The 461,373-nt window shown below is 41.8% G+C and carries 424 protein-coding genes, 10 tRNA genes, 3 rRNA genes, 2 other RNA genes, 7 pseudogenes, 2 riboswitches and 1 other annotated feature (2 of these 449 running past the window's edge); of the genes and pseudogenes, 334 read left to right on the plus strand and 112 right to left on the minus strand.

Annotation, left to right across the window (positions count from 1 at the left end):
- From BK582_RS13930 to hfq, 39 genes are all read left to right on the plus strand, one after another.
- Positions 1-458, plus strand: partial view of a M16 family metallopeptidase gene (locus tag BK582_RS13930; protein WP_078595641.1) — the 3' end only. It extends 784 nt beyond the left edge of the window; 458 of the gene's 1,242 nt are visible here — the last part of the coding sequence; its start codon lies off the left edge, out of view; the stop codon is at positions 456-458.
- A 125-nt stretch (positions 459-583) separates the two neighbouring features.
- Positions 584-814 (plus strand): YlmC/YmxH family sporulation protein, encoded by a 231-nt coding sequence (locus BK582_RS13935; RefSeq protein ID WP_078595642.1) that lies wholly within the window; start codon positions 584-586, stop codon positions 812-814.
- Positions 815-1,010: 196 nt separating this feature from the next.
- Positions 1,011-1,913: a dipicolinic acid synthetase subunit A gene (gene dpaA, locus BK582_RS13940; protein WP_078595643.1), complete on the plus strand. Its 903-nt coding sequence runs from the start codon at positions 1,011-1,013 to the stop codon at positions 1,911-1,913.
- Positions 1,914-2,507, plus strand: coding sequence for a dipicolinate synthase subunit B (locus BK582_RS13945; RefSeq protein ID WP_078595644.1), 594 nt, complete (start codon positions 1,914-1,916; stop codon positions 2,505-2,507). It begins immediately after the preceding gene.
- Between the two features lie 159 nt (positions 2,508-2,666).
- Positions 2,667-3,716, plus strand: coding sequence for an aspartate-semialdehyde dehydrogenase (asd, locus tag BK582_RS13950; protein WP_078595645.1), 1,050 nt, complete (start codon positions 2,667-2,669; stop codon positions 3,714-3,716).
- Positions 3,717-3,764: 48 nt separating this feature from the next.
- Positions 3,765-4,988 (plus strand): aspartate kinase, encoded by a 1,224-nt coding sequence (gene dapG, locus BK582_RS13955; protein ID WP_078595646.1) that lies wholly within the window; start codon positions 3,765-3,767, stop codon positions 4,986-4,988.
- 14 nt (positions 4,989-5,002) lie between these two features.
- The gene (gene dapA / locus BK582_RS13960) at positions 5,003-5,875 is read left to right on the plus strand and encodes a 4-hydroxy-tetrahydrodipicolinate synthase (protein ID WP_078595647.1); all 873 of its coding nucleotides are present in this window, start codon (positions 5,003-5,005) and stop codon (positions 5,873-5,875) included.
- A gap of 191 nt (positions 5,876-6,066) precedes the next feature.
- The gene (locus BK582_RS13965; RefSeq protein WP_078595648.1) at positions 6,067-6,810 is read left to right on the plus strand and encodes a ClpP family protease; all 744 of its coding nucleotides are present in this window, start codon (positions 6,067-6,069) and stop codon (positions 6,808-6,810) included.
- On the plus strand, positions 6,807-7,055 hold the full coding sequence (locus BK582_RS13970) for a YlzJ-like family protein (RefSeq protein WP_078595649.1): 249 nt from the start codon (positions 6,807-6,809) through the stop codon (positions 7,053-7,055). The genes BK582_RS13965 and BK582_RS13970 overlap by 4 nt, the downstream gene beginning before the upstream one ends.
- 300 nt (positions 7,056-7,355) lie before the next feature.
- Positions 7,356-9,758, plus strand: a complete 2,403-nt coding sequence (locus tag BK582_RS13975; protein ID WP_078595650.1) for an FtsK/SpoIIIE family DNA translocase — start codon at positions 7,356-7,358, stop codon at positions 9,756-9,758.
- A gap of 124 nt (positions 9,759-9,882) precedes the next feature.
- Entirely contained in the window at positions 9,883-10,602 is a 720-nt protein-coding gene (locus BK582_RS13980; protein WP_078595651.1) for a GntR family transcriptional regulator, read from the plus strand.
- A gap of 108 nt (positions 10,603-10,710) precedes the next feature.
- On the plus strand, positions 10,711-10,839 hold the full coding sequence (locus BK582_RS28090) for a hypothetical protein (RefSeq protein WP_269148955.1): 129 nt from the start codon (positions 10,711-10,713) through the stop codon (positions 10,837-10,839).
- Entirely contained in the window at positions 10,832-11,299 is a 468-nt protein-coding gene (locus tag BK582_RS13985; RefSeq protein WP_078595652.1) for a hypothetical protein, read from the plus strand. Before BK582_RS28090 ends, BK582_RS13985 begins: the two co-directional genes overlap by 8 nt.
- A 160-nt stretch (positions 11,300-11,459) precedes the next feature.
- A complete protein-coding gene (gene yfmF, locus BK582_RS13990; protein WP_244895390.1) occupies positions 11,460-12,755 on the plus strand; it encodes an EF-P 5-aminopentanol modification-associated protein YfmF in 1,296 nt (431 codons plus the stop codon).
- Positions 12,748-14,043 carry an EF-P 5-aminopentanol modification-associated protein YfmH gene (gene yfmH / locus BK582_RS13995; RefSeq protein WP_078595653.1) on the plus strand — a complete coding sequence of 432 codons (1,296 nt, stop codon included), beginning with the start codon at positions 12,748-12,750 and terminating at the stop codon, positions 14,041-14,043. The genes yfmF and yfmH overlap by 8 nt, the downstream gene beginning before the upstream one ends.
- Before the next feature lies 1 nt (position 14,044).
- The gene (gene ymfI, locus BK582_RS14000) at positions 14,045-14,779 is read left to right on the plus strand and encodes an elongation factor P 5-aminopentanone reductase (protein ID WP_078595654.1); all 735 of its coding nucleotides are present in this window, start codon (positions 14,045-14,047) and stop codon (positions 14,777-14,779) included.
- 120 nt (positions 14,780-14,899) lie between these two features.
- Positions 14,900-15,148 (plus strand): DUF3243 domain-containing protein, encoded by a 249-nt coding sequence (locus BK582_RS14005; RefSeq protein WP_078595655.1) that lies wholly within the window; start codon positions 14,900-14,902, stop codon positions 15,146-15,148.
- 384 nt (positions 15,149-15,532) lie between these two features.
- Complete coding sequence (locus tag BK582_RS14010; protein WP_078595656.1) at positions 15,533-16,306, plus strand: DUF3388 domain-containing protein; 774 nt, start codon at positions 15,533-15,535, stop codon at positions 16,304-16,306.
- 11 nt (positions 16,307-16,317) lie between these two features.
- Positions 16,318-17,223 carry a helix-turn-helix domain-containing protein gene (locus BK582_RS14015; protein WP_414457986.1) on the plus strand — a complete coding sequence of 302 codons (906 nt, stop codon included), beginning with the start codon at positions 16,318-16,320 and terminating at the stop codon, positions 17,221-17,223.
- A 318-nt stretch (positions 17,224-17,541) separates the two neighbouring features.
- Entirely contained in the window at positions 17,542-18,120 is a 579-nt protein-coding gene (pgsA, locus tag BK582_RS14020; RefSeq protein ID WP_078595658.1) for a CDP-diacylglycerol--glycerol-3-phosphate 3-phosphatidyltransferase, read from the plus strand.
- 21 nt (positions 18,121-18,141) lie between these two features.
- Positions 18,142-19,398, plus strand: a complete 1,257-nt coding sequence (locus BK582_RS14025) for a competence/damage-inducible protein A (RefSeq protein WP_078595659.1) — start codon at positions 18,142-18,144, stop codon at positions 19,396-19,398.
- A 2-nt stretch (positions 19,399-19,400) separates the two neighbouring features.
- The gene (locus BK582_RS14030; RefSeq protein WP_078595660.1) at positions 19,401-20,981 is read left to right on the plus strand and encodes a DEAD/DEAH box helicase; all 1,581 of its coding nucleotides are present in this window, start codon (positions 19,401-19,403) and stop codon (positions 20,979-20,981) included.
- A gap of 207 nt (positions 20,982-21,188) precedes the next feature.
- Positions 21,189-22,232, plus strand: a complete 1,044-nt coding sequence (gene recA / locus BK582_RS14035; RefSeq protein WP_078595661.1) for a recombinase RecA — start codon at positions 21,189-21,191, stop codon at positions 22,230-22,232.
- A gap of 427 nt (positions 22,233-22,659) precedes the next feature.
- On the plus strand, positions 22,660-24,222 hold the full coding sequence (gene rny, locus BK582_RS14040; RefSeq protein ID WP_078595662.1) for a ribonuclease Y: 1,563 nt from the start codon (positions 22,660-22,662) through the stop codon (positions 24,220-24,222).
- Between the two features lie 501 nt (positions 24,223-24,723).
- Positions 24,724-25,518 carry a TIGR00282 family metallophosphoesterase gene (locus tag BK582_RS14045; RefSeq protein WP_078595663.1) on the plus strand — a complete coding sequence of 265 codons (795 nt, stop codon included), beginning with the start codon at positions 24,724-24,726 and terminating at the stop codon, positions 25,516-25,518.
- A gap of 170 nt (positions 25,519-25,688) precedes the next feature.
- A complete protein-coding gene (locus BK582_RS14050; RefSeq protein WP_078595664.1) occupies positions 25,689-25,949 on the plus strand; it encodes a stage V sporulation protein S in 261 nt (86 codons plus the stop codon).
- A 337-nt stretch (positions 25,950-26,286) separates the two neighbouring features.
- Positions 26,287-28,029, plus strand: coding sequence for a 2-oxoacid:acceptor oxidoreductase subunit alpha (locus BK582_RS14055; RefSeq protein ID WP_078595665.1), 1,743 nt, complete (start codon positions 26,287-26,289; stop codon positions 28,027-28,029).
- Position 28,030: 1 nt separating this feature from the next.
- A complete protein-coding gene (locus tag BK582_RS14060; RefSeq protein ID WP_078595666.1) occupies positions 28,031-28,897 on the plus strand; it encodes a 2-oxoacid:ferredoxin oxidoreductase subunit beta in 867 nt (288 codons plus the stop codon).
- A gap of 363 nt (positions 28,898-29,260) precedes the next feature.
- Positions 29,261-30,304 (plus strand): L-threonine 3-dehydrogenase, encoded by a 1,044-nt coding sequence (gene tdh / locus BK582_RS14065; protein WP_078595667.1) that lies wholly within the window; start codon positions 29,261-29,263, stop codon positions 30,302-30,304.
- 24 nt (positions 30,305-30,328) lie between these two features.
- Positions 30,329-31,504 carry a glycine C-acetyltransferase gene (locus BK582_RS14070; RefSeq protein ID WP_078595668.1) on the plus strand — a complete coding sequence of 392 codons (1,176 nt, stop codon included), beginning with the start codon at positions 30,329-30,331 and terminating at the stop codon, positions 31,502-31,504.
- 197 nt (positions 31,505-31,701) lie between these two features.
- Positions 31,702-33,249 carry a tRNA (N6-isopentenyl adenosine(37)-C2)-methylthiotransferase MiaB gene (gene miaB / locus BK582_RS14075; RefSeq protein WP_078595669.1) on the plus strand — a complete coding sequence of 516 codons (1,548 nt, stop codon included), beginning with the start codon at positions 31,702-31,704 and terminating at the stop codon, positions 33,247-33,249.
- Positions 33,249-33,671 carry a YlbF/YmcA family competence regulator gene (locus tag BK582_RS14080; protein WP_078595670.1) on the plus strand — a complete coding sequence of 141 codons (423 nt, stop codon included), beginning with the start codon at positions 33,249-33,251 and terminating at the stop codon, positions 33,669-33,671. The genes miaB and BK582_RS14080 overlap by 1 nt, the downstream gene beginning before the upstream one ends.
- A gap of 575 nt (positions 33,672-34,246) precedes the next feature.
- A complete protein-coding gene (locus tag BK582_RS14085; RefSeq protein WP_078595671.1) occupies positions 34,247-34,819 on the plus strand; it encodes an outer spore coat protein CotE in 573 nt (190 codons plus the stop codon).
- A 182-nt stretch (positions 34,820-35,001) separates the two neighbouring features.
- Entirely contained in the window at positions 35,002-36,063 is a 1,062-nt protein-coding gene (locus BK582_RS14090) for a putative amidoligase domain-containing protein (protein WP_078595672.1), read from the plus strand.
- Positions 36,064-36,147: 84 nt separating this feature from the next.
- Complete coding sequence (mutS, locus tag BK582_RS14095) at positions 36,148-38,802, plus strand: DNA mismatch repair protein MutS (RefSeq protein ID WP_078598018.1); 2,655 nt, start codon at positions 36,148-36,150, stop codon at positions 38,800-38,802.
- 53 nt (positions 38,803-38,855) lie between these two features.
- Entirely contained in the window at positions 38,856-40,889 is a 2,034-nt protein-coding gene (gene mutL, locus BK582_RS14100; RefSeq protein ID WP_078595673.1) for a DNA mismatch repair endonuclease MutL, read from the plus strand.
- 114 nt (positions 40,890-41,003) lie between these two features.
- A complete protein-coding gene (locus BK582_RS14105) occupies positions 41,004-41,795 on the plus strand; it encodes a class I SAM-dependent methyltransferase (RefSeq protein ID WP_078595674.1) in 792 nt (263 codons plus the stop codon).
- Between the two features lie 11 nt (positions 41,796-41,806).
- A complete protein-coding gene (miaA, locus tag BK582_RS14110) occupies positions 41,807-42,727 on the plus strand; it encodes a tRNA (adenosine(37)-N6)-dimethylallyltransferase MiaA (protein ID WP_139368253.1) in 921 nt (306 codons plus the stop codon).
- A gap of 46 nt (positions 42,728-42,773) precedes the next feature.
- Positions 42,774-43,016: an RNA chaperone Hfq gene (gene hfq / locus BK582_RS14115; RefSeq protein ID WP_078595675.1), complete on the plus strand. Its 243-nt coding sequence runs from the start codon at positions 42,774-42,776 to the stop codon at positions 43,014-43,016.
- A 74-nt stretch (positions 43,017-43,090) separates the two neighbouring features.
- Here the strand turns inward: hfq and BK582_RS14120 are convergent, their stop codons facing one another.
- Complete coding sequence (locus BK582_RS14120; RefSeq protein WP_078595676.1) at positions 43,091-44,050, minus strand: tyrosine-type recombinase/integrase; 960 nt, start codon at positions 44,048-44,050, stop codon at positions 43,091-43,093.
- Between the two features lie 206 nt (positions 44,051-44,256).
- Between BK582_RS14120 and spoVK the strand changes: the two genes are divergently transcribed.
- The 4 genes from spoVK (at position 44,257) to glnA (ending at position 49,424) form a co-directional block, all read left to right on the plus strand.
- Positions 44,257-45,213 (plus strand): stage V sporulation protein K, encoded by a 957-nt coding sequence (spoVK, locus tag BK582_RS14125; RefSeq protein WP_078595677.1) that lies wholly within the window; start codon positions 44,257-44,259, stop codon positions 45,211-45,213.
- 20 nt (positions 45,214-45,233) lie between these two features.
- On the plus strand, positions 45,234-46,508 hold the full coding sequence (gene hflX / locus BK582_RS14130) for a GTPase HflX (protein ID WP_236939168.1): 1,275 nt from the start codon (positions 45,234-45,236) through the stop codon (positions 46,506-46,508).
- A 1-nt stretch (position 46,509) separates the two neighbouring features.
- Positions 46,510-47,787: a methionine gamma-lyase family protein gene (locus BK582_RS14135; protein ID WP_078595679.1), complete on the plus strand. Its 1,278-nt coding sequence runs from the start codon at positions 46,510-46,512 to the stop codon at positions 47,785-47,787.
- A gap of 299 nt (positions 47,788-48,086) precedes the next feature.
- On the plus strand, positions 48,087-49,424 hold the full coding sequence (gene glnA, locus BK582_RS14140) for a type I glutamate--ammonia ligase (protein WP_078595680.1): 1,338 nt from the start codon (positions 48,087-48,089) through the stop codon (positions 49,422-49,424).
- A 129-nt stretch (positions 49,425-49,553) separates the two neighbouring features.
- On the opposite strand, the gene BK582_RS27835 is transcribed toward glnA, so the two are convergent.
- Positions 49,554-49,784 carry a tyrosine-type recombinase/integrase gene (locus tag BK582_RS27835; protein WP_420841246.1) on the minus strand — a complete coding sequence of 77 codons (231 nt, stop codon included), beginning with the start codon at positions 49,782-49,784 and terminating at the stop codon, positions 49,554-49,556.
- Positions 49,785-50,777: 993 nt separating this feature from the next.
- Here BK582_RS27835 and BK582_RS14150 point away from each other — a divergent pair.
- The 5 genes from BK582_RS14150 to ltrA all read left to right on the plus strand — a co-directional run bounded on the left by BK582_RS14150 (position 50,778) and on the right by ltrA (position 56,211).
- Positions 50,778-51,746: a Bug family tripartite tricarboxylate transporter substrate binding protein gene (locus BK582_RS14150; RefSeq protein WP_078595681.1), complete on the plus strand. Its 969-nt coding sequence runs from the start codon at positions 50,778-50,780 to the stop codon at positions 51,744-51,746.
- 94 nt (positions 51,747-51,840) lie between these two features.
- Entirely contained in the window at positions 51,841-52,323 is a 483-nt protein-coding gene (locus BK582_RS14155) for a tripartite tricarboxylate transporter TctB family protein (RefSeq protein WP_078595682.1), read from the plus strand.
- Positions 52,324-52,346: 23 nt separating this feature from the next.
- Positions 52,347-53,855, plus strand: coding sequence for a tripartite tricarboxylate transporter permease (locus BK582_RS14160; RefSeq protein ID WP_078595683.1), 1,509 nt, complete (start codon positions 52,347-52,349; stop codon positions 53,853-53,855).
- Between the two features lie 244 nt (positions 53,856-54,099).
- Complete coding sequence (locus BK582_RS14165; RefSeq protein ID WP_078595684.1) at positions 54,100-54,375, plus strand: hypothetical protein; 276 nt, start codon at positions 54,100-54,102, stop codon at positions 54,373-54,375.
- Between the two features lie 597 nt (positions 54,376-54,972).
- Positions 54,973-56,211 carry a group II intron reverse transcriptase/maturase gene (gene ltrA / locus BK582_RS14170; RefSeq protein WP_078598020.1) on the plus strand — a complete coding sequence of 413 codons (1,239 nt, stop codon included), beginning with the start codon at positions 54,973-54,975 and terminating at the stop codon, positions 56,209-56,211.
- A gap of 90 nt (positions 56,212-56,301) precedes the next feature.
- Here the strand turns inward: ltrA and lexA are convergent, their stop codons facing one another.
- Positions 56,302-56,925 (minus strand): transcriptional repressor LexA, encoded by a 624-nt coding sequence (gene lexA / locus BK582_RS14175; protein ID WP_078595685.1) that lies wholly within the window; start codon positions 56,923-56,925, stop codon positions 56,302-56,304.
- Between the two features lie 214 nt (positions 56,926-57,139).
- Here lexA and yneA point away from each other — a divergent pair, with 214 nt between their 5' ends.
- The 14 genes from yneA to BK582_RS14245 all read left to right on the plus strand — a co-directional run bounded on the left by yneA (position 57,140) and on the right by BK582_RS14245 (position 70,157).
- Positions 57,140-57,457 carry a cell division suppressor protein YneA gene (gene yneA, locus BK582_RS14180; protein WP_167553124.1) on the plus strand — a complete coding sequence of 106 codons (318 nt, stop codon included), beginning with the start codon at positions 57,140-57,142 and terminating at the stop codon, positions 57,455-57,457.
- Positions 57,454-58,098, plus strand: a complete 645-nt coding sequence (locus tag BK582_RS14185; protein ID WP_078595687.1) for a YneB family resolvase-like protein — start codon at positions 57,454-57,456, stop codon at positions 58,096-58,098. Before yneA ends, BK582_RS14185 begins: the two co-directional genes overlap by 4 nt.
- Before the next feature lie 130 nt (positions 58,099-58,228).
- A complete protein-coding gene (locus BK582_RS14190) occupies positions 58,229-58,477 on the plus strand; it encodes a DUF896 domain-containing protein (protein WP_078595688.1) in 249 nt (82 codons plus the stop codon).
- Between the two features lie 272 nt (positions 58,478-58,749).
- The gene (gene tkt / locus BK582_RS14195) at positions 58,750-60,750 is read left to right on the plus strand and encodes a transketolase (protein WP_078595689.1); all 2,001 of its coding nucleotides are present in this window, start codon (positions 58,750-58,752) and stop codon (positions 60,748-60,750) included.
- 358 nt (positions 60,751-61,108) lie between these two features.
- Positions 61,109-61,579, plus strand: a complete 471-nt coding sequence (gene sirA / locus BK582_RS14200) for a sporulation inhibitor of replication protein SirA (protein WP_078595690.1) — start codon at positions 61,109-61,111, stop codon at positions 61,577-61,579.
- A gap of 112 nt (positions 61,580-61,691) precedes the next feature.
- Positions 61,692-61,904: a YneF family protein gene (locus BK582_RS14205; protein ID WP_078595691.1), complete on the plus strand. Its 213-nt coding sequence runs from the start codon at positions 61,692-61,694 to the stop codon at positions 61,902-61,904.
- Between the two features lie 271 nt (positions 61,905-62,175).
- A complete protein-coding gene (mnmH, locus tag BK582_RS14210) occupies positions 62,176-63,252 on the plus strand; it encodes a tRNA 2-selenouridine(34) synthase MnmH (RefSeq protein ID WP_078595692.1) in 1,077 nt (358 codons plus the stop codon).
- Positions 63,253-63,588: 336 nt separating this feature from the next.
- A complete protein-coding gene (locus BK582_RS14215; RefSeq protein WP_078598022.1) occupies positions 63,589-65,346 on the plus strand; it encodes an ABC transporter transmembrane domain-containing protein in 1,758 nt (585 codons plus the stop codon).
- Positions 65,343-67,160 carry an ABC transporter ATP-binding protein gene (locus BK582_RS14220; protein WP_078595693.1) on the plus strand — a complete coding sequence of 606 codons (1,818 nt, stop codon included), beginning with the start codon at positions 65,343-65,345 and terminating at the stop codon, positions 67,158-67,160. Before BK582_RS14215 ends, BK582_RS14220 begins: the two co-directional genes overlap by 4 nt.
- Before the next feature lie 45 nt (positions 67,161-67,205).
- Positions 67,206-67,643 (plus strand): SRPBCC family protein, encoded by a 438-nt coding sequence (locus BK582_RS14225; protein WP_078595694.1) that lies wholly within the window; start codon positions 67,206-67,208, stop codon positions 67,641-67,643.
- Between the two features lie 297 nt (positions 67,644-67,940).
- A complete protein-coding gene (gene copZ, locus BK582_RS14230) occupies positions 67,941-68,147 on the plus strand; it encodes a copper chaperone CopZ (protein ID WP_078598024.1) in 207 nt (68 codons plus the stop codon).
- Between the two features lie 78 nt (positions 68,148-68,225).
- Positions 68,226-68,783, plus strand: a complete 558-nt coding sequence (locus BK582_RS14235) for a TlpA family protein disulfide reductase (protein ID WP_169911009.1) — start codon at positions 68,226-68,228, stop codon at positions 68,781-68,783.
- A gap of 2 nt (positions 68,784-68,785) precedes the next feature.
- On the plus strand, positions 68,786-69,400 hold the full coding sequence (locus tag BK582_RS14240; RefSeq protein ID WP_078595696.1) for a hypothetical protein: 615 nt from the start codon (positions 68,786-68,788) through the stop codon (positions 69,398-69,400).
- A 238-nt stretch (positions 69,401-69,638) separates the two neighbouring features.
- Entirely contained in the window at positions 69,639-70,157 is a 519-nt protein-coding gene (locus BK582_RS14245) for a CcdC family protein (RefSeq protein WP_088033841.1), read from the plus strand.
- A 207-nt stretch (positions 70,158-70,364) separates the two neighbouring features.
- Here the strand turns inward: BK582_RS14245 and BK582_RS14250 are convergent, their stop codons facing one another.
- Positions 70,365-70,802, minus strand: a complete 438-nt coding sequence (locus BK582_RS14250; protein WP_078595697.1) for a DUF2621 domain-containing protein — start codon at positions 70,800-70,802, stop codon at positions 70,365-70,367.
- Positions 70,803-71,077: 275 nt separating this feature from the next.
- Here BK582_RS14250 and BK582_RS14255 point away from each other — a divergent pair, with 275 nt between their 5' ends.
- From BK582_RS14255 to BK582_RS14295, 10 genes are all read left to right on the plus strand, one after another.
- Positions 71,078-71,278 carry a cold-shock protein gene (locus BK582_RS14255; RefSeq protein WP_078598028.1) on the plus strand — a complete coding sequence of 67 codons (201 nt, stop codon included), beginning with the start codon at positions 71,078-71,080 and terminating at the stop codon, positions 71,276-71,278.
- A gap of 179 nt (positions 71,279-71,457) precedes the next feature.
- The gene (locus tag BK582_RS14260) at positions 71,458-72,216 is read left to right on the plus strand and encodes an exodeoxyribonuclease III (RefSeq protein WP_078595698.1); all 759 of its coding nucleotides are present in this window, start codon (positions 71,458-71,460) and stop codon (positions 72,214-72,216) included.
- A gap of 80 nt (positions 72,217-72,296) precedes the next feature.
- A complete protein-coding gene (locus BK582_RS27030; protein ID WP_169911011.1) occupies positions 72,297-72,461 on the plus strand; it encodes a hypothetical protein in 165 nt (54 codons plus the stop codon).
- Between the two features lie 416 nt (positions 72,462-72,877).
- On the plus strand, positions 72,878-73,369 hold the full coding sequence (locus tag BK582_RS14265) for a hypothetical protein (RefSeq protein WP_078595699.1): 492 nt from the start codon (positions 72,878-72,880) through the stop codon (positions 73,367-73,369).
- A gap of 131 nt (positions 73,370-73,500) precedes the next feature.
- Entirely contained in the window at positions 73,501-74,073 is a 573-nt protein-coding gene (locus BK582_RS14270; RefSeq protein WP_078595700.1) for a DUF2087 domain-containing protein, read from the plus strand.
- Between the two features lie 69 nt (positions 74,074-74,142).
- The gene (locus BK582_RS14275) at positions 74,143-75,357 is read left to right on the plus strand and encodes an MFS transporter (protein ID WP_078595701.1); all 1,215 of its coding nucleotides are present in this window, start codon (positions 74,143-74,145) and stop codon (positions 75,355-75,357) included.
- 139 nt (positions 75,358-75,496) lie between these two features.
- Positions 75,497-75,847 (plus strand): VOC family protein, encoded by a 351-nt coding sequence (locus tag BK582_RS14280; protein ID WP_078595702.1) that lies wholly within the window; start codon positions 75,497-75,499, stop codon positions 75,845-75,847.
- Positions 75,848-75,964: 117 nt separating this feature from the next.
- Positions 75,965-76,741, plus strand: coding sequence for a class I SAM-dependent methyltransferase (locus BK582_RS14285; protein WP_078595703.1), 777 nt, complete (start codon positions 75,965-75,967; stop codon positions 76,739-76,741).
- 28 nt (positions 76,742-76,769) lie between these two features.
- Positions 76,770-77,243, plus strand: coding sequence for a GNAT family N-acetyltransferase (locus BK582_RS14290; protein ID WP_078595704.1), 474 nt, complete (start codon positions 76,770-76,772; stop codon positions 77,241-77,243).
- 56 nt (positions 77,244-77,299) lie between these two features.
- Entirely contained in the window at positions 77,300-78,382 is a 1,083-nt protein-coding gene (locus BK582_RS14295) for a serine hydrolase domain-containing protein (RefSeq protein ID WP_078598029.1), read from the plus strand.
- Between the two features lie 245 nt (positions 78,383-78,627).
- Here the strand turns inward: BK582_RS14295 and BK582_RS14300 are convergent, their stop codons facing one another.
- A complete protein-coding gene (locus BK582_RS14300; RefSeq protein ID WP_078595705.1) occupies positions 78,628-79,491 on the minus strand; it encodes an MBL fold metallo-hydrolase in 864 nt (287 codons plus the stop codon).
- A 260-nt stretch (positions 79,492-79,751) separates the two neighbouring features.
- On the opposite strand from BK582_RS14300, the gene BK582_RS14305 reads away from it, so the two are divergent.
- The 5 genes and pseudogenes from BK582_RS14305 (at position 79,752) to BK582_RS14325 (ending at position 84,574) form a co-directional block, all read left to right on the plus strand.
- On the plus strand, positions 79,752-81,071 hold the full coding sequence (locus BK582_RS14305) for a phytoene desaturase family protein (protein ID WP_139368254.1): 1,320 nt from the start codon (positions 79,752-79,754) through the stop codon (positions 81,069-81,071).
- Positions 81,072-81,075: 4 nt separating this feature from the next.
- Positions 81,076-81,939: an RNA polymerase sigma-70 factor gene (locus tag BK582_RS14310; RefSeq protein ID WP_078595707.1), complete on the plus strand. Its 864-nt coding sequence runs from the start codon at positions 81,076-81,078 to the stop codon at positions 81,937-81,939.
- 154 nt (positions 81,940-82,093) lie between these two features.
- Positions 82,094-82,543 (plus strand): annotated as a pseudogene (locus tag BK582_RS14315) (AhpC/TSA family protein); the annotation flags it as partial.
- A gap of 171 nt (positions 82,544-82,714) precedes the next feature.
- The gene (locus BK582_RS14320) at positions 82,715-83,503 is read left to right on the plus strand and encodes a 2-keto-4-pentenoate hydratase (RefSeq protein WP_078595709.1); all 789 of its coding nucleotides are present in this window, start codon (positions 82,715-82,717) and stop codon (positions 83,501-83,503) included.
- A gap of 57 nt (positions 83,504-83,560) precedes the next feature.
- Entirely contained in the window at positions 83,561-84,574 is a 1,014-nt protein-coding gene (locus BK582_RS14325) for a S66 family peptidase (RefSeq protein ID WP_078595710.1), read from the plus strand.
- 136 nt (positions 84,575-84,710) lie between these two features.
- On the opposite strand, the gene BK582_RS14330 is transcribed toward BK582_RS14325, so the two are convergent.
- Positions 84,711-86,261: a BCCT family transporter gene (locus BK582_RS14330; protein ID WP_078595711.1), complete on the minus strand. Its 1,551-nt coding sequence runs from the start codon at positions 86,259-86,261 to the stop codon at positions 84,711-84,713.
- 665 nt (positions 86,262-86,926) lie between these two features.
- Between BK582_RS14330 and BK582_RS14335 the strand changes: the two genes are divergently transcribed.
- Positions 86,927-88,369 (plus strand): MDR family MFS transporter, encoded by a 1,443-nt coding sequence (locus BK582_RS14335; RefSeq protein ID WP_078595712.1) that lies wholly within the window; start codon positions 86,927-86,929, stop codon positions 88,367-88,369.
- Between the two features lie 435 nt (positions 88,370-88,804).
- A complete protein-coding gene (gene katG / locus BK582_RS14340) occupies positions 88,805-90,988 on the plus strand; it encodes a catalase/peroxidase HPI (protein WP_078595713.1) in 2,184 nt (727 codons plus the stop codon).
- A 187-nt stretch (positions 90,989-91,175) separates the two neighbouring features.
- Here the strand turns inward: katG and dacB are convergent, their stop codons facing one another.
- The gene (gene dacB / locus BK582_RS14345; protein WP_078595714.1) at positions 91,176-92,681 is read right to left on the minus strand and encodes a D-alanyl-D-alanine carboxypeptidase/D-alanyl-D-alanine endopeptidase; all 1,506 of its coding nucleotides are present in this window, start codon (positions 92,679-92,681) and stop codon (positions 91,176-91,178) included.
- A gap of 446 nt (positions 92,682-93,127) precedes the next feature.
- On the opposite strand from dacB, the gene BK582_RS14350 reads away from it, so the two are divergent.
- Complete coding sequence (locus tag BK582_RS14350) at positions 93,128-93,448, plus strand: YqfO family protein (protein ID WP_078598031.1); 321 nt, start codon at positions 93,128-93,130, stop codon at positions 93,446-93,448.
- A gap of 431 nt (positions 93,449-93,879) precedes the next feature.
- Positions 93,880-94,319: pseudogene (locus tag BK582_RS14355) on the plus strand (NUDIX domain-containing protein).
- A gap of 100 nt (positions 94,320-94,419) precedes the next feature.
- On the opposite strand, the gene pdxR reads toward BK582_RS14355, so the two are convergent.
- Positions 94,420-95,814: a MocR-like pyridoxine biosynthesis transcription factor PdxR gene (pdxR, locus tag BK582_RS14360; RefSeq protein WP_078595715.1), complete on the minus strand. Its 1,395-nt coding sequence runs from the start codon at positions 95,812-95,814 to the stop codon at positions 94,420-94,422.
- Positions 95,815-95,924: 110 nt separating this feature from the next.
- Here pdxR and BK582_RS14365 point away from each other — a divergent pair, with 110 nt between their 5' ends.
- The 7 genes from BK582_RS14365 (at position 95,925) to BK582_RS14395 (ending at position 103,596) form a co-directional block, all read left to right on the plus strand.
- On the plus strand, positions 95,925-96,614 hold the full coding sequence (locus BK582_RS14365; RefSeq protein ID WP_078595716.1) for an aspartate/glutamate racemase family protein: 690 nt from the start codon (positions 95,925-95,927) through the stop codon (positions 96,612-96,614).
- Between the two features lie 610 nt (positions 96,615-97,224).
- A complete protein-coding gene (bioW, locus tag BK582_RS14370) occupies positions 97,225-98,007 on the plus strand; it encodes a 6-carboxyhexanoate--CoA ligase (protein WP_078595717.1) in 783 nt (260 codons plus the stop codon).
- Positions 97,988-99,328 carry an adenosylmethionine--8-amino-7-oxononanoate transaminase gene (bioA, locus tag BK582_RS14375; protein WP_078595718.1) on the plus strand — a complete coding sequence of 447 codons (1,341 nt, stop codon included), beginning with the start codon at positions 97,988-97,990 and terminating at the stop codon, positions 99,326-99,328. Before bioW ends, bioA begins: the two co-directional genes overlap by 20 nt.
- On the plus strand, positions 99,325-100,497 hold the full coding sequence (gene bioF, locus BK582_RS14380) for an 8-amino-7-oxononanoate synthase (RefSeq protein ID WP_078595719.1): 1,173 nt from the start codon (positions 99,325-99,327) through the stop codon (positions 100,495-100,497). Before bioA ends, bioF begins: the two co-directional genes overlap by 4 nt.
- Positions 100,494-101,201, plus strand: coding sequence for a dethiobiotin synthase (gene bioD, locus BK582_RS14385; protein WP_078595720.1), 708 nt, complete (start codon positions 100,494-100,496; stop codon positions 101,199-101,201). The genes bioF and bioD overlap by 4 nt, the downstream gene beginning before the upstream one ends.
- Positions 101,198-102,205: a biotin synthase BioB gene (gene bioB, locus BK582_RS14390; RefSeq protein WP_078595721.1), complete on the plus strand. Its 1,008-nt coding sequence runs from the start codon at positions 101,198-101,200 to the stop codon at positions 102,203-102,205. The genes bioD and bioB overlap by 4 nt, the downstream gene beginning before the upstream one ends.
- A gap of 197 nt (positions 102,206-102,402) precedes the next feature.
- Positions 102,403-103,596: a cytochrome P450 gene (locus BK582_RS14395; RefSeq protein WP_078595722.1), complete on the plus strand. Its 1,194-nt coding sequence runs from the start codon at positions 102,403-102,405 to the stop codon at positions 103,594-103,596.
- Between the two features lie 2,767 nt (positions 103,597-106,363).
- Here BK582_RS14395 and leuS read toward each other — a convergent pair.
- Positions 106,364-108,772: a leucine--tRNA ligase gene (gene leuS / locus BK582_RS14400; RefSeq protein WP_078595723.1), complete on the minus strand. Its 2,409-nt coding sequence runs from the start codon at positions 108,770-108,772 to the stop codon at positions 106,364-106,366.
- Between the two features lie 419 nt (positions 108,773-109,191).
- Here leuS and BK582_RS14405 point away from each other — a divergent pair, with 419 nt between their 5' ends.
- From BK582_RS14405 to BK582_RS14440, 8 genes and pseudogenes are all read left to right on the plus strand, one after another.
- Positions 109,192-110,619, plus strand: a complete 1,428-nt coding sequence (locus BK582_RS14405; protein WP_169911014.1) for a TldD/PmbA family protein — start codon at positions 109,192-109,194, stop codon at positions 110,617-110,619.
- Positions 110,620-110,637: 18 nt separating this feature from the next.
- On the plus strand, positions 110,638-111,984 hold the full coding sequence (locus tag BK582_RS14410; RefSeq protein WP_078595725.1) for a TldD/PmbA family protein: 1,347 nt from the start codon (positions 110,638-110,640) through the stop codon (positions 111,982-111,984).
- Positions 111,985-112,238: 254 nt separating this feature from the next.
- A complete protein-coding gene (locus BK582_RS14415; protein WP_078595726.1) occupies positions 112,239-113,363 on the plus strand; it encodes a ThiF family adenylyltransferase in 1,125 nt (374 codons plus the stop codon).
- A gap of 17 nt (positions 113,364-113,380) precedes the next feature.
- On the plus strand, positions 113,381-115,465 hold the full coding sequence (locus BK582_RS14420) for a YcaO-like family protein (RefSeq protein WP_169911016.1): 2,085 nt from the start codon (positions 113,381-113,383) through the stop codon (positions 115,463-115,465).
- Between the two features lie 77 nt (positions 115,466-115,542).
- Positions 115,543-116,502, plus strand: coding sequence for an ABC transporter ATP-binding protein (locus BK582_RS14425; protein WP_078595728.1), 960 nt, complete (start codon positions 115,543-115,545; stop codon positions 116,500-116,502).
- Complete coding sequence (locus tag BK582_RS14430; protein ID WP_078595729.1) at positions 116,499-117,275, plus strand: ABC transporter permease; 777 nt, start codon at positions 116,499-116,501, stop codon at positions 117,273-117,275. Before BK582_RS14425 ends, BK582_RS14430 begins: the two co-directional genes overlap by 4 nt.
- 678 nt (positions 117,276-117,953) lie before the next feature.
- Positions 117,954-119,063: pseudogene (locus BK582_RS14435) on the plus strand (transposase).
- Between the two features lie 8 nt (positions 119,064-119,071).
- Positions 119,072-119,554 (plus strand): annotated as a pseudogene (locus tag BK582_RS14440) (ATP-binding protein); the annotation flags it as partial.
- A 197-nt stretch (positions 119,555-119,751) separates the two neighbouring features.
- Here BK582_RS14440 and BK582_RS28310 read toward each other — a convergent pair.
- Positions 119,752-120,072 (minus strand): annotated as a pseudogene (locus BK582_RS28310) (hypothetical protein); the annotation flags it as partial.
- Positions 120,073-120,264: 192 nt separating this feature from the next.
- A tRNA-Sec gene (locus BK582_RS27040) sits at positions 120,265-120,361 on the minus strand.
- 209 nt (positions 120,362-120,570) lie between these two features.
- Here BK582_RS27040 and selB point away from each other — a divergent pair.
- Entirely contained in the window at positions 120,571-122,478 is a 1,908-nt protein-coding gene (gene selB / locus BK582_RS14450; protein WP_078595730.1) for a selenocysteine-specific translation elongation factor, read from the plus strand.
- A 455-nt stretch (positions 122,479-122,933) separates the two neighbouring features.
- On the opposite strand, the gene selD is transcribed toward selB, so the two are convergent.
- Positions 122,934-123,986 (minus strand): selenide, water dikinase SelD, encoded by a 1,053-nt coding sequence (selD, locus tag BK582_RS14455; RefSeq protein WP_078595731.1) that lies wholly within the window; start codon positions 123,984-123,986, stop codon positions 122,934-122,936.
- A 157-nt stretch (positions 123,987-124,143) separates the two neighbouring features.
- On the opposite strand from selD, the pseudogene BK582_RS14460 reads away from it, so the two are divergent.
- The 4 genes and pseudogenes from BK582_RS14460 to BK582_RS27050 form a co-directional block, all read left to right on the plus strand.
- Positions 124,144-124,335 (plus strand): annotated as a pseudogene (locus tag BK582_RS14460) (Rdx family protein); the annotation flags it as partial.
- Positions 124,336-124,618: 283 nt separating this feature from the next.
- A complete protein-coding gene (locus BK582_RS27045; protein ID WP_167553127.1) occupies positions 124,619-124,759 on the plus strand; it encodes a hypothetical protein in 141 nt (46 codons plus the stop codon).
- A gap of 302 nt (positions 124,760-125,061) precedes the next feature.
- Positions 125,062-126,495, plus strand: a complete 1,434-nt coding sequence (gene selA / locus BK582_RS14465; protein WP_338066823.1) for an L-seryl-tRNA(Sec) selenium transferase — start codon at positions 125,062-125,064, stop codon at positions 126,493-126,495.
- A 31-nt stretch (positions 126,496-126,526) separates the two neighbouring features.
- Complete coding sequence (locus BK582_RS27050; RefSeq protein ID WP_169911018.1) at positions 126,527-126,682, plus strand: hypothetical protein; 156 nt, start codon at positions 126,527-126,529, stop codon at positions 126,680-126,682.
- An 82-nt stretch (positions 126,683-126,764) separates the two neighbouring features.
- On the opposite strand, the gene BK582_RS14470 is transcribed toward BK582_RS27050, so the two are convergent.
- On the minus strand, positions 126,765-126,902 hold the full coding sequence (locus BK582_RS14470) for a small acid-soluble spore protein P (protein ID WP_078595733.1): 138 nt from the start codon (positions 126,900-126,902) through the stop codon (positions 126,765-126,767).
- A 131-nt stretch (positions 126,903-127,033) separates the two neighbouring features.
- Between BK582_RS14470 and BK582_RS14475 the strand changes: the two genes are divergently transcribed.
- The 7 genes from BK582_RS14475 to BK582_RS14500 all read left to right on the plus strand — a co-directional run bounded on the left by BK582_RS14475 (position 127,034) and on the right by BK582_RS14500 (position 132,647).
- Positions 127,034-127,288 carry a hypothetical protein gene (locus BK582_RS14475; RefSeq protein WP_078595734.1) on the plus strand — a complete coding sequence of 85 codons (255 nt, stop codon included), beginning with the start codon at positions 127,034-127,036 and terminating at the stop codon, positions 127,286-127,288.
- A 237-nt stretch (positions 127,289-127,525) separates the two neighbouring features.
- Positions 127,526-130,261: an aconitate hydratase AcnA gene (gene acnA / locus BK582_RS14480; RefSeq protein ID WP_078595735.1), complete on the plus strand. Its 2,736-nt coding sequence runs from the start codon at positions 127,526-127,528 to the stop codon at positions 130,259-130,261.
- 184 nt (positions 130,262-130,445) lie between these two features.
- Positions 130,446-130,595, plus strand: coding sequence for a hypothetical protein (locus BK582_RS27055; RefSeq protein WP_167553128.1), 150 nt, complete (start codon positions 130,446-130,448; stop codon positions 130,593-130,595).
- A gap of 28 nt (positions 130,596-130,623) precedes the next feature.
- Complete coding sequence (locus BK582_RS14485; RefSeq protein ID WP_078595736.1) at positions 130,624-131,343, plus strand: DUF421 domain-containing protein; 720 nt, start codon at positions 130,624-130,626, stop codon at positions 131,341-131,343.
- 71 nt (positions 131,344-131,414) lie between these two features.
- Positions 131,415-131,549: an FbpB family small basic protein gene (locus BK582_RS14490; protein ID WP_078595737.1), complete on the plus strand. Its 135-nt coding sequence runs from the start codon at positions 131,415-131,417 to the stop codon at positions 131,547-131,549.
- 152 nt (positions 131,550-131,701) lie between these two features.
- On the plus strand, positions 131,702-131,845 hold the full coding sequence (locus tag BK582_RS14495) for an acid-soluble spore protein N (RefSeq protein ID WP_078595738.1): 144 nt from the start codon (positions 131,702-131,704) through the stop codon (positions 131,843-131,845).
- A gap of 364 nt (positions 131,846-132,209) precedes the next feature.
- A complete protein-coding gene (locus BK582_RS14500) occupies positions 132,210-132,647 on the plus strand; it encodes a VanZ family protein (protein WP_244895393.1) in 438 nt (145 codons plus the stop codon).
- Between the two features lie 48 nt (positions 132,648-132,695).
- On the opposite strand, the gene BK582_RS14505 is transcribed toward BK582_RS14500, so the two are convergent.
- A complete protein-coding gene (locus BK582_RS14505) occupies positions 132,696-133,364 on the minus strand; it encodes a TVP38/TMEM64 family protein (RefSeq protein ID WP_078595739.1) in 669 nt (222 codons plus the stop codon).
- A 385-nt stretch (positions 133,365-133,749) separates the two neighbouring features.
- Between BK582_RS14505 and BK582_RS14510 the strand changes: the two genes are divergently transcribed.
- The 11 genes from BK582_RS14510 to BK582_RS14560 all read left to right on the plus strand — a co-directional run bounded on the left by BK582_RS14510 (position 133,750) and on the right by BK582_RS14560 (position 146,834).
- Positions 133,750-135,036, plus strand: a complete 1,287-nt coding sequence (locus tag BK582_RS14510) for a LysM peptidoglycan-binding domain-containing protein (protein ID WP_078595740.1) — start codon at positions 133,750-133,752, stop codon at positions 135,034-135,036.
- A gap of 139 nt (positions 135,037-135,175) precedes the next feature.
- Entirely contained in the window at positions 135,176-136,105 is a 930-nt protein-coding gene (locus BK582_RS14515) for a DMT family transporter (protein WP_078595741.1), read from the plus strand.
- A gap of 677 nt (positions 136,106-136,782) precedes the next feature.
- On the plus strand, positions 136,783-139,131 hold the full coding sequence (locus BK582_RS14520; protein WP_078595742.1) for an AAA family ATPase: 2,349 nt from the start codon (positions 136,783-136,785) through the stop codon (positions 139,129-139,131).
- Between the two features lie 2 nt (positions 139,132-139,133).
- Positions 139,134-139,583, plus strand: coding sequence for an acyl-CoA thioesterase (locus BK582_RS14525; RefSeq protein ID WP_078595743.1), 450 nt, complete (start codon positions 139,134-139,136; stop codon positions 139,581-139,583).
- A gap of 233 nt (positions 139,584-139,816) precedes the next feature.
- Positions 139,817-140,128, plus strand: a complete 312-nt coding sequence (locus tag BK582_RS14530; RefSeq protein WP_078595744.1) for a hypothetical protein — start codon at positions 139,817-139,819, stop codon at positions 140,126-140,128.
- A gap of 5 nt (positions 140,129-140,133) precedes the next feature.
- Positions 140,134-140,961 carry an ammonia-dependent NAD(+) synthetase gene (gene nadE, locus BK582_RS14535; RefSeq protein WP_078595745.1) on the plus strand — a complete coding sequence of 276 codons (828 nt, stop codon included), beginning with the start codon at positions 140,134-140,136 and terminating at the stop codon, positions 140,959-140,961.
- Between the two features lie 18 nt (positions 140,962-140,979).
- Complete coding sequence (locus tag BK582_RS14540) at positions 140,980-141,846, plus strand: PHP domain-containing protein (RefSeq protein ID WP_244895394.1); 867 nt, start codon at positions 140,980-140,982, stop codon at positions 141,844-141,846.
- A 182-nt stretch (positions 141,847-142,028) separates the two neighbouring features.
- A complete protein-coding gene (locus tag BK582_RS14545) occupies positions 142,029-143,120 on the plus strand; it encodes a hypothetical protein (RefSeq protein WP_078595746.1) in 1,092 nt (363 codons plus the stop codon).
- Between the two features lie 150 nt (positions 143,121-143,270).
- A complete protein-coding gene (locus BK582_RS14550) occupies positions 143,271-144,434 on the plus strand; it encodes an MFS transporter (protein ID WP_078595747.1) in 1,164 nt (387 codons plus the stop codon).
- A gap of 550 nt (positions 144,435-144,984) precedes the next feature.
- Positions 144,985-145,689 carry a TVP38/TMEM64 family protein gene (locus tag BK582_RS14555; RefSeq protein WP_078595748.1) on the plus strand — a complete coding sequence of 235 codons (705 nt, stop codon included), beginning with the start codon at positions 144,985-144,987 and terminating at the stop codon, positions 145,687-145,689.
- A gap of 122 nt (positions 145,690-145,811) precedes the next feature.
- Positions 145,812-146,834 (plus strand): DUF2207 family protein, encoded by a 1,023-nt coding sequence (locus BK582_RS14560; protein ID WP_078595749.1) that lies wholly within the window; start codon positions 145,812-145,814, stop codon positions 146,832-146,834.
- Here BK582_RS14560 and BK582_RS14565 read toward each other — a convergent pair.
- On the minus strand, positions 146,786-147,649 hold the full coding sequence (locus BK582_RS14565) for a hypothetical protein (RefSeq protein WP_078595750.1): 864 nt from the start codon (positions 147,647-147,649) through the stop codon (positions 146,786-146,788). The genes BK582_RS14560 and BK582_RS14565 overlap by 49 nt on opposite strands.
- A 206-nt stretch (positions 147,650-147,855) precedes the next feature.
- Between BK582_RS14565 and BK582_RS14570 the strand changes: the two genes are divergently transcribed.
- From BK582_RS14570 to BK582_RS14580, 3 genes are all read left to right on the plus strand, one after another.
- The gene (locus BK582_RS14570) at positions 147,856-148,362 is read left to right on the plus strand and encodes a YwpF-like family protein (RefSeq protein ID WP_078595751.1); all 507 of its coding nucleotides are present in this window, start codon (positions 147,856-147,858) and stop codon (positions 148,360-148,362) included.
- 225 nt (positions 148,363-148,587) lie between these two features.
- Positions 148,588-151,704 carry a GNAT family N-acetyltransferase gene (locus BK582_RS14575; RefSeq protein WP_078595752.1) on the plus strand — a complete coding sequence of 1,039 codons (3,117 nt, stop codon included), beginning with the start codon at positions 148,588-148,590 and terminating at the stop codon, positions 151,702-151,704.
- Between the two features lie 15 nt (positions 151,705-151,719).
- A complete protein-coding gene (locus BK582_RS14580; RefSeq protein ID WP_078595753.1) occupies positions 151,720-152,595 on the plus strand; it encodes an amidohydrolase family protein in 876 nt (291 codons plus the stop codon).
- Positions 152,596-152,778: 183 nt separating this feature from the next.
- Here BK582_RS14580 and BK582_RS14585 read toward each other — a convergent pair whose 3' ends face one another.
- Positions 152,779-153,162 carry a YhjD family protein gene (locus BK582_RS14585; RefSeq protein ID WP_078595754.1) on the minus strand — a complete coding sequence of 128 codons (384 nt, stop codon included), beginning with the start codon at positions 153,160-153,162 and terminating at the stop codon, positions 152,779-152,781.
- 365 nt (positions 153,163-153,527) lie between these two features.
- The gene (ric, locus tag BK582_RS14590; protein WP_078595755.1) at positions 153,528-154,238 is read right to left on the minus strand and encodes an iron-sulfur cluster repair di-iron protein; all 711 of its coding nucleotides are present in this window, start codon (positions 154,236-154,238) and stop codon (positions 153,528-153,530) included.
- Between the two features lie 181 nt (positions 154,239-154,419).
- Between ric and BK582_RS14595 the strand changes: the two genes are divergently transcribed.
- Positions 154,420-155,220 carry a peptidylprolyl isomerase gene (locus tag BK582_RS14595; RefSeq protein ID WP_078595756.1) on the plus strand — a complete coding sequence of 267 codons (801 nt, stop codon included), beginning with the start codon at positions 154,420-154,422 and terminating at the stop codon, positions 155,218-155,220.
- 95 nt (positions 155,221-155,315) lie between these two features.
- Here the strand turns inward: BK582_RS14595 and BK582_RS14600 are convergent, their stop codons facing one another.
- A complete protein-coding gene (locus BK582_RS14600; protein WP_078595757.1) occupies positions 155,316-155,495 on the minus strand; it encodes a hypothetical protein in 180 nt (59 codons plus the stop codon).
- 399 nt (positions 155,496-155,894) lie between these two features.
- Between BK582_RS14600 and yhfH the strand changes: the two genes are divergently transcribed.
- From yhfH to BK582_RS14625, 5 genes are all read left to right on the plus strand, one after another.
- Entirely contained in the window at positions 155,895-156,020 is a 126-nt protein-coding gene (yhfH, locus tag BK582_RS14605) for a protein YhfH (RefSeq protein WP_420841247.1), read from the plus strand.
- Positions 156,021-156,186: 166 nt separating this feature from the next.
- The gene (locus tag BK582_RS14610; RefSeq protein WP_078595759.1) at positions 156,187-156,969 is read left to right on the plus strand and encodes a DUF3891 family protein; all 783 of its coding nucleotides are present in this window, start codon (positions 156,187-156,189) and stop codon (positions 156,967-156,969) included.
- A 95-nt stretch (positions 156,970-157,064) separates the two neighbouring features.
- Positions 157,065-157,709: an HD domain-containing protein gene (locus BK582_RS14615; protein WP_078595760.1), complete on the plus strand. Its 645-nt coding sequence runs from the start codon at positions 157,065-157,067 to the stop codon at positions 157,707-157,709.
- A gap of 104 nt (positions 157,710-157,813) precedes the next feature.
- Positions 157,814-158,338 carry a type 1 glutamine amidotransferase domain-containing protein gene (locus BK582_RS14620; RefSeq protein WP_078595761.1) on the plus strand — a complete coding sequence of 175 codons (525 nt, stop codon included), beginning with the start codon at positions 157,814-157,816 and terminating at the stop codon, positions 158,336-158,338.
- A gap of 337 nt (positions 158,339-158,675) precedes the next feature.
- Positions 158,676-159,650 carry an alpha/beta hydrolase gene (locus BK582_RS14625; RefSeq protein WP_078595762.1) on the plus strand — a complete coding sequence of 325 codons (975 nt, stop codon included), beginning with the start codon at positions 158,676-158,678 and terminating at the stop codon, positions 159,648-159,650.
- On the opposite strand, the gene BK582_RS14630 is transcribed toward BK582_RS14625, so the two are convergent.
- The 3 genes from BK582_RS14630 to BK582_RS28095 all read right to left on the minus strand — a co-directional run bounded on the left by BK582_RS14630 (position 159,574) and on the right by BK582_RS28095 (position 161,244).
- Positions 159,574-160,746: an MFS transporter gene (locus BK582_RS14630; protein ID WP_078595763.1), complete on the minus strand. Its 1,173-nt coding sequence runs from the start codon at positions 160,744-160,746 to the stop codon at positions 159,574-159,576. The genes BK582_RS14625 and BK582_RS14630 overlap by 77 nt on opposite strands.
- A 129-nt stretch (positions 160,747-160,875) precedes the next feature.
- Positions 160,876-161,053, minus strand: a non-coding RNA gene (gene ssrS / locus BK582_RS14635) — 6S RNA.
- A 59-nt stretch (positions 161,054-161,112) separates the two neighbouring features.
- Positions 161,113-161,244 carry a hypothetical protein gene (locus tag BK582_RS28095; RefSeq protein ID WP_269148956.1) on the minus strand — a complete coding sequence of 44 codons (132 nt, stop codon included), beginning with the start codon at positions 161,242-161,244 and terminating at the stop codon, positions 161,113-161,115.
- A gap of 173 nt (positions 161,245-161,417) precedes the next feature.
- Between BK582_RS28095 and BK582_RS27060 the strand changes: the two genes are divergently transcribed.
- The 8 genes from BK582_RS27060 (at position 161,418) to BK582_RS14670 (ending at position 171,523) form a co-directional block, all read left to right on the plus strand.
- Positions 161,418-161,591 carry a hypothetical protein gene (locus BK582_RS27060; protein ID WP_169911022.1) on the plus strand — a complete coding sequence of 58 codons (174 nt, stop codon included), beginning with the start codon at positions 161,418-161,420 and terminating at the stop codon, positions 161,589-161,591.
- Between the two features lie 180 nt (positions 161,592-161,771).
- Complete coding sequence (locus BK582_RS14640; protein WP_078595764.1) at positions 161,772-162,281, plus strand: DUF421 domain-containing protein; 510 nt, start codon at positions 161,772-161,774, stop codon at positions 162,279-162,281.
- Positions 162,282-162,357: 76 nt separating this feature from the next.
- Positions 162,358-163,236, plus strand: a complete 879-nt coding sequence (locus BK582_RS14645) for a polysaccharide deacetylase family protein (RefSeq protein ID WP_236939173.1) — start codon at positions 162,358-162,360, stop codon at positions 163,234-163,236.
- A gap of 346 nt (positions 163,237-163,582) precedes the next feature.
- Positions 163,583-164,749 carry a CapA family protein gene (locus BK582_RS14650; protein ID WP_218190728.1) on the plus strand — a complete coding sequence of 389 codons (1,167 nt, stop codon included), beginning with the start codon at positions 163,583-163,585 and terminating at the stop codon, positions 164,747-164,749.
- A 458-nt stretch (positions 164,750-165,207) separates the two neighbouring features.
- The gene (locus BK582_RS14655) at positions 165,208-167,478 is read left to right on the plus strand and encodes a DEAD/DEAH box helicase (protein ID WP_078595766.1); all 2,271 of its coding nucleotides are present in this window, start codon (positions 165,208-165,210) and stop codon (positions 167,476-167,478) included.
- Positions 167,479-167,558: 80 nt separating this feature from the next.
- A complete protein-coding gene (locus tag BK582_RS14660) occupies positions 167,559-168,863 on the plus strand; it encodes a ribonuclease H-like domain-containing protein (protein ID WP_078595767.1) in 1,305 nt (434 codons plus the stop codon).
- A gap of 15 nt (positions 168,864-168,878) precedes the next feature.
- Complete coding sequence (locus tag BK582_RS14665; protein WP_078595768.1) at positions 168,879-170,789, plus strand: DUF294 nucleotidyltransferase-like domain-containing protein; 1,911 nt, start codon at positions 168,879-168,881, stop codon at positions 170,787-170,789.
- Positions 170,790-170,878: 89 nt separating this feature from the next.
- Entirely contained in the window at positions 170,879-171,523 is a 645-nt protein-coding gene (locus BK582_RS14670; RefSeq protein ID WP_169911024.1) for a 3'-5' exonuclease, read from the plus strand.
- Between the two features lie 15 nt (positions 171,524-171,538).
- Here BK582_RS14670 and BK582_RS14675 read toward each other — a convergent pair whose 3' ends face one another.
- A complete protein-coding gene (locus BK582_RS14675) occupies positions 171,539-171,862 on the minus strand; it encodes a 2Fe-2S iron-sulfur cluster-binding protein (protein WP_078595770.1) in 324 nt (107 codons plus the stop codon).
- Between the two features lie 479 nt (positions 171,863-172,341).
- Here BK582_RS14675 and BK582_RS14680 point away from each other — a divergent pair, with 479 nt between their 5' ends.
- The 7 genes from BK582_RS14680 (at position 172,342) to moaA (ending at position 178,114) form a co-directional block, all read left to right on the plus strand.
- Complete coding sequence (locus BK582_RS14680; RefSeq protein WP_078595771.1) at positions 172,342-172,599, plus strand: CotD family spore coat protein; 258 nt, start codon at positions 172,342-172,344, stop codon at positions 172,597-172,599.
- A 93-nt stretch (positions 172,600-172,692) separates the two neighbouring features.
- Positions 172,693-173,253, plus strand: a complete 561-nt coding sequence (locus tag BK582_RS14685; protein WP_078595772.1) for an SLOG family protein — start codon at positions 172,693-172,695, stop codon at positions 173,251-173,253.
- Positions 173,254-173,316: 63 nt separating this feature from the next.
- Entirely contained in the window at positions 173,317-173,631 is a 315-nt protein-coding gene (gene gpsB / locus BK582_RS14690) for a cell division regulator GpsB (RefSeq protein ID WP_078595773.1), read from the plus strand.
- 34 nt (positions 173,632-173,665) lie between these two features.
- Positions 173,666-174,067 carry a reverse transcriptase-like protein gene (locus BK582_RS14695; protein WP_078595774.1) on the plus strand — a complete coding sequence of 134 codons (402 nt, stop codon included), beginning with the start codon at positions 173,666-173,668 and terminating at the stop codon, positions 174,065-174,067.
- A 61-nt stretch (positions 174,068-174,128) separates the two neighbouring features.
- Positions 174,129-174,516: RNase P RNA component class B (gene rnpB, locus BK582_RS14700), an RNA gene on the plus strand.
- A 1,070-nt stretch (positions 174,517-175,586) separates the two neighbouring features.
- On the plus strand, positions 175,587-176,729 hold the full coding sequence (locus tag BK582_RS14705) for a THUMP domain-containing class I SAM-dependent RNA methyltransferase (RefSeq protein ID WP_139368255.1): 1,143 nt from the start codon (positions 175,587-175,589) through the stop codon (positions 176,727-176,729).
- A gap of 365 nt (positions 176,730-177,094) precedes the next feature.
- Positions 177,095-178,114, plus strand: coding sequence for a GTP 3',8-cyclase MoaA (gene moaA, locus BK582_RS14710; RefSeq protein WP_078595775.1), 1,020 nt, complete (start codon positions 177,095-177,097; stop codon positions 178,112-178,114).
- 327 nt (positions 178,115-178,441) lie between these two features.
- Here moaA and BK582_RS14715 read toward each other — a convergent pair whose 3' ends face one another.
- Complete coding sequence (locus BK582_RS14715) at positions 178,442-178,744, minus strand: HesB/YadR/YfhF family protein (protein ID WP_078595776.1); 303 nt, start codon at positions 178,742-178,744, stop codon at positions 178,442-178,444.
- Positions 178,745-178,883: 139 nt separating this feature from the next.
- Here BK582_RS14715 and BK582_RS14720 point away from each other — a divergent pair, with 139 nt between their 5' ends.
- The 10 genes from BK582_RS14720 (at position 178,884) to BK582_RS14765 (ending at position 191,521) form a co-directional block, all read left to right on the plus strand.
- Positions 178,884-180,401 carry a carboxypeptidase M32 gene (locus tag BK582_RS14720; RefSeq protein ID WP_139368256.1) on the plus strand — a complete coding sequence of 506 codons (1,518 nt, stop codon included), beginning with the start codon at positions 178,884-178,886 and terminating at the stop codon, positions 180,399-180,401.
- 266 nt (positions 180,402-180,667) lie between these two features.
- Positions 180,668-181,723, plus strand: coding sequence for an ABC transporter ATP-binding protein (locus BK582_RS14725; RefSeq protein ID WP_078595778.1), 1,056 nt, complete (start codon positions 180,668-180,670; stop codon positions 181,721-181,723).
- Positions 181,720-183,261: an ABC transporter permease/substrate-binding protein gene (locus BK582_RS14730; RefSeq protein ID WP_169911026.1), complete on the plus strand. Its 1,542-nt coding sequence runs from the start codon at positions 181,720-181,722 to the stop codon at positions 183,259-183,261. The genes BK582_RS14725 and BK582_RS14730 overlap by 4 nt, the downstream gene beginning before the upstream one ends.
- Positions 183,262-183,341: 80 nt before the next feature.
- Positions 183,342-183,764 (plus strand): universal stress protein, encoded by a 423-nt coding sequence (locus BK582_RS14735; RefSeq protein WP_078595779.1) that lies wholly within the window; start codon positions 183,342-183,344, stop codon positions 183,762-183,764.
- 81 nt (positions 183,765-183,845) lie between these two features.
- The gene (locus BK582_RS14740) at positions 183,846-184,259 is read left to right on the plus strand and encodes a CoA-binding protein (protein ID WP_078595780.1); all 414 of its coding nucleotides are present in this window, start codon (positions 183,846-183,848) and stop codon (positions 184,257-184,259) included.
- A gap of 298 nt (positions 184,260-184,557) precedes the next feature.
- Positions 184,558-186,534 carry a DNA topoisomerase IV subunit B gene (parE, locus tag BK582_RS14745; RefSeq protein ID WP_078595781.1) on the plus strand — a complete coding sequence of 659 codons (1,977 nt, stop codon included), beginning with the start codon at positions 184,558-184,560 and terminating at the stop codon, positions 186,532-186,534.
- 3 nt (positions 186,535-186,537) lie between these two features.
- Entirely contained in the window at positions 186,538-188,982 is a 2,445-nt protein-coding gene (gene parC / locus BK582_RS14750) for a DNA topoisomerase IV subunit A (RefSeq protein ID WP_078595782.1), read from the plus strand.
- Positions 188,983-189,169: 187 nt separating this feature from the next.
- Positions 189,170-189,895 (plus strand): Type 1 glutamine amidotransferase-like domain-containing protein, encoded by a 726-nt coding sequence (locus BK582_RS14755; RefSeq protein WP_078595783.1) that lies wholly within the window; start codon positions 189,170-189,172, stop codon positions 189,893-189,895.
- 10 nt (positions 189,896-189,905) lie between these two features.
- Positions 189,906-190,970: a GNAT family N-acetyltransferase gene (locus BK582_RS28235; protein ID WP_169911028.1), complete on the plus strand. Its 1,065-nt coding sequence runs from the start codon at positions 189,906-189,908 to the stop codon at positions 190,968-190,970.
- A gap of 47 nt (positions 190,971-191,017) precedes the next feature.
- Complete coding sequence (locus BK582_RS14765; RefSeq protein ID WP_078595784.1) at positions 191,018-191,521, plus strand: GNAT family N-acetyltransferase; 504 nt, start codon at positions 191,018-191,020, stop codon at positions 191,519-191,521.
- A 90-nt stretch (positions 191,522-191,611) separates the two neighbouring features.
- On the opposite strand, the gene BK582_RS14770 is transcribed toward BK582_RS14765, so the two are convergent.
- Positions 191,612-191,908 carry a hypothetical protein gene (locus BK582_RS14770; RefSeq protein ID WP_078595785.1) on the minus strand — a complete coding sequence of 99 codons (297 nt, stop codon included), beginning with the start codon at positions 191,906-191,908 and terminating at the stop codon, positions 191,612-191,614.
- Between the two features lie 140 nt (positions 191,909-192,048).
- On the opposite strand from BK582_RS14770, the gene BK582_RS14775 reads away from it, so the two are divergent.
- The 8 genes from BK582_RS14775 (at position 192,049) to BK582_RS14810 (ending at position 198,484) form a co-directional block, all read left to right on the plus strand.
- Entirely contained in the window at positions 192,049-193,470 is a 1,422-nt protein-coding gene (locus BK582_RS14775) for a S41 family peptidase (RefSeq protein ID WP_078595786.1), read from the plus strand.
- Between the two features lie 74 nt (positions 193,471-193,544).
- Positions 193,545-193,961, plus strand: coding sequence for a Cif family virulence factor (locus BK582_RS14780; RefSeq protein WP_078595787.1), 417 nt, complete (start codon positions 193,545-193,547; stop codon positions 193,959-193,961).
- Between the two features lie 76 nt (positions 193,962-194,037).
- A complete protein-coding gene (locus tag BK582_RS14785; protein WP_078595788.1) occupies positions 194,038-194,241 on the plus strand; it encodes a hypothetical protein in 204 nt (67 codons plus the stop codon).
- A gap of 74 nt (positions 194,242-194,315) precedes the next feature.
- Positions 194,316-194,897: a GNAT family N-acetyltransferase gene (locus tag BK582_RS14790; protein ID WP_078595789.1), complete on the plus strand. Its 582-nt coding sequence runs from the start codon at positions 194,316-194,318 to the stop codon at positions 194,895-194,897.
- A 203-nt stretch (positions 194,898-195,100) separates the two neighbouring features.
- Positions 195,101-196,000 carry an ABC transporter ATP-binding protein gene (locus BK582_RS14795; RefSeq protein WP_078595790.1) on the plus strand — a complete coding sequence of 300 codons (900 nt, stop codon included), beginning with the start codon at positions 195,101-195,103 and terminating at the stop codon, positions 195,998-196,000.
- Positions 196,001-196,741 carry an ABC transporter permease gene (locus tag BK582_RS14800; protein WP_078595791.1) on the plus strand — a complete coding sequence of 247 codons (741 nt, stop codon included), beginning with the start codon at positions 196,001-196,003 and terminating at the stop codon, positions 196,739-196,741.
- A gap of 2 nt (positions 196,742-196,743) precedes the next feature.
- The gene (locus BK582_RS14805) at positions 196,744-197,880 is read left to right on the plus strand and encodes a sensor histidine kinase (protein WP_078595792.1); all 1,137 of its coding nucleotides are present in this window, start codon (positions 196,744-196,746) and stop codon (positions 197,878-197,880) included.
- A 1-nt stretch (position 197,881) separates the two neighbouring features.
- Complete coding sequence (locus BK582_RS14810) at positions 197,882-198,484, plus strand: response regulator transcription factor (RefSeq protein ID WP_078595793.1); 603 nt, start codon at positions 197,882-197,884, stop codon at positions 198,482-198,484.
- A 43-nt stretch (positions 198,485-198,527) separates the two neighbouring features.
- Here BK582_RS14810 and BK582_RS14815 read toward each other — a convergent pair whose 3' ends face one another.
- A complete protein-coding gene (locus tag BK582_RS14815; protein WP_169911030.1) occupies positions 198,528-199,808 on the minus strand; it encodes an MFS transporter in 1,281 nt (426 codons plus the stop codon).
- A gap of 66 nt (positions 199,809-199,874) precedes the next feature.
- Complete coding sequence (locus tag BK582_RS14820) at positions 199,875-201,005, minus strand: winged helix-turn-helix domain-containing protein (RefSeq protein ID WP_078595795.1); 1,131 nt, start codon at positions 201,003-201,005, stop codon at positions 199,875-199,877.
- 625 nt (positions 201,006-201,630) lie between these two features.
- On the opposite strand from BK582_RS14820, the gene BK582_RS14825 reads away from it, so the two are divergent.
- The 12 genes from BK582_RS14825 to BK582_RS14880 all read left to right on the plus strand — a co-directional run bounded on the left by BK582_RS14825 (position 201,631) and on the right by BK582_RS14880 (position 207,904).
- Positions 201,631-203,198: ribosomal RNA gene (locus BK582_RS14825) — 16S ribosomal RNA — on the plus strand.
- A gap of 390 nt (positions 203,199-203,588) precedes the next feature.
- Positions 203,589-206,523 (plus strand): 23S ribosomal RNA (locus BK582_RS14830).
- A gap of 199 nt (positions 206,524-206,722) precedes the next feature.
- Positions 206,723-206,839, plus strand: a 5S ribosomal RNA gene (gene rrf / locus BK582_RS14835).
- Together the 16S, 23S and 5S rRNA genes with 9 tRNA genes alongside form the textbook arrangement of a ribosomal RNA operon.
- Positions 206,840-206,874: 35 nt before the next feature.
- A tRNA-Ala gene (locus tag BK582_RS14840) sits at positions 206,875-206,950 on the plus strand.
- A gap of 35 nt (positions 206,951-206,985) precedes the next feature.
- A tRNA-Ser gene (locus BK582_RS14845) sits at positions 206,986-207,078 on the plus strand.
- A 16-nt stretch (positions 207,079-207,094) separates the two neighbouring features.
- Positions 207,095-207,169: transfer RNA gene (locus BK582_RS14850), tRNA-Glu, on the plus strand.
- Positions 207,170-207,176: 7 nt separating this feature from the next.
- Positions 207,177-207,252 (plus strand) — tRNA-Val (locus BK582_RS14855).
- 4 nt (positions 207,253-207,256) lie between these two features.
- Positions 207,257-207,332 (plus strand) — tRNA-Thr (locus BK582_RS14860).
- 162 nt (positions 207,333-207,494) lie between these two features.
- Positions 207,495-207,571, plus strand: a tRNA-Met gene (locus BK582_RS14865).
- Between the two features lie 61 nt (positions 207,572-207,632).
- A tRNA-Lys gene (locus tag BK582_RS14870) sits at positions 207,633-207,708 on the plus strand.
- 10 nt (positions 207,709-207,718) lie between these two features.
- A tRNA-Leu gene (locus BK582_RS14875) sits at positions 207,719-207,803 on the plus strand.
- A gap of 24 nt (positions 207,804-207,827) precedes the next feature.
- Positions 207,828-207,904: transfer RNA gene (locus BK582_RS14880), tRNA-Arg, on the plus strand.
- A 410-nt stretch (positions 207,905-208,314) separates the two neighbouring features.
- Here BK582_RS14880 and BK582_RS27070 read toward each other — a convergent pair.
- Positions 208,315-208,452 (minus strand): hypothetical protein, encoded by a 138-nt coding sequence (locus BK582_RS27070; protein WP_169911032.1) that lies wholly within the window; start codon positions 208,450-208,452, stop codon positions 208,315-208,317.
- Between the two features lie 1,831 nt (positions 208,453-210,283).
- Between BK582_RS27070 and BK582_RS14890 the strand changes: the two genes are divergently transcribed.
- Complete coding sequence (locus tag BK582_RS14890; protein WP_078595797.1) at positions 210,284-211,261, plus strand: aldo/keto reductase; 978 nt, start codon at positions 210,284-210,286, stop codon at positions 211,259-211,261.
- A gap of 58 nt (positions 211,262-211,319) precedes the next feature.
- Here BK582_RS14890 and BK582_RS14895 read toward each other — a convergent pair whose 3' ends face one another.
- Entirely contained in the window at positions 211,320-211,691 is a 372-nt protein-coding gene (locus BK582_RS14895) for a cyclic-phosphate processing receiver domain-containing protein (protein WP_078595798.1), read from the minus strand.
- 244 nt (positions 211,692-211,935) lie between these two features.
- Between BK582_RS14895 and BK582_RS14900 the strand changes: the two genes are divergently transcribed.
- Positions 211,936-212,625: an N-acetylmuramoyl-L-alanine amidase family protein gene (locus BK582_RS14900; protein ID WP_078595799.1), complete on the plus strand. Its 690-nt coding sequence runs from the start codon at positions 211,936-211,938 to the stop codon at positions 212,623-212,625.
- 30 nt (positions 212,626-212,655) lie between these two features.
- Here BK582_RS14900 and paaK read toward each other — a convergent pair whose 3' ends face one another.
- A complete protein-coding gene (paaK, locus tag BK582_RS14905) occupies positions 212,656-213,987 on the minus strand; it encodes a phenylacetate--CoA ligase PaaK (protein WP_078595800.1) in 1,332 nt (443 codons plus the stop codon).
- 372 nt (positions 213,988-214,359) lie between these two features.
- Here paaK and paaI point away from each other — a divergent pair, with 372 nt between their 5' ends.
- From paaI to BK582_RS15035, 28 genes and pseudogenes are all read left to right on the plus strand, one after another.
- On the plus strand, positions 214,360-214,758 hold the full coding sequence (paaI, locus tag BK582_RS14910) for a hydroxyphenylacetyl-CoA thioesterase PaaI (protein ID WP_078595801.1): 399 nt from the start codon (positions 214,360-214,362) through the stop codon (positions 214,756-214,758).
- A 134-nt stretch (positions 214,759-214,892) separates the two neighbouring features.
- Positions 214,893-216,170 carry an MFS transporter gene (locus tag BK582_RS14915; protein ID WP_078595802.1) on the plus strand — a complete coding sequence of 426 codons (1,278 nt, stop codon included), beginning with the start codon at positions 214,893-214,895 and terminating at the stop codon, positions 216,168-216,170.
- Positions 216,171-216,204: 34 nt separating this feature from the next.
- Positions 216,205-216,648 carry a hypothetical protein gene (locus tag BK582_RS14920; protein ID WP_078595803.1) on the plus strand — a complete coding sequence of 148 codons (444 nt, stop codon included), beginning with the start codon at positions 216,205-216,207 and terminating at the stop codon, positions 216,646-216,648.
- A 117-nt stretch (positions 216,649-216,765) separates the two neighbouring features.
- A complete protein-coding gene (locus tag BK582_RS14925) occupies positions 216,766-216,945 on the plus strand; it encodes a YjzC family protein (RefSeq protein ID WP_078595804.1) in 180 nt (59 codons plus the stop codon).
- Between the two features lie 685 nt (positions 216,946-217,630).
- Positions 217,631-217,894, plus strand: coding sequence for a stage VI sporulation protein F (locus BK582_RS14930; RefSeq protein WP_078595805.1), 264 nt, complete (start codon positions 217,631-217,633; stop codon positions 217,892-217,894).
- A gap of 188 nt (positions 217,895-218,082) precedes the next feature.
- Positions 218,083-218,727: an SDR family oxidoreductase gene (locus BK582_RS14935; protein WP_078595806.1), complete on the plus strand. Its 645-nt coding sequence runs from the start codon at positions 218,083-218,085 to the stop codon at positions 218,725-218,727.
- Between the two features lie 25 nt (positions 218,728-218,752).
- Positions 218,753-219,688 carry an NADP-dependent oxidoreductase gene (locus BK582_RS14940; protein WP_078595807.1) on the plus strand — a complete coding sequence of 312 codons (936 nt, stop codon included), beginning with the start codon at positions 218,753-218,755 and terminating at the stop codon, positions 219,686-219,688.
- A 101-nt stretch (positions 219,689-219,789) separates the two neighbouring features.
- Positions 219,790-220,314 (plus strand): DsbA family oxidoreductase, encoded by a 525-nt coding sequence (locus BK582_RS14945; protein ID WP_276328230.1) that lies wholly within the window; start codon positions 219,790-219,792, stop codon positions 220,312-220,314.
- Positions 220,315-220,565: 251 nt separating this feature from the next.
- A complete protein-coding gene (locus tag BK582_RS14950) occupies positions 220,566-221,633 on the plus strand; it encodes an NAD(P)H-dependent flavin oxidoreductase (protein ID WP_078595809.1) in 1,068 nt (355 codons plus the stop codon).
- A gap of 89 nt (positions 221,634-221,722) precedes the next feature.
- The gene (locus tag BK582_RS14955; protein ID WP_078595810.1) at positions 221,723-223,198 is read left to right on the plus strand and encodes a PAS domain-containing sensor histidine kinase; all 1,476 of its coding nucleotides are present in this window, start codon (positions 221,723-221,725) and stop codon (positions 223,196-223,198) included.
- Between the two features lie 377 nt (positions 223,199-223,575).
- Entirely contained in the window at positions 223,576-224,763 is a 1,188-nt protein-coding gene (gene fmdA / locus BK582_RS14960) for a formamidase (protein WP_078598045.1), read from the plus strand.
- Positions 224,764-224,769: 6 nt separating this feature from the next.
- The gene (locus BK582_RS14965; protein WP_078595811.1) at positions 224,770-225,036 is read left to right on the plus strand and encodes an FmdB family zinc ribbon protein; all 267 of its coding nucleotides are present in this window, start codon (positions 224,770-224,772) and stop codon (positions 225,034-225,036) included.
- 259 nt (positions 225,037-225,295) lie between these two features.
- Positions 225,296-226,621: a S8 family serine peptidase gene (locus tag BK582_RS14970; protein WP_078595812.1), complete on the plus strand. Its 1,326-nt coding sequence runs from the start codon at positions 225,296-225,298 to the stop codon at positions 226,619-226,621.
- A gap of 338 nt (positions 226,622-226,959) precedes the next feature.
- On the plus strand, positions 226,960-230,073 hold the full coding sequence (locus tag BK582_RS14975; protein WP_139368257.1) for a M14 family metallopeptidase: 3,114 nt from the start codon (positions 226,960-226,962) through the stop codon (positions 230,071-230,073).
- Positions 230,074-230,175: 102 nt separating this feature from the next.
- The gene (locus tag BK582_RS14980) at positions 230,176-230,847 is read left to right on the plus strand and encodes a helix-turn-helix domain-containing protein (protein WP_088035827.1); all 672 of its coding nucleotides are present in this window, start codon (positions 230,176-230,178) and stop codon (positions 230,845-230,847) included.
- A pseudogene (locus BK582_RS14985) lies at positions 230,802-231,722 on the plus strand (IS3 family transposase); the annotation flags it as partial. The gene BK582_RS14980 and the pseudogene BK582_RS14985, both read left to right, overlap by 46 nt.
- A gap of 655 nt (positions 231,723-232,377) precedes the next feature.
- Positions 232,378-235,170 (plus strand): M14 family zinc carboxypeptidase, encoded by a 2,793-nt coding sequence (locus tag BK582_RS14990; protein ID WP_078595813.1) that lies wholly within the window; start codon positions 232,378-232,380, stop codon positions 235,168-235,170.
- A gap of 472 nt (positions 235,171-235,642) precedes the next feature.
- Entirely contained in the window at positions 235,643-235,873 is a 231-nt protein-coding gene (locus BK582_RS14995) for an excisionase family DNA-binding protein (RefSeq protein WP_078595814.1), read from the plus strand.
- Between the two features lie 187 nt (positions 235,874-236,060).
- The gene (locus BK582_RS15000) at positions 236,061-238,343 is read left to right on the plus strand and encodes a UvrD-helicase domain-containing protein (RefSeq protein ID WP_078595815.1); all 2,283 of its coding nucleotides are present in this window, start codon (positions 236,061-236,063) and stop codon (positions 238,341-238,343) included.
- A gap of 129 nt (positions 238,344-238,472) precedes the next feature.
- Positions 238,473-240,059, plus strand: coding sequence for an acyl-CoA synthetase MbcS (gene mbcS, locus BK582_RS15005; RefSeq protein ID WP_078595816.1), 1,587 nt, complete (start codon positions 238,473-238,475; stop codon positions 240,057-240,059).
- An 85-nt stretch (positions 240,060-240,144) separates the two neighbouring features.
- Positions 240,145-240,600, plus strand: coding sequence for a GNAT family N-acetyltransferase (locus tag BK582_RS15010; RefSeq protein WP_078595817.1), 456 nt, complete (start codon positions 240,145-240,147; stop codon positions 240,598-240,600).
- A gap of 297 nt (positions 240,601-240,897) precedes the next feature.
- Entirely contained in the window at positions 240,898-241,161 is a 264-nt protein-coding gene (locus BK582_RS15015) for a metal-sensitive transcriptional regulator (RefSeq protein ID WP_236939334.1), read from the plus strand.
- A 97-nt stretch (positions 241,162-241,258) separates the two neighbouring features.
- Positions 241,259-243,685 carry a heavy metal translocating P-type ATPase gene (locus tag BK582_RS15020; RefSeq protein WP_078595819.1) on the plus strand — a complete coding sequence of 809 codons (2,427 nt, stop codon included), beginning with the start codon at positions 241,259-241,261 and terminating at the stop codon, positions 243,683-243,685.
- Positions 243,686-243,687: 2 nt separating this feature from the next.
- Positions 243,688-243,855 carry a nucleotidyl transferase family protein gene (locus BK582_RS27075; protein ID WP_167553135.1) on the plus strand — a complete coding sequence of 56 codons (168 nt, stop codon included), beginning with the start codon at positions 243,688-243,690 and terminating at the stop codon, positions 243,853-243,855.
- Positions 243,856-244,099: 244 nt separating this feature from the next.
- The gene (locus BK582_RS15025; protein WP_078595820.1) at positions 244,100-244,588 is read left to right on the plus strand and encodes a metallophosphoesterase family protein; all 489 of its coding nucleotides are present in this window, start codon (positions 244,100-244,102) and stop codon (positions 244,586-244,588) included.
- A gap of 312 nt (positions 244,589-244,900) precedes the next feature.
- Complete coding sequence (locus BK582_RS27080; RefSeq protein ID WP_218190730.1) at positions 244,901-245,164, plus strand: hypothetical protein; 264 nt, start codon at positions 244,901-244,903, stop codon at positions 245,162-245,164.
- A 27-nt stretch (positions 245,165-245,191) separates the two neighbouring features.
- Complete coding sequence (locus tag BK582_RS15030) at positions 245,192-246,241, plus strand: LLM class flavin-dependent oxidoreductase (RefSeq protein WP_078595821.1); 1,050 nt, start codon at positions 245,192-245,194, stop codon at positions 246,239-246,241.
- A gap of 17 nt (positions 246,242-246,258) precedes the next feature.
- Positions 246,259-247,206, plus strand: coding sequence for an ATP-grasp domain-containing protein (locus BK582_RS15035; RefSeq protein ID WP_078595822.1), 948 nt, complete (start codon positions 246,259-246,261; stop codon positions 247,204-247,206).
- Between the two features lie 45 nt (positions 247,207-247,251).
- Here BK582_RS15035 and BK582_RS15040 read toward each other — a convergent pair whose 3' ends face one another.
- Positions 247,252-247,482 carry a hypothetical protein gene (locus BK582_RS15040; RefSeq protein ID WP_078595823.1) on the minus strand — a complete coding sequence of 77 codons (231 nt, stop codon included), beginning with the start codon at positions 247,480-247,482 and terminating at the stop codon, positions 247,252-247,254.
- Positions 247,483-247,708: 226 nt separating this feature from the next.
- Between BK582_RS15040 and BK582_RS15045 the strand changes: the two genes are divergently transcribed.
- The 9 genes from BK582_RS15045 to BK582_RS15085 all read left to right on the plus strand — a co-directional run bounded on the left by BK582_RS15045 (position 247,709) and on the right by BK582_RS15085 (position 258,841).
- Positions 247,709-248,110 (plus strand): hypothetical protein, encoded by a 402-nt coding sequence (locus BK582_RS15045; protein ID WP_078595824.1) that lies wholly within the window; start codon positions 247,709-247,711, stop codon positions 248,108-248,110.
- Between the two features lie 255 nt (positions 248,111-248,365).
- Positions 248,366-250,603 carry an alpha/beta hydrolase gene (locus BK582_RS15050; protein WP_169911036.1) on the plus strand — a complete coding sequence of 746 codons (2,238 nt, stop codon included), beginning with the start codon at positions 248,366-248,368 and terminating at the stop codon, positions 250,601-250,603.
- A 439-nt stretch (positions 250,604-251,042) separates the two neighbouring features.
- Positions 251,043-252,587 (plus strand): GAF domain-containing sensor histidine kinase, encoded by a 1,545-nt coding sequence (locus BK582_RS15055; RefSeq protein WP_169911038.1) that lies wholly within the window; start codon positions 251,043-251,045, stop codon positions 252,585-252,587.
- Positions 252,588-253,229, plus strand: a complete 642-nt coding sequence (locus BK582_RS15060) for a response regulator (RefSeq protein ID WP_078595827.1) — start codon at positions 252,588-252,590, stop codon at positions 253,227-253,229.
- A gap of 158 nt (positions 253,230-253,387) precedes the next feature.
- The gene (locus BK582_RS15065; protein WP_078595828.1) at positions 253,388-254,122 is read left to right on the plus strand and encodes an SDR family NAD(P)-dependent oxidoreductase; all 735 of its coding nucleotides are present in this window, start codon (positions 253,388-253,390) and stop codon (positions 254,120-254,122) included.
- Entirely contained in the window at positions 254,122-255,168 is a 1,047-nt protein-coding gene (locus BK582_RS15070; protein ID WP_078595829.1) for an S-adenosylmethionine:tRNA ribosyltransferase-isomerase, read from the plus strand. The genes BK582_RS15065 and BK582_RS15070 overlap by 1 nt, the downstream gene beginning before the upstream one ends.
- The gene (locus tag BK582_RS15075; protein ID WP_078595830.1) at positions 255,132-255,530 is read left to right on the plus strand and encodes a VOC family protein; all 399 of its coding nucleotides are present in this window, start codon (positions 255,132-255,134) and stop codon (positions 255,528-255,530) included. The genes BK582_RS15070 and BK582_RS15075 overlap by 37 nt, the downstream gene beginning before the upstream one ends.
- A gap of 125 nt (positions 255,531-255,655) precedes the next feature.
- Positions 255,656-256,981, plus strand: a complete 1,326-nt coding sequence (locus BK582_RS15080; protein ID WP_078595831.1) for a S8 family peptidase — start codon at positions 255,656-255,658, stop codon at positions 256,979-256,981.
- Positions 256,982-257,617: 636 nt separating this feature from the next.
- A complete protein-coding gene (locus tag BK582_RS15085) occupies positions 257,618-258,841 on the plus strand; it encodes an IS110 family RNA-guided transposase (protein WP_078593298.1) in 1,224 nt (407 codons plus the stop codon).
- Positions 258,842-259,479: 638 nt separating this feature from the next.
- On the opposite strand, the gene pulA is transcribed toward BK582_RS15085, so the two are convergent.
- Positions 259,480-261,600: a type I pullulanase gene (gene pulA / locus BK582_RS15095; RefSeq protein WP_078598047.1), complete on the minus strand. Its 2,121-nt coding sequence runs from the start codon at positions 261,598-261,600 to the stop codon at positions 259,480-259,482.
- A 549-nt stretch (positions 261,601-262,149) separates the two neighbouring features.
- Here pulA and glgB point away from each other — a divergent pair.
- The 9 genes from glgB to phnC all read left to right on the plus strand — a co-directional run bounded on the left by glgB (position 262,150) and on the right by phnC (position 275,255).
- Entirely contained in the window at positions 262,150-264,072 is a 1,923-nt protein-coding gene (glgB, locus tag BK582_RS15100) for a 1,4-alpha-glucan branching protein GlgB (protein ID WP_078595833.1), read from the plus strand.
- Positions 264,073-265,221, plus strand: a complete 1,149-nt coding sequence (locus BK582_RS15105) for a glucose-1-phosphate adenylyltransferase (RefSeq protein WP_078595834.1) — start codon at positions 264,073-264,075, stop codon at positions 265,219-265,221.
- Positions 265,222-265,564: 343 nt separating this feature from the next.
- A complete protein-coding gene (glgD, locus tag BK582_RS15110) occupies positions 265,565-266,671 on the plus strand; it encodes a glucose-1-phosphate adenylyltransferase subunit GlgD (RefSeq protein ID WP_078595835.1) in 1,107 nt (368 codons plus the stop codon).
- Between the two features lie 23 nt (positions 266,672-266,694).
- Complete coding sequence (glgA, locus tag BK582_RS15115) at positions 266,695-268,119, plus strand: glycogen synthase GlgA (RefSeq protein ID WP_078595836.1); 1,425 nt, start codon at positions 266,695-266,697, stop codon at positions 268,117-268,119.
- Positions 268,120-268,132: 13 nt separating this feature from the next.
- Positions 268,133-270,565 (plus strand): glycogen/starch/alpha-glucan phosphorylase, encoded by a 2,433-nt coding sequence (locus tag BK582_RS15120; RefSeq protein ID WP_078595837.1) that lies wholly within the window; start codon positions 268,133-268,135, stop codon positions 270,563-270,565.
- A gap of 142 nt (positions 270,566-270,707) precedes the next feature.
- Positions 270,708-272,294 carry a catalase gene (locus BK582_RS15125; protein WP_078595838.1) on the plus strand — a complete coding sequence of 529 codons (1,587 nt, stop codon included), beginning with the start codon at positions 270,708-270,710 and terminating at the stop codon, positions 272,292-272,294.
- A gap of 302 nt (positions 272,295-272,596) precedes the next feature.
- On the plus strand, positions 272,597-273,598 hold the full coding sequence (gene phnD / locus BK582_RS15130) for a phosphate/phosphite/phosphonate ABC transporter substrate-binding protein (RefSeq protein ID WP_078598049.1): 1,002 nt from the start codon (positions 272,597-272,599) through the stop codon (positions 273,596-273,598).
- A 148-nt stretch (positions 273,599-273,746) separates the two neighbouring features.
- Positions 273,747-274,508 (plus strand): phosphonate ABC transporter, permease protein PhnE, encoded by a 762-nt coding sequence (gene phnE / locus BK582_RS15135; RefSeq protein ID WP_078595839.1) that lies wholly within the window; start codon positions 273,747-273,749, stop codon positions 274,506-274,508.
- 12 nt (positions 274,509-274,520) lie between these two features.
- Positions 274,521-275,255 carry a phosphonate ABC transporter ATP-binding protein gene (gene phnC, locus BK582_RS15140; protein ID WP_078595840.1) on the plus strand — a complete coding sequence of 245 codons (735 nt, stop codon included), beginning with the start codon at positions 274,521-274,523 and terminating at the stop codon, positions 275,253-275,255.
- Between the two features lie 170 nt (positions 275,256-275,425).
- On the opposite strand, the gene BK582_RS15145 is transcribed toward phnC, so the two are convergent.
- Complete coding sequence (locus tag BK582_RS15145; RefSeq protein WP_244895395.1) at positions 275,426-276,733, minus strand: hypothetical protein; 1,308 nt, start codon at positions 276,731-276,733, stop codon at positions 275,426-275,428.
- Positions 276,734-277,068: 335 nt separating this feature from the next.
- Here BK582_RS15145 and BK582_RS15150 point away from each other — a divergent pair, with 335 nt between their 5' ends.
- The 9 genes from BK582_RS15150 (at position 277,069) to proS (ending at position 288,774) form a co-directional block, all read left to right on the plus strand.
- Positions 277,069-277,947, plus strand: coding sequence for a GNAT family N-acetyltransferase (locus BK582_RS15150; RefSeq protein ID WP_078595842.1), 879 nt, complete (start codon positions 277,069-277,071; stop codon positions 277,945-277,947).
- A 377-nt stretch (positions 277,948-278,324) separates the two neighbouring features.
- The gene (locus BK582_RS15155; RefSeq protein WP_078595843.1) at positions 278,325-278,534 is read left to right on the plus strand and encodes a hypothetical protein; all 210 of its coding nucleotides are present in this window, start codon (positions 278,325-278,327) and stop codon (positions 278,532-278,534) included.
- Between the two features lie 519 nt (positions 278,535-279,053).
- Positions 279,054-279,560, plus strand: a complete 507-nt coding sequence (locus BK582_RS15165) for a hypothetical protein (RefSeq protein WP_134163568.1) — start codon at positions 279,054-279,056, stop codon at positions 279,558-279,560.
- A gap of 169 nt (positions 279,561-279,729) precedes the next feature.
- Positions 279,730-280,272 (plus strand): flavodoxin domain-containing protein, encoded by a 543-nt coding sequence (locus tag BK582_RS15170; protein ID WP_167553138.1) that lies wholly within the window; start codon positions 279,730-279,732, stop codon positions 280,270-280,272.
- A gap of 510 nt (positions 280,273-280,782) precedes the next feature.
- Entirely contained in the window at positions 280,783-281,418 is a 636-nt protein-coding gene (locus BK582_RS15175; protein WP_078595847.1) for a CBS domain-containing protein, read from the plus strand.
- 17 nt (positions 281,419-281,435) lie between these two features.
- Entirely contained in the window at positions 281,436-282,254 is an 819-nt protein-coding gene (locus BK582_RS15180; protein ID WP_078595848.1) for a pyruvate, water dikinase regulatory protein, read from the plus strand.
- Positions 282,254-284,914, plus strand: a complete 2,661-nt coding sequence (gene ppdK / locus BK582_RS15185) for a pyruvate, phosphate dikinase (protein ID WP_078595849.1) — start codon at positions 282,254-282,256, stop codon at positions 284,912-284,914. The genes BK582_RS15180 and ppdK overlap by 1 nt, the downstream gene beginning before the upstream one ends.
- A gap of 374 nt (positions 284,915-285,288) precedes the next feature.
- Positions 285,289-286,269, plus strand: coding sequence for a CAP domain-containing protein (locus BK582_RS15190; protein ID WP_244895396.1), 981 nt, complete (start codon positions 285,289-285,291; stop codon positions 286,267-286,269).
- Between the two features lie 81 nt (positions 286,270-286,350).
- Positions 286,351-286,557: a binding site (T-box leader), on the plus strand.
- 786 nt (positions 286,558-287,343) lie between these two features.
- Positions 287,344-288,774 carry a proline--tRNA ligase gene (gene proS, locus BK582_RS15195; protein ID WP_078595850.1) on the plus strand — a complete coding sequence of 477 codons (1,431 nt, stop codon included), beginning with the start codon at positions 287,344-287,346 and terminating at the stop codon, positions 288,772-288,774.
- Positions 288,775-288,823: 49 nt separating this feature from the next.
- Here the strand turns inward: proS and BK582_RS28100 are convergent, their stop codons facing one another.
- Together BK582_RS28100 and BK582_RS15200 are read right to left on the minus strand one after the other, a co-directional pair.
- Complete coding sequence (locus tag BK582_RS28100) at positions 288,824-288,955, minus strand: hypothetical protein (protein WP_276328210.1); 132 nt, start codon at positions 288,953-288,955, stop codon at positions 288,824-288,826.
- 6 nt (positions 288,956-288,961) lie between these two features.
- Positions 288,962-289,414 (minus strand): hypothetical protein, encoded by a 453-nt coding sequence (locus BK582_RS15200; protein WP_078595851.1) that lies wholly within the window; start codon positions 289,412-289,414, stop codon positions 288,962-288,964.
- Positions 289,415-289,607: 193 nt separating this feature from the next.
- Here BK582_RS15200 and BK582_RS15205 point away from each other — a divergent pair, with 193 nt between their 5' ends.
- Positions 289,608-290,453 (plus strand): SDR family oxidoreductase, encoded by an 846-nt coding sequence (locus BK582_RS15205; protein ID WP_078595852.1) that lies wholly within the window; start codon positions 289,608-289,610, stop codon positions 290,451-290,453.
- 60 nt (positions 290,454-290,513) lie between these two features.
- Here the strand turns inward: BK582_RS15205 and BK582_RS27670 are convergent, their stop codons facing one another.
- Positions 290,514-290,663, minus strand: a complete 150-nt coding sequence (locus BK582_RS27670) for a hypothetical protein (RefSeq protein ID WP_218190732.1) — start codon at positions 290,661-290,663, stop codon at positions 290,514-290,516.
- 154 nt (positions 290,664-290,817) lie between these two features.
- Between BK582_RS27670 and BK582_RS15210 the strand changes: the two genes are divergently transcribed.
- The 3 genes from BK582_RS15210 to BK582_RS15220 all read left to right on the plus strand — a co-directional run bounded on the left by BK582_RS15210 (position 290,818) and on the right by BK582_RS15220 (position 295,356).
- Positions 290,818-291,726 carry a CBASS cGAMP-activated phospholipase gene (locus BK582_RS15210; protein ID WP_078595853.1) on the plus strand — a complete coding sequence of 303 codons (909 nt, stop codon included), beginning with the start codon at positions 290,818-290,820 and terminating at the stop codon, positions 291,724-291,726.
- Positions 291,727-291,945: 219 nt separating this feature from the next.
- A complete protein-coding gene (locus BK582_RS15215) occupies positions 291,946-293,913 on the plus strand; it encodes a DUF4910 domain-containing protein (protein ID WP_078595854.1) in 1,968 nt (655 codons plus the stop codon).
- A 60-nt stretch (positions 293,914-293,973) separates the two neighbouring features.
- A complete protein-coding gene (locus BK582_RS15220; RefSeq protein WP_078595855.1) occupies positions 293,974-295,356 on the plus strand; it encodes a cobyrinic acid a,c-diamide synthase CobB in 1,383 nt (460 codons plus the stop codon).
- Between the two features lie 66 nt (positions 295,357-295,422).
- Here the strand turns inward: BK582_RS15220 and BK582_RS15225 are convergent, their stop codons facing one another.
- Positions 295,423-297,039: a glutathione ABC transporter substrate-binding protein gene (locus BK582_RS15225; RefSeq protein ID WP_078595856.1), complete on the minus strand. Its 1,617-nt coding sequence runs from the start codon at positions 297,037-297,039 to the stop codon at positions 295,423-295,425.
- Positions 297,040-297,216: 177 nt separating this feature from the next.
- Positions 297,217-297,354 carry a hypothetical protein gene (locus BK582_RS27085; protein WP_169911040.1) on the minus strand — a complete coding sequence of 46 codons (138 nt, stop codon included), beginning with the start codon at positions 297,352-297,354 and terminating at the stop codon, positions 297,217-297,219.
- Positions 297,355-297,410: 56 nt separating this feature from the next.
- On the opposite strand from BK582_RS27085, the gene BK582_RS15230 reads away from it, so the two are divergent.
- The 6 genes from BK582_RS15230 to BK582_RS15250 all read left to right on the plus strand — a co-directional run bounded on the left by BK582_RS15230 (position 297,411) and on the right by BK582_RS15250 (position 302,535).
- Complete coding sequence (locus BK582_RS15230; RefSeq protein WP_078595857.1) at positions 297,411-297,662, plus strand: sporulation protein; 252 nt, start codon at positions 297,411-297,413, stop codon at positions 297,660-297,662.
- Positions 297,663-297,709: 47 nt separating this feature from the next.
- The gene (locus BK582_RS15235) at positions 297,710-297,982 is read left to right on the plus strand and encodes a hypothetical protein (RefSeq protein ID WP_078595858.1); all 273 of its coding nucleotides are present in this window, start codon (positions 297,710-297,712) and stop codon (positions 297,980-297,982) included.
- Between the two features lie 10 nt (positions 297,983-297,992).
- Positions 297,993-298,208, plus strand: coding sequence for a hypothetical protein (locus BK582_RS15240; protein WP_078595859.1), 216 nt, complete (start codon positions 297,993-297,995; stop codon positions 298,206-298,208).
- A gap of 43 nt (positions 298,209-298,251) precedes the next feature.
- Positions 298,252-298,392, plus strand: a complete 141-nt coding sequence (locus BK582_RS27090; protein ID WP_169911042.1) for a hypothetical protein — start codon at positions 298,252-298,254, stop codon at positions 298,390-298,392.
- Positions 298,393-298,895: 503 nt separating this feature from the next.
- Positions 298,896-299,091: riboswitch (cobalamin riboswitch) on the plus strand.
- Positions 299,092-299,296: 205 nt separating this feature from the next.
- A complete protein-coding gene (locus tag BK582_RS15245) occupies positions 299,297-301,468 on the plus strand; it encodes a ribonucleoside-diphosphate reductase subunit alpha (RefSeq protein WP_078595860.1) in 2,172 nt (723 codons plus the stop codon).
- A 32-nt stretch (positions 301,469-301,500) separates the two neighbouring features.
- A complete protein-coding gene (locus BK582_RS15250) occupies positions 301,501-302,535 on the plus strand; it encodes a ribonucleotide-diphosphate reductase subunit beta (RefSeq protein WP_078595861.1) in 1,035 nt (344 codons plus the stop codon).
- Between the two features lie 348 nt (positions 302,536-302,883).
- Here the strand turns inward: BK582_RS15250 and BK582_RS15255 are convergent, their stop codons facing one another.
- A complete protein-coding gene (locus BK582_RS15255) occupies positions 302,884-304,056 on the minus strand; it encodes a pyridoxal phosphate-dependent aminotransferase (RefSeq protein ID WP_078595862.1) in 1,173 nt (390 codons plus the stop codon).
- A gap of 174 nt (positions 304,057-304,230) precedes the next feature.
- Here BK582_RS15255 and BK582_RS15260 point away from each other — a divergent pair, with 174 nt between their 5' ends.
- Positions 304,231-305,019: a carbon-nitrogen family hydrolase gene (locus tag BK582_RS15260; protein WP_139368258.1), complete on the plus strand. Its 789-nt coding sequence runs from the start codon at positions 304,231-304,233 to the stop codon at positions 305,017-305,019.
- Positions 305,020-305,473: 454 nt separating this feature from the next.
- Here BK582_RS15260 and BK582_RS15265 read toward each other — a convergent pair whose 3' ends face one another.
- Positions 305,474-306,151, minus strand: coding sequence for a TerC family protein (locus BK582_RS15265; RefSeq protein ID WP_078595863.1), 678 nt, complete (start codon positions 306,149-306,151; stop codon positions 305,474-305,476).
- A gap of 346 nt (positions 306,152-306,497) precedes the next feature.
- On the opposite strand from BK582_RS15265, the gene BK582_RS27095 reads away from it, so the two are divergent.
- From BK582_RS27095 to BK582_RS15275, 3 genes are all read left to right on the plus strand, one after another.
- Positions 306,498-306,638 (plus strand): hypothetical protein, encoded by a 141-nt coding sequence (locus tag BK582_RS27095; protein WP_169911046.1) that lies wholly within the window; start codon positions 306,498-306,500, stop codon positions 306,636-306,638.
- A 240-nt stretch (positions 306,639-306,878) separates the two neighbouring features.
- Positions 306,879-307,025 carry a hypothetical protein gene (locus BK582_RS27100; protein WP_167553141.1) on the plus strand — a complete coding sequence of 49 codons (147 nt, stop codon included), beginning with the start codon at positions 306,879-306,881 and terminating at the stop codon, positions 307,023-307,025.
- Positions 307,026-307,088: 63 nt separating this feature from the next.
- Positions 307,089-307,544 carry a DUF2512 family protein gene (locus BK582_RS15275; protein ID WP_078595865.1) on the plus strand — a complete coding sequence of 152 codons (456 nt, stop codon included), beginning with the start codon at positions 307,089-307,091 and terminating at the stop codon, positions 307,542-307,544.
- 26 nt (positions 307,545-307,570) lie between these two features.
- On the opposite strand, the gene BK582_RS15280 is transcribed toward BK582_RS15275, so the two are convergent.
- Positions 307,571-307,891: a DUF5634 family protein gene (locus BK582_RS15280; protein ID WP_244895397.1), complete on the minus strand. Its 321-nt coding sequence runs from the start codon at positions 307,889-307,891 to the stop codon at positions 307,571-307,573.
- A 350-nt stretch (positions 307,892-308,241) separates the two neighbouring features.
- Between BK582_RS15280 and BK582_RS15285 the strand changes: the two genes are divergently transcribed.
- Positions 308,242-310,668 carry a S8 family serine peptidase gene (locus BK582_RS15285; protein ID WP_078595867.1) on the plus strand — a complete coding sequence of 809 codons (2,427 nt, stop codon included), beginning with the start codon at positions 308,242-308,244 and terminating at the stop codon, positions 310,666-310,668.
- Between the two features lie 230 nt (positions 310,669-310,898).
- Entirely contained in the window at positions 310,899-311,705 is an 807-nt protein-coding gene (gene speD / locus BK582_RS15290; RefSeq protein ID WP_078595868.1) for an adenosylmethionine decarboxylase, read from the plus strand.
- A 57-nt stretch (positions 311,706-311,762) separates the two neighbouring features.
- Here the strand turns inward: speD and BK582_RS15295 are convergent, their stop codons facing one another.
- Entirely contained in the window at positions 311,763-312,011 is a 249-nt protein-coding gene (locus BK582_RS15295) for a DNA alkylation repair protein (RefSeq protein WP_078595869.1), read from the minus strand.
- Positions 312,012-312,294: 283 nt separating this feature from the next.
- Between BK582_RS15295 and BK582_RS15300 the strand changes: the two genes are divergently transcribed.
- The 43 genes from BK582_RS15300 to BK582_RS15500 all read left to right on the plus strand — a co-directional run bounded on the left by BK582_RS15300 (position 312,295) and on the right by BK582_RS15500 (position 355,601).
- Positions 312,295-313,014 carry a YveK family protein gene (locus BK582_RS15300; protein ID WP_078595870.1) on the plus strand — a complete coding sequence of 240 codons (720 nt, stop codon included), beginning with the start codon at positions 312,295-312,297 and terminating at the stop codon, positions 313,012-313,014.
- The gene (locus tag BK582_RS15305; RefSeq protein ID WP_169911048.1) at positions 312,998-313,669 is read left to right on the plus strand and encodes a CpsD/CapB family tyrosine-protein kinase; all 672 of its coding nucleotides are present in this window, start codon (positions 312,998-313,000) and stop codon (positions 313,667-313,669) included. Before BK582_RS15300 ends, BK582_RS15305 begins: the two co-directional genes overlap by 17 nt.
- 282 nt (positions 313,670-313,951) lie before the next feature.
- Positions 313,952-315,778 carry a polysaccharide biosynthesis protein gene (locus BK582_RS15310; RefSeq protein ID WP_078595872.1) on the plus strand — a complete coding sequence of 609 codons (1,827 nt, stop codon included), beginning with the start codon at positions 313,952-313,954 and terminating at the stop codon, positions 315,776-315,778.
- Positions 315,779-315,813: 35 nt separating this feature from the next.
- Positions 315,814-316,695 (plus strand): UTP--glucose-1-phosphate uridylyltransferase GalU, encoded by an 882-nt coding sequence (gene galU, locus BK582_RS15315; RefSeq protein WP_078595873.1) that lies wholly within the window; start codon positions 315,814-315,816, stop codon positions 316,693-316,695.
- Positions 316,696-316,715: 20 nt separating this feature from the next.
- Positions 316,716-317,867, plus strand: coding sequence for a glycosyltransferase family 4 protein (locus tag BK582_RS15320; RefSeq protein ID WP_276328211.1), 1,152 nt, complete (start codon positions 316,716-316,718; stop codon positions 317,865-317,867).
- Positions 317,852-318,952, plus strand: a complete 1,101-nt coding sequence (locus BK582_RS15325) for a glycosyltransferase family 1 protein (RefSeq protein ID WP_078595874.1) — start codon at positions 317,852-317,854, stop codon at positions 318,950-318,952. The genes BK582_RS15320 and BK582_RS15325 overlap by 16 nt, the downstream gene beginning before the upstream one ends.
- Before the next feature lie 15 nt (positions 318,953-318,967).
- The gene (locus BK582_RS15330) at positions 318,968-319,846 is read left to right on the plus strand and encodes a glycosyltransferase family 2 protein (RefSeq protein ID WP_078595875.1); all 879 of its coding nucleotides are present in this window, start codon (positions 318,968-318,970) and stop codon (positions 319,844-319,846) included.
- A 40-nt stretch (positions 319,847-319,886) separates the two neighbouring features.
- The gene (locus tag BK582_RS15335; RefSeq protein ID WP_078595876.1) at positions 319,887-320,969 is read left to right on the plus strand and encodes an EpsG family protein; all 1,083 of its coding nucleotides are present in this window, start codon (positions 319,887-319,889) and stop codon (positions 320,967-320,969) included.
- 21 nt (positions 320,970-320,990) lie between these two features.
- Positions 320,991-321,140 (plus strand): YwzD family small protein, encoded by a 150-nt coding sequence (locus tag BK582_RS28390; RefSeq protein WP_476729632.1) that lies wholly within the window; start codon positions 320,991-320,993, stop codon positions 321,138-321,140.
- 33 nt (positions 321,141-321,173) lie between these two features.
- Positions 321,174-321,758 carry a sugar transferase gene (locus BK582_RS15340; protein ID WP_078595877.1) on the plus strand — a complete coding sequence of 195 codons (585 nt, stop codon included), beginning with the start codon at positions 321,174-321,176 and terminating at the stop codon, positions 321,756-321,758.
- A gap of 24 nt (positions 321,759-321,782) precedes the next feature.
- Positions 321,783-322,478 carry an acetyltransferase gene (locus tag BK582_RS15345; RefSeq protein ID WP_078595878.1) on the plus strand — a complete coding sequence of 232 codons (696 nt, stop codon included), beginning with the start codon at positions 321,783-321,785 and terminating at the stop codon, positions 322,476-322,478.
- Positions 322,420-323,580 (plus strand): DegT/DnrJ/EryC1/StrS family aminotransferase, encoded by a 1,161-nt coding sequence (locus tag BK582_RS15350; RefSeq protein ID WP_078595879.1) that lies wholly within the window; start codon positions 322,420-322,422, stop codon positions 323,578-323,580. The genes BK582_RS15345 and BK582_RS15350 overlap by 59 nt, the downstream gene beginning before the upstream one ends.
- Positions 323,581-323,592: 12 nt before the next feature.
- Entirely contained in the window at positions 323,593-324,684 is a 1,092-nt protein-coding gene (locus tag BK582_RS15355) for a glycosyltransferase family 1 protein (RefSeq protein WP_244895399.1), read from the plus strand.
- 18 nt (positions 324,685-324,702) lie between these two features.
- A complete protein-coding gene (locus BK582_RS15360; RefSeq protein ID WP_078595880.1) occupies positions 324,703-325,905 on the plus strand; it encodes a glycosyltransferase in 1,203 nt (400 codons plus the stop codon).
- Complete coding sequence (locus BK582_RS15365; RefSeq protein ID WP_078595881.1) at positions 325,895-326,959, plus strand: glycosyltransferase family 2 protein; 1,065 nt, start codon at positions 325,895-325,897, stop codon at positions 326,957-326,959. The genes BK582_RS15360 and BK582_RS15365 overlap by 11 nt, the downstream gene beginning before the upstream one ends.
- Positions 326,940-328,130 (plus strand): CDP-glycerol glycerophosphotransferase family protein, encoded by a 1,191-nt coding sequence (locus tag BK582_RS15370; protein WP_078595882.1) that lies wholly within the window; start codon positions 326,940-326,942, stop codon positions 328,128-328,130. The genes BK582_RS15365 and BK582_RS15370 overlap by 20 nt, the downstream gene beginning before the upstream one ends.
- A complete protein-coding gene (locus BK582_RS15375; RefSeq protein ID WP_139368259.1) occupies positions 328,117-328,533 on the plus strand; it encodes an FAD synthase family protein in 417 nt (138 codons plus the stop codon). Before BK582_RS15370 ends, BK582_RS15375 begins: the two co-directional genes overlap by 14 nt.
- Before the next feature lie 12 nt (positions 328,534-328,545).
- Positions 328,546-329,532: a glycosyltransferase gene (locus BK582_RS15380; protein WP_139368260.1), complete on the plus strand. Its 987-nt coding sequence runs from the start codon at positions 328,546-328,548 to the stop codon at positions 329,530-329,532.
- Positions 329,533-329,571: 39 nt separating this feature from the next.
- Positions 329,572-330,765, plus strand: a complete 1,194-nt coding sequence (locus BK582_RS15385) for a glycosyltransferase (RefSeq protein ID WP_078595884.1) — start codon at positions 329,572-329,574, stop codon at positions 330,763-330,765.
- A gap of 14 nt (positions 330,766-330,779) precedes the next feature.
- Entirely contained in the window at positions 330,780-331,979 is a 1,200-nt protein-coding gene (locus BK582_RS15390) for a glycosyltransferase (RefSeq protein WP_078595885.1), read from the plus strand.
- A gap of 35 nt (positions 331,980-332,014) precedes the next feature.
- On the plus strand, positions 332,015-333,175 hold the full coding sequence (locus BK582_RS15395; protein WP_244895400.1) for a glycosyltransferase: 1,161 nt from the start codon (positions 332,015-332,017) through the stop codon (positions 333,173-333,175).
- A 157-nt stretch (positions 333,176-333,332) separates the two neighbouring features.
- On the plus strand, positions 333,333-333,455 hold the full coding sequence (locus BK582_RS28315; protein WP_420841248.1) for a hypothetical protein: 123 nt from the start codon (positions 333,333-333,335) through the stop codon (positions 333,453-333,455).
- A 28-nt stretch (positions 333,456-333,483) separates the two neighbouring features.
- The gene (locus tag BK582_RS15405) at positions 333,484-335,256 is read left to right on the plus strand and encodes an ABC transporter ATP-binding protein (protein ID WP_078595887.1); all 1,773 of its coding nucleotides are present in this window, start codon (positions 333,484-333,486) and stop codon (positions 335,254-335,256) included.
- A 130-nt stretch (positions 335,257-335,386) separates the two neighbouring features.
- Positions 335,387-336,484 carry an acyltransferase family protein gene (locus BK582_RS15410; RefSeq protein ID WP_078595888.1) on the plus strand — a complete coding sequence of 366 codons (1,098 nt, stop codon included), beginning with the start codon at positions 335,387-335,389 and terminating at the stop codon, positions 336,482-336,484.
- Between the two features lie 46 nt (positions 336,485-336,530).
- Complete coding sequence (locus BK582_RS15415; RefSeq protein ID WP_078595889.1) at positions 336,531-337,520, plus strand: glycosyltransferase family 2 protein; 990 nt, start codon at positions 336,531-336,533, stop codon at positions 337,518-337,520.
- A gap of 43 nt (positions 337,521-337,563) precedes the next feature.
- A complete protein-coding gene (gene galE / locus BK582_RS15420) occupies positions 337,564-338,601 on the plus strand; it encodes a UDP-glucose 4-epimerase GalE (RefSeq protein WP_078595890.1) in 1,038 nt (345 codons plus the stop codon).
- A 66-nt stretch (positions 338,602-338,667) separates the two neighbouring features.
- Positions 338,668-339,567: a glucose-1-phosphate thymidylyltransferase RfbA gene (gene rfbA / locus BK582_RS15425; protein ID WP_078595891.1), complete on the plus strand. Its 900-nt coding sequence runs from the start codon at positions 338,668-338,670 to the stop codon at positions 339,565-339,567.
- Between the two features lie 20 nt (positions 339,568-339,587).
- The gene (gene rfbB, locus BK582_RS15430) at positions 339,588-340,565 is read left to right on the plus strand and encodes a dTDP-glucose 4,6-dehydratase (RefSeq protein WP_078595892.1); all 978 of its coding nucleotides are present in this window, start codon (positions 339,588-339,590) and stop codon (positions 340,563-340,565) included.
- 28 nt (positions 340,566-340,593) lie between these two features.
- Positions 340,594-341,142 (plus strand): dTDP-4-dehydrorhamnose 3,5-epimerase, encoded by a 549-nt coding sequence (gene rfbC / locus BK582_RS15435; protein ID WP_078595893.1) that lies wholly within the window; start codon positions 340,594-340,596, stop codon positions 341,140-341,142.
- A gap of 180 nt (positions 341,143-341,322) precedes the next feature.
- Positions 341,323-342,474 carry an NAD(P)-dependent oxidoreductase gene (locus BK582_RS15440; protein ID WP_078595894.1) on the plus strand — a complete coding sequence of 384 codons (1,152 nt, stop codon included), beginning with the start codon at positions 341,323-341,325 and terminating at the stop codon, positions 342,472-342,474.
- A gap of 94 nt (positions 342,475-342,568) precedes the next feature.
- Complete coding sequence (locus BK582_RS15445) at positions 342,569-343,753, plus strand: glycosyltransferase family 4 protein (protein WP_078595895.1); 1,185 nt, start codon at positions 342,569-342,571, stop codon at positions 343,751-343,753.
- A complete protein-coding gene (locus BK582_RS15450) occupies positions 343,746-344,558 on the plus strand; it encodes a glycosyltransferase (RefSeq protein WP_078595896.1) in 813 nt (270 codons plus the stop codon). The genes BK582_RS15445 and BK582_RS15450 overlap by 8 nt, the downstream gene beginning before the upstream one ends.
- A gap of 298 nt (positions 344,559-344,856) precedes the next feature.
- Entirely contained in the window at positions 344,857-346,083 is a 1,227-nt protein-coding gene (fliB, locus tag BK582_RS15455) for a flagellin lysine-N-methylase (RefSeq protein ID WP_078595897.1), read from the plus strand.
- A 306-nt stretch (positions 346,084-346,389) separates the two neighbouring features.
- A complete protein-coding gene (locus tag BK582_RS15460; RefSeq protein ID WP_078595898.1) occupies positions 346,390-348,339 on the plus strand; it encodes an asparagine synthase-related protein in 1,950 nt (649 codons plus the stop codon).
- A gap of 15 nt (positions 348,340-348,354) precedes the next feature.
- Positions 348,355-348,528 carry a paeninodin family lasso peptide gene (locus BK582_RS26540; protein ID WP_139368261.1) on the plus strand — a complete coding sequence of 58 codons (174 nt, stop codon included), beginning with the start codon at positions 348,355-348,357 and terminating at the stop codon, positions 348,526-348,528.
- A gap of 86 nt (positions 348,529-348,614) precedes the next feature.
- Positions 348,615-349,544: a phosphoenolpyruvate carboxykinase (ATP) gene (locus BK582_RS15465; RefSeq protein WP_420841231.1), complete on the plus strand. Its 930-nt coding sequence runs from the start codon at positions 348,615-348,617 to the stop codon at positions 349,542-349,544.
- On the plus strand, positions 349,541-349,834 hold the full coding sequence (locus tag BK582_RS15470; RefSeq protein ID WP_078595900.1) for a lasso peptide biosynthesis PqqD family chaperone: 294 nt from the start codon (positions 349,541-349,543) through the stop codon (positions 349,832-349,834). The genes BK582_RS15465 and BK582_RS15470 overlap by 4 nt, the downstream gene beginning before the upstream one ends.
- A 31-nt stretch (positions 349,835-349,865) precedes the next feature.
- Positions 349,866-350,339 (plus strand): lasso peptide biosynthesis B2 protein, encoded by a 474-nt coding sequence (locus BK582_RS15475; RefSeq protein WP_078595901.1) that lies wholly within the window; start codon positions 349,866-349,868, stop codon positions 350,337-350,339.
- Positions 350,332-351,495 (plus strand): nucleotidyltransferase domain-containing protein, encoded by a 1,164-nt coding sequence (locus BK582_RS15480; RefSeq protein WP_078595902.1) that lies wholly within the window; start codon positions 350,332-350,334, stop codon positions 351,493-351,495. The genes BK582_RS15475 and BK582_RS15480 overlap by 8 nt, the downstream gene beginning before the upstream one ends.
- 12 nt (positions 351,496-351,507) lie before the next feature.
- On the plus strand, positions 351,508-353,301 hold the full coding sequence (locus BK582_RS15485) for an ABC transporter ATP-binding protein (RefSeq protein ID WP_078595903.1): 1,794 nt from the start codon (positions 351,508-351,510) through the stop codon (positions 353,299-353,301).
- 108 nt (positions 353,302-353,409) lie between these two features.
- A complete protein-coding gene (locus BK582_RS15490; RefSeq protein WP_218190733.1) occupies positions 353,410-354,405 on the plus strand; it encodes a metallophosphoesterase in 996 nt (331 codons plus the stop codon).
- Between the two features lie 288 nt (positions 354,406-354,693).
- A complete protein-coding gene (locus BK582_RS15495) occupies positions 354,694-354,825 on the plus strand; it encodes an anti-repressor SinI family protein (RefSeq protein WP_078595905.1) in 132 nt (43 codons plus the stop codon).
- Between the two features lie 341 nt (positions 354,826-355,166).
- Positions 355,167-355,601 (plus strand): DUF1284 domain-containing protein, encoded by a 435-nt coding sequence (locus BK582_RS15500; RefSeq protein WP_078595906.1) that lies wholly within the window; start codon positions 355,167-355,169, stop codon positions 355,599-355,601.
- A gap of 63 nt (positions 355,602-355,664) precedes the next feature.
- On the opposite strand, the gene BK582_RS15505 is transcribed toward BK582_RS15500, so the two are convergent.
- Positions 355,665-357,146: a S8 family serine peptidase gene (locus BK582_RS15505; RefSeq protein ID WP_078595907.1), complete on the minus strand. Its 1,482-nt coding sequence runs from the start codon at positions 357,144-357,146 to the stop codon at positions 355,665-355,667.
- Positions 357,147-357,530: 384 nt separating this feature from the next.
- On the opposite strand from BK582_RS15505, the gene BK582_RS15510 reads away from it, so the two are divergent.
- Positions 357,531-358,541, plus strand: a complete 1,011-nt coding sequence (locus BK582_RS15510) for a chymotrypsin family serine protease (RefSeq protein ID WP_078595908.1) — start codon at positions 357,531-357,533, stop codon at positions 358,539-358,541.
- Between the two features lie 420 nt (positions 358,542-358,961).
- On the opposite strand, the gene BK582_RS15515 is transcribed toward BK582_RS15510, so the two are convergent.
- Both BK582_RS15515 and BK582_RS15520 read right to left on the minus strand, forming a co-directional pair.
- Entirely contained in the window at positions 358,962-359,258 is a 297-nt protein-coding gene (locus tag BK582_RS15515) for a spore coat protein (RefSeq protein WP_078595909.1), read from the minus strand.
- Positions 359,255-359,470, minus strand: a complete 216-nt coding sequence (locus BK582_RS15520; RefSeq protein WP_078595910.1) for a hypothetical protein — start codon at positions 359,468-359,470, stop codon at positions 359,255-359,257. Before BK582_RS15520 ends, BK582_RS15515 begins: the two co-directional genes overlap by 4 nt.
- A 308-nt stretch (positions 359,471-359,778) precedes the next feature.
- Here BK582_RS15520 and BK582_RS15525 point away from each other — a divergent pair, with 308 nt between their 5' ends.
- The 6 genes from BK582_RS15525 to BK582_RS15550 all read left to right on the plus strand — a co-directional run bounded on the left by BK582_RS15525 (position 359,779) and on the right by BK582_RS15550 (position 364,626).
- The gene (locus tag BK582_RS15525; RefSeq protein ID WP_078595911.1) at positions 359,779-360,003 is read left to right on the plus strand and encodes a spore coat protein; all 225 of its coding nucleotides are present in this window, start codon (positions 359,779-359,781) and stop codon (positions 360,001-360,003) included.
- A complete protein-coding gene (locus BK582_RS15530) occupies positions 360,000-360,359 on the plus strand; it encodes a spore coat protein (protein ID WP_236939180.1) in 360 nt (119 codons plus the stop codon). Before BK582_RS15525 ends, BK582_RS15530 begins: the two co-directional genes overlap by 4 nt.
- 18 nt (positions 360,360-360,377) lie before the next feature.
- Positions 360,378-361,514, plus strand: a complete 1,137-nt coding sequence (locus BK582_RS15535; protein ID WP_078595912.1) for a zinc-dependent alcohol dehydrogenase — start codon at positions 360,378-360,380, stop codon at positions 361,512-361,514.
- A 316-nt stretch (positions 361,515-361,830) separates the two neighbouring features.
- The gene (locus tag BK582_RS15540; protein ID WP_169911274.1) at positions 361,831-363,342 is read left to right on the plus strand and encodes a glycine betaine uptake BCCT transporter; all 1,512 of its coding nucleotides are present in this window, start codon (positions 361,831-361,833) and stop codon (positions 363,340-363,342) included.
- A gap of 240 nt (positions 363,343-363,582) precedes the next feature.
- Positions 363,583-364,326, plus strand: a complete 744-nt coding sequence (locus BK582_RS15545; RefSeq protein WP_078595913.1) for an SDR family NAD(P)-dependent oxidoreductase — start codon at positions 363,583-363,585, stop codon at positions 364,324-364,326.
- A 39-nt stretch (positions 364,327-364,365) separates the two neighbouring features.
- A complete protein-coding gene (locus BK582_RS15550; protein ID WP_078595914.1) occupies positions 364,366-364,626 on the plus strand; it encodes an HPr family phosphocarrier protein in 261 nt (86 codons plus the stop codon).
- A gap of 122 nt (positions 364,627-364,748) precedes the next feature.
- Here the strand turns inward: BK582_RS15550 and BK582_RS15555 are convergent, their stop codons facing one another.
- Complete coding sequence (locus BK582_RS15555) at positions 364,749-365,744, minus strand: LLM class flavin-dependent oxidoreductase (protein WP_078595915.1); 996 nt, start codon at positions 365,742-365,744, stop codon at positions 364,749-364,751.
- Positions 365,745-365,954: 210 nt separating this feature from the next.
- Between BK582_RS15555 and BK582_RS15560 the strand changes: the two genes are divergently transcribed.
- Positions 365,955-366,545, plus strand: coding sequence for a molybdopterin-dependent oxidoreductase (locus tag BK582_RS15560; protein WP_078598066.1), 591 nt, complete (start codon positions 365,955-365,957; stop codon positions 366,543-366,545).
- 105 nt (positions 366,546-366,650) lie between these two features.
- On the opposite strand, the gene uvsE is transcribed toward BK582_RS15560, so the two are convergent.
- Complete coding sequence (gene uvsE / locus BK582_RS15565; protein ID WP_078595916.1) at positions 366,651-367,541, minus strand: UV DNA damage repair endonuclease UvsE; 891 nt, start codon at positions 367,539-367,541, stop codon at positions 366,651-366,653.
- A 286-nt stretch (positions 367,542-367,827) separates the two neighbouring features.
- Between uvsE and BK582_RS15570 the strand changes: the two genes are divergently transcribed.
- From BK582_RS15570 to BK582_RS15595, 6 genes are all read left to right on the plus strand, one after another.
- On the plus strand, positions 367,828-368,379 hold the full coding sequence (locus tag BK582_RS15570; protein ID WP_078595917.1) for an NADPH-dependent FMN reductase: 552 nt from the start codon (positions 367,828-367,830) through the stop codon (positions 368,377-368,379).
- Positions 368,380-368,392: 13 nt separating this feature from the next.
- On the plus strand, positions 368,393-369,757 hold the full coding sequence (locus BK582_RS15575) for an amidohydrolase family protein (protein WP_078595918.1): 1,365 nt from the start codon (positions 368,393-368,395) through the stop codon (positions 369,755-369,757).
- Between the two features lie 126 nt (positions 369,758-369,883).
- Positions 369,884-370,318, plus strand: a complete 435-nt coding sequence (locus BK582_RS15580) for a VOC family protein (protein WP_078598068.1) — start codon at positions 369,884-369,886, stop codon at positions 370,316-370,318.
- 24 nt (positions 370,319-370,342) lie between these two features.
- Positions 370,343-370,948, plus strand: coding sequence for a LysE/ArgO family amino acid transporter (locus tag BK582_RS15585; protein ID WP_078595919.1), 606 nt, complete (start codon positions 370,343-370,345; stop codon positions 370,946-370,948).
- Positions 370,949-371,088: 140 nt separating this feature from the next.
- Positions 371,089-371,928: a sulfurtransferase gene (locus tag BK582_RS15590; protein ID WP_078595920.1), complete on the plus strand. Its 840-nt coding sequence runs from the start codon at positions 371,089-371,091 to the stop codon at positions 371,926-371,928.
- A gap of 42 nt (positions 371,929-371,970) precedes the next feature.
- A complete protein-coding gene (locus tag BK582_RS15595; RefSeq protein WP_276328231.1) occupies positions 371,971-373,413 on the plus strand; it encodes a DUF2339 domain-containing protein in 1,443 nt (480 codons plus the stop codon).
- Positions 373,414-373,625: 212 nt separating this feature from the next.
- Here the strand turns inward: BK582_RS15595 and BK582_RS15600 are convergent, their stop codons facing one another.
- On the minus strand, positions 373,626-375,032 hold the full coding sequence (locus tag BK582_RS15600; protein WP_078595922.1) for a Na+/H+ antiporter NhaC family protein: 1,407 nt from the start codon (positions 375,030-375,032) through the stop codon (positions 373,626-373,628).
- A gap of 581 nt (positions 375,033-375,613) precedes the next feature.
- A complete protein-coding gene (locus BK582_RS15605) occupies positions 375,614-375,901 on the minus strand; it encodes a hypothetical protein (RefSeq protein ID WP_078595923.1) in 288 nt (95 codons plus the stop codon).
- 330 nt (positions 375,902-376,231) lie between these two features.
- Between BK582_RS15605 and BK582_RS15610 the strand changes: the two genes are divergently transcribed.
- Positions 376,232-376,666 (plus strand): hypothetical protein, encoded by a 435-nt coding sequence (locus tag BK582_RS15610; RefSeq protein WP_078595924.1) that lies wholly within the window; start codon positions 376,232-376,234, stop codon positions 376,664-376,666.
- Positions 376,667-376,777: 111 nt separating this feature from the next.
- Here BK582_RS15610 and BK582_RS15615 read toward each other — a convergent pair whose 3' ends face one another.
- Both BK582_RS15615 and BK582_RS15620 read right to left on the minus strand, forming a co-directional pair.
- Positions 376,778-377,983, minus strand: a complete 1,206-nt coding sequence (locus BK582_RS15615) for a trans-sulfuration enzyme family protein (protein WP_078595925.1) — start codon at positions 377,981-377,983, stop codon at positions 376,778-376,780.
- Positions 377,984-378,054: 71 nt separating this feature from the next.
- A complete protein-coding gene (locus BK582_RS15620; protein ID WP_078595926.1) occupies positions 378,055-378,303 on the minus strand; it encodes a hypothetical protein in 249 nt (82 codons plus the stop codon).
- A 131-nt stretch (positions 378,304-378,434) separates the two neighbouring features.
- Between BK582_RS15620 and BK582_RS15625 the strand changes: the two genes are divergently transcribed.
- Positions 378,435-379,436, plus strand: coding sequence for an LLM class flavin-dependent oxidoreductase (locus BK582_RS15625; RefSeq protein ID WP_078595927.1), 1,002 nt, complete (start codon positions 378,435-378,437; stop codon positions 379,434-379,436).
- Positions 379,437-379,445: 9 nt separating this feature from the next.
- Here the strand turns inward: BK582_RS15625 and BK582_RS15630 are convergent, their stop codons facing one another.
- The gene (locus BK582_RS15630; RefSeq protein WP_078595928.1) at positions 379,446-380,264 is read right to left on the minus strand and encodes an alpha/beta hydrolase; all 819 of its coding nucleotides are present in this window, start codon (positions 380,262-380,264) and stop codon (positions 379,446-379,448) included.
- Between the two features lie 217 nt (positions 380,265-380,481).
- On the opposite strand from BK582_RS15630, the gene BK582_RS15635 reads away from it, so the two are divergent.
- On the plus strand, positions 380,482-381,534 hold the full coding sequence (locus BK582_RS15635) for an ATP-binding protein (protein ID WP_078595929.1): 1,053 nt from the start codon (positions 380,482-380,484) through the stop codon (positions 381,532-381,534).
- Between the two features lie 47 nt (positions 381,535-381,581).
- On the opposite strand, the gene BK582_RS15640 is transcribed toward BK582_RS15635, so the two are convergent.
- Complete coding sequence (locus BK582_RS15640; RefSeq protein ID WP_078595930.1) at positions 381,582-381,815, minus strand: hypothetical protein; 234 nt, start codon at positions 381,813-381,815, stop codon at positions 381,582-381,584.
- A gap of 52 nt (positions 381,816-381,867) precedes the next feature.
- The gene (gene kapB / locus BK582_RS15645; RefSeq protein ID WP_078595931.1) at positions 381,868-382,260 is read right to left on the minus strand and encodes a kinase-associated lipoprotein KapB; all 393 of its coding nucleotides are present in this window, start codon (positions 382,258-382,260) and stop codon (positions 381,868-381,870) included.
- Between the two features lie 229 nt (positions 382,261-382,489).
- Here kapB and BK582_RS15650 point away from each other — a divergent pair, with 229 nt between their 5' ends.
- The 3 genes from BK582_RS15650 to BK582_RS15660 all read left to right on the plus strand — a co-directional run bounded on the left by BK582_RS15650 (position 382,490) and on the right by BK582_RS15660 (position 385,375).
- Positions 382,490-382,750 (plus strand): hypothetical protein, encoded by a 261-nt coding sequence (locus BK582_RS15650; RefSeq protein WP_078595932.1) that lies wholly within the window; start codon positions 382,490-382,492, stop codon positions 382,748-382,750.
- Between the two features lie 176 nt (positions 382,751-382,926).
- Positions 382,927-384,297 (plus strand): hypothetical protein, encoded by a 1,371-nt coding sequence (locus tag BK582_RS15655; protein WP_078595933.1) that lies wholly within the window; start codon positions 382,927-382,929, stop codon positions 384,295-384,297.
- 67 nt (positions 384,298-384,364) lie between these two features.
- Positions 384,365-385,375: a zinc-binding dehydrogenase gene (locus BK582_RS15660; RefSeq protein ID WP_078595934.1), complete on the plus strand. Its 1,011-nt coding sequence runs from the start codon at positions 384,365-384,367 to the stop codon at positions 385,373-385,375.
- A gap of 74 nt (positions 385,376-385,449) precedes the next feature.
- On the opposite strand, the gene BK582_RS15665 is transcribed toward BK582_RS15660, so the two are convergent.
- Positions 385,450-386,523 (minus strand): AbrB family transcriptional regulator, encoded by a 1,074-nt coding sequence (locus tag BK582_RS15665; protein WP_244895401.1) that lies wholly within the window; start codon positions 386,521-386,523, stop codon positions 385,450-385,452.
- A gap of 546 nt (positions 386,524-387,069) precedes the next feature.
- Between BK582_RS15665 and BK582_RS15670 the strand changes: the two genes are divergently transcribed.
- The 4 genes from BK582_RS15670 (at position 387,070) to BK582_RS15685 (ending at position 389,946) form a co-directional block, all read left to right on the plus strand.
- The gene (locus tag BK582_RS15670; RefSeq protein ID WP_078595936.1) at positions 387,070-388,095 is read left to right on the plus strand and encodes a glycosyltransferase; all 1,026 of its coding nucleotides are present in this window, start codon (positions 387,070-387,072) and stop codon (positions 388,093-388,095) included.
- Between the two features lie 14 nt (positions 388,096-388,109).
- A complete protein-coding gene (locus BK582_RS15675) occupies positions 388,110-388,730 on the plus strand; it encodes a polysaccharide deacetylase family protein (protein WP_244895402.1) in 621 nt (206 codons plus the stop codon).
- A 143-nt stretch (positions 388,731-388,873) separates the two neighbouring features.
- Positions 388,874-389,509, plus strand: a complete 636-nt coding sequence (locus BK582_RS15680; protein ID WP_078595937.1) for a YgjV family protein — start codon at positions 388,874-388,876, stop codon at positions 389,507-389,509.
- Positions 389,510-389,604: 95 nt separating this feature from the next.
- On the plus strand, positions 389,605-389,946 hold the full coding sequence (locus BK582_RS15685; protein WP_078595938.1) for a hypothetical protein: 342 nt from the start codon (positions 389,605-389,607) through the stop codon (positions 389,944-389,946).
- A gap of 41 nt (positions 389,947-389,987) precedes the next feature.
- On the opposite strand, the gene BK582_RS15690 is transcribed toward BK582_RS15685, so the two are convergent.
- From BK582_RS15690 to ectA, 3 genes are read right to left on the minus strand one after another with little or no spacing between them, the layout of a single operon-like run.
- On the minus strand, positions 389,988-390,374 hold the full coding sequence (locus tag BK582_RS15690) for an ectoine synthase (protein WP_078595939.1): 387 nt from the start codon (positions 390,372-390,374) through the stop codon (positions 389,988-389,990).
- A gap of 50 nt (positions 390,375-390,424) precedes the next feature.
- Positions 390,425-391,714, minus strand: a complete 1,290-nt coding sequence (gene ectB, locus BK582_RS15695) for a diaminobutyrate--2-oxoglutarate transaminase (RefSeq protein ID WP_078595940.1) — start codon at positions 391,712-391,714, stop codon at positions 390,425-390,427.
- A gap of 58 nt (positions 391,715-391,772) precedes the next feature.
- Positions 391,773-392,285, minus strand: a complete 513-nt coding sequence (gene ectA / locus BK582_RS15700) for a diaminobutyrate acetyltransferase (protein WP_078598072.1) — start codon at positions 392,283-392,285, stop codon at positions 391,773-391,775.
- Positions 392,286-393,404: 1,119 nt separating this feature from the next.
- On the opposite strand from ectA, the gene xerS reads away from it, so the two are divergent.
- Positions 393,405-394,481, plus strand: coding sequence for a tyrosine recombinase XerS (gene xerS, locus BK582_RS15705; protein ID WP_078595941.1), 1,077 nt, complete (start codon positions 393,405-393,407; stop codon positions 394,479-394,481).
- Positions 394,482-394,549: 68 nt separating this feature from the next.
- Here xerS and BK582_RS28105 read toward each other — a convergent pair whose 3' ends face one another.
- From BK582_RS28105 to BK582_RS15720, 3 genes are all read right to left on the minus strand, one after another.
- Entirely contained in the window at positions 394,550-395,725 is a 1,176-nt protein-coding gene (locus BK582_RS28105) for a peptidoglycan-binding protein (protein ID WP_078595942.1), read from the minus strand.
- 193 nt (positions 395,726-395,918) lie between these two features.
- Complete coding sequence (locus BK582_RS15715) at positions 395,919-396,470, minus strand: GNAT family N-acetyltransferase (protein WP_078595943.1); 552 nt, start codon at positions 396,468-396,470, stop codon at positions 395,919-395,921.
- Positions 396,471-396,491: 21 nt separating this feature from the next.
- Positions 396,492-396,758: a hypothetical protein gene (locus BK582_RS15720; RefSeq protein WP_078595944.1), complete on the minus strand. Its 267-nt coding sequence runs from the start codon at positions 396,756-396,758 to the stop codon at positions 396,492-396,494.
- Between the two features lie 54 nt (positions 396,759-396,812).
- Between BK582_RS15720 and BK582_RS27110 the strand changes: the two genes are divergently transcribed.
- Positions 396,813-396,971 (plus strand): hypothetical protein, encoded by a 159-nt coding sequence (locus tag BK582_RS27110; RefSeq protein WP_169911053.1) that lies wholly within the window; start codon positions 396,813-396,815, stop codon positions 396,969-396,971.
- A 379-nt stretch (positions 396,972-397,350) separates the two neighbouring features.
- Here the strand turns inward: BK582_RS27110 and BK582_RS27675 are convergent, their stop codons facing one another.
- The 5 genes from BK582_RS27675 to BK582_RS15740 form a co-directional block, all read right to left on the minus strand.
- Positions 397,351-397,518 (minus strand): hypothetical protein, encoded by a 168-nt coding sequence (locus tag BK582_RS27675; RefSeq protein ID WP_218190734.1) that lies wholly within the window; start codon positions 397,516-397,518, stop codon positions 397,351-397,353.
- 26 nt (positions 397,519-397,544) lie between these two features.
- On the minus strand, positions 397,545-398,702 hold the full coding sequence (locus tag BK582_RS15725; protein WP_169911055.1) for a Ger(x)C family spore germination protein: 1,158 nt from the start codon (positions 398,700-398,702) through the stop codon (positions 397,545-397,547).
- A complete protein-coding gene (locus BK582_RS15730) occupies positions 398,689-399,804 on the minus strand; it encodes a GerAB/ArcD/ProY family transporter (protein WP_078595946.1) in 1,116 nt (371 codons plus the stop codon). The genes BK582_RS15725 and BK582_RS15730 overlap by 14 nt, the downstream gene beginning before the upstream one ends.
- Before the next feature lie 38 nt (positions 399,805-399,842).
- The gene (locus tag BK582_RS15735) at positions 399,843-401,312 is read right to left on the minus strand and encodes a spore germination protein (RefSeq protein WP_078595947.1); all 1,470 of its coding nucleotides are present in this window, start codon (positions 401,310-401,312) and stop codon (positions 399,843-399,845) included.
- A 168-nt stretch (positions 401,313-401,480) separates the two neighbouring features.
- Positions 401,481-402,218: a DUF3889 domain-containing protein gene (locus BK582_RS15740; RefSeq protein WP_244895403.1), complete on the minus strand. Its 738-nt coding sequence runs from the start codon at positions 402,216-402,218 to the stop codon at positions 401,481-401,483.
- A 312-nt stretch (positions 402,219-402,530) separates the two neighbouring features.
- Here BK582_RS15740 and BK582_RS15745 point away from each other — a divergent pair, with 312 nt between their 5' ends.
- From BK582_RS15745 to BK582_RS15755, 3 genes are all read left to right on the plus strand, one after another.
- Positions 402,531-403,895 (plus strand): sodium-dependent transporter, encoded by a 1,365-nt coding sequence (locus tag BK582_RS15745; RefSeq protein ID WP_078595948.1) that lies wholly within the window; start codon positions 402,531-402,533, stop codon positions 403,893-403,895.
- A 201-nt stretch (positions 403,896-404,096) separates the two neighbouring features.
- Positions 404,097-404,864, plus strand: a complete 768-nt coding sequence (locus BK582_RS15750) for a hypothetical protein (RefSeq protein WP_078595949.1) — start codon at positions 404,097-404,099, stop codon at positions 404,862-404,864.
- Positions 404,865-405,027: 163 nt separating this feature from the next.
- Positions 405,028-405,495, plus strand: coding sequence for a hypothetical protein (locus BK582_RS15755; RefSeq protein WP_078595950.1), 468 nt, complete (start codon positions 405,028-405,030; stop codon positions 405,493-405,495).
- A 104-nt stretch (positions 405,496-405,599) separates the two neighbouring features.
- On the opposite strand, the gene trhA is transcribed toward BK582_RS15755, so the two are convergent.
- Positions 405,600-406,247, minus strand: coding sequence for a PAQR family membrane homeostasis protein TrhA (trhA, locus tag BK582_RS15760; protein WP_078595951.1), 648 nt, complete (start codon positions 406,245-406,247; stop codon positions 405,600-405,602).
- Between the two features lie 142 nt (positions 406,248-406,389).
- On the opposite strand from trhA, the gene BK582_RS15765 reads away from it, so the two are divergent.
- On the plus strand, positions 406,390-406,977 hold the full coding sequence (locus BK582_RS15765) for a DUF1836 domain-containing protein (protein WP_078595952.1): 588 nt from the start codon (positions 406,390-406,392) through the stop codon (positions 406,975-406,977).
- A gap of 87 nt (positions 406,978-407,064) precedes the next feature.
- Here BK582_RS15765 and BK582_RS15770 read toward each other — a convergent pair whose 3' ends face one another.
- Positions 407,065-407,280 carry a cysteine-rich CWC family protein gene (locus BK582_RS15770; protein ID WP_244895404.1) on the minus strand — a complete coding sequence of 72 codons (216 nt, stop codon included), beginning with the start codon at positions 407,278-407,280 and terminating at the stop codon, positions 407,065-407,067.
- A gap of 491 nt (positions 407,281-407,771) precedes the next feature.
- Here BK582_RS15770 and BK582_RS15775 point away from each other — a divergent pair, with 491 nt between their 5' ends.
- Positions 407,772-408,026, plus strand: a complete 255-nt coding sequence (locus BK582_RS15775; protein WP_078595954.1) for a hypothetical protein — start codon at positions 407,772-407,774, stop codon at positions 408,024-408,026.
- 95 nt (positions 408,027-408,121) lie between these two features.
- Here the strand turns inward: BK582_RS15775 and BK582_RS15780 are convergent, their stop codons facing one another.
- Complete coding sequence (locus BK582_RS15780) at positions 408,122-408,889, minus strand: gamma-glutamyl-gamma-aminobutyrate hydrolase family protein (RefSeq protein ID WP_078595955.1); 768 nt, start codon at positions 408,887-408,889, stop codon at positions 408,122-408,124.
- A gap of 324 nt (positions 408,890-409,213) precedes the next feature.
- Between BK582_RS15780 and BK582_RS15785 the strand changes: the two genes are divergently transcribed.
- Entirely contained in the window at positions 409,214-410,761 is a 1,548-nt protein-coding gene (locus BK582_RS15785) for an FAD-dependent oxidoreductase (RefSeq protein WP_078595956.1), read from the plus strand.
- A gap of 391 nt (positions 410,762-411,152) precedes the next feature.
- On the opposite strand, the gene BK582_RS27115 is transcribed toward BK582_RS15785, so the two are convergent.
- Entirely contained in the window at positions 411,153-411,311 is a 159-nt protein-coding gene (locus BK582_RS27115; protein WP_167553147.1) for a hypothetical protein, read from the minus strand.
- Between the two features lie 418 nt (positions 411,312-411,729).
- Positions 411,730-412,578, minus strand: coding sequence for a pyrroline-5-carboxylate reductase (proC, locus tag BK582_RS15790; RefSeq protein WP_078595957.1), 849 nt, complete (start codon positions 412,576-412,578; stop codon positions 411,730-411,732).
- 365 nt (positions 412,579-412,943) lie between these two features.
- Between proC (BK582_RS15790) and BK582_RS15795 the strand changes: the two genes are divergently transcribed.
- Positions 412,944-413,273 carry a YrhK family protein gene (locus BK582_RS15795; protein WP_078598076.1) on the plus strand — a complete coding sequence of 110 codons (330 nt, stop codon included), beginning with the start codon at positions 412,944-412,946 and terminating at the stop codon, positions 413,271-413,273.
- A 146-nt stretch (positions 413,274-413,419) separates the two neighbouring features.
- A complete protein-coding gene (locus BK582_RS15800) occupies positions 413,420-414,100 on the plus strand; it encodes an HAD family hydrolase (RefSeq protein ID WP_078595958.1) in 681 nt (226 codons plus the stop codon).
- Positions 414,101-414,224: 124 nt separating this feature from the next.
- Here BK582_RS15800 and proC (BK582_RS15805) read toward each other — a convergent pair whose 3' ends face one another.
- The 7 genes from proC (BK582_RS15805) to BK582_RS15835 all read right to left on the minus strand — a co-directional run bounded on the left by proC (BK582_RS15805) (position 414,225) and on the right by BK582_RS15835 (position 422,309).
- Positions 414,225-415,109 (minus strand): pyrroline-5-carboxylate reductase, encoded by an 885-nt coding sequence (gene proC / locus BK582_RS15805; protein ID WP_338066824.1) that lies wholly within the window; start codon positions 415,107-415,109, stop codon positions 414,225-414,227.
- A gap of 93 nt (positions 415,110-415,202) precedes the next feature.
- Positions 415,203-415,733, minus strand: coding sequence for a GNAT family N-acetyltransferase (locus BK582_RS15810; protein ID WP_078595960.1), 531 nt, complete (start codon positions 415,731-415,733; stop codon positions 415,203-415,205).
- Positions 415,734-415,873: 140 nt separating this feature from the next.
- Positions 415,874-416,752: a collagenase gene (locus BK582_RS15815; protein ID WP_169911059.1), complete on the minus strand. Its 879-nt coding sequence runs from the start codon at positions 416,750-416,752 to the stop codon at positions 415,874-415,876.
- A 172-nt stretch (positions 416,753-416,924) separates the two neighbouring features.
- Positions 416,925-418,664, minus strand: coding sequence for a nitrilase-related carbon-nitrogen hydrolase (locus BK582_RS15820; protein ID WP_078595962.1), 1,740 nt, complete (start codon positions 418,662-418,664; stop codon positions 416,925-416,927).
- A gap of 521 nt (positions 418,665-419,185) precedes the next feature.
- Entirely contained in the window at positions 419,186-421,003 is a 1,818-nt protein-coding gene (gene pepF, locus BK582_RS15825) for an oligoendopeptidase F (protein WP_078595963.1), read from the minus strand.
- 237 nt (positions 421,004-421,240) lie between these two features.
- Positions 421,241-421,924, minus strand: coding sequence for a type 1 glutamine amidotransferase domain-containing protein (locus BK582_RS15830; RefSeq protein WP_078595964.1), 684 nt, complete (start codon positions 421,922-421,924; stop codon positions 421,241-421,243).
- Between the two features lie 202 nt (positions 421,925-422,126).
- On the minus strand, positions 422,127-422,309 hold the full coding sequence (locus BK582_RS15835; protein WP_078595965.1) for a hypothetical protein: 183 nt from the start codon (positions 422,307-422,309) through the stop codon (positions 422,127-422,129).
- 388 nt (positions 422,310-422,697) lie between these two features.
- Here BK582_RS15835 and BK582_RS15840 point away from each other — a divergent pair, with 388 nt between their 5' ends.
- On the plus strand, positions 422,698-422,994 hold the full coding sequence (locus BK582_RS15840) for a hypothetical protein (RefSeq protein WP_078595966.1): 297 nt from the start codon (positions 422,698-422,700) through the stop codon (positions 422,992-422,994).
- A gap of 135 nt (positions 422,995-423,129) precedes the next feature.
- Here BK582_RS15840 and BK582_RS15845 read toward each other — a convergent pair whose 3' ends face one another.
- Complete coding sequence (locus tag BK582_RS15845) at positions 423,130-423,621, minus strand: GNAT family N-acetyltransferase (RefSeq protein WP_078595967.1); 492 nt, start codon at positions 423,619-423,621, stop codon at positions 423,130-423,132.
- Positions 423,622-423,855: 234 nt separating this feature from the next.
- Between BK582_RS15845 and BK582_RS15850 the strand changes: the two genes are divergently transcribed.
- Positions 423,856-424,191 carry a YolD-like family protein gene (locus BK582_RS15850; protein ID WP_244895405.1) on the plus strand — a complete coding sequence of 112 codons (336 nt, stop codon included), beginning with the start codon at positions 423,856-423,858 and terminating at the stop codon, positions 424,189-424,191.
- Between the two features lie 227 nt (positions 424,192-424,418).
- On the opposite strand, the gene BK582_RS15855 is transcribed toward BK582_RS15850, so the two are convergent.
- The 4 genes from BK582_RS15855 to BK582_RS15870 form a co-directional block, all read right to left on the minus strand.
- Entirely contained in the window at positions 424,419-424,982 is a 564-nt protein-coding gene (locus BK582_RS15855) for a class I SAM-dependent methyltransferase (RefSeq protein WP_078595969.1), read from the minus strand.
- Positions 424,983-425,021: 39 nt separating this feature from the next.
- Positions 425,022-425,957: an immunoglobulin-like domain-containing protein gene (locus BK582_RS15860; RefSeq protein ID WP_078595970.1), complete on the minus strand. Its 936-nt coding sequence runs from the start codon at positions 425,955-425,957 to the stop codon at positions 425,022-425,024.
- 676 nt (positions 425,958-426,633) lie between these two features.
- Positions 426,634-427,005 carry a PilZ domain-containing protein gene (locus tag BK582_RS15865; protein ID WP_169911061.1) on the minus strand — a complete coding sequence of 124 codons (372 nt, stop codon included), beginning with the start codon at positions 427,003-427,005 and terminating at the stop codon, positions 426,634-426,636.
- 103 nt (positions 427,006-427,108) lie between these two features.
- Positions 427,109-427,888, minus strand: a complete 780-nt coding sequence (locus BK582_RS15870; RefSeq protein ID WP_078595972.1) for a class I SAM-dependent methyltransferase — start codon at positions 427,886-427,888, stop codon at positions 427,109-427,111.
- Between the two features lie 328 nt (positions 427,889-428,216).
- Between BK582_RS15870 and BK582_RS15875 the strand changes: the two genes are divergently transcribed.
- The gene (locus BK582_RS15875) at positions 428,217-429,446 is read left to right on the plus strand and encodes an iron-containing alcohol dehydrogenase (RefSeq protein WP_078595973.1); all 1,230 of its coding nucleotides are present in this window, start codon (positions 428,217-428,219) and stop codon (positions 429,444-429,446) included.
- 328 nt (positions 429,447-429,774) lie between these two features.
- On the opposite strand, the gene BK582_RS15880 is transcribed toward BK582_RS15875, so the two are convergent.
- From BK582_RS15880 to BK582_RS15895, 5 genes are all read right to left on the minus strand, one after another.
- Positions 429,775-430,560 carry a class I SAM-dependent DNA methyltransferase gene (locus BK582_RS15880; protein ID WP_078595974.1) on the minus strand — a complete coding sequence of 262 codons (786 nt, stop codon included), beginning with the start codon at positions 430,558-430,560 and terminating at the stop codon, positions 429,775-429,777.
- 23 nt (positions 430,561-430,583) lie between these two features.
- Positions 430,584-430,715 carry a hypothetical protein gene (locus BK582_RS28110; protein WP_255242929.1) on the minus strand — a complete coding sequence of 44 codons (132 nt, stop codon included), beginning with the start codon at positions 430,713-430,715 and terminating at the stop codon, positions 430,584-430,586.
- A gap of 192 nt (positions 430,716-430,907) precedes the next feature.
- Positions 430,908-431,117 (minus strand): hypothetical protein, encoded by a 210-nt coding sequence (locus BK582_RS15885; protein WP_177344646.1) that lies wholly within the window; start codon positions 431,115-431,117, stop codon positions 430,908-430,910.
- Between the two features lie 182 nt (positions 431,118-431,299).
- Positions 431,300-431,719 carry a hypothetical protein gene (locus BK582_RS15890; RefSeq protein WP_078595975.1) on the minus strand — a complete coding sequence of 140 codons (420 nt, stop codon included), beginning with the start codon at positions 431,717-431,719 and terminating at the stop codon, positions 431,300-431,302.
- 28 nt (positions 431,720-431,747) lie between these two features.
- Positions 431,748-432,209, minus strand: coding sequence for a hypothetical protein (locus BK582_RS15895; RefSeq protein WP_134163572.1), 462 nt, complete (start codon positions 432,207-432,209; stop codon positions 431,748-431,750).
- A 122-nt stretch (positions 432,210-432,331) separates the two neighbouring features.
- On the opposite strand from BK582_RS15895, the gene BK582_RS15900 reads away from it, so the two are divergent.
- Together BK582_RS15900 and BK582_RS15905 are read left to right on the plus strand one after the other, a co-directional pair.
- Entirely contained in the window at positions 432,332-432,766 is a 435-nt protein-coding gene (locus tag BK582_RS15900; protein WP_078595977.1) for a MarR family winged helix-turn-helix transcriptional regulator, read from the plus strand.
- Positions 432,767-432,865: 99 nt separating this feature from the next.
- On the plus strand, positions 432,866-433,492 hold the full coding sequence (locus BK582_RS15905) for an FMN-dependent NADH-azoreductase (protein ID WP_078595978.1): 627 nt from the start codon (positions 432,866-432,868) through the stop codon (positions 433,490-433,492).
- A gap of 51 nt (positions 433,493-433,543) precedes the next feature.
- Here BK582_RS15905 and BK582_RS27125 read toward each other — a convergent pair whose 3' ends face one another.
- The 5 genes from BK582_RS27125 to BK582_RS15925 form a co-directional block, all read right to left on the minus strand.
- Positions 433,544-433,699: a hypothetical protein gene (locus BK582_RS27125; protein ID WP_169911063.1), complete on the minus strand. Its 156-nt coding sequence runs from the start codon at positions 433,697-433,699 to the stop codon at positions 433,544-433,546.
- Between the two features lie 134 nt (positions 433,700-433,833).
- Positions 433,834-434,463 (minus strand): hypothetical protein, encoded by a 630-nt coding sequence (locus tag BK582_RS15910; protein WP_078595979.1) that lies wholly within the window; start codon positions 434,461-434,463, stop codon positions 433,834-433,836.
- Between the two features lie 164 nt (positions 434,464-434,627).
- Positions 434,628-434,933, minus strand: coding sequence for an MGMT family protein (locus tag BK582_RS15915; protein WP_078595980.1), 306 nt, complete (start codon positions 434,931-434,933; stop codon positions 434,628-434,630).
- 33 nt (positions 434,934-434,966) lie between these two features.
- Entirely contained in the window at positions 434,967-435,503 is a 537-nt protein-coding gene (locus tag BK582_RS15920; RefSeq protein WP_078595981.1) for a hypothetical protein, read from the minus strand.
- Positions 435,504-435,575: 72 nt separating this feature from the next.
- Positions 435,576-435,932, minus strand: coding sequence for a hypothetical protein (locus tag BK582_RS15925; protein ID WP_078595982.1), 357 nt, complete (start codon positions 435,930-435,932; stop codon positions 435,576-435,578).
- A 239-nt stretch (positions 435,933-436,171) separates the two neighbouring features.
- A riboswitch (purine riboswitch) is annotated at positions 436,172-436,273 on the plus strand.
- A gap of 233 nt (positions 436,274-436,506) precedes the next feature.
- Between BK582_RS15925 and BK582_RS15930 the strand changes: the two genes are divergently transcribed.
- The gene (locus tag BK582_RS15930; RefSeq protein WP_078595983.1) at positions 436,507-437,799 is read left to right on the plus strand and encodes an NCS2 family permease; all 1,293 of its coding nucleotides are present in this window, start codon (positions 436,507-436,509) and stop codon (positions 437,797-437,799) included.
- A gap of 42 nt (positions 437,800-437,841) precedes the next feature.
- On the opposite strand, the gene BK582_RS15935 is transcribed toward BK582_RS15930, so the two are convergent.
- The 4 genes from BK582_RS15935 to BK582_RS15950 form a co-directional block, all read right to left on the minus strand.
- A complete protein-coding gene (locus BK582_RS15935) occupies positions 437,842-438,039 on the minus strand; it encodes a hypothetical protein (protein ID WP_078595984.1) in 198 nt (65 codons plus the stop codon).
- A gap of 28 nt (positions 438,040-438,067) precedes the next feature.
- Positions 438,068-438,247, minus strand: coding sequence for a hypothetical protein (locus BK582_RS27130; protein ID WP_078595985.1), 180 nt, complete (start codon positions 438,245-438,247; stop codon positions 438,068-438,070).
- Positions 438,248-438,348: 101 nt separating this feature from the next.
- Positions 438,349-439,146 carry a GNAT family N-acetyltransferase gene (locus BK582_RS15945; RefSeq protein WP_244895406.1) on the minus strand — a complete coding sequence of 266 codons (798 nt, stop codon included), beginning with the start codon at positions 439,144-439,146 and terminating at the stop codon, positions 438,349-438,351.
- A gap of 51 nt (positions 439,147-439,197) precedes the next feature.
- Positions 439,198-439,389 carry a hypothetical protein gene (locus BK582_RS15950; RefSeq protein ID WP_078595987.1) on the minus strand — a complete coding sequence of 64 codons (192 nt, stop codon included), beginning with the start codon at positions 439,387-439,389 and terminating at the stop codon, positions 439,198-439,200.
- Positions 439,390-439,676: 287 nt separating this feature from the next.
- Here BK582_RS15950 and BK582_RS15955 point away from each other — a divergent pair, with 287 nt between their 5' ends.
- Positions 439,677-441,170, plus strand: coding sequence for a S8 family serine peptidase (locus BK582_RS15955; protein ID WP_078595988.1), 1,494 nt, complete (start codon positions 439,677-439,679; stop codon positions 441,168-441,170).
- Positions 441,171-441,270: 100 nt separating this feature from the next.
- Here the strand turns inward: BK582_RS15955 and BK582_RS15960 are convergent, their stop codons facing one another.
- Both BK582_RS15960 and BK582_RS15965 read right to left on the minus strand, forming a co-directional pair.
- Entirely contained in the window at positions 441,271-442,644 is a 1,374-nt protein-coding gene (locus tag BK582_RS15960; RefSeq protein WP_078595989.1) for an MATE family efflux transporter, read from the minus strand.
- A gap of 188 nt (positions 442,645-442,832) precedes the next feature.
- Positions 442,833-443,492, minus strand: coding sequence for a reverse transcriptase-like protein (locus BK582_RS15965; protein WP_078595990.1), 660 nt, complete (start codon positions 443,490-443,492; stop codon positions 442,833-442,835).
- A gap of 219 nt (positions 443,493-443,711) precedes the next feature.
- Between BK582_RS15965 and guaC the strand changes: the two genes are divergently transcribed.
- Positions 443,712-444,695: a GMP reductase gene (gene guaC, locus BK582_RS15970; protein WP_078595991.1), complete on the plus strand. Its 984-nt coding sequence runs from the start codon at positions 443,712-443,714 to the stop codon at positions 444,693-444,695.
- Between the two features lie 224 nt (positions 444,696-444,919).
- On the opposite strand, the gene BK582_RS15975 is transcribed toward guaC, so the two are convergent.
- The 3 genes from BK582_RS15975 to BK582_RS15985 form a co-directional block, all read right to left on the minus strand.
- Complete coding sequence (locus tag BK582_RS15975; protein ID WP_078595992.1) at positions 444,920-445,573, minus strand: protein kinase family protein; 654 nt, start codon at positions 445,571-445,573, stop codon at positions 444,920-444,922.
- A gap of 363 nt (positions 445,574-445,936) precedes the next feature.
- Positions 445,937-446,782 (minus strand): aldo/keto reductase, encoded by an 846-nt coding sequence (locus BK582_RS15980; protein ID WP_078595993.1) that lies wholly within the window; start codon positions 446,780-446,782, stop codon positions 445,937-445,939.
- A gap of 154 nt (positions 446,783-446,936) precedes the next feature.
- Positions 446,937-447,299, minus strand: a complete 363-nt coding sequence (locus BK582_RS15985) for a DUF4363 family protein (protein WP_078595994.1) — start codon at positions 447,297-447,299, stop codon at positions 446,937-446,939.
- Positions 447,300-447,376: 77 nt separating this feature from the next.
- Between BK582_RS15985 and BK582_RS15990 the strand changes: the two genes are divergently transcribed.
- A complete protein-coding gene (locus BK582_RS15990; RefSeq protein ID WP_167553152.1) occupies positions 447,377-448,069 on the plus strand; it encodes a YetF domain-containing protein in 693 nt (230 codons plus the stop codon).
- 9 nt (positions 448,070-448,078) lie between these two features.
- Entirely contained in the window at positions 448,079-448,585 is a 507-nt protein-coding gene (locus BK582_RS15995) for a DUF2243 domain-containing protein (RefSeq protein ID WP_078595996.1), read from the plus strand.
- Positions 448,586-448,649: 64 nt separating this feature from the next.
- Here BK582_RS15995 and BK582_RS16000 read toward each other — a convergent pair whose 3' ends face one another.
- The 9 genes from BK582_RS16000 to BK582_RS16040 form a co-directional block, all read right to left on the minus strand.
- The gene (locus tag BK582_RS16000; protein WP_078595997.1) at positions 448,650-449,144 is read right to left on the minus strand and encodes a CBO0543 family protein; all 495 of its coding nucleotides are present in this window, start codon (positions 449,142-449,144) and stop codon (positions 448,650-448,652) included.
- A gap of 154 nt (positions 449,145-449,298) precedes the next feature.
- Positions 449,299-450,525, minus strand: coding sequence for a M24 family metallopeptidase (locus tag BK582_RS16005; protein WP_078595998.1), 1,227 nt, complete (start codon positions 450,523-450,525; stop codon positions 449,299-449,301).
- Positions 450,526-450,626: 101 nt separating this feature from the next.
- Entirely contained in the window at positions 450,627-451,832 is a 1,206-nt protein-coding gene (locus tag BK582_RS16010) for a cystathionine gamma-synthase family protein (protein ID WP_078595999.1), read from the minus strand.
- 206 nt (positions 451,833-452,038) lie between these two features.
- Positions 452,039-453,196: a M24 family metallopeptidase gene (locus BK582_RS16015; protein ID WP_420841232.1), complete on the minus strand. Its 1,158-nt coding sequence runs from the start codon at positions 453,194-453,196 to the stop codon at positions 452,039-452,041.
- A gap of 523 nt (positions 453,197-453,719) precedes the next feature.
- Positions 453,720-455,423: a PucR family transcriptional regulator gene (locus BK582_RS16020; protein ID WP_078596000.1), complete on the minus strand. Its 1,704-nt coding sequence runs from the start codon at positions 455,421-455,423 to the stop codon at positions 453,720-453,722.
- Positions 455,424-455,590: 167 nt separating this feature from the next.
- Positions 455,591-456,376, minus strand: coding sequence for an enoyl-CoA hydratase/isomerase family protein (locus BK582_RS16025; RefSeq protein ID WP_078596001.1), 786 nt, complete (start codon positions 456,374-456,376; stop codon positions 455,591-455,593).
- 43 nt (positions 456,377-456,419) lie between these two features.
- Complete coding sequence (locus BK582_RS16030) at positions 456,420-457,082, minus strand: cyclase family protein (protein ID WP_078596002.1); 663 nt, start codon at positions 457,080-457,082, stop codon at positions 456,420-456,422.
- 269 nt (positions 457,083-457,351) lie between these two features.
- Positions 457,352-458,158 (minus strand): hypothetical protein, encoded by an 807-nt coding sequence (locus tag BK582_RS16035; protein WP_078596003.1) that lies wholly within the window; start codon positions 458,156-458,158, stop codon positions 457,352-457,354.
- Positions 458,159-458,459: 301 nt separating this feature from the next.
- On the minus strand, positions 458,460-459,383 hold the full coding sequence (locus BK582_RS16040; protein ID WP_078596004.1) for a GGDEF domain-containing protein: 924 nt from the start codon (positions 459,381-459,383) through the stop codon (positions 458,460-458,462).
- A gap of 522 nt (positions 459,384-459,905) precedes the next feature.
- On the opposite strand from BK582_RS16040, the gene BK582_RS16045 reads away from it, so the two are divergent.
- Positions 459,906-460,115, plus strand: coding sequence for a hypothetical protein (locus BK582_RS16045; RefSeq protein WP_078596005.1), 210 nt, complete (start codon positions 459,906-459,908; stop codon positions 460,113-460,115).
- A 348-nt stretch (positions 460,116-460,463) separates the two neighbouring features.
- On the opposite strand, the gene BK582_RS16050 is transcribed toward BK582_RS16045, so the two are convergent.
- Together BK582_RS16050 and BK582_RS16055 are read right to left on the minus strand one after the other, a co-directional pair.
- Positions 460,464-461,183, minus strand: coding sequence for a Na-translocating system protein MpsC family protein (locus BK582_RS16050; protein WP_078596006.1), 720 nt, complete (start codon positions 461,181-461,183; stop codon positions 460,464-460,466).
- An 89-nt stretch (positions 461,184-461,272) separates the two neighbouring features.
- Positions 461,273-461,373 carry the 3' end of an iron-containing alcohol dehydrogenase gene (locus BK582_RS16055; RefSeq protein ID WP_078596007.1) on the minus strand. 1,066 nt of this gene lie beyond the right edge of the window, so the window shows 101 of its 1,167 coding nt (coding positions 1,067-1,167); its start codon lies off the right edge, out of view — the gene reads right to left on this strand; the stop codon is at positions 461,273-461,275.

Raw genomic sequence — 461,373 nt, forward strand, 5'->3', positions numbered from 1 at the left:
TCGGAGGAAGCATGAGCAGCAGGCTTTTCCAGGAGATCAGAGAAAACCGGGGTCTTGCTTATTCTGTATTTTCCTATCATTCAGCCTTTCATGACACTGGTATGCTCACTATATACGCAGGTACAGCTCAGCGCCAGCTTGACGAACTGTACGAAGTACTGATGGATACGGTAGGAAAGATCAGAGAAGAAGGTATGACAGAAAAAGAACTTAAAAATGGCAAAGAACAGCTAAAAGGCAGCCTGATGCTCGGACTGGAAAGCACAAACAGCAGAATGAGCAGGAATGGTAAGAACGAGCTTCTTTTAGGCAGACACCGAAGTTTAGATGAAATAATCGAAGAGATTGATAAAGTAGACCTGAACAAAGTTAAAGAAACAGGGGAACGAATCTTCAGTAAAGAGTATTCTCTTACGCTAATCAGCCCTGAAGGAAAGCTTCCTAAGGGTGTACATTAATTAGCTCTGTTCACGGAGACTTATAATATTAAACATGCTGCGGTAATATCGCGGCATGTTTTTTTGGTCCCTTCATACGATGTATTATCAGCTGTAATTTCAGCAGAAGGGATGGGTGGGATAAGATGAGGCTCAGCGAAATCAGCAACAAAGAAATAATCGATTACCAGAAAGGCCAGCGTCTTGGTGTGCTCGGACAGACAGACTTAATAATTGACGAGAAAACAGGGCAGATTGAAGCGTTTGTTATTCCGACTCTGAAGTGGTTCGGAATGGGAAAACGGGAAAAGGAGGTTACCGTATACTGGAAGCAGGTTAAAAAGATCGGAACGGATATGATTATTATAGAAGTTTGATAACCAGAGAAGGAATGTCCTATTTACCCGCCCGTGTCTGCATGCCGAAGAATAATCGGCATGTTTTTCTTTTTTTATCCAGGAAAAAAGTTCTCTGTTTTCTCACATGCAGGGTGCAAGTTACATAATATGTGGTGAGTTTATATCGCAAGCAGTTCCCCTTTAAATAAAGGATAAAGAAAGGGGAGAAATAGTATTGTTGACAGATATGCATATAGCCATTGTTGGCGGTGATGCAAGACAGCTGGAAATTATCCGTAAACTTTCGGAACAGGACGGAAAGCTGTCGCTTATTGGGTTTGACCAGCTGGATGATGGCTTTGCAGGAGCGAATAAGCATTCATTTGACACATTAAATCCTGCTTCCGTCGATGCTGTAGTTCTGCCGGTAAGCGGCATGAACAATGAAGGAGAAGTTGAATCCATCTTTTCAAAAAACAAAATTATCCTTCGGGAAGAATGGCTGGATAAAACACCAGGGCATTGTGTGCTCTATACGGGAATTTCGAATAACCTGATGAAGAATATGGCGAAAAGGACAGGTAAAAAACTTGTAGAGCTGTTTGAACGGGATGATATAGCCATTTACAATTCTGTTCCTACAGCAGAAGGCACGCTGATGATGATTATCCAGAACACTAACATAACGATCCACGGATCAAAGATCATCGTGAGTGGTTTCGGAAGAACTGGTATGACTATAGCGAGAACTTTAAAGGCACTTGGAGCTGATGTAGAGGTTGCTGCTAACGAAGGGGACTTGAGAGCAAGGGCTTTTGAAATGCATATGGAGAGTTACCCTCTGAAAGAGCTCGCTCAGAGAGTCAGGGATAAAGACGTTATTGTGAATACCATTCCGGCGAAAATTTTCACAGCTGATATTTTATCAAAAATGCCTGCTCATACGCTTATAGTAGACGTAGCCTCTAAGCCGGGAGGGACTGATTTTCGTTATGCTGAAAAAAGAGGGATAAAAGCATTGCTGGCTCCAGGGCTGCCAGGTATAGTTGCTCCAAAAACGGCAGGGAAAATAATCGCCAATATACTTGCTGACTTGCTTAAGGAGCAGCTGGAAACAGAAAAAGGAGGAAATAGCTGAATGTCTTTGAAAGGGAAGCATATAGGATTTGGCTTGACTGGGTCTCACTGTACGTATGATGAAGTAATGCCAGTGATGCAGCAGCTGGTGGATGAGGGGGCAAAGGTAACCCCTTTTGTCAGCTATACTGTACAGTCCACTGATACAAAATTCGGCAGGAGTGAAGACTGGCTGGAAAAAATCCGCAGTATCACTCCTGAGCCAGTTGTGGACAGTATCGTGAAGGCAGAACCATTTGGCCCTCAGACGCCCCTTGATTGTATGGTAATAGCACCATTGACAGGTAATTCCACGAGTAAGCTGGCTAATGCCCTTACGGATTCCCCTGTACTGATGGGGGCAAAAGCGACCCTGAGGACAGGAAGGCCTGTAGTTCTGGCTGTATCTACAAATGATGCCTTAGGACTTAACGGAGTTAATATTATGAAACTCATGGCTGCAAAAAACATTTACTTTGTGCCTTTCGGTCAGGATCATCCGTTTAAAAAGCCAAATTCTCTCGTAGCTGATATGGAAAAAATCCCGGAAACGATAAAAGAAGCCATGTTACACAGGCAGATTCAGCCTGTTTTAATTGAAAGATATAAAGATTAGTGAAAAATTCCGTAAGTGTTGCTAAAATAGAGAGGGAGGTTTAGCACTGTTCTTCTCAATTTACTTTATTCGTAGTTAAGGGTCCCTTAACTACGTTGTGTTTTTTTTGAACATCCGGGATCAAGAAACGGACCGTTAATTATGAAAGGAGACTTGCAAATGACTAAATCAGGATATCGAGTTGCCGTAGTAGGAGCGACAGGAGCAGTAGGAGAACAAATGCTTAAAACACTTGAGAGAATGGATTTTCCGGTAGAAACTTTACTGCCGTTATCTTCAAAACGTTCTGCAGGAAAGAAGGTTAAATTCAGAGGTGAAGAGCTTACTGTTCAGGAAGCAGCTCCTGAATCTTTTGAAGGAATCCAGCTTGCATTATTCAGCGCCGGAGGGTCTGTTTCCAAAGCACTTGCCCCTGAGGCCGTTAAGCGCGGAGCTATAGTAGTGGACAACACAAGCGCATATCGAATGGATGAAGGTGTGCCGCTTGTTGTTCCGGAAGTTAATGAAGAGGACCTGAAAAACCATAATGGCATTATAGCCAACCCGAACTGTTCAACAATTCAGATGGTTGCAGCGCTTGAACCAGTCAGGAAGAGCTATGGACTTAAAAGAATCATAGTATCAACCTATCAGGCAGTTTCCGGGGCAGGAGCCGATGCAGTGGGCGAAATGTATGAGCAATCAGGCCAGATAATGAACGGGGAAGAAATCGATCCTCAGATTTTACCTGCAGGCGGAGATAAGAAGCATTACCAGATTGCGTTTAATGCTATTCCGCAAATTGATGTTTTCACGGATAACGGCTATACGTTTGAAGAAATGAAAATGATTAATGAAACAAAAAAAATAATGAATGACAGCTCTTTAAAAGTGGCTGCTACATGTGTCCGTCTTCCGGTGGAAACAGGCCATTCAGAATCTGTTTTTATCGAAGTGGAAAACGACGGGGTAACAGTGGAAGATATACAAAGCGTACTTAAAGAGGCGCCTGGCGTAACACTTCAGGATGACCCGTCTTCACAGCTTTACCCTATGGCAGTTGACGCTGCAGGGAAAGATGATGTGTTTGTCGGCAGGATTCGAAGAGATTTAGATACAGAGAATGGCTTCCATATGTGGATTGTTGCTGATAATCTGTTAAAAGGTGCAGCATTAAATTCTGTACAAATTGCATTCTCACTTGATAAATTAGGTTTGCTGAAAAAATAAATGATATTATTCAGGTTGTGCAATTGGATGTAAAGGTGGAACGATGAAATGGAAATCGTTATTCAGAAATTTGGCGGTACTTCTTTAAAGAATGATGAACTCCGCATGAAAGCTGTTGAACATGTGTTAAAAGCTATCCATAAAGGGTACAAGGTAGTTGTGGTAGTTTCTGCTATGGGAAGAGAGGGCGACCCGTATGCAACAGATACCTTGCTCAATCTTGTGGGAGGTTCATCCTCCTCAAAGGTTTCAAAAAGAGAGCTGGATTTAATCGCTTCATGCGGTGAAACAATATCCTCTGTTGTGTTTTCCAGCCTCCTGAACAGTAACGGGGTAAACGCCCTTGCTATGACTGGAGCGCAGGCAGGGTTTCGCACGAACGAAGATTATACAAATGCGAAGATTACAGAAATGAAAACGGAGAGCCTGAAACTCGCTCTTGAACATTATGATGCAATAGTGGTTACTGGCTTTCAGGGAGAAACTCCGGCCGGCACTACTGCTACACTTGGAAGAGGAGGAAGCGACACCTCAGCAACAGCACTGGGAGCAGCCCTTGATGCAAAGGTGGTGGATATCTTCACTGATGTGGCAGGAGTGATGACTGCAGATCCGCGCATCGTTGAAAACGCGAAGCCTTTAAATATTGTGACATATAATGAGATTTGCAACATGGCCTACCAGGGAGCAAAGGTGATTCACCCTCGTGCTGTGGAAGTAGCCATGCAGGCGAAAATACCAATTCGTATACGTTCTACTTTCTCTGATGATGAGGGTACACTCATTACCTCCAGTACAACAAAAGCTGCAGGAAGAGATGTAGAAGAACGGCCGATCACAGGTATCGCCCATGTACAGAACGTCACTCAGATTAAAGTGATTGCAAATGAGGGAGAATATAATTTACAGACTAAGGTTTTTAAAGCAATGGCTCAGGCGGGCATTTCTGTAGATTTTATTAACATTCACCCTCTCGGTGTTGCTTACACAGTAAATGATGAAGTGGCAGAAAAAGCTGCGTCTATACTAAAAGAGCTGGAGCTGAACGTACAGCTTCTTCCAAACTGTGCTAAGGTTTCCGCTGTTGGCGCCGGGATGACAGGGGTGCCAGGTGTGACTTCCCGGATTGTTGAGGCTTTGGCTTCAAAAAATATACAAATACTACAATCAGCAGACTCTCATACAACAATCTGGGTCCTTGTAAAAGGCGATGATATGGTGGAAGCAGTTAATGCACTCCATGAAATGTTCCTGCTGTCAGAAGAGAAATAAAAGGAGTTGGTCACATGAATTTCGGTCGTGTTGCAACAGCGATGGTGACACCATTTGATTCAAAAGGCAATATTGATTTCCAGAAAACAACAAAGCTGCTGGAATACTTGATTGCAAATGGTACAGACGCAGTTGTTGTTGCAGGTACAACAGGAGAATCACCTACATTATCCAATGAAGAAAAGCTCGCGTTATTTGAACATACAGTAAAAGTGGTTGACGGCCGTATCCCTGTGGTTGCCGGTACTGGGTCAAATAACACATATGCTTCAGTGGAACTGACAAGAAAGGCCGAAAATGCTGGTGTGGATGCTGTAATGCTCGTGGCACCTTACTACAACAAGCCCTCACAAAAAGGCATGTATGAGCATTTTAAAACAATAGCTGAAAAAACTTCTCTCCCGGTTATGCTCTATAACGTACCAGGGAGGACTGTAGTAAGCATGGATGCTGATACGACAATAAAGTTATCTCAAATTAAGAATATCGTCGCAGTAAAAGAAGCAAGCGGAGACCTGGACCAGATGACAAAAATTATCGCTAATACTCCTGACGACTTCCTCCTCTATTCAGGCGACGACAGCCTTACCTTACCGGTAATGGCTATTGGCGGAGCTGGAATTGTTTCCGTAGCATCTCATGTAATTGGCAATGAAATGCAGGAGATGGTTCGGGCATATGACTCAGGTGATGTGAAAGAAGCAGCTCGGGTTCATCAGAGCATTTTGCCTGTAATGAAAGGAATGTTTATGGCTCCAAACCCTGCACCTGTCAAAACCGCTCTGCAGCTTAAAGGACTTGATGTTGGGGGAGTGCGTCTGCCGCTTCTTCCTCTTTCATCAGAAGAACGAAGCGACCTGTCCCGCATCATGGACAGCGTACGCTGATTTTCAGGGAAATTCGAGCCCTCTCCGGCATAGGGAGGGCTTTTTTTTACCAGCAGGACCACTGAAAAACAGTCGTTTCCTGTTTCCATTTCATGTTGGGCTGAACAGAAGTCTGGCAGAGAACAGCCTTGAATGAAAAGAAAGAGAACACTCCATACTATCCTTAAGAAGGAAAGGAGTGTGCTTTTTTCATGCCTGAAAACAACAGCGGCCAGCCGGCCCAGCCTAGTACAGATCAGGATCAGGGAAAGAAAGAAGGCCTGCTGGATAAAATACAGCAGCTTGGACAGACGAATGTTCCGCAAATGGAACAGTCAAACATTCACGTTGTTTCGATTATCGGACAGATAGAAGGTCATATGCAGCTGCCTCCGCAAAATAAAACAACAAAATACGAGCATATTATTCCTCAGCTTGTCGCTGCAGAACAAAACAACAAGCTCGAAGGCCTGCTGATTATTTTAAACACAGTTGGAGGAGATGTAGAGGCGGGACTGGCGTTAGCTGAAATGATATCAACTATGTCAAAACCTACTGTCACCCTGGTACTTGGAGGGGGACATTCTATCGGTGTTCCAATCGCTGTGGCGGCCAATTATAGTTATATAGCTGAATCGGCGACTATGACCATCCATCCGATCCGCCTTACCGGCCTCGTAATCGGTGTCCCGCAGACATTTGAATATATGGACAAAATGCAGGACAGAGTAATTAATTTTGTAACGAAGCATTCAAACATAACTGAAGAAGACTTCAAAGAACTCATGCTGTCGAAAGGAAATCTTACGAGAGATATCGGAACAAACGTTGTAGGCAAAGATGCAGTTAAATATGGTCTCATCAATGAGGTAGGCGGCATAGGTCACGCCATTAAAAAGCTGAATGAATTAATTGCCGCAGCTAAACCAGAACAGAATGAGGATGTGATCCAGTGATCCTTTATACTTATCAGTCAATGGAATCCATCTTTCCTGTAAACGAAGATGATTACAATAAACAACAGCTTGTGGATATACCAGGCGGCCAGCTCCTTCTGGAACCTGTACCTTCAGCAGAAAATAGTGCTGCAGGAAGCGGTTCAGGAAAATACCGTATTGTAAAACTCCTGTCTACTGACCCGAATATGTATCTGGAAACAAAATACCAGCCAGGAGAAATGTATGAAGGTCCAGTTGGTTGAGGCTGATTGGTTAGTATCTCAACGTGTCCCCAAGGTTCCAGGAACGATCGTTCCTGGAACCAAAGTGCCGGGATAAAATCTGGAGCATTAAGGAGCATACGTAAGAAAACACGAGCAGTCTAACGTGGCCATGATGCACCATCTCAAAAAAACAACCTTATAAGTACAATTAGAAACCTTCGCCTTATAGCAAATGGAAAAAAAATCTGCTATAATAATGAAAACAAGCGTTCGACATCCCTTATAGGCAGCCGTTTTTCGGCTGCTTCTTCCATTTGCAAAAAAAACAGAGGTGGTTTTATGGCAGGCAAACGCCGGAAAAAACAGCAAAGAAAATGGAAAAAACAACTTACATATGAATTACTTGGACTTTTTCTGTTAATTATTTCACTTATAACATTTGCGAGACTTGGTATTGTGGGCGAGGGTCTCGTGCAGCTGTTCCGGTTCTTTCTTGGCAGCTGGCATATTGTACTGACAATCGCATTATTTATTTTCTCCCTTTATATCATGGGGAAAAGAAAGGTTCCGTATTTATGGACGAGAAGACTTACAGGGGTTTATCTGCTCATATTTTCATTCACTTTACTGAGCCATGTGAATTTATTTCGCCAGCTCTCGAACCACGGGGAGTTTGTGGACAACTCTGTGATCAGGAATACGTGGCATTTATACTGGATGCAGATCCAGGGACAGGGTGTAATTGATGAAATAGGCGGAGGCATGGTAGGTGCGCTTGGTTTTTCGCTGACACACTTCCTGTTTTCTTCCGGAGGGACGATTGCCTTTGCTGTCGGATTAATTCTGGCTGCACTTGTACTTATAACAGGAAGATCGTTTATGGATGTCATAAGAAGAGGCAGCGGAGGGTCCGCCTCCCTGTTACTTAAATTAAAGGATTGGATCTGGAAACAGGCTGTTGAAGCAGGTTCTGCCCTGAAGGGACTTAAAGGGAAATGGCAGGAAAGAAACAGATCAGAGAAAAATGATCGATACAGCGAAACTCATCTGCAGGAAGAGGACCCGGAACCTGCAGGAGAGCCGGAAATTTACGATTTTTCCACAAAAGCCTATAATACGGAAACAGGCGAAATAATTGATATGGAGCCGGTAAGTAACGGTTCGGAATCAGAAACAGAAATTATACCTGCTTCAAAGGAAGAGCATTCTGAAAAACAGGTGAACCAGACTTCTGAAAAGAAAGAGCGTAAGGAGGAAAACAGCAAAGGAAGCGGATCCTTTGTTGTGAGCGCTGAAGAAAATGAGTTTTATGAGGTGCCTTCAATAGATCTTCTTGCAAACCCGGCGAAAGCCAATCAGTCCCGTGAGCATTCTATGCTTTCAAAAAATGCCCGGAAGCTTGAAAGGACACTGGAAAGCTTCGGTGTCAGCGCAAAGGTTACAAAAGTCCATCTAGGACCGGCGGTTACAAAATATGAAGTATATCCAAGTACAGGGGTTAAGGTGAGCAAAATAGTTAACTTAACTGATGATCTTGCTCTTGCCCTGGCAGCGAAGGACATTCGAATGGAAGCGCCAATACCGGGTAAGTCGGCGATAGGGATTGAAGTTCCGAACCAGGAAGTATCCATGGTTACATTAAGAGAAGTTATTGAGTCGCCGCAAATGAAAGAGAAGAATAATAAGCTTGCGATTGCCCTTGGCCGTGATATCTCCGGGGAAGCGGTGGTAGCTGAGCTGAATAAGATGCCGCACTTACTTGTTGCGGGAGCCACAGGAAGCGGAAAAAGTGTATGTATCAACGGCATAATTGTCAGCATACTTATGAGAAGCAAGCCACATGAGGTGAAGCTGATGATGATTGACCCTAAAATGGTGGAGCTGAACGTATACAATGGAGTGCCACACCTGCTGTCTCCAGTAGTTACAGACCCTAAGAAAGCTTCTCAGGCTCTCAAAAAGGTTGTTAATGAGATGGAAAGGCGTTATGAATTATTTGCTTATTCAGGAACGAGGAACATTGAAGGGTATAACGCCTACATTGCGAAGGAAAATAAAAAACGGGACGAAACAGAGCAGTATCAGCCCCTGCCTTATATCGTAGTAATTGTGGACGAGCTTGCTGATCTCATGATGGTTGCTTCCTCAGATGTGGAAGACTCGATCACAAGGCTTGCACAAATGGCCAGAGCTGCAGGAATCCATTTAATTATTGCTACCCAGCGCCCGTCAGTGGATGTAATAACCGGGGTGATTAAAGCAAATATCCCTTCCAGAATTGCTTTCGGTGTTTCCAGTTCAACAGATTCACGAACGATTCTTGATGGTAATGGAGCTGAAAAGCTGTTAGGCAGAGGGGATATGCTGTTTCTGCCGGTAGGAGCTAATAAAGCAACAAGAATACAGGGAGCGTTTTTATCTGATGAGGAAGTGGAACGAATTGTTAACCATTGCATCGAGCAGCAGAAAGCACAGTATGCTGAGGAAATGATGCCCCAGGAAGGAGAAGAAACAGTTTCCGGAGAGGTTGATGATGATTTATACGACGATGCAGTAAATCTGATTGCGGAGATGCAGACTGCTTCGGTGTCCATGCTTCAGAGACGGTTCAGGATCGGATACACAAGGGCCGCAAGACTTATCGACGAAATGGAAGCAAGAGGTATTGTCGGCCCTTACGAGGGAAGTAAACCTAGAGAAGTATTAATCGGTAAACCGGAAAATAGTGAAATTTCAGGTTGATTCACAACATTCGAGAGGCTGGGACAAAACAGCCTCTTATAATTTTTTATAGTCTTACATATTATTTCATGGTACATTAATTATACCAGTATACTTTGAGTGCTTTTATGAGGGGGGAGTTCCAATGATTAAGTCAGACCACAGGCCGCTTTACCTCCAGGTTATTGATAAAATTAAAGAAGATATAGATAAAGGTATTTACGAAGCGGGAGAGAGACTCCCTTCAGAATTTCAGCTGTCCAGACAGCTTGGAGTCAGCAGAGCGACATTAAGAGAAGCTTTGCGAATGCTTGAAGATGAAAATATTATCATTCGTAAGCATGGTGTAGGAACATTTATAAATTCTAAACCATTATTCTCGTCCGGTATTGAAGAACTGTTCAGTGTCACGGATATGATTCAGAGGGCAAATAAAAAGCCGGGAACTATATTTTTATCTTCTGTAGTTTCTCCGGCTTCAGATGAGGACAGAAACCGGTTTAATAATGCAAAAGTTAATGAAATGACCATTATTGAGCGTGTAAGAACAGCAGATGAAGAGCCAGTTGTATATTGTCTTGATAAAATACCGAAGATGTACCTTCCTGATGCTGTATCTCATCATCAGCAATCTATTTTCGAACAGCTGGAAGATGCGGGAATCGCAATCAGCCATGCGGTAACTCAGATTGAACCTCTCGGTTATCATGATGAAATATCTGAGATTCTGCAATGCGGACCTGAAACGGCTCTGCTGGTATTAAAGCAGCTTCACTATGACGAAGAAGAACGTCCTGTATTGTATTCACTAAACTATTTTCGTGCAGACAAATTTAAATTTCACGTTGTCCGAAAACGTGTATAATTTTTATGTAACCCTCTGGCCCCGCAGCCAGAGGTTTTTTTGTTTTATGAATAATAAATAACAAAATTAAACAAACAATATACTGGAACACGAAGGAGGAAGAAGGCTATGGCTTATGTATATACGGCTTTTATTTTACACCCTGAAGAATACCTGGAAGTGACAGGAGATCCGACCAGAACCTTTGTGCAGCAACCAGATATAACGTCGAGATGGCAAGAGGCTGAATATGAATAAGAAAGTTAAGAAGCTGGAAGCGATTTTGTGGAGTATCGCGCTGCCAGGTTTTGCCCAGATCCTTAACGGTAAATTTATAAAAGGAGCTTCCTTTGTCCTGCTTGAAATTATTATTAATGTAATCAGCAGGTTCAATCTTGCGATCATGTATTCGTTTCAGGGGTTCATTTACGAAGCTATTGATGTGATAGATTTCCAGTGGCTCATGTTCTATCCATGTTTGTATATGTTTTCTATGTGGGACGCCTACCGTGACGCTGAAGGTGAAACCGGGCCTTATTCCTATCTGCCTTTTGCCTTCGGTGCATATCTGGTTACTGTAGGCCTGATGTATTCCACGCAGCTGAGGATTTTCGGTGTCCTGCCAGGTCCCGTTTTCCTGCCGATGCTGTTCCTGATACCGGGTCTTGCCATTGGTTTTCTTATCAGGAGTGTTTTGTTAAGACTTGCTTCCTCTTAACAAAGCCAATAAGTATGAAGTTTTAAAAAAAATAACATAATACCGGTAATTTCCAGCTTAATTTTTGCATTGGCATAGTTCTTTTAGCTAAAATCATAGTTATAAGTAATTACTCATCCTGGTAAGCACAGACAAAAGAGAGAAAAGGGAGGAAGTCCAATTGCGCGAACATACAATTCATGATTTTGAAACGGGCTCATTAAATGTGCATGTACTGCCATCAACCACGTATAAAACAAATACGCTGCTGCTTCATATGAGATCTTCTCTTGATAAAGACACTGTTACAAAAAGGGCACTGCTGCCTTATGTCCTTCAAAGCGGTACGGAAAAGCATCCATCAAGAAAAGATATTCGTCATGAGCTTGACGAATTGTACGGAGCAACACTTAATGTGGATGTTTCTAAAAAAGGTGAAAACCACTTGATGACATTCAAGATGGAAGTTGCTAATGAAAAGTTTTTGACGGATGACCGGCCGCTGCTTGAGCGGGCCATCGAGATGCTTGCTTCTGTCGTTCTTCACCCGAGAACGTTAAATGACGCTTTTGACAAATCTATCGTTGATGGAGAAAAACGGGCGTTAAAACAAAAACTGGCTTCTGTGTATGATGATAAAATGAGATACGCAAATAAGCGTTTAACAGAAGAAATGTGTGAGGATGAACCGTTCAGTCTGTTTGTCCTTGGAGATTCAGAGGATCTCTCAGAAATTGATGAAAAATCCTTATATGATTATTATCTAGAAGCAATTGAAAACGACCAGCTTGATTTATACATTATTGGTGATGTAGAGGAATCAGAAATGGAAACCTTAATTTCCAGACATTTTGGCGCTCTGGGAAAAAACGAGCGAAAAGAGAAAAAAGTAAATAAAGCGGTGCAGAAACACAGGGAAAATTCCCGTGAAGTAATTGAGGAACAGGATGTTCAGCAAGGGAAGCTTCATATAGGCTACCGTACTTATACAACGTACGACGATGCTGATTACTTTCCTCTGCAGCTGTTTAATGGAGTGTTCGGAGGATTTTCCCATTCGAAATTATTTATTAACGTCAGGGAAAAGGCCAGCCTTGCCTATTATGCGGCTTCAAGAGTGGAAAGCCATAAAGGCCTGCTCATCGTGATGTCAGGTATAGAAAGCAATAAATTTAATGATGCAACGGAAATCATTTTTAAACAGATGGAAGATATGAAAAAGGGGAATTTCTCTGAAGATGATTTAGAGCAGACAAAAGCTGTATTGAAAAACCAGCTTCTGGAAACAATGGATGTTCCGAGAGGGTTCATCGAACTGGAGTATCATAACAGGCTGTCAGGCACGGAACGCCCGCTTTCCGGCTGGATGGATGAAATCGACAGTGTGACGAAGGAAGATGTTGTAAGGGTTGCAGAGAAAATAAAGCTTGATACGGTTTATTTCCTGAAGGGGAAGGAGGAAGCAGGTAATGAATAAAGTAACATTTGATCAGCTGCAGGAGACTCTTTACCATGAAGAGCTTCCAAACGGACTATCAGTATATGTACTCCCAAAAAAGGGATTCAATAAAACCTTTGCTACGTTCACAACGAAATATGGGTCTATTGACAACCATTTCATACCTCTTGGCAAAAAGGATGCTATTAAGGTGCCGGACGGGATTGCACATTTTCTGGAGCATAAACTGTTTGAAAATGAAGAAGGGGAAGATGTATTCCAGCAGTTCAGCAAACAGGGAGCATCCGCTAACGCATTCACGAGCTTCACACGAACAGCGTATTTATTCTCAAGTACGATGGAGATAGAAAAAAATCTGGAAACATTGCTTGATTTTGTCCAGGACCCTTATTTTTCAGAGCAGTCAGTGGAAAAAGAAAAAGGGATTATTGAACAGGAAATTAAGATGTATGATGATAATCCGGACTGGAGAAATTACTTCGGGCTAATCAGCAGCATGTATGAATATCACCCGGTGAAAATCGATATTGCAGGTACAGCGGCATCTATTAACGACATTACGAAAGATATGTTATATACGTGCTATGAAACGTTCTATCACCCGAGCAACATGGTTGTATTTGTAGTAGGGAACCTGGAACCGGAGAAAATAATCGAACAAATCAGGAACAACCAGGCGAAAAAGGATTTTAAGGCACCGGAGAAGATCGAGCGCTTTTTCGAAGCCGAACCAGAGGAAGTGCATGAAAAAGAAACGACCATTAAGATGAATGTAAATACTGGGAAATCGTTAACAGGCTTTAAAGATAAAAGGCCTGATAAGCAGGGCACCGACCTGCTGAAGCACGAACTGTCCATTCAGCTGCTGCTGGAAATGATGTTCGGGCAGAGCAGCGAAAATTATCAGAAGCTTTTTGATGAAGGACTTATTGACGACAGTTTTTCTTTTGATTATTCAGGTGAATACGGTTTCGGCTTTTCTGTTATCGGAGGAGATACAGACCACCCTGAAAAGCTGGCGGGCCGTGTAAAAGAGATGACAAATGAATTCATTTCCGGGAATATCGATAAGGGACAGATGGAGAGTATCAGAAAGAAAAAGATCGGATACTTTCTCCGTTCCCTTAACTCACCGGAATTTATCGCAAACCAGTTTACACGCTACCAGTTTAATAAAATGGATCTTTTTGAAGTCATCCCAACACTGGAGTCACTAACGGAGCAGGATCTTGAAAATGCTATGAAAGAGCATTTTAATACAGAAACTCAGATGAGTATATGTTATATAAAGCCAAAGGGAGAGTAACATGAAGGAGAAACCAACAGCGTTTATTTCCGGCGCGAGCGGTGATATTGGCGGTGCAATTGCAAGAAAGCTTGCAGAAAAAGGCTTCGATCTTATACTGCATTACAATAAAAATAAAGAACGGGCCTTGCAGCTGAAATCAGAACTGGAGGCAGACAGGGAAACTGTCTGCCTCCTTTATCAGGGGGATTTCACCCGGCCGGCGGAAGCACTGAGGGACCTGAAGGCACTGAATACTGCGCCGGAAATTATCATACATAACAGCGGGACTTCCAGGCAGGGGCTTATCACCGATCTGCCGGCGGAAGAAGTCACCCTTGGTTTTACAGAAGGGCTTATCACACCATTTTTAATAACGCAGGCTTTTCTCCCGGAGATGATAAGAACGAGAAAAGGAAAGATTATTGTGATTTCTTCCATCTGGGGCCTCACGGGAGCCTCCTGCGAGGTTTTGTATTCCACCGTAAAAGGCGGACTGAATACGTTTGTTAAAGCCCTTGCTAAGGAAACGGCCCCGAGTAATATTCAGGTAAACGGTATAGCCCCAGGGGCGGTGAGGACCCAGATGCTCAATGGCTTTTCAGAGGAAGAACTGGCCATGCTTGAGGAAGAAATACCTGCAGGAAGGCTTGGAACTCCTGAAGAAATTGCTTCCGCCGCAGCTTTTCTTGCTTCTGATGAGAGCAGCTATATCAACGGACAAATCCTGTCGGTGAACGGAGCATGGTATTGTTAAGACGGCTTAAGGGACCATAATTAAAATGCAGGGCATCAGAATCGTTTACAGGAAAATGAATAATTATCTTCCCGAGAGAAAAAACTAACGTTGAATTACATCTTAAGGAGGAAAATTACCATGTCTGTATTAGATAACTGGCAGCAATGGAAAGAGTTCCTTGGCAGCAGGCTTGACCAGGCGAAGAGTGAAGGAATGACGGAACCTGTTATTAATGAAGTTGCCTATCAGGTTGGAGAATACCTGGCAGAACAAGTTGATCCTAAAAACGAGCAGGAACGGGTACTCGCCGATCTTTGGAACGTGGCTTCTGAAGAAGAACAGCACGCTATCGCCAACATGATGGTTAAGCTGGTACAAAATCAATAATCTGAAAAAGTGCCGCAGCTGCGGCACTTTTTTATTAAGGTCACGAGAGGCTTTCCAATACACGCCACTATTGACCGGAAATGATGCCGCGAGATGAGTAATTCACCCTATGATTATAAAAGCAGCTTCGTATCTCTTCGCTTTAAAGCTCCTCAATTAGCGGGTTTTCTTTAATTTGTATAAGGGTAATGGTAAAAATTCAGTGAACAATTTTATTGAAAATAGGCAAATTTTCGCTAAAATCCGACGTTCATAAGAAATCTCTTTAAATAGGGAAAAAAATCGATTATGATTAAAGTTAGAGAAAATGGACCATAAGGTCAAACCTTTGTTATGTCAGTATCGAAAACACAGACGACCTGAAGGAGAGAAAGGAGTTGGCCGATGGAGGAGAAGCAGTGGTACTTAGAATATCAGATTAATGAAAACCGTCCAGGTCTCCTTGGTGAAATTGCCTCATTGCTGGGGATGCTGCAAATAAACATTGTCACAATTAACGGTGTTGAACATCAGCGAAGAGGAATGCTGATTAAAAGCAAAAATGATGAAGCAATTATGCGCCTGAAATATATTCTGGAAACGATGGACATTATAACATTAAGGAAGATAAGGGAGCCGAAGCTGCGGGACGTACTTGCAGTCAGGCATGGCCGGTACATCGAAAGGGATGAAGACGAGAAAAAACTGTTTCGTTTTGTAAGAGCGGAATTAGGTCTTCTCGTTGATTTCATGGCGGAGCTGTTTAAAAAAGATGGCCACCGCCTGGTAGGGATCAGAGGGATGCCCCGGGTAGGAAAAACGGAATCTGTCGTAGCTGCGAGTGTATGTGCGAATAAACGCTGGTCTTTCCTTTCTTCAACACTATTAAGGCAGACGATTAGAAGCCAGCTCGCTGATGATGAACTATCGGAAGATCATATTTATATCATAGACGGAATCGTTTCCACAATGCGGGCATCAGAAAGGCACCAGATGCTGGTGAGTGAAATCATGCGGCTTCCTGCGACAAAAGTTGTGGAGCATCCGGATATATTTGTAAGAGAAACAGAGTATTCACTCGATGATTTCGATTATATTATTGAATTGCGCAGCGAAGAAGGGGAAAAAATCACATATGAAGCTGTAGAATCAGGCTTCTCTTCCTTTGATATAAGCTAAGTTGGTAGGTGGTGTTACGATTGTCAGAATTAGGAATGCGGCTGAAGGCCGCACGGGAAGAAAAGGGCTATTCGCTGGAAGAACTCCAGACGATTACTAAAATACAGAAACGATATTTAACAGCAATTGAGGAGGGGGACTTTTCCCGCCTCCCAGGAGACTTCTACGCTCGTGCTTTTGTAAAAAGGTACGCGGACGCAGTAGGTATTGATCCTGAAAAACTCTTTGAAGAGCACAGTGGTGAACTGCCTCAGCCTAAACGGGAACCTGCAGAACTCCCGCCGCGGGCGACAAGGTCTAAACCGAAAATAATGAAGAAAAAAACTAAATTCGCTGCCCTGGTGCCGACTTTGTTTGCAGTAATTTTCATTACAGCTATCGCTGTGGGAATCTGGGCATTTGGCCAGAGGGATGGCGCTGAAGAGCCTGTGGGCATCCCCCGGGAAGAACAGCAAGGAACCTCTGAAATGGATATTCCGGCTAATAATATTGACGAAAATGAAGAGAATAATAACGGGGAAAATGCTTCTGATGCAGATAATAATGAGCCTGAAAACGCAAATGAAGAAGAGGATGAAGAATCTTCCCCTGAACAGTCTCTGGAATTTGAAGAGTCCCAGGGCAATAATGCCATTTATACGTTATCAAACACTGACAATTTCGAAGTGAGGCTTGAATTTAGCGGTGACAGCTGGCTTCAGCTCACTAATGGTGATGGGGAGAGTCTTCATATGCAGACTCACTCAGCCGGGGATGAAGAAGAGTTTGATTTTTCCGGGGAGGAACAAATTGAGTTCAACCTGGGGCATACCCCAACTGTTGATATTTATATTAATGATGAGCTTCTGGAATATGAGCTGGAAGTGACACGACAGTATGTGACTGTCCATTTTGAACCTCTGGAACAGGAGGATTGATTAAAAGAGAGCTGGCAACCAGCTCTCTTTATTTTACACTTTCAGAAACTATAATATTTCAGCCGTGAAGTTGATTCGAAGTAGTGATTTTAAGGAGAAGGTATAAGTGCAGCTACGCCTCTGTGTTCCCCTTAAGCCCCGGCCAATCGACGAGTTTTCTTTAGGTGTGTTTTTTTAGCTTAATACTTATTTAATTCCTCTTTTCCCGGTGCCGCTCATATTAGCATTATCGCTGTTATTCTGTTAAAATTGATAAAGCTCACGTACTGGAGCACAATGAGGCAAGCCCTGTCTTTAACAGAGTTAGGAGGATCCAAGGTGAATATACCTAATCAAATTACTATATCTCGTATTTTCTTAATTCCCGTGTTTATGATTTTTCTGCTCGTTCCGTTTGGGTGGGGTGAAATAGCACTGCTCGGGACTGAGATACCCGTTTCACATTTAATTGCTGCAATTATTTTTATTATTGCTGCTTCTACAGACTGGCTGGACGGGTATTACGCCAGGAAACATAATCTCGTTACCAATATGGGGAAATTTCTTGACCCCCTCGCTGACAAACTCCTTATTACTGCTGCTTTTGTGTCATTAACAGGTCTGGATATGTTTCCTGCATGGGCCGCTGTTCTGATCTTAAGCCGTGAATTTGCGGTAACCGGGCTCAGGCTGGTTGCTTCCGGAGAAGGCGAAGTAATCGCCGCAAGCAACTGGGGTAAATGGAAAACGGTCAGCCAGATCGTCGCTGCTTCGGCAATTATGCTACATAATATTATTTTTGAAATGCTGGCAATACCTTTTGCTGAAATAATGGTGTATGCAGCAGTTATTCTCACCCTTATTTCGGGTATTGATTATTTTATAAAAAATAAACATGTTATAAAAAATACAAAGTAGTTTACCGGAAGGTGAAAACTGATGAATGGAGAAATAGTCGCAGTAGGATCTGAACTCCTTCTGGGCCAGATTGCCAATACAAATGCCCAATTCCTTTCAGAACAGATGAACCAGCTTGGGATTAATATTTACTATCATTCTGTAGCAGGAGATAACGAGGGAAGATTGGCAGCCGTTATAGAAAACGCACGTAAAAGATGCGATCTCGTAGTACTTACCGGAGGGCTTGGACCTACGAAAGATGATTTAACAAAAGAAACATTAGCCGAAGTATTGGGCAAAGAACTAATATACGATGAGACTGCAAAAAGAAGAATAACTGATTATTTTAAGAAGACTGGCAGATACATGGCAGAAAATAATCTGCAGCAGGCTCTTGTTCTGGAAGATTCTGTAGTTTTCCAGAACGACCACGGCCTGGCATGCGGCATGGCTGTTAAAGAGGATGGCTGTTTGTTCATTCTTCTGCCCGGGCCTCCTAAAGAATTAAAGCCAATGTTTAATAAGTATACAGTCCCGTATATAAAGAGTCAGCTGAAGTACACAACTTTCATTCAGTCCAGAGTGCTCCGCTTTTTTGATATTGGTGAATCTCAGCTTGTGGAGCAGATCGATGACTTAATTGAAAACCAGGTGAACCCTACCATTGCTCCGCTTGCGGGGGATGGGGACGTAACACTCCGTTTAACAGTAAAAGGCAGCGATGAAGGGGAGAACGAAAGAAAGCTCAATGATCTGCAGGAAACAGTTCTTGCCCGGCTTGATAAGTATTTCTATGGTATAAACGATGACTCTCTTTTTAAGCAGGTATTCCTGCAGCTTAAAGAGAGAAAGGCGACGCTTGCTGCTGCTGAGAGCCTTACAGGGGGTCTCTTTTCTGCAGAGTTAACAAATATCCAGGGTGCTTCAGGTATCTTTAAAGGCGGCTTTGTTACGTATACAAACGAAGGGAAAGCGAATACACTTGATGTAGCCAGGGAAATTCTTCACAAACACGGGGCAGTCAGCCGGGAATGCGCAGAGGAAATGGCAAAAGGAGCAAGACTCAAAGGAGAATCTGATTACGGGATAAGCTTTACAGGCGTGGCCGGACCAGATTCTTCTGAAGGTAAGCCACCCGGGCTAGTATATATTGGTATTTCTTCCCGGGAATCTGCCGAAAGCTATGAGCTCAGGCTTGCTGGAAGCAGAACGGGTGTGAGAGAGCGTTCCGTTAAATATGGAGCGTATTATTTGATACAATTCTTGCGTAAGGAAATGGAAAAGGTGGATGGATAAATATGAGATTTGAGGATTTTGAAATAGCAAGTGAAATAAAAAGGGCGATTAAAGATATGGGATTTGAAGCCCCTTCGCCAATTCAGGAAAAAGTAATTCCTGAAATTCTGAAAAAACAGGATGTTATCGGACAAGCACAGACCGGGACTGGTAAAACAGCTGCTTTCGGTATCCCTTTAATAGAACATGTAACAGAAGATAAGCATGTCCAGTCATTAATTCTGACACCAACAAGAGAGCTGGCAATCCAGGTAGCCGGGGAACTGCAGAAGCTCTCCAAATATAAAAATATGCAGGTTCTCCCTATATACGGCGGCCAGTCTATCGGCCATCAGATTCGCTCTTTAAAAAGAGGGGTGCAGGTTGTTGTAGGGACTCCTGGAAGAGTTCTGGACCATTTAAGCAGAAACACTCTCCAGCTGAGAAGTGTGCACACTCTTATTCTTGACGAAGCAGATGAAATGCTTGATATGGGATTTATTGAAGATATTGAAAAAATACTTCAGCAGGTAAACAGAGAGAGGCAGACACTGTTATTTTCGGCCACTATGCCTCCGCCGATCAGAAAGCTGTCCAATAAATATATGAACCGCCCGACACAGGTAACGATAAGTAAAGGGGAGGTAACCGCTCCTTCCATTAAACAGGTATATTATAAAGTTCTTGAGAAAAATAAGCTTGAATCTCTCTGCCGGGTAATCGACAGTGAAAATGTAGAGCTTGGTATCATTTTCTGCCGTACGAAAAAAGGTGTTGCTGAACTGACAGAAGCACTTCAGGCTCGCGGGTATATGGCTGACGGCCTTCACGGCGACCTGACTCAGTCACAGCGTGATCTCGTTATGAAGAAATTCCGGGATTCGTCTGTAGAATTCCTGATTGCAACAGATGTTGCTGCCAGAGGTATTGATGTGGAAAATGTTTCCCACGTTATTAACTACGATATACCTCAGGACCCGGAGAGTTATGTGCACCGGATCGGGCGTACAGGAAGAGCAGGAAGAGAAGGTGCGGCTGTCACTCTCGTTACTCCGAGAGAAATGAAGCATCTCCGCTCTATTGAATCAGAAATAAAAATGACTATCCCTTCTGAACGGATTCCTTCCGTGGAAGAAGTTGTTGAAAAACAGCAGCATGTCTGGAAAGGACAGATCGTTGACATGATTGAATCCGAAGAGGAAGAAGCCGGGTTGTACGATGCCATCGTTTCTGAGCTGCTTGAACAGTATCCGCCTGAAAAAATTGTTGCTTCCTTAATGAAACTGGCGTTCTATAATCATGACGATCTCAATGATGATGGGTATGATTTCGGAGAAACAGGTGCTCAGAAAGGCATGACGAGATTCTTTATTAATGTCGGGCGTAATATTGAACTGACGCCGAAAAAACTGGCGGCAGAAGTTTCTCACCTCGTGGGCATTCCGGAAACTGCAGTTGGCAGAATTGATATTTTTGAAAACTTCACCTTTATGGAAGTACCTGAAGAGGTAGCGCCGTTCGTTTATGAAGGGCTTAAATATTCCAGGGTGAACGGAGCAAGAATTAATCTTGAGCCTGCGAAGCCACGTCCGAAAAGGAAATAAGACAGAAACAGAGTCCAGCTGAATCTTCCTCACCTTCCGGAAGACTTCAGCTGGATGTGTTTTATTATTAGATACAGAAGCTAAATCTTTTTGTAAAAAACACGAACGAATGTTTGCAATTGTGATCCATATAGGTTAAAATACTATTAGAAAGTTAAATTGCTTTATACATTCTTCGCAATTTTATATATAAAAGGAGAGAGAAACATGTCAGATCGGAAACAAGCATTGGACATGGCCCTGCGCCAGATTGAGAAACAGTTCGGTAAAGGTTCAATCATGAAACTAGGGGAACAGGCAGAACAAAGAGTATCAACTGTATCAAGTGGTGCTCTGGCACTTGATATCGCTCTTGGTGTCGGAGGATACCCTAAAGGAAGAATCGTAGAGATCTACGGACCTGAATCTTCAGGTAAGACAACCGTTGCCCTTCATGCTATAGCAGAAGTTCAGCGCAACGGTGGACAGGCTGCATTTGTGGATGCTGAGCACGCTCTCGACCCGGTATACGCACAGAAGCTGGGTGTAAACATTGACGAACTTCTTCTTTCCCAGCCGGATACAGGGGAGCAGGCTCTTGAAATCGCTGAAGCTCTTGTACGAAGCGGCGCTGTCGACATTATTGTCGTGGACTCAGTGGCTGCCCTTGTTCCTAAAGCGGAAATTGAAGGCGAAATGGGAGACAGCCACGTTGGTTTGCAGGCAAGATTAATGTCTCAGGCTCTTCGTAAGCTTTCCGGAGCTATTAACAAATCAAAGACTATTGCAGTATTCATCAACCAGATTCGTGAAAAGGTCGGGGTTATGTTCGGAAATCCAGAAACTACTCCAGGCGGACGGGCATTAAAGTTCTATTCCTCTGTAAGGCTTGAAGTACGCCGGGCGGAAACGTTAAAGCAGGGTAATGATATGGTCGGTAACAAAACGAAAATAAAGGTTGTAAAGAATAAAGTTGCTCCTCCGTTTAAAGTAGCGGAAGTAGATATTATGTATGGACAGGGGATCTCCCGTGAAGGCTCCATTCTCGACATCGGCTCAGACCTTGATATTGTCCAGAAGAGCGGTGCATGGTATTCCTATAACGAGGACCGTATAGGGCAGGGAAGAGAGAATGCCAAACAGTTCCTGAGGGAAAATCCTGAGATCACAGATGCGATAGATAAGCAGATAAGAGAGTACCACGCCCTTGATGCTCCGAAGGAAATTCCTGCGGATTCCGAAGATGAGGATATGACTCTCGATTTTAAATAAGTTATAATTGAGTGTGACTTTAGCAAATAATAGAAAGCCCGGATAACTGATTCTGCAGAAGATCAGCCGTCCGGGCTTTCTCACTTGTATAATTCATGCTGGCTTCCCGAGGCAATCCGAATGATTTTTCTTGTATTAAATATTACAGGTAATGGAAACCGCTCGCAAATAAACTGTAAACTCGTAATATTCCCTTTTTTATTGATCTTAATGCATAATTTGTCCAATGTTGCATGAATGACGCCTTACCAATGCTTGACATTGTAAATTATGAAGCATACAATTAGAAAGAATACTGCCTTACCTAAACACATACTCATACTGAATGAGCTGTGCTGGATGTATACTTTTTTAATGAAAATGAACATGTGTAATTCCAATGAAATCAGCAACAAACAAAGAAATAGCATGAGGAGGTGAATCAATCTTGAACATTATAGTTCAAATCCTCATTTTGCTATTCACTGCAGTGATCGGTATCTTGATCGGATACTTCGTTCGTAAATCTATCGCAGAAGCTAAAATTTCCAGTGCAGAGCATCTCGCACAGCAAACGGTTGAAGATGCTAAGCGTGAAGCAGATGCCAGCAAGAAAGAAGCGATTTTGGAAGCGAAGGATGAAGCTCATAAAATCCGTATGGAAGCAGAGCGTGAAGTCCGGGATCGACGCAACGATATTCAGAAGCAGGAAAACCGGTTAGTTCAAAAAGAAGAAGTATTGGACCGAAAAAGTGAAACGTTAGACAAGAAAGAGGACGCTCTCGATAAGAGAGAAGAAGAATTGTCAAAGCGTCAGCAACAAATCGACGAGATGAATAGCAAGGTCGAGGAAATGGTAAAAGAACAACAACTGGAACTGGAACGCATTTCCGGCTTCTCAAGAGATGAAGCACGTGAAATCATCATGAAATCAGTGGATGAAGAATTAACCCACGATAAGGCTGTTATGATTAAAGATGCTGTAACAAGGGCGAAAGAAGAAGCGGATAAAAAAGCAAAAGAAATTTTGTCTATGTCCATTCAGCGCTGTGCAGCAGACCATGTAACAGAAACAACAGTATCAGTAGTAAACCTGCCAAACGATGAAATGAAAGGCCGAATTATCGGGCGGGAAGGGCGGAATATCCGGGCCCTTGAAACATTAACCGGAATAGACTTAATTATTGATGATACACCGGAAGCTGTAATTTTATCCGGTTTCGACCCGATTCGCCGGGAGATTGCGAAAACGGCTCTGGAAAAACTCGTTCAGGACGGAAGAATACACCCTGCACGAATCGAAGAAACAGTGGACAAAGCCCGTCGCGAAGTAGATGAACTGATTCGTGAATACGGTGAACAGACAACCTTCGAAATGGGGATACACGGACTCCACCCTGACCTTATAAAAATACTCGGCCGACTGAAGTTCAGAACGAGTTATGGCCAGAATGTGTTAAAGCATTCCATGGAAGTAGCTTATTTGAGCGGGCTGATGGCCGCAGAATTAGGGGAAGATGTTCAGCTTGCCCGTCGTGCAGGTTTATTGCATGACTTAGGTAAAGCAATCGATCATGAAGTTGAAGGAAGCCACGTGGAAATCGGTGTTGAGCTTGCAACGAAGTACAAAGAACATCCAGTAGTAATTAACAGTATTGCATCACATCACGGAGATACCGAAGCAACTTCAGTGATCGCAACCCTGGTTGCTGCAGCAGATGCATTATCAGCTGCCAGACCAGGAGCGAGAAGAGAAACGCTGGAAACTTATATTAAGCGTCTCGAAAAGCTTGAAGAAATTTCAGAGTCCTTTGAGGGCGTTGAAAAGACTTACGCTATTCAGGCTGGCCGTGAAGTCCGCATCATGGTGAAACCGGACTTTATTACCGACGAGGATTCGTACCGGCTTGCTCGTGAGATCACCAGGAAAATTGAAGATGAACTCGATTATCCAGGTCACATAAAAGTAACAGTGATCCGTGAAACAAGGGCAGTTGAGTATGCAAAATAAAGTGGCTTTCCGCCACTTTATTTTTTACATATTGGAATGAATTTCATATATAGGCTTTGAATAAAAAAGACGGACATTGCTTTTCGATTGCAGCGTAAGACGGCGGTGACTGTCTCTTCCTCTGCCAGCTTAGCTCCGTAGAATATCCGTCGAGACAACTCGACGCATTTGCGGTGAAGAAGATGCTCGTTCTTGCGGGAAAAGCATGAAAAGCTGAAAATCCATTTTTGCCGGCGTTCAGCCGTCAAAAATTAGTTGAAGCCGTGCCCGCAGAACGCGTCCGTCTGTAGCGTTAATCGAACAATAAAGTAACATTTTAAGATAATGTTCGTTTTAAAGATGAAAATCTTAAATTATGAAATTGATTCATTGGGATATTTTAAACGTATGGATATAATGAACATATTATCCGGATCGTTACATATAATAGAATTTTACACACCATTCATGTAAACTCTATGGGTAAATTATCATAAATTGAACTAAAGGAGTCTGTAAAAAATGAAAGTTTTATTTATTGGCGATATTGTCGGTTCACCTGGCAGGAATGCTCTTAAAGAATTTTTACCAAAAATTAAAGCGAAATTCCGGCCGGATGTCACCATCGTAAATGGAGAGAATGCCGCAGGCGGGAAAGGAATCACCGATAAAATATACCATGAGATACGTGAAGCGGGGGCTGATGTAATTACCCTAGGGAATCATGCCTGGGATAAAAAAGAAGTTTTTGATTTTATAGATGATGCAGATTCCATAGTGCGTCCGGCAAATTTTCCGGAAGGTAACCCTGGGACCGGCTACGTAATAAAAAAAGCAGGGAATAAAAAAATTGCCGTAATAAACGGCCAGGGCAGAACTTTTATGCCTCCTATAGATGATCCTTTTCGTGTGATAGAAGATATTGTAGAAGAGGTACGGAAAAAAACTCCCTTTATATTCCTGGATTTTCATGCAGAAGCAACGAGTGAAAAACAGGCAATTGGGTGGTATCTTGATGGGAGAGTTTCCGCTGTAGTCGGCACCCATACACATGTCCAGACAGCAGATGAGCGAATCCTTCCGGGAGGAACGGCTTATATTTCAGACGCAGGGATGACAGGGCCTTATGACGGAATTCTGGGGATGGACAGAGAAGTAATAATTAATAAATTTCTGACAAATCTTCCAGGAAGGTTTGAAGTAACCGGAGGGCGGGAACAATGTAACGGAGTGTTTATTACGCTGAATAATAATACCGGTCTGGCCGAATCAATCCAGAGAATTTCCATTAATGAAGACAGGCCCTTTTTTGACTGAAAAACTTATTCTGATTTAAACAGGTTTCGAATATATACAAAAAGAGAAACAATTAATAAGCCATTTTTTTGAGTATCATAGCGATGTGGATAATAATTATAGAAATAATATCTGCTTCGATATGTTGTATTAATCTCTCAACCACCATTTAATCTTAAGGAGGTTCGAAAGTGGAAGTATTAAAAGTTTCAGCAAAATCTAATCCCAATTCTGTCGCTGGTGCTTTAGCTGGAGTCATTCGAGAAAGAGGAGCAGCTGAGATTCAGGCAATAGGAGCAGGTGCGCTCAATCAGTCAATAAAGGCAGTCGCAATAGCCAGAGGCTTTGTGGCTCCGAGCGGGATCGATTTAATTTGCATTCCTGCATTTACTGATATTCAAATTGATGGGGATGAGCGTACAGCAATTAAATTAATAATAGAACCTCGTTAATTGAAAGATTGCTAATTTCTGTCCGGCCTCAGCTGCCGGGCAGTTTTTTTTCGTTTATGCCTCAGTGCTTTTTCATTGCTTTGATACCGGAACATCAGGATAATTCTGTTCTAGGCTGATGGAAGATGTGTTACAATAAAGGAGTAATAAAACCGGACCCAGATAAACGTATGTGCTTACATATTTTACCTGTTTACATTCCGTGTTGTTCTGTGGCACAGGATGCAGGGTCTTTTGTGAGGGGGAACGAGTACTTTTCTGGCGAAGTACATAACAATGTGTAAGCAAGCATAATTTCAATGAGACTTTTTAAATGCTAAAAGGGGTGTATTGACAAATGATCAAGCAGCTTTCCTGGAAAGTTGGCGGACAGCAAGGAGAGGGAATTGAAAGTACAGGAGAAATTTTTTCAACGGCTTTAAGCCGTCAAGGTTATTTCCTGTATGGGTATCGCCACTTTTCTTCACGTATTAAAGGGGGCCACACGAATAATAAAATTCGCGTGAGCATCGAACCGATGAATTCTATATCAGATGATTTAGATATTTTAGTAGCTTTTGATCAGGAAACGATAGATTTAAACCACCATGAACTTAGCAGCAAAGGGGTAATTATTGGGGACAGCAAGTTTTCACCAAAGCTTCCGGAAGGATGTAATGCAAGACTTTATTCAGTGCCATTTACAGAGATTGCAACAGAGCTGGGGACATCTCTGATGAAAAATATGGTGGCAGTTGGTGCAACGAGCGCGCTGCTTGGCCTGAAGGCGGAAGTTTTCCAAAGTGTAGTTGATCAGATATTTGCCAGAAAAGGCGCATCTGTAGTAGAGAAAAATATGCAGGCCATCGTAAAAGGAATGGAGTATTTTACGAATGAAGCAGAGGGTCTTACAGGTGACTTCCAGCTTGAAAAAGCAGATGGTCAGAAGCGGATGTACATGATTGGAAACGACGCGATTGCATTAGGTGCCGTTGCCGGAGGGGCGCGTTTTATGCCGGCTTATCCAATTACACCAGCATCTGAAATCATGGAATATTTAATTAAAAAGCTTCCGGAATTCGGCGGTACTGTTATTCAGACTGAGGATGAAATTGCAGCGTGTACGATGGCGATTGGCGCCAATTATGCTGGGGTAAGAAGTCTAACAGCATCTGCTGGCCCAGGCCTGTCATTAATGATGGAAGCTATCGGGCTTAGCGGAATTACCGAAACGCCATTAGTAGTTGTTGATACGCAGCGAGGCGGACCGAGTACAGGACTTCCGACTAAACAGGAACAGTCGGACCTCTTTGCAATGATTTACGGGACTCACGGTGAAATTCCAAAAGTGGTTATAGCTCCTTCTACAGTTGAGGAAGCGTTCTATGACACTATTGAAGCTTTTAATATCGCGGAAGAGTATCAGGTGCCGGTTATCCTCCTGTCCGATCTTGCTCTTTCTCTTGGAAAACAGTCGGTTGAGCCGCTGGATTTCAGCAAAGTCGAAATCCGCAGAGGAAAGCTGGATTTAAATACAGAATTACCAGAGCTGGAAAAAGGACAGTACTTCAAGCGTTATGAAGTAACGGAAGACGGGGTTTCCCCTCGTGTACTTCCAGGCATGAAAAACGGAATTTTCCACGTGACTGGTGTCGAACACAATGAACAGGGTAAACCTTCGGAAGCGCCTGAAAATCGTGAGGCGCAGATGGATAAGCGCATGAGAAAGTTAAATAATCTTACAGAAGTTTTCCCTGATCCAGTATATAAAGATGAGCGCCATGAAGAAGCGGACCTTCTCGTTCTTGGATTCAACTCCACAAGAGGGACTATCCAGGAAGTGCTTCCCCGCCTAGAAGCAGACGGTCTGAAAGTCAACCATGGACAAATCAGGCTTCTTCATCCGTTCCCTGCAGATGAGGTACAGGAAATGGTGAAAAAGGCGAAAAAAGTTGTAGTTGTGGAAAATAATGCGACAGGGCAGCTTGCCAGCCTGATTAAGATGAATCTTGCGATGCAGGATATTCACTCAATTTTAAAATACGACGGAAATCCGTTCCTTCCGGCAGAAATTCATACGAAATGCAAGGAGTTGTTCTAATATGGCTACCTTTAAAGACTTCCGAAACAATGTAAAACCTAACTGGTGCCCAGGGTGCGGAGATTTTTCCGTACAGGCTGCTATTCAGCGTGCGGCAGCTAATGTTGGGATAACACCTGATGATCTTGCTGTAGTTTCCGGTATCGGCTGTTCAGGAAGGATATCAGGCTATATTAACTCCTACGGCTTCCACGGCATTCACGGGCGCTCACTTCCAATCGCACAAGGCGTGAAAATGGCCAACCGTGATTTGACAGTTATCGCGTCCGGTGGTGATGGAGACGGTTTTGCTATCGGTATGGGCCACACAATCCATGCGATCCGCCGTAATATCGATGTTACTTATATTGTCATGGATAACCAGATTTACGGACTGACAAAAGGGCAGACTTCCCCAAGAAGTGAGATGGGATTCAAGACGAAGAGTACACCAAACGGTTCCATTGAATCTGCACTTGGTGTAATGGAGCTGGCCCTGTCTGCAGGTGCCGGATTTGTCGCCCAGAGTTTCTCCAGTGACCTGAAGGAACTTACCTCCCTCATCGAACAGGGGATCGAGCATAAAGGCTTCTCCTTAATTAACGTATTCAGCCCATGCGTTACCTTCAATAAGGTGAACACATATGATTGGTTTAAAGAAAATCTCACTTCACTATCAGATATAGAAGGCTACGATCCTGCAGACCGTGCTTCAGCTATGAGCACACTTATCAAGCATAACGGCCTTGTTAAAGGTCTGATTTATCAGGATAAAGAAAAGCCGTCCTATGAATCTCTTGTAAGTGGATTTAAAGATGAGCCTCTTGCCAGCCAGGATCTTGAACTGGGTGAAGAGCAATTTGAAAAACTTGTAAATGAATTTATGTAATAAGTAACAAAAACGATGCCAAATTCGGCATCTTTTTTGTTTTAAAAAGTCTGAGATGCTGGTCGTGGGCTGGAAAAACATCAGCGTTATTGATTTATCGGCGAAGTTTTCGCATTTATCAGCGAAATCATTATTTTATCGGCGAAATACGAAATATATCGGCGAAATTTACAATTTATCGGCGAAAAGAAATTTTTCGCCTGATAACCAACTACTCTTTTATATTTTTGTCCATACTCCATGGACTGTTCTGTTTACGAATACACGCCCCCGTGCTAAAATAAATTGAATCAACCTACAAAATAATAGATTCATAAGATCGTATAAAAGCAATCATATTTATTTTATAAAGGTGGGAAACAAATGGAGAAGAAAATGATGAAAGCGATCGTGAAGGAAGACAGAGCTCCAGGTGCTGTTCTCAGAGAAGTACCAGTTCCGGAAATCGGAGACCAGGAAGTTCTTATTAAAGTGAAAGCAACCTCTATCTGCGGCACTGACCTTCATATTTATACATGGGATGAATGGTCCCAAAGCAGGGTCAAGCCTCCTTATGTATTCGGCCACGAATTTGCAGGAGTAGTAGTGGAAAAAGGGAAACTTGTAAAGAATGTAGAAGTAGGGGACCATGTATCAGCAGAAACACATATTGTTTGCGGACACTGCCCGCAATGTTTAACCGGCCAGGCCCATATTTGCGCAAACACAGAGATTATCGGTGTGGACCGTAACGGCTGTTTTGCAGAGTATGTAGCACTTCCAGCAGAAAACATGTGGAAAAACGATCCGGCACTGCCTTTCGACGTGGCTAGTGTACAGGAGCCGTTTGGAAACGCTGTGCATACAGTGCTGGCTGGAGACGTGGCAGGTAAAACAGTTGCCGTTATTGGCTGCGGGCCGATTGGCATCATGGCTGTCGGAGTTGCAAAAGCAGCGGGCGCATCACAGGTTATCGCTTTTGACCTGAACGATTACCGCCTTGAACTTGCGAAAGAAATGGGAGCAACAACGATCGTCAATTCCAAAAATGAAGATCCACTTGAAGTTGCGTCCAGGCTTACTGACGGAAACGGAATAGACGTGATTTGTGAAATGAGCGGCCACCCGATTGCTATGGATCAAGGTTTCAAAATGGTTACAAACGGCGGGCGCGTATCTATTTTAAGCCTACCGGTAAGACCGGTTGAAATCGATGTTACAAATGATATTGTGTTTAAAGGAATCACTGTCCAGGGTATTACAGGACGCAAAATGTACGAAACATGGCAGCAAGTTTCCGGCCTGCTAAGCTCAGGTCAGGTTGACGTAAAGCCAATGATTACCCATCACTTTCCTTTAGAAGAATTTGAAAAGGGTTTTGACTTGATGAAAGCAGGAAAATGTGGAAAAGTGGTATTACACCCATAAGTGAAAAAAGGGAGGACTGTACTAATGAAAGGTTTTGAGTATTTAGAACAGGAATTGCAGGAAATGAAGGAAGAAGGAGTATTTCGCTCTTTAGTGCCTTTAGAATCAGACCAGGCAGCTACAGTAGTAATTAACGGGAAAGAAGTTATACAGCTCTCTTCAAACAACTATTTAGGATTGACAGCGCACCCCCGTATGAAAGAAGCTGCAGTAAAAGCGGCTGAAAAATACGGTGCAGGTACTGGTTCCGTAAGAACTATTGCAGGTACCTTCTCTATGCACGAAGAGTTTGAGAAAAAACTTGCTGAATTTAAGCACACAGAAGCAACGCTCGTGCTGCAATCAGGTTTTACAGCTAACCAGGCAATTCTGTCATCTATTTTAACAAAAGAAGACGTAGTGATTTCCGATGAGCTAAACCACGCTTCTATTATTGACGGTATCCGTCTTACAAAAGCTGCAAGAAAAATTTATAAGCATGTGGACATGGAAAGTCTTGAGGAAGCACTTAAGGAATCCCAGGGTTACCGTAAACGTCTCGTAGTAACTGACGGAGTATTTTCCATGGATGGAAACATCGCTCCTCTTCCTGAAATCGTAGAACTGTGTGAAAAATATGATGCACTCATTATGGTGGACGATGCTCATTCCAGCGGTGTTCTCGGTCGCAACGGACGTGGATCTGTAGATCACTTTGATCTTAACGGCCGCGTTCATATCCAGGTTGGGACGCTTAGTAAAGCAATTGGAGTACTTGGAGGCTATATTGCCAGCACACAGGCTGTAAGAGACTACCTGATCCATAAAGGACGTCCGTTTCTTTTCAGCACTTCCCATCCTCCGGCAGTAACTGCGGCATGTTCTGAAGCCATCGATATATTACTGGAAGAGCCGGAAAGAATTGATCGTCTGTGGGATAACACAAAATTCTTTAAAGAAGGACTTCATAAACTTGGATTTAAGACAGGCAGAAGCGATACGCCAATCACTCCTGTTCTTGTAGGAGACGGTGCAAAATCTCATGAACTGTCTGACAAACTGTTAACTTACGGCGTTTTTGCCCAGGGAATCGCATTCCCGACAGTTCCTAAAGGATCTGCCCGTGTCCGCACGATCGTAACGGCAGAGCACACGAAGGAACAGCTTCAGGAAGCTCTTGATGCATTTGAAAAAGCAGGGAAAGAACTTGGGTTAATCTAATCGAGTTTAACAGGAAGACTGACTTTAAAAGCTGTTTTGTATTATGGCTTGCAGGTCAGTCTTCCTTTTTGTGTCGAAAAAATGAACGGGCCCACCCTGCTATTGTGATTCAGCGAAAAACCCTTTATACTTATAGGTTGTGAGACATATATCCAATGAAAGTCTGAAAAAAATCCAAAAAAGGAGTTTCGGTATAAATGAATGAAGAACAGCGAAAACAGCAGACGCAGACTCTGGAAGGATCTGTTTCCGCGGACAAAAAATCCGGACTGGAAAAAGACTATTCCCAATATTTTCAGACGACCTATGTAGCGCCTGACCTGAAAAAGGCAAAGAAACGCGGAAAAGAAGATGTTGAAATCCATTATGATTTTGATATTCCTGAAAATATGAAAGGGATCGGAAAAGGAAAGAAGTTTCTGATCCGCACTTACGGCTGCCAGATGAATGAACATGATTCGGAAAATATGGCAGGAATCCTTCTGAACATGGGATTTCAGTCCACTTCCAGCACAGAAGATGCAGATGTTATCCTTCTTAATACATGCGCTATCAGAGAAAATGCTGAAAATAAAGTTTTTGGTGAAATTGGCCATTTAAAAACACTTAAACGGGACCGTCCCGAGCTTATTGTCGGTGTCTGCGGCTGTATGTCACAGGAAGAAGCTGTAGTAAACAGAATTCTCCAGAAGCACCAGCACGTTGACCTGATTTTTGGGACGCATAATATTCACCGCCTTCCGACACTGCTGCAAAACGCTATTTTTAACAAAGAAATGGTTGTTGAAGTATGGTCAAAAGAAGGGGACATCATTGAAAATATGCCCCGTGCACGTAAAGGACAGTTTCAGGGCTGGGTTAACATTATGTATGGGTGCGATAAATTCTGTACGTACTGTATCGTTCCGTATACACGTGGGAAAGAACGAAGCCGCCGCCCTGAAGATATTATCGAAGAAGTGCGCCACCTTGCACGAAATGGCTATAAAGAAATCACGCTTCTCGGTCAGAATGTGAACGCCTACGGCAAAGACCTGGCGGATATGGAATACGGACTCGGGGATTTAATGGACGAGATCCGTAAGATCGATATACCGCGGGTAAGGTTTACAACGAGCCATCCGAGGGACTTTGATGATCATTTAATCGAAGTTCTTGCCAAAGGCGGGAACCTTGTAGAGCATATTCATCTGCCTGTCCAAAGCGGCAACAGTGAAGTGCTGAAGCTGATGGCAAGAAAATATACACGTGAGCAATATGTAACGCTCGCAAATAAAATTAAAAAAGCTATACCACATGCTTCCTTTACAACTGATATCATTGTCGGATTCCCGAATGAAACAGAGGAGCAGTTTGAGGATACCCTTTCCCTTGTGAAAGAAATGGAGTATGACAGTGCATACACATACATTTATTCACCTCGTGAAGGCACTCCGGCTGCCAAAATGCAGGATAATGTACCAATGGAAGTGAAGAGAGAGCGTCTGGCCAGGCTGAACGAAGTGGTTAATGAAATTTCGGCGAGAAAAAATAAAGAATACGAAGGACGGGTTGTTGAAGTTCTTGTAGAAGGGGAAAGCAAGAAAAACCCTGATGTTCTTTCCGGACGTACAAGAACTAACAAACTTGTTAACTTTAAAGGGCCGAAATCAGCAATTGGCCAGCTTGTAAACGTAAAAATAACAGAAGCTAAGTCATGGTCACTGGATGGCCAGGCAGCAGAAACGGCAGAGGTGAAAAACTAATGGGAAATTATTCAAAACAGGAAGTTGTAGACCGCGCGAAAGAACTAGCTAAGATGATCGCTGAGACAGAAGAGGTAGATTTCTTCAAACGTGCAGAGCTGCAGATTAATGAGCATCTGAAAGTGCAGGAGATCATCGGAAAAATTAAATCGGAACAGAAAGAAGCGGTAAATCTTCAGCATTACCAGAAAACAGAAGCTTTGAAAGCTGTGGAGGAGAAAATTGATGCACTGCAGGATGAGCTGGACAGCATTCCTCTCGTAAAGGAATTTAAGCAGTCACAGCAGGAAGTGAATAATCTGCTTCAGCTTGTAAGCAGCACTATTTCCAATACAGTAACAAACGAAATTATTAAGTCAACTGGCGGAGATTTGCTCAAAGGGACTACTACAAAGAGTCCGTTTGACTCTCACGGCTGCTAGTATTTAATAAAAAATACGGAAACCATCGTTCTTCGGGGCGGTGGTTTTTATGTTGCACAGGAGAGGCGGCAGGCAGCTGGTTTATGGCAGTTCTTCAGCTATGGGTTTACCATGTATTGGATTTTAGCCGATAAACCAGGTGATTTCGCCGATAAAATTAATATTTCGCCGATAAATCACCCCACTTCGCCGATAAAAAAACAATTTCGCCGATATATTGGTAAAGCCTACGACAAATAATCCTCCGATCAAAATATTTCACGTACCGTATAATATTTAATAAATAAATCAAAAAAAACAATTCTCATTCATGAACCTCGTCTTGACGTCATATAAATAATTGAACTGTGGAGGAGAGTGCATGCTAATGAGTGCTGGTATCTTGTTTTCTTTTTCTCTCAAACTTGAAAAAAGAAATCCAAGAACTATTTTTTCATCTTCTTCATACGATGAATTAGGCAGAGATTAATTGACACATTGGTCATTTGTCTTGCATATGATGCAAGTGAAACCGTCTTGATTTTTAAGATTTTTAGTTTGCTGCGCGTCAATCAATTGTTTGAGGAGGGAAAAGCATGTCACCAGCAGACAGAGAGCTAAATTACAGAGAGATAATAACGAAAGCCGTATGCGGCAAAGGAAGAAAGTTTTCGCAGGCGAGCCACGCTATCACACCTGCACAGCAGCCTTCAAGTATTTTAGGATGCTGGATCATTAACCACAAATATGAGGCAGTGAAAAAAGGAGACGCAATTGAGATTAACGGCCATTACGATTGCAACATTTGGTACTCCTACAGCAACAATACGAAAACGAACGTGGCGACTGAGACGGTTTATTATAAGGATGTAGTTCCTCTTACAATGCAGGATAAAAACGTCCTTTCAAACCAAATGGAAGTAGTTGCCAGAGCCATACAGCAGCCCAATACGCTGGAAGCTACCATCGCTTCAAATGGAAACGATGTAAATGTCCAGGTAGAGAGGGAATTCCTTGTAGAAGTGATCGGGGAAACAAAGGTTTGTGTATATGTAAACCCTGATGGAATCAGTGATGACTGGGATGAGAAAGTCTGGGATTATGATGTAGAAGATGAAGACTTTGAGGATCTTGACCCGAACTTCCTCATGGGTGATTTAGAAGAATAGTCTGCCAGGGAAGAAGAGTGGTCTTCTTCCTTATTTCTTTTGTATTAAAATAATCTGCAATATAGTGCCGGTCAGTATATAGCTGGAAATCCTCCAAGCCAGAAACATTCAGTTTCATAAAGGAAAACAGGACAACCTTTTTTGCCGCACGACTCAACATAAGCCAGGAAGGAGGGGAAAACGTGAAACCGTGGGAGCAGCATTATGTTAAAACAATAAAAAAGGAACCCACTGCTGTTCAGTTAACCGTTACTGGAGAGGAATTCGTTCCTTTTACAATTGAATTTTCAGACGCAGAAAATAAGTGCCACCGGATCCACCGGCAAAAAGATGTTTCAAAATTTTATTCCGGAAAAGACATGCTCGATCTGGCAATGATGGCAGCTTACTATTCCGGCATACCCCATTTCACAGCAACAGTACAGCGTAAAGGGAAAGAGCTGGGCATAGTATCTCTTACTGAAGCTAAAACAGCACGGGAAATAGAATCAAAAGACGAAAATGCCGCTGAGAGCCCATTATCACTTTTAGGGGCTGATCTGGAAATCATGCTTCTGAACAAAACAACAGGCAGATTTACAGCAGTTCCTATGCAGTATGATTTTCAAAAGGAAATCGGGGTTGACCAGGCATTAATAAGAAAAAACCATCATTTTTATCAGCCAGTCATTGAACTGAGAGCAAGGCCCCAGCCTGCTGGGAAAGCACTTCATGAAGAATTTCGCCGATTGAAACGGATAATCGAGTCAAAAGCGAGGGCGAAAAAACTGGAAATCATATGTGAAGAAAATCCAGTCGGACGGTTTATGCTCGGGGGACATCTCCATGTTTCCAGCCAGAAGCCGACATACAGGAGAATTTCTCTTCTGGATTCACTGCTTACGATACCTCTGGCCTCGGCTCAGATATCTTCTTCTCTATCAAGAAGGCAGACATATGGGCGGCTTGGAGCCTGCCGGGTCAATAAATTTAATGGGTTTGAATACCGTAGCCTGCCAACATGGTTCCATTTAATTGATAACGGGCTTCCATTTTTTCAGTGGTCAGAAACTTTACTTTTTAATGAAACTCTGCCTGCTTTTCCAGTATCTGACGAAACCGCCAAAGCATACTACACAGGAGACAGGCAGCAATTAAAAAGAGCGGCGCAGGAAAGCTTTGAGAAGATCTCCTCTTACTTAACAAAAAATGAAGATGTGAGACTGGAAGACTGGCAGCATTTTCTGAAAGAATTAACAGATTAGCAGATCGAAAAACGTATGTTATAATTGGTTTATGACTAATTATGTCTGTTATTTGGAAAATAAGTACGGAGGGTAAAAATGGCAATTACAAAACCAACTCCTATGATAGAGCAGTATCTACGAATTAAGGCAGAATACGATGATGCCTTTTTATTTTTTCGTCTCGGTGACTTTTACGAGCTGTTTTTTGAAGATGCAAAAAAAGCTGCAAAAGAACTTGAGATCACTTTAACTCGCCGTGGAAAAGGGGAAGACAGTATCCCTATGTGCGGTGTACCATACCATTCGGCGGAATCATACATATCACAGTTAATTAATAAAGGCTATAAAGTGGCTATTTGTGAACAGACGGAGGACCCGCAGCACGCGAAAGGGGTAGTAAGGAGAGAAGTAGTTCAGGTTATAACACCTGGAACTGTTATGGAAGGGACCATGCTGTCTGAAAAAGAAAATAATTATCTTCTTTGCGTATCCGCTTTTTCAGAAAATAAGTTCGCCCTGGCTGCCGCAGATATGTCAACAGGTGAATTTCTTGCAACGGTTCTCACAGGCAGTCTGGAAGACCTCATTCATCAGGCGGCTAAGTTCAAAGCGAAAGAAATAGTGCTATCCTCCGCTTTCCCTGAAGATGACCAGAAAGAACTAAAGCAAAGGCTTGGTGTTACGGTTTCTTATGAGGAGGAACTTGGTGGAGAAAGTATTACAGGCCTGCTTCTCGATGAGATAGAAGATGAAAAGGCAGGAGAAGCATGCCGGCGGCTGATTCAGTATGTAAACCGTACAACAAAAAGAAGCCTGGAACATTTAAAGCCGGCCGTTTACTTTCTGCCTGGTGAGTTTATGGGGCTTGACGCTCATTCAAAGAGAAACCTTGAGCTGACTGAAACCATGCGGGATAAGAAAAAACAAGGGTCCCTTTTATGGGTGCTTGATAAAACGGAAACAGCTATGGGAGGCCGGCTGCTGAAACAATGGCTGGAACGCCCCCTTGTTTCAAAGACTGCCATAGAGCAAAGGCATGGTCTTGTAGAAGCATTAATAGAGCATTTCTTTGAAAGAGAAACACTGAAAGAACAGCTGAGCGGTGTATACGATCTGGAACGACTAGCAGGAAAAGTAGCTTTCGGCAACGTGAATGCAAGGGATATGATTCAGCTGAAGAGATCTCTGAGGGCAGTGCCGCAAATATTTGAAACTGTAAAAGGCCTTTCTAATGAGTTTGCTTCCTCTCTTATAAACGGAGTGGATGACTGCAGCGATCTGGAACAGCTCCTTGACCAGAGCATTCAAGAAGATCCCCCTGTATCCATAACAGAAGGTGAAATAATTAAGGATGGCTTTAATGCAGCATTAGATGAATACCGTGATGCGATGAGGAACGGTAAAACATGGATCGCGTCCCTTGAGCAGAAGGAGCGGCAGGAAACAGGCATCAAATCTCTTAAAATCGGATTTAATAAAGTGTTTGGCTATTATATAGAAGTAACACGTTCCAACCTTGGTTTACTTCCGGAGGGAAGATATGAGAGAAAGCAAACGCTCGCTAATGCGGAACGGTTCATTACGGAAGAGCTGAAAGAAAAAGAAGCATTAATCCTTGAAGCAGAGGAGAAAAGTGAAAAGCTGGAGTATGAATTATTTATGGAACTCCGTGAACAGGTAAAACTGTTTATCCGGCCTCTGCAGGAGCTTGCCGTTGTACTGAGTACCCTTGATGTTCTGCAGAGCTTCGGGGAAGTGGCAGAGCAAAACAGGTATGTAAAGCCTGAAATCCATCCGGAAGGCGGGGTTTATATAAAGGATGGCCGGCACCCGGTTGTTGAAAAGATGATCGACCAGGGCGAATATGTAAGTAATGACATTATCCTTGATGAGGAAGAGTCCATGCTGCTTATTACAGGCCCTAATATGGCTGGTAAAAGTACATATATGCGCCAGCTTGCGCTCGTTTCCGTAATGGCGCAAATCGGTTCGTACGTCCCTGCAAGTTCCGCAGTGCTGCCGGTATTTGACCAGATTTTCACAAGAATTGGCGCTGCTGATGATCTCGCCCAGGGGCAGAGTACCTTTATGGTAGAAATGCTGGAAACAAAGCATGCTGTTTCCCGTTCAACAGATAAAAGCCTGATTCTCCTCGACGAAATCGGGCGTGGTACATCCACATATGACGGGATGGCCCTTGCACAGGCTATTGTAGAATACATTCATGATGAGATCGGGGCAAAAACTTTGTTTTCCACCCACTACCATGAATTAACTTCGCTTGCTGACAATTTGCCGAAACTAAAGAACGTTCATGTTTCTGCTATGGAAGAGGACGGTAAAGTTGTTTTCCTTCATAAAGTGGTTGACGGAGCAGCTGACAGAAGCTACGGAATCTATGTGGCCGAGCTTGCTGAACTTCCTTCCAGACTCATTTCCAGAGCGAAAACAATTCTGCATGAGTTTGAGAATGAGCAGCATACAGCGATTCGTTCAGAAAAACAGATTGCTTCGGAAGCGGTCCCTGAACAGGAAGAATCCAAAAACGGAATTATGCAGCTGACTTTATTTGGTGAGGAACCATCGGAAGAGAAAATATCCGCCAAAGTCCATGAAGACACCGGTAAGCAGCTCTCCGAAGAAGAAAAGAAAATCATTCAGGAGCTCCAGTCGTTAAATCTCTTGCATGTTAGTCCGATTGAAGCAATTCAGCTGCTGGACAAACTGCAGCGTAAAGCAATGGGAAGACAGGATTAGGCTCCGGCAGAGTAAATTAGCAATAGAAGTTCTTAGAAAAAGGTGGTGGGACAATGGGTAAAATATTTCAGCTGGATGATCAGCTTTCCAATAAGATAGCAGCTGGTGAAGTGGTGGAGCGGCCCGCCTCTGTAGTAAAAGAGCTCGTGGAAAATGCAATTGATGCGAGCAGTTCTCAAATTCGTGTCGATATTGAAGAAGGAGGGCTGTCTCTCATCCGGGTACTTGATGACGGGGACGGCCTTGAAGAAGATGATCTTGAGACTGCTTTTTACCGGCATGCCACCAGTAAAATCAGAAATGACAAGGATCTCTTCCGAATCGCCACACTTGGATTCCGGGGGGAGGCGCTGCCAAGTATAGCTTCTGTAGCAAAAGTGACGATGAAAACGAGCAACGGAGGCAGCCATGGGAGCGAGATAAAACTTGAAGGAGGAAAAATTCTCCACAAGGGTTCTTCCCCACCAAGAAAAGGTACGGAAATAGCGGTATCTGAACTGTTTTATAATACTCCCGCCCGGTTAAAATACTTGCGGACGATCCCTACCGAACTTGGGCATATTTCCGATGTGTTAAACAGGATGGCACTCGCGCATCCGGAGATTTCTTTCCATCTTACACACAATGGGAAACCGCTGCTGAAGACGGCCGGAAACGGAGATCTCCTCAGGGTGATCGCTGCTATATATGGATCAGGAACTGCTAAAAAAATGCTGCCTCTGGAAGCCGAATCACTCGATTTTAAAATAGAAGGCTATATGGCACTCCCGGAAGTGACGAGGTCAAACCGGTCTTATATGACCACGATCATAAACGGCAGGTATATTCGTAGCTTTCCACTGATGAAGGCTGTCCAGGAAGGGTTTCACACCCTGCTGCCAATTGGAAAATTTCCAATTGCAGTGCTGAAAATTAACATGGATCCGATTTTAATCGATGTGAACGTACATCCATCAAAGCTGGAAGTCCGACTCAGTAAAGAGCAGGCGTTGCAGGAGCTTGTGACGGAAGCGATTAAAAAAGTTTTTCAAAAGACAAGGCTCATTCCTGAAGTCAACGCACCGAGGATAAAAAAACAGCAGTCGGAACAGCTTTCTTTTCAGCTGAGCCATGACGCTGGAGACAGTGTCCAGGGGAAAGAAGCAAAGGAGCAGACCGCAGAATATAAAGATGGAGCGGACTATCCTTCTGGGAAGAAGGTTGGTGAGGCGGCAAACATCCCTGCAATGTCAGGATTGAACAGTGAGACCGAACATACTTCCGTTTCTCAGGCAGAAGCAGAGAACGCTGGATATCCAGTAAATTCAGCCAATACAGCTTTTCATACTCCACAGCATCAGCAGGAAGAACAGAAAGGCAGCAGTTTCAATCCAGGGACCAGTGAAACGGAAATGGAGCAAGCTGTAGACACCTCTGTAATTCAGGAGCGTGACAGCGATACTTCTCAGGAAGAGCTGGAAGCACCTGGACAGGTTAACTCGGGTAGTTCCCCGGTTGATGAAAAGGAGCTGCCTGTTATGTATCCGATCGGTCAGCTCCATGGCACTTATATACTTGCCCAGAATGAGAATGGACTATATATTATCGATCAGCATGCGGCGCAGGAGAGAATTAATTACGAGTATTACAGAGAGAAACTGGCAAAGACAGCTCCTGAACTTCAGGATCTTCTCGTTCCTCTTACAGTAGAACTCACCCAGGCGGAAGAGGAAAGAGTCAAAGAGCGGGGGCATCTTTTAGAGAAGGCGGGGATTGTTCTGGAACCCTTTGGCTCAAGAACATATCTTGTCCGTTCCCATCCGGCCTGGTTTCCAAAGGGCCGTGAACAGGAACTTATCGAAGCAATGCTGGAGCAGGTTAAAGATAAGGAGACTGTTGATATAGGGAAGCTTCGGGAAGAAGCAGCAATATTGATGTCGTGTAAATCTGCCATCAAAGCCAACAGGTATTTAACTAAAGATGAGATATTCCGCCTTCTGGAAACGCTGCGTACATGTGAGGAACCATACACCTGTCCCCATGGGCGGCCTGTCATTATTCAGTACTCCACCTATGAAATGGAGCGCATGTTTAAACGGATTATGTAAAATAGGGAAGGGGAAGGATATATCTTTTAACAGGAAAATAGGTTTATATTTTCTTCCTTGCAGGTAAAATAGTAATCTGCGGAAAAAATCAGCAATGCAGAAGAGGCTGAGTGTATGAATAAATTACTTGTAACTACAGCTGGGCGACCTTCGGAAGAGACAGTGTACAGAGCAAAGCAAACGGCGAGGAACCTGAACGCTATGTATATTGAAAGGAAAAAGAGGACGGTGAAACAATTACTTGAGGCACATCGTTCGCCTCTTATTACAGCAGGGGCAGACAAGCTGGCTGTTTATCCTGCAGAACCAGATCGTCCTCCATTTTTCTTTCATCCTAATGCAGCTATGTTCCGGGCGAAACACTGGCTGAAAACAAAGGAGGACCCCTTAACGGACGCCTGCAGGATTCAACCTGGAGACAGTTTTTTCGACGCCACTCTTGGGCTTGCTTCTGACTCCATTCTCGCCAGCCTCGCAGCTGGAGTAACGGGAGAGGTGACAGGAGCAGAGCAATCTGAAATTATAGCTTATATTGTAAAACAAGGAATGAAGGAGTATAACAGCGGTCTCGCTGAAGTTGATGAAGCAATGAGAAGAGTTCGTGTTACAGGCACTTCCCACTTTGACTGGTTAAAAAAACAGTCAGATAACTCTGTTGATATCATCTATTTTGATCCTATGTTTGAAGAGGCGGTATCCGGTTCAGACGGGTTTGATGCAATGAGGCCTTTTACTGTGCATCAGCCGTTAACCGGGGAAGCTGTGGAGGAAGCCTTGAGAGTGGCGAAAAAACGTGTTGTGCTAAAAGACCATTTTCGGAGCAGCAGATTCAGCCGGTTTGGTTTTGAAGTGCAGGTCAGGCCTTCAGCAACCTATCATTTTGGTGTAATTGAATTAAACGGCTAAGGTGGAATTAAATGATGAAGCTAATAGTTATTGCCGGTCCGACAGCTGTTGGGAAAACAGACACTGGTATCTCCCTTGCGAAGGCGTTCAACGGGGAAGTGATCAGCGGGGACTCTATGCAGGTGTATAAAGGGATGGACATTGGAACGGCAAAAGTGACTCCGGAGGAAATGGACGGCATCCCCCATCACCTGATTGATATAAAAGATCCAAGAGACTCGTTTTCTGCAGCGGAATTTCAGGAGCGAGCCAGACAGTTAATTGAGGAAATTAATAATAAAGGAAAGCTGCCTATCATTGTTGGGGGAACCGGACTTTATTTAAATGCGGTGATTTTCGACTATGATTTTTCAGAGACAGAGGGAGACCTGGAATACCGAAAGGAAATGGAGGAGTTTGCCCGTCAGCACGGAGCTGAAGCCTTACATAATAAACTGAAAAGCATTGATCCTGCCAGCTACGGGCAGCTGCATCCTAATAACGTCCGGCGAATTATCCGGGCGCTGGAAGTATATAAGCTGACAGGCAAAACAATCGCAGAAAGGCCTGGGCAGCCTGATAAATCTCCTTATGATACTGCTTTGATCGGGCTGACGATGGAGCGGGAATTATTATATGAGCGAATCAATAAACGAGTAGATCTGATGGTTGATCAGGGGTTGATTGAAGAAGCTGAGCGTCTTTACCACGCTGGTATCAAAGATTGCCAGTCGGTTCAGGCAATCGGGTATAAGGAAATATATGAATTCCTCGAAGGAAGGCTTTCCAGAGAGGACGCCATTGAACTGTTAAAGAGAAATTCCAGGAGATATGCTAAACGGCAGCTCACATGGTTCCGGAATAAAATGGACTTAACCTGGTTTGACATGACTGGAGACCGAGAAAAAAAGCTGAAAGAAATTCACCAATTTGTGAAGGAAAGCTGTTATTAATAGCGAATATAGATAATAATGTAAATAGAGGGAGGCCTGCTTGACGATGAAACAGCAACCAGTAAATATTCAGGATCAATTTTTGAACCAATTAAGAAAAGAAAATATTCCAGTAACGGTTTTCTTATTGAACGGTTTCCAGCTCCGTGGCTTTGTAAAAAGCTTTGATAATTTCACGGTAATTTTAGATACGGACGGAAAACAGCAGTTAGTTTATAAACATGCTATCTCTACTTTTTCACCACAAAGAAACGTTCAGCTTAATAATCAGGAAAACAATAACGGATAAAAAACAAGCTTCCACTTGCTTTGTGGAAGCTTGTTTTTTAAAATTTATTCCCCATATCGGATCGCTTATGCAGGCTAGCTTATAAATCCTCTTTCTTTAATCTGCAAGGCCCATTCCGCCAGGTCGTCAAGAGGCTGTGTTGTTTCAAATGCCAGCTCATCCCGTAGCGTCTTTTTGTCTATTCCCTGGATGAGCTGATTAATTATATACGTTTTTCTCAGCTGCTGTGCTGATTTATTCGGCAGGCCTGCGCGCTGCATCTCCTGGCGAATCATTTTCTGGAGAGAAACTTCCGTGAGATTTTTAGGGCGGTTATTTTTATAATCCCAGCGGTATGTTCCTCTCTGATAGTCAAAAGCAATCAGGAATGGGGCATTGTCATACCGGTTAGGTCTTACTGGCTCGGGCACACTCATATAATATTGAAACAACTTCCTGCGGTCTTCCGGGTCAATGGTTTTTTTTCGTTTTTTCCCTTTTCGGCTGATTAGCTCAAGTTCATTTGAAGTGAAATGAATATGATCAAGTGTCAGGTTGGTGAGCTCCTGAATGGTTAGGCCGTAAAATATGATCAGGCGGAAAACAGCTTCATTTCTGTCTCTGATTAAATGGCGGTATTTAAGCTGGTTTTCAGTCAGCCCTCTGTCCGAAGGTAAAGTTTCAAAGATTCTTTCCACTTCTTCCGGCAGTAAAAACGGCGGCTCATCCGAAGAAAGGGTAACCTTTGTTTCATTAATAAAACCTTCAATTAAATTAACAGCCAGGTAATCTTCAAAATATAAAAACCATTGTCTGAGCACCGCCAGTATCCTTCTTATAGTGGCTGGAGCGTAACCAGCTTCTTCTGTTAAATACGAGTAATAAGCAGCGCCTTCGTCTTTTCCAGGCAGTCTTTGCTCTTTCTCATCATCACCCGCTTTTTCCAGCCAGGTAAAAAACTGTATAAGGTCATACCGGTAACGTCTCAAGGTGCTCGGCTGTTTTTCTGGAGAAAGGTAACTGATAAACCGTACAATTTCCTTTTCATAGTCCATACACTTCACCACTTTTGTAAGGATTAGTTAATTAGAGTATAATTCACTTTACTGAACTTTGTCCTGTAAAAACTTTTTATTGTAAGCTTTGGAGATATTTTTACATCAGCAGGTTTTGCGTAGGCATTTGTCACGTGTACGCACTGTCTGCGTATAGTAGTTGTGAGAGAATAATTTCCACTATACAATAGAGGATGGTGACCTCGATGGAACAGACAGCCAGAATGAGAAAAAAAGGGCAGATAAATGTTGTTCTTAAAAAGACAGCAAATGAGCCGGCCCTTCTCTCACAGCATACATCCGATCTTCTCCAGAAGCCGGAACACCACGCGTATAAAGAGATACAGCGTGAGCTTGAAGCTTTCGTCGGGCTTTCCGGAATAAAGGAATTTATGAAAGAAATATATGCCTGGCTTTATTTAAACCAGAAACGAAAGGAAAATGGCCTGAAAACCGGTAAACAAGTACTTCATATGGTTTTTAAGGGTAATCCGGGGACTGGAAAAACGACCGTAGCCCGTCTGGTGGCGAAAATGTTTAAAGAGATGGGCGTGCTCGAGAAAGGGCATTTAATTGAAGCTGAGAGAGCTGATCTCGTAGGTGAATACATTGGGCATACTGCACAGAAAACAAGGGACCTCGTGCAAAAATCTCTCGGTGGAATACTTTTTGTAGATGAAGCTTATTCCCTGGCACGGGGCGGGGAAAAAGATTTCGGAAAAGAAGCGATAGACACCCTCGTTAAAGCGATGGAAGACCAGCAGCATGCTTTTGTACTCATATTAGCAGGTTATCCAAAGGAAATGGACCGGTTCCTGAAACTGAATCCTGGTCTGCCTTCCCGCTTCTCCATGAAAATTACTTTTCCTGATTATACAGTCGACGAATTAGTAAAAATGGCAGAAAAAATGGTGCAGGAAAGAGATTATAAACTGGAAGATCGTGCAATAGAAACGTTAAGAGACTTGCTCGCCTTCATGAAAAGCAAGCATGAGGAGCATTTCAGCAATGGAAGGTTTATTAGAAACCTTCTGGAAAAATCAATCCGTGCTCAGGCAAAAAGGCTGCTTGATGAAGAAAGTTATGAAAGAGATCAGCTTATGTTAATTAAAAGCGCTGATCTTACAGCAGCCTTCCACAGCAGCGACCTGAAACTTGGATAATGCAGAAAGGGGAGCTAAATTTGGAGCCTCGTGTAAACATAGACGAAGAAAAAGTATTGCTGGTTGGGCTTAAAACACAAACAACGGACGAAGAAGCGTTTCTCTACCGGATGGAGGAGCTGGCGGCACTTGTTAAAACAGCTGGAGGCAAGGTAGCAGCTGAAGCAATTCAGAATAAAGACCGTCCTGATTCTGCCACTTATATAGGTAAAGGCAAGGTAGAGGAAATCACAGCAGTAATCGAAGAGAAGGAAATAGAGCTCGTAATCTTCAATGATGAGCTCTCTCCTTCCCAGCTAAGAAATTTAACTGACAGACTTGATGTAAAGATTATTGACCGCACCCAGCTTATCCTTGATATTTTTGCGCAGCGTGCAGGATCTAGGGAAGGGAAACTGCAGGTAGAGCTTGCCCAGCTTAATTACCTTCTCCCACGGCTGCGGGGGCAGGGCCAGATGCTTTCCCGTCTCGGGGGCGGAATTGGTACAAGGGGCCCTGGGGAAACCCAGCTGGAGACAGACCAGCGGCATATACGAAACAGAATGACAGATATTCGCCATCAGCTTGAGCAGATAGTTTCTCATCGTGAAAGATACCGAAGCAGAAGAAAAAGAAATCAGGCGTTTCAAATTTCCCTTGTCGGCTACACGAATGCAGGGAAATCCACTTTACTGAGTATGCTGGCGGAAGCAGATGTTTATGTGGAAGATCAGCTGTTTGCCACTCTGGATCCAACGACAAAAAAAATGAAGCTGCCATCGGGAATCGAAGTGCTCCTTACTGATACAGTAGGGTTTATCCAGCAGCTTCCTACTGCACTGATTGCTGCGTTTCGATCTACTTTAGAAGAGGTAAAAGAAGCGGACTTAATTTTGCATGTTGTAGATGGAGCAAACCCTGATTTTCCAAACCACGAGAAGACCGTTTATAAGCTGTTAGAAGAACTGGAAGCGGACAAGATACCACTTCTTACTGTTTATAATAAAAGAGATTTACTGAAGAGTGATTTCTTTGGCTTTACAGAGGGGCCATCTGTTTTAATAAGTGCCAGGGAGAAAGAAGATCTGGACAAGCTTCAGCGGAAAATCGAAAGTGTGATGGAGGAAAATTTCTCCCCGTACGTTATTCACATAAATGCAGCCGAGGGAAAATGGCTCCATCGTCTTCAGAAAGAGACAATTGTTTCTGAGCAAAAATTTGTGGAGGATAATGAACAGTATATCGTGAGGGGTTACGCACACCCGGACACAGCTATTTACCATGAAATGCAGAAGAGATCTGGCAGAGGAGAGTAAGATGAACGAAAACATAAAGAATTTACAACTGCTTGAAGAGTTTGCGGAAAAAGCACAGAAGGACCTGGCTCCGCTTTTTTATGAAACAGAGAAAATAAGTGAAGCAAATCAGCGGAAAGTGTTAAAGGCTTTCCGGGAACATCAAGTTTCAGAGTTCCATTTTAACCCATCGACAGGCTATGGGTATGACGATTCCGGCAGAGAAACACTGGAAAGTATTTATGCCCAGGTGTTCGGCGGAGAAGCCGCCCTTGTGAGGCCCCAGATCGTATCGGGGACACATGCAATCAGCACAGCTCTGTTCGGCCTGCTCCGCCCGGAAGATGAGCTGATTTATATAACAGGTAAGCCTTATGATACCCTTGAAGAAGTTATCGGGTTAAGAGGAGATATTGATGGGTCCTTAATGGATTTTGGCATCACTTATAAATATGTACCTCTTAAAGGTGATGGCGGAGTGGACTATGAAAATGTGCAAAGCCAAATTACCCCCAAAACAAAAGTAATCGGGATTCAGCGCTCAAAAGGGTATGATAACCGCCCATCGTTCACCATTGATGAAATAGGGGAAATGGTCCGGTTTATAAAGGAAAAAAATGAAGAACTTATTGTTTTTGTTGATAACTGCTACGGCGAGTTTGCAGAGATGCAGGAACCTGGAGATGTGGGAGCCGATGTGACGGCTGGCTCGTTAATAAAAAATCCAGGGGGAGGCCTCGTAAAAACAGGTGGCTATCTTACAGGTAAGGAAAAGTATATTAAAAAATGCGCCAACCGCCTTACTGCACCAGGAATAGGCAGTAAGGGAGGAGCTTCGCTTTACAGCCTCCTGGAAATGTACCAGGGACTTTTTCTGGCTCCCCACGTAGTAAGCCAGGCACTAAAGGGGGCGATGTTTACGTCCCGGTTTTTATCTCTTGCAGGCATGGAAACTTCTCCGGCCTGGGACGAGCCAAGGACTGACTTAATTCAGTCTGTCAGCTTTCCGGATAAAGATATGATGGTTGCTTTTTGCCAGGCAATACAGGGAGCTTCCCCTGTTGATGCTCATGTGAGCCCGCAGCCAAGTCCGATGCCAGGGTATGAAGATGATGTCATCATGGCTGCCGGAACTTTTATCCAGGGTGCGAGCATTGAACTTACAGCGGATGGGCCGCTGCGGCCTCCATACACTGCCTATGTACAGGGCGGGCTTACATATGAACATGTTAAAATTGCAGTAACTGATGCAGCGGCACGGCTTCTCAAAGAGGGGTTGCTTCGATTAAAAGAGGATTAAACAGGCAAGTAAGAGGGAAGGAGTAATAATATCCTTTCCTCTTTTCTTGCTGCTGTGACGGGCTTTGTGAAAATGTTTTGTTTTGTCAGAAAAATTAACGTGTCAGATAATCTGACACGATTTAACACAGGATAAATAATGTCCGTTAGAATACAGTTAAGCTAATAGTTAAACGAGTTACATAGTGAGCAGATCAATTTGATTTGCCGACTCGTTTACAACAGTAAGGAAAGTGGAAGGTTAGACTTACTAAGCCACACGACAAAGTGGCACAACATTCTGAGGAGGAGAAATTTTACATGAGCAAGTTTTCTAAAGAAGATATTTTACGAATGGCAGACGAAGAAAATGTACGATTTATCAGACTCCAGTTTACAGATTTAATGGGAATCATTAAAAACGTAGAAATTCCTGTTACCCAGCTTACTAAAGCGCTGGATAACTTAATGATGTTTGACGGATCTTCCATCGAAGGTTTTGTTCGAATTGAAGAGTCCGACATGTATTTATATCCTGATCTGGACACATGGGTTATCTTCCCGTGGACGCCGGAGAAAGGGAAAGTTGCAAGGCTTATCTGTGACGTATACAACCCGGATGGAACTCCATTCGCCGGAGATCCCCGCGGAGTATTGAAAAAGGTACTGAAAGAAGCGGAAGACCTTGGATTTACTGATTTCAACATCGGTCCTGAACCTGAATTTTTCTTATTCAAAAATGATGAAAAAGGTGAGCCGACTCTGGAGCTTAATGATAAAGGCGGATATTTCGACTTGGCGCCGACTGATCTTGGTGAAAACTGCCGCCGTGATATCGTGCTTGAACTGGAAGACATGGGCTTTGAAATTGAGGCTTCCCACCACGAGGTAGCACCAGGACAGCATGAAATTGACTTTAAATATGCTGATGCGGTAACTACATGCGATAACATCCAGACATTCAAACTCGTTGTTAAGACAATCGCCCGTAAACACGGCCTGCATGCAACATTCATGCCTAAGCCATTATTCGGTGTTAACGGAAGCGGAATGCACGCCAACATGTCCCTCTTCCGTGAAAACAATGAGAATGCTTTCTTCGATCCTGACACAGAAAATCAGCTGAGTGAAACGGCTATGCAGTTCCTTGCAGGGACATTAAAACACGCAGATGCCTTTACTGCAATTACTAATCCGACAGTTAACTCTTATAAGCGTCTTGTTCCTGGCTATGAAGCACCTTGCTATATCGCCTGGTCAATGCGTAACCGTTCACCGCTTGTAAGAATTCCTTCTTCCAGAGGTATCAGCACACGTATTGAAGTACGCAGTCCGGACCCTGCAGCGAATCCTTACCTGGCAATGGCGGCTCTTCTTGCAGCCGGCCTGGACGGAATCCGCAATGAAATGACTCCTCCGGAAGAAACGAACCGAAACATCTATGCAATGGATGAAGAGGAGCGTGATGCAGAAGGTATTAAAGCACTGCCAGCTACGCTGAAGGAAGCGATTAACGCACTGAAAAAGAACGAAGTTATCACAAAATCCCTTGGAGAGCACGCTTTAGAGCACTTTGTAGAAGCAAAAGAAATCGAATGGGATATGTTCAGAACCCAGGTCCACCCTTGGGAGAGAGAACAGTATATGAGCACGTATTAAGAATAAAAAACCCTTAGAGCCATAAAGGTTCTGAGGGTTTTTTATTCGTGGGTTAATTTTTATGCAGATGTTTTTTGACTACTTGCCCTCAATATACCCACATAAAAAAGCCAAAAAAAAAATTAAAAGTTACTTCAACACATCATTCATATGATCTTCGTATTTGCCAAGTGTATCTTGCTCAATTTTCTTAGAGATATCAGAATATATATCAGCAGTTGTTTGATAACTTTTATGTCCTAGCCGCCTTTGTACATATTCAAGGCTTTCGCCTGCTTCCAAAAGCATTACAGCATGTGTATCTCTAAGCGCATTATGGGTATTTGAGGGAGTCCCCCACGTTTTAAAATCCGTTCCAATGCGTTGAAAAAGATACTAAGCAAAAAGTTAAGCAGCTAATGGAGAAACACAATGATAACTTATTTGGTAAAAAATGCTTAGCCTATTCACTTGGCTAGCGGCAATCACTTTACATGCTTATGGTTTTAGTAAGTTTATTATTATCCTTGCTAACAGAAAATTAGATGCTGCCAGCTTTGTTGATCAGAGAAAGAAAGCATTAAAGACTCCATATATATAAAATACATTTGGTGAGTTAGTAATCCAGGTAAGAGAACAGTTAATAAACTTGAATTAGTGTTAGATAATGAGAGAAAGATTTAGGCTTATTCTTCTGGTTCCTCTGTGTGTGGCGCTTAAATCATACTAAAAGGAGCGACTTCTTTATTTTTCAAATTTATTAAAATAGCTCGAAAGAGTGGCAGGCGGCGACTCCCGCGGGAAAAGCAACAGCTGAAGACCCCGCAGGGACGAGCGTTACCTCACGAATCCGCTGCGAGTTGTCTCGACGTATACACTCTAAAGCGATGCTCGCAGAGGAAGAGACACCCTCTTTTACTTTAGTAAAGTATTGTTTAACTCAGGTTATAAAAACGGAGCGGTAAAAACTTTTACCTGAACCTCCATTTTCAAAAGGTGTGAATTTAAGTTGCAACTTTAACTATAAAAGCAAAGAAGCCCTATAATGGTCCTCTTTTTTGCTCGATGACCGAAAACGGGGCGGCTAAAATCCCTGTTAGCTGTTAATATTCTTCATTAGTTATAATCCTGACAATGTAAGGGCGTGATCGCATAACTTATGACAAAAAGTTATTGAAAAAACTAAAAAAACAACAAAAAGAAAGGAAATTACCTATTTTTGTAATTGACTGTAAGGGAATTATCACTTATAATGACAAATAATATTCAGATGATTTTTAAAAATTAATTATTTCTTTAAAGAGGGAATCATCAGATCATTTGAGATATGTAATTTATTATTACATAATTACTTTTTAAAAAGGAGAGAGACTAATGAGGAAGTGTAAGTGGTTGTTAAATTGTTTCATGCTCGTTGCTGCGGCCCCTCTGATTCTCACCGCTTGCGGCGGTGACGAAGGATCGGCTGAAGACTATCCAAACCGGGAGATTGAAATGGTTATTCCCTGGGATCCAGGTGGAGGAAGTGACATTGAGGGCCGGGTAGTTGTTGATCATTTAGAAAACACGATAGACGAGTCAATTGTTGTAGTAAACATTCCAGGGGTCGGCGGTACAGTAGGTATGGAAGAGTTACTGGAAAGAGACGCGAATGGATATAATATCGGGCAATTGCATGAAGGTCATATCGTTGCTCACCATTCAGGTGTTACCCAGATAAATTACGACGATTTCGTTCCTATTTCTTCCATGTCTGCATCTGACCAGATACTGACTGTTTCGAGTGAACTTGGAGTAGATTCTCTTGAAGAATTCATTGAATATGGGCAGGAAAATCAGATTAATTTTGGTGGTACAATAAGCGGGATCCCCCGTGTCTGGGTGGAACAGTTAGGTAGAGAACTGGATATTAATTATAACTTAGTTGGTTATGAAGGCTTGGGGGAAGCAATTCAGGCTCTTGCAGGAGGACATGTTGATGCAGTTATCGCCGATTATCCATCGGCGTCAGAGTTTGTTGAAGCTGGACATATGAAGTTCATAGCTATTGGAACTGAAGAACGTTCAGATGCTGTTCCAGATGTGCCAACACTAATTGAAAGCGGCATCGATTTCACTATGGGAATTAACCGGGGATATGTAGCCCCGGGTGGTACAGATCCGGAGATAATAGCTATTTTAGAAGAAAAATTTGAAGAAGTTGCTAATAGTGAAGAATTCAGAGATGAAATTGAATCACTTGGTGCCAGTGTGAATTATATGGGGCACGAAGAATTCACAAATTACCTTGAAGAGCAAAACAGGATTATTGAAGAAGTTATTTCCAGTATTGAACTCGACTAAGTACTGACAACAATACAAATATTAATTCCGGAGGGCGATTCTCATCGCCCTCTGCTCGTTTAAATTACCATATTCAAACGGAGGTACTAAGATTATGGGAGAAATAGTGATTGGTATATTGATAATCCTGCTTTGCCTTCTACTCTACTTTAATTCGGACGGCTTTCCGCAAATAAATGAAACCCACCTGGATCCTGGGTCTTATCCCCGCCTGGTGGCATCCATATTATTTATACTTTGCCTGCTGTTACTGATCCAAAAAGTGAGAAACATGATTTCAGGCAGGGATGAACGTATCAGGGGAAACTTTCGTGATAATCTGAATTACATATGGACGGAGTACAGATTAGTAATTATCACCTTTGCTGTATTAGTTTTGTATATTGTTTTTATTACCATCCTGGGCTTTATTATTTCAAGCATTCTATTCATTGTAGCTACAGCATTAATTATCGGTCCTAAAAAGAAAAAGGATATCGTGATTGCGGGTACGGTTTCGGTTATGGTGACACTAGGCTTGTATTTCTTTTTTGAGACCGCACTTAATGTACGGTTTCCAAATGGATTATTATTTTAGTTTTTAAGTAAGGAGGTGCAGCTATGCTTGAATTATTTGTACAGGGAACAGCGGAAATTTTTCAATTTCATATATTAATAATTATCCTCCTGGGTGTTGTTGCAGGAATTGTTGCTGGTTTAATCCCAGGTTTTTCAGTAACCATGGCAATAGTACTTACACTGCCATTAACTTTTGGTATGGATCCGGTTGGCGGAATAGCAGCTATGATCGGAGTGCTTGTCGGCGGAATGTCCGGAGGGCTGATTACAGCAACTTTACTGGGTATTCCCGGAACACCTTCAGCTGTGGCTACCACTTTTGACGCTTACCCAATGGCAAGAAAAGGACAGCCTGGAAAGGCACTTTCTATTGGAATATGGGCTTCATTTTTAAGTTCGATAGTAAGCTTTTTTATACTTATTACGATAGCTCCTCAGATAGCCAGCTTTGCACTAATGTTCGGACCGTGGGAAATGTTCTCATTGATTGTTGCGGCGTTAACGATTATCGCTGGTGTAACAGGTGAATCAATATTAAAAGGACTGATCGCCGGAGTGTTCGGTCTATTGATTGCTACAATAGGCGCAGATCCGATTGTCGGTGTTTCAAGATTTTCTTTTGATATACAGATGCTTCGCGCCGGCATACCTTTTTTAGTTGTTTTAATAGGAATGTTTGCTATCTCACGTTTGTTAAACTCAATTGAACGAACTGAGCTGGAAAAAGACCATAAAAAGAAACAGGAAGATAAAATTAAAGATATTAAATTCATTCTGAAACCGAAAGAGACACTGATAAATGTTGTAAAAAGACCACTAAACTTAATCCGATCTTCTGTTATAGGGGCGGTCATTGGTGCTATTCCTGGGGCAGGTGGCAGTATTGCCAACATTATTGCTTATGATCAGGCGAAGAAATGGTCGAAGGAATCAAAAAAGTTTGGTGAAGGCCACGAAGAAGGGATTGTAGCTTCAGAAGCTGGAAATAACTCAACTGTCGGCGGGGACCTAATCCCTACGCTCGCCCTTGGTATACCAGGTTCAGCTGTGACTGCTGTTCTGTTATCAGCTCTGATGATCCATGGAATCAATCCAGGGCCGCTCTTAATGACTAATGAGCCATCTATAGCGGGAAGCATTTTCATCGCGTTTCTTGTGGCTTCCTTTTTCATGCTGATTACACAGTTTTTAGGCATCCGTTTTTTTGTCAGAGTAACAGAAATACCAACTCATATATTAGTTCCTGTTATACTAATGCTTTGTGTTATTGGAACATATGTGTTAAACAACCGGGTTACAGACTTGTATTTATTGCTTATTGTAGGGGTGGTTGGCTACTTTTTTGCAAAGTATAAATTTGCCCTTGCTCCTGTGATTATTGGGGTCATCCTCGGACCGATTGCAGAGGTGAACCTTAGAAGAGCTTTTATGGCGAATCCCGACTGGACATTATTTTTTTCCCGGCCTATATCACTGACATTCTTGATACTGGCTGTGTTAATGATTTTATTTACAGTCTGGCAGACCAGAAGAGTAAATGCCCAAACGTAGAATCTTCCTTTTCCCGGTGCCGTTTTGGCGCCGGGATTTACAATTTTCTGCTTATCCGGATGACCAGGAAAAGTCCCTGTTTTAAGATGGGCTGAAAGTTTGTACATACTTTAAAGTAGTATTCCCTCATAGGTCGTTAGAGCCAATATTACTCAAAAAAATCTTTTTTAACCTGTTTTATGAAGATGAACGGGCTTTATGCGTTAAAATTATATTTGAATCCATAATCAAGGAGAGGATACATATGAAAAAAATTAAAAAAGCATTTGTTATGTCACTTACTGCAGCTTTTATTTTTGGTGCAGCAGCAGGCGTGTCAGCACACGAGCATAAGATTATTACACCAAATGGAAACGAAGTTATCATTAAAGAAGAACCATTTCACGGCACAGATCCTACTAATGGTAAGATTTTAAACAACAAGCATTATGACGACCAGCGTGGCCTCCACCCGATTCATTATATGCTTCATACTGGTCCGGGAAGCGATAAACGGGCAATTGAGGTTGTAGTTAATTAGAAGTCAGCCGAAAAATAATAAAAAGAGTATCACACCGTTTAGGTATGATACTCTTTTTTGTGTGCCCGGCATGTGCATACGCTTTAGGGTTCAAGTCCCGAACAGTGAAGGTCGTTGTAACTGCTAGCTAAAGGCAAGGGTGTCCGGGGCGACTCGGAATCTGAAGGAAGCCGGAGGCAAATCTCCGACCCGAGGAACACGAATCTCATACAAGGCTGTCGGGTCTGGATGAGGCTGCAAAACAAGTCAAAGTCCTAACGACCGAAGGATCCGGCAGTAAATGAGGCGGGTATATGGAGAGGAAGTTTATGCACTTACCCGGGGAGGTCTGACAGGAACGCCGTACAAATGCGGTAACTGATTCCAGGAGGAATCACTGAACTGTCAGAAGTCAGCCGAAGCCATAGTACCACAGATTTCTAGATTTTGTGGGAAGGGCTGAATCATGAAAAGAGTGCTCATCCACCTGCGTACGTATCATTCGATGACACAGAACATACCAGCTTGCCTAGGAAGCAGAGGTGAATCCCTCCAGGGCTTAGGAAGCGTGGAGAATGATACCACACAATGGAAAGGAAGAGCCACGTGGAGGTTAATGTGATGTTGGAAGAGATATTACACCGAGACAATTTGAATAAAGCATATCTCAAGGTAGTCCAAAATAAAGGGAGCCAGGGCGTTGACGGCATTACCACTGCGGAACTGAAATCCCAGATCTCCGAAGAATGGTCTGCCATCCGCCAGGGGCTCTTGTCGAGAACCTACCAACCGTCACCGATCCGCCGAGTCGAAATCCCGAAACCGGACGGGGGTAAACGGAAGTTAGGGATCCCGACTGTCATGGACCGTCTGATCCAGCAATCCATTAATCTCTACCTTCAACGAATCTACGATCCGACATTTTCTAAGAACAGTTACGGTTTCCGCCCGAAACGACGAGCCCATGATGCCGTGTTGAAAGCAAAACAGTATATCAACGAAGGGTACACATGGGTGGTCGATATTGATCTGGAGAAATTCTTCGACAAAGTGAACCACGACCGGTTGATGCGAACGTTAAGTTACCGTATTAGCGACAGAAGGGTGTTGAGTATCATCCGGAAATACCTTCAGGCAGGAATCATGGAAAACGGATTAGTTAGGCAAAACGACATGGGGACTCCCCAAGGGAGTCCATTAAGCCCGCTTCTCTCAAATATTGTCCTGGATGAATTGGACAAAGAACTGGAGAAACGGAGTATTCGTTTTGTCCGCTATGCGGACGACTGCCAGATTTATACAGGGTCAAAGAAAGCCGCAGAGCGTACCCGAAAGAACATGATTACCTTCATTGAAGATAAACTGAAGCTAAAGGTAAATCGGGAAAAGAGCGCGGTAGACCGTCCGTGGAAACGAAAGTTCCTGGGGTTCAGCTTCACAGCTTCTTCTAAAGGAAAAGCGAAAATAAGAATACACAGGAAATCAATCCAACGGGCAAAAGATCGAATCCGTGAGATTACTTCCCGAAAGAAAAGTATTCCTATGGAATACAGAATTGGCAAGCTGAACCGGTTTATCGTCGGCTGGAGAAATTATTTCCGACTGGCGGAAACACCCTCGGTATTAAAGGAATTAATGAAGTGGATAAGAAGAAGACTTCGAATGGTACGATGGAAAGAATGGAAGAAACCGAAAACGAAAGTCAGAAACTTAATCGCCTTAGGAGTATCGAAGCAGAAGGCTTATGAATGGGGAAACACAAGAAAAGGCTACTGGCGAGTCGCCTGTAGCCCAATTCTTCACCATACGCGTAATGACGCCTACTGGCGCAGGATGGGTTTGAAATCGTTGATATAACGTCTGATTTTCATGAAACCGCCGTATACGGATCCGTACGTACGGTGGTGTGAGAGGTCGGGGGTTAATCACCCCCTCCTACTCGATTGCTTAGTGCACGGAGCGGAAAACTCCGATAACTTTTCCGAGGATGTGGACATTTCTTAAGATAATTGGTTCCAGAGTGGAGTTCTCCGGCTGGAGCCTGATATAATCCTTTTCTTTGAAGAAGCGCTTTACTGTAGCTTCTTCGTCTTCGGTCATAGCAACAACAATATCTCCGTTTGAAGCATCCCTCTGCTGGCGTACCACAACATAGTCGCCATCAAAGATCCCCGCTTCAATCATAGAATCTCCGGAAATTTCAAGAATGAAAGAATTTTCATCCTGTACGAAACTGGCTGGCAGAGGAAGATATTCTTCGATATTTTCAATAGCAGTAATGGGCTGCCCGGCTGTAACCTTCCCTATGATTGGAACATAAATAGAAGGGCTTTCTGTAACATTCTGAACTTCCTTTTCCGCGCCGATTATTTCTATCGCTCTCGGCTTAGTAGGGTCACGGCGAATATATCCTTTTTTTTCAAGCCTTGAAAGGTGCCCGTGTACAGTAGAGCTGGAAGCAAGTCCAACAGCTTCCCCGATTTCACGAACAGAAGGGGGATATCCCCGTTTACTGACCTCATCCTTAATAAAATCCAGTATGTCCTGTTGACGTCTCGACAGTTTTGTCATTTTACCACACCTCGTTTTCTGTAAAAATAGAAGAATTTATTTCAATAAGTCATGATCGGCAGTGTTCATTACTGAAAAATATAGGAATCTATTAATTAGGAACATTATACCATGTGAAAAAATAATGTGCAAACATTCGTTCTGTTTATTGACACGAACAGACGTTCTTTGTATAATAAATGCGAACAAACATTCTTATTACGAGGTGATTTGGATGAAATACATAAAAAATGCAAAGAAAAGTATCGACTGGTCTGTAATTTTAATAGTAATCGCAGGAGCCTTGTTTTTCTGGTCTTCTGTTTCTGCAGGTGAACCTGAGTATATGACTGAGTATGAGGTATCAGAATGGGTAGTGTCCGAAGGTGAATCTTTATGGAGTATCGCTTCTTCCCATCATAAACAAATTGATCTTACTATAGAACAGACCCTCCAGTGGGTGAAAGAAAAAAACGCAATAACAGGTGAAGCAATATATCCCGGCCAGAAGCTGTATCTTCCTGTTGAGGTTAAGGCAGTGGCGGCAAAATGAAGGCGGTAATATATGCAAGAGTCAGTACGGAAAAAGAAACACAGGATTCCTCCATTTTAAGGCAGAAAGAAGAACTCTCCCGGCTGGCGGCAGAAAAAGGTATTCATATTATCGAAATTATTGAAGAAAAAGCCAGCGGCTATGATATAGACAGAGACGGCATTATTTACATGCTGTCCCTCTTCAGCGAAGGGGAAGCAGACACACTGCTCATTCAGGATGATACGAGGCTTGGCAGAGGGAATGCCAAAATGGCTCTAATTCATCAGCTGTTAAAATGGGAAATACAGATATATACTGTTAAGGACCAGGGGGAACTGCACTTATCGGACACAGATACGATGGTTCTTGATATTGTTTCAATAGTAGAGGAATACCAGCGGAAACTTCATAACGTAAAAATTAAGCGTGGAATGAAAAAGGCAGTTGAAGAAGGTTACCGGCCGGAAAAAAACCTGGAAAATGCTGCCGGATACGGAGGCCGTAAACGAAAAGAGGTGCCTGTAAGCGAGATCGTCCGCCTGAAAAATTCCGGTCTTACTTTCCATGAAATATCCGCTACACTGAGAGGTTTTGGCTATTCAATATCAAAAGCTACTGCACACCGAAGATACCAGGAATATATGAAAAATCAGCCTTAGGCCCCTTAACTTGCAAGGGGCCTTATTGTTGTGTAGGATTAAAAATGTAAATCAAAAGGTAAAGATAAGTATAAACTTTTTCATACAGCCCTGTTCAAGGGAATGTTTAGAGTAACCTGGAGGTAATGGAATGTTAGATAAAAACAAACTTGACAGAATAAATTTCCTGGCCAGAAAAGCAAAAACCGACGGCCTCACTTTAAAAGAACAGAAAGAACAGAAGAAACTTCGGGAGGAGTATCTAAAAAGTGTAAGAAGTTCTTTCAAGAATCAGCTTAAATCCATTAAGGTAGTTGATCAAGAAGGAACCGATGTTACTCCTGAGAAATTGAAAGAGGAAAAGAGAAAAAATTTCGGCGGTAATGGTTTCAGGCACTAGTTTTGCTGTCTGTTGTATCTTTGACTGCAAGTATGGAAACAGCTGTAAAAAGAAATCAGCTCCTTTTCACATGAATTACCGTTTAATGGCTATCCTAAATGGGTAGCTATATTTTTTATGCCTGCCACCCAGTAACTTATGAAAAATCTGTGAATAAGCATTTGTAATTCCGGGTAAAAGCCATACGTAATCTGTTGTCTAAACCAGATAGAAAGTATATGATGGTTAAGTAGCAGATTACACCACTATCTCCAATGAAAGGATGACTTTTTATGTCTGGCAATATTGATAACCTCTCTATTAATACGATTCGTACATTATCAATCGATGCAATTGAAAAGGCTCAGTCCGGCCATCCGGGCATGCCGATGGGGGCTGCTCCAATGGCGTATACCCTTTTTGCAAAATATATGAATCATAATCCGAAGAATCCGGATTGGTTTAACCGCGACCGGTTCATCTTATCTGCAGGCCATGGATCAATGCTGCTTTACAGCTTACTGCACCTTCACGGTTACGACGTAACAATGGAGGACCTGAAAAACTTCAGGCAGTGGGGAAGCCGCACACCGGGTCACCCTGAATACGGCCACACCCCAGGAGTTGAAGCTACTACCGGTCCTTTAGGCCAGGGTGTTGCGATGGCAGTTGGATTTGCAATGGCGGAAAGGCATTTAGCTGCAACTTATAACCGCGATCGCTTTAATGTAGTTGATCATTATACATACAGCATTTGCGGCGATGGCGATTTAATGGAAGGCGTTTCTGCCGAGGCTGCTTCTTTAGCTGGCCACCTGAAACTGGGCAGACTAATTGTAATTTATGATTCAAACGATATTTCTCTCGATGGGGATCTTCACGAATCTTTTTCAGAAAGCGTAGAAGATCGCTTTAAAGCATATGGATGGCAGGTAATCCGTGTAGAAGACGGAAATGATCTTGAAGCTTTGGAAAATGCGGTGGAACAAGCGAAAGAAGATGACCGCCCAACTCTTATTGAAGTAAAAACGGTTATCGGCTATGGTTCACCTTCGAAAAGCGGGAAGTCTGCTTCCCATGGAGCACCATTAGGTGAAGAAGAAGCTAAAATGACGAAGGAAGCATATAAGTGGACTTTCGAAAAAGATTTCCATGTTCCTGATGAAGTAGCTGAACATTATAATAAGCTTGCGGAAGAAGGAGCTAAAAAGGAAAAAGAATGGAATGAAATGTTCGACGAGTACAAGCAGGAATATCCTGAGCTGGCAGAGCAGCTGTCTCTCGCTATTAAAGGGGAACTTCCTGAAGGCTGGGATAATGATCTTCCGGAATTCGCCACTGGGGACAAGGTCGCTACAAGGGAATCAGGCGGGAAAGCGCTGAACGCCCTTGCCAAAAATGTTCCTTATATGTTTGGCGGTTCAGCAGACCTTGCTTCTTCAAACAAAACGATGCTTAAAGATGAGAATGACTTCTCGAGAGATAACTACGCCGGAAGAAATATCTGGTTCGGTGTAAGGGAATTTGCAATGGCTGCTGCTGCAAACGGTATGGCACTCCACGGTGGAGTAAAGCCATATGCAGCAACATTCTTCGTGTTCTCTGATTATCTCCGCCCTGCAATGCGTCTATCAGCATTAATGCAGGTACCTGTGACTTATGTATTTACTCATGACAGTATAGCAGTTGGGGAAGATGGCCCTACACATGAGCCTGTTGAACAGCTCCCTGCTTTACGGGCAATGCCTGGAATCTCTGTCATTCGCCCTGGAGACGGGAATGAAACGATTGCTGCGTGGAAACTTGCAGTGGAAAGCAAGGATGAGCCAACTGCTCTTGTTCTGACGCGCCAGGGACTTCCAACACTGGAAGGAACGAAGGAGAAAGCATATGAAGGTGTTAAAAAAGGCGCCTATGTTGTTTCGGAAGCTAACGGTGAGCCAAACGGACTTCTCCTTGCAACCGGTTCTGAAGTTCCTCTTGCAGTAGATGCTCAAAAAGCACTTGAAAAAGAAGGCATTTACGTAACTGTTGTCAGCATGCCTAGCTGGGACAGATTTGAAAAGCAGAGCAAGGAATATAAAGAATCAGTTATTCCTCCTCATGTTACCGCCCGCTTAGGTATTGAGATGGCTGCATCTCTTGGCTGGGAACGTTACACAGGAGATAAAGGTTCAGTGCTGGCGATTGACAAATTCGGGGCTTCAGCACCTGGAGACAAAGTAATCAAAGAATATGGTTTTACAGCTGAAAACGTTGCAGCTCAGTTCAAACAGCTATTGGACAAACAATAATATACACCCTGGGACACACAGAAATTTGTGTGTCCTTTTTTTGTTGTTTAATATAAAGGCTCTGTTAAACTTAGTTGTTGATTTTCATTACAGGACGCTCGCGTAAATCAACTATAAAAAATCAACCTTAGTCTATATACAGAGCAAAGGTAATCTTATCTTGTAAAAATTTATTCGACTTATGCACGAGCATTTTACAAAGGAGCCAAAAAGGGTATTTATAATACAAAATCAGTGCCGAAGATAGAATTTTCAAACTTTAGACAAAATTAGTCATTTTATGAGACAGATTTTGACATCATGCAGTGAAGAGGTCCGCTATACTTAGTGAAAGACGAACGACGGGGAGCTGAAAATAATGAGAGAATATCATATCTATAAAATTCGGGAAGATGTCGCGTTAGATTATTATGGAATGGAAACGAAATTATTTCAGCTTTTTCAGGAAAACAGGGAAGCTAAAGGAAGATTAAAGGAAGCTACTGAAAAACAGATCCAGTATATTATCCAGCAAATTAACAAATTAGAGGTCCAGGATCATTTAAATAAATATTTAAATGAAACAGAAGGCTATATTATAAGAGATAATAAGCATTATATTATGTCACCAAAGAGAAGAAGCCAGGCAGGGTTAGCTATATATAAAATGCATATTAAACTCTTTTCAGAGGGTAGCCAGGATTCGGAAGCCTGTTTTTTCGAAGCATTGCGAAGTTACGATGGCACGTTTATTGCAATGGATTTTTCAAGAGAGCAATATGGCTGGCTAAAACCGTTAAAGTCTATGGAGATTGCTGAATTGTCAGAGTCAAATAAGGCATTTAAATGAATCTAATTAAATACTCTTTAATTGTTCCGGGCAATAGGTTATAATATATAAGGTCCAAACCGATGTTTGATATATTTGGAAGACAACATAGAGAGAAGGAGGGTCACCGAATATGTGGATGTATATTCTAATCGGTGTCATCGCTCTGTTGGCAGGAATCGCCATTGGTTTCTTTATTGCCCGACAGTATATGATGAGTTATATGAAAAAGAATCCGCCAATTAATGAAAAAATGCTGCGAGTTATGATGATGCAAATGGGCATGAATCCATCGCAGAAGAAAATTAATCAAATGATGAAAGCAATGCAGAATAATACGAAATAATAAGGAGTGCGGGGAAGAACTATCTTCCTCTTCTCCCGTGAAGCCCCACGTATCCAACAGGATTAGGGCAGGGACTAATTCCGTATTATCATGCTGGAGTGCAACACTTCGGCGCCAATATTTATACCGAAAATAATATTTAAGTAAACACTCCGTTTTCAGGAGTGTTTTTTACATGTATAAACGATAGTTCGAATGAGAAGAAGATTTAGACAGTAAGCAGCTTCTTAGCAATAAATATGGCTGGAGCAATTAAAGGCAGGTGATATTCATGCTGGCGGCACTGCATGAATTACAAATAACTTATAAAGAATTAAATAAAAACAACAACTACCTTATCGACGTCAGATCACCAGGAGAATTTAAAGAATTTCATGTTCCTGGCTCTGTTAACATACCGCTTTTTACAAATGAAGAAAGAAAGCAAATAGGAACTTTATATAAACAGGTGAGCCCTGATGTAGCAAAAAAACAAGGTATTTCTATCTTTTCAGAAAAGCTTCCTCAATTTTATGATACATGGACATCGCTTATTAACTCCAATCCTGGGAAAGAAGCAGTGGTAATGTGTGCCAGAGGAGGCATGAGAAGCGGTGCGTTTGTATCAATGATGAGCTCTCTTGGACTGCCAGTACGCCAGCTTACAGGAGGGATTCGCTCAGTCCGGAAGAACGTTACTGAGGAGTTAAACGAGCTCGCAAAAATACCTTGGCGAACGGTTGTTTTGTCGGGCAATACAGGAACAGGAAAAACGAAATGGTTAACTATGCTCGAGTCAAAAGGATATCCGGTTCTTGACCTGGAAGGCATTGCAAAACACAGAGGCTCCATATTTGGCCACGTAGGATTAGAACCAAGAACTCAAAAACAATTTGAATACCATCTCGTTCACAAGCTTAAAGAACTTGAAGGGAAGAGAATTCTGGTAATGGAAGCGGAGAGCAGGAGAATTGGCAATATTATTGTACCGGATTTTTTGATTGGTTTAAAAAAGCAGGGAAAAGCGATTCATTTAGAGGATAATATCAAAAGCAGAGTGGAGCGGATTTATGAGGACTATGCCCCGCTGAAACATCATGATGACCTTTATGAAGCATACGGGAGTATTAAAAACAGACTTACTGCTGAAACGAGAGAGGAAATCGACTATGCTTTCTCACAAAAAGATTACCGTAAAATTTTCCGCTTACTGTTACTAGACTATTACGATTTGAGGTACCACCATTCGGAAAAATATTATAACCTTCATAGCAAAATCAGCCTTTCCGGTCTGGGTGAAGCAGAGGCTGTAAAAGTGATTGAACAGGAAGTCGAGGGTTATGTTAAGAAACAGGCGGGCTCGTTATAGAGTGGTATATTAGAGTACTGCAAAGCTTTTCGGTTAAAGAAAACTAAATATCGCCCTTGAAAAAATTTCCGGAGAAGTAAAATTAAGAAAAGTTTAACTTTTCCGGAGATTTTTCTTTTGGTATGATTGTAATGTCTTTTTGCTTTATCCCGATGTAACCGTCCGTAAAACTCCCGCCTCAAAACAGGAGTGGAATCGAAGAAGTTCAGTCGGGAGATGACGGACGCTAACATCCCGATTGGTTCAACTAACAATCAGTGGGGGATGAATAACACCCCACTGATCGAAGGTTCACTTTATAATTCTTTAGTAACAGATGAAAGAGAGGTGCATTCTATGCGGGTCTTCTTAGACTTAATGTGGTATTTTAAAAAGGAAAAATGGAACTACGGCGGGGGTATCCTCGTACTTGCCCTCGTATCTTTGTTATCTTTGCTTCCGCCTTATGTGGTAGGAGTAATTGTTGACCACATTGATTCAGGCACATTAACAGAAGAGGTCTTACTGAGGTGGATGCTCCTGTTGTTTGGTGTTGCAGTAACCGTTTACATACTAAGGTACTTATGGAGAATACTGATTTTTGGTTCGGCAATCCGCCTGGCCAGGCTTTTGCGTAACCAGTTGTATGATCATTTTTCTCGAATGTCTTCTTCCTTTTTCCAGAAAAGGAGAACTGGGGATCTGATGGCCCACTCCACAAATGATATTCGGGCAATCGAGCAAACCGCAGGAGCGGGCGTTCTTACTCTTGTAGATTCCATTACTATGGGCGGCTTCGTCATTATCACAATGGCTGTCACGATCAGCTGGGAACTCACATTGATTGCATTGCTTCCTATGCCGGTGATGGCGTATGCTACGAGCAAGTATGGCTCCATGCTTCATGCGAGGTTTACAAAAGCCCAGGCAGCCTTCTCTTCCCTGAATGACAAAGTTCAGGAAAGTATGACCGGTATAAGGGTTACGAAGACGTTTGGCTATGAAGAAGAAGACGTAAAAACTTTTAAAAAAGAATCAGATGACGTTGTGGAAAAAAATATTCACGTAGCGAAAGTAGACGCGCTTTTTGACCCGACGATTTCAATAATTGTTGGATTGTCCTTTTTCCTATCTATCGTTTTCGGAGCGAGATACGTAGTGATGGATGAGCTTACTATTGGTCAACTTACGAGTTTCACCGTTTATCTCGGGCTGTTAATATGGCCCATGCTCGCATTTGGCTGGCTGTTTAATATCGTCGAGCGGGGCAGGGCTTCCTATGACCGGGTATCCGCACTCCTTAAAGTGAAACAGGATATTGTCGATAAGCCTGGAGCTTCTGAGGAACCGCCGGCAGGGGATATTGAATTTAAGGTTAACCGGTTTTCCTACGAAAGCAGTGTTGAGGATGCATTAAGGGATATTCACTTTCGTTTGGAACGGGGGCAGACTTTAGGCATTGCAGGCCGGACAGGAAGCGGGAAAACTACGCTCATCAAAACAATTATGAGAGATTCGGACATTGAAGACGGGGAAATAATTTTCGACGGTAAGCCGGTCGATAATTACACACTTGATGCTTTACGAGCGTCAATCGGCTATGTGCCTCAGGACCATTTTCTTTTTTCCGCAACCATCGCAGATAACATCAGCTTTGCCAATCCGGAAGCAGGCTATCAGGAAATTATTCAGGCTGCAAAGCTTGCGGCTATCCATGATGATATTATCCGATTTGAGGAAGGTTACGAAACAATTGTAGGTGAGCGGGGAGTCACTTTATCCGGGGGGCAAAAGCAGCGAATATCCATCGCAAGGGCGCTTCTTTCCAACCCTGAACTGCTGATTCTTGACGATTCGTTGTCGGCGGTCGATGCAAAAACAGAGGAACAGATCCTCCAGGCACTCCGTGATATACGCAGAGGGAAAACGACTTTTATTACTGCCCACAGACTCAGTGCTATTAAACATGCAGACCTGATTCTCGTACTGGATGACGGTAAAATAGTCGAACAGGGGGACCATGAGGAGCTGATGGCCGGCAATGGGTGGTACAGGAAAATGTATGAACACCAGCAGCTGGAGTCGCTCGTAGAGAGAGGGGGACAGTCCTCATGATAGAGAGACATAAACACTTACTGGTGCCGCTTCCCCAGGGGCCGGTCTTTAAGCGGCTGATGGCATACGGCAAACCACATCTGAAGTGGATTCTTATTGCCTTTCTCCTTCTTGTTGGCGGGACAGGGGCGGAGATTTTAGGACCTATTTTAATTAAAATTTTTATTGATGATTTTTTAACACCGAGAGTTTTTGAGCTGCAGCCTTTAATCATGCTTGGAGCAGGCTATTTGCTGCTTCATGTTTCAGCTGCAGTTATGAATTATTCCCAGCTGCTTTTATTTCAGAAAATCGCATTAAGGATCATCCAGCAGCTGAGGATTGATGTGTTTGCAAAGGTGGAAAAGCTGGGACTGTCTTTCTTCGACCAGTTTCCTGCGGGCGGACTCGTTTCACGGATTACGAACGATACAGAACAAGTGAAAGAGCTGTACGTCAGCGTGCTTGCAATTTTTGTCCAGAACATCGTTTTCCTTATAGGTATATTTATCGCTATGTTTGTGCTGAATGTGCAGCTGGCACTGTTCTGTCTTGTTATATTGCCGCTGATTATTCTCGTAATGCAGCTTTACCGCCGTTTTAGTTCCAAGTATTATGCTGAGATGAGCGAGAAGCTGAGCCAGCTGAATGCCAGGCTGAACGAATCAATTCAGGGAATGGCGATCATTCAGGTTTTCCGGCAGGAGCGCCGAATGAACAGAGAATTTCAGAAGACAAACAAGGAGCATCATGATGCTTATTTCAAAAGCATTAAACTGGATGGACTTCTTCTCCGCCCGGCTGTTGATTTCATTTCTATCATGACCCTTGTCCTTGTGCTGAGCTTTTTTGGAATTACTTCTTTGAACAGCCCTGTTGAAATCGGAGTTCTTTATGCATTCGTCAATTATCTTGACCGTTTCTTTGAACCGGTAAACCAGATGATGCAGAGGCTGTCTATTTTTCAGCAGGCAATGATTGCCGCAGGGCGTGTCTTCCGGCTTATGGACCATGATGAGCTCGCTCCGGTAAAACAAGGTGAAGGAGATCCGGAGATAAAGCGCGGTGTTATTGAATTCCGTAATGTGACTTTTTCTTATGATGGCAGGCAGGATGTCCTGAAGAATATCAGCTTTACTGTAAATGAAGGAGAAACACTTGCCCTTGTCGGCCATACAGGGAGCGGAAAGAGTTCCATTATTAATCTTCTGATGAGGTTTTATGAGATAAAACAGGGAGAGATCCTGATTGACGGAGTGCCGCTGAAAAATTATGATGACAGTGAGCTCCGTAAAAAAATGGGGCTCGTGCTTCAGGATCCGTTCATGTTTGTAGGAGACATAGCTCATAATATCCGGTTGTTTGATGAGAATATTTCAGATCTTGATGTAAAAGAGGCAGCGGAATTTGTTCATGCTGATAATTTTATTGATCGGCTTTCCTCTGGTTACAATACAAAAGTTGGAGAACGGGGCACTACTTTTTCCAGCGGCCAGCGCCAGCTCATTTCTTTTGCCAGGACGATGGCTAAGAAACCGAAAGTACTTGTTCTCGATGAAGCTACCGCAAGTGTTGACACAGAAACGGAAACGCTTATACAGGCAGCTCTTGAAAAAATGCGAAGAGGAAGAACCACTATTGCAATCGCACACAGGCTTTCCACTATAAAAGATGCGGATCAGATACTGGTACTTCATCAAGGTGAGATTGTTGAACGGGGAACTCACAATGAGCTTCTTGAGCAGAGAGGGCTGTATCATAAAATGTACCTTCTTCAGCAAGGTGCAGAAAAACTAGAGGGCAAAATGGAAGAAATGAAAGCAGAACAGCTGTGAAAAACTGATTAATAGAGGTGATACACAGCAGAAGGGGGAGTTATAATGGCAGATATACATCAGGAAATCAAAGTAGATGCACCGCTGAGCGATGTATTTGCTTTTCTGGCTAATCCGGCAAACCGAACAGAGTTATATGTAAACGTTGCGGAGGTAACGAAGCTGGGAGAAGGAAAAGGCTGGGTAAAAGGAGACCGATTTAAGGAAATAAGGGACCTGTCAAACCGAAAAGTAAGTACAGATTACAAAATTGTGGATTTGCATCATAACCAGAGGGTTGTTTACGAAAGCAGTGCGGCCGGTATGAAGATGGTTTATGAATATTTTTGTGAAGAAGTCGGAGAGGGCACCAGGGTAAGATTTACTGCTAATATCAAGACAACAGGCATCCGTACAAAGTTAACCCGTCCTCTGCTCATCCGGATGCTTAAGAAAGAAGAACATGACCACCTGATTAATTTGTACGATCAGCTTACGTCATAGTGACAGTTGCCTTTGGGCAACACCTCCTCAACCATTGATATATATATAGGTTGGGGAGGTTTTTTGTTTACATAATGCCGTGTGTCAAAGTGGCGTGTGTCATAGTGACACTTTCGTATATTCAAAAAAGTTTCCGCCGGCAAGTACATTTCTTCCTTGACATTTATACACCCGGGGGGTATGGTGGAAGTATAAAGAAATGAAATTTGCTAACCTTATTTTTCATGGAGCTTGCAAAACAGCCACCAGGAAAATAAGCTTTATGAAATTACAGCAGCTGAAAGGAGTGTGGCAGAGATGAAGAAAGATGTAATTCAGGTCGAAGGTATGACATGCAACCATTGCAAAGCAGCAGTAGAAGGTACATTAAACAACTTAGATGGTGTAAAGGGTGCCGAGGTAAACCTAGAGGCGAAAAATGTAACTGTTGACTACGAAGAGAGTGTAGTAACAGTGGATAAAATGAAAGAGGAAATTGAAGACCAGGGATACGATGTAGTATAATGATAAACATAAGACGCCGGCATTGCCGGCGTTTTGCTGTTTTTCTAACTTATTAAACAGATGCAGAAGGGGTTATCCATGTCTTTACATAAAAAAATCCTTATTGTAATTCTCGTTGCAAGTGCAGGAGCCTTTCTCTGGATGGAGCAGCAGCAGAACAATTTCACGAGCGGAACAGATGGGCAGAGTGCATCTCTCCCTCATCCTGGACATTCAGCGCCTGATTTTACTCTTGAGCAATTATCAGGAGAAGGGCTGGTTCAGCTAAGTGAAGCCGCTGGAAACGCTAACGGGGCAGTGGTGTATTTCTGGACTTCCTGGTGCCCTTTCTGCTCTGCTTCAATGGAAGCGGTGGAAAATGCCCACAGAGTACACGGGGAGACTATTCATCTTATCGGTGTTAATGTTACCAGTCAGGACTCAAAACAGGCAGCAGAAAACTTCCTTAAGAAACATAGCATCACTTTTCCCAATGTAATGGACCAGGACGGAGCTGTGGCAGATATGTATTATGTTCCACCTGTTCCGGCTGTGTTTTTTGTTGACAGCGGCGGAACGATTACATCCAGGAAGACCGGGGCTGTGACAACCGGGGAACTGGAACAGGAAATCAGCCGCTTAAAGGAGGCTGACTGATAATGACTGAACCGTTTATTACATGGTCTGTTGGTCCGTTTACAATTTCAGCTCAGATGCTTTTCATTTTTATCGCGGCAGCAGCCGGATATGGGGTAATGAGCCTTTATCTGAAAAAACTGCACGTGGAAAACAGGGGAGAAATACTGGGCACCTTTTTAACATCGTTAATTATCTGCGCAGTTATTTATAAATTGTGGCCGTTTATACTGGATCCTCAGCTGCTTATATCTCCAGGCAACCTGCTTTATTTTGCAGGAGGGCCATATGCGGTTTATGTTTCTGCAGGTGTTGCAGTAATTTACTTTTTTCTCCAGAGTATAAGAAAGAAATGGAGCCATCACAGCCTGGACAGTTTTATGGCTGCCATAACAACCGCTCTGATTGTATTTTCCCTTGGTGTTAAAAACTATGGGCTGCCTTCCCCTTTTTCTTTTGGATATATGTATGAAGGAGTGATGTACCATGCTGTTAATTTTTATTACAGCTGGTTGTTCCTTCTCGTACTGCTGGCAGCTTTAATACTCGTGCCTTCCAGTAAGAAATATGCCAGATCAATAACAATGCTCACAGGACTGGTAATTGCTTATGGGCTGGCAGCGCCATTCCAGGTGTAGAAACTGATATAATTCGGTTTATCCCGATGTAACCGTCCGTAAATCTCCCGCCTTAAAACAGCAGTGGAAGCGAAGATGTTTAGGCAGGAGATAACGGACGCTAACATCCCGATTGGTTCAACTAACAAACAGTGGGGGATGAATAAAATCCCCACTGATTGAAGGTTCACTTTATAAAAATACGTGAGGATATGCTATACTATTAATCACAGAGGAAAAATGAGGGGGTGAATCTCCCATGGTGGAAATTGTTTTAGGTGCAGGTGCTGTCATTATGGCTTTCTTAGCTCTCTTTGTGCGAATGAAATCCATGAAAAAACCAGCTAATGCAAAAAAAATTCTGATTCCGCCTGTTGCGATGTCAACGGGATTTTTAATGTTTTTGTACGAACCGGCACGTCCCACCTCGCTGGAGGTGCTTGAAGCAATAGCAGTGGGATTAATATTCTCCATTGTACTGATTAAATTGTCTTCATTTGAAATAAGGGAAAATGCCGTCTATATGAAGAAATCAAAGGCATTCCCATTCATACTGCTTGGACTGCTTGCTGCAAGGCTGATCTTTAAAACAGTGCTCGGAATTCACTTTGAATATGAGGTACTGGCAGGCATGTTCTTTATTCTTGCATTTGCTATGATTCTTCCTTGGCGTATCGCTATGTATGTAAAATTCAGGCAAGTGGAAAGAGAACTTAAATCAAAACAGTTGAAAACTAAATTACCACTTAATATGCAAACAGAAAACCCGGCACCATGAGGATTTAATATCCTCAGGTACCGGGTTTTTGTTTATCCCGATGCAGCTGTCCGTAAAACTCCACCTTAAAAAATGGGTTGAAACAAAGATGTTCAATTGGGAGATACCGGAGGTTAACATCCCGATTAGTTCAACTAACAATCAGTGGGATGTACAGGACTCCCTCTGATTAAAGTTTCACGTTATGCTGCCTGTTGTTCACGGAGATTATACCGACTCTTTAAAATACGGTTTGTACTGGTCAATATCAATCTTTTTCTCTTTGAGTTTTTTTACGAGAAACTTATGGTCACGTTTTGGGGTAGCCGCGATGTAACCTTTAATAATTAGTTCCTGGGTCATTTTGTCGGCCTTTTCTTTTAAAGCCATTTCTCCGATTTTGCCGGCTATAGTTCCTTTGGCAATATCACGGAACAGCTCAGGAACAGGTTCCACAAGTTCATCGAGGAGGGCTTTATCTTCCTCTGACCAAAGATGCCGCGTTTTCTCAATATAGTAATCCTGCCAGTCAAGGTCAGATTTACCGTCTTCCTTAGGCAGTCTCTTAAGAAATTTCCTGAACATAAAAAAACCGCCGATACCAACAGTTGTTATCAAAAAGATCGACCAAAGCACGATCAGCCAAAAAAACAGATCACTTGGCATCAGACATCACCTCTTCTTCCTACTGTAGTATATTGTACGATATTCCTGGCTTTCTGAAAAGGGAGAAAGAGATGTTTGTTGTTTCAATTCAAAAAGGATGAATAACTTTGCGAATGGAAACAACCAGGATAGACGCACTTGTTAACGGAAGTCATTTGGGGCATCGCAGTGGCTTTTTTTGCTGCCGAAAAAATAAATTTTTGGAAACAGGTTTAACCTTTATCCATTTGGGTATTATAATACAGAATCTTGAAAGAAATATGGAGGGATATGTTTTGGCTGAAGGAACAGTAAAATGGTTTAATGCTGACAAAGGTTTTGGTTTTATCGAGCAAGAAGGTGGAGACGATATTTTCGTACATTTTTCCGCTATTCAGGGAGAAGGCTTTAAAACCTTAGAAGAAGGACAACGTGTTCAATTCGATGTCACTGACGGGGATCGTGGTCCTCAAGCGTCCAACGTCACTAAACTATAAAAAAGTCATGGAAAAAACACACCAATGCAGGTGTGTTTTTTCATTTGTATGAAAGCAAGTACTTTGTCAGTAATTTAATTATAAGATAAAATAAATCAGGAGGCTTTCAGAGGGGAAGGTCTCCTTTTGTATTGGTAAAGAAGTGATAAAAGAATCGCAGAATAGAGGAGAAACAAAAAATGAAATTAATTTCCTGGAATGTTAATGGAATTCGCGCGTGTGTCAAAAAAGGATTTATTGATTACTTCAATGAAGCTGATGCAGACATCGTTTGCCTGCAGGAAACGAAATGCCAGGCTGGCCAGATTAAACTGGATATGAAAGGCTATTATCAATACTGGAATTACGCTGAAAGAAAAGGTTATTCAGGAACTGCTGTTTTTACAAAAATAAAGCCGTTGACTGTTAGTTACGGCCTTGGTATAGAAGAACATGACCAGGAGGGCAGAGTAATAACACTTGAATTTGAACAGTTTTATCTGGTAAATGTCTATACACCTAATGCAAAACGTGATTTAACGAGATTGTCATACAGGCTGCATTGGGAGGATGACATTCGAACATATCTCATGGAGCTTGACAAGGATAAACCAGTAATTCTATGTGGGGATTTAAATGTAGCACATCAGGAGATCGACCTGAAAAACGCCCGTACGAATAGAGGAAACTCTGGTTTTACTGAAGAAGAGCGCGGGAAAATGGACAACCTGCTTTCTTCAGGGTTTATCGACTCATTCAGGTATAAATATCCTGACCTGGAAGGGGCATACACATGGTGGTCCTACATGAGTAAAGTAAGAGAAAGGAATATTGGGTGGAGAATCGACTACTTTATTGTATCTGAGAAAATAAAGGACTTGATAAAGGAAACAGAAATCCATGCTGAAGTTCTTGGAAGCGACCATTGTCCGGTAGCATTGGAAATCGAAACCGCCTGAATCATTCTCCTGGGTTATTGGTTGAAGCAAAAAGGGAATAGAAGCTTAACGTGCGCCATACAGGAGAAAGGAGCGGTAAGATGAAGCGCTGGGCTTGTTTCACTGGTATCACAGCTATTTTAATTTTGTCTGCATGCGGGGAAAACAACATGGAACTTAATGAGCCAATTGAAGGGGAAGATGAAATTGAAACCCCGGATTCAATTCCTGAAGAAAATAATGTTCCTGATAATGTAAATGAATAAGTACTTACTGCCCGCCACTTTTTTTATATGGCGGGTTTTTATATTTGTTATGATAATCCATCACTTGAAAGCAGGGTTACTTCTTCAGGATTTCAATAGGATAATCCGTTACTGAAAAGTAAGAAAGCCAATACCTATGAGCAACAATACTATTAAAGATACTGCAATAATCCATCCCATAATAAGCAGCTGCTGATTTTTACAGCTGTCGCACCACCTTTCGCCTTTTAATACTGAGTATTCGACCAGAAGAGACTTTATATTCCTCTGCTGCATGCAACTATAAAACAGGTTTAGAGCCCATGATATAAAAATTATTGTTTAGCGTATTTCTCTGAGTGGAAAAACGGTACAAAGACAGTTTTTTTATTGTTCCACTATTTTTAAATTAATATTAAAAAGAGGAGAGATGTGAGATGGATAACAAACAACAGCAAGGCGGAACCGCAGGAAAAATAGTTGCAGGTATGGCAGTCGGCGCATTAGCAGGTGCGGCGGTGATGATGCTGAATTCAAGTACTCGTTCCAAAGTAATTGACAGTACGAACCAGCTTAAGGAATCTGCTGTAAATATTGGACAGGAAATTAAAGAAGATCCGGAAGGCAAGAAAGAACAGCTTATGGAGCGGGTTCAGAATGCGACTGACGTACTTAAGGGTGCAGTGAAAGACCTTCAGGGAGTTTATGATATTGCGAATGGGGAAATTGCAGATCAGGTAAAAGAAGTGAAAGAAAATGCTAAGGAAGTGATGAGCACAGCAAAGGACGCAGGAGAAGAGCTACAGAATGTAGGATCTCAAGTGAAGGATGCGAAGGGAGAGCTGGTGAGCCAAGACTCCGATTCAGAAGAATCCTCCAGGGGGAATTCCAGCTCTACGAATCATACAATCACAGACAGACCAGTATAATTACCACTAATGAGCCTGCACGAAAAGTGCAGGCTTTTTATATTGGCTTGGTCAGAACTGAACTAAAAAACTATTGTTATAATTATCTAATTAGATTATAATCTAATTAATACTCAAACTGGGGGAATTTCATGCAGCTGGACAAACTCGTTAATTTTCATAAAACAATCGGGGATAAAACAAGGATACGTATAATTTCATTGTTGAAAGAAGGGCCATTGCACGGCCAGGCACTGGCGGGAAAACTGGGGCTCACTCCTCCAACCATCTCTCACCATGTGGCTAAACTGCGCGAAATCAACATTATTTATCAAAGAAGGGAAAAAAATACGATCTATTTTCATTTGAACGAGAAAAATCTTGAGCTAATGTCTAAAGCTATTTTAAGACTCGGTAAGGAGGAAGAAATGAAACTATACGAATATGGAGAAGATGAGAAATCCAAAGTACTTAATAATTTTGTGCAGCAGAACGGTAAAGTGAGAAATCTCCCGGCACAGCATAAGAAAAGGCTTATAATTCTTGAGCATTTAATTAAAGGACTGGAGATGGGCAGAACATACAGCGAACCGGAAATTAATGAACATATCATGCAATTCTACGACGATTACGCCACTGTGCGGCGTGAGTTTATTATGAATCAGTTTATGTTCAGGCAGGATGGTCAGTATGAGTTAAATCCAAAGGAAATGTGGCCGGTCTGAACCGGCCTTTTTTCCCTCATCTAATTAGATGTTTGTATAATTAGATTGGCATAAAATGAGGTGGAGAGGGTGGCAATCTTAAAATCCTGGAAACAGGAAACAAACTATCAAAGACTGTTCTTTGCTGGTTTTATTAATGGAATCGGAAATCGGTTTACCCAGGTAGCAATATTTTCCTTACTATACGATTTAACCGGCTCAGCAATGGCTATCGGAATGGTACTGGCAATACGTATGGTCCCGTTTTTGCTCCTGGCGCCTCTTGCAGGGGTACTGGCAGACAGGTTTTCAAAGAAAATTCTGCTGATCTGTATTGATTTGATCCGAATTCCTTTAGTGCTATCTTTATTGTTTGTTCAGGGAACAGACGGATTGTGGATCGTATACCTGGTTACGTTTTTACTTGCTGGTGGCGAAGCTTTTTATGCTCCTGTGAGAATGTCCTCCATACCGTCATTGGTTAAACAAGACAGGATAATCGATATAAATTCTCTGGAACAGGCGATGATTGGATTAGTTTTAGTGGCAGGCTCCAGCGCAGGAGGGGTTATTTCTCATTACCTTGGATTATCGCTACCTTTCGTGTTAAATGGGGCGGCTTTTCTTATATCTGCTTTTATTCTCTCCAAAATAAGAATACCTGGCAGAGAAACGATGAGAAGGGAGCAAAACTTTCTGCCTGTTTCTAAAAGAATTTTTTATAGTTCGTTTGCTATGATTACTTTTATTTTCATCGCAGTTACAATGCCGTTAGCAAATGGAATAGATAATGTTCTGATAAATGTCTATGCTCTCGAAGTTTTTGGAATGGGGGAAATTGGCGTAGGTTTATACGCCGCGCTGGGACTTGGATTCATCTTAAGTTCATTCTTTTCCAGTTTGTTAAAAAAGGGATTATTATTGCTTACTGTTATATTTATTATTGTGGAAGGCTTTGCCCATATCTTATTGAGTATTGTACCTGTTTTTCCGCTCGCTCTTTTCGTTGTCATCTTTATTACATTTGCAGGGGGATTAAGTAATATTTGTATGGACACAGTGATGATGAAAGTAATACCGGCATCTCTAAGAGGCAGGTTCTTTGGATTCATACAGGCAATCTCGAATACTGCCCTGGGGATTTCAATGGCTTCAGCTGGTTTCTTGCTGGAAGTATTTAGCCCAAGAGAATTGAGTTTAATAGTCGGCGTTTCCTATATAAATTTTACCTTTTTTTACTCGCTTTTGTTTATAAAACTAAATCTGGTTCAAGAGAAAAAGATTCTGTTAAAGAAAGCAACATAAAGAATCCCGATAAAAAGGTATCGTTATTGTCACGCACACATGCCTAATCTGATTTCATACCCAGTAGTTTCATGATTAAGAAGGTAATTTAAGTCATTTAGCGAAGTATTGATTATAACTTTTTACATGGGGGATTAGTATGAAGGCTGTAAAAAATGAGATAGGTACTGTCTTTATTCCTGTTAGCAATATTGAGGGAGCCCGGGACTGGTATTGTGATATTTTAGGCTTATCAGCGGATGGAGAGATATTGCATGGTCATTTATATATAATACCGATGAAGGGGACAGGAATCGTCCTGGACAGCAAAATTTATTCACAGGATAATTTGATTAAAACTCCTTTATTTCATTTAAATACTGATGATATCGAACGAGCATATGAGTTCCTGAAGGAGAAGGGGGTGGAAATTACCACAGAGATCATGCACAGCCACTGGTTTAATATCAAAGATCCGGATGGTAATCATATTATGGTGTGTCAGTGCTGACAATAGTGCAGCAGCTTATCGGTGAACCAGACAGCCCGCCGTCCGGATGTAAAACTATTTCTTTTAATCTTTAAAAGGTAAACAGAGCTAAAAAGACAGAAGAGGGGATGATTGAACATGGGCATAGACTTTCACCATAAACAGAATAGAGAGGCTTATACGAGCCGTCAAGCTGACGAAACCTGGCTGAAAGCTGTAAGAGAACTAGTGCCTGCTGATACAATTAATAAGGCACTGGACGTTGGTTGTGGCGGAGGAATCTATTCAAAAGCACTTGCAGAATTGGGGATAGATTCGATTACAGGAATTGATTTTTCTGAAACGATGCTTGAGGGTGCCAGGAAGAATTGCAAAGCATATAGTCAGATAACTTTTAAGCGAGGAAGTGCTTTTCAAACAGGGGCAGAAAGTAACGCTTTTGATTTACTTCTTGAAAGAGCATTGATCCACCATATCACAGATTTGAATACCTGTTTTAATGAGGCTCACAGGGTTTTAAAAGAGGGCGGTATTTTTATTGTGCAGGACAGGACGCCTGATGATTGTACTTTAAAAGGTGATGAAAGACACATCAGAGGGTATTTCTTTGACCTTTTTCCAAAACTGGAGGAAAACGAGATAAACAGGAGACATAAAAGTGACAAAGTGATTAAAAATCTGAAGGAAGCAGGTTTTACTGACATTAAAGAAATGAAGCTTTGGGAAACAAGACAAATTTATAAAAGTAAAGAAGAATTGCTTGATGATTTAAGGCTAAGAACAGGCAGAAGTATTTTGTTTGAGCTGGATGATGAGGAACTGAGTTCATTAATCAGCCATATTGATAAGTCGATTCCTTTAAACCGGACGGTTATGGAACAGGACAGATGGACAATCTGGAGAGCCGTTAAATAATGTAACTGAACAGGCAGGTGATTTAAAAGTGGAAATCAGACCAGCGAGGGAAGAGGATTTGCAAAAGGTCCTCAGTTTATTAAATGAGGTCACTATAGATTTGCATCAAAAAGGAATAAACCAGTGGGAGCATCCATGGGAAAAAAAGAGATTATTGAGCCAGCTTAGTAACCGGCATCTATACGTATTATTATCCGAAGACGATCAAATAGCCGGTACTTTTTGTTTAAAAGATATTCATAGAATAAATGATATACCAGTTGAATTAAATAGTAGATATTTATACCAAATTGCGCTCTTGCCAAAGTATCAGGGGAGCAATTTTGGTGCGGAAATCATCGGCTTTGCTTGTTCATTGGTAAAACAAAATGAAAAAACCCTTTATTTAGATTGCTGGTCAGGAAACGAGAAGCTGAAGGCGTTTTATTCGAGTAATGGATTAACTTATGAGGGAGATTTTCCGGAAGATGATTATATGATTAGTATTTTTAAGTATAATTAAGCACCACTTAGTGACAAAGTTTAAAAAGGGGGAAATAACCGTTGACCAATAACAAAATGAAAACATCAATAGAGGATGCCTTGCTGCGACAGGTCCAGAAAGACAGCAAAATAAAAAGCGCCTATCTTCTTGTGGAATCAGAGAAACTTGGACTTCATCTCAATACAGCAGCTGGAGTATCAGATGATATGCCGGCAAGGCCGGAGCAAGCAAATTACATGGCGAGTGTTGGCAAAATATTCACTTCCACCCTTACTGGTATTTTATCCGACCAAGGAAAATTGTCTTTTGAGGAACCAATTATAAAATATTTAGATGAAGAATTAGTAAATAAGCTCCATGTATATAAGGGTACCGACTATACTCCTGAGATAAAAATAAAACATCTGCTGAATCATACTTCTGGGCTGTATGACTACTTCTGGCCTCTTCTAGATAAACTGATTGATGATCCTTCCTTAGAATTAACGCCGCAGAAATCAATTATATGGGGAAAAAATAATTTGCAGCCTTATTTTTCACCAGGTAATGGCTTTCATTATACTGATACTAATTATCACTTGCTTGGATTAATTATTGAAAAAGTTACTAAGCTGCCTTTCCATGAAGCACTAATGCACTTCATTTTTAAACCGAATGACATGAAACATTCTTTCATGCTGCATTATTCAGAGCCAATGGCCGCAAGCCGTTACCCAGTAAGCAGTTTTTACTACAGGGGTCACCGGTTAAATGATTTGAAAAGCTACGCAGGGCTCGATTATGCAGGGGGTGGCATTGTCGCTCCGAACGAAGATTTGCTTAAGTTCATGAAGGGATTGTCCGGCGGCCGCATAATTAAAAAAGAAACGCTTGAAATGATGATGGATAATAAAGCTAAATATGGCACCGGGATAGATTATGGTTACGGAATAATGCAGTTTAAACCTGTTTTTTTACTCATGCCTAAGACATTCAAATCCTGGGGGCATCCAGGGGCTACCGGGTCGTTTATGTTTTATCACCCTGAAAAGGATGCATACATTATTGGCACATTTAATGATTTTTCCTATGAAAAAAAAGGAGTACGGTTTATGCTAATGAAAGTAATCAACACCCTTTATAAATTACAGAAGAAAACAGAGGAAGCTCTAACATAAACAGATTAAACTTATATTCTAAGGTGTTTAACAATTTTGGTGGCGGCGGCTGCATATCATGGGAACACCGGGCAAGGAAAGCAGACCTTTGTTTATTGGTGTACAAGTAGTGAAATAGTCAAAAACAGCAACTATGAAAAGAAAGTGAGCAAAGGGGGACTTTGCTCACTCTACTGTAGAAAGGGTCATCATAGCATAATCATGTCTGATAGTTTTTAACGGCTGGTGGCTTATTCGGATAATAATTAATGTTTTATGTCCTTGTCAACAAATTTTCCGTAATCTGGAACTGCAATATCATCAAAGTTTTCCGCAAGTCTCGCTAAATTTTTCTCCAATTCTGCTCCCGCCATAGGCAGTCCGTGTCCAGTTACTGCCACCGACGGCTTTAATTGCTCCAGCATTTTCACAGATACCTTTGCTGAGTGCCAGTCCGGTGTCAAATACCGGGGAGGACCGCTTATTTCCTGCTCCTGGGTTAAAACGGAATATAAAGACTCTTGTTTTACTGTAACAAACGCATCTCCAGCAATTAAAGCCCGGTCAGATTTCCTGAAAAGAGAGACGTGGCCAGGTGTGTGGCCCGGTGTATGGATCCATTTAAATCCCTGCATTTCTGGTACATGGCCATCTTCCGGCAACACTTGAACATGGCTTCCTAAGTTAATTGGCTCGTTAGGGAACATAGGAGACATTTTCGCCACCATACCTCCCTCCACAGTAGGATCCGGGTCTGGGTAACTCATCTTTCCTGTTAGGAAAGGAATTTCTGCTTCATGTGCATAAACAGGAATATCCCATTTTTTAACGAGCTCAAGTATAGCCCCCACATGATCAAAATGCCCGTGTGTTAATATGATTGCTTTCGGCTTGCTGCCGGCACCGAAGCGCTCTTCCACCATAGAAAAAATGGTATCAGCTGAACCAGGTGTTCCTGCATCGACTAATACAAATTCTTTGTCTTCAGGATTTCCAGCGAGAATGATATTTACAATTTGTACATTACAGCAATATAAATCAGGCAGGACCTCTATTCCAACACCGCTCGTCACAGAAGTAGCCGGGATAAGCTTATAATCACTGCCATATGACATATTCTCTTTCTCCATTTGATTGTCCCCTTCCTGAAAAATTCAAACAGTGATATTATTCCTGGAAAATATGGTTGTTATCCATTCTTACCTGTTGCTGCGAGCCTTTACAACCCGTGTTATGGCATTAATTCTGTTACGTTCCTGACCTTCTAAAAACACGCAATAAAATTAGTAATAACTAAGATTACTCCTGCTCATTCCTATCCAACTGACTATTTTTAGCAAAAATTATAATTTTGCTCTGTCACGTTTTACCTCCTTACTTCGTCATGTTAATGAAGGAACTTAAGGAGGTTATTTTTATGGCAGAAAAGTGGGATGTTGTGATAGTTGGCGGAGGGCTGGCGGGGTATGTGGCAGCAAACATTTTATGTGAAAAAACTAATTTGTCAGTTCTCTTATTAGAAAGCAGGAGAAAAACAGGCGGCCGTGCAATAACAGAAAAGAGAAATGGTTCACTTTTTAATTTAGGCCCACATGCGCTGTACAAAGGAGGAAATGCTAAACCGATTCTCGAAGAATTAGGTGTTAAGCTGAGCGGTAAACCACCAGGAACCAGGGGGATTTTACTTAAAGGCAGTACTGATTATGAGGCACCATTCTCTCTCTCAGGCATATTAAAAACAACATTTTTAACGTGGGGAGAACGTATGGAATGGGTCAGGGTAGTCAGCAAACTAAATAATACAGACCCGAAAAATCTTGCTGAGGACCAAACCTTTAAGCATTGGGTTGAACAGGCCGCGAAATCATTAAAAGTACGATCACTACTGTATGTATTAGGGAGGCTGGCAACCTATTGCCATGCACCTGATATAACCAGTGCCAAGGTAATGATTAACCACATGAAACTTGCCATGAGAGGCGTCATATACTTAGATGGGGGATGGCAGACTATCATTGATCAGCTGCACAACAGGGCTGTTATTTCACGTGTAGAAGTTCGAACCAATATTGTGGTGAAGAAAATTAAGGTGAACGGTGGAAATGACTGCTTTCAGGTAGTTCTGGCTGATGGCAGCGAGATTTTTGGGAACCAGGTTTTATTTACCGGGTCACCAAATGAGCTGGATCGTATTCTGAATCTTACGGATGCCAATTCTCCCCTCAGCTTCTTCCGAGAAATAAAACCTGTCAAAGCAGCCACGTTAGACATCGCTTTAGAAAGGCTCCCTCAGCCTGCCAGACTATTTGCGATGGGAATCGACGAGCCCTTTTATTATTCCGTGCACTCCGCAAATGCAAAGCTTTCTGAATCAGGACAAAATACAGTTCTGCACGTATTAAAATATTTTCGCGAGGAAGAGGAAGGACATGGAGAAGGAATACAAGATGAGCTTTACCAGTTTTTAGAAAAAGTACAGCCGGAATGGGGAAATCAACTCATTGAAAAGCGCTGCTTGCCTCGTATCATTGTAAATCAGCGTTTACCAATAGCTGGAGACGAGAACAGGCTCGAGCTGGCAGAAAAGATGATAATTCCTGGTTTATATATAGCAGGGGACTGGGCATCGCCGGACCTGATACTCTCAGAAGCAGCGGTCAGCAGTGCCAAAAAAGCCGCATTGCAAATGATTCAAAAACGAATAGGGTGATAAAGTGCAAATTACTAATGAAGAATATACGAAATACCGGCCCCTGTTATTTTCATTAGGATATCGTTTGCTTGGTTCTGTAAAAGACGTGGAGGACCTTGTACAGGAAACATTTTTACGGGCATACCAAATTAATGAGGATAAGGTGGAAAACAAAAAAGCCTATTTGTGTAAAGTAATGACTAACTGCTGTCTGGATTTATTAAAGTCTGCGCGCTTTAGACGAGAGCAGTATATTGGCCCGTGGCTCCCGGAACCATTATGGCCGGATCATCTGAAGGAAAATGATCCTTCTGAAGCTGCCATTCAGAAGGAAGGATTAAGTATCGCTTATTTAAGGATGATGGAGAACTTATATCCACATGAACGGGCTGTTTTTTTACTGAGAGAAGTATTTGGTTTTTCGTATACTGAAATTGCCAGTTTCATAGAAAAGCAGGAATCCAGCTGCCGGCAGCTAAACAGCCGAGCTAAGAAAAAACTGGCCGCTGTATCAGCGGAAAGCCTGGATTATGAAAAAAACAAAAAGCTTATTCTTCGTTTTATCAACGCATTTCAGACAAAGAACACAACAGAGCTGCTGGAACTGGTATCAGAAGAAGTAATTTTGTACTCCGACGGCGGAGGGATCGTTAAAGCGGCCATACGGCCAATTGTATCCAGCGTGAATGTATTGTCCTTTTTATTCGGAATTACTAAGAAGATGCCAGATGATTTTATTTTTGAAGTGAAAAGAATTAATGGCCAGCCGGCTATTGTAAACAGAATAAACGGGGAGCTGCACAGTGTTATCAGTTTTTATATTAGTAACGACCGAATTAAAGAAATCTATATGCTGTTAAATCCTGAGAAGCTTAATCATAAATGAGGGCGTTTCACATTGAGTAAAAGTGAAGGAGAGATAATAAATGAAGATTATATTTGAGACAGATGAAGGTGTGCCCGTAAGTTTTTCAGATCTGCTCCAGGAAAATCCTGTTCTCTTCGTATTAGTCAGGCATTTAGGCTGACCCGTTTGCCGTGATTTTCTTGCGCAGTTGCGTGAGCATTCAGAGGAGATCTGTTCCAAAGGGGTATCGATTATTGCTGTTACTCCTGCAAAATCAAATCAGCTGAAGCAATTTGCAGAGGTGTTTGGTCCTTATCCTTTTAAGATTTTAGGAGACCCGGATCGTAATTTTTATAAGGAATTATCATTGAATAGGCTTTCAGTTATGAGCTCTCTAACCATCATCTCTAACTATCTTTTATCCGGCAGGTTCCGTGAGATTTTTCCGAAGGATTCAGAGAAACGGGAAGTGATAAAAAAGGCAATGGCCAGCCAGGATGTTTATCAGTTAGGAGGAACATTTTTAATTGACCCGAAAGCTAAGTTGCTTTGGCAGCATATTGATTCCGAGCCAGCTGATCATGCAGCTATTCCGGATATTATATCTGTTTTAGACAGGCTTAATAACGAAGAAATAGGTTAAATGTCAAACTGAAATATTCAACATTTAACAGAAAAAACTTAGCAGAGAGTGCTTTTTATGAATCAGGAGTTTATTGTTTTCAGGAAGGAATATATTTAAATTTGTCGAAATAATAAATATATTAGGATAACTTAACTTTATTCAGGATGAAAAACAGCTGGAGGTAGTTGCATGGGCAAAGTGACAGAGGTACAAACGTATATTGATAAGTTACTGGAGGCAGAAAGAAATATCAAACCAGTACCGTTTCTCAGCGGTTCATTTAAATTCAGTGAGGAAGAGGCATACAGGTTTCAGCATGAGCTGATTGCTAAAAAATCCCTGCAGTTAAATGAAGAAGTAAAGGGATATAAAGTAAGCATGACGAGTCCTGAGACACAGGCATTAGCGGATACAAATGAACCGGCATACGGGACGTTATTAACATCAAACCACATAGAAGGGGATTTCAGGAACATTTATTTACCGAGTATGAACAGCCCTCTCCTTGAGGCGGAAATTGCATTTGTTTTAACGGAAGATCTGCCTTATGATGCCACTGTCGAGGAAATCACTGAAAAAACAAAGGCAGCTGCATGTATGGAAGTTCCCGACTCCAGATATACAGACTGGTTTCCAAATTTTCAGCTGATGGATCTCATTTGTGATAATGGAGTTACAGGAAAAATTGTTACATCATCAAAGTGGAAGGAGTCCTCTGCAGTTGAATTAGAAAAGATTACAGTGTCTCTGAAACGTAATGGAGAGGAGCTCGGCGAAGGGATCTCCACTCATGTCATGGGCAACCCGTTAAACTCCATTCTATGGCTTGTAAAAAAGCTTGCTAAGGCAGATAAACATCTGAAAAAAGGGATGGTTATTTCCTCAGGTACATTAACTTCGCCAGTCCCACTGGAAAAAGGAGTGTATGAAGCAGAGTTCAGTCAATTAGGATCGGTAAAAATCAATGTAATTGATTGACGAAGACGATAAAAACGACAGGTGCTGGGACCTGTCGTTTTCAGGAGGAGGTATACCATGATAAAATATCCGATTCTCAAACAAGGAACAACGATAGGGGTTACGGCACCATCTTCAGGCGTACCTGCTGAATTGCACCACTTAATCCACAAGGCATGCGGGAGATTAGAATCAAAAGGCTATCACGTTATTTGCGGAGAAACTGTCTGGACACAGGAAAAAGCAAGATCAGCTCCGGCCAGAAAAAGGGCGGCTGAATTTAACAAAATGATGCAGGAAGATGAAATACAGTTAATTTTCCCTCCCTGGGGCGGAGTTCTGCTTGTTGAAATACTGGAGTACATAGATTTTAATAGTATGAAGCCAAAGTGGGTTTTAGGCTATTCCGATACGAGCCTGTTATTACTGGCAATAACTTTAAACACAGGCATAGCGACAGCACACGGGACTAATCTGGTAGACATTAGGGGCGAAACTTCTGATGAAACAACAGCAAAGTGGGAAGAGGTTCTGAATACTAAAGTAAACAGTTCCGTACTTCAGAAATCATCGGAAAAATATCAAAAAGAGTGGGAATTCGATAATCCTACTCCGCATATCTTTAATTTGACAGAACCGACAATGTGGAAATCTGTTTCCGGTTCAAATGTGACAATCAGTGGACGTTTACTCGGAGGCTGTATTGATGTCATAAGACACCTGATTGGTACTCCTTACGGGCAGGCAGCTGAATTTCAAAGAAAATATATTAATAATGAACCTGTTTTGTGGTTTTTTGAAAACTGTGAATTAAAAACGGATGATCTGCGAAGAACGCTTGTTCAAATGAAGCTTGCAGGCTGGTTCGAAAACAGTGCAGGTATATTATTCGGGAGAAGCTCTGCAATTACTTCTGCAGAAGAATATTCTGTTGAAGACGTTTATCAGGAGCTGTATGAAGAACTGGGAATTCCAATAATTTTTGATATCGACTGCGGCCATCTTCCTCCTCAGATGACTTTTGTTAACGGGGCTTATGCAGACGCTGCTTTAATAAACGGCAAAGGAACACTGCTGCAGCACTTTATCTAATTCTGTATTCGCAATCGGGGAACCGAAAAAACATGGCAGAAGACTAACAGCTTCATATAAGAATCTGGTTTAAAAGAAACACCACCCGGGCAAAAGCATGGGTGGTGTTTGTGCTGAATATTAACCATCGAAAAAACTAATTTATTTTTTTATCACTTGATAGTTCTTTGTTTTTTATTTTTTCTTTTGTAAGTTTCTTTCTTGATCTTTTTTCAACTTCGTAATTAGCTGCCTTATAAAAGGATCCTCCCATAAGCAGGATGACCACTGAAAAAGGCAATGCCGCGATGATCAGCATGTTCTGAAGCCCTTGTGTTCCTCCAAAATAAACAATAATAGCAGCCATAGCGGACATGGCAAGGCCCCAAATAATTTTTACCCCGTTTGCAGGGTTTATGGACCCATTTGTACTCAGCATTCCAAGAACAAAAGTGGCTGAATCGGCTGATGTAATAAAGAAGATTGCAACGACCACTATTGTCAGCAATGCCATAAATTGACCCAGTGGATAATGCTGCAGAACCCCAAATGTAGTGGTTTCAAGAGAGTATGCCGAAATGGCATCTATACCGTTTTGTTCTATATTAAGTGCGGAAACACCAAATACAGCAAAAAAGATAAAGCACACAATGGCGGGTACAAAAAGTACGCCCATCAGAAACTCCTTTACAGTCCTTCCTCTGGAAACACGGGCGATAAATATACCGACAAATGGCGACCAGGATATCCACCATGCCCAATAAAATATAGTCCAGTTATCGATCCATGTACGTCTTTCTTCATTCAACGGTGAAAGGCGGAAACTCATATCAAAGAAGTTAGTAATGTAGCCGCCAAGTGTTGATGTAAACATATTCAGGATATATAATGTTGGTCCGACGAGGAAGAGTACGAACAACAGAAGAAATCCCAGGCCCATATTTATGTTACTTAAGTATTTGATGCCTTTTCCGATTCCGGACCAGGCTGAAATGATAAACAGTAAAGTTGCCACTGCTAAGATTAATAACTGCATACTAAAATTATCAGGTGTTCCGAACAAGTAGGCGAGTCCACCGTTAATCTGTGCAGAGCCAAAACCGAGAGTGGAAGCTACACCTACTACTGTAGCAAATACGGCAAGTGTATCAATTAATTTACCAGGCATACCAGCCATGCTTTTTTCACCGAAAATTGGTGTAAGTGTTGCACTTATTAATCCTGGATATCCCTTTCGGAACTTAAAATAAGCCAGAACTAATGCTACAACGCCATACACAGCCCATGCATGAATTCCCCAATGGAAAAAGGAGTACTGGAGTGACTGCCTTATTGCGTCATTGGTGCCAGGTTCGAATCTTGGAGGGCTGTTAAACGCGTGAGAGATTGGTTCTGCTGTCGTCCAGAAGACCATTCCCATTCCCATCCCCGCGCTGAATAGCATAGCAAACCAGGTAGGCGTGCTAAAATCCGGTTTTTCATCTTCCTTACCTAATTTAATATTTCCGAACCTGGAAAACATTAAATAAATACAGAATGCCAGAAATAACATAATAAGCAGCAGGTAATACCAGCCAAAAGCTTCGGATATAAAAGTCGTCAGCTGAGAGGATAAGGATTGTAAATGAGTGGGAGCAACGGTGCCCCAGATAACTAATGCAATACAAATTACGAGTGCATACCAAAAGACTGAAGTAACATTTTTCACAAACTCACCTCGACTAATTTTAATCAGTAATTTATTATGTCTCAGCTTTTGCAAAATAGCAAATATTGTCGACAATCAATTGCAGGTGAGTGTATAAGTAAACCAGCTTTGCTTGCAATACTAAGGGTACTTTTTTGGGCGACAATAGTTTATCGGACAGAATAGGCAGGAAAGTGCTGATGCATCCTAAGTAAGTTCTATATTTCGTGTTGCGAAATATAGTTATTATTATATACTTATATACAGGAATGAATTTAAAAACAGACTTTGCATAAAAAATACGAACATTACTTTTCGATTGCAGCGTAAGACGGCGGTGACTGTCTCTTCCTCTGCAAGCTTAGCTCCGTAGAATATCCGTCGAGACAACTCGACGCATTTGCGGTGAAGGAGAGGCTCGTTCTTGCGGGAACAGCGCGAGCTGAAAATCCATTTTTGTCGGCGTTCAGCCGTCAAAAATTAGTTGAAGCCGTGCCCGCAGAACGCGTCCGTCTAAAGCATAAATCGAACAACAATGTAACATTTTAAAGTAATGTTCGTGTAAATGATAAAAGTATTGAATTATGAAATTGACTCACAGACTAAAAAATAGAGCTGCTCACACTAAGTAATAGTTTGAGAGTTCATAAAGCTCGCAGAAGATATGATATATTAGGAGTTTTCAGATGGAAAATAAAGAGAGTTACAGTAAGGTACTTATCGCTGGATTATTGCTCATAGGATCATTTATTGCAGTCTTAAACCAGACACTCATGATTACAGCCATTCCCCCGCTCATGGAAGAAATGAATATCACGGCTAATACTGGCCAGTGGTTAACGACAGTATTTATGCTGGTAATGGGAATCATGGTACCCATTTCTGCTTTTTTAATTGAGAAATATACAACGAGGCAGCTTTTCTTGTCTGCAATGGGTATCTTTACAATTGGAACGGTGGTTGCAGCTCTGGCTGTAAACTTCCCTGGCCTGCTTGCAGGCAGGATTATTCAGTCTGTTGGAGCAGGGGTAATGATACCGTTAATGCAAACAGTTTTTCTGCTCATTTTCCCAGTAGAGCGACGGGGGACAGCTATGGGGTATATCGGTCTTGTAATTTCGTTTGCTCCAGCGATCGGCCCGACGTTATCCGGGTGGGTGACCACAAATTATGAATGGCGGTTTATGTTTTATGGGATAATTCCTTTAGCTCTGCTCATGCTCGTTTTAGCGTTCTTCAAAATGAGAAATGTCACGGAGCTAAAAAACCCGAAAGTCGACCCAGTATCAATTATGTTGTCTACCTTTGGTTTCGGAGGTCTTCTGTACGGGTTTACCAGTGCAGGAAATAATGGCTGGGGGAGCCCCCAAACAGTAATTTTTCTGTTCTTTGGAGCACTGATGATTTTCATCTTTGTTAAGCGCCAGCTTGGTTTGAATCATCCTATGCTGGAATTCCGTGTTTTCAGGGCGCGTATGTTTGCACTTTCTACAATAATTTGCAGTATCGGCTTTTTAGGCCTCATTGGGCTGGAGACACTTATCCCTTTATATATGCATAACATGCGTGGTTTTACAGCAGTAGAGGCAGGAATTGTTTTGCTCCCTGGAGCATTAATTACAGGTTTTATGGCTCCAATTACAGGCAGGATATTTGACCGGTATGGTGCGCGTGTTTTGGCTATTCCCGGCCTGATTATCATGACAATCTCCACCTTTGCGTTTCTATTCATTGATACAACTACTTCCATTTTGTATTTAACTGTAATGTACGCGATTCGGATGTTTGGTTTCTCAATGGTCATGATGCCAGTGAATACAGCAGGACTGAATCAAATACCTAAAAAACTGATTCCCCATGGTTCGGCGGTTACGAATACAGTGCGTCAGCTGTCGGCGTCTATCGGCACGGGCTTGCTCGTGACGACCATGACAACTGCAGAAAGAGCTGGAGCCAGTATTCCACAGGTTGTTCGTCCGGATATTTTCGGAGCAATCATCGCATTCGGAATGATCGGTGTCATAACCTTAGTGGCATTAATTCTTTCCTTTAAAGTTCAGAAAACTTATCCGCCAACAGATGAAGAATGGGACATGGGAGAGAAGGTAAAGGGAAAAGGTGCTGGTTAAAAAATAATACTGTGATCAGGAAGCAAGGGGGCAGGACCTCTTGCTTTTTTGTATGCAAAATAAGTGCTTGTTTAAAAGGCTTAAGTAATCGTTATTCCGTTATGTTCCATTCTCACTCGTATATCTACTATTTTGATAATAGCATATCTTCATCATAAGTGAGAATTTTGTATAGTATTGAGAATGATTTCATTACTTTTTCCTTATAAATCGCCATAATTAAGAGAAATTATGAGGTTAATAACATTTACATGTTAATAATAGTTATAAATAAGTATTGACTTTCAACTGAGAAGTGTTATCATTGGTATGTGCTTAACTATTACTCCTTTATAAGAGGAGCTGAGAAGTTGGCAATAATACAAAATTTAAATTTGGGTAGATAAGTGTTTTAACTTATTTACTACATATGTAATTGAGAGGGGAAAACAGAATATGGCTACAGAAAACAAAGCAAGCACTGAAGGCTGCCCGTTTCATCATGGCGCAGCGACCAGCACTAAAACGAGCGGAACAACGAACAGAGACTGGTGGCCAAACCAGTTAAACTTAAATATTTTACATCAGCATGACAGAAAACCAAATCCGATGGGGGAAGATTTTGATTATACGAAGGAATTCGAAAAACTAGATTACAAGGCTCTTAAACAGGACCTTTTAAATCTTATGACAGAAAGCCAGGATTGGTGGCCTGCTGACTATGGACATTATGGTCCATTCTTTATCCGTATGTCATGGCATGCTGCTGGTACTTACCGCACAGGTGACGGCCGCGGCGGCGGTGGAACAGGCAATCAGCGTTTTGCGCCCCTTAACAGCTGGGCTGACAATGCAAACCTGGATAAAGCACGCCGTCTCCTTTGGCCGATTAAGCAAAAATACGGCAACAAAATTTCCTGGGCTGACTTATTGCTTCTGACAGGTAATGTTGCAATTGAATCTATGGGCGGAAAGACGTTTGGTTTCGGTGCCGGACGTGCAGATATTTGGCATCCTGAAGAAGATATTTATTGGGGAACTGAAACGGAAATGCTTGGGAGTAACCGCTATACAGGGGAACGTGATCTTGAGAATCCATTAGCTGCTGTGCAAATGGGACTTATCTATGTGAATCCGGAAGGTCCGGACGGCAAACCTGATCCCCATGCAAGTGCCCGCGATATTCGCGAAACTTTCGCACGTATGGGAATGAACGATGAGGAAACAGTTGCATTAATTGCTGGGGGCCATACTTTTGGGAAGGCACACGGTGCAGGTGATGCTTCACAGGTTGGTCCTGAGCCGGAAGCTGCTCCTGTTGAAGCACAGGGACTCGGCTGGCAAAGTACACATGGCAGCGGAAAAGGCAGTGATACAATCACAAGTGGTATTGAAGGCGCCTGGACTGCCAATCCAACGCAGTGGGATAATGGTTACTTCGAATTATTGTTTGGTTATGAGTGGTGGCTGACAAAGAGTCCTGCCGGAGCATGGCAGTGGCAAATTGTAGACCCTGCTGAAGAGCATATGGCACCGGATGCAGAAGACTCATCTCTAAAAGTTCATACGATGATGACTACAGCTGACATGGCTTTGCGCCATGATCCGGCATACGAAAAGATTTCCCGCCGTTTTTATGAGAATCCGGATGAGTTTGCTGATGCATTTGCCCGGGCATGGTTTAAATTATTACACCGTGACATGGGGCCTCGTTCAAGATATTTAGGTCCGGAAGTTCCAGAAGAGGACCTTATCTGGCAGGATCCAGTTCCGGCTGCAGAATATGAACTAACAGATGCAGAAGTAGAAAAAATTAAAGTTCTTATACTTGATTCCGGACTTACAATCAGAGAACTGGTTACAACAGCATGGGCTTCAGCAAGTACTTTCCGTGGTTCGGATAACCGTGGTGGTGCGAACGGTGCGCGCATCCGTCTGGAACCACAGAGAAACTGGGAAGTGAACGAACCAGAACAGCTTGCGAAAGTACTCGCAGTTTATGAAGAAATCCAGAGCCATTTAGAAAAGAAAGTCAGCGTCGCAGATTTGATCGTACTTGGCGGCAGTGCTGCAGTAGAAAAAGCGGCACGTGATGCAGGAGTTGATATTACTGTACCATTTGTTCCAGGGCGCGGCGACGCAACAGAAGAGAAAACAGATGCAGAAAGCTTCGGCGTGTTAGAGCCTGTTGCTGACGGTTTCCGTAACTATCAGAAGGATCAGTACAGTGTAAGCCCGGAAGAGATATTAGTTGATAAGTCACAGCTGCTAGGCTTAACTGCCCCAGAAATGACTGTACTTGTCGGCGGTATGCGTGTACTGGGCGCAAACTACGGTAGTACTGAACTTGGAGTATTTACTAATCGTCCTGGTATCCTGACTAACGATTTCTTTGTGAACTTGCTTGATATGGGAGTAGCCTGGGAGCCAGTGGACGGGGTAGTATATAAGGGGCGTGATCGAAACACTGGGGAAGTAGTTCGTGTAGCTTCCAGAGTTGATCTCGTGTTTGGTTCAAACTCTGTTCTCCGTTCTATTGCAGAAGTTTATGCACAGGATGATAATAAAGAGAAGTTCGTACGGGACTTTGTTGCTGCCTGGGTTAAAGTAATGAATGCAGATCGTTTCGACTTGAAATAATTACTGCAATAACTAAAAAACTAATAGTAATTGGGTATTCGTTTCTTCTAAAACGAATACCCAATTTTTATATTATTTAGTTACACAGATCGGGTTTGCGCGAGCCAATTAATGATAGAAGATATAAACTAAATTAATTAAAGGTTGTGGGGGGGACCCTCCTTTTTAGTCTGGCTACCGTGGTAAATTAGTCTTCCATATCATAAGTAAAATCTGCAAGAAGGACTGCGATTTCATCTTCAAGATTTTTAGGATGGCTTCCGATATAATTATTAAATATAATCGAGAAAATCATCTCTTCATCATCCTTGGTTGTCGCATATCCGGAAAGTGAGGTTTTTGATGTAACTGTACCTGTTTTAGCATGGACATTCCCATCAGCAGACGTTCCGCCCATACGGCTTCTTAATGTTCCGCCTTCCATTCTGTCACTTGCTCCGGCAACAGGCAGAGAGTCGTAAAATACATCAAACCATTCTTCTCCTTTTACATATTCCAGAAGCCTTGTCATTTCTTTTGTTGGAATTTTATTTAGATGAGACATACCGGAACCGTCTCTCAGCTGAATTGCCGAAGTATTAAGACCTGCATTCTCCAGATACTCATCCACTACAGTAAGTCCTGCATCCCAGCTTCCTTCGCTGTATACTTCCTGCCCCATTGTTTTGGCCAGTATCTCAGCAATGGAGTTATTACTCAGCTTCATAAACGGAATAAAAAGCTCGCTTAATGGTATGGACTCCCTTACGATTAATTCTTCGGCGTTTTCAGGTGTTTCGCCCAGGCTGAGATCTCCCTGAACTTTAACACCGTTATCTTTTAAAGCCTGATAGAAAAGGTCCTGGGCAAGTTCCGTAGGCTCCCATACTGCAATCCAGTTTCTCCATCTCGGTCCGTCCAGAGGCATAGTTCCGCTGACAAAGATATTATTATTACCATGTTCTCTTCCCCAGTCAACAGCTCTGCTTCCGCCTTCTTCTACAGTAACAACGTCATTAAGGATAGTAATATAATCCGTTTCCGGATATACTTCCACTGTTGTCGTATCTCCCTGATTTTCCCCAGGATACACTTCAACAATAACAGAACCTGCATCATAGTCCTCATCAGGAGATACAGTTAGTGCGGAAACCTGGGCTCCAGTTACTCTGCGCTGATTAAACCAGGATAAATCAAGTGAGAGGCGCATATCATCAAAAAAAGTGTCATCAGCAACAAGATCACCTTGTATAACCTTTATTCCCTGAGCTGCGATTTCACTGGCCATTTTCTCGTAGTCCTCAGGGAGCATGGTCGGGTCACCGTATCCTTTTATGTATAAATTTCCATGCAGCACTTTACCTGCCTGATGCCCGTCAGTATACACTCCTGTGGAGAATTTGTAGTCAGGGCCTAACGTATCCAGGGCTGCTGCACCTATTAACAGCTTTTGACCGGAGGCAGGCACAACACTTGTATCCCCGTTATAGGAAAATATCTCCTCCCCTGATTCAGTCCGCACATGCACCGAGGCCAAAGCATGCTTTAAAGCTTCATCACCCAGAATATCAAGGATATCTTCACTAAGTTGCTGCTCTGCCAGCTGACCAGGATCCGTATCTGCTGTAGAAACGATTTGAGTTGCCCCTGCGGCAGCTAAAACAATTACTGCGATCAACCAACTAATTGCTAATTTGTGCTTTAAAATGTTCATCAGCTCCTATTAAAAATTTTCTGTCAATTTAATCGTAAAAAATAAAAGGTCATCATGTCATGAGCAGCATGTACTGTTTCCAGAACTTGTTAAACCTCATATCTAGTCAGATATAAACAGGACTTTTATTAACATGCGGCGCACATTTTCGTGAAAAAGTAACAGATTAATACAAATAAAAGTACTGTGACTCTTAATGGTTTTGAAAGAATGATAAAAGATTTTATTAACTAAGCAGATCAGATTGTTGGAGAAGTAGATTCTTAATATTTTGAATTAAATAAGGAAACTTATGTTAATATAATAATAGAAAATGTGAGAGTTTGTGGTTTTTTTCACTTAAACAATCGGGGAGGAACGTTTAATAAGACTATACTTATTTTATTTAACTAACTAGCAGGTCTGCTAAATAATTTTTTTTGAAGAAAGGAACCATGTGGAAAATAATGGAGACTAAAAATGTAAAAGTCGAAATTTTACTACCAGAAGAGTATATTGAAACTTTAAGAAATAAATTAAATGATATAGGTATTTTAACTGTCGGGAAATATGATAATGTCGTTTCTTATTCGGTTGTAAAAGGCTACTGGCGACCATTGGAGGAAGCAACGCCTTTTAAAGGTTATGTTGGGGAGACTTCTTTTGGAACAGAATGTAAAATGGAATTTAGTTGTTTGTATAAGGATATAGAAGAAGTGAAAAGTATTATTAGAAGTGTTCATCCTTATGAAGAACCTGTCATTAACATATTCCCATTATTAAACTAAAGGAAGGGATAGTGAAATCTATCTCAGATGGCACACTGAACGGCCATATAAAGGCGTGTCGAAGTCGGCTAGATCCTCTTTTCGTTATTTTATTATAGTAGCTGTAAACGGGAGATAGATTGAATTATCTTATATTCTTCAATATCTTTCGCATAGATTCGCTTGAAGAATTTTTGGCCAAGATTAACGGGAGAAGAGGAAGAACATCTTTCATCTTCTGAGTAATAGTTGTAAAATAAATATGAACTGGAAAATTGTAGCTAGGGTTCCGCTATCTTATTAGGTCCGTGACCGAGGGCTACATCTTTTACCATAACGTAAAAGGCACCTATTGACATAAAAGGTCCGAGGGGAAAGGTTCAGCGTATTTGTTATGCGTTGAAATTCTATTCCCTCGGACCTTTTTTATTATTTTTAGGGAGGATTATAAAATGAAAAGAATTGATGAATTAAAAGCAGGCGTGGCAGTTATTATTTTGAATGGGGAAAAACAAGTTTTATTACAGAAAAGAGCTGATGTAGAACTATGGGGTATTCCTTCAGGACATATAGAAATTGGAGAAACAGTTTCTGAAGCAGCTATCAGAGAAGTGAAAGAGGAAACTAATTTAGATATAAGAATTAAAAAGCTTATTGGTGTGTACTCTGAACCTGATTCACAGGTGTTTGCTTACCAAAATGTAAAGTAGTACATTTTATAACAACTTGTTTTCTTGCTGAAATTACAGGTGGAGAAGTTAGATGTAATTCTGATGAATCACTTGAAATTAAATTTTTTGGTTCTGAAAATCTGCCTCAAGACTTATTGAAAATGCATCCTCGATGGTTAAAGGATGCTCTTGCAAATAGAGAATTAGCGTTCATTCGTTAGTGAAAACACAAAAAGAGGAGGAAGCCAAATGGGGTGCCCGCCTGGCTTCTTTTATTTTTCTCATTTAATAATGGGAAAAGAACCGTCCCGGTGTACTTGTTCACATATATTTCTGCAGTCCTTCACTCAGTCTCTTCACACCTTCCTCTATTCTTTTCTCTGTCAAGCTGCCGTATCCTAAGACAACTTTGTGCTGATGAACCCCTTTATTAAGGGAATAATCTTCCACTGGGTAGACAAGCACCCCGGTTTCACAGAGCAGCTCCTTTATCTCCTTAGAAAATACTACTTGAGGAAACTCCACCACTAAATGCATCCCCGCTGCCTGCCCTATTATTTTTGCATCGGGAAAATGCTCACGAAGACTTTCTGTCAGAGTTTCGCGCCGTTTTTTATATATTTTTTTCATGTGTCTCACATGGCGGTCAAGGTAGCCCTCTTCAATAAACCTGGCTAATACGAGCTGTTCCAGTGAGGAGGTGTGACGGTCAGTGTACCATTTGAGCTCTCGGAATCGGCCCACCAGATGGGGAGGCAGGACAGCGTATCCAATTCTCAGTGCCGGCGAGAGAATTTTACTGAAGGTTCCCACATACAAAACTCTCTCTGGGTTCAGCCCCTGAATGGAATGCACCGGTACTCCTTCATATGTAAATTCACTGTCATAATCATCTTCCACAATATAAGTATCCATTTTCCGGCTGTATTCCATAAGCTTAACTCTCCTCTGAATGGAAAGTGTTCCTCCTAAAGGAAACTGGTGGGACGGAATAACGAACAGGAAGCTTGGCTTTCTGTGAAGGGGCAGACTTTCCGGAATAATTCCTCCCTCGTCAGCCGGCACAGGGTGTACTTCCGCTCCGGCGAGAGAAAAGATTTGCCTCATCTCATCAGTCACCGGATCTTCTACTGCAATAAACTGATCATTCCGGTCAGCTATTAACTTTGAAATCATGTACAGCGCCTGAGTCGCGCCTGAAGTTATAATAATTTGGTCCGCATGGCAGCGCACACCTCTTATTTTCAGTAAATACTGGGAGAGTACCTCTCTGAGTTTCTTCACTCCTTCTGAACCACTGTATGCAAACGCGGCTTCAGGGGTATCCCTGCACACCTCTTTAGATAAACGGCCCCATGTATTTCGGGGGAAATGGTCCATTGCAGGATTGGCAGCCCGAAAGTCAATAACGTCCTTCGGCAGATTAGAACCCTTTGTTGGAAAAACGGGCCGAGGCTGTTCTTGCTCCCGCTGAAAGGTGATCCCTTTTGCAATATAAGTTCCTGACCTGGGCTTCACATCCAGGTAGCCTTCGGCAATTAGCCGGTCGAAGGCTTCCAGACAGACATTTCTCGAAATTCCCAGGCTGGATGCCAGTTCTCTCGTAGAGGGTAGTTTTTCCCCTTCCGAAAACTTCTGTTCAAAAATACCGTCCCGTATTTGTTCATACACTTGTTGTGTAAGAGATACCTTGCTTTCCCGGTTCACTGTAAGCAACCAACACCCCTCCCAATCTATAACTGGTACTGTAAAATTAACTGATTTGTGGCTCTACTTCCTACCAGTATAGCATGATATGATTTTTTAAAGACAGGGAGGTATTTATTATGAAAATACTCGGTTTAATAGGCGGACTCAGCTGGGAGTCTTCCACAGAATACTATCGTTATATCAACACGTTTGTGAAAGAAGAACTTGGGGGATTGAACTCCGCAAAGTGCCTGATGCATTCCTTTAATTTTGCTGAAATAGTTGAAATGCAGCATAACGGAGAATGGGAAAAAGCGACACAGGCTATGGTGCACGCGGCGAAAAAACTGGAGGGAGGCGGGGCAGATGCCATTGTTATATGCACGAACACGATGCACAAGATGGCTGAGGACCTGGAAAAGAATGTGGTGATTCCACTCATTCATATTGCCGATGCCACCGCGGCAAAAATAAAAGAACAGGGCCTGGATGCAGTCGGCCTCCTTGGTACTAACTTTACTATGGAACAGGATTTTTACAAAGAACGCTTGAAAAAGCACGGGATTGATGTAGTCGTTCCTGATGGAGAGGACCGGAAAATCGTCCATAATGTTATTTATGAGGAGCTCTGCCAGGGAGTTGTAAAAGAATCTTCAAAGAAAGCTTACCTGGAGATTCTCTCAAGGCTTGCGGACAAAGGTGCACAGGGCGTGGTTCTCGGATGCACAGAAATCCCTCTGCTCATTAACCAGAATGACACATCAATGCCTTTGTTTGATACAACCTACCTTCACTCAAAAGCAGCTGCAGAGTTTGCGATGAAATAACGGGAGAGTTTATTATTTCACTCATTGGAGAAACAAAAAAACAGTGCTCAAAAACCGAGATTCTCCGACAAGTAATTGTATAACATCAAGGGATGATATGAGCAAAGCAGCCGCTCATTGGAACTGACTCCCGGGATTAAGAAACAGTTGATTGGCTGGTGTGAAGACGGTGTTAAACCGAAATCATGCCCGCCATTTTTCTTTTATCTGTTTGTTATGATCATACTTGTTTAAAAGTCCAGAGCATAAGAATGACAGAAATTAAGCACATCTCTTGTATGAAAAAGTGATCTTAATATATGAATTGTAGTTCTGGTGAAAATTTTTTTGAAAAATCCTGCTTGTGCAAAACAAGTATACCTAAGCCTAAGCAACCTGCTCCAGCCTTACGACTTTCTTCCCCTTTTTTATCACTATTACCTTCCATTTTACTTCCAATGAAATTCAAAAGTATAATGTTAACTCGTTGACAAATAAGGTTAACAATTCTATTATCTTAATTGTAAACCTTAAAGTACAATTGGTTTACAATCGAACGATTCCTTGCTTTATGAATTGATGGCTGGAATTAAATGTTTGTACCTAAAACTAAGCTAAGGAGAAGACAGCAATGGATCAAAGCAGTTTGTATAGTGTAAGAATGCGTGCGTCGGAGCAAGAAACTCATGAAAATGGCGGAAAGCATATTTCTGGGGGTGAATTACTTTCTTCCTATGGTGATTTAAGGACGTCGGTTAATACCTTGCTGGAAAAGGCTTTGAATCATTCAAGGGGAAAACCAGATTTTTTACAAATTCAATGTGAAAGTATAAATAAACCTATTAAATATGTGAACCCCCTTACGATTCAAACAAATGAAGTAACTACCGTTGAAGAAGGACAAGAGTTAGCTCGATTTCTTCTTGAAAAAACAGGTGTCCCAAAAGATATTATTGAAAAAGCCTATCAAAAAATTCCTGAATATTCCGTAAGAGGTGCTATTCTGATTGATATTCATACGGGAGAGCGAGTAGATAAGATAGTAAATAAGGGTGTTCGCGTTTCCAGAATGGATTGGCAAACGAGAAACTTTGAAAGATGGGCTGACTCAAAATTAATTTCTGCTAATCGAAGAATTAAGGAAGCGCTTACGCTTGCTGCTAAGGTGTGTAATCACGAATCTACCATTGCAGAATTATGCTGGTCAGACGACCCGGATTATATTACAGGCTATGTAGCTAGTAAAACTATGGGATATCAACGTATAACCAAACTTAAGCACTACGGGGATGAGAGTGGATGCCGTATCTTTTTCGTTCATTCATTATCTGATCTCAATACATATATTTCTTATTTAGAAGAACAACCAATTCTGGTTCAATGGGAGGAAGAACATGACACAAGAGTTGATTGACAAAAGTAAAAAATATTTATGGTTACCATTTACCCAAATGAAGGATTACGATGAAGCTCCTTTAATCATTGAAAGTGGCGAAGGGATAAAAGTAAAAGACATTAATGGTAAAGAGTACTTTGATGGATTTTCATCTGTATGGCTTAATGTACACGGGCACAGAAAAAAAGAGTTAGATGATGCAATAAAAAAACAACTTGGTAAAATAGCTCACTCAACGTTATTAGGGATGACGAATGTTCCAGCTACAGAGCTTGCTGAAAAACTAATAGAAATCACTCCAGAAAGCTTAACGAGAGTTTTCTATTCTGATAGTGGTGCCGAAGCGATGGAAATTGCATTAAAAATGGCATTTCAATATTGGAAGAACATCGGAAAACCTGAAAAACAAAAGTTTATCTCGATGCAAAATGGCTATCACGGAGATACGATTGGGGCGGTTAGTGTCGGTTCAATTGAGCTTTTCCACCATGTTTATGGACCGCTTATGTTTGAAAGCTACAAATCACCAATCCCTTATGTGTATCGTTCAGAAAGTGGAGATGGAGATATATGTAAGGAGGAATGCCTCCAGCAGCTGGAACAGTTACTGATTGAGAAACACGAAACAATTGCAGCACTTTCCATCGAATCTATGGTTCAAGGTGCTGCAGGTATGATTGTAATGCCAGAAGGTTTTTTGTCTGGTGTTCGAGAGATATGTACGAAATATGATGTGCTAATGATTGTCGACGAAGTTGCAACCGGCTTCGGACGCACTGGGAAGATGTTTGCTTGTGAACATGAGAGAATACAACCAGATTTAATGGCTGCCGGAAAAGGAATTACAGGTGGGTATTTACCTATAGCGGCCACGTTTACGACTGAGGAAATCTATCAAGCTTTTTATGATGATTACAAAACACAAAAAACTTTTTTTCATGGGCATTCCTATACTGGGAATCAGCTAGGTTGTGCAGTGGCAATTGAGAATTTACGTTTGTTTGAGAAAGATCAAATTGTTGAACAGGTAAGCAATAAAGCGGAACAACTGCATGAATTATTCCAGGAACTAAAGGACATGCCACATGTAGGTGATATTAGGCAGTTAGGCTTTATGTGCGGGATTGAGCTTGTAAAATCCAAAGAAACAAAAGAAAGCTTTACACCAACAGCAAGGATTGGCTATCAAGTTTCATTGAAAATGAGAGAACTGGGGATGCTTACCAGGCCGATGGGGGACGTTGTTGTCTTTATGCCTCCACTTGCAAGTACGTATGAAGAGCTTAAAGCGATGGTTACTATTATGAAACAAGCTATTCATGAGGTTACTGAACTGTGAGCATGGAACAATGGTTAAGCGAGAAGATAAACAAGACGAGACAGGCCGGATTATACCGTGAATTAAGAACAATGAGCAATGCTCCTGAGCCAGAGATGACAGTTAATGGTTCACCACAGCTAATATTTTCATCAAATAACTATTTAGGTTTAGCGAATGATCCCGTTCTGATAGCAAAGGCATCAAAGACCATACAGGAATTTGGTGTGGGGAGCAGCGGATCAAGGTTAACAACTGGAAATACAATATGGCATGAAAAGTTAGAGCAAAGGATTGCTGATTTCAAGAGGATGGAGGCTGCCCTTTTATTCTCTAGTGGGTATTTAGCAAACGTTGGTGTTCTTTCCTCTTTGCCTAAAAAAGGGGATGTGCTGTTAAGCGATCAACTTAATCATGCAAGTATTATTGATGGGTGCAGATTATCAAAAGCTGAAACTGTCATTTACAAGCATGCTGACATGGGTAACCTGGAGAAAAAACTAAAAGAAACACAAACTTATACTCGAAGATTTATTGTTACAGATGGTGTTTTTAGTATGGATGGAACGATTGCTCCATTAGATCACATAATGAAACTAGCTAAACGATACGATGCTTATGTCATTGTCGATGATGCACATGCAACAGGTGTACTAGGAGAAAGAGGAGGGGGAACGAGTGAGTATTTTGGAGTTTCTCCAGATGTAGTCATTGGTACCTTAAGTAAAGCAGCTGGAGTTGAAGGTGGTTTTGTTACGGGGGCAAGATTGTTAATAGATTTCCTGCTAAATCATACGAGAACATTTATTTTTCAAACAGCACTTCCTCCGTCAAGCTGTGCAGCCTCCAGTGCTGCATTAGATATAATCGAGAACAGCCAGGAAAAAAGGATCAGGCTGCTCAAAAAGGTTAGGCGAATTAAAAGCACACTGGAAGAAATGGGATTCACTGTATATGGAGGGGATACACCGATTGTCCCTGTGATAATAGGTGAAGCAGATAAGTCAGTTAGATTCTCAAATAAGCTCCAGGAAAACGGGATTTATGCACCTGCGATTCGTCCGCCAACTGTTCCGAAAGGAGAAAGCCGGATCCGGCTCACTGTTACTGCCTCTCATAATGATTCACAAGTAGACCATTTGCTTACCAAATTTAATGATATTGGAAGGGAGTTGATGATTATCTCATGAGGGGATTTTTTATTACTGGTACAGACACAGGTGTAGGAAAAACTATCATAACAAGTGGTATTGCCGCAGTACTTAAGGAGAAGCAAATTAATATCGGCGTATATAAACCGCTATTAAGCGGAATCTCGCGTGAAAACCCGGAAAGTGATACGCATCTGCTTAAGGAAGCTTCAGAAACCTCATTAACACACGAAGAAATTACACCTTTTGTATATAAGGAACCTTTAGCCCCTTATGTTGCAGGAAAGCAAGAGGAGAGATCGATTTATCTTAAAGATGTATTACATCACTGGGATCGAATTAAAGGGAAACATCACTATTTTCTTGTTGAAGGTGCAGGAGGAATTTCCGTGCCCCTTGGCCCGGATTTTTTAGTAAGTGACTTAATAACAGCATTGGATTTACCAGCTATTATTGTAACCAGGCCAAATTTAGGCACGATTAATCATACATTTCTAACGGTAAAATACGCCGAAAGTTTAGGAATTAAGATTGCCGGAATTATTATTAATGGAAAAAACAGCGGTTTTGATTTAGCAGAAGAAAAAAATCCTGAGGTAATCGCAAAACAATGTGGAGTTCCAATTTTAGGAGTAACGCCTAAGCTTGAAGAATTAAATAAAGAGGCGGTTAAAGAAATGATAAAGGAGCATATTGATCTGTCAAAACTTATCAATCAAATGGAAATGGAGGCAATGAAATGAATCAATGGATGGAACTTGCAAATAAGGTGTTAGCTGGTGGATGTATAACAAATGATGAGGCACTTTCAATTTTAGACTGTCCTGATGATGATGTTCTATTACTGATGCATTCATCATTCCAAATCGGAAAGCAGTACTTTGGGAAAAAAGTAAAACTAAATATGATCATGAATGCAAAATCAGGCCTGTGTCCTGAGAATTGTGGCTATTGTTCTCAATCCTCGATTTCAAAAGCACCAATCGACACTTATAAAATGGTAGATAAAGAGACTCTATTAAATGGAGCAAAGCGTGCGTACGAATTAAATATTGGAACATATTGTATTGTAGCGAGTGGACGTGGTCCTTCAAATAAAGAAATCGATCATGTAGTTGACGCAGTAAGAGAAATAAAAGATACATATGGAATGAAAATCTGTGCGTGCCTTGGATTATTAAGGCCGGAGCAAGCGGTACGATTAAAAGAAGCGGGGGTTGATCGCTATAACCACAACATTAATACCTCGGAACAGCATCATTCGAATATAACGACCTCACATACATACGACGATCGAGTAAGCACAGTTGAAATGGCAAAAAGTTCTGGAATGTCTCCTTGCTCTGGTGTCATCGTAGGAATGAAAGAATCCAGACAGGATGTTGTAAATATGGCCAATAATTTAAAAGCGTTAGATGCAGATTCGATTCCTGTTAACTTTTTGCATGCCATTGATGGTACACCGCTAGAAGGAGTAAAGGAATTAAATCCATTGTATTGCTTAAAAGTATTAGCACTTTTCCGCTTTATTAACCCAACAAAAGAAATTCGCATTTCCGGTGGTAGAGAAGTTAATCTTCGATCATTGCAGCCTCTTGGACTTTATGCAGCAAACTCAATTTTTGTTGGGGACTACTTAACGACTGCAGGTCAAGAAGACAGTGAAGACCATAAGATGCTCCTGGACTTAGGGTTTGAGGTGGAGAGTGTGGAAGAAATGAAAGAAAATCTTGCTGCAGGTAAATGAGGAAGGTTTATAAGAGCAGTTACTCTAAAATATACTATTGAGTTAATAACGCAGAAACTTCATGAATGGGGGAGTTTGAGGTGCTTCGTGAAACAAAATTTCTTTTATCTGGCTTCGTACTTTTCCCCAGTAAAAGATGCGTAGAATCAGCGCATCTTTTCTTTTATTCTGTAACAGTGTAAGTTTAGGAGGTAAAAATGATTAATCAGAGGATTGAAAGATGTGCAAGGGAAATAATAGAAAATCCGTATTCCTTTTATGAGGAGATTCGTTCCATTGATTTTGTGTACAAAGGTAGTTTCTTTAAATATCCTGGATGGTATGTGACTGGATATGAAGAGGCCTTAGCTGTTCTTAAAGATCATCGTTTCCAGACTCGCATGCCGCTGCCAGACACCACGAAAAAGTATGAAACGTTAAAAAACATACAAAACGATATGATGCTTTTTAAAAATCCACCTGATCATGCAAGATTACGAATGTTAGTTAGTCACCAATTTACCCCTGCCAGTATTGAAAAATATCGCCCTTTTATAGAAAAGATAGCAATAGATCTGTTTAATAGCATAAAAAGTAAGAAAAAAATTGATGTGATTTCTGATTTTGCTTTTCCATTTGCTAGTCTTGTCATTGCAAAAATAATCGGAATACCAGATAAGAATAAGCACTTATTCCGCGAATGGGCATTATCTTTAATCCAATCGATCGATTTAACTCGGTCAAGACGATCTATTGTTGAAGGAAACAAAACAACATTGGAGATGCTGTCATTCTTTAAAGATATGATTGAAAAAAGGAAACAATCTCCTCAGGACGATTTAATTAGCGAGTTATTAAAGAAACAAAAAGACGGAGAACTATCAGAAGAAGAACTTCTGGCTACAATAGTGTTACTTGTGATTGCTGGTCATGAAACAACCGTTAACTTAATAGGCAATTCGCTTTATTGTTTTTTAACAAACCGTGATGAATACAATAAGTTAAAAGAGAATCCATCCCTAATTAAACCTGCAATAGAGGAATGCTTGCGATATGAAAGTCCAACTCAAATGATTGCCAGAGAAGCATCAGAGGATATTGAACTCAATAATGTACGGATTAAAAAAAGTGATCAAGTCTATGTTCTTATTGGAGCAGCAAATCGGGATCCTAAACAGTTCCAGAACGCAGATGTATTTGATATTACAAGAAACCCAAATCCTCACCTTGCATTTGGATCAGGTATCCATTTTTGCTTAGGATCTGCTCTGGCAAGGTTAGAAGCTCAAATTGCGATACAGACGCTCTGTCAAAACACAGCATGTATCTACGCAGGAACGGCAGAGGTTAAATGGAGAGAGCTTGTTGGTTTTAGAGCAATGAAAGAAATGTATGTAAGCTTCGATGTTTAAGAACTTGCACATTCTGATACTTTTGCTCGTTTTATCCAGAAATATACCATTAAACAAAGATGTTGCTTAAAGCAAGGGGAGCGTTAGTATAAGAAGGTAAAAAAAGAAAAACATTGAAAAAGCCCGGGTTAATTGAGTTTCTAACAAAGCATAAAGAAATATACTTAGGAAGTTCGTTTAATACAATGGACACTTATAGTCATGTCATTCCTTCATTACAGGACGGAGCTTCAGAAGTCTTTGATTCGGTTTTAATAAAACTTAAAATATAACGAAGGGAAACTTTTCGGCAACTTTTGTGCAAGTTGATCAAAAAAAAACTGAAAATACATGAAGAAAAATGGGGAGGTGCAAACTTCAGAAACTCTTGATTTATAAGGGTTGGCGGGACCGTGTGGGAATCGAACCCACCGGAGACGTCACGCGCCTCCCAGAAGGTTTTGAAGTGCTAGGGAGGTTGTGTTTCCTAGTATCTTATAGTGCTCTAACGTGCTCTACATTAGGGTTTTGATGATAGCTGATACTTCGTTGTACCGTAAATTTTTTGAAATTGGGCACCAAACTCGGCACCGTTATAGGTAGACCAAAAGTAAAATAGAGGATAATCCGCTCCTTAAAAGGGGCGGATTTTTTTGTGCCGGTATGTCTGGCAGCAAGGTGGACAGGCTTGGCAATGGGAACCGTTAGCGAATGGCAAGGGTGCCCGGGGCGACTCTGAAGGAAGCCGGACGCAAACACACGCGGTAACTAACAGAAACGGGATACGAGGTTGAAGAGGAAAGTATGAATTTGCAACACAAATGAAACCCTGCCTTGCCCGAACTTCCCCCAGTAAATCCCGTACAGACGTGTGGAAAGCGGTCAGACTTACCTTGGATGTCTTATCAGGGTCTCTAAGAAAGAGAAATTCGTTACAGGGACAACGAAACGAGGTCAGTGGTGTCATTGTGAATGATAAGAAGTCAGCCGAGACCATAGGAGGCACTTCGTAACGAAGGACTGAACAATAAAAAGCTTTAACAAACTTGGAGGTGAGAATGTCTAGACCACAGACAACATCACAAGTTTTATGATTGGGACCAAAAAACTAGGCACTTGTAAATAATTTTAATTACCAATAAACAAGCAACAGAGGTTAAAAGTAAGGCTTTGTGATTAAATAAAAAATTATATTAACAGCTAATATGGAATATAGTGGAATCTAATGACAAGGGGGGAATATATATTCAAAAAAAATAAAAGAAGTAATCGACCACTGGCTGCTCGATGGCCTTTCCCTTGAACAAAAGCAGCTTATTACTCCCTGTCCAGGCCGAACGGGTATGGTAAGAAAAAACGTTAAAAAATCGGCTAAATGGCTGAGGGACAAAACTGAGGGGCGAAGTATAATCGATGCATGAAAACGACTAACTCAACCCCAAAGAATATAACTGAACAACTGATAAAAAACGTGTTTCTTCCCTTGAAAAGCAAAATGAGGAGCTGGCGGCGGCCCTTGATACGAGGAACAATTCAGCATTATTAAGCAGCTCCAATTTGGGACTTCAAGTGAAAAAATACCAGAAGGCCAGCTCTAACTACCATTTTTCAACGAGGTAGGAGTTTGCCAAAAATCCAGAAGAGGCAGAGCTGTCCTATGAATACTGCAATGGAGTACTTCATGTAATGAAAAAAGATATTCGCCGGGAACTCAAGGTGTATTTCTTCGGAAGTGAAAGCGGTCAAAGATCGCCGGTTGGTATATGCCTGCCGTTAATGCGAACGACACGGAACGGAACGTTATTAAATAGGTGCTAGTTCCTGCAACTGATTCTCCAAAAATATGGATTTTCCTTCTGTAGTTGAACACATCCTGACGTAGAAGTTTGTCCAAGGGCTACCTCTCTACGGCAGGAGGCTGAATGGAAACGATTCGGTGTTTCTGTTTCCATGCAACGAAGTCGAAATGGATGATCTATATGGCAAAGGCCTATATAGAACCTTTATATTACCGGATGCACTATTTCCAACTTCAAGAAGAAGTACTTCACACCGTTGAAACAACGGTTTAAGTCTTCAAAGAAAAGGGCGGTCTGCCGCGACACCTTCTTATATGTAGCTGTATCGCCCAACCAGGGAAACAGGTCCGGTGATCATGCTCCTCGACTATCAGACTACGTGAGCAATTAAAAATCCCGCCCGGTTCCTTGGCAATTTTCCAGAATACCTTCATATGGATGGCTATGCCGGATATCTTAAACTCCAGGCAACGCTTGTCGGCTGCTAGGCCCATGTGAGACGGAAATTCCCTAAAGTATGGCAAGTGATGACATGTACCAATATTGAATTCATCATACCTCGGAATGACTGTAAAATAAACCTTGCTAATACCAAGATAAGCCTGTTTAAAGGTAAGCGTCAAACCGATGGATTACAGTGAATTCTTAGCTTTGTAAGATAGAAGGGATACTTCTCCGTAGATAGTTATTAGTCGTTGTGCAAGATAAGTTTAGAAACACTTTTCTTAAGAGATACCTTCTGTCTTTTAACCAAGTTGGATTTAAAATTGAGAATTTGGTTTAACTCAATACGTTTCTGGTGGTATAAAATATATGTTTTGAAACATTTGTGACATCAGATAGAGAAAAAACTAAATCTTGTTAGAAAAAGCCAAAGCCTGGAAACCATAGGAAACATGGGCTACAGGCTTTTTGATAGATGGGGTGACACGTTGGTGTTGATATGCCGTTACTACCATTGTGAAAAATTTTATTATACCAATGTTTAATTAGGATAGAACAATATTCACCAATTTGTTTGGTATAACTACAATTTTATGAATTCTCTTCCCTTGGATCCATTGTTTGATAATCCTATCTTCTAAAGCAATTTTCTTTATTAAATCTTCAGAAAGATTATTTGCAACATATATTTTAGAACGGTTTCTTCCCATAACTTGTAAAACAATCTCCACTTGTTCCTCAACTATTTTTGCTTCATCATAATCTGGCCATGGCTCATATGCAATTGTTTTCTTGTTTCCTAATATTGACCAGATCTCTTCCGCTATATGAGGAACTATAGGTGAAATTATTTTTATTAGACCTTTAGCATATTCAAAAGGAACAATCTTATTCTTATAACATTCATTAACAAATACCATCAATTGGGAAATAGCTGTATTAAATCTAAGGTTTTCAAAATCGCCGGTAACCTTTTTTACCGTCTCATGGTAGGCTTTTTCTAAAGCTTCGTTAGTTTCATCCTTAATCTTAGTAGATAATTGATAATCCTTTACATATAATCTCCATAAACGTTCTAGGAACCGACGAGCACCATCTAAACCATTTGTGCTCCAAGTAACAGATGATTCTAGCGGACCCATAAACATTTCATACAGACGCAGTGTATCTGCACCATATTTTTCAACAACTTCATCAGGGTTTACTACATTTCCTTTAGATTTACTCATTTTTTCATTACCTTCACCAAGGATCATACCTTGATTAAAAACCTTCGAAAATGGTTCATTTGTAGGGACTACACCTATATCATATAAAAATTTATGCCAAAACCGGGCATATAACAAGTGAAGAACTGCATGTTCCGAACCTCCTATATATAAGTCAACCGGTAACCATTTCTTTAATTTTTCAGGGTTTGCGATCATTTCCTCATTATTTGGATCAACGTAACGAAGGTAGTACCATGAGCTTCCAGCCCATTGTGGCATCGTATTTGTTTCTCGCCGTCCCCTTAGTCCCTTCTCTAAATCAATAACGTTAATCCAATCGCTATTCGCCAGTGGAGATTCACCCGTTCCACTTGGTTTAATTTCATCCATTGCTGGTAACTCTAAAGGGAGTTCCTCAAACGGTACGGTTGTCATACTACCATCTTCCCAATGAATAATTGGTATTGGTTCTCCCCAATAACGTTGTCTAGAAAATAACCAATCACGAAGACGGTAAGTAATTTTTTTCTTGCCAAGTCCAGATGCTTCTAGCCACTTAATCATCTTGGCAATAGCTTCATCTTTATTTAATCCATTCAGAAAGTTAGAATTAACATGTTCACCATCGCCTAGGTATGCTTCCTTTGAAATATTGCCACCAGCAACAACTTCTTTAATATGAAGGTTATATTTTTTTGCGAATTCATAGTCTCGTTGATCATGTGCTGGTACTGCCATTATTGCTCCTGTTCCATACCCCATTAAAACATAGTCAGCAACCCAGATAGGTAATTTTTGGTTATTTACTGGATTAATTGCGTATGAGCCAGTAAAAACTCCTTTTTTATCTTTTGCTAAATTTATTCTATCCAGATCAGATTTAGATTGTATTTCTTGTAAATAACAGCTAACTTGTTTTTTTTGTTCTTTAGTAAGGATCTTTTTAACTAAAGAGTGTTCAGGAGACAATGCAACATAAGAAACACCAAATAACGTATCTGGCCTAGTTGTAAATATTTTCAATTTATCATTAAACCCATTAATTTTGAATGTTATTTCAACACCTTCTGATCGTCCAATCCAATTGCGTTGCATATCTTTCAGGCCTTCTGGCCAATCCAGATTTTCTAAATCTTCCAATAAACGATCTGCATATGATGTAATCTTTAACATCCATTGCCTCATTGGTTTACGTATTACTGGATGACCACCACGTTCACTTTTTCCGTCAATAACTTCTTCATTTGCCAGAACTGTTTTTAATGCAGGACACCAGTTTACCGGTACTTCATCAATGTATGCTAAACCTTTTTCATACATTTTTATAAAGACCCATTGCGTCCATTTATAGTAAGAGGGATTCATTGTGCTAATTTCACGGTCCCAATCATATGAGAAACCTAAACCTTGTAATTGGCGTTTAAAAGTAGAAATATTTCTTAAAGTAAATTCAGCAGGATTATTTCCGGTATCAATAGCATATTGTTCAGCTGGTAAACCAAATGAATCCCAACCCATTGGATGGAGCACTTCATATCCTTGCATTCTTTTCATCCGTGAAATAATATCCGTAGCTGTATAACTTACCGGATGTCCAACATGTAAACCTGAACCAGAAGGGTACGGAAACATATCTAGAGCATAATACTTATCTTTATTAGAGTTTGTATCAGTTTTAAAAGTTTTGTTATCCATCCAATACTTTTGCCATTTTTGCTCAATTTCTAAATGATTAAAACTCATTCTTTATCTCCTTCCAACTATTTATTTTAAAAAAAGCTTCATATCCACTAAGGATGAGAAGCTGAATAATCTAAATGAGATGTTTAGTTTATTTTAATTATGTCGTACCATATATTACTATTTTTACAGTGAGAATTATAAGGAGAAAGAAGATTTGGAAGAATTAGACTATTATTAATAATGAATTATAACATCGTAATGATGAATGTCAAGGTGAGGAAGTATTATGAAGTAACTTTTATGCTTATTTTAATAAGTTGGTTTAAAAATAATTAGAGAATAATGTAGTATCTTGGTGAAATGTTAGGTAATAAATACCAATTTTTATTTAAAAACTTCCATTTATGAGTTATACATGGTATTTTGTAGTCAATTTCAGAAATATCTAATTATTATGAATTTAAAAAGGGGTGGGTTTAGTGAATACAAAATCAAGAATTCCACTTTCATCAATTGATGCACAAAATATTATTGATGTGGTAATAAGAAAAGGGGCTTCATTTGCTGAAGTTTTTGCTGAACATAAAAAAACTTATAATGTAGTTGCTGAAAATAACAAAATTAGCCATATTCAACAGGGGGTAGATGCGGGTGTGGGAATTAGGGCTATATTTAATAACAGTGTAAGTTATGTATATGCTGAAGATTTTTCTGTAGATTCATTATTAAAGGCTGCAAATTTAGCTGGATCAATGGGAACAATGAGTGCGATGGGAAAGAAACATCCCAACTCTAATAAAAATAATATTATGAAAAAACAATTTAGTGATTTAATAAATTTAAAGGAGGTAGTTTTACCTCAAAACATTAAATCTGAAGAAAGAGTTTCGAAAATTTTGGAAATAGTAAATGGCGGACAAGCACTATCAAATTCTATAAGACAAGTAAGTGTTAAATCTCTTGAAATAGATCAAGAGGTTATGGTAGCAAACAGTGAAGGATTACTTGCAAGAGATCATCGTGTTAAAACTAGAGTAATGGCTCAGGCATTAGCTGAAAGGCAGGGGGAATTGCAACTTGGTACTGAAACCGTAGGACAAACTAGAGGCTTTGAATTCTTTGAAAAAAATAAGCCGTTTGAAGTTGGTTATATTGCAGCTGAAAGAGCATTGAGGTTATTGGAGGCTACTAATCCACCATCCGGGACTATGCCTGTTGTTATAGGAAATAATTATGGCGGTGTACTTTTTCATGAAGCAGCAGGACATGGGTTAGAGGCAGATGCAATCTTAAATAATGGTTCGGCTTTTTCTGCTAGTCAAGTTAATGAATTAATAGCTAATCCATTAATTACTATGATAGATGATGGTACTGTTCAAAATGCATATGGAACAACCAGTATTGATGATGAGGGTAATCCAACGAAAAAAAATGTACTAATAGAAAATGGAGTGCTTAAACAATTTATGAACGATAATATTAGTTCTAGAAAGAGTGAAGTTAATTTAACTGGAAATGGACGAAGGCAATCGTATCGCTATGTACCCATGCCACGTATGACAAATACTTATATAGCTCCTGGTCCTCATTCAACCGAGGAGATAATAAATTCTACAAAATGGGGATTGTATGCAAAAAAACTAGGTGGGGGTGAAGTAAACATAACTAATGGAGACTTTGTATTTATGGTTAATGAAGCTTATTTAATAGAAAATGGAAAAGTTACATCCCCTGTAAGAGGCGCTATTTTACGAGGAAATGGTCCTAGGGCACTTCAAAATATTGATATGGTGGCTGATGATTTGAGGTTTGACTCTTCAAACTGTGGGAAAGAAGGTCAAGTCGCACATGTAACTTGTGGGTCTCCACACGTACGGATAAATGAATTAGTTGTTGGAGGTTATTAAAAGAGAGGAGTGGAAAGTATGAGTAATCTCAATAACGACCAAATATTATACAGATCGCTCAAAGCAGGAGCTCAAGAGGCTGAGATTTATGCTACTAAGAATAAACAAGTAACTATAAAAGTAAGTAATTCCAATGTAGAGACTTTAAATGTTTCTTCTGGTGGGGGGATTGGACTGCGAGTCTTAGTTAATCAAAGACCTGGATATGCCTATACATCTGATTTAAGGGAAGACAGTGTTATGGAATTAATCCATAGTGCAATAGATAATGCTTTATATAGTAGTTCTGACGAAAAATGGACATTACCTACTCAAGATAACGGAACCTCTTTAAAAAACTTATGCCCCGAAGAATTCTCCGCGTGGACAACAGAAGACAAAGTGAATCTATCATTAAAATTAGAGGAAATTACATGTAAGCAAAATCGGTTTGTCAAACGTTGTAGAGAAGTTATTTATGCTGATAACCACATACATGTCCAAATAAAAAATACTAATGGATTATCACGTTCTGATAATCGTTCTGTATCTTATGCATTAGCGACTGCTGTTGCAGATAACGGAGAAGATATACAACCGAGCAACTTTTTTACTGCTGGTCGCTCTCCAACTGATCTGGACATTGAGTTATGTGCTTCGGAAGCAGCTAGGAGAGCATCTAATCAACTTAATCCAAAGAAATTAAAAAGTAAAAAGCTTCCTGTAATATTTGAATCATATTCTGCAGCTATAATACTAGGAAATATGTCTAGTATGCTATGTGCTAATCAAGTTCAGAATAACCGTTCAATTTTTACAGGTAAAATAGGTCATATGGTTGCAGGAAATAATATAACAATTGTTGATGATGGTAGATTGTCTGAAGGTCTAGCTACTCGTTCCTGGGATGGAGAAGGTATAGCAACAGGAAAGCAGGTCTTGATAGATAATGGGAAATTAATGGGTATTTTACATAATAATTATACAGCTAACAAAGCAGGAGTTAAAAGCACAGGAAATGCTGATAGAGCATCTTATCGAAGTTTTCCGACTGTTAAACCTAGTAATTTTTATTTGTTGCCAGGTATTACTCCTCAAGAAGAAATAATATCTGAAGCAAATGAGGCAATTTTTATAACTGGTATACATGGTATTCGTGCAGGAAACTCTGTTACGGGGGAATTTTCTATTGGAATCTCAGGGCATTATATAAAAAATGGAGAGCTGATTTACCCTATTACTGACGTAACTATAGCTGGTAGATTCACAGATTTACTTAATAACATAGAAAAAGTTGGAGATGATTTAAGATTTTTATTATTTGGAGGTGGAATGTGTGGGAGTCCTACTATACTTGTAAGTGATTTACAGGTCTCCGGAACCTAATATAGTGGGGAATAACAACTTTTAGTATCTAAAGTTTATAATAGGAGGTGATATTTATGGAAGAGAATACACAAACGAATGACAATTTTATGGATATCGATGAATTAGAAGAAATTGAAGCACCGGCTGTGGGATTGCTTGTGTGCTGGGATTAGAATTAATACAAGAGTTACGTTAGGAAAATAAGACTTTAGAAATAGGTGACCTCACATGTTCCGGAGACCTGCAAATTACTTAATTTAGGAGGAATAATTATGAAGTATGTGAAACCTGCAATTAAGAAGGCTTGGACCGTTCATCATCGTACAGATAACAGTATACTTATGTTTATGGAATGCTTTGATAAATATATTCATCTCAAATTAAGGAATGGAGAATACGGTCGGAAACTTTTTAGTCTATTAGATGGAACTAAAACTATTGATGAAATTGTTAGGGTTATAAAGTATGATTGGCCAGAACTTAGTACTGAATCAATTGAAAAAACATTAGAAAATTTTTTGGAAAGACTAGACAAGAAAAACTTATTAATTGATAGAAACCTCAACGCTAATGAGGATTTAACTTCGCAGGATATTGCAAGATACCATCGTCAAATTGCATACTTTGCGGAGTTCGAAACAGATGAAAAAAATAGATATGATATCCAATCAAACTTAAAAAATTCAAAAATTGTTATTTTAGGACTTGGAGGGGTTGGTAGTTGGGCAATACATTCGCTAGCTGTGGCTGGGGTAGGAGAAATTGTAGGTGTGGATGCCGATGTGGTTGAAAGAAGTAATTTGCACCGTCAAATATTATATAGGGACAATCAGATCGGACAACCGAAGGCTGAATGTGCAGCTGATCTTATCTCACAGCTTAACCCTTCAGTAAAATTTACTCCAATCGTTAAAAGAATACAGTCAACGCAGGATGTAGAAGAAATAATTGAAGGTTCAGATTTAGTTTTAAGTTTGATAGATGAACCGCTAATAATCTCTAGACGTTGGGTTAATGAGGCATGTCATACACTCAATATACCGATGATGATTGCAGGTGGAATGGAAGTAGGACCAATTATATTGCCAGGAAAAACTCCTTGTTTTTCTTGTTTAGAAGATATTCTTCGAAAAGATATATTTTTCTATGATGATATAATTCAACAATATTTAGATGAGCCATCTGATTGGGTACCAGCTATGGGGACTGTAAGTGCATTAGTTGGTAGTTACACTGCATATGAGGTTGTAAAGCACCTTTCTGAATATTCAAAACCCGCAACCTACGGGAAAATGTTAAGAATTAATGCTTTTACTTTACAATCTTCAATAGTTGAAATTCCTTATAGTGATAATTGTACAAGTTGTGAAAGAAAGAAGGAAAGGATGAAGAATTAGTGTCAAATGCGATTACTATGATACTAAAACCATCAATCCTGGTACCTTTTGAAAAAGAGATTCACATGTATACCCCTGACAAGAGTGTACGTATTCGAAATACTAAGGCTAAAGATGTTTTGGCTGATTTATATCCTTATATAAGTCAGCCTTTTAACAGGGATAGAATATCTGAACTAATAGATATAGATAACTACTCAATTGAATTTATAAATAAACTTATTGAAAAGGAAATAATAACTCCCCTTCCCCAAAAACCCTATTGGAAAGTTGATAGCATAATGGGTGATTTAGAAATATCAGTATTAATTATTGGTGAGGGTTATTTAGCAACAATTCTTCAAGCCAAGTTGCAAATGAGAAATGCTAGTGTAAAGAATATTACAGAATTTAACGATTTAACAACAATTGAGAAAGAAAACAAGATAGATATTATTATATATACTAGTGATACACCTAATTTAGGTGTGGAGAAAGAGTGGATAAGTATTGCTAATAGTACGGGAGCTTATTTTATTGAACTTGAACAATTTGGGTTTTATGGAAATATATTAAAGTATGCAAACCCAGCATGTATTAGTTGTTTCAAACATCGTTTACTTAGTAATACAGCACATAAAGAGTCATTAAAAAACTATTGGCGCTATATTGAGTCTACCACTCTTCCAAAGGAATTAACTTTATGGCCATATTATAAGAATTACTCAGAACTATTAATAAATATTCTAGTTAATGAGATAAAAAAAGGTATAAAGACTCTTACTACAGAATTTATAACTGTCAATTTACAAAATGGTGCTACTAACATACAAAAAGTATTGCCGGTAGATGGATGTAAATCTTGTGAAAAAGTTTCTAATTATAGTCTTTCTCCTTTACACCTTTACAATAATAAGTTTGGCCCTATAGTTAATTTAGAGAAATTAAAACTTAATAAGGATGAACCTTACATCAATATATGGACGTGTTCTTTATCAGGAGTAAAAGGTTCATTAAACGGGGCAATAGCCTCTGCTGGAGCTGGGGGTATATATGACAAAGAGGTGAGGAATCGCGCAATTTATGAGGGGGCAGAACGGTATTCAGCATTAAGTTATACTAAAACTCATAAATCTAAGTATATTGACTTAAAAGAAAATAAAATTAACCCGCGGGAATTTTTAATGTATACACCAGAGCAATATAAGTTAAAAGGTTTCCCCTATAAAGAATACAATAATAATCAGGTTATTAATTGGTCAAAAGCTAAAACTTTAGATTCGAGTGAATCTTTCTGGGTTCCCACTTTTAAAATTGATCTAAAACCCCCGATCCCATATTTATGTAGGCCAAATTCAACAGGATTAGCTGCCGGTAGGACTATAGAAGATGCTATAATTTCAGGGTTATTTGAGGTTATAGAAAGAGATGCATGTATAACAACATGGCTTTTAAAAAAAGAGCCAATCACTTTAATTTTTGATGAAATTTATGATGAGGAATTAAAAGAACTTATTAAAAGATGCGAATTAAATGAGCTAGAAATAACTTTCTTGAAGTTTCCAGCAATTATTGACATTCCTTGTATTGTAGCATTATTACGGTCAGGGAGTAATCGTAATGGTGTATCTATAACCCTAGGTTCAGCAGTGGACCCTTCTTATGAGCGAGCAGCAAGAAAAGCTTTAATTGAAAGTATTTTGCTAAGACACACTCTTATTAATTTAAGAAAAATTCATAACTACAAGGTTAGAAATAGAGCTCCAAATAGTTTATTGGATCATACATTCTATTATCAAAATAATAACCAAACTCCTTTGGAATTTTTAGAAAAAGGCGCTAAATGTTTTATATCAAAACTTAATAAAACAGAGGTAAGTAATAAAAATTCGTTAAACTATTATATAAATAAATTAACAAGAAAAGGATATCAAGGGTTATGGATAGAACTTACTGAGCCAGAGATTAAAATGGTTGGGATATATGTGGTAAGAGTATTAATACAAGGTGCTGTTCCTCTGGAGCCGGATAATTTGTGTCGTCCACTTGGCTCACGGAGGCTAAATCTATTATCCAAAGAAACTAAAAGAGAAATAAACCCATATCCACACCCATTTGCTTAGGGTAAATGATGTTTTGCTTCTCCCTTTATAAGTCGCTATTAATAGAATATATAAGCAAAAGGAGTGTATAGAAAAAAATGGAGAGGGATGTAGTAATTGAAGTAAAAAATTTAAAAAAAACCTACAAAAAAAGAAAAGGAAATGAAATAATATACGCTCTAAACGGAGTGAATTTTAATGTGTATCGAGGAGAGATTCTCGGTTTATTAGGTCCAAATGGTGCAGGTAAAACAACCACGATAAAATCAATTTGTGGATTGATAAAGCCAAATGGCGGAGCTGTTCTTATAAATGAAATAGACTCAAATAAAAGTCGGTTAAAAGCTTTAAACTACCTAAGTGCGGTATTAGAAGGTAACAGGAACTTATACTGGCGATTAACCGTTCGAGAAAACTTGGAGTATTTTGTAGGAAATCGTGGAGTCAATCGTAAAAATGAACAAGGAAGAGTAGAGGAGTTACTCCTTTATTTCAACTTAAAAGAAAAAGAGAATGAACTAGTCAGTAGCCTGTCACGTGGAATGCAACAGAAACTAGCAATAGCTGTTGCTCTATCGGCTAATACAGAAATTATATTATTGGATGAACCTACTCTAGGGCTAGATGTAGAAACAGGTTACGAGGTTCGCGAGCTATTAAAAAGATTAGTTAAAGAACATGGTAAAACTATAATTATAAGTACTCATGATATGCCTGTGGTACAAGATCTTTGTGAACGAACAGTGATTATCAATAATGGGAAAGTTATTGCAGATGAACAAGTAGATAACTTGATAGCGTTCTTTGATACAAGGGCATATATTTTTACACTAGGAGAAGAATTAACTAGCCAGCAACGCATATCTTTAACAGAAAACTACCCCATGTGTAATATTAACTTTAATGAGATTGAAGTGATTATAGAAAAAGAAAATGACTTATATAAGATTATGGATATATTAAAAAGTGAAAAAACAGTAATAGAAAAAATAGACCGGAGCATTGTAGACATCGAACAGATATTTCTTAAGCTGACGAAGGAGGGGAGTAAAGAATGAAACCATTTTGGTTTCTATTGTGTGCAAACGTTAGAAAGGAGTATATAGAACTCAAACGTTATTATCCTAACACTTTAAGTTTAATATTTACTTTCTATATTGTTTTTCTTGCTATGCTATTAGGAATACATGTTATTGGTGACCCTCAACAAGTAGATACAAATGTTCAATACGTTATTGTTAACTATATTATATGGTTTTTTATGTTAGCGACGTTACAAAATTTAGGGTATGTCATTTTAATGGAGGCACAACGTGGTACTCTAGAACAACTTTTTATGTCTCCTGCAGGAATGTGGAGAATTTTATTAGCTAGACTCATTGCAGGTTTATTTTTATACGGAATAATTGTAGTTTTCTTACTAATTCTATCTATGTTAACAGCTAACCAATGGTTATTCTTTAGAGTAGATGTAGTCATGCCAATCTTTATTATAACTACTATTGGTATGATTGGTGTTGGTTTTATGTTAGCAGGGTTGGCTATTATTGTGAAACAAATACAATCCTTTTTACAAATATTACAGTTTATTTTAATGGGGCTAACTTTCATTCCATTATCGACTGCACCATTTTTATTAATAGCGCCATTTGTAAAAGGTGTAGATATGATTCGACAAGTAATGATCCATGGGTTTATTTGGAGTGATTTCTTACTTTTTGACTATCTTTCGCTCATGATAAATTCAATATCTTATTTTTTTATTGGGCTTATAATTTATTTTAAGTGCGAGAAAACGGCATTAGAAAGAGGTCTGCTTAGCCAGTACTAACTTTTCTCCAATCTAATTATTTTAAAAGTTTCAGCATTAGGGTTTATGTTTTATTTTTTATACTGGGAATGTATAAAAAATTGAAAATAAACACATAAGAACATCTGTTAGTACTCAGAGAAAGAGGAGCAGCAGATTCCACCGTGTAGCCATTCCTAGAAAGCAAAACAAAAGACCAACACCCATTAATATGAAACGATCTATTCAACAAATGAAGGCCAATGACAGGGACGCAATTAGACGAGCTGCTGAATAATAAAGGGATAGAGAAGGTAATTAAAATTACTTTCTCTTTTTTAGTGTACGGTTTTTTTAAAATGTCATTGTCATCTCTTTCTTCTGTCCAAGCTTTCCTACTTCCTTTATAAATTTAGCGTCAGGGTTTCTGTTCACTCCCGCTCCTCCCGATATCTTTTTCGTCATTAGCTTTACGCCTTTTATTAATACTACCTTTTATCTTTTGTTTCCTGTTTAGTTTTTCCTTTTTTATAAAGGTGCTTACCTCAGAAGTGTCTACCTCACCAGGTGTTTATGGCAAACTAAAAATGTAGGTTATGGCAGTTAATTTATGCCGGCCCCGCGGGGCCGGCATAAATAAAAAAAGCCACTTGCCAACCTCTCAAAATAACTTTAAACTCCTCGTTGGACCAACAACGTTCGACAGGAGGCTATTAGGAGATGTTAGCAGTGGCACAAGTAGATTATATCAGACATGAAGTGAATCAAAAAGGTGAAAAGTATGACAGTGTGGCAAAAAGGATGGGAATCGATCCCCGTACTGTCACAAAGTATGCAAATAAGGAAGAGTTCGAGGCAAGACAGCCTCAAAAAAGAAAAGCAAGAATTATGGATCCAGTGAAGCCTATACTAGATAAATGGATCAAGGAGGATTTGAAAAAGAAAAAGAAGAATCACCGAACGGCTAAGAAAATGCATGAGCAGTTAGTGAACTTTCATAGTTTCGAAGGTTCGGATCGATCAGTCAGGGATTATGTTTCCAAACGGAAAAAGGAACTCGTTGATTACCAGAAAGAAGCTGCCCTTCCCCTTGAATCCATTCAGGGGACAGCCCAAGTAGATTTTGGAACAGCACCTTTTAAATACCAATCAGAGGTCACTGACCTCCCATACTTAGTGATGTCGTTCCCATATAGCAATACCTTTTATTTTCAGGTGTACCCTTCGGAAAACACAGAATGTTTACTGGAAGGTTTACAACAAATGTTTCATCATATGGGCGGGGTGCCGGCAACTATGCGATTTGATAATCTATCCTCTGCGGTGAAGAAAATAAGGAGCAAAGGAAATCGAGATCTCACCGAAACTTTTGAACTCTATCCTCGTGATTAATGAGGATAATGAAATGATCGTGAAACACCCCCGTTTATACGGTGTGAGAAAAAGATCCATGGTATGGCAGCCTTATCTCGAGCTTCTGTCGAAGCGTCCAAAAGCGATCAGTATTCAAGCATATACGAACACTTCCCTTATGCCTGGTCGAGATACTTAAAGGAATGCACGGAGGAAGAACAAAAGTCAGCCTTACGGCTATTAGGAAATCTGCTCAAAAACAACGATTTCACCCTATTAAACAAGGCTTTAGAGATGGCTTCCACTCATGGTCATCCGAACGCAGACCAGATTAAACATTGTTTTTATTCATTACTTAACCAGCATGAAAGTTACGAGGCTATCACACCACGCTTTAAGGTGCCTGCAGTCCCACAAGCCACCCGGGGGCTCTCACATTATGATGCCTTCTTCCAGGACGGGGGTGGACGCAAATGAATTAGCAGATTGAGAATTATGCCAAACGCCTAAAGCTAAGTTGGATTCGTGAGAACTATAAAGATCTAAAGGCAGATACACACGAAGAATATCTTCTGAAACTGTTTGAAAAGGAAGTGGAACATCGAGAAGAACGCAAGATCAATCTATTACTCAGCCAGGCCCAACTGCCGAAGACAGGTACACAACCTTTCCAGTGGGAGCACATTCAAATTCCACAAGGAATTGACCGGTCAACCGTATTAAATGGCAGCTTTATTAGAGAGAAGGAAAACCTCATTTTATATGGTGGGGTCGGCACTGGCAAAACCTATTTGGCAACGTTGATATCCTTAAATGCCATACATAGTTTTGGCAGCCGGGTGAAGTTCTTTACGGTGGCAGCTTTGGTAAATAAACTAATTGAAGAAAACCAAAAGGGATTGCTTCCTAAGTTCATGAAACAGATTGAAAAGCTGGATCTCCTGGTTCTTGATGAACTGGGATATATTCTAATTAATATTAATACGTCATCGCGAAAGCCGACAAAGGTATCGGTATCGATTGCGTTTAGTAACTGGCGAATCTCTTCAGGTGTGAACGCCTCAATCTGCGACCCCGGAACTTTCACCGGCTTAAATTTAACGTGTATAGCTTCATCAGTATATTCTTCCTCGTAACACCAGCGGAGAAAGGCCCTCATAGTCCTTATACGTATATTTATTGTTATCGGCTTTAATCCGCGTTCCATCATATAACGTATGTAATCGGTAAATACTTCGGTAATGATCTCCTCGTGCAGTAAATCCTTAACGCCTTCTGTTTCGGACAGGAAACCGGTAAAGTATCCGTAATGTGTCTCATAATGGCGCAGAGTGGTACGAGATAAACCGCGGGTCCACTTGTATGCGAGAAACCGATCGTATGAGTCCGATAGATTTAATTCCGCGATTGCATTACGGTTAAAATGTTTCTTTGCATACGTACGGGTTCCGATCTTTTTTGTGCGCTGCTTTCCTTTTAACGACATACAAAAAACCTCCCAATTTCGTTTGGCAGGCTCGGAAATCCGAATTATCGAAAATAACGCCCCTAAAGGATTCCGCGGAGGGTCCCAAAAGGATTCGTTAAATTCCGCTGTAAAACCGTTAGGGACTTGCGTTAAAATCACCGTTTCAAATCAACGTAAAATCAGCGGCAAACGCCGTCGTAACGGGGTTTTTGGCGGGACCGTGTGGGAATCGAACCCACCGGAGACGTCACGCGCCTCCCAGAAGGTTTTGAAGACCTCGGCAAGCACCAGCTACACATCCGGCCCCGTACATTTAAAGCGGCAAAACCTATTATACTCTTTTCTCCAAGATTAGACAACCCTCTCTCTTACTGTTCACAGCTCCGCCATATTTTGCAGAAGAACAATTTTTTCCCTCACACCACCGCAGTCTTCCTGAATATCACTGGTACCTTATTTATGTTAATATGAAATTGGTTTTCAGCTAAATTCACTTGGTGTTCAGGGGGGCTTATAATGCCGAAACGGTTTTATACAATTGGTATGGCAGGCCATATCGACCATGGTAAAACAACATTAACTAAAGCGTTAACAAATATAGATACGGACAGACTGAAGGAAGAAAAGGAACGGGCGATCTCCATTGAGCTCGGTTATGCCCCGTTAAAGCTCGATGACGCGGGGGACTCTGAAGTTTCCATCATTGATGTGCCCGGGCATGAAAAATTTATCAGGCAGATGATCGCTGGAGTAGCGGGGATTGATCTTGTTCTTCTTGTGGTGGCTGCGGATGAAGGAGTAATGCCACAGACAGTAGAGCATCTTGACATCCTCCGTCTGCTCGGGATACATAAAGGACTTATTGTCGTTACAAAGATGGACCAGGTGGAAGAGGATATGATCGAGTTGATCGAGGAGGATATTTCCAGCCAGGTGGAAGGCACGTTCTTTGAAGGCTCCGACCTTCTTTTTGTCGACAGCCTATCGAAAAAGGGAATTCCTGAGCTGCTTGGAAAAATTAAAGAGTATTTAAATGATGTACCAGTAAGGGATGCGTCCGGCGCTTTCCGTTTGCCTATCGACCAGGTTTTTACTGTTCACGGCCAGGGGACTGTTGTCAGGGGTACCGTTTATGAAGGAGAGGTTCAGGAAGGGGAGACGCTGGAGCTTTTACCTCAGGGAAAGAAAGTTCGCGCCCGGCAGCTTCAGGTTCACCACCATCCTCAAAAATCAGGACGGGCAGGGCAGAGGCTGGCGATTAATTTAGGTGGTATATCAAGGCATGAAGTGAAGCGGGGGGATGTGCTCGTTTCCACGCAATATTATTCCGTGACAGATACGATTGATATTGCTCTTGATACAGTGGATTCTCTTGATTTTCCATTAAAACAGCGGGGATATATCAAGCTGCATATTGGAACTGCGGAAGTGTACGGAAAGATTGTCTTTTTTGATCGTAATGAACTTACAGAAGACAAAAATGTCCTTTGTCAGCTTCGGCTGGATGAACCGGTTGTGACGAAGAGGGGAGACCGGTTTATTTTAAGAAGGCCCACACCAGTGGAAACAATCGGCGGGGGGACTGTCATTGATCCTAACGGCGGGAATTATAAATTCGGCGAAGCAACCGTTGAAATGCTCGAAAGGAAAAAAGAAGGAACACCGGAAGAGCGCCTCACAGATCTCCTTAAAGTGAACAAAGGAATGACTGAAAAGGGAATTGTCGTTGAAACAGGGATTGCTGAGGAAGAAATCACTGCTTTACTGAACAGTTTAATAAGCGAAGAGACCGTTATGAAGCTTGGTAATTATTATCTTCTTTTTAATGTTTATAACGAAATAACCGAGGTCCTGCTGGATGAGCTTGCGGCTTTCCATGAAGAATACCCCCTTCGGGAGGGTAAAAATAAAGCAGAGTTGAAACAGGACATAGCTTCTTATGGCAGCGAGCTTGCTGAACTCGTAATCGACCACGCTGTAAAAGAAGGAAAACTTATTAAAAACGGACAGTATATTGCTGCTGGTGAATTTACTCCAGGTTACCCTCCCCAGTGGAAAAAACGGATGGAACAGGCAGAGGAAACAATAAGGAGTCAGGGGCTTAAGGTAGAAGGTTTTGACTATATTTTTGAACGGGCAGGTATACCTTCTGCACTACAGGAAGAACAGCGCCATTTCCTGATAAGGTCAGGCAGGATGGTAGAGCTCGATGATAAGCATATTGTTGCTGCAGATGTGTTTTATGGAACTGCTGCAGAGCTTTATGAAAAAACAGAGGATCGTTTTTCCCTTCAGGATGCGAAGGCAGTTATTGATGCTACAAGGAAATATCTTGTTCCGTTCATGGAACAGCTCGATAAATTGGGTTTCACTAAGAGGCAGGAAAACGAACGAATCTGGGTGAAAAAGCCTGAAAAAAAATAAAGGAGAAGGGCGGACACCTCATGGGGGGGTCCGCCCTTCGGTAATTATCAGGCTTAGAAAATCTCTTTTCGATATAGGAGTTCACTTCGATAATTGGATGCTTAATTTCGAGAATAGAACCTGTGATTTCGAGAATTGAATACCCGGTTTCGAGAAATGAACCTGCATTCGATAATTGGATACCTGATTTCGAGAATAGAACCTGTGATTTCGAGAATTGAATACCCGGTTTCGAGAAATGAACCTGCATTCGATAATTGGATACCTGATTTCGAGAATAGAACCTGTGATTTCGAGAATTGAATACCCGATTTCGAGAAAAGAAACCGAAATTTCGTCAATTGATGACCCGTAGTTAATAAAAACCCCGGATGTTTTTCCCCAACCAGACCTCGATAGAACCTGATAAAAAGTCTGCACCACCTCTGTAACAGAAGTTGGCACAGCCTCCGATATTAATAAACGTAAATGGATTTTTCTCTTTTTTCAGTAACAGTTCCTACAACAGCAGCCTGAGAGTCTGCTTTTTTATTAACTACTTCCACGTATTTATCAGCTTCTTCTTCAGGGAGGCTGATCAGTAATCCTCCAGATGTAATCGCGTCACATAAAATCAGCTGATCGGTTTCATCGAGAGAATCAGCGTACTCCACATCATCAGCAAGCCACTTATGGTTAGCTTTGCTTCCCCCTGGGACAACGCCCTCTGCAGCAAGCTTTTTCGTTCCTTCGAGCATAGGGACATTATCGTAATTAATTTCAAAGCTCACATTACTGCCCTTCGCAATTTCACAAGAATGGCCTAAAAGTCCAAAACCTGTAATATCTGTTACTGCGTGGGGATGGAATCCAGTTAACACTTCACATGCCACCCGGTTCAGTTCAGCCATTGTCTTCGTAACAATTTCTGTCTGAGCTTCCGATGTTTTGCTTCGCTTAATTCCTGTAGTTAAAATACCGACTCCAATCGGTTTTGTAAGTACAAGCTTATCGCCAGGCTTGGCGCCAACATTTTTGAAGATCCGGTCAGGATGTACTGTGCCGGTGACACTAAGCCCGAATTTAGGCTCATTATCGTCTATAGAGTGTCCCCCTGCCAGAACGGCTCCTGATTCCTGCACTTTATGTGCTGCCCCTTTTAATATTTCCGCAAGCATCTCATGCGGGAGCTTATTAATCGGGAACCCGACGATATTCAGAACTGTCCGCGGTTCACCGCCCATGGCATATACATCGCTCAGGGAATTTGCAGCGGCGATTTGTCCGAACATGTATGGGTCGTCCACAATCGGAGTAAAATAATCAACGGTCTGAATTAATGCAATGTCTTCTGTAAGCTTGTATACACCGGCATCATCGGATGTTTCATGGCCTACAAGGAGTCTTTCATCATTTTGTGATTTAGGTAAATGACGCAGAACCTGCGCCAGGTCTTCAGGACCAATTTTGCATCCTCAGCCAGCTTTCGAGGATAATGCAGTTAATCTGATTTCATTATTTTGTTCCATGGAACATCACCTCCTTCTGATAGTATAAGCATGTTTTTTGATTCCTGACAAATTTTATCTTATGATTTATTTATTCACAAAATATTCATAAAAGGGGTAGTTAAATATGGCTCATGTAATGAAAGTCGAATTCTGCATGCAGTGAAACTTCGCGCCAAAAGCTGCGAGTTTCGCAGAAGAAGTATTTACACATTTTCGTTCAGATATTCAAAGCATGGAATTAGTCCCGACAGGCGGAGGAGCTTTCGAAGTCACTTTTGACGGGGAAAAAATCTATTCCAAGCTCGATACAGGTGAATTTCCGGATGCGGAAGAGGTTATCAGGAAAATCGAAAAGATGAGAAAATAAATATAAATGACTGAAAGAGGGGCTTTCTGAATCGTTTTAGAGCAGCCCCTTTTTATCACTTTAGGGAGATGAAATTTTAGCGAAGAAATATATTCGACGCGGCTAAAATTTTTAAGGCTAAAGTATAAGTGCAACTACTCCCCTGACATCGGCTTTAACGCTCGCCAATCGGCGAGTTTTCTTTATACAATTGTCACATCCTTTTTTTCCTTCAGCCGTTCGTTTTAGTATAATGGAGCCAGGGAGTTATCATGTGTGAAAACAGAAAGGGGAGGTAATACTTATGAAGGGTATGATCGTTAAAGGATTGAGTATTGGCGCCGCGGTTGGTATTGCTGTGTATGCTGGAGGGCTCATAAAGGATGCTCTGGAACGTCAGGAAGTAAAACGGGAAAGAGAAGCGTTTGGAACAGGGACTGAATAACGTAAAAAGGTGGTCATACGACCACCTTTTTACTGGAGCAGATACTGGCGTGCAATGGGGTAAAATCGATGTTTGTCTTTTGGAAACACCTCATTTACAGCGTAATTATCCTTGATCACAGTGCGACTGCCTGTTACTTGTACAAGCGAACCACCCCTCAAGGCTGATTTAACGCCTAAACCCTTTCTTCCTGTACCTTCTCCTGAAGAGAGAACAATTTCCCTCTTCACCTATATGATGAACAATCCGGTATTAATAAATGCATCATTTCAGCAGGTTTATTTTGGATGGAGTGAATTAAAATGATGGCTAATGTAATGAGGCTGCTCCCGGCAGTCCACGAAATTCAGCAGACAGATAAATTCGACGAACTAAAAGTTAAAAAGGAAATCCCCGGACTGCTCTTAAAAGAGTGGACCCAGCAGGTTCTTGATGAGTTTCGGGAAAACATTAAGTTTGAACCTGGTAAATACGACGAGTACAGCCGGGATTCTTTTATTGAAGCTATTTTGGACAAGCTTGAGAAAAAGGCTGCAGGTTTTTCAAAATTCCGATTAAGAAGGGTCATTAATGGGACTGGTACTGTTCTTCATACAAACCTTGGCAGAGCAAGGCTGAGCGAAAGAGCTGTGAGGCAGGTGGTGGAAACGTCAGGTCATTACAGTAATCTGGAATATGATATCTCTGAAGGAAAACGAGGTTCACGACATGATATTATCCAGGATCTTCTCGCTAAAGCTGCAGGGAGCGAAGCCGCGATCGCTGTAAATAATAACGCAGCAGCGGTGTACTTTATTCTTCGTGCATTAGCTTCCGGCAGGGAAGTGGTTGTCTCCCGGGGAGAGTTAGTGGAAATTGGCGGCTCATTCAGAGTGTCCACTATCATGGAGGAAAGTGAAGCACAGCTCGTTGAAGTAGGAACAACAAATAAAACGCATCCTTATGATTATGAAAATGCAATTAATGAAAAAACAAGGATGCTAATGAAAGTACATACGAGCAATTTTAAAACAGTAGGGTTTACAAAGGAAGTTGCCACAAAGGAATTGACGGAAATTGCCAGCCGCCAGGAAAGAGGGGAAGATGATCCCCTTTTAGTGTATGAAGATCTTGGAAGCGGGTCCCTTTTTCCATTTATGCATGCCGGGATCGGTGAGGAGCCTGTAGTAAAAGAAGCGCTCAAAAACGGAGCGGATATTGTTTCGTTCAGTGGGGATAAGCTTCTCGGCGGGCCCCAGGCAGGAATCATCGCTGGTAAAAAGAAATGGATTGATAAGCTGAAAAAACACCCTCTCGCAAGAGTTTTAAGGGTGGACAAAATGACGCTTGCTGCGTTGGAAGCTACGTTGTTTGAATACGTGTATAATGAGGAAAATCTGAGTGATATACCTGCAGTAAGGGATATCCTTGCCAGCAAGGAATCCATTCGGGAAAAGGCGGAAGCTTTCCTTGAGCGTGCTGGGGAGCTTCGTTCCGATTGGCAGTTTGAAATGGCGGAAGACCATTCCCAGGTTGGGGGAGGTACGATGCCGGTTGAGGAACTCCCGACGGTTGGGCTTAAATTGAAGGTTGCCGGGATAACTGCGAATAAACTGGAAAGTATGCTTAGAAAAGTCGAAGTCCCGGTAGTTACCCGAATAAAAGACGGGGAAGTTTTTATTGATTTCCGGACGATTGCCGAAGACGAGACTGCTTTGCTCATCCGCAGTCTTCAAGAAGTGCAGCTTAGCAGCTGACATTCCTGGCAGGTACTGAATTACAGGAACGTTGTATTTCGCAACAAGGGAAGCCAATATCGCAACAAGGGAAGCCAATATCGCAACAAGGGAAGCCAATATCGCAACAAGACAAGTAAAAATCGCAACAAGAACCTTGTATTTCGCAACAAGACAGGTAATAATCGCAACAAGAACCTTGTATTAACAACCAATATATGATGAAAAGGATATGTAATCACACATAAAAATTACAGGCTGCTGCTGTATTAGTACAACGGAGGAGGATATTATCCTTCTCCGTCAGTTTGTGGTACCTGATTCCGCTTTTTTACCTTGTGTGAGCCGGATAATGGCTCAGGCTGAGAGCCGCGGGCGTTTTTCGGGCTGTTTCTTCGCTGGTCTTTATACGTATTTTTTTCAGTCATTTCGTACCCTCCCTTCCTTTGTATTCTCACCTGTCCTGCAAAATTCATGTGAAATGTTTTTCCCCTGGATGAATTAAACGGCACGTAACCAATCACACTAATGATGATTAATCTCTAAGGGGGAATTAAACGTGCCATATAACAAAAATAAACAACAGGCTTTTCAGTCAGCCCAGCAGGCATATGTTCAGTTTCAGGAGGCTCTCGAAACTCTCCACAGTGACGATGCAGACTACGGCCATCAGCAGAAACTCGTAGAACAGGAACTGGACGAAGCTTTCCAGGCGATTCAGAAGGCGCAGGCAACAGCGACAGAACATCAGAAAAAACAGCTAGAAATATTCACAAAAGATATTCACCGCTACAAACAGCAGCTGCACGATTGATAAATTAAAATTTATAGTAAGCGCAGCCATTTTTTATCTTCCGATATAACGGGAACTTGCCTGTCACTCCGCTCTTTCCTGAAAAACCTCTGTTTTTTTGAACAGGGGTTTTTACTTTATGGGCTCCAAAAAAATGTGTTATTGTAGTAAAATGAAAGCTGTGACAAATTTCCGAAATAAGGTTTTAGACAATTTCGAATTTCTGTTATATGATAGTACCTGAAGGAGGGAATACATATGTCAAATGAAAAAAAGTCTTTATATGATTCAAGACGTACGTTTCTCGCAAATGGAAAAACGTACAATTATTATGATTTAAAAGCGATTGAAGAGGCTGGAATTGCAAACGTTTCCGATCTTCCATACTCTGTTAAAGTCCTTTTAGAATCACTGCTGCGTCAATATGACGGTAAAGTAATTAAAGAAGAACATATTGAAAATCTTGCGAAATGGGGAACAGACGATGTGAAAACTATCGATGTTCCATTCAAGCCTTCCCGTGTTATCCTGCAGGATTTCACTGGTGTTCCTGCTGTCGTGGACCTTGCTTCCTTAAGAAAAGCAATGGCTGACCTGGGCGGAGATCCGAATGAAATTAACCCGGCTATCCCGGTTGATCTCGTGGTAGACCACTCTGTACAGGTTGATGAATTCGGCCGCGCTGATTCACTCATGCGCAACATGGAGCTTGAATTCAAGCGTAATGAAGAACGTTACAAGTTTTTGAGCTGGGCTCAAAAATCTTTTGATAACTACCGTGCTGTACCTCCGGCTACGGGTATCGTTCACCAGGTAAACCTGGAGTATCTTGCAAACGTTGTTCAGTCTGAAGAGGATGAAAACGGCGAGGTTGTTGCCTTCCCTGATTCTCTTGTAGGAACTGACTCCCATACAACAATGATCAACGGTCTTGGTGTTCTCGGATGGGGTGTCGGAGGTATTGAAGCAGAAGCAGGAATGCTGAAGCAGCCTTCATACTTCCCTGTACCTGAAGTAATGGGCTGTAAGCTTACAGGCCAGCTTCCTGAAGGCGCAACAGCGACTGACCTTGCATTAAAAGTTACACAGGTTCTGCGTGAGAAAAAAGTAGTTGGTAAATTCGTAGAATTCTTCGGTAATGGTTTAGCAGATATGACTCTTGCAGACCGTGCGACAATCTCCAACATGGCTCCGGAATACGGTGCTACTTGCGGTTTCTTCCCGGTAGACGATGAGACATTAAACTACCTCCGTTTTACAGGGAGAAGCGAAGAGCTCGTATCTCTTGTAGAACAATACTGTAAAGCTAACGGATTATTCTATACACCAGTTTCTGAGGATCCTAGATTCTCCGATGTAGTAGAGATAGATTTATCTACGATCGAACCAAACCTTTCCGGACCAAAACGTCCACAGGATTTAATTCCTCTTTCCGAGATGAAAAAGTCCTGGAACAAAGCGCTTACAGCTCCAGTTGGACCACATGGCTTCGGGCTTGCACCGGAAGAAGTGGAAAAAACAGCTGTTGTGAAGCATCCGGATGGAAAAGAATCTACTCTGAAAACTGGTTCCGTTGTAATCGCGGCTATCACAAGCTGTACGAATACATCTAACCCGCATGTTATGCTTGGAGCAGGTCTCCTTGCGAAAAATGCTGTTGAAAAAGGACTTGAAGTACCTGAGTTTGTAAAAACAAGCTTAGCACCAGGTTCTAAAGTTGTAACTGGCTACCTGGAAAACGCAGGTCTCATGTCTTACCTTGACCAGCTTGGTTTCAACCTTGTTGGATACGGCTGTACAACATGTATCGGAAACAGCGGTCCTCTTCCTGAGGAGATTGAAAAAGGTATCGCAGACAATGATCTGACTGTTACTTCTGTATTGAGTGGTAACCGTAACTTTGAAGGCCGTATCCACCCGTTAGTGAAAGGTAACTATCTTGCTTCCCCTCCATTAGTGGTAGCATACGCACTTGCAGGAACAGTGGATATCGACTTTGCTTCCGAGCCATTAGGTAAAGATAAAGATGGCAACGATGTGTTCTTTAAAGATATCTGGCCAAGCCATGCGGAAATTCAGGAAGTAATGAGCAGCGCGGTAGATCCTGAACTATTTAAGCGTGAGTATGAGCAGGTGTTCGAAAGCAACGAGCGCTGGAACAACCTGAAAACAACAGACGACGATCTCTATCAGTGGGATGAAGAGTCTACTTATATTCAGAACCCGCCGTTCTTTGAGAACCTATCTCCTTATCCTGAAGAGGTTAAGCCGCTTCAAGGCCTTCGTGCAGTTGCGAAGCTTGGGGACTCTGTTACAACAGACCATATTTCACCAGCAGGTTCTATCGCGAAAAACAGCCCTGCAGGTAAATATCTGATGGAAAAAGGTTTATCTCCGGCTGAATTTAACTCTTATGGTTCCCGCCGTGGTAACCATGAGGTAATGATGCGCGGTACATTCGCAAACATCCGTATTAAAAACCAGCTTGCACCAGGAACAGAAGGCGGGTATACAACCTACTGGCCAACTGGTGAAGTAATGTCCATTTATGATGCGGCTATGAAGTATAAAGAAGAAGGTACTGGCCTTGTAGTTATTGCAGGCTATGACTACGGTATGGGAAGCTCCCGTGACTGGGCTGCTAAAGGAACGAACCTCCTTGGCATTAAGACAGTTATCGCAGAGAGCTTTGAGCGTATCCACCGCAGTAACCTTGTTCTTATGGGTGTTCTTCCACTTCAGTTTAAAGATGGGGAGAATGCTGAAAAGCTTGGTTTATCTGGAAAAGAAGAATTCCAGGTTCAGCTTTCAGATACCATCCAGCCTCGTGAGTATGTCACTGTAACTGCGAAAGACCAGGAAACAGGCAAGGAAACAACATTCGAAGTGCTTGCACGTTTCGACAGCGAAGTAGAAATTGACTACTATCGTCATGGAGGAATCCTGCAAATGGTTCTCCGCAACGCACTTAACGACGAAAAAGTTAAAAATTAATTCAATGGAAAAACCGCCCCTCCGGGCGGTTTTTTTCATTTTAAGGGCGGTCTGTCACATGATTTTTTGGGGGGGCTTTCATTATCCCTCCAGCTGAATATTTACATAATACACCTTAACCTGCTCATACTAAGCAGGATGCTTAAATTTACCTAAATCCTCAAAAATACTGGAGGGAGAAAAATTGAAGAAAAACAAAATTGCAAGGAAATCAATAGAAGGTTCAGCTGACAGGAACAAAAAAGACTTATTAAACCAGTCGGGGAACGACCGGGGAGAAGATAACTCGACCTATGCAGATGTTGAACTGGCTAAAATGAGAAATAATAAATGACCACGAAAAGAAATGAAGGTGAATTTTAATGCTACAATTCTGGGCAGGCTCTCCCGAATTGCCTGTATCAGGCTTTATTATCAGGGCTGTTATTGTGTATGTATACATATTTTTAATACTTAAAATTTTAGGACAGCGTTCTATTATGAGTTTAAATCCGATAGATTTTTTATTTGCAGTAATTATCGGTGATGTCCTGGGGGAAACGTTATCTGATGGGGAAATCGGGCTTTCCGGGCCTTTCTCGTCCGCTGGTGTGGTCGCTGCTTTTCATCTGTCTCTCTCTTATCTTGCCTTAAAAACTCCAAGATTCAGGAGAGTAATTGAAGATGAACCGATTATTTTGATAAAAAACGGGAAGATATTACATGAACAGTTAAGAAAGGCCAAGGTAACTGTAGAGTCGCTTATGATGGATTTGAGGACAAACAATGCCATAGACCTTAACCAGGTAGACTATGCTGTGCTGGAGTCTAACGGACAAATTTCTGTGCTTAAAAAGTCGAAATATGACAGCCTTACTCCTGCTGATATGGGGCAGGATCCTGAATCTAAGGGCTATCCGTCAGTAATTATTCAGGACGGCCATATCATTGATGCAAACTTAAACAAGTTTGCTGACAGAGCATGGCTGCGAAAAACACTGGCTGATAACGGGTTCAGCAGAGCGGCTGATATATTTCTGCTCACAGTAGATGAAACGGGAAAAGTATACATTAGTGATAAAAAAGCCGGAGAAACTGGCTAAACTCCTGCAAAGACGTATGAACAGACAGGAACTTTGTCTATACTGGTAATAAATATGCAGAGGTGATAAAAATGAATAAAAAGAGAAAAGTTAGATTTAATGACTTAATTCAGGAAAATAAGCAGGAATTGCTTAGAAACCAGGAAGAACTGGAAAGAATCGAGCAAAGGCTTGATCAGAAACATATGGACCGGCTTTTGTCCTGATTTTTCAAAAAAATCAGGCTAATAACATGGCTGGAAGAAAGACGTATTTGGCGGGATAATATTTACCATATGACCGCCTTTTTTTAACAGACATAACAGACAGCCCTCCGGAAATATTAGTTATATACGGTAACAGAAGGAGGCGGTTTTTTATGGCCGGGTCATTTAAACATTTTCAGCAGTTCAGGCCAAATAAGCTTGGAACTCAGCCCAGAGCAAGCGACTCTAACAAAGGTAAAAAGATGAACACAAAGGGAGACGAACATCCCGATTATATTCCTCCAAAGGGAAAGTAAGACTGTTTTACACAAAACAGATATTCTTTAAGGCATTTATTCTATCCTGAATAAATGCCTTTTTAAATTGAGTTTCTGCAGAAAGTAAAAAATTGTGGACTTCTATTGTATTCATAAAGGGACATAGGATATTATTGTAATAATGTCAGGAAAAGCGCCAGTGCAGGGTATATACAAAATATATGCCTGCATTGTTTTTTCACTACGGCCGAGCCGGCTGTTTAGGCTGAAAAACTGATACAGCCCAAAAAAGCGACGCAACTTTATTTATGCCGGAAAGTAAGAGGTGTTTTTTATTCTGCCTGAACGGGATGTCTCCACTGAAAATAAAAAAAGGACGTCAGCTTTTCCCCTTTGGTCCTGGTTGTTTGTTATATACATGGTCATGCTTTTTTATGTCACTTTGTTCGCCTGGAACTATGGGGCTTCACTCGGTCCGGTTGGTCCGGGAGGAAGGAATTATAACCTTACTCCGTTCCTCAGCATATACAGGATTGCTGTTTTCAGCCCTGATTTAGCTGCCCCTGTTCGGATACTTGCAGGAAATGTTATTTTGTTTATGCCGTTTGGCTTTCTTTTTCCACTGTTTGTAAAACAATTACGGAGGAGAAAAAAAGAGGTAAGCATTTTCACTGTTATTTTTACAGCTATGCTCCTGTCTGTATCAATTGAAATAGCGCAGTTTGTCTTCACTTACAGGGTGTCGAATATAGATGATGTGATTCTGAATACTCTCGGTGCATTAATTGGTGTGTGTGTATACCGGACAGTAAGACGGATAAAATTTATCAGGATTTTTTAACAGCTCCGTTCCTTTGATGTAAATGAAAAATTAAGAAAAAGCATCCTCCTAAACCCGGGAAGGATGCTTTACTTCTTTTTCTCCACCTGATCCAGCTTCAAGCTTCTTCGTCCAGAAGCGGTAGCCGCTGTAAACGACAGCCAGGAATACTCCATAAATAATAACCATATACAAAAGCTCCGACGGGTTAGTGACGATCGTGTGTCCCGCGATAGCAAACAGAGCCATAGAAGGAAGTTTCCCGAGTCCGGAAGCTATGGAGTATGAGACAAAAGAAACTCTGCTGAGAGCAGCATATGCGTTTATTAGAATGGAAGGGATAACCGGTATCATCCGTAAAACAGTAATGGACATAAATGCATTACGTTCAAACAGCAATGTAACTTTTTTCGTAACAGTATATTTCAAAAGGATTTTTTTCCCCATGGCATCAAAACCTCCATACCGGACCATCGAGAAAAAGATCATCGAGGCAAAAGTGGATCCCATCCAGATGACTGCAGCTCCCAGTAAAGGGCCATACGCTGCGCCGATAACCCCTCCTACAAGAGGATAAGGAATAACTGGAAAGAGCGACATTAACGTAGCTATAACTGTTGTTAAAGCCACATGCTCCTGTTCATTATTCTGAACCCATTGCAGCAATGATTCATGATAAAAGAATAACAATGTGATGATTGCCAGTGCGCTGATAAGTACAGCAGATTTTCTGAGCATTTTACTATCTCCCTTAAATATTATCCACGAAAAATATTATACAGGAGATTTGGCAGGTGTGAAAGTGCGGCAGCCCTTTATAAATCTGCCTGATTTACGAGTAGGGCAGCATTATTTGTCAATAACGAAGGTGAGATTTACGAAAACGGGAGGTTCTTGTTGCAAAATCAGGGGTCTTACTTGCGAAGAGGAAATCAACCTGTGAAAATGGCGATTCTATTTGCGAAAAAGGAAGTTCAACCTGCGAAATCACGGGTCTTACTTGCGAAGAGAAATCTCTGTTTGTAATCCCAAAAGCATACTTTTTGTAATATTGAATATCTGGTTCTAGCAGCCCCTCTCCGAAGCGTATGATAAAACGATGAAGAAGGAGAGGGGTGGACAGATGCAAATACATGTCGTCGGGCAGGGGCAGACCCTGTTTGGTATAGCGCAGGCATATTCCGTTACTGCAGACGAGATTGCGAGAGCGAATGAGCTTCCTGACCCGAGCAGAATAGTTGTCGGGCAGAGTATTGTTATCCCTATTGACGGGCAGTTTTACTGGGTGCGCCAGGGAGACACGTTATTTTCCATAGGCCAGAGGTTCGGGGTTCCTGCACAGGAGCTGGCCCAGATTAACCAGATTACCCTTGAAGGGCGGCTTCAGCCAGGTACCCGCCTCTATATTCCCCCAAGGGCAAAGACTAATGCTGAATCGAACGCTTATGTAGAGCCAATGGGAGAAACAGTTTCAGAAAACCTGATCGCTTCGGCCAGATCCCGGGCGCCTTTCTTAACGTATCTCGCTCCTTTCAGTTATGAAGTAAACAGGGATGGTTCGCTTACAGCGCCGCCACTGAACAATTTTGCTGCCATTGCGAGGGAAAACAACGCCGGACTCATGATGGTTATTACAAATCTGGAAGAGGGGGCGTTCAGTGAAGAAGTAGGTGCTGCAATATTAAATGACGAAGCTGCACAAAACCGTATGCTTGATGAAATTGTTTCAACAGCGCAAAATGTTGGATTCAGGGATATTCATTTTGATTTTGAGTTTCTTCGTGTGGAGGACAGAGAGCCGTATAACCAGTTCTTAAGAAAAGCTGCCGCCCGTTTAAAGGAACAGGGGCTGTTAATATCAACAGCACTTGCTCCAAAAACGAGGGCAGACCAGCCTGGACAGTGGTATGAGGCCCATGATTTCCGAGCTCATGGCGAAATAGTCGATTTCGTCGTGTTAATGACATATGAATGGGGTTACAGCGGGGGTCCCCCAATGGCTGTTTCACCGATTGGCCCTGTAAGAGAGGTTATTGAGTATGCTTTGACAGAAATGCCGGCAAATAAGATTATGATGGGCCAGAATTTGTATGGCTACGACTGGACACTTCCTTATGAGCCGGGCGGGGAGTATGCGAAAGCATTAAGTCCGAACAGAGCGGTTGCCCTGGCTTATGAAAGAAATGTACCAATTCAGTATGACCAGGAAGCCCAGGCGCCTTTTTTTGAGTACACAGATGATGAGGGAGCAGAACATGTTGTCTGGTTTGAAGACGCGAGAAGCATTCAGGCTAAATTTAATTTAATGAAAGAGCTTGGGCTGAGAGGAATCAGCTACTGGAAGCTTGGTTTGCCTTTCCCGCAAAACTGGCTGCTTTTACGTGACCAGTTTAATATAAGAAAGTTTTAAGTATTTTCCTGAAGCATCTGCGAGATGCTTTTTTTTTGTAAAAAAACTCTGGCAATTACATATGAAATAGGTTACTATTTCGAATAACGAAAGATTTAGTTAAAGTGCGAAGTTACAAGATATGAAGCGGGTGAAAGAGATGATGAACAAACCATGGGTAATCTATGTAATGCTTGCCCTCGCAACGAGCAGCTGGGGGAGTGCTTTTATCGCGGGAAATTATGCTACAAGGGACTTTGAACCGATAACAGTAGCATTTTTAAGATTCTTTTTTGCGGCCGTTATCCTGCTGCCGCTGATGTGGACGATGGAAAAAAACAGGCCCCGTCCTCATGGAAAAGACTGGCTGCTTTTTGCAGCACTGGGTTTTACCGGAATTGCTTTATATAATATTTGCTTTTTTATCGCAACGAAAGAAGCTCCTATTGTAAAAAGCTCGTTATTCATAGCGTCCAACCCAGTACTTATTATCTTAGTATCCGCGCTATTTCTTAAAGAAAAAATAACCGGACGTAATGTTATTGGCCTGGCGCTCGCACTTGCAGGAGCTGCGGTTATCATAACAGAAGGCAACTTTCTCTCATTAGTAAGGGCCGGATTCGAACCTATCGACCTGGTGCTGCTGACAGCGGTTGTTTGCTGGGCGCTTTACAGTGTTCTGGGCAAGGTGGCGATGCAAAAATTCAGTCCCCTCGTCTGCACGACGTATGCAGTTGTTTTTGGGACGATTATGCTCATGCCGCTGGCTTTGGTGGAAATGACATGGGACCAGGCAGCTAACGCGACTCTGCTCACCTGGGGTTCTATCCTGCATATGAGTATCATTGTGTCCGTAGTCAGTTTTATAATGTATTACCAGGGCATTCGTGCGATTGGTGCAGGAAAAGCTTCTCTGTTTATTAACCTTATGCCAGTGTCCGCTGTCATTCTGGCTGTCATTCTTCTTGGCGAACCGCTGCTTCCGGTTCATATTGCCGGGGCCCTCCTTGTTTTTGCAGGAGTAACGATAGGCACCCGCGCGAAAAAACAGAAGCGAAAGGCAAGTGTGCCAATGGCCGCAGCAAAATAGCTTTTTTTTGTAAGCTAATGTTTAAATGTATCCCTGGTGGCTTTGTTCCCTCTCCCACTGGCCCAAAAAATAATAAAATGTGGCTGTATCTCCTCACCCGCTATAATGCGGCAGCAAGGGGATGCTGCCTTTTTTACTTTTTGCGACGAAGTTGATTCTGCGCAGTGAAATTTTTCTATAGTTGTATATGCTTTTGTCCCAGGCACTTCTTTCATAGGAGTATAAACGTAAAAGTAAAATAAACGGAGTTTTTCCGGTTATTTGGAGATTGGAGCTCGTTTCGTGGGTGGATAAGGGGAAGTTTTTCGGTTATGTACAGCAAAATCTCTCATATTTGATTTTTTTGAGTTAATAAGCGGAAACGCTCCGTCTATTTTAGCGTTTTTTAACAATTATTATTAATTAACCGGAATTTTTTCGTTAATTTAATAAATAAATTAAGGGCCCGTTACAGGGTGCTTCCATACTGAAATTCGGCATTTCCCCAGAACTTGAGGAACTTTGCCAAATTACATATTAATAAGGCTCGCCAAATTGGCGGGTTTTCTTTATAGGACCAGGCAAGCTTCCATGTCCTCAAAGAAAAAACCTCATAATTTGCCTGCAGCGATAAGATTTGTGAAAATACAGTAAGGAAAGACTTTTCACCTCCTCTGAATTTTGAAAGGAAGATTAAGATGACGCGTAAACAAACTAACACAGCAGCTATTGCTGACAGCATATATAAATGGGAAAACTCAGGTTTTTCAAGGCTGAAGGAAACAGAAATTATCAGAACTTTAACAGATCTTGAAAAGGAACCTGAAGCAACGGAGAAGCCGTTTCAGAACATGAAAGCTAAGCTTCTTGCTATGGCTGCAGCAGCCAGATATAACAGAACTCAGCTATTGGATAAGAAGGTTGCCGAGAGGCTGGAAGAAGCTAAAACTATTGATGATAAAAATATGTATGTGGCTGAAACAGTTATCTATATTTATTCGAAAGTAATAAATGAGCAGCTTCTTAGCGATAAGTTTCCTGTGATTCGGGAAACCGACCACAGCCAGGGGAAAAAGAAAGCGATTGATAAATCTTTATATATGGCTGAGGAGACAGAAACGAAGCTGAACGAATGGCTGCCGAAAATAAGTGAGCTGAAGAAGGCAGCGGAAACATCGGGGAACAGCAAACTACTGAATGAAACGAGATCTGGAGAAGAAATCCTCCTGGAAGCAGCTGAACAAATGGATGTCCTTAAGGAAGCTGCAGCAGAATATAAAGCGTCTATTTCAGGAATTTATTTTTCAAAAGAAAAGCATAAAGCGTTTAAAACTGCGATTGATGCCGTTTCAGCTGCCGCAGAAAACTGGGAAGCCTGGCGGGAGTCCCAGCTGGAGGCAGTAGAAGATGATGCATTGAAGAAACTTCATTCCATGGTCGGCCTCGAGGAAGTGAAGGAGAAAATAAATGAATATTATCATTATCTGATCTATGAAGCTGAACGCAAAAAACAAGGATATCAGCTGCAAAATGAACAGTCGCTGAATATGATTTTAACCGGGAATCCCGGGACCGGGAAAACAGAGCTGGCCAGGCTGCTTGCGAAAATTTACTATAAACTCGGTGTCCTTCCGAGAGAAGAAGTAATCGAAGCAGACCGTTCTCAGCTCGTTGGAGCATATGTTGGCCAGACAGAGGAAAAAACGATGGAAGTGATAAAATCCGCAGCAGGGGGTGTGCTGTTTATTGACGAAGCATACAGCCTGAAACGGGAAGGAGCATCCGGAACTGATTATGGCCAGGCTGCCGTGGACACTTTGGTATCAGCCATGACGAGCGGGGCGTATGCCAGCAGGTTCGGTGTCATTTTAGCAGGATATCCTGAAGAAATGAGAAATTTTCTCTGGAGCAATCCAGGCCTGAGAAGCAGATTCCCCGAAAGCAATCATATCCATCTCCCCGATTATTCCATTGATGAGCTAATAGAGATCGGAGAGAGGATGGCGCTGGATAATGATTACACTTTGACGGGCGATGCTCTCGCTGCTCTCAGAAGGCAGATTATTAAGTCACAGGTTGACGAGACGTTTGGCAATGCAAGAACGGTAAAAAATATTATCTTAGACGCTATTTTTAAAAAAGGAGCCGCAGTAGCCAGAAGTAGAGAATATAGTTCTGAAAACTTTACCGTCCTCGACGAAGGTGCTTTTGAAAAAGAAGGAAAAGAAAAGAAACAGGAAAAATCAGGAAAAGAACAACTTAATGAACTGATCGGCCTGAAAAAAGTAAAAGATCAGGTGAAGATGCTCGCTTCCTTTGTGGAGGTACAGAAGAAACGAGAAGAGGAAGGTCTTCCTTCCGTACCTGTACAGCTTCACGGAATTTTTACAGGGCCTCCGGGGACAGGGAAGACAACGGTGGCAAAAATCTACGGGAAGATTTTAAGCGAGCTGGGCCTCTTAAAACGGGGCCATCTTGTTGTTGCAGGAAGGAGCGACCTTGTAGCAGGCTATACAGGGCAGACTGCTTCAAAAACAAAGAAAAAGATCAGAGAAGCTCTCGGCGGTGTGCTGTTTATTGACGAAGCATATTCTCTTACCTTCCAGAAAGGCGCACAGGATTTTGGCAAAGAAGCTATAGATACAATGGTGGAAGAAATGACAAAACATGATGAAAACCTTGTCGTCATATTAGCCGGCTATTCTAAAGAAATGGAACAGCTTATCGACAGCAACCCGGGACTGAGCTCCAGATTCAAGAAAATGATTGAGTTTCCTTCATACAGTCCAGGGGAGCTCATTGATATTCTTAATTATTATATTGGTGAATTTGGTTATGAAATAGATAAGGGAACTGAGGAAGCACTGGAGGAAGCCATAGAACAGGAAAAACCTGCCGGTAATGCCAGGGCAATGAAAAACCTGGCGGAAGAAGCGATTCAGCGACAGGCATACAGACTAATCCAGTCGGGAAAGCAGGAAAATAAAGATGTTTTGACGAAATTAGAAAAGGAAGATTTTTCTATACTGGATAAAGGAGCAGAATAACTATGCTAATTTCAACAGAAGAAGTTACAGTCAGATACGCGGAAACGGACCAGATGGGTGTCGTATATCATGCAAATTATTTAGTCTGGTGTGAGATCGGCAGAACAAGCCTGATTAAAGAATTAGGTTTTCATTATGCGGATATGGAAAAGAGCGGAGTACTTGCGCCTGTGACAAATGTAAACGTGGATTATAAGCATCCCGCAAGATATGGAGAAAACATAGTGATACACACATGGATTGAAAAATATAATGGCTTCCGGGTTACTTATGGATATGAAATTGTCAATGAAGCAGGAAGAGTGTGCTGTAAAGCGACGAGTGAACATGTATGCGTTGATGCAGAGACATTCCGCCCTGTTTCTATCAAAAAGCAATTTCCTGACTGGCATGAAGCATACGAGACGAATAAAAAACCGGAAGAAACGGTTGCGAACCAGACGCAGACTTGATAATTGAAAATAATTAAAGAAAAAGGCGGGGGCTGTTCAACAACAGCACTTGCTTTTTTCTTCTCTGTTTCAAGTTTATTCGTTGCTTAGTTATCCGCCATTATGGGAATAACAATTTTAATATACCGGATATCTGAAAAAAGTGTGTAAGGTTTTATTACAAGACGAGCCTTTGGTGTTGAAAGGTATCAAGCTTTCCTGTTTAAATGAAAGAGATGAAAGGAGACGGGGAGATGGCTTTTGGAATCAACAGGAAAGAATTAATCGAGTGGAAAACAAAGGCCGGAAATGGTGAAATCTCATTTCTGACCCACTACTGGCTGGATGACCGTTTTCCAGATTGTAATACGGTTACGAAAGCTGCTTGCACAGACAGAAAAAAATTGGTTCAGTGGGGAAGAAGCTACGGGTTAAGGCCTGAATGGATCCATGACAGGGACGACCTTCCCCATTTTGATCTTCTCGGAGAAAAGCAGCGGGAAATTCTAAAAAAAGAAAATAAATATTACCAGCTTCAGAAATTAGAGAAGCGGAAGAAAGGATGAGGAGTATGGCAGGTCTGCAGAATGAAATTATTGCAGCTTTAAAAGTAAAATCTGAAATCGATCCAAAAAAAGAGGTTAGAGACAGGGTTGATTTTCTGAAACTGTACTTAAAGAAAACAGGTATGGAAGGCTACGTGCTCGGAATATCAGGAGGCCAGGACTCCACTCTTGCAGGAAAGCTTGCACAGATAGCCGTGGATGAGCTGAACGAGGAGGAGAGCACGGATAAATATAAATTTATCGGAGTCAGGCTCCCGTATGGCGTGCAGGGCGATGAAGACCATGCGCAGGAAGCAATGGATTACATCCAGCCGACGGTCCGGGTGAAAATAAATATTAAGCCTGCGGTGGACGCAGCGTTTGAACAATTTTACAGTGCGACAGGAGAAAGCTTAAGCGATTTTATAAAAGGAAACACGAAAGCGAGAGAGAGAATGAAAGCCCAGTTCGATCTTGCGGGCCACTACAAGTGTCTCGTTATTGGTACAGACCATGCTGCTGAAGCTGTAACGGGATTTTTTACAAAATACGGTGACGGAGCCTGTGATATCGCGCCATTGTATGGACTTAATAAACGCCAGGGGATCGCGCTGCTAAGGGAGCTGGACGGACCTGAATTTATTTATACGAAGGTCCCTACCGCTGACCTGGAGGATGAGAAGCCTTTACAGCCTGATGAAGAATCCCTCGGGATGACTTATGACCAGATCGATGATTATCTGGAAGGTAAGGAGATTCCACAGGAAGCAAAAGATAATGTTGAACGGAGATACCGCCAGACTGAACATAAGCGGCAGCTTCCGCCGACTATTTATGATAACTGGTGGAAATAAACAAGTGTCAGCCAGGGAGTGATTAAAATAAACGGGAAAGCAGATTTGCATATGCATTCCACAGCCTCTGATGGCAGTTATACACCAGAGGAGCTTATGAAAAAATGTGCTGAGGCAGGACTAACGCTTGTCTCTCTTACAGATCATGATACAACACAGGGCATTGCTCCGGCTAAAAGGGCCGCTGAAGAACTAGGCATGAAGTTTATCAATGGGATTGAGCTGTCTTCCCGGGCTGAGGGAAAACATGTGGATATATTAGGGTACGGTATTGACCCTGATTACGGGCCGCTTCAGGAGGCGCTCACGTTTCAGCAGAATATGAGAGTTGAACGTATGGTTAAAATGCTTGAAAAATGCAATGATGAGGGTATGGCCATCAGCTTTGAGGAAGTAAAGGTATACGCTAAAGGAGATACTCTTTCCAGGCCCCACGTTGCAAAAGTGATGGTTGAGAAAGGCTATTCTTCGAACGTAAAGGAGGCTTTCCGCAAATATTTAGCAGACGGAAAGCCGTGCTACGTTCCGAAAGAAAAAGAGATGACTCCTGCTGAGGCGATTGAGCTCATTCATGAAGCTGGCGGCCTGGCAATTGTCGCCCACCCAGTCTTTTATTCCCTTGATGATGAAATCTTTAAATGGCTTGTCTCAGGGGATCTTGACGGTGTGGAAGTGTACCACCGTGACCACGATAAAGCAGCTGTCAGCCGTTATAAAGCGCTGGCGGAGAAAGCGGAAGCCGAAAGGGTAAAATCTGTATTAGTTACCGGCGGCTCAGATTTCCACCATGAATCCTTCGGCAGAGCAGGGGAACTGCTTGGAGAAACGAAACTCCCTTATGAGCACGGGCAATTGCTGTACAATATACTGCTGAACAAGGTCTGAGTTGCGGGCCTTGTTTTTTCTGTGGAATACAGGAGAGGTGAAAATCACGCTGTTTATTTGCGGATCCTTATGGGGTGTATTTATCAGCGGATCGGATCCTCATTCCGTTACTTCTCGCCCTCCTTTTAACGTAAATAGGCATCAGTGCATAAAATAAAGGACGATAAAGGAGGTACTTTGCAGTGAAAACAACTTATATATCCGGTAATACGAGTGAAGGATTTTACAGCCTTGCAGGACAGTTCTGGCAGGGAGATACGGAAGTCTGGCTAATAACAGGCAGCAGCATGCTGGCAAGGGGAACTGTTTTGTTAAAACTTGCTGACCGGCTGGGGAAATACGGTGCTGAAACTGAATTATTTGTCCATCCGGATGACGGGAAAACTCCTGACGGTCTCTGCATTCCTGCAGTAAACCTGGTAATACTTTCCGATAATGAAGCTGCATTGCCAGCCAGCCGTTATTCAGGGCTGGCAGACCAAACGATAAATTTAAACGATTGTTTAAAAACGGACCATCTTCGTAAGTCGCGGGGGGAGATTTTTGCCCTGCAGGAGGAGGCTGCCACGGAAAGGCAAGCTGCCTACAGGCATTTTAAAAACGGAAGGGTAATCCATGAAGAAAAGGAAGCGGTTTACCTGAAGGCCATGGATTTCAGCAAAGCAGATCAGGCAGCGGATGAAATCATCGCTAAATGGATAGAAAAAGCCAGTGTGGATGGGAATGTGGGGTCAAAAACGGCAGTACGTTTTTTTGGCGCAGCGACAGCTTTCGGACCGTTAAATTTTATCGATGAACTAACAGAGGGGATAAATAAACGAATTATTATTAAAGGGCGTTCAGGCAGCGGAAAATCAACCTTAATGAGAAAGGTAGCGAAGGCTGCAGAGGAAAAGCAATTATATGTAGAATACTATCCTTGCGGGCTTGATCCGAAGAGCCTTGATATGGTTTTTATTCCGGAGCTGAGCTTTGCTATACTTGATGGAACAGCCCCTCACGTGATTGACCCCCGCCGAAAAGAGGATGAAGTGGTGGATATGTTTGAGCGGTGTATGGATCCTCTTGTAGAAGATGTTTATTCCCGGGAACTGAGGGAATATACAGCAAACTATAAGGATACTATGAAAAAGGGTACTGCCTGCCTGAGCAGGGTGAATCAGATTCAGCAGCAAATAAACCAGTACTATGACCGAAACACAGATTATAATAAAATAGATAACCTGGTTTCAGAGATTGAAAGTTTTCTTCATATGAAATTGACAGCTTTATAAGGATTAGTGCCCGGCTTCTATGGATGACGCCGGGCTGCTGTCTGCTCTGCTTTCTTTCCTGAGAAATCTTAGCCATGACAGAAAGGGCATCCGTGATATAATATTTAAGCTTACTTGCTTATCAGTGAAGGCAGAAAGGAAATTTGAAACATGAATTCAACCTGGAAACTTAAAGGAATGCTGTTTTTCTTTCATTCATCAATGACAATTCTTATAAGCTATCTGCCTGTTTATTTTCAGGCTCTCGGCCTGACCGGCGGACAAATCGGAGTTCTTCTGGCTGCAGGTCCGGCAGCCTCTATTATCGCACAGCCCTTCTGGGGGTTTATGAGCGATAAATGGAAAACGGTAAAAAGGGTGCTGTTAATCTGCCTTTCAGGAGCACTCGCTACAGGATTTATTGTATTTCAGGTAACCGAGTATCTGCTCCTGATCCCGCTGATTTATCTTTTCTTTACCTTTATGTCGCCTGCCGGAGGCCTTGGAGACAGCCTTGCGCAGAAAGTCTCTGTTGTGAAAGGGGTTTCTTTTGGATCGATAAGAATGTGGGGCTCCCTCGGGTTTGCGTTTTCTTCCCTTGGCGGCGGGATTATTCTCACACAAATCGGCATTATGAATATCTATTATGTCCTTGCTTTCTTTATCGTTATCGCATTATTTTTTACATACTTCGCTCCTGACAGTGAACCGTCAAAGAAACCTGTTAAACTGATCAATGCGCTGAAACTGGCGAAAAATATGAAACTGCTCTTATTTCTGTTAATGTGCTTTGCTATCAGTCTCACACATCGGATTAATGACTCGTTTATTGGGCTGTATATTATTGAACTTGGCGGGAATGAATCTTATATTGGTATGGCCTGGTTCATTGGTGTTGCTACAGAAGCGCTGGTATTTGCATTAAGTGTGTACTGGATGAGGAAATTCCATCCCCTGACGCTCATTGCCATCGCTGGTGCAGTCTATGTTGTGCGCTGGCTTCTCATGGCGGCAGTTCCGAATCCTGAATTTCTCCTCGCCGTGCAGGTGCTTCATGGCATCTCATTTGGTATGTTTTATCTGACTGCATTTCAGTTTGTATCGAAACTTCTGCCGGAAGAACTGGAGTCTACGGGTCACCTCTTGTTTATTTCTGTTTTCTTTGGCATCTCCGGTGTAATCGGCTCCCTTATTGGCGGGACGGTAATGAATTATTTTGAACTGAGTGTTCTGTACTGGATCATGTTTTTCCTCGCTTTAACGGGGCTTGCAGGGGCGCTCCTGTACAGAGCTTCATTTTTGAAGAACAACCGGGGAATGAATGAGCCTGTTTAAAAATTGTACAGATTAATAATGAGGAGGTTCTTAAAAACAGTTGATTGTAGCGAAAAGTGCGAGACGCCTTCGGTAAAAGCATTCGGCGAAGATCCCGCAGGGACGAGCGACACGTCATGAATCCGCTTCGAGTTGTCTCGACGTAAACGCTTCGAAGAATATGCTCGCAGAGGAAGAGACACGCTCTTTTTTCCCGAGGAAGCTGAGGCAATGCACGAGGCAAGCGAGCATCTTTTAGCGAAATCAACAACAAAGTTATAGAGCATAAAAGGAAAGAGAGACACTCATCCAAACTTTTTGGTATGAGTGCCTCTCTATTTTTATTTACTGGATTTTGTCCCAGCCCCTTTTAAATTCCCGGGATGGTTTGCCATTGTTAATAACAGAGTTTCCAAAAATGCCCGGCTTCACAGTCTGGATGATTGTTTTCATTAAACTACTGACATTTCTTTAATTAAGGCCTAAGTAACTGTATAATTGCATTATAGCTAAATTATTCAGGCATCCCTTATTAAGAGGGAGGTTTCAGGACAAAAAATCAGGTGATTATATGAAAAAGGGAATCCTAATTTTAACAGGATTCATACTTCTGCTCTTTCTGATAGATTTCGAATGGATTGCCCATCTCAGGAATGAGGATATGGACTATTTTACAGATGGAATTCTGGAAGAAGCAGGTTACGGACTTTTATGGATAACTATACCGCTGATGGTGCTTCAGGGAGCTGTCACAATTTTTCCGGTAATTGTGGTCATATTAATTCATTTTTTAAGCTTCGGTGTAGTAGAAGGTTTTATCTTCAGTATGATAGGTACAACGATTGGTGCATTAGTTTGTTACTGGCTTGCGGAATCGTTCAGTGGAAAGTGGGTTGACCGGTTTTGGGAGAAAAGACAGCAGGCACTAAGCAAAATATTAAGACAGATAAATGAATATGGCGTTCTGATGCTCATTGTATTAAGGAGTATTCCTGTAATGCCAAGTAACCTCATTTCCATTGCTGCTGCATTCAGCCCCATTAGTTTCAGAAGTTACTTTATTTCAACCGTTCTCGGAAATATGTCAATGATCTGGCTGCTAAGTCTCCTCTCAGCACCCTTATGGATAAGCGGGCCGGTGTTTCTTCCTTATTTAACAGCTTATATTGTTTTTGCGGCAATCGTTCTCGGCTCCTATTTGTACCGTTTTTTCACCAAGGAAGAGAGCACGACCCGGAGGAGGAGGTTCAGAAGGCTTTCCTTAGGCAGAAAATAAACCTGGCTGAGACCGGTCTGTGCATTGATAGAGAAGTAAGGTAATTATTGCGAATTGAACCGCTTAATAAGAAATCGAGAATAAGTTTTAACAAAGTCCTGTATTAAAGGAGGCATCCCCCTATGACGACTGACTTTTTCGAAGCGGGCTCGGCGGTCTATTTGTTTTCTTTAAGTTTATTCTTTCTGCTCGCTGCTGTTATATTTCTAATTGGTTTCAAAGAGAATATCCGGAGAAAAAAACATAAGCTGGAATCGAAAAAGCTGCTTATTACTGAAGAGGATCTGGAAAAACTGCCGCCAGCGCTGGCAGCCCAGTTCCTTCACGGAAGAGAGGATAGTTCCAGGCATATATTGTCCGGGCTTCTCTCCCTTGTGGCTAAAGGGAAATTTCATTTAGGCTTCGATGAAAAACGAGGGGAATATTATTTTGAACGAGATCTCTCAGAGAGCGGGAAACTGGAGGAAGAGGAACAGTTTCTCGCAGACTGGTTTCTGGAAGAGATAGGGAAGCAGAGCAGATTTTATCCTTCCCAGCTGGAGGAATATACAGAAACCCGGGAAAACCGTGAGAGGTTTATTCAGCGGTATTATGAATGGGAGGAGAACAATGAACAGAAGCTGAAACAGCTTGGGCTTCTGTCCGACCTCCCGCCACGGAAGCTTTTACTCGGTGCACTAGCCCTCGTTCAGCTTGTTGCCGGAGGAATATTATTATTTGTCGTTCCCTTTGTGAGTGTGTTATACCTCGCTGGGGCGATTGCATCGTTCTGGCTGATGTTTTATTTGAAAAACATGACTGATTATGGCTGGAAGATTTTTTACCGTTTCAAGGAATATAAGGAGCGGCTGCCGGAAACTGCAAGAAATCAGACCGACCTTTCTCAATTTCCCCCTGCGGCTCTTTATGCCCTTGCTTTTGGTAAAAAAGATGATTATTTCCGGCATCTCCCGGTGAAAGAAGCCCCCCCTTCTCTGCGCCAGGAAAATTTTCCCCTTTACTTTGCAGCAGGCTCAGGAGTTTTTGCTTTGTCGTCCGAAGAAGGAGATTTAGCTGATGCCCTTACAGCATCGATCGAAAAGGCCGTTTCGCCTGCCTACGAGACAGCGGTTGAAGACGGTACGGGAGGATTTGATGCTTCGTGACTTTTACCTGGCGGACGAAATCTGATCATAAAGATTTTCCAAACTGCTGCATCACCAGCTTGTGGAACGGACCTTGCGTTACACTTGTAAACCAGCCACGGAAGGGCCGGTTTAAAGTGAAGAAGCGCAGTATACAACCAGGGGCCATCCTCATCCTCTCCTGATAAAAAGATAAATCTTCCATCTGGAGAGGATGCAGAACGCTCTTTGTTTAAGATGCCGCCCCGGATAACGAATTCCTGGACTCCCGGGACGCTGCCAGGCTGGTTTTCTTCCAGAATAAGAAGTGGTTTGGGACATCCTTTTGCAAGAAATAAATGGCGTTGGTCCTGGCTTTTTATATTCACCACTCCCCTGAAGCTTCTGTTCACCCAGTCAAAATAAAGAGTGGATGGCTCTCTGTTTTTCAGATGGCCTTCGTTAAGCTGAGACTTCTGTACAGATGTAACTGTATGCTTTACAGGAGCTGCCGTAAAATCGGCTGGTTCAGAAAAATGGTTATCATCAGGCATAACAAGGTGCAGCTCATTGCCAAATTCTGAGGCTGCTTTTTTTAAAAGAAGGCAGGCTAATTCATGCAGGAGATAATTATTTCCCTGAACGAGGTGGTCATTAGCCGTGAGCGGCCCTGCCATTAAAATTTTTGTGTATTTCCCTGCAAGGTACTGAAAAGAATCCCAGCGAAAAGGAAGCAAGCCATTCTTCAGGCGATTGCTTGCTGAAGAAAAACGATAGACTGGGATATTTTCTGCTAAATCAGGAAAGATCATTTGCAAGTGGTCATTCTTATAACTGGTGATTACAGCTTGTGTCAAAGTACTCATCCTCTGCTGGTCTTATGAGTTAAAAATATCATACAAAAAGCATAGTGATGAAAATTCCGGCTTGATATTTTTATGATTTTTTAAATAGAAAAGGGTTATCGGGGCAGGACGAAGAAATTATATTATACAGACTATAACTCATCCTGAAGCACCAGTCACTCGAAAGCTTCGGGATACGTCTCAGGAGGTCTTTTAAAATGAAAACTTTTAAACTTTGTTCACTGGCTGTGCTTTTTGATGAAGAGCATAATGACAAAGGCCAGATAAATGGGCAGCATGTCCCGCTTGTAGACGGGCTTATTATTAATAAAGAAGAAGCGGACAAGAACTGGCTCCTTGATGCAGTAGTTACAAGGGAATGGAAAGACTTTTTTCAGGAATACCTCGATGGGCAGGAAAAGTTTATGGCCGAGGTCACGATTACGAAAAAAACAAATGATCCGGCAACACTTGTCTGCCAGGTAACAGGGATTAATGATATAGGGAAAAACCTCAGCATACATCTGGACGGGATTCTGGTAGTTAAAAAAGATGACCTTTCGGATATGCTGCTCAAAAATCTTCTGAAGGAAGGCTATTCCGGTGACGAACTGTATGATGAATTTAAACGGCGGAAGAAAGACAGGGGTAAAGCAATTCAGGGAATACTGACCAATGCGTATGAACAGGTAAAGCAAAAAGGCTATTACAACTCAGAATCCTGATGGGAAACTGGACGTCTTCCTGAATGTGAAGGCGTCTTTTTTGCACGAAGGAAGGATGTGAAGGGTAAGTAAAACATAGAGTGATAGAAGGCTGTTTACAAATTGCCTGGATTAAGGCTCAACAGAGAAATTTAACACAGCCTGTAATTAAATACAGAGTAAACCTGGCTGATCCGGCGATTATGATTCACGGGGACCGTATCAGCATAATAGGGGGCGGAGAAAATGAAAGAAACCAGGGAAATAGTGATCAAAGATTTTACCCCGGAGATGGCGGCAACTGTAGCGGATATGTGGAATAGAAGCCGCGAAGGCTGGGGCGGCCACGGGGATATCAAAACAAAAGAGCAGGTTCAGAACGAACAGGGAAATTCGACTAACCTCCATACATACATTGCGATTGATGGAGAAGAGGCAGTGGGTTATTGCGGTTTGTCAGAATACCGGGACGACACAGGAGCCCTCTATATCCCGCTTTTAAATGTGAGGACAGATTATCACGGGCGAAAAATCGGCAAAAAGCTTGTGCTTACTGCCCTTAAGGAAACTATTAACCGTAAATGGCCCCGTCTTGATTTATACACATGGCCAGGGAATACGAAGGCCGTTCCACTGTATAAGAAATGCGGCTTTTTCTGGGAGAACAGGGATGATACAGTTCATTTAATGAATTTTCTTCCTATGGTGCTCAATACCGAAGCATTTGCGGATTTTTTCCGTTCAGCAGACTGGTACAGCGACAGCGTCCGGGAGATCAGCACGGAACCGGACGGCCGGAAATCCGGAGATTTTGAACTTTATGATTACCACTGGGAAAAGGACGGTCGTATTCTCCATGTAGCTGTTGAAAAAACAGGCAGGGGTATTTCTGCTGTCAAAACCGAAAATTACTCCATCGAGATGAAGCTTGACAGCCACACTGTCATTCATGGTAAAAATAACAAGGCTGTTTTTCATATTGAAAACTATACAGACGGACCATTGAAAATTGAGATAACAGGGAAGGATGACCGTAATATTAGTTTCCCTCTCTCCTTAAAAGAAACTGCAGGAGAAAAGGCCGTAATCGAAGGAAGCTTTACAGCAGAAGATTCCGGAGAAGAACAGGGGGACAGAAAAACCCATCCTGCAGTGACTGCAGAAGTATTAATAAACGGAGAAAAGATTGTTTTTAAAACAGGTGTTCTTCCTCTCCCGCCTGTTAATATGACAGGAAAGCTTTCAGGCAGATTTACAAAGACTGGTGCATGGGAGAACGCATTCATAGAGCTCGGGAATAATTGCCCGGAGGCGGTTCAGCTGAAGTTTACTCTTCCGGAGATGGAGGAGGTGGAATTCAGGGAGAAAAACTATGAGGTCAGGCTTGAGAAAAAAGAAAAGAAGACTGTCCCCGTAAAGTTCTTCCTGAAGAAGCCCGCCTTTATCAATGCGGATATTCCCGCTGTTGTGGAGACGGAAGCAGGAGACACTCTGACATGCAGCGGCAGGGCAGCATTCGCCTTTAATTCTCCTGGTTCAAGGATCAGCGGCGAATGCAGTAAATATTATCATCTGTTCAGCGGCCTTGTTCATGTTGCTCTCAGTAAAGAAAGTAATACACTCATCTATGAGCGGGGAAGAAGCAATAAAAGCGATTATTCTTTCTCGTATCCTAAGCTTGGAAAGCCTTTCTCGGAAGAATTTTCGATTATGAAGCCGGCGAAGGTGAGATTTTACAGTGATGAGTGGAAGAATGCCCTGGAACTCACCTACTTGTCCCGGGATTTCCCGGGAGCTGCACTCACGAGGTGTATCGAACTTACAGGGGATGGCTTACTGAATCATTTTTACAGGCTGGAAAATCGCGGCCTCGAAAAACTTAATTCCCTGCAGCTCCAGCAGACGGTGAACTTTCCGCTTATCGGTACGTACATTCCTTACCGGGGGAAGATTGTTTTTAACGATAGTTCTTATAACAGCGAAGTGAATATCTGGGAAGAGAAGGATATAACCGGAAACTGGCTGTTTTCAGATGCGGAGAATGAGAACAGCTCCCTTATCTGGAATGAGGAGCTTCCGCTTCATTTTCAGAACTGGTTCCGCCATTATTTCGAAGAAGCATTACCGGAACTGAGGCCGGGGCAATCAGCGGAGTCAAAACCTCTTGTTTTTGGCCAGCGAGTATTTTCTGCAGCAGAGGAAGTTCTGGAGTTCGCCGGGGGCAGGAAAGATAATGCCGTATCATTACCTGAGAAGGTTTACAGCCTTGAAGTGGATGGAGGAAATCCGTTTGTATCCGGTAAAGCAGGGATTAAGTTCAGCTCTGCCGTAACACGGTCTGCTGAGACAGAGCTTTTCGTGTATACGAACGGCGGGGATAAAAAACAAAAGCATGCTTCTTTTTACAAAGGGGAAGAGGAAAACTGGTCATCTCTGGAGACAGAGGTTCCTGTTCCTTCCGGGGGGCCGCAAATTCTCCCTGTCACTGTGGAGGGTAAAATGGACTCACAGCACATTGCTGAACGGCTCCTTCTCTTTCCGGAAGAAGAAGCTACCATTAAGACAGAGGAGATAATTGAAAATGGCAAAAATGTCTTCCTGGTAAATAACGGAGTATTTACTATGAAAGCGGCTCCTGATTTTTATCCGTGTATATATTCTCTTCATGATGGGGAGACGGAGTGGCTGGACTCTTCTTTTCCTGAAGCCCATCCAAAATCGTGGTGGAATCCGTGGGTCGGGGGCATTTCTTTCGGATTGGAAGGTTTAATCCAGAGAAGAATCTCGCAAATGCCTTCAGAAGCTGTTTTTATCACCTGTTTTGACCAGTTCAGGAATGAATGGAAAGGGATCAGGCTGACAACGAGAGTGGAGGATCATGAAGAATTCGCAGGCCTTGTTTTACATCAATATGCTGTTACAAGGCCAGGGGCGCCGCTGCTTTCTCTGTTTACTGAAATTGAGCAGAACACAGGAAGGCATTTTTACGGAAAGCATCTTCGTACGTTCATGAATATTAATAAAGGCCGAAGAGCGGGAGAATTAACAGTCTCTGTTAACGAGGGAGGCAAAAAGAAGCTATTTTCCCACCATCGCCATGAAGCTGATATATCCCAGCTGGATGACTGTATTTTTGAAAAGAAGGACGGGAGTTATTCTCTTCACTATGTTCCGGATATAAAATCTTTGCAACTGGAGCTGTTCATGAATGAAGATATTGTTCTTACTGTAAATAGTACATCCATGAATACGGAAAGCGGGACAAGGGAGATGGCTGATCCCCGGTTTCTCGTATTGGCCAGGGACTCATTCAGCCTCGAGGACTACCGCGGCCTCCGCCAGTTGAGGTTTACTGTTAATTAGAAAGGAACGATCATCTTGAAAATCATTGACGCACATATTCATCTGTCACATATAAATTCCTTTCATAATACAGCGAAAAATATCTCCCGTCTTGATTATTCCGTCCGGGGGCTTCAGCGGGAAATGAAAGAAAACAACATTGTACTCGGAATAGGGATGGGGCTTCGTGAAATTGAGGGAGGGGAAGGGTTTCCTGACTCCCTTCCTCCTACTCCTATGGGGCTGGATCTGATGAAAGAGCCTCTGGAGGAAGTGGTCTTCTGCGCGGGGGTGAACCCTTACCGCCTTGGCAGGCAGGAGCTGCAAAACCTGGAGAAGGAGCTGCTTAAGCCGGAGGTTGTGGGCATTAAGATTTATCTCGGTTACTACCCTTTCTATGCATATGATAAAGTTTATGAACCTGTTTATGAACTGGCCAGGGATTACCGTGTCCCTGTCGTTTTTCACACAGGCGATACATATTCCGAGCGGGGGCTGCTGAAATACGCGCACCCCCTCACCCTTGATGAAGTTGCCGTGCGCCACCGTGAGGTTACTTTCGTTATGGCCCATTTCGGTGATCCGTGGATGCTCGATGCGGCGGAAGTCGTTTATAAAAACCGTAATATGTTTGCGGATTTATCAGGGTTAATTGTAGGCGATCATAAAGAAGTAAAACGAATTATGGGAACAGAGCATTTTTTTGATCATTTTAAGCATGCTCTCGCTTTTTGTGATCATTACGAGAAGTTTATGTTCGGTACCGACTGGCCGCTCGTAAAGATGGAGCCTTATATTGATTTTATAAGGAAACACCTCCCGGAAAGAACGTGGGAGGACGTCTTCTTTCATACTGCGGTTCGTGTCTTCCCGAAAATACGCAGCAGAGTGGGAGGAAGACACAGAAGATGATGTTTGTCTCGTTTGCGCAGTTTTTCGAGTTTATCCCGATGTAACCGTCCGTAAAACTCCCGCCTCAAAACATGAGTGGAAGCGAAGGTGTTTAGGCGGAAGATAACGGACGCTAACATCCCGATTGGTTCAACTAACAATCAGTGGGGGATGAATAAAACCCCCACTGATTGAAGGTTCACTTTATGGAACAGGCTGTTTTCCGTGATGTTCATCTATGCCGGTAAACAGCCTGACAATTCGTTTGCTCACCTGATTTTTCAGGTGGACATTCAAATATTTTGCGGTAAGGACATAGCCCCGGAAAAAGATAGTATATTCGGAGAAAGTATCATCTTTGCTGTTCAGCTGCACTTTAAGCCCGTATTCCTTCATCTTCGCTTTTACGGAGAAAAGCTCTTTGCTGAGTCTGCTGATATTCTGTTCAAGAAGGCGGATGTAAGGGTCTTTCAGCTTCATCGGTGACTTGCTTATGGCGGCCAGATCCCTTTCCAGCACTTTCCGGGCAAGCTCGGACAAAATGTATGACTCGGTTATGTATTCTTCTTCAGCCGTAAGTTTGGCCATTTCTGTCCACTCCTTTACATGAAAACGAGGTATGATTTTATCCCGGTGTAACCGTCCGTATAACTCCCTCCTCAAAACATGAGTGGAAGCGAAGATGTATAGGCGGGAGTTAACGATTGGTTCAACTAACAACCAGTGGGCCCACCCTTGATGAAAGGTTCACTTTATGTTGTGAAATTTAAAGGAAGCTTATTACTCAGGGAAAATAATTTTTCGAACGTGTGTTCTTATTTTTATTTTACTTCTTCCCTGAAAATAGTCAAGAAAAACCAGAAATAAAATTAAGCCCATGACCGAAATATTAAGTAACAAAAAAGTTCAGGGGAGATCCCCTGAACTTTGAAAAACAGTGATTCATTCAGATTTTACGCTTCTTCCTCAAGGCGAGGGAAGAGGATATTGTTTTCAAGGTGGACATGCTGGAACATATCACTTTCCAGTTCTTCGAGGCGTTTATAGGTCATGCGGTAAGTTGTACATGCGTCTGGCGGGAGTGTAAAATCAGAAGTAATCTCCCGGATATCCCGAAGCAGCGTGCCTGCATGGTCATGTTCAGATTCCAGCTCATCGATCTGGCTTAATGCAGCATCTCGTTCCGTCTGACCTCTTACAGCTTCATACTCTCTGATAGCAGGGAAGATATTTTGTTCTTCCTTCAGTAAGTGATGTTCAAGTTCGGTTTTCAGTTCATGGAATGTACGGTGGAGATTAGCCAGCTCAGGGTGCGACCCACCGTGCACACGGAAGATTTTAGTTACGTAAAAACTAAGATCAGGCAGTTCGTTAACGAGATAATGGTGATGGCGGTGGATAATATGATCAACCAGTTCCCCGTATGGTTTAGTAGTCCAGTCTTCGCTGTCTGAGGATTTCATTTCGTCAGCTTTTTTATAGAGATCTGAAAGTTCAGCCAGAAGCTGCTGTTCGTCCACTCCTTTTTCAGTTGCAGCTTCATGAAGGGGACGGTTGCCGCCGCAGCAGAAATCTATTTTGTGCCGTTTAAATAACTCATCTGAACGGGGAACCTTAATCACCAGCTCCCGTACTTTTGTATCTCTTGTAAAAACTTGTTCCATTGTAATTCCTCCTTCTGTTATGCTGTTTTTATCATACGATTTACGGGAAGACTTGTAAGTGATATGGCTCACTAACGTGAAAAAAGTGATTTTGCTCAATGGGAGAAAAGAGGCTCCTTTCGAAAGTATATCTGTCGAAGGAAGAGCTGGAAATTAATTCAAGAAAATAGGAGTAGTGTTTATGAAAAAATTATCAGTCTCATTTACTATGTTTATCAGCTTATCAGTGCTCCTCGCAGCATGCGGGGATAACAACGGAAATCAGGAAAACTTTACCGAGGGCAATAACGATAATCTTGCTACACCTCCAGCGGAAAACGAAGATCCTCAGGATGAGGGAAATCCAGCGGAGGAGCTTCCACTGGAACGAGCGGAAGCACCTGACGATTACCCGCAGTTTAACGAAGAAGCAGCGGACTCAGAAGAGGTGATTGTCCATACGAATATGGGGGAAATTCATCTTCGCTTGTTCCCGCAATTTGCGCCTCTTGCAGTGGAGAACTTTCTTACTCTTAGCGAAGATGGATTTTATGACGGTGTAACCTTCCACCGGATTCTTGACGGGTTTATGATTCAGGGCGGCGATCCAACCGGCAGCGGAATGGGAGGAGAAAGTATTTATGATGGTCCTTTTGAAGATGAATTTACTACTGCTTTAGCTCATTTCCGTGGTGCTCTATCTATGGCGAACAGCGGGCCGAATACAAACTCCAGCCAGTTCTTTATTGTCCAGGCTGATGAAGAAGATTTATCTGAAGAATATTTTGAAATGCTTGAAGAAGAAGGCATGGTCTTCCCGGAAGAAACGGTGGAAAGATATCTGGAAGTCGGCGGAACACCGCATCTGGACTTCGGCCATACAGTTTTTGGACATGTTATTGACGGAATGGATGTTGTGGATGAGATCGCTGCAGTTGAAACGGACCAGCAGGGGCGTCCGGAAGAAGAGGTAATTATTGAATCTGTGGAAATACTTGATTAAAGAAAAAAACTCCTTCGCTGTCTGGTGAAGGAGTTTTTTTCTTTGATTTAAACAAGAGCATATGTACAAGCCATCTGCTCTCTATGTACCGTTAATCAATCGCGGAATGCGTAGTAAACCATAAGAATAATTGTCGCAAACGCTACTATTACAAAAGGCCCTTCCATTAAAGAAGAAGTCTCAGGTGTTTGCTGTTCTGCCGCAAACACTGCTGTAAGTGGTGCGAAAAAAAGTAATAATGCAAATAGTGCTGCAGATACAATGCGTTTCATCATATTATCAGACCTCCTAACCTTCCATACTCCTCCTATATTATAGATGGCTTTTCCTTTTCCTGCAATTAAAAGTGTTATAAATAATTTAACCGTTATCAAGGGAGATGAAACGCTTCCCGTTAAAATTGGTTCAGAGAAAACGCTCATTAGGAACAGTTTGCTCGGTTTATTTTCAGAAAAATCGGGAAAAGTAGTGACAACATCATAAAACTGTTATATAATATAAGTAACAAAACAGTTCTGTTTGTAACAGATTGGGCGTTTCTTTAAAGGGGAAGTAATACAGAAAAGGCTTATTCCGCTAAATCTTTTTGATTGTCCTATTATAAAGGGATGTAAAATTAAATCTGTTACAGTACAAAAAAACTACCAGTATTATATGGAGGGATTACAATGATAATGTCCAGTACAGAGTTTTTCAGAAATCTGCCGCCGAAGGAATGCGCGAAATGCGGAGACAAAATCGACGAGATGCATGATTGTTATTCCCATAAATGTACAGAATGTGAAAGCGAGATCTACTAAGTAAAATGCCTGTTTCCCTGAAGAGGGAAACGGGCATTTTTTAGTAGAGATCTCTGGCGGCAGAACAATCCCACAGAGGAATATAAGAAGACCCGATAAATAAAACAGGAATATCCAGCAGTATTAGAGAAAGATAACAAGGAGAGAAATCTGGGGAGGATTAATTATGATCGTAAAAGAAACTGCAAAATATTTTATTCTGATTGAGCAGCATTATCATGCAGAAATTTCCGGAGAGTTAGCAAATAAATGGAGAAAAGATTATTTTCTGGGGGCAGATAAGAGGGGATCTGTAGAACTGGCCATTCGAATGCATGACTGGTGCTGGCAGAAACTAGATAAGAAGCCGGTGTTTCTGACAAAAGAAAAACAGCCTGCTTCTTTTACTGATTATCCTCTAAATGAAAAAATAGTGGCCTACACGGAAGGGATAGAATTTATGAAGGAGCGGGATGAGTATGCGGCCCTCCTTATCAGCAGCCATTATTCCAGCTTTTTTAACGGAAAGAGCGGAAAAAAGGAAACAAAATTCCGTACGGAGGAAGAAGGCCGGCAGAATGAACTGAAACAAAAGCTTGGAGTAGAAAACCATGCAATGAAAGAGTTTCAGTTTCACTTTGATTTGCTGCAGTTGTGCGATAACTTATCTCTTTATTTGTGCATGAATAAATGGGGTGCCTCAAAAGATGAAGAAATTTCCTGGTTCCGTAAAGGATTTCCACAAAAGTTTACCCCGTTAAATAATGAGAAGCTTTATGGAGAATGGGAATCAGAGGGCAAAGTTATTCTGGAGCCTTTCCCATTTAGTATGCAGACAGTTGATGTAACGATTCCTTATAAAAAGATTTCCAAAGGGGAGCATACTTCAGAATCATTACTTGAAGAATACCAAAACACAGAGTATACGTACCAAGACATAAAGATTCAACCGAAAATTAATTTTACGTAAAGCCGATTTAGCTTCATATATTTTCGGCTGGCTCTGATCTTTGGTAGAATAGAGAATTACCAGTACTGGGGAAAGGAAAACAGAGGTGAACACAAATGAAAAAAACTGTAATAAGCAACGGAGAAAATTGGGTGAAGACTATCTTTGCCGGGGATTCCACCGGGCATGACTGGTATCATACTGACAGAGTGCGGAAAAATGCAGTACATATAGCTCAAAAAGAAGGGGGGGACATTTTTATCTGCGAAATGGCAGCACTCCTGCATGATGCAGCAGATGAAAAGTTCAATGAAAGCGAAGCTTCGGGACTTGAAAAAGTATCCAGCTGGCTGGACAGCCAGGAGATAACCTCAGAGGAGAAGGAAACCGTTCTTGAAGTAATCCGCACTGTTTCCTATAAAGGCGGAAATAACCAGGACCCTGTATCAATAGAGGGGAAGATTGTTCAGGATGCAGACCGTCTTGATGCCCTTGGAGCTGTAGGAATTGCAAGGACATTTATGTATGCGGGAGCAAAAGGAGATCCGATGCACCTGCCGGAAGAGAGACCGAGAGAGCAGATGACTAAAGAAGAATACAGACAGGGGCGCTCCACTGCCGTAAACCATTTCTATGAAAAGCTGCTAAAACTGAAAGATTTAATGAAAACAGAAACAGGCAGGGAGCTTGCAGAAGAGAGGCACGAATATTTAAAAGCATTTCTGCACCAGTTTAAAGAAGAGTGGGCCGGGAACAGGTAAGTGGCCTTTAGATGATTGGAAACCAGAGTAAAAGGGAATATATATTAAGCAGGATCTGAAGAATTTCTGAATCCTGTTGTACGTAATTTCGAAAGGGTGAAAGAATGAAACTGTCGGACAAAAAAGTATTAACAGTCGTTGACCATGAATTTGAAGATTCTGAGCTGATTTATCCTCACTACCGGCTTCAGGAAGAAGGAGCCATTGCCCATATTGCAGGAAAAGAGGCAGGGGTGGTCTATAAAGGGAAAAACGGTGTTCCCGTTGTTTCGGATTACAGCTTTGATCAGATAAATATAGAAGATTACGATGTATTATTAGTTCCCGGAGGCTGGGCACCGGATAAACTGAGACGGTACGATGAAGTGCTTGATTTTGTGAAATACATGGACAGGAACGAAAGAATTATCGGCCAGATCTGCCATGCGGGGTGGGTCCTTATTTCCGCCGGGATTCTGAAAGGGAGAAAGGTGACGAGTACACCTGGAATTAAAGATGATATGGTTAATGCAGGAGCAGAATGGCATAACGAGGAAGTCGTGATTGACGGGCATCTCATTTCCAGCAGAAGGCCGCCGGATCTGCCGGCATACGGTAAAGCGCTGGCTGAAAAATTGGCAGGCAAATAATTCAGGAAATCAGGCACCTTAATAAGGTGTCTGATTTTTATCCTCTTGTAATCATCCGTACAACTCTCACCTGAAAAATGAAGCTCCCCTAATATCAGGGTGGAACAGCCTTCCATAAATGGTGTATTATAAGGTATTATAAAATTTATTTAAAATGATTATGTCGTTAGCTCAGAATGAATAAATGGTTCATGTTATACAAGAGTTGTTGTGGAGAGCGGAACGAATGAGACTCCTTCAAGGAACAGCTCATGTAGTTCTCTTCAACACACTTTTTAAGTAACAACCATAATTCTGAGCAAAAGGGATAATCATATTATTTAATTGGCAGGTGGGGATGAATTCTATGACACAGCAGTACACCTGGATAGAAGATATGAATAATAATACTTATGGAATTGACGAAAAAAATCCGCATGATCAAGATGAAGCTCTCCAGCAATATTTGAAGTATTACCAGTTCAACATGAAAGCAGTGGATGAATACCGGTGCGGAACAGTTAGAGCTTCAGGAAAAAAGCAATTCATTCAGTTTTTTTTAAAACAGCAGCCGGCAGGGACAGTTTATCTTATTCACGGTTATCTGGATCACAGCGGGGGATTGAGCAGGACGATAAATCAGCTGCTGCAGAGAGGTTATCAGGTGATTGTGCTGGACTTGCCGGGCCATGGCTTTTCAGAAGGGAATGAAGGCCTCCTCACAAGCTTCGATGATTATATCGCGGCGATTGAACAAGGGTATCATCTTATACTTGATAAACTGGATCTTAAGAGTGTTGCAGGGCTGGGGCATAGTACCGGAGGAGCTCTTCTGTTTCATGCAAGTGCGGAAAAGAGAGTGAAGCTGGAGAGCTTAATACTTGCCGCTCCACTTTATTACCCGTACCAGTGGAAGTTATTTGAAGGATTGCTTACTTTGTCAGGAAAAGTTATCTCCCGTAAAAAGCGGGGTTTTAAGAAGAATTCTGAAGATAAGATATATCAGCAGTTTTTAAGGTCTGATCCGCTTCAGGTAAGAGTTCTGACTGCTGAATGGGTAACAGCTTTGAAAGAATGGCAGCTCAAGATTGAAGGCTGTCCTGTGGCAGAACAGCCTGTTTACGTGCTTCAGGGCACAAGAGATACAACCGTGGACTGGAAACAGAACATTCGTTTTTACAGGGAGAAGTGTGGAGAGTTTCAAGTGGCACTCTTCCCAGGAGCACGGCATCAGCTTCTGAACGAGCGGAAAGAAATCACGAATCTCGCACACCAGCGGATTCACGAGTTTTTGCGGAACCGCTCTGTTTTTTCACAAGCCAGAAAAGCGTGAGGGACATGGCCAGGACCAGCCCCCCGCTGACTCGGAAAGGGTAGCCGAAAAAGTCAGCTGCCGCGCCGGCGAAGAAAGAGCCGGCTACTATACCAAGAGAATAAGAAGCATAGAATACACCAAATGCTTTCCCGCGGTCGCTCGTTCCGGATATTTCCACAATAATTCTGTTCATGGAAGGAAAAACGAAAGAAAAACCAGTCCCGTAAACAAGCATTACAGCAGTAATTAAATAAATGTTTTCAACGACGCTTAAACTGAACAGGGACAGGCCGATCAGTATCAGGCCCGCAATGATAATAGATTGGGGCCTGAATTTGTCATAGAGCCGGTTTGCTGGCGTCAAAAAGATAAAGAGGGCGATAATTCCAAAACTGCTAAGGAGCAGGCCGGTTACGGATGGGCTTAAACCGAGCTCCTCTGTCCTTAATGGCAGCGCAAACGTCAGAACTCCCATACTAAGCGTCAAGGTGAGCGCACTTAGAGACGCCTGTACCATGAAAGGGTTGAAGGCCAGTCTTCTGAAATGTGAGAGCGAGACATTCCGCCTTGCAGAGGCTGGTGCTGATTCCTTAAGCAAAAAAAGCACCGCAAGACAAGTGATAACAAAAATGATGGATGCGATATAAAAAACTGCATCAGGGGAAATCCTGGCGGAAATAATCCCCCCGGCAGCCGGACCGATAATTGCTGCTGTTCCAATACAGGCTCCGGAAAACGCCATCATTTTACCTCTTCTGTTCTCTGGTGCCAGATCCCCTAAATAAGCGAATGCGGCCGGTATTAATGCACCTCCTGCAAGACCGTGAAAAAACCGGATAAAGAACAGCTGCCATCCGGTCTCCGCAAGAGGATAAAACAGCAATATTACTGCTGCGAACGCCATTCCAAAAAACAGGACCCTCCGCCGGCCAAACTGGTCGATCCAGTGTCCCGCAATGATATTGCCGCCCATATTTGCAAGTGAATATACTGCGATAATCATACCAGTTAACAGGTTCCCCGCTCCAACTGAATGGGCATATGTAGAGATAATCGGGAGCTGAAGAAATGTATCAAGAAATGCTACTATAATAATTGCATAAATAAAAATCACCGAGTGTTCACCACCATTCCCTCTTTACTATACAGCTTGTCCCCAGCTTTTCACAATTGTGCAGTACAGAAAGAAAAAATATGTAAAAAAATCCTCATCTTCATGATGAAGAGAGGATGATTAGTTAATATATGTCCCACTCCGGCGCTGCCCTAAGTGCCTTAAAACCCGCTCTCGCAGGTGGGCATTCTCACCTTGCTTCCCAGCTTCCCTTTAAAAGGGCATGCTGTTCCCCAAGTTTATTGAACTCCCTGTATAAAACGCATCGGTTTAAGACAACATGAGCTGACGCTCGTCGCAGGGTTTGTTTAATGCTATATCAATATAACACGTACATTTTATTTTGGCAATGAAGCTGATTAAAGTTTAAATATTTTCATTTTTTCTGCGTTTTTCTTTTGTCTCGTTCCCTGATGTATATTCGTAAGTGGCTTTAATACCGCTGCCCCGAAGAGGTTTTCCAATGGCTTTGTATTGTTTTTCAGTTCTGTACGGCATCGATTTTAATCCTCCTCTGAATGTATTAAACACAGGTTTCCAACATCGGGGAAAGATTATTCATCCTCACTCCCGGGGGCATGCTAAAAGTGCAGCCGTCTGTCATTGGCACAGGACAGAATCACAAGCAATGGCGGCCAGCTGAAAAACTATAAAGAAGGAGGGGATTTTCAATGAGAAAATGGAATGAGGAAGCTGCACCTAATATGAATTTAACTTCTGCTGATTTGAAGGCGTCAAAATTTGTTCCCGAAAGTAAGAAAAGAGAGACAGAGTTTTCCGAAGAGCTATCAGACGGGGGAGAAAGAAACAGAAACATCGATATATTAACGAATCCGGATAAGTAGTTTAGTCGGAAGGTGCCTGCAGAAAAGAGGTGCCTTCTTTTTTAAAAAAAACGAGCGAAGTATGCAGGAACACTTCTTTCCAGTTATAGCCCCCCATTCTTGTATAGGGAGGTTAAATCCATAAACCTAAAGGGAATGTAGAAGCCAGGGTTGACAGAACCGTGAAATGAGGGAATAAAAATGTTTGAAGCAGAAATAAACGAATTAGGAAGAATAGCTATAGTCGGAATATTATCTTATATTATTTTGATTGTTTTCTTAAGGGTTTCAGGAAAGCGCACCCTATCAAAAATGAACGCATTTGACCTGATCGTTACTGTAGCGCTTGGTTCCACACTTGCCACTGTATTGCTGGATAAGGATGTTTCCCTGCCGGAAGGTGTATTTGCGTTACTTCTTCTTGTGTTTCTCCAGTATGTTGTTGCCTGGCTGGCAGTAAGAGTTAACTTTGTGAACCGAATGATTAAATCTCAGCCAGTACTGCTTTATTCCAAGGGCGAGTTTTTAAGGGGGGCTATGAAAAAAGAGAGAATTCATGAAACGGAGATTTATCAGGCAGCCCGCACCTCGGGGATTTCTGCTCTTGAGGATGTGGAAGCAGTTATTCTGGAGACGGATGGAAGCATCTCTGTTCTGAAAAAAAGCGGAAAGTCTTCTTCTGAGAGCACTTTGAAAGATGTAGATGAATAAAAACTGTGATTACACAAAAAATAATGAAAGTATGGAAGGATATCAGTTTTTACTAATCTGACAGGAGATGAAGTGTGTGAATCAGAAAAAAATGAAAATAGTACTCTGGGCCATAGTGGCAGTGCTCTGTTTTCAGGCTGCAGGACCGGCTGTTGTTTCTGCGGAAAACCTGTCTGATAAAGACAGCAGACAGCAATGGTGGTGGAATAAAGATAAAAACAATCCTGAAGAGAGGCAGAATGAACTGCCTGATCCTGAGGGCGGCCCGGAATTGACAGAGCGGCCCCGCAACCCTGTTTCAAATATCGTGCTGCAGCAACGCTACCCGGAGATAGTTGTACTGAGAGGGCCGGAAACAGAAAATAAAGTTGCTTTAACGTTTGATGACGGGCCGGATCCGAGATTTACACCCCAAATTCTTGATGTTCTTAGTGAATATGGCGTCCAGGCTACATTTTTTGTAATGGGGGCGAGAGCGGAAGCAAACCCCGAGTTAACGAGAAGGATAATTGATGAAGGCCATATTGTGGGCAACCATACATACTTTCATCCAAATCTCGTGGAAGAAGGAGATGTCGCAACATTAAGGACAGAAGTTTCCCGGACGGAAGATGCGTTAGCAGACATTATCGGCTACAGAACAAAGTTATTCAGGGCCCCATATGGATTTCTTTATAATGAGCTGGTGGAAGCGCTTGGTGAGATGGACTATACTGTTGTTGGGTGGTCGGTGGATTCTCTGGACTGGCGTGAACGGCCGGCAGAGGAGACAGCTTACAACGTTATAAGCAACAGTGGACCAGGTTCGGTAATCCTTATGCATGATGGTGCGGAATCAGACGGGGACAGGACAAGCACTGTGGAAGCCCTCCGTCAGATTATACCTGCTCTTCAGGAACAGGGCCTGGAGTTCGTGACAGTACCGGAATTATTTGGCATCCCCTTCAGAAAGTAGCTTAGTTAGTTAACATAATAAAATTATGGTAAATGAGCCTGCCTGTTCAGAAGGCAGGCTTGTTTCTTTGTTGATACATTTTATCCCTCTCTGGTTTAATGTTTCACATACCGTAATTGAGAGAATAAGACCATGGAACCAAATATTCAAGGACAGACATATACACCTGCTGTTTTCTTCCGTTAAAGCAGTCTATGACCTCCGGAAAAACCTGTTGGAAGCATAAAAAAATAAAACTGTCTGACATGGAATTATAGTAAAATAGAAGAAATGTAATCTATATGAAGCAGAGAGAAGTACAGAGTTTCAATTTAAAAATATTTTTGGAAATGAGATGAGAAGCGGAGTGGAAACGAGACAAGGGCGGAGGAAGAACAGCAACTGGGCAATTCCTGCCAAGATTAGTACATTGTTAATGTTAGTTTCAGTATTAGTCATGCTCGGGATATACTGGCAGCCTGCCACAGAGTCAAGAGAGGTTTCTGTATTAAATGCAGCAGATATGGCAGAAAGAAAAAATCCTGTCCACGGAAAAGCTGAATTTGCCTGGAGCAGGAACACAGAGCCTGTCAGGATTACTTTTACCGGGGATTTAATGATGGACTGGTCAGTAAAAGAAACGATGAATGAAAAAGGCCCAGACTATCCTTTTGTCCATGTGACAGAGGAGCTGCAGCGGGCTGACCTGGCGGTAGCAAATCTGGAAACGGCTGTAACTACAAGAGATGACAGCTATAAAGACCGTTCGCAACGGTTTAACTTTAAATCTAATCCTGAACATCTGGAGGGATTAAAAAATGCCGGGTTTGGACTTGTTTCTTTAGCAAATAATCATGCGCTGGATTATGGGGAAGAAGGACTGCTGGATTCTATGGAGTACATTCAGGAATATGGCATGGATTATGTTGGTGCAGGAACGACGATTGATGAAGCGTTTTCCGGGCAGACTTACACTATTAACGGACAGACAATCAGGATCATGGCGGCGTCACGCTTTGTACCAAGCCCGAACTGGTACACCTTCGATGCAAACACGCGGGCTGGTATAGCTGGTGCTTACGACCTTGATTATCTTCTGGAAAAGGTGGAAAAAGAAAAAGAGGGTGCAGACCATTTGATTCTGTACATACACTGGGGAATTGAGCAGACGGACATACCTGCAGAATACCAGAAACACTATGTAAAGAAGCTGGCCGAAGCAGGAGTCGACGCCATCGTAGGGCATCATCCACACTGGCTGCAGGGCTTTGAGTATTATGAGGGCATTCCTGTCGCTTATTCTCTCGGTAACTTTTTGTTCCCTGATTATGTGAGCGGGAACAGTGCGGAAACAGGGCTGTTGACTTTAACGCTTCATAAAGATGAGATTAGGATGGAGTTTAAACCTTATTACATTAAAGACGACCAGATCATTCCGCTGTCTGCCGCAGAAGAGCAGCAAATCCTGGATAAGCTTGAGAGGGTATCTTTTGATGTAAGTATAGAAGGTTATGAAATTATTAATTTGAGATAAGACGCTAATAAAAAGACGAGGGTTTCCCAAAAGCCTGGCTTTTGGGAAACCCTCTCTCTATATAATTAATTTTAGTTAATTTAATTTGTTCGCTCGAATCGTTCTTCTTTATCTCATGCATTTAGCGAGGATCTTATGGTTACACAAGTGTTGCGTTTACTGGCGAATCGGTTCCTCATTCCATTATTCAGTTAAAATTCTTGTTATTAGCTATTTTTAGGATCCTGGTTCCACTATTCACCTGTTTTCCCCCTCCCTAATCCTTAAGCCTTTTTAGACTCCAGAACCCACCCACGATGTTGTTCCCAAACATATAAACAAACTTCAAATCCACCTTCCACACAGAGTAGCGCTTTTTTCCTGCCCCTTGTGTCATCATGTCCCAAGGATAAGTATTTTTCCTTTTGTCAGCCAAACGTGCATTCGCTATAATAAAAAGATACGGTGGAGGGGATAAAATGTTTGGCAAAAAAAGCTTACAGGAACTAATAGCAGAACTGAAACGGGACGAGCATGTTACACACTGGCATCAAATCCCGGAAGAAGAAGCAAAATATGCCCCATTTCCGGAGGCTATGAATGAAAAAATCAAGGCTGCGCTGCGTAAGCGGGGTATTGACTCTTTATATAAACACCAGGCAAGTGCTTTTGAAGCAGTTGTGAGCGGGAAAAAGAATATTACTGCTGTAACACCAACTGCTTCTGGAAAAACGTTATGCTATAACCTGCCTGTCATACAGCGCATTCTGGACAAGCCAGATTCAAGAGCACTATATTTATTTCCCACGAAAGCGCTGGCGCAGGACCAGAAAAGTGAAATAAATGAATTTATCGATGAAATAGATGTTGGCATTAATAGTTATACCTATGACGGGGATACGCCGGCGAATATACGCCAGATTGTACGGAAGGCAGGGCATATCGTTATTACAAATCCGGATATGCTCCATTCCGCTATACTTCCGCACCATACAAAATGGATATCCCTGTTTGAAAATCTTGAAACAGTAGTGATTGATGAGCTTCACACGTACCGTGGAGTTTTTGGGTCCCATGTGGCGAATGTGGTGCGCCGGCTGAAACGCATTTGCAAATATTACGGGAGTAATCCGACTTTCATCTGCACATCCGCTACGATCGCCAATCCCCGGGAGCTAAGTGAGGAGCTTACGGGGGAAAATGTGCAGTTGATCGATAATAATGGTGCTCCTAAAGGAAAGAAGCATTTTGTACTGTACAACCCGCCGGTTGTTAATAAACAGTTAAACATTAGAAAGAGTTCTACGAGGGTGGTAAATGAAATCGCTGCAAACTTTTTAAAGGAAAAAATTCAGACAATCGTTTTTTCCAGGAGCAGAGTCAGCGTGGAAATAATCCTCAGCCATCTTCAGGAACTGGTAAAAAAAGAACTGAGCCGGAAATCGATACGCGGATACCGGGGCGGATATCTCCCGAACCAGCGGCGGGAAATCGAACGGAGCTTACGAAGCGGAGAAACGGTAGGAGTAGTGAGCACGAATGCACTGGAACTTGGTGTTGATATTGGCCAGCTGCAGGTTTGTGTCATGAACGGTTATCCAGGTTCTGTGGCGTCAAGCTGGCAGCAGGCTGGGCGGGCAGGGAGACGGCAGGATGAATCTGTTGTAATTATGGTCGCCAACTCGAACCCTCTCGACCAGTATATTTTTCAGCATCCGGAGTTTTTCTTTGGCGGTTCTCCGGAAACCGCGAGAATAAATAAAGACAATCTGATTATCCTTGTAGATCACTTGAAATGCGCTGCCTATGAGCTTCCTTTTGAGCGGGGGGATTCCTTTGACGGAGTGGAAGTCGAAGAGATCCTTGATTACCTTGCTGAAGAGCGTGTGCTTCATGAAATGAAGAATAAATGGTTCTGGATGAATGATGCTTTCCCTGCCCATAACATCAGTCTTCGTTCGGCGGCACAGGAAAACGTCGTCATCATCGACCAGACATACGTGGAGAAGCACCGTGTTATTGGGGAAATGGATACTTTCAGTGCGTTGACTCTGCTGCATGATGAAGCGATTTACCTTCATGAAGGCGTTCAGCACCAGGTGGAATACCTGGACTGGGATGAAAAAAAAGCTTACGTAAGGGAAGTGGATGTGGAATATTTCACAGATGCGAACCTTGCAGTGCAGCTCAAGGTGCTTGAAATTGACAAGGAAAAACAGGCAGGTAACAGCATGCTGGAATACGGCGATATGATGGTTACTGCGATGGCTACTATTTTTAAAAAAATTAAGCTTGAGACCTTTGAGAACATTGGCTCAGGCCCTATCCACCTCCCTGAACAGGAGCTGCATACAAACGGAATTGCTCTGTCATTTCCGCCAGAGGAGCTGGAGGATATTGACGAAAAGGTTCTTGAACAAATTTTAATCGGCATCGCCCATGTACTGCAGCATGTTTCTTGTGTACGGGTAATGTGTGATAAAAACGATCTCCATGCTGTGCCGGAAGTGAAAGCAGTTCATTCCCAGAAGCCGACTGTGTTTTTATACGACCGCTACCCGGGGGGAATTGGACTTAGTGAAACGATTTTTAAACAAATGGATGCAATCATTGCAGAAGCAGTGGATTATTTATACGCCTGTCCATGCGAAGAAGGCTGTCCGTCATGTATCGGTGTTGCAGGGGCAGGAGATAAAGGAAATATGAAAAAGTCGGTCAGGAAACTGCTGAAGGGATGTATGGAAAATTAAGTTAAATGAGTATGTCATTAGCTCTGAATGATTATAAAATTCATTTATAACAGACAAAGCTGGAACGAGGAGGTGTTTGTGTGAGCATTAAATCTAAGCTGCAGAGAATGAAGGGCCATCTTAAGACGGAAAAACAGGCTGATAATCAGGATGCTGCACATGAAATTAAGAATCAGATAAATAACGCAGAGACAAATAATAAACAAGACAACGCCAAAAAAGGGAGCGACCTGCCTGAGAAATGGGAAAAACTTGATTTCCAGCCCTTTGATTTCGAGGGAGAAACCTCCTTTCAGCGGAAAGTGTACTATCCTTTTGCAGGGGAGAACAAAACCCTTAAATCAGACATGGAGTCTGTTCATACGTGGTGGAATAACATAGAGATGGATCACCCTCTTTCTTCACGAGATGTTCCTTTGGAGCGGATGATGTTTTTTGACACGGAAACGACTGGTCTGTCTACAGGAGCAGGCAATTCCATCTTTCTCATTGGCTATGCCAGGCTGCTGGAGGAAGGAATTGAAGTGACACAGCATATCCTTGGAGACCCGGCCTCTGAGGCAGCATTCATGTATGGATTTCTCCAGGAATTCAGCAAGGATGACTATTTAGTAAGCTATAATGGTAAATCATTTGACTGGCCTCAGGTAAAATCACGCCATGCTTTTGTAAGAGAAAGAGTACCTAAACTTCCTGCGTTTGGTCATATCGACCTTCTTCATGCGGCCAGGAGACTGTGGAAACATGAGCTTCCTTCCTGCCGCCTTTCCATTGTGGAACAGGAAAAGCTGTCTGTTCGAAGAGAGAATGACACCCCTGGAAGCATGGCTCCTCTCTTATACTTTGACTATCTGAATGAAAAGGATCCGGAAATTCTTTCAGGTATTATTGAGCATAATGATCAGGATGTCCGGTCTCTCATAAAGTTGTACGCGGAAATCAGTAAGCGGCTTAATCTGACGTATCAAGAGGGAATGACAGCGATGGAACACCTTCAGATCGGCCACTGGTTTGAGCAGACAGGTTCTCCGTCCAGAGCTCTTGTCCATTATGAAAAGGCATCAGGGCTTTCAGGTTCAGGAAGAGAAAAAGCTTATCACAGGATCGGCCTCCTGCTGAAAAAAGAAGGAGATATAAACAGCGCGAAGGAAAACTTTCTCCGGGCGCTTGCCGTAAGCAGTACACCATTTCCTGACAGCTGGACAGAACTGGCGAAAATTGCAGAGCATCAGGAGAAAAATTTTTCTGACGCTTATAAATATTCCCGCCAGGCACTGGAGCAGCTTAAGAGTTCCACCCGGCTTACAGGGGGCGTGAAAAAACAGATTGAAGCTGCTGAAAAGCGTGTCTCCAGGCTTTCAGGAAAACTAGACGGGAAAAGATAAGGGGGGAAGAAACACATGCCTGAAACGCTAAGAGACAAAAAAGTGATCAAAGCAACTTTTCCTTTTGAGCTGCTCACAGATAAACAATTTGAAGAAATTACGAAGGATTCAAGACGCCTGACATTCAGAGAAAATGAATTTCTCTTCCATGAAGAAGATGATGAAGTGGAGGTTTTCTTTTTACTGTCAGGCCTGGCGAAAAATGTTCTTCACACAAAAGACGGAAAGCAATTTTCTGTACGTTTTTACTATCCTGGTGACTTGATTGGAATGCTGATCCTTCTTGCCGGCGGACAGATGAATTTTTCCGTGCAGGCTATGGAGAACTGCGAGGCGGTTCTTTTCAGGAAACAGGCTTTCTTAAAAGTGATGAAAGAAAATCAGGAGTTTTCAAACATTCTTCTGACGGAAATCGGGGAGAGGATGAAGTCTCTCTATGATGAGATAAAAAGAGAGCGTACTGTTCCTGAAACAGAAAATCTCGTGCTGTTCCGGACGAGAGTCCACACGATTATGGAGAAAGCACGCTTTATATCGCCGGACCGGTCCCTGAGAGAAGCGGCAAAAACTCTTTCCGAGTGGAAAACGAGAGGCCTTGTGGCTGTATTCAGGGATAGTAAAATAGCTGGTGTGCTCACTGAATCACAAGTAATCCGGGGACTGATTAAAGAAGGACCGGATGCTAAGGTAGACAGCTGGATGGACAAAGAGGCAAGAACCGTTCAGGAAGATGCATTCAGTTATGAAGTGCTCCCTCTGTTTAAGGATGAGCAGACGGATCTCGTACCTGTGCTTAACGGAACGAGAGTAGTAGGGACTTTAACCTCGGAATCTTTTCTTCAGCTGCAAAACTCCGGATACCTATCCATGGCCCATTCCTTACAGAATGCCTCTGCTGTCGAGGAAGTACTTAAGCTGTCCCCGAAAAACAACAAACAGTTTCAAACCTTTACGGAAGAGCTCCTGAATGAAAGGACTCATCCGTCAGAGGTGACTGAGTTTATTTCTAATTACAATGATCTGATACACCGACAGATTATTAAACTGGCTTTGCAGGAGATGAAAAAGGAAGGGCATGGACAGCCGCCGGTAAACTTCTGTTTTATCGTTATGGGAAGCCAGGGGAGAAAAGAACAGGCATTCAGTACTGACCAGGATAATGGGTTTATCCTTGATAATTATGAGCATCTCCCCCATCACGAGCAAATAGCAGATTATTTTCAGCGGTTTGCCAGGAAAATTAACAGCGGACTCATGCGTTCTGGCTTTCCGGAATGTACCGGAGGTGTGATGGCTAAAGAGAAGAAGTGGTCCAGAAGCATTAATGAATGGGAGAAAGAAGTAAAGCGCTGGGTAAAAGACACAGATGCAGAAGAAGTCAGGGATTTTACTATCTTTATCGACTACAGGCCGGTATACGGGGATTTTGGCCTGGCTGAGCAGCTGAGAGACGGGATTACCGATAAAGTTCAGCAGGGCAGAATTCTTCATGCCATGCTTATGAAAGATACGATTCGTTTCCGCGTTCCTGTAAATCCATTTGGACGCATCCATTATAAAGGACGGCAAAAGAGCCTGGATATAAAAAAATCAGCTTTAATGCAAATTGTAAACGGAGTTCGTATATTTGCTATCAGGTATGGAGTTAAAGAAACAGGTACATTAAAACGGCTTGCTGAACTGCAGCGGCTGGAAGTTTTCCACCCGAGGGATGTAAAGAATGCGAAGCTTGCAATGGACTTCCTTCACTTTTTTAGAATCAGAGAAAACTTAAGGCAGCTATCTGCCAGGGAAACGCTGTCCAACCAGCTGTCTGCACAATCGCTGACAAAGGAAGAGAAAAAACAACTCAGGGAAGCGCTGATTGTTGCAAAGCGTCTGCAGCAGATGAGCGAACTTAGTTTTGCCAGGAATCGAGGGATATAATGGATGTATCCGTCACTCAGATAATTAAATACATGGTGTATGACTGGCACCGGTTTCAGTATAATAAAAAAAGCTGGCTTAAAAACAACATGGAGCAGCTGGAAAAAACAGCACTATCCTTGAAAAAGACTAAAAACAAGATAGACCCGGATATACCTCTGAAAGAAATAGATTTTACGGTTTTTGATCTTGAAACAACCGGTTTTTTTCCCCGAATTGGCGATGAGGTTGTTTCTATCGGCGCTCTGAAAATGAATATAGAAAAAATGCAGTTCGCAGAGCACTTTTATGAAGTAGTCCGTCCGGCAAAAAAGATACCTCGTGAAATTTTTGAATTAACAGGCCTGACTAGTAAAGATATCGACGGTGGGATTGAGTTTCCTCTGGCATTTAAACATTTTCTGGAGTTTTCAGAAGATACATTGCTTGTTGCCCATCCCGCTTCTTTCGATGTTCCTTTTCTTCAGGAAATGGTGCAGAGATGGGGTCTGCCTGATTACCAGCCTCCTTTTATAGATTCATACGAGGTTGCCAGATGGCTTTATCCACAAGAAAAAAATGGACTCGACCAGCTGATCCAAAAGTTTGCTGTCGACAAGGAAGCGAGACACCATGCCCTTAACGATGCTAATATGACTGCGAAACTATTTGAGCGGCTTTTACATGAGCTTATGAAAGAAGGAATAGAGACTTATAAGGACTGGGAACTGGCAAAAAAACACCGCAGGAAATAATTCTCCTGCGGCACCTTAATTCTCCGGTCGGGGTCCAGGGTCCAGGCCGGATACAGCAGCGGTCATTTCAGGTTCAACTTTCACATCTTCGTCGGTGAGTCTAACCTGGCAGGAAAGCCGAAGTGAGTCATCCATCCCTTTTCTTTTGAAAGCTTCTTTTTCGATGTCTGTCAGGGGTCCGAAATCGCCTTTGTGCACTTTCACTCTGCAGGTTGTACATTTAGCTTTCCCGCCGCAACGGTGAAGAATGTCAATTCCGTTATCTTCAAGGGCAAGGACAAGCTTTTTTCCTTTTTCTGCTTCAAAAGATTCAAAGCCAGGTACAGTAACTTTTGGCATCTTTTATCACTCCTCTCTCATTACAGTATAAATATTTCCCGGCCTTTTTTTCAACAATATGAATATTTCCCAGGCAAGCGCAAAATGCAAGCACATTCGAGGTTTTTTAAGGATTTATCGACAGAAAAAGCCGGGACTTTTTTATAACTTGGCGAAAAATGAAGAAATTTTGTACAGGAAATAAAAAACCTATTGATTTTCTGTAATTTTCTTCTTATAGTAGCGATAGAATGACAAAAATTTTAACGAATAATTAATTAAAGAAAGTCAGGGGTTAGAAAAAATGGCGAGATTATTTGTAATGTTATTTTTTGTAGTTATCGGCACCACCGTCTGGATGTTTCAATAGTACAGTTATAAAGGAAAAGTAAATTGCATATACGCGGCGGATGGCAAAAATAGGTTTATATACTAGTACACCTTCGCCCCGGCTGACATAGTTTGTTATTGAATCAAAAAATAAAGGAGGAAATACAAACATGTTCAGCCCACGACCAGTTGGACCAGGTAGACCGGCAGCAGGCCCTGCAGTAAACCTGCCGCCAAGATATACGCCTACACGCCACAATGTGAGACAATTTGCTCAGAACTATAACGTACCTGTAGTACACCCTAGCCATACAACAAATGTTGTAACTCATAACTGGAGATATTTCCACAGCTATCCGCACACAGAGTCTACTGTGCACTGCACTACTTGCCAGGATATCCACTGCGGACCAGGGAGAAGATTCTAAAAATGTATGCGAACCGGCATCTGGCTGGTTCGCTTTCATTACATATTGAAAGCAAGCTGCCATGGAACAACAATGATGGGAAAGGGGGATGACATGTACAAAGTTTTAGCAGTATCCGGTTATAAACCCCATGAATTAGGAATATTCAACGAAAAACATGAATATCTTGATTATCTGAAAACAGCAATCAGGAAAAAGCTCCGTCAGCTAATTGAGGAGTATGAGATCGAATGGATCATAACCAGCGGCCAGCCTGGAGTAGAATTATGGGCGGCGGAAGCAGTTATTTCCATGAAACAAGAGTACCCTGTGAAGCTTGCCACATTGGCGCCATTTTTTGAACAGGAAGAAAGGTGGGGGGAACAGACAAAAATTCTGTATGAAAAAGTCTGGTCGGAAAGTGACTATACGGACTTTATTTCCAAACGAAAATATGAGCATTCATCCCAGCTCCGCATGAAAAATCAGTTTATTATTGATAAAAGTGATGCTTTTCTTGTATTGTATGATGAGTTGACAGAAGGGTCTCCACAGTACTACATAAGCTGTGCTAAGAAGAAACAGGAGGCAGCGGGCTATCCGGTAATTTATCTTACACCGGATGAAATTGATGAAGTAATACGTGAAGAGCAGGAAAACAGCGGTTGGAATTGACATTTCCCGGTCTTTTTGAAAAAATATAAATTAATATACGTTCTACTAATAGAGGTGAAATAATTGGGGACAAAAAGAATTTCACGTTTAACGCAAAAGGATATACTGGAGAAAGATTTTAAAACTGGACTCAGAGGATACAGCCAGGAAGAGGTTGATCAGTTTCTCGACCAGATTATTAAAGATTACGATGCTTTTGAAAACAGGATTGACTGGCTCGAAAAAGAGGTGGAGCGCCTTAAGAAAGAAGCTGCCGCTCTTAGTGAGCATACGAAAAGGCCTCAGCCTCAGCCTCAGGCCGGGAATACAAATTATGATATCCTGAGAAGGCTTTCCAACCTGGAAAAGCACGTGTTTGGAAGCAAACTGTATGAGTGACCCTTCTCAGTTACTTTAAAGGAGAAGACTTATTTTGATCGAAGTGTATATTGATGGAGGGAGTGCCGGGGACCCAGGTCCTTCCGGAGCAGGAATATTCATCAACGATAACGGAAGGCTAATCAGAAAATGTATTCCTCTGCCTTCTATGTCTAACCACGAAGCTGAATTCCATGCTCTTTTAGAAGCTCTTAAAATCTGTAAAGAAGAAGGGTTCCGCACACTATCGTTAAGAACTGATTCCCAGGTGCTCGCTGATGCAGTTGAAAAGGAATACGTGAAAAAACAAGAGTATAATCTACTCCTGGAAGAAGCTATGCGTATGATCGCAAATGATTTTGACTATGTTTTTGTTAAATGGATTCCAGGCAAGCAGAATAAAGAAGCTGACCAGCTTGCAAAAAGAGCTGTAAGAAAATCGTCTGGAATTAAATAACAGTTGATTAAGCGGCGGAATATGTGTTATTATTTGTATTGTCGCTTAAAGACAACCACTGATGTTTGAGTAATCGCTGCATCATTATGATGTAGAGGAAAGTCCATGCTCGCACAGTCTGAGATGGCTGTAGTGTTCGTGCCTGGCGAAGTCATAAGCCAGGGTAGTCCGGTTTTTTACTGGGCTAACGGCAGGGAAAGCACCTAAGTCCTTATGGATATGGGGCGAATACCTTGAAAGTGCCACAGTGACGAAGTCTGGTTAGAAATGGCCAGAGTGGAACGAGGTAAACCCCACGAGTGAGAAACCCAAAATTTGGTAGGGGCATCCCCAGGAAGGAAATGAACGGAATGGGGAACAGACAGATGTCTGTAGACAGATGATTGCTGCCCGAGTCCGAGGTTTGACAGCCGCTTGCAGGACGACGGTACAGAACATGGCTTACAAAACAAAAGTGGCGTCATATTGATTTAATCAGTAAACGGACTCTGCAGCTTCTCAGGCTGCGGAGTTTTTTCTTTATTTTATGAGGATGGTGGGTAATTGGGGTATGGTATTGGACAGCGGATTTTGATAATTGCACCGCTATTACGTTATTCGTGAATTTGGGTTCATCTATATGCAGGTGTTGGAATTTGTTTGTTCGATTAAAGGGTTTGCTGGACAAATATTTGGAGAATCGGCCTGATTTGTCCAGAATAAATGATTTGCTGGACAAATTCCGCATCAAATGGATAAATTTGTCCGGAATAACTCCCTATTTTTAACATTGATTACATAATTAGTATTTATCCTGGGCGATTATTTGGAGAATCGGCTTGATTTGTCCAGAATAAGGAGTTTGCTGGACAAATATCGGAGGCAATGAGCAAATTTGTCCAGAGTATATGATTTGCTGGACAAATTCCCAAAGAAACTCTCAAATTTGTCCAGAGTAGAATCCTTTTTTTTAGCGATAATTACATAATTAGTATATTTTCTGCGCAATTATTTGGAGAATCGGCTTGATTTGTCCAGAATAAGGAGTTTGCTGGACAAATATCGGAGGCAATGAGCAAATTTGTCCAGAGTATATGATTTGCTGGACAAATTCCCAAAGAAACTCTCAAATTTGTCCAGAGTAGAATCCTTTTTTTTAGCGATAATTACATAATTAGTATATTTTCTGCGCAATTATTTGGAGAATCGGCTTGATTTGTCCAGAATAAGGAGTTTGCTGGACAAATATCGGAGGCAATGAGCAAATTTGTCCAGAGTATATGATTTGCTGGACAAATTCCTCCTCAAAAGAAAAGATTTGTCCAGATTCGATGACCAACCAGCAAATTTAAAACGCACAATCGCGTCTCAATAAGGAAGACCACATATCGTCCAAGTTTTTCTTTAGTTATACAGACGAAAATAGGAAAAGCTAAGAAAACATGTTACGATAACAAAGGTGTTTTTATACTGCTGCTGCAGATGAATATAAACCTCAGGAAATCATACATAAAATTCAATTAAACAAGGAGGAGTTGCATTGAATTCAGTAACATTAATCGCTACAGCGGCGATGGGACTGGAATCTATCGTTGCTGATGAAGTCAAGGCGCTCGGTTATACGGATATCAAAGTAGAGAACGGGAAGGTTATTTTTGAAGCAGATCCATCAGGTATTGCGAGGGCTAATCTCTGGCTCAGAACAGCTGACCGGGTAAAGCTTCTCGTTGGGGAATTTAAGGCCCTGAGCTTTGAGGAGCTGTTTGAACAGACGAAAGCACTGCCGTGGAATGAATATATATCAGAAGACGCGGAATTTCCGGTTATCGGCCGTTCTGTAAAATCAAAGCTTTTCAGTATTTCCGACTGCCAGGCGATCGTTAAAAAAGCTGTGGTGGAAAGCTTAAAGCAGCAATACCATGTACAATGGTTCGAAGAAAAAGGGCCGCTGCAGAGAATTGAAGTTGCCCTTCATAAAGATATAGCCCAGCTCACAATCGATACGAGCGGGACAGGCCTTCATAAACGGGGCTACAGGTATCTTCATAATGAAGCTCCATTAAAGGAGACGCTTGCTGCAGCTCTAATAAAGCTTACGAAGTGGAATCCTGACAGGCCGTTCGTTGACCCATTCTGCGGTTCAGGAACATTGCCAATCGAAGCAGCAATGATTGGTCAGAACATCGCTCCAGGCATCAACAGGGAGTTCGCCTTTGAAAACTGGTCCTGGTATGAACAACGCTGGTTTGACGCTGCTCTTGAGGAAGCGGAGGATCTGGCGAAGTATGATCAGCCTCTGGATATCGAAGGTTTTGATATTGATCATAATATGATTGAGCTTGCGTCCAATAATGCTATGGAGGCTGGATTTCCTGATCAAATTAAGTTTAAACAGATGCAGGCAAAGGATTTCCGGACAACCAAAGACTACGGAGTCATCGTAGGAAACCCGCCATATGGCGAACGGATGCAGGAGAGAAAATATGTAGAAAAGCTTTACAGAGAAATGGGAGAAACATTCCGCCCTCTTGATACATGGTCCGTTTATGTGATTACTTCCAACGAAGACTTTGAAGAACTTTACGGAGCTAAAGCTACAAAGAAACGTAAGCTCTACAATGGGAATATTAAAACAGACTATTATCAGTATTGGGGAAAACGCCCGCCGCGGAATAAAAATTAAAGATATTCGCCTTAAGAAAAGGGTCGTCTGAAGACTTGCAGACGACTCTTTTGGACATGGTGGAAGGTAAAATGGTCGTCTGGAAGCCTTAGAACGATGTTTTTGTTAAAGAGAGATAATGAAACGGCCGTCTGTCATCCTTTACGCTCGTTATAAAGAATTTTTTTCGTTCTCCCGATCGCTTCTTTTAAAAAATAATTATTTCACGTATCGTATTACCGTTCAAAAAACAAAAAAACTAACTCCAGAGCCATCAATAAAATAGCCATGCACCATGCATATAGTGTAAATAAGAAAGTTTTGTGAACCCCCTTGTATATTCAAATTCCCAGGACGTATAATGGTACTACCAGGGGGGAATTGTTATGGAAACAAAACTAAAGGACAAATTAGGCAGACCTTTAAGGGATTTGCGCATCTCGGTTACAGACCGATGTAATTTTCGCTGCCGTTACTGCATGCCTCCGGAAATTTTCGATAAAAATTTTAAATTTTTACCTAAGCCTGAAGTACTCTCTTTTGAAGAGATTACGCACTTAACAAAGCTTTTCGTAAAAATGAGTGATATAAAAAAACTTCGTATTACAGGTGGAGAACCGCTAATGCGGCAAAACCTCGTTCGATTGATTGATATGCTGAACAGTATTGAAGGCATTGAAGATATAGCAATGACTACTAACGGATCACTGCTTCCTAAGTATGCAGAAGATCTGAAAGCAGCAGGACTCAAACGAGTAACTGTGAGTCTGGACTGCCTTAACGACGAAAAATTCAGGTATATTAACGGCCGGAATGTCGGTGTACAAAAAATTCTTGATGGCATAGAAGCAGCACAAAAGGCCGGACTTGGCGTTAAAATGAATATGGTAGTAAAACGTGGAATGAATGAAGAAGACATTCTTCCAATGGCTCGCTATTTCAAAGACACAGGTGTTATTTTAAGATATATAGAATTTATGGATGTTGGAAACTCTAATGGCTGGAAACTTGATAATGTTGTCAGTAAAAAAGAGATATTCTCCATAATTAACGAAGAAATGCCAATTGAGCCCCTTGATGCCAACTATACAGGTGAAGTGGCAACAAGATACCGCTACAAAGATAACGGGAATGAGATAGGAATTATTTCCTCAGTAACAGATGCATTTTGTTCTTCCTGTTCAAGAATCAGGCTGTCAGCTGACGGAAAGCTTGTAACATGCCTGTTCGCTTCCGGAGGCCATGATATCAGAGATGTATTGAGGTCCGGAGTGGGAGACGAAGCTGTAATGCAAAAAATAAGTGATGTGTGGGAAGGCAGAGATGACCAGTACTCGGTCGAACGCCTGAAGTATACAGATAAAGGGCAGATCAGAAAAATCGAGATGTCCCATATTGGCGGATAAATACAAACGGGCGCAGAAATGCGCCCGTTTTTTATAACAGATCAGAAAGTATAACATCCCACGATAGTTGTCTAGCTCCAGCGACGAGCGTTTACATCACGAGTATGCTTCGAGTTGTCTCGACGGATACGCCCCAAAGCGCTACTAGAAGAGGAAGAGACAGCTACTCGAGGTCACTTCAGGCATTTCAGAAGCCAAAGAGCGGCTTCTATCAAAGTCCTTCCAGTGCTTGGACCTGCGATTACTCGGTCCAGGTAAAGAGTGCTCCTGCGGTTACTCGTCGCAGGTAAAGAGTGTCGCTCGTGACCAAGGCGCTTGCACTTTTCTTTATAAAGGATTAATCACATTATCAATCTTTGGGTTATCAAATGTGAGCTCCTGCATATCTTCATCGAAATCTATTGTCATTCCGTCAAAATACCAGATTTCTTCGTCTGAAACAGAAAAGACGAGGCCACCTGACGTAACTTCTGTATAATCCCCATCGGGACGCCCCTTTTTAACACCGGCCGAGAATCCTCCTGAACCGATGCCTCCTACCCGGACAAAGAGGGCAAGGACATCACCTTCCTTCAAGCTCATTTCCTTTTTATATAAGTTTGCTGCATTTTCTGTAATTGTTAGTTGCATGCCGGAACACCTCCTCACGCTATCGTATAGTAATCAGCTCCAGCGGGCAAGAAATTCTGATACTAAATGGACCATATCATGTATAATATGGAATGGGATAAGAATTTGCAATACAAGATATCTGAAAGGGGAGATAGTTTTGACAGCAGATGTACATAAACTCGAGCATCAATTTCGCGATTATGTTAAGAAAATAGTGAACTACAACGAGGCGATCGGCGTGATCGCGTGGGATTTAAGAACAGGCGCGCCTAAAAAGGGAGTAAGCCAGAGGTCAGCTGTCCTTGGGACGTTATCCTCTGAGGTTTTCCGTATGGGCACCTCGGAAGAGATGAAACAGTATATTGCCGAGCTGAAAGACGAGACTGTCTGGAACAGCCTGGATGAAGTGACAAAAGGAACAGTAGTGGAAGTAGAACGGAATCTTAATAAGCTTAAAAATATTCCGGAAAAAGAGTACGAGGAATATGTGGTTCTGACTGCTAATGCTGAATCTGTCTGGGCGGAAGCTAAGGAAAAGCAGGATTTTTCCATGTTCCAGCCTTATCTGGAGAAGATCGTGGAGTTTAACAGAAAATACGTGGACTGGGTAGGCTATGAAGGCAATAAATATAACACTTTACTTGATGATTATGAGCCAGGGCTTTCTGTCGATGTAATTGACAAAGTATTCGGGCAGCTGAAGGAAGAGATCGTTCCATTAGTAAAAGCTGTAACTGAATCTTCAAAACAGCCTGAAACAGGCTTCTTGTTTAAGCATTTCCCTGCAGATAAACAAGAAGCACTGAGCAAGGAAATACTTAAGAGCATGCAGTATGACTTTGACGCCGGGCGTCTTGACACAACTGTACATCCATTTGCCATCGGGTTAAACCCAGGGGATGTGCGGGTGACAACTAAATATGATGAAAAAGATTTCAGAACAGCTGTTTTTGGAACGATTCATGAAGGTGGGCATGCACTTTACGAACAAAACATTGATGAAAAGTTTGTCGGCACCCCTTTAGCAACAGGGACGTCGATGGGCATCCACGAATCGCAGTCTTTATTCTGGGAAAACTTTGTTGGAAGAAACAAAGCGTTCTGGGAGAAAAATTACAGCCTCCTGAAGGAGTATGCACCTGAACAGTTTAATAATATTGATCTGGATGCCTTTTACCGGGGGATCAATGTGGCCGGACCGTCCTTCATCCGGATTGAGGCGGATGAGATGACTTATTCTCTCCATATTATCCTTCGTTATGAGCTGGAAAAAGCGTTGATTAACGGAGAACTGGAAGTGAAAGACCTTCCGGAAGCGTGGAATGATAAAATGGAAGAACTCCTTGGCATCCGGCCTGAAAACGACGGAGAAGGGGTACTTCAGGATGTACACTGGGCCGGCGGATCGTTCGGATACTTCCCGTCTTATGCTCTTGGCTATGTGTACGCCGCACAGCTCAAGAATGCAATGGATAAGGATCTCCCTGATTATGAGGAGCTGCTTCGGGAGGGGGAGCTTGCTAAGGTGAAAGAGTGGATGACGAAAAATGTCCACCAGTACGGGAAAAGCAAAAAACCTCTGGAAATTTTGAAAGCAACAACAGGGGAAGGTGTCAATGCGTCTTACCTGATTAAATATTTAAAAGAGAAATACAGCAAGGTGTATGAATTATAATTAATTCCTTTGTATGCCGCCGCTCTATGTGGCGGCTTTTCAATATACCGATAGAAAATGGTCATTAAAATATTTCACATACCGTTCATATATTTCACAAAAAAACAAATCAAATCACCTAAAACAAGAAATAATAAACCAACTAAGTTTTAACAGCAAACAAATAGGTAATACAACCTATATATTTCTTTTTACACGAAAACCGCGCATACATACTACTAACTAACATGGCCTGGATTAAGTAAATGAAGGAGCTGAACAAATGAATGATTGAGTTTTCAAATGTAAATAAATACTTCGATGATGGTGTTCAGGCAGTAAAAAATTTAAGTTTCACCGTTGAAGAAGGGGAATTTTTTGTTTTGATAGGGCCAAGCGGATGCGGAAAGACAACAACATTGAAAATGATAAACCGCTTAATTTCCCCTTCAGACGGCACGATTAAAATTAATGAAAAAAACATAGAGGAGACAGATATCAAAAGGCTTCGCTGGAATATAGGGTACGTATTGCAGCAAATCGCTCTCTTCCCCCATATGACTATTGAAGAAAATATAGCAGTGGTGCCGGAACTTAAAAAGTGGGACAAAAAAAGGATCAGAAACAGAGTCAATGAGCTTCTCCGAATGGTTGGGCTTGAGCCGGATACATACAGAGACCGTAAACCGGCCGAGCTTTCAGGCGGGCAGCAGCAGCGCGTGGGAGTAGTAAGAGCTCTTGCCGGGGATCCGGACATTATTTTAATGGACGAGCCATTCAGTGCATTGGATCCGATCAGCAGGGAACAGTTGCAGAAGGACATAAGAAAGCTTCAGAGCGAGATTAAGAAGACGATTGTATTTGTGACTCATGATATGGATGAAGCTCTTTCCCTGGGGAGCCGGATTTGCCTCATGAAAGACGGGGAAGCTGTGCAAGTTGCCAAACCAGACGAACTAATAAACAACCCTGCGGATGATTTTGTAAAGGAATTTCTCGGGGAAAGGACAGATCCTCTCAGTGCCCCGGCAGAAGAGGTGATGGATGCAGGGACAGCCAATTTATTTTTCATGGAGAATTCCTTAAGGGGTCCGGCAGAGGAAGGAAAATACATACAAGATACAAATGGGCAATTTAAAGGAATTTATAATGGAAAAAGCGTGGAAGAATTCCCCTTTACCGCAGACAGAAAAACACCGCTCAGAGAAGTGCTGAGACAAATAGAATTATCGGGCAAAGAGCACATTCCGGTGATTGATGGCGAAAAAGTGGCTGGTACTGTTTCCTACAAAAGTATCGCTCTTTTCCTTGCTGGTGAACAGGAAGGAGGAGCAGGCAGATGACAGAACATATTCATTTATTCTTTCAGCTGATGAATGAGAGGCAGGACCTCTTAATCAATGCTTTGTGGGAGCATATTAATATGTCCCTTATATCCCTCCTTATCGCTGTTTTTATAGCTGTACCTTTAGGTATTCTCCTGACCAAAAAAGAAAGTGTTGCAGAGCCGGTTATCGGCACTTCAGCAGTGCTGCAGACGATACCGAGTCTCGCATTGCTTGGTTTTATGATCCCCCTCATTGGAATCGGGACAGTACCGGCAATTGTAGCCCTGACAGCTTATGCCCTTCTCCCTATATTAAGAAACACATATACGGGTATAAAAGAAGTAGATCCAGCATTGATGGAAGCGGCACGGGGAATGGGAATGGGAGATTATAAGCAGCTTCACAGAATACAGCTGCCTCTTGCTATGCCGATGATTATGGCTGGAATCCGGACATCTATGGTCCTCATTGTCGGTACCGCCACACTGGCTTCGCTTATTGGAGCTGGCGGTCTCGGAGATTTAATCATGCTTGGAATACAGAGATCCAATAACTATTATATCCTGCTGGGAGCTATTCCAGCTGCAATGCTTGCGATCTTCTTTGATAGTATTCTTCGGTTTACTGAAAAGTTTTCGGGGAAATCTTTGAAACCGATCGGGGCTGTGATCCTTATTGCTCTTTTAACAGTAAGTACACCTGCTGTTACAGCAATGTTTGAGGATGGGGAAGAGAATACAATCGTGCTTGGGGGAAAGCTTGGGGCTGAGCCGGAAATAATTATTAATATGTATAAGCTCCTCATTGAACAGGATTCAAACCTTGAAGTGGATTTGGAACCTGGCCTTGGGGGCACAGACTTTGTTTTCCAGGCCTTGCAGTCAGGTGATGTAGATGGATATCTGGAGTTTACTGGAACAGCGATTACTGCATTTATGGATGAGGAGCCGGTAAGCAACGAATCAGAGGAAGCATTTGAACAAGCAAAACAGGGGATGGAAGAAGAGTTCAATATGATCTTTTTAGAACCTATGGAATACAATAATACGTATGCGTTAGCCGTGACCCGGGATATTGCGGAAGAATATGGTCTGGAAACCATCTCAGATCTTCAGGCTGTGGATGATCAGCTGACAGCAGGGTTTACTTATGAATTTACGGACCGTTCTGATGGATATCCTGGAATACAGGAGTTGTACGGTATTGATTTTTCTGATATTCAGACAATGGATGCAGCGTTACGTTCCAGGGCTCTCGTATCTGAAGATGTGCACGTAATAGACGCTTATTCTACCGATGGATATTTAATCGAATATGATCTTGTCGTTTTAGAAGATGATTTACTTCTGTTCCCTCCTTATAATGGTGCGCCACTATTCAGGGCGGAGACTTTGGCAGAGCATCCTGAGCTGGAAGGTATTTTAAATCAGCTTGGGGGAAGGATTTCGGAAGAAGAAATGCAGCAGATGAACTACCGTGTGGATTATCAGGATGAAGATGCGGAAACTGTTGCAAGAGAGTTTCTTGTGCAGGAAGGATTATTGGAGGAGTAAGTGGAATAATTGATAATGGATGAGCTTTTCCCTGGTTTAACAGGCGCTTATAAACCTGGGATAAGGGAGGGGGATGGACAATGTTTAAAAAGATACTTCTTGCCGCTGATGGATCATCCCATTCAAAGAGAGCCGCAGAAAAAGCGATTTTTTTAGCAAAAAAAACAGAAGGTTCTTCTGTCACGTTAATTCATGTGATTGATGATATACCCGGCCGTACAGAAGTATTGGAGGAAGCTCTGTCACCGGGGAAAGTACCTGACCATCATAAAGAGAGAACAGCTTCGATTGAAAAGTCTCTTGAAGATGAAGGAGTAACATATGAAGTGCAGCATATTTTCGGGGAACCAGGGCCATCCATTATCAGAAATGCGAATAATGGGGATTACGATATCGTGGTGATTGGCAGCAGAGGTCTCAATCCATTTCAGGAAATGGTCCTTGGCAGCGTTAGTCATAAAGTCGCCAAGCGTGCAGAATGCCCGGTTATGATCGTTAAATAACGCAGCTGCAAGTGTTCTGAAAGATTATGTATAAACGGAAGTACCCGGTTTTTAATAATATTTGCAAGGGTGGTTTATGAAATGAAGAATCCAACGAGGGAAGAGGTAAAACAAATTCTTGAATCTGCAAAAAAAATCGCAGTTGTCGGGCTTTCAGATAACCCTGACAGAACTTCTTACAATGTGGCTGAAGCAATGATGCATGCCGGCTACGAAATTATTCCGGTTAATCCTAATGCAGACGAAGTCTTTGGTATTAAAGCCCTTTCGTCACTGAGTGAACTGAAAGAACCGGTAGATATAATTAATGTGTTCAGACGCAATCAATTCCTGCCGGAAGTGGCCAGGGAAGCTGCAAAAGTGAATGCTAAAGTCTTCTGGACGCAACTTGGGCTGGCAAATGAAGAAGCATATAATATTGCCAGTGATGCAGGCATGACAGTGGTAATGGACAGGTGCATTAAAGTGGATCACGCAGTACTAGTAAGGAAATGAAATACTGTGAAAAGCGGCTGGACAATGCTTCCGGCCGCTTTTTATAGTGCTATTTGACAGGAAGAGCGCAGCAGGGCAGATTGACAAATCAGGGAATTATTCTATATTGTAATGAGTACTTACTTCATTTTTATACCACAGAGTGTTTATCTGTATACTGAAAGCTGGAAAGTAGCCAGATGAATCTCAAATAGCAATTATACTGTTTTTAATTTATTTATCGAAACCAATGATAACTTATGGTATGTTTATTAAGGATACGAAGGTACGTTCGGGAGTTGGAAAGGAGTAATTATCATTGTCTACAAAACAAAAGTTTGAATATAATGACGATGCAATTCAGGTGCTGGAAGGCCTGGAAGCTGTCAGGAAACGTCCGGGGATGTATATTGGCAGCACAGACCACCGGGGTTTGCATCATCTTGTTTTTGAGATTACAGATAATGCTGTTGATGAAGTGCTCGCAGGCTACGGAAATGAGATTGCAGTTACGATTCACAAAGATAACAGCATAAGTGTTAAAGATAATGGGAGAGGCTATCCTACAGGAATGCACAGAACAGGTAAGCCGACCCCTGAAGTTATTCTGACAGTTCTTCATGCCGGAGGTAAATTCGGCCAGGGAGGATATAAAACGAGCGGAGGACTGCACGGAGTAGGTGCATCTGTAGTAAACGCTCTTTCAGAGTGGCTGGAAGTCACTATATACAGGGAGGGGAAAATATACAGGCAGCGATTCGAAAACGGAGGAAATCCTGTAACTACTCTCGAGGTTATCGGAACAACAAAAAAGACCGGGACAACTGTCCACTTTAAACCGGACAGCACCATTTTCAGCACAACGGTTTTTCATTTCGACACGCTTGCTGAGCGTCTTAGAGAAGCAGCTTTTCTGCTTAAAGGATTAAAGATATCCCTGAAGGATGAAAGGCCTGATAAAGAAAATGACCAGGAGGTTTTCCAGTTTGAAACTGGTATCGAAGCCTTCGTTGAATATTTAAATGAGGAAAAAGAAACTCTTCACCCTGTCGTTTCCTTCCAGGGAGAGGCTGACGGAATTGAAGTGGACTTTGCCTTTCAATACAATGACGCGTTCACAGAGAATATGCTTTCATTCGTAAACAATGTCCGTACAAAAGACGGTGGAACCCATGAACTCGGCGCCAAAACAGCGGTAACAAGGGTTGTCAATGAGCATGCAAGGAAACTTCAGCTGTTAAAAGAACGGGATAAAAACCTTGACGGTAATGATATACGAGAAGGTTTTACCGCAATTGTTTCTGTTCGTGTTCCTGAAAATATTCTTCAGTTTGAGGGCCAGACGAAAGGGAAGCTCGGAACACCAGCTGCCCGCTCTGCTGTGGATGGAATCGTTTCCGAGAAACTGAGCTTTTTCCTGGAAGAAAATCCGGAGCTTAGCAACAATCTGATCCGAAAGGCAGTTAAAGCTGCACAGGCAAGAGAAGCGGCAAGAAAAGCAAGGGAAGATGCAAGGAGCGGGAAAAAGAATAAGCGCAAGGATGCGATGCTGAGTGGAAAGCTGACACCAGCGCAATCGAAAAACCCTGCCCGAAACGAACTGTATCTCGTAGAGGGCGACTCTGCCGGCGGATCTGCAAAGCAGGGCAGAGACCGGAAATTCCAGGCGGTACTTCCCCTTAGAGGTAAAGTTATCAATACGGAAAAAGCGAAGCTCGCGGATATTATGAAAAACGAAGAAATCCGCACGATCATATATGCTATAGGCGGAGACGTTGGTGCTGATTTTGATATTGATAATATAAATTACGATAAAATTATTATTATGACTGATGCTGATACGGACGGAGCACACATTCAGGTGCTGCTGCTGACGTTCTTTTACAGGTATATGCGGCCTCTCGTGGAGGCAGGACGGGTATATATAGCTCTTCCACCCCTCTACAAAGTAAGCAAGGGTACCGGGAAAAAAGAAAAGATCGAATACGCATGGGATGAAGAAGGCCTGAAAGATGCAATGAAAAAGATCGGTAAAGGATATACCATTCAGCGGTATAAAGGTCTTGGTGAAATGGATGCGACCCAGCTCTGGGAGACAACGATGGATCCTGAGACGAGAACGCTTGTCCGGGTCCGGATTGACGATATTGCACGGGCGGAACGGCATGTTTCCACACTGATGGGGGATAAAGTGGAGCCCCGCAGAAAATGGATTGAGCGCAATGTGGAATTTGGACTTGCCGAGGAAACGAACATACTAGAAAATGAAAACTTGTTAGTGACAGAGGAGGAATAATCTTTGCAGGAAAAAGACCGTTATTTAGACCTGCCTCTGGAAGATGTAATTGGAGACAGGTTTGGACGTTACAGTAAATATATTATTCAGGACAGAGCTCTTCCGGATGCGAGAGACGGCCTGAAGCCAGTACAGCGAAGAATTTTGTATGCCATGCATATGGACAGAAACACAGCGGACAAGCCGTTCAGGAAGTCTGCAAAAACGGTTGGTAATGTTATCGGTAACTACCATCCTCACGGAGACAGCTCCGTGTATGAAGCGATGATCCGTCTGAGCCAGAACTGGAAGATGAGGCATATGCTGGTGGAAATGCACGGAAATAATGGTTCTGTAGACGGAGACCCTCCTGCTGCCATGCGTTATACGGAGGCAAGGCTTTCCGCAATTTCTGCAGAAATGCTTGTTGATATTGAGAAAAATACGGTAGATTTCATGCCTAACTTCGATGATTCCCTGGAGGAGCCAGTAGTATTGCCTTCCAGGTATCCGAATCTTCTTGTCAATGGCTCTACTGGTATTTCCAGTGGTTATGCGACAGATATACCTCCTCACCATCTGGGGGAAGTAATTGATGCTGCAATACATCACCTGGAGAATCCCGATTGTTCTGTAGATGACCTTATGGAGCATATTAAGGGACCTGATTTTCCAACAGGAGGAATTATCCAGGGTGTAGACGGGCTTAGAAAAGCTTACGAAACTGGAAAAGGGAAAATCGTCCTCAGGGGTAAGACGGAGATTGCTGAGCTCCGTGGGGGAAAACAGCAAATCATTATTACTGAAATTCCTTATGAAATCAATAAGGCTAACCTTGTCAAGAAAATGGACGAGCTGAGGATTGATAAAAAGGTAGATGGAATCGCGGAAGTCCGGGACGAGACAGACCGTACTGGAATGCGGATTGTTATTGAACTGAAAAAAGATGCAGACGCAAAAGGCATTCTTACTTATCTGTTTAAAAACACAGACTTGCAGGTTTCCTATAATTTCAATATGGTAGCGATTTCTAATAAAACACCGAAGCTTCTCGGTTTGCGGGAAATGCTCAGGACGTATAATGAGCATCAGAAAGAGGTTGTCAGACGCCGGACTACATACGATTTGAATAAAGCAAAAGAAAGAGAACACATCGTAGAAGGTCTGATAAAAGCAATTTCGATCCTTGATGAGGTAATTGCAACAATTCGGGCTTCCAAAGATAAGCGTGATGCAAAAGAGCAGCTGAAGGCATCCTTTGGTTTTACAGAGCCTCAGGCGGAAGCGATTGTAACATTACAGCTTTACCGTTTAACGAATACAGATATTACAACACTTCAGGAAGAAGCAGAGGAATTAAGGAAGCAAATTGAAAGACTGGAGAGCATTCTTGGCAGCGAGAAAAAACTGATCAGTGAGATCAAGCGGGAACTCCGGGCAACGAAAAAGAAATTTGCCGATGAACGGAAAACGATTATCGAGCATGAAATTGAAGATTTAAAGATCAATATGGAGGTCGTTATTCCTTCTGAAGACGTTATGGTTTCAGTTACGAAGGAGGGTTATGTAAAACGCTCAAGCCTTCGTTCTTATTCTGCGTCTAACGGAGAACCGCCTGGTATGAAGGAAACAGACAGGATGATTCATGCAACAGAACAAAATACGACGGACACCATGCTTCTGTTTACGAAGAGGGGATCGTTTTTATTCCTGCCAGTGCATCAGATGCCTGAGACACGTTGGAAAGACAGCGGCCAGCACGTGAGCAATCTCATCACCATGTCCGCAGGGGATGAAATCATTAAAGCGATACCAGTGAAAGAATTCAGCGAGGATAAGTACTTGCTGTTCGGAACAAAAAATGGAATGATTAAGCGTACACAGCTTTCGGATTATAAAGTGCAGCGAAACTCCAGAGCACTGATGGCAGTCAAACTGAAAAAAGATGACGAACTGATATACACCGAAGTAACCGACGGCAGTGAAGATATATTCGCTGCCACAAAAAGAGGTTACGGCCTGTGGTTTGGCCAGGAAGAGGTGGCTGTTACAGGCCAAAGAACTGCCGGAGTAAAGGCGATTAATCTGAAAGAAGACGATGAAGCAGTGAGCTATTTCGCGTTTAATGAGGAAGATCTTCCTCATTTGTTCTTAGTTACCCAGCGTGCCGCTTACAAAAAAATGAAACTGTCTAACTTTGAGAAAGCATCAAGGGCCAAACGGGGACTTGTAATGCTTAAAGAACTGAAGCGCCAGCCTCATACAGTTGCTGCCCTTCTTCCGGTAAAAAGGAAGGGCCGTGTATTTATTAAAGTAATGAATGGAACGATTGATTCAGTAGATGTAGAAACAGTACGTTTTAATGATCGTTATACGAACGGCTCCTTCCTTTTTGATACTCAGGAGACAGGCGATGTTCTTGACGTATGGTATGAAAATGAAGAGGCAGAAGAAAACGAACAAACATAATTAATTGTGCAGGACCAGACTACAGTTCAATGGGAACGGGAGGATTTTCTCCGGTTCCTTTTCTTATGTTTTTATTAAATTTACTTTCTTTTATGAAAAGTCTGTTTTTAACTCTTTTCAGAAAGGAAATTAATGTTAAAATTATATAAACCTGCACACATTATAATTTTTAAAAGGAGGTAAAAGAGTGAAGCAAATCATTGCTATGGGAGGTGGTGGTTTCTCCATGGAGCCGGAGAATCCGCTGCTCGACTCTTACATACTGAACCAGTCACCAAAAACAAGGCCGAAAGTATGCTTTTTGCCAACCGCCAGTGGTGATGCTGAAGGGTACATTAATAATTTTTATCAGTCTTTCAAAAACCACCAGTGTGAACCGTCTCATCTGTCTTTGTTCCGCCCTCCTTCTCGTGATCTGGAGGAGTTTATTATGGATAAAGATATCATCTATGTGGGCGGGGGGAACACAAAAAATTTACTGGCTCTCTGGAGGGACTGGAAACTTAATGAGTATTTAGAAAATGCGTGGCACAATGGAATTATCTTAGCTGGTGTGAGTGCTGGTTCTATATGCTGGTTTGAAGAAGGAATCACTGATTCGTATGGAGATAAGCTGGAACCATTGCAATGCCTGGGGTTGTTAAGAGGAAGCAATTGTCCTCACTATGACGGGGAAGCAGACAGAAGACCTGCTTTTCACGAGTTAGTGGCGTCTGGTAAAATTCAGCCGGGAATAGCTGCGGATGACGGTGTTGCTTTACATTATATCGGGCAGGAAGTAAACAGGATAGTAAGCTCAAGACCAGCAGCAAAAGCATTCCAGGTATTCTACGACAATACATTGGTGGAGGCTGAACTGAAAACAGAGTTCCTGGGTGCCTCAGAGAGGGATAACAAAGTAATGAATGAATAGGGGTAAGATTATGGAAATTAAAGATATTTATGGAGACCTGCCTATTTTGGAAACGGAACGCCTCCTTCTCAGAAAAATAACGATGGATGATGCTGAAGCGATGTTTTCATACGCTTCGATAGATGAAGTATCCCAATATGTAACGTGGGAGACTCACCGAACCCTGGATGATTCGAAGAGTTTTATCAGCCATGTGCTGAAGCAGTATAACGAAGGAATGGTGGCTCCATGGGGCATCGAATTAAAAGAGAACGGAAAATTTATTGGCACTATTGATTTTGTCTGGTGGAAACCACGGCAAAAAACTGCTGAAATAGGATATGTCGTGTCCCCTGAATACTGGGGGAGAGGGATAACGACAGAAGCTCTCAGAGAAGTAATCAAGTTTGGATTTTTACAAATGAAGCTGGTGAGAATTCAGGGCCGTTGTATCCTTGATAACACCGGATCTCTCAGAGTAATGTCCAAAAGTGGTATGCAATATGAGGGAACAGCCAGAAAAAGTATGCTGATTAAGGGAAGACATGAGGACATACTTACGTTATCAATAACTGATGATGATTTTGCAACCCGGCGTGATATATATGGTGAAAACAGGCTGGCTAAAACAGGCGGACAAAAGCTGGAAATCGCAGAACATTATGATTTTATGATAGGGCTTGCAAGATTAATAAAGAAATTCTCTGAAGAAGAGTGGAGAACTTTAATTGCTCCTCAAAAATGGAGCATTGCTGAGGTTATGGGACATTTAACCCGATGGGATGAGTTTTTGCTGGAAAACAGACTGCCGTATTTATTTACGGATGAACCACTGCCTCCAGCCCCGGATGTGGAATCTTTTAATCAGGAAAGTGCCCGGCTCAGCAGGGAAAGCACCAAAGAAGAAATTATTGAACAGTTTATTTCTGTTAAAACAAAAATTTATGAAATTCTTCTGAAAACGGAACCGGAAGTATGGGGAAAAAATATCACCATTGGTTCCAGACAACTTACCTTTTATGAATACTTTGAGGGCTTGAAAAAACATGACAGACATCATCTAGACCAAATTATATCTGCTTTGCCAGAGGAATAAAGGAAAAATGAATTATCACTACTGTTTTTATTAAGGGGGCTATTTACATGGAGGGAGAATTAACAATTCGAAAAGCAGTACCGGAAGATATTCCGTCAATACGGAAGGTGGCGCAAACATCCTGGAATAAAACATATAAGGGTCTCATCCCGCTTGATGTACAGAACAAGTTTATTAAGAGAGCGTACTCGGACGAGAGTATGTCTAACCGAATTAATTTTTCCATTTTTCTTGTTGCTGAGCTGAAGGGAAATATAGTGGGCTTTGCTAACTTTTTTCGTGAAAATTCCCAGGCAGAGTTAGGTGCCATATATATTCTTCCGGAAAATCAGGGATTAGGAATCGGCACTAAACTTTTTAACATGGGACTCAAAGAACTTCCGAATGTAACAGAGCTTATCGTACATGTAGAACGTGGGAATGAGTCAGCATACACTTTTTACATTGCAAAAGGGTTCCAGTTCTCGAAAGAATTCGAAGAGGAGTTCTTCGGCCATACATTAAAAACAAAACAACTCTCCATGAAGATTCAGCAGAGTGAAATTGTCTGAAATTAACTTATAACTTCTATCAGCCGCCGGATGCCAAAAAGGGCAGCCGGCAGGTGATAAATAAATAATTTTGAACCTGTTTAATGTATGTTACTGATTTTGATTATTTTGTCCCTGGTTCTTTCGCTGTTTATTCTGCTGCTGATTACGTCCTTCTCCAGTACCAGGTGTAGTTGCGGCATTTGCAGTTTTACTGATTGCGTTTGCCGTCTCGTCTACAGCTGTCATCGCGATATTTTCTGTAGCCTGAATGGTGTTTTGCGCAGCATCAAAAACTACATCGGCGCCGCCCTTGATGGCATTTGCCACATTTTGCGCAGCACCTTGCTGCCCGTTATTTTGCTGGCCGCCCTGCTGCTGATTCTGCTGTCTGTTTTGATTTTCCATAAGTCTCACCTCCTTCAGTACAACAGTTAGGTTTTGTATTTTTAATGAAAATATCCTTGAAAAAAAATTACTGGCTTAAGTGGGGCGATGGATGAGAAGGCTGTTTTTTAATATATATACATGAAGAAGGACAGATTTAGATGGTAATAAAAAAAGCACTTATTTTCTTTTCTGGTATTATCGCGCTCATTATCCTTGTTTCGGTAGCCATATACGCTCAAGGCACATCTACGGTAACTGAGCAGGTTTATGATGGTGGCTCCCTTCAGGAAAAAGATGATATTCATAAAAACGACTATTTATCCCCGGAAGTGATGCTTGAAGACTTTCATTTTCTCCACCAAACAATAAAGGATGTCCACCCTGATCCTGGAAGGCACTTAGAAAAAACGTGGGAAGAACTTGTGGAGAAGACGGAAGAACAATTAAAAGAGCCATTAACGGCAGGCAATTTTGCCATTCGTCTTTCTGAATTCATCACACATATGGAAGATGCTCATACAAATGTTTATCCAGTGAACATGGAGAGAAGGCAGCTGCCTCTTTCTTTTGAATGGGTGAAAGAGGGGGTAATTGTGACAGAAAGCTCTTCAAACCTGGCAGAGCGGGGCGATTTGGTAAAAGAAATAGCTGGCAGGTCAGTAGAAGACATACTGTTTGAACTGGAAAAAATCATTCCAGCTGAAAATACATACTGGGTTAAGCACACAGGGAGAAGATATTTACAGGACGAACTTTTTCTGAATGCTTTAGGGTTACTGGAGGGAGAACAACTGGAGCTGACAGTTAAGGCATTGGATGGAAGTGAGAAGACAGTAAAAATACCGCTTGAAAAGATAAATGATGATAACGGAAATAATGGCCTGGAGGGTGGTTCACAAGATGAGTATTTCGGCTGGTCAATTGATGAAGCCAATAGCACGGGTTATTATTACCTGAACGATTCAAAGGCAACGGTTTTATTTGAAAAGAGTGTGGAGGAATTTTTTGAAGCTGTCGAAGAGTCCGGAGCTGAAAATATAATAATTGATCTAAGAAAAAACGGAGGCGGAAGTGGGGCGGTAATTCTTCCTTTTCTCAGTCATATGCCAGCAACTATGTATTACAGCTATGGAAGTGAAACAAAATTCTCCAGCCAGGCAAGTGAACAGGCAGGATATGCGGAAACAAACGGAAAGGCAAAATCGCCCCCCTTGCCAGTAGGCAATGAACAAAAGGAGCCTCTTTTTAACGGGGAAGTATATATCCTTACCGGACCAGGAACTTTCAGCGCGGCGAGAGACTTCGCAGTTACCTTCCACGATTCAGGTCTTGCCACAATTATTGGTGAACCAACCGGCGGTGCACCCAGCTCATTTGGAGACATGCTTTTGTTCGGGCTGCCAAACACCGGCTTTACTTTAACCGTATCACACAGAGAGTTTATGCGGCCAGAACCGGCAAATGATCCTGAAGACGTTCTCTATCCGGATATTTTAATCGAGAGGGTGAGGATAGATTTTCTGTCTGAAGAGGATAAACAGCTGGAGCGGGCTGTAAGGAAAATATCTTCATTAAATTAGCACATCCTGGCAGTTATAAGAGCAGGTGATTGCTCCAAGGCTCAATAAACCTAAATATTAAAGGGGTTTTAACGATGAATAATAATTTCCAAGGAACAATTGACCGATTTTTAACCGCATGGAGAAATTGCTCCCTCAGTGACCTAAGCAGGTTTATTGATGAAAGCTATCAGGCGAGAGAAATCAGAGACGGCGAACCGCAAGACTTCGGGTATGAAGAATCTATTAAAGGATGGGAGCAGGCTTTCGGGTTTGTAAGAGAAAATAATGGCGAATGGGTTGTAAACCAAATTTCAGCCATGGAACTGAATGAAGATGAAGTTATGGCAGTGCTCACAGGAACATTGATCTTAAACGGAGAGATAATGAAAACAGGCAATCTGTTTTTTGAAACGTTTAAGAAAAGCAGCGATGGAGAGTGGCGAATAGTCAGGAGTTATATTGAAACAGGTGTTCCGATGAAAAAACTAAATAATATACTGTTAACATAATCTGTGGATTGTTAAGTGAGATTAATGAATTTGCTAGAGTAAGTAACTATGATTCCCAGTATAAGAAGGTGATTGAATGTCTGAGCCAAGGAAGACTATTTTAATCTGGATGTTGGTTATTCCGCTGATTGTCAGCATATTACTCGTTCTGACTGACTTTATTCAGGATGGATCTGTCTCAGTATTGAACTATATTCCCACATTTCTCGGACTGTCGATAGGCGGCTCTCTCGGCGCTTTTGTAACATATCAGGCAAAAAAGCTTCAATCTAATAAATAAATCCGTTGGTTTTTCCATTTGATAATGTTTCAGCAGGGTTTGGAGTCTTCAGTAAGTCACAGGGGGATAGTGCAATGAGTCAGCTTCCGTTAATTAAAGGTGAGAGTATTTTACTCAGGAGGCCTGCAGAAACAGATATTAAGGATCGTTATAACTGCGGCTGGAATGAAGAGATTATAAGAATGTACGGAGGTAGTACAAAAAATATAAAACCCTTTACTCAAGAGGACGCTGAAAAGTTCGTCGAACGAATCCGATTAAATAAAAATGAATGGTGTGTAGAGTATGAAGGACGTTGTATTGGCCAGGCACGTCTAACTGTAGATAAAACCGATAACCGTGCAAGGTATGCAGTTGGTTTTTTCGACCCTTCGGTATTGGGAAAGGGGCTGGGAACTGAGGTTACCCAGCTTATTCTCCATTATGCTTTTAGGGGACTTAAGCTGCACAGAGTAGATCTGCGAGTTCTGGAATATAACAAACGGGCAATAGCCTGTTATAAAAAATGCGGGTTCATTGAGGAAGGGAAGGAAAGGGAGGGTGCACTAATTAACGGGAATTATGAGTCAGATGTAATGATGAGTATTCTTGATAGAGAATATGAAGCTCCAAAGCACAAATTTATTGAAGTAATCCAAATTAAGCAGTGGCCCTAAATTAAACAGTACTGTTGATGTGTATTGAACGTTTCTTCCTCGGGAGAAACGTTTTTTACATTCAATTAATGCCGCAGAAGCGCAAGCCTTCACCCCTTACTCTCATAAAGATGACAAATGTCATATAAACATCATGACACCCTCCACTAATTGGAAAAGCATATAAACAATACAATAAAATCAGAAAAGCGGAGGTGATGGTCTTGAATGAGATAATTTGTTTAAAAGATGTTACGAAAACGTTTAAAGATAAAAAAGCGGTAGACGGAGTTTCCTTTTCTATCAGGCAGGGGGAAGTGGCAGCCATACTTGGCCCAAACGGAGCTGGGAAAACAACCACCCTTTCCATGATGCTTGGACTGCTTCAGCCTTCAAGTGGAACAGTAAAGGTTTTAGGAGAAAATCCTAATTCCAGGAAAGTTCGTGAAAAAATCGGGGCGATGCTTCAGGAAGTTAGTGTAATTGATGCTTTAACTGTGAAAGAAGTGATTCAGCTGTTCAGAAGCTATTACCCGGAACCATTATCATTTGAAGAACTAGTAAATCTGTCAGGCCTTAAAGAATATGAGCTGAAAAAGCGGGCTGAAAAACTGTCAGGGGGACAGAAACGCCGGTTAAGCTTCGCTCTGGCAATGGCTGGCGACCCGGAAGTACTATTCTTTGATGAACCCACAGTCGGCATGGATATTCATTCAAGGAAAATTTTCTGGCAAACAGTGCATCTATTGAAAAACAGAGGCAAAACGATTATTTTTACCACCCATTATCTCCAGGAAGCTGATGACACTGCAGAACGCATTATACTGTTCCATAACGGCAGGTTAATTGAAGACGGCTCCCCTGCAGAAATTAAAGCGAAGCTGACAAGGAAATCAGTTTCCTTCAGAAAAACCGAGGCAATAAATATAAAAGGTCTTGAAAACCTGCCTCACATTCAAAAAGTTTCTGTTAAGGGCGGAAGAGTGCACCTTGAAACTGATGATACGGATGCAGTCCTATCCTCTCTTTATAAGCTGAATGGATTCTGGAAAGATATCCAGGTTGATTCAGGACGTCTGGAAGATGCTTTCGAACAGCTGACAGAAGAAAAGGAGGCGGTATAGATGAACGCTTTTTTCATGCAGTCCAAAGCGGAGATATTGAGGATTTTAAGAAACCCTTACTACGTTTTCTGGTCACTGGCAATGCCAATTGTGTTTTACGTTATTTTCACAAGGGTTTTCAACACAGGGATTGATGGCCAGCAGGAATGGCAGGCCCATTATTTAATGTCAATGACAGCGTTCAGTGTGATGGGATCGGCTATTATGACACTTGGAATCAGACTGGTGGAAGAAAGAGCACAGGGCTGGTCGAAGTTCATGAAAATTACCCCGTTGACAGACACTGCCTATTTCTTTGCTAAAATGGTCGGCCAGACAGTGATCCATACATTTTCTATTATTGTTATTTTTACTGCCGGGGCAGTCATTAATGGTGTAGCACTCACTCCGGCAGAGTGGCTCATGTGCGGATTATGGATCCTTGCAGGTTCGTTCCCGTTTCTTGCTCTTGGTACGTTAATCGGAACAATGAAGAAAGTGGACACAGCAGCGGGGGTCAGCAATGTAATTTATATGCTTCTCGCTGTCTGCGGCGGAATGTGGATGCCGTTAGAAACGATGCCATCTTTTTTGCAGAGTATTGGTATCTGGCTCCCTTCTTATAATTTTGGAAACGGTGCATGGCAGATTGTACAGGGAAATGCCCCGGAACTTGCAAACTGGCTGCTGTTAGCAGGATATTTATTCCTCTTTGTCGTATTGTCTAATTATGTAAGAAGAAATCAGGAAGCGGCGGTGTAAAAATGGCGGAAAGTAAGAAAAGGTTTGAATTTTTCCCTGCAAGGTACGGTTACTACCCATACATTTTCCTTCTGTATCTCCTCCTTCCAGCGTTTTTCATTGGTTCTGAAACAGGCTGGAAGCTGGCTGCGGGGATATTTATGCTCCTGCTGTTCCTTGTTAGTTACAGACAGCTTTATTGTCAGGAATCCACAGCAAAAAACTCTTTTATGTACTGGCTTTTCGTACAGCTGTCAATCATCCTGCTGCTTACCGTCTTTTATAATATAAACAGTATTTATCTCGGATTCTTTTCTGCTCACTTTATCGGCTGGCACGATGACAGAAAGCACTTCTGGAGAGATTATTCCGTGTTCGCTTTTGTCATTTTGTTCCCGGCTGTCTACTATTTTGGAGTCCTGCAGGCAGAAGGGCTTTTGTTCTTTCTTATTTTCAGCGCCATCATGCTTTTTTCTCCATTTGGGATCCGCTCTATGAACAGCCGGATGGAGCTGGAAAGACAGCTGAATGAAGCGAATAAACAAATTGAAACATTAGTTAAGCGGGAAGAAAGGATGCGGATCGCCCGTGATCTTCACGATACTCTGGGGCACACATTGTCGTTAATTACGTTAAAAGCCCAGCTCGTTGAAAAGCTTACGGAAAAAAATCCTGAGAGAGCAAAACTGGAAGCAAAGGAAATAGAAAGGACGTCCCGGACTGCATTGTCCCAGGTAAGAGAACTTGTCTCAGATATGAGAACAGCTTCTCTGTCAGAAGTAGTAGAGGAATGTAAATTAATCCTCGAAGCAGCCTCCATAACATGCTCTGTGGAAGGCAGGCTTAATAAAGATTCACTCCCGGGGCTTACTGAAAATATCCTCGGTATGTGCCTCCGGGAAGCAGTCACAAATACTGTTAAGCACAGCGGCGCGGAAAATTGCCGGATTATCGTGGAGCAGCTTGCCGGAGAGGTGAAAGTAACCGTCGAGGATGATGGAGAAGGAATCGGAAATTCAGTTGAGTATGGAAACGGGTTAAAAGGGATGTGTGAACGGCTGGAATTGCTGGACGGAAAGATGGAACTTGTATCGGAAAATGGTTCTAAACTTGTTGTTTCAGTTCCTGTCATCCGCCAAAACAGAGAGGCAGGTGCGTAAATTGATTAAGATTGTTCTTGCAGAAGATCAAAGAATGCTTCGTGGAGCTTTAGGGTCACTTCTCGATTTGGAAGATGATATTGAAGTGATTGGCCAGTCAGAAAATGGAGAAGAAGCTCTCCGCATTATCCTGGAAAACAAACCGGATGTGTGCCTGATGGATATTGAGATGCCTTTAATGAGCGGGCTGGAGGTTGCGGAAGAACTGAAGGAGCGGGGTTCCTCCTGTAAAATTATCATTCTGACTACTTTTGCGCGGCCTGGTTATTTTGAGAGGGCAGTTAAAGCGAATGTTCATGGATATCTCCTGAAAGACGGTTCAAGTGAAGAGCTTGCTGAATCGATCAGGCAGGTGATGAAAGGAAAACGGCAGTTTGCCGAAGAATTAATCTTTGGCAGTGTCAAACAGGAAAACCCTCTCACAGAAAGGGAGAGGGAGGTGCTGCGGCTGGCTGCACAGGGAAAAACATCGAAGGAGATATCTGCAAGCCTGTATTTATCCCCAGGCACTGTCCGAAACTATATGTCTGAGATCATTCAGAAACTGGAAGCGTCAAACCGGATAGAAGCAATTGCTGCAGCGGAGGAAAAGGGATGGCTGTAAAGGTTTTTTTTGGTGTGCTTCTCATAAAAAGGCCAAACTTTCCTTATTCCACTGCGGCTGCTTTTTCTTTCGTTAGTTTCTTCTTACCCTCGAGGAATGGACTTCCGGCTGCCAGGCCCAGGCCAAACAAGATAAGGAAGCCTCCGCAGGCTATACAAATGACAGCTACTCCAAAATGCTGGACAAGCATTCCGCCAACGAGTGGGGAAACAAGCACAGTCATACTTATAAGAGAATTTGCAATTCCAGAAACACGGCCAATTTCCTTTTCAGTTGTCTCCTTTTGAATTAAATACTGAAAAGTTATGCTGAGAAGGCCAACCCCCAATCCAGCGGAAATGCCAAGGAACACAGGCAGTAACAGGAAGAACCCTTCCCTTAGAAACCCAAGACCTCCAAACCCTGTTCCAATTAAGAGCATGCTTAATCCTATAAGAATTCCATAATTATTTAACGTGGAAAAACGATTCAGAACCAGGATCATTAACACAGCTCCGAGTCCGGAAGCCCCCATTAACCAGCCAGTTAGTTCCGGTAAGTCAGGAGCTATTTCTCTAAAAAGCACAGGAAACTGAATATCAATCATTTGAATGGCAATAAAACCAATAACTATAGAAATTAAGCTTATGAAAAGTATTCTGCTTTTAAGGACAATTTTCCAGCCCTCAAGCCATGAACTCCAAAATCCCCCTTTTTGTTCTCCTTTTTCCTGTACCATTGCTGTTTCCCGGATCATTTTTTTATTGAGAACAATCTTTAATAGGATGAGAGCAGAAATGGTGAATGCTGCTGCATTGACCAAAATACAAAATTTAGGTGACAGGAATCCTGCTAATGAGGCACCGGCAAAAGGACCGATGATTTTCGACATTTGATTTACAGTACCGTTCAGGGTCACAGCTTTCATAATAAGTTTTTCATCAACCACAAGTTTTATAAGGCCTTGCTGGGCAGGGCTGTGAACCACATTTACAGCGGATCTTAACGCAAGCAGTATAAGTGCAGGCCAAGGGCTGTTTGTGAAAAATAATAGTAAAGTCAGTACAGCAGTTACAGAATCAGAAACTAACATTATTTTTACCCGGTGGTACTGATCAGTCAGAACCCCAGCAAATTGGCTTAATAAAACCTGTGGCAGGGCGTAGGCAACGGGAATTAAAGCAATAACTAATGGACTTGCCTGCCATACATAGCTGAACAAAATGATAATAGCCACCATATCAAACCAGTGTCCGAGCATTGAAACGGAGTATGAGGCGAATAGCTTCATAAATATTTTGTTCTGCCAGATTGTCTTATGTGGATGGATGTTTTGCTGGTCCATCTTTTTCATCTCCTTAAGCAAATCATTTATTTGCTTTAAGAATAATATTTGAATGTCAGACCAATATCAGAGGAACAAATCAATTTCATTTTTTATTTTTCGTTTTACTTCTATTATATTGTATCTCTCATATACTTCTTCTTTTTTTAACGTAATGAATTCCGCCACGGTCTGATTTTTAAATATGGTGAGGAGTTTCTCCGTCACGAGGATAGTCATTAACGTCTGAATTGGAAAGCGGGCTTTATTCAAAACAGTAAAAGCATGTGAGATTAAGTCTGTTCCTTTAGCATGCTCTTTCGTCGTAAGATAGTAAAATCCTTTTAAAACTAAGAACAAACCGTATTCCCGTTGAAAATGATATCTTTCCAAAAAATTCTCCAATATTTCCATTCTTATTTTTGCAAGGGCAGCATCCTGCAGACAGAGGGCATAGGTAAACCAGCCAAGCTGATAAAATCCATAAAAGCCAGGTACTGCTTCAGTAATTCTTTCATCAGCATCTAAAAGCAGTGTGTGAGCTTTTTCCAACTGGTCTATCTTTATATATATGAAAACTTTTAATAAATGTATATCTTCCCTGTCTTCTTCGGGGATAAGGTTCTTACTCTCGAACTTCTGTATATATTTCTCTATTTTGTTTTCGTCCGTTTCTAATATTATATAAAGCCCCAGAAAGGTGACGGATTTTTCATTAAAAGGGATTCGGGTAGAATTAATTAAAGATAAAAAGTCTCCTCTTAAAAAATTCAGGAATATTTCTTCTTTTTCATCCAGTACAAGTCCGAATGTATCTTTATCCATAAGTCTATGTATTGCTTCCCCCTGTCCGTATAAATGATATTTTTTCAAAAGTTCCGTGCTTAGCCGTTTAAAGTCTTCATCTGCAGTAATTGTTAAAGTATGGGACGGGGGAGGGGAATAAACTAATTTGTATCCAATCCCTTTAATTGTTTCTATTATAATAGAAGGAGACCGCTTCTTCAGTTTTTTACGAAGCCGGTATATATGGTCATCTACTGTTCTGTCGGAAGGGATCTGGAATGGCCAGACTGCTTCAAGAATTTGCTGCCGGGATAATGCATGGTTATGATTTTCATATAAATACTGCAGCAACTGGAACTCTTTCCTTAATAATTCTATTTTTTCACCTTCAATACGTACGGAGTAATTATTAATATCAAAAGACAGACCCATATAATCACCTTCCAGGGAGATAGTTTATAAATAAATAATAGCATGTGCGCCACGGGTATAATGAAAGAAAATCTTCTTTTAAAAAAACATAAAAGAAAATCACTTGATTGTTTTAAAAGAGGATTAGTGGCTGTATATAATGGGTATGAATTATTAGAAGTATTTTTGTTACCTCAATGAAACTTTGATTAATCCAGTTTTCTCGGCAATTTTTAAAATAAATGCTTGTTTCTTTGTGGTTAACATGGTATATTATTAATCCGCCATAAAAACGGCGTTGCGCAGAACTTTATGTTTCGTGTTTTTTTATTGCAGTTTAACTACATGGAAAGAAAAAACACTAAAAAAATAGTTGCGCAGAATTAAGATGTGTGATATTATTGTTTATGTCGCTGATCACAACACAGCAGAAAAGCAACGAAAAAAACTTTATTTAAAAAAGTAGTTGCAAACGGTTTGTTATCGTGATATAATAAATCCTGTCGCTAAAAAACGACTACGAAACATTTGTTCTTTGAAAACTGAACAATAAGCCAAGCGAAGTGGGATATTTTAAAATATCCCGTCAATCGAAAGAGTAATCTTTCAAATTAAATGATGTCAGAGACATCAAACTCGTTTCAATTTATTGGAGAGTTTGATCCTGGCTCAGGACGAACGCTGGCGGCGTGCCTAATACATGCAAGTCGAGCGCAGGAAACAGGCTGATCCCTTCGGGGTGATGCCTGTGGAATGAGCGGCGGACGGGTGAGTAACACGTGGGCAACCTGCCTTACAGACTGGGATAACTCCGGGAAACCGGGGCTAATACCGGATGACCAGAAGAACCGCATGGTTCTGCTGTAAAAGTTGGGACTTGTTCCTAACACTGTAAGATGGGCCCGCGGCGCATTAGCTAGTTGGTGAGGTAACGGCTCACCAAGGCGACGATGCGTAGCCGACCTGAGAGGGTGATCGGCCACACTGGAACTGAGACACGGTCCAGACTCCTACGGGAGGCAGCAGTAGGGAATCATCCGCAATGGGCGAAAGCCTGACGGTGCAACGCCGCGTGAACGATGAAGGTCTTCGGATTGTAAAGTTCTGTTGTCAGGGAAGAACACGTGCCGTTCGAACAGGGCGGCACCTTGACGGTACCTGACCAGAAAGCCCCGGCTAACTACGTGCCAGCAGCCGCGGTAATACGTAGGGGGCAAGCGTTGTCCGGAATTATTGGGCGTAAAGCGCGCGCAGGCGGTCTCTTAAGTCTGATGTGAAAGCCCACGGCTCAACCGTGGAGGGTCATTGGAAACTGGGGGACTTGAGTGTAGGAGAGGAAAGTGGAATTCCACGTGTAGCGGTGAAATGCGTAGATATGTGGAGGAACACCAGTGGCGAAGGCGACTTTCTGGCCTATAACTGACGCTGAGGCGCGAAAGCGTGGGGAGCAAACAGGATTAGATACCCTGGTAGTCCACGCCGTAAACGATGAGTGCTAGGTGTTAGGGGTTTCGATACCCTTAGTGCCGCAGTTAACACATTAAGCACTCCGCCTGGGGAGTACGGCCGCAAGGCTGAAACTCAAAGGAATTGACGGGGGCCCGCACAAGCAGTGGAGCATGTGGTTTAATTCGAAGCAACGCGAAGAACCTTACCAGGTCTTGACATCCTCTGACAACTCTGGAGACAGAGCGTTCCCCTTCGGGGGACAGAGTGACAGGTGGTGCATGGTTGTCGTCAGCTCGTGTCGTGAGATGTTGGGTTAAGTCCCGCAACGAGCGCAACCCTTGACCTTAGTTGCCAGCATTCAGTTGGGCACTCTAAGGTGACTGCCGGTGACAAACCGGAGGAAGGTGGGGATGACGTCAAATCATCATGCCCCTTATGACCTGGGCTACACACGTGCTACAATGGGTGGTACAAAGGGCAGCAAAGCCGCGAGGCCGAGCGAATCCCATAAAGCCACTCTCAGTTCGGATTGCAGGCTGCAACTCGCCTGCATGAAGCCGGAATTGCTAGTAATCGCGGATCAGCATGCCGCGGTGAATACGTTCCCGGGCCTTGTACACACCGCCCGTCACACCACGAGAGCTTGTAACACCCGAAGTCGGTGAGGTAACCTTTTGGAGCCAGCCGCCGAAGGTGGGACAGGTGATTGGGGTGAAGTCGTAACAAGGTATCCCTACCGGAAGGTGGGGATGGATCACCTCCTTTCTAAGGAGCTTAAAAGGCTCATACCTTTTTAAAGCTTCGCTTGGTACTTTTTGTTTAGTTTTGAGAGGTCATACTCTCAAAAATGATTTTCCTCTTTCCAGAGGAAGGTTATTCTTTTGCCCTTTGAAAACTGGATAACGATTAACTGATTGATGATCACCGGTTGTTTTAATTAAAAGTGCAAACTTTTAACGAGTACAACCGAGTGTCTTAGATAAGGCTAAATGTAGACGCCATAATTGCGTAAAAAACCTTTTATTAAGGTTTTTGCAAGGAGAACCAAGGAGATCGAGGAAACAAGCTTTCGAGTGACTGAGCGTATACCAATACGCGACAGGAACGAGAAGGCGCAGTTGACGAAGATATCCGACGGTTATCTGCCGCAAAAACGGTTAAGTTAGAAAGGGCGCACGGTGAATGCCTTGGCACTAGGAGCCGACGAAGGACGGGACGAACACCGATATGCTTCGGGGAGCTGTAAGTAAGCTTTGATCCGGAGATTTCCGAATGGGGGAACCCACTGCCTGTAATGAGGCAGTATCCATACCTGAATACATAGGGTATGAGAAGGCAGACCTGGGGAACTGAAACATCTTAGTACCCAGAGGAAGAGAAAGCAAATGCGATTTCCTGAGTAGCGGCGAGCGAAACGGAATCAGCCCAAACCAGAAGGCTTGCCTTCTGGGGTTGTAGGACACTCCATACGGAGTTACAAAGAAACAGCGTAGGTGAAGCGACCTGGAAAGGTCCGCGGGACAAGGTAACAGCCCTGTAGCCGAAACGTTGTTTCCTCCGGAGTGTATCCTGAGTACGGCGGGACACGTGAAACCCCGTCGGAATCCGGGAGGACCATCTCCCAAGGCTAAATACTCCCTAGTGACCGATAGTGAACCAGTACCGTGAGGGAAAGGTGAAAAGCACCCCGGGAGGGGAGTGAAAGAGATCCTGAAACCGTGTGCCTACAAGTAGTTGGAGCCCGTTCATGGGTGACAGCGTGCCTTTTGTAGAATGAACCGGCGAGTTACGATAACGTGCGAGGTTAAGTTGAAGAGACGGAGCCGCAGCGAAAGCGAGTCTGAACAGGGCGCTATAGTACGTTGTTGTAGACCCGAAACCGTGTGATCTACCCATGTCCAGGGTGAAGTCCAGGTAACACTGGATGGAGGCCCGAACCCACGCACGTTGAAAAGTGCGGGGATGAGGTGTGGGTAGGGGTGAAATGCCAATCGAACACGGAGATAGCTGGTTCTCCCCGAAATAGCTTTAGGGCTAGCCTCGAGGGAAGAGTGTTGGAGGTAGAGCACTGATTGGACTAGGGGTCCCCACAGGATTACCGAATTCAGTCAAACTCCGAATGCCAATCACTTATCCTCGGGAGTCAGACTGCGAGTGCTAAGATCCGTAGTCAAGAGGGAAACAGCCCAGACCATCAGCTAAGGTCCCCAAGTATACGTTAAGTGGAGAAGGATGTGGAGTTGCTTAGACAACCAGGATGTTGGCTTAGAAGCAGCCACCATTGAAAGAGTGCGTAATAGCTCACTGGTCGAGTGACTCTGCGCCGAAAATGTACCGGGGCTAAACGTATCACCGAAGCTATGGATTGTCCTTACGGACAGTGGTAGGGGAGCGTTCCAAGGGCTGTGAAGCATGACCGGAAGGACATGTGGAGCGTTTGGAAGTGAGAATGCCGGTATGAGTAGCGAAAAGAGGGGTGAGAATCCCCTCCGTCGAAAGCCTAAGGTTTCCTGAGGAAGGCTCGTCCGCTCAGGGTTAGTCGGGACCTAAGCCGAGGCCGAAAGGCGTAGGCGATGGAAAACAGGTGGAAATTCCTGTACCACCACGTCACCATTTGAGCAATGGGGGGACGCAGGAAGGCAGGGAATCGCGCTGATGGATATGCGCGTCCAAGCAGTTAGGCTGGCAAACAGGCAAATCCGTTTGCCATAAGGCTGAGCTGTGATGGCGAGGGAAATTTAAGTACCGAAGTTCCTGTACCTACACTGCCTAGAAAAGCCTCTAGCGAGGTGACTGGTGCCCGTACCGCAAACCGACACAGGTAGGCGGGAAGAGAATTCTAAGACGCGCGGGAGAACTCTCGTTAAGGAACTCGGCAAAATGACCCCGTAACTTCGGGAGAAGGGGTGCTCTGATAGGGTGCAAGCCCGAGAGAGCCGCAGTGAATAGGCCCAAACGACTGTTTATCAAAAACACAGGTCTCTGCCAAGCCGCAAGGCGACGTATAGGGGCTGACACCTGCCCGGTGCTGGAAGGTTAAGAGGAGGGGTTATCCCGTAAGGGAGAAGCTCTGAATTGAAGCCCCAGTAAACGGCGGCCGTAACTATAACGGTCCTAAGGTAGCGAAATTCCTTGTCGGGTAAGTTCCGACCCGCACGAAAGGTGCAACGATTTGGGCACTGTCTCAACGAGAGACCCGGTGAAATTATATTACCTGTGAAGATGCAGGTTACCCGCGACAGGACGGAAAGACCCCATGGAGCTTTACTGCAGCTTGATATTGGATTTTGGTACAGCTTGTACAGGATAGGTAGGAGCCTTGGAAACCGGAGCGCCAGCTTCGGTGGAGGCATTGGTGGGATACTACCCTGGCTGTACTGAAATTCTAACCTCGGACCGTGATCCGGTTCAGGGACAGTGTCAGGCGGGCAGTTTGACTGGGGCGGTCGCCTCCTAAAAGGTAACGGAGGCGCCCAAAGGTTCCCTCAGAATGGTTGGAAATCATTCGCAGAGTGCAAAGGCATAAGGGAGCTTGACTGCGAGACATACAGGTCGAGCAGGGACGAAAGTCGGGCTTAGTGATCCGGCGGCACCGTATGGAAGGGCCGTCGCTCAACGGATAAAAGCTACCCTGGGGATAACAGGCTAATCTCCCCCAAGAGTCCACATCGACGGGGAGGTTTGGCACCTCGATGTCGGCTCATCGCATCCTGGGGCTGAAGTAGGTCCCAAGGGTTGGGCTGTTCGCCCATTAAAGCGGTACGCGAGCTGGGTTCAGAACGTCGTGAGACAGTTCGGTCCCTATCCGTCGCGGGCGCAGGAAATTTGAGAGGAGCTGTCCTTAGTACGAGAGGACCGGGATGGACACACCGCTGGTGTACCAGTTGTTCCGCCAGGAGCATCGCTGGGTAGCTACGTGTGGAAGGGATAAGTGCTGAAAGCATCTAAGCATGAAGCCCCCCTCAAGATGAGATTTCCCATCACTTTATGTGAGTAAGATCCCTCAGAGAAGATGAGGTAGATAGGTCTCGTGTGGACGCATGGCGACATGTGAAGCTGAGAGATACTAATCGATCGAGGACTTAACCAATAAGTCTTACTAAGCAAGATTATCAATCAGAAAAGTTATCCAGTTTTGAGAGGGCAACACGAAAAGCGTAAGCGCCTCGTACACGAGCGACAAGCACTGGAGGACCGGCAAGAAGAAGCAAGCATTTAAGCTTCGATTGACGGACCGAAGTGACCTCGAGCGAGTAGGCGCTGTAGCTAGACACCTTTCAATTTTATAGTCCAGTGACGACAGCGAAGAGGCCACACCCGTTCCCATGCCGAACACGGAAGTTAAGCTCTTCAGCGCCGATGGTAGTTGGGGGCTCTCCCCCTGTGAGAGTAGGACGTCGCTGGGCCTTCCGGGGCTAACTATGTTAGTCCCGTTTCTAACGGGGCCTTAGCTCAGCTGGGAGAGCGCCTGCCTTGCACGCAGGAGGTCAGCGGTTCGATCCCGCTAGGCTCCACCATTTGTTTTTTTATCAATTCTTTACTTATGCCATAAGGAGAGCTGTCCGAGTGGCCGAAGGAGCACGATTGGAAATCGTGTAGGCGGTTTAAACCCGTCTCGAGGGTTCGAATCCCTCGCTCTCCGCCATCTAACTTTAACTTATGGCCCGTTGGTCAAGTGGTTAAGACACCGCCCTTTCACGGCGGTAACACGGGTTCGAATCCCGTACGGGTCACCATATTACTGGAAGATTAGCTCAGTTGGGAGAGCACCTGCCTTACAAGCAGGGGGTCGGCGGTTCGAGCCCGTCATCTTCCACCATTATGCTGGCCTAGCTCAATTGGTAGAGCAACTGACTTGTAATCAGTAGGTTGGGGGTTCAAGTCCTCTGGCCAGCACCATTATTTCATTATATAAATATCGTCGCGGGGTGGAGCAACGAGCAGCGCATCATCGAATAAACTTCGAGTTGTCTCGACGCATTCACAGCGAAGCGATACTGTCAGAGGAAGAGACAGTCAAAAAGGCTTCCTGAAACGGATCGTCCGTTAACTTAATATCGTCGCGGGGTGGAGCAGTCTGGTAGCTCGTCGGGCTCATAACCCGAAGGTCGATGGTTCAAATCCGTCCCCCGCAACCAATTATTTAAATCCATTTAATAACCCATAACCTCATGAACATTCATCTTTGAATTACTTCATGAGCCATTAGCTCAGTTGGTAGAGCATCTGACTTTTAATCAGAGGGTCGAAGGTTCGAGTCCTTCATGGCTCACCATTTAATGAATGCGGGTGTGGCGGAATTGGCAGACGCGCTAGACTTAGGATCTAGTGTCTTACGACGTGGGGGTTCAAGTCCCTTCACCCGCACCATTTATTATAGCCTGAAACTGCCTGGCGCCCTTAGCTCAGGTGGATAGAGCGACAGCCTCCGAAGCTGTAGGTCAGAGGTTCAAGTCCTCTAGGGTGCGCCAAGAGAGTACATAACTAAACCCCTTGTATATCAAGGGGTTTTTAATTTTTTCACCTGTATTTTTACTGTTAGTTTCCCACTCGTTTTTTCGCTTTTGGGGCGGAATTGGGGCAGGATTTAATTTTCGCCTTTTTTTTGAGTGAAAAATTCACTGAAATGAGTAGCTGTTAATCTTTCCACTTCTTCGATGTTGTGACCATAAATATCCATTGTCGTTCAGATTCTGTGAATGCCTGGCTCGTTCGTTGTTTGATTTTACGAACAAGGTTTTACGGGTCAGGCAGGAGATTGTGAAACCTAATCTAATCTACTTCATCTCTCTTTTTCAATAGGGTCAACCGAGAGGGTTTCAGGATAGAAGTATTAGTCTCTTGCTTTCATTTTTTCCATATGTTTAGTTTCAGAAGTTGTTCAATTATAGAAAATAGCAACAATACCATCCAGGTTATTATTAATGGACTTCACAACTAAACCGCCCCAAGTAACTTCTGTAAGTGATTGCTCAAAACGAATAACCACTTCTTCTTTTAATACGTGTTGTTCCTCCAATGCAGCATCTCCAACTTCCCGTGTTATACCACAAAGGCAATCCAAAATAGGAAGTGTTCCTCAAATGTTTCTACCTTAATGCACTCGATTAAGCTTTGCACCATTTCCGCAGAGTGAGCTTAGACTTTTTCTTTTCACCTTTGGGGTATTAATAGGAACAACAAGGTTCTTTTGAATGTTATGTCAATTTTTAGCGTGTGAAAGATACTGTTAAAAGCCAGTCAGGAGAGTTCCTCTGTATTAACTCACATTAGTTGATCAAATTGATATGGATAAGACGGTGTCTATTTAAACGTTACTAGTAGCGGTCTTCCAACTCTTGTATCAGTGAATCAATACGAGTCTCGGCCTGCTCGGCTGGTAAAGTCGTACTTGTAATTATGGCGAGATTAAGCTCATTACTTCCTTCTCTTCTAAGGTACCAAAAAACAGTTGGTTTGTACTCTTTAATTAAGGAGACAACTTCAATTACTGGAACAGTATAATTAGAGTTTTTATTTCTTAGTAATAATCTTAGAAAACTACGAAATTCAGGGAAAGAGTCCCTGGAATCCTCGTATTTAGATAACATTTTATAAAAATTCTTTAGTAGATGTAATAGTTGCTTATTTTGCCTTACTTCTGCATCACCTCTTTATGTAAAGAAGAGTATAACCCATTTGAAATAGTGAATAAATAATCGATTAGAAAGAGGAGGCAAATTAACTAAAAAAATGGAAAGGTAAGGAAATGGAGGAGGTTTGTATGAAGCAGAATGAAGGAAAGGCCAATATCATTAATACTAAAAAAACGCCCTTCCAGCATAGCTCAATACAAAATTAAAACGACTTTACCAAAAGGGGATTAATTAGTAAGGTAGAATTGAATTGAATAATCTAGATCGAAGGCCTTTCTCAAAGTCCTCCCGGTGCTTCTGGCTCTTGAGCAAGGCTCTTGTAGTTTATAACCTATAAATATAGTATAAGGGAAATAATACCATTATAATTGCCATCATAATGGGTAATGAAACAAGATTCTAATATCCGTAAGGAAATTAAGTAAGGAAGGTTTTAAATTATTACAATCTGCCATCATGCTTATAGGGATACCTTTTGTCTGGTTGATGAGTGGTTTTTTCAATGAAGGACCAAAATACAATTTAGATGTAATTATTACTGTATTATTAATAATGTACTTCATCTATAATGCAAATAAGTATTGGCGGTTCATTAATAATAAAAGTGAGAAGAGTTTTACCGAAGGGAAACATTAATAATTTATAAAACTCCAAGTTTATTATTATCTGTCTCGTTCTGCTAATTAGATTAATTTAAAATTAAAAAAAGAGTAGCCAGGATAGAGCTATTCTTTTTATACTTAATCATGCTTCTAAACACCTTATCATCATAGTCTCATCCCCCATGAAACAAAATGGGGCGAATTTCTTTTAATCCTTAAATATGCAGGATGATTAAGCTTATTACTTAGGTATTTAATCTATGATAAACAAAGAACTACCGAATCGTCTCGGGTCATGTCAACTGCTTGAAAGCTGTACGTTAAAGGTTAAGTACTGTAGGGAGAGCTATAAAAGTAATACATAACAATTTACATAGACAATATTGATGGTCTTTTTTTATTTATTTTGGTTTCTTTATTTTCAAATATTATTATATAAAGAATGTTGAATTAGAAACAGCCTGCAGCCGTAACCTGCAGGCTGTTTGCGTTCTTTAACTTCTTTTTAAGAATCTTTTTCATACAAAAAATAAGAGTCCAAGGCAATAATAGTCTTGAATAGTAAAAAGTGTTATTATAATTGAACCACTTTGAAAAAGGAGAGAATTATTTAATGAGTATGATGCCATTGGAGAAACGGGAAATTACGAATAGTCGTCTTGTATACGGCTGTATGGGGTTAGGAGGGGAATGGAACGGCGATCAGTTAACTAAAGAGGATTACATAACAGCACAAAAAGCTGTCGAGGCTGCGCTTGAAAACAATATCGCCATGTTTGACCATGCGGACATTTATAAACATGGAAGGTCAGAAACTGTATTTGGCCGGTTATTAAAGGAGGATCCTGGCCTTAGAAAAAAATTAGTTCTCCAGAGTAAGTGCGGAATTCGTTTTTCAGAAGGTGAGGTTCCAAACAGGTATGACTTTTCTGAAAAACATATACTGTCATCTGTGGATGGTATTCTGGAACGCCTTGAAACGGATTATCTTGATATTTTACTGCTCCACCGGCCGGATCCACTAATGGAACCGGAAGAAGTTGCTGCAGCTTTTTCAAAATTAAGAGAGTCAGGTAAGGTTAAGCACTTTGGGGTATCTAACATGAACGCTGCGCAAATTAAACTTTTACAGGCGTACTGTGATGAACCTTTGATTGTTAATCAGCTGGAAATGAGTCTTAATCGGCTGGACTGGGTCGAGCATGGAGTACTAGTGAACCAGAAAGAGGGGGCCTCTGTAAATTTTTCTGATGGAATAGTTGAGCATTGCAGACTGGAGAACATCCAGCTTCAGGCCTGGGCTCCCCTTGCTTATGGAATGTACAGCGGCAGGGAAGCTAAAGATACGACTGAGGCTATCCTGGCAACTAAGAAAGCTGTCAATGAATTAGCTGAGAAAAAGGGCACTGCAGCAGAAGCAATTGTACTTGGCTGGCTGATGCGTCATCCGGCGAAGGTTCAGCCAGTAATTGGAACAGTAAATCCAGGCAGGATAAAAAATTGTGCTGAGGCAGTTAAACAGGCGGAAATTATGACAAGGGAAGAATGGTATACCCTGTATACAGCTTCTCGTGGAAAAAAGATGCCTTAAGCGCAGCTCCTTCTCATACTCGAGAAGGGGTTTTCTGTTCTGCAGTGAATATTTCCGTTTATATCGTGTCAGCATAAAATTTAATAATACGTGGCGGGATAAAATAGAGAGGAAGAGGTTGCAGAAGAACCTTTATTGATTGGGGCATATTTTGGTGAAGTTGTGCATCCTTTAAGTATCTGTACATGTGTTTTCCATCTACAGAGTTTGCGGAGTGAATAGTAATTCTGTTGGCAAATAGCTTTTCTCTTACCATTAACTCTACGAGCTGTGTGCCATTTTCTATTTTACTAACAAGGTCATGGTCAAGAGATAAGTGTTCTACAGAGAATCGTTGTAATAGTATTTGACATTCCCTGATTGTTTCTACACCTATATATCCTTCAGGTGCTTCACGGATATCATCTAAAAATATACTTATTTCGGTCATTAATGATATCCTCCTTTTCGAACAGGTATATATAATGGTAACATACATTCGGACAAATAACTTGTTTGTAATACAATCTTTATAATTGCCCTTATTTATAAGATAAGAATGTAATTTGTTTCACTGCGCTAAGCTAATGAGTAGAATGATAACCTTTTTGAGTGAGCACATTTTAAAATAACTGCCACCTTGTCCATTTCATCCCTCCTCCAAATGAATATTAAGATAGTATGGAGGTGAGATGATGGTAAAGATTTATCTCGATCCAGGACATGGTGGTTCTAACATAGGAGCTACCGGCCATGGAATGGAAGAAAAGACGATAACACTTGATATTGCCCTGCGAATCCGGGATATATTAGAAGAAGAATATGAAAATGTGGAAGTAATGATGAGCAGAACAAGTGATATTGATAAGAGCTTACAATCCCGTACAGATGAAGCTAACAACTGGGGAGCAGATTATTTTCTGTCCATCCATATCAATGGTTTTGACGGTTCCACACAGGGTTACGAAGATTTTATTCACAACAGTTTATCTGATACCTCTCAAACAGCAAGATACAGGGACATAATGCATGAGGAAATTATGAAAGTGAACGAACTGAGAAACCGGGGTAAAAAGAAAGCAAACTTTCACGTGTTAAGGGAAACAAGAATGTCTGCTCTTTTAACAGAAAACGGTTTTATTGATCACCCGGAAGATGCAGAAAAAATTGCGGACCCTTCCTGGCGTCAGAAAGTGGCAAGAGGGCATGTTAACGGACTGGAAAGAGCTTTTAATCTCAGTAGAAGTAATCAGCAAGGAACCATTTACAGGGTAATAGTGGACGGGCAGCAAGTTGGCGCTTACAGAGAAGAACAAAATATATTAAATGAAGTAAAGAGAAATTTAAATCAGGCAGACCGGATCGTTGTGGAAAAAGTCCAGTAAAAAGAGGTGCGTACTGCACCTCTTTTTAAGTTAACTTGGCACTGTCTCACTGCGCCTGTCAACGATCCGTACAGCTTTTCCTTCCGAACGGGGAATAGTCTTAGGTTTAGTAAGCTTAATTTCTGCGGAAACGAGGCATTCTGATTTTATCATATGCTGGATTTTCCCTTTAAGAAGAACTGCGGCCTGGTCATTCAGGTTTCCGTCAGCAAGAGTGTCATAAACATCCTTGCTTAATTCTACGTGAATTTCAATATTATCCATAGATCCTTTCTTTGTTAAGTGGATCTGGTAATGCGGAACGAGAGCGTCTACCTGCAGCAAAGTCCGTTCAATCTCAGAAGGAAAGATATTGACGCCACGGATAATCAGCATATCATCAATTCTTCCTTTAACTCTCGACATCCTAGTCGTGGTACGGCGGCAAACACACCTTTCCGTAGTGAGGGAAGCAATGTCGCCAGTGCGGTAGCGGATAATTGGAAGCGCTTCCTTTGTAAGGCTTGTAAAAACAAGCTCCCCGTCCTGGCCTTCAGCTACAGGCTGAAGTGTTTCCGGGTCTATAACTTCTACGATAAAGTGATCATCTGCTATGTGCAGGCCGTTCTGTCCTTCGTGGCATTCAATAGACACACCAGGACCCATTACTTCACTAAGGCCGTAAATATCAACTGCTTTTATTCCAAGCTTATCTTCGAGAGTTTTGCGCATTTCTTCAGACCAAGGCTCAGCCCCAAAAATACCGTATTCACAGCTTATATCATCTGGCTTTAATCCCATCTCTTCCATTTTTTCTGCAATATTAAGTACATAGGAAGGAGTGCCGCAAATTACTTTTGGTTTGAAGTCCTGAATTAGCGTAATCTGCCGGCCAGTATTTCCGCCGGAGATGGGAACAGTTACACATCCAAGTTTTTCCGCTCCATAATGAAGGCCAAGACCGCCGGTAAACAAGCCGTAGCCATAGGCGTTATGAACTACATCGCCTTTATTTCCGCCAGCAGCTACAATCGCCCGTGCTACGAGTGAAGCCCAGTTATCTATGTCTGTTTTCGTATATCCTACAACAGTTGGTTTTCCGCTCGTCCCGGAGGAACCATGTATTCTGACAACATCTTTCTGATCTACTGCAAAAAGCCCAAAGGGGTAGTTATCTCTTAAATCTGTTTTCTTCGTGAAGGGAAGTTTCCTGATATCATTCAAAGAGGTTATTTCGTCAGGCGACACACCGGACTTAACAAGTTTCTCCTGGTAAAAAGGCACATTTTTAAATACATGATTAACTGTTTTCTTCAGACGGTGCAGCTGAATCTCCTGAATCTCAGCACGGGCAGCCGTCTCAATCTCATCGTAAAAAAGCATGTTGATTCCTCCCTTGTTTATTTACAATAAAATTATTTAATAACGAATTATGATACGAAATAAAAACGAACATACAATTTATCGATATACAAAGGGTAATACTTGTAGAATGATATTGTCAACTAATAATTCTGAAATTACTGATAATATATGATTATAATACCATAATCTATATGAAATAAGGGTAACTTTTTATAATGAGCAATATTTTTTTTCTGTTTTTATATAGCTAGGCAGCGTTATATAAGGATTACTCCATTGCCAGCATGCATACCAAGAAAACTAATTGAAAGATTAAGAATATTATGATATATTACGTTTATTAAACGGGTGTATACGAATTTGTTATAACAATGCAGGGAGGGTATCCTGGTGGATGAAAAAATTTTAGAACATTTTAAGAGGGATAAATATGCGGAGTGGCTCGGAATAAACATAGAGAAAGTTGACAATGGTTACGCAGAGGTAACGATGAACGTAACTGGAAATATGACAAATTTCCATGGTTCTGCTAATGGAGGCGCTATTTTTTCCCTTGCGGACGTGGCATTTGCCTGTGCAAGTAACTCCTATGGAACGACAGCTGTGGGGATTACTGTAACCATCCATTATTTAAAGGCAGGTGCAGTTGGGGACCGGCTGAAAGCGATCGCTACAGAGGATAATCGTTCCAATAAACTTGGCCTCTACAGAATGGAAGTCCGTAACGAAACGGATGATCTGGTTGCCTTAGCGGAAGGGATGGTTTACAGGACGAAGTACGAATTTTAACTTTGAATCGGGCTAAATACATATTTTGAATTTTTGGCATGTAGTATATTTGAGAACTGTTTTAACACGATAGAAATTGTGGGCAACAAGCTTTAACTCCAGTTTGTCATTATGAACCAAAGGGGTAAATAATTATGAAAGGGTTTCCGTATCATCGCGGCTGGCTTATTTTAGGGATTACTGTTTTAAACTTATTTGCATGCTTGGGTCTGGGGCGCTTTTCCCTGGGGGCAATCCTGCCGTTTATGAGGGAGGGACTCTCACTCAGCTACACCGAAGCGGGAATTATTGCTTCTGCTGTGTTTCTTGGGTATTTGGCAGGAGCAGTTTCTGTTGGTTTTTTAACTAATCGATTTCCTACTAAAAAAGTAATTATAGTATCCCTGATAATTTCTGCAGCAGGAATGGGCGCCAGTGCGGCAGTTAACCATTTTTTTACGGCGTTTTTAGCTTTTCTGGTCATTGGGCTGGGCTGCGGGACAGGGAATGTTGCATCCTTAAGTGTAGTAGGTAAGTGGTTCAGCATTAAATACAGAGGGTTTGCACTCGGTGTGACAAACTCAGGTTCAAGCTTTGGAATGTTAATCAGCGGTTTTTTAGTGCCAATGCTCATGATGATTAATACCGGGGGGTGGCGAATCAGCTGGGGTATCCTTGCTTTGCTCGTCGTGCTGATTATTATCATTAACCATTTCTTCCTGGTGGATGAACCACATGAAATTGGCCTGAAGCCCATAGGGGCAGAAAGGGATCCTGCATCCGAAGAGGGAGAAAAGCTTGTTCAGCCCAGGTCACCGTTGATTGAAAATGTTTACAGCAGCAAACTAATTTATTTAATTGGCATCACATACTTTACCTGGGGATTTTCATATCTGATCTTTTCTACTTTCTTTGTTGATTTTCTAATTACCAGCGTCTCTCTGGAACCAACACTTGCAGGGCAGATTTTCGCCACTGCTGGTATAGCCAGTATTGCCAGTGGTTTTCTATGGGGAGCACTTTCAGATAAGATCGGGCGAATGCTGACATTGTTTATCATCTATTTGATTCAGACGTGCCTGCTGATAGCATTTACTGTTACAACTCAGCCGATATTCCTGTTTCTGGAAACCATTCTCTACTCGTTAACGTTATGGGCTGTACCAACGATAATGGTTGCCGCTGTCAGTGATTTAACAGCTGCCAGAAAAACTTCGATGGCTATCGGATTCATTACTTTATTTTTTGGAATTGGGCAGTGGATATCCCCGATGGTTACCGGTGTTTTAGTAGATTACTATAATTTTACGACAGCATTTTATTTATCAGCAGCTGTCTGTCTGACCGGCAGTGCCGGATGTATGTTTTTGCACCTTAAAATTAAGTCAGACAAAGGGACAGCAGCTTCAGGTTTACAGATGAAAGAATCATGAGCAATGGATCATTGATTTCCCTAGGGGGCTTCCGATGCGACCAAGCATGTATTATGAACTTTTGCTGGCTGCTGCTATTATTTTGATCCCGTTGCTCATTACTTTCTTTTTAAAAGGAAGATGGAGAAAAAATGGTGTGCTGGCCATATTTTTTACTGTAGCGGCAGTAATTATTTTCTTTATTGGCAGACCATACTGGGTCGATTATCAAATATCGGAAAGGACAGAGCTGCTGGAAGAGTATCTGATCGATACATATCCGGAGGCAGAATGGAAAATAACGAGCATAGACCACAGAAATGTTGAAATGGCACATATTAACCCATATTACTTAAATGTTTCTTTCTCAGACGAAGCAGAGGTTACGTACTATTACTTTGTAGACCGTAATGGGGAAGTGAGGCAGGATGGGTTCGGGCATCCGGAAATATTTTCCAGTTTGAATTTAAAGTATAAGGAAGATGCAGGGGGCGACTAACATGGATTGTCGGTTGCAGCTTATATAATTCTTATGGCGCATTTTCTCAATGAGAGGTTTTTTCTCCATATCAATGTGGTATTGCTACATTAAATCCGCAAAAGGAGGAAGATAGCAATGGCGAAGAATAAATTCAAAACTGGTGAAAAAGCTCCTGAAACAGGAAAATATAAAGTTGACGAATTAGTAAATGGCGGTTCACCAAGTGGAGTCATTGAAGAAATCTCTCTCCAGGAAGGTGATCAGTTTCCGCCATCTCCAGGCGACCAGGATGCTGTGTACTGGGTAAGAGCATAACAAACAGGAAAAATGAAATGTCATCCCTTCTGTGAAAGACTCAGAAGGGATTTTTTTACACTATGAATGAATTTCATATATAGATTTTTCATAAAAAAAGACGGACATTACTTTTCGTTTGCAGGGTAAGACGGCGACTGTCTCTTCCTCTGCCTGCACAGCTCTGTAGAATATACGTCGAGACAACTCGATGCATTTGCGGTGAAGAAGATGCTCGTTCCTGAGGGAAAAGCATGAGAAGCTGAAAATCCATTTTTGGAGGCGTTCAGCCGTCAAAAATTAGTTGAAGCCGTGCCCGCAGAACGCGTCCGTCTGTAGCGTAAATCGAACAACAAAGTAACATTTAAAGATATATTCGTATAAATGATGAAAATCTTGAATTATGAAATTGATTCACTATAGGAAAGTATAAAATTTCAGCATCGGAGTAGTCTCGAAGCAAATAAAACTTTATTAGTGCAGCTAAGGCAATCCTTCGCCTTTTAAGGCTTGGATTGCCACGTTTTCTTTTTGAACACCTATTTAAAGTTGATCTTCACGGGACTCGTACCCAGCCAATTAACTTTCAGCCGCATACATCTATTATAAGTCGTCCTAAACTGTTTACTTTTCTGGCCAGTACAGGAGCAGGAAGGCTTTCCTGGACGATTATTGAGTATAACGAGCGGCTGAAAGGAGGTTAAGTATGGGTTTTGATAAAGTCTTTAAAAATATAGAAAAAAAATCAGGTGTGAATATGGCTGAAATCTTTAAACTGGCAGACTCTATTAAGGGAGCAAACTTTAAAGATGAGAAGACTGTAAGGGAGATCATCCGAAAAGTCGGACAGATAGCCAATAAACCTGTCCCAAAGAAAAAAGAGGATGAGCTTGTAAAAGCAATTATAAGCGACCCTGGTAAAATAAACATGGATACAATAACAAAGATGATGAATAAGAAAAAAAAATAACTACTGCTCTCTTAGCACACTTAGTTCCTGAAACTAAGTGTGCTTTTATTTTCAATGATATAGACGATTGATTACACGCAAAAAGGGAATAGTATCTCAGCAAAATATATGGCAAACAAATTATTTGATAAGAAATAATTACAATGTCATAATACAATCCAAACTAAAAGGAAAAGGAGTCTGATCATATGAAAGTATTAGTTGTTGGTGCAAACGGGCAGATTGGCAGACACCTGGTGAAGTTATTACAAGAAAGCGAAAAACATACAGTGCGCGCGATGGTCAGAAAAGAAGAACAGGCAGAAGAGTTTAATAACCAGGGTGTAGAAACGGCGCTGGCAGATCTTGAAGGAAGTGTGGAAGACATCGCTAAAGCCGCTGAAGGCTGTGATGCGGTTGTATTTACTGCAGGATCCGGAGGACAGACAGGCCCTGACAAAACACTACTCATTGATCTTGACGGGGCAGGAAAAACTATTGAAGCGGCAGAAAGGGCCGGAGTAATGCGATATGTTCAGGTAAGCGCGATCCAGGCACACAACCGGGAAAACTGGAGCGACCAGATAAAACCGTATTTTGCTGCGAAGCATTATACAGACAGAATGCTTGAACTGAGCAGACTTACCTATACAATCGTTCGGCCTGGCGGTCTGACGAACGATAATGGGGAAGGAAGAATCATGGCCGGAGAAAACCTGGAAAGGGCGTCAATCCCACGGGAAGATGTTGCAGAGACAATTCTTCATACACTTGATGCGAGAAATACTTTCAATAAAGGATTTGATCTCGTTTCTGGCGATCAGCCGATAGAAGAAGCAGTAAGAGATATATAATTTTTATCTTTTTTAGGAGGCAGCGATGAAAGCAATAGTGATTGAGAATTATGGCGGAAGAGAACAGCTTAGAGAGCGGGAAGTTGAAAAACCGCAGATAGGGGAAGATCAGGTACTTCTGGAAGTTCATGCTACCTCTGTAAATCCCATCGACTGGAAGATGCGGGAAGGATACTTAAAGGAGATGTTTCCTTTTGAATTTCCGATAATCCTCGGGTGGGATGCGGCAGGTGTTGTAGCAGAAACAGGATCAAATGTTTCGAAATTTAAGACAGGGGATCGCGTTTTTACAAGGCCTGCAACAACAAAAAACGGCACTTACGCGGAATTTACTGCCGTCGATGAGGACAAGCTGGCAATAATGCCTGAAAAAATGAGCTTTGAAGAGGCATCAGCAATTCCTCTTGCAGGATTGACTGCTTATCAGTGCCTTGTTGACCTTGGTAATGTACAGGAAGGAGATAAGGTCCTTGTACACGCTGGAGCAGGCGGTGTGGGTATTTACGCCATTCAAATCGCAAGGAGCCTTGGTGCTTACGTTGCCACAACAGCCAGCGGGAAGAACGAAGAATTTGTACGGTCCCTTGGAGCCGATCATGTTATTAATTACCAAAACGAGAATTTCAATGAAGTATTACAAGATTTTGATTTTGTTCTCGATTCCCTCGGAGGAGAGATACAATCAAAAAGCTATGAAGTTTTAAAGAAAGATGGTAAATTAATTTCTATAGTCAATCCTCCTGATGAAGAAGAAGCGAAAAAATCTGGCGTAACTGCAGGCTTTCACTGGCTTCAGGAAAACGGGGCACAGCTGGAAGAGCTTGCTGAATTTTACAATAAAGGCCAGCTTCAGCCGATAGTAGGAAGTACCTTTGAGTTCAGTGAAGCAGGCGTCCAGGGTGCCCATGAATTAAGTGAAACCCGCCACGCAAGAGGGAAAATCGTCATTAAAGTAAAATAGTTTTTCTCGGTGTTTGAGGATAAAAAAGAAGAGGTGCCGAAATGAGCGAAGAAAGAAAAAAAATCACAATATACAGCGATTTCCTTTGACCCTTTTGTTTTATCGGGACAGTCCCGCTTAACCAGTTGGTTAAGGAGAAAAACTTAGAGGTAGAATGGAAAGCATTTGAACTTCGTCCGGAAGGTATGGAACCGCCGAAGATGCCGGATGGGTATTATGAACAGGCGAAGAAAAACGTTCAGATGATGTCTGAGCAATATGGTCTTGAAATGCACTGGAATGACAAGAGTAAGCATTCGAGACGGGCACTGGAAGGGGCTAAGTTTGCAGAGAAGAAAGGCCTTGCCCATGAATATCATGAAGCAGTTTTTAAGGCCCAGTTCCAGCAGAATAAAAATATTAATGATGTCGATACGCTGGTGCAGATTGCATCTGAAGTGGGTCTTAATGAAGAAGATTTCCGGCAGGCGCTGAAATCAAGAGAGTATGAACAAGAAGTGCTTGCTGATCATGAAGAAGCACAGCAGATTGGAATCACAGCTGTTCCTTGTTTCGTCTCAGGAAACCGTGGGGTAATGGGTGCCCAGCCTTATGAAGCATTGGTGAAACTTATCGAAGGAAATTAAGAATAATCTATTTAGCATTCCGCTTTTTGCGGGATGCTTTTTTAGTACTGGACAGAGAATATATTTTTGAATTTTGAAAAAAGAAAGGGATTTTCATAATCAAGCAAGAAGATATGGGAGGTACACCAATAGATTTTTTTAAATAAACAGTCTCTGGTGCCCTTTTAAGGGAATGGAGGCATTTTTATGTACAAATGTGCATTGTCTGATTGATTAAGAAGTTAACACCTTTAAAAAGGAGTATTGTTATAATGATTCTGTATACTGAACTTTGCAAGGAACTGGGAATTAAATACCCGATTATTCAGGCTCCTATGGCAGGCGGCATCACAACTCCGGAGCTGGTTGCTGCTGTTTCGAATGCTGGGGGGCTTGGAGTTCTCGCCGCCGGCTATTTGACTCCGGAAGTTATGAGAATGGAGATCAGAAACATAAAGCAACTGACAGAGAGACCTTTTGCAGTTAATATTTTCAAAGCGGAGTTAGCGGAAACAGACAGCAGAACAGCTGAAGTCCAAGGTAAATATGCCTCTTTTTATGAAGCTCTTGCCATCCATCCGGGAACCGGAGATTTTTCGTCTGCTGATTATTCCAAGGAACAATTCCAGGTGCTTATGGAAGAAGAAGTCCCTGTAGTTTCAACTACTTTTGGGCTTCTTTCTCAGGAAGAATATACTGCTGCCAAAAGAAATAACCAAAAGGTTATAACAATGATAACGAATATAAATGAAGCGAAACAGGCTGAAAAAGCTGGGGCAGATATCATAGTGGCGCAAGGAAGTGATGCCGGCGGTCACCGGGGGACTTTCCAGGTTGCAGATACTGATGGTTCTCTTGTCGGCACGATGTCACTGGTTCCTCAGGTTGCTGATGCGGTAGAGCTGCCTGTAGTCGCCGCAGGAGGGATTATGGACGGAAGAGGCCTGGCCGCCTCCATGGTGTTAGGTGCAGCAGGTGTACAATTGGGCACAAGATTTTTGCATGCAGCGGAGAGCGGAACAGATGAAGCTTATAAACAAGCGCTTCTGGAAGCAGACGAAGACAGTACGACTATTACAAAAAGCTTTTCCGGAAGGCCTGCAAGAGCGGTTAAAAATGAATTTACAAAACTGCATTCTGAAAATAATATCAAGCCATTAAAATACCCTGTTCAGAATAGTGTAACAGGTGAAATACGAAAAGCTGCAAAAAAGCAGGGGAACAAAGAATATTTGTCCCTCTGGTCCGGGCAGGGGATAAGAATGGTAAAGGAAGGGCAATCAGCTGAGGAGATTATTAAGGATATCATGGAACAGGCTGCCCGTATTATTTACAGATAACATATTAACTGATACTCCAGGCATTTTCGATATAGGTAATTTGAAAAGTATGCGGTATATAATGCTATACCCGGAGGTGAATTGCACAGTTGGATAAATTGATGACAATTGATAAGCTTGGCAGTGAAATGCTTTTTGCGATGGATCTGACAAACGTCGTGTCTGTCAGTGACCCTGCAGGAAAAATATTATATGTAAACGATCGTTTCTGTGAAATATCCAAATACAGACGGGATGAGATCACAGGAAAGAGATACAGCATATTAAATTCAGGTTTCCACTCCCGTAAATTTTTCAGCAATTTATGGAAAATTGTCAGTTACGGAAAAGTATGGGAAGGCGAGATCAAGAACAGAGCAAAAGACGGAACCTATTACTGGGTGCATACTACAATCATTCCATTTGAAGATGAAAACAGGGGAATCTCGAAGTATATAGCTATTCAAAAAGATATAACGAATAAGAAAGAGACAGAAGGAACGTTAAAACTGACCCTTAATAAGTTAGCTAATTCTAATAAAGAATTACATGCTATCAAACATGCTCTGGACGAATCTTCTATTGTAGCTATTACTGACAGGAAAGGTACCATTACTTATGTAAATGATACGTTCTGCGAGATCTCAAAATACTGCAGGGAAGAGCTTATTGGGCAGGATCACCGAATACTAAACTCAGGGCACCACTCCAGAGAATTCTTCAAGAACCTCTGGAGTACAATCGGTAAAGGAGAGGTCTGGCAGGGGGAAATAAAAAACAGGGCCAAGGACGGTTCTTATTACTGGGTATTCACGACAATCGTCCCTTTTTTGAATGAAGAAGGCAAGCCATATCAATATGCGGCAATTCGAAATGATATAACCGATCAGAAAAAATCAGAAGAACTGCTGCTAAGATCTGAAAAGCTTTCAATTATCGGTGAGCTTGCCGCAGGGGTGGCACATGAAATCAGAAATCCCCTGACTACCCTGAAAGGTTTTATGGAATTTCTGAATGCTGATGAAAAAGAGGAAAAGAAAAAGACATATTATAATCTTTTATTAGAGGAAATTGAAAGAATTAACTTTATAGCCGGGGAGTTTATGCTGCTTGCCAAACCTCAGGCGGTTGATTTATCAGACAGAAGGTTAATCGACATAGTGCAGAAGGTCATTAAATTCCTTGAATCGGAAATTCATCTTAAGGACGTAGTCATTAAATTGGATTACGACTTTAAAGATGAAGATGTAACGGTTCGATGTGAGGAAAATCAGCTGAAACAAGTTTTTATGAATCTGATAAAGAACTCCATTGAAGCCATGCCTGATGGCGGTGTTTTACATATTAAAATTACGGTAAACAGCGAGTCGGCAGTTTTATACTTTAAAGATGAAGGAGTAGGGATACCTCCTGAAAAAATCAAACGACTTGGTGAACCGTTTTACACTACTAAAGAAAAAGGAACCGGATTAGGCATGATGGTATGTTTTAAGATCATACAGAACCACCATGGCAATATTCAGATAGAAAGCAAGGAAAACATCGGGACAACTGTGAAAGTTACGCTTCCGAAAAAAACTGTGTAAACCGCCCGTATTCATGCGGGCTTTTTGTCTTATTATTAAAAGGTGAAAGTCATTGCACTTTCGGAATATTTTGAATTATGATAGTTTTAAACAAAACTCTCTAGATATCCTCTCTATTTTCTTCATGACGTGCTAATAAACTTCATCAAGCGAGAACCAGCTTCCAAGATATCAATCTTTTGTTATCCTTCTTCACTCGCTCTGTACTGGCTGAAATTTTTTTAAAACAGGAGGTGGAATACCCTTTTTATTTTGGCTATCATCAGCAGGAGGCAAGTGAAAAACATAGGTTAATTTTATTTGTGTTTTGCTTTTTACATGTTTTTCAGAAGAGGTTTACCAGTAAGAGTAAAATATTATTCGGGAGAGTGACTGAAATGCCGCAAACAAAATTTAAGGTGGATTTAAGAAGGAGAATGAATGAACAAGAAGTGCCTGGCCATAACCGCTGGCACCCGGATATACCTGCTGCCTTTTCAATAAACCCTGGTGCTTCTTTTCGCATGGAGTGCCTTGACTGGACAGACGGTCAAATATCCAATAATGACGATCCCTCAGATATCAGAGATGTAAATTTGAAAAGAGTACATGTATTGAGTGGTCCGGTTTATGTTAACGGGGCAGAACCTGGTGACCTTCTTGTAGTGGATATTCTTGATATCGGGGTTTTTCAGGAGGCTGAATGGGGATTTAACGGTATATTTGCCCGGGAAAACGGCGGAGGTTTCCTGACAGACCACTATCCTGAGGCTGCGAAATCTATCTGGGATATCCATGGTATTTACGCCACATCAAGACATATACCTGATGTGAAATTTGCAGGGCTGATTCATCCGGGACTTATTGGAACAGCACCCTCAAAAGAACTCCTTGACGAATGGAACAGAAGAGAACGTGAACTTGTAAACAGCAACCCGGATCGTGTACCGCCACTGGCTGAGCTTCCTGATAAGGATAGTGTCGTACTTGGAACCCTTGAAGGAGAGGAATTCGACCGTGTTGCCAGGGAAGGTGCAAGAACTGTTCCGCCCAGGGAAAACGGCGGAAACTGTGATATAAAAAACCTTACTAAAGGCTCACGGATTTATTTTCCGGTATTCGTTGACGGAGCTAAGCTTTCTGTTGGCGACCTCCACTTTTCACAAGGGGATGGAGAAATCTCATTCTGCGGCGGTATTGAAATTCCTGGCTGGATTGACCTCCATGTTGATGTTATTAAGGGTGGAATGGAAAAATACCAGATAAAATCCAACCCAATTTTTAAAACCAGCCCAGTGGAGCCACATTATACCGATTACATTGTGTTTGAAGGAGTATCTGTAAATGAATCAACTGGGGAACAGGCGTATCTCGATGCTCATCTGGCCTATAAAAGAGCCTGTCTGAACGCTATTGAATATATGAAAACTCTCGGGTACACAGGTGAACAGGCATACATGCTGCTCAGTACTGCTCCAGTTGAAGGAAGAATCAGCGGCATAGTGGATATACCTAATGCCTGCTGCACAGTTGCCATTCCAAAAGATATTTTTCAAAAAGATATATTTCCCAAAAAAGAGGAATAAAAGCTAATGGCATATTATTCTTTTAATTGCCCGAAATGCGGTGAATTTACGGAATGGCATACTTCTATGGCTGGACAAAAAACATACTCCAGCTGCCCGCAATGTAATAAACAATCAAAGCGAGTTTTTAAACCAGCCGGGACATTCAAAATGGACCAGAAAGTAAAAAAGAGAATTGAAAAAGGTATGGAACCGCGGGTTGTGAACAAGGCTTCCATAACTGGAAAAAAGCTTGGGAGTACTTCGGTTAAATCACGTCCATGGCAGGTATAAAAGTAAGAACCCTTCTCCGTTTCCTTTAAGGAACGGGGTTCTTTTTTTATTTATTTGAGATAAATTTAGTCCTATGGATTATGCCGATAATTGGGTGGGAAATCCTCATTTTTTCCTACCTTGAATCTATATATATATGACCATTCCGCCTTTGTATTCTAAATATTCACAATTTTCACCGGTGAACAAACAAAATATATTATTCTAAGTAATAGCGGTTAACTGTGTTAATCGATAACAATCAAGGAGGAGGAAGTCTATGAAAAAGTTTTTGGCATCTTTAGTATTATTCTCCGGACTGGCATTTGGTGGTGCTGGTGCACTGGCAAATGAAGAGGAAAAGGATTATCTTGTGATCTTCTCAAGCCAGTCTGTAAATGAGGAAACTGTAGCAGAGCTTGAAGCTGCCGGAGCCGAAGTTGTACAGGAAGTACCGCAAATCGGTGTAATGACAGTACGTTCATCAGATCCTGATTTCGCTGATTGGGCAAATGGTTTAGATACGATTACTTCCGTAACGGAAGATCTTGAAATTCGTTCACCGGAAGAAGAAGTGGATATTCAGGCAGATTCCCGCGTTAGTGACATCACGGAGGGTGCTGACTTGTATGAGCAGTATCAGTGGGATATTAAGCGGGTTACAAATAACGGGGAAGCCTGGGAAGTAAATGCTGGAAGCCACGATGTTTTCGTAGCAGTCATTGACACAGGGGTAGACTTTACTCACCCGGATTTACAGGACAATCTTTTATTCGGTAAAGCATTCCACCCACAAAATCAGCCAGGTGACGAGCTGAGAGATTCTGGCACACATGGTACACATGTTGCTGGTTCTATTGCAGCTAACGGCCGAGTGCTGGGGGTTGGGCCAGAGCTTGGAATTGCCTCTTACCGTGTAACTAATAACCAGGGGCGCATGAACTGGGGCGGCATTCTTGAAGCTATCACAACAGCAGCAGACGACGGAGCAGTTTCCGCTAACCTGAGCTTAGGAACATACAGCATCATGAATAATGAGCAGCAGAGAGCATTGCACCAATCTTCTGCTCGTGCAGTACGATACGCACAAAGTAAAGGAATGATGATTGTCGGTGCAAACGGCAACGATGCAATTAACTTAGGCCAGAAAATGCATACTGTCCCTGGTGAAGGTGCTCAATGGGCAGGTCCGTTGTTTGACACATTTACGGATATCCCTTGGGTAATCAGTGTTTCTTCCACAACAACTAGAGACACACTTTCTTACTTCTCTAACTACGGTAATGTGGATCTTTCCGCTCCAGGAGGAGATTGGGGTCCTAACTGGCCGAATGCTGCCGGTGACCGTGATTTACAAGTTACTGAGGCACGGGCTTACTCCACGATCCCTGTAAGCCGCGGAAGCTACGGCTGGGCAATGGGTACTAGTATGGCAGCACCTAAAGTAGCTGCAGCTATCGGTGTTGTTAAATCCGAATATCCGCACATGAAGCCTGCTCAAATCAGAACTCTGCTTCAGCAGACAGCTGATATGCCAGGAATCGGACGAGATCGCCAATACTTCGGGCACGGAATCGTCAATGTATATAACGCTCTAAACAGATAAGAAACTTACACTGCCTGTCACCCTGTTCGTCACTGAACAGGGGACAGGCTATTATTAAAGCTGACGCTGGGTCTTTTGGTCTAGCGGGAGATCTGCAAAACTGTGAATATTCAATATAATTCGCGTATTAATATTCAATAAAGTGAAACTTTATACTATTATATGTAATATGCAGAAATAGATTTAGAGAGCGATTGTTATGTATAGTGTTTAACCGCAGCTGTAATTGAGTGTGAATAATAATTCATTTCTCTAAAATTTTATCTGCATGTACATAGAAGTAGTTTTAAAGAATGCCAGACAAATAACTGGCAAAAAAAATGAAGGGAGTAACATGGATGAAAAAGGTACTGACTGGGTGGTTAGCAGTTTTAATGCTGTTTTCCATGATCATTCCTGCATCATTAACAGTTTCAGCAAATGAAGCGGCAGCAAATGAAGTTATTGAACTGGAAGTAAGCAGAGATTTATTTTCTTTAACGGAAGTTAGAACTGTAGAGGTAGCGGCGGATCTGGGGGAAGGGGCAGACCTGGATAACATCGAATTCTTATTCGGTGGAAAACCTCTTTCTGAGTGGAGAAGAAGTAACAGAAACTTGAATTTTAATGGCAGCCCGTGGATAAATGTCATTGAGGGTCCTTCATTTTTGGAGAATTCGACTGCGGTAACTGCTACGCTTGAATTTGGACTGCCATACAACACTACTAATTTGTCAAACAGAACACTTAGAACTCATTATCAGCAACTCATTGGAAACTATGAACTTGCTATGGTTGACGCAGCCAGCGGAACAAAAGCTGCAGCGGAAGTAAAGCTAAATGTATATGATGAGTTTCTGTTCTATGATGAATTGAAGCCGGCAATCGATGAGGTTATTGCAGCTGCAGAAGCTGATGAAGATAACGATCGTTATCTTGAATATCAAAAAGTAGGTGAATCCGTCGAAGGGCGTGACATCCATTTTGTTATTCTGGCAAGGGATGAAGAAGCTGTAGACAGATACTTAAATGAAACCCTTCCTCTTGCACTTGAGGACCCTGCAAGCCTGATTGAGCAACTTGAAAATGACACTCTCGGCGACTATCAGGTGCCAATCTGGTTTAACAACATCCATCCAGATGAAGTGGAAGGTGTTGATGCTCAGGTAGAATTATTAAAGAAATTTGCCCTTGAGGATGAGGTTACTTTTAATACTTCTGATGGAAACAATAATGAGTTCCCTGCAACCCTTGATATGGATGAGGTATTGGACGACGTAATCTTCCTTTATATGTTTACAAACAACCCCGACGGAAGAGTTGCGAACACTCGCGGAAATGCGAACGGGTTTGACTTAAACCGCGACAATGCAAATCAGACTCAGGTGGAAACACAGCAGGTTAACGAGATTATTTCAAAGTGGACACCTTTATCGTTCCTCGATATGCATGGCTATGTTAACGGCTTCCTGATTGAGCCGACAACACCGCCGCATAATCCTAACTTTGAATATGACCTTCTTGTTAATGAGATGCTTGAGCAGGCGCATGCAATGGGAAGAGCGGGTGTTGGAAATTCACAGCTGAATTCATATTTCATTCCAAGACTTGACTGGGACAGTGGCTGGGATGACATGACACCAGCATATACAGGCATGTATGCCATGCTTCATGGTTCTCTTGGCCACACAATTGAGGTTCCGGAATTAAGCCAGGATTCCCTTCATGCAATGGTTGGGACTGGATACGGAGCAACATTATTTGTCACTGAAAATAAAGACGATCTCTTCAAAAATCAGCTTGAAATCTTTGAACGGGGAGTAAACGGAGAAGACAATCGTGCAGTTGACCAGTATTTCGTTAATGCTGCCGGGGAATCTATCGGACGAGTCCGCGGCGATAATGAAAATTTCTTCCCTGATTACTATGTAATCGCAGCAGAAGAGGGAGCACAGAAAAACGTGCTAGAAGCATACAAAATGGCTGAATATCTGCTTCGTAATGGTGTGAAAGTGGAACGCACTACAGAAGAAATTAACAACAACGGATCAGTTTATCCTAAGGGGACATTTATTGTTCCTATGAACCAGGCAAAACGGGGGCTTGCAAATGCTATGCTATACCCTGGGGACGATGTATCCGACTGGTCTGCTATGTATGATCCAATTGTCGTAAACTTCCCTGCTCTTCGTGGTTTTGATATTGAGGAAGTACGTGAGTCAGGCGTATTTGATGGTCTGACAACTGAAGTAGAGTCTGTTGACCTGCCAACAGGTGACGTAGTAGGAAATACGCCAAAGCAGATCGTAAAAAACAATACGAATGACGCTATTAAACTTGTAAATGACCTTCTTGCTGAAGGAAAAACTGTTGAGTGGGCTACAGAAGATAAAGGACGTATTGTTAAGGGTGACTTTATCGTAGCCACAAGTGACCTGCGCCCATACACTGACAAATATTACTTTGAGACATTACCGCTCGGGAATGGTGATAACTTTAAAACTAGTATTCTGTCTCAGCCTGGTGTGGCCCTGACAGGTTCAGCGCAAATGAGATTTTCCCTGAACCAGCTAGGGTTTAACCTTGTAGGCCAGGCTGATGCTGATGTGATTGTCAGTGATGGCAGCAGCTTTAATCGTAACAATGTGGAAGGTAAAGACTTTATTGGTATCGGAGTTCAATCCTTAAACGCAGTCCGTAACAGTGGTGCACTGCCAGGGTTTAGCTGGGGATACACACGAACTAACCATGAAGGTTTAGTAAAAGCAGTTGTTCACGACCACCTTCTTACTTCCGGTTATCAGGAGGAAGAAAATCTTTATATTACAACAGGAGCATGGATTGACTCGGTTCCTGAAGGTGCAGATGTACTTGCTGAGTTCGCTGATACAGATGATTTTTATCTAGCCGGCTGGTGGCCAGGAAACCAAGGTGCTAGAGGTAAAATAATGGCATTTACTCATGATGCGGGTGACACAAAGTATTCATTATTTGCTAACGACCTGGCTTTCCGTGCTCATACGGAACACTCGTACCGTCTGTTGGCTAATAGTATTTTTGCTTCCGCAGCATCTGAGCCTGAGGCGAAGCGCAAGCAACAAAACAAGCCAGGTAAAGGCAATGCTAAAGCAAATAATCTCGTAGTCACTGGTGACAGTGTTTCTGCAGGTAAGACAGTTCAGGTCGACATACCTGTTAAAACAGTAAAAAATGCGAAGAAAAACGCTGCAGCTCTTGAAGTTAAATCTGGAGAAGCATCTTACGTAATTCCTTTTACAGATCTTGATTTTGACAGCCTGAAAGAAGTTAAAGGCAACGGATTCAGCGTTTCAGTAGAAATCTCTGCAGAAACAGAAGAGCTTCATACTGACCGCGAAGAGAAGGCTGTATCGCAAAAAGTAAGCACTGTAAAAGTCTATGCTAAGTCAGGCAATAAAAAAGAAGAAATGACCAGCTTCCAGGTTATAGAATAATAGGGAGCAATGCATAAAAGCACTGGGGATTATCTTTGATATGCTCCCCCAAAGGTAGACAGATGAAATAAACAAAATCTGTTTACCTTTGGGGGAGTTTTTGTGTCTAGAAAAGACTTTACGGCATCAGAAAAACTTAGGATTATCGCTGAATATAACGAAGGGGACCTCCCTGGTGAAGAGGTAGCCAGAAAATATAGTCTTAATGCAAGAACCATTAGGAATTGGAGGGCTCTGTATGAAGAGTCCGGCGCTGAGAGCCTGGAACCAATAAGGAGTCATACATCTTATTCAGCCGAACTAAAGCAGGCAGCCGTTCGTGACTATCTCTCCGGCAGATTTTCACAAAATGAAGTTATAAGGAAATATGGGATCTCAACTAGATCGGTTCTCATGGGATGGGTCGAGCTTTATAATGGTCATAAAGCACTTAAGGATGACAGGAAAGGATTGAGTCGCTCTATGACCAAGGGAAAGAAGGTTTGTTTCGAGGAAAAGGTTGAAATCGTTAAAGACTGTTTGGCTCATGGGAAAGATTATGCCCGATCAGTGGAGATTCACAAGGTTTCTTATGCACAGATTTACAGCTGGGTAAGAAAGTACCTTCAAGGTGGGGAAGAAGCTCTTCAGGATAATCGTGGAAAGCAAAGAACGGAAAAAGAAATGACAAAAGAAGAAAAAGAAATGAAGAAGCTGAAAATAGAGAACGAGCGTCTTCGTGCGGAAAATGCGTTCTTAAAAAAGTTGGAGGAGATCGAAAGGAGGCGGTATTGAGTGAGACCCGGTACCATAGCCGGTACACTGCTATATACGAACTCAGCACGGAAGAAAATATGTCTGTCCAGTTACTTTGTGACATTGCCCATGTTTCCAGGCAGGGATATTACAAATGGAAGAATCGCAGACCTTCGGCCAGAGAGAAATTAAATCGACGAGTTATGGAAGAGATGACTCTTCTTCAACATAAGTTGAAGGGTATTTATGGCTATCGGAGAATGGCGATTTCGATGAACCGGATCTTTAAGGAGCCTTTGAACCATAAACGTATTCTCCGTCTTATGAAAAGTGCTAACCTCTTGTCTGTCATTCGTCGTAAGAAATGCCGTTATAAATACTCTTCACCCCAGCATACAGCTGAAAATGTACTGAATCGCGAATTCCAGGCAGATCGCCCAAACCAGAAGTGGGTAACTGATGTGACAGAAATGAAGTATGGTAACCGTAAGGCTTACCTCAGTGCCATTATGGACCTCCATGATGGCAGCGTGATCTCTTATGTACTTGGTAAATCAAACAACAATGAGCTCGTGTTTAAAACGCTGAAAAAAGCTCTGAAGGCAGCACCTGATTCACAGGCACTGTTACACAGTGACCGAGGATTTCAATACACCTCCCATCCTTTTAAGAGAATGATCGAACAGGCGAATATGAAGCAAAGCATGTCCCGTGTTGGCCGCTGTATTGACAATGGCCCGATGGAGTCGTTCTGGGGCAAATTGAAGTGTGAAAAATACAGGCTTGGTTCATACAATACTTTCGAGGAACTACAAAAAGACATTGATGACTACATACAGTTCTATAACCATTACCGTTACCAGGAAAAACTAAACGGCCTCAGTCCCTGTGAGTACAGAGCTAAGGCCGCTTAATACATTTTTATTATTTCGGCTGTCTACTTGACGTGGTGCTGTTCATCTTCCCGGTGCTTTTATTGTTTCCATTTTTCCATTTTCACTCCTCCTGTTCCCCTCCAGCAACTTAAAATGCCAGTAACAGTTTAAACTCTGGCGTATTATAGATTTATTAAATAGCCAGAGTATTTTTCCTTTTAATCTTTTTCAAGTATCAATAGTAGGTAAGCATTTTAACCTGGAACTCTGCAATTATTTAACAAAATCACCGCTAATCATACTGCTTAGAAAAACTACAACCCGTGACTTTTATTCTTTACTTGTAATTTGAGCATCGGATTACTTAAAAATAACTGAGGATTTATAATAGTATAATTACATCGGTTACCGAAATATCTGACCGAAATAATCTTTTGAGGGGGTTTGAGTAGTCCCATTCTGAATATGAGGATCTTATAACTAATGATGGATGTATAACTAAGTCTAATCTACTAGGTTATTGCTAGATTTATGTGAATATTTAACTAAAACAATGTATTTTTATTCACAAAAGCAAGAAAATATATTAGTATAGTTAAGTCGTTTTATTTTAGCATCTATCACTTAGTTGTTGCTCCCTATCAGGAGAACTCGAATTTAAAACAGACAAGTAATATTAGAAAGGGGCAATAAAATGAAGAAGCAATTAGCAGGCGGACTAGCTGTCTTTATGCTTATGACTGCAGCAGTACCGGTAATGTCTGTAACAGCTGAAACTGATGCAGAAGAAAACTCTGTGACCGGGCTGGAACTCAGCAGATCGCTTTTTTCACTGACGGAAATACGAACGGTGGAAGTAGAAGCTGATTTAGGGACAGAGGCTGATCCGGAAAATATCATTTTTGAATTTGGCGGCCAGGATATTTCCGAATGGGGTTCCTGGAGTGGAGATGGCCAATATGACGGAGAACCGTTTATAACGGTTACAGAGGGTCCTGAGCTGGCAGAGGATTCTTCTGTAATTACTGCAGAATTGGAGTTTGGGCTCCCGTATGGCACAGACGATTTATCAAACAGGACTATAAGAACAGAATACCAGGATCTCATTGGAGACTACGAACTTGCTTTAATAGATTCTGAGACTGGTGTAAGAGCAGCCGGGGAAGTCAGGCTGAATGTATATGATGAATTTCTTTTTAATGATGAACTGAAACCAGCGATTGATGAGATCTTCGCGGCTGCAGAAGAGGATACTGAAAATGACAGATATCTTGAGTATCAGAAAGTAGGAGAAAGTGCAGAAGGTAGGGATATTCATTTTGTTATTTTAGCGAGAGATGAGGCAGCAGTTGATACTTATCTTGAAGAGACACTTCCTGCTGCACTGGAGGATCCGGCTTCCTTATTAGATAACCTGGAAAATGATATGATGGGAGATTACCAGGTTCCTATCTGGTTTAATAATATCCATCCTGACGAAGTAGAAGGGGTGGACGCTCAGATTGAACTACTGAAAAAGTTTGCACTGGAAGACGAAATCATCTTCGAAACATCAGACGAAAATGGCGAAGCTTTTGACGCCGCTTTAAACATGGACGATGTACTTGATGATGCTATATTCCTGTATTTAATTACGAGCAACCCGGATGGAAGAGAAGCTAATACGAGGACGAATGCTCACGGATTTGACCTTAATCGTGACAATACTTACCAAACACAGGTGGAAACGCAGCAGGTGAATGAACTCATTTCTAAATGGACACCGCTATCTTTCCTTGATATGCACGGATATGTGGATGGTTTCTTAATTGAACCTGCTACTCCGCCCCATAACCCTAACTTTGAGTATGACCTTCTCATTGACAATATGTTCGGCCAGGCTCATGCGATGGGCAGAGCAGGGACCGGCGTTTCCCAGCTGGATTCTTATTTTATCCCGAAGGCAGACTGGGGCGACGGATGGGACGATATGACACCGGCGTATACAGCTATTTACGCTATGCTGCACGGTTCTTTGGGTCATACAATTGAAGTGCCGACTTTAAGCCAGGATTCCCTGTATGCAATGGTAGGCACAGGGTTAGGCGCCACACATTTTGTAACTGAAAACAAAGATGAATTATTCGCAAACCAGCTTCAAATTTTTGAACGTGGTGTAAATGGAGAAGATAACCGGGCAGTTGATGAGCATTATGTCAATGCAGACGGGGAATCTATCGGACGTGTAAGAGGGGAGCACGACAGCTTTTTCCCGGATTACTATGTTATTCCGGCAGATGAAGACTCACAAAAGAATGTGTTAGAGGCTTATAAAATGGCTGAGTACCTCTTAAGAAACGGGATTAACATTGAAGAAACAACTGAGGAAACAGAAATTAACGGGACAACTTATCCGGCAGGAACATTTGTAGTGCCGATGAACCAGGCTAAGCGAGGCCTTGCTAATGCTGTACTTTACAGCGGTGACGATGTTTCTGACTGGGGAGCGATGTATGACCCGATCGTCGTTAACTTTCCTGCTCTTCGTGGGTTCGATACAGACGAAATTCGGGAGCCGGGAGCGTTTGACGGTGTCACTGCTGAAGTAGACAATGTAGAACTGCCAACAGGGGATGTTACTGGCAACCCTCCTAAACAAATTGTTAAAAACAATACGAATGATGCTATAAAACTAGTAAATGATTTGCTTGCAGAAGGAAAAACTGTGGAAGTTGCAGCTGAAAACAAAGGGCGTATTACTCAAGGGGATTTTATCGTGGAAACGAGCGACCTGCAGGAATATACGGACATCTATTACTTTGAAGCACAGCCGTTAGGAAATGGGCAAAATTTTGAAACTAGTATTTTGTCTCAGCCTGCGGTTGCCGCAGCTGGATCTCCTCAGTTGTATTTCACTTTAAATCAGTTAGGGTTTCATGTGACAGAGGAAGCTGAGGCGGATATTATAGTGGACGATAGTGGAAACTTTAATGCGGAAACAGCAGAAGGAAAAGCATACATTGGTATGGGTGCCGGTGCGCTGGAATCCGTTCAGGAGAGCGGAGTACTGGAAGACTTCGATGTTGATGGAACAGGGGGAAGACACGAAGGGCTCGTTAAAGCTGATATTATTCAACATCAGCTGACTTCAGGTTACAGTGCTGACGAGCTTCTCTACGTAACAACAGGAGCATGGATTTCCCAGATCCCAGAAGGAGCTGAAGTCCTGGCAGAGTTCGCTGGTGCCTATGACTTTTATATTGCTGGCTGGTGGCCGGGCCACAACGCAGCTCAGGGGCAGACGATGGCTTTTTCCTATGAAAATAATGATACAGATTTCACCTTATTTGCTAACTCACTGGCATTCAGAGCTCATACGGAGCACAGCTACCGAATGCTTGCAAACACGATTTTTGCTTCCACTGCATCTGAAGCCGAAGGGAAAAGAGGGCAGGGGAATAACGGAAATCAAGGTCAGCAAGGTAATAATGGAAGAGGCAGCAACTAAATATTAAATCGGGGTGACCTTGTAAATAAGTAAAGGGTCCCGTTATCGGATGCTTTCTGATGGAAAAGACGTATGTATTGCCATACGTCTTTTCCTGTATTAAGAGAGTTTGCACTTATTGGTCGTGGGAGCAGGTTAAGCAGCCGATATAATAAAAACGGAAAAATTCCGCTTAATAATAAATTATTACTATAAAACGCTTAAATAGACGGAGATTCCGCCTATTAACTTAGAAATTCAGAAAATGGGAGATTTTGCTTTGCTAAACGGTCAAATCTCCCCTTATTACCACTGAAATGAGCTCCAATCTGAAAATAAATGGATTATCTCCGTTTATTTTACTTTTGCTGGTTACTCAAAGGACAAGGCATGCGGTGACCCGTTTCACAAGCGAATTGAATACCTGATGGGTGACTTTCGGCCAGATGTCATTTATAATCTTAGTAACAATAATGAAAGAAGGTGACGGAAAATGTATTTAACTGTGAAAGAAATCGCTGAGTTTCTGGAGCTTCCTGAACCTTATATCGAAAACATGATTTACCAGAAAAAGATTCGTGCTATCCATGACGGAGAACAGTTTTTAGTGAACAAAAACCAGTTTGACACTCACTTGAATGAGATGGAAAAGTATAAGGAAATTGTAATGGAGATTCTCACTCAGCCAATACCGGAAGATATTGATGTAAGAGACGAGGATTAATAAAAATAATGTGCTGTTTAAGCTGGCCGGGCGGAAGTGTGTCCGGCCTTTTGTCTGCTGAATTAGTGCCTCCCGCTTAATTTAGCAGACAGGTGAAAACAGTCACTCCTGTAAAAACCAAGTGACTTCCACTGTATCCTCCTTTATAATTCTAAGGACAGATTGCGCATAAAACAGGTGATTACACATGAGAAAAGCAAGATTCCAGACTGTTCCGGAAGGCTGCACGGCAGCAAAAATTCCAGCCGCTGAAATGGCTCCGGCTGCAGACAGTTCATCCATTATTAAAAACAGCGACAGTGACGCTTCCTACTTCAGATCCCTTGAAAAGGCGGGGATCTTTTTAAATGAACCCCAGATTAAGGCGGTCAGGCATTTTAAGGGCCCGCTTCTTACGCTTGCGGGAGCGGGTTCAGGCAAAACATCAGTATTGACAGTGAGAGCCGGTTACCTTATTAACATAAAAAAGGTCGATCCTGGTGAAATCCTGCTGGTTACTTTTACAAAGAAAGCAGCAGATGAGATGAAAGAAAGAATTGCCCGGCTTCCTGGAATTACAAAACAGTCGGCTTATAAAATCCAGACGGCCACCTTTCATGCTTTCTTTTTGAGGCTGCTGAAAAGCCGCGGTTATGAAGAAACAATTCTGAGCAGTGAGAGGCATAAACAGATAATAATTAAAAAACTGCTGAGGAAACACGGCATGGCTGATTCCTACCAGCCGGAGACCCTGCTTGCCGAGCTTTCAGCCTATAAAATGAATATAGTTGAGCCTGAGGAAATTCCGGCGAAATCAACGGCGGAAAAAGAAATGAAGAAAGTTTTCACAGAGTACGAGGAATTAAAAAAGAAAAATAAACAAATGGACTTCGATGATATTCTCATGGAAGCGTACAAGCTGTTAAAGCATAATCAGACTTTGCTGGCAGCCTTGCAGAAGAGATTTCAGTACATTATGGTCGATGAGTTCCAGGATACAAATAAGCTGCAGTATGAGTTAATGAAAATGCTGGCGCAGAGTCACCAGAACCTGTTCGTAGTGGGAGACGATGATCAGACGATTTATTCCTTTAATGGAGCGAGGAATGAATTTATATTAAATTTCCACAATGAGTTTACTGAAGCTGAATCTGTCACCCTCAACATCAATTACAGGTCGACGGCCAGTATATTAGGGCTTGGAAACGAAATTGTGAAACATAACAAGCACAGAAAAACAAAAACGCTGAAGTCGGTAAAAGAATCGAACCGGCGTCCCCAGTATTTGAGGCCAGGAACACCCGATGAAGAAGCCGACTGGATTTTTCAGGATATAAAAGAGAAGATTTCAACAGGCAGTTACACGTACCGGGATTTTGCGATACTGCACCGGGCCGGGAGCAACAGCCGTGCGATATTTGAGCAGCTCACACTTAAGGGGATGCCTTTTGTTAATCACGCTGCAGGCAACAGGACATTTTATGAGGAATGGCCGGTAAAAGAGGTGGTCAGTTATTTTCGTCTGGCGCTGAATGCGAGGGATTTCGAGGCGATGGAGGATGTGCTTCCTACACTGTATATCGGGCGGGACACTGGCATGAAGCATATTAACGGAGAAGAGTATTTGCAGCCGAAAAAATATCCGCTTGTCCATCTTACCTCTCTCCCGAATATTAAGCCGTTTCAGTCTGAGCAGGTGAGAGAACGGATTAAATTTATAAGAGAGTTAAAAAGGCAGGAACCATTGATCGCTGTAAAAAGAATCAGAAATGACTTTTATGATAAGTATCTTGAAGCTCAAGGCAAGGAAAGCGAAACTGTTCATCAGGAAACGATCAAAGAAGGGCTTGATGAATTGGAAGCTTCTGCGAAACGTTTTTCTTCCGTGTACGATTTCATTCAGTTTATCGATGAGATGATAGAAAAAAATATAGAAATGAGAGAATTAAAAAAAGACCATGAAGCTGACGCTGTCTCTTTAATGACCATACACCGGTCAAAGGGGCTGGAATTCCCGGTAGTATATCTTATTGGTGCTTCTGAAGGGATAATTCCCCACAGTACTGCGCTCGATGCGGATAAAATGGCAGATAAGCCTGGTAAGGATGAAACAGGAGAAAAGCTGCTAAAGGCAGTGGAGGAGGAAAGGCGGCTTGCCTATGTAGCCGTAACAAGAGCGATGGAAGAACTATACATAAGTTCACCTGCTTATTTTCGCGGAAAGAAAGCTGAGGTTTCGAGATTTTTGACTGAGGCATATGGTTTGCAGCAGAAGCCCGGAGAAGGTCCTGTACGAGAGAGGAAAAATATTGAACGAGACCTTCGGTTTAAAAAGAAAGAAAAACCTAAAGAAAAGGTAGTTGCATGGATATGCACGGGGGATAATTGCAATGCCTGGCAGCGTGCCGACAGCTATCAGGAACAGGTGCTGAAGGAAAAACATTGCCCTCTTTGCAATTCAGCTATGGGCAGAGGACATAAGGTTGTCTGAATTCCAGAAGCCGCAGAGAATAATATCTCTGTGGCTTTTCTCCCTTTTTGCGTTGGATTATTCGAAATTTACCGATAATTTAGTATAATAGATTGTGTGGTCGCTAATCTACTAATAAAGGGTGATAGTATGCAGACGAAAGATTTAATAGCACCGGAGTATTATAATTTATCCCAGGAAGTGGAAAGGTTCAGCGGGGAGTCTGAACGTCTTGCGATTAAATGGCTTAATGAAGCCGGGCAGACAAAGGAATATACATACAATCAGTTAATTGAACAAATGAACAGTTTTGCAAACGCTTTAATAAATAACGGACTGAATAAAGGAGACCGGGTGCTTCTTATTTTACCAAGGATCCCGGAGGCCTATTTTACGTACCTCGCCTGCATAAAAGCTGGCCTTGTAATCATACCTTGCTCAGAGATGCTCCGGGCAAAGGATTTGAGTTACCGGATTAATCATTCAGAGGCAAAAGCTGTTATAGCATACAGCGAGTTTACGACTGAGATAGATAAAATTGAAGAAGAGATCCCTACACTTCAGCTGAAGCTGACAGTAAGCGGGGAAAAAGTTGGTTGGAACTCTCTCAGCCAGCTGGCGGAGGAAGAATCCGGCGAGTATGACGGTCCTGAGACCCACCGTGATGAAATGGCGTTCCTGCCTTATACATCCGGGACCACAGGAAATCCAAAAGCTGTGGTGCATACCCACGGGTGGGCTTATTCCCATCTGCAGACGGCATCTAAAGGCTGGCTTGATGTCAATGAAGGGGATATCGTATGGGCAACCGCCGCGCCAGGCTGGCAGAAATGGGTATGGAGCCCGTTTCTTTCAACTATGGGAATGGGAGCTACAGCATTTGTTTATAACGGAAAGTTCGACCCTGATAAATATTTGCAGCTCCTTCAGGACAATGAAATAAATGTACTCTGCTGCACGCCGACAGAATACAGGTTTATGGCTAAGCTGGAAAACCTGGATGATTATTCCCTTCCAAAACTGAGGAGCACTGTTTCCGCAGGAGAGCCTCTGAATCGCCAGGTGATCGAAACGTTTAAAAAACATTATGGACTGGATGTACGGGACGGGTACGGACAGACAGAAAACACGCTTCTCGTTGGGACGATGTCCGGAATGGATATTAAACCAGGTTCCATGGGGAAACCCACCCCGGGTAACAAGGTGGATGTCATTAATGAAGACGGGATGCCTGTGGAGCCAGGCGAGGTAGGGGATATTGCGGTCCATAAAAGCACGCCTGCCTTGTTTAGAGAATATTACAAGGATCCTGAGCGGACTTCGATGGCCTATCGTGGAGAATGGTATTTAACAGGGGATCAGGCGAAAAAAGATGAAGACGGGTATTTCTGGTTTGAAGGGCGCTCCGATGATATCATCATCAGTTCTGGATATACAATCGGACCGTTCGAAGTAGAGGATGCTCTAATGAAACATACTTCTGTAAGGGAGTGTGCAGTTGTTGGCAGCCCGGATGAGGACAGAGGCAGCATCGTTAAAGCTTTTATCGTACTCCGTGATCCCCAACATGAATCCGATGCTCTCGTGTCTGAACTCCAGGAGCATGTGAAAAGGCTGACGGCACCTTATAAGTATCCGAGAAAGATTTCCTTTGTGGATGAACTGCCGAAAACGACTTCCGGAAAAATCAGAAGGGTGGAGCTGCGGTTAAAGGAAATGAATAAAGCGCACGATTAATCGGTAACGGAAAATAGGGCCTGCATTAAATGGCAGGCCCTATTTTTTTTTCAGATAGTATGGCATATTAAAAGGGGGATTTAGTTTGGCAGTTCAGCTTAGACAGGTGACTATAGATAACTGGGAAGAATGCATAAGCCTCAAGGTTGGCAGCGGCCAAAAGGGATTTGTAGCTTCCAACATGTACTCTCTCGTTCAGTCCCGTTACGAAACTTCCTATGTTCCGTTAGCTGTATATTCCGATACTCAGATGGTTGGTTTTGTTATGTATGGCAAAGATCCTGAGGACGGAATATACTGGATGGTCCGGCTGATGATTGATGAAAAACATCAGGGGAAAGGCTTTGGACGGGAAGCAGTCCTGAAAACCCTCGGGTTAATAAAGGGTCTTCCTGACTGCAGCCCGTATATTATTACAAGCTTTGTGCCTGAAAATTTAACCGCTGGACAGCTATACCAGTCAGTTGGTTTCCAGGAAACAGGGGAGATTATTGATGGTGAAAAAGAAGCAAGATATTATATACAGTCTCCTGTGCATTAAAACGGTTCAGTATCCCTTAGCAGTTAAAATTCTTTTTTCCTGAGGACCTTTATTAAAGGTCTGTTTTTTTGCAAACTTATTGCATACCCTTGTGGGGTATAATATAATGGATTTAGTAATAACATAGTATAGAGACGTGTTTTAGCCACACGTATATAAATCCACGTTTTATTTTAACGAGGGCAGGATTATTATCATCATACAGTGGAGGGATGTAAGATGGAAAAACTTGAACAAATAGTAGAAGAATCAGAGGAAATGACTACATGCTGTGAGCATGCTGATCATCACGGCAATATGCCCCCTGAAGTGAAAGAAGCATTACTGAAACGTATGAGCAGAATTGAAGGGCAGGTCAGGGGTATAAAAGGAATGATTGACAGGGACGTATACTGTGACGATATCTTAAATCAGATGTCTGCTGTTCAGTCAGCTTTAAAAGCTGTTTCCCGGCTGCTTCTTGACAGCCACATGAAAACTTGTGTTCTGGAACGGCTGAAGGAGGACGATACGGAAGTTGTGGATGAATTTTTGAAAACTGTATCGAAGTTGATGAAATAGAAAAGAAACCTTGTCACAAAAATGTAAGATCGTACATGGGTACGGTCTTTCCATTGGTGTATAATATACCCCTATGGTGTATAGGAAGGTGAGGGAAATGGCAAACAAGGAAACAACGTTAAAAATATCCGGCATGTCATGCGCGGCATGTGCCACAAGAATAGAAAAGGGTCTTTCCAGAATCGACGGAGTGGAAGAGGCGAATGTAAATTTTGCTCTGGAGCGTTCTAAGGTTGTTTATGACCCGGAAAAAACAAATACGCATGATTTTGAACAAAAGATTGAAAAATTAGGGTTTAAAGTAGTGAATGAAAAAACGGAATTTGACATTTCCGGTATGACCTGTGCGGCGTGTGCCAACAGAATTGAAAAACGGCTTAATAAGATAGATGGAGTGGCGTCGGCAAATGTTAACTTTGCTCTTGAAACCGCGACGGTTCAGTACGATGACAGCACAGTGACGCCTAATGACATGGTAGAAACAATTAAAAAGCTGGGATTTAAACTGATACCGAAACAGGAGGAAGAAGCAAAGACAGACCATAAGGTAAAAGAGATTGAAAGGCAGACAGGGAAATTTATTTTTTCTGCTATACTCACTTTGCCCCTTCTATGGTCAATGGTTACTCACTTTGAATTCACGGCGTTTATTTACATGCCTGATATGTTCATGAATCCGTGGCTGCAGCTCGCCTGGGCCACGCCTGTCCAGTTCATCGTTGGTGCCCAGTTTTATGTGGGAGCCTATAAAGCATTGAAAAACAAAAGCGCAAATATGGATGTGCTGGTAGCCCTTGGTACGAGTGCGGCTTATTTCTACAGTATTTATCTCGGATGGAGCTGGTATAATGCTGGTGCAACGGGTATGCCGGACTTGTACTTTGAAGCGGCAGCAGTAATTATTACGTTAATCGTGCTTGGTAAACTATTCGAAGTCCGCGCAAAAAGCAGAACGAGCCAGGCTATCCAAAAGCTGCTCGGACTCCAGGCGAAAACAGCAAACATTATACGAAACGGCGAGGAGCTTGTTATCCCGGTGGAAGAAGTGCTGGCTGGAGATACAGTTATCGTGAAGCCTGGGGAAAAAGTTCCGGTAGATGGTGAAGTGATTGAAGGGCGTTCTGCAGTTGATGAGTCCATGCTGACTGGTGAAAGTATCCCGGCAGATAAAGCAGAGGGCGATGAAGTGATTGGAGCGACGATCAATAAGAACGGCGTCCTGAAAATTAAAGCAACTAAAGTAGGGAAAGATACTGCACTTTCACAAATTGTTAAAATCGTGGAAGAAGCACAGGGATCAAAAGCAGATATTCAAAGGCTTGCAGATAAAGTTTCCGGGATATTTGTCCCGGTTGTTGTACTGATAGCGATCGCTGTGTTCTTTATCTGGTATTTCGTTGTCGCACCAGGTAATTTCGGAGCAGCGATTATTCCTGTAATCTCCATTCTGGTAATTGCTTGTCCGTGTGCTCTTGGCCTGGCAACCCCAACTTCCATCATGGCAGGATCCGGGCGGTCTGCTGAGATAGGTGTACTGTTTAAAGGTGGAGAACATCTTGAAAACACTCAGGGAATTCAGACTGTAGTACTTGATAAAACAGGTACAGTAACAAAAGGTGAACCTGAACTTACAGATGTCATCCCTGCGGAAGGCTTCCTGAAAGAAGATCTGCTTATGTTCGCTGGAAGTGCAGAGAAAAACTCAGAGCATCCTCTGGCGCAGGCAATTGTAACTGGTGTTAAAAATCAGGGAATAGAGCTTTTCGAATCTGCTGAGTTTGAAGCTATACCCGGGCATGGTATTAAAGCTATGGTTAATGGTAAAGAGGTACTTGCAGGAACACGAAAGCTAATGAATCTATATTCGGTTTCCGTATCTGATGCGGAGACCGACATGGAGAGACTTGAAAGGGAAGGCAAGACTGCTATGCTCATAGCAGTAGATGGGATTTTTGCGGGAGTAGTTGCTGTAGCCGACACCGTCAAAGAAACTTCCAAAACGGCGATTCAGCGGATGCACGATCTGGGTCTTGAAGTTATTATGCTTACCGGGGATAACAAGAGAACCGCAGAAGCGATAGCTGCCCAGGTTGGTGTAGACAAAGTGATAGCGGAAGTTCTTCCTGAACAGAAGAGCGAAGAGATAGTCAAGCTCCAGAAACAAGGTAAAAAAGTGGCTATGGTTGGAGACGGAATTAATGACGCTCCCGCGCTGGCTGTTGCTGATATTGGCATGGCAATCGGGACAGGAACTGATGTGGCGATTGAAGCTGCGGATATAACGCTGATGCGAGGCGACTTAAACAGTGTTGCTGATGCAATTGAAATGAGCCGGAGAACCATCCGGAACATTAAACAAAATTTGTTTTTCGCGTTTCTTTACAATACGTCAGCGATTCCAATCGCTGCCGCAGGGCTCCTTGCACCATGGGTTGCGGGAGCAGCGATGGCCTTCAGTTCTGTTTCGGTCGTTCTTAATGCTCTCAGGCTTCAAAAAGTCAAACTGGCAAAGCAGGAGGGATAAAGATGACAGAAGTGAAAAAATGGCTGTTTTCTGGCATTGCATATCTGATCATTGTCATAGGCAGCTATACCTTGATAACTGGTGAGAATCCCTTTATAAGCGGAGAAATGGATCACGGAGATGACCACGAAATGCAGACCGAACACAGTGAGGATGAGGATCATTCCTGAACTTGGGGGGCTGTGTAAAATCTAAAACAAATAAAATACTGATTAATTAGAAGCGGTTCTGCCGCTTCTTTTTTATTACAATACATTATGAAGGAGGGATCATAAAGGAAGGCGGCAGAGGCATGTCAAAGCTGCCCTTGTTACAATTAAACTGGTCACAGAGAAAATAAATGGTTAGTTTTATTAGAACAAATGCACTTAAATAATGCATACTATAAATGGACAAAGGAGGTTGACAAACACTATGAAAATTGTAGTTATTTCTGATACACATGTTCCAAAAAGAAGTAAAAGACTTCCCCGGCGTCTTTTGAAAGAATTGAAAACGGCTGACCAGATTATCCATGCAGGGGACTGGCAATCAGTGGCCGTATATGAACAAATAAAGGCATATGCACCTTTACATGGGGTGTATGGCAATGTGGATGGTAAAGATCTGAAGGCAATCCTTCCAAAAAAACAGCTTCTGAGATTAAATGGGTGGACTATTGGGGTGACCCATGGGCATGGGGACAGAAAAACAACGGAGAAACGGGTTGTTGAAGCGTTCCAGGAAGAAAAACCTGATGTAGTCATATTCGGCCATTCCCACATTCCTTATTTAAAAACTGTTAATCAAATGATTCTCTTTAATCCTGGTTCCCCGACAGATAAACGGAGAAGCCCCTATTTTTCATTCGGTATTTTAAGGCTCGGCAAGGAAATCCACGCAGAGCATGTGTTTTTTAAGTAATTGGCTCCGCATTGCAACAAGGGTTCATGATTTCGCAACAAGAATACTAAAACGCAACAAGGACCAATGAATTCGCAACAAGCCAGCGTGAATTCGCAACAAGGCATGCCAATTTCGCAACAAGAATACGAAAACGCAACAAGGACCAATGAATCCGCAACAAGCCAACGTGATTTCGCAACAAGGCATGCCAATTTCGCAACAAGAATACGAAAACGCAACAAGGGCCAATGAATACGCAACAAGCCAACGTGATTTCGCAACGAGGCATGCCAATTTCGCAACAAGAATACGGCATCGCAACAAGGACCAATGAATTCGCAACAAGGACCAATGAATTCGGAACAAGGACCAATGAATACGCAACAAGCCAGCGTGATTTCGCAACGAGGCATGCCAATTTCGCAACAAGAATACGAAAACGCAACAAGGACCAATGAATACGCAACAAGCCAGCGTGATTTTTCAAGCTTCCTCACTGCTATATTTGTAGTTCTTTTTTTAACACTAATTCTGACTATTGTGGTAGGATTAATAGGAGAAAATATTCTCCGTAAATATTCCGCCATGGATTGATCAGATTAGTATCGAGGAGTGAGTGTATTGAAGTTCGGATTTTGGCTGCCGATATTCGGCGGGTGGCTCAGAAATATAGAAAATGAAAATATGCCCCCCACGTTTGACTATGCAAAGGAAGTTATTCAGTCTGCAGAAAAGTGGGGATTTGATACAACTTTAATCGCTGAACTATACTTAAATGATATAAAGGGCCCGGAAGCAGATTCTTTGGAAGCCTGGTCCACAGCTGCAGCATTAGCTGCTGTTACTGATAAAATAGAAATTATGACTGCCATTCGCCCCGGGTTTCATAATCCGGCGGTTACTGCCAAAATGGCTGCAAATATTGACCGGATTTCTAACGGAAGATTTACTTTAAATGTAGTATCAGCCTGGTGGGAAGAGGAAGCGAAACAGTATAACGGTGTTTTTACAGAGCATGACGAGAGGTACGACCGCACAAAAGAATTCATCGAGGTGCTGAAAGGGATGTGGCAGGAGGAAACTTTCAGCTACGACGGGAAATATTATCAAATCAAAGATGCAAAGCTTTCCCCGAAGCCAGTGCAGCAGCCTCATCCTGTTCTATATGCCGGAGGAGAGAGCCTAAAAGGCAAGGAAGTGATCTCTTCTGTCATGGATGCTTATGTGATGCACGGAGGAACAGTTCAGGAAGTGGAGAAGAAAATAAGTGATATGGCTGACCGAAGAAAACAAACAGGTAATGATCTTTTCCAGTCGTTTGGTATGGCAGCTTATGTCATTTGCAGGGATACAGAAAAAGAAGCCATAGAAGAACTTGCGCGGATTACAGATGTTAAGGACGTTAGCGGTTATGCCGGCTTTAAGGATTTTACAAGTAAATCTCAGCTGGAACAGGAAATTCAGCTGAAGGATTATTCTGTATCTAATCGTGGTCTCAGACCGAATCTTATAGGCACGCCTGAACAAATAGCTGACCGCATTCTTGAGTATGAAGCAGCCGGCCTGAATTTGCTGCTGCTTCAGTTTTCGCCTCAGCTGGAAGAAATGAAACGATTCAGCGAAGATGTGATACCATTAGTAGAGAAAAAGCGTAAACAAGCGTTTGTATAACTGGAAGGGGAATAATGATGAGCAAAATCTATGTAATTCACGAAAACAATGAGTGGACAGACCACCTGACGAAACGTTTAGAAGAATTAGAGCTTCCATATGAGTTATGGCATCTGGACGAAGGAACTGTTGACCTGAGCAGTGAGCCGCCGGAAGGAGTATTTTACAGCAGAATGAGCGCTTCTTCCCATACGAGAGGACACCGGTTTGCGCCCGAGTTTACAAGAGGTGTACTCGCCTGGCTGGAAAGGCACGGCCGTAAAGTTTTTAATGGAACAAGAGCGCTTCAGCTGGAAGTCAGTAAAGTGGAACAATACATGGAGCTCAACAAATTTGGTATTCGTACACCGAAAACGACAGCAGCGGTTGGGAAGGATCAAATTCTTAAAGCTGCGGAAAAATTTGAAGGGAAGCCGTTTATTACAAAACATAACCGTGCAGGCAAAGGATTAGGAGTTCAGCTTTTCCAGACCGTTGCTGCATTAGAGGTATATGTGAACAGCCCGGAATTTGAAGAGCCGCTTGATGGTATAACTTTAATCCAGGAGTATATTGAGTCTCCGGAAAAATATATCACACGTTGTGAATTCGTTGGCGGGAAATTTCTTTACGCTGTGGAAGTGGACACTTCAGAAGGTTTTGAGCTCTGCCCTGCAGAAGCGTGCAGAATTGATGATCTTTTCTGCCCAGTCGGCGAAGAAGCACCGGAAACAAAACCTATGTTCCAGATAGTGGATGGTTTTAACGAGCCAGTTATTCAGCAATACGAGGAACTGCTTGCTGCAAATGGCATTCAGGTTGCTGGAATTGAGTTTATCCGGGATAAAGACGGTGTGATATACACGTATGACATTAACACCAACACAAACTACAATTCAGAGGCGGAAGCTGCAGCAGGAAAATATGGAATGCTTGAGCTTGCGAAGTTCTTAGGCAGCGAACTAAAAGTAACACAAACAGTATAAAGACACGGGCAACGGCTGAACCATCAGAGGGTTCAGCCGTTTACTTTAATCCTGCATAGAAATAGTTGTTAGTTCACTCATTAAGTCCTGAAAGCTCCCTGGGTTTTCAAACTGGCTGGATTCCCAGTTGGTTTTTACCCAGTTAATTAATTCCTGTTTGTTGTGAAAAACTTCACCGGAAGTATCCGCTTTTCTTACCATATACCTGCCATTATCCTCATCAATCGTTACTTCGCATGGAAAAGCCCCATCTTTTGCTTTTATCTGATATTCCATCTTAGACCCTCCTGAACCATTAATAAAAACTATCTTTATTGTTTCTCATTTGGAAAATTTTAACCATGCACTCCCCACCTAAGAAATTGTGACAAACTGGTGACAAGGCCGCTTTATAATTGATAAAAAAATTAGCAGTGCTTAAGATGGTAATTAGGTTAATAATATTCATATAGTAATAACATGATTAACTGCAGAAAAAGAAAATACCCGGGGGAGAGGAATAATGAATAAAGCAAAACTATTAATTCAAATTTCAGCAATATATGCTGTAATTGGTGTATTTATCGGCGGACATATGGCAGGTGCAGGGTCCCATTTATTTCGGGCGGTGCATACGCATATCCTGGTAGTCGGCTGGTTGTCTTTATTTGCCTTTGCAGTATTTTACGCCCTGTTTAAGATCCCGAAAGACTCCAGGCTGGCGAAAATTCATGTCTGGACAGCAATCATAGGTTCGATTGGCCTGACAACCGGAATGTGGCTGTATAATTTTCAGCCTGCCTGGTCAACTGAGTTATTCTCACTGCTTTACTTTATCATTGGCGGGTCCATTTTAATGGTCAGTTTTTTTGTATTCCTGATCCTGGTTTTTGTCCACGGGAAATTTATTACAGACAAAGAATAGACTGGTTGGAACATCCTGAATGGATTAAAATCATATATTTAATAGTTCAAGCAATAGAAAAGGGCAGGGGAATCTCCGGATTTCCCCCGCCCTTTTTTAGCTTGCATTAGCAGTATTAGAAAGTCTGTATTTTTTCTGAAGGCATTTCTTTTTAAAATTGATAAAATAGATTAATATATTATGTGTGATAGAATTAACGTACAACTTTAAAACGGATAAAAGGGGTTCCATAACTTTATGCTAAGCAGACTTTCTATGTTTAAACCAATACATATATTCAGATGGCTGAAGCGCAGAGCGGCAGTAACCGGCAGCTATGACACCATGCTGTCTTCCTTTTTGATTGCGGCTTTGTTTATTGCTGCCAGCCTTGCTATGGTAGTTTCAGGGCTTGGAAACCCTACAGGCTTTGGCTTTGTGCTGGACATTATCATATACTTTGTTCTTAATTTACTGTTTTTTATAGTCGCAGGAACTATTCTTGCCTATCTGTTTTCACTTGTTTATCTTCCTGTACCGCGACTGTTTTTCGGAAGTTTACTTTATACAGGTTTTTTATCAGTATATGTGCTCCATTTACAAAACCTCGGCCTCATATTTTCTTTAGTTGCAGGCATTTCTTATGCGATAGGGGGGCTGGTATTAGGAGCAGTGCTTTATATAATTTTTCATCCGGAAGCCAAGCCTGTTATAAAAATACTGGCAGTCCTGGTTCCTTCCGCAGCAATACTTACAGCCTTTTTAGTAAATGATGCTGGAGACGATGTTCGCCTTTCTTTAGAGGAGATGGTCATGCCGGAACATATTACACCTGTACCAGCAGGCAATCCGGGAGAGCCGGGTGATTATGAAGTTATTTCCTTTACATATGGGAGCGGGCAGGACAGACATCGTCCGGAATTTGGAGAGGAAACAGATTTGCTCTCAGCATCTGTGGATGCCTCTGAGTATATTGACAGATGGACCAGGGACAGGGAACATTTCTGGGGTTTTGATGAAACAAGGCTTCCTTTAAACGGCCGGGTATGGATGCCTGACGGAGATGGTCCTTTTCCCCTCCTTCTCATGGTCCATGGTAACCACCGTATGGAAAACTTTTCAGATGGAGGTTACGGTTATTTAGGGGAGCTCCTTGCAAGCAGAGGCTTTATTGCTGTTTCTGTGGATGAGAATTTCCTGAATTATACTGGATGGTCAGGAATCCCTAGCCGAAACTATGAACTGCGGGCGTGGATCCTGCTTCATCATCTTTTAGAAATAAAAGAATTTAACGAGATGGTAAGCACTCCGTTTTTCCGTAAAGTAAATCTGGATCAGGTAGCATTAATGGGGCATTCCCGGGGCGGGCAGGCAGCTGCCATGGCAGCAGACCATGAAAGATGGTTCTCCGAAGACCTCTCTCTCCAGGGAATTGACGAAATCGGCATTGAAGCTGTTATTGCCCTCGCTCCGACTGACAGAAGGACGGATGATATGCGTTCTGAACTCCATGAAACGCATTATCTTCTGCTTCATGGGGCACGAGATGGCGATCTGCACATTTTTCACGGGGACCGTCAGTACGAAAGAACCTCCTTCGATGAAGGCTCAGAACGATTTAAAGCCTCATTGTATATAGGAGAGGCGAACCACAGCCAGTTTAATACAGACTGGGGCAGATCAGATATGAGCCTTCCAGGCGGGGTTTTCACTAATCGTGACAATTTGCTGGAACCGGAAGAGCAGCAGGAAATCGCCAAAGTATATATATCCGCTTTTATGGGAGCTGTCTTCCATGGGAGAGAGGATTATATAAATCTGTTCCGTGATTATCGCTACGGAGCTGACTGGCTGCCGGACACCCAGTATATGAGCAGATTTGAAAATGGAAAATATTTGTCTCTTACACCGTTCAGAAGAAACGAGAGCAAAACGGAGTTCCCTGAAGATGTTACCGTTGAAGCAGAGGGTTTTACAGAATGGGAGATAGAAGCAGCTGAAGACAGGCGTGGTAATTCAAAGAACACAGATGGCGTAGTACTTGAATGGGAGAATGACGCTTCCAGCGACACCCTTTATTCAGTACATCTGTCTGAAAGCTTTCTGGAAAACTTAAATGATGCTGACCCTGAGAGTATCTGGATCTCTATGGCGGACATGAGCCTGGAAACAGATCGTGCGGAAGAAATGGCCGAAGCCGGGTACTTTATAGAAATTGAGGTTGCCACTCTTGACGGGACGACGGTAAGGCTTCCATTTGATGATTTTATGCCGGTAAAACCACAAATTAAAACCCATTACACAAAGTTCGGCGTGATGGATAAATATTTCCGTGATGGCAAGTACGAAGAACAGGCAGAAATAGCTTTTCAGGCTCATGAATTCCCTTTTCATGTTTTCGAAGAAGCTAATGAGGATTTCCAGCGGAACGAGCTGGCGAGAATTACGCTCCATTTTTACGAAGGGCCAGGTAAAGTAATTATTGAGGATTTTGGTTTCATTTCGGTGCCTTAGGTTTTGAAGCTAGAGCAATTTTCAACGTGGCACCTGTGAACCCGGTCCGCGTGAACCCGGTCCCGGAGTGCCAGGTTGGCAGAGCGAGGAAACGTGAGAATGAGGGAGAAAATGCGAGTTGCTCAACGTGGCACCTGTGAACCCGGTCCGCGCGAACCCGGTCCCGAAGTGCCAGGTTGGAGGAGCGAGAAAACGTGAGTATGAGAGAGAATAGGCGAGTTGCTCAACGTGGCACCTGTGAACCCGGTCCGCGCGAACCCGGTCCCGAAGTGCCAGGTTGCCAGACCGAGAAAACAGGAACATAAACGAGTATACAAAAGCACACCCACCCCCCGGGATAGCCAGCAGAGCTATCCCGGGGGTTTAATTTAAATCCAAACCAATTTTTAATCCCACATGGTATAATTTAAATATTCAGATGAAGATCGGTGGGGTTAGAATGAGTTCTGAATTGCGTGAGAATGAATTAACAACTTTAAAAGTCATTGCTGAAACTTTAAACCGGTCCAATGATTTACATGCTATGCTATCTGTTGTTCTTGACCGGCTTCTTGAAATAACGGGGCTTTCCGCTGGCTGGATTTTTCTCAGTGAATCTAAAGGTGAGTATGTCTGTTCAGCCGATTCTGGACTGCCTCCTGCACTGGAGATAGAGGAAAAGAAGCCAATGCGGGAAGGTGTTTGCTGGTGTATTGAAAAATTCTGGTCGGGGCGTCTGACCAGTGCAGTGAATATAATGGAGTGTAAACGGCTGGAAGACTCCATTAGCCTGAAACGAGGAGATACTAAAGGAATTACCCATCATGCTACAGTACCGTTAAAAGCAGGTGAGGAAACTTTCGGACTGCTGAATGTCGCGGCTCCCGGGAAAATAAAATTTACGGAAGAAGAGCTTGCTCTTCTGAGTTCCGTTGCGTTTCAAATTGGTACGGCGATTAAAAGAATGAAACTGTATGAAGCACAGCAGCACAGAGCAGAAGAATTTGTCCGGCTTGATGTGGCCAGCCGGGAGCTGAAAAAGCTGAATGACATTGATACATTTCCAGAGCAGGCCGCTCATAAAATTAAAGCGATCTTTGGTTTTACGTTCGCTGCCCTTTACATAAAAACTAATACAGCAGAAAGCCTAAGTGTGATCCCAGAGGCTGGCGAAGAATTTACCAGGGAGATTTTAACCGAGGCTGAGAAAAAGAGAGACGTTGTTTTTACAGAAGAGGCTGATCAAAAAGTGGCAGCCATCCCATTACTGAGCGGGGAGGACACAGCCGGTTTCCTGCTGGCTGGTAGGGACAGGAGCTGTAAAATACCTGGGGAAATTTTTTCTGCTCTTGCAGGCCATCTTACACTTGCAATGGAAAACGCAAAGCTGCATAAAATGAGGCAGGAGATATCTGTTATGGAGGAAAGAAACCGGCTCGCAAGGGATCTTCATGACTCGGTCACTCAGACATTGTTTTCTCTTTCCCTTACAGCAAAGGGTGCGAAAAATATATATAAACATGAAGCGGAAATTAAAGAAACATTTGAAGACCTTCAGCAAATGGCACAGACAGCGCTGGCAGAAATGCGTTCCTTAATCTGGCAGCTTAAGCCTCCAGGCCTTGAAGATGGGGTAATTGCAGCCCTGAAAAAATACGGAAGCAATCTTGGTATGCAGGTACATGCACATGTTGAGGGAGTTGCTCCAATCCCTGAAAAAGTAGAAGAAACGCTTTGGAGGATCGGGCAGGAAGCGTTAAATAATGCCTGCAAACATGGAGATACCAGTAATGTTTTTGCAGATTTGAAGCTAACGAAAGAAAATGTAAGATTAATAGTTAAAGATAATGGAAGAGGGTTTAATCCTGAAAAGAAGTTCCGCTCCGCCGGGTTAACAGGCATGATTGAACGAGCCGAAGAACTGCATGGAACAGTAAAAATTAATAGCGGACCAGGGATAGGGACCGAAGTAATTGCTGAGTTTCCGGTTAAAGGGGGGGTGTAAATGATAAAAGTACTTCTGGTGGATGACCACCCAATGGTAATACGAGGCCTCCGTTTTTTCCTGTCAACACAGGAAGATATTGTCGTGGCAGGAGAGGCTTACGACGGACAGGAAGCGATTGAAAAAACGGCTGAACTGCTTCCGGATGTCATATTAATGGATCTTGACCTTCCAGTTATAAACGGCATAGAAGCTACAAAGAAAATCACTGAGAAACACCCGGAAATAAAGGTGATAATTCTAACGAGCTATTCCGACCAGGGCCATGTAGTACCTGCCATCCGAGCAGGCGCGGCAGGGTATCAGCTGAAGGACATAGAACCTGAGCAGCTTGCTGAAACAATCCGCGGCGCCTTTAAAGGAACCGCACAAATTCATCCTCAGGTGGCCAATCAGCTTATGACGCATGTGGCGGGAGGAAATACCACAGACAGCAGCTTAGTTGAAAAGCTCACTCGGAGAGAGGAAGAAGTCCTCAGCCTGATAGCTGCAGGGAGAAGTAACAAAGAAATATCAAGTGAGTTATTTATTACTGAAAAAACAGTCAAGACCCATGTAAGTAATATTCTTGCGAAGCTGCAGGTAAACGACCGCACTCAGGCAGCCATTTATGCGATGAAACATGGTTATGACAAAGTATAGGCTCCACACTCAGTCTAAAGTCTGAGATGAAGTCCTGCCTTAGTTGCAGGGCTTTTTCTGTATGTTTTTTCATTCTTCATGCTGGAGATTCAACAGCTCTTTCATTATAAGATGTAATTGTAAACAAACAAGATGAAAGGAAGAGAGTTGATCAGAAAATGAATAATAAACAAACAATAGTGATTACCGGAGCATCAAAAGGGTTAGGCAGGGCGTTAACGCTTGCTTTTGCAAAACAGAAAGCCAGGCTTGCAATCTGTGCCAGAGGAGAAAAGGATTTATTGAAAGTGAAAAAAGAAGCAGAAGCTCTTGGAGCGGAAGTTCTTGCAGTAACAGCCGATGTTTCAATAGCCGCCGATGTGGACAGATTTGTCTCTCTAACTGAATTAAGCTATGACACAATCGACGTATTAATCAACAATGCCTCCACCATCGGACCGAGCCCAATCCCATTCCTGGCTGATACAACGGAGGAGGATTTTCAAAAGGTCCTGCAGACAAACGCAATCGGTCCCTTTTTAATAACAAAACGAGTGCTTGCAGGTATGCTTTCCCGGGGTGCCGGATCGATTATAAATGTTACTTCCGAGGCAGGGAACACTGGCTATTCCGGATGGGGAACATACGGAATTTCCAAATTTGCTCTTGAAGGTATGACAGAAACATGGGCAGACGAAGTTCAGGATACAGGGGTGCGCATTAATATGGTTGACCCAGGAGAAATGGATACAGAAATGCATGATCTCGCAGTCCCTGACTGTGATTACGAGATTGGAGAGCCGGAGGATGCGGTGGATGTATTTATTTATCTTGCATCGGAAGAAAGCAGTAAAGTAAACGGGCAGCGGTTCCAGGCACAAGAATTTGCTCTTACGAACAAGGGGGCAGTCTGATGCATACCTCAATACCTGCTGAAACATTTACTATTCCAGAGGAACTGAATGCGGTATCTCCTCCTGAGGCGCGAGGAATCAGGCGCGATCAAGTAAAAATGATGGTTCTAACCCGCAATAATGGAAGATGTATCCATTCTCAATTCAATCAGCTTACTAATTTCCTTCGGGAAGGTGATCTTCTCGTTTTGAATAACAGCAGAACTATTCCTGCTGTACTAAAGGCAGATGTATGGAGAAATGGAATTATGAGGAAAAAAGCTGTGGAAGTCCGTCTTGCGAGGAAAGTATATGAAAACGGATGGGAGGTTCTCCTGCCTGAAGGAGGTGTAAAAAAGGGGGACAAATTAATCTTTTCAAAAAGGCTTCAGGGAAAGACGGTATTGCTTAAGGATAATTATCCTTTTGTGCTGGTTCGATTTTCTTTAACTGGAAGGCGGCTTTACGAAGAAATATATAAGCTGGGACAACCAGTACGTTATGAATATATCCACCACCCGTGGGAATTAGATCACTATCAAACTGTTTATGGGTCTGTTCCAGGGTCGGTGGAAATGCCATCAGCAGGAAGGGCTTTTAGCTGGGAGCTGATCAGCCAGCTGAAGAAGAAAGGTGTAAAGACGGCATTTCTTTGGCTTCATACCGGCCTGAGCTATCTTATGGATAATCAATGGGAGCTTCCACCGGGAGAAAATAAAGAAAGTTACGCAATTCCTCAGGAAACAGCGGAATTGGTAACAGAGGCCAAACATAACGGCGGGCGTATTATTGCAGTTGGGACCACAGTAGTCAGGGCTCTTGAAACAGCAGGCTTTTATAATGGAAGAATGACTGCACAATCAGGATGGACGGATATTTATATAAATGAAACAAGTTCTTTATCTGTGGCCGACGGACTGGTTACCGGCTTTCATGAACCTGAAGCAAGCCATCTGAATATGTTAACTGCGTTTGTTGACCGGAAAGATTTAATATCAGCATATAATATTGCATTAAAGGAAGGTTATTTATGGCACGAATTCGGCGATATCAACCTCATCATTTAAAAAGGCTGTTTACCGTTCACCATATTGGTGCAGAAACGGAGAACCTGGAGCAAACAGCAGCATATTTTATTAATAAACTTAAATTACAGGAAGAACGACGATTTATTTTCGAGGGAGAAAGAATCGTTTTTCTGTCAGGAAACCATTGGAAAATTGAACTAATCGAAGTGAAGAAGAAAACCCTCCAGCCTGTGCATACAGCATTCCAGGTTACTGATTTTACAAATGGAGTAAAATTCCTTGAAAGCCTTGGTTTTGTGTGTAAGGAGGGCCCCTATCTTCTGGATCATGGCTGGAAGACAGTTTTTTTAGAAAATCAACGAAGAGAATTCGTAGAGTTGATAACAGACAGCAGGAACTAGTTGAATACAAGAACCCTGATTTACGAGTTTAATACCTTTTTTTCCTTGCATGTGGACAGTCACCGTTTCAATAGTCTGCCAGTCCTCATACCTTATCGTAGATTACAAATAAGGAGGACAGGCAAATGCTTGGTTTTTCAATGATTCAGGTGGTAAGGAAGCATGCTCATAAAATAGACAGAGCGCTCCGGGGGGAAGTACTTAATCTGTATAAACCTTTCAGGTGGACCCCTTGTTTCCTGCATAATATGGCGGAAAGGATGATTAAAAGTACGAAGAAGCTTCCAGTGATAGTGAAATTCAGAAAAGGCTGTTTTGAAGCGGGCTGTGAAGAGATTAACAGAATTTTTTCAGATAAATTCAGATGCAGCCTTAAAAAACAGTTTCGCCTTGTTTCATGCTGCAGTGCGGAGGTGACTCCGGCAGCACTTGAAGAGATACTGGAAAGCTGCAGCCATGTTGAAAAGATATATTTGAACAGGAAAGTAGAGGCGTTTCTTAACACAGCAGTCCCTGCTGCAAATGCAGATAATATTGTAAGAAATGGAACGAGGCTGACAGGTAAAGGAGTTACCATAGCCATTATTGATACTGGCTTATATCCTCATCCTGATTTTAACGGCAGAATTACCGGATTTGTGGATTTCATAAACGGGAGATCGGAGCCTTATGATGATAATGGACATGGTACCCATTGTGCCGGAGATGCAGCCGGGGATGGGTTTGCTTCCGGAGGAAATTACCGGGGTCCTGCACCTGAAGCGAATCTGATTGGCGTGAAGGTGCTGAATAAAATGGGAGCAGGTTCTCTCGATACAGTAATGGAAGGGGTGCATTGGTGTATCGAGTATAACGAACAAAATGAATCAGAAAAGATCGATATTATTAATCTTTCACTAGGCAGTCCTGCTCAGAGGCATGAAAAGGAGACAGATGATCCAATGGTGCATATCGTGGAGGAAGCCTGGAAAAGAGGTATTGTTGTCTGTGCTGCTGCAGGTAACTCCGGTCCTGAACCACAAACAATTGCGAGCCCGGGTATCAGTAAAAAGATTATTACAGTAGGAGCTTTAGATGACAAAGGAACAGTGGACAGAGCTGATGACGAAGCAGCGGGCTTTTCAAGCAGGGGGCCGACAATCTATGGAAAGACAAAACCTGATATTCTTGCCCCGGGCGTAAATATCATTGCTGCAAGATCACCTGGTTCTTATATTGATAAGTCTTCAAAAGGAAGCAGAGTGGGAGCAGAATATATTTCTTTATCAGGCACCTCTATGGCAACACCTGTATGCGCTGGAATTGTGGCTTTAATGCTGCAGCACAATCCTCAGTTAACACCGAAAAGAATAAAAAGGCGACTGAGAAAAGGTACTGTGTTATGGAATGACAGGGATCCTGATATTTACGGTGCAGGTTATATTAACGGAGAGAATTCGGTACCCAACTAATGAACAGACGACAGGGAGATTCGGCTGGGTGTGTTTTCCTCAAAGTTCCGTTTCGATCCCTGGTTGAGATGAAACTCACTCGATTTTAAAATAATCAGCAAAAAATTAAACGGAGATTTTCCGTTTATATGCAGAATGGAGTCCATCGCGGGCTGAAATAAGAGGAGGTTTGACCGTTTAGCAAAGCAAAAACTCCCATTTTCGAACTTTTCGAGTTAATAGGCGGAATCTCTCCGTCTATTTCAGCGTTAATTTATAGTAACTATGATTTAAGCGGAATCCTTCCGTCTAATAATTGAATCGGTTGCTTAAGCTAAACGCCCACCCGAAAAGTACAAAACAGTTTGTTCATGGATGGGGATTTCGCAGAAAATCTGATTAATAAAGAAAAACATACTAACATTAGTAGCACAGACCAAGGCCATGGTCTGTGCTACTATTTTTTTATAGTAGAAGTGAAGAAAGGCCGGACAGCCTCTGGGACCAAGATAAGAGTCCGTATCAAAAAACCGGCCAACTTCACACCCTTGTTTGAATCAGTTTAGTATGTTGGGTCCAAGAGATCGTGTATAAGAAAATGGAATCAATAAGGCGCTGTGAAGACTTCTATGATTGGCTAAAAAGGAGAAGGTTCGTTTGAAGCATGTCATCGCACTTGATGTCAGTAAAGGAAAAAGTACTTTTGCTATTTATGACCGGTATAAACAATGTGAATTGGAAGGGGAATTAACTCATACTCGGATTGATTTTGAACGGCTTCATCACAGAATTGAAGAAATGACGGTTTTGGATAAACAAGCCCCCGAAATTGTGTTTGAAGCAACAGGTATTTACTCAAAACCACTGGAAAAGTTCCTGGCGACTAAAGGCCATACATACTGCCGTATGAATCCATTGGAAGCGAATTTACAAATGGCTAAGATGCGTCGTCATAAAACAGATATTAGCGATGCCCACGAGCTTGCGAAAACACACTTTAGTATGGCTCGCGAAGCGACATACCAACAAGATGACTACTTTGAACAAATGCGGGCGATTACACGTTACTATGATGAAATTGATGAAGAGATGATCCTCTTACGCAGTAGAATGCATGCGATTTTACATCTATCATTTCCGGAATTGGAACAGCTCATTACACCAAGTTCCGCGTTATTTTTAAATCTCGTACAGCTCTATCCCCATTCGGCACAATTACGAGCACTTTCAAAAACGATTATTAAAAACCGTTTGAAAGAGAACACCCGAAAGAATTTATCTTTAAAACGCGCAGAGGAGAAAGCCATTGTATTATTGAAAGCTGCCGAAAATTCGTATCCAGCTATTGATCCGTCGGACATTCGTTGTGATCAAGCAAGGGATTATGCTCGACGTATTGCGGATTTGATGGAGAAAAAGGTTCAGCTCGTCAAACAAATGGTAACTATCTCAGAAGGGAGAAAAGAATATAAGGTCTTGCGTTCATTTCCAGGAATCGGAGATTCAACAGCGTGTCGACTGATTGGCGAACTAGGGGATATCCGCCGTTTTAAAAACGCCAAACAGTTAAACGCTTACGCGGGCATTGATATCATGCGCTATCAATCCGGTAATATGCAATATCGTGATCGAATAAATAAAAGAGGTAATAAGAAGCTGCGGAAAATTTTATTTTTTATGATTTGTTCAATGCTTATGGCAAAAGGAAAACCTAATCACTTCGTGGACTATTATTACAAATTAAAAAAGCAACCTCAGAGTAAGCCTCATAAGGTCGCTGTTGTGGCGTGTATGAATAAGTTCCTGAAAGTGACGTTTCAACTTATCACACACGGCATATTGTACGATTATGAGTCCGCACTACCAGCTCAAAGATCGTAACGAAGTTTGATTCAACTATAGCACATTGACCTTTCGAAAAACAGGAAAGCGTAAGGTCTTTTTGTGATACAAAAACTTGGGTGTAGGAGGACGGGGTCCCCCTTCCTCCTACACCCAAAAATGAAATGTAAAAGAAATTAACAAAAATGCGTTGACTAAAGGTAAGAAAGAGGCTGGGACAGAAATAAGTATTTAATATGAAAAAAAACGAATGATGAACTCATTTAGCGTAGGAAATATACGACTGTCTCTTCCTCTGTGAGCATTGCTTTGAAGCGTATCCGTCGAGACAAATCGAAGCATTTACTGGGAAGCTCATGCTCTTTCCTGCGGGAATAGCATGAGCAGAAGACCCCGCAGGTTGGTTTTTACCGAGGAGGCTGTCTCTTCCTCTTCCAGATTAGCTCCGGAGGATATACGTCGAGACAAATCGGAGCATTCGCGGAGAAGTAACCCTCTTTGAGGCCATGCCCGCGACGCGAAGTATATTTCCGGAGCGAGGTCTATGCTACTCTTCTGATTCTCATTCGTTTTTTCTTTTGTTGTATATACTTTGGTCCCAGCCACAATTCTTGTATCTTTTAATAGAAAAGCACCCGATAACGTAACCCTTAAGGCGTTTCCCGCTCTGCAAATCATTATCTTCCCTTTTTCATTACTGTTAATTCGTAAGGTTCGAGAAAAGTGAATTCCCCCGTTACTTCTTTCCCGTCTACCTCACTATTGCCGGGAAATTCATTTGTTGCCATAACCCGCCATTTCCCAGGGGATGGGAGATGAAGCTCAAATCTCCTTTTCGTTGGATTTACATAAATGACAAAATCCTCACGGTCACCGAACAGGGCAAAGCCGAAAACAGGCGCTGGAGTCTGAAGGATGTGAAGGCGTCTCCGTACTTCCTCTTTTGAGGTAAGGCGGAAAACACTGTATTGTTTCCTTACGCTAATAAGATTTCTTATAAAGTGAATATTCTCTTCCTCTGTCTCTCTTATCGTCCAGTCAAGCTGATTGATCGTATCCCCAGAGAGGTAACTGTTGCCGTCTCCTTGCTTTGAACGGAACCATTCCTGGCCTGCATGAATGAAGGGCACGCCCTGACTTAGCAAGGTGATGCCTGTTGCGAGCTGGTGAATTTTCTTCCTGTCTGTGTCGCTTTCCTCTTCATTTGTTTTAAGCAGGCGGTCCCATAAAGTATGGTTATCATGGCATTCTGTGTAATTGATTGTCTGAGTTATATCAGAAACAACAGGATGGCCGAATTCTTCCAGACTGCATCCGGAGACGAGATGGGGCAGCCGTTCGATAAACCGGCCTTTACCGTTCGAATAGCCTGTATCATGCATATTAAACAAACTTCCCTTAAGAGTGTCTCTGAAAAAGTCATTAAAAAACATTATTCCCGGAAGTTTATGAGAATGGTTTGTAACAGCTTTACGATCTGCAGGCAGGGCAGTATATAAATCCCACCCTTCGCCTAAAACAATGATTTTCACATTTTCCTGGTCGCATCGCTTTCGAACCTGTTTCATTGTTTCTATATCGAGGATCCCCATTAAATCAAACCGGAAGCCATCCACCTTAAATTCTGTCAGCCAGTAATCTACAGATTCAATGATAAACTTTCGGCCCATAGTCTTTTCTGAAGAGAAGTCATTCCCAACTCCCGTTCCATTGCTCAGTGTTCCGTCTTCATGGTAACGAAAATAATAGCCTGGCACCAGCTTTTGAAAAGCGGATTCCTCAATTTTATAAACGTGATTGAAAACAACATCAAGGATGACGCTCAGTCCTTCCTGGTGAAAGGCGTTGATCATAGTTTTACATTCTGTAATTCTGGCTGCCGGATCCCCGGGTGAAAGGGAATAGCTTCCTTCAGGCACCTGGAAAAACAGGGGATCGTATCCCCAGTTATAGTCTTTTTCCGGATCAAGCTCATCAACCCGGGCAAAATCATTGATTGGAAGCAGCTGAACATGAGTACAGCCAAGTTCTTTAATATAACTGATACCAGTAGAAAAACCGTTGTTTGTCTTTGTATTCCGTTCTGTGAGACCGGAGAATTTTCCTTTGTGCTTCATACCGCTTTCTCTATGGCTTGTGGCATCACGTACATGCAATTCATAGATGACAGCGTCCGTAACTTCATTTAAGGAGGGTCGCTTGCTGTCAGGCAGCCAGCTGATGCTTACTTTCTCCTGGTCAATTACTACTGATTTAGTACTGTTTGGCAGCAGAGACTTTGCATATGGGTCGTTAACTAACTCTGTCTTACCGTTAACTGTAACTTCATATTGGTAAGCTGAACCATGCCAGTATCCAGGAACCGTGCACTCCCAGACCCCATTTTTTTGTCGATTCATTGAGTAGTTAACATTATTCAAATATAATTCTATCTCTGTGGCTGTGGGGGCCCAGACTGCGAAGGTTGTTTCTTCTTTCCCGCATAGCGCGCCAAGTTTTTCGTCAGTGGCCGCATAATGAGTATCAAACCAGTCAGTGCGAACTATCGCGCCGGCATATACAGGAAAAACATCTCCGGCCAAATGCAGCTCAAGCCTCTCTCCCACAGGAAGTTCCTGGGTGGATGAGAAAAATAATTTATTATCGTCAGTCACTTCTGAAATCGAAACAGAAATAACAGATTCATCCATTATTTTTTTAATAAAGGGTTGAGTCTCAGCATGAAGCAGATGTGCAACATCATTATATGTTAAACTCAAAATATTTTTATCCTCGATCCAGGCTACATGATTTTCCACAAGAGCAACCCCTTTGAAGTTTTCTATTTTATTTATTGTATGCAAAAACTGTTGAGGACGGCTTTTGATTAGTTCCCTGAAATAAAAAATCAACAAAAATATTGGGAACTGTCCGTTCCTCCAATTATATACAGGATGCAAAAAAATGTATATAAATACAATGTTATTTTAGTATAATTTGTTCGACAAATGTCCCTATCTTAAGCTATTTTTCAGATGAATTTGTTGAAAGATTCTTTTACAAACATAAAGAAATATACACTGAAATCGTCTATAATAACGAGTAAATGTTAAGGGATGCACAAAGGGATTAAGTAGAAAAAATAGAATGTTAGTTTTTTCGTTCACTAATTTGTTGAAATATTATTTAATAATTCTGCATTATGTAAAAGTTAATCTCTATAATTAGCTTTAAACCAGATTTTGAAAGCAAAAAAACTACATAAAAGTTTACCCTCCAGGTATTTCCTGACGGAGGTCTGACATTACTGTTCAGAATCTTCTGTCTTATTTCCTGACTTCGTTTTTGTTCTGAAAGGAGTAGTATGCATGCTGTATAACATCACAGAAGAAGAAGTTTATTTATTCCACCAGGGAACCAATTATCACAGCTACCAGCTGCTTGGCTGCCACAAGATTGAGTGGAACGGAGAAACTGGCCTCCGCTTCGCCGTCTGGGCTCCAAATGCAAGTGAAGTACTGGTTGCGGGAGAATTTAACAACTGGGATGGATCTTTTTATAAATTAACAAGGCTTACAAAGGAAGGATTATGGGCTGGTTTTTTTACCGGCATCTCCGGAAAAGAGTCGTACAAATATGAAATAAAGACGACAGATGGACGGACTTTGTTAAAGTCCGACCCTTATGCCTCTCAATGGGAGTTAAGGCCGGCAACCGCTTCATTGACGCCGGGGGAAGAAGAATACAAATGGTCGGACAGTGTCTGGCAAAAAGCGAAAAGCAGGTATGTTCCCTATGAATCTCCTGTTTCTATTTACGAAGTCCACTTAGGATCGTGGAAGAAAAAGGAGGATGGGGAGTTTCTGTCCTACCGTGAACTTGCAGATGAATTAATACCTTACGTTAAATCTCTCGGTTACACCCATATTGAACTGCTTCCACTTGCAGAACATCCTCTGGATATATCCTGGGGGTATCAGATAACCGGGTATTTTGCTGTGACATCAAGGTACGGCAGCAGGGAAGACCTTAAATACTTTGTGGACCAGTGCCACCTTGAAAATATCGGTGTCATTATGGACTGGGTCCCTGGGCATTTTTGCAAGGATGAATTTGCCCTAAGAGAATTTGACGGCAAACCACTATATGAATACACAGATCCGAGAAAATCTGAAAAAAGGACGTGGGGAACGCTCACTTTCGATTTCGGCCGCCCTGAGGTTCAAAGCTTTCTCATATCAAATGCTCTTTACTGGCTGGAGGAATATCACATAGACGGTCTGCGCGTTGATGCTGTTGCCAGCATGCTTTCGTTAAATTTTGATAAGCATGATGATGAGGAAAAAATCACTAATTCCTTTGGGGGAGATGAAAACCTCGAAGCTCACGCGTTTATCAGAAAGCTTAATAAAGTTGTGTTTGAATACGAGCCGAATGCCCTGATGATGGCGGAAGACAGCTCAGACCTGCCTCTTGTTACCTCTCCGGTTTACACCGGGGGACTGGGGTTTAATTTCAAATGGAATATGGGCTGGATGAACGACATGCTGAAATATATGAAGTATGATCCGGTGCACAGAAAATGGCATCACAATTTGATTACCTTTTCATTCATGTATACCAATTCAGAGAACTTTCTGCTTCCATTATCCCACGATGAAGTTGTCCACGGAAAAAAGTCCCTCCTTGATAAAATGCCTGGGGATCAATGGCAGCAGTTTGCGAACCTCAGGCTTTTGTATGGATATATGTACACTCATCCCGGTAAAAAGCTGCTGTTTATGGGCGGGGAGCTGGCACAGTATGCGGAGTGGAAAGATAAAGAGCAGCTCGACTGGCATTTGCTTCAATATCCGTTTCATAAAGGAATCTTTGATTATGTAAAATCATTAAATTATTTTTACCGGGAAAACGGTGAACTTTACGAACTTGATCACGAACCGGAAGGCTTTCAATGGATTGATCCCCATAATATTGACCAGAGCGTCATTGCTTTCAGGAGGCGGGGCAAAAGACCAGGTGATGAATTAATTGTCGTCTGTAATTTCACTCCGAACGTGTATTTCAATTATAAAGTCGGTGTTCCTGAGCCAGGAATTTATAAGGAAGTATTTAATTCGGATTCCTCCGAATACGGAGGGTCCGGCCAAATAAATGAAGGAGAACATTTTAGTTTTCCGGAGAAATGGCATGGGCTGCATCAGCATATAAAGCTCAAAGTCCCGCCACTGGCAATCTCGATTTTTAAAAAAGAGGAAACGACTTCTCGCCTTAAGGAGGCTGGTGAATAAATGAAAAAAGAATGTGTAGGGATGCTGTTAGCTGGAGGAGAAGGAAAACGCCTTGGTGCATTAACAAAAAATCTGGCAAAGCCTGCAGTTCATTTCGGAGGAAAATACAGAATTATTGACTTCACACTGAGCAATTGTACGAATTCAGGAATTCATACCGTTGGCGTTCTGACCCAGTATTCTCCGCTGGAATTAAACAAACATATTGGAATAGGAAAACCATGGGACCTTGACAGGCAGACAGACGGTGTAACGATTTTATCTCCATACACTGCTAAAGACGGAGGAAGCTGGTATTCCGGAACTGCGGATGCTATCTATCAGAACACACACTATATCGACCAGTATGATCCGGAATATGTGCTTGTAATTTCCGGAGACCATATTTATCACATGGATTACAAAAAGCTTTTACAGCACCATAAAGAGTCAGAGGCTGACGCTACTATTTCGGTAATGTCTGTACCATGGGAGGAAGCTTCGCGCTTCGGAATTTTAAACACGACGGAAGATCTAAGAATCTATGAATTTGATGAGAAACCGGCAAACCCAAAAAGTAATCTTGCTTCAATGGGTATCTATATTTTTACCTGGGATAAACTGAAGCGCTATTTAAAAGAAGATGCTGTAAACAGCAGGTCCAGCCATGATTTCGGGAAAGATATCATCCCGGCGATGCTCTACGATGATCTCAAACTTTACGCTTACAAATTTAATGGCTACTGGAAAGATGTGGGGACAGTACAAAGCTACTGGGAAGCAAACATGGACCTTCTTGACGAGGATCTGAGCCTTTCTCTGAACAATAAGAACTGGCGGATGTATTCCAACGATTCTAACTTCCCGCCACAGTTCATCGGGGAAAGCGCCATCGTTAAACACTCTCTCATAAATTCAGGATGCTGGGTGTGCGGAACGGTGGAAAGCTCTATTTTATTCAGGAATGTAACGGTTCACCGGGGAAGCACAATCTATCAGTCTATCCTTCACCCTGGAGTAAAGGTTGGTAAACACTGTACGCTCGAGCGGGTCATCGTGAAGGAGAATACAGAGATACCTGTAGGAACCCATATACGCTCAAACCCAGATGAAGAACCACTGATCATTGACGAAGAAAAATTAGCAGAAATACTTTATCAGAAAAAATAGGCTCTGTTAAGGACATATACTGTTCTATTAGAAATGGTGATTGTAGCTACAGGTACGAGACGCCTTCGGAAATAGCATTAGCTACGAGCGAAGCACCATGAAAACACTACGAGTTGTCTCGACGCATGCAGCTTCGGAGTGATGCTCTAAGAGGAAGAGACAGAAGTCTCTACATAAGGCAGCTGTTTCTTCCTCTGCCAGCTTAGCTTCGTAGAATATCCGTCGAAACAAATCGACGAGTATCGGCGAAGTAACGCTCTTTGAAGCAATGCCCGAGGCAAGCGAGTGTCCTGAAGCGAAAATCATCATAATTTTACAAAGCCAATAATAAAGGAGGATCCCGATGAAATCAATGATGGGTCTTATTAACCTAGAACACGAGCACCACTTTTTTCACGAACTGACATATTTCCGTACCGGAGCATCAATACCTTTCGCCGGCCGCTACCGGCTGATTGATTTTGCCTTATCAAACATGGTCAATTCCAGAATTCAGGAAGTCGCTATATTTACGAGAAACAAATACCGGTCTCTCATGGACCATCTCGGAACAGGAGAGAACTGGGAGCTGGACAGAAGAAACGGAGGTTTGTTTATCCTTCCCCCGGACTGGAACGATCCGTCGGACATCTCAAAGGGCGACCTGAAGCACTTTCATAATAACAGAGATTACTTTAACAGAAGTAAATCTTCTTATGTCCTTGTGAGCGGCAGCCAATTTATTGCGAATACAGATTATAAAGAGGCTTTTCAGTTTCATCTGGATCGCAATGCTGATGTAACCCTTGTTTCTACAGAGGTAAAGACACTGCTCCCTGAGCATGATTCGTGCCTGAAACTTTCGGCAGACGGGGATGGGTGGGTTACAGAGATTACAAATGATAAGAAAAATAACCTTACCTATACCGGAGTGTATATTTTAAGCAAGGACCTCCTGATGGAGCTTGTCGATGACTGTATCGCCCATCATAAGGACCACTTTTTTATCCATGGTATAAAAGAAAAGCTTGGGGAATTAAATATTCAGACTTACAAATATGAAGGTTACAGTGCGTTCATTAACTCCATTGAAAGCTATTACCGGCATAATATGAATCTGCTGAATGAGGAAGAGTATATTGACCTCTTTTATAAAGAGCCTTTTATCCGTACGAAAATCAGTAATCAGCCTCCTGCCAAGTACAGGTTCGAATCGAGTGTGAAAAAGTCCATTCTCGCTAACGGCTGTATTATTGACGGAAACGTTGAAGGGAGCATTCTATTCCGAGGAGTAGAAGTGAAAGAAGGAGCCACTGTAAAAAATTCGATCATAATGCAGCGGTGCGTCATTGAGCCTGGAGTCCATCTGGAGAATGTCATCCTTGATAAGGATGTTCATGTAAAAGGAGACCAGAGATTCATAGGTTCTAAAGATAAGCCGTATGTTGTGGCAAAGCGGCAGGTAATCTGAACAGCTGAAGGGAGAGAACTAAAGTGAAGAATATATTACACGTAGCTTCAGAATGCACACCATTTATCAAAACTGGAGGACTTGCAGATGTCATCGGCTCTCTTCCTCAGGCATTAAAAAAGAATGAACGGATGGACACCCGGGTCATTCTTCCTCTTTACGATGAAATACCGGAAAAATTCCGGGAACAGATGGAGTATAAATCCTCCTTTGATGTGCCTCTTGGATGGCGAAACCAGGAAGCAAGCCTTTTTACATTGGAACATAATAATATTTTATATTATTTCATTTCCAACGATTATTATTTCACCCGTAAAGGGGTATATGGTTATTACGACGACGGGGAGCGCTTCGTTTTTTTCAGCAGGGCAGTGATTGAAGCACTTCCTCATCTTGATTTTGAACCAGACGTGCTGCACGCCCATGACTGGCAGACTGGAATGGTAGTAGCACTTGCAAAAATAATGCAGCCGGTTGAAAACCTAAAAACTGTATTTACGATCCATAATATTAAGTACCAGGGTGTTATGCCCCTTGGGACATTTGATGATTTCTTTAATTTGTCCGAAGAGCATATTGGGGGCATGGAATGGAACGGCATGCTGAATTGCATGAAAAGCGGACTTTACCATGCAGATAAAATAACAACAGTGAGCCCAAGCTATGCGGAAGAAATTAAAGATCCGTATTTCGGAGAAGGCCTTCATCCAGTGCTTCAGGAAAGGGCGATTGATTTAACCGGAGTGCTTAACGGTATTGACACGGATGATTATAATCCGATGAAAGATCCTTATATCCCGGTTCACTACCGTTCTTCCAGAGGCAAGAAAAAGGAAAATAAACTGGCGGTCCAGCAGAAACTGGGACTGCCTGAGAATGGGGAAACCCCAGTATATATAATTATCACAAGACTTGTTGAGCAAAAAGGGCTTCACCTTGTCCAGCATATCCTTAATGAGTTTCTCATCGAGGATGTACAGCTCATCATTCTCGGAACAGGTGACGAGGAGTTTGAAACCTACTTTTCAGATGCCTCAAACCGTTACCAGGGCAAACTGGTCACCATGCTTACGTTTGACGAGGGTCTGGCCCGTCAGCTTTATGCAAGTGCAGACTTTTTCGTTATGCCGTCTAAATTTGAACCATGCGGCCTGTCTCAGCTTATTGCCCTGCAGTATAAGGCTGCACCGATCGTCAGGGAAACAGGCGGCCTGAAGGATACTGTCATTCCTTATAATGAAATCACCGGAGAAGGGAACGGCTTCAGTTTCAGTAATTATAATGCCCACGAACTTCTGGAAGTGCTGCGTTATTCTCTTGAAATTTACAATACACCAGAGCACTGGCATCAGCTGCTGAAAAACATTAATAAAAGCCAGTTCAGCTGGAAGGATTCTGCAAGGGACTATGCTTCCATTTATTCAGAATTAACAACAATTTATGCATAGGAGGTAGGATCCCTTGACCCAATTCACATTCACCGCTGAAGAATTTACGGATCGAATAACGAATAAGCTGAAGGTGCAAAAAGGAAAAACGTTAACGGATGCATCAAAGAAAGATTTATATTATGCTGTATCATCGATTGTTAACGAAGAATTGATGCCTCTCTGGCTGGAGACACAAAATAAATATAAAGAAAAAAACTGTAAGCAGATTTATTATTTATCTATGGAGTTTCTGGTAGGTACTATGCTCGAGAACAATCTGATGAACTGCGGTATGCTCGATGCGGCTAACAGTTCTCTGAAGGAACTCGGTTACGAACCTGAAGAAATATACTCTCAGGAACATGATGCTGGTCTTGGCAACGGAGGTCTCGGCCGTCTTGCAGCATGTTTCCTTGATTCTATGGCTTCCCTGAAGTATCCGGGCCACGGCTTTGGCATCAGATATAAATATGGATTATTTGAACAGCGCATTATCCATGGTAATCAGATTGAACTCCCTGATTACTGGCTGAAAGATGAATATCCATGGGAAAACCGAAAAGAGGAAGAAGCAGTATGCATCCATTTTCGCGGGGATGTACATATGTTCAAGAAAAATGACGGCAGCCTGGAATTTAAATATGAAAATACAGATAAAGTAATGGCGGTTCCGTATGATATCCCGGTCGCCGGTTACAAGAACAAAGTGGTTAATACGCTCCGTCTCTGGAATGCGGAAGCGCCTTTTAATAATACTGATTATTCTGCTGGTAAATCACAGTATTACCGGGATCTTGACCATAAGCATTCTATTGAACAAATCAGCGGTTTTTTATATCCAGACGATTCTAACTACGAGGGGAAAGAACTCAGGTTGAAGCAGCAGTATTTCCTTGTTTCTTCCAGCATCCAGAACATTATCCGGAATTTCAAAAAGAATTCAAGAAAGTCTATCAGGCACCTCCCTGAAAAAGTTGTCATTCAGATTAATGATACTCATCCGAGCCTTGCAGTCCCGGAACTAATGAGAATCCTTATGGATGAAGAACGCCTTGGCTGGGATGATGCCTGGAATATCACTACAAAAGTGATGGCTTACACAAACCATACTACATTAAGTGAAGCCCTTGAAAAATGGCCGGTACAAATGCTTCAGCATCTATTACCGCGTATTTACATGATTATCGATGAGATTAACGAGCGTTTTTGCAAGGGAATCTGGTTTGATCATGAGGGATTAAGGGATAAAATACCTGAACTGGCGGTAATAGCGGATGACCAGGTCCATATGGCAAGACTCGCTATTGTAGGGAGCTTCAGTGTAAACGGGGTCGCACGGCTTCATACGGATATATTAAAAAAGAAGGAAATGAAGGATTTTTACGCGTTATTTCCGGACCGGTTCAATAACAAAACAAATGGGATTACTCACAGAAGATGGCTTTTGCAGGCGAATCCAAATTTAGCAAGCCTGATTACCGAAGTTATCGGCAGCCAGTGGATTCAGCGTCCAAACCAGCTGATAAGCCTTCTTCGTTATTCAAAGGACCGACCATTTCTCGAAAAAGCAGATAAAGTAAAACACGAAAATAAAAGAGCACTTGCTAATTTTATTCATGACCGTACCGGGATCCTGGTGGACGATCAGTCGATCTTCGATGTTCAGATTAAACGGCTTCATGAATATAAGCGGCAGCTCCTGAACATTTTCCACGTTATTTACTTATATAATGAGCTAAAGGATAATCCCGGGCTTGATATTACTCCGAGGACCTTTATTTTTGGCGCTAAAGCAGCTCCAGGCTACTACATGGCAAAAGAAGTAATCAAGCTGATTAATAAAGCTGCTTCCATTATTAATTACGACAAAGACATTAATGGAAAATTAAAAGTTGTTTTCCTTGAAAACTATAATGTGAGCCTTGCTGAAAAGATTATCCCGGCTGCTGATATAAGTGAGCAGATTTCTACGGCAAGTAAAGAAGCATCCGGGACAGGTAATATGAAAATGATGATGAACGGTGCGTTAACAGTGGGTACCCTTGATGGAGCGAATATTGAGATCCGGGACCTGGTAGGGGACCGTAATATCTTTATTTTCGGCCTTACAGCTGATGAAGTTCTTAGTTATTATAATCATGGCGGTTATGATGCTACAGCAGTATATAATACGGACGACAGAATAAAGCGGATTATGGACCAGCTGAATGAGGGAGGCTTTGGTTCCCAGGAGATTGAGTTTAAAGATATTTATTATCACATTCTGTACCATAATGATCCTTATTTTGTTCTGAAGGACTTCGATTCTTATATTGAAACACATGAACTTGTGGAACAGGCATACAGAGACAGACTCACATGGCTGAATATGAGTGTCACGAATGTCGCTTACTCCGGAAAGTTTTCCAGTGACAGGACGATTCAGGAGTATGCAGAAGAAATCTGGAAATTGAATAAAGTGTAAAGGAAGTACCCGCAAATTTAATTTTTGCGGGTATTTTTTCTGTTTTTGGAAAAAGTAATGTTGTCTGGTAAAAAATACAATTTTTACTTGAGCCGAAAAAATCTGACAGAACGGTTTGGAAGACATGAAAGGAGTGTACATAATGGAAAAAAGACCACATAAAGAAGATCAGGCTAACCAGGCCAGCCATAATGATGAAGAAACACTGACTAACCGGCAGGGACACTTAGTAAAAGACAACCAAAACGTAAGGACAGTTGGAAACAGAGGGCCTACTACCCTTGAAAATTACGATTTTCTCGAGAAAATCACCCATTTCGACAGGGAGAAGGTACCGGAGCGTATTGTGCACGCAAGAGGTGCAGGTGCACATGGATATTTCCAGTCGTACGGCAAAGTTGGAGACGAGCCGATTTCCAAGTATACAAGGGCGAAAGTATTTACAAATACGGAAGCTCAAACACCGGTTTTTGTACGCTTTTCGACCGTAGTGCATGGAAACCATTCTCCTGAAACCTTACGGGATCCACGTGGTTTTGCGGTGAAGTTCTATACTGAAGACGGGAACTGGGACTTAGTTGGTAACAATCTGAAGATATTTTTTATCAGAGATCCATTGAAATTTCCTGATATGATTCATGCTTTCAGGCCAGACCCAGTGACTAACGTTCAGAATATGGAGCGTTTCTTTGATTTTTGCTGCAATTCGCCGGAAACCACTCATATGGTTACCTTCGTCTTATCTCCATGGGGGATCCCTGCAAATTACCGGCAGATGCAGGGTTCAGGGGTTCATGCATATAAATGGGTTAATGAGGAAGGGAAAGCAGTACTCGTAAAATACCACTGGGAACCTGTACAGGGAATTCGCAATCTGACTCAGAAGGAAGCGGATCAAATCGTTTCCAAAGATTTTAACCATGCTACAGTGGATTTATATGAAGCCATCGAAAAAGGAGACTACCCTGAATGGGAGCTTTATGTGCAGATAATGGAAGACGGAGAGCACCCGGAGCTTGATTTTGATCCTCTTGATTCGACAAAGCTGTGGTATAAAGAGGATTATCCATGGCAGAAGGTTGGTAAAATGGTTCTTAATAAAAACCCTGAGAATTATTTTGCGGAAGTGGAACAAGCTGCTTTCGGTACAGGTGTGCTGGTCGATGGCCTTGATTTTTCCGATGATAAGATGCTTCAGGGAAGAACGTTCTCCTACTCAGATACTCAGCGCTACCGTGTTGGGGCAAACTACCTTCAGCTGCCGATTAACAGGCCGAGAAAAGGAGTAGCCACCAACCAGGAAGGTGGACAAATGGATTACCGGACCAACTTTGGGGAGGGAGAAGATAAGCACATTAATTATGAACCTTCTTCAATTGGCGGTCTGCAAGAAGCTAAAAGAGAACATCAGCCACATGAACCGTATGTGGAAGGCAAGCTGACAAGGAAGGCAATCTCCCGTGAGAACAATTTCGGGCAGGCGGGGGAAACGTACAGAAGGCTTGCTGATTGGGAAAAGGATGAATTAATTAAAAACCTCGTAGACAATTTGTCTGACTGCCGCAAAGAAATACAGGATAAAATGGTTGATAACTTTACACAAGCCGATGAAGAGTACGGACGGCGAGTGAGAGAAGGGCTGGAAAAAGGCGGCGTCAGTATGGAAGACAAGCAGGATGAAGCTGTTGAAAAAGCCCAAGAGCTAAGCCATCCATCAGATCCATATTAATAACGGAGAACAGCCTGGGGAATAGACCTTCCTCAGGCTGTTTTTTTGTAATTACAGGTTTTATACAGTTTCCTTATTTTTAAGAACCCTGCAGGATTAAAGACAGGTTTCAGGCTTTAGTAAAAGAGGGATACTGTAAATCGTTTACATAATTAAAGGAATGGGAAGAGTAATTTTGAGATTTCTATGCAGTATAGTGATATAATGACTGAGTTAAGCAATCAGTTTATCATATTTTTCCTATAAGGTTACACAAGGTTTGATTGCTATCATTTAAGAGGGTCGAAAGGATGAAAAATAAAATGAAAAGATTTAAACTTACGGGCACAATAATGTTAGCAGCTGGAGTGCTCCTTGCTGGGTGTGGAGGAGAAAACGAAACACCTGAAAACAATGACAATCTGACGAATAACGAAGATAACAATAATACAACTGCTAATAACGATAATGTTGATGAAACTGAAAATGATCCGGCAGTGGACAGTGAAGTGTTCCGTGTAGCAGTAATTCCTTCACAGTCTATCGGCGAAATGCAGACAGGACTTGATAACTTACAGGAAACCCTTACAGAAGCACTGGATATGGCAGTAGAAGTGGAACATTATCCAAATTACAATGCTGTAGTGGAAGCAATTAATTACAGCCATATAGAATTAGCTTTTCTTGGGCCCCTTACGTACTTAATCGCCCACGAACAGAGCGGGGCACAGGCAATACTTACTCAGGAGATAGATGGAGAGCCATATTATTATTCCTATATGATTTCCCATGTGGACCAGCCGTGGGACACATTAGATGAAGCACTCGAAAACCCGGGCCCTGGAGAAATTGATTTTGCCTTTGCGAGCATTTCTTCCACCTCTGGTTCTTTAATCCCTGGGACAGAGCTCGTTAACCGAGGCGTATTTGAAGATGAGAATAATCATGAATTTGCTTCTGTTCGCTACACTGGATCCCATGATGTAACTGCAAGAGTTGTGGAAGACCAGACAGTGGACATCGGCGCTATTGACAGTGCTATTTACAATTCCCTGGTGGAAGAAGGTGCGGTGGATGATGACCAGATAAAAGTAATCTGGCAGTCGGAACAGCTGTACCAATACCCTTGGGTAGTTCCTCATGATATGAGCGACGAGCTGATTACGGAAGTACAGGAAGCGTTCATAAATATTGATGATCCGGAAATTCTTCGTATTTTTGGAGGAGCCAGCGCCTTTGTTGAAGCTGATGACAGCCAGTACGAAGATGTTCTGGAAGCAGCCAGAGAATTTAACATGCTCGACCCTGAAACACTGGAAGACTAAGGTGGATTGTTAATTATAATGAAAGAATGGAAAGAACGGTTGAGGAATGGGTCAGGGAATGCCCGCCCATTTCTTTTCTGTTTTAAGAACACTTTAACAAATTACTGCTTTATAATAAAACGGCAGGCGGCAGAAAGGAGGCAGAAGTTTGACCTGGTTTAATAAGAAAAGTTTAATTTACATAGTTATATTGATTGCACTTACATGGTGGAGCATGGATATCACCGGCTTTGAACTGGAGAAGTTTGCAAATTTCTCTAATATGATTTCGTTCATCGAAACAAGATTTCTTCCCCCTGACTGGGCAATACTTCCGCTGCTTATCCGGGAAAGCCTGATAACATTAGGAATAGCCTTTCTGGGGACTTTCTTTGCCCTTCTTGCCGCGATCCCTCTTAGTTTTGCAGCTGCGAATAATACGAGCAGAAATAATTTTATTTATTATTTTAGCCGTTTTTCTCTGTCAGGGCTTCGTTCAGTGCCGGAAATTGTATTCGGTTTATTGTTTGTCGTGGTAATTGGTCTTGGCCCTTTTGCGGCGGTGCTGGCAATACTTCTTCATAATATAGGGGTGCTTGGAAAGCTAATTTCCGAACTGATTGAGGCTTCAGACCGCGGGCCTCAGGAAGCGATGAAATCAGTGGGAGCAACCCATGGAATTGGCAGTCTTTTTGCGATTATTCCACAAATCTGGCCTAATGTTCTGTCTAATTATTTTTACCGGTTCGAAGTAGCGATCAGGACATCCCTAATTCTTGGTTTTGTTGGCGGGGGAGGCCTCGGACAGCAAATATTTAATCAGTACCAGAGCTTTTATTATCAGGGAATGGCTGTATCAATCGTCTTGATTATGGTGCTCGTCATTATCGTGGACATGTTCGGTTCTTTTGTCCGGAAGAGAATTATCTAGGAGGCTTCACTTATGATCCATTTACAAGACATCACAGTAAGATATCCGGGTGTGCCTGATGATGCACTGAAAAAGATAAATCTGTCCTTTGAAAAAGGAGAATTTGTCTGTGTTTTAGGCAGGAGCGGCTCTGGCAAGTCAACTTTCATCCGGACACTTAACGGATTGCAGCCATTAACAAAAGGGACGATAAATATACTTGGGAAGCATCTGCAGACCCTGAACAAAAAAGAGCAGCGCCTTTTAAGGACTAATATAGGTATGATTTTTCAGCACTTCCACCTCATTCCCCGGCTAACTGTGAAACAGAATGTGCTTACTGGAATTTTTGGCAGGAAGAAGGTATACGAAAATTTGCTGGGGATTTTCTCTGCTGAGGAGAAAAAAGCAGCAGAGCAATATTTACAGGAAGTAGAGCTGCTGCCCTTTGCAAACAGGAAAGTAGAGCAGCTTAGTGGAGGCCAGAAACAGAGAGTCGCTATTGCGAGAGCAATGGTCCAGGAACCGGAGATCCTTCTGGGGGACGAGCCTGTTGCAAGCCTTGACCCAAGTACGGCTCAAAGTATTTTTAATATACTTCGTACAATTCATGATGAAAAAGAGCTCATTTCTATTATTAATGTACACGATGTGCAGCTCGCTAAAAAATTTGCCACGCGTATTATCGGTTTGAATAAAGGTAATCTGGTCTATGATGGAAAACCTGAGGAATTCAATGATGAAGTATATGAACGGATCTATGGATAACAGTGAAGGACCGCCAGCGGCAGGCTGACAGTCCTTCTTTTTTATACTATAAGAAAGTATAAAATTTTAGCAACGTCGCCGTCTCGACGCTGATAAAATTTTTAGGATTATAGTATAAATGCAACTACGCCTCTGTCTTCGCCTTAAGGCTAGCAATCGGCGAGTTTTCTTTATATCCACCCCGCCAGCCTGAAGAAATACAGGGTAGTAGTAAGTAAAGCTGCTGACAGTATGGCGAACTTGTAGTTCTGCCTGATGATAGCAGTCGGTGGCTGGTTCATCAGTCTGGAAGTCATTAGCACCTGCCCCGAAAAAGGGGACATTTGTGTTGCGGCGGTCCAGGCCAGAAGGAGAACGATCGCCATATACTCCGGACTCACGCCGAATTTTTCAGGGCTTAATGAACTTCCGATGCCAATTATTATAATTACAGGATGTATACCGATTTGCGCCAGTGCGATTGCCACAGTGACGATAAACATGCTTAATAAGTAAACAGAGCCGAACGAAGCCTGGAACAACCACCCGGAAATGACAGTTCCCGCTTCTGTATAGGACAGAGCCATTCCAAAGAAACCGGCACTTATAAAAACAGCAAGTTCGTTTTTGATTTTCAAAAAAGAATTCTGGACTTGTTCCGCAACATCGTATATATAGTATCTCAAAAGCCGGGACGCAGCTGCCCATATAAAAGGGAATACAAGGGCAAGCAATGATACAACAGTGAGCATATTTACCGGCAGCAGGAAATCGAGCAGAAATGAAAGAGCAATTAATGTAATACTGAACATGTACAGCGGAGTAAGTGACTGACTAAGTTTTTTTCCTTTTTCTCTGCCTTTGTTACTAACGACTGGGTCTTCCGGAAATTTAATTTGCGCAAACAAAAAGTATGATATTACGAGATAAATAACGGCAAGAATTATGACATATAGCCCAATATCAAACCAGGAAAGATCAAACATGACAAGTACTAACCCGACGTTTACAAAGTAAGGGGACCAAAGCATACAAAAGCCAAAAGCTCTCATTATATTCAGGCTGAGCCGTTTATCCCTGTATGCTGTGAAACTTTCCTCGGCCATTCGCTTTACGATAGCCATTGATCCATAGTTCAGAATAATTCCCATTGATGCAGTAAGCATATAACTCAGCCGGTAAGGGTGACGGCCGCCTTTCTGTTCCATTTCCTGAACTTTTTCCTTTAAGGCAGAAAGGTAACCGCCTGTCGACATAAACGTACCGATCAGAGGTATTAACAGAAATAAAGATAATAGATTCGTATTTTCCCCAAACCCAAGCATGGCGATACTTAGTGGAACTCCTTCCAGATAAAAACAGATTGTCCCTACAATAAGCAGGACAGATACTACTATTCTGCTTACGTTTGAAATAAAGAAAAATGCTGCTGCGAAAAGAACAGCTGCAATGGTGCTATATGTAAAAAGCAGGATGTAACTCGGAAAAAACTGTTCCATTAAATAAAATACAGCTGTTAAATAGCATAAGACACCCAGGAATGTAAAGATTCTATTTTGTTTCGTAATCCACATCCCCTTTCTGTAAAAATATTTACTATTATCTGTTACACATTATAGTACCATAACAGATAAAAGTTTCGTAACACTAAGCTTCATATGCTGCTAAGTTAAAGGAAACAAAAATACTCAGTAATAAAGTAGAAAATTCGGTGATTTTACACAAAAAAGTACTTTCCATTTTTGCAAAAAGTCATTATAATTTTTCCATAAAGCGGTATTGCTCCAGTAATAATTTATTAAAATAAAAAAGGCTTAGCTGAGGAGAGAACATAATGGAAGAGCTCAGGTTTCTTTCTGACTACAAAGAAACAGATACATACCGCCGCAGCTTTTCAGATCTTGCTCTGAAAGTTTTTGGGATAAATTTTGAAGAATGGTATGAGAAGGGGTTTTGGGATGATTCTTATGTCTGCTATTCCTTTTTTGACCGCGGTGAAATAGCAGCGAACGTTTCAGCCAGCAAACTTGATATAGTTATGGAAGGACAGAAAATCAGTGCTGTTCAAATAGGCACCGTAATGACAGCTCCTGAATTCAGGAACAAAGGCCTTGCTGCAACTCTTCTTAACAAAGTTTTAGAGAAGTATGAGAGTATAGCAGACATAATTTATTTGTTTGCAAATGAATCAGTACTTACTTTTTATCCGAAATTTGGTTTTAATATGGTAAGGGAGAACAGTTATTCACTCAGGCTGGACGTTAGTAATTCGGCCTCACCTCTTCGGAAGCTTGATCCCAGGTCCAGGGAAGACATGGAAATGATCGGAAGGCTCTATGAAAAGAAAGCCTTATTATCCAGAAAAATCGATGTAGAACAAGCGAAAGGAATTCTGCTGTTCCATTGCCTCCATACATTCAGGGACAGTATGTATTATTCCAGCCAGGAAAATGCGGTGCTCATATACAAGATTGAAGGGGAAAAGCTTCATATTTACGATGTTATCTGTACCAGAAAAATGCTTTTCCACGAAGTCATCGGTAATATACCTTGCGAAAATATCAGGGAAATAATATTTCATTTCACACCGGATTTTCCAGACATGAAACCGAGCAGCAGAGTAAAGCAGGCAGAAAATGATGTGTTGTTTGTTAAGAACATAAACACATTTTTGCCGAGGTTTTTCACATTACCTGTAACATCCCATGCATAATAAAGATAAAACGATCTCCTGGAAAAGGCCGAGGGAGTATGGATTATTTCGTGCTCCGGCAAACTATATATTTTAAATAAGACCGGGGATTCCCCGGTTTTTGTAATCTAAAAGAGATATAAAAAAATTCGACAAAATTATGTGAAATTGCGATTTTTTTCCGAATAGCATTTTCTTTTGTCAAAATTTTTGGTATATTTATCTACATATTATAAATTATCATAATTTTTCCTGTTCATCAGCAAGTGTTTTTAGCAGAATCATTTAATCTTTTTGATCCGTAGGGCATATACATAACTAGTAGTATACGGACTCAGGGTAATAATGATTTCTCCTGTAAAAAAATATGAAAAATCCATTATGTAAGGAGTGCTCATATGTATAAAGTCCATCCCGATGTAAAGGAAATGCTGCACCTGTCTGAGAAAACGACGGAAGAACTAAAAAAACAGTATAATTTATTAGTATCAGAATTAAAGATTGCGAGAAATGCATATGAGTTTGAAAGAGCCTCAGATGTGAAAACGGAAATGGTTTATATTATTGAGGAACTTAAAAACCGTAAGGAACTGAAAACCGCAAGATAAGACGAGAAAAATGGCCAGGCAGGTTCCTCTGAAGCCTGCCTTACAGATTTAATGGTAAAAGTCTCGCTGCATCTTGGGGAGGCTCGGGTATCGAAGCATGCTTTCCGGCATGGTGTGAAATTTTATGATAGGATAAGGTTAATGAGAAGCGGGTGGTCTTCTTCTTTTTTTATAGTTAAATGGAGGCTTTATATTATGAATATCACACCTTATCTTATCTTCGCGGCTCTAATATGCGTTATAGCTCTAATAATTACTATAATGGTGGGGATCAACCCTCACGATGAATCTTATCAGAAAAAAACGAGAAACCGGATTACATTACTGACAAGTTTTTATATTATAGCTTTTATACCAGCTTTACTTTTTGCAATATTTTATTTTGCACTAAGGTAAGGCCGCATTAATATTAAAATCAGACGCCAGGAAGAGAAATCTTTCTGGCGTCTTTTTTATACAAAAAATAGAATTATTTGAAACTTTAACTGTTTTGATTCGTCTATCATAATAGGGGGTGAGATGATGAAGGCAGCTTCTCTCGGATTATTGATTATATTATTACTTTCTGGCTGTACAGGAAGGGAAGAATTAAGTGAAACCGCAGAGCAAGTGAAAGGCTACTTAGAGGAACATGGGTATGAGATTGTATCATATGAAGGGGATAATACATATGAAGTAACACTTGAGAACCTGAAAACAGTCCATGGGGAATATGTCTGGTCTGTACAGAGAGTGAGCCCTGAGTCTTTTGTGGGAAAAACCCTTGTCACTGAGGAGTTTCTCGTAAGGAATCACCCCCTTGACCGGTACTTTTACGGTCGCCAGCCGTATTATCTTGACAGTACACAGGTCACGGTTTATTTATACGATGGGGACATTATTGGCGGTACATCCTTTCCTGCAGCTGAGGAACCTCTTGACGGTGTTTTTTATTCTCTTGACGGAAAAAACACAACAGAGATTCACGGCAGTTATCAATCCTGGTATAAAAACTGGAACTCAATTATTACTGATTTAGGGGGCTGAACGTTCAGGATGAGCCTAACCGAATAACTGTTAAATAATCACGCCCATTCATTTGCAGGGCGTGTTTTTTCATTTGCGTTTATATGGAGGGATGGGCGTTAGCAGGAATAATAACTTGTGAACCGTACAAAATATATTTGTTAAACCTCATATGAACAGGAGGATTAAGATGAAAGTTTATATTTTGCACGCAAGTATGTACGGTCATACTGAAATTCTGGCTAATGCTGTAACAGAAGGAGTTAATCAGGCAGAAGGAGTTGAGGGGATTCTAAAGTCAGTTGAAGATACGGACCCGGAAGAATTAAGAGACGCTGCAGGAATAATTTGGGGTTCCTCAGGTTATTTTGGAGAGCCTAATCCGAAGATGGCTACTTTCTTTTCTAAACTGGGCGGTTTGTGGGTGAGCGGGGGCCTTCAAGGTAAAGCTGGCGGGGTGTTTGCCACTGCATCGTCCCAGCATGGGGGAGTGGAAAATGTGTGCCGTGCATTGCAAACACCAATGCAGCACCATGGTATGATTCTTGTATCAAATACTGGCCCTCTGAATGAAGATCGAGTGAATTATGGCAATCCCTATGGTGCCACGTCAGTAATTCCTGTGGAGTCATCACCTGAAGCTCCGATGAATGAGCCGAACAACTCCGAAATGGAACTTGCCCGGCAGTATGGCAAACTTGTCGCAGAGGCTGCAGCTAAACTGGCGAAATAATTAGAGGCTGGGAAAAACCCCAGCCTTTATGTATTTTAATTTGCAACAGAGGCTAACTGTAATTTTATTATGTAAACTTCCTTTTTAATTCTTTTTCTCTTCTAACATCGGTAACGCGAACCTATAATTATGCCACACTAATATATATACGAATAAATCCCCATTCATAACCTCCCCTTATAAAAGGTCAGATTATCAACTTATCAACAACAAGCAGAGGCTCCAGCCACCGAAAAACACTTATCCACAGTTTTTAACCCTTTACCCACAGGCGCTAACTTGTCGTGTCCTTCTGCGGAGGACACGAATGAGGCGACCTGTATAAAGAATATAACAGGTGAATTAAATGACTATAACAGATATGAGGGTAATGTTTTTAGTGTTATTTTTAAATAATATATTAGTTTTATAAGTATATTTAAAAACAATATGTTCACTTTTTTGTTAAATGTGATATACTAATTTTAAAAAGTATGACTTATTAATTCGGTCACACGGGAGGTGGGGTTTATGATCAAACTGACTGAACGACAGGAAAGAATCTTATCTTTTTTAACCACCGATCAGCCGGTCACTGGTGAACAGCTTGCTGAAAAGCTTTCTGTCACCAGGGCGACATTAAGGCCGGATCTGGCGGTTTTATCTATGAGCGGGTTAATGGAAGGAAAACCACGTGTCGGTTATGTACTAAATTCTAAGAATAAGAAAAAAGCCTCGTTGTTTGAAGCACAGCTGGTAAAAGATTTCAAAGGAAGGCCTGTTGCAGTGCCTGAAACTTCCTCTTTATACGATGCAGTTGTTCAGCTTTGTCTGGAGAGAACCAGCTGCCTGTATGTGGTTAACAGTGATGGTGGATTAACCGGAGCTTTATCGAAAAAGGACTTGCTAATGGCTTCCATAAATAATACGAATCTGGAAAGTCTTCCTGTAAGTGTGGTGATGGCACGAATGCCTAACTTAGTTGTTACGGAAGACCAGGAAACTTTACTGGAAGCTGCGAAAAAACTGGTAGAGCATGAAATCGATTCTCTACCCGTTATCGCTGTAAAATCTGAGAAGCCATTTTTTGCTGAATTAACAGGAACTATCACAAAAACCACTATTGCCAAAGCCTATTATGAACTTATGGATAACTACTCCAGATAAGAAAGCAGGTGGAGAACATGGAGAGGAAAGAAACAGTTTTTGTAGTCTCGGATTCCGTGGGGGAAACTGCCCAGTTTGTTGTGCAGGCTGCAGTAAGCCAGTTTAGCGGCGGAACCATGGATATCCGGCGCCATTCCTATGTGGAAGAAGCGGAAGATATTGAAGATGTTATTCAGGAAGCAAAGTATATGAATTCTATCATTGCATACACACTTGTAATTCCTGAGTTAAAAGATTATCTGGATCGACGTGCAAAAGAGGAAGATATTACCTCTGTTGATTTAATGAGTCCTCTTTTGAATGCTCTTTCTGATAAATTTCAAAAGAAGCCTAAAAATGAGCCGGGAATGGTACGAAAGCTTGACGATGCCTATTTTCGCAAAATAGAGGCGATTGAATTTGCAGTTAAATATGATGACGGCCGGGATCCAAGAGGAATAAAAAAAGCGGATATCGTCCTGATTGGTGTTTCCCGCACATCAAAAACACCTTTATCTATGTATCTGGCACATCATCGTTTTAAGGTAGCCAATGTCCCCCTCGTTCCTGAAGTTGCTCCGCCGGAAGAGTTGTATGAGGTACCGAGAAAAAAATGTGTCGGCCTGATCATTTCACCGGATAAGCTGAATGAAATCAGGAAAGAACGGCTGAAAGCCCTCGGCCTGACAGCGGAGTCTTCTTATGCCCGCCTGGACAGAATTCTCGAGGAACTAGAGCATGCAGATAAAATAATGAAACGGGTTGGCTGCCCTGTAATTGATGTCTCTAATAAAGCTGTGGAAGAAACAGCTAATCTTATATTAGAAAACTTTAAAATGGAGAGGAGCTCTGTTTAGTGGATAAATTTGTATACCTTTTCAATGAAGGCAACAGTAAGATGAAAGAGTTATTAGGAGGTAAAGGGGCTAACCTTGCTGAGATGACAAGGATTGGTTTACCAGTCCCTTATGGTTTTACCATTTCCACAACAGCATGTAATGCTTATTACGAAGCTGGCAAAAGCGTTTCGCCGGAACTGAGATTTGAAATTTACGAAGCTTTAGCCAGACTGGAGGAGCAAACTGGCAAAAGGCTTGGTGATACATCAAATCCCCTGCTCGTTTCTGTACGTTCCGGAGCAGTATTTTCCATGCCTGGAATGATGGATACTGTTTTGAATCTGGGAATGACCGACGAAACAGTGGAAGGTTTGGCGAAGCTTACTGAAAATCCGAGATTTGCTTATGACTCTTACCGCAGATTTATCCAGATGTTCAGCGATGTGGTGCTGGGAGTTGATGTTTTCTATTTTGAGCAGCTGCTCGAGGAAACAAGGGAAGAAAAAGGGTACACTACCGACCCTGAATTAACAGCAGAAGACTGGAAAGAAGTAATCGGAGAATATAAAAAAATTGTAAAAAAACATACACGTAAGGCTTTTCCCCAGGACCCTAAGGAACAGCTGCTTTTATCGATCCAGGCAGTTTTTGATTCCTGGCATAATCAGAGAGCTGTTGTTTACAGACGACTCAACAAAATTCCGGACCACTTAGGAACAGCTGTTAACATTCAGAGTATGGTGTTCGGAAACATGGGCAATGATTCAGGGACTGGTGTGGCCTTTACAAGAAACCCCTCCACTGGCGAAAAGAAGCTCTATGGGGAATACTTAATCAACGCTCAGGGGGAGGATGTTGTTGCCGGCATCCGGACTCCACAGCCAATCAGTACGTTGAAAGATGAGATGCCGGACGTTTATGATCAATTTGTCGAGACATGCAATCATCTGGAAAACCATTACAAAGATATGCAGGATATTGAGTTTACAGTGGAACGGGGCCAGTTATTCATCTTGCAGACAAGAACAGGAAAACGGACAGCGGAAGCTGCTATTCGTATAGCTGTGGAGCTGGTAAACGATGAAGTAATTGAAAAACAGGAAGCGCTCCTTCGTATTGACCCGGAACAGCTTGATCAGCTGCTGCATCGCCGCATTGATGATTCGTTTGTTCGGAACCATATTGCTAAAGGACTGCCGGCTTCACCTGGTGCTGCTACAGGGCAGGTCGTATTTGACGCGGATGAAGCGGAAAGACTTACAGGCGACGGAAGAAAGGTTATACTCGTTCGGCCTGAAACCACACCCGACGATATTCACGGAATCATTTCCGCTCAGGCGGTTGTAACAAGCCGTGGCGGGATGACTTCTCATGCTGCAGTGGTAGCAAGAGGGATGGGCAAGGCGTGTATTTGCGGATGTGAAGCTCTGAAGATTGATTTGAAAAATAAGCAGTTTTCTGCAGGAGATACAGTCGTAAACTACGGAGAAATCATTACAATTGACGGTTCTACAGGTGAAATCATGCTGGGGGAAATTCCTATGATAGAACCGGAACTATCCGATGACTTCCGGACTCTTTTGTCATGGGCAGATGATGAGCGGAAATTGAAAGTCCGTACAAACGCCGACAATCCTCAGGACTCAAGAAAAGCAGTGGAATTTGGAGCGGAAGGAATCGGCCTCTGCCGGACGGAACATATGTTTATGGATGCATCACGGGTTCCAGTTGTTCAGCGGATGATCCTTTCTGATACTTTAGAAGAAAGACTTGAAGCACTGGAACAGCTTCTTCCAATGCAGCAGGAAGACTTTGAAGGAATTTTCGAAGCAATGGAAGACCGCCCTGTTACAGTCAGGCTTCTGGACCCGCCGCTTCACGAATTCATGCCGGACAAGGAAGAACTGTTAGTTGACATAACGAAGTTACAGTTAACTTACCCTGATTCTCCTGAATTAAAGGAGAAAGAGCAGCTGCTCAGAAAAGTACGCCAGCTTGATGAATTTAATCCAATGCTTGGCCACCGTGGCTGCAGACTCGGAATGATTCACCCGGAGATTTATGAGATGCAGGTCAAAGCTATTTTTTATGCGGCTGCAAAACTGGTAAACAAAGGGATGAAAGTCATTCCTGAGATAATGATTCCTCTTGTAGGCCATGTAAATGAGCTAAAAGAAATGAGAAAGCTTGTTGTAAACACAGCTGAACAGATCGCTGATGAAACTGGCACACAAGTGGATTACACTGTCGGCACGATGATTGAAGTACCCCGGGCTGCTCTCACAGCTGACGAAATTGCGGTGGAAGCAGATTTCTTTTCCTTCGGTACAAACGATTTAACACAAACTACTTTCGGATACAGCCGTGATGATGCAGAAGGCAAGTTTCTTCAGGCGTATATTGAAAATAAAGTCCTGCCTGAAAATCCTTTCGCGGTGCTTGACCAGAACGGTGTAGGAAAGTTAGTTGAAACGGGAGTGAAACTCGGCAGAACAGCAAGGTCTGAACTGAAAACGGGAATTTGCGGGGAGCATGGCGGTGAGAAATCATCCATTGAATTCTGTTATAATGCCGGGCTTGATTATGTGAGTTGTTCTCCATACCGTGTGCCGCTCGCAAGGCTTGCAGCAGCACAGGCAACGATTCGTAATAGTAAAACGGAAGCTGTTATGAAATAAATTAAAGGTTTTATAGTTGAGCAGGGACGTAAGCGGTCCCTGCTTTTTACATTTAAGGACTATCGAGATTCAAAAAAGCAACACAGTGGAAGCGGATCTACATTCCGTTAAATGGGGAAAAAGGGTGCTTCAGGGGGTTGCTGCGGATCCTTATTCCGTTAATAGCATAAATGTTGGTGATTTCATTGGTGAAATAAGGAGTAGCGAAACCTGGTTCCTAAAGCCTGCTTAAATCGTTGGGATGTGTAGAAATAGTGTACAAAATATTTAGTAACATGCCGGGCATATAAACGCCTGGCGTTTTCTTTTTCAGGCTTACCCAGATTTACTCTATTTTCCCACCTATACATAAGGAAAAATTAGAAAAAATAAAGTTGAAAAGAAAATCTAAGCTAAGAAGGGAAGTGAATGTATTGAATAAAAAAGGTTTTATGTTATATATATGTTTTGTATTATTATTCCTTGCAGCTGCTTGCAATACAGCAACTGATGAGGAAAATGCAAGACATTATGGTTATACCTATAACAACAACCAGTATCCTAACGAGGGTGAGATTAACCGGTTTGAGATGGGTGATGACAATAATCTCCGCCACTACACGAACAACATTTCTGCTGAAAGTACCGACACACCAAGCAGTAAGTATCCACATACGAAAGCTGTGCAAATCCAGGAAGCTAAATTTGACTTCCAGGTAGTCAAGGGAGATGACGGCAAGCGTTATGGAGGTGGAGAGCAAGGCGGAGCTAATGCTGAACAACGCCAGGGTCTTATGAACCGTATCCGACAGGGAATCGGCGGAGGCCAGGGAGGCGAAGGAGGAGCCGGCGGAGATGCAGGTGAACAGCAGCAGCCGGGACAACAGCAGGATACAGCTGCTCCGGATCAGCAGCAAGGTGCACCTGTGACCGATCAGGATCAACAGGAACGACAACAGGAACAGCAGGAGCAACAGCAGGAACAGCCAAGCGGCGGAATAAGCCAGGCGGAACAGCGTGTTATTGAATTAACAAATGAACAGCGCCGCAACAATGGATTGTCAGAGCTTGAGGCACACGGGCAGTTAAGCAATGTGGCAAGGACGAAATCCAATGACATGCAGGAAAACAATTATTTTTCCCATACAAGTCCAACATATGGGTCGCCATTCGATATGATCCGCGACCATGATGTGGAATTTAATGCGGCAGCGGAAAATATCGCTCAGGGGCAGCAGACGCCGGAGCAGGTGGTGGAATCGTGGATGAACAGTGAGGGTCACCGTGGGAACATACTTAACGGGAACTTTACTCATATTGGGGTAGGGTATGACGAAAATGGCCACCACTGGACGCAAATGTTTATAACTCAGTAAAAAAATAAGGAGCAGGCTATGGAGCCTGCTCCTTATTAATGTTGACATTATCTTCCTCGCCCGGTATAATTTCCTCAAATAACTGAAACGCTGATGAGGATTAGTAAAGCAGTCGATGTTTCTTCAGAGAGGGGACCATTTGGTGAGAGGTTTCTGTAACAGCTGTTCGAACCTGCCTCTGAGTTCTGTGCATTATAGCACAGCGGATGAGTCAATCCGTTATCAAATAGAGAGTATAAAGCCTTGCTTTGTAAATAAGGGTGGTACCGCCAATCAATGGTCCCTTTATTCAGAGCAGGGCTTTTTTGTTTAAAATTTGGCTCTGGTTATTAGTAATAGAAATTTCGGTGCTGAATCTGGACAAATATTTGAGTTATGGCTGAGATTTGTCCAGCAAAGCGATTAATCTGGACAAATTAGCCGTCTGGGAGTGAGATTTGTCCAGCAAAATGTCATTGCAGGACAAATTTAAGTAAAACAGACAGGAATTTGTCCAGGTAATATCCTAATAATGGAATATATTGAAAAATTTATCACCTAATCTGGACAAATAATTGTTTTATGGCTGAGATTTGTCCAGCAAAGCGATTAATCTGGACAAATTAGCCGTCTGGGAGTGAGATTTGTCCAGCAAAATGTCATTGCAGGACAAATTTAAGTAAAACAGACAGGAATTTGTCCAGGTAATATCCTAATAATGGAATATATTGAAAAATTTATCACCTAATCTGGACAAATAATTGTTTTATGGCTGAGATTTGTCCAGCAAAGCGATTAATCTGGACAAATTAGCCGTCTGGGAGTGAGATTTGTCCAGCAAAATGTCATTGCAGGACAAATTTAAGTAAAACAAACAGAATTTGTCCAGGCAATATCCTAATAATGGAATATACTGAAAATTTTATCACCTAATCTGGACAAATCTTTGTTTTATGGCTGAGATTTGTCCAGCAAAGCAAAATTGCAGGACAATCCTTGTCAAAATCACAGAATTTGTCCAGAAAGCCCATCCTGATGTAACTGACCAGGCCGGATCAAACGGCATCAACAAAAAATATAAAAGAGGTGCTTATTATGGCAAAAGAGTTTGTTAAAGATATTACTTCCATGGACGAAGATTTCGCCCAGTGGTACACGGACGTTGTCACCAAAGCGGATCTGGTAGACTATTCCAGCGTGAGGGGTTCCATGATTATCCGGCCCTACGGATATGCATTGTGGGAAAATATTAAAGGTGCCCTTGACAGAAGAATTAAGGAAACTGGGCATGAAAATGTATATATGCCGCTTTTTATACCGGAGAGTCTGCTCGAAAAAGAAAAAGACCATATTGAAGGGTTCGCCCCTGAGGTAGCTTGGGTGACACACGGCGGTTCAGAGGAACTTACCGAACGCCTTTGTGTCAGACCTACTTCTGAAGTGCTTTTCTGCGAGCATTATAAAAATATTATCCATTCATTCAGAGACCTGCCAAAGCTGTATAATCAGTGGTCCAATGTTGTTCGATGGGAAAAAACGACACGTCCGTTCCTGAGAACACTGGAGTTTTTATGGCAGGAAGGGCATACTTGCCACGCAACAGACGAGGAAGCATTAGAAGAAACGGAAAAAATGCTGGATGTTTATGCGGAAATAGCAGAGAAATATCTTGCTATTCCTGTAATCAAAGGCCAGAAAACAGAAAAAGAAAAATTCGCCGGAGCAAAGCTCACATATACGATCGAGAGCCTGATGCATGACGGTAAAGCATTGCAGACAGCGACTTCCCATCATTTCGGCGACGGTTTTGCAAAAGCCTTCGGAATTCAGTACACAGATAAAGACGGCAAACTGCAGTATGTACATCAGACATCGTGGGGTTTTACAACAAGGGTTATTGGCGCGATGATTATGGTGCATGGAGACGACCGGGGACTCATCATTCCGCCAAAAGTGGCTCCGACTGAACTGATGATTCTTCCGATTGCCCAGCATAAAGAAGGGGTTCTTGACCATGCGTATGAGCTGAATGAAAAGCTCTCAGCTAAGTTCAGAACAGGTATAGATGCCAGCGACAAAAAACCTGGCTGGAAATTCAATGAATATGAGATGAAGGGTGTTCCTCTGAGACTTGAAGTGGGTCCTAAAGATATTGAAAAGGGGCAGGCAGTACTTGTTCGGCGAGATACCGGAGAAAAAGAATTTGTCCCGCAGGATCAGCTGGAAACGAGAATATCCGACTTGTTAGAGGAAATCCAGCAAAACTTGTTTAATAAAGCAAAAGAAAAGCAGCAAGAAAAAACATACACCGCGACAAACTATGAGGAATTTAAACAAACGTTTGATCAAAAGTCAGGATTCGTCAAAGCCATGTGGTGCGGCGAGACTGCGTGTGAAGAAAAAATTAAAGAGGAAACCGGAGTAACTTCCCGCTGTATCCCAAAAGAAGGAGAGAAGATCTCTGAAGAATGTGTTTGCTGCGGGAAAGAAGCTGAAAAAATGGTCTACTGGGCTAAAGCATACTAAGAGAAAAAACCGTTCCTGGCAGAGCATCAGGTACGGTTTTTCCGTTATCTTATTCCTGTTCAGGGTCCTCATCATCGCCAAACGTCGTGAAGAAATAAATGAACAAAATAAGACTGATCCCGATTATAAATGAAGCGGTCCTGGTCGTTCGTACTGCCGGAAACATCTCAGTTAAGGCCAATTACAATCACTCCCTTATATGATTTTCAATCAGCTTAGGATTCAAATTTAAATGCTCGCATAATAATTTATATATATTGTCATGAGGATCCTCCAGTCCTGGCAGAGTCGGCCGTAAATGCGGCAGGCCAAGGAGAGGACCACCTACATTTATTGAAAGTCCGGCAGGGTTAAGTACCACACCTGTAACAGAAAACTGCCCGGTAATCAGAAACTTGGCGATGAATATATCAATAAGATCTATAGTGAGGTTTACTAGTGGATTTCCCGTTTTACTCACAAGCCTTTGCTGTCCGGTGATCGGGCCGCCTAAAGACGCGCGAAAACCCCTTGGTGTTACAAAGACGCCAATGATTGTTATCTGGCCGGTAAGGAGCAGGATCGCCGTAATTATTGCTAAACTCCTTTTGATACTCCTGACTTTTTCCAGTGCTTTAATTATTTCCTGCTGGTTAGCCATATCACCACACCCTCTGTATTTTATCCTATTCTGAAAATCAGTTATTGTTGTAAGAATTAAGGCTTTTAGCAGAAAAACAGGAACCTGTCCCGCTCATTTAATTAATTTGGATTATAATAAGATGAAAAAGAGTTTTTAATGAAGCAGCCGCATTTATCTTTCGATTACATAGAATGTGTTAGGAGTTTATAAAATGGATAAAAAAATCGCACTAATAACGGGAACAAGTACAGGGCTCGGTTTTCATACTGCTCTTAAGCTTGCTGAAAATGGGTATACTGTGGTTGCTGCTATGAGAAATACTGAGAAAAAACAGAGACTTGAGGATGAAGCAGCACGTTTACGTATAGAGAAAAACATTGATATCGTTAAAATGGATGTTACAGAACAGTCAGAAATTACAGCCATACAAAAATATGTTCAGGATAAATATGGGAAACTGGATGTATTAATTAATAATGCCGGTTATTCACTTGGAGGAGTGACTGAGCACCTGGACACTGCCGACTGGAAAGGTCAGTTTAACACAAATTTGTTCGGTGCAGTCGCTGTCACGAAGGCCTTTCTCCCGTTAATGAGAAAAAACGGGAAAGGGAAGATTATAAACATTGGGAGCATCAGCGGGAGATTCGGTTTCCCTGGCTTAGGCCCTTATGCAGCATCAAAATTTGCATTGGAAGGCTTCAGTGAATCCCTCAGACTTGAGCTGCTGAATTTCAATATTAGTGTCAGCATAATTGAAGCAGGATCCTATAAAACTAAAATATGGGAAAAAGGGATGGGAGGTGTGAATACTGAGGAAGAAAATGAGTATTCCACACTTATCCGGAATCTGCATAAGGCAGCCGGTAACTCTGCTGAAGGAGCAGCTGAGCCTGGAGAAGTGGCAGAATTAATTTTGAAAATCTGCCGGACCGCCAAACCAAAACTACGATACCAAACAGGAAAAGGGATCAGGACAGCGACCTTCCTGAAGGGGATTCTGCCCTGGTCCTTTTTTGAACGGTTAATTTTGAGAAAAATTTACTCGAAAAAATGAATATGTTTACATGAATCAATTTCATAATTCAAGATTTTCATCATTAATACGAACATTATCTTATAATGTTACTCTGTTGGTCGATTTTCGCTTCAGACGGACGCGTTCTGCGGGCACGGCTTCAACTAATTTTTGACGACTGAATGCCGTCAAATATGGATTTTCAGCTTTTGATGCTTTTCCCGCCAGAGTCGCCCTCTTACGCTGCAATCGAAAAGTAATGTTCATCTTTTTTATGGAAAGTCTATATATAAAATTCATTCACTTGTAAAAAAGGCAAGGAAGTAAAATCTGCCAGAAATACCTTTAAATGAAATGTTCTCGGGGTACATACTAAAAAACTGCATTTTTGGAGGAATTTGCTATGCGCATTTTATGTCTGGACGGCGGAGGGATTCGTGGTATTTTTTCCGCTGCAATTCTTCAGGAGATAGAACAAGAATGCGGAAAACCAGTAAATGAAATGTTTGATATGATTGCAGGCACCAGTACAGGTTCCATTATCGCGGCTTCAGTAGTTTTAAATAAAGGCTTAAATGAAGTAAAAGAAAAATATAAAACGCATGGGAAAGTGATTTTTACTCCGCAGGCTAAAATTGGACTGTTTAAAACCGTATATAATGATAAAGAAATGCGAAAGTACTTCAGGGAGCAATTTGGAGAAGTAAGCCTCTCTGAAATAAAGAAACCATTACTCATTCCTTCTGTGAACATTAGTGAAGGCTCCCCCTATGTGTACCGGTCAAATTACCGGAAGGATGTGCAGGAAGATTTGTCGGTAAAAGTTTGGGACGCCGTCCTTTCTTCCTGTTCAGCGCCAGTTTATTTTCCGCCAAATAATGTACAAAATAAATATTTAACGGCAGATGGAGGGTTATGGGCCAATAATCCTTCACTCGTATGCCTTACAGAAGCTGTCCACTACTTTAAAGAACCGATGGATCAGGTGAGAATCCTTTCCATAGGAACAGGAGAGCAGAAAATAAATTTTGAAATAAATTCTAAGAAATCCTGGGGAATTAAAGAGTGGCTTCCTTTTCATCTCCAGTCCAGAAGAATTACACCAAAACTGCTGGACCTTGCAATGCACTTGTCGTCCGAAGCAGTTTCCGAACAATGTGAAAAGCTGATGGGTAAAAATTATTTACGGCTGAACGCCGATCTTGGAAAAGAAGTCCCGTTTGATGAAATGGAAAGTATTGAGGAGCTTGTTGAGCTCTCTAAGCAAGTAATCAAGAACAAGAAAAGTGAAGTTCTGGAATTTTTACGTTAGCTTATATGGAGGTGGCTGGGGCTTTGGTGTTCTCTTTCGGTTAGTTCGGGCATGCGGGAGCTTCCAGCGTCCCCGAACTCTATAATTTCCCCTGAGTTCAGGCATCCCGCGATAAACTTTCATTCCCCCTCCCCTGACTAATTTCCAACTAACTTTGTGCAAGTCTGATAGAATATTGTTAAAATATAAATAGTTTCGATAGTAAAAAGGGGGCTCCTCATGTTTAACGAATGGAGAAAACGACTGGAAGAAGAATTCTCAGGAAAACAGGCATACAGATATGCGGAAAGAATAGCCCAATTTCATCGGATACAGGCTTCCACCGGCTATCGGGAAGCTGCTCATACAGCTGCCAGTATGCTGAAACGTGACGGCGTGGAAGCGGAAATTATTAGTTACCCGGCTAAAAAAGGGGAGCGTTTTTTAGCACACCGGAGTTTTCAGGAATGGCACTGCAACCACGGTGAGCTTTGGATTGAAGGAGAAAACAGGCAAAGAATTGCCAGATATAATGAAGAAGAAATCTCCATCATACAGCGAAGCGTCTCCACACCGCCAGAGGGAGTATATGGTGAACTTGCAGTTGTGGAAAATGCCGAAGACCCTGAAAGCTATAAAGATATAGATATTAAAGGGAAAATCGCTCTTGTAAGAGGAAACCAGTTCCTTGTTCATGATCTTGCTGTAGAAAAGCATGGAGCAGCGGGGCTTATTTTTGACAACCTGAATGAATATCCGCCGATCAGAACCAGGCTTGATATGCCAGATGCTATTCAATACACTTCCTACTGGTGGCACGGTGACGAGAAAAAATCATTCGGCTTTGCTGTTTCGCCGCGTACAGGAGAAATACTAAGAAAAAAAGCTGAAAAAGAAACAGTAAGGCTTTTTGCAAAAGTGAATGCCGAACTATATGACGGTAATTTTGAGAATATTGAATATTACATACCTGGTAAGAAAAAGGAAGAAATCCTCCTTGTAAGCCACCTTTGTCACCCGTATCCCGGCGGCCAGGATAATGCTTCCGGACCCGGGACATTGATGGAAACTATGCGCGCATTGAATGAACTCATTTCTTCCGGAAGGCTGCCGGAACCTGACTTAAGTATCCGCTTTCTGATGATGCCGGAAATGACTGGAACATATGCATACTTTGACCAGCACCCGGAACGCATACCACTGACCGTGGCTGCATTAAACCTGGACATGGTCGGGGCAGACCAGCAAAAAGGGGGAGGGCCATTATGTATTGAACAGCCGCCGATGGCCACTCCTACGTTCACAGACCGGTTCGCTTATAAATTATTTGAGTCTGTCAGTGTGGATACGAGCAATTTTACAGGTACGGCCTCTTACAGCACAGTCAATTTTGTGAAGACGAGGTTCTCCGGGGGCAGCGATCATTATGTTATTTCCGATCCTTCCATCGGTATTCCATGCCCGATGCTCATTCAGTGGCCGGATAAAAACTACCATACAACAGCTGATACGACACACGGGCTAGACCCGGGAATGATGAAAAAAACAGGGTTGACCACGGCACTGTATGCGTATGGGCTGGCAAACGGAACGGAAGACGAATGGATTTCCATTCTCCTCGATGATATTGCTTCGAGATACACCGATTTGGTTAAAAATGTAAACTGGTTTTTCCAGAAGGTTCATTTGGCTGAAGATTGGCAGGATACTCTGGATTTTTATACTGATTACGAGGATAAAGCACTGAGTTCTTATTTACTGTATGCTCACGCGAGGGGATTTTCCCGTCTCGAGGATAAGACAGCGGAAGCGCTTGTTCAGCTGGCCAAGCAGTTTGATGCCATCGAAGACTGGGCAGGGGACAAGGCGAAGTTATATGGCGGAAAGAATGATGGTATGGCTTCTGTGGGCAGGCTTCCGGAATATTTTGGAAGTAAAGTGTTCAAAAGGGTATACGAAGGACCGTATTCTTTACTTTTTGAGCTGGACAGACTTCCAGTTGATGAAAAATTAACTTGGTATCAGACAGTAAAAGAGACTAACCCTGAACAAGGCTACGATACTTTTATCCAGTACTGGATGGATGGAGAACAAAATCTCACAGAAGTACTGGAGCTTGTCAAAAAAGAAACAGGCATGTATAACCCGGTTTTTGCAGAAAAATTCATAGAAATATCGAAAAGATTAGGACTTATTGAAGAAGTTTAAACGATCGTTTAAAAAAATGACTAGTATAGTCGAATAGACCAATAGCAGGAGGGTGTTTTCTTGCCAGATAAGCGAATTATTATTGCAGGTACAGGAAGCGGGACGGGAAAAACAACGGTTACTTTAGGGCTGATGGCGGCGCTCAGTCAAAAAGGATATGAAGTTCAGGGCTTTAAATGCGGTCCTGACTTCATTGATCCTTCCTATCATACAGCTGTAACCGGCAGAGTATCCCGAAACCTTGACAGCTGGCTTCTCAGTGAAGAGACTCTGAAGGATGTTTATATAAAAGGCAGCAGCAAGGCAGATATATCTGTCATTGAAGGAGTGATGGGCCTCTTTGACGGGAAAGGCCCTTTAACTAACGAAGGGAGTACCGCTGAAATAAGCAGAATTACAAACACAAAGGTTATTCTTGTCGTCGATTGCTACAGCATGGCAAGAAGCGCCGCTGCAATCGTGCAGGGCTTTCAGAACTTTACCGATGAAATTACTATCGCCGGTGTCATTGCGAACCGTGTCGGAGGAGAAGGGCATTACAAGATAATAAAAGAAGCAGTTGAAAAAGAATGCGGTGTACCTGTGATCGGGTATTTACCTTATAACCAAGATATTGAACTGCCGGAAAGGCATCTTGGGCTGGTGCCTTCAATAGAAAGAGGGGATCTGGACGATTTCTTTACGGGGCTAGGTGAGTCTTTTTCTGAAACAGTAAACCTGGATTTGCTCTTGGAACTGTCAGTATCAGAGTATCCGGACATTTCAGACAAACCTTATTTTTCGCCTGAAAAGAAGGCAAGTGTACGGATCGCTGTGGCAAAAGATGAAGCATTCAGTTTCTATTACGAGGAAAACTTTGAAATTCTCGAGTCCTGTGGAGCTGAATTAGTTTTCTTTTCTCCATTAAAGAGGGAGCTTCTTCCAGAAGATGTCCATGGGCTGTATATAGGCGGCGGTTTTCCGGAAGTATTTGCAAAAGAACTTGAAGAACAGAAGGAAGTTAAAAAATCGATTCTTATTTCAGTGGAAAAAGGACTGCCGGTGCTGGCAGAGTGCGGTGGTTTTATGTTTTTGTGTGAAAAGATTATTGCCACCGATGGTTCTGAATACAAGATGGCCGGAGCAATACCCGGCGTTGTAAAAATGCAGGAGTCACTTGCTGCAATCGGGTATCGGGAGCTTACGGGTGCATATGGAAACTATTTGCTGCCAGGAGACACAACTGCAAGAGGCCATGAATTTCACTATTCTGTTTTTCATACTGACGGGGAATATATCGCTGCATGGAAAACAACAGGAACGGAAAATGTGAAGCGGGAAGGATATCAGGACGGGAATCTTATGGCAGGATATACTCATTTTCATTTTGCCTCTTGCCCTTTGATGGCGGAACGATGGATCAGGAAGTGTGAAGAGTGGAAGCAATTAAACTTTGACATTTGATAAGTTAAATAAGTGTGCGAACAGTAAAAGAGGGCCCCTTCAGAATAAGGGAGCCCTCTTTATAAATTAGTCGTTAAGTGTTACATCACGAAGGAAATAAAAACCGCTTGGATACTGCCAGAAGCCTTCAACTTCATCCCTGACACCTGCATTCAGATCCGGGAAGAAGAGATAAGCGTATGGAGATTCCTCTGCAAGCTCATTTTGAACTTCTTCATAAAGGTCTAAACGAATATCCTGGTCTGTTTCCTGGCGTGCCTGGTCAAGGAGTTCATCGATTCTCTCATTTTCAATGAAAGACCTGTTTCCTGGTACCCCTTTGTTGTCAGAATGGAAAACAGCATAAAGGCCGTAGTCTCCATCCATTGTTACTGTGCCCCAGCTTCCGAGGAACATTTCTGTTTCCCCTTGCTGCGCACGCTCCAGGTAAGTACCGAACTCTGTCATGTCAATGTCCACTTCCACACCGATTTCGGACAGCTGGTGCTGGATAAGCTGAGCAATATCCTGGCGCTGGCGTTCATCATCCGTAAGAATGGTCGTTTCGAAACCATCAGGATATCCTGCTTCCGCAAGAAGTTCCCTCGCTGCTTCAAGATTATGTTCAATGTAATCGATATCTTCACTGTAACCTAATACGTCTGGTGCGAGCGGACCGTGTGCTACTGTACCGAGATCATTCAGCACCCCGTCTACCATATCTTCTTTATTAATTGCCATATGCAAAGCCTGGCGGACACGAGGATCATCAAACGGCTCTACTTCCGTATTGAACCCTAAATATTCCATTCGGGAACTGCTTACTTGCTGGATGGAAGTACCGTCAGCATTTTCTACTCTGTCAACATCACTTGGGTTAACAGGATATGTTATATGGATACCGCCTGTTTCAAGCTCACCGATCCTGGTTAAATCTTCCGGAATAACATTAAATGTAACGGAGTTAACACCGGCTTCCTCTTCTGCCCAGTAATCTTCATTTTTAACAAGCCTTACATATTCTCCGGACACATGCTCGTCAAATTGAAAATAACCAGTTCCTGAAGGACTGTCATTTGCTGCGGAAAAAGGGTTGTCCCCGTTTTCCATTGCTTCATAAGATGCTTCTACAAGTTCCGGGCTGATAATGCTTCCCCCGGTGTGAGCCAGGTGTGCCGGGAGCGGTGCGAAAGGAAATTCAGTTTCAATGTGCACCGTGAAATCATCCACAACAGAAACATCCGTAATCATGCCAAACAGGAATCCGACTGGAGATGCCACCTCTTCGTCCCTTACACGGTCCAGGCTCATTTTAACGACTTCAGCGTTAAGCTCAGAACCATCATGGAAAGTAACCCCTTCACGGATTTTTGCTTCCCAAACTGTATCCTCGATTTGCTCCAGGCTTTCTGCCAGGGCTGGTTGAATTTCCATGTTTTCGTCCTGATAAACTAAACCATCATAAATCGTATTATTAATACTATTGGACACATTTTCATTTGCTCCATGCGGATCCAGTGAAACTGGGTCGGACACAATACCGATTCTCAGATCTCCGCTTGCGGACTCACCTGAATTTTCTGCATTGTTGTCAGGGCTTTGATTATCATTGCCTCCATTTTCATCTGGTTCGCTAGCACATGCTGTGAAAATAAGGCTGCTTGCAAGAATCGCTGCTGTAAATAATGTTTTCTTTCTTTTCAATTTTAAAACCCCCTTAATCTTATCGGCTAACTATTATATTAAACCACAACTGTAAAAAAAAGAGTATAACTATTTTTTCGCTATATTATCCTTTAATTCCTGTATGTTTTTCACTTTAAATTGCATCCTAATACTGTTAATTGCCATGAGTAATTTATTTTTTAAGCTCTGTTAAACTTAATTGTTGATTTTCACTACAGGACGCTCGCTTGCCTCGGGCATTGCTTCAGCTACCTCAGAAGCCAAAAGGCTTCCGAGGGGATCTTCAGCTAATGCTATTCCCGAAGGCGTCTCGCCTCCTTTCGCTACAATCAACAGTGTAAAAATCAACATTAGACTTTAACAAATTTTTAAGAAGCAGGTGAAAGCAAATGGATGAGACACTTGGCTATTTACGGGAATCTTTGTCAAATTACCTGGAGACGAGCCCTCCATGCATCGCTCTTTATAAGAAGCTTCTTCATAACCATTATGAGGACGAACTTGCCTTTGTAAGAGACCTTGATGTGGAAGAAATTAATCTACTGAATACAGTGCTTCAAAAGGAACTTGAATATGCGAGAGAAACCCAGGACGACAAGCGGGCAGGGGAACTTACTGAAATATTCGAGCTGTTATTTTAAACAAAGCCTTTGTCTTAAGTGAAAACAGCAAATAAAGGGGTGTACATATGAAGGAGGAAGAGGTGCAAAGATGTGTTTTTCACCTGGAAGATGAGGAGGAAAAGCTTGTTGTGCACGGGGAAATCAGCGGCGAATCAGAGGTGGAGTATCATGATGATTTAAAGCTGAAGGCTGTGATTGCCCTGCTTAACTCTGTTGACCAGGTTAACTTCACAAAAGCAGAAAAAGGCGCTCAGTTTAATGAGTTTATGGAGGAAATCCAGGATGTGCTTTCGGAGATGAAAAGTAACGAGCACTTTCAGGGAAAAATCAATGAGTGAGGTGTTCTGAATGGGTAATGAAGAGAAAAACAAGAAAGGTGATATTAAACAAAAAGCTAATGCAACGTTAGGAGGCATGGGCCTTTACGGAACAACGGGAAACACAGAGATTGAAGGCTATGAAATGTCAGGAGACATTGAAAATGCGGGGCGTCTCGATAAAGGTTTTAAAAGAGATGCAGGAACTGAGGGAGCATCTGCTTCTATAGAGCAGGATGACGATTAATATGCTGTTGTAAGAGGGCAGATGAAGAGAGGGGGGCAGTATAATGGGAAAACAGCGAGGGCACAGAAGCAATGATCCGGCCATACCTGGCACGAGAAGTGTAAATCCCCTGGGAAAATCACCAGATGATAAACATGCCGGCGAAGTTTTAAGCCAAGGAAACGAAGCGGCTAAAAAAAGATAATACGAAATAAATCACTGTGCATTACAGAAGCTCATCGGGTGATGAGCTTTTTTCAGCTTGGAAACATATAGGGGGGCAGGCAGAGTTACGGACTTGAAACGGATAATCTACTCTGGTTAAGACGATTGAGTATTTAGGCCCGGCTGTCAGAGAGGCCCCTCGACTGTAGTGAATAAGACCCGCGTGATAGTCAGGATGAATTGCGATTTTATTATTTTTAGGTAATATATCACGATCGGATGCAGTACGTTACTTTACACAGACATTAGACCTATCCATCTAATTAATTTTGTTTTCGTTAAATGCTTGTTCAGGCTGTATTACCTATACCTCCGGCAAGGACGTTTCGGGGAACAGATAGAAGGTCCAAAGACCCAGTAGTGTAATTGTTAATATAAGATTTTTATAGAATACAGGTTTTTATGATTGCATATTATGACATTATTCGATATACTCAATACACAAAATACTGTTGCAGAAATAACTGACAACACAATATATTGATATTTTGCAGAAAAACAGGTGCTTAAATCAGAGCTTAAAAGGGAATCCGGTGAAAAGCCGGAGCTGTCCCCGCAACTGTAAATGCTGACGAAATGAGAAATCCACTGTACAGAGTGGCTGCAAGGCCGCTGTATGGGAAGGCTCAGAGTAGAAAGAAGCATAAGCCAGGAGACCTGCCTGTTTTTCGAATAGTTTCATGGCTTCGGGGAATGAGTTCATGAGGCGGCAGGCGCTGGAAACCTATACATACATCTATGATTTAACATATTTTATTATTCTCAGGTTTCTGTTCTATTTTTATGTTTGCCGTTCTCTCTGACTCTTCCTTTATGGAAGAGTTTTTTTGTTTTCATAACCTCGTCCCTGGCAGGATCATCATTTTTAAAAAGGAGAGAGCTAAATGGCGGTACAAACAAATAATTTAATTGAAATAAGACAGGAGTTTTCCAGCTTAAACTGGAATGGCTGGCCGGAAGAAAAAAGTACGGATGATCAGCTGCTCGCTGCACTTGAGAGGATTACGATGGACGAACCGGACTGGACGTATGTTGCTGCCCGGCTGAGGCTCGCTAAATTTTATGAAGAAATTGGGAGCAGAAGAAACGCTGCATCTGAGAATGTATATGAAGCATTTCCCCAATCGGTTGAACATCTTGTAGCGAAGGGGCTGTATCACCCGTTCCTCATTAATAAATATTCTGTGAAGGAAAGAGAGGAGCTGGCAGGACTGCTTGACCCTGAAAAAGACAAAGCATTTACTTATCTCGGACTTCATACTTTAATCGACCGCTATGTCACAAAAGACTTTGACGGCAATAAACTGGAGCTCCCGCAGGAAAGGTTCATGATCATTGCGATGACACTTATGCAGGACGAACCTGAGGAGAAACGGCTTGAATATATTAAAGAAGCCTATTGGGCGTTATCGAATTTATATATGACAGTGGCAACCCCAACACTGGCAAACGCAGGAAAGACACATGGGCAGCTGTCCAGCTGCTTCATCGATACGATGGATGATAGTCTCCGTGGTATTTTTGACAGCACGACAGATGCGGCTACTTTAAGCAAAAACGGGGGCGGAATTGGGATTTATTTAGGAAAAATCCGTTCCCAGGGTTCTTCTATTAAAGGCCATAAAGGTACTTCCTCAGGTGTGCTTCCATGGATGAAACAGCTGAACAATACAGCGGTAAGCGTGGATCAGCTTGGCCAGAGACAAGGTGCTATCGCTGTTTATCTGGATGTCTGGCATAAAGATATTTTCTCTTTTCTTGACGCCAAACTTAATAACGGCGACGAGCGGAAGCGGACCCATGATATTTTTACCGGAGTATCCCTCCCGGATCTGTTCATGGAGAAGGTGGAAGAGCGGGGAGACTGGCACTTGTTTGACCCTCATGAAGTGAGGCAGACGATGGGTTATTCTCTGGAAGATTTTTTTGATGAGAAAAAAGGCGGCGGAAGCTTTCGCCAGAAATACGAAGAATGTGTGAATGAGCCGGAGTTAAGCAGAAAAACAGTTCCGGCAATTGAAATTATGAAACGGATTATGATTTCCCAGTTAGAAACGGGTACACCGTACATGTTTTACCGTGACGAAGCGAACCGGATGAATCCGAACCAGCACTGCGGAATGATCTACGGCTCGAATCTTTGTACTGAAATTATGCAGAATATGAGCCCGACGACAGTGATGGAAGAAAAGACGGCAGACGGAAAAATCATTATTACTAAAGAGGCGGGGGATTATGTTGTCTGCAATTTAAGCTCAGTAAATCTGTCTTCCGCTGTAACAGATGATGTCCTAGAGCGGCTCATTCCTATCCAGGTTAGAATGCTCGATAATGTAATTGATATTAACGATATTGAAGTGCTTCAGGCTAAACAGACGAACCGGAAATACAGGGCAATCGGACTCGGCACATACGGCTGGCACCATCTGCTCGCTTTGAAAGGAATTCGCTGGGAGTCGGAGGAAGCGGTACAGTTTGCTGATGAGCTGTATGAAAAAATTGCTTTTTTAACGATTCAGGCAAGCATGGAGCTGGCAAAAGAGAAGGGCTGTTATGCAAAGTTTGAAGGATCAGATTGGGAATCAGGAGAATATTTCAGGTTAAGAAACTATGAAACTGTGAATTGGACGGAACTTGCAGGTGAAGTGAGAAAAAACGGGTTGCGGAACGGTTATTTAATGGCTGTTGCACCGAATTCCTCCACTGCAATAATCGCCGGCACAACAGCTTCCATTGATCCGATCTATCGTAAAGAGTATGCAGAGGAGAAAAAGAATTTCCGAATCCCGGTGACAGCTCCAGATATCTCACCGAAAACAACCTGGTTTTATAAGTCAGCACATGAAACAGACCAGTTGTGGAGCGTTAAGCAAAACGGTGCAAGGCAGAAGCATATCGATCAGGGAATTTCTTTCAATCTGTATGTTAAAAACACAATCAAAGCGAAGGAACTCCTGGAACTGCATATGAGCGCGTGGAAAAACGGGCTGAAAACAACTTATTATGTCCGGTCCACATCCAGTGAAATTGAAGATTGCGATAGCTGTGCAAGCTGATTAAGTTTCACAAAAATTGAGGGGGAATTGATATGACGTTAAAACAAAGAAAACTATATGATACAGCTGCGCCTAATGCATCTACCGGGATTATAAACGGGGAAAGCTCGAACGTTCTGAACTGGGACGATGTGAGATTTTCCTGGGCATACCCGCTCTATAAAAATATGCTTGCAAATTTCTGGACTCCTTTTGAAATTAATATGGCTAACGATATAAGACAATACGAAACGCTTGAGACGAAGGAAAGGGAAGCCTTTGATAAAATTATCGGACTCCTCGCTTTTCTTGACAGCATCCAGACAGATTATTCGATGCATGTGGCCAGGTATTTAACGGATTCAAGCCTGTCCGCACTGATGACAGTACTTTCCTTCCAGGAAGTGGTTCATAACCAGAGCTATTCTTATGTTCTCTCGAGTCTGACAACGAAGCAGAAGCAGGACGAGATTTTTGAATACTGGAAGCACGATAAAGTATTGAGGGAACGTAATGATTTTATCGCAGAAGGTTATGAGCGTTTTGTAGCTGACCCGACACCTCAGACGTTTCTGGAGTCCATTGTTTACGATGTTATTCTCGAAGGGCTGAATTTCTATTCCGGGTTTAGTTACTTCTATAATCTGGCGAGAAACCAGAAGATGGTGTCCACCTCAACAATGATAAATTATATTAACCGTGATGAGCAGCAGCATGTATATTTGTTTTCAAATATATTTAAAGAGCTGTTAAATGAAAACCCTGAATTAAATACGGCGGAGAATCACAGATTTGTTCAGGAAACGTTTGTACGTGGGGCGGAGCTTGAAATTAACTGGGCAAGGCATATTATTGGCGATGAGATCAGCGGGATTAACATGGAGGATCTTGAAGCATATATCAAATTTATTGCGAATAAGCGTGTGAACCAGCTTGGTGTGGAGCGCCCCTTTGAAGGATACCGCCAGAACCCAATGCGCTGGATAAAAGTGTACGAGGATGTAAACAGCGGGAAGACAGACTTTTTTGAGCAAAAATCCCGCCAGTATACGAAAGTTTCAGATGATAATGGATTTGATGACTTGTAAGCAGGTTTTGGAAGACATTCATATTAAGTTGAGTGGGATTTAGGAGAAGAAGAACCTGAATGCTCTTACACTGCTTGAGCTGGAGCAATTCTGTGACTCAAGGGATGCAAGACGCTCTTGCACTACTTGAGCTCGAGTAATTATGTCACTCAAAGTATGCAAGATGCACTTGCAACTTACCTGAAATGAATTAAGTCTGTTTATAAGAGAATCTAAAGAGCTATTTTACCTTTCTGGAAAAAAAATTATTGAGAAAGATAACGCTGGAGCGTCCAGCATGCCCATTTTAAGAAAACATCATCTTAAAAAGGAACGCAAGCCCAGGCTTGCGTTCCTTTTCCTTCTATATTAATACAAATTTAATTTTCCAATTCTCTCGACTGCTTCCTGGATTCTTTCTTCGGTAGTCAGAAGTCCGATGCGGACATATCCTTCGCCGTGTTCACCAAATCCGTTGCCTGGTGCAGTCGCTACATGAGCTTTTTCAATGAGCATGTCTGCGAATTCTTCAGAAGTGTAACCTTCAGCTACTGGCATCCAGGCAAAGAAGGATCCTTTTGGAAATTTAATATCACAGCCGATTTTCTGCATGCCTTCAACAAAGATATTCCGCCGACGTTCATAAATCTCCAAAAGTTCCTGAACCGGTTCCTGGCTTCCAAGCAGAGCATCTGCAGCTGCTTCCTGGACAGCTCCGAAAAGGCTGACATACATGTGGTCCTGAATAAGGTTAAGTGCTTCGATCACTGAAGGATTTCCAACGGCGAATGCCACCCGCCAGCCAGCCATATTATATGTTTTTGACATGGTATAGATTTCAATTCCAGTCTCCTTTGCCCCCGGGACCTGCAGAAAGCTTATTGGTTTTTTGTTATCAAAACCGATTGCGCCATAGGCAAAATCATGAACTACACAAATATTATGTTTTTCGCCAATCTCGACTGTTTCTTCAAAAAATTCTTTTGTTGCTGTGGCGGCGGTAGGATTATTTGGGTAATTTAAAAATATTAATTTTGCCTGCTTCAGATCTTTCTGTGAGATTTCGTTGTAATCAGGCAGGTAATTATTTTTTTCCACAAGAGGCATAAAAACAGGTTTTGCATCGGCCATCACAATGCCTGACATATAATCTGGATAGCCTGGGTCAGGGAGGAGGGCGGTGTCCCCCGGGTTTAACAGGCACTGGCTTAGTTCCACTAGCCCAGCCTTAGCGCCAAACAACACGGCTACTTCTTTTTCGGGGTCTAAGTCTACATCGTAATCACGTTTATAAAACTTACAAACTGCTTCTTTCAGCTCGGGTACGCCTCTGAAAGGAGAATATTTATGGTGAAGAGGATTCTCTGCAGCTGACCGCAGCGAGTGAACTATATATTCCGGCGTAGGAAGGTCCGGGTTTCCCTGCCCGAGGTTAATGATGTCATATCCTTTCTTTTTGGCATGCTGCACTTTTTTAACGAGCTTTGCAAAAAATTGTTCCGGCAGTCTTGCCAGCATTTCGGATTGCTCGAACGATTTCATGACTATCACACTCCAGTAATTTTCTGACGGTATGTATATTCCTTACACCTACTATAACAAAAACAGAGCAATGGTTGTAAAATTTAAAAAGTTTGGAATTGTTGACGGAAGGGAAGGCGGATGTCATACTTTGTACAAAACGAACCATCCGGAACATAAGGGGAGGAAGAAAAAGTGCATACAAGAACTGCAATAGTACAAATGGATATTGCTTTTGGCGACCTGGATAAAAATTATGAAACAGTGAAGAAAAACATTATAAAAGCGGCGAAAGAACACGCAGATGTTGTAGTACTGCCTGAACTTTGGCCAACAGGCTATGCTTTAACGCGACTTGATGAGCTTGCCGATAAAGGCGGCAAAAAATCCACGGACTTTATCGCTGAGCTGGCGAGAGAGTATAAAATCAATATTGTTGCAGGCTCTGTCCCGAAAGAAACATCGGCCGGAGTGACAAATACGATGTTCGTTTTCAACAGGAGCGGAGAGCTTGTGAAAGAATACAGTAAAGCCCATCTTTTCCGGCTGATGGAGGAAGAAAAGTATTTAGCTGAGGGGAATAAGGATGGCTTGTTTGAACTTGACGGCACAAAGAGTGCCGGGGTGATCTGCTATGACATCCGTTTCCCGGAGTGGATCCGAACTCATATGCTTGACGATACGAAAGTGCTTTATGTGGTCGCCGAGTGGCCGAAACCACGGACAAATCACTGGAGAACCCTCCTCATAAGCAGGGCGATTGAGAATCAGTGCTATGTAGTAGCTTGTAATCGGATTGGTTCCGACCCTAATAATGAATTTGGCGGCCATTCCATCGTTATTAACCCTTGGGGCGATATTGTTGCTGAAGCAGAAGAGGACGAAACAATTCTTTATGCGGACCTTGATCTTGACGAAGTTGATAAAGTCAGGGAGAAAATTCCTGTTTTCACTGACAGAAGGCCGGACTTATATAAATTATAGAAAACAGGAAGCTTCCTGCTTAGGGTTCCGTCTTAAGGTGCTTCTCTTACAGTCGTATTTAAAAACTCGCCATAGTGATTGGCGAGTTTTTTTATTCGCGGATAAGAGGCGAAAGTTAAATAAGCGGAGGTTTTCCGCTTATATGTAAAGTGGAGGTTGTTTCGGGGTGATATAAGGGGAGGGTTTCCGGTTATATAAAGCAAAACCGCCCATTTTCGTAATTTTATGGTTAATAAGCGGAATTTCTCCGTCTAATTATGAGTTTTTAGATATTAATTACGATTTAAGCGGAATCCCTCCGTCTATTTATTAAATCGACTGCTTAGCCTGAAAACCTAACATGATCCTGGATGAATAATAATGATAATGACGTATGCCAATTCATACGTCAAGTACCTTTGTATATTAAGAATGAACCCGAAAACGGAGGCTACCTGTTTCTATGCTAAATTTCCTAGAACCGGTTATTTTTCAAAGAAACATGGAGGCCAAGACAGATAATCAAAAGTGCTGTTATCTTGGAAAACATAGGAAGAATGTTCACAGAAGGAAAGCTGTGATCAAATGACAGAAGCAGCGTGAATATAAGCTGGTCGTTCACGATATTTTCCATAGCTACATAACCAATAAATGAGGCAGCAATTACATAAAAGAAGGGAAAGTACTTTAATATATCAAATACAACCCTGGAAAAAACAAGCAGTGTAAAAAGACTGCAGGCAAACCCTAAAAAAACAACCAACGGTGTTTCGGAAATCTGGGAAACGATTAATACACCATCAATGGACAGAAGAAGATCGATTAAAATAACATACAGCAAAATATTAAGAAGGGCCGGCGCTCGTTTCCCGGTTAAATCCACCTGGTCAACAGCCATTTTCCACGCAATGATTATAAGAATTAAACCAACTGCGAGTTCAAATCCAGGAATTCCATATACATAATGGACTACACTAACGTACACGGTTCTGTTAAGGGCCATGAATACAGCTAGGAATAAAACAACTGCAAAGGACGAAGCATAGCGTTTCAGAATCGTTACGTAAATTATTATATTATCCAAGTCACTTATAAAACTTATGAGGAAAACCGTTAACAGTTCGGGCAATTGCATCACCTTAAAAAGTGTCATAGTAAAAATGTATGACCATTTTTAAGTAACTTGTCTCTCCTGAGGTGTTTTTCTGTTAATTTTTACTGTTAGTTTTGTTACAAAGTGACGATCATTTTTCGGTTTGAAAATTAAAACAGGATGTTCAGTTCATCAAAATGAAGAAATATGCTGTCTGTTGGCAGAAAGAGTTCTTGGTTTTTAAACGATTGTTTAAATATGTCGTAATTAACAGTGGTTTATTGTTGCCTGTTCGGTATTTTGCTGCTCTCGGGTATAACATTAATTTCCTTGATTCAACAACAGCCGGTCCTCACAAAATAACATGGAAGCACTTTTATTTTTATTGTGTTAAGGGGGCGAGACAATGACAAGGAAACGAAAAGGGCAGCGAAACGCGGGCATTACAAATAACCAGACACCAACGGAAAGCCTTCCTGATGTGGAGGAAGAATACCGCCGCAGCAACCATAACCGGCCAAAAATGGGACCTGGCTCCAGAGGATAAACGAAAAATAAGACAGGGCACAAAGAGGAAAGCAATTTGAGCACTATCTTGACTAAAAAGGAGGAAGAATAATGGACAGGCAAAAAACAAAACAGAAAAGAAGCAATATAGAAATTGAAACAAAAGAAATTCCTGAAGTGGAAACGGAAACTCCTCACCCAGGAACATAGGAATTCAGTCTTCAAAACGATTCTTTTGCAACTGGGGAGAACGAATACTTGAGGGAGTATAAAACAGCAGATGAAATTTAATAGTGAACCGAAAGAAATACTTGGGAAAAGAACTGGTAAAGAAACGGACCTGCTTGTACAGAAAGGACTGGAAGAAGGAAAAAGAAAAGCTGCCAAAACAAAAGATACCGGTGGTAAATATTGCGGGGGTTTATAATATAACCTTCCTTTGTACAGACTAACAATAGATAAACGTTCGGTCTGGAAGGGAAGTGTTCTTATGCTGAAACATCTGATTGCTTTTGGATTAAAACTTGGTTATGTATCACTTGTTGCACTGACGGTCCTTTCTATCGCAGATATACCGATAACCTGGATATTACTTATTGCCCTGGCAGTAACCATTCCTGCATATATTGCTGATGTTATTGCCTTCCCGCAGTTTGGTAACTTTATTGCGACACTCGCTGACTTTGTCATGTATACTTTTGTCCTGGCAATTCTGCTTGTAAGCTTTGTGGACGGGAGCATAAGAAGCCTTCTGTTAGCTGCCGGCATAGGGGGAACCCTCGTTTTTTTCGAAGCCATTTACCACGAGTTTATCATGAAAAAAGTGGTGAAAGTAAAAGGGGCAAATCCTTTGTTCGGGAAATTTGAAATGCAGACAGAATTCGCGGAAGAGATGGATATTAAGGAAGCGGTTAAAAAGGACAGTGAAGAAAAAAAGCCTCATTGAAGAGGCTTTTTTTCCTTTATATACGCTTAATGCTCAAAGCCGCGATTTATTTTCTCAAACACATCATCCAGATTCTCTAACCCATGAGCTTCCGGCTCATCTCCTGCGTCCGATTCAATCACCCATTCCCGTTTTACAGGTGCAAGCTGATTATCTTCGTTTTTTCTGTAAGGGAGGTGAATCATATACACTCTGTCATCCTTACGGACAGTATAGCCCATATGGTATTGATCCCCTTCTCCTTCTTCTTCAAACACTGATATATCCTCTAAATTGTATTTTTCCATCAGCGGTTCGAAAGAGTGCATCAAATCATTTACTATCGTTTCCCGTGGAAGAAAATCCATCACAAATCCCCCTTTTATATTGTCCTGCTTTTAATATGAGTATAATCAGGCCGGTTCATACCAACACACCTCGACATTACCCCTGGTAAAGTGGGACTAAATACCCTACTGATGGCCTACCCTCAACTGATAAAACTGTAATATTAAGCTCCTGATAGAGTTTATCAAACAAATACCCAGTTTTTTATAAAAAACAAGTCGAATATTTAGGTAATTGGTCCAGGAGGGGAAACCGAACAGGGCGTGTAATATTATTAATTGTTGGAATTTTTTGAATACATTGGTGCAGGAAAGGGGGGAAATGGTCGCCTTTGTACATAAAAAACTATTAAGAGGGGTGTTGTAAAGGGATGCAGAAGCGATTTATGAAGGGGATTTTGTTGTTTTTAGCTGCGCTGCTTATTTTGTCCACGTTTAGTGTAAATGTTTTTGCAGGGGGAAAAAACGAAACAAGCAGAGAATTGGACACAGCTGAATTATTTGGGGAAATTGATATTTCTTCCAGTGTACCAGAGACAGTTATTGTTGAATTAGAAGAAGAATCAATCATTGAAGCGAAGCATAAAGGAAAAAGGCAGTCTGCTGCAAATCTCAAATCAGAACGGGGAAAAGTTATCTCCGACCTCAAAAGCAAAACGAAGAACGCAGAAGTTAACCACGAATACGATTATTTATTCTCCGGTTTTTCCGTTGAAATTCCTGCAAATGAAATTCCAAAATTATTAACTGTACCGGGTGTAAAGGCTGTCTATCCAAACGTGGAATATACAGTGGATGCAATGGAGCTCGACTGGGACGCTGTAAACCCTGAAATGATGGAGAGTGCTCCTTTTATCGGTTCTGACCTGGCCTGGGACGCAGGTTATACAGGGGAAGGAATTACAGTAGCAGTCATTGACACTGGTACTGACTATACGCACCCTGATTTAGCTCATGCCTTTGGTGACTACAAAGGGTATGATTTTGTAGATAATAATGACGATCCTCAGGAAACACCTCCTGGCGACCCGCGTGGCGGATCCACTAACCATGGAACTCACGTAGCAGGAACTGTTGCTGCTAACGGCGAGATTATGGGAGTGGCTCCTCATGCTAATTTATTGGCTTATCGTGTTCTCGGTCCTGGAGGAAGCGGTACAACTGAAAATGTAGTAGCTGGTATTGAAAGAGCAGTACAGGACGGGGCAGATATCATGAACCTGTCTTTAGGAAATTCACAGAATGACCCTGACTTTGCGACCAGTATAGCGCTTGACTGGGCAATGGCAGAGGGCGTTGTGGCTGTAACATCTAACGGAAACAGCGGTCCGGATAACTGGACAGTAGGATCGCCGGGAACTTCCCGTGAGGCAATCTCTGTAGGTGCGAACCGACTTCCTTATAATGTCTTCTCTTCTGAAATTTTCACTTCAGAAGGTGTGGAATATCCATCTGCCAAAGTAATGGGCTTTCCAAGTGAGGAAGAGCTTCTCGAGCTAAATGATGGTGAATATGAGTTTGTTGATGTTGGTCTTGGAGCTGTCTCAGATTTTGAAGGAAAAGACGTTGAAGGTAAGATTGCTTTAATATCCCGCGGTGATTTCGCTTTCGTTGATAAAGCAGAGAACGCGAAACATGCAGGAGCAGTAGGGGCAATTATCTACAACAACGTAGCAGGAGAACATCCTGACGTTCCAGGTATGGCTGTACCTACTATTAAAACAACTTTGGCAGACGGTCAGCAGTTGTTAGCTGAACTGGAAGCTGGAAACAATACGGTTTCTTTCGATATTGAGTTTTCTCATGAAGTTGGAGAAACAGTGGCGGACTTCTCTTCCCGCGGCCCGGTAATGAATAACTGGATGATTAAGCCTGATGTTGGGGCACCTGGTGTAAACATTGTAAGCACCATCCCGACTCATAATCCTGATAACCCGCATGGTTACGCTGCATTCCAGGGAACAAGTATGTCAGCACCACATGTAGCAGGAGCTGCAGCTTTAATTTTGGAGGCTAACCCTGACTGGGGAGTGGATAACGTTAAATCAGCACTGATGAATACTGCTGAAACGGTGATCGACCCTGCAACCGGCAAGCCATACCCTCATAATACCCAGGGAGCAGGAAGTATCCGGGTACTTGATGCCATCAATGCGGAAACTCTCGCAGTACCAGGCAGCCATTCTTTTGGCAAGTTCGTCAAAGACAACGGCCGACAGGTGGAAGGCCAGAGCTTCGAGCTTAAGAACCTTTCAAATGAAAGAAAACGTTACACATTTGATGTTGAATTTGATGGCAACCCTGACGGAATCAGAGTAATGACAAGCAACAACCTGAACGTGCAGCCAGGAAAATCACAGAATGTAAGATTTAATGTCCAGGTAGATACTTCCAAATTAGAAGAGGGATATTATGAAGGGACTATAAAGATCAGCGACGGAACGAATACGATTAACGTACCGACTATCCTCTTTGTCGGGGAACCGGATTATCCTGTGACTCTTCTGGAAGGTGTCTATTTGGAAAATGCAGGTGACGGGACCTATAATATTGGTTCCATCATCCCTCATGGAGCTGACTATATTGAGTACGACTTATTTGAGTTTAATAACGGAGCAGTAGGGGACGAAATCAACATTTTTGGTCCATTTACTGATGCTCCGGGTCCAATCCATGAATTTTCCTGGGACGGATATGTTGACGGAGAAGAAGTGCCAAATGGTCAATATGCGATGTTTGCATACGTAGAGAAAGACGGCCGGGCAGAATACAAAGGCTGGCTCGTAACAAAAGACTAAGGAACTGAGAGAACCCTGCGGGTAATTAGCCTGCAGGGCTTTTCTTTTTATGTATGTTCTCCAAAATGTAAATCGCTGCAGCAAAATTCAATTAATTTTTCTGGCAGGATTATGGCGCTGTTTTTTTAACCAAAAAAATGGGTAACGTAATTTAAACAGGGTTTTTACCATCGGAAAGATGTTAAAGATACATAACAGAATATATTCTGAACCGGGGAGGGTACCCAGCTATGAAGCTGTCACATGAAGAGCGAATTCAGCTCCATGAATTTAACAACTTAACGAAATCGCTGAGTTTTAATATGTACGATGTCTGCTATACGAAAACCCGTAAGGAACGGGAGCAATATATTGAATATATTGATGAGCAGTACAACGCAGAACGCCTGACAAAAATACTGAAAAATGTCGCCGACATTATCGGTGCACACGTTTTAAATGTAGCAAAGCAGGATTATGTGCCTCAGGGGGCTAGTGTAACAGTACTTGTTTCTGAAGGTCCAGTTGTTGAAGTGCCGGAAGAAAACTACGAGGAATCACCAGGTCCTTTGCCGGACAACGTAGTGATGGCCCTTGATAAAAGCCATATAACTGTTCACACTTATCCGGAATACCATCCGGTGGAAGGTATCAGTACATTCAGGGCTGACATTGATGTATCTACTTGCGGAGAAATCTCTCCCCTGAAAGCATTGAACTATTTGATCCATTCCTTCGAAACAGATATTATGACTATGGATTACCGTGTCCGTGGCTTTACAAGGGATAAAAGCGGGCGGAAGCTGTTTATCGATCATGATATTAATTCCATACAGAATTATCTGCCAGGCGAGGTAAAAAAGCAGTACGACATGATCGACGTAAACATTTATCAGGAAAATATTTTTCATACGAAATGTAAGCTGAAGGATTTTGACCTGGACAATTATTTGTTCGGCCAAAGTAAAGACAAGCTGTCTGATAAGGAAAAAGTAGAGATTACGGAAAAACTCAGCAATGAAATGGATGAGATTTTTTACGGGAAAAATATCAGGTGAATTAGATAAAAACGAGCCGCCCAGGGGGCAGAAGAATCTGTCCTTGGGCGGCTCTTGTTATTGTTGATTCAATTCCGCTTGTTTTATAAATCGCTGTTCATCTTCCACCAGGCCGCAGGATCCGCACTGAACTCTCACTGCAGGTCCGTTATAGGCACGGTGGAATGGATCAAGCCCTCCCTCTGTATATTCGTCAATCACTTCACCAGTCTGTGCATCAAGTTTAACAGGCGTCACAACCTGCTCAATAATATTAAATCGGGAACGGTTTGTTTTACAATTCGGACATACATACGGTTTAGACATATTTACACCTCCAAAGCCTAGTGTTTCCAGTTATGCTAAATTTAATTTATTACCCTGGGTACTTATCCTAAAAATGTTAATAGCGAATAATACCGAAAAAAGTTTTTAAAAGGGGAATAAAATTGGAATTCTTTTCCCCGTTCTCTATTGACATGTTCTCTATTAAGAACTAAAATAGTGTTAATTAATCATTCGGATTTAGTCTTTTCTATTTTTCAAGCAATTATGTGCATTATCAAGAACATGGTGGTGGTTCTTAATATCAATCTAGGCGGGTGAAGGAATGGAGCAGCAAAAAGGACGTGAAATTGAATTAAAGAAAATACTTAATGCCCTGAAAAAAAGGTTCTGGATCATTATCCTGCTGACTGCGGTCTCCACTGCAGCGGGAGTGTTTTATACTTCATACACAAAACCTGACCCACTGTATAATGCTTCGACAAGAATGGTGATCCATGAAACATCTAATTTAAAAAACACCCTGATTGTTTTTATTACTGAGAAGCCTGTCCTCGAGGGTGTAGTAAATGAATTGAGACTGGAACGTTCACCGGAGCAAATATACGGCCAGACAACAGTGCAGACAATCGGTGAATCTCAGATAATTGAAGTAACTGTAACAGACAGAAACCAGGAAACCGCTGCACATATTGCGAATTCAATCGCAGAAGTTTTCCAGACTGAAGCAAAGAATGTATTTGATTACAGCGGTATTGATGTTTTATCTGAAGCTGTAGTAGCTGAATATCCAACTCCAATTAACTCTCCAAGCAACCGGATGATTCAGGTAGCATTGATTTTTGGTCTGGTAGCGGGAACCGGCTATGTCCTGCTTCTTGACAGTCTCGATACGAAAATCAGAACCGAACGGCAGGCGGAGAAACTTCTTGGCTTGCCTGTGCTTGGCGGGGTTACGAAAATCAGCGGGAGATCATTAGTGAAAAATAGGGATAAATCAAAGAGTACGGCTGTAAGGGGTGAATTTATTGGCTCTAAAAACTAAGAGAAATGTTTTGCTTCACTATCACGAACCACATTCACAAGTAGCCGAAGAATTTGAATATATAAAACAAAATATTGAATTTTTATCTTATGAGAGAGGCTGCAGCACTATTTTAGTTACTTCTCCTGAACCGGGAGACGGTAAATCGTCCATTGCCGCTAATCTTGCAATCAGTCTGGCAAAGACAGGGAAAAAAGTCCTGCTCATAGACTCGCATATAAAAAATCCGTCCCTCCATTCTCTTTTCGGATTTAAAAATACAGCTGGTTTAGTCAACATCCTGTCGGACCAGAAGACGCTTGAAGAGACGGTAAACAAGACACCTATAGAGAATTTGAAGGTTCTTACAAGCGGACCGCTGCCATATGATACAGCTAAGCTGCTCAAATCGAGCAAGATGGATGACCTTCTGAAAAAAGCTTCTTTTCAGTTTGCATATGTAGTCATTGATACACCTTCCATCTTAGATGACAGTACGGCGAAAATACTTTCTGCCAAGTGTGACGGCAGTATACTTGTTCTCAAAAATGGTAAAACAGAGGATTCGATTGCTTTAGAAGCGAAAAACGCCCTGGAGCTGTCAAACGCCAGGATCCTTGGAATCATATTCAACAGGAAGAAAAAGCGATTTTCTTTCAAAAGAAGAACAAGATAAAAGCTAAGGCCTTATTTTTTTACCTATTATGTTCGTTATTTAGAATTAAAATACGTTATATAGATCTGATTGGCAATGTCTCCTTGCCGTTATCGATGGAGGCACTCGGCTATACTGTGGGTTGAAAAACCTTAGGTGCTTGTCATCGATGGTGTGGTGTGAGGACGGGTTAAATGCCCCTTTACATAATAAGGAGTTTAATTAGAAGCTCATCCGGGTGGATAATTGAACTCCTTTTATTTTATTTACCTAAAATATATATAAACGAAGGGAGGGCTGGAGGTGTCATATTATCAAAAGGCTTCCTTGCTTATTTTTTTTGATTCCTTTCTTATTATTGTCACTATAATTTTAGGCAGCCTGTTAGTCCAGGGGAATTTTTATTACAGTGATGCATTTCTCTTAACAGCTATTATAGTATTACTCAGTCATTACTTTTTTTCTTACTCTTTTAAGCTGTATAAAAAAGCCTGGGAATATGCCAGCATTGGTGAGCTGCTGATTATTTTAAAAATAACTACTATTTCAATAATGTTAGCTGCAGCAGGTCAATTTTTTTATACAGGACACGTTCATATTCGTTTTCTGACAGCTATCTGGCTGCTTTATCTCCTGTTCCTTGGAGGAGGGAGGTTCAGCTGGAGAGTTTTCCGGGACACTTACATAAAAAAGGACACCGGCAAAAAAAGGACACTCATTATTGGCGCAGGGGCAGCAGGAACGATGATCGCAAGGCAGCTTCTTAATAATCATGGCGCTGAACTCCTCCCGGCAGCTTTCATTGATGATGATAAAAAGAAGCTTTATCTTGATATTCTCGGTGTTCCGGTGGTAGGGGGAATAAAGGATATTGAGACCACAGTCAACAGACTGAACATTGAAAACATTATTATCGCTATTCCTTCGTTAGATAAAAAATCTCTAAATGAGATTTTTCAGGAATGTGCCAAAACGGATGCAGATACTAAAATACTTCCTATGCTTGAGGATATTGTAACTGGAAAAATATCCATCAGCCAGTTCCGGGAAGTACAGGTGGAAGATTTGCTCGGCAGAGAGCCAGTTAAACTGGACACGAAGGGGATTTCAGATTATATAACAGGAAAAGTCGTTCTCGTTACCGGCGCAGGGGGGTCCATTGGGTCGGAAATCTGCCGCCAGGCGGCAGCATTTGAGCCAGCAAAACTTATCCTGCTGGGGCATGGTGAGAACAGTATTTATACGATTGAAATGGAACTGAAGGAAGTTTTTAAGGAATCCAAGGTGGAATTCATTCCGGAAATCGCAGATGTTCAGGACTATAATAAGCTGCTGCGCATAATGGAGATGCATAAACCTGATGTTATTTATCATGCTGCTGCCCACAAACATGTTCCTTTAATGGAACGAAGCCCTGAGGAAGCTGTAAAGAATAATATTATCGGCACCTTAAACGCTGCTAAAGCAGCAGACAAAACCGGTATTTCCACTTTTGTTATGATTTCGTCAGATAAAGCGGTGAATCCCACAAGTGTGATGGGGGCCACGAAAAGATTAGCTGAAATGGTCATCCAGGATATGGATAAGAAAAGCAGTACGAAATTTATTGCTGTTAGATTCGGAAATGTACTCGGCAGCCGGGGGAGTGTTATTCCACTTTTTAAGAAACAAATTCAAAAAGGCGGACCTGTAACAGTGACTCATCCGGATATGGTGAGATACTTTATGACCATCCCTGAAGCATCAAGGCTCGTCATTCAGGCAGGGAGTCTGGCAAAGGGCGGGGAGGTATTTGTCCTGGATATGGGAGATCCGGTAAAAATCGTGGATCTTGCAAAGAATCTGATCAAGCTCTCCGGACATACAACAGATGAAATACAGATTGAATTTACAGGTATCAGGCCAGGGGAAAAGCTGTATGAAGAACTGCTTAATAAAAATGAAGTACACGAGCAGCAAATCTATCCGAATATTTATGTTGGTAAAACTTCAGCAGTCTATATAGAAGAAATAGAAAATATTATGCTGAGATACCCAACAATAACTAATGAAGAATTGCGCAGTGAGCTGATCGGTCTTGCTAACAGAGAATCGTCTGCTGAAAAAGTGTTAATATCGATGCCAGGATAAATCATCAGTTAAACGTCTAAAAGAGGAGTGTTAGCATGAAAGTGAGAAAAGCAATCATCCCTGCGGCTGGGCTTGGTACCCGTTTTTTGCCAGCTACTAAAGCGATGCCGAAAGAGATGCTGCCGATTGTAGACAAACCTACTATCCAGTATATCGTCGAGGAAGCTGTGGAATCAGGGATAGAAGATATAATCATTGTTACTGGAAAAGGAAAACGGGCCATCGAGGATCATTTTGACAACTCCTTCGAACTGGAACAGAACCTGCTTCATAAAGGAAAAATGGAGCTTCTCGATGAGGTGCAGAAGTCATCGAAGCTCGTGGATATTCATTATATCAGGCAGAAGGAACCGAAAGGCCTGGGTCATGCAATCTGGTGTGCGAGGAAGTTTATTGGAGACGAACCATTCGCCGTGCTTTTGGGAGATGATATTGTCCGTTCGCCAAAACCATGCCTGCAACAGATGATGGAGCAGTATGAGCGGTATAACGCTTCTGTACTTGGCGTCCAGACAGTCAGCGAAGAGGAGGTTTCACGTTATGGAATCGTAGATGGCCAGCCAATCGGACACCGTTTTTATACTGTAAAGAACTTAGTAGAAAAACCTAAAAGGGAGGAAGCACCTTCCAACCTGGCAATACTCGGACGTTATATACTTAACCCGAGAATTTTTGGAATATTAGAAAATATACAGCCTGGGGCAGGCGGAGAAATTCAGCTTACAGATGCTATTGCAGAGCTTAACAAATTTGAAGCTGTGTATGCTTATGACTTTGAAGGTGTCAGGTACGATGTCGGGGAAAAAATGGGGTTTATTAAAACAACGATCGACTTTGCAGTGCAAAGAGGAGATTTGAAATACGATGTACTCGAATATTTATCAGAGGTACTTGAAAAAGAATCGATAAAAGAATAGAAAGGGATGGAGGGAGGAACTTGCCGAAAATCTTATATTGTGCCACAGTCGACTACCATTTCAGCGCATTTCATCTGCCTTATATGAAATGGTTTAAGGAACAAGGCTGGGAAGTACATGTAGCAGCAGCAGGCAAAATGACTTTACCCTTTACAGACCGGAAATTTAACATACCGATTCAGCGATCTCCATTTAAGCCTGATAACCTGACAGCATACAGGGAACTAAAGACAATCATTCATGAAAATGACTATCAAATTATCCACTGCCACACCCCGCTCGGAGGAGTTCTGACGCGGCTGGCTGCCAGAGAGGCGAGGAAAAGGGGAACTAAAGTTTTATATACCGCGCACGGCTTTCATTTTTGCAAAGGATCTTCAGCGGTAAACTGGGCGGTTTATTACCCAATTGAAAGATTCTTATCAAGATATACGGACTGCTTAATTACCATTAACGATGAGGATTATTTACTTGCGACTAAACATAATTTTAATGTTGGAGAAATTAAACAGATACACGGTGTAGGTGTAGATACGGAACGGTTTAAGCCCGCTGGATTAAAAGGGAAAGAAGAACTGAGAAAAATATATGGTTACGATCCTGAAGCTTTCCTCATGTTTTACGCTGCAGAATTTAATAAAAATAAAAATCAGCAGCATCTTTTAAAAATGCTGGCAATGATTAAAGACGAGCTTCCAGAAGCTTGTCTTTTGTTGGCTGGAGAAGGATCTTCCCTGGAAGAATGCAGGAAGCTTGCAGAGCAATTAGGGATCAGCGGGATGGTTGATTTCCTCGGTTTACGGAAGGATATAGACCAGCTTCTTCCTATGTGCGATGTTTCTGTTGCTTCCAGTTTTCGGGAAGGGCTTCCGGTCAACGTAATGGAAGCTATGGCTTCGGGTCTGCCTGTAGCAGCTATAGATAACAGAGGCCATAAAGAGCTTATACAGCCTAATAAAAATGGCTTTCTGACAGATAAAGACAATGTTGAATTATTTGCTAATAAAATCCTTCTTCTGGCTAAAAATAAGGAGTTGAGAAACAACCTTGGCACTAACGGAAGGACCTTGATTAAAAGCAAGTACTCAGTCCATCGGGTGCTTGAGGAAAAAGCGCAGCTATATACAAAGTTTATGACCAGCAGGGAGGCATCGCAATGGGAGGCCCGATAAGAGTATTGCATGTTGTAGTTAATATGAACCGCGGGGGAGCGGAAACACTGTTAATGAACCTATATAGAAATATCGACCGGACGAAGGTGCAATTCGATTTCCTAACATGCAAAGAGGGGGTTTTTGATAAGGAGATCAAACTGCTGGGAGGGAAAGTACACCGGATTCCCTATGTGACTGAAAAAGGCCACTTTGGTTTTACCAAAGCGCTTAATAGTTTTTTTAAGGGGCATCCTGAATACAAAATTGTTCATTCCCATATGGACAAAATGAGCGGGATCATCCTTGAAAGTGCCCGGAGGTGCGGAGTTCCAGCGAGGATTGCGCATAGCCATAACACTCACAGTGAAGGGGGGACAGCTGCAAAACTGTATAAGTGGTATGCAGGAAGAAAAATCACAGCAAGTGCGACCCATATGCTGGCATGCTCCAATGCTGCAGCTGACTGGCTGTTTGAAAAAAAAGTAGATTCAGCAAAGATCCTGAAGAATGGTATTGACTGCAGTAAATTCAGCTATTCACCAGACATAAGAAAACGTGTAAGAGAAAGTCTGAAACTGAAAAATAACTTTGTCATCGGACATGTTGGCAGGTTTAATGAGCAGAAAAACCACTATTTTCTAATTGATCTGTTTTATGAAATCACGAAACACGTACCTGCAGCGAAACTGGTTCTCGCCGGAGACGGTCCGCTCAGGAAGGAAATAGAGAAAAAAGTGTGTGATTTAGAGCTGGACCACCGGGTACATTTTCTCGGTGTAAGAGAGGATATTCATCACCTCGTTCAGGGGATGGATGTTTTTTTATTTCCTTCCCTTCATGAAGGCCTGCCCGTAACTTTAATCGAGGCGCAGGGCTCGGGACTGCCATGTATTATATCAGACACGATCACTGAGGAAGTGGATATGGGTATAAATCTCGTGGATTTTTGTCCATTAGATGAGATTCATCCATGGATTGAGGCAGTGAAGGCTATTTCACAGACTGCTTCCCCACGGAGAATTTCCTCTGAAACTCTCGCAGAAAAAGGCTATGATATAAAAGCTTCTGCCCAATGGAGCGAAGGGTTTTATTCAGCCATTTAGAAAAGAGGTGGTAAATTGGCTAAATTATTAACGGTTTTTACTCCTGCATACAATCGTGCTTACTGCCTGCATGAATGCTATGAAAGCCTCGTCCGGCAGACTTGTCAAGACTTTGTCTGGATGGTTATTGACGATGGCTCTACCGATAATACAAGGGAGCTTGTTGCAGGCTGGATAGCGGAAAAAAAAATAGAAATTCAATACTACTGGCAGGAGAATCATGGGATGCACGGTGCCCATAATAGCGCTTATGAGCTAATCGAAACAGAATTAAATGTATGCATCGACTCTGATGATTCTATGCCGGAAGATGCGGTGGAAAAGATAATTTCTTTCTGGAGAAAACATGGTTCTGAGAAAGTCAGCGGCATTGTTGGCCTGGATGTTTATAAAAATGGAGAAGTAATTGGAACGATATTGCCTGAAACAGTGGAGACTTCCACCCTATTTGATTTGTACAGTAAGCATGGTGTAACAGGAGATAAGAAGCTCGTTTACCGGACAGAGCTGACAAAATACTACCCTTACCCGGTTTTTGAGAACGAGAAGTACGTTGGCCTCGCCTATAAGTATTATAAGCTGGACGAAGATTTTGAATTGCTGCTTTTGAACGAGCCCCTTTGTATCGTTGAATACCTTCCTGACGGATCGTCGTTAAATATGCTGAGGCAGTACAGAAAAAACCCAAGAGGTTTTGCTTTTTACAGAGTGGAACTAATGAAGCTTCCATTTGTTTCAACAAGCTATAAGTTCCGGCAGGCAATACATTATGTTTCCAGCAGCATTCTTATGAGAAACCGGAGTTTTCTTAAAGAAGCACCAAGTAAACTATTAACACTCCTGGCAATGCCGCTTGGAATGATACTGTATGTATATGTTTTAGTGAAGTCGTAGATTTATATATTGTATGGCAGCTGCAGAAAGGATAAGAGCAATGTCAATTTTGTACGCTAACCTGGCCCTTGTGTTCAGTTTCTCTTTATTTGCAAGGTATATATCATTGCCGGCTCCTCCTTCTCTGGCTGATCCGGTGCCTGTAAAACCTAATAAACTATTCGCTTTCGGGGCGATGGTTATTCTTGTGATAATTTCCGGGCTCCGCAGAAATATAGGAGACACTTATTACTACAGACACGCCTATGAAACAACAACTTTCACCTGGGAGATTGTATGGGAAGGAAAGGATATGGGGTTTGGTTTGCTGCAAATGCTGCTTCAGGAAATTAGCAGAGATCCCCAGATTCTTATTTTTACAACGGCACTTATTACAAACGTTTTAATAGTAATTATCCTTTATAAATATTCCCGGATGTTTGAGCTGGCATTATATGTTTACATAACTGGCGGCTTATTCCTTGTGTCTATGAACGGAATACGTCAGTTTTTAGCAGCTGCAATTATATTTGCAGCTACAAAATTTATTATTGATGGAAGCTGGAAAAAGTTCACTCTTGTTGTACTGCTGGCATCAACATTTCATCAAAGTGCCCTAATTTTGATCCCAATTTATTTCTTAATCAGGAGAAAAGCCTGGACTAAAACAACGGCATGGCTGCTGGCACTCGCTGTTGTCATTGTAATCGGCTATGAACAGTTTTCAGACTTATTGTTTTCTTCCATAAGTAACACACAATATGGAGGTTACAGTGAATTTTCAGAGGGCGGAGCAAGCATTCTCAGAATAGCAGTCACCGCTGCACCATTAATTCTTGCTTATTTAGGACGGGATAAATTGCGGGAAATATTCCCAAGCAGCGACTACTTTTTGAATCTTTGTTTATTAAATCTGGTATTCATGATTATTTCTTTACAAAACTGGATATTTGCAAGGTTTACTATTTATTTTGGTCTTTATCAGCTCATTATAATGGCCTGGATAGTAAAGCTGTTTCATGAAAAAGATCAGAAGTTTGTATACTATGCCATCCTGGTACTTTACTTTATCTATTTTTATTACGAGCATGTGATTTCCTTAAACATCGACTACAGAAGTGACTTTGATTTTCTTAATTTTTAATTTAAAACCGAGGTGTTTATAATGCAAATTTCCTCAAAACTTACCGAGGATAACCTGAAAGATATATTGTTGAAAATTTATAACAAAGGGGAGAAGACAGAAAAGATAAAAGCACCCGAAATTGTTGATGAAATAAGAAAAGAAATCTTATCAGCTATGAAGGAAAGTTAGTTTTTCCGTTAATTCCGCAAAGAGAGGGAAATCATGAAAAGAGCATTTGATTTGTTTGTGAGTGGTGTCTTAATAATGGGCCTGCTCCCCGTGATCTTATTTATTGCTTTGCTGGTAAAGATAAAACTAGGTTCGCCAGTATTATTTAAGCAGCAACGCCCTGGTTTACAAGGCAAACCTTTCAGTTTCTATAAGTTCAGAACTATGACTGGCGACAGAGACGAGGATGGTAATTTACTTTCCGATGAAGAAAGATTAACGCCGTTCGGCGCCTTTCTCAGAAAGTACAGTCTGGACGAACTTCCCCAGCTTATCAATGTAATTAAAGGGGATATCAGCCTTGTGGGTCCCCGGCCGTTGCTTATGGAATATATGCCTCTATACAGTGAAAAGCATGCTCGGCGACATGAGGTAAGGCCTGGTATTACAGGCTGGGCTCAGGTTAACGGCCGTAACTCTGTATCCTGGAAGGAAAAACTGGATATGGATGTCTGGTATGTAGAAAACCAGTCATTTTTATTAGATCTTAAAATATTATTTTTAACTGTAGTAAAGGTTGCCAAAACAGAAGGAATCAATCAGGACGGGAAGGCTACGGTTGAAAAATACAGAGGATAATATTCTTAAAGGCGGTGATCTTGAGTGAAGATAGTGCTGATCGGCCAGGGGGGGCACAGTAAAGTCATTAAAGATATTATTCTCTCTGCAGAGGAAAATGAGATAGCCGCATATCTCGATGATAAATTCAGTGAGCTGAAGACAGTGGAGCAATCCATTACAGGCCCAACAGAAGCAGCAGCCGATTTGATCAGTTACTGGGGAGACGTAAAATTTATTATCGCGATTGGCAGTAATAGTGTAAGGAAAAAAATGAAGGAAAGGCTGAATCTTCCTGATGAGTATTATGCCACAGTGATTCACCGGACTGCCTGTATTAGTTACAGCGCCATAATCGGAAGAGGTACTGTTATTATGCCAAATGCGGTGGTTAATGCAGACAGTCAGATTGGTAACCATGCGATTATCAATAGCTGCGCTGTAGTTGAGCATGACAATTGTATTGGTAATTATACCCATATCTCTCCGAATGCCACACTTGCTGGAAACGTAACTGTTGAGGAAGGAGTTCATATTGGCTCAGGGGCAACAGTGATACCGGGAAAAACCATCAGACAGTGGGCTGTCATTGGGGCAGGTGCTACTGTTATAAATGATGTTCCTCAATACCGTACAGCAGTTGGAGTACCAGCTAAAGTACTGCGAAAGGAAGGTGAGGTCCTTGTTAACATCAGTACAAAAAAGAATTTACCTCTCGCCGCCTCATATGAGCGGAAATGAAGTAAACTTCATTAATGAAGCGTTCATGACCAACTGGATTGCACCGCTTGGGCCAAATGTGGATGGATTTGAAAAAGAAATAGCTGAATATGCAGGAGTCAGTGATGCTGTAGCCGTAAATTCCGGTACTTCAGCAATTCATCTGGCTCTTATTTTATTAGGGGTAGAAAAAGGAGATACGGTGTTTTGTTCCAGTCTTACTTTTGTAGCGAGCGCTAATCCAATCCTTTACCAGGGAGCCGTGCCGGTATTTATAGATTCAGAACGTGATACGTGGAACATGTCGCCGGACGCACTTGAGAGAGCTTTGATCGAAGCTGGCTTAAGAGGAAAGCTTCCAAAAGCGGTTATCGTCGTCAATCTGTACGGACAAAGCGCAAAGATGAAAGAAATAATTACTCTTTGTAATATGTTCGGTGTGCCGGTGGTAGAGGATGCAGCGGAATCTCTTGGCTCCAAATACTATGGAAAGAAGAGCGGGTCATTTGGAGAGTTTGCAATTTATTCTTTTAACGGCAATAAAATCATCACCACTTCCGGTGGCGGGATGCTCATTTCTAATAATACAGAAGCATTAAAGAAAGCAAGGTTTTTTGCAACACAGGCTAGAGATCAGGCAGTCCACTATCAGCACAGCAGGCGGGGGTATAACTACCGGCTAAGCAACATTCTCGCTGGTGTAGGAAGAGCCCAGTTGCAGGTTCTCGATGAAAGAGTTGCTTTGAGAAGAGCCGTTTTTGAACGATATGTAAAAGAACTCAGATATGTTCCAGGTCTTTCGTTCATGCCTGAGCTGGAAGGGACACATTCCAATCGCTGGCTTACAGCTCTAATTGTCGCTGAAGAAGAGGCAGGAATTACATCAGAAGCTCTTCTCGAATCACTTGCATCTGAAAATATTGAAGCCCGGCCGGTATGGAAGCCCCTTCATCTCCAGCCATTGTTCCGTTCCAGTTTATATTACCCCCACAACGAGCTGGAGAATGTCTCGGAAGATTTATTCAGGCAGGGGATCTGCCTCCCGTCAGGTTCTAATCTGACGGAAGAGGATCAGATGAGGATCGTTAACTGTATAAAAAGGTCCTTAAGTATTAAAGTTTAAAGGAGAATTACGTTGCGTGTACTTCATATAACAGGAGCTATGAACAGGGCTGGTACTGAAACAATGTTAATGAATATTTACAGAAACATTGACCGGGAAAGGATACAATTCGACTTCGTAACTTACAGTAAGCAGGAAGCTCACTATGATGAAGAAATAAGACAGCTTGGTGGGAGAATCATTCGTATTGAGAGACCGCAGTCAATAAAAGAACATACTAGTGTCATGAAACAATATGGCCCGTATGATGTGGTGCATGCACACACACTATTTCACTGTGGATTTGCGTTGATTGCTGCAAAAATTTCAGGTGTGCCAGTAAGGATTGCCCATGCACATACGACAGAAGATAACGAAAGCTCATTAGTAAGAAAAATATATTTACAGACAATGAGAGAAGTCATAAATAAGTTTTCCACAAACCTACTGGCTTGCAGCAGTAATGCGGGTAGTTATTTATTTGGTGAAAAAGGGGTGAGTGGCAGCAAGTATGCTTACTTCCCTAACTTAATCGAACATAAGAAGTTTATGAGTTATCAAGAGGACGATGTTGTTGCATTTAAGAGTGATGCAGGGTTAACGAATCAATTAGTTATTGGTCATGTAGGAAGATTTATTGAACCAAAAAATCATCACTTTCTTCTGGAGATATTAGGATCTCTTAAAAAGAAACAGGAAAACTGTAAATTACTTCTTGTCGGCGATGGAGACCTGAGAAAACAGATTGAAGAATCAGCAAAAGAGCAAGGGTTATCGGAAAATGTTGTTTTTGCAGGTGTAAGGGAGGATGTCCATACAATGTTCCGATGTATGGATATTTTTGTTTTTCCATCAAAGTATGAAGGTCTCGGGCTTGTTCTGCTTGAGGCTCAGGCAAGCGGATTGCCATGTGCAGTATCAGAGGCTATTCAGCCTGAGGCAGACTTGAATATCGGATTAATGACTCGTATATCTTTAAGAGACAGTCCTGAAAACTGGGCGGAAATTATAATCCAGAAAACCAGAAAGAATGAAGTGGACCAGAAAAAGATTAGGAATGCATTTATAAAAGAGGGTTATTCCATGGATACAGGGATAAGAAAACTATTGAGCATATACAACTAAGCAAGTATGGAGGCAATAATGAAGAACATTCTGTTTTCCACATTTGACCTGGAGGTCGGCGGAGTTGAGAGAAGCCTGATTAATCTGCTGAAGAATTTCGACTACGAGAATTATCAGGCAGATCTTTTGCTGTACAGCCATACTGGCGAGTTTATGAGGGAACTTCCTGAAAAACCAAGCTTGCTTCCGGAAGTAGATGAATATAAAACATTCAGGCAGCCAATAAAAGACATCTTCAAATCAGGGCATATAGCTCTTGGATGTACTCGGTTATTTGCCAAAGTAAAGGCTGGCCGCAGCAATTCATCAGAAACAGGGTATAAGCAAATGCAGTACATGTGGAAGTATGCCCTACCGTTTCTGCCTTCTATTAAAAAAGAGTATGATATTGCTGTAAGTTATTTATGGCCACATTACCTTGTTGCAGAGAAAGTGAAAGCGAAAACGAAGATTGCCTGGATACACACCGATTACTCAACAGTAGATACGGATATACAGGCAGATTTGGTAATGTGGAATAAGTTCGATTATATTGCCGCTGTATCAGAAGACTGTAAGACTTCTTTTTTATACAAATATCCTAGCTTGAAAGATAAAGTGATCGTTATTGAAAATATCACATCACCTAATTTCGTTAGAGAGCTGGCTGCTTCCCCTGTAAAGAACCCTATGGCAGAGGACAGCCGGTTTAAAATCATTACTGTTGCAAGACTTTCACACGCAAAAGGAATTGATAATGCAGTCAGAGCTTTAAGACTGCTGAAAGACAAGGGGTATGAAAATATAGCCTGGTATGTGGTGGGCTACGGAGGTGATGAAGTACTTATTAGGGATTTAATTGACAAGTATCAACTGCATAGCAGCTTTATCCTCCTTGGAAAACAAACGAACCCATATCCCTTTATTAAAGCAGCTGATTTATACGTACAACCCTCAAGGTATGAAGGGAAGGCTGTCACAGTAGGAGAAGCACAAATCCTTGGCAAGACTGTATTAGTCACTAATTACCCTACTGCAGCAAGCCAGGTCAGAAATAATTATGATGGGCTGATATGTGACTTATCAGTTGAAGGGATTACTGTTGGAATTGAACAGCTATATAAAGACAGGAAACTGAGAGAGACAATCGCAGCAAATTGTAACAATACGGATTACAGCAATAACGAGGAAATCCGGAAGTTATATGCGATAGAGAAGGGAGGGATCAATTATGCTACCTAAAGTCAGCATCATAGTGCCTGTTTACAAGGTGGAAAAATATTTGAGACGCTGTATTGACAGTATATTGAGCCAAACTTACAGGAATCTGGATGTCATTCTTGTAAACGATGGCTCTCCGGACAATTGCGGCCGAATAGCTGAAGAATATACCACCATAGATAAAAGAGTTCGAGCTTTCCATAAGGAAAATGGTGGCTTGTCAGATGCAAGAAATTTCGGCATGAAATACGCAGCAGGGGTATACACTATGTTTGTTGACAGTGACGATTGGCTAGAACCGGAAATGGTAGAGCAAATGGTAAAAACGATAGAGAAATACGCTGCCGACATAGTACAGTCGGCTTTTTATTATGCCAACGAGGATTTTCTGCTGCTGGAAAAGAGCTCTGCTACTGATAAGCCTCAAGTACAGGTTATCGGTAAAGAAGCACTTATGAAAGAGCTGGTCATCAACCAAAAAGTTAAAAACTTTGCGTGGGGAAAGCTATATAAAACTGCTTTGATAGAAGACATACCGTTCAAAAAAGGAGTCCTTTTTGAAGATGTCTTCTGGGCCCATCAAGTTATGCACCGTGCAGATAAATATGTCCTGCTGAACCAGCCCTTTTATAACTACTTCCAGCGGGAAGACAGTATCGTTGCTGACTACAGTCCGAGAAACCTGGACATAATTAAGGGTTTAAAAGAAAGGCATAAATTTATCCAGCAGCACTACCCAGACCTATCGCTGAAATCCAGCAAACTACTTTTAAAAACATGCCTGGAGCACTATAACTTATTGTTCTTAAACAGAAAGAAAGATCCAGGGGGAAAAAACAGAAAAGAGATCCAATCTTACATTAAAACTAATATAAAACAGTTTAAACAAGCCGGTAAGGAGGACCGCCAGTTATACAGGCAACTGGTGTTTTTTCATGTACACCCGTGGGTGAATATTGCCTATTTAGGAGGAAGGAAATATCTAAGAAGATTGAAGTTGGTTCCAGTACCCGTCACTACTCAGCGTATAAATTATTCTAAGGAGGCAAGGAGGAATGAAAAAGCTTATAGCTAAACTACAAAACTTTATTATCATAGTAATCATTCATTTATTCAACTGCCTCCCGATTAAAAACAATAAAATATTTTTTTTTAGCTATTATGGCAGCCAATATGGATGCAACCCGAAATACATAACTGAATACATCTTAGATAATTACCCTGAAAACACCTTTGATATTGTCTGGGCTTTTACTGAGTCGGAAAGGAAGAATGTACCTGAAGATATTAGGAAAGTAAGAGTAATGACGCTCAAATACTTCTACGAATTATGCACTTCTAAGGTCATTGTGACTAATTTCCGGACAACTGATTATTTCATTAAAAGGAAGAATCAATATTATATCCAGACTTGGCATAGCTCCTTAAGGCTGAAACAAATTGAAAAAGATGCAGAAGAATCTTTGCCTGCTCACTATTTGGAAATGGCCAAAAATGATTCAAAGAAATGTGATTTGCTTCTGTCAGGCTGTAAGTTTAGTTCCGATATTTTCAAGAGAGCATTCTGGTATAATGGCGAAATTTTCGAAAGCGGAACTCCACGGAATGATGTACTGGTGAACAGCAATCCGGAGCTGCGGAAGCAAATTTTCAAGAGATTAAATGTTAATGGGGATAAAAAAATAATATTGTATGCTCCAACTTTCCGAAACAGCAGTAATTTAGATATTTATAAAATGGATTATTCTTCAATTATTAAAGAGCTTCATTCTCGCTTCGGCGGCGAATGGCTCTTTTTTATTAAACTGCACCCTCATTTAGCTTCGAGATCAAAGGAAATCTTACAAGGAGAAAACAATGTCATTGATGCAAGTAGTTACGATGATATCCAGGAACTTCTAAGTATTGCAGATGTACTTCTTACTGATTATTCATCATTAATGTTTGACTATGCAATAACGAAACGGCCTTGCTTTCTTTATGTACCTGATATAAAAGAATACACAGCAAAAGAAAGAGGACTTTACTTCAATATTACTGGTCTTCCGTTCTTTCATTCCACAGATCAAAGTAATTTAAGAGATCAAATTCGTAAATTTAACGAAGAAAAATACCAGTTGGGTCTTGATAGATTTTCACTTCAAACAGGCAGTTTTGAAAACGGGAAAGCTTGTGAAAGGTTGGTAAAACGCATTGAGGTACAATGCTATCCCGAAAAAGAGGAGGATGTTTATGAAGCAGTATAAAGTAGGCTACACAACAGGAGTTTTTGATTTATTTCACGTCGGCCATCTGAATATTTTAAAAAGGGCGAAGGAAGAATGTGATTACCTAATTGTGGGCGTCAGTACGGATGAACTTGTGCTGGAATATAAAAATAAACAGCCGGTGACCTCATTCGAAGACAGAAAGGCTATTGTAGAAGGGATAAAATATGTTGATCAAGTAGTTCCTCAGTTTAACAGAGATAAATATTCAGCCTGGGAACATTTACTTTTCGATGTCATGTTTGTTGGTGACGACTGGAAAGGAAGTCCTCTTTTTGCTGAATTAGAAATGCGTTTCAGCCAGGCAGGAGTTGAAATCGTTTATTTCCCTTATACAAAGGGAGTTTCTACCACCTTGGTGAAAGAGAAAATAAGATCCTGAGGAAGGGATAGGATGATTATGCCACCTGAAATAAGTGTGATTGTACCGGTTCATAATGCAGGTCCTTACCTTAGGGATTGTGTGGACAGCATCCTGGCGCAGACCTTTACAAATCTGGAAATAATACTTGTAAACGACGGCTCATCAGATAACAGCGCAAGCATTTGTGAGGAATACAGGGAAAAAGATAACAGAGTTACCGTCATCCATCAAAATTATGAGGGGGTCAGTTCTGCGAGAAACACAGGTGTTGCTGCCGCCCGGGGAAATTACATTGGTTTTGTTGACGGTGATGACTATATTGTCCCTCATATGTATGAAGAATTGCACAGCTTATGTGAAAACACAGACAGTGATATTGCGGTTTGCCGGCTGGCCAGAGAAATAGACGAAAAGATCATCAATACTGCATTTAATGAGTTTACGAAAGAAATGGATCACATAGAAGCCTTAAGGGAGCTTTTCAAAGGGAAGCTATACAGGTTTTCGTTATGTAATAAGCTTTTTAAAAAATCGTGCTTTCATAATATCCAGTTTCCGGAAGGACGTTTACATGAGGATCTATCGACCACATACAGGTTATTTACCAATTCTTCAAAAACGGTTTTCAAAGAGTTTATTGGTTATATATACGTAAAGAGGAGCAACAGCATACTAACCTCGACTTTCTCAGAAAAGAGACTGGATGCTTTTACTGGGTGGGAAGAAATCGTAGATTATATGACGGCAGAATATCCTCAGTTGTCAGATGAAGTATTAGCAGCCTTTACTTACGGCTGTATTGATAATATGTACTATATTATGAACCAGGTGGAAGACAGGAATAAACAACAGTATTTTTTATCCGCCATCCAGCAGCCTGTCAGAAAATATTATAAAGAAATTATTACCAGCTCAATATTAAACCAAAAATATAAATACTTAATTAGAGCAATCAATTATGATTTCAGACTGCTACTTTATTTTAACCAAATCAAAAGGCAATTGGCCAGAGCATAATCCTGCTAAACTCTAATATAAAAGGTGATGTCTTATAATATGAAAAAGAAACTACTTTTTGTGATTGATTCATTAGATGTAGCTGGTGCGGAAAAAAGTCTTGTCACATTATTATCGATGTTGGATTATTCCAGTTTTTCAGTGGATTTAATGCTATTTTCTCATGGGAAAACCCTTGAAAAATTACTTCCTGAAGAAGTAAATATACTGCCACCGCTAAAATATACTGTTTTCTCAGGGTTAAGTCTTTCTAAGTCTGTCCTATACTCTGTGAAAGGTAAAAGTTTTAAGATGCTTAATTCCAGAATCAAATATTCGGTAAATATAAGGAGAAAAACATACAGTAATCCCCAAAAAGCAAGGATCTTCTGGGAGTCAGCTGCTGATGTGATAGAAGTAAACCCTGAAACTTATGATATTGCCATCGCGTATGCCCAGTGCATTCCTACTTTTTATGTGGCGGATAAAGTTAAAGCGAAAAAGAAGTTAGCCTGGGTAAATGTCAGCTACAGACTGGAGGACGAGGATAGAATTTTCCAGAAGGAGTTCTATGATAAGTGCGACAGAATAGTTGCTGTATCAAATAAAACAAAAGAAATATTTACAGAGACTTTTCCGGAATATAAAGATCAAACTGAGGTGATCTTCGATATTACTAACCCGGAGTTCATCTCCAGGATGGCTGATTTAGGAAAAGGATATAATGATAAGTTTGAAGGGACTAAAATTCTTACAATTGGCAGGCTCGCCAATCAAAAAGGCTACGATATCGCATTAAAAGCCTGTAAAATGCTGAAAGAACAGGGAAATATTAATTTTAGATGGTATGCATTAGGTAAAGGGCCTTTAGAGAGGAAGATAAGAGCGTCCATTGATGAGAATGGGCTGTCTGACCACTTTATTTTGCTTGGAGTCGAGGCAAATCCATACCCATACATTAAGAACTCGGATATATACGTTCAAACTTCAAGGTTTGAAGGCTTTGGAATAGCAATCGCAGAAGCGAGAATGCTTAATATTCCGGTTGTTACAACCAGATTTGATGCTGTTTTTTCCCAGATGGTAAACGAAAAAAATGGTTTAGTTGTAGATATGACCCCAGAAGCTGTGTATGAAGGAATTTTAAAGCTCCATAAAGACAAAGAGCTCAGGAGCAGTATTAGGGATTACTTAAAGACAGAGAAAAAAGGAAACGTAGAAGAGATCCAGAAGTTTTATAAATTAATTGGATGAGAGTGTGTATTCTTATGAAGAAAAAAATCCTTTTCATGGTTATTAACATGAACGTAGGCGGCACCGAAAAAGCTTTGTTAAATATGATAAATGAAATACCTGAAAGCGACTACGAGATTACTATATTGATGCTGGAAAAGTACGGCGGCTTCCTGGATTCCATACCAGGTAATGTAAAGGTTGAGTATGTGGATGGGTACAAGGAGATAAAGGATCTGTTAAATCCTCCTCCTCTTAAGGTTGTAAAAGGCTTTTTACGTACAGGGCGGTTATTTAAAGCAGCTGGATTTTTTACTGTCAGCCTCCTTTCAAAATTATTAAACGATAAAATCCTACTAATGAAATATGCCCTGAGAAGTACTAGTACTCCCGTACTAAAAGATAAATATGATATAGCTGTCGCTTATGCTGGTCCAATGGACCTCATAAGCTTTTTTGTTGCAAAAAAAATAAAGGCTGACAGGAAGATACAGTGGATTCATTTTGATGTTACAAAGATAGGGTTCGATAAAAACTATGCGGAAAAATTATATAAGTGTTTCGATCAAATTCATGTTGTCTCCAGGGAAGGGAAAGAGAAGTTTTTGAGCCTGCTTCCACAAATGGACCGAAAACTAGCAGTATACCCTAACTTTGTCTCTCGTAAGTCAGTGACAGCTATGGCAGAACAGGGAAGAGGCTTTGAGGATGCCTTTGAAGGATACAGAATCCTGACGGTAGGCCGTTTAAGTAAAGAAAAAGGGCAGGACCTTGCTATTCAGGTGATATCAAAGTTAAAGGAAAAAGGTTTTAATGTAAAATGGTACTGCATTGGTGAAGGCAACGCCAGGAAAGAATATGAACAGCTAATCAGGGATTACGGAGTTGAAAAAGAATTTATCCTATTAGGATCCAACTCTAACCCATATCCTTTTATGAAACAATGCGATATTTACGTTCAGCCGTCCAGGCATGAAGGATTTTGCATTACTCTGGCCGAGGCAAAATGCTTTAATAAACTGATAGTATGTACAGACTTTACGGGGGCAAGAGAACAAATAATTAATAATGAGACAGGGCTGATCGTCGACTTTGATGCAGAACAAACAGCCGATGCGCTCGTAAAATTGTTAAAGGACGAAAAACTTAGAGATAAGATACAGCGTAACAGAAACACAAGGAGTGAAACGGAAAATACAGCCGATATAATTCTTTTTAGTTCGCCTAGTGCATAAGAAGAGATAATTTACTGGAGGAAGGGGGTTAAAAAATGAACAAGAAAAAAGTATTATTCATGCTTACTAGTATGAATATAGGTGGAGTAGAGAAATCACTTTTATCTTTACTTTCTGTCATTCCGAAAGAGAAATATGAAATTACTATCCTGCTCTTAGAAAAAAAAGGAGGATTTTTAAATGATATCCCTGACTGGGTTAAAGTAGAGGAAGCCGCCTGGTTTAAGAAAATAAAGCCGGTAATCATGCAGCCACCGCAGAAAACGATTGCTGATCAACTGAAAAAAAAAGAGTTTCTCAGTGTTCCTGCATTTGCAGCCACTTATTTTTTATCAAAAAAAATGGATAACAGGTATCTTTACTATTCCTATGTTCTTAAGAATGTCCCTGAAAATTCATATGAATACGATGCTGCTATTTCATATCAGGGGCCGACAGATGTAATTGATTTTTATGTAGCAAATAAAGTAAAAGCAGCTAAGAAAATTTCCTGGGTGCATTTTGATGTTTCAAAACATAGGGTTAACGAGAAATTATATACAACTTTATATAAAAGGTTTGACAAAATTTTTGTGGTTTCGAAAACTGCGAAAGAAAAAATTTGTGAGAAATTTTCTGAAACTAGACCCAAAATTGAAGTTTTTAAAAATATGATTTCTCATGAACTAGTTAACGAATTATCGAAAGAAGAGGTAGACTTTGATAATAATTTTTCTGGATTACGAATAGTAACAGTTGGAAGGCTTTCTTTTGAGAAAGGCCAGATGTTAGCGATTGAAGTGTTAAAGAAACTTAAAAGTGAAGGTCACAATGTAAGATGGTATTGCATCGGTGAAGGAAATAACCGAAGTGAGTATGAAAAGCTAATCGTACAATATGATCTCATAAATGACTTTAAATTATTAGGTGCAAAAAAAAATCCTTACCCGTTTATTTCAAAAGCTGATATCTATGTCCAACCATCTATGCATGAGGGCTATTGTATGACATTGATGGAGGCTAAAATGTTAAAAAAACCAATTATTACTACTAATTTCACAGGGGCAAAGGAACAAATAAAGGATGAGTATAATGGTTATATTATAAATTATAATAGGGTTGAATTATATGAAAAGATTAAATATCTAATCGAAAATCCAGAAATCAGGAAAAACCTAACGATAAACCTTAATAAATCAGTTAACAGCCAGGAGTAATTAAATATTTTCTATCAGTTTACTCTAAAGTGAATGTTTAAAGCATGATAGTTAATCATTATTGTTAATTACTCTAACTCTAGTGCAAACAGGCACAATTCTGTCATACGATTTATCATCTTAAGGATCTCAAGCTATAGATATAGGGTATAATGACATAGAATATGAATGGTTCTTACAAAACGCTACAGAAAAGGTGTCAGTTAAATATAGATACATTGGTGAAATAGAGGGTGGTGCTTCTGTTAGAGAGTTAAAGGACCCAAATAATAAGAAATAGTAAGAATTATAAATTAAAGGGTGAAATTATGAGGGACACAGTAAAAAAACTTTTTAATCTTTTTAGTAAAAAGGAAAAGAAAAATCTACTTTTTTTATTGTTTATGATGATTTTAGCAGCCTTGTTTGAAACAATAGGAATAGGATTAATTGTTCCTTTAGTAGGAGTTATTACAAACCCTTCGGTAATTCACGAACAAGCTATCCTTGCTTATGTATACAATGCATTTAAATTTCAATCAACCAGTTCATTTATGTTTTTCTCCGTCATATTTTTACTAATAGTCTTTCTACTAAAAAATTGTTATTTACTTCTGTTTCACTATTTTCAATATAAATTAATCTTTAATCAGCAAGTGAATCTTTCACGAATGCTTTTTAAGGAATACTTAACAAAACCTTATACTTTTCATCTCCAAAGGAATTCTGCTGACTTACTAAGAAATGTAAACAACGAAGTATCAAGAGTATTTCAGGGAATTATAATGTCTTCTTTTCAGCTATTCACAGAGTTCCTTGTGATTCTTTGCATAACCACATTACTTTTTATAACAGCACCAGTAGCAACATTAACTGCCTCTATACTATTAGGAGTTAGTGTTTTTTTATTTTTTAAGTTTTTTCGAAAAAAAATCAGTTATCTTGGTAAAGAACAACAGAAAGTTAGCGGTGAAACGATTAAATGGGTTAATCAAGGATTAGGGGCAAGTAAAGAAGTGAAAGTATCAGGAAAAGAAAGCTTCTTTGTGAATGCCTATGCTGCTAAAAGTCAGATTAAAGCAAATAATAGTCGTTACATGATGATGTTAGACCAGGTGCCCAGATATTTTATTGAAACATTACTAGTATCAGTAGTACTGGTAACAATGTTAATCATTATATTGCAGGGAACAGACACGACACAGCTAGTAGCAACCATGGCTTTATTTGCAATGGCAGCATTCCGATTAATGCCATCTATTAATAGAGTTGTTGCTATGATAAATTCAATAAGGTATAGCTATCCAGCATTAGAGGTTGTCTACAATGATATTTTTAATATAAAAGAAGATACTTTTAAAACTTCAAATCAAATATTAAAATCAGTTAACTTTGGCGAAAAAACTTTTAAGGATTCAATTAATGTTAGTGATCTCTCTTTTCGTTATCCAAACCAGAAGGATTATTCGGTAAAGGATGTATCCTTATCAATTCCAATAGGTAGTTCTGTTGCGTTTATAGGTGAATCAGGGGCTGGAAAAACAACGATTGTGGATATTATACTCGGGCTTTTTAAACCTGAAAAAGGAAAGGTAACTGTTGATAATATTGACCTGTTTGAACAAAAAGAACTATGGCAGCAAAAGATTGGGTATATCCCTCAATTTATCTTTTTGTCGGATGATACTATCCGGGGAAATATTGCCTTTGGATTAGATAATAAGGATATAAATGATACAGAAGTTTGGAGATCCTTGGAGCAAGCACAACTTAAGGAATTTGTGGAATCTTTGCCTGAAGGCCTTGATACAGAAGTAGGTGAAAGAGGAGTTAGACTTTCTGGAGGTCAAAGACAACGAATCGGAATAGCTCGTGCATTGTATCATAATCCTGAAATATTATTTATGGACGAAGCAACCTCGGCATTGGATAATAATACTGAAAAAGAAATCATGAAGTCGGTAGATGGGCTCAAGGGAGAAAAGACTCTAATCATAATTGCCCACAGACTAAGCACTATCGAAAATTGTGATATCGTTTTTAAGTTAAATAAGGGAAGACTTATATCTATTGAAAACAAAAAGGAACGTTCAATAATGTAAGTATTAAAAACCATTGATCAAAAACTTGATCAATGGTTTTCCTATATCCTTTAGGGACAATTTAAATGTGCTTCACCACTTACGTTTTAAGTAAATTGATCTTTGAGTAAATTGAGGGTGAGTGTTTTTTATGAAAGATTTACACTTGATAAAAGATATTTTCTGGTTGAGGTGCTACGCTTGCTTAGCTGTAACGTTACTACATGCTATATACCATGGTCAGCAAATATATGAAGATCCTAACATGATTCATACTGTAAGTTACCTAATATACATGTCTACCCTGTTTGGTGTCCCGGTATTCGTATATATTACAGAATTTTTATTGTCAAAAAACTACCCAAATAGAGTACCTCAGGACTTCCTGAAAAAAAGAGCTAAAATATTATTATTCCCTTATTTATTTATGAGTATTGTCTATGCATTTTTAAACTTAGAATCATGGACATTACAAAGCTTCTCTATAAGAATTTTAGAAAATGTATTTCTTGGAAAGTCCCCTCTTTATTTTATTTTAATAATTTTTCAATTTTATTTGTTGCATATGCTGTTTAGTAAGTATCTATATCGTTTTTCTGCAAGGAGGGTTTTAACTGTTGCGTTTTTAGTTAACTTTCTTTATTTGTCAATTTTTAATTTCGTGGGTATTTCAGATAGTTCTCTTGCAAACTATATTTGGAATACAGGATACTGGTTACCGTTTATAGGATGGATTTTTTACTTTGTATTGGGGTTTTACAGTGCAAAAAATTATAAATATATTGAGAAGGTTATGCGTTCTAACAGACTTCTTTTATTAATAGGCTTGTTGTTGCTTACCATCATTTCATTAGGTGTTATGTTGCTTATGAACAGATTATTTTTGCTTGATTATAATTCCAAGAGGGTCGGTATGCTTTTATATGCTCCATCAATTATATTTCTAATAACTTTCTTTTCCACACGTTTTAATAAAGTACCTAAACTAGTGATGATTATAAGTGATTATTCATTCAGTATATTCCTTCTAAACTGGTTTTACCTTACGCTATTAAGTTACATAAAACCACCACCAGTTCTAAATATTTTATCGTACTCTATTTTAATGTTTATTTTCACCATATTTTTATGTATAGGAACTGGTTATATATTTAATCAAATATCTTTTGGCAAATATTTTGTGGGGCAAGTGAGGAAATACAGGAAAAATATTACTCTTAGAAAAGATAAGTCAGAGCGAGCTATATAGTGTGCTTTTGATAATTTCGCAGACTTAGTAAGGAGAGAATTATTTTATGGCAGAAATAAGTATTATCGTACCTGTCTATAACTTAGAAAATTATTTAAAAAAATGCATAGATTCAATCTTATCTCAAACATTTACCGACTTTGAGCTTATATTAGTCAATGATGGTTCTACAGATAGCAGCGGGATATTATGTGACAGTTATGCTGCAATTGACAATAGAGTTAAAGTGATTCATAAAAAAAATGGCGGTGTTGCTTCTTCTAGAAATGCTGGCTTAACAGCATCTGAAGGTAAATATATTGGATTCGTAGATAATGATGATTATATACACCAATCGATGTATGAAATTTTATATAATACTGCATGTAAGTATTCATCTGATATAGTAGTTTGTGATTTCAAAAAGGTTAAGGGAGGTCAGTTAACAGATATAAACGGTTTAAAAAGACCATTTCCCATCCGCCATATGAATAACGTAGATGCCCTTCACCAGTTGTATACAGAGAATGGGATTACCTTTGTTTGTCCTTGGAATAAGATTTATAAAAGAGAGTTGTTTAATGATATTAGATATGAAGAGGGAGTTATCAATGATGATGAAAGCATTGCACATAAACTTTTATATCAGAGCCAGAAAATGACGTATATTAACGCTCAACTTTATTACTACATACAAAGAGAAGGCAGTCAGATCAATTCCCCTTTCCATATAAAGAGATTGGATGCGGTGTATATTTTGAAAAATAGAACGAAATTTTTTAAGGAAATAAACGAAAAAGAATTACAACAGAAAGCATTAAAGCATTTTATAGAGAAATTCTTCTGGTATTATTCCCTTGCCGGAATACACATAAACGATAATAAAGAAATGAAAAAGTTGAAAAATACTTTCAACAGTAGTTTTTTTGATTTGATAAAACATAGAGAAATTGGCTGGAAACAAAAGATATTTTTAATCTTATTCCGTATTAGTCCCTCTATGTATGAACTAATTAAGAATCTTCGGGAAAGACCGAAAAAGGAAATGAACAAGTAAAACAATAGTTTAACAAATTACGCTGCAGAAGGAGGATAAGGCATTGAAAATACTTGTTACCGGTGGAGCTGGATACATTGGTACTCACACTTGTATACAGTTGCTTAATGGAGGCTATAAAATTGTCGTAATCGATAATTTTTCTAACAGTAATCCAGAGGCATTGAGAAGAGTTGAGCAAATAACCGAAAAAAAAATTAAGTTATACAGAACTGACCTCCTTGACCAGGAAGCCCTAATAAAAGTATTCGAGGAAAATTCGATCGAAGCTGTCATACACTTCGCCGGCTTAAAAGCAGTGGGAGAATCTGTTACAAAGCCTCTAAAATATTACCAGAACAACATAGCAGGTACTCTTGTTCTCCTGGAAGTAATGGAGACTTTTGAAGTAGAAAAGCTGGTTTTCAGTTCTTCTGCGACTGTTTACGGTAATCAGCAATGTGTTCCGTTAAACGAATCCCTCCCTCTCCAGGCAACTAATCCATACGGTAGAACGAAATTAATGATAGAACAGATAATGGAAGACGTTTATCAGTCAAACAAAAACTGGAGTATAGCCCTGCTGAGGTATTTTAACCCAGTGGGAGCACATGAGAGTGGGTTGATTGGAGAAGATCCAAGCGGTCTTCCAAATAATCTTGTTCCTTACATAACCCAGGTTGCTGTAGGGAAATTAGCTAAACTTAGTGTGTTTGGAAACGACTATCCAACTTATGACGGTACAGGGATAAGAGATTACATCCATGTAATGGACCTTGCTGATGGGCATATAAAAGCGCTTGAAAAAGTTTTAAGCACCAGGGGAGTTGAAGCGTATAACCTTGGTACTGGCAGAGGTTTTAGTGTGCTTGAGATGGTACAGGCATTTGAAGAGGAAATTGGTAAACCAATCCCTTATGAGATAAAAGCCAGGCGGCCAGGTGATATCGCAGTTAGCTATGCAGATCCTAGTAAAGCAGAGACGGAACTTAATTGGAGAGCGGAAAGAGGTTTAGCTGAAATGTGCAGAGACTCATGGAACTGGCAGAAGCTAAATCCAAATGGTTACGAAAAAACAACTGAAAAACAAGTAACTTCATAAGCTAATGGATCCTTCTCAAAAAAAGAGAAGGCTTTTTTATTTTATAAAACAAAGGGTGGGGTATAAATGAAAGGAATTATTTTAGCAGGCGGAAGTGGGACTCGTCTTTATCCATTAACTCGTTCGATTTCTAAACAGCTGCTCCCCGTGTATGATAAACCGATGATTTATTATCCAATTTCCGTTTTAATGCTGGCAGGAATTAAAGAAATCCTTATTATATCTACACCTGAAGATACACCGCTTTTTAAGCAGCTCCTTGGGGATGGAAAAGAGTTTGGCATAAGCCTAGCTTACTCTGTTCAGACAGAACCCAAAGGTCTGGCGGAAGCTTTTATAATTGGTGAAAGCTTCATAGGGATGGATAATGTCGCTCTTATACTTGGTGACAATATTTTTTATGGCCATGAATTCACAAGGCAGCTGGAAAGGGTCGCCTCTAAACCGGCAGGTGCCACAATTTTTGGTTATAATGTAAAAGATCCCGAAAGGTTTGGAGTAGTAGAATTTGATGGAGATGGCCGCGTATTATCAATTGAAGAGAAGCCTGAAAATCCGAGATCCAACTATGCTATTACGGGGCTTTACTTTTTTGATAACAAGGTTATTAACTATGCTAAAAATGTCCAGCCTTCGGCAAGAGGAGAATTAGAAATAACTGATATATTAAATGCTTATCTGCTAAATGGCCAGCTTACTGTTGAGCTGCTTGGACGGGGTTTCGCGTGGCTTGATACTGGTACTCACGAATCCCTTCTTGAAGCATCCCAGTTTATTGAAATTATTGAGAAACGGCAGCGTCAAAAAGTTGCCTGCCTCGAGGAAATTTCTTTTAACAAAGGGTATATTACTACCTCACAGTTACTTGAATTAGCAGAGCCTTTAAAGAAAAGCGAATACGGCCAATACCTGCTTTGGTTAGCAGATGAAAAACTGAAAACAGTAACGATGGCAGTAAATAGATAAAAAGTCCGGAGGTCAGATAGATGGAAATTTTGATTACTGGCGGAGCAGGCTTTATTGGCAGTAATTTCGTAAAATACATGCTAAATAAATATTCTGCATATAAAATAATAAATCTTGATAAATTGACTTACGCAGGAAACCTTGAAAATTTAGAGGGTGTAATAGATAACCCCAATCACTGCTTTGTCCAGGGGGACATATCAGACAGAGATCTTATTAGCTCCTTACTTAATGAGCATTCTCCGGATGCAGTAATTAATTTTGCGGCTGAATCTCATGTTGACAAAAGCATAGAGGAACCAGATGTTTTTGTAAAAACAAATATAGTAGGAACTCATACGCTGCTTAATGCTTCACTGCAAAACAATGTAAAAAGGTTTGTGCAAATATCAACGGATGAAGTATACGGCAGTCTGGGTGAGGACGGCTACTTTACTGAGGAAACCCCATTGGCCCCTAATAGTCCATATTCAGCCAGTAAAGCATCTGCTGATTTATTAGTAAAGTCTTATTTTGAAACATATAATATGCATGTTAATATTACCCGCTGTTCAAACAACTACGGCCCTTTTCATTTTCCCGAGAAACTGATTCCTTTAATGGTCACCAATGCACTGGAAGATAGAGAACTTCCTGTTTATGGCGATGGCCTGCATGTAAGAGACTGGCTCCATGTAGAAGATCATTGCCGTGCCATTGATTTGGTGCTTCATAAGGGAGGACCTGGCGAAGTATACAATATAGGCGGGCATAACGAGAAGAAAAATATTGACATTGTAAAGGAAATATTGAACTATCTTAACAAACCAGAAACTCTAATAAAATATGTAGAAGACAGAAAAGGACATGACCGCAGATATGCGATCGATGCGGAGAAAATAAAAAGCGAATTAGGCTGGAATCCCCGCTTCAGTTTTAACGAGGGACTTATAAAAACTATTGAGTGGTATATGAACAACAGGCAGTGGTGGGAAAGATTAAAGACAGTCAAACTATAAAAAATTCGAAATTGTGAAGGTGATAGATTTGAACGTTATTAACACAATATTTGAAGAAGTAAAAGTGATTACCCCAAGAGTCTTTGAGGACGAACGGGGTTTTTTTATGGAAACTTACAATTATATAAATATAAAAAGCTATGGAATAGAAAATACTTTTGTACAGGATAACCATTCTTTATCTGTTGAGAAAGGAACAATCCGTGGTCTGCATTACCAGTTACACCCCATGTCCCAGGCTAAATTAGTAAGGGTAATAAGAGGAGCGGTTTTCGATGTGGTAGTTGATATTAGAATAGAATCTCCTTACTTCGGCAAGTGGTTTGGAATTGAACTAGATGAAAATAATAAGAAGCAGCTTCTTGTACCAAAAGGCTTTGCTCACGGTTTTTGTACTCTTGAACCAAACACCGAGGTTGTATATAAGGTTGATGAATACTATTCCCCAGAGGCAGACAGAGGAATTATGTGGAATGACCCGGAGATCGGGATTGCCTGGCCGACGACAGATCCGGTTTTATCAGAAAAAGATAAGAGTCACCCTGCTCTTAGCAGTGCAGAGGTCTTTCAAGTATAGAAAATATTCCTTATTGCATCAATTAATTAGATCGGAAGTAGTTTTTTTATATGGAAGAAATAGCGGTTTAAAAATTATACTGATGAAGCTGAAAGCCTTCTTACAATAATGTAAATAAGTCTATTTTTTTACCCTCGTCGTTCGCTATTTAGAATAAAATCTATCCGGGAGGTTTAACAGATGAACCAAAACATTACCAGAATAGGTATCGCAGGAACTGGTTTAATCGGTAAAGGTATAGCAATCGAAGTGAAAAAGCAAGCAGATTTAGAACTTACTAAAGTGCTAACTCGCCGGGAAATTAATACTATGAATGATTATCCTTTTTCTGAAGTTCTGACAAATTCCATAGAGGAGTTTATCGTAAGCTGCGATTTGATTGTCGAATGCAGCGGTGACGTTTTATATGGAACGGAAGTAATCGACAGAGCAATAAAAGCATCCTTGCCAGTTGTTACTATGAACGCCGAGCTGCAAGTTTCCACAGGTTCTTATTTTGCTAAAAGAGGGTTTATCACTGAGGCTGAAGGGGATCAGCCAGGCTGTTTGGCCACTTTACACAAAAATGTTATTCAAATGGGCTTTAAACCACTCGTTTATGGAAATATAAAAGGTTTTCTAAACCTGGATCCTACACAGGAAGACATGGAATTTTGGTCGAATAAAAATGGATTACGGATCGATATGACTACTTCTTTTACAGATGGAACTAAAGTACAAATAGAGCAAGCATTAGTTGCCAATGGACTAGGAGCTGGAATCGCTGTCGATGGTCTTTTATCACCAAGCTCTGACGATTTAAATGCAATTGGGGATGAATTGGCGGAAGAGGCAGCCCGTTTAGGTTATCCTATTTGTGAATATATAGTTGCACCAAAAGCCCCTCCAGGAGTCTTTATAACAGCAACTCATGATCCACGGCAGAAGGAAGCTTTACGTTACTTTAAAATGGGAGAAGGTCCTTATTATACGATTTTGCAAAACTATCATTTTTGCCATTTAGAAGTTGTAAAAACGATTAGAAGAGTCATTAACGGAGGAGGAGTACTTTTAAATAATGGAGAAAATCCTTCTGTAAGTGTAGCAGCAATTGCTAAAAGAACGCTAAAACCGGGAGAGGAGATTAAAAAGGGGATAGGGAGTTTCCAGGTAAGAGGGGAAGCAGTTAAATTAACTACAGATAACAACCATGTACCTATTGGCATACTTGTTAATACCGTTATGAAGAGACAAGTCCAAGAAGGGGAAATAATCACTTTTGACGATGTGGAAATTCCAGAAAGCCTTGCTTTAACTGCATGTCTGGAGATGCTCAATTTGCAATCGGTTTAAGTTTATTAAAAAGCTATATTATATTTAATTAATTTTCCCACGCTTCAATTATGTTTTATAACCTGATGTGAGTATGCGGTAATGGAGTGATCATATGACGAATAAAAGAATCTGCTTTGTTACAACAACATCAGTGACAATTAAAAGCTTTTTAATTGGGCAGCTGGAGTACTTTTATATGCGTGGTTACGAGGTAACTGTTATCTGCAATAATGATCTGCAGCTGGCAAAATCGCTGCCCAGTTATATTAATTATAAACCTGTTGAAATGGTTCGCGGAGTAAATTCAGCAAATGCCATAAGATGTATCTATCAGCTTTATAAAATCTTTAAAAAAGAGAACTTTGATATAGTGCAATACTCAACCCCAAATGCGGCTCTGTATACTTCTGTAGCAGCGTGGCTTGCAAGGGTTCCAGTACGCCTCTATTGCCAGTGGGGGATAAGGTACGTAGGGTTTGAAGGTTGGAAACGACAATTTTTCAAGCTTTTGGAAAAAGCAGTATGTACATTATCTACTTATATTGAACCTGACAGTTTAGGAAATCTTAATTTCAGTTTCAGAGAAAAACTCTATAAACCAAGGAAGAGTAGAGTAATATGGAACGGAAGCGCTAATGGTGTTGATTTGGTCAAATTTGATATTTCGAAAAAATGTTACTGGAATAAATTAATACGGAAACAATACAACATACAGCCTGATGAGCTGGTAATTGGTTTTATTGGAAGGCTGGACAAAGATAAAGGAATAAATGAGCTGCTGCAGGCATTTAAAAAGATATCAGATGAATATCAAAATTGTAAACTCCTTATAATTGGGCCAGATGATAAGGTTGAGGGACTTGAGCCAGAGATTTATAAATGGTCAAAGAGTTTTGATTCTGTGATTTACACTGGGTTTACGACTCAGGTAGAAAAATTCATCGCCGCTATGGATCTTTTTGTCCTTCCAAGTTACCGGGAAGGTTTTGGTTCAGTTGTAATTGAAGCAGAAGCAATGGGTGTGCCGGTAATTGTAACTGACATTCCCGGTCCGGTTGACGCGATGCAGCCTGGAATAACCGGACTTACAGTACCAAAAGGTTCTGTACAGCCATTAGTCGACGCTATGGAACAGATGATACTTAATCCAAAGGAAAGAGAAGAAATGGGCAAAAATGCATTTAACTTTGCCAGGACAAATTTTGCTCAGGAGAAACTGTGGGACTATATACTTGAGGACCGGGACAGACTTTGCAACACACTCATCCTTTCGCAAAGGGAGAAGTTGGATGCTTAATACTAAGGGAAAGATTTCAATAATTATGGGAGTATACAACTGTGAGGCTACTTTGAGTGAAAGTATTGAATCACTTCTAAACCAGACATACACAAATTGGGAGCTGATTTTGTGTGAAGATGGATCGAGTGACAATACTTATTATATTGCAAAAAAGTATGCTGATATGTATGACAACATTGTTTTAATAAGGAATAAGCAGAATGTGGGACTTGCTCATTCCCTTAACAAGTGCCTGGAACATACTACAGGAGAATATATTGCCCGCCAGGATGGGGATGACCGGTCACTTCCTGAAAGGCTGGAACGGGAAGCAGCAGTTCTTAATAACTTACCGGAATTCGACATCGTCAGTACAGGGATGTCTTTTTTTGATGAGAAAGGTTTTTGGGGTCAGGTTATACCTGTTAAAGTACCAACAGCAGAGGACTTTGTCTTACAAAGTCCTTTTTGCCATGCACCCAGTATGTTCAGAAAAGAGGCGATAATGCATGTTAACGGCTACGACACCGATAAAAGGACATACCGAGCTGAAGATTATGACCTTTGGTTCCGCATGTATGCAAATGGTTCTAAAGGATGCAACATTCAGGAGGCTTTATATGAAGTCAGGGATGATAGAAATGCGATAAAAAGAAGGAAGTATAAGTACAGAATTAATGAAGCATATGTTCGTTATAAGGGCTACAGACTGCTAAAGCTTCCTCTTAAATCCCATATTTATGCCTTTAGAGCCTTGATTGTTGGGCTGGTTCCAGGGGGAGTGTATAAAATAATACGCAGAAAAAAATATTCCTATTCTTGAATTATTAGGCTCGAAGCTGTTTGGCAAAATTGTGCATCTGTGGAGGTAGATAGATGAAACAGAATTTATCCAAAAGACTGCGTCCTATATCGGGGGAGTAAACATTCATATTTGATTGACACTTTCTTAAAAAAGTGATAATTTTTTTAAAAGAAGATATTCATTATAACGAACTAATACCGATGGGAAATCTTTATGATTTACATGTTTTTTACCTGGTTAATTCTTTATTATGAATAAGCTGTTCCGTATGAACAAATATTTATGTCCATTGGGACCATGAAAGGACAGTTATTAAATGCCAATCAGAAAACTACTTGAACCTGATTATTTACAAAAATTTAAATGTCTTGGATCTGAATGTGAAGACACGTGCTGTCATGGTTGGAGAATAAACATTGATCAGGAAACTTATTATAAACATGAAAATACAGATAACACTCTGCTCACCAAACATTTAAAAAAACTAGACGTCAAAAGTAATAAAGAAAACTATGCAGTATTAATGTTAGATAGTGAGTTATATTGCCCGCTTCTTAATAAAGATAAGTTATGTAAGGTTCATACGGAAATGGGAGAGGACTACCTGCCTAATATATGCTCAACGTACCCTCGTCAAACTAATATTATCGATGGAGTGTACGAAAGATCTGCTACTTTATCCTGTCCTGAGGCAGCCCGTCTTATTTTACTTAACCCAGAGGGCATAACTTTTAATGAAGTGGTTGAACCAACTGATAATCGTCACCTAATTTCCATAAATATAAATCCAAGCAAAACTACTCCTAAACGTGGAGAATTTGTTTACTTTAATGAATTACAACAATTTTCAATTAGTATAATAAAAAATAGAAGCTATTATCTATTTGACAGGTTATTAATATTAGGAATGTTTTTAAATGAAATTCAGAGATTAATCGACGAACAAACTATTGATGAAATACCAAACTGTATAACTCATTTTAATTTATTGATAGATAACAGAGAAATTCTGAATAAAAAAAATAATGTGACGGTATCTGTTAAAAAACAAATGAAGATCAACAGGCATTTACTGGATATGAGAATATTCAGTGGTGTAAGAGACAGCAGATATTTGAATTGCTTGTTTGAAGGATTAAAAGGTCTGAAATATACTGGTTCTTTAATAAATGAACAAAGTTTAATGGAATATAATAAAGCATATCACCAATATTTCCTGCCTTTCTTATCTGAGCATGAATATATTTTTGAAAATTACTTAGTTAATTATATATTTAGAAATGTTTTTCCGTATCATATAACAAGAAATGTTTTTGAGGAATACATTGTTATGGTTATACATGTTTCCTTAATTAAATTTCAATCAATTGGATTAATGAATTACCATAAAGAAAGTTTTACCCACAATCATTTAATAACTTTAATCCAAAGCTATTCAAGAAATGTTGAGCATGCACCCACAGAGATCAGTAGATTTTTAGATTATTTAAAGGAAAATAATTATACATCACTTAATAATTTAGGGGTATTAATAAAGCATTGAAGAAATAATATACAGGAAATTGACTTTAAAATTTACACAAGTTTAATTGCACATTAAGTAAAAAGAACATAAAAATTTATTTTTCAAGAGTAATTGACATTAATAATAAAGGGTGATAAATTTAGCTAAAGGATAGTTCTTTATTACGAACACAAGAGCAATGACTGGAATGGTCTATAGGTATATATTATTTTTTTTGATCTTTGCATTCGTTATTTAGAACGGGGTTGAGAATCTTAAAAAATCATAATAATTCCGGTGGTATTGTTCTATTCATTTAACATTGTTGTTAACAGGAGGATTACTATGAGCGCGATTGCCGGCCTAGTCCATTTTAATAATGAAGCAGTTTTACCTAAACAAGCGAGAGCTTTAATGGCGGGTTTTGAGCAATTTCCTGCCGATGACATTCAAACCTGGCAAATGCGCAACATATTTTTAGGCTGCCATGCTCAGTGGATTACTCCGGAATCAGTAGGGGAACAATTGCCATACTATGACTACAATAGAAAGTTAGCTATAACGTGTGACGCTATTATAGATAATAGAAAAGAGTTATTTGAAAAGCTGCATATAAAAGATCCACTGATCAAAAGATCTATGCCAGACAGCCAGATTATTTTACTGGCTTATGATAAATGGGGGGAGCAATGTCCGAAATATCTAATTGGTGACTTTTCCTTTATGATATGGGATCAAAACAACCAAAAGCTTTTTGGTGCCAGAGACTTCTCAGGAGCCAGAACGCTATACTTTTATAATGACCAAAGCCGCTTTATTTTTTCTACTATAATGGAGACCTTCTTTCGATTTCCTTACATAAAAAAGGAATTAAATGAAAGCTGGCTGGCGGAATTTATTTCAATTTCCGGAATGGAAGAAGCTATAAATATGACTGAAACTGTCTATAAATCAATATACCAGGTGCCTCCGGGACACAGCATATCTGCAAAGAATGGAAATGTGAAGTTGGCCAGGTATATAAAGTTGGATGTTAATGAGACTATTAAATTCAAATCTGACGAAGAATATGAAGAAGCTTTCCGCTACGAATTAGATCAGGCTGTGTCAGACAGGCTTAGAACACATGGAGGAGTGGGGGCTCAATTAAGCGGAGGCCTTGACTCGAGCTCTGTAGTTAGTATAGCTGCAAAGCAGTTACAAAAAGATTATAAGAAACTTTACACATACAGTTATGTACCGGAAGTAACATTTAATGACTGGACATCGAATTTTTATGTGCCTAATGAGTCGCCGTATATTAAAGAAACAGTAAATTTTGTTGGAAATATTAATGATAATTATCTTGATTTTGATGGGAGAAGCTCTTTGGACGAGATTGACCATTTCCTTGACATTATGGAAATGCCTTATAAGTTCTTTAATAATTCTTTATGGCTGAAAGGAATAAATGAAACAGTAAGCCAGCAGGGAATAAAAATTTTATTAAATGGTGCCAGAGGAAATCATTCCATTTCTTTCGGTTCGAAAAACCTTACGATTACCTACTACAGTGATTTATTAAAAAGGCTCCGTTGGATTGCTTTAAACAAAGAGTTAAACCTATTCTGTCAACAACTTAATACTGGAAAACGAGTTATTCTTCCATTAGTAATGGAAAAAACATTTCCAATAATCTATTCCTTTTTTAATAAAGAGGAAACAGCTAACACAGAAACTAATTGGATGAAGTTAATAAACCCTGACCTTGCCAAAAATACACAGCTAGAAGAAAGATTAATGGAATATAATAGAGTTATTAATGATGAAACATCAATAAGAAACAATCACTTCCAGCAGCCCTATACATGGAATAAAACAGGAACAGCAACTACCAAACTTTCATTACGGTATTCAACTTGGGATCGTGACCCTACAAATGATTTACGTTTAATAAAGTTTTGTCTTGCTGTACCTCAAGAGCAGTATGCTAAAGGAGGAATGGAACGAGCGTTAATAAGAAGAGCTATGAAAGGGTTGCTTCCGGATAAAGTAAGGTTAAATCAGCATAGCAGGGGTTTACAAGCTGCAGACGTGGTTCATCGATTGACACCAAAATGGCCCGCGTTTATTGAGGAAATAACAAATATGACTTCTGACCCGGTAACTTCTCATTATATAAATATGGACTATGTAAAGAATGCTATAGCTATGTTAGGTGACACTCCCAACCCCGAATACGTTTTTTATGACGAGTTTAAAGTTTTAACCCGCAGTCTTATCCTGCACAGGTTTCTTAAGAGACATACATCATGAAAGGGGGTGAGAAAAATGAAAAAAGTATGGAAACAACCAATCTTAGATTTATTAGATGTAAATAGAACTATGGGTGGAGCTGGTGATGCACAAGATGATAGCTATTGTACTAATGCAAATTTTGACGGAAAAATTAATAAAGCGTGTGCAAATCCAGACCCAGGCCCAGGCCCAGGGCTAGGTAGTTAATTTTTAGGCATTTTTGACCCTTATACCTAACTTAAACAGTATAAGGGTTTTCCCATATTGAATGACCTCGGGGGTAATGAATTATTATGAATACTAGAGAATGTTTTTATTACTCTGCTTTTGGATTCAAGTTATTGAGTCCTATTAGACTGCCAGAGTTAACAGTAATTAACCAGTGTAATATAACACCTGATATTACCATCGTCTTTAATAACCTGCAGGAAACATGGGATTCACATACTAAGGATAATGATTATTTTTATATAGAAAAGGATTTTATATTAGTAAATATTCCAAAGGTAGGGATATTCTCAATCCACGGTGGAAAGGAAATTGTTGTTTCACCTTTTAAAGATGTACAGGAAGACCAGCTTCGCCTCTACATGTTAGGGACATGTATGGGAGCTGTATTGATGCAAAGGAGAATACTCCCGTTGCACGGGAGCGCGATAGAAATTAATGGGAAGGCTTATGCTATTGTCGGAGAATCTGGAGCAGGCAAGTCTACTACTGCTTCCGCCTTATTGAACAAAGGATACAAGCTTATTAGTGACGATGTAATTCCTGTGACTTTAAACGAAGAAAATATACCTGTTGTAACACCTGCATACCCCCAGCAAAAACTATGGCAGGAAAGCCTTGATAAATTTGGAATGGACTCCTCCAGCTACCGGCCTGTTGTTGACCGGGAAACAAAGTTTGCGATACCGGTACATAAACATTTTTCCAGTACCAGGCTGCCACTAGCAGGTGTTTTTGAATTAATAAAAACTAATAATGAGGAAGTTGAAATCAGGGAGATCCAGCAGCTGGAACGGTTTCATAGCTTGTACCTTCATACGTACCGTAATTTCTTTCTTAAGCCTGCCGGATTAATGGAATGGCATTTCAAAGTTTGTGCGGATATGGTAAATAAGCTGGATTTATATCAAATACAGCGCCCAAGTTCGCGATTTACTACAGAGGAATTAACAGCACTTATACTATCATCGATAAATAAGGAGGTTGTTGTATGATTGGAAGTCAAAATATTTATACAAATACACTGGTAAGTCAATTCCCAGGAAGCATTGTCAGTGACATGGACGGAGAAAAGGTAATGTTAAGTATTAGTAAAGGGAAATATTATAACCTTGGTGAAATTGGAGGACGAATCTGGGAACTGATCGAACAGCCAATCTCTATTGAAGAAATTGTTATTAGACTGCTTGAAGAATATGACGTTAAAAAAACAGAATGTGAAGAACAAGTTATCAATTTTATCGATATGCTGAGGAAGGAAGAATTAGTTGAGTTAAAAAATTAACATTATCAGTGCAACAGAAAGGAAAAAGAAAATGATTAACAAAGCCAGGTCTTTTTGGAGTTTAGATAGACAAGTGAAATCAATGCTATTTGAAGCATACGTTTATTTGGCCTGGGCCAGATTATTAAAATTACTGCCTTTTTACAAAATTGCTCCTTCTCTCGGAGAGCACATGGAAGAAACAAACTATATACCGAAAGTAAATGAGCGTAAAACAATCTCACAAGTTTCCCAAACAGTTCACATGATGAGCCGCTACACCTTCTGGGAAAGTGAGTGTCTTGTTAAGGCAATTGCCTCTCTGAAAATGCTTGAAAAACGAGGCATTGAAAGCACATTATATTTAGGAACCAGAAAGAGTGAGAATGGTGTATTCGCAGCACATGCATGGTTAAGAAGCGGCCCTTATTATATTACTGGTGCAGAAGGCATGGAGAAGTTCACGGTAGTTAGTAAATTTGCCAAAAGGCTTTCAGTCAAAAACGGAGGAGAAACATATGGATAAGGACGTTCTCAATTTGGAGCGGGTTCCAAAAGAGCTTAAGTTAATCCTGCAATTAATTAAGGGAGAAAAGGTTAGTCAAGGTACTTTTAAAGAAGTAAACTGGGAACGCTTTATTGAACTTTCTGTCCATCACCGGCTGTATCCTGTTCTGTACACTATAACAAAGCAACTGCACTCATATATTCCTGAAACCGTTATAAATCAATTATTCCATTTATATCAAAGAAATACATTTAGTATGCTTCAGCTAACGGCTGAAATGGAGCAGGTTAGCAAATTGTTTAATAAACAAAACATACCTGTCATTTTTTTGAAAGGACCAATGCTTGCTGACGAGCTGTATGGAGATATTTCAAAGCGAACGTGCAGCGACCTTGACTTTCTAATACCGATGGATGAGCTTGAAAAAGCAGAAGATTTATTGGCTGAACATGGTTATGAAAAAAATGACTATATTAAAACCGTACTGAATGACTGGAAATGGAGACACCATCATGTTACGTATTTTCATCCACAGAAAGGAATAAAGCTGGAAGTTCATTGGCGGCTTCATCCGGGGCCTGGAAAGGAGCCTGTTTTCAGAGATTTGTGGGAGCGAAAATCTGCCTGTTCTTTAACAAACTTTCCTGTCTATATGTTAGGAAGAGAGGATTTAATCTTATATTTATCTGCCCATGGTGCACGGCACGGCTGGTCGAGGCTCCGCTGGCTAATGGATATTCATCAGCTGTTAAGAGAGCAGAAAGAATTAACTAGTGTTATTAAACTGTCAAAGAGATATCAAATGTATCCTGTTTTAGGGCAGGCTATGGTTTTATCTTCCACTTTATTGAACAGCAACCAGCCGGAAGGGATAAATGCCACTTTCGATAAACAGTCTCGTACACTGGCACAGAAAGCAGTGTATTATTTTGAAAATATGGTCAATTTACATACGGACCCTGTACCAGCTGAAGTATCTGTATATCACGAAAGTTACCTCCTTACATTAATGCCGCTTCAGCAAAAACTTTTAATTTTAGCCAGTTTCTTTTTTCCATATCCAGAAGATGCGGAAACTTTGCCGCTGCCAAAATTTCTTCACTTTTTGTATTTCCCACTCCGCCCATTTATATGGGGATGGAGAAAATCGAGGAAGCAACATGCTGTATCCTAGGAGGAACCATCTATGTTAAAGCCTGTTTTTTATTTTGTGAAACAAATACACGCATATGCCGGTAAAATACTGTATATTAACCTTTTTGCTATGATACTAATCAGTTTGCTCGACGGAATTGGCATTTTGCTTTTAATACCAATGATCAGCATGACTGGAATAGTAAATATCGATGCAGGGGGGACTCCCGTAGCTGGACTATTTGAATATTTACAAGGCATACCTGCCTCTATTGGACTGCCTGTAATCCTGGCTATTTTTGTTGTAATCAGCATTATACAGAACCTGCTTCAACGGCATATTACTATAAGGGAAACTAAAATACAGCATGGATTTTTCAGGCACATGAGGGTGAAAACATATGAATCACTCCTTCACGCCGACTGGCGTTTTTATATCAAAAATAGAAAAACAGACTTAATTAATATTCTTACTTCTGAAATAGCTCGTGCCAGTGCAGGGACACATTCATTTTTACAGTTTATGGCTTCACTAATATTTACATCAATACAGATTGCTATCGCGTTTTGGCTGTCACCGGTTATAACAGTATTTTTACTCTTAAGTGGACTTTTACTTATTATTTTTAACAGAAAATTTTTGAGACGGTCATTGGAACTTGGAGGCCGAAATTATGAGCTTGGAAGGAATTACCTTGGAGGCATAACAGATCAAATTAACGGTATAAAAGATATTAAGAGTAATACTCTGGAAGACTCGCGTTTGGACTGGTATCGCTCCATTACTAAAAAAATGGAACACGAACAAGTAGAATATACAAAGTTAAAAACAAAATCTCAGCTCTATTATAAAATTGCTTCTGCAGTATTAATTGCTACTTTTATATTTATTTCATTTAGCATGTTTCAAGCGCAGGCCGCACAATTAATGCTTATTATCCTGATTTTTTCAAGACTATGGCCAAGAGTAGCAGGTATCCAGGCTTCAATGGAACATATTGCAGCCATGCTGCCGGCTTTCAAAGCGGTTATAGCTATGCAGGAAGAAAGTAAGTCAGCTAAAGAGTTCGACCTTTCTGAAAAGAAAGATATTAAGCCGCTGCATGTAAAAAGAGACATCACCTGCTGGAATGTTTCATTTAAATATAAGAAAGAGTCTTATGCTTTGAAGGATATTAATATAACGCTTCCTGCAAACCAGATGACTGCCGTTGTTGGAAAGTCCGGTGCAGGGAAAAGTACGCTGATTGATTTGTTAATGGGGCTAAATAAACCTGCAAAGGGGCAGGTGCTCATTGATGGTGTGCCTCTTTCCAGTGAGAATTTGATTTCTTTAAGAAGGGCGATAAGTTATGTTCCACAGGATCCTTTCTTATTTAACGATAGTATCAGGGAGAACCTGCTGCTTGTGAAGCCTGATGCAACAGAGGAAGAGATTTGGGAAGCATTGGAGTTTTCTTCAGCCGCTGAGTTTGTCAGGAAACTGCCTGAGAACCTTGATTCCTTAATCGGTGACCGGGGGATAAAGCTATCCGGCGGTGAAAGACAACGGTTAGTGCTGGCAAGGGCAATTCTAAGAAAACCTTCGATTCTAGTTTTAGACGAAGCAACGAGCTCTCTTGATACGGAAAATGAGGCTAAGATCCAGGAAGCCCTGGAAAGATTAAAAGGGAAGATGACGATCATTGTTATTGCACACAGGCTGTCTACAATCAGGAATGCAGACCAGGTAATCGTACTGGATGAAGGATCGGTAATTCAGAGAGGTGAGTTTGGCCAGCTTGCAAATGATAAAAGAAGTGTTTTTGGCTCATTGCTCAGAAGACAGATGGAAGCCACTTATTGACACCCGGCTCGCGAGGGTGTTTTTGTTTTGTGATTTTACAATGCCAGCAAAGTAGTATTTGCGGAGGCTTAAGCATCACCTATGCAACAAAGCAGGGAGAGGACAAAATTGACCATAAATAGGGGAAAGTTCATCCTGTTACTGTTTGTGTGTTTTCTATTTATATTGGCAGTATACACGTTTTGGGACAATAACCGCATCAAAGTAGTAAGTGAGGACATCTTCATTGAAGGCCTTCCGGCAGAGTTTGAAGGTTATAAGATTTTACAGATAACAGACTTACATGATAAGGAGTTTGGGAAGGATCAGCGCCGGCTTTTAAACGTCGTTAACAGCCTGGAATACGACGCTGTTGTCTTTACTGGAGATATGCTGGATGAGTACAGTGACTCTCCTGATTATGAGAATTTCTATGCATTGATAGAGGGGATGGACAACAAAGATGTAGCGTTGTATGTATCAGGAAATTCTGATACAGCCAATTATGTAATAAACGAGAATAGGGTGCCGGAAAAACACGAGTTCATTCAGGGGATGGAGGAGAGAGGGGTGGAGCTTCTGGAATCTGTCTACACTGTGGACAAAGGGCCATCACGCCTACATTTTACAGACTTCGAATTATCCTATATGCAGGAAGAGCTTTCCGTGGTGGAAGGCAGATATCAGCTTAGAGAAGTATACGAAAAGTACGATAAGGTTTATTTAAAACAGTTAATGGAGGAGTTTTCGCACATCGAATCAAAAAGTGATTCTGATATATTAATCGGGCTGACACATTATCCTGTGGTAGATTCGTTAATTGACAGATTAGATGAAGACCCTCAGTATAATTTGATGGATTATGACCTTATTTTAGCCGGCCATTATCACGGTGGGCAGTTCCGGTTTCCTTTTTACGGAGCGGTTTTTATCCCTGAACCGATGTACGAAAATTCCGGGTTGTTTCCGCCACAAGACAAAGTGAAAGGACTATGGGAGCACCGGGGAGTTCAGCAATATGTGAGCACCGGCCTGGGCAGCAGTGGCCCAATACCTTTATTACGTTTCAGGTTCTTAAATACTCCGGAAATAAATTTTCTTACTTTAAGAAATAAAGAGGATTAGCCCTCCATTTAGGTGGAGGGCTGTTTATTTTTGTCGTAAATTCACTATATAGCACAAAATATCACTTTGAAAAGTAAAAATATTAAGAAAACACCAGTAATAACCCAAAAACAGAAGATATTATATGTTTAATACTAGATTTTTAACGAAAACAGTAGTTTATGGCAATAAAAATTAGTTATATAATATTTATATTCAATATAAAGAACAAAAAGGGCAGGGATTATCTCATATCAGACAGTACAAGACTACGGAAAAGTATAGATTAGTAAATAGGGGGAGTTACAAATGGAAGATCAGGTTTTAGCATTAGATCCTGAATGGAAAGAGTTACTGGCTGAGGCATATGAAATAGGATTGAGCCCGGAAGAGGTTCGCTTATTTCTAAGGACTGCTGCAGAAACAAGTAATTCTGTTTAATATCAGAAATTGCAATGCGCAATTAACTGAAAATAATTAAAGACTTGCCGATTCAGTGCTGACTCGGGTAAGTCTTATTTTATTTGCTTCTCACAGTTCCTCCGCATGAAATAGATTTAATATCAGCCACGAAAAAATAGAGAACGGTCTCCATAACATCAGCTTGGTGGCGCTCACACCAAAATCTCTGTTTCCTCCTTATGTTCCCTTATTTCAGCAGTCAAAGGGTCGTTGTCGTTAGCTCGTCTGCCGGAAGTATTTAAAGGATAATAAAAAAGGTATTTTTCCTTAAAGGGAGAAATAGTTTTAAACAGATACTTGCTGCAGAAGGAGTAATTTATATGGAAAGAACAGTGAGAGGGCATCATTTGCTCTGTGTCCACGGATTTCAGGGAATGGGTTACAGCCCGGGCTTTATTAAAAAAATGGAAACGATCGTAGATGAAATAAGGGATGAAGAGAAGGACTTTCCTATCCGTGTAGTGGCTGACCTGGATGATGCTTGCGGGGCTTGCCCACATAATGGAGGCACTGTTTGTATGGCGAGTGAAAATGCTGATGAACGGATTAAATCTATGGATATAAGAGTAATCGAACATCTGAAACTGGAGCCAGGCAAGCTTTACCGTAAAAGCAAGCTTGTTCATTGGACCGCGAAAAATGTTAAGCCGGATGACTTAGACACACTTTGTAAGAACTGCAGCTGGCTTTCCTATGGAGTATGCAAAGCTGGGATTGAAAAGTTAAGAGAGGAAAAAAGTTCAGCGAATAGTTAAGGATAAGTTTCACTGAAAAACAAATAAAAGATGAGGCTCCTCAAGGGGCCTCATCTTTTATTATTATCTGCGGATGCCGTTGAGCGCACGGTTTGCGTTTACAATTCCGTGGCCGAATATTGGATCATAACCGCGTTTTCCAGCGTCTACAGCTGTTTGCTGAAGAGCGTTTTGTACTTGTCTTGGGTTAGGCTTGTTGCCAGTTTCAGCATATACTTTAGCGATGTATGCTGCAGCTGCACCTGAAACCTGTGGTGCTGCCATGGAAGTTCCGCCTTTCCAGCCATAGCCTTTGCCGAATAATGCTTCAGCTTCAGGACCGCGTCCGCCGTACTCAAGATAAGTAGGGACAGCACTTAGGACAAGGTATTTGCTTCCTTCAGTTCTTGTTGGTCCAAGGTCTCCACCAGGAGCGCCAAGGTCAATTGCGCCGTTTCCGTAGTTAGAGTAAAATGCGAGACGGTCTTCTGTTCCAAATCCGCCTCCAGTAGCTGAGACAGTGATAGCGCCAGGCATTTGTGCTGGTACATAAACTGTAGCGCCTTTAGCTTCCCATCCGTCGTTTCTTCCAGCGTTAAGCTGGTCTGTAACTTTAGCAGGGTTGCTTAAATCCATTTCAGAGTTACCTGCAGAAGCAACAATTGTAACTCCTTTGTTGATCGCATAACGAATTGCTCTGTTATATGCTACATAATCTGCAGCACTGTTTCCGCCGCGTACTCTTTCGCCTGTTTCAGGATCAGTAAAGAACCACTGCCCAAGAAGACGGGTACCGCCAAGGCTCATGTTGATTACGTCAGCTCCGTCATCAGCAGCTGCGATAATCGCATCTGTAATCCAGATTTGCTGTGCTCCGCCAGTTGCACCGAATACACGGTAAGAACGAAGAGTAGTACCAGGAGCAACACCCTTCATGCTTCCGTCAGCACCGATAGTTCCGGCAACGTGAGTTCCGTGGCTGTTGAAGTCCCAGGAGTCTTCAGTACCAGGAACGAAAGTACGGGAACCTTCTTCGTCAACAACGTGAGCGAGGTCAGGGTGATCAAAATCGAAACCACTGTCGATTACTGCTACAACTACATCTTCGCGCGCCTCACGATATAGATCGTGGCTTGCACCGTTGTCAGTTACCATTTCAATGTCCCACTGATAACCAGACTCCCAGATGTTTGTTACTGGTGGTTCATTAGTAACTTCAGCTTCTTCAGCAACCTCCAGTTCAGGAAGATCGAGAGTTACTTCAAGTGATGGTCCAACCGATAAAACTTCGCGGTTGTTCATCATTTCCTTAATAAATGATGCTGGTTCATCCGTAGTTACTTCGATAGTTCCGATTTCAGGAACCGAGTATGTAACTTCTCCTCCGGCTTGTGCAACCAGGTCTTCAGCATTTTGCGGAATGCTATCCGAACGGAAAACTACTAACAGTTGTTCTTCGTCGTTCTGCACATCTGCATTTGAAGCGGCAGCTCCAGATACGAAGGTTGACATTACGAGTAGAACTGCAAGCATAAACGTCATAAAGATTTTTGCTTTTCCTCTCATTTAAACAGCTCCTTCTTTGTTGTTTTTGAGAATGACATTCTCTTAGAATAATTTTAACAGCAAAATACACAAAAGTATGAATTATCTGTTAAATTTTTTATGTTCGTAGAAAGGTACTAGGCGGAACGAGTTAGGAAAAAGAGGGAGGAAAGTGAAAGCAAAAAGTATTTCTTTCGAATGTAGGAAAAAAGTTTCACTACACCGCTATTTCGAATGGTAAAAATCTAGTTGTGGGCGCTTTTAATAATGATTCAAAATCTTAATTTGATTAAATTCCTGTCTTTAATAGCCTCTTAAAGAAGGTTACAGAAGATTTAATAGAGAAGTATATTAATCAATGTTTTCTCAGATAACTCTATTTTTTCCAAACAGGAGGGGTGCTGGATGGATAACTTGCCAAAGGCAGAGATTGCAAAAGTAAAAAAGGTGAAAAATCAGAAAAATGAAGATGAGATATTAAGAAAAGAAAACGTTGTGGCTGTGGGGATTGGCAGAAAAATCGTAGATGGGAAATTAACTGACAGACCGGCTTTGATTACTTTTGTGAAATGTAAAAAAGATGAATGTGATCTGGCGGAGAAAGATATCGTACCTGCAACAGTTGACGGCATAGAAACAGATGTGGTGGAAATAGGTGAACCAGTCATTGAAAATGCAGAAAATAAACTTGTTGAAGAAGATGCGGATACAATGCAGCGCACCTTACCGGGGAACGAACTTACCTCAAGAATCAGGCCGTTAAAAGGGGGATGGAGTATCGGACATCCGGACATTACAGCGGGCACAGCAGGTGCTGTAGTTTTTAATAATGACGAAACACTTCCAGGCAGATATTATATTTTATCAAACAATCATGTGATTGCTAACAGTAACGCTGCAAAAGAAGGTGACCCTATTTTACAGCCGGGAGCTGTGGACGGTGGAAAAAGGGGCGATGACCAGGTAGCGGTGCTCAGCAAGTTTATTCCTATTGATTTAACACCTGACGTCCCGCTGGAAGAGCAGAATAATATCGTTGATGCAGCGATAGCAGAAGGGTCGCTTCAGGAGCTTGACCGGGAAATTTACTGGAACGGCTACGTGAAAGGCTGGGTGAAAAAAGAGGATGTAGAAGTGGGGACCAGGGTCAAAAAAACTGGCAGGACCACTGGCTATACCGCGGGTACTATTATTTCTGTTGATACGACTGTTGATGTCAATTTTGGCCGGGGACGGACTGCCCGGTTCAGAGATCAGATCTTTACCACGAATATGTCGGAAGGCGGTGACAGCGGCTCTCTCGTCACCGATATGGAAAACCGCGCTGTCGGGCTCTTATTTGCAGGAAGCAGTGAGATCACAATTTTAAACCAGATAGAAAATGTACGAGAGTTACTGAAAATTGAGTTTGTGTAAATTTGAGTAGGATGATTGGTGCGGGGGAATAGAAAGCCAGAAGTTTAATACGTATAGAGGGGGCACCAGGTGAGTGGTGTTCCCTTTTTTATGTTAGAGGCATGAGGGTTTACAGGGGGTTACTCTTTTAGTTGCAGGGAGATTACTCTTGCATACCCGCTAGCTTGATTTTTTCATCAGAGCGGGTATGTGAGAGCGTCTTGCGTACCGGCTAGCTTAAATTATTCATCAGAGCGGGTATGCGAGAACGTCTAGCATCCCCACTTGCTTCAAAGTTCCGTCAGAGTGGGTATGCAAGACCAGTTCCCGAGACATACTTACTTCAATTTCCTTTCCAATCGCCACAGCCAAAGCAAAGAAAAACCGGGCAAAGGAGATGCCCGGTTTTCCTCTATTTGCGTCTGTTAAACATAAATCATTTTAGTCTGCCAGTTTTAATGCTGCTTTGGATGCTTTCAGATCGACGCTTATTTGCTCTTTTATATCATTTGGATGGTAGTAACCTTTTTCTATCATATAATTGGTGATCAGCTCGTGGGTAACGATAGCATCTTTCAGCTGGGTGCGCAGAACTGACCTTAACTCAGGAGTGGCGGCTTCAGTTACCGCAAAAGAAAGGTCTTTCACTGTAGCTTTGGAAGATATTAAAAAATCAGTTGCGATTACCTGGTCTGTCATGCCGGCCATGCCGGCTAGATTCTGCAGTAAGTTAGTCATGATTTTTTCCCCTCCTCCTGAGAACCACTCGTAAGCAGTTCCTGAAGCTGTAGTATATGCTGCTTTCCTTTATCTGCTTCTGCTTTTAGGATTGCCTTCAATTCCTTACATTGCACAAGTCCGCTCATGGTTGCTGCTTTTGTCACACTTAAATTTTTCGCAGTAAGTATTTCTCTTGCATCCAGTGTTTCATGAAGACCTAACTGAGGCATTATCGTCACTCCTGTTGAACATATTTATCCCGATGCAACCGCCCGTAAAAACTCCCACGCTGCCCGCCCGTGAGTAAAAACGGAGACATTTTGGTGGGAGATTACGTCCACTAACATCCCGATTGGTCCAGCTAACAATCAGTGAGAGATGATAAACCTCCACTGATTGAAGTTTCACTTTATGCCTTTATAGTTTGTACAGAATAAGGAAATATACATTAACCCTTGACTGAAACTTTACGTGTATAAAAGGATTACAAATTCGGGGACAATAAACCTGCTATTTTAACCAGGAGGTGACAGACCGGATGGATAAGCGCCTGGCCTACCATGAGACAATGGAAACTCACGAAATTCTTAACTTTAAAACTGTCTGCTTACTAAAATCGAAATTACTGCAGGGGCTCGTTTTTGATAATACGCTTAAGTCTCTTATGGAAAAAGACGTTCAGCAGACGTTAAAGGATGTGGCTGAACTGCAGAGGTTTTACAAAAAAGAAAATTTAAGACACGAGGAGGCGGACACACCGTGAACGATTATTTAGATCCGCAAAACGCCATTGATATGCCTGACAAAGCAGACTCCGCGTTTGCGATGGACTTTCTTATTTCTGTCAAAACAGGAATCAGAACGTACGGTGCTGCTATTACGGAAACCACTGACCCTGAACTCAGAACAGTTTTACAGCGGCAGATGGACAAAGCGCTGGACCTTCACGGTGAACTATCAGATTTTATGATTGAAAAGGGCTGGCTGCATCCCCACGACCTGGGAAATCAATACGAAGTGGATATTAAATCCCTTGAGGAAGCTGTGTCGATTGCCAACTTAAATATTTACCCGAAAGACACTGACCGTCTTGGCACTTTCGCCACACCGAATAATTAGAGAGAGGGAGGTACGTAAATGAAAGCTGTTACATACCAGGGTATTAAGGATGTAAGAGTAAAAGAGGTGAAGGATCCGGAAATTGAAAAGGCTGATGACATTATTATAAAGGTAACTTCCTCCGCGATTTGCGGGTCTGATTTGCACTTAATCCATGGCATGGTAGCCAACTTTCCTGAAGACTATATCATCGGCCATGAACCTATTGGTGTAGTGGAAGAAACCGGCCCGGATGTGACAAAAGTAAAGAAGGGTGACCGTGTCATTATTCCTTTCAATGTAAGCTGCGGCAAGTGCTGGTACTGCAGCAATGATTTAACGAGCCAGTGTGATGACTCCAATCCTCATGGAGATGCCGGCGCCTATTTTGGTTATTCTGAAACATTTGGCGGCTACGCTGGGGGCCAGGCAGAATACATGCGTGTTCCTTATGGTAATTTCACCCCCTTCCGCATCCCGGAAGAGAATGAAGTGGAGGAAGAGAAGCTCGTATTAATTGCAGATGCCATGTCTACAGCATATTGGTCTGTTGACCGGGCTGGTGTGAAAAATGATGATACTGTTATCGTCCTTGGCTGCGGGCCAGTCGGGCTCCTGGCACAGAAATTTGCGTGGCTGAAGGGGGCCAAACGAGTAATCGCTGTTGATTATGTTGGATATCGGCTTGAACACGCCAAAAGGACAAACCATGTAGAAACGATAAACTTTGAGCAGGAAACGAATATAGGAGCCCATTTAAAAGAAATTACAAAAGGCGGCGCGGATGTAGTTATTGATGCGGTAGGCATGGACGCGAAAATGACCCCTGCAGAATTTCTGTCCTCAGGAATGAAACTCCAGGGAGGGGCATTAAATCCTGTAATAACTGCAGCACAGGCTGTGAGGAAAGCCGGTGTAATTCAGCTGACAGGAGCATATGGTGCAAGGTATAACGGATTTCCTCTCGGAGATTTATTTAACAGAAATGTGGAGCTAAGGATGGGACAGGCACCTGTTATTCCGTACATGCAGTACTTGTATGATTTAGTTGCAGATGGAAAAGTGGATCCTGGCGACATTATTACACATGTTCTTCCTCTGAGCGATGCAAAACAGGGATATGAAAAATTTGATACGAAAACAGACAACTGTATTAAAGTGATTTTGAAACCTTAAATATCTTTTATCCGGCATTTTTAATTGCCGGATTTTCTTTTTTTCTGGTAAAAAAAAGGGTGTTTCAGCTATGAAATAGGAGTATTTATTTTCCAATTGAGGGCTAGGTGCGAGCATTCGACAGTTTTTGCAACGAATACAGAGGAATTTTACATAATTTCCTGTTGATTAAAAATTAAACTTATAAAATAACGAAGTATCTAAATATATAAAGAAGTACCGGGTTTTCAAAAACCTGCTGTGACATGTTTTAATATAAAACTATAGTTATAAAAAATAAAAGGAAGTGTTGAACATCAATAGTGATAGAAACAGGATAGTTTTAAAAGTATCTGTGGCTTTATCTGTTATATTCGTGCTGGTCGGAGTATTGATTCCGGAACAGTTAGGAACAGCTATGTCCACAGCGCAAGGATTTATTCTTGAATCATTCGGCTGGTTTTACCAGCTCGTTGCAACATTCTTTCTTATATTCGCAGTGTTTATGATTTTTAGTAAATATGGAAAAATAAAGCTGGGCAAGCCGGATTCCAAGCCGGAATACAGCCGCCCTACGTGGTTTGCGATGTTATTCTCTGCAGGTATGGGGATCGGTCTTTTGTTTTACGGTGTATCCGAGCCGGTATCCCACTTTTCGACACCGCCTATGGGTGAAGGAGGAACAGAACAGTCAGCTATAACAGGAATGAGATATACATGGCTGCACTGGGGGCTTCACGCCTGGGCTATTTATGCCATTGTGGCGATGGCACTGGCATACCAGAAATTCAGAAAAGGGGCGCCAGGGTTAATGAGTGCTACACTTTACCCTGTACTTGGTGACAAGGTGAAAGGTCCTGTCGGTCAGACGATCGATATTGTCGCAGTATTTGCGACTTTGTTTGGGGTTTGTGCTTCTTTAGGATTAGGAGCGCAGCAAATTAATGCCGGCCTTGAGTATCTTATCGGCATACCGAACAACTTTACGGTGCAAATGATCATTATGGGTATAATCACCGTGCTTTTCATCATCTCAGCAAATACAGGTATTTCAAAAGGGATCAAATATTTAAGTAATACAAACATGTCCATTGCAGTATTGCTTTTCGCCGTGATGCTGATTCTTGGTCCTACACTATTTTTACTGAATATGTTTACGACAACTCTGGGGAGTTACGGACAGAACCTTCTTCAGATGGGACTGCGCCTGTCTCCGTTTGATGCGGCAGAAGCTGCCTGGACACAGGGATGGACAGTGTTTTACTGGGCATGGTGGATATCGTGGACCCCGTTTGTTGGTATGTTTATTGCCCGAGTTTCCAAAGGGCGCACCATTCGTGAATTTACGGTAGCAGTCCTGCTTGTGCCGTCATTAGTATGCGGCCTCTGGTTTACGGTCTTTGGAGGAACTGGAATCTTCCTTGAATTGACGCAGGGGCTGAACATTTCCGGCCACAGTCTTGAGACAGCAATCTTTTTCGTATTTGAACAGCTGCCTCTTGGAGCACTTCTCTCAGTACTGACGATAGCGTTAATTACTACTTTCTTTGTTACTTCAGCTGACTCAGCCACATTTGTTCTTGGAATGCTCACTACAGGGGGAAGATTAAATCCTTCCAGCAGAATTAAAGTGATGTGGGGCATCATCCTCGCCGCTTCTACTCTCGTGCTAATGTATTCAGGAGGTTTGGCCGGGCTGCAGACAGCGATCATCGTCAGCGCACTGCCGTTAACATTTATCGTACTCGTTATGTGTTATGGCCTTGTCAAAGCACTAAATTCCGAACTTATGGAGATAGAGAACTCAGGGGAAAAACAGAAGTCTATAAAACAAAAGAAGGCAAGCTGATTAATTTAAAGGATGTTTCGCATTTAGGGGCGAAATGTCCTTTTCTTTTTGACTGTCGGGATGAAAAGTGTGGCAATTTTATGAAAGCTATATGATTTTCTTTCCTTTCGACAATATTCATATTCATTCGCTGTAGATGAAAAATTACCTGCTGGGTATAATGAAAATGCACTTAATTCAGTGACTGGCTTAAGAACAAAATTTCTGATGCGCCATGTCATACAAGGGGAGATATATTAAATGAGACTTGAAGGAAAAGTTGCAGTAATTACCGGAGGAGCAAGCGGAATTGGAGAGTACACTGCGAGAGCAATGATTGAGGAAGGGGCAAAGGTTGTTGTTTCCGATATGAACGATGATCTCGGGAACACTCTGGTGGAAGACCTCAATACAAATGGCCAGAATGCAGTATACGTCCATGCTGATGTAACGAGCGAAGCAGATGCTGAAAAAATGATCAACACAGCAGTAACTGAATTTGGAAAAATTGATATCCTCTTTAACAATGCCGGTATTGGAGCACTTGGAGCTTCAGAAGATCTGCCTCTTGATGAGTGGAGAAAAGTGATTTCCGTAAATTTAGACGGTGTATTTTTAACTGCAAAGCATGCAATTAAGGCGATGCAGAAAAACGGTGGGGGAAATATCGTTAACAACGCTTCCATCTTAGGGCATGTTGGCCAGGCGCAGACAGCTGCTTATACTGCAGCTAAAGGCGGTGTAGTAAACATGACAAGGGCACTCGCTGTGGAATATGCACAGCAGAACATCCGGGTAAATGCAGTATGCCCTGGTTACATTGAGACACCTCTTTTAAGCCAGCTTGACGAAGATATGAAAAACCATTTAGTTTCACTCCATCCAATCGGCCGTCTCGGCAGACCTGAGGAAGTTGCTAAAGCAGTTGTTTTCCTGGCTTCCAATGACGCAAGCTTTGTCACTGGCGCTAACCTTCTTGTTGACGGAGGCTATACAGCACAGTAATTTACACGGGTAAAATTATTTTAAGAAAGGGTGACTGATATGAAGGAAAAAACTATTATTATCCCTGAACCTGGGCTCCATCCTGAAGCGGTTTCAAATCTCGTTCAGCTGGCTGGTACTTATGTTTCGTCACTCACTATATCTTATCATGGAAAAACAGTGGACCTGAAATCTATTCTCGGTGTGCTGTCTCTTGGAATTCCTGCTGGTACTGAAATCAAAATAATCGCAGATGGAGAAGACGAGACAGATGCCCTGGAAAATATCGCAGACTACTTTAACAAGCAAAAAAGCGCATAAAGAAAAACTTTGCAAGCCAAGCCTTCAAAGGCGAAGAAATGCCTTAGTTATACTAAATCCTAAAAATTTTATATTTTCATATAGAGTAAAAAAAGGCGGGAACCCCCGCCTTTTTTCTGGCCTTACCGGAAAGCTTCCGCTGTGATCTCAAAGGACCTTAGACGTGCCTGATGGTCGAAAATCTGAGCGGTTACCATCATTTCATCCACTCTTGTTTCATCGAGAAACTTCTGCAGCTTTTCTTTTACTGTTTCTGGCGAGCCGATAATTGTGGAGCCAAGCTGCTGTTTTAAGGCTGCTTTTTCATACGGTGTCCAGATCTCGTCCATATCGTCAACTGGCGGCTGGAGTTTGCCAGGTTTATTGCGGATGAGATTAATAAACTGCATTTGCAGGGAGGTGGCAAGCCGTTCTGCTTCCTCTTCTGTATCAGCGGCAATCACATTAACAGCGACCATGGAATATGGCTTATCAAGTGTATCGGACGGCTGGAAATGACTGTCGTACAGTCTTAGTGCCGGAATTGTATTATCCGGAGAGAAGTGGCTTGCAAATGCGAACGGCAGCCCTTTTTGTGCTGCGAGCTGAGCGCTGAAGCCGCTTGAACCGAGGAGCCAGATTGGGATATCCAGTCCTTCTCCCGGGACAGCGCGGACCTGGCTTACCTCACCGGCAAAATATGCTTCCAGTTCCTCCAGCTTCTGCGGGAATTCCTGCCCGTCTGTTCTGCTGCTTCTTCTTAATGCCTGGGCTGTGAGCTGGTCAGTACCAGGTGCACGTCCAAGGCCAAGGTCGATCCGTCCGGGATAGAGGGATTCCAATGTCCCGAATTGTTCCGCAATCACAAGTGAGGAGTGGTTCGGAAGCATAATACCTCCGGAGCCTACTTTGATTTTCTTTGTAGCACCGGCGACGTGCCCGATTAAAACAGAAGTTGCAGAACTGGCGATACCTGGCATGTTATGATGCTCTGCCAGCCAGAATCTGTGGTAACCTAATTGTTCTGTATGCTGTGCAAGCTCCACTGTATTTTTGAAGGACTCCTGGACAGTACCGCCTTCCACAACAGGTGCAAGGTCAAGCACTGAAAACTTTATATCGTTTAGCTGTTTACTCATATTTTTCAACTGCCTTTTTATAAAATAATTTGTTTGCCCGAAGCGAATCACGCAAATTTAAATAGCTTACTTTTTTATAATAACAAGTTTATTTCGGGTGACAAAATATATTGCCTGTGAGATTTCATCTGGTCCATTTCCTTGCAATAGTTTTTCCACTTCGTTAACATATATTGCAACGAAAACAGGAAGCTGGGAAGGGTGTCTGCAATGGAAAACAAGTTGCCGCCAGGGCAGTTTGAAACAGAAAGCTGGCCGATTCTACATCAGGGAGATGTATATCAGTTTGACGAAGAAACATGGCGATTTAAATTATTCGGCGAGGTGGAAGAAGAGAAAGTCCTGACATATCAGGAGATTATGGATCTTCCTAAAACTGTTTCAACCGTAGATATGCACTGTGTGACTACATGGTCAAAATTCGCTACGAGTTTTGAAGGAGTACGGCTTATGGACCTGGTCGATCTCGTGAAGTTAAAAGAAGACGTTAAGTATGTGATGGTATATGGCTACTATAACGGAGATCCATTTGGCTACTCCGCTAATATGCCTCTGGAGGAACTGCTCGGTGATGATGCTTTGTTCGTCTACCGCTGGAAAGACCGTAAGAATGAATGGCAGGATATCACTCCTAAGCATGGATACCCACTAAGATTAATTCCGCCGGCATCTTTCTATTTATGGAAAGGGTCAAAGTGGGCTACCGGCATTAAGTTCATGAAAGGAGATGTCCCTGGATTCTGGGAAGAGCTCGGATATTCCATGAGCGCGAATCCGTATAAGGAAGAACGCTACAGGTAATAAAAGTTAGGTTGGGAGCTCGAGCTCTGATAAAAGTGAAGCAAAAAACGAGGCTGTCCTGCAAGGTTGTTTGATTGACCCTGTTTTGGACAGCCTCTCTTACACTTACTTTTCCTTTTCTTTTTCAAGAAAATCAATTATCCGTAATACTGCCTTTTCCTTCAGCTTAGCTTCCAGCATAATATCTGCTTCTCTTCCGTCCAGCACTTCGAGAAGCTCCTTAAAATCTTCTTCAAATACATATTCATGGTGGCTTCTATCTTCTGGATGTGTTTTACCCGAGCTGATATGCATTTTAGGGATACCGGTTTTTTCCCAGGAAGCGAAAACCTTATCAAGCATGGGAGCTAACGAAGTGCCAATATTACAGCATCGGTAGTGATGAATGTCAAAACATATCGGGACACCTGTTTCTTCAGAGATGTCCAGCACATCATTAAGATTGTATGTTTTATCATCGTTTTCCAGCCTGAGCTTGTTTTTTATACTTTCAGGAAGAAGTTTATAATTCTTAATAAAACGTATTTTTGCCGACTCCATGTCCCCGTATTTTCCTCCGCCGTGAATAATCATATCTGTGCCGCCAGTGAGGTTAAGTAACTTATCATGATACTCCAGATCGAGAAAAGAACGTTCAAGCACCTGTTCGTGGGGGGTGCTGAGTACCGTATACTGCCCTGGGTGCATGGATAAGCGGATGTCATGTTCTTCCTTGAACTGTTTAATAGTGTCCGTCAGCTGAAGGATATCTTTGTCTTCCCACCAGTCCCAGTCCATTTCCTGGTGGCTGCCAAGGGGCACGATCTCCGTGCTCATCCGGTAAAAACGGATGTTATGCTGAACATTCCATTCCAGGGCTGCGAGGACATTCTTCAGATTATTTATCGTAAGCTCCTTGATATGCTGGGCACCTTTTGAATGGTAAGTGGCCAGGCGGCATGTCTTAAACTTTGTAGGTAAAGTAGTATTAATACAGGCATAACCTAATCGCATCATTTATCTCCTTAAAATTAGTAATACAACCTCATATACCCGAATTATTCCCTAATTAGCAGTCCTTATAGGAAACAAATAGTTTATTCAGTATCGATGCAGACATTTTTTGTAAATAATGTGGTTATTTTCTTTATTTTTATCAAGCTGGTTCGTTAGGATATAGCTTTTAAATTGAATTTTTAAGTAACTTCTATTAATCTTTTAACCACTTAATATATATTTTGGTATATTAAGTAATTTTTATACTGGCATAATGGAATTCACTTGTTAGAAAGGAGCATGGCAAATGAAGATAGCGGCACTTGTTGGTAGTGTAAGAAGGGATTCCTTCAACCAGAGAATTGCTGATTATATGGCAGAGAGGTATGCAGCTTCCATGCAAATTGAAACTTTGGATTTAAAAAGCCTTCCTTATTTTGACCAGGACGAAGAAGAGAATCCTCCCGAAACAGTTAAGGGGTTTAAGCGAAAAATATCCGAAGCAGACGGAGTACTAATTGTTACACCTGAATATAACCACTCCGTGCCTGGGGTATTGAAAAACGCGCTGGACTGGGTTTCAAGAGTGGATAAAGTTATGACAGGAAAACCGGTTTTTATTGTTGGTGCTAGTCCCGGGATGCTTGGTACAGTAAGATGCCAGATTCATCTGCGGCAAATCCTTGCTTCTCCTGGAGTAAAGGCAAATGTGCTGACAGGAAACGAAGTTTTTATAGGGGCAGTACACGAAAAAATCGATGAAAACGGCAGACTGACAGACGAAGATACTATCCAATACTTAGACAAAGTAGTGGAGAATTATCTGAGTTTTTCCGAAAAACACGAAGAACAGGAATAATGGAGGGGTTACAATGGAAAGGAAACTTTTTAAGGGCGGGATTGTCCTTACGCTGGATAAAACAATCGGTGATTTTAAAAAGGCGGATGTTCTTGTAGAAGGAAGTAAGATAGTTGAAGTGAAGCCGGAAATTGAGGCTTCTGATTGTGAAGTAATTGACGCCGCGGATATGATCGTAATGCCAGGTCTCGTTGACACTCACCGACACACCTGGGAATCAGTCATTAGAAATGTTGGAGCAGACTGGTCGCTGCAAAAATATCTCGGCAGTATTTATTACGGAAATATAGGATCTAAGCGTACGCCTCAGGATGACTACGCGGGAAATCTCCTCGGTGCTCTGGAAGCTCTTGACTCCGGAGTCACTACAATTTACGACTGGTCGATGATTATTTCCCGTGATCATACAGAAGAAATGATCCGGGGGCTGCGGGAATCCGGTATCAGAGCTGTATTCGGTCACGGGTCTCCTGGAGAGGGGGAATACTGGAACAGGGAAAGTACCACCTTTGACGGGGATGATGTGAGGTATATCAAGGAAAAGCATTTTTCCTCTAAAGACCAGCTGCTCACCATGGGACTTGCCATCAGGGGACCAGAGTTCTGTTCCTGGGATACTTCCGTGGAAGAAATTAAGCTGGCTCGTGAATTAGATGCTGTCTGCAGTATGCATCTTGGCTTTGGAACATGGGGGAGCCAGGACCGTTCCATCGAGAAATTACATAATGCCGGTCTCCTTGGGGACGATCTGAATTTTGTCCATGCGAATGCAGTCAGCCCGGAAGAAATGAAAATGATCTCGGCAAATGGCGGTTCTGTTTCTGTAACGCCTGAAGTAGAAATGATGATGGGCCATGGTTACCCGGCGACAGGACTGTGTCTGGAAAACGGCGTTCGACCTGTGTTAGGAGTGGATGTAGTGACTTCCACAGGGGGAGATATGTTTGCCCAGATGAAGTTCGCGCTTCAGGCAGAAAGAGCGAGAGTGAATCAGCAGATCCTTGATAACGGGGAAATGCCTGGTCCGCCGCTGCATCTTTCTGCAAGGGATATCCTTGAATTCTCAACAATTGACGGTGCAAAGGCGCTGAAGCTTGATGATAAGGCGGGGAGTTTAACACCAGGAAAAGAGGCAGATATTATTATGATCCGGACAACAGATTTAAATCTTTTCCCTGTTAACGACCCTGTCGGAGCGGTTGTGCAGTGTACTCATTCGGGCAACGTGGATTCTGTTTTTGTCGCTGGAAAAGCAGTTAAGCGTGACGGAAAACTTGTGGATGTGGATCTCAAACGTGTACGGGAAATGGCTGTTGAGGCACGAGATTCGATTTTTGAAAAGTACGGAACACCCGAGGAAGCATGGTTCGTAAAATAAGAGGTTTTAAGCAGCTGCTGTCTGAACGAAAACCAGGCAGAGCTGCTTTTTGGTTAAATAACCATTGAATGGATCGGCTGGTATATAATAATAGCGTACGAAATAATTCAAGCAGGAGTGTTCATGGTGAAAAAAGAATTAGATCATACAGGAATCGCTGTAAGGAATATGGAAAGAAGTATTGAGTTCTACGAGAAGGTGCTTGGAGCTGTTCTGATTGACAGATATATTAGTGAAGCACCAGGTGTGGAAAGTGAAATCGCCGTGATGGAAGTTAATGGGGCGAGGACGGAACTTCTGGCGCCTGTGAATAATACCACTTCTCCAATTGCCCGGTTCATTAAGCAAAAAGGAAAGGGGGTTCACCATATTGCATACCGGGTGGATAATCTGGAAGAGGCTCTTGCGGAACTGGAGCAGCAAGGTATTCGGGTTATGCCTGAAACTTTGCGGACAAATAAGCATGGCAGAAGGCTCATTTACCTGAATCCCGCGGATACGGAAGGGACGATAATTGAGTTTTGTGATTATCCAGGGAATAGGGAGGCACAGCCTGAATAATACATTTAGAAAGGTAATGGAAAAATGACGGAAGCATTTATTCACGGTTTTTTATTATCTGCAGGTTTAATTTTGCCGCTTGGAGTGCAAAACCTGTTCATTTTTAACCAGGGAGTAACACAGCCAAGTGTTTATAAAGCATTTCCAGCCGTGTTAACAGCGGCTGTTTGTGATACGTTTTTAATTTTGCTGGCGGTTCTTGGTACTGCTTTTCTCGTTGAACAGTTTGAATGGCTGCATAATGTCATTTATATCGCAGGGATTGTTTTTCTTCTTTACATAGCATGGGCAATCTGGCGGGAGGAGCCTCAGGGAGATGGAGGAAACGGGCCGATCACAGCGAAAAAACAGATTGTATTTGCTCTGTCTGTTTCCCTGTTGAACCCCCATGCGTTTCTCGATACTTTCGGAGTCATCGGCACGAACTCCCTACTTTATGACGGAGACGCTCTGTGGATGTTTACTTTAGCTGCGATTTTGGTTTCCTGGCTGTATTTCTTTCTTCTCGCGTTTGCCGGAGGCTTTATCAGGAGAATAGACAAAGATTACAGATTTCGAAAACTGATTAATAAAATATCAGCGGCTACCATCTTTGGGATAGCCGTATATATGATTCTGCAGCTTATTTAAGTTAAACGCAGCCGAGCATGGAGGCTGCCCGGAAGAAGGTGCCGGGCAAAAAAAGTTCACAAAACCGTGCGGGGCCAGACCCCGTAACTGGTCTGGAAATTGCATAAAAAATGCCTACTGAATATGGAGGAGGAATTGAGATGAGCAATGTTACATCTTTAAGCTGGCTGAAGGAAAATTTAGGAGACCCTGATATTGTTATTGCTGACTGCCGTTTTCAGCTTGGAGAGCCGAAGAAAGGATACAGTGAGTATAAAGAGGGTCATATTCCCGGAGCTGTTTATTTTGATCTGGAAAAAGAGCTTTCGGCTCCAATAAGCACACATGGAGGAAGACATCCTCTGCCAGAACCTGAACAAATGGCTGCATTATTCAGCCGGAAAGGGATAGATCATTCGAAACAGGTGATCATTTATGACGACCAGGGCGGGGCCATGGCTTCCAGGCTCTGGTGGATGCTCAAATATACGGGCCATAACAAAGCAGCAATCCTGGAGGAAGGGTTCTCCGCCTGGAAGAAAAAAGATCATCCGGTTACAACGGAAATTCCGGAGGCTGAAATTACTCAGTACATCCCTGAACTTAACAGCGGGATGCTTGTTACTGCAGAGGATGTAAAGGAGTCCATCCAGAACAACGATGTCCTGATCATTGATTCCCGGGCGGAACAACGATACACAGGAGAAACAGAACCTATTGATCCTGTGGCAGGCCATATTCCTGGCGCTGTGAATGAAGACTGGCAGAACCGGATTGATAAAAACGGGAAGTGGAAACCTGCCAAAGAACAGGCGAAAGAACTTAGCAAATATAATACTGATAATAAAAATGTAATTGTTTATTGCGGTTCAGGTGTCACTGCATGTGCTAACGTTCTGGCCATGGAGGAAACAGGAATAAAACCTAAGCTTTATGCCGGAAGCTGGAGCGACTGGATCACTTACAAAGATGCCCCAGTGGAAACTGGCCATAAGAGCTAATAGAAAAGGCTGGATTTCGAAAAACTGATTGGACAGGTATGGCTGCCAAGAGTATTTGCATTTATTCTGCTGATCGGAGTTGTCTGGCTGTACAGGATGGGGGTTGACGAAGGGTACATTACCGAGCCATTACGGGTTTTAGCAGGCTTCAGTGCCAGCGGTCTGCTGATTTTTTACGGAAGCATGCAGGTTAAAAAAGACCGGGAAAAGCTTGGGCTTGTTCTGCTTGGAAGCGCGGTGGGGCTTCTCATACTGACCACATTCTCGATGAATGTTCTATATGGAATGATTCCGCCACCTGCAGCTTTTATTATGAATACAGGCTGGGTGCTCCTCGTTTTTTATTTTGCGCACCGCTGGCAATCGGAGCTATTGCTTATCTTTGTAGGTCTGGCTGGCTATCTCGTCCCGTTTCTGACTGCCAGTGAACAGGGTAGTTTACTTATATTTGCGGCTTATGAGTTTACCCTGTACATTGCTTTGCTGGCATACGCATATTATAAAAAATACAGCAAGTTGTTTTACAGCGCCTTTGCACTGTTTCACTTAACCTACCTTGCTTATAGTGTACTTGCCGGGGAAGCTGCAGCGTTAATTTACCCAGTGCTGCTGCAGTTCGGGATATTTCTGGCTGTATTTTTGCTGGAAAAACAACGGTTTCTTCCGTTATCAGCTTTATTATACGCTAATATACTGATCATGACAGGCTGGATACATGGAGTTAGAGGCAGTGTAAATTACGGATGGGCTGAAAATCTGCTGTGGTTCCTGCCGGTTCTACTAGCAGGATTGGCAGTTTATGAGTTTTCCAAAAAAGCTGCCGGAAGCTTTGTTACTATGTTCTCCCTTGCTATGCTGGCTGGTGCTTTCGCAGTGCTTCATTATTCCGGCGATCAGGGACTCACATTATCTGTACTGCTCATCCAGGCGGCTTCTGTTATATTTGTCGGCTACAGATTTAAAAGCGATTTGCGAATTATTGCTGGCTTTATTTTGTATTTCATATTTGCCCTCATTCTTGTTAATGACACTTTTGCAACGAGCGGCATACAGCAGGTGGCATGGCTTGTTTATCTCCTTCTGACCCTCATGCTTTATCTGCTGGCACGAACATACGAGCCGGAGAAAAAACAAGTATATAAAGCAAATGCAATCGTTTTTGTCAGCTCATTTCTCATATATGTAACGTATCAGACAGTAGAAATCGGGACAGCTCTTGCCTGGCAGTCACACATTCAGCAGGCAGCTATCTCGTTTGTGTGGATGGTCTTCGCCATTGCTATGACTTGTCTCGGTTTCTTCTGGAAAAATAAAGCTTTCCGGACTGCAGGGGTTATATTTATTTTCGTGGTCCTTGCGAAAGTAATTGTTGTGGACCTTCCGGAAGCCTCTTTATTTATACGCTCCCTTTTGTTTATTATTCTCGGGGTTGTCGGCATACTTGTATCAAGGCTGACCTATACAAAAAAAGAAAATGCTGCATAAAGTGAACCTTCAATCAGTGGGGATTTTATTCATCCCCACTGATTGTTAGTTGAACCAATCGGGATGTTATCGTCCGTTATCTCCCGCCTGAACATCTTCGCTTCCACTCCTGTTTTGAGGCGGGAGTTATACGGACGGTTACATCGGGATAAAAAAGATAAGGCTTGGGATGTCATCAGGACAATCACCAAGCCTTCTTTTTTATACTGACACTAAAATAAAAACGAGACTCCTGTGTATGCAGCGGTAGTAATGATCGCTGCTATTAAAGCAGGTTTTAATTTGAATCTCACATAGTCCATTACTGGTATTCCAAGGATTTTTGCGATGGTGTTCGTGTCATCGCTTAGCGGGGAGGCAAAAGCACCGAATGAGCCGCTTGCAAACACCGCGCCAATAATAACAGGAAGGGACACGTCTGTTACCGCACTCAAGGATATACCTAAAGGCATCAAAATCCCCCAAGTCCCCCACGCTGAACCGATAAAATAGGAGATCGCCGCCCCAAATACGAACAACAGCGGAGTGATGAACGGGGCAGGTATCCAGTCAGTGTGCGCTGTCACAAAGGCGGAGAACCCTAAATCATCTGTGACCGAAGAGAGCCCCCAGACAACTGACAGCAGTACTATGACAGACATGAGTTCATTCCCGCCAATGATAAAACTTTCAATCATACCCGACAATGTAAATCCTTTTTGAAATAAAAAAAACACTAATGATAAAAATACAGTAACGATAAGGGCGATTACCATCGCCTGCAGAACATCTGCCTGGATAAATGCTTCAAAGAAGTTGTCTGCCTGTTCATTGCCGTCCCACCACGTGAAAAATAATGTGAGGCTGATGACAAGGAAAATAGGGACAAGGAGGTTGAGCGGTTTGTCAGGAAGCTCCCTTGAAACAACCGGGTGACATTCGTGCCAGTCTTCTTCGTCCTGCCCTTGTTCCATATCTGCAGAGCCACTCGATTTGGAATGATGAAAGAAACTTAAATATATACCTACTGCGATGATCGTAAAAGCGAAAAAGTTAAACGGAATGCTCTGGAGAAAAAGTGAATACGGATCCACAGTTCCGCCAACGTTCTGAAGGGAAATCTGGATTACTGAAACCATGTAGCCGACAAAGGCAGTCGCCACTGGAATAAGGACGATGACGGGGGTGGCCGTCGTTTCTATAACAAATCCAAGTTCCTTCGTGGACATCTCTACTTTTCTGAGGAGCGCCTTCATAATTGGTGTAATCGTGACAAACCGGAATGTTGGAGCGCTGAACGTACCTATTGTGGAAACATAAGTTAAAATCAGTGCCTGTTTTTTTGTAGTGATTTTCTCTGCAGCTTTTTCCACAAACCCTTTAATCCCGCCAGTGACTTTAATCATCCCCACAAGCCCTGAAAAGGCATAAAGAAAGACAATAATCTTAATATTATTTTCATCTATGAGTGCCTGAACTACATAATTTAGAAATGTCTGAACTCCGCCGATGAGTTCAGGTGTCCGTATGTATGCACCAACAAGAAGCCCGGCAATCAGCCCTGGCAGCACCTGTTTCGTAAAAATAGCAATCGGAATCACAACTAAAAAGGGCAGTATAGACAGCCAGCCAGCTTCCATAAAGTATCACCTGTTTCCTGAGTTTTGCAATACTGCCTATTAGCCTTTGTTATCGAGTGAAAAATATGTAATAAAAGTTTGGGTGGTTTTGAGGGAGGAGGCTGGCTAGTTTGTAGTCAACCTGGCACCGATGTACCCGGAACCAAGGTGCCAGGTTGGGAGAAGGAGAAAACGGGAGTATAAGTGAGCATGAGGGAGGTGGGGGCCGGACATGAAATCAACCTGGCACCGGCGTACCTGGAACCAAAGTGCCAGGTTGGGAGAAGGAGAAAACGGGAGTATAAGTGAGCATGAGGGAGGTGTGGGCCGGTCATGCATTCAACCTGGCACCATCGTACCTGGAACCGAGGTGCCAGGTTGGGAGAACGTGAATTTGGGAGTATAGGTGAGCATGAGGGAGGTTCCGGCCGTGCATGCAGTCAACCTGGTACCGATGTACCCGGAACCAAAGTGCCAGGTTGGGAGAAGGAGAAAACGGGAGTATATGTGAGCATGAGGGAGGTGCCAGCCGCACCTGAAATCAACCCAGCACCTCTCCCGCCAAATCCTCCCCCCTCCGCACTTAACCCGCATAAACTTACTCAGGCACGTTTTTCATCAGGCCCGTTTTTCTTAATGAAATCCATTGTTTTTCGTTTAACTTTCCGCATTGATTTCATAACGGCTGTCTTTGCGCTCATTCTTGCTTTGTATGGTTCGAATTCACTGGTGAAGATTTCTGCTGCCAGAGGGTACTGCTCCCCTGAGGCTTCGGTTATTAAATAGTCGCCGGGGTTTCCGGTAATCGAGCCTTCTGCGGTATCAATTGTTATCGGCCTTGTAATTTTTACTGCTTCAACGATTACCGGAATTCTTCGGAATTTAGGCATTCTTTGTCCCTCCTTTTCAAAACCAAATTCTTTAAAATGCCAGAACATTTCCTGATACATCGCTCCCTAAAAAAACCTGAGACATCGGCTTTGACCTCTGCAATATAATAAAGGTTATGAATAATAATTGAATGAAACATGTGTCTGTTTGCATTTTATTCATGCTCGTTTTTTTGTGTGACAGCCCTTATTCAACGTGTGGCTGAATGATTCACCTGTCAGTTGTCCGCCTGCCAAAATGGGCTGGCGTATAAGGGCTTTTGACCATAAGATGTATGGAATTGGCGATAAAATTTAAAGCGGAAAAATTATTAGAGCGGGGTGGGGCAGTTGAGTAATCAGGATTTCTACAGAGGGGCTCTGACCAGGAAATCTGAATTAAAGCAAGCAGATAAAACTGCAATAGCTTCGGTAAAAAAAGAGGCAGCGCAGGGAAGCGAAAAGGGAAATGGCAAAAAATCAGAAAAAACGGCTAATAACAAAGGCTCGTATGGCAGCGGTAAGTTTAAAGCTATGCTCGGTCAAAAGGTAATGCTGATTATGGAAGGGGGAAAGCTGTTCTTTAAGGACGAACATTTTGAACCTGTGTTCAGCGGGAAACTGGTAGAAGCGGCTAATGGTTATATCACCTTGTCAGATGCCAAAATTAAGCGTGGTGATAACACCGTTTATAAATTTCCTTCCCCGGTGAGTTTCTCTGTTGAAAAGATCTTGAGATTTCTTCCCCTTGAGAAGAAGTCTTCCGGCAGAAGAGTGAAACGATAGCCAAACCAAACAATAAGACAAAATTTCAGGCCATGGTAAAAGCAACCTTAAAAATACAAATACCTTTTGGCGCAACAAAAAAGTTAAGGGAGAGTCCCTTAACTTTTTCATTTACCTGACAACAGAATTGAGTGCGTCGTTCAAATCATTAATGAGGGACTGTGGGCTCTCCAGACCCGGGGAAATCCGGATCAGTCCAGGGTCGATCCCCTTCCGTCTCAGTTCTTCTTTGTTACTGCCGTTGTTTTCTGATAAAACTAAGCTTTCGTAGGAACCAAAGGAGAAGCCAATCTGAAAGAAGCTTAATGTGTTTATGATTTGTTTTACGTTCTCATAGCTGCCGTCCAGCAGCTCAAAACTAAATACTCCTGCATAGCCGGTTAACTGTTTTTTACCAAGCTTGTAGCTTTCATTTTCTAAAAGGCCTGGATGGTTCACTTTCTTTACAGCCGGGTGATGCTGGAGAAAACGAGCTATCGATAAGCCAGAGTCTTCATGCTGTTTCATTCTGACAGGCAGGGTGCGGAGGCCGCGGATTAAAAGCCAGGCTTCATGAGGCGGCAGAGCGGCTCCGAATAAAGTAAATTCATTATCAAAAATCTGCTTCATTGTTTCAGTATCAGATATAACAGCTCCGGCAAGAATATCGCTGTGGCCGCTCAAATATTTTGCGGCCGAATGGACGACTACATCTATCCCCGCCAAAAGTGGTTTTTGAAAAAGGGGAGTCGCCCACGTATTATCGATGATCGTTTTTATATTGTTCTCCCGGGCAATCTTAGCAACAGCAGACAAATCAACAAGCTTAAAGGTAACTGAGGAGGGGCTCTCCAGCAGAATAATTTTCGTATTCTCCTGAATTGAAGCTTGTAAAGATTCCGGTGAAAAATCGTCCAGTGCTGTATGTTCCACCTGCCACTTTTCTTTTAAATAATCTAGCAGCTTAAAAGAAGTGCCATAAACATTTCCGAGAGTAATAATGTGGCTGCCGGAATGAAGAAAAGCCAGGACAGCTGCTGATATTGCCGCCATACCGGAGGCAAAGCATTTGCAGCTTTCGCCTCTTTCCAGAGCAGCAAGCTTTTTCTCCGCTATTTCTACTGTTGGATTAGTGCCTCTCCAGTACAGGTAGTTTTTCTGCTCATCTTTCTGCGCCTCTACAAAGTCCTCGTATTTTTCAAAAACATGGAGGGAGCTTTCATAGACTGGAGGGACAACGGCTCCGTGATGGTCAGCGGGGTTTTCCCCGTAATGGGTACAAATATAAATATCTTTGTCCAGTTCCGTATCGAAAGCAGGGAGATCGAGTCTGTCCATATTAAAATTCTCCTTTGTTTTTTAGCGGTCAGCAAAGGTTTCACAGTACATCATTTTCAGCCCGGCCGGAACTAGTCTTCAGCGGATAGTTCCTGTTTCAGAAAGCCGGCTAGTCCAAGGTTACTTTCCAGTTCCACAATATATACAGGTTTGTCGTTTTTAACCCATGAAGTATATGTCATAAAAAAGGGATGATCTTCAGTGAAATGCTCTTCGAGGTCTCCCTTGTCATTACATATATCGATGACGATGCCTTTCGCTGCATAACTGTTATGCAGTTTGCTTACGTACACTTTATCGCCTTGAGCAGGTGCAGCCAATTTAATCACTCCAATACTTGGTTTACAATATTTGCTTCTAGTATGAATATATCATATTTTATTATAAAATTCGTTTTACTACTAGCAGTATGGGACAATCCTGTAAAAATAACAGAAAGCAGGCTGATTATATGAAGCTTAGTATTTTAGACCAGTCTCCTGTTCCTGAAGGGAAAACAGCTGGGGAAGCTTTAATGGCTTCTGCAGAACTGGCGAAGGAAGGGGAGAAAGCAGGCTATACGAGATTCTGGGTCACAGAGCATCATGACCTGCCGGGGCTTGCCTGTTCTTCTCCGGAAGTTCTCCTCAGCTATATCGGAGCACAGACGAACACGATTCGTATAGGTGCGGGAGCGGTGCTTCTGCCTCATTATAAACCTTATAAAACAGCGGAAAATTTTAATATGCTGGCAAATTTATTTCCCGGTCGCATTGATTTAGGGTTAGGAAGAGCCCCGGGAGGTTCTGCGGAAGTGACGATGGCTCTGTCAGATAATTATCTGGAACAAGTCAGGAAATTTCCTGATTCTGTTGATGAACTGACCCGTTTTATTTACAAAGGTTTTCCGCAAGACCATATGTTTTCAAAGGTAAGCGCCGCTCCTGTACCTGCTCACCCACCTGACGTTTGGCTGTTAGGCACGAGCGGTAAAAGCGCTGATCTTGCAGCAGAGCACGGCCTTGCTTATGCTTTCGGCCAGTTTATGAGTGAAAATGACGGAAGCGACATAATAGAAAGGTATAAAAATAATTTTCAAGGAACTTTTTATCGACCTGAACCTGAAACTATTTTAACTGTTTCAGCTATATGTGCTGCAACGGAGGAAAAAGCAGAAGAGCTTGCTTTGAGCAGTTTATTGTGGAAGTTGCAGAGCGACAATCCGGAAACGGCGGGAAGAGGAATTCCTTCATTAGAAGAAGCTCTGGCCCGCACATACTCAGAAAAAGAGAAGGAATCCATTGAAAATGGGAAAAAACGGATGATTATTGGTGATCCGCTCCAGGTAAGTGATAAGCTTAAGGAAATAAAAGAGACTACCGGGGCGGACGAAATTATGGTTAATACGATTACACACAGCTTTGAAGACAGAATTAACTCCTACAGACTTATCGCAAAGGCGTTAATAGACTAAGAAAAGCAGTTAGTTTTCAATAAAGTCAATGATGCTCTGCCAGTAATCCGGGGCCAGATGAATATCATTATGGCCCTTCCCCTCGTAAATGATTTGTTCAGTTGGGCCATTCCATGCTTCTGCCAGCCTTACAGAATGCTCGGGAGGAATAATTGTATCCTCAGAACCAATGAGTGTAAGTAAAGGAGTGCTAATCGACTCCCCTCGGCTTATATTGTCAAATTGATGATTAAGAAGAATGCTGACTGGAACGAAGGGGTACCTGTCCCGGGCCACATACGTCAGGCTGTCGTATGGAGAAACAAGCACTATCTTTTCCGGATTTCTCTGCTCTGCAACATAGACGGCAACCCCGGTGCCCATGCTTCTTCCCATAACTGCGATTCTGTTGTCATCAATCGTTTCTTTGCCGCTGATGTAATCATAAATTTCCAGAGCATCACTAAACATTTCAGCCTCTCCAGGAGAACCCTCGCTGTTTCCGTAGCCCCGGTAATTCATTAATAATACAGAACGGTTTTCCAGCTTGTTCGCTTGTTCAATTAAATAAGAAACTTCTTCCGCATTCCCGCCATAATAAATGAGTAGCGGGGAGGGGGATTCCGTTTTACTTTCTGCGAGCCAGCCGTGTACAGCAGTACCATCCTCCATTTCAAGAATGATTTCCTGGACATCTTCATAATTTTTGTCAATATCATCAAGGCGCTCCTCTGTTAATGGCTGGGGATAAAATAATATACTGTCCTGGAAAATATAAAATAACAAATATATAATTAATGGAAGAAGCAGAATAATGCCTCCTGTTTTCAGCAAGAAGCCTTTCCTCATAAGAAATCAACCCTCCTTAACATGGTTTTCAGAAAAAAATTTAACATTAGATGATACAGCAGTCTCAGTTTCTTCTCCTTGAACAGAGGAATATATAAATTTACCTGTTCAGTTTTATTTTTACATATTTCATCAATTAAACTGTTTTGATATAATTTTAATATATATTCATAGCACCTCATCATAATAGAATTATAGAGGCAGGAGCTGAGTAAAATTGAATAATTATACTGAAATTAATTTTAAAGATTTTTTGCCCCGGCGTAATGGCTTCGTCTTTAAATACAAAAAAGTGGACGGCCAATATATACATACATATGCAGAAGGCGAACTTATAAAAAAGATGGGGCAGAAGAAGGCTGACATACTGAATCACACTTTATTTAATTTTTTACCCAAAAAAGAGGCCGCGCTAAAAGTCCACTATTACGAGCAGGCGTGGAATGGGGAGATTATTAATTACGAAGGCTGTATTAACGGGGTGTATTATCTGGCAACGCTGAATCCTAATAAAGAAGACGGCAATGTTAAGGAAGTGTTTGGCACCGCTATTGACATAACTGAGGAAAAAGAAAATGAAAAGAAAATTAAAGAGATGGAAAAACTCGCTCTTGCCGGGGAACTTGCTGCAGGAATTGCCCATGAGATCAGAAATCCTCTTACTTCCTTAAAAGGGTTTACTCAGCTGCTTCGTGCAAATATCTCTAATGATACAGCTGACAGACAGGAAATGGCTAAGTACATAGATATAATGCTTGATGAATTAGAACGGCTTAACAGTATTGTAGAGGAATTCTTATTTATCGGAAAACCAAACCGCAAGCTTATTATGAAAGAAATTAATCTGGATAAGCTTCTTGACGATGTCATTCTGTTTATGGAACCTCAGTGTCAGATCAAAGGAATAACAATACAGACGGAGTTTGATGGGGCATTCAAGACAGTATGTGATCCGGATATGCTTAAACAGGTTTTTATAAATATTATCCGGAATGCTATTGAAGCAACGAAAGAAGACACACCGATTATTAACATAGCCCTGACTGAAAACGATCAGAGATACATAATAACTATCAGAGATTATGGCTATGGAGTCAGTAAGGATAAACAGAAACGACTGTTTGAGCCGTTTTTCACAACGAAAGTACAAGGGACAGGTCTGGGGTTAATGGTATGTAAACGTATCGTCGAGCTGCATAACGGGGAAATTTCCCTTACAAGTAAAGAAGGGGAAGGAACGGACGTAACGATTGTCCTTCCGAAAGAATAGATAAGACAGTTTAAGGGCACAAAATGAAATTGTGCCCTTTTCATTAATTAATTTTTCTGCAGAAGCTCCTGCATTTTTTTGTTTCTTTCCTGCTGTTCTTCTTCACTGGACAGATCGTATTTTTTCAGAAGATGAAAAGCTTCGTTAAGCTCGAGCTGCGGACGCTCCTTTTCAAGATAAGACGCAAAGCTGCGGTACATGTCCTCAGGTAAATGTTCCCGCTGCTGTTCCAGTTTGTTTAGTACATCCTGCCTGCTATGATCCAGTTTACATTCTCCCATGTGTAACACTCCTTATATAGCTTTTTCGATCTTACGAAAACCCGTGAATTGATTATTCACTCTCCGGAAAATAATCTTCTTCTAACAAACGAAGAGACTCCATGGATTTTTTGGCCCACTCACTGTCATCCTTCTCAAGTTCTGCTTTTTGCTCATGTAAAGCTTTCCTCAGTGATTCCTTGTAATCAGGAATTTCCCCTTCATACTTTTTCACATAAACATCCGGAATGTTTGTTTTTTCCCTCAAACCAAGTGCTTTCCTTTTGTGAAACAAAGGCACATCCGCTGTCTTCGGCTGATGCAGATCCCCCTGCACCGGATGCTTCAGAACAGCAAGAACTTTCACTACATATCTTTCTTTCTTTTGTTCAGTTATTTCTCCAATATACTTTCCTGTTTTATAAATGCCTGTAACTATATCTCCTGGTTTGAACTGAAGAGCCATAAAATCAATCTCCTCCACTTTTTGTTGATCATAACATATTCTTCAGGGTGGGGAAAATAAAGGTGATTCATTAACTTCATTTTAAAAAATGATCCTGATCGATCCTTCTTTCACAACAGTGGGGATGAACTAAATCCCGGTGATTGAAGTTTCATATTATGTATGTATAATTTCAGATGGAGAGATAATACATATATAATCGCAGATTACTTCCAGGAGGTGGAATGACATGGACATTTATAAAGGAGCCGAATTCGATATCTCTGAAGACAATAAGCTTCATTTCAAAAGAGGGGATACGTTGAAGATCAGCCAGAAAAAAGGTTCCTTCGTACAGTTTACTTTAGGTGATGGGAGAAGTTACGGAACGATGCCTCTGCAGCATCTGGAGTACTTACTGAAAAAACGGGAGCTCATTGAAAAATCAGGGGAATACAGTGGGGAAGATACTCCCGAAGATGAAAAATCCGGAGTAATCGGCCAGTTGTAAAAATCAATAATAAAGGACTGTTACATGGCTTCCTGAGGAGGTAGTTGTGACAGTCTTTTTTGCATTTCAAAAGTATAAGACCTTACAAAACCTTTTCAGTACGTTATTCTGGAAAATTCAAATAAGACAGATTAACATGAAGGTACAGCTGATATTAACAGAGAGGAACTACATAGATGCAGCACTTTTTAAAGCATTATTTGTATTTGTTTTATTTTACTATCTTAGCAGTTTACGTTTTTAATATTTTTGCAGGCATTGAAATTCTTACTTATTTTATTGGAGCAGCGGCAGTACCTATGCTCCTTTTATCGTTTCCCGGGGCGTCCCGGCTGTTTAAAATACTGGGATCATTATTTATTCTTGCAGGAATAGTATTGTTTCTGCAAAGCGGCAGACCCGCACTGGATTTCCTGGAATTTATGACAACAAACATGGGTCTTATCGCCTTGCTGATGATGCTTCCGTGGATGAACAGTGTTGTTAGGGCCGGCAGGTTTGACAGAAGGATTAATGAACTGATGAAGACAAATGTCTCCAACCTTGGCCAGTTGTATGGAAAGGCAACGCTCACGTCCTATACGCTTATTTCTTTCATCAATTTATCTGCGTTACCGCTGACCCAGGGAGTTTTGAAAGAAAACCTTTCAAACTTATCAGTAAACCTGCGGAATAAATTCATAAGCCAGACAACTTTGCGGGCTTTTTCCATGGCTCTTGTCTGGAGCCCGATGGAGATTATGGTAGCTATCAGCGTGGATGCTACCGGTGTCAGCTATTTAGTGTATCTTCCATGGTTATTGTTGTTTTCCGTCATCATGGTAACCCTTGATATAGTGTGGGGAAAATTAGCTTACAGTAAGCTTCCCTATGAACCGGTTTATCATCATGAACCGAGATCGTTATCCATTAAGCAAGTAGCTGGAAAGATCATTCATCTTTTCATGGCTCTGGCAGTATTTTTAACGACAGTCATTATAGTAAGCAATGTTTTTGAACTTAACTTCATACTTGCTGTCACCCTTGTTATTTTCCCGTTTGCTGCTCTGTGGGCTCTGTCTATGAGACGCTGGTACAGTTTTATTTCTATAGGCTGGCACACGTGGAAAGCAAGGACCAATGGAATGCAAAACTTTGTGGTGCTGTTTGTCTCACTCGCACTGTTCTCCAACAGCCTGAGTGCCACGCCGCTCCTGCAAGTTATCCAGGATCCTTTTATTGCAGCTTCTGACAGACCATTGGTTATTTTATTTTTTATCCAGCTCTCGTATTTGTTAATGAGTATGATTGGGGTACATCCAATAGCTACGATCGGTGTTTTAATGGAAGTAATTACTCCGTTATATGATGTCATTAACCCCCTGAGCTTAGGAATCGTGCTCATTACCGGGGCAATGGCGACTGCCAGCGCAGCTACATACGGGGTTACAGTTACCTTAACTTCTATGTATACACACCAGAATCCGTACAGAATTACGATGGCCAATCTTCCTTTCGCAATAATATACGGAACCATTGGTACACTGATTGCATTCCTTCTCGCTTAAATAGTGCTGCTCAAACAACATGTTTATGAAAAACATTTTTATATAAAAATAAAAGGAGATTGATAGAATGAAAGCAGTAATGATACGTGAAACTGGCGGACTGGAAAAACTGTTATTTGAGGAAGTGCCTGTTCCTGAACCTGGCCCAGGGGAAGTGCTGGTCAAGCTGAAATTTGCTGCGATGAACCGAAGAGATGTTTTTGTAAGACAGGGGTTATACCCGGGGATAAAGTTTCCTTCTATTCCTGGAGCGGACGGAGCAGGAGTAATAGAAGCAGCGGGGGAGGGTGTGGCAGACTTTAGACCAGGCCAGGAAGTAATCATTAACCCTGCCCTAAACTGGGGTGACAATCCGAGGCACAGTGGAAAGGACTTTTCTATTGCAGGAAACCCGACAGACGGTACCCATGCCCAGTATATTACTATTTCCGCTGACAATATTTTTCCAAAACCAGATTACCTGTCATGGGAAGAAGCTGCGGCACTTCCTTTAGGCGGTCTAACTGGATACCGTGCCTTATTTACAAGAGGGCAGATAAAGTCTGGAGAAACTCTGGTCATCCCGGGAATTGGCGGAGGCGTTGCTACGTTCCTGCTTCAAATGGCTGTAGCTGAAGGACTGAAGGTTTATGTCACTTCAGGAGATGATCAAAAAATAGAAGAGGCAAAAAATCTCGGAGCGGTCGACGGAGTGAATTATAAGTCTGACGACTGGGGGAAAAAGCTTAAGAAGATGACTGGTGGTGCAGATATCAGTATCGATACAATCGGCGGCGAGACGTTTAATGTGCTAACGTCTATCGCAAAACCAGGAAGCAGAATTGTTACTTTCGGGGCTACAAGCGGACCTCAGGCGAATGTTGTAATACCTGTCGTCTTTCTGAAACAGCTTGATATTTTAGGCACCACGATGGGAACGCCTGATGAATTCAGGGACATGCTCAAGTTTTATGAAAAGCATGAAATCCGGCCTGTAGTAAATAAAGTTTTCCCGCTCGAAGATATCAAAAAAGCACATGAGTATATGGAACAGGGGAACCAGTTTGGAAAAATCGTTCTGGAAATCCCTCAAGATTAACTGAAAAGCGTTAAATCAATAATAAAGGTGCCGGCAGGGAAACTGCTGGCACCTTTATTTCAGGAAAGTTAAATTTAAATATACTGAGGTTCACCCTGTTTTTGCTTTTTCCTGAAATACCATTTCAACAGTGGTGGTACAAACATAATAATAACAAGGATACGAATCAGCTGAAGGGCACTCACAATTGCAGGGTCACCGCCTACTGCTGAAGCCGTAAGAACCATCTCAATCAGTCCCCCGGGCGCAACGCTTAAGACAGCGGTTGCGAGAGAAAGAGATGTAAAGCTGGCAAGGAGATAACCGAGACCGAATGAAAACAATATTAGCAGCAATGCTACTCCAAAATACACAAAACAATATTTTCCCCCAAGACGTAAATCCTGAAAAGAAATATTCTTCCCTAAGCTTGCTCCTATTGCCGCCTGCCCTGCGATCAGGAGTATTTCCGGTAATGCGGGAAGCATCGCGGGGCTTACATTCATTACTGCTGTTACAGCGAGAGGAGCGATTATATAACCGGCAGGGATTTTATTTTTTACAATAAGCCCTGCTGCCACAGGTATCAGGAACCATACATACTGCCAGCCGCCAAAAACAAAAGGCTCTTCAGCAGCCATGGCTCCGCCAGCCTGTCCCTGAGCATTGAAATAAAAAATAATCGCTGCAGGAACGATAAACAGAACAGTGAGGAGGCGGACTGTCTGGAAGATAACTACAAGAGAGGACCTGGCGTTCAATGATTCACTGGCAATGACCATTTCCGTTAAGCCCCCAGGGATAGATCCAAACACGCTTGTTATTTTATCCACATCAATCCAGTTAGTGATTAAGCTGCTGATAACAATGCTTGCCCCAATAAGAAGAACCGTCATAAACAGATAAGGAAAGAAGTATGGGCCGAGCAGCATAAATGTTTCGGCTGTAAAATATAAGCCGAAATAAAGGCCTAATATAATCAATCCTGAATTCTTTACTCTGGATGGGAGATTCGCTTTTCGTTTTGTGATACCCTGCCAGAGGAGGACGAAGGTCAAGGCTCCCAGCACCCACGGCAGCGGCAGGTTTGCCACGCTGAAAATATATCCCCCTGCTATTGCTAAAACTGCAGTTTCTATGAAACGAGCCATTCCATTTTCACTCATCATATAAGCTCCTTACGAGAGGCTTAAGAGACTCCAAAAGCTCTGTACAGAATTTAGAATAATGTTTCCTTGTTTTTATTATATCAAAGTATTTCGCCTTCCTAAATGAACAAAAGCCATAATACCTGTAATTCCCCTTATTTCCTCCAATACCTTATCCGCAATATCGCTATACAAACTATACCCTGATACATAAAATGTAATATCTACTTGAAAGGTGGTGTTACAATTAGTCATAGGATGTTGCTGTGGCTAAAACTATGATTATTTTAATACTTGTGCTTTTTATCCTTCTGGTGATAATTGGCGCACTTCTCATTCCTCATTAAAAGGACACCTGGCAATGATCCAGGTGTCCTTATAGCTTGAGGTGCATGTCGTAAAGGTCACCTGACTAAGGGGTGATTTGCAGGGACCCCGGGCAGTGTTTCAGCGTTCCCGGGGGTCACTGTTCCAAGCTAAGGTCATAAATTTTTTCGTCTGCGGGAAGAAATGATATAATGTCGCTAGCAAAAAACAGCAGTGCTGACACATATAAAGGAGAATTCTATGCAAGCCTTATTAGCCGTACCATATTTTCATCAGTCAAGAGGAAATAAAGTCACAGCAGAAAGAATCGCGCAGGGATTAAAACAGCATGGTATAGTTACAGAAATTGTCTCTTCTACAGAAGAAACAGCTGTTCCGGATCTGCCGGATAGCGATATTTACCATGGCTTCCATGCATATCGATTTTACGGTTTCATGAAACGAACCGGGAAAGTAATGAAGCCTTATCTTATTACCATTACCGGAACGGATTTAAATAAAGATTTGTATGACCCTGAACGCCGGGAAGAAGTTATTCACGTATTACGGGGAGCAGAGGCTGTCCATGTTTTTGATAAAAAAGCAATGGACAAGCTCCTTACGGAAGTACCCGACCTTCAGGAAAAAACAGTTGTAATTCCTCAGAGCGTGGCAGGTTTCCCAGAATCGGAGGCTCCTTTAACGAAGGAAGCGGGAACCTTTTTGTTTATTCTTCCTGCAGGCATCCGTGAAGTGAAAAATATTCCTGCAGCTGTCCATATGCTGAAAAAACTGAGAACAAAGTATCCGGAAATTCGTCTCTGGCTTGCAGGCCCTGTTATAGAAGATGAAGAGGGGGACAATGTAAGGGAGCTTGTGAAAGAAAACGAAGGCTGGCTTACTTACTTAGGGGAAATAGAATATGAAAAAATGGGTGCATTATACACTCAGGGAGATGTAGTGCTCAATACTTCTCTTGCGGAAGGGCAGTCTTCCGCTTTATTAGAAGCTATGCTGGTGGGTCTCCCGGTTTTAGCATCAAATATTGCCGGAAACCGAAGCATTATCAGCCATGGAACCACGGGAATGTTATATGAAGACGAAGAGGCGTTTTTAAAATATGCAGAAAAAATGCTGACAGATCCAAGTTTCAGGATGGAACTGAGTGAAAACGGCAAAAAATACGTAATGGAAAATCATTCTCCTGAAGAAGAAGCTGAAAAACTGGCAGCTGTTTATAAAAATTGTAAAAATGCAAAGAATAACAAGGAGGAAGGGTCCAGATGATTTTTTCACCATGAGTGGCAGATAAAACATGTGTCGTGTACGACACTGCAGATGATAATGTAATTACTGAATTGAAAAGGGAAGAAGACAGTACAGGAAAACAAGTGATGCTTACTTTCGATGACGGACCTGGTAAGGCACTACCTGAAATTCTCGATATTTTAAAGAAGGAAAATGCGGAAGCGATGTTTTTCTGGCAGTCCAGGCTGCTGCATCAAAAGCGGCCATGGAAGCGGGTCCTGGAAGAAGGGCATGTGATAGGAAGCCACACAAGAGGCCATCCGAACCTTGCAGCGCTGAATGAAGAAGAGCAGTTTCGCGAGCTTCTGTACAGCAAAATGAAAATAGAGAAAATTACCGGCCAGGCAGTAAAGTATTTTCGCCCTCCGTTCGGCCAATACAATGAACATACTATTACTGCTGCAAACAGGCTGGGAATGGAAATAGTAATGTGGAAAATAGCATCCCTTGACTGGGAGTTAAAAGAAGAACCATTGAAAATTATAGAGTATGTTCAGGAAAACCTTCAGGACAGAGCGATCATTCTCCTGCATGAACTGGAGCAGACAGTGAAAATACTGCCTGAACTTATCAGAATCATTAAGGCCGAAGGATATGAGTTCTGCCTTCTTTGAGATACCTCATTATCGCGGCTGACAGTGGCGTTTAATGAATATACGGCTCAAATGTTCCAGTTGCATTATTCGAATTGGTATGAGATAATGCTTTTTTGGTTCAAAGGGTAGTACTGTCTTAACTTTGAAAGGAGTTTCTTAAATTGAATATTGACTGGTTAGAATGGTTAGGGTATTTAGCTTCACTTATTGTTTTAATATCACTTTTAATGAGTTCCATACTTAAACTTCGATGGATAAACCTTGTTGGTTCCAGTATCTTTTCATTGTATGGCTTTTTAATAGGTGCGTTGCCAGTTGGGCTAATGAATCTGGGTATTGCTATAATTAACGTATATTATCTTACGAAAATATACTCCTCATCTAAAGAATATTTTAAGATGCTTGAAATTGAGTCGAACACGGAGTACTTTAAATATTTTCTTGAATTTAATAAAGAGGAAATCAAAAAATTCTCTGATAAAACAGCTTTTAATATAAATGATATGACAGTCAGCTTTTTTATACTCCGAAACATGGTACCTGCAGGTCTGTTCCTTGCTTCAAAACATGATGAAAAAACCCTTAAAATCGAACTTGACTTTGTCATACCGGAATATCGTGATTTTAAAACAGGTACTTATATTTTTCAGGACAGTAAGGAGTACTTCCTGGATAGAGGCTACACGAGGTTTATCAGCTATTCGGATATTGAAGGACATCAAAAGTATCTGACCAGAATTGGTTTTGAAGAAAAAACAGATAATATAGGAAATAAGTTCTACGAGAAAACGATATAATAAATGTAAGGAGCCGGGTTAGCCGGCTTCTTTTTTGTTTATTTATAGACGGGGAAGGGTACTATAATATAAAAATTGCAGGGAGGCAGGTATTTATGGCTGAACATATGCATGCCTATTTCAGAAGTGAAAACGACGCGGAATCAGCGCTTGCTAAATTGCAAAAATTAAAAGTGGAAAATATATTTGTGGACAGCATTCCAGATGATACGAACAGGGACATCTTTATACCGGCCGCGGCAACTAATGTGGGTGCGGGAAGCGGGACCTCTGGCGTACCAGGTTTTCTGGAAGGCATTACTCATGAGGATAAAAACACGTTTACCCATATGCTTGAATTTGAAGTTGATGAGGAAGACGCGGAAGAAGCATTTGAGCTCTTGAAAAAAGAAGATGCCTATGTAGATGAAACGTTAGGGAATAAGTTTAAAAAATAAAAAAGAGGGTGCCCTGTAAAGGGACCCTCTTTTTACTGAAATTATTCTGTTACAAGTGGATATACTCCATTTTCATCATGTGTTTCCTTCCCGGTAAGAGGAGGATTGAACACACAAACCATACGCATGTCAGTATGGCCGCGAAGGAGATGCTCATCATGCTCATCCAGCGCGTATAAAGTGCCTGCAGAGATCTTGTGTACTTTATTATCTTTTAAAGTAACAACTTCACCTTCACCCTCGATGCAGTATACTGCTTCAAGGTGGTTCTGGTACCAGATATGAGTTTCTGTCCCTGCTTTAATGATTGTGTCATGCACAGAATAGCCCATGCCAACATCTTTCAGGATCAGTCGGCGGCTGGTCCAGTTTTCACCTTTTACTTCATTTTCTGTGCCTACGATATCTTCTAATTTAACTACTTTCATGTTGTGTTCCTCCTGAATTTAAATTTAACAAATTAATCTATTTCATTTAATTAGTTAGCAACTAGTTCGGTTTGTGCTGCGATGGCTGCTTTAACACTTTCCTCGATGATTCTAAAGCCTTTTTCCAGTTCAGAATCTTCAATGGTTAAAGCAGGGAAGAGTTTAAATACCTGATCGTCGCTTCCAGATGTTTCCATGATCAGGCCTCTGTTAAATGCTTCTTCTGCAACCTTCTCACTTAAACCATCCACGGGGGAGGAGATACCCTGCATGAATCCTCTGCCCTTAACTTCCCCTTTAAGCTCAGGGTGCTTATTAATTAAAGATTTGAGGAAATCAGTAATTTTTTCTGACTTCTGCTCAATGCTCTTTTCAAAAGAGTCGTCTTCCCAGTATTCAAGGGAAACAGCAGCTGTAACAAACGCATGGTTGTTCCCTCGGAAAGTTCCGTTATGTTCGCCTGGCAGCCAGTTATCCAGTTCAGGCTTAATCAGTGTAATGGCAAGCGGCAGGCCAAAACCTCCGATTGATTTTGAAAGACAGATAATATCTGGTTTAATGCCGGCTTTTTCGAAGGAGAAGAACGTGCCTGTACGGCCGACTCCTGCCTGAACATCATCGATAATAAGTTTAATGTCCCATTTCTTACAGATTTTCTCCACGCGTTTCAGCCACTCAAACCTGGCAGCATTTATGCCCCCTTCACCTTGAACGGTTTCAAGTATCATTGCTGCGGGAATGTCGACACCGCTGCCGCCTTCTTCTAAAAATCGTTCGAGGTAATCCAGGCTGGAAAAATCGTCTTTTTCATCAGCAAAACGGTCAAATGGCATGGTCACAGAGTTTGTCAGAGGCACTCCTGCACCTTTACGCTTCATCGCGTTTCCAGTTACAGATAAAGAACCGATCGTCATACCGTGGAAACCATTTGTAAAACTGATTACATCTGTTCTTCCGGTTACTTTACGGGCTATTTTTAACGCGCTTTCAACTGTATTAGTACCTGTTGGCCCAGGGAACATAATTTTATAATCCAGGTTCCTCGGCTTAAGGATTACATCGTTAAACTTGTTGAGAAATTCTGCTTTTGCAGTTGTTGCTTTATCAAGAGAGTGGGTGATCCCGTCGTTCATAATGTATTCTACAAGTTTTTCTTTCATTTTAGGTTCGTTATGTCCATAGTTTAATGCGCCGGCTCCGGAGAAAAAATCTAAGTATTCCTTGCCGTTTTCATCCCACATTTTACTTCCTTTTGCTTTAGTAAATACAGTAGGAAAGCTTCTGATATAGCTGCGTACACTTGATTCCAGTTCGTTAAAGATATTAAGGTTGTTAGTCATGTTAGATATCCCTCCAGAGTTTTTTTGGTTGATTAAGGTTTCTTGGATGTAATAAATGTTATTTAAGCGGTCCTATTCGATAGGTTAACTCACTTTCATGATCGTCCCCCGGGAACAAATCAGCAGGGAAGCAAGGTGTAATAAAACACTTTGCGTCTTCCTTAAGTGCAAACCTGGTGAATAAAGCTTTTGAAGCGGTATTCGATGGGGTAACCGTTGCTTCGAGATAGCGGACGTCTTTACACGCTTCTCGTGAGAATAGTTCTTTCAGCATTCTGGAAGCAATTCCTTTACCCCGGTATGATTCGTCCACCCCAACCTGCCAGACAAAAATTACATCCTTCCTTTCAGGAGGGATAAAAGCAGTGATAAAACCTGCAAGGTTTTCATTTTCCTTTGCAACTACGCATGTTTCAGAAAAATACTCGCACATCATTAAATATTTGTAGGGGGAATTCAAATCGAGAGTAGAGTCGTTAACTAACTCCCACATTTTTGCCCCGTCATTTAAAGCAGGCTTTTCAAGAACAATTTCTTCGGTAGCGATTGTTGCAGCGGTTTTTACTGTCATAGCAAAATCCCGCCTTTCTGGAAAAACCATTTGTCATACTGGATAAAAATCCTCTCCTTTATTGAGTTTTTTTTTCCAACAACACTTAATAGCTTATAAAGAGTCAGATTTATTATCAAACACGGCTAATGAGTATTAACTGTTATATATAACGCTTAATTAAGATAAGAGGATATGGCAAGGCAATGCTTTTAAATTGCTCTGAAATTTATAGGAATTCAAACAAATTGAGATTATTCGACAGGATTCGACATAAATATTACTGTTTTTACCAAAATTATTTCAGTTTTATGTAAAAATGGGCCTTTTGTGCACACTTTGGCCCATGGCAAAAGAGGGGGTTTAAGTTAAATGCCAGAAGGGAATTTAAATAAAATTTCTGTGTGTTTAATCGAACTCAGCATCTTGGCTAAGGTAAAAGTCGCTTCTCCAGTATTTGTTGTGTCCCCAGGCAAATACCAACCTAAGCTATATTCAATTTAAGAGGGCAGGGGGTAGTCACGCAACGGGATTTTGTTACATCTTGAAGGTAAGAAAGCAAATTACCGCGTTATCAAGCATTATTTCGGAAGGATGGAAGGAGCTGTCATTTCCGGAAGAAGGGCCGCAGCAGTGATGGGGAGTTAAGTCGTATTGAAGTTTAGTGACAAGTATGGCAGCGGGGTTAGCATCAAGATTGTTGGTCAACCTGGCACCGGGGTTCCTGGAACCAAAGTGCCAGGTTGACTGAACAAGCAAACAGGAGTATAAACGAGCTAAACGGGGCCATGAATTTGGGTCTGAATAAATCAGGATTTCAACATAATATCAAAACGCAAAATCACGATATATATATAACAAAGTATTTATCAGCAATCCTAAAACAGAAAAAATATAATCTAAGATATTAAATTAATATAAGCTATAAAAAAGATCCTTACAGAAAATTTCTATTAACAAAACTCGTATAATTTAATGCAACTTGATTTTTTATATTTAGTAGAAAGAGGGGAAAGAGAAATTATGAGGACATAGAGACGAATTAGCAGCCGAAAAAAACAAATAAAGATTATTACGTAAAATATAAATTTGACGAAATTAATATCAATAATATAAAATGGAGGGAAGGAGTTGATTATAATGAGTCAGGAAAACCGCCAGAGACTTTACGAACGCATTGAAGAAAAATCACGGGAGCTCCCTTGGTATGTTAATGAATACATAGATAAACGAAAACGAAAACTATCGCCGGCATCTCTGTTAAATTACTGCCATGATTATATCATCTTTTTTGACTGGATCGTTGCCGAAGGTTTTTTTGATGGCAATAAAAAAGATATTCCTCTTGAACTTCTGGAACGCATTACCGTTCAGCAAGCCGAGGATTTTCTCTCGTTTTTGGAATTCCGGTTAAACAACTCCAAACTGACAGTTAATCGTAAGCTGTCTTCCTTGAAATCCTTGTTTAACTACCTGCAGAATATTGCTGAAACAAGCGATCTGGAACCTTATATTAAGCGGAATGTCATGGCAAAACTGGAATTGAACAACATTAAAGAAGATCAGGAAACTCTTGCTAACCGTATGGAAGGAAAAATTCTCCGAGGTGATGAATATGAGCTTTTCCGCCAGTTTGTGGCCTATGACTACGGGATAATGCATCAGGATAACAAGAAATTGTATAACTTTCATTTGAGAAACCGGGAACGGGATACTGCTGTTATTTCATTAATTCTCGGGTCAGGACTCCGTCTCTCGGAGGTTGTGGGACTTGATACAGATGATATTGATTTCCACAAGCATACTGTGAGAGTTATTCGTAAAGGCAGCAAAGAACAGTATGTTTACTTCAGCGAACAGGCAAAAATTGATCTTGAAGAATACTTAAAAATAAGAACAGAACGATACGAGCTGGATAAATCGTTTAAAGCGTTGTTTGCTGCTGCTCCGATGGGAAAAAAAGGAACTACAAGGCGCCTGACAGCAAGATCTGTGGAAAAGATGGTTGAAAAATATGCAACTGCGTTTGGGAAGCCTGCATTATCTGTTCATAAGCTCCGTCACTCGTTTGCTACAAGATACCAGATGGAAAATAATGATATACCTAAACTCCGGAGGCAGCTCGGCCACTCTTCCGTCCAGACAACAATGATTTATACGCATCTTACAAATACAGAGCTTGAAGATGCGGTTAGAAAAATGGACCGCCGTGATTGATTCAAACTATTTATAAAGCATTAAGAACCAGGCCCCCGTTAAGGGCCTGGTTCTCTAATTTATTTTAATCATTCGAGGATGGTTACCTTCACATTGCGCCTTCCGAATTTAAGGGCATCATCCCGATTCGGCATAAACAAATCGATTTTATTACCTTTTATTGCACCCCCTGTATCACCTGCAATGGCTGTTCCGTAACCTTCCACTTCCACCATTGTACCGAGGGGTATAATATTCGGATCCACTGCGACAACTTTTTTGCCTGGATTATTACGCAAATCGATTCCAGTGGCTGTTATACCTGAACAACCGTTGCAATAAGCGGTATACGCGGTTGCTTCCATCGTTAAAACCCTGCCCTGGCCACTTGACTGCCCACGGGAAGCAGCTTCAGTTTTCTCCTCACTTTGTTCTTCATTTGTTTCTTCCTGTTTCGCAGAATCAGAGCTTTTCTGCTGCTCAGAGGTACTGCTTGCAGATGACTTTTCTGTGTCATCTGTTTCCGAAGTATCGGATGTATTTTCATCAGCCTTATTGGCTGGATTATTCTTAGTTTGTGATTCATTAGTTTTCCCATCGTTTTTTACGGATTTATTTCCGTTGTCAGAGGTCTCAGATGAATTTTTGCTCTCATTTTTTTCTTCTGAGGAGGCAATTTCGGCAGAGCCGTCTGAGTTAACCTCTGAAGTATTATTCGCAGCTGAAACGGCTGCACTTTTTCCGGTAGAATGCAGCGCTCCAAAAGTTTGCGGGCCGGCAATACCATCTGCCAAGATACCTTCATCTTTTTGAAATTGTCTTACGGATCTCTCAGTAACAGGACCGAAAATACCGTCCAGGTTTGCAGGATAATAACCTAAATTGTGCAATCGCTTTTGCAATTCTGCAACGGCTTCCCCTTCGTCACCTATACGTAAAACTTTTAATGCTCCGGCTGTTTGTGGCCCGGTAACCCCGTCTACTAATATATCAGCACTTTTCTGGAATTCTGTGACCGCCTTCCGGGTGGGACTATCATAGACTCCATCTGTAAAGTTATCTTTTAAAAACCCTTTTTCCGTTAGTAACTCCTGAAGTTCTGACACATGAGGATGCTCTTTCCCTTCATAGAGCAATATATCGCCTAAATTCTTGTCGCTGCCAGCTTCACTGGATGCAGGAGATACTATAAAAAAGGCTGCAAAAGCAAATACCGCTATCATCAACATCTTCATTTTTGAGAATCTCAAATCTTTCATATTCATAAATGAAAGCCTCCTTGATTTTTGTCTCACTCATACCTATAGACATAGAGGCCAGGTTACTACAAAAATATCATTGTTTAAACAAACTGAAATATAAATGTAAAAAAATGAAACAAACTTATTATGCATATGAATTATGACTAAAAAATGAAGAAAAAAACCTGCATATAACGAAAGATGTTAAATACAGGCCTTAATTCGCGTTATTATAGTCTTTTTTGAAGAGTGAAAAGAAAAAAACGTCAGCAAATTCTCCATCTAAGAACTGATGTTCCCTGAAATGCCCCTCCTGGGTAAAACCAAATTTATTTAACAGCCGGAGAGCGGCAATATTTCTGGAATTTGTAGAAGCGTAAACTTTATTCAGATTCATATTCTCAAATCCGTAATTTATCAATGCGCCTAATGCTTCTGCAGCATACCCCTGGTTCCAGAACTCCCTTGCCAGGTTTCCGCCTAATTCTGCATTCCGGGATTGCCTGTTCCAGTTTTTAAAACCGCATGTGCCAATTACTTTATTGAATGATTTGTGTTCTCCGCTCCATGTCACAACTGATGGGTTGCTGTTTGCGGCAGTAATAATTGCGGCCATTTGTTCTTTAGTAGTAACTGGCTCACTGTAATCAAGGCGAATCACGTCCGGGTCAGAATAAATTTCAAAAAGATCTTCCACCTCATTCAGAGTAAGGGGGCGAAAAATAAAATGCTTTGTTTCAAAAACAGGGTTTGACTTATCGAAATTCATCCTGCCCAACACCAATTCATATTAGTAATAGTACGGCCTGCGGCGGAATCCTGCGATTGCAATGAGTGGGATTGCAATCAGGCCGGCAGCGACGAGGGGAAAGAAAAACACACCTGGACCGCCGTGGTGGTGCCCATGCCCAGGAACTGAGTCATGGGGGCGAAGATATACATTTTCCCGGTCCACGCGCTCAATTTTTCCCCTGTAGATCTTACCGTGTCTGTCGGTAATTTCTACATCCTGGCCAATATGGTCGTGGCACATTTTATAATAGTAATCAGCAGACATATGAAGGGCCTCCTTAAATAAATTTATCACAAAACACAACAACAAAAAGCTCTTGTGATAGCTTATGTAGGGAAACGGACGCCGGAACAGGATGTGTGCCTGTTTTTGTACAATTGCGTGGAAGATATGTTAATAACCAGGGAAGAAACGGAACAGCAGCAGATGAATGAAGCACTTTGGTTGATGAGGAAAGAATTGAAATGTGACACATAAAACAGGAGGCTGCTGCAGAAGAATTTCGGAGGCAAGCTGAGGTACTAAGGTCTGCCCTTCATTTCTATGAGTGAAAATAATGGAGAGGAAGAAAAATTTCAATAAACTAGTTTACATAATACAAATTATCGGAACAAATATGGATTTATTTTATTTTGTCTCAATAACTAAGTATACTTTTAGTTTTGAGATATTAAATAATTTTTCTCGATTAATTGTTAGCTGGCTTAAAAAACCTTAAAATTTAGCCGGAAAATATTTGTGGCTGGTATAAATACTGAAATCTTCTCGTGCTTGTATTGGCAATCAACTGCAATTTAAAATAATGACATTCCTGTATTTGCTGCTTGGAGTGTCCTTTTGTATGATGTTCTAAAGCTTAACTGCCTGGCCTGGTTCCCTGACTGATTGTCAGTATGTTTAATCTCCCTTCGTAACCATTCATTTTACGCACCTCCCTACCCCCTTCCTGTACAAAATGGATCTCAATAATGGCCGTATAGCATCGGTTACCGCCCATTTCCAGTTTAAATAAGCTACCTGACATCCCATAATATCAGGTAGCTTATTTATCTATCTGCCAAGCTTTATTTTTTCAGGAAGTATCCGCTGGCCCGTCTGTTCCATTTCAACATTAACATTTACATCTATTTGCGCATCTTTCCATCCTGTCTCGTTCCAGTTCAGGGTTTCGAAATACGCATAGTTTTTTGACCAAATTCTGTGGCCGATCAGCCATGGCTCCACATTTATCCCCTTCATTTTTGTAATAGTGTTATCTATATCTTTTTTAATGTTTTCCTCCAGTTTTTTGTGAAGCTCGTCTATCGTTTCCTCAGACGCCCTGTCTTTGTGGGTTTCCAGGTGAACCAGCTCCCCCTTCCCCGTTGCTTCCAGGTGAATTTTTACAGGATTAGTTTCAGTGAAAGAATAACTCAAATCCATATTTGCTCTTATAGAAGCTTCCAGGGAACGGCCTTCCCCTTCTATGGTCACTGTATAATTTATATTCTCCATCTTCCGCTCCTTTAACAAACCACTGATCCCCGCCTCTTTTCCTATAAGCTCTCCTTCCATTTTTCCGTTTTTAAAGACGGCCATATCTTCGATAACTGTATTAATATCATAAAATGCTAACGGAATTGTCGCAGCGTTTGAAATCATATTTCTGTCTCTCCGGTATTCGAACAACTTTACATCATCCGTGCGGGATAATTTTTGTTCTGCTGTAAAAAATCGGTCAATATAAAGGGCAGGCAAATTTACTAACTGTGTTTCATTCTTCAGAAACTCCCTTACTTCCCCTTTTTCTCTTACCACAAGGAGCAGCACATCATTTGACAGAGGTGCTCTGCGGTCAAGTACATCCATGACCTGTTCAATACCTTCTTTAGCCAGTCTTTCTCCAATCATTATTGATTTTAGCTGGCCAAAAAATAAAATTGTAGGTGTTTGCGCCTCCAGATTGGCAATTGCTTCCCAGACAGTATTATGAGTGGATGAGAGTGTTTCAAACTCGCTTACAAGTCCTTCCTCTCCCCCTTGCTGGCCTCCGGACACAATGACAGGCACCTGAATAGACACAATAAACTGGCCTTCTTCGTTTTTATCAATACCCATACCAACGATAATCGTTCGCTCATCAATTTCTTTAGAGTCAGTGTTGCACCCTGTGAGGCAAATGAGGCTGATAAGCAGAACGCAAAACACTGTTTTTTTACATGTCCCCACCAGTACCAGCCCCCTTTTTACTGCGGATTAACAGATAAGAAACGAGTATCATTGGTACAACCAGAGAGTAAAACAACGTATTAAGATTAAATGGCTCCCATGAAAAATTTATCAGGCTCGGTGTACTGAGTGAAATAGCAGCTATTAAAGCGACAAATATGCAAACATGGATCCATTCCCGCTTTGGCTTTACCTTGATGATTCTGTTCATTAAAAAGGTGCCGAACCAGAAATGGATAAGCGCGATTTTGTAAAAAGACATGATCCATATAGACAGGAAAAACAAATCCATCCGTTCAAGAATACCTGTTCTTGCTGAAGTTGCCTGTATCAGCGCAGTTGCAGGCGAGAGAAAATTCATTGCCTGTTCAAAGCCGAAAATACCAAGCGCAGTAAAGCAGACGACAAAATAAGAGTACATGACCAGAAGCAAACCTAAGGACGTTGCTTTAAAGATGTTGACACTCTTATTCACATAAGGAAGGAACGCAAGCAAAGTAACTACCCCGCCATATCTGCTCATATCTGAAAGGATACTTCTTCCGAATGTCAGGATGTCTGTTGAAAAAACAGGAGCAAGGTTAATCCAGCGAAAATCTTCTGATAATATGATAAAGGATAGGCTGAAAACAATAGCAACCTCAAGTAAAAATGACAGAACGAGCATTCGGGTAATAGTCCGTATGCCGTACAGAAGGCCAAGAAATGCTACTAATAAAAATGCCACGATAATAACAGCCTGGTCTGTATCCTGCAGCAAGTAAGTCTGCACTATAATACTAAGGCTTTTCGTTCCCGTGAGGCTTGCATAAAATGTGCCGAAAAGCAAATAGAGGACGACTGGATAATAAAATATCTTATAGCTTTTTTGTTTAAATAAGCCAAGGATATCCTGTTCGCCGTGTTTCTTGATGACTTTATTTATCAAATACATAAGCAGAAAATAAGGGAAAACAGCAAGTACCACCTTCAGCCACGCACTCCGTATCTCAGTCTCTGATATATACGGCAGAAAGATGAGCCCTAAGGTGATCGTAGAGCTGTATGTAAAAGTAATAAGTTCCCCTTTTCCATTATTTGTTTCCTGAGAAATAGGATCCATTGTAATATCATCCTCTGTTTGTGCCAGGTACGACTGAACTATTTACGGGGCTTAAAAAAGTTAAGGATCTGCCTTGGGTAAAACGGTGAAATTGGATATAAATAAGACTTATTCAGGGAATCCAGCTTGCTTAAATGCATGTATAAAAATCCGATTGCAAGGACAAACCCGTAAAGTCCCAGAGCCGCGGCAGATGCTACAAGCCCGTATCGGACAATCCTCCACGAAGAGACATACTCCCATGAGGGGAGCGTAAACATAGCCACTGCTGTAAAAGCGATAATAATAACCATAATATTGCTTATAAGCCCTGCTTCCACCGCGGCAGTACCAATGACGAGCCCCCCCACAATGCCAATTGTCTGTCCAACGAAAGAAGGCAGCCTCATGCTCGCTTCCACAAGGACATCCAGGGCAAACATCATTAAGAAAGCCTCCGCGTTCGCCGGAAGCGGGATTTGTGCCCGGGACTGGGCAACACTAATCATTAATTCCGTTGGTATCATTTCCGGCTGGTAAGCAACGAGTGAGACGTATAATGCTGGAAGTGTTGTGCCGATTACTAAACAAATAAGACGCAATATCCTGATAAAAGCTAGGTTCCATGGTACAAAATATGTGTGGTCTTCTGTTGTTTCAAGCATATCCATGAAAGTTATCGGTGCTATTACTGAAAACGTGAAATTGTCTATAAAGAGAACAACCTTCCCCTGAAGAAGGCTGTATGCAGCAACATCCGGCCGTTCGGACATGGTAACCTGGGGAAAAATGGAATTTGGATGCCGGGAAATATATTTGTTCAGCTCTCCTGCTGTGATGAGATGGTCTTTATCATAGCTGTTCAGTAGCTGATCAACATGTTTGACCACTGAAGGCTCGCAGTACTGCTCCAGATACACTAAGGAAACACCAGTGTTGCTGACTTCTCCTAAGCGGTACTCCTTCGTTTTTAATCGCGGGTCTTTTATAAACTGTCTCAGGATGCCAACATTTGAATGCTGATTTTCGATAAAGCCTATTTTCGGTCCATACACCTGGTTCTCTGTGGTTGGATCTGTCAGAGACCTTTCAAGAGGTTCGGCAAGATATAAGATAATTGGATCACAATACTCTGCGTACAGAAGGATGTTGCCGTCAAGAAGATTTCTGACCGTTGTCTTCCAGCTGTCTGCTTTTTCAAATTCAGCTATTGTGAGAATGCTTCCAAAGTCTGCTGCTCTTTGAAGTTTTATATTACCGCTGTTTTTTAACAGAGGCTCGATTACCGAGTATTCAAGCTTGTTTTCACTGATCATTGCACTGATAAAACAAAGGTAGACTTCCTTTCCTCCAGGCAGTGTAAATTCCCGTTCTGTAAAATCAAAACTGTTGCTGAAGGCTGTTTTAAATAATTGTTTCGCCTGATCTAAATCAGCTGGTAATGGTGCATTTGCATCGTAGATTCCGGACAGATACTCGTCATAAGAAAGAACCTCACTGATTTTTTTCTGTTTCTTTTTGAATACCATCAGCAGACACCCCTTCTCTTCTGTTTATTATTCAGAAGTTCAAAGGAAGATATGCAGGAATTTACCAAAAAGTTCAGGGTCAAGAGTTCGGGGGTCTGGCCCCTGAACTTTTGGGCAAAAAGAAGAACCTGGCATGTTTCTTGCCGGTTCTTCAGGGCTGGACTGCAATTAAACTTCCTGAATGTCTGTAGAAATGACTCTGTTTGTATCAGGGTTGTAAACTACATTGCTCCTTACAGTAATTTGTTCTTCCTGAGACTGAAGACTGAATTCATACGTCTCCCTTATTCGGTTTCCTGTCTGTTGGGTTCTGTCTACTGGCCGGTAGTTTACTATCCTGTAGTTTGGATAAGCAGCCTGGACCAGCCCTGAAAGATATGCACCCCACATTTCTTCCTGTCCGGTTTCCGGCTCTTCCCCCGTCGGAGTAAATTCGATGTTCAGCACACCTTGGTTCAAGTTACCCCCCAATGCTTCAAATGCCCGGCGATGCAAATTTAGTCTGTTTGCCGGATAGTTTATTACCTGGTCAACTATTATTACGGTAATCTCCTGGCCAGGCGACGCAAGATTCCTCACTCTCAGCCTTTCACCGCAACGGTAAGGTGTATTAGAACCCACTGCAGCAGTCAAAAAATTGTTTTGCGACCAGGGAATACCGCACCTGGTCACCTGTCCTCCATCGGTCCATGTTGCCTGCCCTCGTACTACCTGCTGTCTGAACAAATTCGGATCATGATAGCTATTGTCATAGAACTCAGGGGTGTACATATTTTGTCCCTGATAATAAGATGAAGCGCCGCTGCTTCTTTCAAAACCAGAATGCTGCAACTGGTTGCCAGCATTTTGCTGATACTGATTACTATAGGGGGTCACATACGTAAAGAATGGTTGATTATAATACAAAAGAGCTACCTCCCGCTAAAATTATCATTGCACGGTAGCCTATGCAAAAAAGTATCGGCCTGTGATTAAAGAGCCCTCGAATTATTGAAAAATGCCAATCCAGACAGCTGACTCCTGAATAAGCTGTCCTGCAAAACCGGACTGTTATTTTTTACAGACTTAGAAGAAAACTAGCCCCCCAGAAAAGAATATGGTAGTATTTATAACTGTTACTGCTAATTTTACTTTAATGCGTTAACGCATATCTTTGGTGTGGTACGTCAATAAGAAAAAACAGTACAGACAGAATAGCTAGTTGAGAGGAGAAATTTTATGTCAGCACGTAATTCATCAAACTCCCTTGAACCCAGAGAGGAATGGGGTACGAGACTTGGTTTTATGCTGGCCGCTGCAGGTTCCGCAGTAGGACTGGGGAACATATGGAGATTTCCTTTTGTAGTCGGCGAAAGTGGCGGAGCGGCATTTGTCCTGATTTACTTAGCATTTGTTTTATTAATCGGGCTTCCTCTCCTGATCGGGGAAATTAGTATTGGCCGTGGCGGGCGCGCAAACGCAATGGACAGCTACGGTGCCGTAACGAAAAGCAAAAAGTGGAAGTTCAATGGCTTGATCGGAATTATTGTTAATTTTATGATACTCTCCTTTTATTCAGTTGTATCGGGTTGGGCATTTTATTATTTCATTCTGGCCCTAACAGGAAATCTGGTAGCGGAGGACAGAGACTACGGCAGTTCCTTTGGCGGGTTTATCTCTGATCCGGTTATGCCAGTCGTCTGGCAGCTGCTCTTAATGGCAATTATTATTTTTATTGTCATGGGCGGTGTGAAAAAAGGGATTGAAAGATGGAACAATATCCTTATGCCTACCTTATTTGTCCTGTTAATCGTTCTTGTATTCCGAAGTGTAAGTCTTGACGGAGCCGGAGAGGGACTACGATTTTTTCTGGAGCCGGACTTTTCGGTAATCAATTCAGGGATTATATTAGCAGCGCTTGGACAGGCTTTCTTCAGCTTAAGCCTTGCCTCTGGTGTTTATGTGACATACGGCAGCTACAGCAGAAGCAGCAGTTCCATAACAGGGAATGCAGGTGGGATTGTATTGCTTGATGTGATGGTCGCAATTATGGCAGGCTTGATTATCTTTCCTGCAGTTTTCCATTACGGAATAGATCCTGGAAGCGGTCCGGATCTCGTGTTTATTACCTTCCCTGCTATTTTCACAGATATGCCGTTCGGGACTGTTTTCGCAGTAATTTTCTTCTTCTTTATTTTTGTTGCTGCCTTAACATCGGCTATTTCCCTGCTTGAGGTCGTTACTGCTTTTGTAAAAGAAAAATTTAATATCTCAAGGAAAGTTGCAGCACCGGTTACAGGGCTGGTCATCGCCATTGTAGGGGTGTTCGCATCACTATCTTTTGGCGCGTTATCACATGTTACGTTAATCGACCGGACAATTTTTGATTTGCTGGACTTCCTGTCTGCAGAAGTTCTTCTTCCATTCGCCGGTCTTGTTATGAGTATTTTCCTTGGCTGGATATGGAAGCCAGCCGCTGTAAAAGCGGAAATAGAGAAAGAAGGGAATCGCTTCCCGCTGTTTGCTTTATGGAGCTTTTTAATTAAATATGTGATCCCTCTCGTTATCCTGATTGTTTTTCTGGACAGCCTGGGAATTATTTAAGCGAGGATCACGTATAAGACACTATGAACTGCACCCCGATTGCTGAGCACTATCTGGCAATCGGGGGTGCGGTTTTTTATTGATTTCTTTCACCTCTCACATCCTCCTTCTAAAAAGTCATAGTAAAATTAATGGTTATCCTGTAAAATAAAAACATATTTCATAATTTTACAAATTCTTCAAAGGGTGAGGGGAAATTGGATGACACGAGTATATGGATTACTGGTGTTCTTATTTGTAATAGCATATTCAGTAATTGCCGGGAATCAATATCGTAATTATGCTGATTTTTCCTGGGGCCTCTTTGAGTTCTTTCTCATGGGGCTGTTCTCAACCTCTGCGTATTATGTTTTTATTTTTAAAACAAAAAAGCAATTTAAGCTTCCTTATCTGCTTACTGCTTTGTCCTATGGCCTGATGAGTTACATGATTATCATGTACTTTATCTATAAGGCGGTCTTCCGGACTGACCTTACTGGGAGAGTGTTTTTTTCAGGTCATATTTTTGATGCTGCTGAGGAAAATTATTTCCCTTTTATAAGTTTGTTCTGGCTGGAAGGGCTTACCTTTCTTCTCGGCAGTACAATCCTTATTTTGTTTCTCCTTGGCAATCAGATAAAATGCCGCGAATGCACTCAGAGTGGTTTCTTTTCGGAAAAGCTTCTTTTTAAAGTAGCTGGAAGTTACCAGGAGGATGTAAAACAACTCATTAAGCTTTCTGCTGCTAAAGATTACTCTGGGTTAATAAATTATATCCAATCCAGAAAAATATCTTTCCCAGCGTCCCAAAAAACGAAAAGGGACTCCAGTTATGCCTTTTATCTGCTGACATGCAGCAACTGCAGTACTTCATATATTGTTAGTAAGAAATATAAAGATATTAATGATCTGGAAGAGGACACTGCAAGTACATATAAAGTTATTTTAAAGTTAGATACTAATTTACATATTAGATTAACCGGAAAGTAATTCTAAGGAGGAAGCGCCAGCGCTTCCTTTTTATATTGCACCGTCAAAGCGGCCAGTTTTACAATAATCCATTATTTTTGTGTGGCGTAAAACATATTTAATGCGGCTCCACGCATAAATTACGGTCATTTTAGAGATTTTACTAATAAAGGAGGTCGAACGGGTGAAATTGCCAAGAAAACTATTATTCGCAATGTTGTTCTTATCCTGGATAAGTATTCCCTTCATTGGCTGGAAGGATATCAGAAGATTTCTGCCTTCTTATTTTTTTATCGCCTTTCTTTTATTAGCGGAGTCTTATCCTGCGAGGAAACTGAAGTGGTGGCACGCAAAAACAAATGTAAGCCATAATATAGATGCGGAACTTCCATATATATCAAGCGCTTATTTAGCAATTGTCTTATGGATAATGAAGTTCACGTATGGCAAGTTCATCCCCTTTACTGTAGTTAATTTGCTGATGAACCTGGTACTTGCTTACCCATTATCCTCTTTCGCAAGGAAAATTAACCTTTATTCCCTGGAGCGGATGCCTCCCTTCATCTTATTCCTTTTAATGTATGCTAAGTCATTTTTGCTGTATGGTTTCCAGAGGTACATTCTGCTCGACCGTCCTTCACCTCCTGCATAAAAAAGCCAGCCCCTTGTCGCAGTTTTCCGACAAGGGTCTGGCCCCTGAACTTTTTATGAACTTTAGCTTAATCGACTACGTTTACCTGCAGGATCTTCGGATCATCAAAGTACATATAAATATACACTTAGGAAGTGGGCTAAGCTTCCAGCAAGGATAAACAGATGGAATATTTCATGGAAGCCCAGACGCTTTGTTGTCACAAATTTAGGCTCAAGGGCATAGATGACGCCGCCAATCGTATAGATTACCCCGCCCAGGATGAGCAGAAAAACGCCTTGCGGGCCGAGACTGTTCAGCAGCGGAATGACAGCAAAGATAATGATCCAGCCCATGCCAATATATAGAAGTGTGGACAGCCATCTTGGAGCTCTGAACCAAATTAACTTAAAGACAACGCCTGCCACTGCAAGTACTGCCACAAACCCAAACAGTATCCACCCCACCGGGCCGTTCAGGCTGATCAGGCAAAATGGAGTATATGTTCCTGCGATTAAAAGGAAAATCATTGAATGGTCTACCCGTCGTAAAAAAGCGATCGTTTTTTCTTTTGCAATCACCATGTGATAAGTTGCCGAAGCAGAATAAAGCAATATCATGCTTACCCCAAAAGCGATAACCGCGAATAATTCTAAAAAGGTAAAGCCCCCTTCCGCTACTTTTATAACCATTGCAAGCAGCCCGACAAAAGCCATAATTGCACCAAACAGATGTGTTAAACCATTTATTGGCTCTCTGATATACGCATCCATAATTGATCACCTCTCATGTTGATATGTAGTATCGATAACTACATGAAGTATACACTAACATTCATTATGTAGTCAACATTGTTTTACGTGAAGCTCAATGATACAATGTGAGTATAAAAATACGGATAAAAGAGGGTTTTAAATGGGTAAAATGGAAGAATTCCTTACTGAGCTTAATATACAGAAAGAAACAACTACCGATGACCTTCCGGAGATTGACTTATACATGGATCAGGTTATTCAGCTGTTTGAGAAAAAATTTGCCGGAGCAAAACGCCAGGATGAAGAAAAAGTACTTACGAAAACAATGATAAATAATTACGCAAAAGCAAAGTTGTTCCCTCCTGTTAAAAATAAAAGGTATACGAAAGAACATCTTATGCTTATCAGCCTTATCTATCAGATGAAAGGTGTTCTCTCGATCACTGATATTAAAGAGACTCTTCATGGTATTAATGACCGTCTGGATGACGATGACTTTAATTTTACTTCCTTTTATAAGAGTTACCAAAACCTAGTTTTTCATAATACAGAAATTTTCACGAAACAGATTCAGGACCACAGCGCAGCTGTTAAGGACGAGCTTAAAACCAGTATGGATGCCGATGCAGATGAACTTGAAAATATACTCCTTATCACGTCTCTCGCAAGCTTAAGTAATTTATACCGGAGAGCTGCAGAATCACTTATCGATGAACTAAATGGACAGCAGCAGGAGAAGGAGAAATAAAGAAAACTCGCCGATTGCGATTTCTATAGTTTTAAAAAAGGACCTTTTAGGGTCCTTTTTTTGCGAATGTATTACGAGTGTGGTTTCTCAATAGTGACGCTGACTATCTTTATCGGAATTTTTCTTATACTCTTTCAGACAGTTAATGCAGATGCATGCCTTTCTCCGTTGATGGTCTGGCACCAGAGACAGTATTTTTTCCGGAAAGGTCTCTCTGCTGCACCAGCAATCGCCTGCCACATTACAGTCGTTGTTTTTACCACAAAGCGGGCATTTATTTTCAGGATTATAACGCTTCATCATTAACCCCTCCTTTGTGATTCAGGTTCAGGTGAAAAACAAATTTAATACCAATTGCCCGTACATTGAAGTAAAAGGTATAACTAAAGTAAAATAATCGGAGATTTTCCGTTTATATGCAGATTGGAGCTTGTTTCAGGGTGATATAAGGGAATGTTTTCCGGTTATGCCAAGCAAAATCATCTATTTTCCAATTTTCTGAGTGAATAGACGGAATCTCTCCGCCTATTTATGCGTTTATTTATAAAAATTACTAATTAAGCGGAATTTTTCCGTTTAATTAGTAAATCGGTTGCTTAATCTGAACCCCCAAGAAATGGGCATTATCTTTTTTAATAGGAAAAGCACCCCACCCGCTAGCGGAACCCTTCAACCCTTAAATGACCCCTTTTGCATGCAATTAACGTTACGCTTGTCCTTTATAGGGGTATAAAAACCGTAGCTGCTTCATCTCACCTGCCCCAGCATGAATAATGAAGGATGGTGGATAGATTATGAATTTACTTATTTCCATTACAATCAGTATGGTTATAGCCTTCCTGCTCCTTTTATTTGGCCCTTTCTGGGGAACCTTCCTGGGCTTTAGTATCATTGCAGGCTGTCTGATCAGAGTGCTGTACCTGCTTGCGGAAATTCGAAAGAACCTGCAGGCTATTAATTCAGGTCAAACCAGGACAGAACCCGATGCTTATCTTAAGGAAACAAGCCAAACTGCCGGCGAGAAGCTTATTGTGCAGAAAAAAGCATAATTGGCTACGCTAAATAAGAATTTGTCCTGCAAAGGGATTTGCAGGACAAGTTTGCATTCAGCGGACTAAATTCTTCTGAATAAAGATTCCGTTTCTTATCCCTGAACCATGCCTTCATTTTTCTGTGCTGTCCCTGTACTCTTTTTTTCCAGACATGCGGCAGTAAAAGCCTGGAATAGACGGAAACTGCACGGATCTTTATGAAAATTAAATTCCGGATGCCACTGGACCGCGAAAATAAAGGTTTTTCCTGGCATATATGCTGCTTCTGCCAGCCCGTCTTCCGAGTATGCTGCCTGGGCCAGCTTCGGAGATAAATCTTTGACACCCTGATGGTGCAGGCTGTTTACCATCATTGCCTCCCTCCCCGCCATTAACTCATAAAGAGGGCTGTCTTTTTCTATTAGAACACGATGCAGCGGCTCATCATAAGGATGTTTTTGTTTATGGCCTCCTTCTCTCAAGTCGAATTGGGCGTGGAGATCCTGGTACAACGTGCCGCCGAGCAGGACATTGATAATCTGCAAGCCACGGCATATACCAAACACTGGCTTATCAAGCGCCAGTATTTCTTCGAAAAGCAATTTTTCCATGATATCCCTGTCACTGCAGGTTTCCTGACAAAATTCCTCTTCTTTTTCCCCGTAAAGCTTTGGGTCTACATCCTGGCCCCCGGTAAATAAAAATCCGTCAAATGAGGAAACAAGTGTTTTTATCGTATGTATATCTGAGGTGAGCGGCAGCATCACAGGAATGCCTCCTGCTTCTTCAATGGCTTTCATATAACCCGGAAGCATCCAGTAGCTTTCTTTTTCGCTGTCGTAAAGCGGTAAAACTCCAATCATTGGCTTGTTGTTATTCATGGTTCTCTCCCCTGTCTCTATAAAGTGAACCTTCAATCAGTGGGGGGATTATTCATCCCCACTGATTGTTAGTTGAACCAATCGGGATGTTAGCGTCCGTTATCTTCCGCCTGAACATCTTCGCTTCTACTCATGTATTGAGGCGGGAGTTTTGCGGACGGTTACATCGGGATAAAAATCGTTTTATTAATAATAGCAGATTCCTGTTAAAAAACAGAGACTATTAGCTTAACAGTAAGCAACTTTTCAGGTTTCGTTTAAATAGAATGTATGCTTAAGCAGAAACTTGGGTATAGCCTCTTTAGAATAAAAGGAGGAGATTAAATGACTAATGAATATTACAACAATGCGGAAACATTGCCTTCCTGCTCTTCTTCCTACTGGAGAGAACATAAGAGTCTGAAGGCATTTCCAGTACTGAATGAAAGCATAGACGTGGATGTTGCTATTGTCGGCGGCGGTATGACAGGCATACTCACTGCATTTTTATTAAGCCTCGAAGGTAAACAGGTGGCCCTGATCGAAGGGGGGTCCCTGTTAGATGGTACAACAGGAAACACAACGGCAAAAATTACCGCTCAGCACGATGTCATGTACGATAAGCTGATCGATACACATGGAGAAGAAAAAGCGAGATTGTACTATGATGCACAGGTGGAAGCAATGAACAACATAAAAAAACTCATCGACCTGCATGATATTGATTGTGAGTATAAAGTTCAGGATGCGTACCTCCATGCCGGTACAGAGGATGGGCAGAAACAGCTGGAAAAAGAAATGGACGCTTACGAGAAGTTAAATATTGAAGGAGAACTCATATATAAGTCGGAGCTTCCCTTTCATACGAAAGCTGCCCTAGTGATGAGAAACCAGGCCCACTTCCACCCTGTTAAATTTCTCCAGGGAATTGTGGAGGAAATCGAAAAGCTTGGCGGCTTGATTTATGAAAACACAATGGCTGATGATATTACAGGTGACGACCCTGTCACTGTGAAAACAAGGAACGGGTATGATATCTGGTGCGATAAGGTCGTTATGGCCTCCCACTTCCCTTTTGACGATATGAAAGGCTTTTATTTTTCACGGCTTCACCCGGAAAGATCTTATGCAATTACTGTGAAAACTGAGAAAGAGATTCCGGAAGGCATGTATTTAGGGATTGATGACCCGGGTTTTTCATTAAGGCATACAGAAGTGAACGGAGAAAAACTGGCCATATTCGGTGGTGAAGGCCATAAAACAGGGAAAAGTGAAGACACATTGCAGCATTTTGAGAATATAAGAAAGTTTGCAGATGAACATTACGGCGTTAAGGAAGTTGCGTACAGATGGTCCGCACAGGATTTAATCCCACCTGATAATGTGCCACTGATCGGACAGTCTGTAACCGGAAGACCCCATGTTCTTACAGCTTCCGGGTTTAAAAAATGGGGTATGACAAACAGCATGGCCGCAGCTCACCTTCTGAAGGATCTCATTACAGACCAGCCGAACAAATATAAGGAATTATTCGATCCTACCCGTACGCATCTGAAAGGCGAAGCGGCAAAAACGCTGATAAAAGAAATGGCCGATGATGGTGCACAGATGGTGAAATCCCGGGTGAAAAGGAAGGACAAAAAGCTGGAAGAGCTGGAAACCGGCGAAGGTGCTGTCGTTTCAATCAAGGGGCTTCGCAGAGGGGCATACAAAGACGAAAGTGGAGAGCTCCATATCGTTGATACTACATGCACCCACATGAAATGCGGCGTGGAATGGAACAGCGGCGAACGAAGCTGGGACTGCCCGTGCCATGGCTCCCGTTTCTCCTATACGGGCGAAGTGCTTGAAGGCCCCGCAACAGCTCCTCTAAAGAAAATTGATAAGGATTAACTGGAAAAATCCCCTGGCAGTGAAAGTCAGGGGGTTTTACTTCGTTTGGACTGTATGGTGTATAAATTGCAAAGGTCTCACTTGAAAAAGCCATCAAGCCTCGGGCTGGGTGGCCCATATGCCGGATACTTACGAAAAAAAGGTCACCAAGCATGAAGCCAGGTGACCTTCCTCCTCCCCCTCACACTAATCAGGAATTTAGAATAAAGGGTACGTAGTAAAGAAATAACGGAAAACAAAAAAACTGATAACTCCTGCGGCAATAAATAGAAACATAATCAATAAAGGCGTATATTTAAATTTTCTCATCCAATCCTCCGATACACAAACACACACGAATGAAACCTGTATAAACGAACACTACTGCCGGTAAACAGGCTTTGGAGTCCGGTTAGTCAGGTGTCTGTTCCTTATGTGGGTTAGGGTTATCCTCAGCTTTTGTTTCTTTTTTATGATCGTCCTGAAGTTTTCTGTATATGATAAATACACTGATCGGTATGGATCCAATAAACATTAGTGTCGCAATTATTATGGATGTTTCAACCGGCAATGATAACACTCCCCTCTATCGTGCCCCAAACAGAATCAGAGCCCACTCTCTCGTTTTCTGAAAGGGTAAAAAGCAGCTGCTTCCTCTCTTGCACTTTATCAAAAATCTTACTGACTACCAGTAAAACCGGTATCCAGGCCAGGATATTCACCGTCTCACTAAAGGCTTACCGAAAAGTGAACAAAACAGCTCTCTTATCTTTATTAAAAGTAATCTCTTAACATACAAATCTCTTGCTATTTTACCATAATTTCTGTCTGGCGGAAAATCTTCTTAGTGGCAGTATCTCGAATATTCATCCAAATTAAATTACTAAAAGTGGCTCGGGCACAGCCAGGTTAAAACACAGACTTCCCTCCCCTTCAGACACGGTAAAAAACCCCGGGTGTACCCCAGGGTTAAATAACTGAACTGTATACTACTGATGCACAGGCTCTTTCTTTTTTTCCAGCTGGCTGCTGATTTCCTTAGATCGGTTCATTGCCCCTTCAATAGCAGCTCTGATTGCCCGGCCTCCACCGTTTTCAGCGAGCTCTGTGAGACCGGCTGCAGTAGTGCCGTTTTTAGAAGTGATATTTTTTCTTAGCTGTGCCGGGGATTCGTCTCTCTCCATCATCATTTTCGCAGCCCCTAATAAGGTCTGTGCTGCTATTTCCCTTGCATTAGCCGGATCCATACCATTTTCTTCAGCTGCTTTTTCAATATGCTCAGTTAAATAATAATAGAATGCAGGCCCGCTCCCTGCAATTCCTGTAAAGAGGTCCATCTGGTCTTCTTCAATAACGTATACTTCTCCGATCGCCTGCAGAAGAGTTTTAGCAAGTTTGATATTTTTCATCGTTACATTTTCCCCAGGAGAAATAGCCGTTGCCGATTCCTGGATCATGCTCGAAGTATTAGGCATTACCCGGATTACCTGCTGCCCTGTCTGCAGATGCTCTTCCATAAATGAAGTTGTTATACCGGCAAGCACACTCATAAGCACCTGGTCAGCATGTAGTTCATCCTTCAGGGAAAGTAGGCATTTTTCTGCGTCTTTCGGCTTCATCGCTATGATTACAACGTCCGCTTCTCCTAAATTTACCATATGACGTGGTACGCCGCGTACCCCATATCGCTCATTTAGTTCTGCAAGGCGCTCCCCGTTGCTGCGGTTAGTAACAGTTATCTGGCCAGGTTCGACAGTTCCCGTTGTCACCATACCGGAAATCATCGCTTCCGCCATATTGCCTGCCCCGATAAAAACTATTTGCTTATTTAAAGCCATTCTATCAATCTCCTTGTTATTCTTGTTGAAAAATAAAGTCCGTTCTGTAGCACACGATTTCTATAGTAACATGCTCAGCAATGACTTCAAGGGATATGCGGGAAGAAATGAGATAAAGCTCCAATTAGTTAATGAAAGCGCCAACATTAAAAGATATGTGCAGAGGAACGCCTCTGATCCCTTCATTCGGGCTATACAGCAGTATACAGCCAATTAACGAAGAGCTTGATTTTGGCAGAAATGTTATCCGGGTAACTTTACCGGCAAAGCAAATCCGGAACTCAGGTTGCCCCTTCCCACTAGATAGGGTTTATTTTCCTTAAAACAGGGGAAAAAAACAGGAGTCAATGTTTGATGAAGGGAGAATGACGAAGTTGAAATTGCCTGTAGTGAAAGACGGGGAAGATTATTTAGACGTAAAAGCAGGACGATTTCGCCTGTATTTTGATAAAAGATATCGGGTATTGTCTACTATAAACGATATATTAATTGGTGTACTTTTTGTAGCCGGGAGTATTCTTAACTTTTTCGATGGTTTAGATATCATCGGCAAAGTATGCTATCTTCTCGGAAGTACTTTTCTTGTTGTCCGCCCTATTCTGAGATTAATGCACAGTGCCTCTCTCCGAAATGAAATGAAAGATACAGATACGTATACAAGAGATGAAAATGAAAAAAATGATACCTCTAATTAACCCATCGGTCTGGCCCTTTGTGAACAATTACACACAGGGCCAGACCCTTGTCGGTTTTGTGTCATCCACTTCATTCCTTTTATTCCAGCAATTTTACATTTAACTGGACTTCCTTTATAATTGTCTGAAAAGTGAGGTGACTTGAGATGGCTATCGTAACGGTGGATTTTGATGGGACTCTTTTTCAGGGAAACTCGTTCAATGTTATGTTTCAGGCCGGCAGGAAGCAGTTTAAACTCAGGGACTGGGGAATCGTTTCTGCCGGTTTAGCAAAGTCTGCGGTTTTAGGGGCTGTAAAAGGAAAAGAAGCACTGCGCCATGAATTTTTCAAGTCGTTTGCCAGAACGTTTAAGGGGAAAACAAATGAGGAGCTGGATATATTTTTTCAGGAGCTTGTAGATCATGGGAAAAAAGAAGTTCACCATGATCTTATCAATACCATCCGCATGCATCAGGAAAACGGAGACACAGTTATCGTATTGTCCGGAGCATTGCTGCCATTTTTAAAGGCCTTTACAAACGAAGTCAAGCTGGATGTGCATGTCATAAGTACTGAGCTTATTTTTGATGAAAAAGGACGCTGTACGGGCCAGATTGGTGAAATTGTAAATGGGGATGTGAAAGTCCGCAAAGTCCAGGAGTGGCTTGATCAGCTCAGCAAGGAAAGCCTGCCCTCTAACGGGAAAGAAAGTGAAATTTGGGCTTATGCAGACAGTGCAAGTGATATTCCTCTCCTCCAGTATGTTCAGTATCCTGTCGTTGTTAATCCAAAAGATGAAATGAAAAAGATAGCGGAAGAGAATGAGTGGAAAATTTTCGCTTCATAGTTTTACATATTATGCTTGTCCACTTCTCCGTAATAACTATCACTTAATAAAGTACACAAAGATGGCAGACAGGATTTCAATCTCTGTCTGCCACCTTTTAAAGGAACATTCAAAAATTCCTCTTTTACAGCCTGTTCTTTTCTAAGCTGTTTTGTTCAAGCTCTTTGCTAATCTCCTTAGAGCGGTTCATAGCCTTTTCGATCGCTGCCATTAATGCCTCGCCGCCGCCGCTTCTGGAAAGAGCCTCAAGCCCTGCCTCTGTAGTTCCGTTTTTAGAGGTGATGTTTTTCCTCAGCTGGCTCGTTGGTTCACTCCGCTCCAGCAGCATTTTAGCTGCCCCGAGAATCGTCTGTGCGCCAATTTCCCTTGCCATTATAGAATCCATGCCATTTTCCACGGCCTTTTTCTCAATGTGCTCTACTAAATAATAAAAGAATGCCGGACCGCTTCCCGCCATCCCTGTGAAAAGATCCATCTGTTCTTCTTCAATTACATAAACTTCTCCAATTGCTTTAAAAAGTGATTTGGCAAGATTTACATTCTTCATTGTCACATGCTGCCCCGGCGAAAGTGCTGTGGCTGATTCCAGTATCATTCCCGACGTGTTTGGCATTGTCCGGATGATCGGCTGGTGCTTGGATAAATGTGCCTCGAGATAGGAAATAGATATGCCGGCCATCACACTGATAACAAGCTGATCAGGCTGCAGGCGGTCCCTTAAAAACCAGAGGGCTTCTTCCGCATCTTTTGGCTTCACTGCCAGAATAATAATATTTGCAGAGGAGATGGGGAGGCGGTCCCGGGCAATTCCCTGAACTCCATACTTATCCTGAAGTTCAATCAGACGTCCCATATTATTTTTGTTAGTCACAGCCAGCTGCTCAGGACGGTACTGCCCTTTTTTTACTACACCGGAAATGATCGCTTCTGCCATGTTTCCGGCGCCGATAAATGTAACACAGGAATCCTCTTTCATACCTTCCAGCTCCTCTTTTATACGTGTATCCAAAAATAAGTTATGAAACCTATATTATCAGAATTGTTCTGCAAATGTAAGCCCATTTAGTACATTGTCTATGTTAGTTTTCAATGTTTATATTGATCAATGAATCGTCAGTTCCCACTTCTCCTCAGTGATCTCTGACTCTGTCCACTCATCGTTTTGTTTACTCTCTTTCAATTCGAAATTAAAATCCTTGTAGAGATAGCGGGCTGCCTTTAAATCGCTTACCGTCCATAAAAATACATACGTATATCCTTGCTCATTGCAAAATTCAACCGCTGTTTCCATCAATCGGCGTCCGATCCCGGCTCCATGAAATTTCTCATCCAGAATAAACCACCTGAGCTGAGCAGTATTCTCATTCTCTCTTGTAATAGCGATGGACCCTGCAATTTGCCCGTTCACTTCTGCAATCCACAGCTCCCCTCCTTCAGAATCATAGAGAAATTCGGTCAATCCTTTCATTACGTAGTACTCAAATACAGGCCCGAATTGATATTTTTCCGCGTAGAGCTTCCCGTGTAGGTACGCAATATAACCTGCATCACCTGGCCCGTATGGCCTGATGGTAACTTCCTGCTGATGAAGACCTTTCTTCTTTTTGGAAAAAAACGATCTGGATGGCTTCATGGGCGTCCTCCTTATACATTTGTATAAAATAAGTATAAGCTGTTTTTCCGCTTACAGGTACTCACTCAGTAAATAGGGAACATGCAAGTGATTTGCAGACGGAGAATATTTTTAAACAAGCACAGCCGGCTGGCTGTGCTTTATGTTTCTTCTTCTGATAGTGATTGATCAAGATCATGGAGTGTGAGCCTGGTAGTTTGATAGAGCCCTTTATAAAATCCGCCAGTTTTTTTAGTTTCTATTAAAATATCGTTTATGATTTCTTCCCCGTGTTCTTCTATTAAATAGTTAACAGCGAGAAAGCTCTGGCCATATACATCTGTATCTTCCTTTTTGTCTGCCTCTTCCCAGCTTCTTTTTTCGGTTAAGGTGCTGAACGATACAGCTTCCGCATCCTGCTCTACAAATTTATCTTTTCCGGCATACTCGCTGATTCCCTCTTCGAACCAGACGGGAATGCGTTCCGGATCGATAGCCAGATCAAACATCTTCTGTTTCGCGGCATAATGTGTATATTCGTGAACTAACGTAGACTGGAACTCAAACAATGCTTCTTCCGACTTGCCTAAAAGCGCTTGTTTATCTTCCGGAGCAAGACCAATGAGCTTTTTAATATCAGAATAATAACCGTCAATGCCAGTCTCCCCTGCAAACTGTTCGAGATCCTCCTGATTTTCAAAAATAAAAACATCTGCAGGTCTTTTATTATACTCGCCTAATATAGTTTTAGTCTTCTCCATGGCAATCTCCACGGTTTCCTTTGTAATCGGAACTAATTCCTCTGCTTCGTCCGGATAATAAAAAGTAAGATGCTTATAGTTCATTTTGTTCCATTCACTTTTTAACTGTTTTTCCCGGGGGCTGTCATAATTAGCAGAAACTGCAGACTGGACCGCTTCAAAAACTCCGAGATCCTCTTCTGTTTCTGTTTCCATGACTGTGTTCAGTGAAAAAATTCCTCCTGTAACAGCCAGCAATATACCTGTAAAAAAGATAATAATCATTCTTTTTACTTCCATGCAGACTCTTCCCCCTTCCTTCATGCAAATAGAGCAGTTATCTGTTTGGTTACCCAGTTATTGAGTGTTTATAACTTTTCAGGTTCCGGAATTAAAAAAACAGACCATAAGAATAGATACTCAGGTCTGTCTGCAGGTGGATTCACGATTCAATTGCCCGCTGCTGCCACATTTAAAGCAATGGAGGAACTCTCGTAACAAGCGGTTTATAATAATCCGTTCTTCGAGTCAAAATTAATTTTTCCTGGTCGAGCCACCAGTCGGTTTTCATTGTTTTAAAGTCATTCATGAGAACTTCTTGTTCTGTTTCAGAAGCGATCACCGTCTTGTCATTCGTGTAATTCTGGTCAAGGTTGTAAATGGCGCTTCTTCCTTTAAAGTTATATTCTGTACCAGTAAAATTAGCCACTACCGTATATGCCTGCGCTCCTTTGGCCACTGCATCCCATGTAGTTACCGATCCTGCCGGATAAGGCTCCGGGAAGATTTTCGGGTTGATATCTATTTCCGTGCCGAATTCCCCGCTCCAGCTTGCCGGAATACAAATGACATCGGCACGCTTTACAGTAAGGACTCCCGCAACCTCCGGGAATGCGGCATCGTAGCCTATCATCAGTCCAATCCGGCCAAAACCGTTTACTGGTGTTACTGATATTTTTGACCCAGGCGCCGCCCATGGTTCGTCCCGTTCATTCAGATGGATTTTTCTGTGCTTGCCAATGACTTCCCCTTCAGGACTAATCAGAACAGCTGTATTGTGAAAATGAGGTGCTACTTTTTCAACAAAACCGAACACTAAGTATATGCCCCCATCCTTCGCAAGCTTTTTCATTGCTCCTACTGAAGCACCGTCATCTGTTTCCGCATATTCGGCGATATCCTGTTTCTTTGTGGTGTAAACAGGCCCGGTTAATGATAATTCAGGAAGAACAACCAGGTTCACACCTTCCTGTAATTGCTCTTTAACAAGTCTGGTTACCTTTTGCAGATTGGCTTCCTTGTCACCGATTACCGGCTCATACTGAATGGCTGCCGCATGTATGTGGCGGGATTCTGTGTTTTTTGTATAATCCCACGGTCCGAGAAACAGCATTAAGTCTTTGTAAGCTTCCATTCTTCTTTCAAGGATACGCTCTTTTGCTTCATTATCATATTGCTCCGGATCAATCTCTCCATAGATGATCCTGGCTTCATCCTTTGTTTCATCATTAAAAGCTGAGTAGGGTGCTTCCTCAATTTTTTTTCCTGAAGGCGACCATACAGCACTGAGGCCTGCCATATGAAATTCCTCTTCCGTATTGGAACGGTTGGCACTTACCACATATAACCCGTTCATTTCTGCCCAGTGCTGCAGCAGAGAGATGGAAGCGCCTGATGAATTTGTAGGAAAACAAAGGATATCTGCTCCGTTTACTGCCGCCAGCCTGGCAGATTCAAAATAAGTGGAATCCTGGCAGATGATCATCGATATTTTTCCCAGTTCCGTTTCAAATGCGGGGCAGCCCATGTCCCCCCAGCAGGACCAGTAATTCTCAACCACCCACTGATGAATTTTCCTGTACTTGCCGATATATCCTTCCGGACCCACAAGAGCGGCGGAATTATAATAAAGCCCGCTCGTTAAATCATGCTCCGCCATCCCGATGACGATGTATGTATTATATTCCTTCGCAATCTGTGCGAACTGTGCAGTTGTAATCCCTGGAATTGTATCTACATAGGCTGATATGGAAGACCGGTCAAGGTAATGGTAACCGGTGGTTGCCATTTCAGGAGTTACGATCAGACGAGCCCCATTTTCTGCAGCTTCCCTTACAAGCTTCATTAGTGCACGTATATTTGTATTGCGGCGGTTCAGCTTCGGATTAAACTGTATAGCTGCCGCCTTAAATGGTTTCTTTGTTGTAGTCATTATGCCACCCTCTCAAAAACTTTCTAAAGTATTATAAACTATCGGCCTTACGTAATTCCAGAAAATTTTTCTCTTTTGAATGAATTTCATATATAAACTTTGCATAAAAAATGAGGAACATTACAGCGTAAGACGGCGGTGACTGTCTCTTCCTCTGCTCCTGCGGTTACTCGTCGCAAAAGAGACCTGCTCCTGCGGTTACTCTTCGCAAAAAGTGTTTTGCCAGCATAGCTCCGTAGAATATCCGTCGAGACAACTCGATGCATTTGCGGTGAAGAAGATGCTCGTTCCTGCGGGAAAAGCATGAGAAGCTGAAAATCCATTTTGCCGGCGTTCAGCCGTCAAAAATTAGTTGAAGCCGTGCCCGCAGAACGTGTCCTTCTGTAGCGTAATTCGAACAACAAAGTAACATTTTAAGATAATGTTCGTATTTATGATGAAAATCTTGAATTATGAAATTGATTCTTTTACAGGACTTTATCAAAAAACCTCCAGCCTAGATCAGGCTGGAGGTTATCCTTTTATTTCACATTAAAGCTTTTTTCAAGTTCATCAATCAGGGTGCCTACATAGGCGACTGCTTTTTTGATTGGCTCCGGTGTAGATAAATCTACCCCGGCAAGCTGCATTAATTCCAGCGGCTTCATTGTTCCGCCAGCTTTCATTGCAGTTAACCAGCGGTCGATCGCCGGCTGGCCTTCTTCTGCAAACATTTGAGCTGCAGCTGTCGAAGCTGTAAGGCCGGCAGAATACGTATAAGGGTAGAGACCCATATAATAGTGAGGCTGGCGCATCCACGTCAGGCCGGCACCTTCATCGATTTCAACAGCGTCGCCCCAGAAATTAGCCAGTGCCTCTCTTTTTTGTTCATTCAGCAGCTTTGCTGTGATTGGCGTTCCTTCATGGGCGAGCTTGTAAACTCTTCGCTGAAGCTCTCCTTCAAGAATATGTGTAACAAAGTTATGATAATACGTGCCTAACGACTGAAGGACAACCCAGCGGCGCATCCGGTCATCATTCGGCTGAGAGAGAATGTGACGGCTGAGGAGCATTTCATTCATTGTAGACGGTGCTTCAATAAAGTATAGAGATGCACGGGTGTTGGAAATGCGCTGATATTTTCCGGCTAAACCGAAATGCCCTGCATGGCCAAGCTCATGGGCAAGCGTATAGGCGTTTCGCATGGAATCCTGCCAGGTCATCAGAATGTATGGATGTATGCCATAAGGGCTTGTACAGAACGCTCCGGAACGCTTGCCAACGTTGTCAGCACGGTCGATCCAGCGGTCTCTCACTCCTCTTTCCATGATCTCCATATATTCCGGACCCATTACTTCAAGGGACTTGAGAACTAACTTAGACGCTTCTTCATATGTTACCGGCGGATCGAATTCCGGATCAAGAGGTGCTTTTAAATCGGCGAACGTCATTTTATCAAGACCCAGAACCTGCTTTTTCAGCTTCGCGTAGCGGCGCATATGCGGTGCCAGCTCTTCCTGAATTGTATCGAGCTGATTATGGTACATCTCCTTCGTTACTTGCTGCTTATCCAGAAGCATGTCTGTTGCAGATTCGTACCCGCGGAGTCTTGCCTCCACTACCTGTCTTTTCACCTCAACAGCATAATTCGCCGCATAAGTATTCTGATATTGTTTCAGTGTATCCGTAAATGCAGCGTATGCCTTACGGCGAAGCTCCGTATCCGCAGAGCCTTCATAGGCTGGGAATGAGTTGAAGGTTAATTCATGCGGAGTCCCATCGTCTGTTTGAAAAGACGGGAATCTCATATCCGATGTTCTGCTTCTTTCATAAATCATATAAGGGGCTTTATGAATCTCGGTAAAAGCCGCCAGGACTTCTTCCGCATCAGGAGTGAGCCTGTGGGCTTTTGAGGCCAGTAAATCTTCAAGTGCCTTCCGGAATTCCTGGAGTGCAGGCACCTGTTCTATGTATGAGTGAACCGTTTCGTCAGAGAGGCTGAGAATTTCAGACTCGATAAAAGCAAGGTTTTCACTTACGGTTGCTGCTAATCCCCCTGCCAGCACAGAATTCGTCTGGTTTACCGGATCGGAACCGTCCCCTGTCTGGCGGAGGTGGGCATATGTTTCCACCCGCATCAGCCGTTCACTGAGCTCGTCCTTCGCAATGAGGCAATTAAGCAGTGTTTCACCGCTTTCTCCAAGCTGTCCTTTAAATTGTGTAACTGTTTCGATATCCTTTTTAATTGCTTCCAGTTCCTTTTTCCAGTCTTCCTCTGTGGCGAAAAGATCTGTAACATCCCATGTCTGTTCCACAGGAACTTCTGAGCGGGTAAGAGTTTTCCTAACAGTTGCTGACATATCATTACTCCCTTCGATTTTATAAAAATAAAGCCGGAACCTTTTTATATCAAGCTGTAATTATTTCGGGTTCCGAAGATAGTTTTATTATACCTGAAAAACTAAATATTTAAAATATATTGAAGGGAGTTTGATAGATTTTCCTGACCGCTGAGTCCTGTTAAGGAACTGTACAGAAGCCACAAAAATACCCTTGCCAGCATGATCTGGCAAGGGTAATCCATCGCGCATTTTAAGTTATTTTCTTTTTTCCAGCGCCTTTACAAGCTCTTCGCCCATCAACTCAGAGGAAAAAGGGTCCCGGCTTGTGACGATCTGGTCATCTGCCCAGACAGCGTGAGCACTCTCGTTCAGATCCCCTTTGTCATAGTCTGCGGTCTTTGACAACTCCTGTTCAAGGCTGAAAGGTAAAATATTATCCAGTAATCCTTCCGGCTCTATTTCATCAGGATATCCGGTTACTTTTTTCCCGTCTATAATGCTTTTGCCGTCAGGTCGTATCGTCCAGATAAGCGGTGCTGGGCCGTGGCATTCTGCGGCAACGATTCCTCCATTATCATACACTGTGTTTATTACACGGTGGAGGTCGTCATCTTTTGCCAGGTCAAACATCGCGCCATGGCCGCCGACAATAACCAGGGCTTCGTATTCTTCCGCCATCACTTCAGAGATCTTTGCTGTTTCATCAGCTCTCCCGGATTCATAAAGCTCTTTATAGGTTCCGTTCGGATCGTATTCAGGCTCAAAGCTCTTCTTGTCTACTGTTGGTTTTCCTCCCATTGGTGAAGCAAGATCTACCTGATGGCCGGCTTTTTCAAGGGCATGCAGTGGAGCGAACAGTTCTTCCCCCCACCAGCCTGTTTCATATTCATTGGCCTCATCGTTATAGCCGCTTGATAATACCATCAGAATTTTTGCCATATTACCGCCTCCGTTTAAAAAGTGATGCAGATATTGTGTAATCCTTGTCGTATGTATATTACCTGAACCGGCACGTCATTAAACAAGACATAATTTTGGCAAAAAAAGAACACCACTCTTCAGTGATGTCAGCAACGGATAATTTATTTATAATATAAGTGCCATTTCGTTTTCTGTTTTCCGCTGCCTGTCAGACTGCGGATCAATGAAGAAGTTTCCATGTTTTTGCAGTATAGTCGCCCTGAGGGATGCCGTTTCGGCTCTCCATGCGATCGAGCCTTTTCTCAACCTTTGCTTTTACATATAATTCTTTCATAATGTCCTCGACTGTTACATCTTCGGGCAGGTTTTTAATCATTTTGATGATTTCTTCCTTTGTATTCACTGAAGATCCCCCTTTCGCTAATTATTTCCATAACACTCAACACTCATCTTAACGTATCTTTGGTACAGACTCAAATGAAAAATGTGTGAACATTAGCTGCAGTATTACTATTCTGGATTAACCATGTCTTTTCCTTTGTTTAAGGCTGGATTTTTTGAAAAACTGCTCTGTGCAGGGCCGGTTTGGAGTAAGTTGCTCTGATATATTGGCGAGTCACCGATAACTCCTGATTTTCGCCGATAAACCTTCCAATATCGCCGATAAAGTCATTTTTTCGCCGATAAACCCACCATTTTAGCCGATATAACCCTGAAAAACAGAACCTGTGCATTATACAAAACCTAGAGGACAAACTAAGTGCGTGATTTCTGAAAGGAGCCGACATTAAATGAACTTTGATATTACGGAAATTATAAATGAAATGCCCGACTTTGAAACCCATGAGGAAGCAAGGAGCTGGTTTAAGAAGGAGTATGAGGACCGTTTTTCTTACAAGGGAAGTGAAGAAGTCGATGGTAAGCGGGTGCACTATTATCATTTGATAAAGGAACCTGAATCGTACAGAAATTATATGGAAAGCTTTGGTAAACTGCAGGAACATGAAATTACCCATCAGGACACCTTTGAAAGCTATTCTACTATTGAGGTCAGTGAAGACGGAGGCATTAGCTTTTCTCTGTATTAATTAGTGTGCTGCGGAGTGCTTTCTGTAAGACGTATCACAGGAACAACTCTCTGATTAACATAGTAAAAAGCCTGGAGTGCTTGTTAAGGCACTCCCAGGCTTCTGGTTTTAGCGGCGGGTTCCGGCGTCCGTTTGTTAAAGGACGTATTTATAGAACTTTTTATCCACCTGCAGGACCGGGAACTTTTCCGGTAAATCATCTGGAACAATGCTGATAAATCCATTTTTTTCATAAAATCTGTGTGCTGCTAAAAATTGAGGTGTCGTTCCGAGATAGATCGTTTTAATTCCACATTCTTTTCCCCAGTTAAGCGCCGTATTCAATAACATGCTGGCAGTCTTATATTTAGCTCCGCGGTACTCTTTGGTTACAAACATTTTTCTTAATGCAGCTTCCTTCTTCCCTATATCTAAAAGACTGATAGTGCCAACAACTTTATCCTCGTAAAGGGCAACCCAGAAGTTTCCGTTGCCTGTCTGGTAATATTCTTCAATGGCAGATAAATCAGGCTGGTCGCTTTTCGTGATGGAAACATTGAATTCCGCTTGCTGGATCTGGAGAATTAAATCTAGTACTTGAGATTGATACTTGCAGGAATATTGCTCGACAAATGGGAGATTACTCATCAACTACACCGCCAATATGATTTGAATTTTGTAATATTCATTTTACTATAGTGTTTTTGAAAGGCATACCAAATTTTTGTAAATGTTGTTATTATTATCTTTTGTAAGACAGGACTGTTTCCTGGTCCAGATCCTTATAGATAAAAATTTCCTTTTCATCCATCAAAATGCGAACATTTGTTCTTGTTATGAGTTTTGAAATCCGTTATGATTAATTCAGGAGGAGTGATGATAATGGATATGAAGCAAAACAAAGACCGGGGAACAATTAAGTGGACAGCGATGATGCTGCCGGAACATGTGGCGATGCTGCGGGACTTGCAGCACGAGCATAAGAAACAGCCGAAGCCGGAACTGGAGCCGCAGCAATTAGAGGAATTCGAATATCTTATTTGTGAAGCGATGGAATTTGATAAAGAATTAACGTTCGTTTACTGGAAGAATGGGTTTTACGAAGACTTCACCGGAAAAGCCCATTATATCGATCATCTGACTAAAAAACTTCATATTAAAAGTGATGAGGATGAAAGAGAATATATAACGATTGACTGTATTATTTCCGTTACATAATGTGAACCTTCAATCAGTGGGGGTTTTATTCATCCCCCCACTGATTGAAGGTTTAGCGTCCGTTATCTCCCGCCTGAACATCTTCGCTTCCACTCCTGGTTTGAGGCGGGAGTTTTACGGACGGTTACATCGGGATAATTGTACAAAAGGAAGCTGCAATCCCGGCTGCTTCAGTTCAGCGGCGGACAAAACAGCTTCCTTATTTGAATTGGGTTCCTTACAGCCCATCATTTTTTTCTCGCAAATAAAGTCTGCCGGCTCTCATGTTCATTTTCTTCAAAATAAAGGATGTGCCACTCCTTAAAAAGAGAAAGAAGTTCTCCAGGCTCCAGCTTGTATTTCTTTGCGACCCCCTCTTCCTCTTTTCCAGGCGCTAAGAAGAAAGTTTCCATAAAGAAGAAGCCTCCTGTTTTTACAGTCTCCATGGCAAAAGGGATGAGTTCTCTGTCAAGGTAATAAGCAATGACTGCTATGTCAGCAGAGTCCTTCCTGATAAGATCTCTGTCCAGGTTAGTCAGGTCACAAACCTGAGCGTCTATTGACAGTTGTTCTTCTTCCCCTTTTTTCGATAAATGCTCCACGGCTATTTCTGAAATATCAAATGCCTGAACTTCAAACCCGTGCCGGGCAAGAAACAGGCTGTTCTCCCCCAGGCCGGCAGCAAAATCCACAGCCACCCCTCCATTGAAGTATGGAGAGAGATATTTTAAACGATCATTTGCACCGGACTCTTTCCGTTCATTATTCAGCCGTTTCTTATATTTTTCGTTCCATCTGGTTTTATCGTCCATAAGCTCTTCCTCTTTTCCTGTTCCTGCTCGGGAATTCCTTTATTCAATAATAAACGGTGCCGTCAACATTTCCTGCAAATCAAGTTCTTCCACTCTTACATTTTTTAATACCCTGTATTCTCCCTGGGGGAGCTCACTTATATCAACAATACTTTCATATTCTTCCCCTGGGGGCAAATATAAACCGATACTGATGAAAGCCAGATCAAGCGGGACTGGCACCCAGGAATCAGCCTCTTTCTTCTCAACGGCATAGTCGACACCAAAGAACAGCTCCGTCGGTCCATGATTCTCTAAAATTAAAATGAGCTCTTTCTCGCCTGAATAGACTTCTTTATCTGTCATAAGCTCTGCATTAATTTCCGGTTCCGGCACGTAAATACATGACAGCATTGTATCTTCTGTTTCCCCTGCTTCATTCAGAATTTCAACTGCCAGCACATAGGAAACATTTTCTTTTTCAGGAAGATATCCGGAATATACTGGACCTCCCTTCCCTGCTGTTTCAACAAATATCTCTTTTTCTTTGACTATCTCTTCTTTACCGTCCTCATTGAAGGAAATCAACTGAACCCTGACTGTTCTGGCCATCGCTTCTCCTTCGTCTTTATGAGCGATAAAATCAACAACGAAACTGCTCCCTGCTCTTTGAGTTCCTGTTGTCAGCTGATAGCCCAGCAGGCCTTCCCCATTATGAAGGAACCATTTTCCGGAAGGCTCTTCAAACTCTTTTTTGGTCCACGGAAGATTCCGGCAGTCACTGGCCCCGTAGACCGGAGAATCAACCACAGCTATATCTTCTTCATTGGTGTGAGTTTCATCATCGGGCGGAGAGCCTGCGCGCACTTCGTCAGGTTCGTTCCCCTGTTCTGCCAGATTGTCACCGCCCTGCCCACAGCCTGGGAGAATGAAAAATAAAGCTGCTGCCAGAGGAAGCATGATCAGCTTCCTGTTAAAAAGTTTAATAATTTTCATTTTAGGTTCACCGCCATATGTTTTACTTATAGGACGAAAGAGATGCTGCCGGAGTTACACCTCTCTAGCCCAAGTATTTACAATTATTGCTATGTTATTTGAAGAATATAAGGGACTCTTTTAGGATCCAGGTGATGAATTGTATGTGCTGTGGGTATGAACCGCCCTCATTCAGGAATTCAGATGGTGCAATGCCTGCGCTGAAGGTATGAATCGCCCTCATTCAGGAATTCAGATGGTGTGATGCCTGTGCTGAAGGTATGAATCGCCCTCATTCAGGAATTCAGATGGTGTGATGCCTGTGCTGAAGGTATGAATCGCCCTCATTCAGGAATTCAGATGGTGTGATGCCTGTGCTGAAGGTATGAATCGCCCTCATTCAGGAATTCAGATGGTGTGATGCCTATGCTGAAGGTATGAATCGCCCTCATTCAGGAATTCAGATGGTGCAATGCCTGCGCTGAAGGTATGAATCGCCCTCATTCAGGAATTCAGATGGTGTGATGCCTGCGCTGAAGGTATGAATCGCCCTCATTCAGGAATTCAGATGGTGCAATGCCTGCGCTGAAGGTATGAATCGCCCTCATTCAGGAATTCAGATGGTGCAATGCCTGCGCTGAAGGTATGAATCGTCAACTCCTGAATAAAGAAAAGCTCTATTCATTCGGAACAGAGCTTAAGCTTTATTTTTAATGACTGCGATTCCTCTGGAATATACCTTTAATTCTTTAACGATTTCTTTTTTCGCAGCCTCATCAAGAATGAATTTTATGCCGAAAGTATTGTATTTATAGGAGTTTTTTCCCCATACAATTTCGCCTTTCAGGAAGAAAGTGTGATCATTCAGTTCAAAAGATACTTCGATTTCTGTTGGTTCGTTGTCCAGAGGCACAGCGACAGGAGTTATTAACTTTAATCCGCCCAGACTAATATCATTAATTTTACCGTCTGCTTCATTGCTTCTGCAGGCATCATTACCTGTGGTGAATACACAGGGTACAGGCTCCTCAAATTCATATCTGAACGAATCGTTTCTTCTGTATCTCATTATCCTTACTCCTTGCTGGCGATTATTGTAATTCATTTCAATGATAAAGATATCATATTAAGAGATATTATTTCATCTCCTATTTGTCATTTTCAAGAACTTTTTACACTTTTTTGTATGTAAAAGTTTTAGAAGCTGAGGCTTCGAATGTTATCATTTGTTCCGGTTCAGAAGGGTATTCACCGTGCTTATAATCAGCTGAGATTACAATGTCCTGAAAACCTGTTTGTTCAAGCAGCTGTTTGAATTCCTCCACGCCAAACCAGCGCAGAGGAAATCTTTCCAGCTCAGTTTGCAGTAGTTTACCATTCCTCCACTTTTCAAAGCGGCTGTGTGAGACGGAATGCTGATGGATATAATCCACTTCAACTGTTTTAGATTCAAGAGAAATAATATCCCCGTTTCCACATTCCCATGTCCTGGTGGAGACTTTACCCAGATCAAAATCTGTCTGCAGAAAAATATCAAGAATAAGCTTTCCTCCATCAGTAAGATGGTGGTGAAAATTCTGCAGCGCTTTTATGGCGTCCTCCCTGCGATGAAGAAGGAGGAAGGATCCAGCTGGAAGAATAATCGCCTCATAATTGGCATCTGACGAGAAGCTTTCCATTTCCCCTTCAAAAAGATAAGGTTTCAGCCCTCTTTTTTTACAGTTCTCCCGGCAAATAGCTAACATTTCCGGAGAAAGATCGAATCCGTCGACTTGCAGACCATTTTCCAGTAGAGGTATAAGCATTCGTCCAGTTCCCGCTGCAGGCTCCAGAATTCTGCCCCTGCAGGTAGCGAGCCTCTCCAGATAGAACTCCACATCACCGAACGAACGGCCAACAGGCTTATCCAATTCATACACTTCTGACGAAAGTTTACTATAATAACTTAACAATGTTTTACCCCCTTATTTTATAACCATAGAATACATTCGCTTTTTCCCAATTTCTTACCTGCTTTTTTGTGAAAATTCCAGAGCGGCTTTTCCTGCTTGACACCTTTTCAATAATGGAGTTATATGGAAATAAGAGTGAGTTTTATCTCGATAAAGATGTCCATAAAAATTCCCGCCTTAAAACATGATTGAAAGCGAAAATGGGTAGATGGGAGGTGACGGACGCTATCATCCCGATTTGTTCAGCTGATAATCAGTGGAGAATGAAGACCCCCCACTGATGGAAGGTTCACTTTATAGATTCTAGAGATGACTGGGAGGGAGAACGATGTACAAATTGTACTGCCGGGCTTATCAGAAAGCATTCAAAACAGCTGGTTACGTGCTTCACTGGCGAAAGCCGGAGTTATTAGAAGGGGAAAACAGCTTAGAGAGTCTCCCTGAGTTTATAAAACAAAAAGGTATTGAACGTCTGCTGATTGTGACAGACAAAGGGATATCCTCCCTCGGCCTCATGGACAGCCTTGAGGAAAGGCTTCGTACAGAAGGTATGTCTTATTTTGTATACAACAGGACCGTCCCGAACCCGACCATAGAAAATATTGAAGAAGCACTTGAACTATATAAACTACATAATTGCCAGGGAATCATCGCTTTTGGCGGAGGTTCGCCTATGGATTGTGCGAAGGGAGTGGCCGCCAGGATTGCCCGGCCGGAAAAAAGCATACCTGAAATGAGAGGCACCCTTAAAGTGAGACGGGAGATCCCTCCTCTTTTTGCAGTCCCGACAACAGCAGGTACCGGAAGCGAGGCCACAGTTGCAGCTGTAATCACAAACAGCGAAACTCACGAAAAATACGCTGTGAGTGACACGGTGCTGATTCCCCACGGGGCAGTTCTTGATCCGCTTCTGACGATAAACCTCCCTAAGCATATAACGTCCACCACGGGCATGGATGCTTTAACCCATGCTGTGGAGGCATATATTGGAAGAAGTAATACTTCAGAAACAAGGGAGTGCAGCAGAGAAGCAGTAAAACTGATTTTTGCTAATCTGTACGAAGCATATACAAATGGAGGAAATATGGAAGCCCGCCGAAATATGCAGAAAGCTTCCTATTTAGCAGGGAGAGCTTTTACACGGGCTTATGTAGGGAACGTGCATGCAATCGCTCATACTTTAGGAGGTTTTTATTCTGTCCCCCACGGTCTTGCTAATGCCGTTATTCTGCCTTATGTGCTGGAATATTACGGCGAGACAGTAGTTCAGCCTCTCGCTGAACTGTCAGTGCTTGCCGGAACAGCTGATCCTTCAGACACCGAAGAGGTAAAAGCTAAGAAATTTATCTTTGCGATAAGACAACTCAACGAAGATATGGAAATACCAGGGAAGATAAGTGGAATAAACGTAGGCGATATTCCTGTCATGGTGAAACGGGCACTGGATGAGGCAAATCCCCTCTACCCTGTCCCGGTGATATTCTCGGAAAAAGATATGTACACCCTTTTCGAAAAAATAATGGAAAAGGAAGTGGCCGGGAAACCTGTTTACCATTAATCGAACAGACCAATTCATCATCTCCCTTAACAACTCTCTATTTTAACTTCTAATAGAATTGGAAAAACATTTGTGAAGGAGTGATGAAAATGACGTATAAAATGATTTGTCTCGATATAGACGGTACCCTGCTTAATTCAGACCTGGAGATATCTAAGCACATTCTATACGAAACAAACAGAACGCCTGGAAAAAGTCCAGGCGTTGAGTGCTATTTATGTTGATGTTATTTAAGGTACTATATAATTTGTACTTTCCTATGTTATTCATCTGTTATTTCCGGTTTACTGTCGGTCCCTGAATTACTTAAATGCTCCCAACTCTCTTTTTATTTCCCTCCCACCTTCCTGCATACAAAAACCATTTGTGTACTTTTGTCTGTTAGAGGTGTTCCTTTCCAGTTTCCATATGATTCCAGGATTTCAAATCCTGCTGATGAAAGCAGCCTGTCCATTTCTTTAGGAAAAACATATCTTAGTGTTATATCAGATCGCCTTTCCCATATAACAGTCCCATCATCGTCCATCATTCTCCGAATCATCGTGTTTAGCTGAAGTTGGCTGATCTGATCATAGCTGCAGATTGTAAATACCTCCACCCTCATTCCTGCCTCGGGATCCTCATATGTTCTGCAGTGTTCTTCCTGATTTTCCGGAGCAAGGAGTTCTTCCGCAGACGGAAACCTGGTGTCAAAAATAAAAAGTCCTCCATCTTCCAAGTGCTTGTTTACCCCGTTCAATAATTTGTCCTGGTCTTCATTCGTGAGAAAGTGCTGAAAGGAATTCCCAGCCATGTAAATCAGCCTGCTTTTCACTGTTAATTGCAACTGGGTACAATCCTGCTCGAGCCAGGTAATTGGCAGATTCACAGACTTCCTCTCCGCTTCGTCAAGCATTCCTTTATGTATATCGACGCCAGCAAGCTGAAAGCCAGCTTCAGCTAAAGGAATTGTTACCCTTCCGGTTCCGCAGGCCAGATCAATAATCATGCCTTCGTTGTCGGCAGCATGTTTCATTAAGAAGTTAATGTCTTCACTGATGCCGGCATTTTCATAGTCATATAAAGCAGGGTTATTATATTCTTCCAGATTAGATACTTGTTTATTTTCTGTCATGTGCCCTCCTGATAACTTAACTATTATTCGTTTCCGTCCTCATGCTCTTCAACCTCTACATAAACAGGTCCTTTATCATTTTTTATTCCAACATTAAATGAACAGGCTGATAAGAGAACCAGTGACAGAAGCATTAAAACAGCTGCTTTTTTCATTTTATCCCACCTTAAAGTTTGATTAAAACATTAAATCCCATGGAAAGTTTATGGCTATGTATAGGTTATTCCACTTAATACCTTATACGGAATATTTCTGATGAAGTTTCAAAATTATCAAAACTTTAGTAAAATATAACAAAAAACCGGCTGGGTCGGGCCGGTAAAATAGAAAAATATATCGTATAAAAGCTACTTATATGGTTTCCCCTTCGTCAGGATGCATGGCACTCCCCGGCCGACAGCTCCTGGCTTACTCATTTTTTCAATATACGCCAGTCCTCTTGGGCATTGTTTTTTACAGGCAATGCAAGTCTCCGAAGTTACCATTTTCAACGTATGTTTATATTTTTCAGAGAGGGTGACTGTACTGCCTTTAATCTTTTTTTTCTTCCTTGCCATTGTGCATCGCTCCCCAGCTTGATGGTTTATATTATGCATCAATTCGGGAGAGTGAATAGGCAAAAAACTACAATGGAAAGCATATTCCTGAACTTGTTGATTTTCAGATTCTCAGTTGCCGGGATAAGCCGGATTTAAATAACAAATGACTAATTTACTGGAGATTTTTCCTGGTAAGTAATTTATGGGGCAGACTCTTTATAAAAACTAGTTATTAAAATGTATCCAAACACCAGGCCGGAAATTTGGGTCAGGTCGTAATTAACTGCAAAAATATCAAGAAACCGGGGGGTTACCACATATGGCACGAAAAAATAGATAAGGGGATAACAGGTGAAGAATAATGCAGGCAGTCCTGCAAACAGCAGCTTTTCATATTTCACTTTCCAGCTGCCATTCTCTTTTAAATGAGAGAGTAAAACAGGAAGTCCCAGCAGCAGACCAAGAGGAATGAATAGAAACGGGAAGTAAAAAGAAGGTGTAAGATCAGCAGTCACAGAGATTTGTTGCCTTAGGCGGAATATTAATTCGCCAATATATACAAATAAGCCGAAAAAAACCATAGTGAATACTAGATAAGCCAGTGACTTTTTAATTGACAAGACGCTCCCCTTCTTTCGGTTAAATTTCTTACTGTCTTGATTCAATATTCAGTTCCCCGCTGCTGGAGTGTGCTGCTTCATAAACAATACCGTCTTCATAAGTCCTGATGTCAAAAACACCGTCATAGCTTTCCCAAACGTCCGGGCGCTGGCTGTTTTCTTCAATAGTGTCGATTACTATATTAAACAGTGTTTCAGCTTCCTCTTCTGTAGGAACTTCTTCTGTCATCAGCCTGAACTGGATGAAGCTTTCCCCATCAAAAGAAGTAGCTGCACGGTCAACTTCCGCCAGGTCCGCTATTTCTTCTCTTGATTTTTCCACAGCCTCAAGCATTGTTATTTCAGGGTCATTATCTGTGCAGGCTGCTGTCAGAAAAAACAGCAGAAGTCCAAACAAAAGTTTTAATATGCTGTGCTGTTTGATAAATATCCCCCTCCTGCTTTTTTCTTTCCATTTCCCTTTGGATGGGGTTACAAACAATAAACTCATTTGGAAAAATTATACCAGATTTTTCAAGGGGTGTGTTTATCTTGACACGATTTTTTTCCTGAATTATACTAGCACTTGTGATTCATTTAGTATGTATAGCAACTAATTAGGATGGGGTTAATTTGAGGTTTTCATTTCAGGATTATATCAGCATTAAAATTCATAAAACAGACCTTCTGCTAACAAGCCTTATTAAAACCAGGCTGGAGCCGTTTAACCTTGCTCCTGAGCAGAACTTAATTATGATGCTTTTATGGGAAAAGGATGGTTTGTCGCAGCATCAGCTTATTGAACCCCTTGAAAAAGATAAAACAAATATTGCCAGGATGGCTTCTAATCTTGAGAAAAAAGGATTCATAAAACGAGTCCACTGCAAAGATGACCGCCGTTCTGTCAGATTGTATCTTACACCTGCTGGCAGAAATCTTGGAGAACAAGTAATCCCTGTTACGGAAGAATTTAACCAGTTAGTAAGTAAAGGTTTAACTGAAGACGAGCTTAGAGAGCTTGAAAGAATTCTTGCGAAAATCAATGATAATGTCCGTCCTGAGTTTTAAGGGAAATGCTTCATTTTCAGTTGCTGTATCAACTATATGCGCATCTTAAGGTTGCTGTAACAACCAAATATTTTAATGTAAACATCGGAGGTATTTTTCATGGCAAACGTATTATTTATTAAAGCAAACAACAGACCGATTGAGCAATCAGTCAGCGTTAAACTATATCAGTCTTTCGTGGACAGCTATAAAGAAACGCACCCGGAAGATGCAATTACTGAACTAGATTTATTTGAGGAAAACCTGCCTTATTATGATAACGAAAAGATTACTGCAATGTTTAAACTTTCTAAAGGAATGGAACTGACTCCTGAAGAAGAAAAATCAGCCGGGCTGGTTAATAAATATCTGAACCAGTTTCTTGAAGCTGACAAAGTAGTTTTTGCCTTCCCACTCTGGAACTTTACTGTACCTGCAGTACTTCACACTTATATGGATTATCTTGCACAAGCGGGCAAAACGTTCCGTTACACAGAAGAAGGTCCGGTTGGCTTACTGAACGACAAAAAAGTATTGCTTCTTAGCGCACGTGGGGGCGTTTATTCAGAAGGCCCTGCGGCTGCGGCAGAAATGTGCGTTAACTATGTAAGCACAATGCTTGGTTTCTGGGGTGTTCAGGATATTACAAAAGTAATCGTTGAAGGACACAACCAGTTCCCTGATCAAGCGGAAAACATCGTAAATGAAGGTGTAGAAAAAGCAGCTTCTGAAGCGGTTAACTTTTAATTAAATAAAAAACAAAACAGGGAGCCTCCGCTGGCCCCCTGTTTTTCTGTATTAATCTTTATACGAAGGAAAATAAGGATATACAACCTCTGATGTTGTTTCTTCAGGCTTTACAAGAATAGTCTTTACATCATTTTCGTTCGAAAATTCTGTCTTTTCTATACCGAAACCGTTAAAGTAAGTAAGATCTCTCTGCTTTTTAATCATTATGTAACCACCCCCAAGTAGTTTATGTTCATTATAAAGGTTGTGACATAAAATTGGAAGACAGTTCCATAATTATTTTAGTATAATTATACCAGTACTAAAGTACTTACAGAGAGATATTTACCAATTTATTTTTAGAATTCCTCTCTTTCCACCTCAATCATCAACAAAAGAACTACATCGTCATCATTTATTGCCTCCTGCAGTCCCCCAGGAGAATTATAATCATAACCGGATCTCATTGACTCCCCTTTCGTCTGCCTGAATGCCGCGAGAACGGTTGCTTCTCCTTCAGACAGGCCGGTGGGCTCCTCACTGATTGCATACTCCCATGTTGAAAAAGTATCTTCAGTGGTTATTACAGGGTTGTTTTCCGGAAAATGAGGGCCAGCCGTGCCGCTCGGTGTATAAAGGAAAAAAGTTTGGTGGTCAGGATTTAACAGCCCGAATCCAAGCCATTCTTCCGCCTCTTCTTCCGGAAAATTCCCGAACCTGATACTGGCCAGATCATCTGCATCCATTTCCTCTCCATTTAAATACCCCTGTACCCAGAGGCTCACCATAGTTTCGTTCGCGTATGGCAGTTCAATATTAAAATCGAATAACACCCCTAAATTTAAATCTCTAATTGTATTTTCATATTCGGAGTCCTCGTTGGCATTTATGTAAGCGAGGTGATCTCCATCTTCTTCCCCTGGACTATTACAGCCAGCAGCAAAGATAAAGATCAGAAGAAATATGACTATTTTAACTTTTTGTCCCACAATTTGTCCTCCCATTCACTCTTTAGTGTAAAAATATGAATATATAGAACAATTTTTTCCACTCGTATTCTGCACTGTATTCTCAGTGTACCATTCTAAATAATCAGGAATAGTAAAAAAGAAACTGCTGTAACAGTTTCCTTGTGAATTCTTAAGTACACAGACTACGGCCTCCATTGATACCTTGGAAGATCCGTTCTGCCTGTATTGTCCGTTATAACGCCTTCTTTATTGAGAAGGAAGATTTGTTCTTCATACGTCTCTTCATTTTTGATGGCGGCCTGGCCGCTGGAGTTAACAACACGATGCCACGGGAGGCCGTGCTTTTTACTCATAGAGTGAAGAATGCGGGCAACCTGACGTGCTGCCCGAGGGCTTCCTGCCATGTTTGCAATCTGGCCGTATGTCATAATCCGTCCTCTGGGTATGCTCCTGATTATATTAATAACTTCTTCGGTAAATGGCTGCATAGCTGTTTCCTTTCTGTCTGTATAACCATATTACTATGAAAAGTCCACTTCAAATGCTGCGATGACGACGCCCCCCATATCCACCTCTTCTTCGTCAGCGTACCAGCCTGCGTATAATACATAAACTTCTTCACCGCTTCCGCTGATTTCAAACTGGCCATCTTCAATTGTCTCTTCTTCTACAGTATCATTATCGGTTCGCACAGCATAGCTAAGAACATCTGGCTGTTCCCCTTGCATTGTCACAGTAACCTGATTGCCATCTGTTACTTCGTATACTGTATCGCTTTCAATATATTCAGCAAGATCTGCCGGTTCCTCCGCCATATAATCATGGCCGCAATGGCCCCAGCAGACAGTATGTACATCGGCCTCAATATCCTGTTCCCCTATCGTTATATCGAACTGCACATCATCCTGCTGAGGAAGCTCACTTTGAGCTTCCTCATTGTAATTATTCTGGTTTTGAATGAGATCGTTTTCATGTTCACCATTCTGTATATTACCATTGTTACAGCCAGCTGTTATAAAAATTAACCCCCCAGTTATCATTAGAATCGCTTTTTTCACAGGAAACACCCCTAAGTAGTAGTATACTTATTATTTTCCTTCTTTTTCAGCCGGTAAAACTTACGATTTTTATTAATATTCAATTATTGTAAGTCTTTCAGCATTTATTTCCCCTTCTATGAGTGAAGGTGGTTGTGTCTCCTCCAGTTCTACTTCAATATCCGTTCCTGTCTCCAGCTCCTCATAGGACAATTCTTCGTCTGCTTCATTTACAATTGCTGTGTCCTGCGCATCCACATAACAAGTCACATATTCCAGGGCGTTTTCTCCTTCTTCCAAGGTAAGAAATGAGCAGTCAATCGTAATCACAGCTTCACTTATGTTAATTTCATCAATTGTAGAAACAAAATGGTCAATGCCATCTTCCTGAAATGTACAGCCAGCAACGATAATAAGTGACAGGCCTAAAAGCGAAATGAATTTTCCCATTGGCGTATCCCTTCTTTCTTATCTTTATCTTCTAAGTGGAATCGAAGCTTACAGGAGGCCTCAATATACATATTACCTATTCTTTTATGGTGAAACTTTCTCTCAGGGAGCTTTCCATCTGTTGAAGTTATTATAACTTCAACGATCAAAGTCTGAGTACAACAGTTTTTTGAAAATATAAATATATTAGATCTGTATTGACGCCCATATCCCCCTCTGATATTATAGCAAAATATTAAATTTAAAATTTCACACACAGTCGTATAATTTCAGGGATATGGCCTGAGAGTTTCTACAAAGCTGCCGTAAATAGCTTAACTACGATGGGTATAAAATACTCGGTCTCTGGATCGGCGTATATTTATTACATATCCATACGTAAACTAAGCTCTGGTACCTCTTACCAGGGCTTTATTTTACTATAAGAAAGTATAAAATTTTAGCAACATAGCCGTCTCGACGTTGATAAAATTTTTAGGATTATAGTATAAGTGCAACTAAGGCAATCCTTCGCCTCTTTTAAGGCTTGGCTTGCCAAGTTTTTTTTATTTTACCAACAAGGGAGGTCGTACTAATGAAAAACTTTTTCCGGTTTGAAGAACGTGGTACAAGCTACCGTAAAGAATTTATTGCCGGATTGACTACATTTTTATCAATGGCTTATATACTGGCCTTAAATCCTATGATCCTTGGAGAAGCAGGGATGGATTCAGGAGCAGTCTTCACAGCTACTGCCCTTGCGGCGATCGTTGGAACGCTGCTCATGGCGCTGCTGGCGAATTTCCCTATTGGGCTTGCTCCCAGTCTTGGCCTGAACTCATTTTTTACTTATTCTGTCGTGATCGGTATGGGAGTACCATGGGAAACTGCTCTGGCCGGAGTTCTCGTGTCCGGTATTATCATGATTATAATTACATTATTAAAAATCAGGGAGAAAATCATTAACATCATTCCTTCTGATTTAAAGTACGCAACTGCTGCCGGAATTGGATTTTTTATCGCTTTTATCGGTCTTAGAAATGCGGAGATTGTGGTGGGAAGCCCCGCTACTTTCGTGGAATTAGGCAGCCTGACTGGTCCTGCCTTACTGGCTGCTGCCGGGTTTGTCATCACCGCAGTACTAATGGTAAGAGGCGTTAGAGGGGGAATCTTTTATGGGATGGCCCTTACTGCCTTAATCGGTGTAATTGTTGGTTTGATTGATACACCTTCTGCCATAGTAAGCGGAATTCCCAGCATGGCTCCTACATTTGGAGTGGCGATTCAGGAACTCCCTAATATTTTCACACTTGAGCTCCTTGTCGTTATTTTCACCTTCCTTTTTGTAGACTTCTTTGACACTGCAGGAACGCTTATAGCGGTATCAACCCAGGCAGGGCTAATTAAAAATAATAAAATCCCTAATGCAGGCAGAGCGCTTTTTGCTGACTCATCTGCAACAGTAGCAGGAGCGGTCTTTGGAACCTCAACTACCACATCATTAATCGAGTCTTCTTCTGGGATTGCTGCAGGAGGAAGAACAGGATTTACGGGGATTGTAATTTCCGGATTTTTCTTCCTTGCTCTGTTTTTCTCGCCGCTTCTTGAAGTTGTCACGGCTCACGTAACTGCACCGGCGCTAATTATTGTTGGTGTACTGATGGCTTCCCAGGTACGTCTTGTTAAGTGGAGCGATATTGGAATAGCGATACCTGCATTTGTGACTATCATCATGATGCCTCTCAGTTTCAGTGTTGCGACTGGAATTGCGCTCGGTTTTATACTGTACCCTGTCATGATGGCGGCCATGAAAAAGCACAGGGAAGTCCATCCCGTGATGTACGGACTGGCAGTTATTTTTCTCGGATACATTGCTTATATTGCATAAGGCAGAACCCCCTCACTCCACATGGTGGCTCAGGGGGTTCTTTTAACCTTTTCGCGTTATTTTTGCAGGGGCTCGAACACCGTTTTTCTTTGCGTGAAAAAATCCAGTAAGGCCAGCTGCCAAACTTGGAGGTATACTGAACAGGAAGTAGCCCCATTTACCGGTAAAAATAGAGATTAATAAAAAGAATAGTGGCAGCCCTATTAAAACTACTAATGAAATAACCTGGTATCTGTTCAAAAGGAATCTCCTCTCATTTGTATTGGAGTCAGGCTGTGACAAATAAATATACATAAAACAAAAACGGGATAAGAGTAACTATCACACCTGTTATTCTCAGGCTCTTTTTCAGCTGGAGAGCAAAACCGAAAATCCAGACGGCCGGCCAGACTAAAAACAGCAGCCTGTAAATGGTGATCTCTGATCCTGTTAAAACCGGCCAGCTCATCCAGACAGATAAAAATAATACGACCAGGCCGGTAAATATATTTAATATATAACGAGCAACGGATATAATAACTACCGCCCCCTTTGTGCCAAAAATCTGATTTATGTGTTTAAAGTCCCGGATTCATATTCTTTACCATTCTCCTGATTTGGGAAAAGCTTCAAGGTGTCATATCGGAATCCCAGATAGTGATAGTTTTGTTTCCTGTACATTTCTTTCGCTGTGTCATCGCCATCAGCAACCAATATTACTGTTTTATCCGGAAATGCCTTCATGACAAACCTCTGAATTTTGCTGCCTGCTCCCTTTTTCTGCAGCTTTTCGATTACAGCGAGATTATCAATTTCCACTGTTGTTTCCCCTATTATTATGTCGGTATAGCCGGCAGGTTCCCCCTTATAAAAAGCCAGAATCTGCAGCAGAGCCGGGTTATCAAACTGTTTCCGGTTAAATTCCCGCTTACTTTCAGCATAGTCCACCCCGTACGCTAAATCTTCATCATACTGGAGCTGTAAATAAATATGTAAATCCTCTTTGCCAACCTCTTTAACTTCTATGTCCGGTTTATCCTTACTTTTAAACTTGGAAGGCTCTATAGTGTACAATTCAAGAAATCCAGTTTGAAAGCCTGCATCTTCCAGATATTCCTGCAGGTCACCGGAAGGCTTTTCATTTGTAGGAAAATAAAATCGGATATGTTTCTGGCCGTATTTTTCATGGAAGTCTCTTAAATACTCCACTTTTTCCTGAAATTGTTCCAGGGTTGGCATTCTTTTAAATTCAATAAAATTACTGTCGTATTGGTTAAGCATTTCTTCAAAATGAACCTGCCTGAAAAAATCATTTTCTGAAATGACCTTACCTGACACGTGTATATTTTCGAATGTTATATTCTGCAAAGTGTATTTCCCCCTCATTCTGTAAAAGCTTGCTTTCTGTATCGGCCGGCACTATTTTTCGCAGTTTACTGTCCAGTTAAAGGCAAAGAAATCAATATTCTCTTCTGTTATAGTCCCCTCGTTCTGAAGGCAGTCAATTTTAGCAGACATATAACTGCTGTAGTTGTAGCCTCCCACAGCAAGGAAGATGATTAACAGGACAGCAGCCCCGGCTATTATGTATTTTAACGATCTTTTTTTCATGAAAAATCCCCTTCTGCTGAAAAATTCTTTTTGCTGAATTTATGCTGGTATTCTATAAATTAATTTTAACTGAAAATTACGAAAGTGGGAACTGAGTATTGAAGAAAAGACACATATATTACTACTTTATTTCCCGTTCTTTCGTTTCATTCATTGTCGTATTTAAGGGCTTTTTTCATATTAAAGATTAAAATCTTCTGTTACCTTCTTGTATTTTTCGGAATTTTCACACTACTAATTATAAAATTGTGATAATTTGTAAGTATTCTGGATTAAGGAGGAGTTATATGAAAAAAATGCTGAAAGTTCCTTTTGTGGTACTTATCATTGCAGCCTTGATTGCTTCCACATTCAGTATGGCAGCTGCAGAAAGTCCTCAAGGCGACACCAGTTCATTGCAGGAGCGCTTTATCATAGCCTTCAAGTCTGATGAACTGCCTGCCAATGCTGAGGAGATGGTAAACCAGGCTGGCGGGCAAGTCACGTATGAAGTTGGAGAAATTGGCGTATTAGAAGCTGTAACTGACAGCCCCATCGATTTCATTAAGGCATTAAATCAGGAAAGGGATGTGTTAGGCCTCTCCCCTTCTATTGATGTAATACTTGATCTTCCGGACTTTGACGCAGACGGAGAAGCAGATGTTTCTTCTAATAGTCCTGGACCAGTACCAGTTAACGAAAATATATGGGAAACCGGCTGGCAGTGGGACATTGAGAAAGTAACAGATAATTTCCAAAGTCATAGTGTACATACTGGTACGCATGACGTAGTAGTTGGTGTAATTGATACAGGATTTGACTTTGGCCATCCTGATTTGGCTCCAAACATAATCGGCGGTCCGGAGGGTTCGCGCACTTTTGTTCCTGGCACTCAGGACTCCTGGGACAACCATGGACATGGAACTCATGTTGCCGGGACGATTGCAGGAAATGGCCGTATGAAGGGTGTAGCCCCTGATGTTGGATTAAAATCTTATCGGGTATTTGACAGAGGAAGTGCTCAGCAGCTGTGGATTACAGACGCTATGATTGCAGCAGCTGATGACGGGGTCGATGTAATTAATATGAGCCTTGGCGGAAATCGCGTTATAGGCCAGTGGTTCTATACTGATCCTGAGACTGGAGAAAGAGTACGACTCGGTAATAACCAGGCAGCAGATGTAGTAGCATACAAGCGGGCAGTAGATTATGCTGTACAGCGAAATGTTACAGTTGTTGCAGCGGCAGGAAACTCTGCGCAGGATATGAGCAACCCTTCAAAGGTTGCTGACTGGATGGAAAGAAACGCTGGCCCGGGTTATGAAATCCGTGGTGCTGCATGGTTCGTTCCTGCACATCTTCCTGGTGTAATTACTGTTTCTGCTATGGGTGGCGGATTCGGAACAGAAGACCGTTTATCATTCTTCTCCAATTACGGAAACGGGGCAATTGACCTTGGTGCACCAGGTGGAGATGACCCGCCTGCAGGCTACGAAGGTGGAGATACTTTTAAATTTGGTATACTCAGTGCTTACCCTACTTACTTTAACAACAATCGCAGCCAGCAGCTTTTTGGTGAAAACGGTTATACATGGATGAGGGGAACTTCCATGGCTGCTCCTCAAGTAGCTGGAGCTGCTGCAGCATATATTTCTCAAGTTTATGAGGAAACCGGCAAAAAACCAACACCTCGCCAGGTGCAAAACCGTCTGCAGCAGACTGCAGATAGTGTGGATAAGCAAGGTTACAGTAGATTTTTCGGACATGGACGTGTAAATGCTCATAATGCGCTGACCCAATAGGATCAAAAAACCAGCTGCATGGATCTTTCCTGCAGCTGGTTAATTATTTTTATTTTGAAATAGGGCCGGCTGGGTTTTCAGGACAAATCACTAACCTGATTTAATTAGAACTCACTTTTATTGCCTTCTCCTCTGCTCTGCGCTGGACAATCTGCAGCCTTATTAAAAAGCCGATTGCAGCACATGTGAGGCCAATAGTGATGCCAACCCATAGGCCGAACGGTCCGAGGGGGGTATATGCCGCTAAGGCGTAACCGGCTGGGATTCCAATGGCCCAGTAGGATATTAATGCTGTTATAAACGGGATTTTTACGTCTTTATACCCTCTCAGCACACCCTGCAGGCCTGCCTGGGCTGCATCGGAAAGCTGGTAAACAATTGCTATGATGAAAAAATGCCCGGCCATAATTACTACATCACGGTCTGTAGTGTAAAGGTAGGCAATTTCCTCTCTGAAAAAGTAGAGAAAAACAGCTCCTACTGCAAGAAATCCTACACCTCCAAACACACCAAGGCGGCCGTACTGCTTAGCTGATTCAATGCGGTTGCCTCCCACAGAAAAACCAACAACGATAGTTAAAGCCATAGAGATGCTTAAAGGAATCATGAAAATAAGTGAAGTAAAGCTTAGTGCCACCTGGTGGGCAGCTACGGTGACTGTCGTAAACATCGCCCCCATGAGCAAAGTAACAACGGCGAAAATACTTGATTCAAAGAAAATAGACAACCCGATAGGAATACCTATGGAAAGCTGTTCCTTCCATGTTTTCAAAGAAGGTCTCGCCCATTTCACAAACAGCTGATATTTTCTGATCACCGGGATCCGGAATGTCATCCAAATACTGATTATTAGTATAATCCAGTATGTCGCAGCAGTGGCATAGCCTGCTCCGATCCCGCCTAGCGCTGGAAGACCGAAATTCCCAAAGATAAAACCGTAGTTTAATAAAACATTAAATGGTACAGCGAGGACTATTATTATCATTGTTATTCTTGTAAAACCTTGTCCGTCATAGAAATTACGCAATACATTAGCCAAAAAGAGAGGGACGATCCCAAACGACAGACCAATAAGGTAATGGTAGGAAATATGCTCTACACCTGGCGCAAGGCTCATTAATGCCAGAATCGGTTCAAGGAAGAAAAATCCTCCCAGAAAAACAAAAAAAGCGAGACCAAAGGATAAATAAATGGCCTGCGTAACAGCGTCGCTGATTTTATTTTTCTGTCCGCTCCCCACCAGCTGAGCAACAATCGTTGTAACTGCCAGTAAAATTCCGTTAATGCCTGTAAACACTGGCATCCATAAGCTGGAACCAATCGCTACGCCTGCAAGGTCGTCCGTGCCAACCCTCCCGGACATCATTGTATCCACGAGATTCATAGCATAGAGACTGACCTGTGTGACCATAATCGGCCATAAGATTCTGATAAATAATTGCAGTTTCTCTTTCCTTGTATCAACATGTTCCATTTCGTTCACCTGAATTCTGCTTTATTTTATTTTTAAAATTCTTCCGGCTTTTAACCTGTTTACAAACATCGTACCATTCTAGCAGAAAGTTTCCAGTGATTAAAGCATTTTATTTCAAAGAAATTATAAAAAAAAACTGAGCCTCAATTAAAAAAGACACAGTTTTTCTGACTCCTGGGCCGATCATGTTATTTTTCAATTTCCATTGTACTCATTATTTCAATTTCTTTTAATGCCTGTGTTGCGAGCTGATCCGCTTCTTTGTTCTCTTTTCTTCCTACTAGTTCATATTCTGCGTCCAGTCCCATTTTTTCAAGTTTCTCCTCAACCCGGTCAATCCATTTATTGAATTCTTCCTCATAGACCGCCCACTCCCCTTTCAGCTGATTGATAACGACCTGGGAATCACCAATAAAGCGGACTGGGAGATGATGGACACCTAACTCCTCCAGTTCCACCAACGCCAGATGAATAGCTGCATACTCCGCCTCATTATTAGAATCCAGTTCCGTTACTAAAGCGTTTCTCCGAAGCCTTAATGCCTTCCCATTTTGCTCATAATAAATGACACAGCCTAATCCTGACTTCTTCGTTTGAATATCAAACCCTCCGTCAAAATAAACGGTGAGGTTGTGGGGCTCTGTTTTTACACCTTCAAGGTATTTTTTAAGCTCTTTCATCGTCATGGAACTATCATATTTATCGATAAACTTTAGTTCTTTGGCGCGCCCGGTTTTCAGGAGGTCCTCCCCGATCAAGTGCGCTTTTTCAGCGGGCATTTCTTCTGAACTGAAGACTGTTTCCGTCCCTTTTTTAGTCTTATACTGCAGCTCAATTCTCAAAATCATATTTATCCCCCTTTAATTCATCTCTTCTTATATTACCCCTGCTGTTTATGTACTAATTAACATTGTCTATTCCTGCTAAACAATTTTTCCATTCAAATATACTTTAAATGACTCGTTAAAAATATTTTGACATACTGTTCAAAATGAGGTAAAGTACTCTAGGGACGAACAATTATTAAGATATTAATTTTAAATATTCGTGTTTAGGAGTGATTTCTCATGGATAACGTATTCGATTATGAAGATATTCAATTGATTCCTGCAAGATGTGTAGTAAACAGTCGATCTGAATGTGATACAACAGTGGAACTTGGAGGACATACTTTTAAACTGCCTGTTGTACCGGCAAATATGCAGACAATTATAGATGAGAACATTGCAACAGCTTTAGCTGAAAACGGCTATTTCTATATTATGCACCGATTTGAGCCGGAAAAGCGTATTGGTTTTACAAAAGAAATGCATTCCCGCGGCTTAATCGCCTCTATCAGTGTTGGTGTAAAAGATGAAGAATATCAATTTGTAGAGCAGCTTGCTTCTGAGCAGATTACACCTGAATTTATAACGATCGACATTGCCCATGGCCATTCTAATGCCGTGATCGATATGATCCAGCACATTAAAAAACACCTCCCGGAGAGCTTCGTCATTGCCGGAAATGTAGGTACTCCTGAAGCGGTACGGGAATTGGAGCATGCCGGTGCAGACGCAACGAAAGTTGGAATCGGCCCCGGGAAGGTTTGTATTACTAAGATCAAAACTGGATTTGGTACTGGCGGATGGCAGCTTGCTGCCCTTAGATGGTGTTCCCGTGCAGCCAGCAAGCCAATTATTGCCGACGGCGGTATTCGTACTCATGGTGATATTGCCAAGTCAATCCGCTTTGGCGCGACAATGGTAATGATCGGTTCTTTATTTGCCGGCCACGAAGAATCACCAGGTGTGACCGTGGAAAAAGACGGTAAGAAATATAAGGAATACTTCGGATCAGCTTCCGAATTCCAAAAAGGCGAAAAAAGAAACGTAGAAGGCAAGAAAATGTTTGTTGACTATAAAGGTCCTCTGCAGGATACCCTGACAGAGATGGAACAGGATCTCCAGTCTTCAATTTCTTACGCTGGCGGCAGCACACTTGATGCGATTCGCCACGTAGATTATGCGATCGTGAAAAACTCTATTTTTAACGGCGATAAAGTATATTAATAGATAATTGAGCAGGCCTGCATGCGGGCCTGCTTTTTGCGAATGGGACTGGTTTGTTGGCAGTGAAGCGAAGGATTTATTGCTTATATTGGCGGTTCGCCGATAAAAATGGAATTTCGCCGATAAAATTTGTTTTTCGCCGATAAAAGCACCGGTTTCGCCAATAAAACAACTTTTTCGCCGATAAACCAACTTCCCTCCCCTCCTCCTCCCCTTTTATCAGCTCATCCAGCCTGTCTTCCCTTCCATTTCGGGGACTTCACCGAAAGCAGTCTCTCTAAATAATTCTTTTTGTATAAAAAAGCGATCGTATTTAATAAGTAATCAGGAATTTTCTTCGGAAAAAGCCTGTGATGATAAAATTTATAATAAGCTGTTTTAAGATCTTTCCACTGAGAGCAGACCTTACTCTGCCGGAAGCGGGCGACATCGATCAGTTTAACGTTACCGTCGTTTGTTATAAATATATTCCTTAAATGAATATCAGAAGGGTTTAACCCCTTTTCTCTTGCAAACTTAATCGCACGGTCTACTTCTTTTATATACTCCGGCATGATTTGCGTTCCAGAGGCAGCACAGCTGAAAAACGTCTTCCCGTTGATGAGGTCCATGACGAGATAGTTTGTTCCGGCTTCATACAGACGGGGAAAATATGACACGCCCGCAAGACGTTGGTATATTTGCGCCTCTTCTCGAGCAACAGCAGTAAACTCCGGAAAAAATACTTTCAATGCTTTGTCAGTGCCGGCAACAGAAAAAACAAAAGCGCTCCGCCCTTTACCCAAAAGCTGAAGCCGGTTATCTTTTTCTGCCAGCAACACCCTCCTGCCGATTTTTTTATACTTTACACTTTCGGCTAATTTATTATAGTTTGCCATAGTTATACCCCCTGATTTGTGGTGGCAGCTGTTCATTCCACTCTGTTTACACAACTGAAAGCCAATCAAAATACACGGTCTCAGCCCCTTTTTTAAAAACAAAAAAACCTTTACCATCTATGAAATGGTAAAGGTTGATTAATAGTGTAATTGTACCTTTACCTGCTTCCGGTAAAGGTCTTGCTAACAACGTTATGTTGCCGGCACAGCCGGGAGGAAACCTCCGAAATGACGACTGTGCAGTAAAAGCTACTCCCCTTTAAGAGAATATTCAGCTGTATAAAACTATCATAAGTATATTTTAATGTTCTGTCAATTATTATATTTTCCATAATATATCACGAGTAAGCGTCCGAAAAAAACTTAGAAATCAAAATTATCCGGGTCTGGCCCTACCCGGTGGTCTTCGTTCAGTTCGTCAATTCTGCCCATTTCCTCATCTGACAATTCAAAGTCAAACACGTCCGCGTTGTCTCTGATACGGTGCTCTTTCACAGATTTAGGAATCGTCACTACTTCATTTTGCAAATCCCAGCGTAAGATCACCTGTGCTGATGATTTGCCATATTTTTCACCGATTTCCTGAAGTACTTCATTGTTTAAGAGTTCACCCTGCATTAACGGAGACCACGCTTCCAGTTGAATGCCATGTTCCTTACAGAAGGCATGAAGCTCTTTTTGAGTGAGACGGGGATGGTACTCAACCTGGTTGACCATCGGTACAACTTCTGCATCCTTCAGTAAATCCTCCAGGTGATGAATGTGGAAGTTACTCACACCGATTGCTTTAACCCGGCCGTCTTTATAGAGCTTTTCAAATGCTCTCCAGGCGTCCTTATATTTCCCTTCCACAGGCCAGTGGATTAAGTATAAATCCAGGTAGTCGAGACCGAGTCTTTCCAGGCTTTCCTCGTAAGCCCTTATTGCAGACTCATATCCAAGATCAGAGTTCCACACTTTCGATGTGATAAATAACTCCTTCCTGGAGATTCCGGCAGCCTCCATTCCTTCCCGAATCCCCTGCCCTGTTCCTTCTTCGTTTTTGTAAATTGCTGCAGTATCAATGCTTCTGTATCCGTGCTTGATTGCAGTGCGGACAGAACTGACTGCTTCATTCCCATCCTTTACTTTAAATACACCAAGGCCGAACCATGGCATGTTCACCCCGTTATGCAATTTCACAGTATCTGCTAAATTTTTTGCTGGCATAGATCTGTTCCTCCTTCAGAATGTATAGTGCGAATTATATGTAAACCTGTTTTAAAGTTTACAGTCTCTTCAGGCAAACAGTCAATTTCCTGCTTTGCTCAACCATTACAGCGACTAGTGTTAAGCATGCAGCATCCAGTTTCACAGTAAAAAATTAAAAGATAACAAATTCATCAAACCTCGCTTTTAATTTTGCAAGCAGTTCCAGTGATGTTTCTTCGTTTCTGCTCCTTACTGCTTCTATTAAAGAAACAACTTTGTATCTGGCAACAGTAACGTGCTCGACTGGCCCGAAAAACTCCATTCTCCATCGTTTATCTTCAAACATTTCCCAAAGAATTTCCGCTTCCTTTTCAGCCTCTTCCCAGTTTTCTTCCTCCACAAGGTGCCAGACTGTTTCCGCCTGCCTTGACAGAGGATTATCTGCATTCTCGTAACTTGTATGAAGCCAGCTCCCAATCGCTATAATGAGAGCAGTTAAAAAGGTGAGGAACAGCCTGTTTGTCAAAACTTTCATACAGGAACCCCCTTGCTTTGTTTATTTTTTCTATTTTGTCCAATAATAAGGGCAGTATGATACGGGAGGTTCGAAGAATGTATGATTCAGGTTTTTTCATTAAGGCTTTATTAAGCTTTTTGTATCTGTTCCTCCTGACCCGGTTAATGGGAAAAAAACAGGTGGCCCAGCTTACATACTTTGATTATATCGTTGGAATAACTATCGGTAACTTTACCGCAAGCATGGTTATTGAACCGGAAATACGTCCGGTTAACGCTCTTGTAGCTGTTTCTGTATGGGGTCTCCTCCCTGTTCTTCAAAGTGCTCTCAGCAGAAAAAATTTAATGCTGAGGCGTGTTTTTGAAAGTAAACCAGCGATTTTAATAGAAAATGGCAAATTACGTGAAGAAGAAATGCGAAAAGAGAACCTAACTGTCCATAATGTGATGGTGCTTCTCAGAAAAGGCGGCAATTTCAAGCTGGATGATATTCAGCTTGCTGTACTCGAGACTACTGGTGATCTCAGTGTTTTAAAGAAGAAAAGCGCCAGTAATGCCACGGTAAATGACCTTCACTCCAAACCTCAGCGGGAACCACGTGTGCTTGTCATTGAAGGGCATATTATGGATGGAACCCTGAAAGAACTGCAATTAACGAGAGACTGGCTGCTTAAAGAGTTAGAAAAACAAGGAGTAAAGCACTTAAAAGAAGTACTCCTTGCCCAGCTGCAGAGTGACGGAACGCTGTACATTGACCAGTGGAGCGGAATAATCGAAGACGCACTTTAAGGAGGCATTATGGAGAAGTTTTCTGATTCCGGGAAAAAAGAAATAAACTCTGCTGACAGGAGTCTGTATTCCCGTAGGAACCTGTGGGCAGGAATATTATTCGGTTTGGGTCTGGTCGCTTTTTTTGATGAAACAGTTTTTCACCAGCTTCTGCACTGGCACCATTTTTACGATAAATCAACAACGGCTGCAGGTCTTGTTTCTGATGGCTGGTTTCATGCATTCAGCTGGTTTGCCACGGTTGGAGGATTGTTTATGTTCGCTGATCTGCGCCGCAGGAAAGGGTTCTGGATGAAACGCTGGATAGGCGGGATTCTCCTTGGAGCAGGCACGTTTCAGCTTTACGACGGGACGGTTCAGCATAAAATTATGAGAATCCATCAGATCAGATATGTGGACAACGTATTTTTATACGATGTGGTCTGGAACGTTATCGCTGTCGCCATGATTACCGCAGGGGCTATACTAATTTTTTTAACAGGCCGAAAGAACAAGGTAAAGGGAGCAGCATTTTAGTACTGCAGATTTTCAGGAATGGATGCTGCCCCATGTATACTTTGAAAAGGGACCTGAGGCGGCGCTATGTTAATGTGGAGACCCTCCCCGTATTCATCTTTCTGACCAGTCCAATAATGAGCCTGCACAGCATGAACTTAATAAACATCGACACAAATGAATGGCCCCATGTCCAACCCTTTCGCCACGTTATTAATTCTGTTTTCTTTTCAGCAAACGTTTCGATGAGAATTTGCGGGATAATAACCAAAATAGCCTTGCCTATTATTCCTGCCGGTTTGCTGTTCAGTGTCCACTGGTTAAAGTATAACAGCAGCAAGGGATACTGAATGAAGTCAAATGGCAGGTGTATGGCGAGCTTATTCTTGAACGGCCTGACTTTATACTTTAAATAGCCTTTCGATACAAGCATCCGATCAGAAAAGTAATTGCCGATACAGCTTACAAGATAAACGATAAGCCAATCTTTAAACGAGCGCTTATATATGGCAAACGGGAGTATGAACAACCCGATAATAGCTGTAACGTATAAAAATAAACCTGATTGTTTTCTGTTCAAAAAAACACCTCCTGTAATATTAAGGTGCCTTTGTTTTAACGTCTTATGTACAGGCTTTCACTTAAGTGAGTTGTAAAAAAATGGGTATTTAGTGAAAGAGAAATAAAACAGGAACGAATTGGATATTCGTCCCCGCTTTGGACATATTTCGTAGTCATATACCGGCGCCATCTCCTTCATTTAAATGGTTAATAAACGGAATGGTTGGTACGTCTTCTGTTTTACATATCAGGTCCCTCGGGAAATTTGCCAAAATTTCGCACCCTGATTCAGTCACGCGAAAAGTTTCGCTGAATTCTACCCCATAGTCTTCAAACCATATGCCAGGAATGATATGAAAGGTCATATTCGGCTGCAGAATTGTTTTGTCTCCCTGTCTCAGGCTTGCAGTATGCTCTCCCCAGTCCGGCGGATAATTGAGGCCCACCGAATAACCGATTCGGGAATCTTTCTGATAGCCATGCCTGGCTATCGTTTTTCGCCATTTTTCTTCCACCATCTCACACGTGATCCCCGGCCTGATAATCGCAAGTGTCTCATTCAGCCCTTCCAGTACAACATCAGCCAGCTCTCTTACGTGAAGAGAAGGCTGTCCTAATATAATCGTTCGTGCCAGTGGTGAATGATATCTTTTGTAACAACCTGCCAATTCGAGAATAACGGTATCGTCTGGCTTATATCTTTCATCTGTCCATGTTAAATGAGGGGAGGAAGTCTTTTTGCCTGATGGCATAAGCGGTACAATTGCAGGGTAGTCACCGCCGAATTCTTCTGTGCCCGAGATTTGTGCGTGGTAAATATCTGCCGCCACATCACACTCTCTGACACCAGGTGCTAAGGAATCGACTCCGGTGCGCATCGCATTTTCCACAAGTCTTGCTGCCCTTTTCATATACTCAATTTCTGTTTCCGACTTTATCATCCGGATATGGTTCACCAGCCCTGTACCATTTTTAAACTGCACATTGGGCATCCCATTCTGCAAACGTTCATAGCATAATGAGGAGAAATAATACGTATCGAGCTCGGCGGCAATAGATTTTCCAAGAAGCCTTTTGTCTTTCAGAATGCTGCAGATAAAATCCATCGGGTGTCTTTCCGCCGACTGAACGTACTCATCTGTATAGGAAATAATATTTTCTGGTTTCAGCCAGGTTGTCATTTTAGCCCCGTTTGCATCCATCTGCCTTCCTGCCCATATTGGCTCCTCGAGCTCTAAAGCCACAATTAGCAGCTGATGCACGTAAAAAGCCCAACCGTCATATCCAGTGAGATAATTCATATTCGCCGGATTAGTTATCAGCAAAACTTCAATACCTTCCGACTCCATTTTCTGTTTCGTTTTGCGGATTCTGTCATTGTATTCCTCATTTGAAAACATGGCTGATCCCTGCCTTTTTGTCAGACTTAGTTGTCCCCCCTGTATGCCGAAATCCCCGGCATAGGTTTCTGCCTCTGCCGGGAGTAAACATTTCCTGGTAATTATATTTTCACTACATTCTTCACGTAGGAAAACGCCTGGTCGAAATCGTTAATAATATCTTCTGCATCCTCTATCCCGCATGATACGCGGATGAGGCCTTCCGGGATACCCATCGCGGCCCGTTCTTCCGGAGTACATTCTATATGGCTTGTAGTTCTTGCAGGGCCTACAGTCGTTTCAACGGCTCCAAGGTTAGCTGCCCGGTGAGAATATTGCAGCTGCGGGAGGAGATCCCTTACTGTATCCACGCCCCCTTTTACAGAGAAGCTGAGCATTCCGCCAAAACCGCTCATTTGTTTTTTCGCAATATCATGATTTGGATGTGTTGGCAGTCCAGGATAGAACACTTCGTCAACAAGCTCTTTCCTCTGAAGGTGCTGTGCCAGTTTCATCGCGTTCTCTGCCTGGCGTTTTACTCTCAAATCGAGAGTTTTCATGCCTCGTAACAGCAAATATGCCGCGAATGGATCCATTGTTGCTCCATTTATTTCACGATAATGGAAGATCTTTTCCACTAATTCTTCATCATCACCGAGGACAATGCCCCCCAGTGCATCCGCATGTCCGCCTAAAAACTTCGTCGCACTGTGGATGACAAGATCCGCGCCAAGCTTGAGAGGGTTCTGATTTACTGGTGTGGCAAACGTATTATCGACAACGACAAGAGCACCAGCAGCTTTTCCTGCCCTGGACATCCGCTCAATGTCAGTAATTTTGACTGTAGGGTTTGTTGGCGTTTCAAGGTAAAGAATCTTACAGCCTTTCTCCAATTCCCGCTCGATTTCCTCATGGTTCCCTGTTTCACAGAACTGCACCTCGATAGCCTTCGGAGGAAGGAATTCTGTAAATATTTTGTTCGTCCCTCCGTACGTATCTTTAATTGTTACAATTCTGTCTCCAGGACGGAGAAACGTATCAAGAGTATTGCTGATTGCCGCCATTCCCGTAGAAAAACTTGTTGCTGCTCTTGCGCCTTCAAGAACTTTTACTTTATCCTCAAAAGCCTGCACGGTTGGGTTTGTATTCCGCCCATAAATATGCCCTTTCTTTTTCCCGGTTGCAACCTCATACCATTCGTCCATATCGTCATACGTATACGCTACACTCGGAACAATCGGCACCTGTGATGCACCATGGACAAGATAATCTTTTTCGCCGCCCCAGACTGATTTGGTCCCCATCTTTGCTTTTTCATGATAATTCATACATAACACTCCTCGTCTGTTATATTTAAGCCCTCAAGGAGGAGCTTATTGCAATGTCCCTGTTTCCTCTCCTGTTATTTACTTTTCTTGCTGCAGCAACAGAGGATAAAAAAATCCTTATGAAACCGGCTTTCTTTATGATTATCCAATTAGATCCCGGCTTCTCCCAGGTGTTTTCCTTCAGTTAACGGAATTTCAGCCGGAACTTAAGAAACGTCTTCAATGCTTGCTGGTTTAACAAACAGTTCTCTCGGATAATCAGCCAGAACTTCACAGCCTGCCTCCGACACCCGGAAAGATTCGCTCAGCTCCACACCGTAATCATCAAGCCAGATTCCAGGAATCATATGAAACGTCATGTTGGGCTGTAAAACAGTTTTGTCTCCCTGCCTTAGGCTTGCAGTGTGCTCCCCCCAGTCCGGAGGATAATTTAAACCTAAGGAATAGCCGATTCTTGAATCTTTTGTAAAGCCGCTTTTGGCTATCGTCGTTCTCCAGACAGCTTCCACCTCTTCACATGTGATGCCAGGTTTAATAAAATCGATCGCCGCGTTGAGCCCTTCAATAACAACTTTAGAAAGCTCGCTGACTTCATGTGAAGGCTGTCCAATAACAAGCGTTCTGGCCAGGGGGGCGTGATAACGTTTATAGCATCCGGCCAGCTCCAGAATTACGGTATCTCCATCTTTATAGCAGTCATCTGACCAGGTCAGATGAGGAGTGGAGGTTTTTCTCCCTGCAGGCATGAGCGGTACAATCGCAGGGTAATCACCCCCATATTCTTTTGTTCCGGATATTTGTGCCCGGTAAATTTTCGCTGCAACGTCACACTCCCTGACTCCTGCTTCCACGGATTCTACTGCTGTCTGCATCGTCATCCCGGCAATTTTACCTGCTTTTTTCATATATTCAATCTCTTTGGGAGATTTAACAAGCCGCACCCAGTTTACGAGGTTTGTGCCATCTTTGAAAACAGCGTTTGGCAGACCTGCCTTCAGGCGGATGAAACACATGGCTGTAAAATAGTAAGAATCCTTCTCCACTCCAATTACCCTTTTCGACTGTCCTATCTCTGTAAGAATTTTTGCCACAAAATCCATTGGGTGTTTTGTAAGCGACTGGACGTGATCGTCAGGATAAGAAATTATATTTTGATGATAAAGCCAGGTTGTTGCCTTGGCTCCATTTGCGTCCTGCCCTCTGCCAATCCAGATTGGCTGTTCTTCATCTATCATTACGACCAGCATCTGATGCACGTAAAAAGACCATCCGTCATAACCTGTGAGATAATGCATATTTGCCGGATCGGTGATCAGCATTACTTCAATACCTTCAGAAGCCATTCTTTCTTTTGTTTTCAGCATTCTAACTTTGTACTCGGAAAGTTCAAACGGCAGCAATTTTATCACCTTCCTTTTCCATTCATCGTACTTCCATTGTAATACGAAACTGAAAATTCCAACAATTGCAATAATGTATGAATTTTTAATGAACTTTTAGTCAAATTGGCTAGAGTTATTCGGATTAAATATCCTGCAGCCTGTTTCCAGCAACCTATTGAAAAAGGAGCTCCAGGGAAGTGTAACGGCTCCTCATTCCGCTGAGTGGGATAAAATAGTGTTTTATGAAGGTGCAGCGGAACCACGATCCGAAAAAATCACAAAATCAATGAATTTTACGTAATAACGGAATGAGGATCCGCAAATAAGCACATCCGCTATAAACAAACAAAACGCCTGGATACTAAGATCCCAGGCGAATATGTTTTCTTCTTTTATTTCATCAGTTTTCCCCGATCTTCTCCACGGGACTTCAACGGAACTGCTAAATTAAAACAAGCAAAGGCTATTTTTGTTTCCTTCCTTTTCCCGATACCCTCATGACCCATTACTCTTCTTCTGCCATCCCGATTTTCCAGATGCGGATGCTTAGATCCATTAGAAAAACATCATCCGGGTTGGCCAGCGATAATCCGGTGAGGGACTCGACTTTTCTCAGCCGGTACAAAAGGGATTGACGGTGAAGGTTTAAAGCTCTGGCAGTCTGGCTTACTTTGCTTTGGTTCTCATAATAAGCCATGAAAGTATCAATCAGATCCATCTTCCTTTGCTTTTCATAATCGGTGAGCGGTTTGATTGTAGAAGAAACAATATCTCTGACCTCCTCGTTTTCAGCTAAGCTGAGGAGGATACGGTCCATTCTTGTTTCTGAAAAAGCGGAACGGTGGCCGGCTCCTTTTCTTTTTTTACCAATCCGCAGTGCAGTTTCCGCTTCCTCAAAGCTCTTGCTGAAGCGAATTTCTCCAACATGGAGGGTTCCTATCCCCCATGACATGATGACTCCAGGCAGCAGATTCATCAGGCGGCGCTCGATGAGATTCAGAAAGGTATTCACTGTTTCCCTGCTGTTATCAATAGGGACTTCCAGGAAGATAATCACCATGTTCTTCTGGTAAGTTACCATCGTTTTTCGCTGCATGGACTCGCCTGTATAATAGATCTCATCTTCAATGAAGTGGATCATACTTTGAAGCCAGTCCCTGTAGGATTGCTCTTTTTTGCCAATCTCGTTATACAGTTCTTTCAGGTTTTCCGGCGTTCCTGAAATACACTGATACGGCAGCTCAATATCATAGCCAAGAACCTTTGAACGGGACAGGACATTGCTCCATGTACCCATCTGTCCTCGTGCAAGATTCCATACGAAATCCTCTCTTAACCTGAGCTCTGTTTCCTCTACGGCGCTTTCTCTTAAAAACCATAGTGCTGCCGCTGTTACTGCATGTTCAAGTACTACGAGACGGCGGTAATTAAAATATTCTTCAGGGGATTCATTTTCCTTGAGGAGGACGAATAGATACCCCTTCTTTTTATTTGTTGTCTGGACAATGGGCAGCTGGAGTATGATTCTGCCGTTCGAAGCTTCCACCTTGTGCACCTTTGTCTGAAACGGATCGTTTGAAAGCTCTTCCTCGATTTGCTCCTGGGGAATAACTTTGGAGCCCAGAAGCTGGTCCCAGACTGCAGAGAGCTTCCTGGATAAAAAGCTTGCTCCCTTTCTGACACCTTGCCTGTTCGTTATTAAAATTGGAGCCGAAATTTTTTCACTGGTGTATCTCGCCAGCGCATTTAAGTCGGCCCCCTGTAAAATTAAGTTAAGCATATGCTGTTGAGTTCTTTGGGAATGTTCAAAGTCCTTTTGCTGCAGCTCGTTAATTTTCCTGGTCACTGCTTTAGTAATATCAGCAAACCGGATTTCCCAGGGGATTTCTATAATCGGAAACTGGTTTTCCTGTGCGAACTCAATACTTTCTCTGTCGATATAATACGTATGCCGCCCTGTGGCGACGGCAAGCCCTGAAGCTTTTGAATTGATAATGTCCTCTACAAAACGCCTGAACAGTACCGGGTCATTGCCGCATCCCATGCCTGTTGTCAAAACAAGCTCATTGTTGCGAACAAAGTTCTCAACAGGTGTCTCGGTTACAGATACCCATTCTACATGTCTGTTTTCAAGACAATCCCTGGAAGTTTTCATGATGGCATTTCCCATGATCTCCAGATCCATAACTTCTTCCATCGTTAACCCCATGTCTTTCACCCCCTGAGATGCACTATTGCAGCTTCTTATACTTCTACTATTAAAATTATTTATATTTATGCCTCTGCTCTGTACTGCTTTACTGGAGCCAGTGCCTGCCCCCTGGTTGTATAAGAAGCTTCTCCTCAGGTTAAGCAGGCACCGGAAAAGCTCAGCTTTTATTTAGGGAATTCGGGCTTTCTTTTTTCCAGAAATGCATTTATTCCTTCCTGCCCTTCCGGGGACGCTGTTTTCTCTGCAATCAGCAAGGACTCTTTTTCTGTCTGATCTTCAAGGCTGTGATGGAAGGAGCTGTATAATAATTCTTTAGTGAGTCCGAAGGCTTCGGTTGCTCCTTCTGCCATGCTCTCCGCAAGTTTATTTGTGGTGTTCTCCAGTTCTGTGTCGCTGCATGTTTCGGTAATCAGGCCCCATTCTTTTGCTTCTTCAGCTGTAAGCATACGGTTCAGGAGAGATAGCTCCAATGATTTTTTCAGGCCGATAAGACGCGGCAAAAAGTAGCTCGTGGCACCGTCCGGAGTTAGACCTGCTTTCGTATATGCCATGACGAATCTTGCCTTTTTAGTTGCGACGACGATATCTGCAGCACAAACGAGGCCCATTCCTGCTCCTGCTACTGTGCCGTTAACAGCAGCAATGACAGGCTTTTTCATTTTTACAAAATTTATAATTGCCTTATTCAGATGGAGGGTAACCTGGCGAAGGTGGGGCGAGATACCGGAGCCCTCAGCCGCAAAGGCTTTCAGGTCGCCTCCAACGGAAAAATGGCTCCCGCTGCCTTTTAGGACAACGACTCTGATATTTTTGTCTTCTTTATATATTTCTGATATATGGGCAAGCTCCTCCATGAACTTAAGCATTACACTGTTTCCTTCGTCGGACCGGTTGAAGATAATAATTCCAGTATGGTTTTTTATTTCTGGCTTTATAGTGGTGTATTCCATTTCCGCAATTCCTCCTGTATAAGTAGTTTTGTTAAAATGAGTGCTATTTTAATTCAGCGAATGCTCTTACCGGAAAGGTACCAAAGCCCTTCACTTTCGGAGGGACAGCATAAAATTGAAACGATTTATTCTTTAATGCTTCAAGATTACAGAGATGTTCCGCAATTACTATTTCTTCTGCCAGCAGTGTGCTGTGGACGGGGCGGGAATTTACGGATGTGTCATCGATGTTTACAGAATCGATACCTACGAGTGCCGCTTTTTTCTGTACCAGGTATTTTGCTGCTCCTTTTGTTAAAAACGGGTGGTTTTCGAAATACTGGTCTGTGTTCCAGTGTTTATCCCAGCCGGTATGCACTAAAACGGCTTTCCCCTGCACGTCCAGTCCGGAAAAAAACTGTTCGCCGATTTCCTTTATCCCGTTATCAATGTGAATCAGCACGCCTTCAAGTCCTGCAAGCTTGTCAATGGTTACTTCAGTCAGATCCTTACCTGTCCTGTAACGATGGAACGGAACATCTACATATGTACCAGTGTTAGAGACCATTTCAATTTTTCCTATCTGGAATTCTGTCCCTTCCTCGTAGTGCTTCCGGGACTCTTCCCTGCTGAGAAAATCGCAGATCAGCGGGGCAGGAAGTCCTTTGTATGTAACAAGCCCGTCTTCTATCGTGTGGCTCAGATCAATGAATCTTTTCTTCAGCATGGTTTCACCTCACTAATTTTGTTTCTCTATCTATTCTCTTTTGATCAGCAGATTCCCTTTTAATTATGGAACAAAGGAGAGTTGAGGATAACTGTTGGATAGTTACTATATAAAAAAATAAGCACCCTGTTGTGAGCTGCAGCTCAGACAGGATGCTTATACAGGTACAGTCTGTCCCGGTGAAGGGATAAACTATGTTAACCGCACAGTGTTGCCGGCACCGGCGGATATGATAATTATGTGGAGTCATTGAAGAAATTATACAGTTTTCAGTTGAACTTAAATGTGCTGATTATTTTCGGCAGATCAGTGTATATCATGTGCTGCACCAGTTCCAGTTTTTCGCTGTTTTCAGGTGCTAATAATTCCTCGGTTGGTTCTCCGGGTATGATGTAACCAAAAGTATAACCGTTATTTGTGGCGATTGGCATCCAGAAAGGATTGTCTTCCTGCTCTTTACCTTTTTCTTCGGTGTAAATTATTACAGAGAAAACAAGCTGGTTAATTTCTGCGGAAGGTTCGTAATAGAAATTTACCGCTCCTTCCTGATCAGGAGAAAATGCATTTGTGTCTATACGAATGATATCTTGCCACGTTTCCGGAAGTTCCATTGTAAAACCAAACTGGCTGTTCGTATACAGATTGCTGTCTGACAGAGAATCTCCCCCTCCATTGCCGTTAGGCTGTCCAGATTCAGTTTCCTCTTCCTCTTTTTTTACTTCCTCTTCAGTCAGTTCCTTCTCAATGTTATTAGAAGCAGCTTCGTTTTCAGTCTCCGTCTTTTCACCTTCAACAAGAGTATTATTCTCGCTGCCGCCCCGGTCTGAATCTTTTGTAGTTTCGGAGATTTCCTCTGTTTCTTCAATTACCTCGTTATCAGGGAGTTCATTTTCAGTATGATTGCTGTTTTCTTCATGTTCCTCGTCCTGAATTACTTCTCCACTGTTATTACTTCCATCTTCTGCTGCGTCCCCTGTAGTCGGCTCTGCAGAATCCCTGAACCATAATAATAAAAGCAGCACGGAAAGGAGAACGATAAATATTGCTCCCTTCCCTTTAATACCTGGCTTCATCATATGCTTTTGCCCCCTGTTCTGTACCGTCCTGTTAAATATTAATCATTATCTCATGAAGCATAGATTTTAAACAGAGACTTCAGGTGAATTTTAGCGTTTTTTCCAGGTTGTTTCACAACTTTCTATAATTAGACATATATTTGACATGAACATGCCCGGCTGCGATAATCGCTGTAATTTATCAAGGGCCTCGAATCACTGCGCATCATAAATGAATTAATATTAAGGTTAGGCATAAAAAATAAGCTGCTGAACATTGATTCAGCAGCCAGGAACGTATTATTGCCAGGTATAAGATAAGTTAAACAGGGGCATTAATTTTTTTATCATAAAGGAAGAAACTGTTTTTTTCTTCGTTTTTTGTAAAATACATTGCTTTATCTGCGTTCTTAAGCAGCATCTCAATAGTAATCCCATGGTCCGGATATATAGTGGCACCAATACTTGCCGATAATTTAATTGGCTTGCCGAACAAATCAACTGGTACATTAAAGGACCTGAATATTTTCTCTGTTACTTTGTTAACATCGTCGGAGTCGGCAATATTGTCAAGAAGGATAGTAAACTCGTCTCCGCCAAATCGGCCGACAATGCCCTCGATTCCAATTACATGCTGGAGTTTCCGGGAAACCTGCAGAAGAAGCTCGTCCCCAGCCAAATGTCCAAAAGTGTCATTGACCAGTTTAAACTTGTCCAGATCAAGAAAAAGCAGAGCTAATTTTTTGTCATTGTGTTCGGCATGTGTAATTGAATCTTTTAGTTTCTCAAGAAACAAAGCTCTGTTTGGAAGCTGAGTCAATGAATCATGATATGCCATATGCTGCATTTTGTCTTCCATTTGTTTTCGTTCGGTAATGTCACGCATAATCCCGATGTAATACGAATCCTCAGGTTCAGCTTTATTTATTTTTGTAATGGTTATGTAAGACCAGAATAATTCTCCGCTCTTCCGTCTGTTTACCAATTCCCCAGTCCAGGTCCCCGTTGTGAAAAGGCTGTTCCACATCTCCTGAAAAACGAAAGGATCTGTTTTGCCGGATTGTAAAAATTTTGGGTTCTTACCTGTTACTTCCTCCAGCCTGTAACCTGTAATCTTTTCGAACGATGGGTTCACTGCAATAATTTGCTGTTTAAAATCGGTAATCATCAGCCCGTCATTCATTAATTGAAAAAGCTCCCACATGTTTTCACGATCATTCGCAAACTTTTCAAAAGATGTATTCATTTTTTCGCCGACTTTTATCTCCTTTAAAACTCAAAAGTCTGCTTCCCCCCGCTGTCATTTTAGTTAATACAATCGCATGACACATAAAAAAATATAACTGCTGAAATTATTATAGTAAACAGGCCTGTAAATTACAAAACATTATTATATAAGAAAATTTTTTTTCCTTATTGTAGTCCGTTGTTTGTTGGAAAAAGCAGCTTAATGGATTGAATTGAACCATTGACAATTTTTAATGAAGCTAATACGATTGTACTACTCGGAAAACAATAGCGTTTCCGTTTTAAAAATGGTGTCTCGCAATTTTTATAACGAGACGGCTGAAAATCAGCATCAATCTATACCATAGCCTTTTTTATATGAAATATGTTTGATATTTTATGAACAGTTAACATACGTGGGTAAGATGCCGCAGACAGTAGTGCTGAAGGTAAAGCCGAAAAGGAAAGTCCATTTTATGGGCTCTTTTCGGCTTTTTTTATTGAAATGGAATTTTACTGAAAAGGAGAGGAAAGGGTCCAAATGAGTTATTTTATTGACCATAAACATAAATTAATACATCGAAAACTTTTTGCGAAAGATCGTTGCGGATTTATCGGCACGCCGGTAGACCTAAGAGAATTCACCAATTCCCTTGAATATATATCAGAACTTCAGGAAGAAAAGCATTATTCAAAATGCCCTCATTGCCAGGGGATGAAGCCTGCAGTGAAGGATTCGTTTATTGATTAATTATTTATTGTTCTGTCGATTTCCATTTGTCCAGAGGAGTAACAGAATCAGAGCGGTTCACTACGCAAAGCCTTCTTCAGCTTGAGTTGTTCTGAGAGAATGTTAATTTGTTAATTTGTCCTTTTGAACTGATCCGTTGCGTAATTAGTTGAAATACATAGCGAGGAACTTTTGAAGATTTATAAGTCCGTGCTTATTGGTGCGGCTCCTCATTCCGCTATTCGCCTCTTTCACCTATGAAAATACTGTATTTTATGCTGTTAGCGGAACGAGGAACCGTTCCAAGTGTATTTTTCTTTTTTACGGCTCCTCATTCCGTTATTCTGCTAAACAGCACGATTTCTGACTTTACTGCTTTTTATCCTCCTGGACAGGATCTTTTTTCAGAATCAGAACAATAAAACCTTCATCTTTATCGAAATTCCAGTCGACAAAGTATTCACTAATGTTTCTTTTTAATGCTGTTTCCAGCTGTACCTCTTTTAATGCTCTCCGTTCCAGAGGCCTTTTGGACAGCTTTAAATCTTCTATTACTCCGTTCTTTATTAATTCTTTTTCAATTGGTACAAGGATTTCTTTGCGCCTGACTAAGATTGTTCTGTCATTCAGCCAGTAAGCTTCTGTACTTCCGGGTTTTTTCTGAACAAGGACACTTGCTCTGTCTATTCCCTCGATAAACTCTCCCTTACTTAACTCCTCCGGCCAGAAGGAGTCTTCTTCTTTTTCCCCATCAACCAGTAATATTCCGAATATGGTACCTGACTCCTTCTCCAGATCCCAGTCTGCATATAAGTGTTTCACATCCAAACCTGATTTCTTCCATAATTCCAGGATAATTTCCTGTTTCAATTCCTGCATCAGCAGGTCCCTTGTTTCCAGCACACGCTGATATTCTTTCTGGCGAAGCAGGATTTTCTCCATTGGAGCAATAAAGCCCCTGATATGAGCCGTGAAAAAAGGAGGCTTTATTGTTACGTAAACAGAGGAGGGACCCTTTCCAAAATTATTGCGCAGCATGGATGAAATAAACCTGGCTGTCTCAGAGTGAATATTTGTTTCTGAAGCCATTAAATAGAACTCCTTTACGATAATTTTCGGTACTTCTATTTGTACTCTTCCCAAAGTATTGGAATAGAAACCGAAAAGTATTTAGTGAGCTATGGTTTTGATTCAAAAGCTTTATAAAAGAGGTTTTTGTAATCCTCTTCTGTTATGTCTCTCGCATTGCTTGGAGTGGACCCGTTTTCAAATGCAGATT

Source organism: Evansella clarkii, from assembly GCF_002019695.1.
Lineage (GTDB): Bacteria > Bacillota > Bacilli > Bacillales > Salisediminibacteriaceae > Evansella > Evansella clarkii.

Bases quoted from the DNA above. Each gene is read 5' to 3' on its own strand.
- BK582_RS13935 (WP_078595642.1), top strand. From the start codon at position 584: ATGAGGCTCAGCGAAATCAGCAACAAAGAAATAATCGATTACCAGAAA.
- BK582_RS13945 (WP_078595644.1), top strand. From the start codon at position 1,914: ATGTCTTTGAAAGGGAAGCATATAGGATTTGGCTTGACTGGGTCTCAC.
- asd (WP_078595645.1), top strand. From the start codon at position 2,667: ATGACTAAATCAGGATATCGAGTTGCCGTAGTAGGAGCGACAGGAGCA.
- dapG (WP_078595646.1), top strand. From the start codon at position 3,765: ATGGAAATCGTTATTCAGAAATTTGGCGGTACTTCTTTAAAGAATGAT.
- dapA (WP_078595647.1), top strand. From the start codon at position 5,003: ATGAATTTCGGTCGTGTTGCAACAGCGATGGTGACACCATTTGATTCA.
- BK582_RS13965 (WP_078595648.1), top strand. From the start codon at position 6,067: ATGCCTGAAAACAACAGCGGCCAGCCGGCCCAGCCTAGTACAGATCAG.
- BK582_RS13975 (WP_078595650.1), top strand. From the start codon at position 7,356: ATGGCAGGCAAACGCCGGAAAAAACAGCAAAGAAAATGGAAAAAACAA.
- BK582_RS13980 (WP_078595651.1), top strand. From the start codon at position 9,883: ATGATTAAGTCAGACCACAGGCCGCTTTACCTCCAGGTTATTGATAAA.
- BK582_RS28090 (WP_269148955.1), top strand. From the start codon at position 10,711: ATGGCTTATGTATATACGGCTTTTATTTTACACCCTGAAGAATACCTG.
- BK582_RS13985 (WP_078595652.1), top strand. From the start codon at position 10,832: ATGAATAAGAAAGTTAAGAAGCTGGAAGCGATTTTGTGGAGTATCGCG.
- yfmH (WP_078595653.1), top strand. From the start codon at position 12,748: ATGAATAAAGTAACATTTGATCAGCTGCAGGAGACTCTTTACCATGAA.
- ymfI (WP_078595654.1), top strand. From the start codon at position 14,045: ATGAAGGAGAAACCAACAGCGTTTATTTCCGGCGCGAGCGGTGATATT.
- BK582_RS14005 (WP_078595655.1), top strand. From the start codon at position 14,900: ATGTCTGTATTAGATAACTGGCAGCAATGGAAAGAGTTCCTTGGCAGC.
- BK582_RS14010 (WP_078595656.1), top strand. From the start codon at position 15,533: ATGGAGGAGAAGCAGTGGTACTTAGAATATCAGATTAATGAAAACCGT.
- BK582_RS14025 (WP_078595659.1), top strand. From the start codon at position 18,142: ATGAATGGAGAAATAGTCGCAGTAGGATCTGAACTCCTTCTGGGCCAG.
- BK582_RS14030 (WP_078595660.1), top strand. From the start codon at position 19,401: ATGAGATTTGAGGATTTTGAAATAGCAAGTGAAATAAAAAGGGCGATT.
- recA (WP_078595661.1), top strand. From the start codon at position 21,189: ATGTCAGATCGGAAACAAGCATTGGACATGGCCCTGCGCCAGATTGAG.
- BK582_RS14045 (WP_078595663.1), top strand. From the start codon at position 24,724: ATGAAAGTTTTATTTATTGGCGATATTGTCGGTTCACCTGGCAGGAAT.
- BK582_RS14055 (WP_078595665.1), top strand. From the start codon at position 26,287: ATGATCAAGCAGCTTTCCTGGAAAGTTGGCGGACAGCAAGGAGAGGGA.
- BK582_RS14060 (WP_078595666.1), top strand. From the start codon at position 28,031: ATGGCTACCTTTAAAGACTTCCGAAACAATGTAAAACCTAACTGGTGC.
- tdh (WP_078595667.1), top strand. From the start codon at position 29,261: ATGGAGAAGAAAATGATGAAAGCGATCGTGAAGGAAGACAGAGCTCCA.
- BK582_RS14070 (WP_078595668.1), top strand. From the start codon at position 30,329: ATGAAAGGTTTTGAGTATTTAGAACAGGAATTGCAGGAAATGAAGGAA.
- miaB (WP_078595669.1), top strand. From the start codon at position 31,702: ATGAATGAAGAACAGCGAAAACAGCAGACGCAGACTCTGGAAGGATCT.
- BK582_RS14080 (WP_078595670.1), top strand. From the start codon at position 33,249: ATGGGAAATTATTCAAAACAGGAAGTTGTAGACCGCGCGAAAGAACTA.
- BK582_RS14085 (WP_078595671.1), top strand. From the start codon at position 34,247: ATGTCACCAGCAGACAGAGAGCTAAATTACAGAGAGATAATAACGAAA.
- mutL (WP_078595673.1), top strand. From the start codon at position 38,856: ATGGGTAAAATATTTCAGCTGGATGATCAGCTTTCCAATAAGATAGCA.
- BK582_RS14105 (WP_078595674.1), top strand. From the start codon at position 41,004: ATGAATAAATTACTTGTAACTACAGCTGGGCGACCTTCGGAAGAGACA.
- miaA (WP_139368253.1), top strand. From the start codon at position 41,807: ATGATGAAGCTAATAGTTATTGCCGGTCCGACAGCTGTTGGGAAAACA.
- hfq (WP_078595675.1), top strand. From the start codon at position 42,774: ATGAAACAGCAACCAGTAAATATTCAGGATCAATTTTTGAACCAATTA.
- BK582_RS14120 (WP_078595676.1), bottom strand. From the start codon at position 44,050: ATGGACTATGAAAAGGAAATTGTACGGTTTATCAGTTACCTTTCTCCA.
- spoVK (WP_078595677.1), top strand. From the start codon at position 44,257: ATGGAACAGACAGCCAGAATGAGAAAAAAAGGGCAGATAAATGTTGTT.
- BK582_RS14135 (WP_078595679.1), top strand. From the start codon at position 46,510: ATGAACGAAAACATAAAGAATTTACAACTGCTTGAAGAGTTTGCGGAA.
- glnA (WP_078595680.1), top strand. From the start codon at position 48,087: ATGAGCAAGTTTTCTAAAGAAGATATTTTACGAATGGCAGACGAAGAA.
- BK582_RS14150 (WP_078595681.1), top strand. From the start codon at position 50,778: ATGAGGAAGTGTAAGTGGTTGTTAAATTGTTTCATGCTCGTTGCTGCG.
- BK582_RS14155 (WP_078595682.1), top strand. From the start codon at position 51,841: ATGGGAGAAATAGTGATTGGTATATTGATAATCCTGCTTTGCCTTCTA.
- BK582_RS14160 (WP_078595683.1), top strand. From the start codon at position 52,347: ATGCTTGAATTATTTGTACAGGGAACAGCGGAAATTTTTCAATTTCAT.
- BK582_RS14165 (WP_078595684.1), top strand. From the start codon at position 54,100: ATGAAAAAAATTAAAAAAGCATTTGTTATGTCACTTACTGCAGCTTTT.
- lexA (WP_078595685.1), bottom strand. From the start codon at position 56,925: ATGACAAAACTGTCGAGACGTCAACAGGACATACTGGATTTTATTAAG.
- yneA (WP_167553124.1), top strand. From the start codon at position 57,140: ATGAAATACATAAAAAATGCAAAGAAAAGTATCGACTGGTCTGTAATT.
- BK582_RS14185 (WP_078595687.1), top strand. From the start codon at position 57,454: ATGAAGGCGGTAATATATGCAAGAGTCAGTACGGAAAAAGAAACACAG.
- BK582_RS14190 (WP_078595688.1), top strand. From the start codon at position 58,229: ATGTTAGATAAAAACAAACTTGACAGAATAAATTTCCTGGCCAGAAAA.
- tkt (WP_078595689.1), top strand. From the start codon at position 58,750: ATGTCTGGCAATATTGATAACCTCTCTATTAATACGATTCGTACATTA.
- sirA (WP_078595690.1), top strand. From the start codon at position 61,109: ATGAGAGAATATCATATCTATAAAATTCGGGAAGATGTCGCGTTAGAT.
- BK582_RS14205 (WP_078595691.1), top strand. From the start codon at position 61,692: ATGTGGATGTATATTCTAATCGGTGTCATCGCTCTGTTGGCAGGAATC.
- mnmH (WP_078595692.1), top strand. From the start codon at position 62,176: ATGCTGGCGGCACTGCATGAATTACAAATAACTTATAAAGAATTAAAT.
- BK582_RS14215 (WP_078598022.1), top strand. From the start codon at position 63,589: ATGCGGGTCTTCTTAGACTTAATGTGGTATTTTAAAAAGGAAAAATGG.
- BK582_RS14220 (WP_078595693.1), top strand. From the start codon at position 65,343: ATGATAGAGAGACATAAACACTTACTGGTGCCGCTTCCCCAGGGGCCG.
- BK582_RS14225 (WP_078595694.1), top strand. From the start codon at position 67,206: ATGGCAGATATACATCAGGAAATCAAAGTAGATGCACCGCTGAGCGAT.
- copZ (WP_078598024.1), top strand. From the start codon at position 67,941: ATGAAGAAAGATGTAATTCAGGTCGAAGGTATGACATGCAACCATTGC.
- BK582_RS14235 (WP_169911009.1), top strand. From the start codon at position 68,226: ATGTCTTTACATAAAAAAATCCTTATTGTAATTCTCGTTGCAAGTGCA.
- BK582_RS14240 (WP_078595696.1), top strand. From the start codon at position 68,786: ATGACTGAACCGTTTATTACATGGTCTGTTGGTCCGTTTACAATTTCA.
- BK582_RS14245 (WP_088033841.1), top strand. From the start codon at position 69,639: ATGGTGGAAATTGTTTTAGGTGCAGGTGCTGTCATTATGGCTTTCTTA.
- BK582_RS14250 (WP_078595697.1), bottom strand. From the start codon at position 70,802: ATGCCAAGTGATCTGTTTTTTTGGCTGATCGTGCTTTGGTCGATCTTT.
- BK582_RS14260 (WP_078595698.1), top strand. From the start codon at position 71,458: ATGAAATTAATTTCCTGGAATGTTAATGGAATTCGCGCGTGTGTCAAA.
- BK582_RS27030 (WP_169911011.1), top strand. From the start codon at position 72,297: ATGAAGCGCTGGGCTTGTTTCACTGGTATCACAGCTATTTTAATTTTG.
- BK582_RS14265 (WP_078595699.1), top strand. From the start codon at position 72,878: ATGGATAACAAACAACAGCAAGGCGGAACCGCAGGAAAAATAGTTGCA.
- BK582_RS14270 (WP_078595700.1), top strand. From the start codon at position 73,501: ATGCAGCTGGACAAACTCGTTAATTTTCATAAAACAATCGGGGATAAA.
- BK582_RS14280 (WP_078595702.1), top strand. From the start codon at position 75,497: ATGAAGGCTGTAAAAAATGAGATAGGTACTGTCTTTATTCCTGTTAGC.
- BK582_RS14285 (WP_078595703.1), top strand. From the start codon at position 75,965: ATGGGCATAGACTTTCACCATAAACAGAATAGAGAGGCTTATACGAGC.
- BK582_RS14295 (WP_078598029.1), top strand. From the start codon at position 77,300: ATGAAAACATCAATAGAGGATGCCTTGCTGCGACAGGTCCAGAAAGAC.
- BK582_RS14300 (WP_078595705.1), bottom strand. From the start codon at position 79,491: ATGGAGAAAGAGAATATGTCATATGGCAGTGATTATAAGCTTATCCCG.
- BK582_RS14305 (WP_139368254.1), top strand. From the start codon at position 79,752: ATGAAGGAACTTAAGGAGGTTATTTTTATGGCAGAAAAGTGGGATGTT.
- BK582_RS14320 (WP_078595709.1), top strand. From the start codon at position 82,715: ATGGGCAAAGTGACAGAGGTACAAACGTATATTGATAAGTTACTGGAG.
- BK582_RS14325 (WP_078595710.1), top strand. From the start codon at position 83,561: ATGATAAAATATCCGATTCTCAAACAAGGAACAACGATAGGGGTTACG.
- BK582_RS14335 (WP_078595712.1), top strand. From the start codon at position 86,927: ATGGAAAATAAAGAGAGTTACAGTAAGGTACTTATCGCTGGATTATTG.
- katG (WP_078595713.1), top strand. From the start codon at position 88,805: ATGGCTACAGAAAACAAAGCAAGCACTGAAGGCTGCCCGTTTCATCAT.
- dacB (WP_078595714.1), bottom strand. From the start codon at position 92,681: ATGAACATTTTAAAGCACAAATTAGCAATTAGTTGGTTGATCGCAGTA.
- BK582_RS14350 (WP_078598031.1), top strand. From the start codon at position 93,128: ATGGAGACTAAAAATGTAAAAGTCGAAATTTTACTACCAGAAGAGTAT.
- BK582_RS14365 (WP_078595716.1), top strand. From the start codon at position 95,925: ATGAAAATACTCGGTTTAATAGGCGGACTCAGCTGGGAGTCTTCCACA.
- bioW (WP_078595717.1), top strand. From the start codon at position 97,225: ATGGATCAAAGCAGTTTGTATAGTGTAAGAATGCGTGCGTCGGAGCAA.
- bioA (WP_078595718.1), top strand. From the start codon at position 97,988: ATGACACAAGAGTTGATTGACAAAAGTAAAAAATATTTATGGTTACCA.
- bioD (WP_078595720.1), top strand. From the start codon at position 100,494: ATGAGGGGATTTTTTATTACTGGTACAGACACAGGTGTAGGAAAAACT.
- bioB (WP_078595721.1), top strand. From the start codon at position 101,198: ATGAATCAATGGATGGAACTTGCAAATAAGGTGTTAGCTGGTGGATGT.
- BK582_RS14395 (WP_078595722.1), top strand. From the start codon at position 102,403: ATGATTAATCAGAGGATTGAAAGATGTGCAAGGGAAATAATAGAAAAT.
- leuS (WP_078595723.1), bottom strand. From the start codon at position 108,772: ATGAGTTTTAATCATTTAGAAATTGAGCAAAAATGGCAAAAGTATTGG.
- BK582_RS14410 (WP_078595725.1), top strand. From the start codon at position 110,638: ATGAGTAATCTCAATAACGACCAAATATTATACAGATCGCTCAAAGCA.
- BK582_RS14415 (WP_078595726.1), top strand. From the start codon at position 112,239: ATGAAGTATGTGAAACCTGCAATTAAGAAGGCTTGGACCGTTCATCAT.
- BK582_RS14420 (WP_169911016.1), top strand. From the start codon at position 113,381: ATGATACTAAAACCATCAATCCTGGTACCTTTTGAAAAAGAGATTCAC.
- BK582_RS14425 (WP_078595728.1), top strand. From the start codon at position 115,543: ATGGAGAGGGATGTAGTAATTGAAGTAAAAAATTTAAAAAAAACCTAC.
- BK582_RS14430 (WP_078595729.1), top strand. From the start codon at position 116,499: ATGAAACCATTTTGGTTTCTATTGTGTGCAAACGTTAGAAAGGAGTAT.
- selB (WP_078595730.1), top strand. From the start codon at position 120,571: ATGCCGAAACGGTTTTATACAATTGGTATGGCAGGCCATATCGACCAT.
- BK582_RS27045 (WP_167553127.1), top strand. From the start codon at position 124,619: ATGAAGGGTATGATCGTTAAAGGATTGAGTATTGGCGCCGCGGTTGGT.
- selA (WP_338066823.1), top strand. From the start codon at position 125,062: ATGATGGCTAATGTAATGAGGCTGCTCCCGGCAGTCCACGAAATTCAG.
- BK582_RS14470 (WP_078595733.1), bottom strand. From the start codon at position 126,902: ATGACTGAAAAAAATACGTATAAAGACCAGCGAAGAAACAGCCCGAAA.
- acnA (WP_078595735.1), top strand. From the start codon at position 127,526: ATGTCAAATGAAAAAAAGTCTTTATATGATTCAAGACGTACGTTTCTC.
- BK582_RS14485 (WP_078595736.1), top strand. From the start codon at position 130,624: ATGCTACAATTCTGGGCAGGCTCTCCCGAATTGCCTGTATCAGGCTTT.
- BK582_RS14490 (WP_078595737.1), top strand. From the start codon at position 131,415: ATGAATAAAAAGAGAAAAGTTAGATTTAATGACTTAATTCAGGAAAAT.
- BK582_RS14495 (WP_078595738.1), top strand. From the start codon at position 131,702: ATGGCCGGGTCATTTAAACATTTTCAGCAGTTCAGGCCAAATAAGCTT.
- BK582_RS14505 (WP_078595739.1), bottom strand. From the start codon at position 133,364: ATGCTCAGAAAATCTGCTGTACTTATCAGCGCACTGGCAATCATCACA.
- BK582_RS14510 (WP_078595740.1), top strand. From the start codon at position 133,750: ATGCAAATACATGTCGTCGGGCAGGGGCAGACCCTGTTTGGTATAGCG.
- BK582_RS14515 (WP_078595741.1), top strand. From the start codon at position 135,176: ATGATGAACAAACCATGGGTAATCTATGTAATGCTTGCCCTCGCAACG.
- BK582_RS14520 (WP_078595742.1), top strand. From the start codon at position 136,783: ATGACGCGTAAACAAACTAACACAGCAGCTATTGCTGACAGCATATAT.
- BK582_RS14525 (WP_078595743.1), top strand. From the start codon at position 139,134: ATGCTAATTTCAACAGAAGAAGTTACAGTCAGATACGCGGAAACGGAC.
- BK582_RS14530 (WP_078595744.1), top strand. From the start codon at position 139,817: ATGGCTTTTGGAATCAACAGGAAAGAATTAATCGAGTGGAAAACAAAG.
- nadE (WP_078595745.1), top strand. From the start codon at position 140,134: ATGGCAGGTCTGCAGAATGAAATTATTGCAGCTTTAAAAGTAAAATCT.
- BK582_RS14550 (WP_078595747.1), top strand. From the start codon at position 143,271: ATGAATTCAACCTGGAAACTTAAAGGAATGCTGTTTTTCTTTCATTCA.
- BK582_RS14555 (WP_078595748.1), top strand. From the start codon at position 144,985: ATGAAAAAGGGAATCCTAATTTTAACAGGATTCATACTTCTGCTCTTT.
- BK582_RS14560 (WP_078595749.1), top strand. From the start codon at position 145,812: ATGACGACTGACTTTTTCGAAGCGGGCTCGGCGGTCTATTTGTTTTCT.
- BK582_RS14570 (WP_078595751.1), top strand. From the start codon at position 147,856: ATGAAAACTTTTAAACTTTGTTCACTGGCTGTGCTTTTTGATGAAGAG.
- BK582_RS14575 (WP_078595752.1), top strand. From the start codon at position 148,588: ATGAAAGAAACCAGGGAAATAGTGATCAAAGATTTTACCCCGGAGATG.
- BK582_RS14585 (WP_078595754.1), bottom strand. From the start codon at position 153,162: ATGGCCAAACTTACGGCTGAAGAAGAATACATAACCGAGTCATACATT.
- ric (WP_078595755.1), bottom strand. From the start codon at position 154,238: ATGGAACAAGTTTTTACAAGAGATACAAAAGTACGGGAGCTGGTGATT.
- BK582_RS14595 (WP_078595756.1), top strand. From the start codon at position 154,420: ATGAAAAAATTATCAGTCTCATTTACTATGTTTATCAGCTTATCAGTG.
- BK582_RS14600 (WP_078595757.1), bottom strand. From the start codon at position 155,495: ATGATGAAACGCATTGTATCTGCAGCACTATTTGCATTATTACTTTTT.
- yhfH (WP_420841247.1), top strand. From the start codon at position 155,895: ATGTCCAGTACAGAGTTTTTCAGAAATCTGCCGCCGAAGGAATGCGCG.
- BK582_RS14610 (WP_078595759.1), top strand. From the start codon at position 156,187: ATGATCGTAAAAGAAACTGCAAAATATTTTATTCTGATTGAGCAGCAT.
- BK582_RS14615 (WP_078595760.1), top strand. From the start codon at position 157,065: ATGAAAAAAACTGTAATAAGCAACGGAGAAAATTGGGTGAAGACTATC.
- BK582_RS14620 (WP_078595761.1), top strand. From the start codon at position 157,814: ATGAAACTGTCGGACAAAAAAGTATTAACAGTCGTTGACCATGAATTT.
- BK582_RS14625 (WP_078595762.1), top strand. From the start codon at position 158,676: ATGAATTCTATGACACAGCAGTACACCTGGATAGAAGATATGAATAAT.
- BK582_RS28095 (WP_269148956.1), bottom strand. From the start codon at position 161,244: ATGCCGTACAGAACTGAAAAACAATACAAAGCCATTGGAAAACCTCTT.
- BK582_RS27060 (WP_169911022.1), top strand. From the start codon at position 161,418: ATGAGAAAATGGAATGAGGAAGCTGCACCTAATATGAATTTAACTTCT.
- BK582_RS14640 (WP_078595764.1), top strand. From the start codon at position 161,772: ATGTTTGAAGCAGAAATAAACGAATTAGGAAGAATAGCTATAGTCGGA.
- BK582_RS14655 (WP_078595766.1), top strand. From the start codon at position 165,208: ATGTTTGGCAAAAAAAGCTTACAGGAACTAATAGCAGAACTGAAACGG.
- BK582_RS14665 (WP_078595768.1), top strand. From the start codon at position 168,879: ATGCCTGAAACGCTAAGAGACAAAAAAGTGATCAAAGCAACTTTTCCT.
- BK582_RS14670 (WP_169911024.1), top strand. From the start codon at position 170,879: ATGGAGCAGCTGGAAAAAACAGCACTATCCTTGAAAAAGACTAAAAAC.
- BK582_RS14675 (WP_078595770.1), bottom strand. From the start codon at position 171,862: ATGCCAAAAGTTACTGTACCTGGCTTTGAATCTTTTGAAGCAGAAAAA.
- BK582_RS14680 (WP_078595771.1), top strand. From the start codon at position 172,342: ATGTTCAGCCCACGACCAGTTGGACCAGGTAGACCGGCAGCAGGCCCT.
- BK582_RS14685 (WP_078595772.1), top strand. From the start codon at position 172,693: ATGTACAAAGTTTTAGCAGTATCCGGTTATAAACCCCATGAATTAGGA.
- moaA (WP_078595775.1), top strand. From the start codon at position 177,095: ATGGAAACAAAACTAAAGGACAAATTAGGCAGACCTTTAAGGGATTTG.
- BK582_RS14715 (WP_078595776.1), bottom strand. From the start codon at position 178,744: ATGCAACTAACAATTACAGAAAATGCAGCAAACTTATATAAAAAGGAA.
- BK582_RS14725 (WP_078595778.1), top strand. From the start codon at position 180,668: ATGATTGAGTTTTCAAATGTAAATAAATACTTCGATGATGGTGTTCAG.
- BK582_RS14730 (WP_169911026.1), top strand. From the start codon at position 181,720: ATGACAGAACATATTCATTTATTCTTTCAGCTGATGAATGAGAGGCAG.
- BK582_RS14735 (WP_078595779.1), top strand. From the start codon at position 183,342: ATGTTTAAAAAGATACTTCTTGCCGCTGATGGATCATCCCATTCAAAG.
- BK582_RS14740 (WP_078595780.1), top strand. From the start codon at position 183,846: ATGAAGAATCCAACGAGGGAAGAGGTAAAACAAATTCTTGAATCTGCA.
- BK582_RS28235 (WP_169911028.1), top strand. From the start codon at position 189,906: ATGGAAATTAAAGATATTTATGGAGACCTGCCTATTTTGGAAACGGAA.
- BK582_RS14765 (WP_078595784.1), top strand. From the start codon at position 191,018: ATGGAGGGAGAATTAACAATTCGAAAAGCAGTACCGGAAGATATTCCG.
- BK582_RS14770 (WP_078595785.1), bottom strand. From the start codon at position 191,908: ATGGAAAATCAAAACAGACAGCAGAATCAGCAGCAGGGCGGCCAGCAA.
- BK582_RS14775 (WP_078595786.1), top strand. From the start codon at position 192,049: ATGGTAATAAAAAAAGCACTTATTTTCTTTTCTGGTATTATCGCGCTC.
- BK582_RS14780 (WP_078595787.1), top strand. From the start codon at position 193,545: ATGAATAATAATTTCCAAGGAACAATTGACCGATTTTTAACCGCATGG.
- BK582_RS14785 (WP_078595788.1), top strand. From the start codon at position 194,038: ATGTCTGAGCCAAGGAAGACTATTTTAATCTGGATGTTGGTTATTCCG.
- BK582_RS14790 (WP_078595789.1), top strand. From the start codon at position 194,316: ATGAGTCAGCTTCCGTTAATTAAAGGTGAGAGTATTTTACTCAGGAGG.
- BK582_RS14800 (WP_078595791.1), top strand. From the start codon at position 196,001: ATGAACGCTTTTTTCATGCAGTCCAAAGCGGAGATATTGAGGATTTTA.
- BK582_RS14805 (WP_078595792.1), top strand. From the start codon at position 196,744: ATGGCGGAAAGTAAGAAAAGGTTTGAATTTTTCCCTGCAAGGTACGGT.
- BK582_RS14815 (WP_169911030.1), bottom strand. From the start codon at position 199,808: ATGGACCAGCAAAACATCCATCCACATAAGACAATCTGGCAGAACAAA.
- BK582_RS14820 (WP_078595795.1), bottom strand. From the start codon at position 201,005: ATGGGTCTGTCTTTTGATATTAATAATTACTCCGTACGTATTGAAGGT.
- BK582_RS14890 (WP_078595797.1), top strand. From the start codon at position 210,284: ATGAGTATGATGCCATTGGAGAAACGGGAAATTACGAATAGTCGTCTT.
- BK582_RS14895 (WP_078595798.1), bottom strand. From the start codon at position 211,691: ATGACCGAAATAAGTATATTTTTAGATGATATCCGTGAAGCACCTGAA.
- BK582_RS14900 (WP_078595799.1), top strand. From the start codon at position 211,936: ATGGTAAAGATTTATCTCGATCCAGGACATGGTGGTTCTAACATAGGA.
- paaK (WP_078595800.1), bottom strand. From the start codon at position 213,987: ATGCTTTTTTACGATGAGATTGAGACGGCTGCCCGTGCTGAGATTCAG.
- BK582_RS14915 (WP_078595802.1), top strand. From the start codon at position 214,893: ATGAAAGGGTTTCCGTATCATCGCGGCTGGCTTATTTTAGGGATTACT.
- BK582_RS14920 (WP_078595803.1), top strand. From the start codon at position 216,205: ATGCGACCAAGCATGTATTATGAACTTTTGCTGGCTGCTGCTATTATT.
- BK582_RS14925 (WP_078595804.1), top strand. From the start codon at position 216,766: ATGGCGAAGAATAAATTCAAAACTGGTGAAAAAGCTCCTGAAACAGGA.
- BK582_RS14930 (WP_078595805.1), top strand. From the start codon at position 217,631: ATGGGTTTTGATAAAGTCTTTAAAAATATAGAAAAAAAATCAGGTGTG.
- BK582_RS14935 (WP_078595806.1), top strand. From the start codon at position 218,083: ATGAAAGTATTAGTTGTTGGTGCAAACGGGCAGATTGGCAGACACCTG.
- BK582_RS14940 (WP_078595807.1), top strand. From the start codon at position 218,753: ATGAAAGCAATAGTGATTGAGAATTATGGCGGAAGAGAACAGCTTAGA.
- BK582_RS14950 (WP_078595809.1), top strand. From the start codon at position 220,566: ATGATTCTGTATACTGAACTTTGCAAGGAACTGGGAATTAAATACCCG.
- fmdA (WP_078598045.1), top strand. From the start codon at position 223,576: ATGCCGCAAACAAAATTTAAGGTGGATTTAAGAAGGAGAATGAATGAA.
- BK582_RS14965 (WP_078595811.1), top strand. From the start codon at position 224,770: ATGGCATATTATTCTTTTAATTGCCCGAAATGCGGTGAATTTACGGAA.
- BK582_RS14970 (WP_078595812.1), top strand. From the start codon at position 225,296: ATGAAAAAGTTTTTGGCATCTTTAGTATTATTCTCCGGACTGGCATTT.
- BK582_RS14975 (WP_139368257.1), top strand. From the start codon at position 226,960: ATGAAAAAGGTACTGACTGGGTGGTTAGCAGTTTTAATGCTGTTTTCC.
- BK582_RS14990 (WP_078595813.1), top strand. From the start codon at position 232,378: ATGAAGAAGCAATTAGCAGGCGGACTAGCTGTCTTTATGCTTATGACT.
- BK582_RS14995 (WP_078595814.1), top strand. From the start codon at position 235,643: ATGTATTTAACTGTGAAAGAAATCGCTGAGTTTCTGGAGCTTCCTGAA.
- BK582_RS15000 (WP_078595815.1), top strand. From the start codon at position 236,061: ATGAGAAAAGCAAGATTCCAGACTGTTCCGGAAGGCTGCACGGCAGCA.
- mbcS (WP_078595816.1), top strand. From the start codon at position 238,473: ATGCAGACGAAAGATTTAATAGCACCGGAGTATTATAATTTATCCCAG.
- BK582_RS15015 (WP_236939334.1), top strand. From the start codon at position 240,898: ATGCCCCCTGAAGTGAAAGAAGCATTACTGAAACGTATGAGCAGAATT.
- BK582_RS15020 (WP_078595819.1), top strand. From the start codon at position 241,259: ATGGCAAACAAGGAAACAACGTTAAAAATATCCGGCATGTCATGCGCG.
- BK582_RS27075 (WP_167553135.1), top strand. From the start codon at position 243,688: ATGACAGAAGTGAAAAAATGGCTGTTTTCTGGCATTGCATATCTGATC.
- BK582_RS15025 (WP_078595820.1), top strand. From the start codon at position 244,100: ATGAAAATTGTAGTTATTTCTGATACACATGTTCCAAAAAGAAGTAAA.
- BK582_RS27080 (WP_218190730.1), top strand. From the start codon at position 244,901: ATGAATTCGCAACAAGGACCAATGAATTCGGAACAAGGACCAATGAAT.
- BK582_RS15035 (WP_078595822.1), top strand. From the start codon at position 246,259: ATGAGCAAAATCTATGTAATTCACGAAAACAATGAGTGGACAGACCAC.
- BK582_RS15040 (WP_078595823.1), bottom strand. From the start codon at position 247,482: ATGGAATATCAGATAAAAGCAAAAGATGGGGCTTTTCCATGCGAAGTA.
- BK582_RS15045 (WP_078595824.1), top strand. From the start codon at position 247,709: ATGAATAAAGCAAAACTATTAATTCAAATTTCAGCAATATATGCTGTA.
- BK582_RS15050 (WP_169911036.1), top strand. From the start codon at position 248,366: ATGTTTAAACCAATACATATATTCAGATGGCTGAAGCGCAGAGCGGCA.
- BK582_RS15055 (WP_169911038.1), top strand. From the start codon at position 251,043: ATGAGTTCTGAATTGCGTGAGAATGAATTAACAACTTTAAAAGTCATT.
- BK582_RS15060 (WP_078595827.1), top strand. From the start codon at position 252,588: ATGATAAAAGTACTTCTGGTGGATGACCACCCAATGGTAATACGAGGC.
- BK582_RS15065 (WP_078595828.1), top strand. From the start codon at position 253,388: ATGAATAATAAACAAACAATAGTGATTACCGGAGCATCAAAAGGGTTA.
- BK582_RS15070 (WP_078595829.1), top strand. From the start codon at position 254,122: ATGCATACCTCAATACCTGCTGAAACATTTACTATTCCAGAGGAACTG.
- BK582_RS15075 (WP_078595830.1), top strand. From the start codon at position 255,132: ATGGCACGAATTCGGCGATATCAACCTCATCATTTAAAAAGGCTGTTT.
- BK582_RS15080 (WP_078595831.1), top strand. From the start codon at position 255,656: ATGCTTGGTTTTTCAATGATTCAGGTGGTAAGGAAGCATGCTCATAAA.
- glgB (WP_078595833.1), top strand. From the start codon at position 262,150: ATGCTGTATAACATCACAGAAGAAGAAGTTTATTTATTCCACCAGGGA.
- BK582_RS15105 (WP_078595834.1), top strand. From the start codon at position 264,073: ATGAAAAAAGAATGTGTAGGGATGCTGTTAGCTGGAGGAGAAGGAAAA.
- glgD (WP_078595835.1), top strand. From the start codon at position 265,565: ATGAAATCAATGATGGGTCTTATTAACCTAGAACACGAGCACCACTTT.
- BK582_RS15125 (WP_078595838.1), top strand. From the start codon at position 270,708: ATGGAAAAAAGACCACATAAAGAAGATCAGGCTAACCAGGCCAGCCAT.
- phnD (WP_078598049.1), top strand. From the start codon at position 272,597: ATGAAAAGATTTAAACTTACGGGCACAATAATGTTAGCAGCTGGAGTG.
- phnC (WP_078595840.1), top strand. From the start codon at position 274,521: ATGATCCATTTACAAGACATCACAGTAAGATATCCGGGTGTGCCTGAT.
- BK582_RS15145 (WP_244895395.1), bottom strand. From the start codon at position 276,733: ATGGAACAGTTTTTTCCGAGTTACATCCTGCTTTTTACATATAGCACC.
- BK582_RS15150 (WP_078595842.1), top strand. From the start codon at position 277,069: ATGGAAGAGCTCAGGTTTCTTTCTGACTACAAAGAAACAGATACATAC.
- BK582_RS15155 (WP_078595843.1), top strand. From the start codon at position 278,325: ATGTATAAAGTCCATCCCGATGTAAAGGAAATGCTGCACCTGTCTGAG.
- BK582_RS15165 (WP_134163568.1), top strand. From the start codon at position 279,054: ATGATGAAGGCAGCTTCTCTCGGATTATTGATTATATTATTACTTTCT.
- BK582_RS15170 (WP_167553138.1), top strand. From the start codon at position 279,730: ATGAAAGTTTATATTTTGCACGCAAGTATGTACGGTCATACTGAAATT.
- BK582_RS15175 (WP_078595847.1), top strand. From the start codon at position 280,783: ATGATCAAACTGACTGAACGACAGGAAAGAATCTTATCTTTTTTAACC.
- BK582_RS15180 (WP_078595848.1), top strand. From the start codon at position 281,436: ATGGAGAGGAAAGAAACAGTTTTTGTAGTCTCGGATTCCGTGGGGGAA.
- proS (WP_078595850.1), top strand. From the start codon at position 287,344: ATGGCAAAAGAGTTTGTTAAAGATATTACTTCCATGGACGAAGATTTC.
- BK582_RS15200 (WP_078595851.1), bottom strand. From the start codon at position 289,414: ATGGCTAACCAGCAGGAAATAATTAAAGCACTGGAAAAAGTCAGGAGT.
- BK582_RS15205 (WP_078595852.1), top strand. From the start codon at position 289,608: ATGGATAAAAAAATCGCACTAATAACGGGAACAAGTACAGGGCTCGGT.
- BK582_RS15210 (WP_078595853.1), top strand. From the start codon at position 290,818: ATGCGCATTTTATGTCTGGACGGCGGAGGGATTCGTGGTATTTTTTCC.
- BK582_RS15215 (WP_078595854.1), top strand. From the start codon at position 291,946: ATGTTTAACGAATGGAGAAAACGACTGGAAGAAGAATTCTCAGGAAAA.
- BK582_RS15230 (WP_078595857.1), top strand. From the start codon at position 297,411: ATGGATGAGACACTTGGCTATTTACGGGAATCTTTGTCAAATTACCTG.
- BK582_RS15235 (WP_078595858.1), top strand. From the start codon at position 297,710: ATGAAGGAGGAAGAGGTGCAAAGATGTGTTTTTCACCTGGAAGATGAG.
- BK582_RS15240 (WP_078595859.1), top strand. From the start codon at position 297,993: ATGGGTAATGAAGAGAAAAACAAGAAAGGTGATATTAAACAAAAAGCT.
- BK582_RS27090 (WP_169911042.1), top strand. From the start codon at position 298,252: ATGGGAAAACAGCGAGGGCACAGAAGCAATGATCCGGCCATACCTGGC.
- BK582_RS15245 (WP_078595860.1), top strand. From the start codon at position 299,297: ATGGCGGTACAAACAAATAATTTAATTGAAATAAGACAGGAGTTTTCC.
- BK582_RS15250 (WP_078595861.1), top strand. From the start codon at position 301,501: ATGACGTTAAAACAAAGAAAACTATATGATACAGCTGCGCCTAATGCA.
- BK582_RS15255 (WP_078595862.1), bottom strand. From the start codon at position 304,056: ATGAAATCGTTCGAGCAATCCGAAATGCTGGCAAGACTGCCGGAACAA.
- BK582_RS15265 (WP_078595863.1), bottom strand. From the start codon at position 306,151: ATGACACTTTTTAAGGTGATGCAATTGCCCGAACTGTTAACGGTTTTC.
- BK582_RS27095 (WP_169911046.1), top strand. From the start codon at position 306,498: ATGACAAGGAAACGAAAAGGGCAGCGAAACGCGGGCATTACAAATAAC.
- BK582_RS27100 (WP_167553141.1), top strand. From the start codon at position 306,879: ATGAAATTTAATAGTGAACCGAAAGAAATACTTGGGAAAAGAACTGGT.
- BK582_RS15275 (WP_078595865.1), top strand. From the start codon at position 307,089: ATGCTGAAACATCTGATTGCTTTTGGATTAAAACTTGGTTATGTATCA.
- BK582_RS15280 (WP_244895397.1), bottom strand. From the start codon at position 307,891: ATGGATTTTCTTCCACGGGAAACGATAGTAAATGATTTGATGCACTCT.
- BK582_RS15285 (WP_078595867.1), top strand. From the start codon at position 308,242: ATGCAGAAGCGATTTATGAAGGGGATTTTGTTGTTTTTAGCTGCGCTG.
- speD (WP_078595868.1), top strand. From the start codon at position 310,899: ATGAAGCTGTCACATGAAGAGCGAATTCAGCTCCATGAATTTAACAAC.
- BK582_RS15295 (WP_078595869.1), bottom strand. From the start codon at position 312,011: ATGTCTAAACCGTATGTATGTCCGAATTGTAAAACAAACCGTTCCCGA.
- BK582_RS15300 (WP_078595870.1), top strand. From the start codon at position 312,295: ATGGAGCAGCAAAAAGGACGTGAAATTGAATTAAAGAAAATACTTAAT.
- galU (WP_078595873.1), top strand. From the start codon at position 315,814: ATGAAAGTGAGAAAAGCAATCATCCCTGCGGCTGGGCTTGGTACCCGT.
- BK582_RS15325 (WP_078595874.1), top strand. From the start codon at position 317,852: ATGGGAGGCCCGATAAGAGTATTGCATGTTGTAGTTAATATGAACCGC.
- BK582_RS15335 (WP_078595876.1), top strand. From the start codon at position 319,887: ATGTCAATTTTGTACGCTAACCTGGCCCTTGTGTTCAGTTTCTCTTTA.
- BK582_RS28390 (WP_476729632.1), top strand. From the start codon at position 320,991: ATGCAAATTTCCTCAAAACTTACCGAGGATAACCTGAAAGATATATTG.
- BK582_RS15340 (WP_078595877.1), top strand. From the start codon at position 321,174: ATGAAAAGAGCATTTGATTTGTTTGTGAGTGGTGTCTTAATAATGGGC.
- BK582_RS15360 (WP_078595880.1), top strand. From the start codon at position 324,703: ATGAAGAACATTCTGTTTTCCACATTTGACCTGGAGGTCGGCGGAGTT.
- BK582_RS15365 (WP_078595881.1), top strand. From the start codon at position 325,895: ATGCTACCTAAAGTCAGCATCATAGTGCCTGTTTACAAGGTGGAAAAA.
- BK582_RS15370 (WP_078595882.1), top strand. From the start codon at position 326,940: ATGAAAAAGCTTATAGCTAAACTACAAAACTTTATTATCATAGTAATC.
- BK582_RS15375 (WP_139368259.1), top strand. From the start codon at position 328,117: ATGAAGCAGTATAAAGTAGGCTACACAACAGGAGTTTTTGATTTATTT.
- BK582_RS15380 (WP_139368260.1), top strand. From the start codon at position 328,546: ATGATTATGCCACCTGAAATAAGTGTGATTGTACCGGTTCATAATGCA.
- BK582_RS15385 (WP_078595884.1), top strand. From the start codon at position 329,572: ATGAAAAAGAAACTACTTTTTGTGATTGATTCATTAGATGTAGCTGGT.
- BK582_RS15390 (WP_078595885.1), top strand. From the start codon at position 330,780: ATGAAGAAAAAAATCCTTTTCATGGTTATTAACATGAACGTAGGCGGC.
- BK582_RS15395 (WP_244895400.1), top strand. From the start codon at position 332,015: ATGAACAAGAAAAAAGTATTATTCATGCTTACTAGTATGAATATAGGT.
- BK582_RS15405 (WP_078595887.1), top strand. From the start codon at position 333,484: ATGAGGGACACAGTAAAAAAACTTTTTAATCTTTTTAGTAAAAAGGAA.
- BK582_RS15410 (WP_078595888.1), top strand. From the start codon at position 335,387: ATGAAAGATTTACACTTGATAAAAGATATTTTCTGGTTGAGGTGCTAC.
- BK582_RS15415 (WP_078595889.1), top strand. From the start codon at position 336,531: ATGGCAGAAATAAGTATTATCGTACCTGTCTATAACTTAGAAAATTAT.
- rfbA (WP_078595891.1), top strand. From the start codon at position 338,668: ATGAAAGGAATTATTTTAGCAGGCGGAAGTGGGACTCGTCTTTATCCA.
- rfbB (WP_078595892.1), top strand. From the start codon at position 339,588: ATGGAAATTTTGATTACTGGCGGAGCAGGCTTTATTGGCAGTAATTTC.
- BK582_RS15440 (WP_078595894.1), top strand. From the start codon at position 341,323: ATGAACCAAAACATTACCAGAATAGGTATCGCAGGAACTGGTTTAATC.
- BK582_RS15445 (WP_078595895.1), top strand. From the start codon at position 342,569: ATGACGAATAAAAGAATCTGCTTTGTTACAACAACATCAGTGACAATT.
- BK582_RS15450 (WP_078595896.1), top strand. From the start codon at position 343,746: ATGCTTAATACTAAGGGAAAGATTTCAATAATTATGGGAGTATACAAC.
- fliB (WP_078595897.1), top strand. From the start codon at position 344,857: ATGCCAATCAGAAAACTACTTGAACCTGATTATTTACAAAAATTTAAA.
- BK582_RS15460 (WP_078595898.1), top strand. From the start codon at position 346,390: ATGAGCGCGATTGCCGGCCTAGTCCATTTTAATAATGAAGCAGTTTTA.
- BK582_RS26540 (WP_139368261.1), top strand. From the start codon at position 348,355: ATGAAAAAAGTATGGAAACAACCAATCTTAGATTTATTAGATGTAAAT.
- BK582_RS15465 (WP_420841231.1), top strand. From the start codon at position 348,615: ATGAATACTAGAGAATGTTTTTATTACTCTGCTTTTGGATTCAAGTTA.
- BK582_RS15470 (WP_078595900.1), top strand. From the start codon at position 349,541: ATGATTGGAAGTCAAAATATTTATACAAATACACTGGTAAGTCAATTC.
- BK582_RS15475 (WP_078595901.1), top strand. From the start codon at position 349,866: ATGATTAACAAAGCCAGGTCTTTTTGGAGTTTAGATAGACAAGTGAAA.
- BK582_RS15480 (WP_078595902.1), top strand. From the start codon at position 350,332: ATGGATAAGGACGTTCTCAATTTGGAGCGGGTTCCAAAAGAGCTTAAG.
- BK582_RS15485 (WP_078595903.1), top strand. From the start codon at position 351,508: ATGTTAAAGCCTGTTTTTTATTTTGTGAAACAAATACACGCATATGCC.
- BK582_RS15495 (WP_078595905.1), top strand. From the start codon at position 354,694: ATGGAAGATCAGGTTTTAGCATTAGATCCTGAATGGAAAGAGTTACTG.
- BK582_RS15500 (WP_078595906.1), top strand. From the start codon at position 355,167: ATGGAAAGAACAGTGAGAGGGCATCATTTGCTCTGTGTCCACGGATTT.
- BK582_RS15505 (WP_078595907.1), bottom strand. From the start codon at position 357,146: ATGAGAGGAAAAGCAAAAATCTTTATGACGTTTATGCTTGCAGTTCTA.
- BK582_RS15510 (WP_078595908.1), top strand. From the start codon at position 357,531: ATGGATAACTTGCCAAAGGCAGAGATTGCAAAAGTAAAAAAGGTGAAA.
- BK582_RS15515 (WP_078595909.1), bottom strand. From the start codon at position 359,258: ATGACTAACTTACTGCAGAATCTAGCCGGCATGGCCGGCATGACAGAC.
- BK582_RS15520 (WP_078595910.1), bottom strand. From the start codon at position 359,470: ATGCCTCAGTTAGGTCTTCATGAAACACTGGATGCAAGAGAAATACTT.
- BK582_RS15525 (WP_078595911.1), top strand. From the start codon at position 359,779: ATGGATAAGCGCCTGGCCTACCATGAGACAATGGAAACTCACGAAATT.
- BK582_RS15535 (WP_078595912.1), top strand. From the start codon at position 360,378: ATGAAAGCTGTTACATACCAGGGTATTAAGGATGTAAGAGTAAAAGAG.
- BK582_RS15545 (WP_078595913.1), top strand. From the start codon at position 363,583: ATGAGACTTGAAGGAAAAGTTGCAGTAATTACCGGAGGAGCAAGCGGA.
- BK582_RS15550 (WP_078595914.1), top strand. From the start codon at position 364,366: ATGAAGGAAAAAACTATTATTATCCCTGAACCTGGGCTCCATCCTGAA.
- BK582_RS15555 (WP_078595915.1), bottom strand. From the start codon at position 365,744: ATGAGTAAACAGCTAAACGATATAAAGTTTTCAGTGCTTGACCTTGCA.
- BK582_RS15560 (WP_078598066.1), top strand. From the start codon at position 365,955: ATGGAAAACAAGTTGCCGCCAGGGCAGTTTGAAACAGAAAGCTGGCCG.
- uvsE (WP_078595916.1), bottom strand. From the start codon at position 367,541: ATGATGCGATTAGGTTATGCCTGTATTAATACTACTTTACCTACAAAG.
- BK582_RS15570 (WP_078595917.1), top strand. From the start codon at position 367,828: ATGAAGATAGCGGCACTTGTTGGTAGTGTAAGAAGGGATTCCTTCAAC.
- BK582_RS15575 (WP_078595918.1), top strand. From the start codon at position 368,393: ATGGAAAGGAAACTTTTTAAGGGCGGGATTGTCCTTACGCTGGATAAA.
- BK582_RS15585 (WP_078595919.1), top strand. From the start codon at position 370,343: ATGACGGAAGCATTTATTCACGGTTTTTTATTATCTGCAGGTTTAATT.
- BK582_RS15590 (WP_078595920.1), top strand. From the start codon at position 371,089: ATGAGCAATGTTACATCTTTAAGCTGGCTGAAGGAAAATTTAGGAGAC.
- BK582_RS15600 (WP_078595922.1), bottom strand. From the start codon at position 375,032: ATGGAAGCTGGCTGGCTGTCTATACTGCCCTTTTTAGTTGTGATTCCG.
- BK582_RS15605 (WP_078595923.1), bottom strand. From the start codon at position 375,901: ATGCCTAAATTCCGAAGAATTCCGGTAATCGTTGAAGCAGTAAAAATT.
- BK582_RS15615 (WP_078595925.1), bottom strand. From the start codon at position 377,983: ATGGACAGACTCGATCTCCCTGCTTTCGATACGGAACTGGACAAAGAT.
- BK582_RS15625 (WP_078595927.1), top strand. From the start codon at position 378,435: ATGAAGCTTAGTATTTTAGACCAGTCTCCTGTTCCTGAAGGGAAAACA.
- BK582_RS15630 (WP_078595928.1), bottom strand. From the start codon at position 380,264: ATGAGGAAAGGCTTCTTGCTGAAAACAGGAGGCATTATTCTGCTTCTT.
- BK582_RS15640 (WP_078595930.1), bottom strand. From the start codon at position 381,815: ATGGGAGAATGTAAACTGGATCATAGCAGGCAGGATGTACTAAACAAA.
- kapB (WP_078595931.1), bottom strand. From the start codon at position 382,260: ATGGCTCTTCAGTTCAAACCAGGAGATATAGTTACAGGCATTTATAAA.
- BK582_RS15650 (WP_078595932.1), top strand. From the start codon at position 382,490: ATGGACATTTATAAAGGAGCCGAATTCGATATCTCTGAAGACAATAAG.
- BK582_RS15655 (WP_078595933.1), top strand. From the start codon at position 382,927: ATGCAGCACTTTTTAAAGCATTATTTGTATTTGTTTTATTTTACTATC.
- BK582_RS15660 (WP_078595934.1), top strand. From the start codon at position 384,365: ATGAAAGCAGTAATGATACGTGAAACTGGCGGACTGGAAAAACTGTTA.
- BK582_RS15665 (WP_244895401.1), bottom strand. From the start codon at position 386,523: ATGATGAGTGAAAATGGAATGGCTCGTTTCATAGAAACTGCAGTTTTA.
- BK582_RS15670 (WP_078595936.1), top strand. From the start codon at position 387,070: ATGCAAGCCTTATTAGCCGTACCATATTTTCATCAGTCAAGAGGAAAT.
- BK582_RS15685 (WP_078595938.1), top strand. From the start codon at position 389,605: ATGGCTGAACATATGCATGCCTATTTCAGAAGTGAAAACGACGCGGAA.
- BK582_RS15690 (WP_078595939.1), bottom strand. From the start codon at position 390,374: ATGAAAGTAGTTAAATTAGAAGATATCGTAGGCACAGAAAATGAAGTA.
- ectB (WP_078595940.1), bottom strand. From the start codon at position 391,714: ATGACTAACAACCTTAATATCTTTAACGAACTGGAATCAAGTGTACGC.
- ectA (WP_078598072.1), bottom strand. From the start codon at position 392,285: ATGACAGTAAAAACCGCTGCAACAATCGCTACCGAAGAAATTGTTCTT.
- xerS (WP_078595941.1), top strand. From the start codon at position 393,405: ATGAGTCAGGAAAACCGCCAGAGACTTTACGAACGCATTGAAGAAAAA.
- BK582_RS28105 (WP_078595942.1), bottom strand. From the start codon at position 395,725: ATGAATATGAAAGATTTGAGATTCTCAAAAATGAAGATGTTGATGATA.
- BK582_RS15715 (WP_078595943.1), bottom strand. From the start codon at position 396,470: ATGAATTTCGATAAGTCAAACCCTGTTTTTGAAACAAAGCATTTTATT.
- BK582_RS15720 (WP_078595944.1), bottom strand. From the start codon at position 396,758: ATGTCTGCTGATTACTATTATAAAATGTGCCACGACCATATTGGCCAG.
- BK582_RS27675 (WP_218190734.1), bottom strand. From the start codon at position 397,518: ATGTCAGGTAGCTTATTTAAACTGGAAATGGGCGGTAACCGATGCTAT.
- BK582_RS15730 (WP_078595946.1), bottom strand. From the start codon at position 399,804: ATGGATCCTATTTCTCAGGAAACAAATAATGGAAAAGGGGAACTTATT.
- BK582_RS15735 (WP_078595947.1), bottom strand. From the start codon at position 401,312: ATGGTATTCAAAAAGAAACAGAAAAAAATCAGTGAGGTTCTTTCTTAT.
- BK582_RS15745 (WP_078595948.1), top strand. From the start codon at position 402,531: ATGTCAGCACGTAATTCATCAAACTCCCTTGAACCCAGAGAGGAATGG.
- BK582_RS15750 (WP_078595949.1), top strand. From the start codon at position 404,097: ATGACACGAGTATATGGATTACTGGTGTTCTTATTTGTAATAGCATAT.
- trhA (WP_078595951.1), bottom strand. From the start codon at position 406,247: ATGGATGCGTATATCAGAGAGCCAATAAATGGTTTAACACATCTGTTT.
- BK582_RS15765 (WP_078595952.1), top strand. From the start codon at position 406,390: ATGGGTAAAATGGAAGAATTCCTTACTGAGCTTAATATACAGAAAGAA.
- BK582_RS15770 (WP_244895404.1), bottom strand. From the start codon at position 407,280: ATGATGAAGCGTTATAATCCTGAAAATAAATGCCCGCTTTGTGGTAAA.
- BK582_RS15775 (WP_078595954.1), top strand. From the start codon at position 407,772: ATGAATTTACTTATTTCCATTACAATCAGTATGGTTATAGCCTTCCTG.
- BK582_RS15780 (WP_078595955.1), bottom strand. From the start codon at position 408,889: ATGAATAACAACAAGCCAATGATTGGAGTTTTACCGCTTTACGACAGC.
- BK582_RS15785 (WP_078595956.1), top strand. From the start codon at position 409,214: ATGACTAATGAATATTACAACAATGCGGAAACATTGCCTTCCTGCTCT.
- proC (WP_078595957.1), bottom strand. From the start codon at position 412,578: ATGGCTTTAAATAAGCAAATAGTTTTTATCGGGGCAGGCAATATGGCG.
- BK582_RS15795 (WP_078598076.1), top strand. From the start codon at position 412,944: ATGACGAAGTTGAAATTGCCTGTAGTGAAAGACGGGGAAGATTATTTA.
- BK582_RS15800 (WP_078595958.1), top strand. From the start codon at position 413,420: ATGGCTATCGTAACGGTGGATTTTGATGGGACTCTTTTTCAGGGAAAC.
- BK582_RS15810 (WP_078595960.1), bottom strand. From the start codon at position 415,733: ATGAAGCCATCCAGATCGTTTTTTTCCAAAAAGAAGAAAGGTCTTCAT.
- BK582_RS15815 (WP_169911059.1), bottom strand. From the start codon at position 416,752: ATGGAAGTAAAAAGAATGATTATTATCTTTTTTACAGGTATATTGCTG.
- BK582_RS15820 (WP_078595962.1), bottom strand. From the start codon at position 418,664: ATGACTACAACAAAGAAACCATTTAAGGCGGCAGCTATACAGTTTAAT.
- pepF (WP_078595963.1), bottom strand. From the start codon at position 421,003: ATGTCAGCAACTGTTAGGAAAACTCTTACCCGCTCAGAAGTTCCTGTG.
- BK582_RS15830 (WP_078595964.1), bottom strand. From the start codon at position 421,924: ATGGCAAAAATTCTGATGGTATTATCAAGCGGCTATAACGATGAGGCC.
- BK582_RS15840 (WP_078595966.1), top strand. From the start codon at position 422,698: ATGAACTTTGATATTACGGAAATTATAAATGAAATGCCCGACTTTGAA.
- BK582_RS15845 (WP_078595967.1), bottom strand. From the start codon at position 423,621: ATGAGTAATCTCCCATTTGTCGAGCAATATTCCTGCAAGTATCAATCT.
- BK582_RS15850 (WP_244895405.1), top strand. From the start codon at position 423,856: ATGGATATGAAGCAAAACAAAGACCGGGGAACAATTAAGTGGACAGCG.
- BK582_RS15855 (WP_078595969.1), bottom strand. From the start codon at position 424,982: ATGGACGATAAAACCAGATGGAACGAAAAATATAAGAAACGGCTGAAT.
- BK582_RS15860 (WP_078595970.1), bottom strand. From the start codon at position 425,957: ATGAAAATTATTAAACTTTTTAACAGGAAGCTGATCATGCTTCCTCTG.
- BK582_RS15865 (WP_169911061.1), bottom strand. From the start codon at position 427,005: ATGAGATACAGAAGAAACGATTCGTTCAGATATGAATTTGAGGAGCCT.
- BK582_RS15875 (WP_078595973.1), top strand. From the start codon at position 428,217: ATGTACAAATTGTACTGCCGGGCTTATCAGAAAGCATTCAAAACAGCT.
- BK582_RS15880 (WP_078595974.1), bottom strand. From the start codon at position 430,560: ATGACAGAAAATAAACAAGTATCTAATCTGGAAGAATATAATAACCCT.
- BK582_RS28110 (WP_255242929.1), bottom strand. From the start codon at position 430,715: ATGAAAAAAGCAGCTGTTTTAATGCTTCTGTCACTGGTTCTCTTATCA.
- BK582_RS15885 (WP_177344646.1), bottom strand. From the start codon at position 431,117: ATGGCAAGGAAGAAAAAAAAGATTAAAGGCAGTACAGTCACCCTCTCT.
- BK582_RS15895 (WP_134163572.1), bottom strand. From the start codon at position 432,209: ATGAGTTTATTGTTTGTAACCCCATCCAAAGGGAAATGGAAAGAAAAA.
- BK582_RS15905 (WP_078595978.1), top strand. From the start codon at position 432,866: ATGGCAAACGTATTATTTATTAAAGCAAACAACAGACCGATTGAGCAA.
- BK582_RS27125 (WP_169911063.1), bottom strand. From the start codon at position 433,699: ATGATTAAAAAGCAGAGAGATCTTACTTACTTTAACGGTTTCGGTATA.
- BK582_RS15915 (WP_078595980.1), bottom strand. From the start codon at position 434,933: ATGCAGCCATTTACCGAAGAAGTTATTAATATAATCAGGAGCATACCC.
- BK582_RS15925 (WP_078595982.1), bottom strand. From the start codon at position 435,932: ATGGGAAAATTCATTTCGCTTTTAGGCCTGTCACTTATTATCGTTGCT.
- BK582_RS15930 (WP_078595983.1), top strand. From the start codon at position 436,507: ATGAAAAACTTTTTCCGGTTTGAAGAACGTGGTACAAGCTACCGTAAA.
- BK582_RS27130 (WP_078595985.1), bottom strand. From the start codon at position 438,247: ATGAGCTGGCCGGTTTTAACAGGATCAGAGATCACCATTTACAGGCTG.
- BK582_RS15950 (WP_078595987.1), bottom strand. From the start codon at position 439,389: ATGAAAAAAAGATCGTTAAAATACATAATAGCCGGGGCTGCTGTCCTG.
- BK582_RS15955 (WP_078595988.1), top strand. From the start codon at position 439,677: ATGAAAAAAATGCTGAAAGTTCCTTTTGTGGTACTTATCATTGCAGCC.
- BK582_RS15960 (WP_078595989.1), bottom strand. From the start codon at position 442,644: ATGGAACATGTTGATACAAGGAAAGAGAAACTGCAATTATTTATCAGA.
- BK582_RS15965 (WP_078595990.1), bottom strand. From the start codon at position 443,492: ATGATTTTGAGAATTGAGCTGCAGTATAAGACTAAAAAAGGGACGGAA.
- guaC (WP_078595991.1), top strand. From the start codon at position 443,712: ATGGATAACGTATTCGATTATGAAGATATTCAATTGATTCCTGCAAGA.
- BK582_RS15975 (WP_078595992.1), bottom strand. From the start codon at position 445,573: ATGGCAAACTATAATAAATTAGCCGAAAGTGTAAAGTATAAAAAAATC.
- BK582_RS15980 (WP_078595993.1), bottom strand. From the start codon at position 446,782: ATGCCAGCAAAAAATTTAGCAGATACTGTGAAATTGCATAACGGGGTG.
- BK582_RS15985 (WP_078595994.1), bottom strand. From the start codon at position 447,299: ATGAAAGTTTTGACAAACAGGCTGTTCCTCACCTTTTTAACTGCTCTC.
- BK582_RS15990 (WP_167553152.1), top strand. From the start codon at position 447,377: ATGTATGATTCAGGTTTTTTCATTAAGGCTTTATTAAGCTTTTTGTAT.
- BK582_RS15995 (WP_078595996.1), top strand. From the start codon at position 448,079: ATGGAGAAGTTTTCTGATTCCGGGAAAAAAGAAATAAACTCTGCTGAC.
- BK582_RS16005 (WP_078595998.1), bottom strand. From the start codon at position 450,525: ATGTTTTCAAATGAGGAATACAATGACAGAATCCGCAAAACGAAACAG.
- BK582_RS16010 (WP_078595999.1), bottom strand. From the start codon at position 451,832: ATGAATTATCATGAAAAAGCAAAGATGGGGACCAAATCAGTCTGGGGC.
- BK582_RS16015 (WP_420841232.1), bottom strand. From the start codon at position 453,196: ATGCTGAAAACAAAAGAAAGAATGGCTTCTGAAGGTATTGAAGTAATG.
- BK582_RS16020 (WP_078596000.1), bottom strand. From the start codon at position 455,423: ATGGGGTTAACGATGGAAGAAGTTATGGATCTGGAGATCATGGGAAAT.
- BK582_RS16025 (WP_078596001.1), bottom strand. From the start codon at position 456,376: ATGGAATACACCACTATAAAGCCAGAAATAAAAAACCATACTGGAATT.
- BK582_RS16030 (WP_078596002.1), bottom strand. From the start codon at position 457,082: ATGCTGAAGAAAAGATTCATTGATCTGAGCCACACGATAGAAGACGGG.
- BK582_RS16035 (WP_078596003.1), bottom strand. From the start codon at position 458,158: ATGATGAAGCCAGGTATTAAAGGGAAGGGAGCAATATTTATCGTTCTC.
- BK582_RS16040 (WP_078596004.1), bottom strand. From the start codon at position 459,383: ATGAATACATCTTTTGAAAAGTTTGCGAATGATCGTGAAAACATGTGG.
- BK582_RS16045 (WP_078596005.1), top strand. From the start codon at position 459,906: ATGAGTTATTTTATTGACCATAAACATAAATTAATACATCGAAAACTT.
- BK582_RS16050 (WP_078596006.1), bottom strand. From the start codon at position 461,183: ATGGCTTCAGAAACAAATATTCACTCTGAGACAGCCAGGTTTATTTCA.